Origin of the sequence: Pseudomonas putida (assembly GCA_041879295.1) — a bacterium.
GTDB classification, from domain to species: domain Bacteria; phylum Pseudomonadota; class Gammaproteobacteria; order Pseudomonadales; family Pseudomonadaceae; genus Aquipseudomonas; species Aquipseudomonas putida_Y.
Window position 1 is genome coordinate 2,689,320 of the sequence record CP047152.1, and the last position, 461,373, is coordinate 3,150,692.

At 59.7% G+C, this 461,373-nt stretch carries 403 protein-coding genes, 35 pseudogenes and 2 riboswitches (2 of these 440 running past the window's edge); of the genes and pseudogenes, 201 read left to right on the forward strand and 237 right to left on the reverse strand.

The genetic code is table 11. The features are described 5' to 3' along the window. Positions 1 to 585: the final stretch of an AMP-binding protein gene (locus GST84_12210; protein ID XGB13092.1), read on the forward strand. It extends 1,089 nt beyond the left edge of the window; 585 of the gene's 1,674 nt are visible here — the last part of the coding sequence; its start codon lies beyond the left edge, outside the window; it ends in the stop codon at positions 583 to 585. A 75-nt stretch (positions 586 to 660) separates the two neighbouring features. Here the strand turns inward: GST84_12210 and mobA are convergent, their stop codons facing one another. The 3 genes from mobA to GST84_12225 all read right to left on the reverse strand — a co-directional run bounded on the left by mobA (position 661) and on the right by GST84_12225 (position 5,613). Further along, a complete protein-coding gene (gene mobA / locus GST84_12215; protein XGB13093.1) occupies positions 661 to 1,236 on the reverse strand; it encodes a molybdenum cofactor guanylyltransferase MobA in 576 nt (191 codons plus the stop codon). Between the two features lie 61 nt (positions 1,237 to 1,297). After that, the gene (locus GST84_12220; protein ID XGB13094.1) at positions 1,298 to 4,426 is read right to left on the reverse strand and encodes a multidrug efflux RND transporter permease subunit; all 3,129 of its coding nucleotides are present in this window, start codon (positions 4,424 to 4,426) and stop codon (positions 1,298 to 1,300) included. An 11-nt stretch (positions 4,427 to 4,437) separates the two neighbouring features. Next, a complete protein-coding gene (locus GST84_12225; protein XGB13095.1) occupies positions 4,438 to 5,613 on the reverse strand; it encodes an efflux RND transporter periplasmic adaptor subunit in 1,176 nt (391 codons plus the stop codon). Positions 5,614 to 5,776: 163 nt separating this feature from the next. Between GST84_12225 and GST84_12230 the strand changes: the two genes are divergently transcribed. Next, entirely contained in the window at positions 5,777 to 6,478 is a 702-nt protein-coding gene (locus tag GST84_12230) for a response regulator (GenBank protein ID XGB13096.1), read from the forward strand. Positions 6,479 to 6,484: 6 nt separating this feature from the next. After that, positions 6,485 to 7,783, forward strand: a complete 1,299-nt coding sequence (locus GST84_12235; protein XGB13097.1) for a two-component sensor histidine kinase — start codon at positions 6,485 to 6,487, stop codon at positions 7,781 to 7,783. 34 nt (positions 7,784 to 7,817) lie between these two features. Here the strand turns inward: GST84_12235 and GST84_12240 are convergent, their stop codons facing one another. From GST84_12240 to nrfB, 4 genes and pseudogenes are all read right to left on the reverse strand, one after another. Next, on the reverse strand, positions 7,818 to 8,909 hold the full coding sequence (locus tag GST84_12240) for a diguanylate cyclase (GenBank protein XGB13098.1): 1,092 nt from the start codon (positions 8,907 to 8,909) through the stop codon (positions 7,818 to 7,820). 122 nt (positions 8,910 to 9,031) lie between these two features. After that, positions 9,032 to 9,871, reverse strand: a complete 840-nt coding sequence (locus GST84_12245; protein ID XGB13099.1) for a DUF4434 family protein — start codon at positions 9,869 to 9,871, stop codon at positions 9,032 to 9,034. Next, positions 9,871 to 12,876 carry a phage receptor gene (locus GST84_12250; protein XGB13100.1) on the reverse strand — a complete coding sequence of 1,002 codons (3,006 nt, stop codon included), beginning with the start codon at positions 12,874 to 12,876 and terminating at the stop codon, positions 9,871 to 9,873. Before GST84_12250 ends, GST84_12245 begins: the two co-directional genes overlap by 1 nt. After that, positions 12,873 to 15,047: pseudogene (gene nrfB / locus GST84_12255) on the reverse strand (phage adsorption protein NrfB). Before nrfB ends, GST84_12250 begins: the two are co-directional and overlap by 4 nt. A gap of 192 nt (positions 15,048 to 15,239) precedes the next feature. On the opposite strand from nrfB, the gene GST84_12260 reads away from it, so the two are divergent. Beyond that, entirely contained in the window at positions 15,240 to 15,671 is a 432-nt protein-coding gene (locus GST84_12260; protein XGB13101.1) for a PACE efflux transporter, read from the forward strand. Positions 15,672 to 15,852: 181 nt separating this feature from the next. Beyond that, positions 15,853 to 17,412 (forward strand): threonine ammonia-lyase, biosynthetic, encoded by a 1,560-nt coding sequence (gene ilvA, locus GST84_12265; protein ID XGB13102.1) that lies wholly within the window; start codon positions 15,853 to 15,855, stop codon positions 17,410 to 17,412. Positions 17,413 to 17,492: 80 nt separating this feature from the next. On the opposite strand, the gene GST84_12270 is transcribed toward ilvA, so the two are convergent. From GST84_12270 to GST84_12280, 3 genes are all read right to left on the reverse strand, one after another. After that, complete coding sequence (locus GST84_12270) at positions 17,493 to 18,674, reverse strand: hypothetical protein (GenBank protein XGB13103.1); 1,182 nt, start codon at positions 18,672 to 18,674, stop codon at positions 17,493 to 17,495. A 51-nt stretch (positions 18,675 to 18,725) separates the two neighbouring features. After that, the gene (locus GST84_12275; protein ID XGB13104.1) at positions 18,726 to 19,205 is read right to left on the reverse strand and encodes a VOC family protein; all 480 of its coding nucleotides are present in this window, start codon (positions 19,203 to 19,205) and stop codon (positions 18,726 to 18,728) included. Between the two features lie 110 nt (positions 19,206 to 19,315). Then, positions 19,316 to 20,935 carry an aldehyde dehydrogenase family protein gene (locus GST84_12280; protein XGB13105.1) on the reverse strand — a complete coding sequence of 540 codons (1,620 nt, stop codon included), beginning with the start codon at positions 20,933 to 20,935 and terminating at the stop codon, positions 19,316 to 19,318. Between the two features lie 455 nt (positions 20,936 to 21,390). On the opposite strand from GST84_12280, the gene GST84_12285 reads away from it, so the two are divergent. The 3 genes from GST84_12285 to GST84_12295 all read left to right on the forward strand — a co-directional run bounded on the left by GST84_12285 (position 21,391) and on the right by GST84_12295 (position 24,633). Further along, complete coding sequence (locus GST84_12285) at positions 21,391 to 22,545, forward strand: hypothetical protein (protein ID XGB13106.1); 1,155 nt, start codon at positions 21,391 to 21,393, stop codon at positions 22,543 to 22,545. 73 nt (positions 22,546 to 22,618) lie between these two features. Continuing rightward, entirely contained in the window at positions 22,619 to 23,737 is a 1,119-nt protein-coding gene (locus tag GST84_12290; GenBank protein XGB13107.1) for a DUF563 domain-containing protein, read from the forward strand. 47 nt (positions 23,738 to 23,784) lie between these two features. After that, a complete protein-coding gene (locus GST84_12295) occupies positions 23,785 to 24,633 on the forward strand; it encodes a helix-turn-helix domain-containing protein (GenBank protein ID XGB13108.1) in 849 nt (282 codons plus the stop codon). On the opposite strand, the gene GST84_12300 is transcribed toward GST84_12295, so the two are convergent. Further along, positions 24,598 to 25,179 (reverse strand): LysE family transporter, encoded by a 582-nt coding sequence (locus GST84_12300; protein ID XGB13109.1) that lies wholly within the window; start codon positions 25,177 to 25,179, stop codon positions 24,598 to 24,600. The two genes, GST84_12295 and GST84_12300, sit on opposite strands and share 36 nt — an antisense overlap. A 291-nt stretch (positions 25,180 to 25,470) precedes the next feature. Here GST84_12300 and GST84_12305 point away from each other — a divergent pair, with 291 nt between their 5' ends. After that, a complete protein-coding gene (locus tag GST84_12305) occupies positions 25,471 to 27,042 on the forward strand; it encodes a CBS domain-containing protein (GenBank protein ID XGB13110.1) in 1,572 nt (523 codons plus the stop codon). Here the strand turns inward: GST84_12305 and rarD are convergent. After that, on the reverse strand, positions 27,005 to 27,892 hold the full coding sequence (gene rarD / locus GST84_12310; protein XGB13111.1) for an EamA family transporter RarD: 888 nt from the start codon (positions 27,890 to 27,892) through the stop codon (positions 27,005 to 27,007). The two genes, GST84_12305 and rarD, sit on opposite strands and share 38 nt — an antisense overlap. A gap of 33 nt (positions 27,893 to 27,925) precedes the next feature. Beyond that, a complete protein-coding gene (locus GST84_12315; protein ID XGB13112.1) occupies positions 27,926 to 29,512 on the reverse strand; it encodes an EAL domain-containing protein in 1,587 nt (528 codons plus the stop codon). 298 nt (positions 29,513 to 29,810) lie between these two features. Between GST84_12315 and hppD the strand changes: the two genes are divergently transcribed. Then, entirely contained in the window at positions 29,811 to 30,887 is a 1,077-nt protein-coding gene (hppD, locus tag GST84_12320) for a 4-hydroxyphenylpyruvate dioxygenase (protein XGB13113.1), read from the forward strand. A 22-nt stretch (positions 30,888 to 30,909) separates the two neighbouring features. Here hppD and GST84_12325 read toward each other — a convergent pair whose 3' ends face one another. Together GST84_12325 and GST84_12330 are read right to left on the reverse strand one after the other, a co-directional pair. Next, positions 30,910 to 31,716 (reverse strand): hypothetical protein, encoded by an 807-nt coding sequence (locus GST84_12325; protein XGB13114.1) that lies wholly within the window; start codon positions 31,714 to 31,716, stop codon positions 30,910 to 30,912. Between the two features lie 129 nt (positions 31,717 to 31,845). Continuing rightward, complete coding sequence (locus GST84_12330; protein XGB13115.1) at positions 31,846 to 32,532, reverse strand: type 1 glutamine amidotransferase domain-containing protein; 687 nt, start codon at positions 32,530 to 32,532, stop codon at positions 31,846 to 31,848. A 193-nt stretch (positions 32,533 to 32,725) separates the two neighbouring features. On the opposite strand from GST84_12330, the gene GST84_12335 reads away from it, so the two are divergent. Then, positions 32,726 to 34,789, forward strand: a complete 2,064-nt coding sequence (locus GST84_12335) for a response regulator (GenBank protein XGB13116.1) — start codon at positions 32,726 to 32,728, stop codon at positions 34,787 to 34,789. Positions 34,790 to 34,793: 4 nt separating this feature from the next. Here the strand turns inward: GST84_12335 and GST84_12340 are convergent, their stop codons facing one another. The 7 genes from GST84_12340 to gspG all read right to left on the reverse strand — a co-directional run bounded on the left by GST84_12340 (position 34,794) and on the right by gspG (position 45,433). Further along, on the reverse strand, positions 34,794 to 36,410 hold the full coding sequence (locus GST84_12340) for a response regulator (GenBank protein XGB13117.1): 1,617 nt from the start codon (positions 36,408 to 36,410) through the stop codon (positions 34,794 to 34,796). Between the two features lie 78 nt (positions 36,411 to 36,488). Next, complete coding sequence (locus GST84_12345) at positions 36,489 to 37,544, reverse strand: tetratricopeptide repeat protein (protein XGB13118.1); 1,056 nt, start codon at positions 37,542 to 37,544, stop codon at positions 36,489 to 36,491. Positions 37,545 to 37,768: 224 nt separating this feature from the next. Beyond that, the gene (locus GST84_12350; protein XGB13119.1) at positions 37,769 to 39,184 is read right to left on the reverse strand and encodes an efflux transporter outer membrane subunit; all 1,416 of its coding nucleotides are present in this window, start codon (positions 39,182 to 39,184) and stop codon (positions 37,769 to 37,771) included. Then, positions 39,181 to 42,360 (reverse strand): multidrug efflux RND transporter permease subunit, encoded by a 3,180-nt coding sequence (locus GST84_12355; GenBank protein ID XGB13120.1) that lies wholly within the window; start codon positions 42,358 to 42,360, stop codon positions 39,181 to 39,183. The genes GST84_12350 and GST84_12355 overlap by 4 nt, the downstream gene beginning before the upstream one ends. Before the next feature lie 12 nt (positions 42,361 to 42,372). Continuing rightward, positions 42,373 to 43,614 carry an efflux RND transporter periplasmic adaptor subunit gene (locus tag GST84_12360; GenBank protein ID XGB13121.1) on the reverse strand — a complete coding sequence of 414 codons (1,242 nt, stop codon included), beginning with the start codon at positions 43,612 to 43,614 and terminating at the stop codon, positions 42,373 to 42,375. Between the two features lie 191 nt (positions 43,615 to 43,805). Continuing rightward, on the reverse strand, positions 43,806 to 44,996 hold the full coding sequence (locus tag GST84_12365; protein XGB13122.1) for a type II secretion system F family protein: 1,191 nt from the start codon (positions 44,994 to 44,996) through the stop codon (positions 43,806 to 43,808). A gap of 11 nt (positions 44,997 to 45,007) precedes the next feature. Next, entirely contained in the window at positions 45,008 to 45,433 is a 426-nt protein-coding gene (gspG, locus tag GST84_12370) for a type II secretion system major pseudopilin GspG (protein XGB13123.1), read from the reverse strand. A 185-nt stretch (positions 45,434 to 45,618) separates the two neighbouring features. On the opposite strand from gspG, the gene GST84_12375 reads away from it, so the two are divergent. The 4 genes from GST84_12375 (at position 45,619) to GST84_12390 (ending at position 51,031) form a co-directional block, all read left to right on the forward strand. After that, a complete protein-coding gene (locus tag GST84_12375; GenBank protein XGB13124.1) occupies positions 45,619 to 46,212 on the forward strand; it encodes a transglycosylase SLT domain-containing protein in 594 nt (197 codons plus the stop codon). 173 nt (positions 46,213 to 46,385) lie between these two features. Next, positions 46,386 to 47,837, forward strand: coding sequence for a two-component sensor histidine kinase (locus GST84_12380; protein XGB13125.1), 1,452 nt, complete (start codon positions 46,386 to 46,388; stop codon positions 47,835 to 47,837). Positions 47,838 to 48,141: 304 nt separating this feature from the next. Then, positions 48,142 to 49,635, forward strand: a complete 1,494-nt coding sequence (locus tag GST84_12385; protein ID XGB13126.1) for a two-component sensor histidine kinase — start codon at positions 48,142 to 48,144, stop codon at positions 49,633 to 49,635. Then, on the forward strand, positions 49,604 to 51,031 hold the full coding sequence (locus GST84_12390; GenBank protein XGB13127.1) for a response regulator: 1,428 nt from the start codon (positions 49,604 to 49,606) through the stop codon (positions 51,029 to 51,031). The genes GST84_12385 and GST84_12390 overlap by 32 nt, the downstream gene beginning before the upstream one ends. Before the next feature lie 14 nt (positions 51,032 to 51,045). Here GST84_12390 and GST84_12395 read toward each other — a convergent pair whose 3' ends face one another. From GST84_12395 to GST84_12405, 3 genes are all read right to left on the reverse strand, one after another. Continuing rightward, positions 51,046 to 51,348 carry a hypothetical protein gene (locus GST84_12395; GenBank protein XGB13128.1) on the reverse strand — a complete coding sequence of 101 codons (303 nt, stop codon included), beginning with the start codon at positions 51,346 to 51,348 and terminating at the stop codon, positions 51,046 to 51,048. A gap of 86 nt (positions 51,349 to 51,434) precedes the next feature. Further along, positions 51,435 to 52,787: a permease DsdX gene (locus GST84_12400; protein XGB13129.1), complete on the reverse strand. Its 1,353-nt coding sequence runs from the start codon at positions 52,785 to 52,787 to the stop codon at positions 51,435 to 51,437. 111 nt (positions 52,788 to 52,898) lie between these two features. Beyond that, positions 52,899 to 53,438 (reverse strand): gluconokinase, encoded by a 540-nt coding sequence (locus tag GST84_12405; protein XGB13130.1) that lies wholly within the window; start codon positions 53,436 to 53,438, stop codon positions 52,899 to 52,901. A gap of 206 nt (positions 53,439 to 53,644) precedes the next feature. On the opposite strand from GST84_12405, the gene GST84_12410 reads away from it, so the two are divergent. Together GST84_12410 and GST84_12415 are read left to right on the forward strand one after the other, a co-directional pair. Continuing rightward, on the forward strand, positions 53,645 to 54,664 hold the full coding sequence (locus GST84_12410) for a substrate-binding domain-containing protein (protein ID XGB13131.1): 1,020 nt from the start codon (positions 53,645 to 53,647) through the stop codon (positions 54,662 to 54,664). Positions 54,665 to 56,089: 1,425 nt separating this feature from the next. Then, positions 56,090 to 57,409 (forward strand): PAS domain S-box protein, encoded by a 1,320-nt coding sequence (locus tag GST84_12415; protein ID XGB13132.1) that lies wholly within the window; start codon positions 56,090 to 56,092, stop codon positions 57,407 to 57,409. On the opposite strand, the gene GST84_12420 is transcribed toward GST84_12415, so the two are convergent. The 8 genes from GST84_12420 to GST84_12455 form a co-directional block, all read right to left on the reverse strand. Beyond that, positions 57,384 to 60,656, reverse strand: coding sequence for a transporter substrate-binding domain-containing protein (locus GST84_12420; GenBank protein ID XGB13133.1), 3,273 nt, complete (start codon positions 60,654 to 60,656; stop codon positions 57,384 to 57,386). The genes GST84_12415 and GST84_12420 overlap by 26 nt on opposite strands. A gap of 13 nt (positions 60,657 to 60,669) precedes the next feature. Next, entirely contained in the window at positions 60,670 to 61,284 is a 615-nt protein-coding gene (locus GST84_12425; GenBank protein ID XGB13134.1) for a response regulator, read from the reverse strand. A 221-nt stretch (positions 61,285 to 61,505) separates the two neighbouring features. Continuing rightward, complete coding sequence (locus tag GST84_12430; protein ID XGB13135.1) at positions 61,506 to 61,748, reverse strand: DUF1272 domain-containing protein; 243 nt, start codon at positions 61,746 to 61,748, stop codon at positions 61,506 to 61,508. 66 nt (positions 61,749 to 61,814) lie between these two features. Further along, positions 61,815 to 62,567 (reverse strand): precorrin-4 C(11)-methyltransferase, encoded by a 753-nt coding sequence (cobM, locus tag GST84_12435; GenBank protein XGB13136.1) that lies wholly within the window; start codon positions 62,565 to 62,567, stop codon positions 61,815 to 61,817. A 34-nt stretch (positions 62,568 to 62,601) separates the two neighbouring features. Then, complete coding sequence (locus tag GST84_12440) at positions 62,602 to 62,988, reverse strand: cobalamin biosynthesis protein CobE (protein ID XGB13137.1); 387 nt, start codon at positions 62,986 to 62,988, stop codon at positions 62,602 to 62,604. After that, positions 62,988 to 63,674, reverse strand: a complete 687-nt coding sequence (locus GST84_12445; protein ID XGB13138.1) for a cobalt transporter — start codon at positions 63,672 to 63,674, stop codon at positions 62,988 to 62,990. Before GST84_12445 ends, GST84_12440 begins: the two co-directional genes overlap by 1 nt. 9 nt (positions 63,675 to 63,683) lie before the next feature. After that, positions 63,684 to 63,872, reverse strand: a complete 189-nt coding sequence (locus GST84_12450; GenBank protein XGB13139.1) for a CbtB-domain containing protein — start codon at positions 63,870 to 63,872, stop codon at positions 63,684 to 63,686. A 93-nt stretch (positions 63,873 to 63,965) separates the two neighbouring features. After that, positions 63,966 to 64,189: riboswitch (cobalamin riboswitch) on the reverse strand. Positions 64,190 to 64,294: 105 nt separating this feature from the next. Further along, the gene (locus tag GST84_12455; protein XGB13140.1) at positions 64,295 to 64,774 is read right to left on the reverse strand and encodes a GNAT family N-acetyltransferase; all 480 of its coding nucleotides are present in this window, start codon (positions 64,772 to 64,774) and stop codon (positions 64,295 to 64,297) included. Positions 64,775 to 64,907: 133 nt separating this feature from the next. On the opposite strand from GST84_12455, the gene GST84_12460 reads away from it, so the two are divergent. The 4 genes from GST84_12460 (at position 64,908) to GST84_12475 (ending at position 67,962) form a co-directional block, all read left to right on the forward strand. After that, entirely contained in the window at positions 64,908 to 65,528 is a 621-nt protein-coding gene (locus GST84_12460) for a LysE family transporter (GenBank protein XGB15757.1), read from the forward strand. Positions 65,529 to 65,549: 21 nt separating this feature from the next. Then, entirely contained in the window at positions 65,550 to 66,422 is an 873-nt protein-coding gene (locus GST84_12465; protein ID XGB13141.1) for an alpha/beta fold hydrolase, read from the forward strand. A 96-nt stretch (positions 66,423 to 66,518) separates the two neighbouring features. Beyond that, positions 66,519 to 67,406, forward strand: a complete 888-nt coding sequence (locus tag GST84_12470; protein ID XGB13142.1) for a pirin family protein — start codon at positions 66,519 to 66,521, stop codon at positions 67,404 to 67,406. A gap of 295 nt (positions 67,407 to 67,701) precedes the next feature. Beyond that, positions 67,702 to 67,962, forward strand: a complete 261-nt coding sequence (locus GST84_12475; GenBank protein ID XGB13143.1) for a DUF1652 domain-containing protein — start codon at positions 67,702 to 67,704, stop codon at positions 67,960 to 67,962. Between the two features lie 122 nt (positions 67,963 to 68,084). Here GST84_12475 and GST84_12480 read toward each other — a convergent pair whose 3' ends face one another. The 8 genes and pseudogenes from GST84_12480 to GST84_12515 all read right to left on the reverse strand — a co-directional run bounded on the left by GST84_12480 (position 68,085) and on the right by GST84_12515 (position 76,431). Continuing rightward, positions 68,085 to 68,372: a hypothetical protein gene (locus GST84_12480; protein ID XGB15758.1), complete on the reverse strand. Its 288-nt coding sequence runs from the start codon at positions 68,370 to 68,372 to the stop codon at positions 68,085 to 68,087. Positions 68,373 to 68,540: 168 nt separating this feature from the next. Then, complete coding sequence (gene alkB, locus GST84_12485; GenBank protein XGB13144.1) at positions 68,541 to 69,188, reverse strand: DNA oxidative demethylase AlkB; 648 nt, start codon at positions 69,186 to 69,188, stop codon at positions 68,541 to 68,543. Between the two features lie 159 nt (positions 69,189 to 69,347). After that, the gene (locus GST84_12490; protein XGB13145.1) at positions 69,348 to 70,793 is read right to left on the reverse strand and encodes a curlin; all 1,446 of its coding nucleotides are present in this window, start codon (positions 70,791 to 70,793) and stop codon (positions 69,348 to 69,350) included. 15 nt (positions 70,794 to 70,808) lie between these two features. Then, on the reverse strand, positions 70,809 to 71,282 hold the full coding sequence (locus tag GST84_12495; protein XGB13146.1) for a curlin: 474 nt from the start codon (positions 71,280 to 71,282) through the stop codon (positions 70,809 to 70,811). Between the two features lie 15 nt (positions 71,283 to 71,297). Continuing rightward, positions 71,298 to 73,529: a hypothetical protein gene (locus GST84_12500; GenBank protein XGB13147.1), complete on the reverse strand. Its 2,232-nt coding sequence runs from the start codon at positions 73,527 to 73,529 to the stop codon at positions 71,298 to 71,300. A gap of 32 nt (positions 73,530 to 73,561) precedes the next feature. Beyond that, complete coding sequence (locus GST84_12505; protein ID XGB13148.1) at positions 73,562 to 74,890, reverse strand: hypothetical protein; 1,329 nt, start codon at positions 74,888 to 74,890, stop codon at positions 73,562 to 73,564. A gap of 260 nt (positions 74,891 to 75,150) precedes the next feature. Beyond that, positions 75,151 to 75,735 (reverse strand): annotated as a pseudogene (locus GST84_12510) (hypothetical protein). 6 nt (positions 75,736 to 75,741) lie between these two features. Beyond that, entirely contained in the window at positions 75,742 to 76,431 is a 690-nt protein-coding gene (locus tag GST84_12515) for a histidine phosphatase family protein (GenBank protein XGB13149.1), read from the reverse strand. A gap of 277 nt (positions 76,432 to 76,708) precedes the next feature. Between GST84_12515 and GST84_12520 the strand changes: the two genes are divergently transcribed. From GST84_12520 to GST84_12555, 8 genes are all read left to right on the forward strand, one after another. Next, a complete protein-coding gene (locus tag GST84_12520) occupies positions 76,709 to 77,455 on the forward strand; it encodes a gluconate 2-dehydrogenase subunit 3 family protein (GenBank protein ID XGB13150.1) in 747 nt (248 codons plus the stop codon). Positions 77,456 to 77,458: 3 nt separating this feature from the next. Continuing rightward, positions 77,459 to 79,243: a GMC family oxidoreductase gene (locus GST84_12525; GenBank protein ID XGB13151.1), complete on the forward strand. Its 1,785-nt coding sequence runs from the start codon at positions 77,459 to 77,461 to the stop codon at positions 79,241 to 79,243. A gap of 12 nt (positions 79,244 to 79,255) precedes the next feature. After that, positions 79,256 to 80,503, forward strand: coding sequence for a c-type cytochrome (locus GST84_12530; protein XGB13152.1), 1,248 nt, complete (start codon positions 79,256 to 79,258; stop codon positions 80,501 to 80,503). A gap of 266 nt (positions 80,504 to 80,769) precedes the next feature. Continuing rightward, positions 80,770 to 81,789 carry a substrate-binding domain-containing protein gene (locus GST84_12535; protein ID XGB13153.1) on the forward strand — a complete coding sequence of 340 codons (1,020 nt, stop codon included), beginning with the start codon at positions 80,770 to 80,772 and terminating at the stop codon, positions 81,787 to 81,789. Positions 81,790 to 81,856: 67 nt separating this feature from the next. Next, entirely contained in the window at positions 81,857 to 82,636 is a 780-nt protein-coding gene (locus GST84_12540; protein XGB13154.1) for an AP endonuclease, read from the forward strand. Beyond that, positions 82,629 to 83,579 carry a sugar kinase gene (locus GST84_12545; protein XGB13155.1) on the forward strand — a complete coding sequence of 317 codons (951 nt, stop codon included), beginning with the start codon at positions 82,629 to 82,631 and terminating at the stop codon, positions 83,577 to 83,579. The genes GST84_12540 and GST84_12545 overlap by 8 nt, the downstream gene beginning before the upstream one ends. 55 nt (positions 83,580 to 83,634) lie before the next feature. Further along, a complete protein-coding gene (locus GST84_12550; GenBank protein XGB13156.1) occupies positions 83,635 to 84,927 on the forward strand; it encodes an MFS transporter in 1,293 nt (430 codons plus the stop codon). Positions 84,928 to 84,937: 10 nt separating this feature from the next. Further along, positions 84,938 to 85,900, forward strand: coding sequence for a bifunctional glyoxylate/hydroxypyruvate reductase B (locus GST84_12555; GenBank protein XGB13157.1), 963 nt, complete (start codon positions 84,938 to 84,940; stop codon positions 85,898 to 85,900). Positions 85,901 to 85,941: 41 nt separating this feature from the next. On the opposite strand, the gene GST84_12560 is transcribed toward GST84_12555, so the two are convergent. From GST84_12560 to GST84_12580, 5 genes are all read right to left on the reverse strand, one after another. After that, positions 85,942 to 86,907: a deoxyribonuclease I gene (locus tag GST84_12560; GenBank protein ID XGB13158.1), complete on the reverse strand. Its 966-nt coding sequence runs from the start codon at positions 86,905 to 86,907 to the stop codon at positions 85,942 to 85,944. Positions 86,908 to 87,000: 93 nt separating this feature from the next. After that, on the reverse strand, positions 87,001 to 87,996 hold the full coding sequence (locus tag GST84_12565) for an aldo/keto reductase (protein ID XGB13159.1): 996 nt from the start codon (positions 87,994 to 87,996) through the stop codon (positions 87,001 to 87,003). 96 nt (positions 87,997 to 88,092) lie between these two features. Next, positions 88,093 to 88,944 (reverse strand): LysR family transcriptional regulator, encoded by an 852-nt coding sequence (locus GST84_12570; GenBank protein ID XGB13160.1) that lies wholly within the window; start codon positions 88,942 to 88,944, stop codon positions 88,093 to 88,095. A 62-nt stretch (positions 88,945 to 89,006) separates the two neighbouring features. Next, positions 89,007 to 90,191 (reverse strand): MFS transporter, encoded by a 1,185-nt coding sequence (locus tag GST84_12575; protein ID XGB13161.1) that lies wholly within the window; start codon positions 90,189 to 90,191, stop codon positions 89,007 to 89,009. 92 nt (positions 90,192 to 90,283) lie between these two features. Next, complete coding sequence (locus GST84_12580; protein XGB13162.1) at positions 90,284 to 91,165, reverse strand: LysR family transcriptional regulator; 882 nt, start codon at positions 91,163 to 91,165, stop codon at positions 90,284 to 90,286. Between the two features lie 185 nt (positions 91,166 to 91,350). On the opposite strand from GST84_12580, the gene GST84_12585 reads away from it, so the two are divergent. Next, positions 91,351 to 92,994: an acetolactate synthase large subunit gene (locus GST84_12585; GenBank protein ID XGB13163.1), complete on the forward strand. Its 1,644-nt coding sequence runs from the start codon at positions 91,351 to 91,353 to the stop codon at positions 92,992 to 92,994. Positions 92,995 to 93,120: 126 nt separating this feature from the next. Here the strand turns inward: GST84_12585 and GST84_12590 are convergent, their stop codons facing one another. Next, a complete protein-coding gene (locus tag GST84_12590; GenBank protein ID XGB13164.1) occupies positions 93,121 to 95,664 on the reverse strand; it encodes a GAF domain-containing protein in 2,544 nt (847 codons plus the stop codon). 225 nt (positions 95,665 to 95,889) lie between these two features. Between GST84_12590 and GST84_12595 the strand changes: the two genes are divergently transcribed. Continuing rightward, entirely contained in the window at positions 95,890 to 96,507 is a 618-nt protein-coding gene (locus tag GST84_12595; protein ID XGB13165.1) for a thymidylate kinase, read from the forward strand. A gap of 29 nt (positions 96,508 to 96,536) precedes the next feature. Here the strand turns inward: GST84_12595 and GST84_12600 are convergent, their stop codons facing one another. Continuing rightward, positions 96,537 to 96,977, reverse strand: coding sequence for a winged helix-turn-helix transcriptional regulator (locus GST84_12600; GenBank protein ID XGB13166.1), 441 nt, complete (start codon positions 96,975 to 96,977; stop codon positions 96,537 to 96,539). A gap of 144 nt (positions 96,978 to 97,121) precedes the next feature. Between GST84_12600 and GST84_12605 the strand changes: the two genes are divergently transcribed. After that, positions 97,122 to 100,169 (forward strand): aminotransferase class III-fold pyridoxal phosphate-dependent enzyme, encoded by a 3,048-nt coding sequence (locus tag GST84_12605; protein ID XGB13167.1) that lies wholly within the window; start codon positions 97,122 to 97,124, stop codon positions 100,167 to 100,169. 78 nt (positions 100,170 to 100,247) lie between these two features. On the opposite strand, the gene GST84_12610 is transcribed toward GST84_12605, so the two are convergent. The 8 genes from GST84_12610 to GST84_12645 form a co-directional block, all read right to left on the reverse strand. Then, positions 100,248 to 101,372 carry a mechanosensitive ion channel gene (locus tag GST84_12610; protein ID XGB13168.1) on the reverse strand — a complete coding sequence of 375 codons (1,125 nt, stop codon included), beginning with the start codon at positions 101,370 to 101,372 and terminating at the stop codon, positions 100,248 to 100,250. A gap of 303 nt (positions 101,373 to 101,675) precedes the next feature. Continuing rightward, the gene (locus tag GST84_12615; protein XGB15759.1) at positions 101,676 to 102,734 is read right to left on the reverse strand and encodes a diguanylate cyclase; all 1,059 of its coding nucleotides are present in this window, start codon (positions 102,732 to 102,734) and stop codon (positions 101,676 to 101,678) included. A gap of 465 nt (positions 102,735 to 103,199) precedes the next feature. After that, complete coding sequence (locus GST84_12620; GenBank protein ID XGB13169.1) at positions 103,200 to 105,251, reverse strand: TonB-dependent receptor; 2,052 nt, start codon at positions 105,249 to 105,251, stop codon at positions 103,200 to 103,202. 81 nt (positions 105,252 to 105,332) lie between these two features. After that, entirely contained in the window at positions 105,333 to 105,740 is a 408-nt protein-coding gene (locus GST84_12625) for a hypothetical protein (GenBank protein XGB13170.1), read from the reverse strand. A 328-nt stretch (positions 105,741 to 106,068) separates the two neighbouring features. After that, on the reverse strand, positions 106,069 to 108,222 hold the full coding sequence (locus GST84_12630; protein XGB13171.1) for a TonB-dependent siderophore receptor: 2,154 nt from the start codon (positions 108,220 to 108,222) through the stop codon (positions 106,069 to 106,071). Positions 108,223 to 108,293: 71 nt separating this feature from the next. Further along, positions 108,294 to 108,683 (reverse strand): DUF2946 domain-containing protein, encoded by a 390-nt coding sequence (locus tag GST84_12635; GenBank protein XGB13172.1) that lies wholly within the window; start codon positions 108,681 to 108,683, stop codon positions 108,294 to 108,296. A 127-nt stretch (positions 108,684 to 108,810) separates the two neighbouring features. After that, positions 108,811 to 110,094: a DUF2254 domain-containing protein gene (locus tag GST84_12640; protein XGB13173.1), complete on the reverse strand. Its 1,284-nt coding sequence runs from the start codon at positions 110,092 to 110,094 to the stop codon at positions 108,811 to 108,813. A 32-nt stretch (positions 110,095 to 110,126) separates the two neighbouring features. After that, complete coding sequence (locus tag GST84_12645; protein ID XGB13174.1) at positions 110,127 to 110,999, reverse strand: LysR family transcriptional regulator; 873 nt, start codon at positions 110,997 to 110,999, stop codon at positions 110,127 to 110,129. Between the two features lie 101 nt (positions 111,000 to 111,100). Here GST84_12645 and GST84_12650 point away from each other — a divergent pair, with 101 nt between their 5' ends. Both GST84_12650 and GST84_12655 read left to right on the forward strand, forming a co-directional pair. After that, the gene (locus GST84_12650; protein ID XGB13175.1) at positions 111,101 to 111,514 is read left to right on the forward strand and encodes a ring-cleaving dioxygenase; all 414 of its coding nucleotides are present in this window, start codon (positions 111,101 to 111,103) and stop codon (positions 111,512 to 111,514) included. Positions 111,515 to 111,671: 157 nt separating this feature from the next. After that, on the forward strand, positions 111,672 to 112,994 hold the full coding sequence (locus GST84_12655; protein ID XGB13176.1) for a cation:dicarboxylase symporter family transporter: 1,323 nt from the start codon (positions 111,672 to 111,674) through the stop codon (positions 112,992 to 112,994). Here GST84_12655 and GST84_12660 read toward each other — a convergent pair. The 6 genes and pseudogenes from GST84_12660 to GST84_12685 all read right to left on the reverse strand — a co-directional run bounded on the left by GST84_12660 (position 112,991) and on the right by GST84_12685 (position 118,972). Then, a complete protein-coding gene (locus tag GST84_12660; protein ID XGB13177.1) occupies positions 112,991 to 113,896 on the reverse strand; it encodes a GTP cyclohydrolase I FolE2 in 906 nt (301 codons plus the stop codon). The genes GST84_12655 and GST84_12660 overlap by 4 nt on opposite strands. A 481-nt stretch (positions 113,897 to 114,377) precedes the next feature. Then, positions 114,378 to 116,576, reverse strand: coding sequence for a molybdopterin-dependent oxidoreductase (locus tag GST84_12665; GenBank protein XGB13178.1), 2,199 nt, complete (start codon positions 116,574 to 116,576; stop codon positions 114,378 to 114,380). Continuing rightward, the gene (locus tag GST84_12670) at positions 116,573 to 117,574 is read right to left on the reverse strand and encodes a xanthine dehydrogenase family protein subunit M (GenBank protein ID XGB13179.1); all 1,002 of its coding nucleotides are present in this window, start codon (positions 117,572 to 117,574) and stop codon (positions 116,573 to 116,575) included. The genes GST84_12665 and GST84_12670 overlap by 4 nt, the downstream gene beginning before the upstream one ends. After that, entirely contained in the window at positions 117,571 to 118,098 is a 528-nt protein-coding gene (locus GST84_12675) for a 2Fe-2S iron-sulfur cluster binding domain-containing protein (GenBank protein ID XGB13180.1), read from the reverse strand. Before GST84_12675 ends, GST84_12670 begins: the two co-directional genes overlap by 4 nt. Before the next feature lie 111 nt (positions 118,099 to 118,209). Beyond that, a pseudogene (locus GST84_12680) lies at positions 118,210 to 118,522 on the reverse strand (termination factor Rho). 99 nt (positions 118,523 to 118,621) lie between these two features. Continuing rightward, entirely contained in the window at positions 118,622 to 118,972 is a 351-nt protein-coding gene (locus GST84_12685) for a hypothetical protein (protein ID XGB13181.1), read from the reverse strand. 353 nt (positions 118,973 to 119,325) lie between these two features. Here GST84_12685 and GST84_12690 point away from each other — a divergent pair, with 353 nt between their 5' ends. Further along, a complete protein-coding gene (locus GST84_12690; protein ID XGB13182.1) occupies positions 119,326 to 120,309 on the forward strand; it encodes a TerC/Alx family metal homeostasis membrane protein in 984 nt (327 codons plus the stop codon). Between the two features lie 290 nt (positions 120,310 to 120,599). On the opposite strand, the gene GST84_12695 is transcribed toward GST84_12690, so the two are convergent. The 3 genes and pseudogenes from GST84_12695 to GST84_12705 form a co-directional block, all read right to left on the reverse strand. Then, entirely contained in the window at positions 120,600 to 121,508 is a 909-nt protein-coding gene (locus tag GST84_12695; GenBank protein ID XGB13183.1) for a transporter substrate-binding domain-containing protein, read from the reverse strand. A 48-nt stretch (positions 121,509 to 121,556) separates the two neighbouring features. After that, the gene (gene potE, locus GST84_12700; protein ID XGB13184.1) at positions 121,557 to 122,897 is read right to left on the reverse strand and encodes a putrescine-ornithine antiporter; all 1,341 of its coding nucleotides are present in this window, start codon (positions 122,895 to 122,897) and stop codon (positions 121,557 to 121,559) included. Positions 122,898 to 123,281: 384 nt separating this feature from the next. Continuing rightward, a pseudogene (locus GST84_12705) lies at positions 123,282 to 123,797 on the reverse strand (hypothetical protein). 62 nt (positions 123,798 to 123,859) lie between these two features. On the opposite strand from GST84_12705, the gene GST84_12710 reads away from it, so the two are divergent. Beyond that, positions 123,860 to 124,840: an IS5-like element ISPpu18 family transposase gene (locus GST84_12710; GenBank protein XGB13185.1), complete on the forward strand. Its 981-nt coding sequence runs from the start codon at positions 123,860 to 123,862 to the stop codon at positions 124,838 to 124,840. 144 nt (positions 124,841 to 124,984) lie between these two features. Here the strand turns inward: GST84_12710 and GST84_12715 are convergent. From GST84_12715 to GST84_12735, 5 genes and pseudogenes are all read right to left on the reverse strand, one after another. Next, positions 124,985 to 125,590, reverse strand: a pseudogene (locus tag GST84_12715) (hypothetical protein). A gap of 86 nt (positions 125,591 to 125,676) precedes the next feature. Continuing rightward, the gene (locus GST84_12720; GenBank protein ID XGB15760.1) at positions 125,677 to 127,035 is read right to left on the reverse strand and encodes a DUF2252 domain-containing protein; all 1,359 of its coding nucleotides are present in this window, start codon (positions 127,033 to 127,035) and stop codon (positions 125,677 to 125,679) included. Positions 127,036 to 127,387: 352 nt separating this feature from the next. Further along, positions 127,388 to 128,821, reverse strand: a complete 1,434-nt coding sequence (locus tag GST84_12725) for an efflux transporter outer membrane subunit (protein XGB13186.1) — start codon at positions 128,819 to 128,821, stop codon at positions 127,388 to 127,390. A gap of 1 nt (position 128,822) precedes the next feature. Continuing rightward, on the reverse strand, positions 128,823 to 132,032 hold the full coding sequence (locus GST84_12730) for a multidrug efflux RND transporter permease subunit (GenBank protein ID XGB13187.1): 3,210 nt from the start codon (positions 132,030 to 132,032) through the stop codon (positions 128,823 to 128,825). After that, complete coding sequence (locus tag GST84_12735) at positions 132,029 to 133,105, reverse strand: efflux RND transporter periplasmic adaptor subunit (GenBank protein XGB15761.1); 1,077 nt, start codon at positions 133,103 to 133,105, stop codon at positions 132,029 to 132,031. Before GST84_12735 ends, GST84_12730 begins: the two co-directional genes overlap by 4 nt. Positions 133,106 to 133,757: 652 nt before the next feature. Between GST84_12735 and GST84_12740 the strand changes: the two genes are divergently transcribed. Further along, positions 133,758 to 135,437 (forward strand): STAS domain-containing protein, encoded by a 1,680-nt coding sequence (locus tag GST84_12740; GenBank protein XGB13188.1) that lies wholly within the window; start codon positions 133,758 to 133,760, stop codon positions 135,435 to 135,437. A gap of 26 nt (positions 135,438 to 135,463) precedes the next feature. Here the strand turns inward: GST84_12740 and GST84_12745 are convergent, their stop codons facing one another. Further along, complete coding sequence (locus GST84_12745; GenBank protein ID XGB13189.1) at positions 135,464 to 135,907, reverse strand: two pore domain potassium channel family protein; 444 nt, start codon at positions 135,905 to 135,907, stop codon at positions 135,464 to 135,466. A gap of 391 nt (positions 135,908 to 136,298) precedes the next feature. Next, positions 136,299 to 137,207 (reverse strand): LysR family transcriptional regulator, encoded by a 909-nt coding sequence (locus tag GST84_12750; protein XGB13190.1) that lies wholly within the window; start codon positions 137,205 to 137,207, stop codon positions 136,299 to 136,301. A gap of 103 nt (positions 137,208 to 137,310) precedes the next feature. Between GST84_12750 and GST84_12755 the strand changes: the two genes are divergently transcribed. Further along, a complete protein-coding gene (locus GST84_12755; protein ID XGB13191.1) occupies positions 137,311 to 138,063 on the forward strand; it encodes an SDR family oxidoreductase in 753 nt (250 codons plus the stop codon). 425 nt (positions 138,064 to 138,488) lie between these two features. Here GST84_12755 and GST84_12760 read toward each other — a convergent pair whose 3' ends face one another. From GST84_12760 to GST84_12770, 3 genes are all read right to left on the reverse strand, one after another. Beyond that, positions 138,489 to 138,713, reverse strand: a complete 225-nt coding sequence (locus GST84_12760) for an amino acid transporter (protein ID XGB13192.1) — start codon at positions 138,711 to 138,713, stop codon at positions 138,489 to 138,491. A gap of 1,487 nt (positions 138,714 to 140,200) precedes the next feature. Then, complete coding sequence (locus GST84_12765; GenBank protein XGB13193.1) at positions 140,201 to 140,500, reverse strand: hypothetical protein; 300 nt, start codon at positions 140,498 to 140,500, stop codon at positions 140,201 to 140,203. Between the two features lie 166 nt (positions 140,501 to 140,666). After that, positions 140,667 to 141,817, reverse strand: a protein-coding gene (locus GST84_12770; GenBank protein XGB13194.1) for an IS3 family transposase whose coding sequence is annotated in 2 segments (ribosomal slippage) — positions 140,667 to 141,583 and positions 141,583 to 141,817 — 1,152 coding nt in all. Because the reading frame shifts where the segments join, the coding sequence is not laid out codon by codon here. 1,311 nt (positions 141,818 to 143,128) lie between these two features. Here GST84_12770 and GST84_12775 point away from each other — a divergent pair. From GST84_12775 to GST84_12795, 5 genes are all read left to right on the forward strand, one after another. After that, positions 143,129 to 145,297: a hypothetical protein gene (locus tag GST84_12775; protein XGB13195.1), complete on the forward strand. Its 2,169-nt coding sequence runs from the start codon at positions 143,129 to 143,131 to the stop codon at positions 145,295 to 145,297. 99 nt (positions 145,298 to 145,396) lie between these two features. Further along, positions 145,397 to 146,332, forward strand: coding sequence for a hypothetical protein (locus GST84_12780; protein ID XGB13196.1), 936 nt, complete (start codon positions 145,397 to 145,399; stop codon positions 146,330 to 146,332). 23 nt (positions 146,333 to 146,355) lie between these two features. After that, positions 146,356 to 146,667, forward strand: a complete 312-nt coding sequence (locus tag GST84_12785) for a hypothetical protein (protein XGB13197.1) — start codon at positions 146,356 to 146,358, stop codon at positions 146,665 to 146,667. Between the two features lie 338 nt (positions 146,668 to 147,005). Next, positions 147,006 to 153,317, forward strand: coding sequence for a hypothetical protein (locus tag GST84_12790; protein XGB13198.1), 6,312 nt, complete (start codon positions 147,006 to 147,008; stop codon positions 153,315 to 153,317). Next, positions 153,295 to 153,972, forward strand: coding sequence for a hypothetical protein (locus GST84_12795; GenBank protein ID XGB13199.1), 678 nt, complete (start codon positions 153,295 to 153,297; stop codon positions 153,970 to 153,972). Before GST84_12790 ends, GST84_12795 begins: the two co-directional genes overlap by 23 nt. A 232-nt stretch (positions 153,973 to 154,204) precedes the next feature. Here the strand turns inward: GST84_12795 and GST84_12800 are convergent. The 3 genes and pseudogenes from GST84_12800 to GST84_12810 form a co-directional block, all read right to left on the reverse strand. Continuing rightward, positions 154,205 to 155,180 (reverse strand): annotated as a pseudogene (locus GST84_12800) (IS5 family transposase). A 492-nt stretch (positions 155,181 to 155,672) separates the two neighbouring features. After that, positions 155,673 to 156,766, reverse strand: a pseudogene (locus tag GST84_12805) (PAS domain-containing protein). 179 nt (positions 156,767 to 156,945) lie between these two features. Further along, the gene (locus GST84_12810; protein ID XGB13200.1) at positions 156,946 to 157,944 is read right to left on the reverse strand and encodes an integrase; all 999 of its coding nucleotides are present in this window, start codon (positions 157,942 to 157,944) and stop codon (positions 156,946 to 156,948) included. 190 nt (positions 157,945 to 158,134) lie between these two features. Here GST84_12810 and GST84_12815 point away from each other — a divergent pair, with 190 nt between their 5' ends. Further along, the gene (locus GST84_12815) at positions 158,135 to 159,088 is read left to right on the forward strand and encodes a tyrosine-type recombinase/integrase (GenBank protein ID XGB13201.1); all 954 of its coding nucleotides are present in this window, start codon (positions 158,135 to 158,137) and stop codon (positions 159,086 to 159,088) included. Positions 159,089 to 159,108: 20 nt separating this feature from the next. Here GST84_12815 and GST84_12820 read toward each other — a convergent pair whose 3' ends face one another. Then, positions 159,109 to 159,360 carry a hypothetical protein gene (locus GST84_12820; protein ID XGB13202.1) on the reverse strand — a complete coding sequence of 84 codons (252 nt, stop codon included), beginning with the start codon at positions 159,358 to 159,360 and terminating at the stop codon, positions 159,109 to 159,111. A 254-nt stretch (positions 159,361 to 159,614) separates the two neighbouring features. On the opposite strand from GST84_12820, the gene tnpB (GST84_12825) reads away from it, so the two are divergent. Both tnpB (GST84_12825) and GST84_12830 read left to right on the forward strand, forming a co-directional pair. Beyond that, complete coding sequence (gene tnpB, locus GST84_12825; protein XGB15762.1) at positions 159,615 to 159,971, forward strand: IS66 family insertion sequence element accessory protein TnpB; 357 nt, start codon at positions 159,615 to 159,617, stop codon at positions 159,969 to 159,971. An 18-nt stretch (positions 159,972 to 159,989) separates the two neighbouring features. After that, positions 159,990 to 161,546, forward strand: a complete 1,557-nt coding sequence (locus tag GST84_12830) for an IS66 family transposase (GenBank protein ID XGB13203.1) — start codon at positions 159,990 to 159,992, stop codon at positions 161,544 to 161,546. 30 nt (positions 161,547 to 161,576) lie between these two features. On the opposite strand, the gene GST84_12835 is transcribed toward GST84_12830, so the two are convergent. The 6 genes from GST84_12835 to GST84_12860 all read right to left on the reverse strand — a co-directional run bounded on the left by GST84_12835 (position 161,577) and on the right by GST84_12860 (position 167,693). Continuing rightward, positions 161,577 to 161,753 (reverse strand): hypothetical protein, encoded by a 177-nt coding sequence (locus tag GST84_12835; GenBank protein ID XGB13204.1) that lies wholly within the window; start codon positions 161,751 to 161,753, stop codon positions 161,577 to 161,579. A gap of 1,320 nt (positions 161,754 to 163,073) precedes the next feature. Beyond that, positions 163,074 to 163,505, reverse strand: a complete 432-nt coding sequence (locus tag GST84_12840; protein ID XGB13205.1) for a YeeE/YedE family protein — start codon at positions 163,503 to 163,505, stop codon at positions 163,074 to 163,076. Position 163,506: 1 nt separating this feature from the next. After that, positions 163,507 to 163,944 carry a YeeE/YedE family protein gene (locus GST84_12845; protein ID XGB13206.1) on the reverse strand — a complete coding sequence of 146 codons (438 nt, stop codon included), beginning with the start codon at positions 163,942 to 163,944 and terminating at the stop codon, positions 163,507 to 163,509. A 135-nt stretch (positions 163,945 to 164,079) separates the two neighbouring features. After that, positions 164,080 to 164,970, reverse strand: a complete 891-nt coding sequence (locus GST84_12850; GenBank protein XGB13207.1) for a universal stress protein — start codon at positions 164,968 to 164,970, stop codon at positions 164,080 to 164,082. A gap of 180 nt (positions 164,971 to 165,150) precedes the next feature. After that, the gene (locus tag GST84_12855) at positions 165,151 to 167,433 is read right to left on the reverse strand and encodes a heavy metal translocating P-type ATPase (GenBank protein ID XGB13208.1); all 2,283 of its coding nucleotides are present in this window, start codon (positions 167,431 to 167,433) and stop codon (positions 165,151 to 165,153) included. A gap of 5 nt (positions 167,434 to 167,438) precedes the next feature. After that, positions 167,439 to 167,693 carry an outer membrane lipoprotein OprI gene (locus tag GST84_12860; protein ID XGB13209.1) on the reverse strand — a complete coding sequence of 85 codons (255 nt, stop codon included), beginning with the start codon at positions 167,691 to 167,693 and terminating at the stop codon, positions 167,439 to 167,441. 178 nt (positions 167,694 to 167,871) lie between these two features. Here GST84_12860 and GST84_12865 point away from each other — a divergent pair, with 178 nt between their 5' ends. Together GST84_12865 and GST84_12870 are read left to right on the forward strand one after the other, a co-directional pair. Further along, positions 167,872 to 168,297 carry a two pore domain potassium channel family protein gene (locus GST84_12865; protein ID XGB13210.1) on the forward strand — a complete coding sequence of 142 codons (426 nt, stop codon included), beginning with the start codon at positions 167,872 to 167,874 and terminating at the stop codon, positions 168,295 to 168,297. Between the two features lie 209 nt (positions 168,298 to 168,506). Beyond that, positions 168,507 to 169,076, forward strand: a complete 570-nt coding sequence (locus GST84_12870; protein ID XGB15763.1) for a GNAT family N-acetyltransferase — start codon at positions 168,507 to 168,509, stop codon at positions 169,074 to 169,076. 51 nt (positions 169,077 to 169,127) lie between these two features. Here GST84_12870 and GST84_12875 read toward each other — a convergent pair whose 3' ends face one another. The 3 genes from GST84_12875 to GST84_12885 all read right to left on the reverse strand — a co-directional run bounded on the left by GST84_12875 (position 169,128) and on the right by GST84_12885 (position 172,131). Beyond that, the gene (locus GST84_12875; protein ID XGB15764.1) at positions 169,128 to 169,634 is read right to left on the reverse strand and encodes a hypothetical protein; all 507 of its coding nucleotides are present in this window, start codon (positions 169,632 to 169,634) and stop codon (positions 169,128 to 169,130) included. A gap of 212 nt (positions 169,635 to 169,846) precedes the next feature. Then, entirely contained in the window at positions 169,847 to 171,214 is a 1,368-nt protein-coding gene (locus tag GST84_12880; GenBank protein XGB13211.1) for an MBL fold metallo-hydrolase, read from the reverse strand. Then, positions 171,205 to 172,131, reverse strand: coding sequence for a universal stress protein (locus GST84_12885; GenBank protein ID XGB13212.1), 927 nt, complete (start codon positions 172,129 to 172,131; stop codon positions 171,205 to 171,207). Before GST84_12885 ends, GST84_12880 begins: the two co-directional genes overlap by 10 nt. 182 nt (positions 172,132 to 172,313) lie before the next feature. On the opposite strand from GST84_12885, the gene GST84_12890 reads away from it, so the two are divergent. Further along, positions 172,314 to 172,862 carry a GNAT family N-acetyltransferase gene (locus GST84_12890; protein ID XGB13213.1) on the forward strand — a complete coding sequence of 183 codons (549 nt, stop codon included), beginning with the start codon at positions 172,314 to 172,316 and terminating at the stop codon, positions 172,860 to 172,862. Positions 172,863 to 173,078: 216 nt separating this feature from the next. Here GST84_12890 and GST84_12895 read toward each other — a convergent pair whose 3' ends face one another. Further along, positions 173,079 to 174,005 carry a universal stress protein gene (locus GST84_12895; GenBank protein XGB13214.1) on the reverse strand — a complete coding sequence of 309 codons (927 nt, stop codon included), beginning with the start codon at positions 174,003 to 174,005 and terminating at the stop codon, positions 173,079 to 173,081. A gap of 288 nt (positions 174,006 to 174,293) precedes the next feature. On the opposite strand from GST84_12895, the gene GST84_12900 reads away from it, so the two are divergent. Beyond that, entirely contained in the window at positions 174,294 to 174,542 is a 249-nt protein-coding gene (locus GST84_12900; GenBank protein ID XGB13215.1) for a hypothetical protein, read from the forward strand. Between the two features lie 2 nt (positions 174,543 to 174,544). Next, complete coding sequence (locus GST84_12905; protein XGB13216.1) at positions 174,545 to 175,342, forward strand: helix-turn-helix domain-containing protein; 798 nt, start codon at positions 174,545 to 174,547, stop codon at positions 175,340 to 175,342. Between the two features lie 58 nt (positions 175,343 to 175,400). Here the strand turns inward: GST84_12905 and paaX are convergent, their stop codons facing one another. Together paaX and paaY are read right to left on the reverse strand one after the other, a co-directional pair. Beyond that, positions 175,401 to 176,405: a phenylacetic acid degradation operon negative regulatory protein PaaX gene (paaX, locus tag GST84_12910; GenBank protein XGB13217.1), complete on the reverse strand. Its 1,005-nt coding sequence runs from the start codon at positions 176,403 to 176,405 to the stop codon at positions 175,401 to 175,403. Then, positions 176,402 to 177,001 (reverse strand): phenylacetic acid degradation protein PaaY, encoded by a 600-nt coding sequence (gene paaY / locus GST84_12915; GenBank protein ID XGB13218.1) that lies wholly within the window; start codon positions 176,999 to 177,001, stop codon positions 176,402 to 176,404. Before paaY ends, paaX begins: the two co-directional genes overlap by 4 nt. A gap of 346 nt (positions 177,002 to 177,347) precedes the next feature. Between paaY and GST84_12920 the strand changes: the two genes are divergently transcribed. The 16 genes from GST84_12920 (at position 177,348) to GST84_12995 (ending at position 193,232) form a co-directional block, all read left to right on the forward strand. Further along, complete coding sequence (locus GST84_12920) at positions 177,348 to 178,121, forward strand: 2,3-dehydroadipyl-CoA hydratase (GenBank protein ID XGB13219.1); 774 nt, start codon at positions 177,348 to 177,350, stop codon at positions 178,119 to 178,121. Between the two features lie 34 nt (positions 178,122 to 178,155). Further along, positions 178,156 to 178,947: a 2-(1,2-epoxy-1,2-dihydrophenyl)acetyl-CoA isomerase gene (locus tag GST84_12925; protein ID XGB13220.1), complete on the forward strand. Its 792-nt coding sequence runs from the start codon at positions 178,156 to 178,158 to the stop codon at positions 178,945 to 178,947. 2 nt (positions 178,948 to 178,949) lie between these two features. Continuing rightward, on the forward strand, positions 178,950 to 180,467 hold the full coding sequence (gene paaC / locus GST84_12930) for a 3-hydroxyacyl-CoA dehydrogenase PaaC (GenBank protein ID XGB13221.1): 1,518 nt from the start codon (positions 178,950 to 178,952) through the stop codon (positions 180,465 to 180,467). Then, on the forward strand, positions 180,460 to 180,900 hold the full coding sequence (gene paaI / locus GST84_12935; GenBank protein ID XGB13222.1) for a hydroxyphenylacetyl-CoA thioesterase PaaI: 441 nt from the start codon (positions 180,460 to 180,462) through the stop codon (positions 180,898 to 180,900). The genes paaC (GST84_12930) and paaI overlap by 8 nt, the downstream gene beginning before the upstream one ends. Then, a complete protein-coding gene (gene pcaF / locus GST84_12940; protein ID XGB13223.1) occupies positions 180,893 to 182,113 on the forward strand; it encodes a 3-oxoadipyl-CoA thiolase in 1,221 nt (406 codons plus the stop codon). The genes paaI and pcaF overlap by 8 nt, the downstream gene beginning before the upstream one ends. Positions 182,114 to 182,234: 121 nt before the next feature. Then, the gene (paaF, locus tag GST84_12945; protein XGB13224.1) at positions 182,235 to 183,554 is read left to right on the forward strand and encodes a phenylacetate--CoA ligase; all 1,320 of its coding nucleotides are present in this window, start codon (positions 182,235 to 182,237) and stop codon (positions 183,552 to 183,554) included. A 199-nt stretch (positions 183,555 to 183,753) separates the two neighbouring features. Continuing rightward, the gene (gene paaA / locus GST84_12950; GenBank protein ID XGB13225.1) at positions 183,754 to 184,743 is read left to right on the forward strand and encodes a 1,2-phenylacetyl-CoA epoxidase subunit A; all 990 of its coding nucleotides are present in this window, start codon (positions 183,754 to 183,756) and stop codon (positions 184,741 to 184,743) included. A gap of 25 nt (positions 184,744 to 184,768) precedes the next feature. Then, a complete protein-coding gene (locus GST84_12955; GenBank protein ID XGB13226.1) occupies positions 184,769 to 185,050 on the forward strand; it encodes a 1,2-phenylacetyl-CoA epoxidase subunit B in 282 nt (93 codons plus the stop codon). Between the two features lie 8 nt (positions 185,051 to 185,058). Further along, positions 185,059 to 185,817, forward strand: a complete 759-nt coding sequence (gene paaC, locus GST84_12960) for a phenylacetate-CoA oxygenase subunit PaaC (protein XGB13227.1) — start codon at positions 185,059 to 185,061, stop codon at positions 185,815 to 185,817. After that, positions 185,804 to 186,337: a phenylacetate-CoA oxygenase subunit PaaJ gene (gene paaJ, locus GST84_12965; GenBank protein XGB13228.1), complete on the forward strand. Its 534-nt coding sequence runs from the start codon at positions 185,804 to 185,806 to the stop codon at positions 186,335 to 186,337. Before paaC (GST84_12960) ends, paaJ begins: the two co-directional genes overlap by 14 nt. Before the next feature lie 15 nt (positions 186,338 to 186,352). Then, positions 186,353 to 187,429, forward strand: a complete 1,077-nt coding sequence (paaK, locus tag GST84_12970; GenBank protein XGB13229.1) for a phenylacetate-CoA oxygenase/reductase subunit PaaK — start codon at positions 186,353 to 186,355, stop codon at positions 187,427 to 187,429. Positions 187,430 to 187,580: 151 nt separating this feature from the next. Next, entirely contained in the window at positions 187,581 to 187,889 is a 309-nt protein-coding gene (locus GST84_12975) for a DUF485 domain-containing protein (protein XGB13230.1), read from the forward strand. Beyond that, positions 187,886 to 189,448, forward strand: coding sequence for a sodium/solute symporter (locus GST84_12980; GenBank protein ID XGB13231.1), 1,563 nt, complete (start codon positions 187,886 to 187,888; stop codon positions 189,446 to 189,448). The genes GST84_12975 and GST84_12980 overlap by 4 nt, the downstream gene beginning before the upstream one ends. Before the next feature lie 39 nt (positions 189,449 to 189,487). After that, on the forward strand, positions 189,488 to 190,720 hold the full coding sequence (locus tag GST84_12985) for an outer membrane porin, OprD family (protein ID XGB13232.1): 1,233 nt from the start codon (positions 189,488 to 189,490) through the stop codon (positions 190,718 to 190,720). Between the two features lie 37 nt (positions 190,721 to 190,757). Then, positions 190,758 to 192,812 carry a phenylacetic acid degradation bifunctional protein PaaZ gene (paaZ, locus tag GST84_12990; GenBank protein ID XGB13233.1) on the forward strand — a complete coding sequence of 685 codons (2,055 nt, stop codon included), beginning with the start codon at positions 190,758 to 190,760 and terminating at the stop codon, positions 192,810 to 192,812. A gap of 249 nt (positions 192,813 to 193,061) precedes the next feature. Continuing rightward, a complete protein-coding gene (locus tag GST84_12995) occupies positions 193,062 to 193,232 on the forward strand; it encodes a hypothetical protein (GenBank protein ID XGB13234.1) in 171 nt (56 codons plus the stop codon). Between the two features lie 78 nt (positions 193,233 to 193,310). On the opposite strand, the gene GST84_13000 is transcribed toward GST84_12995, so the two are convergent. Continuing rightward, positions 193,311 to 193,580 (reverse strand): hypothetical protein, encoded by a 270-nt coding sequence (locus GST84_13000; protein XGB13235.1) that lies wholly within the window; start codon positions 193,578 to 193,580, stop codon positions 193,311 to 193,313. 296 nt (positions 193,581 to 193,876) lie between these two features. Between GST84_13000 and GST84_13005 the strand changes: the two genes are divergently transcribed. Continuing rightward, positions 193,877 to 194,275, forward strand: a complete 399-nt coding sequence (locus tag GST84_13005) for an NUDIX domain-containing protein (GenBank protein XGB13236.1) — start codon at positions 193,877 to 193,879, stop codon at positions 194,273 to 194,275. A gap of 1 nt (position 194,276) precedes the next feature. On the opposite strand, the gene GST84_13010 is transcribed toward GST84_13005, so the two are convergent. Then, positions 194,277 to 194,828, reverse strand: a complete 552-nt coding sequence (locus GST84_13010) for a Clp protease (GenBank protein ID XGB13237.1) — start codon at positions 194,826 to 194,828, stop codon at positions 194,277 to 194,279. A 124-nt stretch (positions 194,829 to 194,952) separates the two neighbouring features. Here GST84_13010 and GST84_13015 point away from each other — a divergent pair, with 124 nt between their 5' ends. The 4 genes from GST84_13015 to GST84_13030 are packed head-to-tail and all read left to right on the forward strand — an operon-like array spanning position 194,953 to position 198,927. After that, positions 194,953 to 196,005, forward strand: coding sequence for a DUF72 domain-containing protein (locus GST84_13015; GenBank protein ID XGB13238.1), 1,053 nt, complete (start codon positions 194,953 to 194,955; stop codon positions 196,003 to 196,005). After that, positions 196,002 to 196,775 (forward strand): EEP domain-containing protein, encoded by a 774-nt coding sequence (locus GST84_13020; protein ID XGB13239.1) that lies wholly within the window; start codon positions 196,002 to 196,004, stop codon positions 196,773 to 196,775. The genes GST84_13015 and GST84_13020 overlap by 4 nt, the downstream gene beginning before the upstream one ends. Then, complete coding sequence (clsB, locus tag GST84_13025; protein ID XGB13240.1) at positions 196,772 to 197,974, forward strand: cardiolipin synthase ClsB; 1,203 nt, start codon at positions 196,772 to 196,774, stop codon at positions 197,972 to 197,974. The genes GST84_13020 and clsB overlap by 4 nt, the downstream gene beginning before the upstream one ends. Continuing rightward, a complete protein-coding gene (locus GST84_13030) occupies positions 197,974 to 198,927 on the forward strand; it encodes a UPF0104 family protein (GenBank protein ID XGB13241.1) in 954 nt (317 codons plus the stop codon). Before clsB ends, GST84_13030 begins: the two co-directional genes overlap by 1 nt. Positions 198,928 to 199,035: 108 nt before the next feature. On the opposite strand, the gene GST84_13035 is transcribed toward GST84_13030, so the two are convergent. Beyond that, on the reverse strand, positions 199,036 to 199,260 hold the full coding sequence (locus tag GST84_13035) for a metallothionein (GenBank protein ID XGB13242.1): 225 nt from the start codon (positions 199,258 to 199,260) through the stop codon (positions 199,036 to 199,038). Further along, positions 199,257 to 199,721, reverse strand: a complete 465-nt coding sequence (locus GST84_13040) for a phosphotransferase system, HPr-related protein (GenBank protein XGB13243.1) — start codon at positions 199,719 to 199,721, stop codon at positions 199,257 to 199,259. Before GST84_13040 ends, GST84_13035 begins: the two co-directional genes overlap by 4 nt. Before the next feature lie 127 nt (positions 199,722 to 199,848). Between GST84_13040 and ligD the strand changes: the two genes are divergently transcribed. The 5 genes from ligD to GST84_13065 are packed head-to-tail and all read left to right on the forward strand — an operon-like array spanning position 199,849 to position 205,453. Beyond that, entirely contained in the window at positions 199,849 to 202,350 is a 2,502-nt protein-coding gene (gene ligD / locus GST84_13045) for a DNA ligase D (GenBank protein ID XGB13244.1), read from the forward strand. Between the two features lie 40 nt (positions 202,351 to 202,390). Beyond that, the gene (locus GST84_13050) at positions 202,391 to 203,434 is read left to right on the forward strand and encodes an acyl-CoA dehydrogenase (GenBank protein XGB13245.1); all 1,044 of its coding nucleotides are present in this window, start codon (positions 202,391 to 202,393) and stop codon (positions 203,432 to 203,434) included. Beyond that, positions 203,431 to 204,186, forward strand: a complete 756-nt coding sequence (locus GST84_13055; protein XGB13246.1) for a PIG-L family deacetylase — start codon at positions 203,431 to 203,433, stop codon at positions 204,184 to 204,186. The genes GST84_13050 and GST84_13055 overlap by 4 nt, the downstream gene beginning before the upstream one ends. 11 nt (positions 204,187 to 204,197) lie before the next feature. Beyond that, positions 204,198 to 204,797 carry a methyltransferase domain-containing protein gene (locus GST84_13060; GenBank protein XGB13247.1) on the forward strand — a complete coding sequence of 200 codons (600 nt, stop codon included), beginning with the start codon at positions 204,198 to 204,200 and terminating at the stop codon, positions 204,795 to 204,797. Beyond that, positions 204,794 to 205,453: a glycosyltransferase gene (locus tag GST84_13065; GenBank protein XGB13248.1), complete on the forward strand. Its 660-nt coding sequence runs from the start codon at positions 204,794 to 204,796 to the stop codon at positions 205,451 to 205,453. The genes GST84_13060 and GST84_13065 overlap by 4 nt, the downstream gene beginning before the upstream one ends. Before the next feature lie 23 nt (positions 205,454 to 205,476). Here GST84_13065 and GST84_13070 read toward each other — a convergent pair whose 3' ends face one another. From GST84_13070 to GST84_13115, 10 genes and pseudogenes are all read right to left on the reverse strand, one after another. Continuing rightward, the gene (locus tag GST84_13070) at positions 205,477 to 206,298 is read right to left on the reverse strand and encodes a Ku protein (protein XGB13249.1); all 822 of its coding nucleotides are present in this window, start codon (positions 206,296 to 206,298) and stop codon (positions 205,477 to 205,479) included. 85 nt (positions 206,299 to 206,383) lie between these two features. After that, complete coding sequence (locus GST84_13075; GenBank protein XGB13250.1) at positions 206,384 to 206,971, reverse strand: nucleosidase; 588 nt, start codon at positions 206,969 to 206,971, stop codon at positions 206,384 to 206,386. A gap of 56 nt (positions 206,972 to 207,027) precedes the next feature. Continuing rightward, positions 207,028 to 207,145 (reverse strand): annotated as a pseudogene (locus tag GST84_13080) (carboxylate-amine ligase). A gap of 14 nt (positions 207,146 to 207,159) precedes the next feature. After that, the gene (locus GST84_13085) at positions 207,160 to 208,113 is read right to left on the reverse strand and encodes a methyltransferase (protein ID XGB13251.1); all 954 of its coding nucleotides are present in this window, start codon (positions 208,111 to 208,113) and stop codon (positions 207,160 to 207,162) included. Beyond that, positions 208,113 to 209,444 carry an iron-containing redox enzyme family protein gene (locus GST84_13090; protein ID XGB13252.1) on the reverse strand — a complete coding sequence of 444 codons (1,332 nt, stop codon included), beginning with the start codon at positions 209,442 to 209,444 and terminating at the stop codon, positions 208,113 to 208,115. Before GST84_13090 ends, GST84_13085 begins: the two co-directional genes overlap by 1 nt. Positions 209,445 to 209,462: 18 nt before the next feature. Next, positions 209,463 to 209,660 carry a hypothetical protein gene (locus GST84_13095; protein ID XGB13253.1) on the reverse strand — a complete coding sequence of 66 codons (198 nt, stop codon included), beginning with the start codon at positions 209,658 to 209,660 and terminating at the stop codon, positions 209,463 to 209,465. A gap of 69 nt (positions 209,661 to 209,729) precedes the next feature. After that, positions 209,730 to 209,912, reverse strand: a complete 183-nt coding sequence (locus tag GST84_13100; GenBank protein ID XGB13254.1) for a stress-induced protein — start codon at positions 209,910 to 209,912, stop codon at positions 209,730 to 209,732. 147 nt (positions 209,913 to 210,059) lie between these two features. Further along, positions 210,060 to 211,340, reverse strand: coding sequence for an MFS transporter (locus tag GST84_13105; GenBank protein ID XGB13255.1), 1,281 nt, complete (start codon positions 211,338 to 211,340; stop codon positions 210,060 to 210,062). A 4-nt stretch (positions 211,341 to 211,344) separates the two neighbouring features. After that, positions 211,345 to 212,256: an aldo/keto reductase gene (locus tag GST84_13110; protein ID XGB13256.1), complete on the reverse strand. Its 912-nt coding sequence runs from the start codon at positions 212,254 to 212,256 to the stop codon at positions 211,345 to 211,347. A gap of 89 nt (positions 212,257 to 212,345) precedes the next feature. Continuing rightward, positions 212,346 to 213,209, reverse strand: coding sequence for a Dyp-type peroxidase (locus tag GST84_13115; GenBank protein XGB13257.1), 864 nt, complete (start codon positions 213,207 to 213,209; stop codon positions 212,346 to 212,348). A 184-nt stretch (positions 213,210 to 213,393) separates the two neighbouring features. Between GST84_13115 and GST84_13120 the strand changes: the two genes are divergently transcribed. Beyond that, positions 213,394 to 214,287, forward strand: a complete 894-nt coding sequence (locus GST84_13120; GenBank protein XGB13258.1) for a bile acid:sodium symporter family protein — start codon at positions 213,394 to 213,396, stop codon at positions 214,285 to 214,287. A gap of 42 nt (positions 214,288 to 214,329) precedes the next feature. On the opposite strand, the gene GST84_13125 is transcribed toward GST84_13120, so the two are convergent. Continuing rightward, positions 214,330 to 214,797 (reverse strand): beta-carotene hydroxylase, encoded by a 468-nt coding sequence (locus tag GST84_13125; protein ID XGB13259.1) that lies wholly within the window; start codon positions 214,795 to 214,797, stop codon positions 214,330 to 214,332. 395 nt (positions 214,798 to 215,192) lie between these two features. Between GST84_13125 and GST84_13130 the strand changes: the two genes are divergently transcribed. From GST84_13130 to GST84_13145, 4 genes are all read left to right on the forward strand, one after another. After that, positions 215,193 to 215,906 carry an MgtC/SapB family protein gene (locus GST84_13130; protein ID XGB13260.1) on the forward strand — a complete coding sequence of 238 codons (714 nt, stop codon included), beginning with the start codon at positions 215,193 to 215,195 and terminating at the stop codon, positions 215,904 to 215,906. Positions 215,907 to 215,923: 17 nt separating this feature from the next. After that, complete coding sequence (locus GST84_13135) at positions 215,924 to 216,445, forward strand: GNAT family N-acetyltransferase (GenBank protein XGB13261.1); 522 nt, start codon at positions 215,924 to 215,926, stop codon at positions 216,443 to 216,445. A 110-nt stretch (positions 216,446 to 216,555) separates the two neighbouring features. Continuing rightward, positions 216,556 to 217,056, forward strand: coding sequence for a DUF4142 domain-containing protein (locus GST84_13140; protein XGB13262.1), 501 nt, complete (start codon positions 216,556 to 216,558; stop codon positions 217,054 to 217,056). Between the two features lie 8 nt (positions 217,057 to 217,064). Further along, complete coding sequence (locus tag GST84_13145) at positions 217,065 to 217,316, forward strand: hypothetical protein (protein ID XGB13263.1); 252 nt, start codon at positions 217,065 to 217,067, stop codon at positions 217,314 to 217,316. Positions 217,317 to 217,628: 312 nt separating this feature from the next. On the opposite strand, the gene GST84_13150 is transcribed toward GST84_13145, so the two are convergent. Continuing rightward, entirely contained in the window at positions 217,629 to 218,615 is a 987-nt protein-coding gene (locus tag GST84_13150; protein XGB13264.1) for a cointegrate resolution protein T, read from the reverse strand. 235 nt (positions 218,616 to 218,850) lie between these two features. Between GST84_13150 and GST84_13155 the strand changes: the two genes are divergently transcribed. From GST84_13155 to GST84_13170, 4 genes are all read left to right on the forward strand, one after another. Further along, positions 218,851 to 220,323: a hypothetical protein gene (locus GST84_13155; GenBank protein ID XGB13265.1), complete on the forward strand. Its 1,473-nt coding sequence runs from the start codon at positions 218,851 to 218,853 to the stop codon at positions 220,321 to 220,323. Between the two features lie 159 nt (positions 220,324 to 220,482). Then, the gene (locus GST84_13160) at positions 220,483 to 221,088 is read left to right on the forward strand and encodes a hypothetical protein (protein ID XGB13266.1); all 606 of its coding nucleotides are present in this window, start codon (positions 220,483 to 220,485) and stop codon (positions 221,086 to 221,088) included. Between the two features lie 119 nt (positions 221,089 to 221,207). Next, positions 221,208 to 222,209, forward strand: coding sequence for a threonine/serine dehydratase (locus tag GST84_13165; GenBank protein ID XGB13267.1), 1,002 nt, complete (start codon positions 221,208 to 221,210; stop codon positions 222,207 to 222,209). Next, on the forward strand, positions 222,206 to 223,153 hold the full coding sequence (locus GST84_13170) for an ornithine cyclodeaminase family protein (GenBank protein ID XGB13268.1): 948 nt from the start codon (positions 222,206 to 222,208) through the stop codon (positions 223,151 to 223,153). Before GST84_13165 ends, GST84_13170 begins: the two co-directional genes overlap by 4 nt. Before the next feature lie 13 nt (positions 223,154 to 223,166). On the opposite strand, the gene codA is transcribed toward GST84_13170, so the two are convergent. The 5 genes from codA to GST84_13195 form a co-directional block, all read right to left on the reverse strand. Then, on the reverse strand, positions 223,167 to 224,408 hold the full coding sequence (gene codA, locus GST84_13175; protein ID XGB13269.1) for a cytosine deaminase: 1,242 nt from the start codon (positions 224,406 to 224,408) through the stop codon (positions 223,167 to 223,169). A 4-nt stretch (positions 224,409 to 224,412) separates the two neighbouring features. Beyond that, positions 224,413 to 225,630, reverse strand: coding sequence for a PucR family transcriptional regulator (locus tag GST84_13180; GenBank protein XGB13270.1), 1,218 nt, complete (start codon positions 225,628 to 225,630; stop codon positions 224,413 to 224,415). After that, a complete protein-coding gene (codB, locus tag GST84_13185) occupies positions 225,627 to 226,892 on the reverse strand; it encodes a cytosine permease (protein XGB13271.1) in 1,266 nt (421 codons plus the stop codon). Before codB ends, GST84_13180 begins: the two co-directional genes overlap by 4 nt. A 229-nt stretch (positions 226,893 to 227,121) precedes the next feature. Beyond that, entirely contained in the window at positions 227,122 to 227,787 is a 666-nt protein-coding gene (gene tenA / locus GST84_13190) for a thiaminase II (protein ID XGB13272.1), read from the reverse strand. Next, entirely contained in the window at positions 227,784 to 228,431 is a 648-nt protein-coding gene (locus tag GST84_13195; GenBank protein ID XGB13273.1) for a TenA family transcriptional regulator, read from the reverse strand. Before GST84_13195 ends, tenA begins: the two co-directional genes overlap by 4 nt. Positions 228,432 to 228,509: 78 nt before the next feature. Then, a riboswitch (TPP riboswitch) is annotated at positions 228,510 to 228,624 on the reverse strand. 250 nt (positions 228,625 to 228,874) lie between these two features. Here GST84_13195 and GST84_13200 point away from each other — a divergent pair. The 3 genes from GST84_13200 to GST84_13210 all read left to right on the forward strand — a co-directional run bounded on the left by GST84_13200 (position 228,875) and on the right by GST84_13210 (position 235,707). Beyond that, complete coding sequence (locus tag GST84_13200) at positions 228,875 to 232,270, forward strand: multicopper oxidase domain-containing protein (protein ID XGB13274.1); 3,396 nt, start codon at positions 228,875 to 228,877, stop codon at positions 232,268 to 232,270. A gap of 56 nt (positions 232,271 to 232,326) precedes the next feature. Next, positions 232,327 to 233,310 (forward strand): c-type cytochrome, encoded by a 984-nt coding sequence (locus GST84_13205; GenBank protein ID XGB13275.1) that lies wholly within the window; start codon positions 232,327 to 232,329, stop codon positions 233,308 to 233,310. Positions 233,311 to 233,391: 81 nt separating this feature from the next. Then, on the forward strand, positions 233,392 to 235,707 hold the full coding sequence (locus tag GST84_13210) for an EAL domain-containing protein (protein ID XGB13276.1): 2,316 nt from the start codon (positions 233,392 to 233,394) through the stop codon (positions 235,705 to 235,707). Between the two features lie 124 nt (positions 235,708 to 235,831). Here the strand turns inward: GST84_13210 and GST84_13215 are convergent, their stop codons facing one another. Further along, positions 235,832 to 236,872 (reverse strand): SMP-30/gluconolactonase/LRE family protein, encoded by a 1,041-nt coding sequence (locus GST84_13215; GenBank protein XGB13277.1) that lies wholly within the window; start codon positions 236,870 to 236,872, stop codon positions 235,832 to 235,834. Between the two features lie 127 nt (positions 236,873 to 236,999). Here GST84_13215 and GST84_13220 point away from each other — a divergent pair, with 127 nt between their 5' ends. Next, positions 237,000 to 237,899, forward strand: a complete 900-nt coding sequence (locus tag GST84_13220; protein XGB13278.1) for a LysR family transcriptional regulator — start codon at positions 237,000 to 237,002, stop codon at positions 237,897 to 237,899. A 19-nt stretch (positions 237,900 to 237,918) separates the two neighbouring features. Here GST84_13220 and GST84_13225 read toward each other — a convergent pair whose 3' ends face one another. Both GST84_13225 and GST84_13230 read right to left on the reverse strand, forming a co-directional pair. Beyond that, positions 237,919 to 239,058, reverse strand: coding sequence for a glycerate kinase (locus GST84_13225; protein XGB13279.1), 1,140 nt, complete (start codon positions 239,056 to 239,058; stop codon positions 237,919 to 237,921). Positions 239,059 to 239,199: 141 nt separating this feature from the next. Continuing rightward, a complete protein-coding gene (locus tag GST84_13230) occupies positions 239,200 to 240,297 on the reverse strand; it encodes a CdaR family transcriptional regulator (GenBank protein XGB13280.1) in 1,098 nt (365 codons plus the stop codon). A 163-nt stretch (positions 240,298 to 240,460) separates the two neighbouring features. On the opposite strand from GST84_13230, the gene GST84_13235 reads away from it, so the two are divergent. The 4 genes from GST84_13235 to nemA all read left to right on the forward strand — a co-directional run bounded on the left by GST84_13235 (position 240,461) and on the right by nemA (position 245,761). Next, the gene (locus tag GST84_13235; GenBank protein XGB13281.1) at positions 240,461 to 241,789 is read left to right on the forward strand and encodes an MFS transporter; all 1,329 of its coding nucleotides are present in this window, start codon (positions 240,461 to 240,463) and stop codon (positions 241,787 to 241,789) included. Positions 241,790 to 241,964: 175 nt separating this feature from the next. Beyond that, a complete protein-coding gene (locus tag GST84_13240; protein ID XGB13282.1) occupies positions 241,965 to 243,485 on the forward strand; it encodes an FAD-dependent oxidoreductase in 1,521 nt (506 codons plus the stop codon). Positions 243,486 to 243,557: 72 nt separating this feature from the next. Beyond that, complete coding sequence (locus GST84_13245; GenBank protein XGB13283.1) at positions 243,558 to 244,568, forward strand: aldo/keto reductase; 1,011 nt, start codon at positions 243,558 to 243,560, stop codon at positions 244,566 to 244,568. 95 nt (positions 244,569 to 244,663) lie between these two features. Next, a complete protein-coding gene (gene nemA / locus GST84_13250; protein ID XGB13284.1) occupies positions 244,664 to 245,761 on the forward strand; it encodes an N-ethylmaleimide reductase in 1,098 nt (365 codons plus the stop codon). Between the two features lie 42 nt (positions 245,762 to 245,803). On the opposite strand, the gene GST84_13255 is transcribed toward nemA, so the two are convergent. From GST84_13255 to hisN, 14 genes are all read right to left on the reverse strand, one after another. Further along, positions 245,804 to 246,784 carry an MsnO8 family LLM class oxidoreductase gene (locus GST84_13255; GenBank protein XGB13285.1) on the reverse strand — a complete coding sequence of 327 codons (981 nt, stop codon included), beginning with the start codon at positions 246,782 to 246,784 and terminating at the stop codon, positions 245,804 to 245,806. A 100-nt stretch (positions 246,785 to 246,884) separates the two neighbouring features. After that, a complete protein-coding gene (locus tag GST84_13260) occupies positions 246,885 to 247,796 on the reverse strand; it encodes a LysR family transcriptional regulator (GenBank protein XGB13286.1) in 912 nt (303 codons plus the stop codon). Between the two features lie 68 nt (positions 247,797 to 247,864). After that, complete coding sequence (locus GST84_13265) at positions 247,865 to 248,944, reverse strand: metal-dependent hydrolase (GenBank protein XGB13287.1); 1,080 nt, start codon at positions 248,942 to 248,944, stop codon at positions 247,865 to 247,867. A 74-nt stretch (positions 248,945 to 249,018) separates the two neighbouring features. Continuing rightward, the gene (locus GST84_13270) at positions 249,019 to 250,269 is read right to left on the reverse strand and encodes an outer membrane porin, OprD family (protein ID XGB13288.1); all 1,251 of its coding nucleotides are present in this window, start codon (positions 250,267 to 250,269) and stop codon (positions 249,019 to 249,021) included. Between the two features lie 54 nt (positions 250,270 to 250,323). Then, the gene (gene benE / locus GST84_13275; protein ID XGB13289.1) at positions 250,324 to 251,523 is read right to left on the reverse strand and encodes a benzoate/H(+) symporter BenE family transporter; all 1,200 of its coding nucleotides are present in this window, start codon (positions 251,521 to 251,523) and stop codon (positions 250,324 to 250,326) included. A 146-nt stretch (positions 251,524 to 251,669) separates the two neighbouring features. Next, positions 251,670 to 252,584 (reverse strand): catechol 1,2-dioxygenase, encoded by a 915-nt coding sequence (catA, locus tag GST84_13280; GenBank protein XGB13290.1) that lies wholly within the window; start codon positions 252,582 to 252,584, stop codon positions 251,670 to 251,672. Positions 252,585 to 252,613: 29 nt separating this feature from the next. After that, positions 252,614 to 253,942, reverse strand: coding sequence for an MFS transporter (locus GST84_13285; GenBank protein XGB13291.1), 1,329 nt, complete (start codon positions 253,940 to 253,942; stop codon positions 252,614 to 252,616). Positions 253,943 to 253,999: 57 nt separating this feature from the next. Continuing rightward, positions 254,000 to 254,761 carry a 1,6-dihydroxycyclohexa-2,4-diene-1-carboxylate dehydrogenase gene (locus tag GST84_13290; GenBank protein XGB13292.1) on the reverse strand — a complete coding sequence of 254 codons (762 nt, stop codon included), beginning with the start codon at positions 254,759 to 254,761 and terminating at the stop codon, positions 254,000 to 254,002. Positions 254,762 to 254,955: 194 nt separating this feature from the next. Next, positions 254,956 to 255,966, reverse strand: a complete 1,011-nt coding sequence (locus tag GST84_13295; protein ID XGB13293.1) for a 2Fe-2S iron-sulfur cluster binding domain-containing protein — start codon at positions 255,964 to 255,966, stop codon at positions 254,956 to 254,958. Positions 255,967 to 256,038: 72 nt separating this feature from the next. Then, complete coding sequence (gene benB / locus GST84_13300; GenBank protein ID XGB13294.1) at positions 256,039 to 256,524, reverse strand: benzoate 1,2-dioxygenase small subunit; 486 nt, start codon at positions 256,522 to 256,524, stop codon at positions 256,039 to 256,041. Next, positions 256,521 to 257,879, reverse strand: coding sequence for a benzoate 1,2-dioxygenase large subunit (gene benA / locus GST84_13305; protein ID XGB13295.1), 1,359 nt, complete (start codon positions 257,877 to 257,879; stop codon positions 256,521 to 256,523). Before benA ends, benB begins: the two co-directional genes overlap by 4 nt. Positions 257,880 to 258,038: 159 nt before the next feature. Beyond that, positions 258,039 to 258,995, reverse strand: coding sequence for a helix-turn-helix domain-containing protein (locus GST84_13310; GenBank protein ID XGB13296.1), 957 nt, complete (start codon positions 258,993 to 258,995; stop codon positions 258,039 to 258,041). Positions 258,996 to 259,294: 299 nt separating this feature from the next. After that, positions 259,295 to 260,026, reverse strand: a complete 732-nt coding sequence (locus tag GST84_13315) for a hypothetical protein (protein ID XGB13297.1) — start codon at positions 260,024 to 260,026, stop codon at positions 259,295 to 259,297. A gap of 188 nt (positions 260,027 to 260,214) precedes the next feature. Further along, on the reverse strand, positions 260,215 to 261,006 hold the full coding sequence (gene hisN / locus GST84_13320; protein XGB13298.1) for a histidinol-phosphatase: 792 nt from the start codon (positions 261,004 to 261,006) through the stop codon (positions 260,215 to 260,217). A 125-nt stretch (positions 261,007 to 261,131) separates the two neighbouring features. On the opposite strand from hisN, the gene GST84_13325 reads away from it, so the two are divergent. After that, positions 261,132 to 262,022: a universal stress protein gene (locus GST84_13325; protein ID XGB13299.1), complete on the forward strand. Its 891-nt coding sequence runs from the start codon at positions 261,132 to 261,134 to the stop codon at positions 262,020 to 262,022. 256 nt (positions 262,023 to 262,278) lie between these two features. After that, positions 262,279 to 264,405: a TonB-dependent siderophore receptor gene (locus GST84_13330; GenBank protein XGB13300.1), complete on the forward strand. Its 2,127-nt coding sequence runs from the start codon at positions 262,279 to 262,281 to the stop codon at positions 264,403 to 264,405. A gap of 31 nt (positions 264,406 to 264,436) precedes the next feature. On the opposite strand, the gene GST84_13335 is transcribed toward GST84_13330, so the two are convergent. From GST84_13335 to GST84_13345, 3 genes are all read right to left on the reverse strand, one after another. Beyond that, entirely contained in the window at positions 264,437 to 264,958 is a 522-nt protein-coding gene (locus GST84_13335; GenBank protein ID XGB13301.1) for an acyloxyacyl hydrolase, read from the reverse strand. Positions 264,959 to 265,211: 253 nt separating this feature from the next. Next, positions 265,212 to 265,655, reverse strand: coding sequence for a carboxypeptidase regulatory-like domain-containing protein (locus GST84_13340; protein XGB13302.1), 444 nt, complete (start codon positions 265,653 to 265,655; stop codon positions 265,212 to 265,214). A gap of 126 nt (positions 265,656 to 265,781) precedes the next feature. Continuing rightward, positions 265,782 to 266,648, reverse strand: coding sequence for a LysR family transcriptional regulator (locus GST84_13345; protein XGB13303.1), 867 nt, complete (start codon positions 266,646 to 266,648; stop codon positions 265,782 to 265,784). Positions 266,649 to 266,755: 107 nt separating this feature from the next. Here GST84_13345 and GST84_13350 point away from each other — a divergent pair, with 107 nt between their 5' ends. Continuing rightward, entirely contained in the window at positions 266,756 to 268,141 is a 1,386-nt protein-coding gene (locus GST84_13350; protein ID XGB13304.1) for an aldehyde dehydrogenase family protein, read from the forward strand. A gap of 37 nt (positions 268,142 to 268,178) precedes the next feature. Here GST84_13350 and GST84_13355 read toward each other — a convergent pair whose 3' ends face one another. After that, positions 268,179 to 270,089, reverse strand: coding sequence for an AAA family ATPase (locus GST84_13355; GenBank protein ID XGB13305.1), 1,911 nt, complete (start codon positions 270,087 to 270,089; stop codon positions 268,179 to 268,181). Positions 270,090 to 270,275: 186 nt separating this feature from the next. Then, a complete protein-coding gene (locus GST84_13360; protein XGB13306.1) occupies positions 270,276 to 271,175 on the reverse strand; it encodes a helix-turn-helix domain-containing protein in 900 nt (299 codons plus the stop codon). A gap of 183 nt (positions 271,176 to 271,358) precedes the next feature. Here GST84_13360 and GST84_13365 point away from each other — a divergent pair, with 183 nt between their 5' ends. The 4 genes from GST84_13365 (at position 271,359) to GST84_13380 (ending at position 276,023) form a co-directional block, all read left to right on the forward strand. After that, a complete protein-coding gene (locus tag GST84_13365) occupies positions 271,359 to 272,717 on the forward strand; it encodes a glutamine synthetase (GenBank protein ID XGB13307.1) in 1,359 nt (452 codons plus the stop codon). Positions 272,718 to 272,797: 80 nt separating this feature from the next. After that, positions 272,798 to 273,886, forward strand: coding sequence for an extracellular solute-binding protein (locus tag GST84_13370; GenBank protein XGB13308.1), 1,089 nt, complete (start codon positions 272,798 to 272,800; stop codon positions 273,884 to 273,886). A 13-nt stretch (positions 273,887 to 273,899) separates the two neighbouring features. Beyond that, complete coding sequence (locus GST84_13375) at positions 273,900 to 275,195, forward strand: FAD-dependent oxidoreductase (GenBank protein XGB13309.1); 1,296 nt, start codon at positions 273,900 to 273,902, stop codon at positions 275,193 to 275,195. 150 nt (positions 275,196 to 275,345) lie between these two features. After that, positions 275,346 to 276,023, forward strand: a complete 678-nt coding sequence (locus GST84_13380; GenBank protein XGB13310.1) for a DUF3313 family protein — start codon at positions 275,346 to 275,348, stop codon at positions 276,021 to 276,023. 87 nt (positions 276,024 to 276,110) lie between these two features. Here the strand turns inward: GST84_13380 and GST84_13385 are convergent, their stop codons facing one another. After that, positions 276,111 to 277,487 (reverse strand): L-serine ammonia-lyase, encoded by a 1,377-nt coding sequence (locus tag GST84_13385; GenBank protein XGB13311.1) that lies wholly within the window; start codon positions 277,485 to 277,487, stop codon positions 276,111 to 276,113. A 146-nt stretch (positions 277,488 to 277,633) separates the two neighbouring features. On the opposite strand from GST84_13385, the gene GST84_13390 reads away from it, so the two are divergent. Further along, on the forward strand, positions 277,634 to 278,575 hold the full coding sequence (locus tag GST84_13390) for a LysR family transcriptional regulator (GenBank protein XGB13312.1): 942 nt from the start codon (positions 277,634 to 277,636) through the stop codon (positions 278,573 to 278,575). A 34-nt stretch (positions 278,576 to 278,609) separates the two neighbouring features. Here GST84_13390 and GST84_13395 read toward each other — a convergent pair whose 3' ends face one another. The 11 genes from GST84_13395 to GST84_13445 all read right to left on the reverse strand — a co-directional run bounded on the left by GST84_13395 (position 278,610) and on the right by GST84_13445 (position 290,676). After that, positions 278,610 to 280,031: an undecaprenyl-phosphate glucose phosphotransferase gene (locus GST84_13395; protein ID XGB13313.1), complete on the reverse strand. Its 1,422-nt coding sequence runs from the start codon at positions 280,029 to 280,031 to the stop codon at positions 278,610 to 278,612. Positions 280,032 to 280,208: 177 nt separating this feature from the next. Beyond that, entirely contained in the window at positions 280,209 to 280,961 is a 753-nt protein-coding gene (locus GST84_13400) for a WecB/TagA/CpsF family glycosyltransferase (GenBank protein ID XGB13314.1), read from the reverse strand. After that, a complete protein-coding gene (locus GST84_13405; protein XGB13315.1) occupies positions 280,961 to 282,148 on the reverse strand; it encodes a glycosyltransferase in 1,188 nt (395 codons plus the stop codon). Before GST84_13405 ends, GST84_13400 begins: the two co-directional genes overlap by 1 nt. Further along, on the reverse strand, positions 282,145 to 283,347 hold the full coding sequence (locus GST84_13410) for a glycosyltransferase (GenBank protein ID XGB13316.1): 1,203 nt from the start codon (positions 283,345 to 283,347) through the stop codon (positions 282,145 to 282,147). The genes GST84_13405 and GST84_13410 overlap by 4 nt, the downstream gene beginning before the upstream one ends. A gap of 49 nt (positions 283,348 to 283,396) precedes the next feature. Continuing rightward, positions 283,397 to 284,401, reverse strand: a complete 1,005-nt coding sequence (locus GST84_13415; protein ID XGB13317.1) for a DUF535 domain-containing protein — start codon at positions 284,399 to 284,401, stop codon at positions 283,397 to 283,399. A gap of 9 nt (positions 284,402 to 284,410) precedes the next feature. Further along, the gene (locus tag GST84_13420) at positions 284,411 to 285,388 is read right to left on the reverse strand and encodes a glycosyltransferase (protein XGB13318.1); all 978 of its coding nucleotides are present in this window, start codon (positions 285,386 to 285,388) and stop codon (positions 284,411 to 284,413) included. Positions 285,389 to 285,393: 5 nt separating this feature from the next. After that, positions 285,394 to 285,918 carry a serine acetyltransferase gene (locus GST84_13425; GenBank protein ID XGB13319.1) on the reverse strand — a complete coding sequence of 175 codons (525 nt, stop codon included), beginning with the start codon at positions 285,916 to 285,918 and terminating at the stop codon, positions 285,394 to 285,396. A gap of 8 nt (positions 285,919 to 285,926) precedes the next feature. Further along, complete coding sequence (locus GST84_13430; protein XGB13320.1) at positions 285,927 to 286,883, reverse strand: glycosyltransferase; 957 nt, start codon at positions 286,881 to 286,883, stop codon at positions 285,927 to 285,929. Between the two features lies 1 nt (position 286,884). Beyond that, the gene (locus tag GST84_13435) at positions 286,885 to 287,493 is read right to left on the reverse strand and encodes an acyltransferase (GenBank protein ID XGB13321.1); all 609 of its coding nucleotides are present in this window, start codon (positions 287,491 to 287,493) and stop codon (positions 286,885 to 286,887) included. Between the two features lie 103 nt (positions 287,494 to 287,596). Beyond that, a complete protein-coding gene (locus GST84_13440) occupies positions 287,597 to 289,063 on the reverse strand; it encodes a GMC family oxidoreductase (GenBank protein ID XGB13322.1) in 1,467 nt (488 codons plus the stop codon). A 236-nt stretch (positions 289,064 to 289,299) separates the two neighbouring features. Continuing rightward, the gene (locus GST84_13445; protein ID XGB13323.1) at positions 289,300 to 290,676 is read right to left on the reverse strand and encodes an oligosaccharide flippase family protein; all 1,377 of its coding nucleotides are present in this window, start codon (positions 290,674 to 290,676) and stop codon (positions 289,300 to 289,302) included. 95 nt (positions 290,677 to 290,771) lie between these two features. On the opposite strand from GST84_13445, the gene GST84_13450 reads away from it, so the two are divergent. The 3 genes from GST84_13450 to galE all read left to right on the forward strand — a co-directional run bounded on the left by GST84_13450 (position 290,772) and on the right by galE (position 295,975). Further along, positions 290,772 to 292,298 (forward strand): O-antigen ligase domain-containing protein, encoded by a 1,527-nt coding sequence (locus GST84_13450; protein XGB13324.1) that lies wholly within the window; start codon positions 290,772 to 290,774, stop codon positions 292,296 to 292,298. Positions 292,299 to 292,303: 5 nt separating this feature from the next. Then, positions 292,304 to 294,904 carry a glycosyl hydrolase family 5 gene (locus GST84_13455; GenBank protein XGB13325.1) on the forward strand — a complete coding sequence of 867 codons (2,601 nt, stop codon included), beginning with the start codon at positions 292,304 to 292,306 and terminating at the stop codon, positions 294,902 to 294,904. 105 nt (positions 294,905 to 295,009) lie between these two features. Continuing rightward, positions 295,010 to 295,975 (forward strand): UDP-glucose 4-epimerase GalE, encoded by a 966-nt coding sequence (gene galE / locus GST84_13460; protein XGB13326.1) that lies wholly within the window; start codon positions 295,010 to 295,012, stop codon positions 295,973 to 295,975. Between the two features lie 68 nt (positions 295,976 to 296,043). On the opposite strand, the gene GST84_13465 is transcribed toward galE, so the two are convergent. From GST84_13465 to GST84_13500, 8 genes are all read right to left on the reverse strand, one after another. Beyond that, positions 296,044 to 296,850, reverse strand: coding sequence for an AAA family ATPase (locus tag GST84_13465; GenBank protein XGB13327.1), 807 nt, complete (start codon positions 296,848 to 296,850; stop codon positions 296,044 to 296,046). An 11-nt stretch (positions 296,851 to 296,861) separates the two neighbouring features. After that, entirely contained in the window at positions 296,862 to 298,424 is a 1,563-nt protein-coding gene (locus GST84_13470) for a lipopolysaccharide biosynthesis protein (protein ID XGB13328.1), read from the reverse strand. 16 nt (positions 298,425 to 298,440) lie between these two features. Beyond that, on the reverse strand, positions 298,441 to 299,556 hold the full coding sequence (locus GST84_13475; GenBank protein ID XGB13329.1) for a hypothetical protein: 1,116 nt from the start codon (positions 299,554 to 299,556) through the stop codon (positions 298,441 to 298,443). A 25-nt stretch (positions 299,557 to 299,581) separates the two neighbouring features. Further along, the gene (locus GST84_13480; protein XGB13330.1) at positions 299,582 to 300,139 is read right to left on the reverse strand and encodes a sugar ABC transporter substrate-binding protein; all 558 of its coding nucleotides are present in this window, start codon (positions 300,137 to 300,139) and stop codon (positions 299,582 to 299,584) included. A gap of 691 nt (positions 300,140 to 300,830) precedes the next feature. Then, a complete protein-coding gene (locus GST84_13485; protein XGB13331.1) occupies positions 300,831 to 301,373 on the reverse strand; it encodes a helix-turn-helix domain-containing protein in 543 nt (180 codons plus the stop codon). A gap of 76 nt (positions 301,374 to 301,449) precedes the next feature. Beyond that, positions 301,450 to 302,868, reverse strand: coding sequence for a TIGR00366 family protein (locus tag GST84_13490; GenBank protein XGB13332.1), 1,419 nt, complete (start codon positions 302,866 to 302,868; stop codon positions 301,450 to 301,452). 153 nt (positions 302,869 to 303,021) lie between these two features. Then, positions 303,022 to 303,678 carry a 3-oxoacid CoA-transferase subunit B gene (locus GST84_13495; GenBank protein XGB13333.1) on the reverse strand — a complete coding sequence of 219 codons (657 nt, stop codon included), beginning with the start codon at positions 303,676 to 303,678 and terminating at the stop codon, positions 303,022 to 303,024. Positions 303,679 to 303,713: 35 nt separating this feature from the next. Further along, complete coding sequence (locus GST84_13500; GenBank protein XGB13334.1) at positions 303,714 to 304,412, reverse strand: 3-oxoacid CoA-transferase subunit A; 699 nt, start codon at positions 304,410 to 304,412, stop codon at positions 303,714 to 303,716. Positions 304,413 to 304,552: 140 nt separating this feature from the next. Between GST84_13500 and GST84_13505 the strand changes: the two genes are divergently transcribed. Further along, complete coding sequence (locus tag GST84_13505) at positions 304,553 to 305,458, forward strand: LysR family transcriptional regulator (protein XGB13335.1); 906 nt, start codon at positions 304,553 to 304,555, stop codon at positions 305,456 to 305,458. After that, on the forward strand, positions 305,446 to 306,267 hold the full coding sequence (locus tag GST84_13510; GenBank protein ID XGB13336.1) for an aldo/keto reductase: 822 nt from the start codon (positions 305,446 to 305,448) through the stop codon (positions 306,265 to 306,267). The genes GST84_13505 and GST84_13510 overlap by 13 nt, the downstream gene beginning before the upstream one ends. Before the next feature lie 339 nt (positions 306,268 to 306,606). Here the strand turns inward: GST84_13510 and dnaE are convergent, their stop codons facing one another. The 4 genes from dnaE to lexA are packed head-to-tail and all read right to left on the reverse strand — an operon-like array spanning position 306,607 to position 312,337. Beyond that, entirely contained in the window at positions 306,607 to 309,687 is a 3,081-nt protein-coding gene (gene dnaE / locus GST84_13515) for a DNA polymerase III subunit alpha (GenBank protein ID XGB13337.1), read from the reverse strand. Beyond that, positions 309,684 to 311,102 carry a DNA polymerase Y family protein gene (locus GST84_13520; GenBank protein XGB13338.1) on the reverse strand — a complete coding sequence of 473 codons (1,419 nt, stop codon included), beginning with the start codon at positions 311,100 to 311,102 and terminating at the stop codon, positions 309,684 to 309,686. The genes dnaE and GST84_13520 overlap by 4 nt, the downstream gene beginning before the upstream one ends. A gap of 6 nt (positions 311,103 to 311,108) precedes the next feature. Next, a complete protein-coding gene (gene imuA, locus GST84_13525) occupies positions 311,109 to 311,729 on the reverse strand; it encodes a translesion DNA synthesis-associated protein ImuA (protein XGB13339.1) in 621 nt (206 codons plus the stop codon). Continuing rightward, the gene (gene lexA, locus GST84_13530) at positions 311,729 to 312,337 is read right to left on the reverse strand and encodes a repressor LexA (protein XGB13340.1); all 609 of its coding nucleotides are present in this window, start codon (positions 312,335 to 312,337) and stop codon (positions 311,729 to 311,731) included. The genes imuA and lexA overlap by 1 nt, the downstream gene beginning before the upstream one ends. A 100-nt stretch (positions 312,338 to 312,437) precedes the next feature. On the opposite strand from lexA, the gene GST84_13535 reads away from it, so the two are divergent. Further along, on the forward strand, positions 312,438 to 313,094 hold the full coding sequence (locus tag GST84_13535; GenBank protein ID XGB13341.1) for an HAD-IA family hydrolase: 657 nt from the start codon (positions 312,438 to 312,440) through the stop codon (positions 313,092 to 313,094). Between the two features lie 156 nt (positions 313,095 to 313,250). Here the strand turns inward: GST84_13535 and GST84_13540 are convergent. From GST84_13540 to GST84_13655, 24 genes and pseudogenes are all read right to left on the reverse strand, one after another. Further along, positions 313,251 to 313,358, reverse strand: a pseudogene (locus GST84_13540) (IclR family transcriptional regulator). A gap of 65 nt (positions 313,359 to 313,423) precedes the next feature. Then, positions 313,424 to 313,657: pseudogene (locus tag GST84_13545) on the reverse strand (sugar-binding protein). A 9-nt stretch (positions 313,658 to 313,666) separates the two neighbouring features. Continuing rightward, positions 313,667 to 314,272 carry a hypothetical protein gene (locus tag GST84_13550; protein XGB13342.1) on the reverse strand — a complete coding sequence of 202 codons (606 nt, stop codon included), beginning with the start codon at positions 314,270 to 314,272 and terminating at the stop codon, positions 313,667 to 313,669. Positions 314,273 to 314,785: 513 nt separating this feature from the next. Further along, on the reverse strand, positions 314,786 to 315,253 hold the full coding sequence (locus tag GST84_13555) for a phosphotriesterase (protein ID XGB13343.1): 468 nt from the start codon (positions 315,251 to 315,253) through the stop codon (positions 314,786 to 314,788). Positions 315,254 to 315,318: 65 nt separating this feature from the next. Continuing rightward, positions 315,319 to 315,912 carry a hypothetical protein gene (locus GST84_13560; protein ID XGB13344.1) on the reverse strand — a complete coding sequence of 198 codons (594 nt, stop codon included), beginning with the start codon at positions 315,910 to 315,912 and terminating at the stop codon, positions 315,319 to 315,321. 63 nt (positions 315,913 to 315,975) lie between these two features. Continuing rightward, the gene (locus tag GST84_13565) at positions 315,976 to 316,359 is read right to left on the reverse strand and encodes a hypothetical protein (protein ID XGB13345.1); all 384 of its coding nucleotides are present in this window, start codon (positions 316,357 to 316,359) and stop codon (positions 315,976 to 315,978) included. Positions 316,360 to 316,439: 80 nt separating this feature from the next. Beyond that, positions 316,440 to 316,550: pseudogene (locus GST84_13570) on the reverse strand (hypothetical protein). 108 nt (positions 316,551 to 316,658) lie between these two features. Further along, positions 316,659 to 317,138 carry a hypothetical protein gene (locus tag GST84_13575; protein ID XGB13346.1) on the reverse strand — a complete coding sequence of 160 codons (480 nt, stop codon included), beginning with the start codon at positions 317,136 to 317,138 and terminating at the stop codon, positions 316,659 to 316,661. Positions 317,139 to 317,274: 136 nt separating this feature from the next. Next, a pseudogene (locus GST84_13580) lies at positions 317,275 to 317,496 on the reverse strand (hypothetical protein). A gap of 167 nt (positions 317,497 to 317,663) precedes the next feature. Next, positions 317,664 to 317,792 (reverse strand): annotated as a pseudogene (locus tag GST84_13585) (RHS repeat protein). Between the two features lie 97 nt (positions 317,793 to 317,889). Further along, complete coding sequence (locus GST84_13590; protein ID XGB13347.1) at positions 317,890 to 318,420, reverse strand: DUF4303 domain-containing protein; 531 nt, start codon at positions 318,418 to 318,420, stop codon at positions 317,890 to 317,892. Between the two features lie 335 nt (positions 318,421 to 318,755). Next, positions 318,756 to 319,136, reverse strand: a complete 381-nt coding sequence (locus GST84_13595; protein ID XGB15765.1) for a hypothetical protein — start codon at positions 319,134 to 319,136, stop codon at positions 318,756 to 318,758. Positions 319,137 to 319,374: 238 nt separating this feature from the next. After that, positions 319,375 to 320,136, reverse strand: a pseudogene (locus tag GST84_13600) (type IV secretion protein Rhs). Positions 320,137 to 320,380: 244 nt separating this feature from the next. Next, on the reverse strand, positions 320,381 to 320,791 hold the full coding sequence (locus GST84_13605; protein ID XGB13348.1) for a hypothetical protein: 411 nt from the start codon (positions 320,789 to 320,791) through the stop codon (positions 320,381 to 320,383). After that, positions 320,792 to 321,166, reverse strand: a complete 375-nt coding sequence (locus tag GST84_13610) for a hypothetical protein (GenBank protein ID XGB13349.1) — start codon at positions 321,164 to 321,166, stop codon at positions 320,792 to 320,794. Between the two features lie 86 nt (positions 321,167 to 321,252). After that, positions 321,253 to 321,807 (reverse strand): hypothetical protein, encoded by a 555-nt coding sequence (locus GST84_13615; GenBank protein XGB13350.1) that lies wholly within the window; start codon positions 321,805 to 321,807, stop codon positions 321,253 to 321,255. 144 nt (positions 321,808 to 321,951) lie between these two features. Then, positions 321,952 to 322,410, reverse strand: a pseudogene (locus tag GST84_13620) (hypothetical protein). 155 nt (positions 322,411 to 322,565) lie between these two features. Next, on the reverse strand, positions 322,566 to 322,829 hold the full coding sequence (locus GST84_13625) for a hypothetical protein (protein XGB13351.1): 264 nt from the start codon (positions 322,827 to 322,829) through the stop codon (positions 322,566 to 322,568). Positions 322,830 to 322,969: 140 nt separating this feature from the next. Next, entirely contained in the window at positions 322,970 to 323,320 is a 351-nt protein-coding gene (locus GST84_13630; GenBank protein XGB13352.1) for a hypothetical protein, read from the reverse strand. 41 nt (positions 323,321 to 323,361) lie between these two features. Continuing rightward, positions 323,362 to 324,044: pseudogene (locus GST84_13635) on the reverse strand (hypothetical protein). A gap of 236 nt (positions 324,045 to 324,280) precedes the next feature. After that, positions 324,281 to 325,837 (reverse strand): IS66 family transposase, encoded by a 1,557-nt coding sequence (locus GST84_13640; GenBank protein ID XGB13353.1) that lies wholly within the window; start codon positions 325,835 to 325,837, stop codon positions 324,281 to 324,283. An 18-nt stretch (positions 325,838 to 325,855) separates the two neighbouring features. Continuing rightward, positions 325,856 to 326,212: an IS66 family insertion sequence element accessory protein TnpB gene (gene tnpB / locus GST84_13645; protein XGB15766.1), complete on the reverse strand. Its 357-nt coding sequence runs from the start codon at positions 326,210 to 326,212 to the stop codon at positions 325,856 to 325,858. A 494-nt stretch (positions 326,213 to 326,706) separates the two neighbouring features. Continuing rightward, positions 326,707 to 327,309: a suppressor of fused domain protein gene (locus GST84_13650; GenBank protein ID XGB15767.1), complete on the reverse strand. Its 603-nt coding sequence runs from the start codon at positions 327,307 to 327,309 to the stop codon at positions 326,707 to 326,709. Between the two features lie 183 nt (positions 327,310 to 327,492). Next, complete coding sequence (locus tag GST84_13655; protein ID XGB13354.1) at positions 327,493 to 327,663, reverse strand: hypothetical protein; 171 nt, start codon at positions 327,661 to 327,663, stop codon at positions 327,493 to 327,495. Between the two features lie 263 nt (positions 327,664 to 327,926). Between GST84_13655 and GST84_13660 the strand changes: the two genes are divergently transcribed. Continuing rightward, complete coding sequence (locus GST84_13660; protein XGB13355.1) at positions 327,927 to 328,907, forward strand: IS5-like element ISPa41 family transposase; 981 nt, start codon at positions 327,927 to 327,929, stop codon at positions 328,905 to 328,907. A 126-nt stretch (positions 328,908 to 329,033) separates the two neighbouring features. Here the strand turns inward: GST84_13660 and GST84_13665 are convergent. Continuing rightward, a pseudogene (locus GST84_13665) lies at positions 329,034 to 329,264 on the reverse strand (DNA polymerase V subunit UmuC). Between the two features lie 463 nt (positions 329,265 to 329,727). On the opposite strand from GST84_13665, the gene GST84_13670 reads away from it, so the two are divergent. Genes GST84_13670 through GST84_13685 form a run of 4 tightly spaced genes read left to right on the forward strand, consistent with a single transcriptional unit; the run spans position 329,728 to position 333,448 of the window. Next, on the forward strand, positions 329,728 to 331,215 hold the full coding sequence (locus tag GST84_13670; GenBank protein ID XGB13356.1) for an STAS domain-containing protein: 1,488 nt from the start codon (positions 329,728 to 329,730) through the stop codon (positions 331,213 to 331,215). A gap of 14 nt (positions 331,216 to 331,229) precedes the next feature. Next, positions 331,230 to 332,081: a universal stress protein gene (locus tag GST84_13675; GenBank protein ID XGB13357.1), complete on the forward strand. Its 852-nt coding sequence runs from the start codon at positions 331,230 to 331,232 to the stop codon at positions 332,079 to 332,081. Positions 332,082 to 332,086: 5 nt separating this feature from the next. Beyond that, positions 332,087 to 332,440 (forward strand): TraR/DksA family transcriptional regulator, encoded by a 354-nt coding sequence (locus GST84_13680; GenBank protein ID XGB13358.1) that lies wholly within the window; start codon positions 332,087 to 332,089, stop codon positions 332,438 to 332,440. Between the two features lie 45 nt (positions 332,441 to 332,485). Then, the gene (locus GST84_13685) at positions 332,486 to 333,448 is read left to right on the forward strand and encodes a DNA-binding protein (GenBank protein XGB13359.1); all 963 of its coding nucleotides are present in this window, start codon (positions 332,486 to 332,488) and stop codon (positions 333,446 to 333,448) included. A gap of 422 nt (positions 333,449 to 333,870) precedes the next feature. Here GST84_13685 and GST84_13690 read toward each other — a convergent pair whose 3' ends face one another. From GST84_13690 to GST84_13715, 6 genes and pseudogenes are all read right to left on the reverse strand, one after another. Next, positions 333,871 to 334,851, reverse strand: a complete 981-nt coding sequence (locus GST84_13690) for an IS5-like element ISPpu18 family transposase (GenBank protein XGB13360.1) — start codon at positions 334,849 to 334,851, stop codon at positions 333,871 to 333,873. 64 nt (positions 334,852 to 334,915) lie between these two features. Next, a pseudogene (locus GST84_13695) lies at positions 334,916 to 335,116 on the reverse strand (TetR family transcriptional regulator). A 25-nt stretch (positions 335,117 to 335,141) separates the two neighbouring features. Then, positions 335,142 to 336,224: a tyrosine-type recombinase/integrase gene (locus GST84_13700; protein XGB15768.1), complete on the reverse strand. Its 1,083-nt coding sequence runs from the start codon at positions 336,222 to 336,224 to the stop codon at positions 335,142 to 335,144. A gap of 755 nt (positions 336,225 to 336,979) precedes the next feature. Next, positions 336,980 to 338,557 carry a hypothetical protein gene (locus GST84_13705; protein ID XGB15769.1) on the reverse strand — a complete coding sequence of 526 codons (1,578 nt, stop codon included), beginning with the start codon at positions 338,555 to 338,557 and terminating at the stop codon, positions 336,980 to 336,982. Between the two features lie 40 nt (positions 338,558 to 338,597). Continuing rightward, complete coding sequence (locus tag GST84_13710) at positions 338,598 to 339,755, reverse strand: tyrosine-type recombinase/integrase (protein ID XGB13361.1); 1,158 nt, start codon at positions 339,753 to 339,755, stop codon at positions 338,598 to 338,600. Between the two features lie 98 nt (positions 339,756 to 339,853). Next, positions 339,854 to 340,018, reverse strand: coding sequence for a DNA-directed DNA polymerase (locus tag GST84_13715; GenBank protein XGB13362.1), 165 nt, complete (start codon positions 340,016 to 340,018; stop codon positions 339,854 to 339,856). 986 nt (positions 340,019 to 341,004) lie between these two features. On the opposite strand from GST84_13715, the pseudogene GST84_13720 reads away from it, so the two are divergent. Further along, positions 341,005 to 341,989 (forward strand): annotated as a pseudogene (locus tag GST84_13720) (hypothetical protein). Between the two features lie 413 nt (positions 341,990 to 342,402). On the opposite strand, the gene GST84_13725 reads toward GST84_13720, so the two are convergent. Next, the gene (locus GST84_13725; GenBank protein XGB13363.1) at positions 342,403 to 343,437 is read right to left on the reverse strand and encodes an SDR family NAD(P)-dependent oxidoreductase; all 1,035 of its coding nucleotides are present in this window, start codon (positions 343,435 to 343,437) and stop codon (positions 342,403 to 342,405) included. A gap of 480 nt (positions 343,438 to 343,917) precedes the next feature. On the opposite strand from GST84_13725, the gene GST84_13730 reads away from it, so the two are divergent. Then, on the forward strand, positions 343,918 to 345,723 hold the full coding sequence (locus GST84_13730; protein ID XGB13364.1) for a glycoside hydrolase family 15 protein: 1,806 nt from the start codon (positions 343,918 to 343,920) through the stop codon (positions 345,721 to 345,723). 43 nt (positions 345,724 to 345,766) lie between these two features. Here the strand turns inward: GST84_13730 and GST84_13735 are convergent, their stop codons facing one another. From GST84_13735 to GST84_13745, 3 genes are all read right to left on the reverse strand, one after another. Further along, entirely contained in the window at positions 345,767 to 346,765 is a 999-nt protein-coding gene (locus GST84_13735; GenBank protein ID XGB13365.1) for an SDR family NAD(P)-dependent oxidoreductase, read from the reverse strand. A gap of 33 nt (positions 346,766 to 346,798) precedes the next feature. Next, positions 346,799 to 348,211 (reverse strand): dTDP-glucose 4,6-dehydratase, encoded by a 1,413-nt coding sequence (locus GST84_13740; protein ID XGB15770.1) that lies wholly within the window; start codon positions 348,209 to 348,211, stop codon positions 346,799 to 346,801. 281 nt (positions 348,212 to 348,492) lie between these two features. Further along, positions 348,493 to 348,822, reverse strand: coding sequence for a four-helix bundle copper-binding protein (locus tag GST84_13745; protein ID XGB13366.1), 330 nt, complete (start codon positions 348,820 to 348,822; stop codon positions 348,493 to 348,495). 1,303 nt (positions 348,823 to 350,125) lie between these two features. On the opposite strand from GST84_13745, the pseudogene GST84_13750 reads away from it, so the two are divergent. The 3 genes and pseudogenes from GST84_13750 (at position 350,126) to GST84_13760 (ending at position 352,299) form a co-directional block, all read left to right on the forward strand. Further along, a pseudogene (locus GST84_13750) lies at positions 350,126 to 350,578 on the forward strand (response regulator). Between the two features lie 63 nt (positions 350,579 to 350,641). Then, entirely contained in the window at positions 350,642 to 351,622 is a 981-nt protein-coding gene (locus tag GST84_13755) for an IS5-like element ISPa41 family transposase (GenBank protein XGB13367.1), read from the forward strand. A 125-nt stretch (positions 351,623 to 351,747) separates the two neighbouring features. Next, a pseudogene (locus tag GST84_13760) lies at positions 351,748 to 352,299 on the forward strand (cointegrate resolution protein T). A 101-nt stretch (positions 352,300 to 352,400) separates the two neighbouring features. Here GST84_13760 and GST84_13765 read toward each other — a convergent pair. Both GST84_13765 and GST84_13770 read right to left on the reverse strand, forming a co-directional pair. Beyond that, entirely contained in the window at positions 352,401 to 352,742 is a 342-nt protein-coding gene (locus GST84_13765; GenBank protein ID XGB13368.1) for a hypothetical protein, read from the reverse strand. A 351-nt stretch (positions 352,743 to 353,093) separates the two neighbouring features. Beyond that, positions 353,094 to 353,702, reverse strand: a pseudogene (locus GST84_13770) (transposase). Positions 353,703 to 354,083: 381 nt separating this feature from the next. Between GST84_13770 and GST84_13775 the strand changes: the two are divergent. Both GST84_13775 and GST84_13780 read left to right on the forward strand, forming a co-directional pair. Next, positions 354,084 to 354,800 (forward strand): annotated as a pseudogene (locus GST84_13775) (hypothetical protein). Positions 354,801 to 355,091: 291 nt separating this feature from the next. Further along, positions 355,092 to 355,445, forward strand: a complete 354-nt coding sequence (locus tag GST84_13780; protein XGB13369.1) for a DUF805 domain-containing protein — start codon at positions 355,092 to 355,094, stop codon at positions 355,443 to 355,445. A gap of 112 nt (positions 355,446 to 355,557) precedes the next feature. Here GST84_13780 and GST84_13785 read toward each other — a convergent pair whose 3' ends face one another. From GST84_13785 to merT, 8 genes are all read right to left on the reverse strand, one after another. Beyond that, entirely contained in the window at positions 355,558 to 358,524 is a 2,967-nt protein-coding gene (locus GST84_13785; GenBank protein ID XGB13370.1) for a Tn3 family transposase, read from the reverse strand. A gap of 3 nt (positions 358,525 to 358,527) precedes the next feature. Then, positions 358,528 to 359,088 (reverse strand): recombinase family protein, encoded by a 561-nt coding sequence (locus GST84_13790; protein XGB13371.1) that lies wholly within the window; start codon positions 359,086 to 359,088, stop codon positions 358,528 to 358,530. Between the two features lie 174 nt (positions 359,089 to 359,262). Then, positions 359,263 to 360,252, reverse strand: a complete 990-nt coding sequence (locus GST84_13795) for a DUF3330 domain-containing protein (protein XGB13372.1) — start codon at positions 360,250 to 360,252, stop codon at positions 359,263 to 359,265. Next, the gene (gene merE, locus GST84_13800) at positions 360,249 to 360,485 is read right to left on the reverse strand and encodes a broad-spectrum mercury transporter MerE (protein XGB13373.1); all 237 of its coding nucleotides are present in this window, start codon (positions 360,483 to 360,485) and stop codon (positions 360,249 to 360,251) included. Before merE ends, GST84_13795 begins: the two co-directional genes overlap by 4 nt. After that, positions 360,482 to 360,847 carry a mercury resistance co-regulator MerD gene (gene merD, locus GST84_13805; protein ID XGB13374.1) on the reverse strand — a complete coding sequence of 122 codons (366 nt, stop codon included), beginning with the start codon at positions 360,845 to 360,847 and terminating at the stop codon, positions 360,482 to 360,484. Before merD ends, merE begins: the two co-directional genes overlap by 4 nt. A 17-nt stretch (positions 360,848 to 360,864) precedes the next feature. Then, positions 360,865 to 362,550 carry a mercury(II) reductase gene (locus GST84_13810; protein XGB13375.1) on the reverse strand — a complete coding sequence of 562 codons (1,686 nt, stop codon included), beginning with the start codon at positions 362,548 to 362,550 and terminating at the stop codon, positions 360,865 to 360,867. 71 nt (positions 362,551 to 362,621) lie between these two features. Beyond that, entirely contained in the window at positions 362,622 to 362,897 is a 276-nt protein-coding gene (merP, locus tag GST84_13815) for a mercury resistance system periplasmic binding protein MerP (GenBank protein XGB13376.1), read from the reverse strand. 12 nt (positions 362,898 to 362,909) lie between these two features. After that, complete coding sequence (gene merT, locus GST84_13820; protein XGB13377.1) at positions 362,910 to 363,260, reverse strand: mercuric ion transporter MerT; 351 nt, start codon at positions 363,258 to 363,260, stop codon at positions 362,910 to 362,912. Between the two features lie 71 nt (positions 363,261 to 363,331). On the opposite strand from merT, the gene GST84_13825 reads away from it, so the two are divergent. The 4 genes from GST84_13825 (at position 363,332) to GST84_13840 (ending at position 367,582) form a co-directional block, all read left to right on the forward strand. Then, complete coding sequence (locus GST84_13825) at positions 363,332 to 363,766, forward strand: mercury resistance transcriptional regulator MerR (protein ID XGB13378.1); 435 nt, start codon at positions 363,332 to 363,334, stop codon at positions 363,764 to 363,766. An 807-nt stretch (positions 363,767 to 364,573) separates the two neighbouring features. Beyond that, complete coding sequence (locus GST84_13830; protein XGB13379.1) at positions 364,574 to 365,338, forward strand: hypothetical protein; 765 nt, start codon at positions 364,574 to 364,576, stop codon at positions 365,336 to 365,338. 43 nt (positions 365,339 to 365,381) lie between these two features. Then, positions 365,382 to 366,653 carry an IS4-like element ISPa1635 family transposase gene (locus GST84_13835; GenBank protein XGB13380.1) on the forward strand — a complete coding sequence of 424 codons (1,272 nt, stop codon included), beginning with the start codon at positions 365,382 to 365,384 and terminating at the stop codon, positions 366,651 to 366,653. A 296-nt stretch (positions 366,654 to 366,949) separates the two neighbouring features. Continuing rightward, the gene (locus GST84_13840) at positions 366,950 to 367,582 is read left to right on the forward strand and encodes a hypothetical protein (protein ID XGB13381.1); all 633 of its coding nucleotides are present in this window, start codon (positions 366,950 to 366,952) and stop codon (positions 367,580 to 367,582) included. A 254-nt stretch (positions 367,583 to 367,836) separates the two neighbouring features. On the opposite strand, the gene GST84_13845 is transcribed toward GST84_13840, so the two are convergent. Beyond that, complete coding sequence (locus tag GST84_13845; protein ID XGB13382.1) at positions 367,837 to 368,577, reverse strand: hypothetical protein; 741 nt, start codon at positions 368,575 to 368,577, stop codon at positions 367,837 to 367,839. Between the two features lie 466 nt (positions 368,578 to 369,043). Between GST84_13845 and GST84_13850 the strand changes: the two genes are divergently transcribed. Both GST84_13850 and GST84_13855 read left to right on the forward strand, forming a co-directional pair. Next, the gene (locus GST84_13850) at positions 369,044 to 369,907 is read left to right on the forward strand and encodes a 3'-5' exonuclease (protein ID XGB13383.1); all 864 of its coding nucleotides are present in this window, start codon (positions 369,044 to 369,046) and stop codon (positions 369,905 to 369,907) included. A 120-nt stretch (positions 369,908 to 370,027) separates the two neighbouring features. Next, positions 370,028 to 370,519 carry a hypothetical protein gene (locus tag GST84_13855; GenBank protein ID XGB13384.1) on the forward strand — a complete coding sequence of 164 codons (492 nt, stop codon included), beginning with the start codon at positions 370,028 to 370,030 and terminating at the stop codon, positions 370,517 to 370,519. Between the two features lie 70 nt (positions 370,520 to 370,589). Here the strand turns inward: GST84_13855 and GST84_13860 are convergent, their stop codons facing one another. Beyond that, complete coding sequence (locus GST84_13860) at positions 370,590 to 370,895, reverse strand: hypothetical protein (GenBank protein ID XGB13385.1); 306 nt, start codon at positions 370,893 to 370,895, stop codon at positions 370,590 to 370,592. A gap of 15 nt (positions 370,896 to 370,910) precedes the next feature. Beyond that, a complete protein-coding gene (locus tag GST84_13865; protein ID XGB13386.1) occupies positions 370,911 to 371,210 on the reverse strand; it encodes a hypothetical protein in 300 nt (99 codons plus the stop codon). A gap of 1,194 nt (positions 371,211 to 372,404) precedes the next feature. Here GST84_13865 and GST84_13870 point away from each other — a divergent pair. Further along, the gene (locus GST84_13870) at positions 372,405 to 372,782 is read left to right on the forward strand and encodes a hypothetical protein (protein XGB13387.1); all 378 of its coding nucleotides are present in this window, start codon (positions 372,405 to 372,407) and stop codon (positions 372,780 to 372,782) included. 59 nt (positions 372,783 to 372,841) lie between these two features. Here the strand turns inward: GST84_13870 and GST84_13875 are convergent, their stop codons facing one another. Together GST84_13875 and GST84_13880 are read right to left on the reverse strand one after the other, a co-directional pair. Next, entirely contained in the window at positions 372,842 to 373,741 is a 900-nt protein-coding gene (locus GST84_13875; protein XGB15771.1) for a hypothetical protein, read from the reverse strand. 198 nt (positions 373,742 to 373,939) lie between these two features. Then, entirely contained in the window at positions 373,940 to 375,130 is a 1,191-nt protein-coding gene (locus tag GST84_13880) for a hypothetical protein (protein XGB13388.1), read from the reverse strand. A gap of 147 nt (positions 375,131 to 375,277) precedes the next feature. On the opposite strand from GST84_13880, the gene GST84_13885 reads away from it, so the two are divergent. Then, complete coding sequence (locus GST84_13885) at positions 375,278 to 375,937, forward strand: hypothetical protein (GenBank protein ID XGB13389.1); 660 nt, start codon at positions 375,278 to 375,280, stop codon at positions 375,935 to 375,937. Between the two features lie 132 nt (positions 375,938 to 376,069). Here GST84_13885 and GST84_13890 read toward each other — a convergent pair whose 3' ends face one another. The 5 genes from GST84_13890 to GST84_13910 form a co-directional block, all read right to left on the reverse strand. After that, complete coding sequence (locus GST84_13890) at positions 376,070 to 376,981, reverse strand: hypothetical protein (protein ID XGB15772.1); 912 nt, start codon at positions 376,979 to 376,981, stop codon at positions 376,070 to 376,072. A 182-nt stretch (positions 376,982 to 377,163) separates the two neighbouring features. Then, a complete protein-coding gene (locus GST84_13895; GenBank protein XGB15773.1) occupies positions 377,164 to 377,727 on the reverse strand; it encodes a hypothetical protein in 564 nt (187 codons plus the stop codon). Between the two features lie 46 nt (positions 377,728 to 377,773). Then, a complete protein-coding gene (locus GST84_13900; protein ID XGB13390.1) occupies positions 377,774 to 379,063 on the reverse strand; it encodes an ISL3-like element ISPpu12 family transposase in 1,290 nt (429 codons plus the stop codon). A 21-nt stretch (positions 379,064 to 379,084) separates the two neighbouring features. Beyond that, positions 379,085 to 379,597 (reverse strand): signal peptidase II, encoded by a 513-nt coding sequence (locus GST84_13905; GenBank protein ID XGB13391.1) that lies wholly within the window; start codon positions 379,595 to 379,597, stop codon positions 379,085 to 379,087. Between the two features lie 3 nt (positions 379,598 to 379,600). Next, complete coding sequence (locus tag GST84_13910) at positions 379,601 to 380,497, reverse strand: cation transporter (GenBank protein XGB13392.1); 897 nt, start codon at positions 380,495 to 380,497, stop codon at positions 379,601 to 379,603. Positions 380,498 to 380,592: 95 nt separating this feature from the next. On the opposite strand from GST84_13910, the gene cadR reads away from it, so the two are divergent. Then, positions 380,593 to 381,000, forward strand: a complete 408-nt coding sequence (gene cadR / locus GST84_13915; protein ID XGB13393.1) for a Cd(II)/Pb(II)-responsive transcriptional regulator — start codon at positions 380,593 to 380,595, stop codon at positions 380,998 to 381,000. A 240-nt stretch (positions 381,001 to 381,240) separates the two neighbouring features. On the opposite strand, the gene GST84_13920 is transcribed toward cadR, so the two are convergent. Then, entirely contained in the window at positions 381,241 to 381,663 is a 423-nt protein-coding gene (locus GST84_13920; protein ID XGB13394.1) for a TraR/DksA family transcriptional regulator, read from the reverse strand. Positions 381,664 to 381,815: 152 nt separating this feature from the next. Between GST84_13920 and GST84_13925 the strand changes: the two genes are divergently transcribed. From GST84_13925 to GST84_13980, 12 genes and pseudogenes are all read left to right on the forward strand, one after another. After that, entirely contained in the window at positions 381,816 to 382,163 is a 348-nt protein-coding gene (locus GST84_13925) for a hypothetical protein (GenBank protein XGB13395.1), read from the forward strand. A gap of 49 nt (positions 382,164 to 382,212) precedes the next feature. After that, positions 382,213 to 382,533, forward strand: coding sequence for a hypothetical protein (locus GST84_13930; protein XGB13396.1), 321 nt, complete (start codon positions 382,213 to 382,215; stop codon positions 382,531 to 382,533). A gap of 138 nt (positions 382,534 to 382,671) precedes the next feature. After that, complete coding sequence (locus GST84_13935) at positions 382,672 to 382,956, forward strand: DNA-binding protein HU (protein ID XGB13397.1); 285 nt, start codon at positions 382,672 to 382,674, stop codon at positions 382,954 to 382,956. 474 nt (positions 382,957 to 383,430) lie between these two features. Continuing rightward, the gene (gene ltrA, locus GST84_13940) at positions 383,431 to 384,852 is read left to right on the forward strand and encodes a group II intron reverse transcriptase/maturase (protein XGB13398.1); all 1,422 of its coding nucleotides are present in this window, start codon (positions 383,431 to 383,433) and stop codon (positions 384,850 to 384,852) included. Positions 384,853 to 384,982: 130 nt separating this feature from the next. After that, the gene (locus GST84_13945; GenBank protein XGB13399.1) at positions 384,983 to 385,468 is read left to right on the forward strand and encodes a hypothetical protein; all 486 of its coding nucleotides are present in this window, start codon (positions 384,983 to 384,985) and stop codon (positions 385,466 to 385,468) included. Next, a pseudogene (locus GST84_13950) lies at positions 385,465 to 387,356 on the forward strand (exodeoxyribonuclease). Before GST84_13945 ends, GST84_13950 begins: the two are co-directional and overlap by 4 nt. Then, entirely contained in the window at positions 387,331 to 389,142 is a 1,812-nt protein-coding gene (locus GST84_13955) for a DUF87 domain-containing protein (protein XGB13400.1), read from the forward strand. Before GST84_13950 ends, GST84_13955 begins: the two are co-directional and overlap by 26 nt. Before the next feature lie 36 nt (positions 389,143 to 389,178). Continuing rightward, positions 389,179 to 389,520 carry a hypothetical protein gene (locus GST84_13960; GenBank protein ID XGB13401.1) on the forward strand — a complete coding sequence of 114 codons (342 nt, stop codon included), beginning with the start codon at positions 389,179 to 389,181 and terminating at the stop codon, positions 389,518 to 389,520. A 213-nt stretch (positions 389,521 to 389,733) separates the two neighbouring features. Next, positions 389,734 to 390,825 (forward strand): annotated as a pseudogene (locus GST84_13965) (hypothetical protein). Further along, entirely contained in the window at positions 390,806 to 391,183 is a 378-nt protein-coding gene (locus GST84_13970; GenBank protein ID XGB13402.1) for a hypothetical protein, read from the forward strand. Before GST84_13965 ends, GST84_13970 begins: the two are co-directional and overlap by 20 nt. Before the next feature lie 3 nt (positions 391,184 to 391,186). Further along, positions 391,187 to 392,269: pseudogene (locus GST84_13975) on the forward strand (hypothetical protein). Next, positions 392,268 to 392,906: pseudogene (locus GST84_13980) on the forward strand (transglycosylase SLT domain-containing protein). Before GST84_13975 ends, GST84_13980 begins: the two co-directional pseudogenes overlap by 2 nt. Positions 392,907 to 392,949: 43 nt before the next feature. On the opposite strand, the gene GST84_13985 reads toward GST84_13980, so the two are convergent. Then, complete coding sequence (locus GST84_13985; protein XGB13403.1) at positions 392,950 to 393,156, reverse strand: hypothetical protein; 207 nt, start codon at positions 393,154 to 393,156, stop codon at positions 392,950 to 392,952. A gap of 363 nt (positions 393,157 to 393,519) precedes the next feature. Here GST84_13985 and GST84_13990 point away from each other — a divergent pair. Both GST84_13990 and GST84_13995 read left to right on the forward strand, forming a co-directional pair. Further along, a pseudogene (locus tag GST84_13990) lies at positions 393,520 to 393,711 on the forward strand (class I SAM-dependent methyltransferase). Continuing rightward, positions 393,707 to 394,033: pseudogene (locus GST84_13995) on the forward strand (hypothetical protein). The pseudogenes GST84_13990 and GST84_13995 overlap by 5 nt, the downstream one beginning before the upstream one ends. Positions 394,034 to 394,261: 228 nt before the next feature. Here GST84_13995 and GST84_14000 read toward each other — a convergent pair. Continuing rightward, positions 394,262 to 394,564, reverse strand: coding sequence for a hypothetical protein (locus tag GST84_14000; protein XGB13404.1), 303 nt, complete (start codon positions 394,562 to 394,564; stop codon positions 394,262 to 394,264). Positions 394,565 to 394,726: 162 nt separating this feature from the next. On the opposite strand from GST84_14000, the gene GST84_14005 reads away from it, so the two are divergent. The 10 genes from GST84_14005 (at position 394,727) to GST84_14050 (ending at position 401,035) form a co-directional block, all read left to right on the forward strand. Beyond that, positions 394,727 to 395,437 (forward strand): hypothetical protein, encoded by a 711-nt coding sequence (locus GST84_14005; protein ID XGB13405.1) that lies wholly within the window; start codon positions 394,727 to 394,729, stop codon positions 395,435 to 395,437. After that, on the forward strand, positions 395,430 to 396,014 hold the full coding sequence (locus GST84_14010) for a hypothetical protein (GenBank protein ID XGB13406.1): 585 nt from the start codon (positions 395,430 to 395,432) through the stop codon (positions 396,012 to 396,014). Before GST84_14005 ends, GST84_14010 begins: the two co-directional genes overlap by 8 nt. Positions 396,015 to 396,018: 4 nt before the next feature. Continuing rightward, positions 396,019 to 396,276 (forward strand): hypothetical protein, encoded by a 258-nt coding sequence (locus tag GST84_14015; GenBank protein XGB13407.1) that lies wholly within the window; start codon positions 396,019 to 396,021, stop codon positions 396,274 to 396,276. 44 nt (positions 396,277 to 396,320) lie between these two features. After that, on the forward strand, positions 396,321 to 398,567 hold the full coding sequence (locus tag GST84_14020) for a hypothetical protein (GenBank protein ID XGB13408.1): 2,247 nt from the start codon (positions 396,321 to 396,323) through the stop codon (positions 398,565 to 398,567). Further along, positions 398,564 to 398,779 carry a hypothetical protein gene (locus tag GST84_14025; protein XGB13409.1) on the forward strand — a complete coding sequence of 72 codons (216 nt, stop codon included), beginning with the start codon at positions 398,564 to 398,566 and terminating at the stop codon, positions 398,777 to 398,779. The genes GST84_14020 and GST84_14025 overlap by 4 nt, the downstream gene beginning before the upstream one ends. A gap of 171 nt (positions 398,780 to 398,950) precedes the next feature. Continuing rightward, positions 398,951 to 399,223 carry a hypothetical protein gene (locus GST84_14030; GenBank protein XGB13410.1) on the forward strand — a complete coding sequence of 91 codons (273 nt, stop codon included), beginning with the start codon at positions 398,951 to 398,953 and terminating at the stop codon, positions 399,221 to 399,223. Positions 399,224 to 399,539: 316 nt separating this feature from the next. Continuing rightward, positions 399,540 to 399,728 carry a hypothetical protein gene (locus tag GST84_14035; GenBank protein XGB13411.1) on the forward strand — a complete coding sequence of 63 codons (189 nt, stop codon included), beginning with the start codon at positions 399,540 to 399,542 and terminating at the stop codon, positions 399,726 to 399,728. Positions 399,729 to 399,893: 165 nt separating this feature from the next. Continuing rightward, positions 399,894 to 400,271 carry a hypothetical protein gene (locus GST84_14040; protein XGB13412.1) on the forward strand — a complete coding sequence of 126 codons (378 nt, stop codon included), beginning with the start codon at positions 399,894 to 399,896 and terminating at the stop codon, positions 400,269 to 400,271. Positions 400,272 to 400,273: 2 nt separating this feature from the next. Then, a complete protein-coding gene (locus GST84_14045) occupies positions 400,274 to 400,537 on the forward strand; it encodes a hypothetical protein (GenBank protein ID XGB13413.1) in 264 nt (87 codons plus the stop codon). Positions 400,538 to 400,744: 207 nt separating this feature from the next. Next, positions 400,745 to 401,035, forward strand: a complete 291-nt coding sequence (locus GST84_14050; protein ID XGB13414.1) for a hypothetical protein — start codon at positions 400,745 to 400,747, stop codon at positions 401,033 to 401,035. 571 nt (positions 401,036 to 401,606) lie between these two features. Here the strand turns inward: GST84_14050 and GST84_14055 are convergent. Then, positions 401,607 to 402,308, reverse strand: a complete 702-nt coding sequence (locus GST84_14055; protein XGB13415.1) for a DNA-binding protein — start codon at positions 402,306 to 402,308, stop codon at positions 401,607 to 401,609. Positions 402,309 to 402,484: 176 nt separating this feature from the next. On the opposite strand from GST84_14055, the gene GST84_14060 reads away from it, so the two are divergent. The 6 genes and pseudogenes from GST84_14060 (at position 402,485) to GST84_14085 (ending at position 405,622) form a co-directional block, all read left to right on the forward strand. Next, positions 402,485 to 402,823 carry a hypothetical protein gene (locus tag GST84_14060; protein XGB13416.1) on the forward strand — a complete coding sequence of 113 codons (339 nt, stop codon included), beginning with the start codon at positions 402,485 to 402,487 and terminating at the stop codon, positions 402,821 to 402,823. A 246-nt stretch (positions 402,824 to 403,069) separates the two neighbouring features. Further along, a pseudogene (locus GST84_14065) lies at positions 403,070 to 403,410 on the forward strand (hypothetical protein). Positions 403,411 to 403,500: 90 nt separating this feature from the next. Further along, positions 403,501 to 403,722: a hypothetical protein gene (locus GST84_14070; protein ID XGB13417.1), complete on the forward strand. Its 222-nt coding sequence runs from the start codon at positions 403,501 to 403,503 to the stop codon at positions 403,720 to 403,722. Positions 403,723 to 403,748: 26 nt separating this feature from the next. Next, positions 403,749 to 403,997, forward strand: a complete 249-nt coding sequence (locus GST84_14075; protein ID XGB13418.1) for a hypothetical protein — start codon at positions 403,749 to 403,751, stop codon at positions 403,995 to 403,997. 89 nt (positions 403,998 to 404,086) lie between these two features. Then, positions 404,087 to 405,034, forward strand: a complete 948-nt coding sequence (locus GST84_14080; protein ID XGB13419.1) for a hypothetical protein — start codon at positions 404,087 to 404,089, stop codon at positions 405,032 to 405,034. Positions 405,035 to 405,073: 39 nt separating this feature from the next. Beyond that, entirely contained in the window at positions 405,074 to 405,622 is a 549-nt protein-coding gene (locus GST84_14085; protein XGB13420.1) for a hypothetical protein, read from the forward strand. A 2-nt stretch (positions 405,623 to 405,624) separates the two neighbouring features. Here GST84_14085 and GST84_14090 read toward each other — a convergent pair whose 3' ends face one another. After that, complete coding sequence (locus GST84_14090) at positions 405,625 to 407,130, reverse strand: cell filamentation protein Fic (protein ID XGB13421.1); 1,506 nt, start codon at positions 407,128 to 407,130, stop codon at positions 405,625 to 405,627. Positions 407,131 to 407,338: 208 nt separating this feature from the next. Here GST84_14090 and GST84_14095 point away from each other — a divergent pair, with 208 nt between their 5' ends. The 3 genes and pseudogenes from GST84_14095 (at position 407,339) to GST84_14105 (ending at position 408,790) form a co-directional block, all read left to right on the forward strand. Next, positions 407,339 to 407,965: a hypothetical protein gene (locus GST84_14095; GenBank protein ID XGB13422.1), complete on the forward strand. Its 627-nt coding sequence runs from the start codon at positions 407,339 to 407,341 to the stop codon at positions 407,963 to 407,965. A gap of 85 nt (positions 407,966 to 408,050) precedes the next feature. Further along, entirely contained in the window at positions 408,051 to 408,500 is a 450-nt protein-coding gene (locus GST84_14100; GenBank protein ID XGB13423.1) for a hypothetical protein, read from the forward strand. 89 nt (positions 408,501 to 408,589) lie between these two features. Beyond that, positions 408,590 to 408,790, forward strand: a pseudogene (locus GST84_14105) (hypothetical protein). Positions 408,791 to 408,909: 119 nt separating this feature from the next. On the opposite strand, the pseudogene GST84_14110 reads toward GST84_14105, so the two are convergent. Then, a pseudogene (locus tag GST84_14110) lies at positions 408,910 to 409,425 on the reverse strand (IS5-like element ISPa41 family transposase). Between the two features lie 126 nt (positions 409,426 to 409,551). On the opposite strand from GST84_14110, the gene GST84_14115 reads away from it, so the two are divergent. The 5 genes from GST84_14115 (at position 409,552) to GST84_14135 (ending at position 414,301) form a co-directional block, all read left to right on the forward strand. Continuing rightward, positions 409,552 to 410,208, forward strand: coding sequence for a hypothetical protein (locus tag GST84_14115; GenBank protein XGB13424.1), 657 nt, complete (start codon positions 409,552 to 409,554; stop codon positions 410,206 to 410,208). A 443-nt stretch (positions 410,209 to 410,651) separates the two neighbouring features. Then, a complete protein-coding gene (locus GST84_14120) occupies positions 410,652 to 410,879 on the forward strand; it encodes a hypothetical protein (GenBank protein XGB13425.1) in 228 nt (75 codons plus the stop codon). Positions 410,880 to 410,981: 102 nt separating this feature from the next. Continuing rightward, a complete protein-coding gene (locus GST84_14125) occupies positions 410,982 to 411,524 on the forward strand; it encodes a hypothetical protein (protein XGB13426.1) in 543 nt (180 codons plus the stop codon). A gap of 161 nt (positions 411,525 to 411,685) precedes the next feature. Beyond that, positions 411,686 to 412,306 carry a hypothetical protein gene (locus tag GST84_14130; protein ID XGB15774.1) on the forward strand — a complete coding sequence of 207 codons (621 nt, stop codon included), beginning with the start codon at positions 411,686 to 411,688 and terminating at the stop codon, positions 412,304 to 412,306. Between the two features lie 105 nt (positions 412,307 to 412,411). Continuing rightward, positions 412,412 to 414,301 carry an AAA family ATPase gene (locus GST84_14135; GenBank protein XGB13427.1) on the forward strand — a complete coding sequence of 630 codons (1,890 nt, stop codon included), beginning with the start codon at positions 412,412 to 412,414 and terminating at the stop codon, positions 414,299 to 414,301. Positions 414,302 to 414,441: 140 nt separating this feature from the next. On the opposite strand, the gene GST84_14140 is transcribed toward GST84_14135, so the two are convergent. Further along, the gene (locus GST84_14140) at positions 414,442 to 415,032 is read right to left on the reverse strand and encodes a hypothetical protein (GenBank protein XGB15775.1); all 591 of its coding nucleotides are present in this window, start codon (positions 415,030 to 415,032) and stop codon (positions 414,442 to 414,444) included. Positions 415,033 to 415,446: 414 nt separating this feature from the next. Here GST84_14140 and GST84_14145 point away from each other — a divergent pair, with 414 nt between their 5' ends. From GST84_14145 to GST84_14155, 3 genes are all read left to right on the forward strand, one after another. Then, positions 415,447 to 416,322, forward strand: a complete 876-nt coding sequence (locus GST84_14145) for a hypothetical protein (protein ID XGB13428.1) — start codon at positions 415,447 to 415,449, stop codon at positions 416,320 to 416,322. Positions 416,323 to 416,634: 312 nt separating this feature from the next. Beyond that, complete coding sequence (locus GST84_14150) at positions 416,635 to 417,267, forward strand: hypothetical protein (protein XGB13429.1); 633 nt, start codon at positions 416,635 to 416,637, stop codon at positions 417,265 to 417,267. 144 nt (positions 417,268 to 417,411) lie between these two features. Next, positions 417,412 to 418,002, forward strand: a complete 591-nt coding sequence (locus GST84_14155; GenBank protein XGB13430.1) for a hypothetical protein — start codon at positions 417,412 to 417,414, stop codon at positions 418,000 to 418,002. A gap of 54 nt (positions 418,003 to 418,056) precedes the next feature. Here the strand turns inward: GST84_14155 and GST84_14160 are convergent, their stop codons facing one another. Further along, positions 418,057 to 418,359, reverse strand: coding sequence for a hypothetical protein (locus GST84_14160; protein XGB13431.1), 303 nt, complete (start codon positions 418,357 to 418,359; stop codon positions 418,057 to 418,059). A gap of 169 nt (positions 418,360 to 418,528) precedes the next feature. Between GST84_14160 and GST84_14165 the strand changes: the two genes are divergently transcribed. The 11 genes and pseudogenes from GST84_14165 to GST84_14215 all read left to right on the forward strand — a co-directional run bounded on the left by GST84_14165 (position 418,529) and on the right by GST84_14215 (position 427,463). Then, positions 418,529 to 418,978, forward strand: a complete 450-nt coding sequence (locus tag GST84_14165) for a hypothetical protein (protein XGB13432.1) — start codon at positions 418,529 to 418,531, stop codon at positions 418,976 to 418,978. A 174-nt stretch (positions 418,979 to 419,152) separates the two neighbouring features. After that, positions 419,153 to 419,884 (forward strand): hypothetical protein, encoded by a 732-nt coding sequence (locus GST84_14170; protein XGB13433.1) that lies wholly within the window; start codon positions 419,153 to 419,155, stop codon positions 419,882 to 419,884. 86 nt (positions 419,885 to 419,970) lie between these two features. After that, entirely contained in the window at positions 419,971 to 420,984 is a 1,014-nt protein-coding gene (gene yejK / locus GST84_14175) for a nucleoid-associated protein YejK (protein XGB13434.1), read from the forward strand. Positions 420,985 to 421,034: 50 nt separating this feature from the next. After that, positions 421,035 to 421,463, forward strand: coding sequence for a hypothetical protein (locus tag GST84_14180; GenBank protein XGB13435.1), 429 nt, complete (start codon positions 421,035 to 421,037; stop codon positions 421,461 to 421,463). A gap of 98 nt (positions 421,464 to 421,561) precedes the next feature. Continuing rightward, entirely contained in the window at positions 421,562 to 421,741 is a 180-nt protein-coding gene (locus GST84_14185; GenBank protein ID XGB13436.1) for a hypothetical protein, read from the forward strand. Continuing rightward, the gene (locus GST84_14190) at positions 421,738 to 422,178 is read left to right on the forward strand and encodes a hypothetical protein (GenBank protein XGB13437.1); all 441 of its coding nucleotides are present in this window, start codon (positions 421,738 to 421,740) and stop codon (positions 422,176 to 422,178) included. The genes GST84_14185 and GST84_14190 overlap by 4 nt, the downstream gene beginning before the upstream one ends. 67 nt (positions 422,179 to 422,245) lie before the next feature. Further along, a pseudogene (locus tag GST84_14195) lies at positions 422,246 to 422,500 on the forward strand (hypothetical protein). A 213-nt stretch (positions 422,501 to 422,713) separates the two neighbouring features. Next, on the forward strand, positions 422,714 to 423,295 hold the full coding sequence (locus GST84_14200) for a hypothetical protein (GenBank protein ID XGB15776.1): 582 nt from the start codon (positions 422,714 to 422,716) through the stop codon (positions 423,293 to 423,295). A gap of 1,224 nt (positions 423,296 to 424,519) precedes the next feature. Continuing rightward, on the forward strand, positions 424,520 to 425,047 hold the full coding sequence (locus GST84_14205; protein XGB13438.1) for a hypothetical protein: 528 nt from the start codon (positions 424,520 to 424,522) through the stop codon (positions 425,045 to 425,047). A 534-nt stretch (positions 425,048 to 425,581) separates the two neighbouring features. Continuing rightward, positions 425,582 to 426,037 (forward strand): hypothetical protein, encoded by a 456-nt coding sequence (locus GST84_14210; GenBank protein ID XGB13439.1) that lies wholly within the window; start codon positions 425,582 to 425,584, stop codon positions 426,035 to 426,037. 901 nt (positions 426,038 to 426,938) lie between these two features. After that, positions 426,939 to 427,463 (forward strand): GNAT family N-acetyltransferase, encoded by a 525-nt coding sequence (locus GST84_14215; protein XGB13440.1) that lies wholly within the window; start codon positions 426,939 to 426,941, stop codon positions 427,461 to 427,463. Here the strand turns inward: GST84_14215 and GST84_14220 are convergent. Both GST84_14220 and GST84_14225 read right to left on the reverse strand, forming a co-directional pair. Further along, a pseudogene (locus GST84_14220) lies at positions 427,438 to 428,481 on the reverse strand (NAD(P)-binding domain-containing protein). The gene GST84_14215 and the pseudogene GST84_14220 overlap by 26 nt on opposite strands. A 44-nt stretch (positions 428,482 to 428,525) precedes the next feature. Then, positions 428,526 to 428,864, reverse strand: a complete 339-nt coding sequence (locus tag GST84_14225) for a metalloregulator ArsR/SmtB family transcription factor (protein XGB13441.1) — start codon at positions 428,862 to 428,864, stop codon at positions 428,526 to 428,528. 117 nt (positions 428,865 to 428,981) lie between these two features. Here GST84_14225 and GST84_14230 point away from each other — a divergent pair, with 117 nt between their 5' ends. The 11 genes from GST84_14230 to GST84_14280 all read left to right on the forward strand — a co-directional run bounded on the left by GST84_14230 (position 428,982) and on the right by GST84_14280 (position 437,029). Continuing rightward, on the forward strand, positions 428,982 to 429,395 hold the full coding sequence (locus tag GST84_14230; GenBank protein XGB13442.1) for an arsenate reductase ArsC: 414 nt from the start codon (positions 428,982 to 428,984) through the stop codon (positions 429,393 to 429,395). Positions 429,396 to 429,403: 8 nt separating this feature from the next. Continuing rightward, positions 429,404 to 429,760, forward strand: a complete 357-nt coding sequence (locus GST84_14235) for a metalloregulator ArsR/SmtB family transcription factor (GenBank protein ID XGB13443.1) — start codon at positions 429,404 to 429,406, stop codon at positions 429,758 to 429,760. Between the two features lie 20 nt (positions 429,761 to 429,780). Beyond that, entirely contained in the window at positions 429,781 to 430,251 is a 471-nt protein-coding gene (locus GST84_14240; GenBank protein ID XGB13444.1) for an arsenate reductase ArsC, read from the forward strand. A gap of 18 nt (positions 430,252 to 430,269) precedes the next feature. After that, complete coding sequence (gene arsB / locus GST84_14245) at positions 430,270 to 431,331, forward strand: ACR3 family arsenite efflux transporter (GenBank protein XGB13445.1); 1,062 nt, start codon at positions 430,270 to 430,272, stop codon at positions 431,329 to 431,331. Between the two features lie 3 nt (positions 431,332 to 431,334). Beyond that, complete coding sequence (gene arsH, locus GST84_14250) at positions 431,335 to 432,051, forward strand: arsenical resistance protein ArsH (protein ID XGB13446.1); 717 nt, start codon at positions 431,335 to 431,337, stop codon at positions 432,049 to 432,051. A 12-nt stretch (positions 432,052 to 432,063) separates the two neighbouring features. After that, positions 432,064 to 432,567, forward strand: a complete 504-nt coding sequence (locus GST84_14255; GenBank protein XGB13447.1) for a protein phosphatase — start codon at positions 432,064 to 432,066, stop codon at positions 432,565 to 432,567. A 32-nt stretch (positions 432,568 to 432,599) separates the two neighbouring features. Continuing rightward, positions 432,600 to 433,604, forward strand: a complete 1,005-nt coding sequence (locus tag GST84_14260; GenBank protein XGB13448.1) for an ArsJ-associated glyceraldehyde-3-phosphate dehydrogenase — start codon at positions 432,600 to 432,602, stop codon at positions 433,602 to 433,604. 9 nt (positions 433,605 to 433,613) lie between these two features. Continuing rightward, a complete protein-coding gene (gene arsJ / locus GST84_14265; protein ID XGB13449.1) occupies positions 433,614 to 434,846 on the forward strand; it encodes an organoarsenical effux MFS transporter ArsJ in 1,233 nt (410 codons plus the stop codon). A gap of 390 nt (positions 434,847 to 435,236) precedes the next feature. Then, complete coding sequence (locus tag GST84_14270) at positions 435,237 to 435,512, forward strand: metal-sensing transcriptional repressor (protein ID XGB13450.1); 276 nt, start codon at positions 435,237 to 435,239, stop codon at positions 435,510 to 435,512. A 20-nt stretch (positions 435,513 to 435,532) separates the two neighbouring features. Continuing rightward, positions 435,533 to 436,447 carry a CDF family Co(II)/Ni(II) efflux transporter DmeF gene (dmeF, locus tag GST84_14275; GenBank protein XGB13451.1) on the forward strand — a complete coding sequence of 305 codons (915 nt, stop codon included), beginning with the start codon at positions 435,533 to 435,535 and terminating at the stop codon, positions 436,445 to 436,447. A 249-nt stretch (positions 436,448 to 436,696) separates the two neighbouring features. Further along, positions 436,697 to 437,029: a DUF2790 domain-containing protein gene (locus GST84_14280; protein ID XGB13452.1), complete on the forward strand. Its 333-nt coding sequence runs from the start codon at positions 436,697 to 436,699 to the stop codon at positions 437,027 to 437,029. 69 nt (positions 437,030 to 437,098) lie between these two features. Here the strand turns inward: GST84_14280 and GST84_14285 are convergent, their stop codons facing one another. The 9 genes from GST84_14285 to GST84_14325 all read right to left on the reverse strand — a co-directional run bounded on the left by GST84_14285 (position 437,099) and on the right by GST84_14325 (position 446,460). Next, on the reverse strand, positions 437,099 to 437,554 hold the full coding sequence (locus tag GST84_14285; protein ID XGB13453.1) for a DUF411 domain-containing protein: 456 nt from the start codon (positions 437,552 to 437,554) through the stop codon (positions 437,099 to 437,101). Next, a complete protein-coding gene (locus GST84_14290) occupies positions 437,544 to 438,326 on the reverse strand; it encodes a cytochrome c (GenBank protein XGB13454.1) in 783 nt (260 codons plus the stop codon). The genes GST84_14285 and GST84_14290 overlap by 11 nt, the downstream gene beginning before the upstream one ends. Before the next feature lie 9 nt (positions 438,327 to 438,335). Further along, positions 438,336 to 439,463, reverse strand: coding sequence for a copper resistance protein B (locus GST84_14295; GenBank protein XGB13455.1), 1,128 nt, complete (start codon positions 439,461 to 439,463; stop codon positions 438,336 to 438,338). Next, entirely contained in the window at positions 439,453 to 439,782 is a 330-nt protein-coding gene (locus tag GST84_14300) for a hypothetical protein (GenBank protein XGB13456.1), read from the reverse strand. Before GST84_14300 ends, GST84_14295 begins: the two co-directional genes overlap by 11 nt. Before the next feature lie 14 nt (positions 439,783 to 439,796). Beyond that, the gene (locus GST84_14305) at positions 439,797 to 441,623 is read right to left on the reverse strand and encodes a copper resistance system multicopper oxidase (GenBank protein XGB13457.1); all 1,827 of its coding nucleotides are present in this window, start codon (positions 441,621 to 441,623) and stop codon (positions 439,797 to 439,799) included. A gap of 182 nt (positions 441,624 to 441,805) precedes the next feature. Beyond that, on the reverse strand, positions 441,806 to 442,009 hold the full coding sequence (locus GST84_14310) for a hypothetical protein (GenBank protein XGB13458.1): 204 nt from the start codon (positions 442,007 to 442,009) through the stop codon (positions 441,806 to 441,808). A gap of 254 nt (positions 442,010 to 442,263) precedes the next feature. After that, on the reverse strand, positions 442,264 to 443,685 hold the full coding sequence (gene ltrA, locus GST84_14315; GenBank protein XGB13459.1) for a group II intron reverse transcriptase/maturase: 1,422 nt from the start codon (positions 443,683 to 443,685) through the stop codon (positions 442,264 to 442,266). Between the two features lie 498 nt (positions 443,686 to 444,183). After that, positions 444,184 to 445,605 carry a group II intron reverse transcriptase/maturase gene (gene ltrA / locus GST84_14320; GenBank protein ID XGB13460.1) on the reverse strand — a complete coding sequence of 474 codons (1,422 nt, stop codon included), beginning with the start codon at positions 445,603 to 445,605 and terminating at the stop codon, positions 444,184 to 444,186. Positions 445,606 to 446,100: 495 nt separating this feature from the next. Beyond that, positions 446,101 to 446,460 carry a hypothetical protein gene (locus GST84_14325; GenBank protein XGB13461.1) on the reverse strand — a complete coding sequence of 120 codons (360 nt, stop codon included), beginning with the start codon at positions 446,458 to 446,460 and terminating at the stop codon, positions 446,101 to 446,103. A 197-nt stretch (positions 446,461 to 446,657) separates the two neighbouring features. Between GST84_14325 and GST84_14330 the strand changes: the two genes are divergently transcribed. From GST84_14330 to GST84_14350, 5 genes are all read left to right on the forward strand, one after another. Continuing rightward, on the forward strand, positions 446,658 to 447,335 hold the full coding sequence (locus GST84_14330; protein XGB13462.1) for a heavy metal response regulator transcription factor: 678 nt from the start codon (positions 446,658 to 446,660) through the stop codon (positions 447,333 to 447,335). Then, a complete protein-coding gene (locus tag GST84_14335) occupies positions 447,335 to 448,741 on the forward strand; it encodes a heavy metal sensor histidine kinase (protein ID XGB13463.1) in 1,407 nt (468 codons plus the stop codon). Before GST84_14330 ends, GST84_14335 begins: the two co-directional genes overlap by 1 nt. Positions 448,742 to 449,217: 476 nt before the next feature. Then, positions 449,218 to 450,471 (forward strand): TolC family protein, encoded by a 1,254-nt coding sequence (locus GST84_14340; protein ID XGB13464.1) that lies wholly within the window; start codon positions 449,218 to 449,220, stop codon positions 450,469 to 450,471. Continuing rightward, the gene (locus GST84_14345) at positions 450,468 to 451,931 is read left to right on the forward strand and encodes an efflux RND transporter periplasmic adaptor subunit (protein ID XGB13465.1); all 1,464 of its coding nucleotides are present in this window, start codon (positions 450,468 to 450,470) and stop codon (positions 451,929 to 451,931) included. Before GST84_14340 ends, GST84_14345 begins: the two co-directional genes overlap by 4 nt. Next, positions 451,928 to 455,083 (forward strand): CusA/CzcA family heavy metal efflux RND transporter, encoded by a 3,156-nt coding sequence (locus GST84_14350; GenBank protein XGB13466.1) that lies wholly within the window; start codon positions 451,928 to 451,930, stop codon positions 455,081 to 455,083. Before GST84_14345 ends, GST84_14350 begins: the two co-directional genes overlap by 4 nt. A gap of 135 nt (positions 455,084 to 455,218) precedes the next feature. Here the strand turns inward: GST84_14350 and GST84_14355 are convergent, their stop codons facing one another. Further along, positions 455,219 to 456,199 carry an IS5-like element ISPa16 family transposase gene (locus GST84_14355; protein ID XGB13467.1) on the reverse strand — a complete coding sequence of 327 codons (981 nt, stop codon included), beginning with the start codon at positions 456,197 to 456,199 and terminating at the stop codon, positions 455,219 to 455,221. A 79-nt stretch (positions 456,200 to 456,278) separates the two neighbouring features. Between GST84_14355 and GST84_14360 the strand changes: the two genes are divergently transcribed. Together GST84_14360 and GST84_14365 are read left to right on the forward strand one after the other, a co-directional pair. Further along, the gene (locus tag GST84_14360; GenBank protein XGB13468.1) at positions 456,279 to 456,614 is read left to right on the forward strand and encodes a heat-shock protein HtpX; all 336 of its coding nucleotides are present in this window, start codon (positions 456,279 to 456,281) and stop codon (positions 456,612 to 456,614) included. Between the two features lie 372 nt (positions 456,615 to 456,986). Beyond that, complete coding sequence (locus GST84_14365) at positions 456,987 to 457,169, forward strand: hypothetical protein (GenBank protein ID XGB13469.1); 183 nt, start codon at positions 456,987 to 456,989, stop codon at positions 457,167 to 457,169. A gap of 89 nt (positions 457,170 to 457,258) precedes the next feature. Here the strand turns inward: GST84_14365 and GST84_14370 are convergent, their stop codons facing one another. Together GST84_14370 and GST84_14375 are read right to left on the reverse strand one after the other, a co-directional pair. Then, positions 457,259 to 457,672: a hypothetical protein gene (locus tag GST84_14370; GenBank protein ID XGB13470.1), complete on the reverse strand. Its 414-nt coding sequence runs from the start codon at positions 457,670 to 457,672 to the stop codon at positions 457,259 to 457,261. Next, positions 457,669 to 458,076 carry a hypothetical protein gene (locus GST84_14375; GenBank protein XGB13471.1) on the reverse strand — a complete coding sequence of 136 codons (408 nt, stop codon included), beginning with the start codon at positions 458,074 to 458,076 and terminating at the stop codon, positions 457,669 to 457,671. Before GST84_14375 ends, GST84_14370 begins: the two co-directional genes overlap by 4 nt. A gap of 185 nt (positions 458,077 to 458,261) precedes the next feature. Between GST84_14375 and GST84_14380 the strand changes: the two genes are divergently transcribed. Both GST84_14380 and GST84_14385 read left to right on the forward strand, forming a co-directional pair. Next, the gene (locus GST84_14380) at positions 458,262 to 459,242 is read left to right on the forward strand and encodes an IS5-like element ISPa41 family transposase (GenBank protein ID XGB13472.1); all 981 of its coding nucleotides are present in this window, start codon (positions 458,262 to 458,264) and stop codon (positions 459,240 to 459,242) included. A 191-nt stretch (positions 459,243 to 459,433) separates the two neighbouring features. Then, positions 459,434 to 460,414 (forward strand): IS5-like element ISPa41 family transposase, encoded by a 981-nt coding sequence (locus GST84_14385; GenBank protein ID XGB13473.1) that lies wholly within the window; start codon positions 459,434 to 459,436, stop codon positions 460,412 to 460,414. A gap of 160 nt (positions 460,415 to 460,574) precedes the next feature. Here GST84_14385 and GST84_14390 read toward each other — a convergent pair whose 3' ends face one another. After that, positions 460,575 to 461,057 carry a hypothetical protein gene (locus GST84_14390; GenBank protein ID XGB13474.1) on the reverse strand — a complete coding sequence of 161 codons (483 nt, stop codon included), beginning with the start codon at positions 461,055 to 461,057 and terminating at the stop codon, positions 460,575 to 460,577. 77 nt (positions 461,058 to 461,134) lie between these two features. Beyond that, positions 461,135 to 461,373 (reverse strand): annotated as a pseudogene (tssI, locus tag GST84_14395) (type VI secretion system tip protein VgrG); it runs 487 nt beyond the window's last position.

Here is a 461,373-nt window from a genome sequence, read left to right on the forward strand (position 1 = left end):
GCCGCTGACGACCTGGAGCGTCGCGTGACTAGCGTCGGTCGCACCCAGCCCCGGCTGGAGAGCAAGGTGGTGGACACCGAAGGCAACACTGTCCCGCGTGGCGAGATCGGCGAACTGTGCACTCGCGGCTACAGCGTGATGCTGGGTTACTGGAACAACCCCAAAGCCACCGCCGAGAGCATCGACGTAGACGGCTGGATGCACACCGGCGACCTGGCGATGATGGACGAGCATGGCTATGTGTGTATTGTCGGGCGCAGCAAGGACATGATCATTCGCGGCGGCGAGAACATTTACCCGCGCGAGCTGGAGGAGTTCTTCTTCACCCACCCGGCGGTGGCCGATGTGCAGGTGATTGGCGTGCCGTGCAGCAAGTACGGTGAAGAGATCGTGGCCTGGGTGCGGCTGCACCCGGGGCATACTGCTAGTGAAGAAGCGTTGCGTGAGTGGGCGAGGGCAAGGATTGCACACTTCAAGGTGCCCCGGTATTTCCGTTTTGTCGACGCGTTCCCGATGACGGTTACGGGCAAGGTGCAGAAATTCCGGATGCGCGAGATTAGTGTCGAAGAGCTGTCTTCCAGATGACCTTTTACGTGCGCAAGCTGAAGGCAACACAGTCCTTAAGTGTTGTGGATTACCTGTTGGGGCGATGTCATGCCCTCAGTCTTGCAGCCGGTCCGGGCTGTTGAAGTTGCTTAGCCGGCGATCACTCTCGGCGCACTCCAGCCCTTGCACCGCCTCGCGCAGCAGGGCCTTCTGCAAACTTCGCTCACCTGCTGCCCAGGCCTGCTCCAACACCGGCAACACCCGCTTGGGCAGTACGCTGAACATCGGCTGCCAGAAACCACCCTGACGCACCATTGCCGCGCTGTTACCGGTCACTGCCAGCCGCAGCAGGCCCTCGATCAATTCGCGATCAACCAGCGGCGCATCGCAGGCCAGCACCACCACCCACCCATGACGCGCCACCCTGAGCCCGGCAATCACCCCCGCCAGCGGCCCGGGGAAGTCGGCTTCTGCATCGCCCACCAACCGGTCGGCGTATGGCCGGTAAGCCGCCTGGTTACGATTGCAGGAAATCACCAGGTCGTCGCTCAGTGGCCGCACCACTCGATGAACATGTGCAATCAACGGCTCGCCTTGCCAGTCCACCAGGCCCTTGTCGCGGCCGCCCATGCGCTGGCCGCGGCCACCGGCGAGAATGAGGATGGAGCAGGGGGGGAGTGCGTCAGGCATGAAAAAGGGTTCCGGGCAGTCATTGCCGGGAACCCTCCCATTTCACGCGGGGCTTGTCCAGTCAGCTTTCGCGGGGCACGGGTTGCCCGTCGCTGTCATGCGCCTGGCGTCGCTGTGACAGGCGCATCACCACCACGAAGAACACCGGCACGAACACCACCGCCAGCGTGGCGCTGAGCATGCCGCCGATCACCCCGGTGCCAATCGCCTGCTGGCTGGCAGAGCTTGCGCCGCTGGCGATGGCCAGAGGTACCACGCCGAGGATGAACGCCAGCGAAGTCATCACGATCGGCCGCAGGCGCAGGCGGGCCGCTTGCACGGCGGCGTCGGCGGCGTCCACGCCCTGGTCTACCAGATGCTTGGCGAACTCGATGATCAGGATGGCGTTCTTCGCCGACAGGCCGATCAGGGTGATCAGGCCAACCTTGAAGAACACGTCGTTGGGCATGCCGCGCAAGGTCACCGCCAGCACCGCACCGAGCACACCGAGCGGAACGACCAGCAGCACCGCAGTCGGGATCGACCAGCTTTCGTACAGCGCAGCCAGGCACAGGAACACCACCAGCAGCGACAGCGCCATCAGCAGGGGGGCCTGGCTACCGGACAGCCGCTCCTGCAGTGACAGGCCGGTCCATTCCAGGCCGGTACCGGCCGGTAGCTGCGCCACCAGCCGCTCGACTTCGGCCATGGCCTCGCCCGAGCTGTAGCCGGCGGCTGGCTCGCCTGAGATCGACACCGCCGGGTAACCGTTGTAGCGGGTCAGCTGCACCGGGCCGCTGACCCACCGGGCCTGAACGAACGCGCCCAGTGGCACCATCTTGCCGCTGTCGTTGCGCACGTGAATGTTCAGCAAGTCTTCGACCTGGCTGCGCTGGTCACCTTCGGCTTGCACCACCACCCGCTGCATACGGCCCTGGTTTGGGAAATCGTTGACGTAGCTGGAGCCCACGGCCACGTCCAGCACCGTGCCGATATCGGCAAACGACACCCCCAGTGCGTTAGCCTGGCGGCGGTCGATTTCCAGTTGTACCTGCGGGCTTTCCGCCAGCGACGCTTCGCGCACGTTGGTCAGCACCTTGCTTTTGCTGGCGCTTTCGAGCAACTGGTCACGGGCAGCCATCAGCTCGGCGTGGCCTATGCCGCCACGGTCCTGAAGGCGAAATTCGAAACCGGTCGACTCACCGAGGCCGTCGATGGGCGGCGGCAGTACCGAGTAGGCTATCGCGTCCTTGAGCTGGGTGAAGGCCATGGTCGCGCGATCGGCGATCGACTGGGCGCTGTCGTCGGCGCTGCGCTCGGACCAGTCCTTGAGGGTGGTGAAGGCCAGCGCCGCGTTCTGCCCGCTGCCGGAGAAGCTGAAGCCCAGGATCAAGGTGGTGTTGCCCACGCCCGGTTCTTCGGTGTTATGCGCCTCGATCTGCGCAGCTACCTGTTCGGTGCGCATGCGGCTGGCGCCCGGCGGCAGTTGAATGTCGGTGATGGTGTAGCCCTGGTCTTCAGTGGGCAGGAACGCCGTAGGCAGCTGGCTGAAGCCGTAGCCCAGCACCGCCAGCAGCACCGCGTACACCAGCAGGTAGCGGCCGCTGCGCTTGAGCGCCTGCACCACCCAGCGCTGGTAGCCGTTGCTCATGCTTTCGAAGCGGCGATTGAACCAGCCGAAGAAGCCTTTGCGTTCATGGTGCTCGCCCTTGGCCACGGGTTTGAGCAGGGTGGCGCACAAAGCCGGGGTCAGGCTGAGGGCGAGAAACGCCGAGAACAGGATCGACACCGCCATCGACAGCGAGAACTGCTGGTAGATCACCCCCACCGAGCCTTGCATGAAGGCCATGGGCAGGAATACCGCCACCAGCACCAGTGTGATGCCGACGATTGCACCGCTAATCTGGCTCATGGCCTTGCGCGTGGCTTGCTTGGGGGGCAAGCCTTCTTCGGCCATGATGCGCTCGACGTTCTCTACCACCACGATGGCATCGTCGACCAGAATGCCGATGGCCAGCACCATCCCGAACAGTGTCAGCACATTGACCGAGAAGCCCAAGGCCAGCATCACGGCGAAGGTGCCCATCAATGCTACCGGCACGACCAGGGTCGGGATCAGCGTGTAGCGCAGGTTCTGCAGGAACAGGAACATGACTGCGAACACCAGCAGCATGGCCTCGAACAGGGTGTTGATGACCTGCTCGATCGACACCTTGACGAACGGCGAGGTGTCGTAGGGGATGTCGTACTTGACGCCTTCCGGGAAGTAGCGCGCCAGGTCCTGCATCTTCGCCCGCACCAGGGTGGCGGTTCCCATGGCGTTGGCGCCGGGCGACAACTGCACGCTGAAGGCGGTGGCCGGTTTGCCGTTCAGGCGCGTGCCGTACTGGTATTCCTGGGCACCGATTTCAACCCGGGCGACATCCCCTATAGTGACCGTTGAGCCGTCCGGGTTGGCACGCAGGACAATCGCAGCAAACTCTTCGGGGTTGCTCAACTGGCCTTTGACCACCACGTTGGCGGTGATTTCCTGGGTGCTGCGGCTGGGCAGATCGCCGATGCTGCCAGGGGCGACCTGGGCGTTCTGCGCGGCGATGGCTTCGGCCACATCGTTGGGCGTGAGGTTGAAACCGATCAGCTTGCGCGGGTCGATCCAGATGCGCATGGCCCGTTCGGAGCCATACAACTGGGCCTTGCCGACGCCCTTGAGGCGGCGGATTTCGTCCATCACGTTACGTGCAAGGATGTCCGACAGCGCGGTTTCATCGAGCTTGCCGTCTTCGGAGGTGAGGGTCGCCAACAGCAGGAAGCCGGTGGACACTTTCTCTACCTGCAGGCCCTGTTGGGTAACTGGGCGTGGCAGGCGCGACTCGACCACCTTCAGGCGGTTCTGCACATCGACCTGAGCCAGGTCTGGGTGGGTGCCCGGGGCGAAGGTGGCAGTGATGGTGGCGCTGCCCAGGCTGCTCTGCGATTCGAAGTACAGCAGGTTGTCGGCGCCATTGAGCTCCTGCTCGATCAGGCTGACCACGCTTTCGTCCATGGTCGCCGCCGAGGCACCTGGGTACACGGCGTAGATTTCCACCTGCGGCGGTGCCACGTTGGGGTACTGGGCCACCGGCAGTTGCGGGATGGCCAGCGCGCCGGCCAGCAGGATGAACAGTGCGACCACCCAGGCGAATACCGGGCGATCGATGAAGAATTGCGGCATGAATCAGGCCCTCACTGGCCGGTATGCTGTGCGATGGGTGGGGCAGCGGGCGTATTGTCGACCTGCACCTGGTCACCGGCCTTGACGTGCTGCAGGCCCTCGACCACCACCCGCTCGCCGGCCGCCAGGCCCTCGCTGACGATCCAGCGGTCGCCTTGGGCGCTGCCCAGTACAACCTGGCGGTCGCTGACCCGGGCTTGCGGGTCTACCACCAGCACCTTGGGCACACCGGCGCTGTCGCGCAGGATGGCGCGTTGCGGCACGCTCAGCCCCTTGGGTTGCACCGCTTGCTCCAGGCGTACCCGCACGTAGCTGCCAGGCAGCAGGTCGAGGTCCGGGTTGGGGAACTCGCTGCGCAGGGTGATCTGGTTGGTGCTGGGGTCGACGCTGATGTCGGAGAACAGCAGCTTGCCCGGCAGCGGGTAGGCGCTGCCGTCATCCTGGATCAGCGTGGCGCGTGCCTGGCCGTCGCCCACCTGTTGCAATTCGCCAGCGCGCAGGGCGCGGCGCAGCGCGTTGAGCTCACGGGTAGACTGGGTGACATCGGCATGGATCGGGTCCAGCTGCTGGATGGTCGCCAGCGGGGTGGTTTCGTTTTGCCCGACCAGCGCGCCTTCGGTGACCTGGGCGCGGCCGATACGGCCGGAAATCGGCGCGGTCACGGTGGCATAGCCGAGGTTCAACCGGGCGCGCTCCAGCGCCGCCCTGGCTTCGGCCACTTCGGCATCGGCCTGCAGGAAACTGGCCTTGGCGTTGTCGTACTCCTGGCGGCTGACGGCTTTGTCGTCGACCAGTTCGCGGTAGCGCTGTTCTTGCAGGCGCGCCTGGTACCGGGTGGCCTCGGCCTTGGCCAGCGTGGCGCGGGCGCTGTCGTGGTCGGCCTTGAACGGCGCCGGGTCGATCAGGAACAGTACATCACCCTGCTTGACGTCGCTGCCTTCGCGGTACACCCGCTTGAGCACCACACCTGCGACCCGCGCACGCACTTCGGCGGTGCGTGGCGCGAGGATACGGCCGCTGAGTTCACTGCTGATGGCCAGTGGCTGCAGTTGCAGGGTTTCCACGCGCACCTGCGCAGTGGGAGCCTGTTCGTCTGGTTCGGCGCTGTCGCTGCAACCGGCCAGGGACAGGCTCAGCAATGCCATGAGCGCCAACGGGCGCAGGCACGGGGAGAGGGTAGTAGGCATGCGGATCTTCCGATGATGACCGTGTATATGCTAAGGCAGACGCTGCCTGGGCGGCTGTTAATACCTGTAGGGCGAGTGTGAAAAAGTGTGAAGAATGATCCTGTCGAGTGGTCGGGTTCTATATTCTGCACAGGCTTATTTCAACCCAGACTCTCAAGCACCTATGCCGAACATTTTCCTGGTCGAAGACGACAGCGCCCTGTCCGAGCTGATCGCCAGCTACCTGCAACGCAACGACTTCCATGTCCAGGTGATCGCCCGGGGCGATCATGTGCTGGACGAGTACCGTCGGCAAAGGCCTGACCTGGTCATCCTTGACCTGATGCTGCCGGGCATCGATGGCCTGCAGCTGTGCAGGCTGCTGCGCCAGGAGTCGCAGACCCTGCCAATCCTTATGCTGACGGCCCGCGACGACAGCCATGACCAGGTGCTTGGCCTGGAAATGGGGGCCGACGACTACGTGACCAAACCCTGTGAGCCACGCGTGCTGCTGGCCCGCGTGCGCACGTTGCTGCGCCGCAGCAGTGTCCACGAGCCGCGCCTGGAAAACGACCTGATCCTGATCGGTGGCCTGCGCATCGACCTGGCTGAGCGTACGGTGAGCTGGCGCGGCGAAGAGGTGGAGCTGTCCAGCGGCGAGTACAACCTGCTGGTGGTGCTGGCGCGCAATGCCGGTGAGGTGATGAACCGCGACCGTATCCTGCAACAGTTGCGTGGCATAGAGTTCAATGGCACCGATCGCTCCGTTGATGTGGCCATTTCCAAACTGCGGCGCAAGTTCGACGACAACGCCGGCGAAGCGCGCAAGATCAAGACCGTGTGGGGCAAGGGCTACCTGTTCAGCCGTGTCGAGTGGGAGTGCTGACCGGCCATGCTCAAGATCCTGGTGCGGCTGTACCTGGTGATCATCGTCGCCTACGCCGGCGCGTTGCTGTTCATCCCTGACACCATCGTCGGCCTGTTCCGCGACCGGTTCATGGCCTACAACCTGGACCAGGCCAAGGGTGTACAAGCGTTGATCGTGCGCCAGTTCCGCCAGGCCCCGCGTGAGCAGTGGCCAGCGGTGGAGCAAGAGCTGGCCAGTGATTTCGCGCCGCTGCAACTGCAGCTGCTGCGCATGGACCAGGCCGGTTTGAGCGATGAAGAGCAGGCGCGACTGGAGCATGGTCTGCACGCAGTGCGCATTGCTGAGTGGGGCTATTACGAAACGGTGCTGGCGCCGCTGGACAGGGAGTGGCTGGTACGCCTGCATTCCCCGCCAGACCCGCTGGACATCAACGTGCTGTCGTGGGGTGTAACCGTATTGATCGGTGCAGCCATGTTAGGCTGCCTGCTGCTGTGGGTTTGGCCGCACTGGCGTGATCTGGAGCGCCTCAAAGAGACCGCTCGGCGCCTGGGCCAGGGGCAGATGGCCGAGCGCACGCACATTTCGCCTCACTCCAACATTGGTGAACTGGCCGGGGTATTCGACACCATGGCCAGTGACCTTGAACGCCACGTCAACCAGCAGCGTGAGCTGCTCAATGCGGTATCGCACGAGTTGCGCACGCCACTGACCCGGCTGGATTTCGGCCTGGTGCTGCTGTTCGACGAAGTGCCGCCAGCCAGCCGCAAGCGCCTGCTGGAGCTGGTCGGGCATGTGCGCGAGCTGGATGAGCTGGTGCTGGAACTGCTGTCCTACAGCCGGTTGTACAACGCCGACCAGGCGCGGGAGCGGGTGGAGGTATCGCTGCTGGAGCTGGTCGACAGTGTGCTTGGCGGCTTCGCCGAGGAACTCGATGGCCGGGGTATCCAGTGGGAAGTGCGGGCCGAGGGTGAGTTGCCGCGCTTTGTACTGGACCCGCGGCTGACGGCGCGTGCGGTGCAGAACCTGGTGCGCAATGCCATGCGCTATTGCGATGAAAGCCTGTTGCTGCGCTTGCGCCTGGAAGCCGATGGCGCCTGCTTGCTGACGGTGGAGGATGACGGGATTGGCGTGCCTGTGGAGGAGCGCGAGCGGGTGTTCCAGCCGTTCTATCGCCTGGACCGCAGCCGCGATCGCAACACCGGTGGTTTTGGCCTTGGGTTGGCAATCAGCCGGCGGGCGATCGAGGGGCAGGGTGGCACCTTGACTCTGGCGCAGTCGGCGCTGGGTGGGGCGCAGTTCAGGATTCGTTTGCCCGCCGGATGATAGGTTGGCTGCAACCGCGCAGGGACCGGGCCTGCTAATCCTGCTCTGCCAGTTGGCTGGACCACAATACAAAGCGATCCTTGCCGGTGTGTTTGGCTTCATATAGCGCCTGGTCGGCGCGGACCAGTGCTGTAGTCAGGCTCTCTCCCCGGTCAACCCTGGCCAGACCAATGCTGATGGTGACCGGGTGCTCGCCAACGTCCTCGCGCACGCGCTGGCACAGCGCTGCCACTCGCTGCTCGGCTCCTTGCTGATCCAGCCCTTCAAAGAAGATCGCAAACTCTTCACCCCCCAGCCGGGCAAACGCTTGATCGGCCATGCTCGCCTTGATATGCAGGGCCACGCGCTTGAGCACTTCATCGCCCACGTCATGGCCGAAGCGGTCATTGACCCGCTTGAAATTGTCGATATCGATCATCGCCAGGAACTGCCCGGACGTCGCCATCCGCAGTTGGCGGTCGGCCTGGGCCATGAACGAGCGGCGGTTGGGAATGTTGGTCAGGGCATCGACGTAGGCTTGCTCCAGCAACACCTTGGACAGGTAGAAATTGTGCAGCTTGGTTTTGCGGATCTGCAGGTAGCTGTAGCTGACCAGGCCGCTTAGAAACACGGCATAGCTGATCAGCATGGCGCCTTCGAGCCCGTCGGGCGCTATGCGGGTGTGGTAGAACGGACAGAGCACCACCCAGGTGATGACCATGGCGCAGAAGAATGACCAACGCCGCACCGGCAGCACCGACATGGCATACAGCACGGTGGATACCCCAAGCACCAACCACACCGGGCGCAGGGCTATCGGGATGCCTTCGATCACCAGGCGCATGCCCAGGGTGATGACGGTAATGAACAGCAGGTTGAGCACGTCGAAGTGATGGCTGCGGCGGGTGAAACGCAGCACCACGATCAGGCCGCCGAGCAGGGTGATGAACAGAAAGGACAGCCAGGTGAAGCCTTGGCCGCCGAGGAAGCTGACGATCAGGTCGAAGACCAGCCAGATCAGGACGCTGATGCAGAACACCAGCAGGCAGAACGAGCGCATGGACTCGAATTCGTGCTGGCGGAACTCGGCGCGCAGCGCCGCAGGCGCGACCTGCTGGCGTACGTGTGCTTCGATGGTCTTGAGCATCGGGGGCTCCTGAGGCTACTACTTTTTCAGGCCTGGACCTTTCGCGGGCAAACCCGCTGTTACAGGGAACGTACGGTTTGGGGGCCTGTGGGTTCACCCGCGAAGAGGCCGGCCCTGGCGACTCATTGCTGTGGCAAGACACCTTGGGCCCAGGGCCGGTAGCGCAAGGCAAACACTGCCTCGGTATGGCACCCGCTACCCAGCCGGGGCTCGGCAGGCTCTGCCCGAAACGCCTGATCCGGTGCGCTCACCTGGCGGAACGCCTCGCGCACCACTCCCACCCGGCACGGTAGGGCCTGCTCATAGCCCTGACGTACCAACACCGGCAAACGCCCGGTGCCGGCGCCATCCTGCCACCACACAGTCAAGCCCAAGCCGGCCAGTTGATCCAGCCAGACGGCATTGACCCGCGGCGACAGCTTGCCTGTGCTGAAGGCGCTGATATGCAACGGTTTGTCCAACTGGCGGTTGAAGGCCTGTAGCTGGCTGTACAGCGCATCACGCCGTTCGGCCTCGCGTAGATGCTGGTCGTCCAGTTCCATGGGCAGGTACCAGCCATCCACTGGCAACTGCCAGGCCTGGCGCAGTTGCTGGTACTGGCTGAGCGAGCGCCCCAGCTGCGCTTTCCAGTAGCTGTTCAGGCCTTCGCCATCCAGCTCGTCGAGGCGCTGGTAGTAGGCCGGGTCCATGTACAGCCCCAGCACCAACTGCAGGCCTTCGGCACGCGCCGTGCGCAGGCTGTTGGCCAGCCAACCTTTGGCTCCGCCGAAATCGCTGTCGCCATAGGCACTCCATTGCACGATCAGGGTTTTGCCACCTTGGGCCGCGGTGGCTTGCCACAGGTGCTGCCACTGGGCGGGCGTGACGCTGGCATCGCGGTTCAGGGGTTGGTAGAACAGGCGCTGGTCAGCTGTGGCCGGTAGGCACAGGGCCAGCAGGCAGAAGGTGATGAGCGCACGCATCAGAAGGTCATCTCCGCACCGACCAGCACGCCGTTGGCGCGCTCGTAAAGGTTGCCGCCCAACGATTGCTGATACTCGGCACGCACTTTCAGCGAGCCGCGGTAGGCGTTGTAGCGGTCGTCGTCGAACCACCATTGCCAGCGCACGCCAACCCCGGCGCGGGCGTCCTGGCGCCAGTCGTTGCTGGGGTCCTGGCTGGAGAACTCGACAAAGCCGTAGGGCATGAGGGTTTGCGGCGAGCTGCCCGGCAGCTTCCAGGCGTGGCCCTGCTGGTAGCGCGACAGCCAGGCATGATCGCCGGCACGGGTCCACCAGGCAGCATCAAGGTAGAGGAACCGTTCGTTCCAGTCGTCCTCATCGATGCGCCAGTCGTTGCGCCAGCCTCCCTGGTCGAGGAACGAGGCGGTGGCGCGTAGCAGCAGGTCATTGCTCGATTCGGCGTGGTGGCGCAAATCGCCCCAGTTGCCGCCGACCTTGGCCGGGCTCAGCAACTGGCCAAGGCTGAGGCCGCGGTAGTGGGTTTCGTCGATCTGCCGCTGGTGGTAAAGCTCGGCATACAGGTTGAGGTTGGCCTGGCCGAGCGGTTTGTAGCGCAGGCCGACACCGGTACCCATGCTCTGGGCATAGTCGGTGCGGCTTTGGCCACCGAACAGTACCCGGCCATACACTGACAGGGTGCTGCCATTGCGGCTGGGCTCCTCGCCCAGAGCATGGTCCCACATGGCCAACTGCACGTTCTGCGATTGCGCCCGGCGCGAGCTGCTGCTGCGCTGGCCGTTGTCGAGAAATTTGTCGTTGGTCGAGGTGCCGGCCGGCGACCAGGTGCTGGCCAGGGTAATGGTGTCGCGACGCGACAGGCTCTCGTGGGCGCGGCGCTGGCGGTACTTGCGGGCCTCCAGGCTGCCGTATTCGTCATCACCGTCGACCAGGTTCTGCTCTACGTCGAGGATGCGGCGCAGTTCGCGGCGTGCCGCAGCGCTGTCTGCATGTTCGTCGTAGCGCAAGGCAAGTGTTTCGCCAAGGCGGTAGTCCTCGGGGAAGTCGCGAGTGGCGCGCTCAAGGTAGGGGATCGACTGCATGCGCTGAGCCTTGTCCGTCGAGCCAGCCAGGCGCATGCCGTAGTCGGCGCGATAGCGCGGCTGGTCGGGAGCCAGGCGCACGGCTTCGGCTAGCCAGGCGGTGCTCTGCGCACTTTTGCCGGCCAGTTGCGCGGTGCTGGATGCGGCGTAGTAGTGATCGGCGCGCGGGTTGTGCGCCAGGGCCTGGCGCTGGAAGCCCAGCGCGGTCTGCGGGTCACCTTGGCGCTGGGCGATGGCGGCGCCCAACGCCCAGTCGTCGGCGCTTTGGTGCGCGGCAGCATCCCAGTAGCGGCGCGCTGCATCCGCGTCGCCTGCATTCAGCGCGCCGCGTGCGGCGGTGAGGCGGGCATTATCGGTAAAGGCGCTGTCTGGCAGGCTGCGCCAGATGGGCCGGGCGGTTTCGGAGTCGCCGGCCGCTTCGAGTGCGTAGGCCAGCGGCAGACGATTGCCAGGACCGCCCAGGCGCTCGGCAGCCTGGTAGTAGACCACCGCCTCACCCGGCTGGTCGGGCATGGCGCAACGGCCCAGGGCGCGGTACTGGCCCGGTTCGCTCGGGCTGGCCGGCACTGCCTGGCGCACGGCATCGCACTGGCCGGCCTCGGCCAGCCGTCCGAGCAACTGGGCGCGGGTGTTGGCGTTTACCCGGGGTATCAGGCCGAGCATGCGGCGGCTGTCCAGTGGGCCGTCACTGCGGGCATACAGGTTGCCCAGACGCTGTAGCAGCGATGGGTCGAGGCGGCCCAGGTGGCGGTCGTAGGCCTGCTCCAGCAATTGCCGTGCGTGATCGCCGTAGCCCTGCTCGGTCAACAGGAAGGTGGCTTGCTCCAGTGCGGCGAGGTCGCCGGTCTGCCGATAGCGTTGTTCCCATTCTGCGGCGGTGCGCGGCTGCGGGGGTGGTGGTGGGGCGCCATACAGGCGCTGCCTGAGCACGGCATAAGCCCTTGGGTCGGTACTGGCGGAGCAGCCCTTGAACTGGTCCCGGGCCAGGTCCGGGTCTTGATGTGACAGCCAGTCGACCGTTTCAAGGCAGGGGCGCTGCAGATCGTTGCTCAGGCGCCGTACCAGCGGCGCATCGTCGCCTTCGCGGGCCAGTTGCCAGAGTTGTTGGCGCTGTTCGGGGTGCTGCAGCTGATCAGGCGGTAGCGACTGCAGCCAGCGTTGGGCCTGTTGATGGTGGCCGACGGCAATGGCGCGGTTGGCCATGGCCAGCCGCGCCTGGTTGGCCGCTGCGGCGGAGGGGGCGTGGGCCAGCAGCGCAGTCAGGCCCTTCTCGTCGACTTGCTGGATATAGGCATTGGCCAGGCGTTGCCAGTCTTCGGCAGGTAACTGGCCTGTGTCGGCCAGCGGCTGCAGTTGCTCGATGGTTTCTTTCCAGTTGCGCAACTGTTCGGCAAAGTTGGCCCGGGCCAGGCGCAGTACCTGGCCGTCCTCCCCGGGCGGCAGCTGGTTGAGCCATTCCAGTGCTTTGGCAGCGCCTCCAAACTTGGCCAGGCTCAGGCTGTAGGCCTGCCACAGGCGTATCCGGTGGCTGCCGTCGCTGGCGCCCAGCCATTGCTCCACCTGGCTGGCCGAAGGCGGGTCCTGCTCGATCCAGGTCAGGCGCAGCTCCAGCAGGGCGTCAGCGTATTCGGGGCTGTTGCCTAGCTGCTCGGCCAGCGCTTGGGCCTCCTTGTAACGGCGCTGGTGGGCCAGCGCTTCGACCAGCAGGGCGCGGGCTTCGTCGTTGTTCGGCACCCGGCCCAGCACATGGCGGGTCAGGCGCTCGACTTCAGCCCAGTTGTCTTTCCTGGCCTCGCGATAACTGCGGTCCATGAACGGAAAGCTGGTGAACCGCTGGAAGTCGGTCATCGGCGCCGAAGCGGCAACGGGCAGTGCGGCGGAGCATAGCAGCAGGCCAGTAAAGGTGAGGGAAAAACGCGGCTTCATGCCACCTCCCGGGTCAGATCAATCGCTACTTGCTGTTCACTGGCCTGTTCGATCAGGGCCTGCTCCAGCACCTGTCTGGTGATGATGCCGCGGGCGATCAGGTGCTCGCCGAGGCTTTGGTGTTCGGGGTCGAAGTCGATCAACGCCTGGTTGAACAGGGTGACAGGGACCATGCCGCGCACCTGCAGTAGCGCGCCTAGCATCACTTGATGATGGCAGACCCGTTCCAGCAGCGCTTCGTCGTCCTGATGGCGTTCAAGCACGGCCAGCATGTCTCGGGTTTCTTGATGCTGCCAGCGGCTTGGGTAGTGGTAGCGAAGGCCTAGCGTTACCCGGCCCTGGGGAGCCAGGCGTGCCTTGACCGGGCGCTTCAGCTGGCGGCTGATCACGCCCAGCGACACCTGACTGACCGGGCTTTCACTGGCCAGGATCAGCGTGTCGCCGTCTTCGTCCACTGGCAGTACGCCATAATGGGTGGCCAGCTTGCGTGGCAGTTTGGCGATCAGTTGCGGGTCGAGTTTGAAGGGGTTCAGCGGTGCCCAGGGCAGATCCAGTTGCTCGGCCAGGGTGGCCACCAACTGCTCGCTGTTCAGCCAGCCACGCAGTAGCAATTCGCGGCCCAGTCGCCGACGAACCGGGCTGGTGATCGCCTGCTGCAGCTGTTCGTCGGTTATCAGGCCCTTGGCCACCAGGCGCTGGCCCAGTGGTGTGCGAGCCGGGGCGGCGATGGCGGGGAACTCGTGGGTGGTCTTGTCCCAGGCCACGCGCCGCGAATCTCCCATTTCCATTACCTGGCGCAGGGCACGCAGGTTGGCAAAGAAGTTGACGAAGTTGCTCCACATCATCCGCGGCGCCGACAGCAAGCCCTCGCCGATGCCATAGAAACGGGTGACGAACCAGGCGCGCTGGAATAGCCGGTTGAGCAGCAAAAGGCCGTTCAGCCACAGCAGGTTCGACAGCAACCAGCTGTCGCTGAGGATCGACATGAAGCGCCAGGACTCCGGCGCAAGCACCGTGACTAGCCACATGGCCAGCAACACCAGCAATAACAGGTTGACCAGGAAGCTCAGCAGGTAGGCAAACAGCCCGCGGCGGTCACGCCAGAGGAAGTAGTTGAGCGCACCTTTTCGGCTCCAGCCGAGATTGCTGGTGCCCTGGAACACGATGCCGACGATCCAGCGCGACTTCTGTCGGATGGCATGCTGCCAGTCACGCGGGAAGTGCTCGCGCACGCAAATCACCTGGGAGAATTCGCGGCTCATGCCCGGGCGCCATTCCTGCTTCAGTGTCAGCGCTGGGTCGGTGATGGAATAGCGGGCGAAAATTCACTTCATGCCCTTTTGCTTCAGGCGAAAGCCGATGTCGTAGTCTTCGGTCAGGCTCTGTACGTCAAAGGCGATGCCGTCACCGTCCTCGAGCAGTGCGCTGATGGCGCGGCGGCTGAAGCAGGTGCCGACGCCGGCACTGGGCACCTGGCCGGTCAGCGCTTCGCGCACGATCACGTCCTTGCCGTGGTTTTCGGCAAACTCGTCGACATAGTGGCCGGCAGTAAAGCCCTTCCACTCCGGTGCGTAGGGATACACCGGGATCTGGATCATGTCCTTGTTCGGCAGCAGGTAGTTGAACAGGCGCAGCTCCATGGGCGAGATCACGTCTTCGGCGTCATGCAGGATGAAGCCGGCGAACTCAATGCCAGCGTCCTGCTGGAAGCGCAGCAGCGCGTCGATGATGTTGTTCAGACAGTCGGCCTTACTGGTGGGACCGGGGCGGGCGCAGACCACTTTATGCACGTTGGGGTAGTGCAGGCACACCGCGTCCACGTCGGCCTGGGTTTGCGGGTCGTTGGGGTAGGTGCCAACAAAGATCTGGTAGTTCTCGTAGTCGATGGTCGAAGCGGCCAGGCGGGCCATTTCACCGACCACGCCGACTTCGTTCCAGGCAGGGACCATGATGGCCAAAGGTTTTTCCGGGGCTTCGTACAAGCGCTTCTCATCGGCCTTTTCGAACTTGTCGTAGATGCGAAAACGCCGGATCAGCTTGCGCCCCCAATAGCACAGATCAATGAACAGGTCGTCCAGGCCCAGCAGAAACATCAGCGAGGCGAGGGTGATCGCCAGGAGCTTCAGGCCGAACAGCACGTAAGTGAGAAAATCGATAAATACCAGGCTCATGTGTCAGCCACCGACAGGGCAGAGTGGGCCATCGTCTTTTCCTCGCTCGTTCCTTCGACGAAGTTGCAGGAGATGTCACTGTCAGGTACGGAATAGATACAAGCAGCCGAACGTAGGATTGTCCAAATTTCGGGCTTTTTCTTGCGAGCTACATCTTGTAGCTTTACAGGTCGTTCATTCAGGGAGCTGAACATGCAAGGCAAGGCCCGCAAGATCGTCCAGGCCATTCTCTATGAGGCCATCGCCGTCGCCTGCGTGGCGCCTGCGCTGGAGCTGGCGTTCGGGGCCGGCATGGCGCAGTCGACCGTGTTGTCGGTGCTGATGTCGGGCATCGCGATGAGCTGGAACATGGGCTACAACTGGGTGTTCGAACGTTGGGAAGCGCGTCAGCACAAGCGTGAGCGCACCTTCTTGCGGCGCCTGCTGCATGCGCTGGGCTTCGAGGGTGGGCTGGTGGTGATTCTGCTGCCACTGGTGGCGTACTGGCTGGATGTGAGCCTGTGGGCGGCACTGCTGACCAACCTGGCGCTGTTCGTGTTCTTCTTCGTTTACGCCTTTGTCTTCCAGTGGGGCTTCGACAAGGTGTTCGATGTGCCGCTTTCGGCGCAGCAGGCCAAGTGTTGACTTTCGGCCGCGAGGCAGGCTAAGTTCCAGCACCATGAATACATTCCCGCACGTGAACGCCATTATTATTACCGCCATTATCAGCTTGGCGGGATAGCGCGTACGTGCACCGAACCCGCCCTGGAGGCGGGTTTCTTCTCTCTGACTCCTGGGCAACGTGAAAATAGCCAAGGAGTCATCGATGACCAGCTTCAGTGTCCCTCGTACTACCGTCACCCCTCAGCAACTGCTGTCGGAGCAGGTGCGGCGCATTCTTGCCGCGCCGGTGTACGATCTGGCCATCGAAACGCCCCTGCAAGCGGCTCCGGCCTTGTCTGCCACCCTGGGCAACCAGGTGTTGCTCAAGCGCGAAGACCTGCAGCCTACGTTTTCGTTCAAGATTCGGGGGGCCTATACCCGCCTGTCCCGTCTGACCGATGTGCAGCGTCAGCGCGGCGTGATCACCGCTTCGGCGGGCAACCATGCCCAGGGCGTGGCCTTGGCGGCATCGCATCTGGGTATCAAGGCAACCATCGTCATGCCCACCACCACGCCATCGTTGAAAGTGGAAGGCGTGCGTTCGCGCGGTGGGCATGTGGTGCTGCATGGCGAGAGCTTCCCGCATGCGCTGGCCCACGCACTGAAGCTGGCCGACAGCGAAGGCGCTACCTTCGTGCCACCGTTCGATGACCCGGATGTGATCGCCGGGCAGGGTACCGTGGCCATGGAAATTCTCCGCCAGCGCCCGGGGGCGCTGGACGCTATCTTCGTGCCCGTGGGCGGTGGGGGCTTGATCGCCGGTATCGCCGCCTATGTGAAGTACCTGCGTCCAGAAGTGAAGGTGATCGGCGTCGAGCCGGTGGATTCCAACTGCCTGCAGGCTGCCATGGCCGTCGGCGAACGCGTGATCCTGCCGCAGGTCGGCACCTTTGCCGATGGCGTGGCGGTGGCGCAAATCGGTGCCCATTGCTTCGAGCTGTGTCGCCACTTCGTCGACGAGGTGGTGACAGTGAGCAGTGACGAGCTGTGCGCGGCGATCAAGGATATCTACGACGACACCCGTTCGATCACCGAGCCGTCCGGGGCCTTGGCTGTGGCAGGTATCAAGAAGTACGTGGCGCGTGAGGGTGTGCAGGGGCAGACCCTGGTGGCCATCGACTCTGGCGCCAACGTCAATTTCGACCGCTTGCGCCATGTGGCCGAGCGGGCCGAGCTGGGTGAGCAGCGCGAGGCGATCATCGCCGTGACAATTCCGGAACAGCCGGGCAGCTTCCGGGCCTTTTGCCAGGCACTGGGCAAGCGGCAGATCACCGAATTCAACTACCGCTTCTACCCCGGCAAGGAGGCGCGCCTGTTCGTGGGCGTGCAGACCCACCCGGTGCACGACCCACGTGAGCAGTTGCTGGCCAGCTTGCGGGAGCAGGGGTACAGCGTGCTGGACCTGACCGACAACGAGCTGGCGAAGCTACACGTACGCCATACCGTGGGCGGGCATGCCGCGCCAGGGGCTGATGAGCGGGTAATGCGCTTCGAGTTCCCCGAACGGCCAGGGGCGTTGCTGGGGTTTCTGGAGCGATTGGGCAAGCGCTGGAACATCAGCCTGTTCCATTACCGCAACCATGGTGCGGCGCAGGCGCGGGTGTTCGCCGCTTTGGAAGTGCCAGCGGACGAGCTGGCGGGCTTGCCGTTGACGCTGGATGAGATGGGGTATCAGTATTGGGACGAGACTGACAACCCGGCGTACAGGCTGTTCCTGGGATGACGCACACGTGTGGGCAATGCAAGCGTGTCTAGCCGCTTGCTTGCCACCTTTGATCGCTGCGTGAGCCCAACGAACGGGTTTCAACGCTCGCGCATGAAAAAGCCGGCAACGAACTTGCGGAACGTTTCCAGGCTTTTGAAGTCGGCGTAGCGCTTGAAGTTCTCGGTATCCGGCTCAGGGCCGATGGGTTGTTCCAGCAGCGACACTGACAACACCCGGTCCTGGTCCGAGGTCAGCACCAGCTCATCCATCACCTGCCCACCGATCACGGGGCGACGCATCTGCACTTTCACGCCTTTACTGGCCATCCAGTCGATCAGCGACACCAATGCCTTGAGCGGTTCGCGCTCTTCATCGCGGTACACCGGGAACAGATGCGCGCGCGACAGCACGGGCACACTGGCCACATGGATCAACTCATAGAAATGGCTACCGGCGCTGGTCGGCGAGTAGATCATCAGCGCCAGCAACGGCCCGGTGGTGCGGCTTCCGCCCCAGTACAGGTGATGCCCCTGGAAATCGAAGCCTTCCTCGCTGCGGTTGTTGAGCAGCTTGCGCCCTTTGATCTGGTCGACGCAGTCCAGCAGCAGGCCGTGGCGGCGATGGTTGCCAAACATAGAGGCTTCGCGCAGACGGGACTTGAGCATCATCATGTGCTTCATGTCCAGGCGTGTTTCCAGGTAGTTGCTGGCGGGCACCCGCTCCAGCAGCGGATAGCGGCTGGCCACGCTGCGCAACTCGGCAAACTGTGTGGTCAGGTCTTTTTTCAGGTGGGTGGCATAAAGGTTGAGCCCGCTGGTTTCGATCCAGGTCAGCAGCAGTGACAACAGGCGCTGCTGTTCGCGTTTGTCGTTGCCATCGCCGACGGCACCGGCCGTGCCAGCACGGAAGTCGCTGATCAGGCGCAAGGGTGTGTCGGGCGGCAGCCAGGCGGCGGGTGGGACAGGGTCATTTTCGCGTTCGGCGGCTTCCCGCTCGTCCTTGGTGAACGGGCAGCCTGGCGCGTGCTCGGCAGTGCCTGGGTTGTTCTTGAGGAAGAGCGTACCGGTGCTGCCGTTGAGGGTGACGTTGAGCACCGGCAAGGCATCGTTGCGGCAGTCGCAAGCCAGCCACTGGTTGGCGTTGCGCACTTTCATCAGTAGCTGGTTGGCCTGTAGCAGGCGCGGGCCGGCGAGGCTGCCGGTGGCAAAGCCGACCAGCAGTTCCTCTTCAGCGGGGGTCAGGCTGCGTACCTGGGTGGCGGTTTTGTCGATGATTCGCATGAAGCAGCTCCAAGCTACGAGCCCCAAGCTTCAAGCAAAGTCGCGTTGCTTTCAACTCGCCGCTTGGCTACCGCCGAACATCTTCGCGGCACGGGCGCGAATCTCATCGGGGGTCAGGTCCTCTTTGTGGGTGGAAACGAACCAGATGTTGCCAAACGGATCTTTCAGGGTGCCACTGCGGTCACCGTAAAACTGGTCGGTCAAGGGATGTAACTGGATGCCCCCGGCGGCCAAGGCTTGGGCGTAGACCTTGTCGCAGTCTTCAACATACAAGTGCAGACCTACACCCGCACCGCTGAGTTTCTGGCTGGCGGTGAGCCCGCCTTCCATGTCGCAGGGGTCGCCCAGCATCAGCGAAGAATCGCCGATTCTCAGTTCGGCATGGCCAACGCGACCGCCCGGGGCATCGAGGCGGAACATTTCCTTCGCACCAAAAGCTTGCTTGTAGAATTCGATGGCCTTGGCGGCGTCGTTGATGGCCAGGTAGGGCGTGATGCTGCGCTGGCCTTCGGGGATGGGTTTGACTGCCATGTTCGACTCTCCTGTGCAATGGGCGCCGAAGGGCGCCCTGTTGCTTAGAGTCGTTCGCCCAGATGGAAAATCGACAGTGACGCTAGATCGATTGTCTATAAGCGCGGCGGTCAGAAGATGTAGTCGGTGGTCAGGAAGCTCGACTGGCGGTTGCGAATGATCTCGCTGATCAGCGCTTTGTTGGCCTCCTGGAAGCGTGTGGCGACCAGCGTCCGAATGGAGAACACACGCAAAGCGTCATGCACGGACAGCGTGCCCTCGGCGCTGTTCTTGCGGCCATTGAACGGGTAGGTGTCCGGCCCGCGTTGGCACTGAGCGTTGATGTTAATGCGCCCGACCTGGTTGGCGAAGATGTCGACGAGGCTGCCGATGGTGGCCGGGTCGTTGCCGAACAGGCTCAGTTGCTGGCCGTAATCGGAGTCCAGCACATAGTCGATCACCGTCTGCAGGTCGCGGTAGGGCACCACCGGTACCAGCGGGCCGAACTGCTCCTCGTGGTACACGCGCATTTCCCGGCTGACCGGGTACAGCAAGGCCGGGTAGAAGAATGAGCCACGGCTTTGCCCGCCATTTTCGTTGAGCACGCGTGCACCCTTGGCCGCCGCATCGGCTACCAGGCCATCGAGGTAGTCAACCTTGCCGGGCTCGGGCAACGGCGTCAGTGCCACGCCAGGCTCCCAGGGCATGCCGGGCTTGAGCGCGGCCAGTTTGCGCTGGAACTTGTCGAGGAAGGCCTCGACCACATCCTCGTGCACGAACAGTATCTTCAGCGCTGTGCAGCGCTGGCCGTTGAACGACAGCGCCCCGGTGACGGCCTCTTCGACAGCGTTGTCGAGGTCGACTTGGGGCAGCACGATGCCCGGGTTCTTGGCGTCCAGGCCCAGTGCGGCGCGCAGGCGATGCGGGCGGGGGTGCAGTTTCTTAAGGTCGCTGGCGGCCTTGTGCGTGCCGATGAAGGCGAATACATCGACCTTGCCGCTGGCCATCAGCGCGCTAACCGTTTCCCGGCCGCGTCCATAGATGACATTGATCACGCCTGCCGGGAAGCTGTCGCGGAACGCTTCAAGCAAGGGGCGAATCAGCAGTACGCCAAACTTGGCCGGCTTGAACACCACAGTGTTGCCCATGATCAGCGCCGGGATCAGTGTGGTAAAGGTCTCGTTCAGGGGGTAGTTGTAGGGCCCCATGCACAGTGCCACGCCCAGCGGGACGCGACGGATCTGGCCGAGGGTGCCTTGTTCCAGTTCGAAGCGGCTGGAGTGTCGGTCCAGGTCCTTGAGGGCGTTGATGGTGTCGACGATGTAGTCGCAGGTGCGGTCGAATTCCTTCTCCGAATCCTTCAGGTTCTTGCCGATCTCCCACATCAGCAGCTTGACCACGGCCTGGCGCTGTTCACGCATGCGTGCAAGGAAGGTTTCGACATGCTGGATACGTTCGGCCACGCGCATGTTCGGCCAGGCGCCACGGCCTTTGTCATAGGCCTGCACGGCGGCATCGAGGGCGGTCAACGCGGTATCGGCATCCAGCAGCGGGGCGCTGCCCAATATGACCTGATGCTCTTCGTTGCCTTGTTTGATCCACACCGGGCTGCGCACCGTGGCCAACGGGCCGTCCCAGCGCCTGAGTTCACCGTTGACCAGGTAGTCGCGTTGTTCCAGTGGGGCTCCCAGGCGCCAGGTTTCCGGGATGTTCTCGGCGCTGGGGAAGAGTGAATCGAGCAAACGGTCCATGGGTACTGCACCTCACATCAAAGGGCGGTTTTCAAGTCAGTTGAATCGTTTCAGCCAGAGCATGCACTGGCTGCCGGAAAAACACCAGTCTGGCTCAACATGGCCGCCCATGCCTACCGGCAAGCAGTCGGCGGCCTGACGGTCGTTTATGCTAGAGAAGGCGCCAAAGGTTATTCATTGATAGCAAAGTGGGCGGCGGACGCTTGATGGGCACGGTTATAGCAAAAGTGCTGCTGAGCATCGGTTTGATGCGGGGAATTTGACGCCATGAAACTTGATCTAAAGTCAGCCAGAAGCCGCTTGCCAAAGCGTTTGCAGGCATCTTAAATTGTTACTGAATGTGATAATTAAGTTTCAAGTAAAACAATAAAAATCAAAGTGTTAAGTGTTATTGCGGGTTTTTTCTCTTGTTCCGATTGGCCAATAGTGCACTTCAAAAGGACGTCGAAGAAGAAATGAAAAAGACCTTGACGACTGTGGCGCGCAAGCTCCTGTCGCCCTCCACGCGCTACGAAATCAGGCTGCTGTCCAGCAAAGTGCGAGAAATGTTGGCGCGTGCCTGTCTCTGGCGTTGGGAAGTTGCCAGGTTTCGCCCGCAACAGGAGAGCCCGTACGAAATCCTCTACATCGGCCGCAAGCAGCAACGGGAGATGGCCAAGCTGCTGATCGGTGGCAAGGGCCAAGGCAGCGCATCGATCGTAGACGGTGCAAATGCCACGGCGGCTGCCAGCCACGTAGTGGTCATCAGCGAAATGCCCACGTCGGGGGCGTTGTCGGTGCCGCATTACCTGAGCGCCGTGGTGCCGTTGGGGCGCTCGCTGGAAGACATCACTGCCCGTTACGACAGCGAACTGCGGCGCAGCATTCGCAAGAACCGGCCGCTCTATCACATGCGCCAAACCCTTTCGGACGAAGAAATCGCCATGGCCGACCGGGATCTGCTGCGCCCTTATGCTTCGGCCCGGCAGGGCATTCATGCCGCGCAGTTTCCTACCGAAGAGGTGTTCCGTATTGCCAAGAGTGTCGGCCGGCTTGACTTGATCATGCTGGGCGATGAGGTGATTGGCTGCCACCTGGGGTGTGAAGTGGTGCGCGGCGGCAAGCGTTACTGGAGCACGTTGCGCTTTGGTTATTGTGAAGCGGTGTTTTCCGATGCGAAGAAATTGCGCGAGGTGAACTCGATCACCACCTTCATGGCGCTCGAATGGGCATTGGAGCAGGGCTTCGATTATTACGATATCGGCCTGTGTCTGGCGCGCCCGGACGACGGCCTGCTGAAGTGGAAGCGCCGCCGCGGTGGTGATATCGACTCGCTGGGTAACCATGCGTACCTGTTTGTCCGTCTGCCCAAGACCGGTACGGCAAAGTTCCTGTGGGATACGCCGATGTTCGCGGTCGAAGGCGACAAGCTGACGTTGCATCTGGGGCTGCCGGATGGCCCAAGCGATGAGGAAGTTGCCAGCCGCTATCACGAAATGGTGTTTGGTGGCCTGCACAAGATTTATCTCTATGGAGGCAGCGGGGCTGGCGAACCGTTCGTGGAAACGTTGCGCAGCCGTTACGCCAACTTGCAATCACCGCCCACCATGGAAAGAGTCACGAGTGATTGAGTGACAGCCAGGGATGCATTGATCTGGCGCCTGGCGCCGGGGTCCAGACTTCGTCATCAGGGGAGGACGCTTCATGGGAAGCGACATCTCGCAGTTCAGTGCATCGCCCGCAGCCAGGCAACACACCTGGACCTTGGCCGCCTACCGCTACATGCTGCGCAAACGACTTGGCAGAAGAGCGGCGATCGACATCAAGAACCTCGCCACCAAGAGCTGGGACATCGCCCCGGGCGAAGCCACGGTTTCGCCGCCGGCCATTTTCCTGCCCGGCCAGCTGGAGCGGGTGACGGGCTGGGAAGGCAAGCGGTTTTACCCCTACGTGCACCCGGCGCAGACCATGGCGGGAGGCGTCAATGCGTTGCAAGGACCAACCCGCGGCTACCTGATCAAGGATGTGTGGCTGGTCGATGGGGCGTTGTACAAGGGCAAGGCCAGCCATTGGCTGTCACAGAAGCCGAATACCTTCCCGACCATCCTCATCGACAATGAAATCGACCGCGCCGCGATCTATTGCACACAAAACGGTAACGCCTGGTTCGGCACCTGGCTGATGGAAGATTGCCCGACCTATGCGCTGGCCTGCAACGAAGGCATCCCGGTGACCACCGCCCCCTCTGCCAGGTATCCGCTGTTTACCCAGGCACCGGCCTATGAAGACTGGCTGGACATGAAACCTTTGCGCCTGCGCAGTGCGTTCTTTCGCGAGCTGGTGCTGTTCGATGACCAGAGCAACAACCGCAGCCGGCATGCTCGCTACCGAGCCATGGGTGACAAACTGCTGTCGCATGTGTCGTACACGCAGCACCCGGGGGTTTTCCTGTTGCGGGGCGGTGATGGTGACCTGCGCCTGTTGCGCAACGAGCTGGAGCTTGCCGAACACCTGCGCACGACCCGCGGTTTTCGCATCGTCAACCCGCTGAAGTCCGATCTGCCGAGCATTGTCGCGGCGTGCGCCGGGGCTAAGGTGGTCATCGGGGTAGAGGGTAGCCAGTTAGTGCATGGCGTGAATGTGCTCCAGGCTGGAGGCTGCCTGCTGACTTTGCAGCCGCCGAACCGTTTCGTCAGCTACTACAAGTACCTGACGGATCGTGATCACCAGCATTTCGGCTTTGTGGTTGGCCTGCCGGAAGGTGATGGTTTCAGGATTGATATTGGCGAGGTGGAGCGCACGCTGGATCTGTTCCCACGATAAGTGTGTAGTATCCGTGCATGGATCAGCGGCGGACAGGGCAGTAGAGGATGATCGAGGTATCACGGTTTTGGCGCGACCCTGCCTTGCCGTTCGTCGAAGCCCGACGGGTAGGGGACGGGCGCAAGGTGTGCTACGCCGCGCACTCCCACGAGAGCTTCTCCATCGGTGTCATCACGGGGGGGCGTAGCACTTACATCAACAGTGACCAGTGCATTGAGGTTGGGGCGGGTACCACGGTGTTGATGAACCCAGGCGTGGTGCATACCTGCAACCCTATTGCCGGGGAACCCTGGTCTTACCTGATGCTGTTCGTCGATCAGCCTTGGTTGCAGGCAGTGGGTTTTACCCTGCCCACGCAGACCTGGAGTCGCTCGCCTGTGTTGTATCGGCGGCTGTTGCAGGCATTTGCCGACCTGTTCGACGCCAGGCTGCCTGATCGCGAAGCCCGCCTGGCGGCCCTGTTTCACGAGTTGCCGGGCATGCTTGGCGGTAATGCCAGCGAGGGTGGCGAGGGCAATCCACGGCTGGATGCAGCGGCAGCGTTCATACGCGCCCATCGCAGTGACCCGCTCAGCCTCGAGGATATCTGCGGGGCTTGTGGCCTGTCTCGGTCCTACCTGATTCGTGCCTTTCGCCAAAGCTTTGGCCTGACGCCGCATGGCTACCTGCTGGACCAGCGCGTGCAACTGGCCCGGGCGCAGTTGCGCCAGGGCCGCTCAATTGCTGAAGTTGCGCAGGACGCCGGGTTTGCTGATCAGGCGCACCTGCAGCGGGCATTCAAACAGCACCTGGCGGCGACACCGGGGCATTACAGAAACGCCGTCGCTAGCCTGGGCGCTCCTGCAGGAGCCGGGCAAGCCTTAAAGGATCAGGTAAACCGCGCTGGCGACCAGTAACACGGCCAGGCTCCGATTGAGCATGCGCAGGTGACGTGGGCTGTCCAGATACTGGCGAATCACGCTGCCGGCCCAGGCCCAGCAGGCCACCGAGATGAAACAGATTGGGCCGTAGATCCAGGTAAACAGCCACAGCAAGTGCTGTTCACCGCCGGTGTAGGCTCCCACCCCGGCAACGGCTGCCAACCAGGCTTTGGGGTTAAGCCACTGCATCGCTGCGCCGTGCCAGGCTGAAGGGGCATGGGTAGGCTGTGCGTTGTTCAGGTTGCCGTCGTCACTGGCCAGTTTCCACGCCATGTATAGCAGAAACGCCACACCGCCCCAGTGCAACATCAGGCCCAACAGGGGCCAACGCAACAGCAGTTGATGCAGGCCCAGCCCTACCAGCACCAGCAACAGGCAGAAGCCCAGCGTGGCGCCGGCTACATGTGCCACGCTGGCGCGCAGGCCATGGCGGGCACCACTGCCAAGTGCGACGATGTTGACCGGGCCGGGGGAGATCGAGGCCGCAAGCGCGAAGGCGGCCATGGACAAGTACAGGCTCATGAGGAAGATCCAGGTGTTTAGGGAAGGCGTTATCCTCGCGTGGCTGGTGTTCTGATGTATTGAACAAAAGTACCTGCGCACAACTCGCGCTTGTTGGGCTAATGGCGATGCAGGGGGGTACAGGTTTTGTAATAGTTTTGCGCTACTACAGAAACCTGCTGTGCTTGTAGCATCGTTCTCCCAATTTGTTATCAAGGTCTATATGAGCACCTTCGCGGAGCCCCCCAGTTTTCGGCTTTTCTGGCCATCCTTCCCCCGTCCTCGTGACTTTTCCCTCGTGAGTACCCGCTAATGGAATGGCTAGCCGACCCCACGGCCTGGCTAGGCCTGCTGACGCTTATCGTCCTCGAGCTGGTGCTGGGTATCGACAACCTGGTGTTCATCGCCATCCTCGCCGACAAGTTGCCGCCCCACCAGCGCGACCGCGCGCGGGTCATTGGCCTGAGCCTGGCGCTCATCATGCGCCTGGGCCTGTTGGCCAGCATTTCGTGGATGGTCACCCTGACCGCACCGCTGTTCGAAGTGTTCGGCAAGAGCTTCTCTGGCCGTGACCTGATCATGCTGTTTGGTGGTGTGTTCCTGCTGTTCAAGGCCACCATGGAGCTGCATGAACGCCTGGAAGGTCACGTGACCCAGGCCAGTGGCACACTGCGCCATGCCGCATTCTGGCCGATCGTTGCCCAGATCGTGGTACTGGACGCGGTATTCTCGCTGGATGCCGTGATCACGGCGGTGGGCATGGTCGATGAGCTGTCCGTGATGATGATCGCGGTGATCTTCTCGATCGGTATCATGATCGTTGCCAGCAAGCCGCTGACCCGCTTCGTCAACGCCCACCCCACGGTGATCATGCTGTGCCTGGGCTTCCTGATGATGATCGGTTTCAGCCTCACCGCAGAAGGCCTGGGTTTCCATATCCCGAAAGGCTACTTGTACGCGGCCATCGGCTTCTCGATCCTGATCGAGATGTTCAACCAACTGGCCCGTGCCCGCCGCAAGCGCAGCTTGCAACAGCATCGGCCGTTGCGCGAACGGACTGCCCATGCCGTGCTGCGCCTGCTGGGCGGCCGCCGGGTCGAGGCTGACGAGGTAGGCGAGGAAATTGCCGACCTGGTCGAGGGCGGCGGGGAACAGGTGCTGTTCGACCGGCGTGAGCGGGTCATGATCAGCGGCGTGCTGAACCTGGCCGAGCGACCGATTCGTACGGTGATGACTGCCCGTGCCGAGGTTGATGTGATCGACCTGGCGCAACCGGCTGATGCCATTGCCCAGGCCCTGGCCAATTCGCCGTACTCGCGCCTGCCGCTGATCCGCGATGGCCGTGTGGACGAGCCCTTGGGCTTTGTGCACAAGAAGGAACTGCTCAAAGAGCTGCTTTCGGGTAGCCAGCCCGACCTGGAAAACATGGCCCGGGCGCCGTTGAACCTGCTGGAGAGCTTCAGCATCCTCAATGCCTTGGAGCAAATGCGCGGTCAGTCGACGCATATTGCCTTTGTGGTCAACGAATTCGGTGACTTCACCGGGCTGTTGACCATGACCGACATCCTTGAGTCGATTGCCGGGGAGCTGCCGGATGCCAGCGAAGTTGAAGGCCCGGGCATCGTTCAGGAGGGTGAAGGCTTTGTGGTCAGCGGTGCGCTGAACCTCAGCCAGGTGCAGGCGCGTACTGGCTTCAGTGCCCGTGCTACCGAGGATTACCAGACCCTTGCGGGCCTGGTGATGAGCTTGCTCGACCGTCTACCGATGGTCGGTGACCGGCTGGCCTGGAATGGCTGGATGCTGACCGTAGAGGCGGTTGAAGAGCGACGAGTGCGCCAGGTTCGGCTTACACCGAACGGCGACGCTGACGTAGCAGGTGCTTGAAGCCTTCAAGCACCAGCACCAGTACCGCGGCCCAGATTGGCAGGTAGGTCAGCCACTGATCCGGGCCGATGGTTTCGCCCAGCAGCAACGCCACGCCCACCAGCAGCACGGGTTCGACGTAGCTGAGCAGGCCGAACAGGCTGAATGGCAGCATGCGGCTGGCCAGCACGTAGGCGATCAGCGCCGAAGCGCTGATCGCGCCAAGGATCGGGATCAACACGTAGAGCCCCGGGTGTGCTTGCAGATCCGCGCTGGACAGTGGGCTCTGGATCACGAAGTACAGCGCCCACGGCAGCAGCAGGCACATGTCGCACCACAGACCACCCAGATGGTCGGTGCGGCAGCGTCGGCGCAGCACGAAGTAGATCGGGTAGCCCATCGTGACCAGCAGGGTTTCCCAGGCAAAACTGCCATTTTGGTACAGCTCGTGGCCCACGCCCAGCGCGGCGCAGGCCACGGCTACCGTCTGCAGGCGTGACAGGCGCTCGCCATATACCAGTCGCCCGGTCAGGACCATGGCCAGTGGCAGCAGGAAGTAACCCATCGACACTTCCAGGCTGCGCCCATGCAGGGGCGCCCATAAAAACAGCCACAGCTGCACCCCCATCAACCAGGACGTGCCGACCATGCCGAGCAACAGCACCGGTGTGCGTTTCACCCGCCCCATCAGTTCGCCCACCCGCTTCCAGTCTTTCGAGACAAGCATGAACAAGGTGAGGCAGGGCAGTGTCAGCAGGGTACGCCAGCCAAAGATTTCTTCGCCATCGAGTGGCTTGAGCAGGGAGGTATAGAAGTACATCACAGCGAACAAACAGGACGCCATGACCGATGAAACAATGCCTTTTGACACGAATGCCTCGAATAAGGGAATTGAGCGGGTTGATCAGCCGCGCATGATCTCAGGGGGCGCGCCTTGCGGCAACTGCGTTGCGCCCGGGCGAGTGGCCAGGGCTTCGAGGAACTGGGCGGCCGGCATGGGCCTGGCGAACAGGTAACCCTGCTGGAAGTCCACCCCGTGCGCGGCCAGGTAGTCGCGCTGCATGGCGGTTTCCACACCCTCGGCGACGATACCCAGGTCCAGCTTTCCTGATAGCTCGATGATGGTCTCGAGAATGTGTACTGACAGCGCATCGGCGCCGATCATGGCAACAAAGCTCTGGTCTATCTTCAGGTAGTCGACCTTGAATTGCCGCAGGTAGTTGAGGCTCGACTGGCCGGTGCCGAAGTCGTCGAGGGCGATCATCACGCCCATGGCATGCAGCTTTTCGAACAGTTCAAGGGTGACCGGCGTGGGCTCGATCAGCTTGCGCTCTGTCAGCTCCAGGGTCAGCACCACCCGACCGGGCGGAAAGTGCTGCAGGAATGTGCGGCAGTCATCCAGCAGGCTGAGGTCGCGGCAGTGGTCAGCGGTGATGTTGACACCAATATGGAAGCCGTCTTCCAACAGGCCGGCATAGGGCGCCAGGCTTTGCGCGGTATGTGTCAGCAGCGCGCGGGTCATGGCGACAATCTGCCCGCTGTGTTCGGCATAGGGGATGAACAGGTCGGGGCGAACCAGGCCCTCTCGCGGGTGGTGCCAGCGCATCAGCACTTCCGCGCCAGCCCAGCGGTAATCGCCCTTGCGCACCACCGGCTGAAAATACGGCAGGAATTCATCGGCCTGCAGGGCACGCTCCAGTTCGGCACGCGGTGAGGTGGCGCGGCGAATCTGCCAGCGGCATACCAGCGCCGCCAGGGCACCCAGCACCAGCAGCAGACTGAGCAGGCCAGGGTAGTGGCTGCGTAACAGTTGGCCTTGCTTGTCGGCACCGTAGCCGCCCTGCACGCTGAAAGGGTAGCGGGTTGAGCCAATCAGCACGTTGGCACTGGGTGCTGCGGGGGAGACGCCTTTGTGTACCACCCCGTCCTTGCCCATCCAGGCGTCGCCCACGCGGATCTGCAGTTCTTCATCGGGGCCGATCAGGCGTAGTGCAGTCAGCAGGTGGTCGCCATCCACCGTGGTGATTGCACCGTGGTCGCCGTCGCTGGCACGGTAGACCAGCAGCGGGTGGCCCGGCGTAACCGAGTTGCCGTCCATCAGCCATAACTTGCCGTCGACGTAATCGCCAGGATTGACCGGTTCTTCGAACTCGCCGAACAGCGAAGTGCAATAAAGGTTGTTGTGCCTGAACAGGTTGGTCGAGCGCACGAAGGCATTGCGGGTAACCTGGGCCCGTAGCATAAGCTTGACCTGCTCGCATGGGCTGTCAGTCAGTGGAAGCAGCGAATTGGCGGCACGGGACAGGTCGTCGAGAATGTGTTCGACGTGCTCCAGTGCCTGGCGGGTGGTGGCCTGGCTGCTGGCCTGCATTTCACGCTCGACCTGCCAGTTCATCACGGCCAGGCCGCACATGACCGGCAGCACGCCGACGACCCAGGGCAACAGCGTGCGCCAGCTGAGGGCGGCGCGGCGTTTGACGGTAAGGGGCATGCTGACCTGACTATCATGAAGTAAAACGAGAGGATAGCCGTTTGTCGGCGCGTACGAGTAACTAAAACGCGACAAACCATTTTACGCAATGTAGAATCGATTTACGAATACAACAATAAGGTCCTTCACTTCCGAAGGATCAAGCCCGCCGAGAATGGGTCCATATGACATACCATGGGTTCAAGCTGATCATAGGTGACTACCTCGCCCGTAGTGTGCGGGGCATTCCGTGCTCACCGCCGTTCCTGTTCCACATCCCACGCAATCAATAATTTTCGCTGCAGATGAGAACATGAACATGGCTGATATCTTCGAAAATCCAATGGGCCTGATGGGCTTCGAATTCATCGAACTGGCTTCGCCGACCCCGGGCGTACTTGAGCCTGTATTCCAGATACTGGGCTTCACCAAAGTGGCCACCCACCGTTCCAAGGATGTGCACCTGTATCGCCAGGGTGACATCAACCTGATCCTGAACAATGAACCTAAAAGCATCGCCTCGTACTTCGCCGCTGAACATGGCCCGTCGGTGTGTGGCATGGCCTTCCGCGTGCGCAATGCCCATGAGGCTTATGCCCGCGCCCTGGAACTGGGCGCCCAGCCGGTAGAAATCGAAACCGGCCCGATGGAACTGCGCCTGCCGGCGATCAAGGGTATCGGGGGGGCACCGCTCTACCTGATCGACCGCTTCGAGGAAGGCAGCTCGATCTACGATATCGACTTCAACTTTATCGAAGGCGTGGATCGCAACCCGGTGGGGGCTGGCCTGAAAATCATCGACCACCTCACCCATAATGTTTACCGCGGGCGTATGGCCTACTGGGCCGGGTTCTACGAGAAGCTGTTCAACTTCCGTGAAATCCGCTACTTCGACATCAAGGGCGAATACACCGGCCTCACTTCCAAGGCCATGACTGCTCCTGATGGCATGATCCGCATCCCGCTCAACGAAGAGTCGTCCAAGGGCGCGGGGCAGATCGAAGAGTTCCTGATGCAGTTCAACGGTGAAGGTATTCAGCACGTGGCCTTCCTGACCGATGACCTGCTCAAGACCTGGGATGCCCTGAAGGGGCTGGGCATGCGCTTCATGACCCCGCCACCGCAAACCTACTACGAAATGCTCGAAGAGCGCTTGCCTGGCCATGGTGAGCCGGTCGACCAGCTGCAAGCGCGTGGCATCCTGCTCGATGGCGCCTCGCAACCCGAAGACAAGCGCCTGCTGCTGCAGATTTTCTCGGAAACCCTGCTTGGCCCGGTCTTTTTCGAGTTCATCCAGCGCAAAGGTGACGATGGCTTTGGTGAGGGCAACTTCAAGGCGCTGTTCGAATCCATCGAACGTGACCAGGTACGCCGTGGCGTGCTGAGCACAGACTGACCGCCTTGGAGTACCGTCGTCGTCATGCTCGTTCGGCGGCGGTACCCCGCCTGTTTGCACGTGCCCTGAACAGGGCCAGATAAACGATCGAGCCGGTCACGATCCCCACCAGCATCAGCGAGGGCGCGATCTGCAGCACCGACTGGCGGATTTCCTGAGCGGTGAAGCCCTCCGGGTAGCCACCTTTGACCGTGTAGCCATATCTGGCCGACATTGCGCTGGTAAAAAACTCGGCCTGTGAAGGGCGTTCGAGGCCGCGGCTGTCACCATTGCTCCATATGTAGCGGTCGCCAAACTCGACCAGCAGTGTCAGCCCATCCTGAAAGCCATCCAGTTCGTTGCGAATCTGCATGGCATAGGCTGTCACGATCACGCCATTGTTCTTGCCTTTTTGATGAAAGTCGACCAGCAGCTTCTGGCGCGTGTCAGGAGGGCCGTAGGACAGTGCGACCCGCTGGCCGGACAACGCGAACGATGAATAATGCTCCAGCGAACCTGAAGCCGTGCTGCAGTAAGGTTGATTGTCTTTGAGTAAGGTCAATGACCTGACCATGGAGCGAATGGCAACCTGGTCCTGCAAGGCACTTTTGACGCTATCGCAAGATTCCCCTGCAAAGGGCAGGGTGCGTAGGGCTGTCTCGTGCATTCTGTCCAGTGCATTATCGACGCTGAAAACCGCCTCCTGAACGGAAATGCTGGCGTTTTCCGCAAGTTTCGCTTCCAGCTGGAAAGCCATTACCAGCAAACCGGAAACCACAGGCACCAGCGCCACTGCAATGAGCAGCAGCAGCTCCACCATGCTGCGCCCTGCGTGCATGATTTTCGACATAGGCTAATAGTTCTCCGCTCTGAAACTGTTCGTGGTGAACAGCTGAGCCCTGAGCCTATGTATTTGCTGTCCGGGCTGCTGTAGTCCGGCTGCAGTTGAAACGGTAGGAAATCGAGCGCCTTGATGTAGCTAACTGCCGTTGAGCTTTTTAAGCACTGCTTCGGCCAGCAAGGCAGTGGAAGCGGGGTTCTGCCCGGTGATCAGCCGATCATCGTCGACCACGTACGGCTTCCACGGTTCATCATGTTTGCTGTACTTACCGCCGCGACCTACAAGCTCGATCTCCGTCAAGAAAGGCACTACGTCGTTCAATTCGACCAGTTTTTCCTCTATGTTGGAAAAGCCGGTCACCTTGCGGTCTTTGAGCAGCAGGCAGTTGTTACTCAGCTTGATGTTCAGCAGGCCGACAACGCCGTGACAGACTGCTGCGACAATGCCACCTTTTTCGTAGATTTTGCGTGCCAGTTCCTGCAACGGCTGGTTATCGGCGAAGTCGTACATCACCCCATGCCCACCGGTGTAATAGATGACGCTGTATTCGTCGGCCTTCACCTGCCCTGGGGCCAATGTACTGCCCAGGCGCGTCATGAAGCGCTTGTCGTCGTACCACTGCCAGTCCAGGTCAGGGGCCATCTCCAGGCTTTTCGGGTCGACGGGAACGTAACCGCCCTGTGGGCTGACATAATCGACCGTGTAGCCGGCCTTTTCGACTTTCTCGACAAAGTGAACGGCTTCACCCAGCCACAACCCGGTTGCCCGTTTGAGGGTTGGATACTTCGCTGTATTGGTCAACACCACCAGAATTTTCTTGCTCATGACCCTGCTCCCGTCGGCAACCTGAATGGGCCGGTGCTCCCTGGCCCGAGGGAAAACCTAAATAGCATAGCTGCCGCCAGCAAGTCCGCCATGGTGTGCCGGACGTGCTGTGCTAACTTGAATCCATCCACGGGCGCGCGTGCCAGGCTTGGCGGCGCTGTGGTCAACCCTGAGCATTGCTGGAGTCACGATATTGGTCGCAAACGGTACGCCACGCGAGCCTGCACCGCAGGTCATCCTGCATTCGCCTGCTTTGCCATCGATCGAGCCGATGGGCGAGCGGATAGCCCAGTTCGACTGGTGGCGTACCTCGCTTGGGCCATTGTCGCGCTGGCCTGCCTCGTTGCGCATTGCCGTGGACATGATGCACTTGTCGCCCTTCCCGTGTGCGGTGGTCTGGGGGCCAGACCTGTGTGTGGTGCATAACGACGGCTACCGGGCGTTGCGGGCATTACCGGATGCGCTGGGCATGGCGTTCGATACCCTGTGGAATGATATCTGGCCAGCAGTGGGGCCCTGGGTGTTCAAGGCACTGGAAGGCCACTCGAATTTTGTCGAAGACCCACCCCTGCGCATCGCCCGCAGTGAGGGGACCGAACCGCTATGGTGTGCATTCGGTTATGCACCCCTGCACGATGAGCTCGGTAACGTGGCCGGGTTTCTGCATACGGTGATCGAGACCACAGCCAGCGTCGAGGCGCACCGCCATTGGCGTGATCAGGTGCAGAACTTTGAGCGCCAGGTCGAGCGCCATGTGGCCGAGCGAGAGCAGTTCTGGTTGCTGTCGCGCGAAGCGATGATGATGCTCACCCCTGAATTGAAACTGCATGCCGCCAACCCGGCCTGGTACCGCATTCTGGGCTGGACACAAGAGCAGGTGCAGGAAATGTCGGTGATGGAACTGGTGCACCCGACAGAGCGTGCCGAAGTCCAATTGGCAATGTCCGGGCTGCTGCAATGCAGCCAGGCGGAGCAGTTGGAGATCCGCCTGCGACACCGCGATGGCCACTACCACTGGTTTCGCTGGAGCGCGCGGTTTGACGGCAGCCTGCTGACTGCGGTTGGCCGGGACATCACCGCAGACCGTGAAGAGGCGGCGCGCCAGGCAGAGGCGCTGATGCGCAACAACGAGCGCATGGAGGTGGTTGGCCAGTTGGCAGGTGGCATGGGCCATGAAATGAACAACTTGCTGTCCGGTATCGGTGGCAGCCTCGAACTGCTGCAACGGCGCCTGCAGGAGGGGCGGCTGGAGCGTGCTGGAGCCTACGTGGACGTTGCGCGCGACGCAGTGCAGCGGGCCATGGATCTGACCCATCGGTTGATCGCATTTTCCCGTCCTCAGCCATTGGCCCCTCGGCCACTGGACTTCAATCGGCAATTACCTCTGAGCGAACCTCTGTTGCTGCGAGCCTTGGGGGCAGAGATGCGTTTGCACTGGCAACTGGATGTTACGCCTTGGGCTGTGAGCCTGGATGTGCGCCAACTCGAGAATGCCTTGATCAACTTGTGTGCCAATGCGCGTGAAGCGTGCCTGGAACAGGGCAATGTCACCATCAGCAGCGTCAACGAACGGCTGACAGCCTTCTTTCCGGATGAAGGTGGCTTGCCGCCAGGCGACTACGTGGCCGTGCATGTCGAGGACGATGGCCATGGCATGTCAGCAGTGGATATCGCCAGGGCTTTTGAACCGTTCTACACCACCAAGCCGCTCGGTCGTGGGGCCGGGCTTGGTCTGTCGATGGTGTATGGCTTTGTCCGTCAGTCAGGCGGCTATGCCTGGATCGAGTCGACGCCGGAACAGGGCACCAAGGTTTCCATGCTTTTCCCGAGGAGCCATGAGCCGGTTCCCGATGAGCCTTTGCCAGTAGCCTTTTCGCAGCGCATGGCACGGGGCGAGCGCCTGCTGCTGGTGGATGATGAATTTGATCTGCGCGCGGTCATGCGCGAGTACCTGACTGAGCGTGGTTTTGATGTCACGGATGTGGGCGATGCCAATACCGCACTGGAGCGCTTCCGCAATGGCGGCCCTTTCGATCTGGTCATAACCGATATCGGTTTGCCAGGTGGATTCAGTGGCCGGCAAGTGGCCAAGGCCATGCGCATGCAGCTTGCACAACAGAAAATTTTGTTTATCACCGGTTATGCGGACCAGTCTATCGAAGCGCGATTGCTCGATCAGCCTGGCACGGCATTATTGAACAAGCCGTTTTCGCTGGCACACCTTGCCGATGAGGCGCTACGCATGCTTGACGCGTAGCGTTTCAAGGTTTGCCTAGAATCTGTGTCACTTGAGCCTGCAACTGCTGCAACTCGAACGGCTTGCAGATCAGGTGCATGCCCGCGCCCAGGAAGCCTTCACGGGCCATGGCTGTTTCCGCGTAACCGGTGATGAACAGCACCGGTAATTGTGGGCGCAGGCTGCGGGCAATTTCTGCCAGTTGCCGGCCGTTCATGCCGGGCAAGCCCACATCAGTGACCAGCAAATCCACCGGTTGTGCCGAGCGCAGCACATTCAGGCCCTCGTTGGCGTCGGCTGCGCTTTGGCAGGGGAAGCCGTTTTCGCGCAGCGCCTGGCAGAGCAGTTGGCGCACATGGGGATCGTCCTCGACAATCAGCACCTGTCGGCTGCAGCCGTCTTGCCTGGGGGGCACAGGCTCGCTGGAGGGCAGGGCCTGGTCGACATTGCGTGGCAAATACAGCTCCACCTGGGTTCCCTGGCCAATCTCGCTGCTGAGGGTGATATGCCCGTGGGACTGCTTGCTGAAGCCGTACACCATCGACAACCCCAGGCCAATGCCCTGGCCGGTCGCCTTGGTGCTGAAGAACGGCTCGAAGGCGTGCTCCAGCGTGCTTTGCGCCATGCCTTGGCCGCTGTCGATGATTCGCAGGCGCACATAGTCGCCGGTGCGCAAAGCGCCGTCACCGAACTGCTCGGTGGAGATGCGATGATTGCTTGCCTCGATGCGTAGCAGGCCACCGTTGGGCATGGCCTCGCTGGCATTGAGCAGCAGGTTGTCGAGGGCTTCTTGCAACTGCTGGTCATCCGCCTCCACGGGCCACAGGTTTTTAGCCGCGTGCACTTGCAGGGTTATTGCCGGGCTCAGGCAAGCCTTCAGGCGCTTTACATCGAGCAAGGTAGGCAGGTCTATACGTTGGCTGTGCAGCGATTGGCGGGAAGAGAAGGCAAGCAGGCGGTGGGTCAGGCGGGCAGCGCGCGAAACGGCCTCGCGGCCCATGCACAGAACGCCATCCAGGCCGTCGCTGCGGCCTTGGCGCAGTCGCCGCTGCACAAGTTCGAAACTGCCGCTGATGCTGGTGAGCAGGTTGTTGAAGTCATGGGCGACGCCGCCGGCCAGTTGGCCGATGGCCTCCATCTTGCGTGCCTGGCAGCGGGCGAATTCACTACGGTCCTGCTCTTTTTCCGGCGTTGAAGGCCGGCTGTCCAGGCGCTGCTGCATGCCATAGAGCTGGTCACGGGTGACGTACTGTCGCCGGCGGTTGCGTAGCGCGGACCGGGTCATGTGCAACAATTGGGCATTCTCGAAAGGCGCGACCAGCCATAGAAGATTGCCCACCGGATGATGACTCACGCCAGCTGCCGACCAGGCACCCTGGGTCACCAGCACAATGGGCAAATCCGACCAGCTCGGTTGCTGGTCGATGAATGCCTGTAGCAAGGCGCTTGGGCCTTGGTTGAACACCTGCTCGGCAATGATCGCCAAGCCTGCGCCTTCGGCCAGACGCGCCTGCAGGTTGGCCAGGTCGACCGCGCAGAGGCTGTTGATGCCCGCAGAAGTCAGCAGACGCGAGGTGTCCGCCGCCAGTTCTGGCGGTGCGAGGATCAAGGCACGTTCATCCAGCGCCAACGAACTGGCCAAAACGACTCTCCTTTAGGGTGGCCTGATACCCACTGGACCTTGCTACAACCTCAGGGTTCAACTGAATCCAGGTTCTGCCTACAGGCCTTGTTGCAGTGCAGGGTCGTCCGGGTTTTGGCGCTCCAGCTCGGCTAGCGATACTTGCACGTTCTGCAGTTGGCCGGACTCTTTCCAGTACTGGATCAGCAGCACCCGTGCCCGGCGATTGGCTGGCTGGCGATTGAGTATGGTTTCCAGTTGCTTCTGGGCGGCGTCGAGCTGGTCCAGCTGATGCAGGGTGACCGCCAGTGTGTAGCGGTAGTCGGCGTTGTCCGGGTCCAGTTCCACGGCGCGGGACAACGCCAGCAAGGCATACTCACGCTGTTCGTGACGATTGAGCCAAAGCCCTAGCTCATACTGCAGAAAGGCCGAGTCGGGGCTCAGCGCAAGGGCTTTGCCCAGGACCTGGCGGGAGGCATCGTGATGGCCCTGGCGCTCGAGCAGACGTACCTGAGTCGCCAAGGCTTCAAGGTTGCCGGGGGCGACCGCGAGCGCACGGTGCAGGGCCGCCGCGGCGTGCGTGTAGTCGTTTTCGTGCAGGTAAAGGCGCGCCAGGTGCACCTGGGCGTCGGCATCTTCGGGTTGTTGCTCCAGGGCCTGTTGGTATTGTTCCAGCGCTGATTGCAGCGGGCCGAAATAGAGGCCGATGGCGTCGGGATCGAGGCCCAGCAGGGCATCCACGGCGGCAAAGCGCACGCTTTGCTCACCGTCGTCCAGCAGCGGGCCGAGTACCAGGCTGCGCTGTGCGGGCGGTAACAGGCGGCGGATACTGGCAATGGCCGCTCGGCGCACCAACGGGTCGGCCTGTTCCAGGTCCTGTCTGGCCAGTTTCAATGCCTGTGGCGAGGGGTAGTTGGGCAATTCGGCGTAGAGCGCCGCCCGGCGGATGGCAGGCAGGTCGTTACGCTGCAATTGCTGGTACAGCACCCGTGCGGCACCGGGCTGGCCGTCGTGGGCCAGGCGTAGCGCCTTGGCGTAGCTGTGTGCTGGCAAGTTCGGCGGGGTTGGCGGGGCGTCGCGCCACAGGTAGCCGAACAGGGCCGATACCAGAACCAACAACAGCAGGGCGATCAGGTAGCGGTTGCGTCTGGGCATCGGACGATCCGTGGCGGCGGGAAGGGCTGAGCTTGGGCCAGCCGGGGGGTAAATGCAACCGAGCCGGCCAAGGCGCTTGCCATGAGCCAAGCCTGCGCTGGCATTCCATGCATTGTGTATTGTTGTAAATAAATGGCAAACGTAAAAAAGCCCCGCAGACCATGGCCTGCGGGGCAAGCGGTTGGGGGAGGAGCCAACCAAAGGAGCCGTTGAAACGGGGTGTGTCAGTGTGCGCTGGCCACCGTCTCTGGTTGCCAGCCGCCGCCCAGGGCCTTGTAGATCGAGACGATGCCGCGGTACAGCTCGACTTCACCCTGGGCTTGCGCATCTTCAGCACTTAGCCGCTCGCGCTCGGCATCAAGCAGTACCAGGTAGTCCACGGTGCCCTCGCGATATCGAATCGAGGCCAGTTCTGCTGCCTTGCGGCTGGCATCGCTCTGGCGCATCAGCGACAGCAGACGCTGCTGGGTCTTGTCGTAATCGCTGAAGGCATTGGCCGACTCCTCCAAGGCCAGCAGCACCTGCTGTTCGTAGTTGGCCAGTGCCCCTTCGGCATCGGCCTTGGCGCCGCGCAGGCGGGCCCGCACGCTGCCCAGGTCGAAGGCTGCCCAGGTAATGCTCGGGCCCAGCGCCCAGGCGTTGGCCGCCGAAGAGCCGATCTGCGAGCCGCGGGCGGCGGTAAAGCCGAGGAAGCCACTGAGGCTGACACGGGGGAACAGGTCGGCGGTGGCCACGCCAACGTTGGCGGTGGCGGCCGCCAGTTGGCGTTCAGCGCTGCGGATGTCCGGGCGACGGCGCAGCAACTCACCCGGGTCACCCACCGGCAACGCCTTGGCGATGGCCGGCAGTGCCTTGGGCGACAGGTCTACGCTGAGCGCGTCAGGGCGCTGGCCGAGCAGGGTGGCGATGCGGTGCCGAGCCCGAGCCTGTTCGGCTTGCAGTTGCGGTACGGTGGCTTCGACCCCGGCCAGGCGCGCATCGGCACGCACCACGTCGAGGTCATTGCCCACGCCGGCATCGCGCAGGGTTTCGGTAATGGTGCGTGATTCCTGCTGGGTCTTCAGGTTGGCCAGGGCAATCTTTTCGCGCAACTGGGCACCGCGCAGTTGCCCGTAGGCATCGACCAGTTCGGCGATCAGGCTGACCTGCAGCTGTTGCAGGTCGGCGGCGGCCGCCGCTTCCTGGGCTTCGCTGGCTTCGATCTGGCGCTGGATGCGGCCGAACAGGTCAAGTTCCCAGGCCATGTCCAGGCCCAGGTCGTAGCGCTCACTGTTCACCCGCTGCGTGGTCTGGCCGGGGATCTGGCCCTTGCCGAGATCGCTGCTGGCACGGCTGGTGACCACCGGGAACGGGTCGTTCTCGGCGTCTTCGCGGATCGAGCGGGCCGATTTCAGGCGGGCGAAGGCAACGCGCAAGTCACGGTTGCCGTCCAGCGAAGCCTGCACCAGCTGGTTCAGCACCGGGTCGTCGAACTGCTTCCACCACAGGCTCTCGAAGCGGCTTCGGTCGTAGGCCTTGGCCTGCACATCGCTGCCCAGTTGTGCAGGTTCGGTAGCTGGCGCCTGGTAGTCCGGGCCTACCGCACAGGCCGCCAGGGCCAGTGCCAGCAGGCTTGGGGTCAGGGGTTTGAGCAGGTTCATGCGTGGTTCTCCAGCACTTGAGCGTGTTCAGCCTTGCGGGCCTGGCGACGCTCGACGAAACGGCGGATCAGGAAGAAGAACACCGGGGTCAGGAACAGGCCAAACACGGTGACGCCGATCATCCCCGAGAACACCGCCACACCCATGGCATGGCGCATTTCCGAACCTGCACCGGAGCTGAACACCAGGGGCACCACGCCCATGATGAAGGCGATCGAGGTCATCAGGATCGGCCGCAGACGCAGGCGGCAGGCTTCCAGCACCGCAGCCAGCGGGTCGAGGCCCTTGGCCTGTTCATCCTTGGCGAATTCGACGATCAGGATCGCGTTCTTGCACGCCAGGCCCACCAGTACGATCAGGCCGATCTGGGTGAAGATGTTGTTGTCGCCACCCGATACGATCACACCGGTGATGGCCGACAGCAGGGTCATTGGCACGATCAGGATCACCGCCAGCGGCAGGCTCCAGCTTTCGTACTGGGCGGCCAGCACCAGGAACGCCAGCAGCACGCACAGCGGGAACACCAGCAGCGCGGTATTGCCCGAGAGGATCTGCTGGTAGGTCAGGTCGGTCCACTCGAAGGTCATGCCGTTGGGCAATTCCTCTTTCAGCAGCTTCTCGATTGCAGCTTCCGCCTGACCAGAGCTGTAGCCCGGTGCGGCGGCACCGTTGATCTCGGCAGTGATGAAGCCGTTGTAGTGCATGACCCGGTCCGGCCCCGAGGTATCGCTGACCTTGAGGAAGGTCGCCAGCGGGATCATCTCGCCAAGGTTGTTGCGCACCTTCAGTTGGCCGATCTGCTCGGCATCAAGGCGGAACTGCTGCTCCGCCTGGACGTTGACCTGATAGGTACGGCCGAAGCGGTTGAAGTCGTTGGTGTACAACGAGCCCAGGTAGACCTGCAGGGTGTCGAAGATGTCGGTGATCGCCACCCCGTGGGTCTTGGCCTTTTCCCGGTCGATGGCGGCATCGACTTGTGGCACGTTGACCTGGTAGCTGGTGAACAGGCCGGCCAGCTCTGGGACGTTGTGGCTCTTGGCGATGATGTTCTGGGTTTCTTTATACAGCGCCTCGTAACCCAGGTTGCCACGGTCTTCGATTTGCAGACGGAAGCCGCCAATCGTGCCCAGGCCTTGTACCGGCGGTGGCGGGAAGATCGCGATGTAGGCGTCCTGGATGTCGGCGAACTGGGCATTCAGTGCGGCTGCGATGGCTGCCGCTGACTGGCTCGGGTCCTTGCGCTCATCGAATGGCTTGAGCGGGGTGAACACGATGCCGCTGTTCGGGCTGTTGGTGAAACCATTGATAGACAGGCCCGGGAAGGCCACCGAGTCGGCCACGCCAGGCTGCTTGAGGGCGATTTCGCTCATGCGCTTGATCACCGCTTCGGTACGGTCGAGGCTGGCCGCGTCCGGCAGTTGGGCGAAGGCCACCAGGTACTGCTTGTCCTGGGCCGGCACGAAACCGGTCGGGGTGGACGAGAAGCCCAGGTAGGTCAGGCCCATCAGGCCGGCATACACGAACAGGGCGATGCCACTGGAGCGGATGACCCGGCGCACGCCACCGACGTAGCGGTTGGACGCACGGTCGAAGAAACGGTTGAACGGGGAGAACAGCCAGCTGCCCAGCAGTTTGTCGAGGAACCGCGAGAAGCGGTCCTTGGGTGCGTGGTGTTCCTTGAGCAGCACCGCAGCCAGGGCTGGCGACAGGGTCAGCGAGTTGAACGCCGAAATGACGGTCGAAATGGCGATGGTCAGGGCGAACTGCTTGTAGAACTGCCCGGTCAGGCCGGAAATGAACGCAGCAGGTACGAACACAGCGCACAGTACCAGGGCGGTGGCGATGATCGGCCCGGTCACTTCGCTCATGGCTTTCTGCGTGGCTTCCAGCGGCTTCAGGCCCAGCCCGATGTTACGTTCGACGTTCTCCACCACGACGATGGCATCGTCCACCACGATACCGATGGCGAGCACCAGCCCGAACAACGACAGCGCGTTGAGTGAAAAGCCGAACAGGTGCATGACCGCGAAGGTACCGATCAGCGAGACCGGCACAGCCAGCAGCGGGATGATCGAGGCGCGCCAGGTCTGCAGGAACAGGATCACCACCAGCACCACCAGCACCAGGGCTTCGAACAGGGTGTGCACCACCGCTTCGATGGAGCCGCGCACGAAGATGGTCGGGTCATAGACGATGCTGTAGTCCATCCCTTCCGGGAAGTCCTTTTTCAGCTCGGCCATTTTCGCCCGCACTTCGTCGGAGATCTCGATGGCATTGGAGCCTGGGCGCTGGAAGATCGGGATGGCCACCGCCGGCTGGTTGTTCAGCAGCGAGCGCAGGGCGTACTGGCTGGAGCCGAGTTCGACCCGGGCGATGTCCTTCAGGCGGGTGATTTCGCCATCGGCACCGGCGCGGATGATGATGTTTTCGAACTCTTCCTCGTTGACCAGGCGGCCCTGGGTATTGATCGACAGCTGGAAGCTGGTCGAGCCTGGGGCAGGCGGTGCGCCCAGCTGGCCGGCGGCCACCTGGCGGTTCTGCTCGCGGATGGCGGCTACCACATCACTGGCTGTCAGGTTGCGCGAAGCGGTCTTGTTCGGGTCCAGCCATACGCGCAGCGAGTAGTCGCCCATGCCGAACAGCTGCACGTCACCTACGCCGCCCAGGCGCGCCAGCTCGTCCTTGATGTTGAGGATGGCGTAGTTGGACAGATAGAGCATGTCGTAGCGGTTGTCCGGCGAGGTCAGGTGCACGACCATGGTCAGGTCAGGCGAGGCCTTGTCGACGGTGATACCGATACGGGTCACTTCCTCGGGCAGCTTTGGCTGGGTACGGGTGACGCGGTTCTGCACCTGCACCTGGGCGTTGTCCAGGTCGGTACCCAGGGCGAAGGTGATGGTCAGCGTCAGCTTGCCATCGGCAGTGGACTGGGAGGACATGTACAGCATGTTCTCCACTCCGGTAATGGCCTGCTCCAGCGGCGCGGCAACGGTTTCGCCGATGACCTTGGGGTTGGCGCCTGGGAAGTTGGCGCGCACCACCACGGTGGGCGGAACCACTTCGGGGTATTCGCTGATCGGCAGCTGGAACAGCGAGATAGAACCCGCAATCAGCAGCACCAGCGACAGCACCGCGGCGAAGATCGGCCGGGTAATGAAGAATTTCGAGAAGTTCATCGGTAGGGTCCCTTAACCGCGTGGCGCCTGGGCGCCGGCGACTTTCACGTTATTGCCCGCCATTTTCGGCGCCGGGTTGCTGGCCTCCAGGGCCTGACGCTGCCGTGCAAGAGCGGCGAGGGTTTGCTCGCTGGCCATCGGTGTTTCCTCCGGGGTTACCGGCGAACCAGGGCGCACGCGCTGCAGGCCCTTCACCACGATGCGTTCGCCCTTGTCCAGGCCGCTGCGGACGATGCGCAAGCCTTCAAGTTTCGGCCCCAGTTCCACGGTGCGGTAGGTGGCTTTGTTGTCCTTGCCCATCACCAGCACGAACTTCTTGCCAAGGTCGGTACCCACGGCTTCGTCGTTGATCAGCATGGCGTCGTACTGGGCGCTGCCGACCAGTTTCAGACGCGCATACAAGCCTGGTGTGAACTCGCCGTCGCTGTTGTCGAATACCGCGCGACCCCGGATGGTGCCAGTGCGCGGATTGACCTGATTGTCGACGAAGTTCATGTGGCCCAGGTGCGGGTTGCCGCTTTCGTTGGTCAGCCCCAGGTATACCGGGGTGCTCTGGCCACGCTGGCCTTCGCGGGCCAGCTGGGTGTACTTGAGGTACACGCGCTCGTCGGCGTCGAAGTAGGCGTAGACTTTGTCGGTGGATACCACGCTGGTCAGCGGGGTGACATCGGCGGTGACGATGTTGCCGGCGGTGAACTCGGCGCGGCTGACACGGCCACTGATGGGCGCAGTGACGCGGGTAAAGCTGAGGTTCAGGCGCGCCAGGTCGAGCTGGGCCTGGATCGCATCGACGCCGGCACGGGCTTCGGCGGCAGCACTGCTGCGCGATTCGGCCAGTTCGGCGGAAATGGCGTTACTGTCACGCAGGCGCTCGCCGCGGCGGGCTTCATTGGCGCTGCGGATGGCGGTGGCCTTGGCCTGTTGCAACTGGGCTTCGAGGCGGCGTACTTCTGCCTGGAACGGGCGCGGGTCGATCTGGAACAGCAGGTCGCCTTTTTTGACCTGGGCGCCTTCAGTGAAGGCCACCCGGTCGATCTGGCCGGAGACCCGCGGGCGCACTTCGACGGTTTCCGGGGCTTCGAGGCGGCCGGTGAACTCGTCCCATTCGGTGATCGGTTGCTCGATCACCTTGGCCACGCTTACCTTCGGCGCGGCGGGCGCCTGCACGGCGTCGGGGGTTCGACCGCAAGCGCTGATCACCACCACTGCCAGGGCAGCGAGGGGGAAGCGCAAGGGTTTGAGTGATTGTTCCATGGAGAACTCCGCCAATGTATTAGTAGTGGGCGGAGTGTGAGTGTGTTGCGCGTGAGGTACGAATCGAACGGGGCGAAGGTTAATATCACGCTGAATGATAGGTGGGGATCAATTATCGATGACGGCCATGGTTGGGCGAAGCGCACTGCCTGTGCAGGCATCCCTTTACGCGAAAACCTGGGCCTGGCCATTCAGTGAATGCTTGAGGCCAGCTCGAAAATCGGCATGTACATGAGGATCACGATCAGGCCGATCAGCAGGCCGATGAAGGTCATCAGCAACGGCTCGAACAGTTTGACGAACCATTCCACCCAGCGGCCGATTTCCTGGTCATGGAAATCGGCGCAGCGCTCCAGCATCTCGCCCAGGTTGCCGGACTGCTCGCCAGCCCTCAGCAGGCGCAGTGAAACCGGCGTCACCAGGTGCCCGGCCGCCAGTGCATCGGAGAGCGGCAGCCCTTCGCCCACCCGCTGGCAGGCCTGCTCCAGGCCCTGCGCTGCTGCGTTGCCGAGCAGGCCGCGGGCCATGCCCATGGCGGTGAGGATGGGAATGCCGCCTTGCAGCAGGATGCCCAGCGAGCGATAGAAGCGCGCCAGCTCGTACATCATCAGGCGCTGGTGCAGTGCTGGCAGGCGCCGCAGTTGGCAGGAGGCCCAGTACCGTACACGCGGGTGCCTACGCAGCAGCCAAAGCGCCGCGACCCCACCGACGCTGCCCAGCGCCAGGGGCGCTTGCTGGGCATGCAGAAACAGGCCGACCTGCATCAGTACCCGTGACAACCAGGGTAGTTCGGTGCCCATGCCCTCGAACACTTGGCTGAAACGCGGCACCACATAGCCGAGCAGGAACAGCACCACCCCACCCCCCACCAGCAACAGCAGCAACGGGTAGACCGAGGCACCCACCAGCTTCTGTCGGACCAGGTCCAGGCGCTGGCGATAGCTGATATAGCGGGTGAGGGCATCGCCCAGGGCGCCGGTGCGTTCACTGGACTGCACCAGCGCCACATACAACGGCGGGAATACACGCGGTTGCTGGCCCAGTGCCTGGGACAGCGAGCGGCCCTCGTACAACTGGCGTACCAGCTCGGCGAGCACCTTGCGCGCTGTCGCTGCCGGGCTCTTCTCCGCCAGGCTTTCCAGTGCGTCGATCAGCGGCAGGCCGGCATTGAGCAAGGTTGACAGTTCCTGGCTGAACAGCACCAGGTCGAACGCCGCTTCACGGCGCCAGGCCATGCCGCGCAAGGCGCCGCCGCTGCTGCGCAGGCTGAGCACACGCAGGCCTTGGTCTTCGGCCTGGCGGCGGGCCTGGTCCGCGTCCTCGGCATCGATCTGCAACTGCACCACGCCCTGCCTACCCAGGGCCTTGAGGCTGTAGCGCATGGCCGCTCTCCTTACTGCCAGCTGGTAATTTCGGCGTTTTCCCCATCGCCACCCGGCTGGCCGTCCTTGCCCATCGACAGCAGGTCGTACTCACCGCCGTTCTCGCCGGGTTGCCGGTAGATATACGGGCGGCCCCACGGGTCTTGCGGCACGGCCTTCTGCAGGTACGGGCCGGTCCAGCGAGCCTCGCCACTGGGGGCGACCACCAGTGCCTGCAAGCCTTGTTCGCTGTTGGGGTAGTGGCCGACCTCCAGGCGGTACAGGTCCAGGGCCTTGCTCAGCCCCTCAATCTGCGCCCGCGCAACCTTGGCCTCGGAGCGGCCTAGCTGACTGAAGTACTTGGGCGCGACGATGCCGGCCAGCAGGCCGAGTACCACCAGTACCACCAGGAGTTCAAGCAGAGTGAAGCCACGTTGCGGGTTGGTTCTGCGCTGCATGGTGAAGCCCTCCACTGCTATGGGGACAAGCGTTGACATGCACCATGCAACAGCCGTGCACGTCTGCCCCGGGGCCTTGCGCCATGGGGCACAGGAAGCGGCACAGTGCTTGCGTCGTGGTGACTGTCCTCGGGTTTTCCGGGGCATTTCCCCCACATCGGGGCCACGACGAAGAGGCGACCGGCATGCGTGGACTCATCCTCGGTTTGATCTGGCTGGCGGCAGGTGCTGCCCAGGCCGATGTGTACATCTCAATCGATGCCAAGGGTGGCTACGTGCTGACCAATGTCCATCGACCAGGGCGCCACTATGAGAAGGTGATCAACGAGCCGCTGTCCCAGGGTGGGCCGGTCAAGGCGCAGATGATCACTGGCCGCCCTTACGCCGAGGTCGTCGCCACGGCTGCGCGCATCCACAACGTGCCGCCGGCGCTGCTGCACGCGGTGATCAAGGCCGAGTCCGGCTACAACCCCAAAGCCCGTTCGCGGGCGGGGGCAGTTGGGTTGATGCAACTGATGCCGGATACCGCCCGCGAGATGGGGGTGCAAGACCGGCTGGACCCTGAAGACAATGTGCAAGGCGGGGCACGCTACCTCAAGCAAATGCTTACCCTGTTCGACAATGACATCACCTTGGCTGTGGCGGCCTACAACGCCGGCCCGGATGCTGTATTGCGGCGCGGTGCCGTGCCGCCGTTTGCCGAGACCCGGCGCTATGTGCCCACGGTGCTGCGCGAATATCGCAAGTTGCAAGGGTTGACTGATGATTCGCCCTTGTAACACCTGGCTTGCAGCTCCCGTATTCCACAGGGGCAGCGCCACCTTCGGCTGTATCGGGTAGGGTGAAGTGAGGAGGGGATCAATACCCTTCGGCGGATGCCATCAATTTAATACCATGGATTCCCCAAGTCTGGGCTATAACCTTCTAAAGGTGCCCAACTGAGGTGTCCGTTATGGACGTCGCCCCTCGTTCCGACACTATTGACGTGCCTGCCGGTAGCGAGTTGGCCGTCCCGCGCAAGCCGTTCAACCTGCTGCGCTGGTATGCCTGGGTCAGTCTAGCCATCATTCTCTCGGTGGCGGCCGGGCTGGGGCTGATTTCCAGCCGCTTCATCATCGACGAGAGTGTCGAGCGTGATGCGCTACTCACCGCACAGTTCATCACCTCCATCGCCGATGCCGAAGTGCGCCATGTGTCGATCCCCAATGTGCGGACCATGGGCGAACTGCTCGATCCGCGCACCGACCGCAACAACTTGCCCGAGGTCGACCCGGAAGCCCGGCGCATGGCCCGTGGCGAGTTCCTTGACCATATCGCTCACCTGCCCGATATTCTGCTGGCCAATATTTATGCTTTGGACCATACAGTGATCTGGTCCACCAACCCGGCACTGATCGGCAAGCTGATTGAAGGCGACGAAGACTTGAATCGGGCTTTCGAGTACAAGATGCGGGTTTCGGCCAGCTACCACAATTTCGAACAGGCCCGCACCGAGCAGAAGTTCATCACCCCGCCCAAGCAGCTATTCATCGAGAACTACATTCCGCTGTTCGATGCCGATGGCGATCAGGTCACAGCGATGGTCGAGATTTACAAGGAACCCCATGACCTGATCGTACGCATCGAGCGTGGCCTGATCCTGATCTGGTTGGCCATCACCGTCGGCGCTGCTCTGGTCTATGTCGGCCTGTACGGCATCATGCACCGCGCCGCGCGGCTGCTGGCGGTGCAGCAAAAGCGGCTGATCAGCAGCGAAACCTACGTGGCACTGGGTGAGGTGTCGTCGGCAGTGGCCCATAGCCTGCGCAACCCGCTGGCCAGCATCCGCTCAAGTGCCGAACTGGCCCAGGCGTTCGACGAAGGCCCGGCGCAGAGCCAGGTCAACGACATCATCAGCCAGGTCGATCGCATGTCGCAGTGGATCCGCCAGATGCTGCAGTCACTGCGCCCGCTGAACGACGAGGCGTTGGCGGTGGACTTGCCGCAGGCGCTGGAGGAGGCCCTGCAGACCTACGCTGTGCCGCTGGCGCGCAGCGGAGTAAGCCTGGACCTGCAACCCTTACCGGCCGTGCAGGTGTTGGGGCACCCGGTATTACTGCGCCAGGTATTCAGTAGCCTGATCGCCAATGCCTTGGAAGCGATGGAGCAGGGCGGGCGGTTGCGTATCGAAGTGGTACGTCACAACCGGCGCAGCCTGACCTTGCGCTTGTCCGACAATGGCAATGGCATGAACGACGAGCAGCAGCGAATGGCCTTCCGACCATTCTTCACGACCAAACCAGGTGGGCTGGGGGTGGGGCTGGTGCTGGTGAAGCGCATCATGGAACGCTTCGGCGGTACGGTTCGGCTCAGCAGCAGCGAGGGCCATGGCACGAGGGTTTCGTTAAGTTTCCGACTGACCTGAAAGCACCAAGACACATTAATAAAGGGATGTAAGATTTTGATATAAAAGGTAATAGCGTTTTGGGTCAAAATCACCCAAATGTGGGGAAGACTCCTCAAAATTAATCTAGAAAGTTCTTTCAACTTACTGATAAATAACAGTTTTAATAGGTAATAGTCCTGCTGGCTGAGTTTTTGCAGCGTAATTTGTGAAGCGCGACACACGACAAAGGGCAGCTGCGACTGCCGGGTGGATTGCTAACCATTGGCTACTGCCATTGGCCTTGATGCAGTTCTGAACGTACGCCCTGCGCGGGAACTACGCGATGCAGATGCTGGAAAACGAAGCGCCCGAAAAGGCCAATGCGACCGCCAGCGGGCTGGCCGTACCCTTGCGTGAATTCAACCTGCTGCGCTGGTTTTCGGTGATCAGCCTGTTGATCATCACCACGGTGGCCGGTGGGCTGGGTTACGTCTCGACGCGCTTCGTGGTGCGCGACAGCGTGCAGCGCGATGCCATGCTCACCGCGCAGTTCATTCAGGCAATGGCCCAGGCCGAAGTGCGCCATTCGCAATTGCCGCCGGGCACCACTATGGGCGAGTTGCTGGACCCGCAGTTGGATCTGCAGCACCTGCAGTTCACCCCGGCGTTGGCCGAAGCGACCCGGGTCGAGTTCCTCGATCATGTCAAACACCTGCCGGATACCTTGCTGGCCAATGTCTACGCCCGCGACCGCACCATTGTCTGGTCCACCAACGTCGAGCTGATCGGCAAGCGAATAGGAGATGATGGTGATCTTGAGCGCGCTTTTCACTCGCGCAAGGCGGTGTCGGCCAGTTATCACAAGGCCGCCGAGGATCGCGAAGAGCAGAAGTTCCAGCGCGCACCGCGTTACCTGTTCATCGAGAATTACATCCCGCTGTTCGACAGCCAGGGCGAGCAGGTACTGGCCATGGTGGAAATCTACAAGGAGCCGCAGGATCTGATCCGGCGCATCCAGCGCGGCTATTTGCTGATCTGGGCCTCTACCTTGGTGGGCGGGGCGTTGATCTACTTCGGGCTGTTCTGGATCGTGCGCCGGGCGGCGCACATGCTGCGCCTGCAGCAAGAGCGGCTGGTGGCGAGCGAAACCTATGTGGCGCTGGGTGAAATGTCGTCGGCAGTGGCTCACAGCATGCGCAATCCGCTGGCCAATATCCTCTCCAGCGCCGAACTTGCCCAGGAGACCGCCAACCCTGCTGCGCAGAAGAACATCACTGACATCATCAGCCAGGTCGACCGCATGTCGCGCTGGGTGCGCGACTTGCTGGTGTCGTTGCGCCCGGCCAGTGATGAACCCGAGGCCGTGGACCTGGTGGCGGCCATCGAGGACACCCACCTGGCCTTCGCTCAGCAGATCGAACGCAATGGCGTGCGCTTCCATTTCGAAGGGCCTGACGTGCAGTGGGTGGTCAGCCAGCCGCTGCAGCTCACGCAGATTCTCAACAGCCTGTTCTCCAACGCCCTGGAGGCCATGCCCGCTGGCGGGATGCTCAATGCCCAGGTCAATGTGCAAGAAGGCCTGCGTGCCGAGTTCGTGCTGACCGACACCGGCAAAGGCATGAGCCAACAGCAGGAGCGGATGGTGTTCAAACCGTTCTTCACGACCAAACAGGGTGGCCTCGGCGTAGGCCTGGCCCTGGTCAAGCGCATCATGGAACGTTTTGGCGGCTCGGTCAGCCTGAGCAGCCGCGAAGAGGAAGGAACCCGCGTCAGCCTTACATTCAATATTGCAGCGGGAGGGGAACATGGAGCACAGCATCCTGGTCGTCGAGGATGATGAAATCCTTGCCGACAACATTCGCACTTACCTCAGCCTCAAGGGCTACGAAGTCATCGTGTGCCACAGCGCAGAGCTGGCGCTGGAGCAGATCAAGCGGGCGCAGCCTGACGCGGTGCTGACCGACAACTCGTTGCCAGGCATGAGCGGGCACGACCTGTTGCGTACCCTGGTGGCCCAGGCGCCAGGCCTGAAAGTGATCATGATGACCGGCTACGGCAATGTAGAAGATGCCGTGCAGGCGATGAAGGAGGGCGCCTTTCATTACCTGACCAAGCCGGTGGTTTTGGCCGAGCTCAAACTGACCCTGGACAAGGCCCTGGCTACCGAGCGTATGGAACGCACGCTGTCGTTCTACCAGGAGCGCGAGGCGCAGAAGTCCGGGTTGCAGGCATTGATCGGCGACTCGCCGGTGATGCTCACCCTCAAGCACACCCTGCGCCAGGTGCTCGATGCCGAGCGGCGCATGGCCAGTGACGACCTGCCACCGGTGCTGATCGAAGGCGAGACCGGTACCGGCAAGGAGCTGGTGGCCCGCGCCCTGCATTTTGATGGTTCGCGCAGTAAAGGGCCGTTCATCGAGTTCAATTGCGCTTCGATCCCTGCCAACCTGCTTGAGGCCGAACTGTTTGGCCACGAGAAGGGCGCGTTCACCGATGCCAAGGAGCGCCGGGTGGGACTGGTGGAGGCTGCCGATGGCGGCACCTTGTTCCTTGACGAGATCGGCGAAATGGACTTGGTGCTGCAGGCCAAGCTGCTCAAGTTGCTGGAAGACCGCAGCATCCGCCGGATTGGTGCTGTGAAGGAGCGCAAGGTCGATCTGCGGGTGATCAGCGCCACCAACTGTAACCTGGAACAAATGGTGCAGCAGGGCAAGTTCCGCCGTGACCTGTTCTTCCGCCTTCGCATTATCGCCTTGAAGGTGCCGCGCCTGTATTCGCGTGGCCAGGACATACTGCTACTGGCGCGGCATTTCCTTGCCCACCATAGCCGCCGTTATGGCAAGCCAAACCTGCGCTTTTCTGCCGAGGCTGAGAACCTGATGCTCGGTTATAGCTGGCCTGGCAATGTGCGCGAATTGCGCAACATGCTGGAGCAGACCGTGTTGCTGGCGCCGAACGAAGTCGTGCAGGCGCATCAGTTGAACCTGTGCATGACCTTGGTTGACGAGCCGTTGGCGCAGCAGCCGATGGCGGCCATGTTCGAAATGCCGCGGCACGAACCAGAACCGGGTACAAGCCTGCCTGACATGGAGCGTGACCTTGTCTGCAAGACCTTGGACCGCACCGACTGGAACGTGACCAAGTCAGCGCGGATGCTGGGGTTGTCGCGGGATATGCTGCGTTACCGGATCGAAAAACTGGGTCTGACCCGGCCCGACAAGCGTCAGTGGTAGTACAGGCAGGGTCGTCAACGGTTACCTGTGCCCGAGCTGCCTTCTCCTTGCCGGCCGGTACCTTCCGACCCACTGCCATCCATCCCCGGCAGATTGCGGTTGTCATTCTGCATGGCTGGCGGGCTTTGTGGTTCGTTGCCCTGTATGCGCGGGTCGGTATCCCGCGGCAAGGGCTTCTCGATCGGGTTGAGGGTGCTGTCCACGCCTGGCTGTGGCGCTGTATTGTGCGGATCGTCGGGGTAGGTCGGGCCTGTGCCGACAGCAAAAGCCAGCGGCGAGGCGAGCAGGGCAATCGACAGGATGATTGAGCGGGGCATGGCAGGCTCCTTTGCTATACGGGTAGGGCTCATACTTCCCTTTGGCCTTACCCGAAACGTGAAGGTGCCATTACCCCGATCAACGGTCACACCACCAGCGACAGCAACATGATGAAAATGATGCCGACGATAGACAGGATCGTCTCCATCATGCTCCAGGTCTTGAAGGTTTCTGCCACGGTCATGTTGAAGTACTGTTTCACCAGCCAGAAGCCGGCGTCGTTCACATGGGACAGGATCAGCGAGCCGGCACCGGTGGCCAGTACCAACAGCTCACGGTTCACCCCCGGCACCAGATCGATCACCGGCGCCACGATGCCCGCGCCGGTAATGGTGGCGACGGTGGCGGAGCCGGTCGCGATACGGATCACCGCCGCCACCAGCCAAGCCAGCATGATCGGCGAAATTTCCGCCTGCACGGCCATTTGCCCGATCACGCTACCCACACCGGTGTCCACCAGCATTTGCTTGAAGCCACCGCCAGCGCCGACGATCAGCACGATGGCTGCAGTCGGTGCCAGGCTCTGGTCGAGCATCTTCATGATCTGCTGGCGATTGAAGCCGCGAGCCGAGCCGAAGGTGTAGAAGGCCAGCAGCAGGGCGGCGAGCAGGGCGGTGATCGGGTGGCCGATCAGGTCCATCCACTGGCGCACGATGTGCTCGGCAGGCAGCACCACGTCGGCGAACGTTTTCAGCAGCATCAACGCGACTGGCAGCAGCACGGTGATCAGTGTGATGCTGAAGCTTGGCAGGTTGCCCTGGTCGGACTCCTTGGCGATCTGGTCCATCAGTTCCTGGGACGGGTTGCCCGGGATGTAGCGGGAGATGAAGTTACCGAACAGAGGGCCGGCGATGATCGCGGTGGGTAGTGCGACGAGCAGACCATAGAAGATGGTCTTGCCAATGTCAGCATGGAAAATGCCGATTGCCAGCAAGGGGCCCGGGTGTGGTGGCACCAGACCGTGCACCACCGACAGGCCGGCCAGCAGCGGAATGCCGATCTTCACCAGCGATACGCCGGAGCGTCGGGCGACGATGAATACCAGTGGAATCAGCAGCACAAAGCCGATTTCGAAGAACAGCGGGATGCCCACCAAGAAGGCGGCGAACATCATCGCCCAATGCACGTTCTTCTTGCCAAAGGCGCGGATGAGGGTTTGCGCGATCTGGTCGGCCCCCCCAGAGTCGGCCATCAGCTTGCCGAGCATGGTGCCCAGGGCGAGCACGATACCGACGAAGCCGAGTACGCCGCCAAAGCCGTCCTGGAACGATTTCATGACCTTGGCCACCGGCATGCCGGAGGTCAGGCCCAGGAAGCCGGCCGCGAGGGTGAGGGCGACGAAGGGGTGAACCTTGAAGTGGGTGATCAGCAGGATCAGTCCGACGATGGTAACCATCGCGTCGAGCAGCAGGAAAGTATCAGTAGCCAGTCCGAACATGGTTTGAAGGCCTCGGTCTTATCGTTGTTTTGGGCGTAGCTTTTTGGAGTCTTTGCCCGCTTTACGGGTCGGGGTAGCGCTGTCTTGGGTGAGACGGAAAAACCACCGAGGTCAGGCGGTTTGCGCCAGGCCCGGCTCACCGCAGCGCTTTAGCCAGCGGTCCACCGCTTCGGCCAGTGCTTCGATCGGTTGGGTGGCGTCCAGAGCAAGTGTCAGGGGCTCGCCACGTGGCGATTCCAGGGCAGCGAACTGGCTGTCGATGAGGCTGGCCGGCATGAAGTGTCCTGGGCGAGCCAGCACGCGTTTTTCAGCCTCGGCAGGCGACAGTTCGAGGAACACGAACACCAGCCCGGGCATGGCATCGCGCAGGGTATCGCGGTAGCGGCGCTTGAGTGCCGAGCAGGTCAGGATCGGGCGTTCCCCGGCTTGGGTGGTGGTTTGCAACTCTTTACCAAGGCGGACCAGCCAGCCGGCACGGTCACTGTCATCCAGCGGGATGCCAGCACTCATCTTGCGGATGTTTTCGGCAGGGTGGAAAGCGTCGCCTTCGATCAGGCGGCCGCCGCTTTTGGCAGCGATGGCGGCGCCGATGCAGCTTTTGCCGCAACCGGCCACGCCCATCACCACAATGGCGGACAGGGGAGAATTCATCAGTACCTCCTGCGGGTGAGATAGCGCTGTCTCGCCATTGACGAACAGACACCTCCCCGGTGTTATTGGTCTTGTCCTTACGCAGTATGGACGCCTGGTGGCAAGCGCGTGGTGGCTGCTACCAAAGATTACATTGCCTGCATCCTGAGACAGCGCTACCTTAGTGGCCGTTCCCTATCCTTGCAAGTAGTAAAATTACAACATTCATGTCCCGCACCGGCTCCCGTACTACAGGTCGTCCCACCCTGGCTGAAGTTGCCAGGCTTTCCGGGGTTTCCCCGATTACCGCTTCGCGCGCCTTGCGTGGGGTCAGCACGGTTGCGCCTGACCTGGTGGAAAAGGTCATCGCGGCGGCGGCTAGCCTCGGCTATGTGGCCAACCCGGCGGCCCGGGCGCTGGCCTCGGCGCGCAGCCAGTCGGTGGTGGTGTTGATCCCGTCGTTGTCCAACCAACTGTTCATCGACACCCTGGAGGCCATTCACGAGGTCATGCGCCCGCGCGGGCTCGAGGTGCTGATCGGCAACTATCACTACGACCTTGCCGAAGAAGAGAACTTGATCCGCAATTATCTGGCCTATCAGCCCTGCGGCATTTTGTTGACCGGTTTCGAGCGTAGCGATGCTGCGCGGCAGATGCTGGCTGCCAGCGGCGTGCCGTGTGTGCACATGATGGAGCTCAATGGCGAGCCAGGGGCTTTGTCGGTCGGTTTCTCGCAGCATCAGGCCGGACGTGCTGCTGCACGGCACCTGATCGAACGCGGGCGCAAGCGCCTTGCATTCATTGCCGCGCAGCTGGACCCGAGGGTGATGCAGCGTGCCGAGGGATTCCGTCAGGCATTGGCAGAGGCCGGTTTGCAGGCCGCCGAGCTGGAGGTGTTGGCCCCGGAGCCATCGTCGATTGCCCTGGGCAGCGCGCTGTTCAGCCAGCTGATGCAGCAGGCGCCGGATGTCGACGGCATTTTCTTCTGTAACGACGACCTGGCCCAAGGCGCGGTGCTGCAGGCCTTGCGTCAAGGGGTGGAGGTGCCACGTCAGGTGGCGATGGTCGGTTTCAACGATTTGCCGGCATCGGCGCATATGGTGCCGCGGCTGACCTCGATTCGCACACCACGGGCTGCGGTGGGGCGGGGCGCAGCGCAAGCGCTGCTGGCGTTGCTGGATGGCAAGCGGGTGACGAACGCGCAGCAGGATCTGGGCTTTGAGCTGATGGTGCGCGAGAGCTCCTGAGAGCGACCGTCAAGGCGTCGGCGCGTCCTCAAGACAGGCGCTGTAGATTTAGATTCTCTGTTGGCGGTCAAGCTTTTCTGAGGTGTTTCATGCCCGTTTGTGTCAGGGTGGCAAGGTGCCTGCCTTGGTTTTTACGGTGATGCGTAGATCCAGCGCCGCCCGCGCGGCGCATCGCGAGCAAGCTCGCTCCTACATTTGTTTCGGGCCAATTATTCCTGGGGCAGACGCGCACTTCCCCTTGGCGCTCACCTCGGTATCGTGGGGACAAACAGGGCGGTCGCGCGCGCAGGCACAGTTTGTGTCAGGGCGGCAAGGTGCCTGCCTTGGTTTTTACGGTGATGCGTAGATCCAGCGCCGCCCGCGCGGCGCATCGCGAGCAAGCTCGCTCCTACATTTGTTTCAGGCCAATTATTCCTGGGGCAGACGCGCACGTCCCCTTGGCGCTCACCTCGATATCGTGGGGACAAACAGGGCGGTCGCGCGCGCAGGCACAGTTTGTGTCAGGGCGGCAAGGTGCCTGCCTTGGTTTTTACGGTGATGCGTAGATCCAGCGCCGCCCGCGCGGCGCATCGCGAGCAAGCTCGCTCCTACATTTGTTTCGGGCCAATTATTCCTGGGGCAGACGCGCACGTCCCCTTGGCGCTCACCTCGATATCGTGGGGACACCAGGGCGGTCGCGCGCGCAGGCACAGTTTGTGTCAGGGCGGCAAGGTGCCTGCCTTGGTTTTTACGGTGATGCGTAGATCCAGCGCCGCCCGCGCGGCGCATCGCGAGCAAGCTCGCTCCTACATTTGTTTCGGGCCAGTTATTCCTGGGGCAGACGCGCACGTCCCCTTGGCGCTCACCTCGATATCGCGGGGAACAAACAGGGCGGTCGCGTGCGCAGGCACAGTTTGTGTCAGGGCGGCAAGGTGCCTGCCTTGGTTTTTACGGTGATGCGTAGATCCAGCGCCGCCCGCGCGGCGCATCGCGAGCAAGCTCGCTCCTACATTTGTTTCGGGCCAATTATTCCTGGGGCAGACGCGCACGTCCCCTTGGCGCTCACCTCGATATCGTGGGGACAAACAGGACGGTCGCGCGCGCAGGCACAGTTTGTGTCAGGGTGGCAAGGTGCCTGCCTTGGATGCGTAGATCCAGCGCCGCCCGCGCGGCGCATCGCGAGCAAGCTCGCTCCTACATTTGTTTCGGGCCAATTATTCCTGGGGCAGACGCGCACGTCCCCTTGGCGCTCACCTCGATATCGCGGGGAACAAACAGGGCGGTCGCGCGCGCAGGCACAGGCGATACTGGCCCGAAACAAATGTAGGAGCGAGCTTGCTCGCGATGCGCCGCGCGGGCGGCGCTGGCTCTCTGAGGCGCCACAAATGCCACGACTTGCCAACGGCGTTCTATGCTCAAGAAACCGCGCATAGGGAGCCCCGCGTCATGTTCGATTTCCATCGCAAGTCTGATTTGGCAGAAATCCAGCGCAGCCGCCAGGCGCTGGCCGATGCGCAAGCCAAACTGGCTGCTATCAGCCGTTCCATGGCGATGATCGAGTTCGCCCCTGACGGTACTATTCTCGACGCTAACGAGCGCTTCTGCCAGGCCATGGGCTACAGCGCCGAGGAGCTGCGAGGTAAGCACCACCGGCTGTTCTGTGAGCCGGACTATGCAAAAAGCGCCGAATACCAGCAACTGTGGCGCGAGTTGGGGCAGGGCAAGGCAATCAGCGGTACGTTCGAGCGCATCGACAAGGCGGGGCGCGAAGTCTGGCTGGAAGCCAGCTACATGCCAGTGCTGGACGAGCAACGGCAAGTCACCAGCGTAATCAAGGTGGCATCTGACATCACCCAGCGGGTGGTGCTGGAGCACGAGAGCGAAAGCCTGCTAAAGGCCATCAGCCGCTCCATGGCGGTGATCGAGTTCACCCCACAAGGCCGGGTGATCAAGGCCAACCAGAATTTTCTCGACACCATGGGCTACCGCCTCGATGAAGTGGTTGGCCACCACCACGGGCTGTTCTGCCTGGCGCAAGAACGCGAATCGGCCCAGTACCGCGAGTTCTGGGCTTCTCTGAACCGTGGCGAGTACCATTCACATCGCTTCGAACGCGTCAACAAGCAAGGCCAGACCGTCTTCCTGGAGGCCTCCTACAACCCGATCTTCGACAGCAAGGGCCGCCTGTGCAAAGTGGTCAAGTTTGCCAGCGACATCACCCAGCAGGTCTGCACCCAGCAAAGCGCCGCCCATGCCGCTCATGCCAGTTCGGTGCAGACCGATGCCTGCGCGCGCAAAGGTACCGAGGTGGTGCAACAGGCGGTGCAGGTAATCGAGCAGATTTCCCAAGAGCTTAACGACGCAGCGCGCAGCATCGATGCGGTGAATAAGCAGTCGGATGTGATCGGGCAGATTGTGCTGACCATCCGTGGCATTGCCGACCAGACCAACCTGTTGGCCCTTAACGCAGCCATCGAGGCTGCACGTGCCGGCGAGCACGGGCGCGGCTTTGCCGTGGTGGCCGATGAGGTGCGCAACCTGGCCGCGCGAACCAGCAAGGCCACCCTGGAAATTGTCGATGTGGTGCGGCAGAACCACGACCTGTCGCTATTGGCAGTGGCCAGCATGCAATCGAGCCTCAACCGCACCGGTCACGGCGTGGCGTTGGCCAATGAGGCGGGCACGGTGATCATGGAAATCCAGCAAGGCTCACGGCACGTCGTGGATGCCATCAGCCAGATCAGCTCGACGCTGCAATTGCATTGAGCGCCTCGCGCATCTCGTCAAGCAGTGCCTGCAGGCTGACTTGCAGTTGCGCGCGTTGTTTGGCGGTCGGCAGCCCTAGTGCGTGTGCGTGTTCGATAGCTTCACAGTCTTTGACCACGGTGCGCACCCTGATCATTTTGGCGCCACCCTTGATGCGGTGGGCCAAGGCACGCACTGCGTCATCAGGGGCGTCTGTTGCCAAGGCGCGCAGGGCGGCCAGGTCTTCACCGACACTGATCGACAACTGCTCCAGCAAATGCCGCGTCAACTGTTCGTCGTCCTGGGTCAGGTGGCGCAATTCGGCCAGGTCGAACCCACTATGGCAGGGGGCCGGCGACGGCTGCTGAGGGTGCACCAGGGGCAGATGGGTCTTGAGTGTGCGCAAGCCAATCGGCTTGAACAGGCATTCGTCCATGCCGCTGGCCAGGCAGCGAGTACGCTCCTCGGCCTGGGCGTTGGCGGTTACCCCAAGAATACGGCCTGCCGGCAGGCCGCGCTCGACCTCCAGGCTGCGAATGCGCCGGGTGAGTTCATGCCCGTCCATGACCGGCATGCTGCAATCGGTAATCACCAGGTCGAAACTCGCGTCCTGCCAGCGTGCGAGGGCGATTTCGCCATTTTCCGCCAGTGTCACGTGGTGCCCCAGGGTTTGCAGTTGCCGTTCCAGCAATAGCAGGTTGGCCGGGTAGTCGTCGACCACCAGGATATTGAGCGGGCCGCTGCTGCTTTCAGGCGCCGTGAGTTGCTCTTGCGCTTGTGCCGGTGCTGCGCAGACGGGCAACTGCAGGTTGACTTGCACCCGGGTGCCAACGCCCTCGACGCTCTGAAGGCTCAAGGAGCCGCCCATCAGTTCGGCCAGGGTACGGCTGATGACCAACCCCAAGCCAGCCCCTTGACGTGCCCTGGGCCCATCGACCTGAACGAAGGCATTGAACAGCCTGGCCTGGTCGGCGGGACTGATGCCGATGCCGGTGTCGCGCACATTCAGCTCGATTGCCAGATTGCCGTGGCCGGCAACTTTGGGTAGCAGCAGACATGCCTGGACTTCACCACGGTCGGTGAACTTGATGGCGTTGCTGATCAGGTTGGACAGAATTTGTTTGAGTCGCAGTGGGTCAGCCAGCACCCATACCGGTTCTGCCGGCAGCTCGCCCTGCAGATGCAACCCTTTGGCCCGGGCATTGCCTTCGAACACCCGCAGCGTGGCGCGCACCAGCTCGACCAGATTGGTAGGCACCGGCTGCAGGCTGATGTGCCCGGATTCGATGCGAGAAATATCGAGAATATCGCCAATCAGCTCAAGCAGGCCAATGGCCGAATCATGGGCGGTCTGCAAGGTCTGGGAGTCGCTGCGGCCGCTGCGGCTATCTTCCAGGGCCAGTTCCAGCAGACCGATCACGGCATTCATCGGGGTACGGATTTCATGGCTCATGGTGGCCAGGAAGGTGCTTTTGGTCTGGCTGGCCTGTTCAGCGTCGTCCTTGGCCTGGCGTAACTGCTCCAGCAGCCCGCGGCTCAGCGCAAGCTGTGCCTGCAGCGCGTGCTGTGCCTCGGTTCGCTGGTTGATCAGCTTGCGCAGGTAGCTGTTCCAGAACACCACCCCGGCCAGCAGCAGGGCCGACAGTACGAGCACCTGCAAGGCCAGGGTGCGGTAGTCGCGCCATGGGCTGTCGCTCACCAGTGTGCTGGTACGCCAGCGGTTGATCAGTTGGTCGAGTTCTTCAGGCGGAATGCTTAGCAGCGCCTTGTCGAGAATGGCCTGCAACTGGGGCTGGTCGGCGGCTACGGCAAAAGCGGCAATGGCCGGGGCATCGTCGAGCACGCCGGCGATGCGCAAACGTTCCTTGAACACATGGCTGATGTAATAGGTAGCATTGATATGGCTGCTCAGGGCCACGTCGGCAACACCGTTGGCCACGGCCTCCATCTGGGCGAGGGGGTTGTCAACTTCGACCAGCTCGGCCTGTGGGTATCGCTGTTGCAAAACGGCCTCCTGGGGGGAACCGCGCACCAAGGCGATGCGCTTGCCATCCAGGTTCTTGGCCTGTGCAGATGATTCGCCGTCGTCACGGGTGACGAGCACGCGCGGGCTGACCAGGTAGGGGCGGGTGTAGCGCAGTTGCTTCAAGCGGTCGGCGCCATAGCCCAGCGCGCCGATCATCTGTGCCTCGCCGTGGACCAGGCGGTCGATCATGACCTGCGATGAAGCACTCTCGACCGGTTTGAACTGCAGCCCCGTGCGCAATGAGATCTGCTTGAGCAGGTCCAGGGTGATACCGCTAGGGCGGTGCTGAGCATCATTGAACGTCAAAGGTGCCAGCGAGGTATTGACCAGTACGCTGATCGTGGGGTGGGCGGTGATCCAGGATTCTTCTTCTTCGCTCAAGGCAGTGAGGTGGCGCTGCAGCAGCAGGCTGGTGTTACCACTGCTCCAACGGCGCAGAATGTTCAAACGTTCACTTTCGCTTATACGTGACAGCGCCTTGTCCACCAGCCGATGCAAGCGCGGGTTGTCGCTGGCGATGGCGAAGGCAAAAGCTTCTGGGGCCAGTTGGGAGAAATGGTCGATTTTCAACGTGCCCTGAAAACTTTTGCCGATCATGTAGTCGGTGCTGATGGCATCGCCCAGATAGGCGTCTGCCTCGCCCAGCACGACGGCAGCGAGCCCGGCCAGGGTCGAGCGGTACAGGCTCAGTTGCGCCTTGGGGTACTGGGCGCGAACGCTGGCGGCCGGCAGGTAATGATCGACCATCGCCAGGCGCAGGCCGGCAAGGTTGGGCGTGCTTTTCAAGCTGCGCCCCTCGAGGGTGACGATCACTGGCAGGTCGTCGGCATAGGGGGTGCTCAGGCTAAGTTGGGCGTCCGCCGCTTCGAAAGCGTTGGAGCTACCCAGCAAGTCGATACGGCCATCACGCAGGGCAGTGATGGCCTCGTGACGGCTGTCAAAACGGCGTACTTCAATGGGTATGTCAAGCTGTTCGCCGATGATGCCGGCGTAGTCTGCACTCAACCCCTCATAGTCATGCTGACTCACGTTGATTTCGAACGGGGGGTAGTCGGGGCGCGCACTGCCCAGTACCAGGCGTTGGTGTTGTTTCAGCCAGTTGCGATCCTCGCCGGATAACGCCAGCGGGGCAGCGGCACTGATTGAGCGTGCCAGCAGATGGCGTGGTTCGCTGCTGGCCTGCAGCACCATGGAGTTGGCCAGACCTAGAGCCAGAAGGACGCTCGCCAGCAGCTGTTTCATGGCAGCCGAGCGCTCAATAGACGTTGTTGCGCTTGGCCAGGTCGACCATTTCCACCAGCGACTCGGTCTTGAGCTTTTCCATGATACGGCCCCGATAGGTGCTGATTGTCTTCGCGCTGAGGTTCATGCAAGTGCCGATGTTCTTGTTGTTCTCGCCGCGCGCGAGGCGCCGCAGCACTTCCATTTCCCGGTTGGAGAGACTGGCCAGGCGCACTGGCTCGCTCTCCAGCGAGTTGCTGTTGACCGACATCTGCGGAAAGGTCGAATAACCCTTGGTCAGGGCCTTGAGGGCGAACAGCAGAGCCTCGTGGTCCTCTTCCTTGGTGACGAAGGCGCCTATCCCGGCATCCAGGCAGCGGCGTACATACAGGTCAGTGGCCTGGCCGGTCAGCACCATGATCTTCGGTACCGGCTCCAGGCTCTGCAATCGCTTGATGACTTCCATACCGTCCAGGCCAGGCAGGCCGATGTCGAGGATGACCACGTCCGGGCGCAGTTCGCGGGCTACCTGAGCCACTTCACTGCCATTGCCGACCTCGCCGACGACATGGAAGCGCTCGCGCTCGAGCAGTAGGCGCAAGGACAGCCGGACAATAGGGTGGTCGTCGACGATCAGCACGGTTGTCATGAGGAAAACTCCTGTAGGGATGTGGTCCGCTTCCTGGAACACTCAGGAATACGTCTGCAAGTGGGGTTATCGGAAGCGCTGCACGATACGACCATTCCCGAAGTTTGGTAATGCCGAGTATAGAAGTGTTGAAATCCTCAGTGCTTATTGTTGAAAAATCCTACAAGAAACAGGAAAGACATCACCCTGAAACAGCGGTGATGCCGATTCTTTGCAGTTGCTCAGGCGCAGGCTGCGTGCGGTTTGTGTATACGCAGTGTGGAGGCAGGGTTGTTGGCCAATGCCTGCCCGACCCGCGTCGGGCGGGCTACCAACTGCCCGGTACAATTCGGGCAGCGGCCTTGGAAGCGGGTTTCGGCACAGGCACGGCAGAACGTGCATTCGAAGGAGCAGATCAGAGCGTCGGGGCTGTCACCCGGCAGGTCGGCATCACAACACTCGCAGTTGGGGCGTAACTCCAGCATGGGCATGACTCCTGTTCGCAGGCGGAAACCCGGAGTCTGCTACGCCCGAGGCAAGGCTGGCAATGTTCAGTCGCCAGGGCGGTACAGGTGGGCATGCCCGGCACGGTACAAGGCCGATTCGGCGAACGGCGTATCCCCCAGTACATGACCTACCAGGATCAGCGCCGTGCGCCGGAAATCCTTGGCCGCTACGCGTTCGACAATGTCACCGAGGTTGCCGCGCACCCAATCCTGGTCTGGCCAGGTGGCCCGATGCACCACCGCAACCGGGCAGTGCGCGCCATAGTGCGGCACCAACTCATCGACAATGCGCGACAGGTGCTTGACCCCCAGATGAATTGCCAGGGTGCTGCCATGGCGCGCCAGGTCGCCCAATTGCTCACCAGGTGGCATTGGCGAACTGTCGCCATAACGGGTGAGGATCACCGTCTGCGCCACTTCAGGCAAGGTCAGCTCGCAGCCGAGCAGGGCGGCGCTCGCTGCCGTGGCGGTAACGCCGGGGATGACCTGGTAATCGATGCCTAGCGTCTGCAGGTGGCGGATCTGCTCACCGATGGCGCCGTACAGGCTGGGGTCGCCGCTATGCACCCGGGCCACATCCTGACCTTGTTCGTGCGCGCTGCGCATGGCAGCGATGATCTGTTCCAGATGCAGTTCGGCGCTGTTGATCACGGTTTCGGCCTGGTGGCCTTCGAGCACGGCGGCGGGCACCAGTGAACCGGCATAAATGATCACTGGGCACTGACGAATCAGCCGTTGGCCCTTGACCGTGATCAGCTCCGGGTCGCCGGGGCCGGCACCGATAAAGTAGATGGTCATGCTAAGTCCTGGCAAGAAAGAGGGTACGAAACGTTCAGCAGGCCAGGGCGAGCGTCGCCGGGCCCAGTACCTGGCGCGTCAGTAGCAGGCTGGCTGTACCCTGCCGCTGGCTGGCCAGGGCCAGTGCCGCGCTCTCGGCTACGCCCCAGCAGCCGCTGTGCCGGTAGGCAGCGGCGGACCGGTGGCTGAGCAGTGGTTCATAGGGTTGCAGTTGCGCGACATGGTACAGCACCAAAGGCAAACCTAGGTGCTCTGCCAGTTGCAACAACCCGGGCTCGTCGGCCTTCAGGCTGATGCTTGCGATGCCGCGCAGGTCAGCCAACGCCAGGCCCTGGTCGTCCAGAGCCTGGTGCAGCAAGCGATGCAAGGTGTCCGCCGGGCAACCCCGGCGGCAGCCAAAACCAGCGTAGAAGGCAGGCATCAAGCCTGGCTGGAACGGCGGAACAGCCAGGCGCTGAGCAGGCCCAAGGCCAGCCAGAAGGCGGCGTTGGTCAGCCAGGAGGCGACTTTGAACTGGGTTTCCAATGCTTCGGGGGCCAGGCTTTCGTGCACCTCCGGTTGCGGCGCACCGATGACATGAGGCATGACCAGCAGCACGGCGCCCAGCGCCTTCAGCAGCCAGTGGCGGGCAAACACCAGCAAGGCCAGGCCCAGCGCTGTGGCACTGGCTGTACCGACCCACCAGGTCTGGCGTTGCCCCAGGTCGGCGGCCGCAGTACCTGGCAGTTCTGGTGGCAAGCCCAGGGTTGGGGCCAGGCAGAACACGGCGAAGCCAGCCAACCCCCACAATGCGCCAGTGGCGGCGCGTTTGGGCTCGCGAAGGCTGTACAGGGCGGCGAGGATCAGGGCGAAGCCGACCGCGACCACCAGGTTGCCGCCTGTGGTGGACAGCACGCGCTGCCAGCCGTCTTCCGGCGACCAGGCTTCGGCGCTGTGTTCATGAGCGGCCACTTCGCTACCGTGTTCGTGGTGTGCGGCCGGGGCCGAGGACTCGTAGGTTTCCGCCTCCAGAATCAGCGGAGCAACCCAGAAGCTTTGCAGCAAGGTCAGCAACAGGGCTGCAAGGAGCCCGCTGAAGCCCGCAGTACGGGCAATGCGCGTGATCATCAGGCGTACTCAGTGGCAGGGGAAGGCGGCGCTGTGGCGGGTGTCGTGGGCGGCGTTGTGCACGGCCTCAATGTGCGAGAACCCGGCAAAGTAGACCAGGCACAGACCCAGCAAGCTGGCACCGACGGCGATAGTTACACGCCGGCTGAGGGTAACGGGGGTAGCAAGGCTGTGTTGTTTGGCGCTGGTGACGGGCATGACGCGATCCTCTGCTTTTTTGTGGGCAACGGGCGAGCGCGGCAGCCCCGGACGTGGTCGCCCAAGGGAATGCAACAGCGCCCGCCCACCGCGGGGTGTTCATGAACGTCAGGCCGGTCTCCGGGCTTGCGAGGAAGAGCTGGGCTCCTGGAACGCGTCACCTTCCCATGCCGTACTACAAGGCACAGTGGTATAGACGCTTCACTCGCTTACCGTTGCGGGGGCAGCACCGGCATTGTCCGGCCCTGCAGAAGGGCCTGGGACGCACCGGTTTCCCGTTTCACCCCGTGAGGGGCACCTGAACGCGAGGCATAAGGAGAGCATGGGGCGGGCTTGGCGTCAATGTCATACACAGCGCGAGGCTGTCGAACAGCAGGTACTACAGGCTCAGGCCCGCAGGCAGAAGTGCAGGAACCGGGCGTTCACCCGCGGGCGAATGCCGCCAGCTTGTCGCCATCCAGCCGGTAACGCACCCACTCATCCTGCGCCTCGGCCCCCAGTTTCTGGTAGAAGCCGATCGCTGGCTCGTTCCAGTCCAGCACGCTCCACTCCAGGCGCCCGCAGTTGTTCGCCACCGCTTCGCGGGCAATGTGCTGCAACAACTGCCGGCCAGCGCCATCGCCGCGTTGTTCGGGGGTTACGTACAGGTCTTCCAGATAGATGCCATTGCGCCCGAGCCAGGTCGAGTAGCTGTAGAAGTACACGGCAAAGCCGATTGCACGGCCATCACGCTCGCACATCAGGGCGTGCACAGTGCTGCCTTCGTCGAACAGGCTGTGCTCGATGTCGGCAAGGGTGGCGACTACCTCGTGGCGAGCGCGTTCGTATTCGGCCAGTTCGGTGATGAAGGTGAGGATCTGCTCGGCATCGGTATGCACGGCAGGGCGAATGGTGAGGCTCATGGTGACGGCTTCCTTGGTCCGGATTGGCGATACAGTGATGTGTATCTACGTAATTTAATCAAACTGTACCAGTCGCTGGGAAAGGCGACTCCGGTAGTGTGACAGCACCTATAAAGAAAGTGGAATGCCCGCCATGCTTGCCTCTGCCGACCTGCTGACCGCCTTCGTGCTGTTTGCCTTCGTGTCTTCCATCACGCCAGGCCCCAACAACACCATGTTGCTGGCCTCGGGGGTAAACTTCGGCGTGCGCCGCTCGGTCCCTCACGCCTTGGGTATCAGCTTTGGTTTCATGGTGATGGTACTGGCCGTCGGCCTGGGGCTGGGCGAGGTGTTCAAGGCCTGGCCGCCACTGTACACAGTGCTGCGCTACACTGGCGCCGCCTATCTGCTGTACCTGGCCTGGAAGATCGCCACTTCCGGGCCGGTCGGCACGGCCTCGTCCAGTGCCCGCAAACCGCTGGGCTTCTGGGGAGCAGCGGCGTTCCAGTGGGTCAACCCGAAGGCCTGGGTGATGGCGGTGGGGGCGATTACCACCTACACACCCGCGCAAGGCTATGTAACCAACGTGATCGTCATTGCGGCCTTGTTCGCTTTGGTCAACCTGCCGAGCGTGGGGGTATGGGTGATGTTCGGCAGCGCCCTGCGCAACCTGTTGCAGCATTCGCGCTGGCTGATGCTGTTCAATGTCGTGATGGCCCTGTTGCTGGTGATTTCACTGTACCCGCTGCTGTTTGTAGAATCAGCGTTTTCCTGACCCCGAGAGTACAGTAAGCCCATGCAGTTGATTCCCTGGTCCCACGAATGCGCCGAAGGTTTCACCCTGCGTGGCTGGCGAACCCCGGCCAGTGGCAAACCGCTGCTGCATTTCCTGCATGGCAACGGCTTCTGTTGCCTGACCTATCAACCGCTGCTGATGCGCCTGGGCGAGCATTTCGACCTGTGGCTTTGCGACGTTCAAGGCCATGGCGACAGTGACCATGGCGGGGTGTTTCGCGGCTGGAACCGCTCCGCTGCCTTGGCGGTGGAGGCCTTTCAGGGCGGGCGTGGCGAATATGGCGACGTACAGCGGTTTGCCGTAGGTCACAGCTTCGGTGGCGTGCTCACAGGGCTGATCCTGGGCAGTGAGCCGCAACTGTTCGCACGTGCCGTGCTGCTCGACCCGGTACTGTTCAGCCGACGCATGATCGGCGTGATGGGGGCGGCAGCCCTGGTCGGCCTGCATCAGCGCCACGGCCTGGCCCGCAAGGCTGCCAGCCGCCGCAGCCACTGGCCCGATCGCGAGTCGGCGTTGGCCTCGCTGGAAGGGCGCGGCATCTTCAAAGGCTGGACACATGCGGCACTGCAGGCCTATGTCGAGCATGCCATCGGGGATTGTGGCGAGGCTGTGGTGCTCAAGTGCCGGCCCAGCCGTGAAGTGGAAATCTTCAGCTCGTTCCCTAAACGCATGTGGGCCAGCCTGACTGCAATCAGGACGCCGACACGGGTGTTGTATGGCGAAGACACCTATCCCTTTGTGCCACACTCGGTGAATCGCCTGGCGCTGTTAAACCGCAATGTGACCGCACGGCAAGTTCCCGGTGGGCACTGTTTCATGCAGGAAGACCCGGCCATGGCGGCCGAGCAGGTGCTCGGTTTCTTGCAGGTTTGACTGTTCTGCAGGTGGGACGAAGCATGCCATTTTAGTCAGCTACCGCTTGATTGGCATCATTGATAAGGTTATCTCAACCAAGAGAGGAGCCTTCTCATGAAAAAGATTTTGGGTATTCACCGCAGCCCTCACGCCCATTGGGTGGGTGATGGTTTTCCGGTGCGCAGCCTGTTCACCTACGACAACCTGGCCAGCCGGATAAGCCCGTTCCTGCTCCTGGACTACGCCGGTCCGCATGATTTCGCCCCGACCCAGGCCCGACGCGGTGTAGGCCAGCATCCGCATCGCGGCTTCGAGACGGTGACCATCGTCTACCAGGGTGAACTGGAGCACCGTGACTCTTCCGGTGCTGGCGGCTTGATCGGCCCTGGTGACGTGCAGTGGATGACGGCTGCCAACGGCATCATCCATGAAGAGTTTCATTCTCCCGGCTTTGCCCGCAGTGGTGGCACATTGGAAATGGTCCAGTTGTGGGTGAACCTGCCGGCGCGGGACAAGCGTGCAGCGGCCGCCTACCAGACGCTGCTGGCCGGCGAAATTCCGGTGGTAGCGATGGACGGTGATGCCGGGAGCTTGCGGGTGATTGCTGGTGACTACCATGGGCACCAGGGGCCGGCGCGGACCTTCACGGCGATGGATGTGTGGGATTTGCGGCTCAACGCCGGCGCGACCCTGCAGTTGCCGGTTGCTGCCGGTCGCAATGCGGCGCTGGTGGTGTTGCGTGGTAACGTTCGAATCAATAGCGAGCGCGAAGCAGGCCCGTCCAGCCTGGTGCTGCTCGACCGGGAGGGTGTAGACGTAGCCGTCGAGGCGCTGGACGGCGCCAGTGTGCTGCTGCTCAGCGGTGAGCCAATCGATGAGCCGATTGTCGGCTACGGCCCGTTCGTGATGAACAGTCAGGCGGAGATTGCCGAGTCGTTCGATGATTTCCATGCCGGGCGGTTTGGGCAGATGCAGGATGAGAGGGGAGGTGCCGCGCACTGATCCTGTTGATTGGGTGGCCTGCCCCGGCCCTTTCGCTGGCAGGCCATCTCCCCAGCGACCCGGCTGGATCCTGGCCAATGCGGTGTCGTCCGAGACCACTCGTCGTCAAGTCTGCAATTGCATTCGAACATACGGCGCACGCAGAGAATCTTCCACTAAGGTGCTAAAGGATTCCTCGCAAGCTCATTGCCCGGGCGCATGGAAAGCTGGCCGAGCATGTGCAATATCAATTGGCGCCCCGCCCGACAAAGGCGTACTCCCAAACAACAGGCCATCCCGCAGAGAGGGTCGTACCATGTCGTTGATAGGCGTTTCGATACTAGAAATGCGGCAAATGATCGAGCAGGCCTGCTTGCCAGATCGCTGTGAAGTCAGCTGCCCGGACGGCGTCAACCTGACCATCCGCCTGGGTCAGGGCCAGGATCTCGATCAAGGGGTGACCCTCAGTGGGGTCGCCCTGCAAGATCTCAACAGTTGCCGTGATCTGGTCAACCTGGTGGAGCAGCTGCATGCGCTGCGTGACAGCCACCCGACGTCACTCAAGGCCATTGCCTGAGCGCACCTGTCGTGCCCGGGGCAGCCCAGGCTGGCCCGGGCTCTTGCATTCTGGCTGCTGATTAGAGCGCGCAGATATCAGCGCTGGCAGCCTCAGCGCCGCCCCGGTTGCCGCTGTTCGGCTTATTGCAGTTCCAGCAACAGGTTCAGGCCACCGTCTCCGCACTTACCCTTGTCACGGACCACGCCATGGTAACTCCGTCCATCCCAGACGAAGGCCACACTGTGAGCGCGGTCGATCTTGTCGGGCAATGGGGGGCAAATGTGCAAGCGCAGCCCTGGGAGGCCTTGCAGGTTGAGGGTGGCCAGCTGGCATTGGCATTCCACACTTTGCGCCACGGGGCCGAACAGGGTGTCGCGTACGTAATCGAGCTGCAGCGAGGCATTGGGGGCGCGGCCAGGCATCTTCATCGGTACATGGCTCCGGTGCAGCGGCTCGAAGAACCAGGCAGGTTTGGCATGGCAGGCTCCAGACAAAAGTAGGCGGCTTATCATTCGAAGCTTGCCTGGCCAAGATGTTCAATGTGTTTCATGTGGGTTCATCTTGTTTTGCGCTGGGCGGCAGAGGACTGACCCTGTTCAGGCACCCGCCTTGCGCAAGGTCAGGTTGATCCGCCGTTCACCCAGGCGCGGATGGACACCGGGCTTGATCGGTAGCACGCCGTGGAAGCGCAAGCGGTCTTCGCCGCCCCAGACCAGCACATCGCCGTGGCTCAGTGCAATGCGCTGAGCCTTGTCGGCACGCTGCAGGCCGCCAAACAGGAACACGGCTGGCAAACCCAGCGACACCGACACGATCGGCTGGCCGAAATCCTGCTCGTCGCGGTCCTGGTGCAGGCTCAAGCGTGTGCCTGGCAGGTAATGGTTGACCAGGCAGGCATCCGGCACGAAACCGTCAAACCCGGCCATGGCTGCCGCGCGGGAGGCCAACGCGAGCAGAACCGGGGGCAGGGCGGGCCAGGGCTGGCCACTGAGTGGGTCGTTGGGGCTGTATCGGTAGCCGTGTTGATCACTCACCCAACCCAACGTACCGCAGTTGGTCAGCCCTACTGCCATGCGCAGGCCTCCTGGTGTGTACATGTGCCGGAACGGCGCGGCACGCAACACCGGACGCAGGGCATCGAGCAGCGCCTCGGTTTCGGCCAGGGCAAAGCCAGGCAGCAGCACGGTATGGCTGGCCAGGGGTTGCGGCTGGGGGCCGAACAGGTCGAGGTCGGACTGGATCATGCGGCTGCACATCTTCGATCGGTTTGCCATTGTACCTCGACAGATACAACCCAAGGGCTTGCACATGCTGACCGGATCGAAACATTGCAGAGGGCGGGACAACAGAAAAAGGAACCGCGGCACCAGGGAGAGGAGCACCGCGGTTCAAGGGGGAGCGGTTTACTGCTGGGTCACAGTGGCCAGGTTCGCGTTGCCCAGCTGGGTGATGGTGGCGGATTGGGCGACACCGCTCTGGTCGACGAACGCCATGTTGCCTTGGCCTCCCTGGGTCACGTAGGCGACGTTGATGTTGTCAGTCTGTTTGATGGTGGCTTCGTTGCCGCTTCCGTAAAGTTGGTTGGTGTAGCTCTGGTTGCTATAGCCGGACTGGTCGAGGGTGATGGTATTGCCGGTGCCCTGGCTGCTGCCGTAGGCATAGTTGTCGGTACCACGCTGGTCGGCGATCAGAATGTTGTCAGTGCCGTTCTGTTCGAAGTACAGCTCGTTGCTGACGTCATCCTGCTTGGTCGACATCTGGTTGCCTTTACCCGTCTGAGTCAGCGTGGCCAGCTGGTCAGCGCCCTTCTGGGTCAGATTGACGCCGTTGCCATTGCCGGTCTGGTTGATGGTGGCGTTCTGGTTGGTACCGAACTGGCCACCCATCTTGGCGCCTTTCCAGTTACTGGCGGTGATGCTGTTGCCATTGCCTTGGGTGTTGATGGTGAGGTTGAGGTTTTCACCATTCTGATAGGTGAAATGCAGGTTGTTGTTGCCGGTCTGGGTGATGGTGGTGTTTGCATTGTTGGTCTCGAACTGGTCCGACCAACTGGCGTTGGCGTTGCCTTGCTGCGACAGGCTGACCTTGTTGCTGACGCCGAAGCTCTGGTCGATATAGCCTTCGTTCAGCTGGCCGGTCTGGACCACGGAGGCCTGGCTACCCACCTGAGTGTCCTGCCACACTTCCACCGAGTTGCCGCCTCCGTACTGTCCAATGGCAATGGTGCCACCGGTGCCTTCACGCTGGTCGCCATAGGCCCAGTTGTCGTGGCCATCCTGGTAGATCTGGATATCGCCACCGACATGGTTCAGGTGCTCGGTGGTGGCGAAGTTGTCATGGCCAGTCTGGTTGACGGTGCTGCGATTGTTGCTGCCACCGAAGGTCTGCTCGATGAACGCCTCATTGCGCTGGCCGGATTGCCAGCTGGTGGCTTTGCTGCCTTCCTGGCTGTCCTGCCACACGGTGGATCTATTGCCGACGCCTTGCTGGGTTTGCAGCGATTCGTTGTTCGACCCTATCGACTGGCTGGCGAAGGCATCGTTGTAGCTGCCTGCGGCCTGCTGGGTGATCTGGCTGCCGTTCTCGAACAGTTGCTCAGCGTAGCCGGCGTTGTACTGGCCGGTGGCGCTCTGTTGAATATCGCTGGTGCTTTCGGCCTGCACGGCGAGGTGATTGTGGCCCTTGCCAGTCTGGGTCTGGGTGGCGGAGGCGAAGGATGCCTGGCTCTGAGAGACTTCGGCGATGTTTTCCTTGCCGTCCTGGGTCTGGGACGAGGTGCTGTCAGCAGCCATGGCCTGACCTGCGAGGGCCAGGACGATAGCGGCACTTAACGGAGCGAGCTTGTACATGTGGTGCCTCCAGGTCTATCGGTATTGGGTGATCTGAACATGCTGGCCATTGCCAGCCTGGGTCACGGAGCTGTTGAGCCCCGAGCCGGACTGCACGATGCTGGCGCTGTTGTCGTTGCCGATCTGCTCGATGGCGGCGCTGTTGCTGCTGCCGCTCTGGCGAATCGACGCGCTGTTGCCATTTCCCTGTTGGCTGATGATGGCCATCAGGTCACTGCCTTCCTGCAAGATGTACGCTTCCTGGGCACCGCCAGACTGGACGATACGGCCCAGCAGGGCCTGACCGTTCTGGTCGAGGGCGGCGCGGTTGCCTGACCCTTGTTGCTCGATCACCGCAGCCTGACCGGCACCGGCCGGCAGCAGGCGGATGATCACTGGTTCACCGAGGTCGTTGCCGGGTGCGAGGTCGGCATTGTCCATCAGGTCCTCTGCCCAGCAGGCCTGGCCCACCAGGGCCAGGCAGAGCAACAGGGAGTACAGCCGTTTCATCGAAGCCTCCGGCTTTTACTGCACGATTACGTTGACGGTGCGTGTGGTGCCTTGGCTGGTGGTGATCGTCGCCGTCGGTGCCGCAGTCGGGATGATCGTGGTGCTATTGCTGACCACCAGGCGCCAGCGGCCGGTCAGCGCTACCGTGGCCGTACCCAAGGTCTGGACACCGGTAGTAGTGGTTACCTGCACGGTCACGGTATTGCCGGTAGTCACCGAGGAGGTGCCACTGATGTCCCAGTTGTAACGGTTGTTGGAGCGCGCCGTGACTGTGGCTGTCGTGACGGCGAAGGTTTCAGCGGCAGGCCGAGGCGACACGTTGACGGTGACCGTACCTGGGGTGGACAGCCCCCCCAGCGAGTCACGTGCCTGGTAGGTGAAGGTGGTGGTGAAGGCTGTGGTTACAGTGGCCGGTGGGGTATAGGTTACGGTCGTGCCGTCGGTGCTGACCGTGCCGCGGCCGGCGGCCGGCTGGGTGATGTTGGTCACGCTCAGCGGCACGTTGCCTTCTGGATCGGTGTCGTTGGCCAGCACGTTGATGGTCAATGGCACGCCCAGGGTGGCGACGGTCTCCGGGTTGGCAGTCGGTGCCTGGTTAGGCGCTACGTTGATGGTGACGGTGGCCGGTTCCGACTTCAGGCCCTTGGCATCCATCGCCCGGTAGCTGAAGGTGGCTACCAGCGGTTGTGTGGCCCCGCTCGGCGGCGTGTAGGTCACCGAGGTGGTGCCGTTCATCACGACGCCGCCAAGGCCGGTCCCGGGTTGGGTCAGGTCGCTGATGGTCAGCGGCACGTCGCCATCCGGGTCGCTGTCGTTCAGCAGCAGGTTGAGTGTGATCGGTACACCGACACTGGTGTTGCCGATGTCGGCCTGGGCCAGCGGTGGCTGGTTGGCGGCCTCGACCGGGGCGTTGCCAACCACGATCACCGGCTCCACATCACTACCGCCGCGGGCAGACTTGACCGTAACGGTGGCGGGCGGTTGCGCCAGGTCGTTGACCGTGATGCTTTGCAGCGTGCCCGATTTCGACATGCGGCCGTAGCCTTGGGCGAGCAGGTCGGGGACCGCTACTTCGTCGCTGGAGCTGGCCTCGATCAACAGGCGTTTGTTGGCCCAGTCATAGCGTGCGGTGCTGACTTTGACCACGTCGCTCAGCTTGCTCGAGAGCGCAGTCGGCTGGGTGCCGCCGACTGCGTTGCTGGCGGTGACAACCACCACCTCTGGCGGCGCCGACTGGTTGAACTGCTGGCTGAAGAACAAACCGTTGTTGTCCGAAGTCAGGGTGAACTGACAAGGCGAAGGCGGCGTGCCGATCAGTGCCAGGCCATTGCGCATACACAGGCTGGCCTCATTCGGGGCCTTGGCGAACACTTCCACGCGGGTGCCGCTGCCGTTGCGCGAGTACGTGGCGCGCTCCAGGGTGACCGGGGTTTGTGCCCGCTGGTCCAGCACCTTGCCAGACACTGTGAACGTGTTGGTCTGAATGGTGCCAGCGGGCCCTTCGATGCGCACGAAGTTGGTATTGAAGGGGCTACCGGTTACCGCTTCGGTGATATTGGGGTCGCCGATGTAGGTTTCGGTGGTACCAGTGTCAGGGTTGACCTCTGTATACGGCCCGCCAACCCCCTTCAGCCAAGGGCCGATCGCACCCTCCAGCGCCCCCTGGAAGTTGCCCGGAGCGCCAATGCCTATGTCCCGCGTGATGTTGATCGCGCGACGTCCTGCCGTGGTGACGTTGACCGTCTCCACCCCGTAAGGGTGCGTGATGGTGTAGGTGCCGGTGCGTGGGACCGAAGCGCGGATACGGATGCGCGCGAAACTCTGCTGATCACCGTCTACCGGGTTTTCAGCAGCGAAGGCTGCCTCAATACCGGCAACGTAGACCTCCAGCTCATAACCGCTGTTACCTGCTTGTGGTATCGAGGTTTCGGCCAGGAACCAGAACATCTCCGGTGGCCAGTTATCTGGAAATACCAGCGGCAGGGCATCGTCATAGACACCGGGCTCGGGCAACAAGGTGCACATGTAGGCCGGCGCCCCTGGCGCGCCTGGCGCACGGGTGCTGGTGGCACGTGACTGGCACAGCTCCAGGGATTGGTCGAGGCTGTCCTTGTACCACATCGGATAGCCACCTGTGGCGAAGGTGTAGGGCCCCGGGTCGACATCAGACAGCGCGGCGAATGCGGCGCTGGTAACGGTAAGAGAGAAACCGGCGGCCAACAGCGCACGGCGCGACCAAGTGTTCATGCTGCCTCCTTGAAGGCTGAGCCTTTGTCTGTTCATGGCACCAGCACCACGTCTTCGGTGTCGCTACCACCGTTGGCGCTGGTGACCTGCACCTTGGCTGGCGGAATGGGCGAGAGGGTCATGCTCAACGTCTTCACGGCGCCGGTACCGCCCAGGTTGCCGATCAACGTGCCGTTGCCGGTATGTGCGGTAAGTACTGGAGGTGTGGTTTCGTCACTGGTGCTGGCCACCAGGGTCAGCTCGCCAGTGGACAAGCGGTACTGGGCCTGCGTGATGGTGACCAGGTCGGTCAGTGGCAGGTCAGTAGTGGCCAGGCTGCTGGTTGGGACGGCCACGCTGTTGTCAGCGGACAGTGTGACGATGGTTCCGGCCGCCGGGTTGAGGGCTGACTGGCCGTACCAGGCGCCAGTGCCATCGGCTTCGGTAAGGTTCAGGTTGGGTGTTTGACTGGTCAGGGTGACAGTTGCCGGAGGTGGCGGGGCCATTACGAAGATGTCTTGCTGGGCGATCAGGTCGCCGTTCTCGGTATGGCGTGAGTAAGTGCTGCGTTGTGGCATCAGCGGGGTTGGCAGGGCCACTTCGGAAAGCTTGCCGGAGACAGCGAACAGCTCGGTGCGCAGGTCGATGCCACCAGGGCCTTCGATGCGTACGTAGTTGGTGTTGAATGGGCTGCCGGTGACCTGCTCTTCCAGGTTCGGGTCGCCGATGAAGCGCTCGTTGCCTTCGGTGTAGGGGCCGTTGACACTGCGCAGGAACGGCCCGACATCGCCCTTGAGTGCGCCGGTGAAGTCGCCTGCGCCGGCGATGCCGATGTCGCGGGTCATGTTGATCGCACGGCGTCCTGCAGCGGGTACATCGAACACTTCAACCCCGTAGGGGTGGGTGACCACGTAGGTGCCCGCGGTGGGTACGTCGACCCGGATACGGACCCGCGCGAAGCTGACCTGGTCACCCTCGACAGGCTCCTCGGCGGCGAATGCCGCTTCGATCGCGGTGCCGTAGCTGAGGTCGATGCCACGGGCGGCGTCGACGATTGCAGCGTCGGCAGTGAACCAGAACGCTTCGTCAGGGAAGTTGGTGGGGAAGACGATGGGTTGGGTATCGTCGAACACACCAGGCGTGGGCAGCAGCGTGCACATGTATGAAGGTGCGCCGGGCGCGCCGGCGACCCGGGAGCTGACCGCCTTGGTCAGGCACAGGTCGAGGGTACGACCGTGGCTGTCCTGGTACCAGGCGGGGAAGCCACCGTTGGCAGGAACGTAAGCGCCTGGGTCGACAGCGTTCAAGGCGGCCTGCGCCGGGAGCTGGAGCATGCCGGCGAAAATCGCCACTGCCAGCGGGTGGGGTATCGGTCGGTGCATGAGTCAATTCCTCCTGCAAACGGGCCCATGGACTTGGGGCGTCTGGGAGGAGATCGGCAAGAGCTGTGCCAATATCTGAAAGTTGCGCTGCAGGCCTTGGGGGGCAAGGGGGCGAGCCTATCCGCGGGGGATTTTGCAAGCCGCTGGCGGTGGGCAGCGTTCCCCCAAGGTTGGGGATTGGGGGCCGGTAATTTCAACCCGGTTTTCGATGCAGAGCCGAGTTCTGAATGCAGTCAGGATCAGGCAGTAGGCGCGGCCGGTTATTCTTGCGATCTGGAGCCTTGTGGTTTGCGTGACTTTTTCTCCGGCCGCTTGCCGGGCTTGAGCTGCCAGCGGTCGGCGTTGGCGAGCAGGCGTGCCTGGATTGCGGGTGGGTAGTCGCTCAGGGTTGTCACGGGTGGGACTGGCTTGCCGGGCAGGCCGGCCTCGCGGATGACCTTCGGCCAGCGCGGTCGCCAGCACAGCAGCAGGCTGAGCCAGTGGCCGGTGCCGATGATGACGAAGGCGGGCCAGACAAACAGCAGCGCAATTTTGAACAGCCAGCTGCTTTTGCGGAAGAAACGCCCAAGGCCTTCGAACTGGGCGCTGAATGCCTGGATGGGTGAGGGTAGCTGGGTGCTCAGGCGGGGGCGAGGGACGGCGTGTGGGCCTTCTTCCATGTAACGGCGGATGAATTCCCACTCATCACGCAGTTCGCTGCCGCCTTGGCCTTGTTTGCCCAGCAGGGCCATCTCCATGTGAGGCAGGCCGGTGCGGCTGGGGTGCCAGACCAGGCCTAGTCGCATGCCCATGCTGAGTGAGTCATCTTCTGGATATAAGCCAGTGCTCCCGGTTGTTTTCCAAGGGCATGTTCAGAGTTCCTTGGCATCAATGAGTGTGTGCCATTCACTGGCCGCCATTTGGCCCAGCACCTTCGTCTTGCCATCGTTGCCACGCGTGATGAACAGGGCGCTGGCATAGCTGTTCGATGTTGCGCTAGAAGGCGCTTTGAGCGCCTGCTCCAGTTGATCCATGCAGCCGCTGTGGCTGACCAGCACGAGGTTGTGGCCACTTCGCTTGAGGGCAAAGGCCTTTTCGGCAAAGTGGCTGTCACATTGATTAAGCCAGTCTCGTGTGGCGATGGTTTTACCGAACATGGCTTGTGCGGTCTGCCGGGTTCGCACCTCTGGGCTGGTCCAGACATCAGCTTCGCCCAAGCCAAGGTGTTGCAACCCGAGGCCTACATCGGTGGCCGCCTGCCTGCCCGCGACGGTGATCCCGCTGGGGTCGTTCAGGCACGCATCACTGGAGCGGTCGCAGCGTTCGGCATGGCGCAGTACGACAATCACCGAGCCTTTTGCCCAATCGGTATACAGCCCACTGTGCTGCAGGTGATGCGGATTGCCCAGGTTGGGGGTGGCCGCGCGCTGCTGGGCCCAGGCTGCCGCTACGCCGAGCAAGAGCAGCAGGCACAACACCACCCATTGCGCTGCTCCCCAAGGCCATCGGTGTATCGGCCCAAGCCGTGAAGCGGGGGAGTCGTCGATCAGGTCGTGCAGCATGTTTGCCACTCCAGTCAGTTTGCTCCATGCGAGAGCGTCGGCACTGTAGGCAGTGGAATGTCGGCAGAGGGTGAGGCGGGTGTGAAAAAAGCCTTTCGCTGATGGGTGTGCGGTGGAGGTCAAACCGGGTGAGAGGGTAAGAATGAAACCGGTTTCAAAACATTTCTGAACGCGCTAGATTATTCGGCTGTCTTCTTGATGGCCTATCAAGATCAACTCTTTATTGAAAATCAGATGGCGCTTATCAAGGCCACCCCAAAGCCGATGAGGATTCGCAATGCCTGAGCATGCCCCAGACAACCCGCGCAGGGATTTTCTGCGCAAGACCTTGACTCTGATCCCTGTCGTTACAGTGGCCAGTACAGGGCTTGGCGTGGGCGCCAGCCAACTGCTTGCGGCCCCGCAACCGCATCAGCAACCGAAAGTGCCGGCTACGCCGCCTGCGGGCAATTATCAACCGACATTCTTCAGCGCCGAAGAATGGGCTTTTCTACAAGCTGCCGTTTCCCGCATCATCCCGGCCGATGAGCTTGGCCCAGGGGCACTCGAAGCGGGCGCCGCCGAATTTATCGACAGGCAAATGAACACCCCCTACGCGACGGGCGCACAGTGGTACATGCAAGGGCCGTTCAACGCCGACGCCCCGCCCGAGCTGGGCTACCAGTTGCAGCTCAGCCCGCAACAAATCTACCGCCTGGGCATCGCTGCCGTGGACGGCTGGTGCAAAGCCAATGGCGGACAGGTTTTTGCTGCGCAAGATAGCGCTACCCAGGACCGCATTCTCAGTACGTTGGAGGCAGGAGAGGTGGTTTTCGAAACCGTTCCGGCCAAGGTGTTCTTCAGCCTGCTGGTGCAAAACACGCGCGAAGGGTTCTTCTGCGACCCGATTCATGGCGGCAATAAAGGCATGGTCGGCTGGACCCAGATCGGCTTCCCCGGCGCCCGCGCCGACTTCATGGACTGGGTCGAGCGCAACGAGCCTTACCCGTTCCCGGCTGTATCGATTCGTGGTGAGAGGGCCTGAGGCATGGCGACTGTGTTGAACAAAGTGGATGCGGTGATCGTCGGCTTCGGCTGGGCCGGTGCGATCATGGCCAAAGAGCTGACCGAGGCCGGGCTGCACGTGGTAGCCCTGGAGCGGGGGCCAATGCAGGATACCTACCCCGAAGGCAGCTACCCGCAGGTGATCGATGAGCTGACCTACAGCGTGCGCAAGAAGCTGTTCGTCGATGTGTCGAAAGAAACCGTCACTGTCCGCCATAGCGTGAATGATGTGGCATTGCCCAATCGCCAGCTGGGCGCATTCCTGCCGGGCAAGGGCGTGGGGGGCGCGGGCCTGCACTGGTCGGGTGTGCACTTCCGGGTCGACCCCGTCGAGTTGCGCCTGCGCAGCCACTATGAAGAGCGCTACGGGCGCACGTTCATTCCCGAAGGCATGACCATTCAGGACTTCGGCGTCAGTTATGAAGAACTGGAGCCCTATTTTGACTTTGCCGAAAAGGTCTTTGGCACTTCAGGCCAGGCCTGGACCGTCAGAGGCCAGGTGGTCGGTGAAGGGAAGGGCGGCAACCCCTATGCGCCGGACCGCTCCAACCCGTTCCCGCTGCCCGCGCAGAAGAACGTTGTATCGGCAAGGCTGTTCGAAAAGGCTGCCACCAGCCTGGGCTACAAACCCTACAACCTGCCGTCGGCCAACACCTCCGGGCCATACACCAACCCCTACGGGGCGCAGATGGGGCCGTGCAACTTCTGCGGTTTCTGCAGCGGTTACGTGTGCTACATGTACTCCAAGGCCTCGCCCAACGTGAACATCCTGCCGGCGCTGCGCCAGGTGCCCAACTTCGAGTTGCGGCCCAATGCCCATGTGCTGCGGGTGAACCTGGACGACCGCAAGCGCAAGGCTACCGGCGTGACCTACATCGATGCCCAGGGGCGCGAGGTGGAGCAACCGGCAGAGCTGGTGATTCTGGCGGCTTTCCAGTTCAACAACGTGCGTCTGATGCTGCTTTCCGGCATTGGCAAGCCTTACGACCCGGTGAAGAACGAAGGTGTGGTCGGGCGTAACTTCGCCTATCAGAACATGGGTACGGTAAAGGCGTTCTTCGACAAGGACACCTACACCAACAACTTCATCGGCGCGGGTGGCAATGGCATTGCCATCGACGATTTCAACGCCGACAACTTCGACCATGGCCCGCACGGCTTCGTCGGCGGTTCGCCAATGTGGGTGAACCAGGCCGGCAGCCGGCCGATTGCCGGCACCTCCAACCCGCCGGGCACGCCGGCCTGGGGCAGTGCCTGGAAGAAGGCCACGGCCGACTACTACACCCACCAGGTGTCGATGGATGCCCACGGCGCACACCAGTCCTACCGTGGCAATTACCTGGACCTGGACCCCACCTACCGCGATGCCTACGGCCAGCCGCTGCTGCGCATGACGTTCGACTGGCAGGAAAACGACATCAAGATGAACCAGTTCATGGTCGACAAGCTGAGCAAGATCGCCCAAGCGATGAACCCCAAGGCCATTGCCGTGCTGGGCAAGCAGGTCAAGGACCACTTCAACACCACCAGTTACCAGACCACCCACCTGAACGGCGGGGCAATCATGGGCACCGACCCCAAAACCAGTGCACTGAATCGCTACCTGCAAAGCTGGGACGTACACAACGTGTTCGTTCCGGGGGCTTCGGCGTTCCCGCAGGGGCTGGGTTACAACCCGACCGGGCTGGTGGCCGCGCTCACCTACTGGTCGGCCCGTGCCATCCGTGAGCAGTATCTGAAAAACCCCGGTCCGTTGGTCCAGGCTTGAGGAGCGATGAGCATGAAGACACTGTTGATCGCAACTCTGGTGCTGGGTGCCGGCGCGGCTTTGCAGGCCGCAGCGAATGACGATGCGCAGGTGCGCCTGGGCGAGTACCTGGCCCGCGCCGGTGACTGCGTGGCCTGCCATACCGCCAAAGGCGGCAAGCCCTTTGCCGGCGGGTTGCCGATGGAAACGCCGATTGGCACGGTGTACTCCACCAACATCACCCCGGCGGCCAGTGGCATCGGCCAGTACAGCTTCGAAGACTTCGACCAGGCCGTGCGCAGGGGTATCGCCAAGGACGGCAGTACGCTCTATCCGGCCATGCCATACCCGTCGTATGCGCGGGTCAGCGAGCAGGACATGCAGGCGCTGTACGCCTATTTCATGAAGGGCGTGGACCCAGTCGAGCAGGCGAACAAGGCCTCTGACATTCCCTGGCCGCTGAGCATGCGCTGGCCGCTGGCAATCTGGCGCGGCCTGTTCGCCCCAGAGGCCAAGCCCTGGCAGGCATTAGCTACAGCCGACCCTGTGGTGAACCGCGGGGCGTACCTGGTCGAGGGCCTTGGGCATTGTGGCGCTTGTCATACGCCGCGGGCACTGACCATGCAGGAAAAGGCCCTGAGCGCGGCCGATGGCGAGCAGTTTCTGGCCGGCAGCGCGCCGCTGGAAGGCTGGGTTGCCAAGAACCTGCGTGGCGATCACAAAGACGGCCTGGGCAGCTGGAGCGAAGCGCAGTTGGTGCAGTTTCTCAAGACTGGGCGCAGTGATCGCAGCGCCGTGTTCGGCGGCATGAGCGATGTGGTCGAGCACAGCATGCAGCACATGAGTGATGCCGACTTGACCGCTATCGCCCGCTATCTGAAAACCCTGCCGCCGAGCAATCCGGACGACCAGCCGCATGTGTACGACAAGCAGATAGCCGATGCGTTATGGAAGGGTGACGACAGCAAGCCTGGGGCGGCGGTGTACATCGACAACTGCGCGGCCTGCCACCGCACCGACGGGCAGGGCTACACCCGCGTGTTCCCGGCCTTGGCCGGCAACCCGGTGGTGCAGACTACGGATGCCACGTCGCTGATCCATGTGGTGCTTGCCGGTGGCACGGTACCGGCAACGCACACTGCGCCGTCGAACTTCACCATGCCGGCTTTCGGCTGGCGCCTGAGCGACCAGGAGGTTGCCGAGGTGGTGAATTTCATTCGCAGCAGTTGGGGTAACCAAGGCAGCGCCGTCACGGCCGGTGACGTGAAGTCGCTTCGCTGACGTGTTTTTCTGCGCCCTCGCCCGTAGGAGCGGTTTTAACCGCGAACACGGGCGAGGCCCGTGCTATCCCCTAACGTAATCAGATTCCAGGGTAAGCCCTATTCCACAGATATGAATCTATAACAATCAATGAGTTATGCAATATTATTAATGCGATTTAACATTTACGGTCTTCGTGCCCGACCAACGGCATGTTGACGAACCCGTGCATTTTTGCTGTATTGAAACCGGTTTCATCACTATTAAAACAATCATAAGGAAAACCCATGACCGACGCGCCTGCCCATACCCGCGAACGGGTCACCATCAGCGAAGTGGCGCGTGTTGCTGGCGTTTCCAAAGCCACCGTCTCCCGTTACATCGGTGGCGACCGCCAATTGCTGGCCGAAGCCACGGCCAAGCGGCTGGAAGAGGTCATCGAACGCCTCGGTTATCGCCCCAACCAGATGGCTCGCGGCCTCAAGCGCGGCCAGACGCGACTGATCGGCATGCTGGTGGCCGATATTCTCAACCCCTATTCAGTGGCCGTGATGCACGGCGTGGAAACCGCCTGCCGTCAGCATGGTTACAGCCTGGTGGTGTGCAACACCAACCGCGACGACGAGCAGGAGCGTCACCACCTGGTGGCCCTGCAGAGCTACAACGTCGAAGGGTTGATCGTGAACACGCTCGGTCACCACCCCGGCGAACTGCTCAACCTGCGGCGTGACATCCCCATGGTGCTGGTCGACCGCCAATTGCCCGAGCTGAATGTGGACCTTGTCGGCCTGGACAATGCCGACGCAGTCGAGCAAGCCCTTGACCACCTGCAGGCCCAAGGCTACCGCGACATCCTGGCGGTCAGCGAACCCCTCGATGGCACCAGTTCACGCCTGGAGCGGGTGCAGGCGTTCGGCGCGTCGATCAGCCGCCGGCCAGGCATGCGTCAGCAGGTACTTGAAATCAGCGCAGGGCTGCAGGGCCAGTTGGCTTCGTTTCTTGCCCACAGTGGCCATGGTCCGCAAGCCATCTTCACCTTCAACGGCGTTGCCACCTTGGCGGTGACCCGGGCCCTGCTCGAGGCCGGGCGCAACCTGGTTGCCGATGTCGGGTTGATTGCCCTCGACGACCTCGACTGGTACCCCTTGGTCGGCAAAGGCATCACCGCACTGGCCCAGCCCACCGAGCGCATCGGTGTGGCGGCATTCGAAAGCCTGCTCGGTCGCCTGCGCGGCGACAGCGGCGCAGCACGGCGTATCGACTTCAAGGCCAACCTGATCATCCGCGGTTCAACCCAACCCCAGTAAGAAACAGCAGGTTTGCGCCTGCTGCTGTTGATTAAAAAATGAAACCGGTTTCATAGGGACAAGAACAATGCACGCGAACCCCGTTTCCATCAGTCTCTCCAGCTACGGCGCCGACTTTGTGCGCCAACGTGGCCAGGAGCAGTTTCTGGACCTGCTGGCCGCCGCTGGCGTCAGCCGCGTCGAACTGCGCGAAGAATTGTTCGCCAGTGCACCGGACGCCGCTGCGCTGGGTAGGGTCATTGCCGCGCTGCGCCTGGAATGCCTGTACTCCACCCCCCTTGAACTGTGGACCGCGCAAGGCGTGCCCGACTCGCTACTGGTGCAGAAGCTGGAAATTGCCCGGGCGCTTGGCGCGGTGGCGCTGAAGGTTTCCCTGGGGCACTTCGATGAGCACTGCGATGTGATGGCCCTGGCGTCGCTGCTGCCTGCGCAGGGGCCTCTGTTGCTGGTGGAAAACGATCAGACCGCACAAGGTGGCAGGCTCGAACCGATGCTGCAGTTCTTCCAGCGCGTCGACCCGCTTGGGCTGCGCCTGGGCATGACGTTCGATATCGGTAACTGGCAGTGGCAGGGTGAGCCTGCGCGGCAAGCTGCAAGGCAGCTAGGCCGTTGGGTGCGCTATGTGCATTGCAAGGCTGTGCAGCGTCGGGCCGATGGCCGTCTGGTTGCCATACCGCCGCAAGCGGCGGACCTGCAGGAGTGGGCAGCGCTGATGGCCGAGTTTGCGCCGGGCGTGGTGCGCGCCGTCGAGTACCCCCTGGTGGGCGAAGACCTGCTGGCGCTGACCCGGGCCCAGGTGCGTCACCTTTCTGCACTGGGCGCGGCGCAGGAGTTGGACCATGCATGAACATGACGTGCTGTGTTTCGGCGAGACCATGGCCATGTTCGTTGCCGAGCAAGCCGGTGACCTGGCCGGTGTCGGGCAGTTCGGCAAACGCATCGCCGGCGCCGACAGCAACGTGGCGATCGGCCTGGCGCGGCTGGGTCTCAAGGTACGCTGGCTGAGCCGGGTTGGTGACGATTCGCTGGGCCGTTTCGTGCTCGAGAGCTTGCGCGGCGAAGGCCTGGACTGTGCCGGCGTTGAGGTGGATGCCAACTACCCGACGGGTTTTCAGCTCAAGGCCCGCAGCGATGATGGCAGCGACCCGGCAGTGGAGTACTTTCGCCGAGGTTCGGCGGCCAGCAGGCTGTCTCCTGCGATGTTGAGCCCCGTTTGGCTGCAGGCTCGCCACGTACACGCTACCGGTATTCCGCTGGCGTTGTCGGACAGCTGTCGGGCGCTGTCTCACGCGCTGCTGGACGGGATGCGCGCAGCCGGGCGGAGCATATCGTTCGATCCCAACCTGCGTCCCTCGCTGTGGCCCGATCAAAGCAGCATGGTGCGTGAAATCAATGCCTTGGCGGCGAAGGCCGACTGGGTTTTACCGGGGCTGGAGGAGGGGCGGTTGCTGACCGGTCAGCACACCCCGGCCGATATCGCCGCGTTCTACCTGGACCAAGGGGTGGAACTGGTGGTGATCAAGCTGGGCGACGCGGGCGCCTACTTCCGCAGCGCCAAGGGCGAAGGGCAGGTAGCCCCGGTGCCAGTCAGCCGCGTGGTGGACACCGTCGGTGCAGGTGATGCGTTTGCCGTCGGTGTGCTCAGCGCGCTACTGGAGGGCCGTCCGGTAGCCGAGGCGGTAGCGCGCGGCAACTGGTGCGGCAGCCGTGCCGTGCAGTCACGAGGCGACATGGAAGGGCTGCCGCTGCGTCATGAACTGGAGGCCTATGACCTGCGCAGAAGCGCATGAGTCGACCCCGAATCACCTGTTGCAACAAAAACAACAAGCTCAGGAGAAACAAACCATGCAAAGCCAAAGCCTGGCACCTCGCCGCTGGTGGTACATCATCCCGATTGTGTTCGTTACCTACAGCCTGGCGTACCTGGACCGCGCCAATTATGGCTTCGCCGCCGCCTCCGGCATGGCTGAAGACCTGCACATCACCCCGGTGATGTCATCGCTGTTGGGGGCGCTGTTCTTTCTCGGTTACTTCTTCTTCCAGGTGCCTGGCGCCATCTACGCCGAGAAGCGCAGCGTCAGAAAGCTGATCTTCGTCTGCCTGATCCTGTGGGGCGGCCTTGCCACACTCACGGGCATGGTCAGCAACGTCTACATGCTGATCGGTATCCGCTTCCTGCTCGGGGTGGTGGAGGCTGCGGTGATGCCGGCCATGCTGGTGTACCTGTGCCATTGGTTCACCCGTGCCGAGCGCTCGCGCGCCAATACCTTCCTGATGCTGGGCAACCCGGTGACCATTCTGTGGATGTCGGTGGTGTCGGGTTACCTGATCAAGCATTACGACTGGCGCTGGATGTTCATCATCGAAGGCCTGCCCGCTGTGATCTGGGCGTTCTTCTGGTGGCGCCTGGTGGATGACCGCCCGGCCCAGGTGAAGTGGCTGAGCGAGCAGGAGAAGGCCGCCCTGGCGCAGGCGCTGGCTGCCGAGCAGCAGGGTATCAAGCCTGTGAAGAACTACCGCGAAGCGTTCCGCTCGCCGCAGGTGATCATCCTGGCGCTGCAGTACTTCTGCTGGAGCATCGGTGTGTATGGCTTCGTGCTGTGGCTGCCATCGATTCTCAAGCAGGCGGCGAACGTCGATATCGTGCAGGCCGGCTGGCTGGCCTCGGTGCCCTACCTGGCGGCGGTGCTGGCGATGGTGGGCGTGTCCTGGGCGTCGGACCGCCTGCAAAAGCGCAAGCGCTTCGTCTGGCCGCCGCTGCTGATTGCCGCCGTTGCGTTCTATGGCTCTTACGCCTTGGGCAGCGAGCATTTCTGGCTGTCGTATGCGTTGCTGGTGGTCGCCGGCGCCTGCATGTACGCACCCTATGGCCCGTTCTTCGCGATCGTGCCCGAGATCCTGCCGGCCAACGTCGCAGGCGGCGCCATGGCGCTGATCAACAGCATGGGTGCGTTGGGCTCGTTCGGCGGTTCGTGGCTGGTCGGCTACCTCAACGGTGCTACGGGCGGGCCCGGTGCCTCTTATCTGTTCATGTGCGGTGCGCTACTGACTGCAGTGGCGCTAACCGCTGCGCTCAATACCTCCCAGACGTCAGGCCGGGCAAAGCGCGATAACTCGCGTCTGGCCATGAACCATTAGGAAACCTGCAATGAAGAAGCGAATCGTCCTGTATAAACGCCTGTCTGACGACTTGATGGCACGCCTGCAAGATCGCGTCGAGGTGACCTGGGTGGATACCTCCCGGCCCGATGGCCTGGCCCGCCTGCGTGATGCGTTGCCGGGGGCGCACGGGTTGCTGGGGGCCAGCCTGCGCCTGGATGCCAGCCTGCTCGACCTTGCCCCGCAACTGGAAGTGGTGTCGAGCGTTTCGGTAGGCGTGGACAACTACGACATTGCTGAACTCAGCAGGCGTGGTGTGATGCTCACCAACACGCCCGACGTGTTGACCGAAACCACCGCCGACACAGGCTTTGCCTTGATCCTGGCTACCGCCAGGCGGGTGGTGGAGCTGGCGAACTGGGTGCGTGACGGCCGCTGGCAGGCCAACCTGGGGCCGGCGCATTTTGGCAGTGATGTACACGGCAAGACGCTAGGCATCGTCGGCATGGGCCGCATTGGCGAGGCCCTGGCCCGGCGCGCGGCCGCGGGTTTTGGCATGCGCGTGCTGTATCACAGCCAGCGTGCCAAGCCCGAGGTGGAAGCACGCTATGCCGCATGCCAGTGCAGCCTGGATGAGCTGTTGCAGCAGGCAGACTTCGTTTGCCTGACAGTGCCGTTGAGCGCCAGCACCGAAGGCCTGATAGGCGCACGGGAACTTGCGTTGATGAAGCCTGAGGCAATCCTGGTGAACATCTCACGCGGGCGTGTGGTGGATGAGCAGGCGCTGATCGAAGCGCTGCGGGCCAGGCGCATCCGCGGTGCGGGGCTGGACGTGTTCGTGCACGAGCCGCTGCCGGCCGACTCGCCGCTGTTGCAGCTCGATAACGTGGTAGCGACCCCGCATATCGGCTCGGCGACCGAGGAAACCCGCCAGGCCATGGCGCGTTGCGCGGTGGATAACCTGCTCAGCGCGCTGGCCGGTGAGCGGCCGGCAAACCTGGTCAACGGCTGACGCGCGCCCCTGCCACGGGGGCCGCGCAGCCTTTGAAATGATCAGCGGCAGTTACCTGCCTTGCGATAGCCTGCTGCCTGCGCTTCACCTTCGTTAGCGAAGGAAACCTGGTTCTTCGCTGCAACCTGGTTGTAGCCTGGGCAGCCGACTGACAGGTGATAGACGTGGCTGTTGCGGTTGCCAAGCACGGCGCCGACCGAACCGGCGCTGGCCAGGCTTGGTTTGGCCTCTGGCTTGGCCGCGTTTACCGGCACCGCCTCTACCACGCCGCTGCCAACCGGCTTGTAGCCGGCAGTCCACTTGCGTTCGCCGCTTACGAACGGGTTGGCATGGCCCATGATCGCGGCAATGCGCCGGTCGCGTTCTTTCTCCCAGGCCGACACCGGGTGTTGCTTGTCCCAGGCCATCAGCAACTGTTGCTGTTGGCGCGACATGCTCAGCTTGTAGCGGTCGAACATGTAGAAGGTGGTGCGGGCCACCAGGCCTTTGACTTCGTCACGCGGTTCAGCGGTGCGCTGGACGAAATCGACCTTGGTGGTGCATTGGCCGTATTCGCCGGCATTGCCAGTGACCATGCCGTAGTTGAAGTTGCTGCGGTCACCGTTGACCTCACCCACGGCCGGGTAAAGGTTGAACAGGTCGGCCTCCATGGCGCGGAACACCGGGTCGTTGTCCACGCAGTGCTCACGGCCGCCGTTCTTCCAGCACTGGCGCTGGTTGCCGAAGGTGTGGGCGGGCACGATGTGTTCCCACTCGGTGCGTTCTGCACGGTTCTGCTGCTTGCGCGTCTGGTAACCACACGAGGCGGCATCGATGCGCCCGCCAGACTTGCCCACCCAGGTCCATTTGCACCCGCAGTACAGGTCGCCGAGGGCACTGCTGGCCTGGTCCAGGTAGACCTTCTGCTTGGCCACCACTTTGGCTTCGGTGAAGGTGGCCGGCGGGTTGGCCAAGGCGGGGAGGGTAAAGAAAAATAATAAGGTTATGGCGTAAAGCAGTGATTTCATGGGGAAAACATATTTCAGGTTGGGCCGCGCATTGTAATGGTTTCCGCGAGGCTGACCAGCTCGCGGACCCATACCAACTGCCGCAAGCCCGCGCTATTTGAAGCCGGTGACCGCGTGGGGAACGTAAGGGGCCTGCAAGCGCGCCACCTCGTCCTCGCTCAGCTGCAGTGACAGTGCGCCCAGGGCATCGTCCAGGTGGGCGGGCTTCGAGGCGCCGACGATAGGGGCACTAACGCCGGCCTTACCCAGTACCCAGGCCAGCGCAACCTGGGCCATCGGCACACCCCGTTCGCTGGCGATCTGCTCGACCACATCGATTACCCGGCCGTCCTCCACCTCGGTCTTTTCATAGAACGACTGCCCGGACACGTCGGTGCGCGTGCGCTCGGTCTGCTGCCCATGCGGCCGGGTCAGGCGGCCGCGCGCCATGGGGCTCCAAGGCATCAGGCCGACGCCTTGATCCAGGCACAGCGGAATCATCTCTCGCTCTTCTTCGCGGTAGATAAGGTTGAGGTAGTTCTGCATCGACACAAAGCGGCTCCAGCCGTGGCTGGCGGCTACCTGTTGCGCCTTGGCGAACTGCCAGGCATACATCGACGATGCGCCGATGTAGCGCGCCTTGCCGGCCTTGACCACATCATGCAGGGCTTCCATGGTTTCCTCGATGGGGGTGTGGTAGTCCCAGCGGTGGATCTGGTAGAGGTCGACGTAGTCTGTGCCCAGGCGGCTGAGGCTGGCGTCGATGTTGGCCATGATCGCCTTGCGTGACAAGCCTTGCTCATTGGGCCGGCTGGCGCCTTCCCACATGTTGGCAGGGAAGAACACCTTGGTGGCGATCACGGTTTCTTCGCGGCGGGTAAACTCCTTCAGGAGTTTGCCGAGGATGATTTCCGAAGTGCCGGCGGAATAGCTGTTGGCAGTGTCGAAGAAGTTGATGCCTTGCTCGACGGCGTGGCGAATGATTGGCCGGCTGGCGTCTTCGCCCAAGGTCCAGGGGTGAGTGCCGGCGTCGGGTTCACCGAAGGTCATGCAGCCCAGGCACAGCCTTGAAATGTCCAGCCCGGTGCTACCCAGCTTTACGTACTGCATCGTCGTCTCCTTCAAGGGCGTGAGTGATGGAGTTAGCCTAACGCTGGCAGGCTTGGGCGAAAATTCCGTATTGATGCAGGCGCCATCTGCAAGAATTCACAAGCGTAGCATCGGCCGCACCTGCTGCTGAAGGAAGTCGGTAACCGCCTTGATCCGTGGTGTGGCGCGCACATCTTTATGCACTGCCAGCCAGATTTCGATGCTCATGGTCTGTTCGGCGGTGCCTGCTTCCTTCAGGCCGTGTTCCTGTGCCATGAACGCGGGCAGGCAGGCAATGCCGATGCCGCCGGCACAGGCTTGGGCCTGGATGCGCAGGTCATTGCTGTGCAATGCGAACGGCTGCTGGCCGGCCTGGAGGTTGAGCCATAGCTGTTGTGGTGAACGGGCCTGGGACTCGTCGTAGCCGATGTAGCGCCTTGCCGTTGCGCTGGCCAGGTAACCGGGCGACGCGTACAGCCGGTAATCCAGGTGCCCCAGCAGGCTGACCACCAGGGTTGGCTCTGTCGGCCTGGCCAGGGCGATGCTGATGTCCGCTTCGCGGCGTGCCAGGGATGCCTTGGATTTGCTGCCTACCAGTTTCAGGCGCAGCTGTGGGTAGCGCTGGTAGAGCTCGCCCAGGCGCCGGGCGACGATACTGCCCAGCAGCGCCGGTGGTGCCGAGAGCACCACTTCACCTTCCACTGCCTGTTGGCCGGCGCTGGCGAAATGCTCCAGGGCAAAAGAGGACATGGCCATCTGCTCGGCAAGTTCCGCAACACGTTGGCCTTCGTGGGTGAGGGCATAGGCGCGGGGGCGCCGGTCGACCAGCTTGAGCTTGAGCGACGCTTCGAGCGAGGCGATGCGCCGGGCCACGGTGGCGTGGTCGACACCCAGGGTCTTGGCGGCGGCCGACAGCGAGCCGGCCGAGCTGAAGGCGGAGAAATGGCGCAGGTCTTCCCAATCGAACATGAATGACTCGGCAGTGGCGGGTGCATAACGGGGTAGGGTAACCCTTTATGACCAGGCCGGCTTCAATGCCCGCCTTTCATCCGCCGCGCCACCAGGTAGATGCCCAGGCCAGCCAGCGCAGTCGCGGCGCCGATGTACCCGGTGCTGGTCCAGCCCATACCAGCAGTAATCGCCATGCCTCCCAGCCATGGCCCCAGGGCATTGGCCAGGTTGAACGCCGCATGGTTCGACGCCGCTGCCAGGCTTGGCGCTTCATGGGCAATGTCCATGAGGCGAATTTGTAGCGGTGCCGCCAGGGCGATCATGGTGCCCACCAGGCCGATGCCCAGCAGCAGGCTCCACAGCGCCTGGGCGGCGAAGGTAAAGAACAGCAATACGGCAATCGACCACATCAGTACCAGCCCCACAGCGCGGAACTGCAGGCGGTCGAACAGCTTGCCGCCTGCGATGTTGCCAACGATGCCGCCCACGCCGAACGCCGCCAGCCCGAACGGAATCCACTGTGGCGACACCTGGGTCACTTGCAGCATGGTCGGTGCCAGGTAGCTGAACACGCAGAACATGCCGGCAAAACCGATCGAAGCGATGGCCAGCGCCATCCATACCTGTGGGAGGGCAAAGGCCTGTAGCTCCTTGCGCGGGTCGCTGCGAGTTTCATCGTGGCGCTGGGGCACGAAACGCCAGACCAGGGCGATGGTGCACAGGGCGATCGCGCCGACTAGCACGAATGCCGAACGCCAGCCGAAGTACTGGCCCAGGAAGGTGGCAACCGGGTTGCCGAGCAACATGGCCAAGGTCAGTCCCATCATCACCCGGGCAACGGCCCCCGCGCGCTGATCCTTGGCGACCATGCTTGAGGCCACCACTGCGGCAATGCCGAAGTAGGCGCCGTGGGGCAGGCCGCTGATGAAGCGGAATGCGACCAGGCCACCGAACGCGGGGGCAAAGGCAGTGGCCAGGTTGCCCACGGCATACAGCAGCATCAACAGCAGCAGCATGTGCTTGCGCAGCAGTTTGGCACCGAGAATGGCCAGCGTCGGGGCGCCAACCATCACCCCCAGCGCATAGGCGCTGATGGCATGGCCCACCTGCGGCTCGCTCAACTGCAAATTGCTGGCAATGTCGGGCATCAGGCCCATGATGGCGAATTCGCCGGTGCCGATGGCAAAGCTGCCCAGTGCCATGGCGGCTTCCATCTTGGCGACGGTGCTTTTACTGGGTAGCGGGGGGCGTTCCTGGACTGACATCTGTATCCCTATTGAAACATGCTGAAACGTTCAAGGCGGGATGATAGTCAATCGATGGCAGCAACGTCGAGGACGCTGCCCCCGACAGGCCCTTAGCGTTCCAGGTAATGCGTCTGTGCAGCAAAGTCGATGAACCGCTTGCTGGCCAGCGACAGGTATTCCCCCGAGCGCCAGCACAAGCGGAAACTCATCTGCTGTGCTGGCCGGAACGGCACGCCGACGATGCCTGGCGTGCGTTGCTGCACCGAGCGCAGCAGGGTCGCCACCCCCATGTTGTCCAGCGCGGCCTGCACCACCAGCGAGACGAAGTTGCTCTGTAGCGCCACCTGATAAGTGATGCCATGTTCGGCGAAGAACGCATCCAGAAGATGGCGTTGAACGAAGGTGCGATCAAACACCACCATGTCGGTATTGCGCAGGTCTTCGGCGGTGAGGAAGGCTTTGCCGGCATAGGGGTGATCAGGGTGCATGCACGCCAGCATCTCGTCGCTGCCCAGCAGGATCGACTCCTTGTCGGGCGGCACACGCCGGGACTCCAGCAGCGCCAGGTCGATTTCCCGTTGCTCCAGGCGGTGGCCAATGTCCTCGGCACTGCCTTCGAACACGGTCATCGCAATGCCCGGGTACAACTGGCGGAAGGCGTTCATCAACCCGGGGACGTAGTGCAGGCCGAACATCGGCGGAATACCCAGGCGTACTTCACCACGCTTGAGGTCGGCCATGTCGCGCAGTTCTTGTCGGGCAATGTCCATTTCGCGCAGGGCGGAGGCAATGCGCGGCAAGAACTGCTCGCCCTCTGCCGTGAGAATCACTTTGCGCGTGGTGCGGTTGAACAGGGTTACCCCCAGTTCTTCTTCCAGCCGGGTAACGGCCATGCTCAGCGCTGGCTGGGCGATGTGCAGGTGCTGCGCGGCCTTGGTGAAGCTGCCTTGGCGGACGATTTCGACACAGCAGCGCAATGCCTTGAGGTTCATTGAGGGGTGCTACCTTTCATGCGAGATGCATTTATAACGAACTGTGATGCTAAGCATCATAACAATATATTTATTATTATTAACCAGAGGGCCTACGATGCGCGCCACTGAGACATCCTGCAACATCTCAGTCACGCAGTTTAATAAATCTGCAATCCCACAAAGATTTTGAGGTAGTACCCCAAATGGCCAAGGCCGCCGATGTCGTTGTGCAATGCCTGGAAAATGAAGGTGTCGAGTATGTATTCGGCATCCCCGGCGAGGAAAACCTCGACCTGCTCGAATCCCTGCGCAAGTCGAAGATCAAGCTGGTACTGACCCGTCACGAGCAGTCTGCAGGTTTCATGGCTGCCACCTACGGTCGCTTGACCGGCAAGACCGGCGTCAGCCTGTCGACCCTCGGCCCTGGTGCCACCAACCTCGTGACCGCCAGCGCCTACGCCTACCTGGGCGGCATGCCGATGATGATGATCACCGGGCAGAAGCCGATCAAGAAGTCCAAGCAGGGTCGCTTCCAGATCATTGACGTGTGCGGCATGATGGACCCCATCACCAAGTACACCCACCAGTTCGCCTCGGCCGACAACATCCCGGCCCGCATGCGCGAAGCCTTCCGCCTGGCCGAAGAAGAAAAGCCGGGCGCGGTGCACCTGGAGCTGCCGGAAGACATCGCCGCCGAGCAGACCGACGCGCTGCCGATCCCGCGCAGCCTGCACCGCCGCCCGCTGGCCGAGCACGTGGCCATCGAAGCCGCTATAGAAAAACTGCAGAACGCGCGTAACCCGATCCTGGTGATCGGTGCCGGCGCCAACCGCAAGATGACCGCCAAGGTCCTCAAGCAACTGATCGACAAGACCGGCATCCCGTTCATCACCACCCAAATGGGTAAAGGTGTGGTCGACGAGCGCCACCCGCGCTTCTTGGGTAACGCTGCCCTGTCGTCCGGTGACTTCGTTCACCGCGCCATCGAAGCGGCTGACCTGATCATCAACATCGGCCACGACGTTATCGAAAAGCCGCCGTTCTTCATGGTCCGTGGCGGCACCGAAGTCATCCACATCAGCTTCCGCTCTGCCGAAGTCGATGCCGTGTACTTCCCGCAGGTGGAAGTGATCGGCGACATCGCCAATGCCGTGTGGCAGATCAGCGAAGCGCTGAATGACACTTCGCACTGGGACTTCACCCGCCTGATGGCCATCCGTGAAGCCAACGAAGCACAGATCGCCGAAGGCGCCGACGACGACCGCTTCCCGGTCTACCCACAGCGCATGGTTGCTGACATCCGTCGTGTATTGCCATCCGAAGGCATCGTCGCCCTGGACAACGGCATCTACAAGATCTGGTTCGCCCGCAACTACAAGGCGCACAAGCCGAACACCGTGCTGCTGGACAACGCCCTGGCGACCATGGGCGCCGGTCTGCCATCGGCAATGGCTGCGCACCTGGTGCACCCGGACCGCCCGGTAATCTCGGTGTGCGGCGACGGCGGCTTCATGATGAACAGCCAGGAACTGGAAACTGCAGTACGTCTGGGCATGCACATCACCGTGGTGATCCTGCGTGACGACGGCTACGGCATGATCCGCTGGAAGCAGGCCAACATGGGCTTCACCGATTTCGGCCTGGACTACGGCAACCCGGACTTCGTCAAGTATGCCGAAGCCTACGGCGCCAACGGCCACCGCGTGGAAAGTGCCGAAGGGCTGCTGCCGCTGCTGGAGCACTGCATCAAGACCCCGGGCGTGCACGTGATCGACTGCCCGGTCGATTACAGCGAGAACGACCGCATCCTCAACAGCGAGCTGCGTGAGCGCGCGCTGGCGGTGTAAGCCCTGACAGGTCGGCGCCGTCCTTTTTCAGGGGCGGCATTGTGCTGCGAAGAGGCCCGTATAGCTGACAGTGATATGTCGGCTTTACGGGCTTTTTCATGGCACAAGGCTGCCTCTGTATCCCACTCACCGCAGATCAAGCAGGCCTTGCAGGCTGGCCAGAATGGCATTGGCGTCGTAGGGCTTGCGCGCGACGGGCACATGCTGCAAATGCTCGGGAATGCTGATGCCTTCGCCATAGCCGGTGGCAAAGAGGAACGGAACCTGCCGGCGAACCAGTTCATCCGCTACGGAAATGGAGGTTCCGGTGCCCAGGTTGACATCCAGTATTGCCGCGTCCGGTTTGTGGCTGCCAAGCAGTTGCATGGCTTGGTCCTCGGAACTGGCGGTGATCACGTCCTTGATTTGCGCATCATTGAGGATTTGCTCCAGGCCTACTGCAATCACCAGTTGATCCTCGAGTATCAGCACACGCAAGCCCGAGCACGCTGAAAAGGCACCGTTTGCATGGGCCAGAGGCGTGGCCGGGAAAGCGGTTTCTGCCGCTTCGGCTACGGAAAGGTGCTTGGCCGGGATTCTGAAAAAGCCTTGCAGGCCTTCGGGGTGATATTCCACCGTGCTGGTGCCACCCAGGTCGAACGGGATGCTGCGGTCGATCAGCACCGTGCCGAAGCCGCTGCGGTTGGGCGGGCGTACCGTTGGCCCACCACTTTCACGCCAACTGATGGCACAGGCGTGGGTGGCGTCGATTGCCCAGCTCACCGAAAGCTTGCCGCCGGCCCGCGATAGCGCACCATACTTGGCCGCGTTGGTGGCCAGTTCGTGCAGCACCAGCGCCATGACCGAGTACGCGCGCGCATCGAGGATGACGTTCGGGCCCTGCAATTCGATCACGCTGGCAGCCGTGCGATAGGGCGAAAGCTCGGCCTCCAGCAGATTCGTCAGGCGCCCGCCACCGTCACCACGCACCACCTGGTCGTGGGCCAACGACAATGCCTGGATACGCCCTTTCAGCGTTGCCACATAGTCCTGCAGGGTCTGGCTCTCCGGGGTCGGATGGGCAACCAGCGCACCAATCAGCGACAGGATGTTCTTGACCCTGTGGTTGAGCTCTTCGTTGAGCATGCGCTGGCGCACTTCAGCCTTGGCGCGTTCACTGGCGAGCAGCTCGCTGTTGTGCAGCACCACTTCAACGATAGCTGTACGGATGGCATCGCCAAACTGGCGGTCCTGCTCGGTCCAGGGTAGCGACTGCTGGTGAACGGTTTCTTTCCAGATGGCGAAGCTTTTGCGTGGCGTCAGGCGATCGCCCAACGCGCCGCTGTCATAGGTTTTGTTCGGGTCCCCGGCCCAGTCGAGTGTCTCGACCACCTCCTTGCGGAAGAAGATCAAGTAATCCCTTGGGTGTTGCGACATCGGGATGATCAGCACACCCGACACATCATTAAAATACGCCTGGGCCGACGGGATCACTGTCGACAGGCGATTGGACGCCCAGATTCGGCCTTCGCTGACCATGTCTGCCAGGCGCAGCAGATCAGGCACGGCCGTTTGGGGCGGCGCCAGCCCTGCGGACGACCAGCGGCCCAGCAGTGACATGCCGATGCCGTCGCAGGGAATCAGCGACATCAATCGGGGCAGGCGTGCATGGAAGAACCCATCGATGTCCGCAGCCTGGTTGGCGTCGCGCAGCATGCTGTCCAGCGCTTTGTGGATGCGCACGGCGGCTTCGAGTTTTTGCCGGCTACGCAGGGTCTCGATATGCAGGGAGAAGAACTCACCGAACATTTCGGCGGCCACACGTTGCCCCATGGCCAGCGTGCGCGGTGCGTAGTGATGGCAGGCAATCATTCCCCACAGCTCGCCGTTGACGATGACCGAAATCGACATCGAGGCGCCCACGCCCATGTTGCACAGGTATTCGCAATGAATCGGCGAGACACTGCGCAGGTGCGCGTAGGACAGGTCGAGCGGTTCGCCCGAGGGGTCGAGCACCGGGTTGATGGCGACCGTTTTGAACTGGGCGTCGGAGATTACCCGGATCGGGTTGCGCAGGTAGAGCGCGCGGGCTTGCTGGGGGATATCGGAGGCCGGGAAGTACTGGCCCATGAAGCTTTCGAGGTCGCCACGCTTGGCCTCGGCAACCACCTTGCCGGCGCCGTCTGCTCCCAGCTGGTAGATCATTACCCGGTCGTAACCGAGCACCGCCCTGACAAAACGGGCGGCATCGCGGAACAGCTTGCTGGTCTGGTCGATTTCGCGTAGTTGGGCAATCAGCGTGCGCGCCAGCTCGATCGGTTCGGCGATGCTCGCGCCAGCGGGCTCGAATTCGAGGATTGCCGTGCCTTTGTACAAGTGGGCGGCGATGTCGACGGCCTCGCCGTTGGGCAGCGTCACGCCGAAACTGAGCGCGGGCCGCGAGGCGTCCCGGGTACGGGCTAGTGCATTGCGAAGCGTATGCGCGACCTCGTCGCCCAGCACCGCGTGCAGTTTCTGACCATTGATATCGTTTGGTACACCCAGCACTTGTGGGGCGTTGACCGAATGGCGCAGCACCACGGTCGCTGAGGCATCACAGGCCAGCAGGCAGCCATGGGGCTGGATGCTCCCGGGAATCTGGATGGGCTCCCGGTCGCAGTTGGTCAGGTTAACTTGGGGATTGTAGGTCATTGGCCCGTGCCTGTGGGTAAGGGGAGGCGGGCAGCAGGTCCGCCATCGTGCGTCAGCCTAGCAGGCATTGCACGCCTTGGGGATGGCGGGCCGCTCCAGTCCAGGGCAGTGCGCTGCTGCTGATGAGTCAGCTTTGGAGTACAGATGTGCTCTTTTCGAGAATCGCTTGAAGGCAAGCTGCGATCAATGGTCTCATCCCGCGCTTGAGCCAACTGGTATTGCAAGATGAACCGCCCACTGTTTATTTCCATCGATGGGCCCAAGGGTACCGGCAAGACCACGCTGCTGGAGGCCGTCACTCAAGCCTTGCGGCTGGACGGGAACAAGGTGATCCGCCTCTGCGAAAGAAAGAATGACCCTCACCGGGGCGAGACCATGGCCTTGGTCAACCAGCTTTCCAGAAGCCCTTGCCAGGACCTTGAGTTCAAGGTTTGCGAGCGCTTCGCTGAAAGCCGCGCCTGGATTTCCCGGCATGTACTGCCCAGGCAGCCCGCTGACAGCATCATCCTGATTGATCGCTGGTACCCCTCTGACGCTGCATTTCGCCGCACTGTGCCGTTTGACAAGATCCTGCGCCTGAACCTCGAACGGAACGTGCAAGTACCCGATCTGCATGTCGGTGTGGTCACAACGCCTGAAACCTCATGGGCAAGGGCCGCGGCGCGCACACGTGGGCTGGGCAGTACGGTGATCCATAACCTGGATGAACAGGTTGCCTGTACCGAGGCGTTCGAGCGTGCAGTTACAGAGCAAGGCTGGGTGCTGTGCCGCAATGAAGGGACTGTCGACGAGGCAACGCGGCAGGTCGTTCGCGAGATTCAGGGCGTGCTTCGACACCTCTGAGGCAGGGGTGAATACTGCCTTTGCAGGTATCAGGCGCCCTGCCGGTCGATGTCACGGCGCAGGACTACCGACGTGGTGATGTCATCCACCGATTCGTGACGTGCCACGTTGTCGCGTACCTGGTTGAGGTCGTCGATCGTCCGGGTCTCCACTTCAACCACCAGGTCAAGCTGACCGCTCACCGATGAAACCCGTCGCACGCGCGCGTCCGTTGCCAACTGGTCGAGCAGCCCCATGGCAGGCGTGCGCTGCAACGTCACCAGCAAGATGGCGCGTATGACGTTGGCGTCTATTTCGCCGATGTCAGCGCGATAACCGCGAATGATTCCGCTGCGTTCAAGGTTGGCTACCCGCTCGGTGGTGGCGCTTCTGGAAAGGCCTATGCGGCCGGCTAGTGCCTTGAGCGCAATGCGCGCGTCCTTTGACAGTACCTCAAGAATCTCACGATCTTTAGCGTCCAGATCACGCATTCCACCCCCTTGATAAACTTGCCGTCATTATGCCGGTCGGAACCGGCATTATGCCTGTTGCGCCCGACCGTATGCAGGGTGTCCGTTTCGGCTGTGCATGACAAGCTATTGCAAAAACAATTCGCGCGCTCGGAACCTGATGATATGACAGACCTTTCCCACCCGGCACCTCGGTTTTCGGCAAGCGATGCAGAGGGCCTTGCAAAAGATTTCTTCAATGTCACCGGCACTGCAACGCCCTTGGATGGGGAACGTGATCGCAATTACCGGCTGGATACGGGCGTAGATGCAGGCTGGATACTGAAAATCGTCAATGCCAGCGAGCCCAGGGTAGAAAGCGAGTTTCAAACCGCGCTACTCGATCACTTGGCCGTGCATGGCGCGCATTTGGGCGTGCCGCACCTGCGGGCCAGCGTGACTGGCGACTACCTGCCGTCTGTGGCCAGCAGCACCGGTGAAAAGCACGCCGTGCGCCTGGTCAGCTGGCTGGCCGGCACGCCACTTGCCAAGGCCAGTCGTTCCATGGCGCTGATGAGAAACTTCGGCCAGGCACTCGGTGAACTTGACCGTGCCCTGCAAGGCTTCATGCACCCGGGCGCAGTCCGCGACCTGGACTGGGACTTACGCCACGCTGCGCGTTCCCGCTCGCGGCTGCACTGCATCAAGGACCCTGATCGCCGGGCCATTGCCGAGCGCTTCATCGCCCGGTTCGAACAGGCTGTACAGCCGAAGCTGGCGTCCCTTCGGGCCCAGGTGATCCACAACGACGCCAACGACTGGAACATCCTGGTCGATGCCGAAACGGCCGGTAACGTGACTGGCTTCATCGATTTTGGCGATGCCGTGCACACCGTTCTGATTGCCGAGGTAGCGATCGCCAGCGCCTACGCCATTCTCGACATGGACGACCCGATCGGCGCTGCGGCTGCGCTGGTGGCCGGCTTCCATGAGAAGTACCCGTTGCAAGCGCAAGAGCTTGATGTGTTGTTCAACCTGATAGCCATGCGCTTGGTCATCAGCGTCACGTTCTCCGCTTCCCGGCAGGACCAGACCGACGACAACCCTTACCTGGCGATCAGTGAAGCGCCTGCCTGGCGCCTGCTGGAGCAGCTTGATTCGATGAACCCACGGTTGGCCACCGGCATTCTGCGCAAGGCCTGTGGTTTCGATGCCATCGAAGGTGCGGGGGAGGTCCGCCGCTGGATTGCCGACAACCTCAAGTCGTTTGCCGACCTGGTGCGCCCGTCAGCCGCCATTCTCGACAAGGTGATCGCGCCGTTTGGCGATGCCAGCCATGAGATGACCATCGCTTCGGCCCAGCAGCGCCCGGCAGATGCGACGCGGTGGTGGAATGAATTCTCTGCCGCGCACAAGGTGCCGCTGGCCATCGGACCATGGGGCGAGATACGTGCCATCTATACCGACAGCGCCTTCGAGTCTCGCTTCATCAAGGGGCAGCACCGTACCCTGCATATCGGGGTAGACCTGGTGATGCCAGCGGGTACCCCGTTGTACGCACCGATCGCCGGCACCGTCAGAAGCGTCGAGGTCGAGCCAGGCCCGCTGGGTTATGGCGGCCTGGTGATGCTTGAGCATACCCCACCCGGTTGCCCGCCATTTTTGACGCTGTGGGGGCACATGGCCCACGAGGCGCTCAGCCGTTTGAAGGCCGGTGACAAGCTTGAAGCTGGCGACCTGGTCGGCTACATGGGCAGCGATCACGAGAACGGCGGCTGGATTCCCCACCTGCATCTGCAGGTGGTCACTGATACCCGGCTGAGCGCGCACGAGGTCATTGGCGTGGGTGAGCCAGCGTACCGCGACGCGTGGGCCGACCTGTTCCCCGATGCTTCGGCCCTGGCCGGTATCCCGCCAGAGACCTACAGCCAGCAGGGGATGACCAAGGCCCAGATCATTACCAGGCGCAAGGAACTGCTGCTCCCTAACCTGTCCATTTCGTACACCGATCCGATCAAGTTCGTGCGCGGGGATGGCGTATGGCTGATCGACAACTTCGGGCGGGCCTACCTGGACTGCTTCAACAACGTCTGCCACCTGGGCCATAGTCATCCCGACGTGGTCGAGGCCCTCACCCGCCAGGCTGCGCTGCTCAACACCAATACCCGCTACCTGCACGACAATATCGTCGAATACGCCGAACGCCTGACCGGCACTTTGCCAAAGGGCCTTTGCGTAGCGTCCTTTGGCTGCTCGGGGAGTGAGGCCAACAGCCTGATGCTGCGTATGGCGCGCAATTACACAGGCAGTGATCAGGCGATCGTGCTGGACTGGGCCTACCACGGCACCACGCAGGAACTGATCGATCTGAGCCCTTACAAGTACAAGCGCAAGGCGGGTAAGGGCAGGGCGGCGCATGTTTACGAGGCCGTAGTCCCGGACAGCTACTACGCCCCCGAGCACTGGCCCGTGGAAGCGCACGGCAAGCGCTTTGCCGAGTCGGTGGCAGAGCAGCTGGATGCCATGCGCAAGGCAGGCAAGCGCCCCGGTTTTTTCATTGCCGAGTCGATCCCGAGCGTGGCGGGGCAGGTGTTTTTGCCCGAACACTACCTCAAGGAGGTGTACGCCATGGTGCGAGCCGAAGGTGGGCTGTGCCTGGCCGATGAGGTTCAGGTGGGGTTTGGCCGGGTCGGCAGCCACTGGTGGGCATTCGAGACCCAGGGCGTGGTCCCGGATGCCGTCAGCATGGGCAAACCCATTGGTAACGGCCATCCGATGTCGGCGGTAGTGACCACGCGCGAGGTTGCCGATGCTTTCAACAACGGCATGGAGTATTTCAATACCTTCGCCGGTAACCCGGTGTCATGTGCGGTAGGTCTGGCGGTGCTCGATGCAATCGAACGCGACCAGTTGAAAGAAAACGCCCTGAACGTCGGCCATTACCTGCTCGATGGTTTGCGCAAGCTTCAGCAGCAGTTCGAGGTGATTGGTGATGTGCGCGGGTTGGGCCTGTTTCTCGGCGTCGTGCTGGTTGCCGACCGCCGGTCGAAGGCGCCAGCCACGGCCCTGGCCAGAAAAGTGGCGGATGGTGCCCGGGAGCGCGGCGTGTTGATCGGCACCGAAGGCCCGCATGACAACGTGCTGAAAATGCGGCCCTCGATGATTTTCAGCCGGGCCAATGCGGACTTTCTTCTCGAGGTGCTGAAAGACAGCTTCATCGCGGCAGTGAAATAACGTTTCAGGACGAGCAGGGCGCGTCCGTGAGCACGCCCTGCGTCGCGCCTGTCTGGCGCTCTGGGCAAGTTGCCAGATTCAAGCCCCTCTGATGCCCAGGCCTTCGCGAGCCTGGCCATGCAGGCCGGATGCCTCCGGCAATGCCGTGACCTTGATCGCACGTACCGGTACGGCGAACCTTGCGCCGATTTTCGAAAACCGCTCCAGCAGCCTGAAGTTGATCGCCTGCTGAATGTCCATGTACAGGTTGTAGCCTGGGTCCTGGACGATGTAGACACACTCGAACTCCAGCGCCTCTTTGCCGAAGCCGCGCAGGTGAGCGCGATCGAAACGCGCCTGCTCCTGGGCCTTGATGGCGTCTTCTACGATGCCTGGCGCTTTCTTCACAGCCTCGGTTGGCGTGTCGTAGGAAAGCCCGAACTCGAACACGATGCGACGCTCTTGCAAGCGCTTGTAATTCTGGATGGTGCTGCTGATCATGCTGGCGTTGGCCATGACGATCTGTTCGCCGCCAAGGCTGCGGATGCGCGTGGTTTTGAGGCCGACGTGTTCAACGGTACCCGCCAGGGGGCCGATGACGATGAAGTCACCGATCTCGAACGGCTTGTCCACGGCGATCGACAACGAAGCGAACAGGTCGCCGAGGATATTCTGCACAGCCAGCGCCACTGCGATGCCGCCCACGCCAAGGCTGGCGACGAAGGCGGTGATGTTCACCCCTAGGTTCGACAGCATCGCCAGCACCACCACAGACCACAGCAGTACCCGCGCGCCCCAGGCCGAAAGGGTAGCCAGCGCGCTGCCCTGGTTCAGGCCGTCGGTACGGTGGCGGGCGAAGTAGCGGCTCAGGCCCAGGCCGATGGCGCGGTTGGCCCACAGGCCAATTTGCAGGGCCGCGACCACGAACCACAGGCTGCTGACCCTGCTCAGCCAGCGCTCGGGCAGGTCGAGCATGCTCAGGCCCACCAGCAATGAGGCCAGCAACAAAAGAAAGTTGCTGGTGCCGGAAAGCACCTTGGCCATTACCTGGCTCAATGGGCCTTCGTGTTCGGACCACCGCCGTATCCGGCGTATCAGGAAACTGATTGCGGCACGGGCGACCATGAAGGTCACGATGGCGACTGTCAGCGCCACCAGCAGATTGAGAATGGAGATGCCAAATACGGTGGTGTCGCTGAAAAACGCGATGATGCGGTCGTTCATGAGTACCTCGCCTCTGGGTTGATTTGCCAAGGTGCTTTCTTGGGACGTCAAAGAGGCGCTACAGGTCGATCGGATTTCACCGCGCGGGGCAGACGGAGTCAGTCTCGGTAGATTTTTTTCAATAACTGCAACAGTTTGTTCAGCATTGGCACGACTTGCGGGATTCGATTGCCAACGCACGCTTGCCGCAACGGCTGCAGGCCCATGCCAACCAGCACCTGTTCGACGATGCCGTGCGCACGCTGCGCCCAGCGCCGGGTGAGACTGCGGCCCAGGACCCTGCATAGCAACTCCCTGGATGGGCTAGTGCTGCTTGCGCAATGCTTCCTGCTCCGGTTCGGCGACCGTGACCCGGTTACGGCCCGATACCTTGGAAAGGTACATGGCGCTGTCTGCGCTGCTGAGCAAGGCGCTGAGCTCAGTGGCAGGGGCCTTCGCGAACGCTAAACCTATGCTTGCGGTGACCGGGTGTTGCTCATTTACACGCAGTTTGGCTATCAGGGCCCGCAGGCGCTCGGCAACCTCGATGGCCGTGGCTAACGGTGTATTGGGCAGCAGGATGGCGAACTCCTCGCCGCCCAGCCTGCCGGCAATGTCGTTGTCACGCAGGCTGGCACTGATCACTGCACCGATGCGCTGCAGCACCTGGTCGCCTGCGGCATGCCCGAACGTGTCGTTGATCTGTTTGAAATGGTCGACGTCCAGCATCAACACGGCCATGAATGCACCTGCGTCCTTGCACCGGGCGTGTTGCGTCGAGGCGTTGTCGAAAAAAGCACGGCGGTTGTTCAGGCCAGTCAGTTCGTCCGTGCACGAGGCCACCATGGCCAGCCGATGCGCGCGTTGCATTTCGTGTTTCAGGCGCCAGGCCGTCGTCAATGCAGAGGACAGGCTTTGCGTCGCGCTGACCACGAACCAGGCGAATACCAATACCGCCAAGGCTATCCCTTGTTGCAGCGTGGAAGGTTGCAGCAGTAGCCAGCCCGTAGAAGGCAGCAAGACCAGGCCCATCGACACCAGGGTCATGTTGCGGTAAGAGGAGTAGCACGACACCGCGCTGACAGACATCCCGACGGCAAACAGCATGATCAGCGTCTGCCCCAGCGCGTCGTCGGCGGGCATTACGGCAAATGCGCCCCAACCCCAGATAGCCGCCGACAGCATCAGTGTGACCCAGTAACGCCACTCCCAGCGTTCGGCCGTACGCAGGTTGGCCGGTGCTCGCAGATAGGCCAAGAACATGGCGGCACGCACGCCGGTCGACAGGCCCAATAACGTCATCCAGACGATGACCCTTTGCTGGTCGAAACGCTCCCAGCCCAACCAGCACAGCATTATGGCGGCCAGGAAGCTGCCAAGCACCGCAGGCGCCGACTGGACGAACAGCTGTTCGAGCCGATCCGTCCGTACGGAGCGCGCTATTTCATCGCGGGGATCAAGGTTTGTCATGGCTGGTGACGCCACTCGTGACCGGTAGCGGATACCTGCACTTTGATGGCGCCTTGGAAAAGCCTCCTGGCGTTCACATGTGATGCCCTTCGCCATGTTTGATTGCTGGATTCAGAAAGCGTTGCGGTAGGTAGTGGCAGTGCAGAACTGGCTATCACCACGGCTACGGCACCTGCGACGTTTTCCGCATTTCATGTCGTTGCGCGGATCCCTTCCTTGGCCGAAGGCCAGGTTTCCCTCGCAAGTTCCGTATCACGAACATAGCCTGTTTTCCGGCAATTCGAAAGCCGATCGATCGCGACGGCCAACAAGTGTTCGAGCAAGCCAAGGCAACTGAGGGTGTTGCCCGAACCACTGGCGCCGACCAACGTGCAGCTTTCAGAAATCGAACGTCACGCCGGCATACAGTGCACGACCGTCACCCGGGGAGTGGAGGGAGGCATCCGCACCATCCGGGTCGTACCACACGTACTCGTAGTAGCGGTTGGTGAGGTTCTTAAATTGCAGGTCGACACTCATCGTTTCGTTGACCTTGTAGGTCGCGCCAAGATTCGTGAGCACGTAACCGCCATACCGGCCCTGGGTATTCTCGCGTTCCAGGTAGTAGTTGGTCTGGCCATTGATCCAGGCCGTCAATTGCAGGGCAGGGGTGGCCTGGTAGCTGATGCCGGTGTTCCACAGATGGTGTGGCACGTGATCGATTTCCTGGCCCTTGCTGCCTGGTAACACGCTGCTGGGTTCAAGGATCTTGGAGTACTGCCAGGAGTAGGACATCCACACCTCGGTGCGTTCGTCCGGGTGCAGGTTGACCTGCAGGTCGTAGCCCCAGCGGCGTGTTTCGCCGACGTTGTCCGACTCGCCGCTGGGGTCGTTCAGGCGACGGCTCACTTCGCCAGAGGCGTCCTGACGCCAATAGGCCACGCGGCCATCGACCCAGCTGGCCGGGGTGAACTTGATGCCAGTTTCCCAGCCTTCGTTGATAGAAGGGTCCAGGTCCTCGTTGCGCGGCGGCACCTTGTAGGCTGCGGCGCCCGTCCCGACCTGGAAGGTGCGGCCCCAGTTGGCGTAAACGCTGGCGAACTTCCACGGCGAATAGACAATGCTGAGCTTGGGCTGCTTGATCAGCCCGTAGTCGTTGATGTCGGAGTCCTGCCCGGTCATCTTGTTGGTGAAGTCACCACTGATTTTGTCCACCCGGTAGGCCGGCACGATCTTCAGCGACTCGAACGGCTCGATCTCCGCCTGCACATAGGCACCGACCGTGTTGAAGTCGAAGTCCTGGTCGCGTGTCTGCGCCTGGCGTACACGCTCCACGGTGCGGTAGCGTTCGCTGCGGTTCTGTTGCTTCTGCACATCGCTGCCACCTTCCAGCGCAAAGGCGTGCAGCCAGTCCACCTGTGGCCGCCAGGTCAGCGAGGTGATGGCACCGTACTGGTCCTCGTAGGTATCGCGCTCCTGCTGTGAACTGGTGCGCCAGTACTGCGTCCAGCGACGGTCGTCATAGGTGTTGAGGTAGGTCTTGGCTGACCAGGACAGCGTTTCGGCCAGGTCGGTGTCGAAGTGCACGCTGACCTGGTTCATTCGCCGCGTGCCTTTGTCCGTGGCGTTGTAGTCATTGCTCATGCGCGGATGATGGCGGGCGTCATCCTCGGTCAGGTAGCCGGCCTCCTGGGCTTCGGACTCGTAGTGGCGGGCGATCAGGCCAAGGCGGTAGCTGCCATCGTCAGGGGTATAGAACCACTTGCCGCCGAAACTGTAGCGTTCGGTGTCGGCATGGTCGCGGTAGCCGTCGACCTGCTGGCGGGCGAAGAAGTAGTTCTGCGTCCAGTTGCTGGTCTCGATGCCCTTGGCCAGTTGCACCTCGCGGGTGTTGAAGCTGCCGTAGCGCAGGCGCGCCTTGTTGTAGTTGCCGCCGGTGCGGGTGTTGATGTTGACGTTACCGGCGATGTTGTTCAGGCCATAGCGCGGGTCGCTGGTGCCGCGCACCACTTCGATGTTGTCGATGTCCATGGGGAACACCGAGTCGATGAAGGGCATGTTGCCGTCATTGGTATTGCTGGGAATACCATCGATCAACAGTTTCACGGCGTTGACCTCGCCTTCGCCATTGAAGCCGCGGAACGAAAGCTTGCCGGAGGTGGTGCCTTGGTTGAACTCGGTGAGCATCACCCCCGGTGCCCGGCGGAACAGCTCCCAGCTGTAGGCAACCGGCATCTCCTCGAGGATGTCACCGCCCAGAATATCCACCGAACTGAGCACGCTGGTCGTCGCCAAGGGGCCGCTATTGGTGCCGGTCACATTGACCGCGCCGAGGGTGAGTACCGAGTTTTCGGCAGGCAGTGTTTCAGCGATGGCAAGTGACAGCGGGTTGAGGCCGAACAAGGCGAGCACGGGCAGTACGGCGCATGCGGTACAACGGAACGCAGGCATGTGTGGTTTCCTGGCAAAAACGGTCGGGCAAGGTCAGGCGTCGTGCAGCGCACGCCATGACCACAAGACAGCAGCGACGGTTCAGGCCAGGGGTGAGGCGCGGGGGTTCAGCCGAGGCCACTGTTCTCGTGGCAGCGGCAAGGCATGACGGTCTCCCAGTAGAAGGTCGGCCGGCCAGTAGCGGGGGAACAGATGGCGGTAGTAATCACCGCCTGCCAAGGCATGGCCGGCATGGCCACAACAGCAGTCACCACTCTGGTGCTTGGGTTCAGGGGAATGGTCGAGTTGCGACAGGTCTGCCTTGAGCTGGGTCAACACTGACTTGGGCAGGCTCTGGGCACCGTGAATGCTGCAGAAACTGCCGAGAATCAACGACTGGCTGTCGAGGCGAGGTGATTGCAAGGCACGATCGAGCGGCATCGCCAGCAGGTTGAACAGCAGGGCGAAGCAGGCGAACAGACAAAGATGTGCGCGAGCACGTGAAAGCATGAGTCACCCGAACGAATATGGCGCGCATTAAGCCGCATCCGTTGCCGGCTGTACAAGTTCCGTGGTGCGCCATTTTGTCGCGGGCGTACCACGCTGAGGGCTCAACGACTGCGCATGCAGGCGGCCATCATGAACGTTCGGCTCAGGTTTTTTGTTGGAATGCAGCGTCCAAGAGAGTGGTTATCCCTTCCGGTCTTTTACTCTTGGCAGGGTTCTCATCGGGCCAAACAAAAGCCGGGGCGTATTACCGTCCCGGCTTTTGTTTTTCAGAGAACAGCGACAATCGCTTAGGCCGCAGCCAAACACGAAAGGCGCCCGGTCGGTGTCATCAGTAGCGCCACAGCACAGCGACTTCCAGGCTGCGCGGCTCACCCAGGTAGTACTGGGTGTTGGTCTGGTGGATGAAACGGGCATATACCTCGTCGGTGAGGTTGCGCAGCCGCGCGCTGACTTGCACGTGTTTGTCCAGGTCGTGGGTCATGGACAGCCCGTAGACGGTGTAGGACGGTACCCATGCGGTGTTGGCGGTGTTGGCGTACACCGATGAGACGTAGCGGGCATCGGCCCCGACCTGCCAGCCGGGCGCCAGGTCGTAGGTCAACCAGAGGTTGGCCACGCGCTCGGGGATGTTGACCGGGTTCTTGCCCTTGCGCAAGTACACCACGCCGCTGATGGTCTCGTTGAACTCATCGTATTCGGCATTTACCCAACTGAAGTTGCCTGCCGCCAGCAGCTTGGGCGTGACCTTGAACGAGGCTGCCAGCTCGATGCCGGTGGAGGTCTGCTGGCCCGCCTGCTCGGTGGTGTTCGGCACGGTCGAGGAGGGCACGGAGATATCCTTGCGCACGATGCGATACGCCGCTGCCGTGGCCGAGCCGCGGCCGTCGAGGAAGTCGAACTTGCTGCCTACTTCGACCTGACGGCCGGTGCTCAGGTCGAAGTCGCCGACCTGGTTGATCGAGGCGCTGGTCAGGGTACCGCCTGGTGGTTCGGCCGAGGTACTGTATTGGGTGTACAGGCTGACGTTGGAGGTCAGCTCATAGACCAGGCCCAGGCGACCGGTGATGGCGTCCCAGCGTCGGTCGAGCCTGGCTCGCGCCACATGGTCGACCACGTCGAAGTCGATATGGTCGTAGCGCAGTGCGGTGATCAATGACAGCTGATCGGTCAGGCGGGTACGGTTCTCGACGAAGGCCGAGGTGGTGTCGGTGGTGGTGGTTCTGCCCTTGGTTATGGGCGCGTCCATACCGGGGATATCGAGGAAGTGCCCGGGTTCGAAGCCGTTCGGGTCAACCGTGTCGAACGCCCCCTTGGACAGCGGGTAGTTGGTTTGCTGGTTGGTGCTGTAGTCCATGCCGAACGCCCAGTCGCTGGCCAGGCCGAACAACTGGCCCTGGTGGGTCAGCTCAAGCCTGTCGCCGTTGACCTCCTGGTCGTGCCGCTGGCGATAGCCGCCCGAGCGAGCGATGGCGCTGTTGTCGGCGTTGTAGCGATACACTTCGAGATTGCGGTAATCGCGCTGGCCGTTGTAGTGGTAGAAGGTGTTACGCAGTTGGGTGTTGTCGTCGAAGCGGTAGTCGGTGATCGAGCGCAGCCACCGGGTGCGCTGCTCGTAGCGACCGTCTTCGACGTTGTAGTTGTTGAAACGGTTGTGCTTGTCGATGTGCAAGGTACCGACCAGTGGCTGCAATACCGGTGTGCCCCAGTAGGGGCTGTCCTCTTGCTCTTCCAGGTATTCGATGGCCAGCGTGTGCGAGAGCTGATCGTTGATGTCGCTAAGCAGCGAGAAAGCCAGATTGCCGGCCCCATTCTCCTGCCGATCGATATAGCCGTTGGTGCTGGTGCGGCTGTAGTCGAGGCGCGCATAGTGGCGCGGGCCGTCGCCCGTGTTCAGCGCCTTGTTGAAGGCGACCGACGTTTCCATGGTGTCGTAGCGTGCATAACTGACGCGCCCTTCGAAGGTGTCTTCGTCACGGCTTGCCAGCCGGGTGATGAAATTGAGGCTGCCACCGACAGCGCCGCTGCCGTTGAGGAATGAGGATGGCCCGCCGAGCAATTCGACGCGGTCGTAGATCCAGGCGCCCACCGGGCGCGCCGCGCCGCCATACTGCAAATTGATGCCATTGAACAACTGGCTGATCTGGGCACCGTTGAACCCTCGGTACGACACATACCCCCCCCAGCCGGGCGGAGCCGAGGCGTTAACCCCGGGCAGTGCATTGGCGGCGTCCTGGAAGTTACGTGCGCCAATGCGCTCCATGGTCTTGCGGTCGGCAACGCTGACGGAAGCGGGGTTCTCCCTGGCGCTGAGGTTCAGCCGCGAGCCGCTTTCGATGGGGCGATCAAGGTCAAGGCGGGTTGCCTCCGTGGGTTGATTGGCTGTGGCCGTGACATTGCTGGCCGGCAGGGTCAGGGTGTCATCCTGCGCCCAGGCACAGGTTGCGCTGCCAACGAGCAGCGCCAAAGTGGTCATGCGGAACATGCAAGGCTTCCTGGCTGAAATCGGTGAGCACACGTCCGCTGCCGATCAGGCGGCACGGGGACGTGGCGATGTCAGAACGCGAGAAGCGAAGCAGGAGAGGCGCGGGGGTTGACCAGTGGCCAACGCTGCTTGGGCAGGCGTGGTGGAGGTTGGTTGGGTAAGGGGCTGCCCGGCTCGCCGGCGAGCAAGGTCAGCAGGCCAAAAAATACGGCCAGCAGCGTGGCGCTGAACAGGCTGGCGATCACGCAGTCACCGCCGGCAGGCAGGGCCGAATCGCTTAAGTCTTGCTCACCTTGGTACATGCCGCTGCTGTCAGCCGTGCACCAAGCGGCATCATCCATGCCAGCCAGGCGCAACCCGGCCATTTGCCCATGGCCCATGGCGCACAACAACGAGCCGAACAGGATGCTGAAATACAGCACCCAGGCGACCTGTGATCGTGTGTGGTGGGCCAGCTTCATGACGGGACTCGGCGTGACAACGGAATGATCAGGTTTGGAGTTGGCGACGGATTCTACATCTTCTGAGGTATCTGAACAGGGGGACTTTTCAAGCGCGAATATTCAATCGGGTACAGGCGCACGAGACTTAGTGGACACCTATGAGTTCGGCAGCAAGCGCGCGGAGTTCGTCCTTGTCCTGTTGAAGCACAAGCCCACTGCCCGCGTGTGCAAGCAATCGCGCGGCATGCCGGCTGCAGGCGGGCCGAAATGCATGGGGGTTGATGTGCGCCAGGCTGACAAGGGCTTTGATCAAGCGCAGATTGACCTCGTGCAAAGCTGCGCCGTCCCGGCTGATCGGTGCAAAGAAATCGTCAAACAGGTCATCCGCCACCAGTGCACGCACATAGACCTGCGCGCATTCGTTATCCGTACTCTGCGCCACGGGATGCAGTTTCCCCCAACACGTCAAGCACCGAATGCCGCGCCCAATGATGTCGATGGCTGTACCGGGATCATTTACCGCAGGGGACAGCGCTCGCGAGGCAATCTCGGACAACACCGAAAGCCCGAAGCGCGGGTCATGCTCGAACGTTCTCCTGAGGCCGATGCTCAAGGCAGCGAAAATATCGATGTCCAGCGCGCCATTGTCATTGAGCGGCTCACCGTTCACGGCCAAGGCCCGCGCAACCACCATACCCTCATGGACAAAGGTGCCAGGCAGGACTTCGAGATAAATTCGAATCTTGGTGTCCGTCGCAATCCTGTTTAGCGTAAGGACATCGATGTGCTGTACATAGCCTGTCTGGCCGCTTTTCACTTCATGGGCTGCCCCAGCAAGCTTGAGGTCAGGCGGGTAGGCTGCACCGCCCAGATAGGGGTGTTCAACACGCTGCTCGATGGCTTTGATCACAGCTTTTTCGACACGGTCGATCGTCTCGCCCACGCGCCCTAGCTTGGAGAGGTGATCAATCCAGCGCAGCAAGGTGTAAATGATCAGGACCACAACCGCAATCGTCACGGTGAAAAGCACTACACGACCTTGTGTACCGTAGGCTCCGGTACTCAGTGCAATGATACCGACGAGGCTGAAGAGAAAGGACCCGATGAAGGTCGCCAGAGCGTTCTGGGTCGTGGCGTCCTCCATGACCAACGAAGTGGCGCGCGGGGTTACGCCACTGCTGGCGGCACTGTAGGCCGAGACCATTGTACTCAGCGAAAACGTTGTGACGGCCAGCATGCTCGAGGCGATGATACCCAATATCTTGTCAACCGCATCTGCACCGATACGGGCAGGCAAGGTGACGGGGACCGCATCCTTGAGCACCACGGCCACCAACGCCGTAACCACCCCCAACAGGGAGAAAAGCGTTGCCCTGAACCAGAGACGCTTGGCAATTCTCGTAGCCAACCAACGCCAGCGAGCTATCATGAAGTCCTCCTTTTTGCCGAGAGTGTAGGCCCTTAGGGGAAGTTGCAGTTATTCATAAGCTGTTCCTTCAAAACCTCCACAGCTTTAGGCCTTCTGGGGGTGGACTTGTAAAGCAGGACGACCTGGCGCATGTAACTGTCAGCCTCCGACACGGGGGTTGCATGTACGTCGTCAGTCTTCAATCCCGCCCAGTACGGGACAACAGAAGCCCCCATGCCTTTTGCGACCATGATGTGGATTGCATCTAGCGCATCCAGATTACACAGCACATCGGGCTGCAGGTTATTGTCATTCAGGTATTGCTGTGCAATCTGCCCACCCCAGGCATTTGAGTCATATCGAATCAGGTTTCGCCCAAGAATCGTCGAGCGGACGTTGCGCTTGTCAATGGGGTCTTTGGTCAAAAGCATCAGGGGTTCTTCTCGAAGCACCTGCATACGCAAGGTTTTGGGGACGTTGAAGGGCGGACATACCATGATTCCCGCATCAAGCTCTCCGGAAGCCACGTGTTCGTAAAGACTGCGCGAGTCCCCCGGGGTGATGCGTAGCCTCAATTGCGGAGCAATGGTTGATAGCTGGTTCATGGCCTCCGGCAATATGCCTGTCAACGCGGTAGAAATCGCGCCAATCTTGAGATACCCGGACAGGCTGCTGGTGTCCATATCCTCCTTTAGCTCTGCTGCCCCCTGGATCAGATCTCGAATCTTCGGCAGCAACGACAGGCATTTCTCGGTCGGTTCGACAGCGTGTGCGCTTCGGATCAGGAGTTCGCACGCCAGTGACTTCTCGAGTGCTTGTATACGTTGGCTGACTGCAGGTGCTGTCAGGTTTTCCCGTCGAGCAGCCGCTGCAATCGAGCCAGTTTCTATTACCGCAATCAGGCTTTCGAGAAATCGAGTGTCCAAAACATTTCCTTTCGCTGAGAGATGGAAAAATGCGCTTTAGCACTTGCGCGAGGCTACGCTAACCTCCCCAAAAGTTCTATCAGAAACCAAAGAGGGTAGTTATGAAATCGTTATTTCATGTTTCATACCATGTTACAGATCTCGAAGCATCGCGTAACTTCTACGGTAACATTCTCGGCTGCAAAGAAGGCCGCACGAGTGAAACTTATGTGGATTACGATTTCTTCGGCCACCAGATTTCGCTTCACAAAGGTGTGCCCTTTCCAACTACCCGTACCGGCAAGGTTGGCGACCATGAAGTGCTGATGCCGCATATCGGCTTGGTGCTGCATCTGGATGACTGGTTCGCGATGGCAGACCGCCTGGCGTTTCATGGTGTGCAGTTCGACATACCGCCGGTTGTACGATTCCCTGGCCAACCTGGGGAGCAGCGAACGATGTTTTTCCTGGACCCCAGTGGCAACCCGATCGAGATCAAAGGGTTCAAGGACTTTGAAGGTGTTTTTGCCACCTGATTGGCAAAAACGTCCGGGACGCTCCCCCGCTTTGTCTGCATGAAGTAAGAGGCGTGTATCGGTAAGTGGCCACTCAATAAAAATAACAGGTTCCAACGATGTGTTTGGCATTTTTGCCGGCCAATGTACAGTCCAAATTATAATAACTGGAGGACGTATGGCGAAGACTAGTCTAGTGACTAGAATTATTGCAGGTCTTGTGCTCGGGGTTGTAGTGGGGGCACTTCTCAATTTCTTTCCCGAGTACAAAGCTTGGATAACCAGCAACCTTTTGCAACCCGTCGGCGATATTTTCATCAAGATGATGAAGATGATTGTCGTACCCCTCGTGTTCGCGTGCATGGTCGGCGCGATCGCAGGCAATGGTGATAACAAGGCGATAGGGCGGGTAGGGGTGAAAGCCCTGTTCTACTTCTTCGTCGTGACCAGCATCGCAATTGTTTGTGGCCTGCTGGTTGGCAATCTTGCGCAGCCGGGCGTAGGTGCCAACTTGACCACCCTTGCAAACACCCAAACGCTCTCGCTTCCCTCTGCCTCGGAGAGCACAGGGTTTGGTCAAGTCATCCTCAATATCATCCCGGACAATATCGTCGGTGCAATGGCGCAAGGAAAGCTGCTGCCTGTCCTGTTCTTCTCGGTCATGTTCGGCTTTGGGCTAAGTGCTCTGGACAAAGAGAAGAAAATGCCGCTGATCGCGGTAGTCAATGCCATTTCCGCGACGATGTTCAAAGTGACGCATATCGTGATGCATTACTCACCCATCGGGATTTTTGGCCTGATCGGCGTGACGGTCGCCAACTTCGGGCTTTCCGCATTGCTGCCTCTGGCAAAACTGATTGCCGTCACCTACATCGCGGTCATTCTGTTCGGCGTGGTCGTGCTGGGCGGCATCGCGAAGGTTGCAGGGATCAACATCTTCGACCTGATCAAGGCGATCAAGGATGAGTTGATCCTGGCGTTCAGTACTGCCGCCTCGGCGACTGTCATGCCCCAGTTGATTGAAAAGGTCGAGGCCTACGGTGCGCCGCGTTCGATTGCTACGTTGGTTATCCCTACGGGTTATTCCTTCAATCTGGATGGCGCATCGCTTTTCGTGGGCATCGGCACGCTGTTCATCGCGCAGCTCTATGAAATTCCCCTGAGCCTGGCTGACCAGGCGATGCTGATCATCATCATGGTGCTGACCTCCAAGGGCGCAGCCGGCGTTCCGGGGGCCATGTTCGTGATCTTGACCGCTACGCTGACCAGTGCCGGTCTGCCTGTGGAAGGTATTGCGTTCATCGCCGGAGTCTATCGCTTGATGGACATGCCGATCACGGCGCTGAATGTCTTGGGCAACGCACTGGCGCCTCTGGTTGTGGCGAAGTGGGAGAACCAATACCGGATGCCTGCTGCCCCGATGGTAGCTGCCGAGGAGCGTTCGCAGGCAACGACGATTGCTGCGAGCGCTTTCGTCGAAACCGTCGACAAACCGGCTTAGCCAGGGGCCTGCGGAGTAGACCAGGCCGAGGCGTCGTGCGGATGCAGGCTTTCCAGGTGGCGGACGTGCACCTGGGTGTCGCGATAAGCGCTAAGGCATACCTGTATGCGCCGCGCAGCGTCCTCGACGAACATCAGGTTCTGCCCGTTGAGCGCTGCGAAAGCCTGTTCGTCAGCCCGTTTCACGGCGGTCTGAACCGGCGTGCGCAAAGCGCCTTCGACTTGGTCGATCAAGGCCAGCAACCCGAGATCCGGAGCATCGGCAGGCACCGCGACGCGCACCCGAGCTTCGCTACGTTGGCTGTGAGGCGTCGCCAGCGACGCGTTGCTGCGCAGCCACTGCGCGACGGCGCCGGCTTCAAGCAGTGGCTGGTCCTTGAAGGTTCGCAGGAAGCTGTCTTCAATCAACTGCCGGGAGAGAGCGGCCGAGCATGGGCAGGTCGAGGAGTAGCCGATCCTGACCTCAATATTCAGGTTCAGCGCCCCGCCGACCTTCGTCGCGAGCACGTGAACCGGGTACGACTTCCATCCAGAGAGACCCTCGGTCACCAGTGCAGGGCGGCGAACCAGCAAGTCGAAATCCAGGCGCAACCTGGCATTGCGGCTTTCGCAATCCTGATGGCTGTCGATCATCTCCTGCAACAGCGCAAAGAGGCTTGCCGGCGACACCGCCGCAGCCTGCCCCCATGCGTCCAGCAGGCGATACAGCCTGGACATGTGAATGCCTTTGACGTGCGGTGCCGGCAGGTCGACCTGAACATCCGCCCGGGCGTGCAGTTCACGCTGGTAGGTCGCTTCCTGGATCCTTACCGGCAGGTCGATACCCTGCATGCCGACCCATTGCAGCGGGCTGAGGCTGGGGGCCAGGTCGGTGACGGAAACGTCGGGTAGTGCTGAGCTCATCATTTATATCCAGTGGTGGGAGCCTTGCACGTGGCAGCAAGGGGTATGAATCAGTTTCAGATTACTGGCTGAGTTATAACATAACAATAAGGGCAGGTTGCAAATCACGTCCTGACTCTTGAGCAGGCAGAGGCGGGAAGCCGCTTCGCTTGAGGCTGCTGGCGCGGGAGAAAAAACTATTGGATAAGATCGACGCTGACCTGAAGCGCGTTGGGCTTCAGATTCACGAGCGGTCGCGCAAACAGAGGCGGCCCGTGCTGCAGTAACTACCTATCGCGCATTGGGAGGAGGGTGGTCACCCTCCTTAATGGTAGTGATGGTGGAGGATTTCCCCACCCGCACGGGGCCAGCAACGTGCAGGCCGGAACGCTGCAGTGACAACTCGCTCCAGAACGCTCGGGCAGGCGTTGCGATTGGTGCTTCAGTTCCCATCGTTATCTCGACGGCTCGAATGGGGATGGGGGCTTGCCCCCTCGCCCAGTCACAGCACCTTGTCGAGCGTGATCGGAAACTCTCTCACACGCTTGCCCGTGGCATGGTAGACCGCGTTGGCTACCGCGGCTGCCACCCCGACGACGCCGATTTCACCTACGCCCTTGGATCCCAGTTCATTGATGATGTCGTCGTGCTCTTCAACGAAGATGACTTCGATATCCCCGCAGTCTGCGTTGACCGGGATGTGGTACTCCGCCAGGTTGTGGTTGACGATGCGACCCAACCGATGGTCGGTGAGCGCGGCTTCGTGCAGGGCCATACCCATGCCCCACACAACGCCTCCCAAGATCTGGCTGCGCGCGGTTTTCGGGTTGACTACCCGTCCCGCCGCCACGGCGCTGACCACCCGTACTACCTTGATCGTGCCAAGGTCCTCGTCGACGTGGACTTCCACGAACACCGCCGAATGCGTGGCGGTGGAGAACGGTTCACGCCTGGCGCCGGGCTCCGCGTCGACTTGCACTTCGAACTCACCTTCGGGGGCGCTGGCGATGATGTCCGCCAAGGCCAGGCGATGGCTGCCTGCGTGCAGGTAGCCATCGGCGAACACGATCTGCTCCCGGGCCGTGCTGGCCACTTGGGGGTACATCTTGCGCGCATGTTCCAGCACTTTGGTGCGCAGTATATGGCAGGCCTGGCGGACGGCCGAGCCGACCGACGACACCGTGAACGATCCTCCCTGAAGGGGTGCGGTGGGCAGTGAAGAATCACCCAGCACGAAGGTGACATCCTGCACCCTGGCGCCAGCCGCGTCGGCTGCGATCTGCGTCATGACGGTATAAGTGCCGGTCCCGATATCGGTGGTGGCACTGCAGACGGTGAGGTGGCCTTTGGCATCGAAGCGCGCTTTGGCGCTGGCTTTCATCTGCATGGCTTCCCAGACGCCGCCGGCCATCCCCCAACCGACCAGCTGGTTGCCATGGCGCATGCTGCGCGGTTGCGGATTACGGTTTTGCCAGCCAAAACGTTCGGCACCTTGCCGGTAGCACGCCAGCAGTTCCTTGCTGGAGTAGGGCTTGCCCTCGTTGGCATTGCTGGCGGCAAAATTGCGGCGGCGCAGCTCGAGCGGGTCAATCTGCGCTGCACAGGCAAGCTCATCCATGGCGCATTCCAGGGCAATCATCCCCGACGCGGCGCCAGGCGCTCGCATGTCCAACGGGGTGTACACATCGAGCGAGGCCAGGCGATAGCTGAGGGCAACGTTGTCGCACTGGTAGAGCATGCCACTCCATTCCACCACGTGCTCGGTGAAGTCCTCGAAGCGGGAGGTCTGGCCAAGCGCATCGTGGGCGATCGCCAGCAACTGCCCGTTTGCGTCAGCACCCAGGCGCAGGCGCTGCTCGGTGCGGGGCCGGTAGCCAAAGGTGAACATCTGCTGGCGAGTCAGCGTGACGCGCACCGAACGCTGCAGGTGCAACGCCGCCATCACTGCCAGCGGCAACTGGTACTGCGGACGCAAGCCCGAGCCGAAGGCACCGCCGACGAATGCCGCGCGCACGCGGATGTTTGCCTTGGGCAGGCCAAACACCTTGTGCAGGTAGTCCTGGCAGTTTTGTGTGCCTTGGGTCTTGTCGTGGATTTCCAGCGTGCCGTCGCCTTTGTAGAGTACGGTTGACGCATGGGGCTCCATCGGGTTGTGGTACTCGTTGGCTGTCAGGTAGGTGGCATCCACCTGCACCGGGGCCCCGGCAAACTGAGCGGCAAAGTCACCACGCGGCGCCGGTGTCTCGGTGAGTGCTGCATGCGACTGTTGGCATGCGCCCAGGTCGGTCTGGTGGGCCTCCTCGGCATACTCGATCCTGATCAGCGAACCCGCATACCGGGCCAGTTCGAGGGTTTGGGCAACCACCAGCGCCAGCGGTTGCCCATTGTAGAGGACTCGTTCATTGAACAAGGGCCTAAACGGCGCCCCCTTCGCGGAGTCGGCGTCGCTGTAGTTGTCGTCATAACTGGAAATATGCGGACGATGTGCATGGTCGAGCACGGCGATCACCCCCGGCACGCGCATTGCCTGCGCACTGTCGATGTTGAGTACCCGACCGCGGGCGATGGTACTGGACACGACGCTGCCATGGAGCAGGCCTGTCTCGGGGTATTCGCCCGCGTAGCGCGCCTGCCCGGTGACCTTCGCCATGCCGTCCACGCGGTCCAGGGGCGTGCCAACTACTGGTGTGGAGTTGATCATGGTCGTGCCCTCCAGCAAGCGGCGCCGTAGGCCGCGTCATTCAGTGCCCGCACAATCGCACGTTGGGCCAGCGTGACCTTGAACCCGTTGTGGCTCAGGGGTTTTGCGTCTTGCAGCAACGTTTGCGCGGCGCGGGTGAACAGTGCTTCGCTAGGCGCTTGGCCGGCCAGCATGCGCTCCACAACCGGGTCTCGCCACGGCTTGTGGGCAACGCCGCCCAGCGCCAGGCGAGCTTGCTGGATCACCTCACCATCGAATTTCAAGGCTGCAGCGACCGACACCAGCGCGAACGCGTAGGAGGCGCGGTCGCGTATTTTCAGATAACGGTAATGGTTTTCGAACTCCGGGGGTGGCAGCTCGATGGCGACCACCAGTTCATCGACTGCCAGCTGATTGTCTCGCTCCGGGGTGTCCTCGGGGAGACGATGGAACGCCGCAAAAGGTATTTGGCGCTCTCCGCGCGGCCCCTGCACATGCACCACGGCTTCGAGCGCTGCCAATGCCACACACATATCCGAGGGATGGGTCGCGACACAGGCATCACTGGCGCCGAGAATCGCGTGGATACGGTTCGAGCCTGTACGCGCCGGGCATCCGCTGCCGGGCTCACGTTTGTTGCAGGGGGTGCCGGTGTCGTAGAAGTAGTAACACCGGGTACGTTGCAGCAAGTTGCCACCGGTGCTGGCCATGTTCCTCAGCTGCGGTGATGCCCCAGCCAGGATGGCGTCTGACAGCAATGGATAGTGCTGCTCGATCATTGGATGCCAGGCCAGGTCGGCATTGCTCACCAATGCGCCGATCAACAAGCCACCGTTCAACGTGAGGTGGATGCCGTTCAGCCCAAGGCCGGAAATGTCGATCAGGCGCTTGGGGCGAACCACGTTTTCTTTCATCAGGTCGACGAGGTTGGTGCCGCCGGCAATGAAGTGCGAGCTGGCGCCTGCCAGGCTCACGGCTTCGCTGATGGATGCGGGCTTGTGGTAGCTGAAAGGCGTCATGGATTCGGCCCTCGTTGAGGCTGGGCCAGGTCCGTCATCAACGGTAGGGCTTCTTCTACCGCAGCGACGATGTTGCCGTATGCACCACACCTGCAAAGGTTGCCACTCATCTGTTCGCGAATGGCCTCGCGGGTGTCGGCACGCCCTTCACGGGCAAGCCCGACTGCGGAGCAGATCTGCCCCGGGGTGCAGTAGCCGCACTGGAAGGCATCGTGGGTGATGAATGCGCGCTGCATTGGGTGCAGAACGTCGCCGACGGCCAGCCCTTCGATGGTCACCAATTCGGCCCCATTGCACATGATGGCCAAGGTCAGGCAGGCATTGACGCGCTTGCCATCGCGCAGCACCGTGCAGGCCCCGCACTGGCCATGGTCGCAACCCTTCTTGGTGCCAACCAGGTCCAACTGCTCACGCAAAAGGTCGAGGAGGGTGGTCCAGGGATTCACCTGCAATGTTCGGCGCTGACCATTCAGGGTCAGGCAGATGGGGTGTTCTTCAACCCCATTGGGAGAGATCGCGCTCATGGAAGGTCCTCACGGTCAGGGTTTGCGCAGTCGGCTGCGTCTCTGTTGTGCGACCGGGCCGGTTGACTAAACGTTCAGCCCGCTTGCCAAGTTGCCGATCACATCTGGCCGTCACCCGTGTTTTTGCAGGGCGTCAATCAACTGGGCCTTGGTCATGGTCGAGCGCCCCTTGATGTCTTTGCTGCGTGCCTCTTTCATAAGGCTTTCCTTGCTTTGCGATTCCAGCGACGCGTGCGACATCCGCGAATGCCCCTGGCGAGATTCAGCGGCGCGTTTGGCCGAATCCGAGCGTGCGGTCTTCTTCGCCCGCGACGATGTCCTGCTTCCCGAGCCTCCGTGCTTCTCACCGCCACCGGATTGTTTGTTTGTGCTCGGCCTTGCGTTTCTGCGCGTCCGTGTACTTGTCTTTGTCCCCGCGTGGCATGGTATTTACTCCTGCGTGGGTTGCATGAACGGTTTGAACCCGGGTAGAACCGACGAACCGGGCGATGGATAAGTGATCCGTTGCCATCGGCCCTTTCAGCTAACTGCCGGAACCTGCGCCTGATCCACCTCCGGCTGAGCCATTGCTACCACTACCCGCATTTGCGCCGCTATCACCAGAGCCATTGCTGCCGGTTCCCGAGCCGCTGTCGGTACCGTCACCGCCGGTATTGTCCGTACCATTGTCGTCAGTACCGCCATCACCCGTACCCATGCCATCGCCTGGCGTTCCCGAGCCAGTCGCACCGCTTTGGTCGTGCATTTGTCCATTGTCGTTCGATTGCATGCCTGGGGCGTGCTGATGGTTCAGGTCTGTGGCGGCCAAAGCAAGTGGTGAAGCGCAGCCCAGGCACAGCGTGAGCAGTAACGTATAAGGTTTTGCCGGTGTCATGGCGAAACTCCTTTTTATAGTGTTTACCCTTTTGTTCGGCCTGCCGCGCGTGTGAGGGTGCCTTCTGAGCGACGGAAGGCGCTGCATCAGGTCGACGCGAGCGAGCGACGCTTTGCTCCAATGAAGGCGTTGATAACGTGCGGGGCACCCATGAGGCTGGTGCAATCAGGTGTTCGAAGTTAGTTTTTCACTGCAAGCCTTTTGGCTTGTCATGGACACGATTTGTAAATGTTTTCTACTTGCAGCCTACTCGCGCTCGATAAATTCTTTATTCGTGACGCCGGGCCCCTCTGACGGTTATACCGCCATGTCGGAGTCATAGTTGTTCAACTACGACTATACAGGAGGGGCTCATGTCTGCCCTTAGTGCGTATCTCTATCAAGACGTTCTTGGTACTGACCTCTGGCTTTGGCTTTCCTTTTTCGCTGTTGTGCTAACACTGTTGGCGCTTGACTTAGGTGTGCTCCATCGCGGGAATCGGGAGATTGGAGTTAAAGAGAGCTTGTTGCTGTCTGCGGGCTACATCAGTATGGGCCTTTTGTTCGCGGTCTGGGTGTACTTCCAGAAAGGCAGCGATGCCAGCATGGACTATGTGACGGGTTTCTTGATTGAAAAATCCCTGTCAATGGATAACGTTTTCGTTATTGCCCTGATATTCAGTTTCCTGGCCATTCCTCGGGAGTTCCAGCACCGAGTATTGTTTTGGGGGATCATGGGGGTCATCGTCTTGAGAGCTATCATGATCGGCCTTGGGGCTGCGCTCATCGCCCAGTTCAGTTGGATACTTTACTGCTTCGGCGCCTTCCTGGTGTTCACCGGGGTAAAGATGCTCTTCGCTCGCGTCGATCATGCGCCTGACCTGGAAAACAACCGTTTCGTCAAATACCTACGTAGACACCTGCGCATCACCAAGGAATTGCACGGTCAACGTTTTTTGGTTCGCTTGCCTGACGCGTCAGGAAAAAGAATGCTATGGGTGACACCGCTCTTCCTTGCACTTATTTTGATTGAGTGTGCAGATTTGGTATTTGCTGTTGACAGCGTACCTGCGATTTTTGCTATCACACAGGATCCGTTCATCGTTTATACGTCGAATATTTTTGCCATTCTCGGCTTGCGAGCGCTCTATTTTGCATTGGCTGCCATGATCAGTCGCTTTATTTACCTTAAATATGCGCTGGCTCTGGTGCTTGTCTTTATAGGCTCGAAAATTTTCCTTCATGACGTGGTGGGTAAAGTGCCAGCCGAAATATCGTTGAGCGTAACAATCGGCCTTCTGATTGGCGGCGTGTTGCTTTCGCTTTGGAAAACCCGAGCGTCCGCTAACGCTCATTGAATAATTAAGGCCGCTGAACGGTAGAGCAGGGACAAGCTCCGCAAGCATGGTATCCAGGCCGGCTCGTACCACCACGAACGCTATGCGTACTCGTCCGAGAAGGTCGTGCTGACGTTTTAGCGAGTCTTGCCGAGTTGATCATCACCGCTGGCAAGACCGATAAGAAACGTCGCCTCACCACGCCGACCCTGGTTTACCAGACACTCGCCACGCTCAGGAAATGGCGTTTCTCGTATGTGCTTGTGGCCAAGGTTAGAAGGCTGCCCGCTGACGGCCTGTAGCGATTGATGTCACTTGGGCACCGCATACACCCTGAAAAATTTCTTCACGATATCGTCGGTCCCTCCCAAGTATTTGTCGTAGTCCTTTTCAATGGAGCCCGAGCGATAGGCTTCGCTCAGGGCCGTATCGACCAGCAAGCGGAAGTCGTCGTCATTGCGCGCCACCATCATCGCCACCGGCGAGTACTCGAATATGCGGTCCAGGAGCATCAGGTTTTTGGGAGCCCCTTCCTTGGCTATTTCGTTTCTCAGCAACATGCGCTCGGCAAAGAACGCGTCCGCCTTGCCGTCAGCGACCAGCTTGATGCCCTCATCGTTGTTGGCCACGGTAACCAGTGAAGCGATTACACCAAGCAGGCGCATCCTTTCGCGAATCCAGTCTTCCGTTACACCGCCCTCAATGGTGGCGTAAGTGTGGTTGGCCAGACCGCTGTTGATGCTTGCTCGCCAGGTGGGTCCGCTATTGGCGACTTTGCCATTGAGTACATTGAGCAGCGATTCGGGGGCATCCTTGCGTACCACGACAGAGAGACCGGCGGTGTAGATCGGTATGGCGTAACTGATCGTCTTGCGCCGTTCCAGAGTGGGCGGAGTCGGCGTGCAGAGAATATCGACTTTCCCCTGGCTGACCGCACTGACCAGCTCGTAAACCGTAACCGGCTGGTAGCGCACTTGCAGGTCCGGCAGGCCAAGTTCGCGCTTGAGCTTGTCTGCAACTTTAAGGCACTGCTCGATGGCATAGCCGCTGGCTTTGTCGCCTTCCTGCGTGCTGAAGGGGGCCAGGTCTGGCAGGTAGCCCATGGTGAAGCTGTGGCTGCTGCGCACGCGTTCAAGTGTGGAGGCACTGGCCATCAAAGGCAGCGTCAAAAACGCCAGAGCGAGCAAAAAACGGGTGGTTTTGATCAAGGGTACGTTCATGTCCGGTTTCCCCGTATGCAGATGTCTGTGCAGTCCTGGCTGCCGCGCCTAAGGATTGCCGGCCCCGGCCTGTTCGGCTGGCAGCGTGTCGGTGAAACGCTTGGCGAGGAAACCGTAGAGCAGGTAACCGAAGGCCAGTACCAGGGTGCCGCCCATCACCGCATCCTTGCCGCAGGCATACAGGGCATACAAGGAGTACGTCACCGCCACCAGCAGCACTACCAGGTTGCGCGCGTAGATCGTCGTTGAGACACCGGCCTTGTACATGATGACCAGCAGACCGGTCAGCGCGGTTAAATATGGGATGAGGTTAGTCACCGCCGCCAGGTTGACCAGCTTGCTGAACTGGGCGGCGGCATCCGGTGAAATGGTCGACAGGGCCATCAAGGTTTGCAGCACGCCACAGACGATCATGCCGACGACAGGGGCGTTCATGGCGTTGACCTTGCTGAAGAACTTGAGGAACAGGTTCTGGTCGGCGGTCATCTTGGCAGTTTGCGCCAAGGTAAATTGCCACCCCAGCAGCGAGCCGACACACGCCATGACTGCCAGGGCCATGACGATATGGCCTACCAATGGATTGAACATCGTGGCGTAGACCAGCGCGAAGGGCGCCGTGGACTTGGCCAGATCGGCATTGGGAATGATGCCCTGGATGACGGTGGTCGACAGTATATAGACACCGGCAGCCCCCAAGGTGCCGAACAGGCAGGCCAGTGGCACGTTGCGCTTGGGGTTTTCCACGGCATCGGTGGCTTGGGCCGCCGACTCCATGCCCAGGAACGCCCACAGGGTCAGAGGAATGGCTTTGGCGATGGACTCGGAAATCGGCAGATCGTTAGGGTTCCAGGCGGCGACCAGTACATCGGGCTTGAACCAGAACCAGCCGATGATGCAAAGGCCTGCTACCGGAATGATCACGCCCCAGACCGTGAAAGCACCGATCTTGCCGGTGATGCCGGGACCGCCGAAGTTGGCGAAGGTGGTCAGCCAGATTAGCCCGATGGTGCCTATGCACAACGGGATGGCACCACTACCCAGCCAGGGCAAGAAAGCGGTCATGTAGCCCACCGCAGAGATGGCCACGGCTACGTTGGCGATGGCCAGAGACAGGAAGTACAGGTACGAGCAGAGGAAAAAACCCGACTTCGCGTGAGCCTCTTCGGTGTAGGCGGACAACCCGCCAGAGCGTGAGCAGAAGACGCCGCACTGGGCAAAACAATAAGCGATGGCCATCGAGCCGATTGCCGTGAAAAGCCACGACAACAGCGAGACGGCACCCAGTTGAGCCATGTTGGTAGGCAACATGATGATCCCCGAACCCATCATGTTGACTGTCACCAGCGTCGTGAGCCCGACCAGGCTCATTTTTTTGCTTGAATCAGCCATCGCAAACTCCTTGCCGCGTTCAATGTTTTGAACCTTGGTCCGGCAACGTGCAACGCGTGGCCGAATAGGGGGCTAATGCTCAATGCTTGACTACGTAAACTCTGCAGGGTGGGCGCACCTGGCAGTCTCGCTTGATCTTGACAGCAGGTTGGCAGGTTCAAAGCCCGGGAAAGGGCCATCGAACAGTGCTATCGCCAACAGGTAATCGACGATGGATTGCTTACGGCGGGTACTCCGTGGCGGTGCGGCGTTACGTCGTTATCAGCGTGAACTCGATTAACCGTTAACAATTGATAAAGATCAATGATCCTTGCCTATTTCACTTCGTCCAACCGGCAGCGCCTTTGATATGACCTTGGCGGGTTATGGATAATGACTGTCACATCAGTTAGCGGGTACGGTGATCACAGGGGCTTGCGGCGCCACGCCTGTTTCGGCAAGAGAGAACAGTACCAGTATGAACAAGAACTCCGATTTGGATTTCATGTCGTGGTCGTCGATCCAAAACCAATAGTCGCGATAGTGCACAGCAGCATAGGCATCAGCGGGTCGCTCTTCGCTCGAATGGATGCGAACCAGAGGATCGTCCCACGGACTGGGATGATCGGGCACGGGAGGCATGGGGTTTGCTCGCCCATCTTGCAAATGCGCGGCAGGGGCCTCGATCGTCGCGGCGAGTTCCAGAAAGATTTCTGACATGGAGCGTGTCAGGAGCGCAATCTCGGTATCGCTCCTGGATACCATACCGAAAGTCAGTGTCAGTTCATCCTTGTCGGGCCGCAAGTGAAGAATCTTTCGTACGGTAAGGCGATCCTTCTCCACATCATCGGGGATGTCACGTTCGATCATGAGCACTTCGCTTCTTTCGTTGGCGCGGGTACTGACTCTTACACCTAGGGAAGGTCTGAAAAAGACTTCCTGAATCTGGTGAAATACGCCGATCCCGCCAGCCGAGTTTTTCCATGAAGCAGATGACCTTCGCCGACGCCGAGTACGCCGGCAAGCGCAAGCAGACCCGTAAGGAATTGTTCCTGATCGAGATGGATCAGGTGGTGCCGTGGAAGGGATTGATTGCCCTGATCGAGCCACACTACCCAAAGGGTGAAGGTGGTCGTCCAGCCTATCCGCTGATGGCCATGTTACGTATCCATCTGATGCAGAACTGGTTCGGCTACAGCGACCCGGCCATGGAAGAAGCGCTCTACGAGACGACCATCCTGCGTCAGTTCGCCGGGCTGAGCCTCGAGCGTATTCCCGACGAAACCACCATCCTCAAGTTCCGTCGCTTGCTGGAGAAACATGAGCTGGCAGCCGGCATCCTCGGCGTAATCAATGGCTACCTGGGGGATCGCGGCCTGTCGCTGCGCCAGGGCACTATCGTCGATGCCACACTGATCCACGCGCCCAGCTCGACCAAGAACCAGGACGGCAAGCGCGACCCGGAAATGCACCAGAGCAAGAAAGGGAACCAGTATTACTTTGGCATGAAGGCGCACATCGGCGTGGATGATGAGTCGGGGCTGGTACACAGCGTGGTAGGCACGGCAGCCAACGTGGCGGATATCACCCAGGTCGACAAACTGCTGCACGGTGACGAGAACGTCGTCTGCGCCGATGCCGGCTACACCGGCGTCGAAAAGCGCCCCGAACATGCTGGCCGCGAAGTGATCTGGCAGGTCGCAGCACGCCGCAGCACCTACAAGAAGCTCGATAAACGCAGCGCCCTGTACAAAGCCAAGCGCAAGATCGAGAAGGCCAAGGCACAAGTGCGAGCGAAGGTCGAGCACCCGTTTCGAGTGATCAAGCGCCAGTTCGGTTACGTGAAGGTGCGCTTCCGTGGCCTGGCCAAGAACACCGCTCAGCTGGTGACGCTGTTCGCGCTGTCGAACCTATGGATGGCGCGCCGACATTTGCTGACTACCGCAGGAAAGGTGCACCTGTAATGCGGAAAATGGCTGCTGCGAGGTGCTCGCGGCGGCCAAAAACGGAGAACTGAGCGGGTTACCTGGTCGAATTTGATCGACGGCCCGCTTTCAAAAGCAGCGAGGGCTGAAGTCGACCGGAAATACAGGGCTACTTCAGACCTTCCCTAGCGATTCCGAACGCTGTATCCGCCTTAACGCATCCAATAGCTCATAGAAACGTGGATCTGCGGCACGCAAGCGTGTAGGCGATACCGATCGATTGTACACACCATTCGCTGCTCGGACGGTCAATTGCAGCACGCGGTCGACCGGGTAGCCTGCCTGAATAAGCGAAAAAACGGCCTCAGGAGATAAGGGTTGCAACAAGTAGCGTGAGAACCGCTCCCCGGAAAGCGGTGTATAGCTGATTGTTGGACGATCTGTGTAAACGCCGGATGCGCCTATGGCCTGACTGCTACCGTCGTTGGGCAATCCCGAAAACCAGCCTGCTGCGAGGTTGACCTGACTTTGTATGGCGCTGGAGCTGATCACCGAAGAGACTTCCAGATACACCGGTGCATCGGCGTAGCGCAACTTGACGATATTGAGCAGTGTCTGTTCTTTCCAGGTCGTGGCAATCACCGTGCCGTAGTCTGTGCGATCGCGCTGTATCGAGGTCGGCCCCAGCGTACCGCAGCCCCCAACGTAGCACGCAGTGGCGACCAGTACCAACAGGCGGATACGGTGCGGCAGGTGCGTGATCTTCGGCACAGAGGTCTGGTGATCCATAGTGTTGCCTCATGACGCATTTTTTGTGGGCCTCAGATAATGGCATTCAGCGCGGTTGGTTAAGGCAACAGTACGGGGCGGCGGTGTCAGTCTTCTTCTCTCAATGCTTTGATCCGTCCGGATTTTTCTGCGGCTACCAACGCGGCATAGTCTTTTGCATTTTGCTTTGCATAGGTCATGACAAATTTGCCGATGGCCTGGTCGAAGGAGTCCGACTTACCCAAATAGCCGCTAATCAGTGCCGCATCCCCGGATTTTGCATGGGCACGCGCGAGGGTACGACCGCATAGCTCGGCGTACAGCTTCATTTGTGTGGTCGTTGCGCCTTCGATCGGCGCAGACATTTTCATGTCTCGCAACTGCCGCACAAAGAAATGGCGGCCTTTTTGGCCTTGCGTCCAGCCCAGAAAAATGTCGCTGGAAGACTGCATCAGCCGCTGCCCTGTGACAATGCGTTGCCCCTGGTTCTCGTACTCGCTTTTTCCCGCGTAAGGCCCCAACACGGAAGGACACGCTTCCTTGAATTGCAGAAGCAGGGGGTGGTTCTCCGCGGAAAAGAACAGGCCGACAAAACAATAGGTGCCGACGCTCCCTATTCCGACGGCTTTGACGGCAAAGTCTTCGAGACGGTACCGATCAAACAGTATGCGGCGTTCATGGGGTAGCGATAATCGATAGTCTTGCAGTGCCGCATGCACCCGTTTATCAAAGTCCTTTTCATAGATATGAAACAGAACAGGGGGTTGATCGATCAGGCGTCGACGGCCCGCCACTTCACTGCTGATCATGGGATAAAGGTAATCGCCGACTCGAACCTTGGCTTTTTCTATCAATTGCTCACGGTTTTTTTTGATTTTGGCATTGGGGGCCATATCGATGATCGTTTGTGCATCCAGGTGGTCATACCAGACTTCCAGCGGGCTCAATTTCGAAAGCTCGCGTAGACGTTCCCGGTAAGCTTTAACGGATTTGACGGCGATCGCGTGGGCATCTTTTTCGCTGAGCCTGTTATCTGCAGCCGCGACGGCGAAGCTGATCGCCAGGCGTTTGACATCCCACTCCCAGGGGGCGGGAAGGGTTTCGTCGAAATCATTGATGTCAAAAATCAGATTGCGCTCGGGTGTCGCGAACAGTCCGAAGTTCAACAGGTGACAATCACCGCACGCCTGTACCCGAATGCCGGTGTTGGGGAGGCTGGCCAAGTCATGAACCATCAATCCCGCAGAACCGCGCAAGAAGGTGAAGGGGCTGCGCAACATGCGTCCATAGCGCACGGGCACTAGACTGGGGAGTCTATATCGATTGGACGCTTCAAGGAGATCGATAGGGTTACGATGCTTGCGCGGTGGTTTCCACACTGCGTGAGATGAGTGTGGCAGGCTCTCGCGTATCCGCTCTCCTGCGTTCAGGCGTTCTTTTCGCGAGCGAAAAGTCGGCTCGTAAATTCCGAACTTTGGTTCTCGAGCCGCACCCTGGACGGATTTCTTCTTACTGGGAGACATTTCCACTCCTTTACTCAACGAAGTCGAAGTTGTTCAGGAGCAAGATCGCGTTATGGTTCGGTCCCATCACAAAAGCGTAGCAGCCTGCCCCTGAGCTGCGTGGATGCTCCGCTTGGAAAACACCACATTTCATAGCCTTGGCGGGAGCGTTTTGTGGTTTGCCTGTGAGCCGGATCCGTCATCCCGCGCCACTGTCCTTCCAGCGCAAGTGTTTAACCTCGAGAGGGCCAAGGTACAGCTACCGCTGGCGTTGGCACGGCTAAACCGGTCTGCCGACACGGTGTCTCCATCATGCTCATGGTCGCTTTTGATTGGCAGTTGCTGTCAGTTTGTCCGCCTCGGTCACCCAGCCACCACCAGTCGCCTTGTACAGATCAATCATGTTGGTGAACACCGAACCGCGGGTGCGGGTGTAATCCAATTCGGCGTCGAACAGGCTGCGCTCGGCGTCCAGCACCTCGATGTAGCTGGTATAGCCGTTGTCGTAGCGCAACCGTGCGTAATGGGCATAAGTGCTCAGTGCCTCGACTTGCCTGGCTTGGTAGGCCATCCGTTCTCTGGATTTGCTCGATGCGACCAAGGCATTTTCCACGTCCCTGAACGCCGATTGAATCGACTGTTGGTAAATTTGCAGCGCCTGTTTCTGGATGGCTTCAGCTTGCTGCACCTGCCCGGCAATACCGCCGGCTGTGAAGATTGGCATGCTTACCGCCACACCATAGGACCAGGTAGAAGCGGGTCCAGTGAACAGGTTCGACAGTTGGTTACTGGCGGAACCTAACAGGCCGGTCAGGGAAATAGTCGGGAAGTATTGAGCCTTGGCAGCGCCGATCTGTGCATTGGCCGATATCAGATTCAGTTCTGCCTGACGCAAGTCCGGTCGCCGTTCAAGCAAGTCTGATGGTAAGCCGGCCGGCACCGTTGGCAGATTCAGTTGGGCCAGGTCACGGCCGCGGATGATTGGCCCAGGGTTACGCCCAAGCAGCACGGCCAAGGCGTTTTCCTGTTGCGCGACCAGGGGTTGGAGTTGCGCAACTGACGCCTGGGTGCGCTCGAGTTCGGATTGATTCTGTGCCAGTTCCATTTCGGAAATGGTGCCGGCACCGTAGCGCAGTTTGAATATTTCGTAGGACTCACTGCGAGCCTTGGCGGTCGTGCGGGCGATTTCCAGTTCCCGGTCGAGGTCACGCAGGGTCACGTAGCTCGACGCAACCGAAGCGACCAGACTCAAGATCACGCTTCGACGGCCTTCTTCCGAGGCCAGCAAATCGGCACGGGCGGATTCATCCAGGCGGCGCAACCGGCCCCAGATATCCAGCTCCCAGTTCACACTGAGAATGGCCTGGTAGTTGTTGAACACCGGATCCACCGACGGGTCCAGCGAGACCGGACCGGTGTCCCGCGGCGAACGGGAGCGCTGCCCTTGGGCGCCCAGACCGACTTGTGGAAACAAGAGAGAACGGGTCTGGCCGTAACGGCCCTGGAATTCTTCGACCCGCGCGGCGGCAATCTTGATGTCCTTGTTTTCCAGCAGCGCCGTGCGGATCAGTTCATTCAGAACCGGGTCGTGGAACTGCTCCCACCACAGCGTATTCGACAGGTCTTTTGCTTCCTTGTCCGCATAACGGTAGGCAGCGGGGGTGTCGATTTTCGGGGGCTGGTAATCTGGCCCCACCATGCAACCCGCCAGGCTGAGGCACAACATCAGCGGGATAGGAGGCTTACGCATCTCAATCCCCCTCATGTCGGTTTTGTGCCGCACCGTCGGGAATCGTCGGAGCCTGCGTCGAAGCAGTTGGCTTGGCGGCTGTTTGGGCGTTGTCCTTTTCCCCGAACATTCGCTCCACCAGGTAATAGAACAGAGGGATGAAGAAGATCGCGATCACCGTCGCCGCCAGCATGCCACCAATTACCCCGGTACCAATGGAGTGACGGCTATTCTCCGAGGCGCCGACGGCAATGGCCAGAGGCACGCAGCCGAGGATGAACGCCAGGGACGTCATTACGATAGGGCGCAGACGTTCTTTTGCTGCGGTCATCGCGGCATCGTAGGTCGACATGCCGGTTTCCCGGTTCAATACCGCAAATTCGAAAATCAGAATGGCGTTTTTGGCGGCCAGCGCCACCAGCATGGTCAAGCCGATCTGGAAATAGACGTCGTTGCTCAAGCCCCGAAGCAGGACGGCGAGCAGGGCGCCGAACAAGGCAAAGGGTACGGCCAGTAGCACACCCACGGGCAGTGACCACTTTTCGTACTGAGCCGCGAGGATCAGGAACACCATGACCAGACCGAAGATGAATACCTGGGACGAGGCACCTCCGCTCTTTTTTTCCTCGAATGCCTCGCCACTCAATGCCAGCGCATAGTCATTGGTCATGATCTCCGCGCCGATTTCCTCCAGAGCCTTGAGTGCCTGGCCTGAACTGTAGCCTGGCGCCGGGTTCGCTGTGAGTTTGACCGCCGGGAAGTTGTTAAAACGTGTTAGCAGGTCGGGACCGGTGACGTAGCGGGTGGTCAGCAAGGCCTTTAGCGGCACCATGTCGAGGTTTTTGCTGCGCACGAAGATCTGCTGCAGGTCCTCGGCCTTCAAGCGATAGGCCGGTTCGGCCTGCAGAATCACCTGCCACAGGCGACTGAACTTGTTGAATTGCGAGACGTAGAGCGAGCCGAACATGGTCTGCATGGCGCTGTAGACATCTTCGACCGGTACGCCCAGGGATTCCGCTTTCTCGCGATCGACGTCGACCATCAATTGACGGGAAAACACGTTGAAGGTGGAGGTGATGACGCCCAGCTCCGGACGTGTCTTGGCTTTCGCCACCAGATTGGCGACCAGTTCCGCCAGTTGGTCGACATTGCCGTCGCCCTTGCTTTGAACCCAGACTTCCATGCCTCCGGTCGTACCCAGGCCGGGAATGGACGGTGGGTTGACCGGCAAGATGATCCCTCCCTGAACGGTAGAAAACGCCCGCGTGGCCTTCTGGATCACTGCGGGGGCGCTTTGTGCCTTGATGGTTTCGGCGTCCTTGTAACGCCCCTCGAAATCCTTGAAACCGACAAAAAACGCACCGGCATTGTTCTTGTTCTGGCCGTCGAGCAGGCTGTAGCCGTTCACAATCGCGACACCTTCGACGGCCTCATCCTTCATGAAGAAGTCACTGGCCAGTTTGCCGACCTCGGCGGTGCGATCCAGGCTGGCAGCGTCGGGCATGATCACCGCGCCAAGCAAGTAGCCCTGGTCCTCCGGTGGCAGGAACGCGCTGGGGATGCGCTCGGCCATCAACAGGATCAGCACGATCATGCCGGCAAAGAGTAGCAATGCCAGCACGAAGCGCTTGATCATGAACGCCACCGAGCGTGAATAGCCCTCGGTCAAGCGCTCGAAATTGCGTTCGAACCAGCGGAAAAAGGCGTTCTTGTTACCGTGCTGCGGTTTGAGCAGCAGGGAGGCCAGGGCGGGGGACAAGGTCAGGGCGACCAGCCCGGAAATCACTACAGATATGGCGATGGTGATCGCGAACTGCTTGTAGAGTTGACCGGTGATGCCGCCCATGAAGGCCACCGGAATGAACACCGCGCACAGTACCAGGACGATGGCCACCACCGGGCCTGCCACTTCATCCATCGCCCGTTTTGCCGCGTCCTTGGGCGTCATCTTGTGCACCTGCATGTTGCGTTCGACGTTTTCGATCACCACGATCGCGTCATCCACCACAATACCGATGGCCAACACCATGCCAAACAGCGTCAGCATGTTCACCGAAAACCCGAGGGCGGACATGCCGATGAACGTGCCGACGATCGACACCGGCACTGCGAGCACCGGAATGAGCGTGGCCCGCAGGCTCTGCAGGAAGATGTAGACCACGATAACCACCAGTACCAGGGCTTCGAAGAAGGTGTGGACTACCTCGGAAATCGAAGCTCGGGTAAAGGCTGTGGTGTCCATCACGATCTTGTACTCGATGCCCTCGGGAAACGTGGCCTTCATGTCCGAGAGGGTCTTGGTCACTGCTGCGGAAACATCCAGGGCATTGGCGCCGGGTTGCTGGTACACGGAAATCAGCGTCGCCGGCCGGCCCTGATAGGTGCTGCGCAAGGAATAGTCTTTTTGCCCCAGCTCGGCGCGTCCAACGTCTTTGAGTCGAACAACCGCCGCGCCGTTGTTGCTGGCACGCAAGATGATGTTCTCGAATTCCGAAGGCTCGGTCAGGCGTCCCTTGGTGGTTACGGCAAACGACTGCTCCACGGGTTGCCCCGTAGGCGACTGGCCAACCCTGCCTACGGCGAACTGCTGGTTCTGATTGGCGACGGCTTTCTGTACATCGGCGGCGGTAATGCCCAGCTGGGCCATACGGTCAGGCTTTAGCCAGATCCGCATGGCGTAGTCCGGCGTGCCGAAGATACTGGCCTGGTTCGCCCCTGGAATCCGCTTGATCGCATCGAGGATATAAAGGTTGGCGTAGTTGGCGACATAGGTGCTGTCGTAGCGGTCGCCGGCGGAATACACCGCAAGCACCATCATGAAGGCCGAGGATTTTTTCTGTACCTGGATGCCCTGGTTCTGCACGGCGGAGGGCAGTTGCGGCAGGGCCAGGTTGACCCGGTTCTGCACGTCGACTTGCGCCAACGAAGGGTCGGTGCCTATTTCGAAAAAAACATTGAGGGTCATGTTGCCCGTCGCGGAGCTCGACGAGTTCATGTAGATCATGTTGTCGGCGCCATTGACTTGCTGTTCGATGGGCGCGGCCACGTTGTTGGCCACGACTTGCGCATCGGCACCGGGGTATGTCGCGGCCACCGTGATCTGCGGCGGCGTTATATCCGGGTACTGCGCAACAGGGAGCTTGAGCATGGCCACCGCACCGGCCAGGGTGATGATGATGGAGATCACCGAAGCGAAGATCGGCCGGTCAATGCAGTAGTGGGAAATGCTCATTGGCTTTTCCCCTCATCGGCTTTTGCGGTTTGCTCATCGGCTGAGCTTGTTGACGAGGCGCCAGGTATATCGACGATCTTCAATGGCCCGTCTGGCGTGACCCTGATCGCGCCATCGACCACGATGCGCTCGCCGACCCGTAGCCCCTTGTTGATGAACCAGTTGTCACCTTGCCAGTCACCCACTTCAACCACGCGTTGCTCAGGTTTTCCCTCGGCATTGAGAACCCACACGAAGTGACTCTTGGAACCTTCCAGCACGGCCTTTTGCGGCACAAGAATGGCATTGGGTCGCGTAGCGCCTTTGGCCAGGGCTCTCACAAACTGACCAGGACGCAGCAAGCCATCGGGGTTGGCGAGCACTGCCCGAACCAGGAAGGTGCCAGTATCCTGGCTGTAGGAAGGTGCCAGAAAATTCACCTTGCCAGTGTTGGGCGCGACGGTGCCGTCAGCCAATACCACTTCAACGATAAAGTCACTGCGCGGTGGGAAAATAAGATGACCGGCAGCTATCTCGTCGCGGTATTTCAGCGTCTCGTTTTCCGAGAGGCTGAAGTTCACGTACATCGGGTCCATCTGTGACACCGAAGTCAATAACCCCGACTCACCTGGCGTCACATAACTGCCATCCTGTTTTTTGGCATAGCTCGAAAGTCCGGCAAGGGGTGAGCTGATGGTGGTGTAGCTGAGGTTCAACTGCGCGGTGCGCACAGTACCCTCTGCAGCCAATACGGCGGCATGGGTCTCACGTTCGTTGCCCACCGCATTGTCAAGGTCCATCTTGCTGACCGCATTCTGCGCCGCCAGCGGCCGTACCCGCGCCAACGTGGACTTGGCCACTTCCCAGCGAGCTTGTTGCTGGGCCAGTTGGCCTTGCGCCGACAACAGCGCGGCCTCAAACGGTTTACGGTCCATCTGGAACAGCGTTTGTCCGGCTTTGACCAAATCGCCTTCGGTGTACAGCCTCTTATCAAGGAAACCGGCCACGCGAGCACGGATTTCCACCTCGCGGGAACTTTGGGTCTGGGCAACGAATTCGAAAGTCACCGGCGTGTCACGGGCGGTGACCGTCATCACGGTGACTTCAGGCGGGTTATGCGCAGGGGAAACGGGTTCTTTGCCGCAGCCGGCAACTAGACTGAAAGCGCCTAGGGCAATGGCGATGGGCAAGCCGACAGGCTGTCTGACAACATTAATGTTCCAGCGCATACCCTACTCCGTGAAGCTTACTTGAACAGATGCATAACCCGTCTCTTGTCACAACGCTAGCACCCGCAGAGGGTGGCACTTCTGACAAAAATCAAGTTGCAGTACGCGCTAACCGTGAGCGCCCTGGATGAGTACTGAGCAGAATGACGCAGGCGATGACTATGCGTTTATTGGGAATATTTGATTTTTCTCAAGTCTCTAGCACTTGTCCGGCAGAAACTTCGATGCATCTGCGGTCGATAAATACTCCGCCTTGGTAGGCAACCCGTAATTTTACGAAAATTATTCGGCGGCGTTACAACGCTGTCGTTAATAGTCAACAGAATCAAAGCGCCCTTCGGCGTGAAGGTTTTTATTCGTAATCGGCATATCCGAAGAGAGAAAACGTGAAGGTTGGCCGCGAGATTGAGCTGATCAAGGGTCACTTTAAAATGAGTTTGCGGGTCAGTCCCGTGTCAGCGCGAATGCCTAGAGTCTTTGCGCGTTCCAGGCAATAGAACCCATCAGGAGCGGCCGTGTGAAACTGCATCTGAAAGCCTCAAGCACAGCTCACTCTGACACGGCGTCAATTCGCCTCAACGTCGTTTCAGGGCTCACGGCATCTGCAGTGGTACTACCCAAGGCAATGGCCTACGCGACTGTCGCCGGCTTGCCTGTTGCCGTCGGTTTGTATACGGCTTTCGTCCCAATGTTGATTTACGCATTCCTGGGCACGTCGCGAGTGCTTAGCGTCAGCTCCTCCGCCACGCTGGCGATTCTGGCCGGTGCGCAGATCGGTCTGGCGGTGCCCGATGGTGACCCCGGGAAGCTGATCACGGCCACGGCAACACTGACCGCAATGGTGGGCACCATGCTGCTGTTGGCGCGGCTGATACGCCTGGGTTTTCTGGCGAACTTCATTTCCTCCCCGGTGTTGAGCGGCTTCAAAGCAGGTGTCGGCCTTGTGATCGTGTTGGATCAGGTACCAAAACTTCTCGGCATCCACATCGCCAAACAGGGCTTTTTTCTCGATCTCCTCAACATTGTGCATCACGTACCCGGGAGCTCTCTGATCACGATCGCGGTCGCTGCAGCGGCGTTCCTGATCCTCATCGCAATGGAACGCGTGTGGCCACATTCGCCAGCACCACTTGTTGTGGTGGCAGGGAGTATCGCCGCCTCGTGGTACTTCGGCCTGCAGGCGCTCGGCGTTTCGACTGTCGGCTTGATTCCAGCAGGGTTACCCCCAATCACACTGCCCGAACTCACATTGGTTGAACAAATGATACCGGGTGCGCTCGGGATCGCGCTGATGAGCTTTACCGAAACGATTGCAGCAGGTCGTGCCTTTGTCCGGCCAGGCGATCCCCCGATCAATGCAAACCGCGAGTTGGTTGCTACCGGCCTGGGTAACCTCGGGGGCGCACTGCTGGGGGCGATGCCCGCCGGTGGAGGTACTTCGCAGACGGCGGTTGTCCGTGCCACCGGAGGCCACTCTCAAGCGGTCTCGATTGTCACTGCCGGCATGGCTTTCGCCACGATGCTGCTGCTTTCGGGGCTTCTCGGGTATCTGCCTCACGCTACATTGGCGGCCATCGTCATCTACTACTCAGTCGGGCTGATTCAACCCCGGGAATTCCTGGCTATTCGCAAGGTTCGCCCGATGGAGTTCCACTGGGCGCTCGTAGCGACGTTTGGTGTGCTGTTGTTTGGCACGCTGCAGGGCATCACGGTGGCAATCGTCGTATCGTTGGTCAGTCTGGCCTATCAGACGGCTCGTCCGCATGTGTACGTCCTGGGTCGCAAGCGCGGTACCGACGTGCTTCGGCCTTTATCGGAGGACCACCCAGATGATGAGACTTTCCCGGGGCTGTTGATCGTGCGACCGGAGGGACGTCTGTTCTTCCTTAACGCGGACTATGTCAAGGAGCAGGTCATCGCGCTGGAAGCGCAGTACCATCCACATGTGGTGGTCTGGGACATGAGTGCCGTTCCCGACATCGAATACTCGGCACTGCAAGCTCTGATTGAAGGCGAAAAACACTTGGGCGAACTCGGTGCCAGTCTCTGGCTGGCGGGGTTGAACCCTGGTGTACTTGAAATGGTACGGCGTGCTGGGTTCGACGAAAAACTCGGGAGCGAGCGTATGCTGTTCAACGCTCATGCTGCGATCCTGCACTATCAGGATCAGGACGCCACGCCGTTGACGGCGTCGTAGTCATGAAGTCCTGGTAGCGCAATACTTCAGGTTTTTTCGCCGCGGTCCTTGTCGGCATGGGTCATTTGGTAGATATGATTGACCTCGGCGAAGAACACACCCGTGGATAAGCCGCACATGATGATACCCGTCAACCCTTCAATCAGCCCGAATAGGCGCCAGGGTTTCACCAGCACCACGTCACCGTAGCCGATGGTCGCGTAGGTCACTCCAGAGAAGTAAAGCGCCGTTTCGAAATCAGGCAGAGATCCCTGCCACACATAGAATGTCGCCCAAATCGAGACAGCGATCAAATGCAGCATGATCATGTAGCAGACAACCCAAACCAACCGCGCGCTGATGGCGCCTAGTTGCCGTAGGGGAACATTGTTTCTGCGGGACAGAAACTTTAGCATCAAGGCCAGACCGACGGCATGCACAACCACGGTAATGGCTGCCAGCCCCCACGCGAAAAAGATGCTCGAATACATCAGTGCTCCTTCCGGGTTTCCGCGTGACGGTTGCCATCATTGCCCCTTCTTTCCTTGCGCGCTCCCAAGGGAGGTTCTTCGGCTGTTTAGTGGGGGCCAAACTGTGTTTCTCGAGGTCGAGCTTCTGCGTACGCTCCGATGTCCTTTGGTAAAGAGTCTCGACGAATGTAGGTAGACGGACTTGATAAATATCAAGCACCTCCGTCGAGCTTGCGCGGGCGGGGTTTACGTACAAACTGTCCTGATGCGGGGCATTGATATTTGTCGGTAGGAATACGGGATTGAAATCCACGTCATTCCGCCGCTGTGGGTGAAAACTTCAGGAGGGCCAGGAGGTAAGACGCCATGTCCTCACGCGACTAACATACTCCCTGCGCCAGCTTGGCGCTGATTACCTCCAGGCTGGGCTTGAAAGGTGCTCCGCGAAGAAGTCGGAAAGGGCCTGAACTTTTCTCGGCCGTGCACGGGCTGATGGCGTCACGAAATACAGACCGCCCTGCGTCATGCGCCACTCAGGCAAGATGTGCTGTAGACGTCCATCGGCGAGATATTCGGCGGCGATGAACTCCGGAAGCTCAGCGATTGCAACCCCCGCCAGCAAAGGTGCGACTAATGCATCCGAGTTGGTGACGCGCAGGGGGCCGCGCGGGGCCACATCTTGCTCGCTGCCATTATCGTGAGTGAAACGCCACACCTGGCTCCGTGCTCGATAGGCGTAGCTCATACACGCATGAGCGGCCAAGTCGCGGGGATGAGATGGATGGCCACGCCGGGCCAGATATGACGGGGCTGCTACGAGGAATTGGGTCACCGAGCAAATTCGGCGAGCCACCAGGGAGGAATCGGGGAGGGCCGCGATCCGCAATGCCGCATCGAAACCATCGGCCACCAGGTCAACTGTCGAATCAGATAGGTGTAGATCAAGCTCTAGCTCTGGATAGAGCGTCAGCAACGCTGGGAGTAACGGCGCGACCCAGCGCAAGCCGAACGACATGGGCACAGCCAGCCGCACCAACCCGCGTGGTTGTACCGACAGCTCTTGGGCTTCGCTTTCCATTTCTTCAGCCTGGCGATACAACGCACTGGCCTGGTCAACCATACGTTGACCAAACTCGGTCACAGAGAGTTGACGTGACGTTCGGTTGAACAAGCGACCGCCCAGGCGCTCCTCCAAGCGCGCAACCGCCCGCGATACCGTGGGAACCGACACACCCATTGCCCTGGCGGCGGCCGCGTAAGAGCCTTCCTCCGCCACCTTGGCGAACATGGCAAGCCCTTCAAAATCCGGAATTTTTGACATTTCAATTCTGCAATGATGACTTTCAAATGATTCTATTTTGAAATTATCTAGAGGTCGATACGCTTCTCCCACACCAAATCGCAATCTCGACGGGAGAAACACCATGAGCAAGAAACTGGAAGGTAAAGTCGCACTGGTCACTGGCGGAAGCACTGGCATCGGTTTGGCCACCGCCAAACGCTTCGCTGAAGAGGGCGCTCACGTCTACATCACCGGTCGCCGTCAAGCTGAATTGGACAAGGCGGTGGAACTGGTTGGCAACGCCACCGGTATTGCCGTCGACTCCACGAAGCTCGAGCAGCTCGATACGCTGTATGCCCGCATTAACCAAAACCATGGTCGGCTCGACGTGCTGTTTGTCAACGCCGGCGGCGGCTCCATGCTGTCTTTGGGTGAGATCACCGAAGCTCATTACGACGATACATTCGATCGCAACGTGAAAGGCGTGTTGTTCACGGTTCAGAAGGCGCTGCCGCTACTGGCGCCGAAAGCGTCGATCATTCTGACCGGCTCCACGGCCGGTAGCTCGGGCACTGCGGCATTCAGTGTGTACTCCGCGTCTAAGGCGGCTGTTCGGGCCTTTGCACGGAGCTGGATTCTGGATTTGAAAGATCGCGCTGTCAGGGTCAACACCCTCAGCCCGGGCGCAACGCGTACGCCCGGCCTGGTCGACCTGGCTGGCCCAGATACAACACAACAGCAAGGCTTGCTCGACTACCTGGCTTCGCAGGTGCCAATGGGGCGGGTGGGTGAGCCCATCGAGATTGCCAATGCAGCCGTGTTCCTTGCCAGTGAAGACTCAAGCTTCGTGAACGGGGCTGAATTGTTCGTAGACGGTGGCCAGGCACAGATCTAAGGAAACATTTTTTGCTGTTGTTGACTGCGCATGGGGTAGCAGGTATCCCGCAGACACGCTTGGGAATGGACACCGACTTCGACAATCAAGTGGCAAGCCAATGTGTCCGCAGATAGTTGGCCAAGCTGATCGGACAAATCACAAGGGGGTTGTAGAGACCTGTCATGCGGCCCAGGCCCAGATTGATCTCCTCAATACCCCTGATTGTTTCTGAAATTTTTAGTGGTTACGTCGGAGTGCAGATATTCCCCCGGGCGAAGCATACCTGCGAAGCAGGCAACGGGGCCATGTAACGGGCCCCGTCGCCACAGCCCGATTTAGCGGTGTAGCGTCAGGGCGACCAGGTTTACCAAGGCGGAAAGGGTCATGGTGATGTCGGCAAACGCGAATACGGTTGATAGGTCTTCAGGCGCTTTTGATGATGGTCAGCAGCATCTCATTCGGGCATCGTCCACAAAGCGTGTTTTGAGGGTGAAATAAGTGCCTAGTCCGACGACCAGGACGATGAGCAGCTTTCTCGAAAGAAAACCATTGATGGCTTCGAGCATCATGCGTTGCCCAGATATCTTCATGATCGTACTGCCCGGTGCTGCAGCGTCCTCAAAATGCTCGATCGATAGCTGGAGGAGGGGAACGAAGCTTTGGCACATGAACGAGCCGTATTTGAGCTAGAGCGGAAGGAGATGAAAACTGAGCGAAGTACACTTTCGGGCGACTGTATTGTCCGCTCGGCGGCAGCCTTGCAGCCAGAGGGCGTAACCATCCAGTGGCGAGAGAATCGACTCAAGCTGGCAAGCCAATGGTCTCGTCTACATCCAGAGCTCGAGTTTCGGCATAGGCGTAGAAAGTCTGGATCGCGCGCATGGAAGCTGAAGGTCAGCGCAGGCGAACGCGTGACCCACTCGTTTAGACTTGGGCATGTCGTCCTCTGTGAGCTCCCGGATACCGAACTGCTCCAGCTCTCGGCTGATGAGCATGGCAAAGCGTCTCTGCAGATGCTCTCAATGTAGGGCATACCGTGCGCAGAGATAGGATTATGAATGGAACCCAAGCTTCTGATTTTTTGGGAAACGGGGGTTTGCGGGGATTTGATCGGAGGTATGTGGGATTGGACACTGACCCCTGGCCCTTACAGAGGACATCATTTAACATAATATGCATTATGAGCACCTGCGTATGGAGTTACCGGGCCGTGGGTTGGCCAGATTGGAAGCCAGTTCGCAGTGCGAATTTCGCAGACGCGAAAAAATGACCAGAGTACACGGAAGCCTTTCTGACCCCAATCGCGGAAGTAAATCGGCCTAAGCCCATTTTCAACCACATTCTGATCCCATTGCCTGGTCAGATTGGCCCCGCACCTGGTAGACCGATTTCTAAATTCTGTCCAGTGATGCCATGGGTGCAATCTTGCTTCTCGGCTACATCTTCCTTGCATCTAGAAGGTTTTGTACGTTTCCGCTGCGCACATGCAACCTCAATCGTGCTTAGCAGAGCCTCAGCCGCACCAGTCGACTTGCGGTGGTAAACCACGATCAACTATCGATGAAACCACAGCACCGTTGAGACCTGCATTTTTCCTGACCAATGGCCGAAATCTGGGATCAGAAGCAATTCTAACCTTACTGCCTCAAGAAGAAATTTAGGCGCTACGGCACCTGTGTATGGCAGGCAGATAGCGTGGATTGAGTATCCAAAAGCCGCATCGATTAACCGAATGGCAACGAGGCCTGTGGATCACTATGCAAGAGCAGGTATCAACGCCAGTTGACGCTGAGGCGTCTACGCCAGATTGTTGATACGATGTCTAGGCTCTGTACGAAAAACCTTGATACTTGTTCATGCTGCGTTGAAAACAGCCTCGGAATGCTCATGTACTCTAGTACACTCCGATTCCTCGACTGTTTTCGCCTTGCCTGACCTGCGTCTCAAGACCTTTCGTACAGAGCCTTGCCACTTCAACCGCCAGGCTGCTAGTTAGCGCGCACTGTGAACCATCGAGAGCAGATGTCGACGCTTATAAATCTTAGGAATACTTCCCGGATTCGTTGAATTCATAGCCAATAAACTGCCAAACTCCCCTTCTTTTTTATACGTTCTCGACTCCAGCTCAACTAAATGAATATTTAGTCGAGTTATTTCAACGTTCTTGATGCTCGCCGCCCTTCGGATGTTTACCCTTTCGCTGAAAGTGATCAGGATCTAGCAAAGCTATGACCTGTTGAGGTGAGACAGAATGCTTTTTCGCTAGGCTATCTAACTCAGCCAAGAAGCGCACCATGCTTGCTACTCTGGGTACCTCTAGTTCGGCGCATGCCTCTGCGTATTTTTGACCGATGACACTGTTAATTTCGAAGAGGCGCGCGACACTCTCGACATCGAAAAAGCCCTCTTTGACAAGCCCATCCAGTGCTCTGTTGCGCTTACTCGACATCGACATTGACCCAACCTCTCACCCGAAAAGGTTTTTCAGAGCTGTGTGATGCCTGGACGTCTTTGAGCCCCAGGATGTACCGAAGCTTCAAGACGGTCTCTAGGCTCACGGATTTTTGATCCACATCACCTCTGACAAGCAAGAGCGCTATCACTGAATCGCCCCTGGTTTTCTAGACACTCTCCAAGCTCAGGAAATAGCGTTTCTCATACTCTACTGGAGACAGCTGCATAGCACTGCTGTGTCGGCGTTTAGGGTTATAGAACATCTCGATGTAATCGAAAATATCACTTCGGGCTTCTTCACGGGTTGTGTAGATCTTTCGTCGGATTCGCTCTCGCTTCAAAAGCTGGAAAAAGCTCTCGGCTACGGCATTGTCGTGGCAGTTTCCCCGCCGGCTCATGCTGCTGATTACATTGTTGGCCTTCAAAAAGCTTTTCCAATCCGAGCTACTGAACTGACTACCTTGATCTGAGTGAATCATAACTTGCTGCTGAGGCTTGCGTCGCCAAACAGCCATCAACATCGCGTCGATAGCCAGGTCGCTGCACATCCTTGGCTTCATTGACCAACCAATTACTTGGCGTGAGAACAAATCCAGCACTACCGCGAGGTAGAGCCACCCTTCATAGGTGCGGATGTAAGTGATATCTGTCACCCAGACCTTGTTCGGCTCACTTACCTTGAACTGCCGCGCGAGGTGGTTGGGCGAGGCCACTGTTGGTTTTCCACCATAGAACCCTGGACGCCGCCGATAGCCCGTTTGAGAACGCAGCCCCTCCGCCTGCATCAAGCGCCTGACTCGATTTCGGCCGCATTCCTCTCCCAGCTCACGCAGGTCATCGTGAATTTTGCGGTAGCCGTATACACCTCCGCTTTCCAGCCAAGCGTGTTTGATCAAGCCAAGCAGACGTTGATCTTCTTTTGCTCGGGCAGATTGAGGCTCGGCCAGCCAGGCGTAATAGCCGCTGGGGTGCACCTTGAGGGTTTGGCAAAGGCGCCGCACCGGGTAATCAGTCGAGTGCTTCTTGATGAAGGCGTACTTCAGCCGCACTCCTTGGCAAAGTACGCGGCGGCCTTTTTTAAGATGTCTCGCTCTTCCGTCACGCGCTTGAGTTCAGCGCGTAGCTTGCGCAGTTCGGCCTGCTGATCGTCGTCTTGCTGACGCTGCTCTTGGGGCTTGCTGTAGACCTTGATCCAGGCGTAAAGACTGTGCACGGACATGCCCAGGCGCTGGGCGACATCGGCGACAGGTTTGCCTTTCTCGGTCACTTGCTTGACCGCTTCGATCTTGAATTCTTCGGGGTAACGCTGACGACTCATGGCACCTCCTATTTGGGCCTCATTATGAGGCTTGGAGGTGTCTACGAAACCAGGGGCGATTCACACCTCCTCTGCGCTGAGCCGGTATTTCTTCATCAGCTTGGTGAGCTTCTGTGAGAAATCTGCATCTGGCGTCTCCTCCCTTTCCTGGAGGACACTAATCTCCTGCTCCAGCTCACATATGCGCTGTTGAGCGAGGCGTATGGCCTCGTGGCGGTTTGGGGCATTCATAAGGGGGCTTGGCTCCACAGTCTCCTTCTCAAATTGTAGCGTACAGAGCGGGCAACCCTTGCCGCCTGTCTGATCTGGTGCCGTCACGATAGGTAAGATTAATCACCTGGGTAGGTAAGGAAATCCCCTGGCATTGAGTCGGCTGTCATCATCTCAGAATCGGTAACAGTCCGCGTAATATCGTTTATTGACGGGTATCGAGCCGCCGTTCCGGCGGGTAGGTGACATTTTAGGCTTATTAATGAGCCGCATCCGAATCGATAAGAATCGGGTTTCTGAGATTACTAGCTATTTGTTGACAGAAAATATCCCTATATTTTTTGCGGCACACGCGTCATTTAATAGCGTTTATTGATACGAATTCATCCTCAGCAAGTGCTCGGCGCCCTAGATTGAAGCATCCATCGCACTGGCCTTCGCCATGCTTATCCCGACGCTGGCAATTTATGCGTTTAATCTCTTCTTCGAGATTACGGCGTGTTCCCGCGTCTGCGTGGCTCGTACAGGCCTGTGCCCTATCGGTGAGGTGGTGAAAGCACAAGAAGCAGGCTCACAGTCCGTCTGTGGAACCAAAATCACTTAAGGCCGAGCTTTTGGTCGCAACCGGGATGGGCGTCCGGCTTATGCTCCAGACCTATACGACCACTTCTTATCAGTGCCTTTCGCTATGAGCCGGTCTCTTCGAGCCCGAATTTCCGATAGATTCGAGATCTCGGCGCCCTTCCCTCATGACCGGCTAAGCCGCTGGCTTGCAACATGGCTCCACACAGGTAGCTGGGTATGACCGCGTTGCACTTAGAACGCTGCACAGGTGTAACCCGCCTATTCCTATGGTGATGCTCGTTAGCCGGTCTCTACGAGACCGAAGGTGCGATAGACACAAAATATCCTACGGCAAGGCCCTCGGCTGCGAACTTCGGAGCAGCGCGCAGCAAACGCCAGAATCTAGAAGCCAACCTTCGGCAGCCTGTGCATTCGGCTAGGTAGTATGTCTGCTCTACTTTCGACTGCTTCCCAAATATCCTATGCTGGCCTTTTGATTTCGCGCATGGGGCCTCCACGCTCTTGGAAGGAGCAAATATGGGCAAGCAGCACGCAACAGGGGCAACGCATGTTGAGGGAATTGATTTCGACATCCCTCTTCTACCCGAATCTGCTATCGACACCGATCAGCTATCCCGAGTAGGGTTCGCTGAAATCGCCACCTCCTCGCTTCGTAAAGTGCCTTCGACGTCGGGCTTCGTGCTGTCAATTGAAGGCCCATGGGGAAGCGGAAAAAGCTCAGTTCTCGCGATGATTCAGGCCCTGCTCAACCGTGAGGACAAGAAGCGTCAGCCAGTGATTGTGCATTTTAACCCCTGGCTGGTTGGCGACAAGGATGCCCTGCTCCGCCAGTTTCTCGCCAGCATTGCTAAGGCCGTTAAATTGAGCGATCACAGCAAGGATGGCCGGAAGGTAGCCAAAGAGCTCAAAGCTTACTCAAAGGTTTTTGATGTCCTAAAACTCATACCAGGCGTGGAGCCGTGGGCGTCCCTGGTTAAGTCGGTAATGGATGCTGCAGGCGATGCCAGTGAAGCCGTTGCAGAGTACAAATCGCCTGACCTTGAGGAGCAAAAGGAGCGAGTTGAGGCTGCGCTTAGGAGCTTTGATCGCCCTGTCATAGTTTTCATCGATGATGTCGACCGTCTTTTCCCTGCTGAAGTATTTGAGATGATCAGAATCATCAAAGCAGTCGGGGGACTGCCAAGGGTCGGATATGTCGTGGCTTGGGATTCCGCATACGTTACTGCAGCTCTCTCAAGCGTTAAGGTTCCTCAATCGAGCTCGTACCTGGACAAGATCGTTCAAGTCAGGATGCCGCTGCCAAACCTGTCCTTGAGCGCCCGGTCAAAGCTGTTTGACTCGGCTGTCGGGAGTCTTGATCCGAAGGCGATCCAAACTTACTTCGAGGGGCAAACCAAGCGGCTGGGCTTCCTGTATCAACTGGGGTTACGGGACTTGTTGGAGCAGCCCCGAGATCTTGCCCGGGTATTCAATGCTGTGCGAATGATTGAGCCCCTTCTACGGGGTGAGATTGTGTTTGCTGACATCCTTGGGCTAGCTGCGTTGTCGGTGAAAGCTCCGCAGGTGTATGAGCTGTTGAGGATTAAGCCACAGCTGTTCGTGGGGCGTCTGCCAAGTGAGATTGGGCCTGGTGATTCTACAAAGCTTGTCGCTGACGGCTCAGCTGAGCGAGCAACTGCATATGCACACGGACGCACTGACGCAATTCGTAAAGTCGTTCATTTCCTGTTTCCTGAGGTGGCAGCGGCAGAAGAAGGCTTCTCAATGGGTGACGGTAAGTACACTGATGGAGTGATTTCAGATCCTTCACGGCTGCTCGTCGCGCTGCAGTTGGGCATAACAGATGGTGATGTGAGCATCAAGACAGCTCGACAGTATCTAGAAAATCCCGCCCAGCGGGAGAACATAGTTGCTGCTCTCACTCCTGACGTGTGCCATGAATTTATGGACATGCTCGGCCAAATCGGTTCCTCTTTGCCGAGCGATCAACTCGACGATATTTCAAGCGTTTGTGTATCGCTCGCTCGGCTTGTTGATTCTTCCGTTTTTGTAAAGCGTGGAAGACACCGTGATGGGGTCTTTGGAATGAGTCCTGACGACCTAGCCTTGCGACAGATTAAGCTGCTTACAGCTTCCTTTGACTCCATGAGCGCCTCAGCAATCTACACCCAAGTGGCTATTGACCCATACGCACTGAGCTGCGCGGCCGAGTTGCTTCGAGTGAGCTACGTACCGAATCAAAGGAGGTACGACAGCGATCTTTTGCTTGAGCAGGACAACAAGGACGCTGTGATACAAGCCTTTGCTCAAAACGTGCTGAATGCGACAGAGGAGAAGCGATTTTTTGAGGTCAACCTTCCAAGTCGTGTTCTCTGGACACTTGCGCGCCTTGATTCTCAAGCATGCAGGAAAATCTTCCGTATCGTGGAAGCGTCCGAAAAGTCTCTTGATCAGTTCGCTCTCCACTTCCTACGTAACAGTTGGGATTCGAGCAACGGTCAAGCCTACGCCCTGCCAAGTGATGAGGGAGTGACCAAAGCATTTTGCCCACTGAAGACCCTGCGTCAGCATGCTTCCAAGCGACTCGCAGATGAAACCCTGGCCTATCCAGCGCGTGCAGCATGGCAATCGGTGCTAGACGGCAAGCCCCTTTATGGCGTGGACGGCACCGACGCAAGCAGATGATTAACTGGGGTTCCTCTCTAGGAAAACCATTACGTTTCGGCGGTTGCGGGATGATGTTAAATTGCCAGTTCTGGTACTGGGATGCCCAAGGAGTGTTTCGTGAGGAATGGTTTGCTGGTTTCTTGTATGGCTCTTTCCCTTACGGGGTGTGGAGATGGTGGCGAAGCCTACAGAAAGCAGGCAGAGAGCTTTCGCGAGGACGTCAGTTCTCTGCAAGCACAGATTGCAGCTGCGAAAACCAGGATCACCCAGCTCGAACAGGAAAATAAGACTCTCAAAGAGACACCGGCAGTGTTCTTAGCCCAGGTAAGAAAGGCTGTGGATGCCGGGGACGAGACAACCGCGAAAGCAGCCTTGGCATCGTTAACCTCCCGCTACGCCGACTCCGCTGAAGCTGCGATCGGAAAAGACCTTTTGCAAAAAATGGTCAAGGATCGCGAAGCCAAGGAACAAGAAGAGCGCCGACTGGCGGCTCTTGGTATGAAAGCGATCCCGGTCAAAGGCTCGTTCACCGCGGACGACAGCGCTGTCTCGCTTCAGTCTGCTCAAGTGGCCGGCCAATGGAGCTTCAACGATCACGGGGATGAGTACGAATACCGATCGGCTGAGCGCGGCTCTCGGTACATCACCGCGAAGGTGACCTACTCGTCCAAGAGCAAAGATCCCCGCCTGGCCCCTCTGATCGTTTACGCAACAAATGGTGGTGAGCTTAAGCGGCTTGGAGTCATGGGTTTCGAGTTCGTTAGCTGGAGCAGCTATGCGACCTTCCTGGGAAACTACCACGACGACGCTAACGATTTTGCTCACAAGGCAAGCATCAGATTCTCAATGGGTCTCCAAGTCCCTAATGAAGCGATCACTAAGCCGCTGTACATCGTTGCCTCGTCTTCAGGTTGCGCTGATCGTAGCTCGGATCGATTCGGTAATCCGCCCGTGAGCTACTCAACCTACAGCTGTGACCAAGCTGCTCCCGCTGTGCTCCGGGCAAGCGATTTCAAAGAAGGCCGGTTCGGCATCGTCAAGCGCATCGATTGATTCTGAGATAGGACTCTCATCCCATGAAAAAGGCTTTCATCGCAGCGGGCATCGCCCTACTCTGCTTGGTTATCTACACCCAGATTACGATCTTCTCAGTACCGCCAATTGGAGCGGTACCAGAAGGAAGGACAGTAATCATGCTTCGCCTCAACAAGACGAATTTCATCGATAGCGCTGATGCGATGTGCGTTCGCATCCAGGGCTATGTGAACCTGCTTTGCCGCGGTATGACGATGGGGGCTGTGGTGAACGCTACCACCATCATTGCGCGTCTGCCCTACTCCGAGACCATCTACAAGATCAGTACTGGTGGTGACTCCTACGAACGATAGCCCAGCGTATGGCGGGCTCAGTTTTTTGGGCCAGCCGCTATCGATTACCTATGCAGTTTTGAACCGTTTCAACCGTTATCGCCGCACAGCGGTGGCGTGGGATCATCAAGGGATGTCCAGATCTAGGCGATTCTGAGCGCTTGTTTACCATAGGCTTTTCCGAGCTTAAGCATGATTGTGAGGCTAGCTTCTCCGACTTTCTCAGCCCCAGCCTAGGTAATGCGCCAGACCTCGTCGCCCTTATGGTGTGGATCTTGCGCGCAGGAAGTCAACATCGTCGGTGTCCAGTTTTCCAGGACATGACAGAATTTGCCGGAATGAATCAGGGAAGTGTCCGTATGTCCGAAAGCATGCTCGTTCGTGCTAGCCGAGATGGCGATCAGTTTCATTATTTGTGGGCGGCACGCCGTGCCTTGCAGTTGCTAACGCCTCAATCCGGTCTCGTAGCAATTGCCATCGAGGGCGCTGCCACCGACGAACTTTCGGAAGCCGAGGTCTCAGAGGTAGGTGAGCAACTCATCGATATTGCCGAGTATTACGGCAGTACCGAGCTGAGAAGCGCGACCAGAGTTCGTTATCTGCAGCTCAAACACTCTACGGTTCGCGTGGATGAGATCTGGCAGCCCAGCGGCCTGGAGAAGACGATCTGCGGCTTTGCGGAACGTTACCAGGCTCTTCAGAAAGAGCTACCTGATACCTCGTTGAGCGAGATACTCGAGTTCTGGTTTGTTACCAATCGCCCTATAAGCGCAGATTTCATAGAGGCAGTTGAGGATGCGGCTTCCCAGCGGAAGGCCCGTCACCCAAACAACCTCAAAAAACTCGAAAAATTCACCTCGCTGAATGGTGATGCGCTTGCCACATTCTGCCGCATGCTCCACCTGGAAGGCTTGCAAGATGACTATTGGACACAAAGAAACATACTGTTTCAGGACGTTCTTGGATATCTCCCCGATGTAGACGTAGATGCGCCAGTTCGACTCAAAGAGCTGGTTAACAAAAAGGCGTTATCAGAGAGCGCGGCCAATCCCACTATCACCAAAATGGACGTGCTGCGGGAGTTGCGGACAGACGAGGGCCACCTCTTCCCAGCACCCTGCCTGATTGGGAAAATTGCCGACGCAATACCCCGACAGCAAGAACTAGGAATCATCCGCTCGGTCATTGATGCCAGCGACCATCCTGTAATCGTTCATGCAGATGCAGGCGTCGGAAAGTCAGTGCTCTCTACCCGAATTGGCCAGAACCTGCCTGAAGGGTCAGTCAGTTTACTCTACGACTGCTTCGGGAACGGGCAGTACCGCAGCGTAACGGGCTACCGCCACCGCCACAGAATTGCTCTCGTTCAATTAGCGAACGAACTCTCTGCGCTTGGTCTTTGTCACCCACTGATTCCGAGCCCGAACGCAGATAGTACTGCCTACATGCGAGCGTTCCTGTACCGTGTAAAACAGGCCGTGACATTGCTTCAAGCGCAGAATGCAGATGCGTTGCTGTGCCTCATAGTAGACGCTGCTGACAACGCTCAAATGGCGGCCGAGGATATAGGTGAGCCTCGATCGTTTGTTCGAGACCTTCTGCGTGAGGCGCTTCCAGAAGGTGTTCGACTGGTTGCCCTGTGCCGGCCTCATCGAGAGGCGATGCTCGACCCTCCTCCTCATGCGCTGTTGCTCGGTTTGAATGCATTTATTCTCGACGAAACGGCGGCGCACTTGCGTCAAAGTTTCCCACTCGCCACTGACCAGGACGTCGAAGAGTTCCACCGACTAAGCTCACAAAACCCCCGAGTTCAAGCCCTCGCACTCTCTCGTGGATTACCGCTTCCCGACATGCTCAGGCTTCTCGGGCCGAACCCTACTACAGTGGATAGCGCCCTCGACGGTATATTGGAGCAGTCCATCGCGAAGCTACGCGATACTGCAGGCGCGCTAGAGCGATCACAAATTGATTTGATTTGCGCAGCACTTGCCTCGTTACGCCCGTTGGTACCTATAGCAGTTCTTGCAGGTATATCGGGCGTAACCCCAGCGCTAGTCAGAAGCTTCGCGCTTGATTTAGGCCGCCCTCTTATAGTCAACGATGAAACAGTTCAATTCTATGACGAGCCTGCAGAGACTTGGTTTCGTGAGCGATTCAAACCCGAGGCATCACGCTTGGGAGACTTCGTGGAGCGCTTGGCCAGCCTGAGCTCTTCCAGTGCGTACGTGGCAAGCGTGCTGCCACAGTTGATGCTCGAAGCTGGCCAGCTTTCTGAACTTGTAGATTTGGCTCTGACCTCAGAAGGGCTTCCTGGGTCTGGGCCAGTGGAGCGTCGTGATATCGAACTCCAACGCCTTCAATTTGCGCTGAAAGCAAGCTTGCGCAGCCATCGATATCCTGAAGCCGCCAAACTTGCTCTCAAGGCTGGCGGTGAAAGTGCGGGAAATGAACGACAACGTACTCTATTACGAGAGAACGCTGATTTGGTCTCGCCGTTCATGGACAGTAATAGCGCTCAAGAAATCGTGTCGCGTCGTACCTTCGGTTCCGGGTGGGTTGGTTCGCACCACCTGTACGAGGCGGTCGTACTGTCTGGGTATCCCGATCTTAAAGGTGAAGCCCGCAGCCGTCTTCGTATGGCTGAAGAATGGCTGATTAATTGGAGTGAATTGCCAGCTGAAGATCGACAGCAGGAGCCTGTCACCGATACAGATCGGGCAATGATGACGATCGCCTTCCTCCGTATTGATGGCCCTGGCCCAGCTGCTGAAAGCTTGCGTCGGTGGCACCCACGATCTCTGTCCTATGAAGCCGGTTGTATCGCGGCGAAGCGCCTGCTTGATCACGGACTATATGACGAGTTAGACGCACTCGCGTTAGCCGCAGGGAATGACTTGGCGTTAGTACTCGGATTAGCTGAGCAAGCGTGCAATTTGAACCGAGCGCTACCGACAGAGGTGACAAGGCGAGCCCTCAGGCTCCTTTCCCGCGTACGGTTTATCGATGCACCAGACAAGTGGGATGGATCTCCTCCATTAGTCGCGATTTCAGCGATAGTCGAAGCTGCTTTCCGACAGAATATTTGTGATTCAGAAAAAGCTATATGTGTGCTCTCTCGGTTCCTTCCCTTCCCTCCCCCAACGCGGATGTCATCTCACTTCGGGGTGAGTCCGAACCTTCGAGCTTACGCTCTGCAAGCCGCGCTTGCAGGCAGTAAGCTGGATGTGACAGATGTCGCTTCTCCCGGAATCAAAGAGGAAATGCAGAACAGCAAATCTCATAGCAAGTCGCAGGAGCTGCGGGAATTTGAATCAAGCGTTGGGGTACTCATTCCTTGGATCAATTTATGGGCCCAGTCGGTTGTCAGCGCACCATCTCAATCGAGCTTGCAGGAGGCCATATCACAGGCTGTATCCTCAACTGCTTCAACCGCGACGTACAATCGCCACGACTTCCCGCACATTACCGATGCGATCGCAGTTTTATGGATGGATACGCTTTTGGTGAGCCAGGTCACCGAACGTGGCAGTTATAACGACCTGATAGAGTGGGCAAACAATTTGAGTCGTCCGCTTTTTACCCCGACGCTGAATCGCTTAACGCGGCTCTTCAGTAGCGTAAGGGGATCTGAGGACTTCGCATTCACGTTGGCTAATACAGCCGCCTCGCTGCACCGTTCCGAACGCTCCGATGCTCGCCACCTGGTGGAGGGGCTAGTTGATGTGGCTCGTTCGTTACTGGCGATCAGTCCTGAGGATGCTCAGGTCTATTTCGATGAGGCAGTTGGCGTTGCGAGCAGGATAGGGGATGAAAATCTTGCTCGCTGGGATGCAGTTATCGAATTAGCAGATCGTGCGTCGAGTGAAGCACGCCCGGCTTCAGAAGTAGCCTACAATTTTGCACGTTGTGCAGAGGTGACCCGAGATTACGTAGACCGTGATAAACACTTCGCTTGGACTGCAACGATCGACGCGCTGGTTGGTTTATGCCCTACCTCCGCCCTAACCATTGCGAGTCGCTGGCGTGATCGCCACTTTGGAAGTGACGACAGGATCCTGAAAAGAACGATTCGAGCGTTACTGGCAAAAAAAGTCATTAACGCGTTGGACGCCTTGCCCATGATAAGTTTCCGCGCCGACTGGGATGAACCTGGTTTGGTTGCTGCCGCGCTTGAGAGCTGTGCTGAGCCACACATAAGGGAAACTGCCCTCAGACTTACCTATCGCTACATGACGCTGAAGACTCAGACTGCTGCTCAGTGGCAAGCCCTGACGTTCGTGGCGAACTCGGCGTCTGTGTCTCTGCCGGGATTGAGTTTAAGCCTAGCAGGGGCCATCAAACTCGAAGCCATCCAGAAAAAACGTTCGCCCTCACATCCCCCCCTCCAATCTAGCCTCTCCAGTACCAAGCGTGACTGGGACGCCATTTTTCGGGATTGCGACCTTTCCATGGCGATGGGTATTTTGATCGCGCATCAGCGGTTTAAGGAGGATACACCGCCGTTCAATACGGAAGAATTTTTCAGCGAGATTACCAGGCGTGTGCAGGTAGGAAAGGAGCCGTCATTTATCACTGCGTTTGCAGATTCGACTCAATTCGATCTGTGGCATTTGCGATATTTTCTCGAGGCACTTCCAGCCCACTGGATTGCAAGGCCTGCAATCCGTAATGCACTCCAAAGTATGCTGAAGGTCATTACTCGACGGCATTGCATGGTGATTAGGCGCAGCCGGCACTATGAAGTCATGCCGTTTCAGCTTGCATATCAATCATCTGGTATCGGCAAAGATGAGCTATTGGACACAATTTTAGAGGCCATCGCTGAGTCGGCTGAGCAGGTAGGTGCAGACCACCTCTTCAGTCTCGTCGGCTTGCTCGCAGAAAAGCTGACCCAGGACGAGGCACTGAAAACCCTGTCATATGGTTTGATGCTATTCGAACCAGTGCTTGAGGAGCGTGACGGGGATGGTGAATGGACTCAGGATCTCACTCCGCCTGCTACCGTCGAAGAAGCAGTGGCTGGATACGTATGGGCTGCTCTAGCATCCCCTATAGCTGCCACTCGGTGGGAAGCGGCCCATACCGTGGTTGCGTTGTGCGCGCTTGATAGAACGCGAGTTGTCGACGAACTCTTCGCCCACGCTTCAAGGGATGTAACTAGTCCATACGGGGACGCTCGATTCGAGTTCTACAGCCTTCATGCTCACCAGTGGCTACTGATAGCTGCCGCGCGAGCGGCGTTGGAGTATCCCAAAGCCCTGATTCCGCATATTGACTACCTCCTAGCTAAAGCTGATCTGCATCCCCGTCACTTAATGATCCAGCTGTTTGCGGCTCGAACCCTAATGGTTCTGACCTATCACGGAGTGACCGCGATCTCAGGCGAGGTTCAGCAAGGACTTGTGAATATTTGCTCAACGTTAGGCGTGCGGCCTGAGGATGCGAGTCCTTCAGTGACACCTCCTATGTCAGCAAGTAAGGATACCATCGAGGGCGACCGCTCCTCCTTCGATTGGGATGTTGAACAGTACTGGCTCAAGCCGCTTGGACGCTGTTTTGGGCTGAGGCTAGCACAAGTAGTTCACGAGGCGGACAGCATGAGGCGCGACGAACTGGGTTACACAGGAATACATCGCTGGGATGAGGATGCGCGGAACCAGGCTGAGCTGTTTCGCTATGAAGATACCACTTGTAGGCACGGCAGCTATCCGCGCGTAGATAACTTGAGTTTTTACTATTCCTATCATGCAATGATGATGACCGCATCCCAGATGCTATCAACCGTTGCGCAGGTCAATCGAGAGGGCTCGAATGAAGATAGATTTGGGGAATGGCTAACCCGCCACGATCTGGCCCGCCCCAATGGACGATGGATCGCAGATCGGCGCGACCCAATCCCGTTGAGCTACTACGATCGGCCTAGGTGTGATGAGGTCGGGGATTGGCTAGGATCGATCTCTATTAATGACTTTGACCACGCCCTCTACCCTGGTTCAGGCTTGATGACTCTGTGGGGGAGTTGGTCAGGAATCAATCCAAATCACATCGAGACAATCTCTGTGCATTCGGCCCTGGTATCACCGGGCACGTCTTCATCGCTGCTACGAGCCCTTCAGACGGTTGGACATCCACATGACTTCCGTATACCAAGTGCCGAAGACGAGTTGGAGATCGATACCCCACCCTATCTACTTAAAGGGTGGGTAAAGCATTTGCACGACGAATCAGGGATAGATAGCAGTGATCCTTGGGGCGGCAACATTCCATTCCCCGTACCGGAACCAGCTGCGTTCGTCATTGAGGCCATGAGCCTAACGACTGATCCTGATCGGAGGGAATGGTTCCTCCCGTCCTCTTCTACTCCCGTCATGAGATCCCGCACATGGGGGGATTCCGACGTCGATGACAGCGCTGAGACGGCCAACGGGCATAGTCTTGAAGCCTCCATCGACTTTGTCATCGAATACCTACAGGCAGCAGGCAAACATCTGGTTGTCGAAGTAGAAATTCAGCAGAACGCCCGCCACCAAATTTATCGAGTCCGAAACGACGATGAGCTCACACACTTCCCCAGCAATCGAATCTACATCTTCAGAAACGACGGAACAGTCCAAAGTCTCAGAGGCCATCCTGACTTTAGGGAAACAGTTGGTCACCGAACAGGGGTTTGACGACTCAGTGGATACGCTTGGCCGCTGGATGGCTCATCACATTGCCGAGCTAATTCATGAGGCCGAATCAGCGACGGAGGTAGAACGCCTTACGAAGCAGAAAGCCGTACGTGAAGCGATTTTAGCATTGTGGACACATCGGCACGCGTTTGCGTCAGGACGAAATCCTTTCGAAGGAATGAAACCAATTTTCGAGGCGCTAGAGAGCCTAGCCCCTGATGCGATCCGATTTCGGTACTTCTCCCCATCTCGCGCCCCAAACGATAGTGATGAGGAGTCGGAAGGGGTAAAGACATGCGTGGAAATGGCCAAACTAGTCGATCAAGCAGCCAGGGAGATCGTCAGCTTTTACTTAGCAGAAGCGGCGAAGGAGGCTCTCGACAGCTCAAAGCAGTGGGTACAGCTCGCAAGTGATGCTCGGCTGGACGAGGGCGACGATATCACCTTGATAAGAATCATTGCACAGCGAAGCGATCTTATGAATGCATCGTCTACTAACGTGAATCGGAGGCGTATGCTCAACGACCGAAAACAGAAGCTGGAAGCCTTGCTTATCGGTGGCGCAAAACTTTTAGATAACATTGATGCGCAAATATCAGAGCTGCCTGAAGTTGGCGATGAGGGCCAGGACGGTTTCGACTGTTTGGTCATTTGACGAATAGCAGTCAGGCGCCTGTTAAGGTGCGGAGTTCGCGGGAAAAGTCTGATGCAATTTGTGCTCGTATAATCTAGCGAGCCGCAGCGGGTTGTTGGTCTCTCTAAGGATGCTCCGATCAACTTGTCGTGCAGCCGCGGCAAGTTGCAATTTTCCAGGCACCTACAGCGTCATTGGACGAAAAGTGACCGAAAAATCATGTACGGAGAGCTTTTTCGACCGGTTCTCCGTGTTAAACGCGAACCTCACCCATACCCATGAGCTGTTTTCGAACCCTCCACAGGTTTGCCAGGGCGAACAGCGTGGTCAACTGAGCCGTGTTTTTCATCAGCCCACGAAAACGTACTTTCACGTAACCAAACTGCCGCTTGATCACGCGAAACGGATGCTCGACCTTGGCCCGTGTCTGAGCCTTGCAGAACTCGATCTTGCGCTTGGCTTTGTACAGTACGCTGCGCTGGTTCAGCTTGGAATAGGTGCTGCGACGCGCTGCAATCTGCCAGATCACCCCGATTTTCATGCTCTTCGCGCCTTTCGACACCGGTGTAACCGGCATCTGCATACACGGCGTTTTCTTCGCCATGCAGCAGTTCAGCCACCTGCGTGACATCGGCCACATTGGCAGCGGTGCCATGGACGTGATGCACCAGGCCGGACTCGACATCGGCACCGATGTGCGCCTTCATCCCGAAGAAATACTGACCGCCTTTCTTGGTCTGGTGCATCTCGGATCACGCTTGCCTTCTTTATTTTTGGTCGAGCTGGGGCATGAATAATGGTGGCATCGACGATGGTGCCTTGGCGCAGCGACAGGCCTTTTTCCTGCAGATAACCATGATGACCGCAAGGATTGCCGGTGCGAGCTGATGCTTCTCCAGCAAGTGCCGGAAGTTCATGATCGTGGTGTCTTCGGGGATTGGCGCGCTCAGCGTCAGGAGTGCGAACTGGCGCATGGGCGTGATTTCGTAGAGCGCTTCTTCCATGGCCGGGTCGCTCAGGGAGAACCAGTTCTGCAACAGATGGATGCGCAGCATGGTTTCCAGAGGATAGGGTTTTCTACCGCCGCCGGCCTTGGGGTAGAACGGTTCGATCAGCTCCAGCAGGCCTGCCCAGGGCACCACCTGATCCATTTCGGCGAGGAAGCGCTCTCGGCGGGTTTGCTTGCGCTTGCCGGCGTACTCAAAGTCGGAAAAGCTCATCTGGCTCATGGGCGGCTCGGATCAGGTGTTGCGGGGATTCTCGCATAACTGAAGGCTTGTTCGGAGATTCCCTAACCTCGTCTCAAAAGAACGTGATACGAAGCCCTCGGATGATCTCAAGTCTAAGCCTTGGGCGACTGGCCATCCTAGGGGCACTTCACTAATTCGAACTCCCTGAGCCGGAGGCCATGGTGCCGAATTGCTGAGCCAGCGATACCAGATTTCGGTTGTTGAACCGAGTGCTCCCCGCCAGCGCCAGCTCGCGCTCACCCGTGTGCTTCGACGCGTGAAGTAACGAACCAGGGGTAATGGAATCAAGGTGATACGCAATCACATCGCTGTAAGCAATCGACCCTTACAGCAAAACATGAACTCGAACCATTCTCTTACCAGATTTTGAGGCATGAGTAAGCATGCCGCGAAGCTATCAGCTTACCGTTCTGCAGGTGCACGTGGCGTTTGCAGCGGACTGCCATCAAATGCGCGGTTGCAGTGCATATGAGCCGCGCCGTGTGCGACTGTCACGTAACGTTCGACGTCCGAAATGCGCCCCTGCTTCAAGCGAAGCCTGATCAAATCCAGGCTGCCTGTAATGCCAGCCAGCAAATTATTGAAGTCATGAGCGATACCTCCGGTCAGTTGCCCTACCGCCTCCATTTTCTGTGACTGGCGAAGCGCCGCTTGAGCTGCTTCACGCTCGGCAATGGCCTGTTCTATGCGTGCTTCCAGCGTGTGATTGAGCTGCAGCAGCTCAGATTCCGCTTGCTTCCTTGCCGTTAAATCAATGGATGAACCAATCAGGCCGATGATTTCACCTGATTCATTGCGAAGAGGAGACTTCATTGAAAGCCAGTAGGTAGCCGAGCCATCCGGCATGTCGACGCGCTCTTCAATCTGAGTGGCCTTCCCGCTTTGCATGATGCGCTGATCGATTTCCATGATCTGACGGGCCTGGGCCTTGTCTTCCAGAACTTCCAGGTCTGTCTTGCCAAGGTAAAACTCAGGTGGCTTACCAATTAGCTGCCTGGCTCCATGGTTCGCGACCAGCAGTGTTCCTTCCAGGTCTTTGGCATAGACAACGCCAGGTACTGCCGCGGCAAAAGTGCGGAGTAAGGCTGACATTCTGTCGCGCTCAGCCTCGGCAGAGCGGCGTGACTCGATGTCCAGAAGCACCCCCGGAAAGCGAACAGCCAGGCCGTCCGAATTGAGCTCGGCACGGCCGTTAGCTTCGACCCAGCGGTAGCCGCCCTCGTGCTGTCTCACCCGGTACTCACACCGATAAGCGCCACCGCGGCGCATGGCGTCTTGGATGTCAGCCGAGACTCGTTCACGATCATCAGGGTGTACGGACGAAAACGCTTCTTCGATCGGGATGCCGGCCAGACACCTGTCCGCAGCCAGCCCGAAGGAGCGGGAGAACCGCTCATCAGCGGTAACCCGATTATCCGGATATCCCATACCCATGTGCCGATGCTGGCGCCAGCATCGAGCGCCAGCTGTAGGCGCTCCGAGGCGGTTGTCGGAAATGCGTGATCCTGATTCGGTGATGCCGGAGCATCAAAGGTGCCTGGAGTGCCAGGGCCTTCGCGATCCATAAATTGCCTCTTCACTTACATCCATGATCGATTAGCCGATGGAAATCATTTTAGAGCGTGATGCGCCGCCTGAGGTAATCGCAACTGAGCACCTCTTAGGTGAACGTGTAGAGAAGCGCGTATGCCTGAAATACGGATAGAGTACATTTGTACTCCACTAATACGTCTCGGCTCGAGGCTTACTGACTTTCTGACCCTTCTTTGGTTTCAATCGAAGCGCGAAGTGCTTCTAGCTCGGTTTCAGACTGCTCGAGCAGTGCCTTCAACTCTTCTGCCTTTTGCTGTGCTGCTGTTCCAGTCAGATGGGCATCGGTAGCCTCTTTACTCTTGGTTTCGAGCTGGTGAGCCAGCAGCTCTTTGGCCCCTTCCGCGCGAGCAGTTGCAGCATTGGCGATGCCTAGGTCGCCTCTCAGATGCTCGATAGCGTCACGATGCTGGCTGGCCTCCTTGGCGTGCTGGCGGTTTTCGGCGATCAATCGCTCGTTGTCGCGAATCAATCGAGTGGCCTCCTCCTGCTTAACCATGAGTGTCTGTTGGAGGACTGTCACCTCTTGCTGCATCTGGTAGATCTGAGTTTCGTGACGGTTTAGATCCTGGTCGCGCTGTTCCTTTACCGCTACTCGGTAGTGCTCGAGTGCTTCTCTGGCATGCGTGTGCTTCTCCTCCAGAGATTCGATCTGGGCGTCCTTCTCTTGCACGCGAATCTCAAGGTCGCTGCAGCTCTGGCTGATCCGGGCGTTTCGAGTGATCTCTGTTTGAAGGCTGGATTGAACGATCTTGAGTTCTTCGTCCTGAGCCTGCAGGGCTGACTGCAGCTTGGCGATCTCCAACTGCGATTGCTCAAGATTACTTTGAAGTGTACTGCTCTCAGCCTTCATCGCTTTTCGTTCAAGCTCAAATACGGCTCGCTCATGCGCCAAGGCTTCGTTCCCCTCCTCTAGCAAGCGCTCGAGCATCTTGCCCACCAGCTCCGTGAGCTCATCACTTAAGCGCGATGGCGAAGCTGATGGTCGGGGGTCATGCGTTTCAATCTCCTTCAAAAAGCGCTGAATTGTTGTCTTTGAGCCAGTATTCCCAAGTTCTATGCGTATCGCGTCGATGCTAGGGTTCTGCCCTCTCGACAGCAGCGCCTCGCGAGCCTTGCGCACCAGTACCAGGTTAATGCCGCCTCTAGCCATGTCTGCCCCTACGATTACGTACTGTTTTACGTTTCATGTAATTACGTGCCACTTTAACACCTTCAAACACTAAGAATTCTTTAATTTTTGGCAAGACATAATTGAGGATTATCGCTTGTCAAGGCTATGGTCGAGGGTAAAATGAGCCGAAAGCCTACAAACGGCAAAACAGAGCCACCGAGGGCTGGAATTGGAGGATTACGTGGTTGAGCGGGCCAGCAAGGCAGATAAGTACTTGGAGGCGAGCGTTCGAGAGAACACCTCGAAGAGCTATGCAGCTGCCCTCTCCCACTTTGAGGTGACATGGGGCGGCTATCTGCCCACCACCACCGAGTCGGTCGTGAGGTACATCGCTGAATACGCTGACCAGCTGGCGCTTAGTACCCTTAAGCAGCGTCTGGCTGCGCTCGCCAACTGGCATCAGAGCAACGGGTTCCCAGATCCGACCAAGGCACCGAAGGTCAGGCAGTTGCTCAAAGGCATTAGGGCGCTTCACCCCGTCCAGCAAAAGCAAGCCGCCCCGCTAGCGTTGCTGCATCTTGAGAAGGCAGTCGCGTATCTTGAGGATGAAGCTGCTCAGGCAAGATCCTCCGGCAACATGGGCGCTCTTCTCAAGGCGAGTCGCGACATCGCCCTGCTCACGATTGGGTTCTGGAGAGGCTTCCGCGGGGATGAGCTTGCCAGGCTCACGATCGAGAACACGCATGCCGAGCGCTACGTCGGGATTAGGTTTTATCTGGGGTCTAGCAAGGGAGATCGACAGAACATCGGGCGCGAGTACAAAACCCCATCTCTGAGCAAGCTTTGCCCGGTTGAGGCTTACCTGAACTGGATCGAGGTTGCTGGCCTTACCCGCGGAAGTGTGTTCAGAGGTATTGATCGCTGGGGCAACATCAGCGAGAGACCACTTGCAGCCCACAGTCTGATCCCGCTGCTTCGCGACACTCTTGAGCGCTGTGGCCTACCCTCCCAGATCTACAGTGCGCACTCCATCCGACGCGGGTTTGCTACGTGGGCAGCAAGCTCAGGATGGGACATCAAGACGCTCATGGAGTACGTGGGCTGGAGCGACATGAAATCAGCCCTTCGCTATGTGGAGCCGGCTCAGCAGTTTGGGGGGCTCATCAGGAAGCTGGAGGGATGAGACGGGCAGGTGCGATGGCGTCACTGCTTCTTGTTCCAGTCTTCTAGTCGCTCACACATGTCGATGACGATCACACTCTCAGCAGTGCTTGCGTCAGCGCCCTTGGAAAGGACGTAATCATCGAGCTGGTCATATCTGAACACCCGCCCCTGGCAAACCAGATCTTCATAGCAATCCACAACGTCCTCCAGGCCGGAGTCTGAACGCGTCATCAACACCTTCGTCTGAGGATTGAACGCCTGCAGCAACTGAATCAGCTCAGCGACTTTCATGTACACCTCTTACTCGATAAACAGCCGGCGTAGATACTCAGCTCAACCCATGCCATGCTGATCTCAGCATAGAAGGCCTCCCCATCACATAGCCGGCTCTTCGAGCGCGGAGCTGCGATAAGGCTCACTGCATTGCTAGCTAATTCAGTGGAGGGGTTGAAGCTTTGTAAGTGCTCCATGAACCCCACATTCAAAGCGCTTACCTGATGCCCGATGCTGTGCTCCCGATTTCCTTCTGGAGCCAGCCCTGCATGATGCGCCCCGACAGCAAAGTCGAAAAAGTCTACCTCTACCCCAAGCCTGTGGACTTTCGAAAGTCCATCGACGGCCTTACTGCCTTGGTAGAACTGGATATCAAAGTCGCCGTGTTCGACCCCGTGCTCTTCGTCTTCCTCAACAAGGCGCGTAATCGGATCAAAGTGTTGTACTGGGAGCGCAACGGCTTCTGCCTCTGGCTCAAGCGCCTGGAAGCCGAGCGCTTCAAAATGTCGCCTGAGCCCAGCGACGAAGCGATTGTCCTGACCGTCCAAGAACTCAATTGGCTGCTCGACGGTTTCGACCTTTGGCGCAACCGTCCTCATCAGGTTTTGACTCCGCGCTACGTCGCCTGACCCGGTATAATCCGCGGCATGATTTCCGTGCCCGACAATCTCCCAGACGATCCTGCCCTGCTCAAGCAATTATTGCTTGAGAGCTATGCTGCCCGTTTGCGCGAGCAGGAAGTCAATCAGGCCCACATCGTCCAAATTGACGATCTGAAAGAACAAATCAAGTTATGGCGTGACCGTTTCTTTGGCCGCAAGTCCGAGCAAACCGTCGATCCCAAAACGCCGCAACTGGCCATGTTCGATGAAGCGGAAAATGACCCTCTGCTGGCTGTAGTCGATGATGCCAATGAAGAAGTCGTTGTCCCGGTCAAGCGCCGTGGCAAGCGCAAGTCATTGGCGGCTAATCTGCCACGTATCGAAGTTATCCATGAGTTGCCCGAACACGAACTGACCTGCGCCTGCGGTTGCCGCAAGCATGTCATCGGCGAAGAAACCAGCGAGCAGCTCGATATCGTGCCGATGCAGATCCGCGTACTCAAACACGTGCGCAAGATCTATGGCTGCCGTGGTTGCGAGACTGCTCCTGTCACTGCTGACAAGCCCGCCCAGTTAATCGAAAAAAGCATGGCCAGCCCAAGCGTGCTGGCCATGCTGCTGACGACCAAGTACGTCGATGGCTTGCCGCTACACAGGTTTGAAAGTGTGCTGTCCCGCCACGGCATCGAGATTCCACGACAAACCCTGGCGCGTTGGGTGATCCAGTGCAGTAAATACTTCCAGCCGCTGTTGAACCTGATGCGTGATCGGCTGCTGGAAAGTCCGGTGATTCATTGCGATGAGACCCGCGTCCAGGTGTTGAAAGAACCGGATCGAGACCCGACCAGCCAATCCTGGATGTGGGTGCAAGCCAGTGGCCCGCCTGATCGACAAGTTGTGCTGTTCGACTACACCACCAGCCGTGCGCAGGAAGTACCATTGCGTCTGCTGCAAGGCTATCGCGGCTATGTGATGACCGACGATTATGCGGGTTACAACGCTTTGGCGTTGCAGCCCGGTATCGAGCGACTGGCATGCATGGTTCACGCGCGCCGCAAGTTCGTCGAAGCACAAAAGGTGCAGCCCAAGGGTAAGACCGGACGAGCCGATGTGGCGCTGACGATGATCAATAAGCTGTATGACATCGAGCGCGACCTCAAGGAGGTCAGCGACGAACAGCGGTTCATCGGTCGCCAGGAAAGAAGCTTACCGATCCTCGGTCAGCTGAAAAGCTGGCTGGACAAGACGTACGCCCAGGTGACGCCGCAAAGCGTATTGGGCAAGGCGGTGCATTACCTGGCAAACAACTGGCGCCGCCTGGAACGGTATGTCGAAGCGGGCCATTTGCCAATCGACAACAACCTGGCAGAGCGTGCGATAAAACCGTTTGTCATTGGGCGCAAGGCTTGGCTGTTCAGTGACACGCCCAAGGGCGCCACGGCAAGTGCGCAGATATACAGCTTGGTCGAGACCGCCAAGGTCAACGGCCAGGAGCCCTATACGTGGCTGCGCCACGTACTTGAGCGCCTGCCGTATGCGTCGTCGGTCTCAGACTACGAAGCCTTGCTGCCATGGAACTGCTCGCCAGAGATACCACGGTAAGCTGAGGCCCTATCTTTTAGAAGGTGGGGTTCATGGATCGCACTCCTTGAAACTCTCTACCCCTTCCGCATCCACGCTTACATTAACGTCCTCATCGAACCGGTAGGTCAGCACGTCGGAAGAAGTCTCAAGCTCCGTAGCCCAATGGATGATCTCTAGATCACCCAGGATGATGAGGTCAGCATCCATTTTGGGGCTGTACGTCATCCATAAGCTTCGGTTGTGAGCACTCGTCTTTCTGCTAGCTGCCAGCTGCTTGCGGCGGTGCCCTTTGAGTGATGGCATTTTGGATAGGCCTCAGTGGATACCAAGGTACGAAATTGCTTCCTGAATTTTAGTACGACGAACGGAGCCGTTTAGGACTGATTTGCTACTTTCGAAGCCGCTTAAAGAGCATTAAGATATAAAAACTCCCAACTACAAGGCTTATTTCACAAAAACTATGAGATAGTCATTCCATTTAGTGAATCCTAATGACGTGTGATGCCATAGGGTCTAATTTACCTCTCAACGATGCGATGGGGTCGAAGTTACTTCTCAATGCTGGAAGTGATTTTTACCGACTAACTCACCGAATATCGGGATGAAAATTCCCAACTCACTGATTTGTCTGGTTAAAGTAGCTACCGGGGATGGGGTTATCGTTTCTTCCGTGTACTACCAGTTCAGCCGGCTTCAGGTGTTGCTACCAGCAACACGCATCAGCTCCGAAGTAAGTCGCTGCAGACAGCTCTGCCGGTGGTTTTTCACGGTGAAAAAATCCACGGTGAAACTTCAGAGCCCAGATCGCACTACGATTTTCGCGGGCACCGAAATTACGGTCGCCGTTGGCTTTTCGGCCAACGTTGCGTCATTTGACCCAGTACCTCAAGTTGCGACGCGAGGTTCAACACGTCCAAGTCTACGCCTAGAACTGAATCGGCTTCGTACGGATACCGCGTGCCAGAGAACAGATTCGACGCAGTACTTATTCATTTGTCCAACTCAAAGCCTGGTGCCAGGCTCTGTGAATCGCACGAAACTGGCTGGCTAGGTCGCTAGGAATTGCGTTTTACAGATCAGACAAGCAGTGTCCATTACCACGTGGCTTCAGGCGCAGTCGCAGGTGCCCATCAGGATCATATTCAGATCTGGGGAACGCGGGTCAGCCTTAACCAGAAGCGACTTGAGAAACAGCTCTCAAGCGAGCGCCGAATTCCTCACAGCTGGCCAGTAACGCGTTCTATCTGGGGAACTTTTCGCTCTCACCTCAAGCACTTGAGCTGCCTGCAGAAATGTCTGGGCTTCCTCTATAGCCCAAGTATTGGGCAGTGGGACGTCATCCTTCATATGGCGTCTTAAGTGGACCTTCGCTTGGAGCTGTGGCTGGTAGCAACAGCCAACGGCCGCATAGCATAGCGGGATAAGCTCTGGTACCCTGCCCTTATAATATGAATTTAAGAAATAACTCTACTAAATATTCATTTAGTAGAGTTGCACTCAGTAAGTGCCTGGTAATGAGTTCGATCAAGACTAATTTGTGTATCGTCAAACCCTGCCCTGACGACTGCGAAAGTTTTCCGCAACATTGAACAACCCCATACCGACGAGCATCGCGATCACGAACAGCCAGGCTTGCCAGTACCCCCCGGCGAGCAACACCAGCGCTGGCCCCGGACAAACGCCGGTAAGCCCCCAGCCTATGCCAAAGACGAGGCTCCCGCCGACAAGTCGACGGTCGATGTCACGCCTGGCAGGCAGCTGTATCTTACCTCCCAGCACAGCAGTGGTGTGACGCCGCGCCCAAGTCATAGGCAACAGTGCGGCACCTATCGCACCCACCATGACCAGTGCAAGCGACGGGTCCCACTGCCCGGCAATGTCGAGAAAACCTAACACCTTGGCGGGGTTTGCCATGCCGGATAGCAGTATTCCCATGCCGAATAGCAACCCTGCAATGAAGCCACTGATCCGCTTCATTTCACGCTCCTGAAAAAAGATGCCTGACCACAAAGACCGTGGCAAAGCCGGCGGCCATGAAGCACAGAGTCGCCACTGCCGAACGGGGCGACAGGCGTGACAGGCCACAAACGCCATGGCCACTGGTGCAGCCACCGCCATAGCGAGTACCGAGACCTACCAGAACTCCCGCGACTATAAGCAGCCAAGGCGCCATACTGAAGTGAGCCGGAGGCATTGCCGAGAACAGTTGCCATAAAAGTGGCGCTGCAATGAGGCCCAACAAGAAGCACACTTTTTCACCCCGCCCTTCCCCGCCACTTTGCAGGAGAGAACCGAGCAAACCGCTGATGCCCGCGATGCGCCCGTTCGCAACGGCGAACAGCCCAGCGGCCAAACCGATCAGTGCCCCGCCTGCCAATGCCGACCACGGCGTGAAGGCAGCCATATCAACAAACATCTCAGCGCTCCATTGTCGAATTAGAGACAAAAACAGATTCCATCTTAACGCTAGAGAACGACCTCATGACACTTCCCTGCACGCGGTGCCCGCGTTCAAGCCTGCTGCGGAAACGATAGAAGCGAGACAATGAAGTCAGCTGACCGGCGCAGGCTTGATCGTCAGGATACTGCACGGTGCATGGCTTACAAGCCGCTCGGTGGTATCGCCGATCACCTTGGCCCAACGCCTGGCCTGCACAACGCCGACCACCACCACATCGATCTTCAGCGTGGCGATGTAGGACTTGATCACGCGCAGGGGCGCGCCTTCGCTGAAATGCCGTTGCGTATGGGCAACGCCATGTGCATCGGCCAACGCATCGAAAGGCAACTGCAGTGACTCGCGTAACTGGTTCGCCCAGGGGCCGGCAAGGTCAGGGTTGGCCAACATGGCGATGGGCAGGTCGTAAGCCGAGAGCAAGTGCAACTGGCCCTTGCATTGAGTCGCCAGTTGCTGACCTGCCGCGACCAAGGCATGGTTGAGGGCGTCGTTGTGTGGCGACGGGTTGGCGACATCCACTGCGACCAGAATGTTCTGGGGGATGGCTGGGGCATCCGCCGGTACGAACAGCAACGGCGTCTCACTTCCATGCAGCAACACTTGGTCTAGCGAGGTCCGGGCTATCTGGTCGAGCAGGGAATGGCCCGGGCAGTCCTTGATCACCAGATCAGGTGCGTAGCGGGCAATGCAGGCTGGCAGTTCATCGCGCGGATTGGAGGTTTCTACGGCCTCGAAACCTGGCCGAGCCCCAACGAATTGATGCTCATCCAGCAGCGCTTTGAGTTCGGTGCTGAAGTGCACGAATGAGACCGAAGGTAGCGAGTCCTCCTGCAATTCATGACGCAGGCGCAGTTCACCCGATTCGTGGATACCCAGTACTTGCAAGCTCGCCCCCGACGCCGCAGACAATGCCATGGCCCGGGGCAGCGCGGCATTGGCACGGGCCTCGGTCATGATTAGCAGAATCCGGCGATACGGCTTCATGGGACACCTCCCCGGCGCGGCTGTTGGGTTGCATGCGATTGTCATTATCGAAGCAGGTGCAGGTTCGTTTTTGATAAATATCAAGGCTCCCAGACGCCACCTCGCACCTGGTAGTGCTGAGCGTTGCTCTATTGCCATGGGCGGCGTCAAGCGCGCCGGGCTGTTTCGACAGGCACTGATTCAGCGCTTGTCCAGATAGCGATACAACGCTTCTTCCTGGTCGAAGTGCAATTGCGCAAGTGTGTCCAGACGGATGAGCTGGTGCTGGATATCGTCAGCGCTCGGGCTGGCCGCTGCCTGGACAAAATCTTTGCTCATGCGTGACAGCAACTGGATCTGACGGAAAATTTCGCGGTGGCAGTGGCTCATTGCCGAAAGGGGGTCATCACCAGCCATGTAGCGGCTCAACAATGGATACAAGCGTTGTTCATCATCCCGCTCGTGACGCTCCAGTAGCTCATGCAGGGCGGCGACGAGGTGATTCAGGTCGGTCCGGGCCTGCACGGTGGGTCGACTGGAAAAATCCCCGGCCATCTGGCTCAGTTCGGTCAGAAGCCCCTGCAGTTGCCGATGTTCGTCGCTCATGCGCTCCAGGTTCGCTACCCCAAGCCCGTTTCGCCCGTCCCCGGCCAAAGGGCCAAGGGCGCGTAACGCATTGACGATGACCAGCAAGTCGATGCCTTCCTGCAGTAGCGCTCCCATCACCGCTGGCAAGTAACCTGCAGCAGCGGCCAGCATGGCCAGCAACGACAGGGTCATGCCCACCCATACGCCCTGACGGGCGATGTGCACCGCATGCCGGGCGATGTCCAGCGCCTCGATCAAACGGTCCAGGCGGTCAACCAGCAAGACTACGCCGGCTGCCTGCGCCGAGGCGGTGACGCCGGCAGCACCCATGGCAACCCCGACATCGGCAGCAGCCAGCGCAGGCGCATCATTGATGCCATCACCAACCATCAAGGTCTGACCTTCGCGGCAGCCCTGCTGCACCAGCCGGATCTTGTCCGCAGGCGAGAGGCCTGAATGCAGCTCGTCGATGCCTGCCGTCAGCGCGATCATTTCGGCCGTTTGTGGGCGATCGCCCGTAAGCATCACGATCTTCTCGATGCCACGCGCACGGAGCCGACGCAGGGTCTGGGGCGTTTCCTGGCGCACATCATCGGCCAGCCGCAACAGCGCTTTCAATTCACCGTCCACCGCCACGAAACTACCGCTGCTGGCCAGATAGTCCAATTGCTGCAAGCGTGTCCGTGCCCACGCCTCCTCGTCCTTGCCATCCTGTACATAAGCCAGCGCGCCCACGCGCACGGCTTTGCCCTGAACTCGCCCGGCAAGCCCCTGGCCCGGGCTTTCCTGGACGTTTTCCGGCGTTGATAGTGGCAAGCCTCGCGAACGGGCAGCCTCAACGATGGCCTGTGAAATTGGATGGGTGGATGCCTGGGCCAACGATGCGGCCCGCTGCAGAATCTGCAGCGGTACCCCCTCCCCCTTGACCTCGATCGATTGCAGTCGGGCATGGCCACTGGTCAGGGTGCCGGTCTTGTCGAGAAACACCTGGCGAACCCCGGCGAGCGCTTCCAGCACTGCACCATCGCGCACCAGAATGTTCCGCCGTGCCGCACGCGAGATACCCGACAAGATGGCAATCGGCACCGCCAGAATCAGCGGGCATGGCGTGGCGACAACCAGAACGGCCAGTACCCGCTGAATGTCGCCGCTGATCCACCAGGCGAGCGCAGCGACCAGCATCGTCAGCGGAATGAGCGCCAGCGCGTAGCGGTCGGCCAGGCGCACGAAAGGTGCCCGTGACTGGCGTGCCGCCTCGGCCAGGCGCACGATGCCCGCATAAGTGCTTTGTGCCGCCGTGTGCGTGGCCAGCAGCCAAATCGGCGCGCCGGCGTTGCACACCCCGCTGGCTACGTGTTCGCCAGCATGGCGCGTTACAGGTAACGATTCGCCGGTCAGCGCGGCCTCGTCCAGGATGGCCTGGTCACTTTTCAACTGCCCGTCGACCGGCACGATGTCCCCCAGACGCACCAGCAGGGTCTGCCCAGGCTGAACCTGATCCACCGCAACCTCGCGCAGCCCATCGTGTTCCTGGACCCAGGCACGCTGGGGCGCACGCTGGATCAGCGCGCGCAATTCGCGCTCGGCGTGGCGCAAGCTGAAGGCTTCCAACGCACGGCCGGTGGCCAGCATGAACGCAACCAGCGCGGCGACCAGCATCTGCTCGAGGATCAAGGCTGCGCCTATCGACAGCAGGGCTATCAGATCAATGCCCGCCTCCCCCCTGGCCAGGCGTCTGGCCATTTCCACCACCAGTACCAGTGCCATGAAGGCGCCGCCAGTCGCCCAGGCCAGCGCCGCCCAAGCGGGCTGTTGCGCCAGGTAGGCCAAGCCGCCAGTCAGCAAAGCCAGCACACACACCAACAACAGGCTGGAGTTCAACCAACGCTGTGCCATGGCGGCTACTTGCGTCTGGACTGCTGCAGCAGTTGTTGAACCTGGTCCTGAGCCAGGGTCGCCCTGCGCAGTGCCTCGTTGGCAGTCTGCTCTACCAGATCGATGCGGTAGCACACCTGATCGGCACGCAACCGCGCAGTGGCAGCATTGTCCTCTGCTGACGCCAGGCGCGCATCGTATTCCTCGGTGTGCCAAGGGCTGCAGCCTGACCCCGTCGCCAGTAACAGGCTCGTCAACCCCAAAAGCAGATAGCGTTGCATGTCCATACCCTCGTGCGTGCCAAGTCACCCTGAGTATCGGTAACGCCGCCTGCAGCAGCCTGACATTTGTCAATCGTGTGCTGAGTTCCTGCCGTTGCTGCGGCAGGCCAATGAGCTACCATCCATGCGTTGGTCGACAACTTGAAATGAACCGCCAATCAGGGCAGGAGTACCTGCGATGCTCACTGTCACGCTGATCAACATGCTGGTCGTGATCCTGGTGGTGATCATTCACTACGAATGCCTGCTGCGCCTGAATGACTGGCTACCACGGCTCAAACTCTGGAGCCGGTTTCGCATCGTAGCGGGCGTGTTCGGCGCACTACTGGCCCATGCGCTTGAGGTCTGGTGCTTTGCCCTGGTGTATTACCTGATGGCCCATGCCGACGGCTGGGGCACGCTCAGCGGCAACTTCGACGGGAGTTTCCTGGACTGCGTGTACTTTTCCTTCACCACCTATACCACCATTGGTTTCGGCGACATCACCCCGAGCGGGCACCTCAAGTACCTTACTGGCCTGCAGGCATTGACCGGCCTGGTGTTGATCACCTGGACCGCTTCGTTCCTCTTCCTGGAAATGCAGAAGTACTGGAAAGCCAAATAATGGAGTACCGGGTGCGGCGGTGACCACAAGCCGGCTGCCTGTTTACCATCGGCCAATTGGGCTGTGCGAACCGGTAACATCCGCTCTTCCCTCAAATTGACAGCAAAATCCAGTTGTCAGCCGAGCAATTGACAACTATCAAGTCGGTGCAAGGCCACGCAACGAAACTGTATCTCCACTGTTCATTCCAGACGTGTGAGGATACCGCCATGGCTCCAGTCAACCCCTCCCCTCAACCTGCCCCCACCTCATTTCCGGTGCCCGCCGGCGAGCATTGGATCGATGCTTTGGACAATGGTACCCATGTACTGATCAGGCCGTTGCAAGCCAAGGACAGGCAGCGCGAAAGAGCCTTCATCGAACGGTTGTCACCTGAATCACGGCACTTTCGCTTCCTGTGCCAGATCAAGGAGCCCGGTGAAGCCATGCTCGACCAGTTGATGGCGGTCGATCAGGACCGACAAGCGGCCTTCGTCGCCCTCGCGCATGTCGACGGCGAACTGCAAGAAGTGGGCATTTCCCGTTACGCTGCCTGTGACGCCAAGGATGAATGCGAATGTGCGGTCACGGTCCTCGACAGCTGGCAACACCATGGCCTCGGCCGCTTGCTGCTCAAGCACCTGACTGATCATGCACGGGCAAAAGGATTTCGGCAGATGTATTCGATCGATTCCGCCGCCAATCAGGCAATGCGTGACATGGCCAAGGCAGCAGGATTTACCACGACCACCGACCCTGATGATCCGAGCCAGGTAATCCACCGGCTTGTACTGAGCTGAACCAAAGCCGCCGCGGCATGACTTGTCCTGACGCGGCGGCCAGCATCTGATTCAAGGCATGGTTGCCTGAGGCTCCTCGGGCAACAGGTCGAACTGTTTGAGGCAGCGCTGCTCATCATCGGGTGTGAGTACCTTCAAGCCGCTCACCTCCTGCATGGGCGTTTCGAACAAAGCCATGCGTAGCACCCCGTTGCGCTTCATGAAGGTCTGTGCCAGACACGTGCACACCGGTTTGCCGACAAGTGTGGAGAGTTTTTCATATTCGGGTACGTCCACTTGAGCCTGCAGGTTGGCCTCGCAGTTCGCCACGATCTGCGTCACTGAGCGTCCTGCCAACCACAAGGCGCCTGTGCCCAGCAGCCCCAGGCACAACAGCACCACCAGCAGGATGTTCGACTCCCGGGCCACCGAGCGAAGGAACGCCAGCCTGGCCTGCCAGCCTGTCTCCTGGCCGTTGAAAATGGCCCTGCCGACAGTGCGCTTCACGCCTCGCTGCACCGCCCAGCCTAGCGCCACACTCAGGGCCAGCAAGGCCAGTATCACGGCCGGATCGTGCATGGGCAGGCGCCAGGTCGGGCTCAGCCCGTGGTAGGCCGATGCGGCGAGTAGCAAGACCAGAATCGCCACGATCCAACCCAGGCTGCCCTTTGGACGATGCATCCAGGCTCTGAGTTTTGCCCTTGCTTGTGTGTTCATGAATACCTCCCGCGCCGACCCAGGCTCTGTATGAGAAGCCTTGAAACTCGTTGATGCTGCGTTGAAAGCAGCCCCTAGCGCACTGGGTCGATGGCAACCGTTTCCTGATACTCAGGCACGCACACCTGCCAGCCGAGTTCGAGGCTGATCCGCCGCCGCAAGGTATCGGCAGCGTGTGGCTCGCCATGAATGACATAGGTCTGACGGGGCGGCCGGGTGAACCCGCGCAACCATTCCATGATTTCGTCGGCATCGGCGTGCGCAGAAAGATTCTCCATCGCATGCACCTGTGCACGGATGGGCACATCCTCGCCGTGCAACCGCACACTGTGGGCACCCGCTACAATATCGGCTCCCCGCGTACCCCCGGCTTGAAAGCCCGAGAACAGAATGCTGTTGCGTGGGTTGGGGGCCAGCGCCTTGAGGTGGTGAAGCACCCGTCCGCCGGTCGCCATACCACTGGCGGCGATGATCACTGCGGGCTCGCGCAGTTGGTCCAGGTGCCTGGACTCATCGACCGTCCGGATGATGTGCGTGCCTATGCACATGGCGGCGCACTCGGCTGCGGTCAGCCGGTGTTCACTGCGGTACTGCTGGTACAAGACGGTGGCGTCGGTGGCCATCGGGCTGTTCAGGTAGACCGGGATATCAGGGATCAGCCGGTCGCGCTTGAGCGTGTACAGGTAGTACATGAGCAGTTGGGCACGGCCGACGGCGAATGACGGCACGAGGGTAATGCCGTGGCGCAGGAGCGTTTCGTTGATGATCTTGGCCAAATACTGCTCGGTCGATTCGGCGGGATGCTGGCGATCCCCATAGGTAGATTCGATCAACAGCACGTCGGCCGTCCTGACCAGCTCAGGCGCACGCATGATCGGATCCTGAGGGCGCCCGAGATCACCCGAAAACAGCACGGTCTGCCCCTCGGCGCTGATCTGGACCGTGGCCGCCCCCAGAATATGCCCGGCGGTACGCAACAGCAACTCCATGCCCTCGGCGATCATGGTCACCTGATGCAACTCTACGGGGTGAAACAATGCCAGGACCCTTTTGGCATCCTGCTCTGTATAGAGCGGTTGCGCCGGTGCATGCTTGGAGTAACCGTGGCGATTGGCATGGTCGGCCTGCTCCTCCTGCAGCCGCGCACTGTCGAGCAAGAGGATTTCCGCCAGGGCGCAAGTCGCCGGCGTGGCGTAGATCGGCCCGCGGTAGCCTTCCCGAACCAGCACCGGCAGATAACCACTGTGGTCAAGGTGGGCGTGGGTCAGTACCACGGCATCGAGTGCCCGCAACGCCGGGGGCAGTGGCTGCCAGTTGCGCAGGCGCAGTTGCTTGAACCCCTGGAAGAGTCCGCAGTCGACCAATATCCGCGTGCTGTCACGGGTCAACAGGAATTTGCTGCCGGTAACGGTGCCGGTACCGCCAAGAAAAGTCAGTTGCATGGCCAAGGCTCCCAACTTTCGGCTATTTGGGGATGAACGGCGAGCACGCTGCACGGTGGGCGGCTGACGATACGCTCGGTGGTGTCTCCCAACAGTTTGTCCAGGCCTTTGGGCTGCACCACGCCCATCACCACCGCGTCGATGTCCAAGGCCGCGACCTGTTCACGGATCACCTGTACCGGGCCTCCTTCCATGAAATGTCGGCGGTCCGGCGCGACGCCTTCGGCATCGGCCAGCGCCTCGAAAGGCTCCTGCAGTGCCTCACGCATCTCGTCGATCCACGCCTGGGTGACATTCATGTCCGAGGCGAATACCCCTGCCAGGTTGTAGGCCGATAGCAGATGCAGGTGCGCGTCACACTGCAAGGCCAACGCCTGGGCAGCACGAATCAGTCCACGGTTGAAGCACGCCTGCACAGCAGGCGTCTCGCTGAACGCCGTATCCACTGCGACCAGGACACGCCGCGGCAATGAGATGGCCCCCGCCGGCACGAAATGGCTGACGCCTTTGAAACCTCGCATCAGCGCACAATCCAGTGGGGTGCCGAACACGCGCGCCAGGGCCGATGCGGCCTCGCTGTCCTTGATGACCATATCGGGCTGCAGTTCACTGATGTAATCGATCGCCTGGCTGCGGATATCCTCCGCATTCAGGCTGTCGACCGTCAGCGTTATACCGCTGCCGCGATGCCGCTCGACCAATCCCGTCAACTGAACGCGATAGTGTTCGTACTGGCGCTTGATATCGGCCTCATTCAGCCGCTCTTCGCGCAGAAGGTGCTGATCGCTCGGCTCGAACAAACCCAGTACATGCACGCTGGCGCCGCTGACATGCGCCAAGGCAAGGGCTCTGCGCAAAGCGGCGGAATGCGGATCTACCTCGGTCAGCAGCACCAGCAATTGTCGATATTGCCCCATGGTGAACCTCCGCGCTTGCGTCAGTGGATGTGATGCTGACGATGTTCCGCGCGCAGGGTCGATGTTGCTTGATGCAGATCAGAAAACCGCTACCCAGGCTGAACTTGATGATTGTCAGAACCGAAACGGCCCGCCACGTTAAAACGGCTGCACCAGGTACTGATCAAGCAACGGGAGGCGTCATGAACGGGCAGCAAACAGCACAGCCACAGACCTGCGAACACTGGGTCGAAAACCTCGAGGACGGTTCGGCGGTGCTGATCCGCCCACTGCGCGAAGAAGACCGCGAACGGGACAAGCGTTTTCTGAGCACCATCGCTTATGAATCACGGCGTTTTCGTTTCATTGCCGGGCTCAGCGGCGGCTTGCCTAGCTTGGACACGCAAGACATGCCCGTGGACTATCACCAGCGCATGGCCTATGTCGCCTTGGTTCATGTAGACGGTCAATTGCAACAAATCGGCGTCAGCCGCTATGCAGGCATACCTGGCAGTCAGCGGTGCGAATGTGCAGTAGCGGTCAGCGAAGACTGGCAGCGCAAGGGGTTGGGCAAGCGCCTGATGCAACACCTGATTGAAGCCGCACGACGAAATGGCTTTCAGTGCATGGTCTCCAGGGATCTGGCCAGCAACTATGCCATGCACCGGCTGGTCAAGGCTCTGGGCTTCACTTCAAGATACCCTGGCGGGGATGTGAGCGAGATCCTGCACGAACTTGACCTGCGGCCATGAAAAAACAAGGCCCTTGCGTAATGCCGGTCAGTTAAGCCAAATGGGGCTGCTTTGCAGCCCTTCGCGGGCAAGCCCGCTCCCACAGGATTGCGCAAAATCTCAAGCTTGCGCTGTACCTGTGGGAGCGGGCTTGCCCGCGAAGGGCCGCAAAGCGGCCCCAGTTAATGAGGATGAAACCTTAACTGACTGGCATTAGGCCCTTGCGGGCCTTGTGCTTCAGCCTTGGGACCGCTCCGGAGAAATCACCAGCACACTGCTGGACAACCGATGCAAAACCCGCTCGGCAGTACTGCCGATGAACCAGCCGATGCCATGGTGGTGATAACTGCCCATGACCAGCACGTCGATATCATTGTTATCCATGAAGATCGCCAGGGCCTTTGCCGGGTCGCCTATGCGCATATGGCGGTGCTCGGCGGCGATCCCGTTGCGTTCGGCAAGCTCCTGGAAGGCAGCACTCTGAGCGTCATGCAAGGTCTGGGCGTGGTTCGAATCGAACAGAAACGAATGTTCCCGGCTGCCGCCTGCGTCCAGGTACATGGAACCCAAGTCGTAGGCATACAGCAGCTCGATCTGGGCATTGCACTGCAATGTCAGTTTCAACGCTTCGCTGATGATCTGGTCGTTGAAACCTTCGAACTGATCCTCAGGCCTGGACAGGTCCACCGCCGCAAGAATCCTTCGTGGCAACGCGTGGCTGGCCTTGTGTACCAAGTGCAAGGGGGTTCGCGTTTCACGCAGCAACTGGATATCCAGCGAGGTGAACATTGCGCGCATCCACCAGGGCTCATGCTCGAACGCCTTGATCAGCATGGCGAACGGCTGCTCACGCAAGTGCACCAGGATCTCGTTCAAGGGGTGCTGCACCCACACCACCTCGGTTGTGACGATGACACCGCTGCGGCGCATCGATGTCGCCTGGGTTTCCAGCCACTCGCGGTGCTGCTGCACATACCCCTCGCGCATGACTGCCAGCGCCTGGTCATTCACCAGGCCCGCCGTTGCAAGCCCTTCCACGTAGTCGAAAGCGACAATGTGCAGCGCCATCCCCTTGGCCTTGGCCAGCGCGGCAGCCCTGTCATAGACCGGGGTTCGGCGCATCAGGGGGGAGGCAATCAGCAGCAGTCTTTGCGGAGTTTCCATGGCACACCTCTGAGGTTGCGATATGTAGCTCAAGCATCTGCCACGCAGGTCTTGCGAATTTGATGTTTATCAACTGGAGCGCCTTCTGACAAACGGCATTGCCCATGGCGCAAGAACCTGACGCAGATCAATGTCTCGACCCTTCGCTGGCGCACCCTGTACCCAGATCAACAACAACTTCAGGCGCCGCAGGCGTGCCATGGCGATAACGCCCTGAGCTTCACCTCCGCTGCCGGCAGGGACGCCTTCATTCTGCATTGTCTATCGATACATGCTTTGGAGGCCCTGATGAACATTTACGTCGAGAAGAACACTGAGCAGGGACGCTGTTGGGTGCGCATGGATCACTGGCGGGTGAGTTTCAGTACGGCTGCCGAAGCCGAGCGGTTTGTCGAGCGACTTACAATCCGCCTCAATGCCCCCCACTCGCGTGACATGCTGGCCGATTGGTCGCCCCATACCGGGGATGCCGCCGGGCACGGTGCGCTTAATGGCGCGGGGGCCCAAAGCGGCCTCCGAAGTGCAAAGGAGGCCTGAAGATGCCTGGCCAGCTGAAGGTCGTACTACTCGACTCGTCCAACGAATCGTGCAAGGCAAACCCTATTCACCTGAAACCGCTGGCGACCCACTGCATGGATTGCCGGGTCAGCGGCCTGTGCCTCCCCACCGGCCTGCCGGTTCACGACAACAGCTGTCTGGACGCGTTGATAGGCCCACGCATACGCATTCGCAAGGGCGCCGCGCTATTCAACGCCAACGATCCGCTGACCATGCTCTATGCCGTACGCTGCGGCAGTTTCAAGACCAGCCTGAACACCGCTGAGGGGCAAGGCGTGGTGATCAACTTCTGGATGCCGGGCGATGTACTCGGCCTCGATGCCATTGCCACAGAGCACCATGTCTGCGACGCCATTGCCCTGGAAGACAGCGAAGTCTGCCCAGTCCCCTATCGCCGCTTGCAAACCCTGGCGCGTGACTTTCCGGTCCTGCAGCAAAGCCTCAATCGCTTGATGAGCCGGGAGATCGTGCGTGAGCACGGGCGTGTACTGATGCTGTGCAACCTCACAGCAGAACAGCGGCTGGCCAGCTTTCTGGTGGGGCTCTCCAGGCGCTTCGTCAGCCGCGGTTATTCTGCCCATGGCTTCATGTTGCGGATGTCCCGAGAAGACATGGCTTCGTACCTGGGATTACGCCTGGAAACCGTGTGCCGATCCATCGCGCACCTGCGGGCGCTGGGTCTCGTCGACCTGCATGGCAGGTTGGTGGAAATTCTCGATATGCCTGCACTCATGGCACTGGAACAAGGCGGCGGTGAATGTGAGGTCAAGGGCCCCTGAAGGCACCCGGTTCGACGCCGTAGATGTTGGCCACGGCGCTGTCACGCAAGCACTCCCCTCAGGCCAAACCGCCAAAACGCTTGTAGAAACTCTCGCTCACATCCGGCAATGGACCGTCTGCCGTCTCCAGCGCTGCATTCAACCATTCTTCAGCCTTGGCAAACACCAGTCGGTAGAGGTTACGGCACAACTGTCGCGCTGCCCTTCCCTCCCAGTCCCCTGGCAGTAGCTCGTCGGGTAGTTGCGGGTCGCGCAGCAGCAGGCGGCGGTATTCGTGAATCAGCAGCGTACGCGCCAGGAAGCAATCTTGAGCATCAAGCAACGGCTGCTCTTTCAAACCTTGCCACAGTGGCCTGAACAGCTGGATAAACTCGCTGTATTGCTGCCCCAGTTCGTCGATACGCCAGCTTTCCCGCACCTGGGCGCGCATGGCCTTGGACGCGAGTACCTCCTGGGTGTGGGTTTCGAAGACGATGCTATCGTCGCCGGCCTCAAGGTCACGCAGCGTGGCCACCAGGTCGGCACGGTCTGCCCGCGGGCAACCTAGCAGGTTCGGCGCCATGACACCAAAGCCCTGCCACTCCAGCTCTTCACGCACGGCCTTGCGTTTACCCGCCTCGAGTTGCGACAGCAACACCAGCGTCCAGGCCCCGTCCCAGGCTGGCTGGCTCGGGCTATAGACGCGCTTGAAGGCTTTTTCGAAGCGCCGACGGCCAGTGCCTGTCAGGCTGTAATAACTGCGTCGCCCCACCTTTTCTGAAGTGAGCCAACCTTCTTTGGTAAGGCGAAAGATCGACGTGCGTATCAGCCGTTCATTAATGCCTATCGGTTCCAGCAGGTTGATCAGGCTACCGAGCCAGACTGTACCGCCGTGCGGCTCGATGGCATCGCCGTACAACGTGATGATCAGGGAGCTGGCGCGGATTGGCGTCTGCTCCTGAAAGCGGGTGATCAAGTGGTTCAGTGGGGCGAGATTGCTCATGGGCGAACTGTGCGCGGATAAAGCACCGACTATACCTGTGCGGTGGGCCGCCTGGCCATTGCGTGTCGCTGCCAGGCTCATGCGCTCGCCTGGCCCTTGGGCCTGACCCCGGTGTCTTCCATGCGCGGGCGTCCCGGCTCTGCCTCGGTCAGCGGCGGACATTCGACCATGCTGTTCATGCAGCGCTGCGCCAGGTGCTGGTACTCCGCCGTCCCGCGCTGTTTCCAGGCCAGTTCCTGATCGGTCAGCGGGCGTTTGACCTGGGCTGGCGACCCCATCACCAGGCTCTGCGCCGCACATTCGAAGCCAGCTTTGACGAAGGCGGTGGCCGCAACGATGCTGCGTGGTGCTACATGGGCGCCATCCATCACCACGGCGTTCATGCCGATCAATGAATCTTCGCCCACGCGACAGCCGTGCAGCACGGCGCCATGGCCGACATGCCCATTACGTTCCACTACGGTGTCGCCCCCCGGGAAACCATGCATCACGCAGGTGTCCTGCAAGTTGGCGCCCTCCTCCAGCACGATGCGGCCGAAATCGCCCCTGAGCGATGCCAGCGGGCCAATGTAGCAGCGGGGGCCGACGATGACGTCGCCGATCAGGACTGCGCTGGGGTGCACGTAGGCTGTCGGGTGAACCACAGGCGTCAGGCCGTCCAGTCGATAGCAAGGCATGGCAACACTCTTGAAATGATTTGAAATGTCAGTCGATCTTGTATCAGAACCTAGTTGGTCGTCAATCGTGTATCACTTGTGCCGAGTCAATACTGCAAGGCAGAAACCCTCTGTAAATGCTCAAAAACGCCTAGATTAAACGATTCTTCTACAACTATTGCACTGGAGCCGTGATCACAGGAAAACGAAAAAGAGATACGTAAAATATCATTTAGGCTTGCATAGCTGTATCACATGGGGCATATACTGACCTCACCTGGTCGTGATCCCGCATTACGCCCCTGCAAACAATTCCAAGAAATGCCGGCCCCGCGATGTGCCGTGCGTGCAGCCAGAGGAACCCGAGATGCCGCGATATATCGATGTGCAGGCGCCCGAACACGGCGTTCAGCTCATTACCCTGCAACGGCCCGAGGCCTTGAATGCCCTGTGCACCGAGCTACTGGCAGAACTGGCTGCTGCGCTGCAGGCTGCCGGGGACGACGAGCCTGTCCGAGCTGTAGTGATTACGGGCAGTGCCAAGGCATTCGCCGCAGGCGCCGACATCCGCGAGATGGCTGATCGCGACCTGGTCGGCATCCTCAATGACCCGCGCGTAGCGCATTGGCAAAGCATCGCCGCATTCGCCAAACCGCTGATTGCCGCAGTCAACGGCTATGCCCTGGGTGGCGGCTGCGAACTGGCAATGTGCGCCGACATCGTCATCGCCAGTACCGACGCCCGTTTCGGCCAGCCGGAAATCAACCTTGGCATCATCCCCGGTGCTGGCGGCACCCAGCGCCTGTTACGTGCCGTCGGTAAGCCGTTGGCCATGCAGATGGTGCTGACGGGGGAAGCCATCACTGCCCTCCGCGCCCAGCAGGCGGGCCTGGTCAGCGAAATCACCCAGCCCGAACTCACCGTAGAACGCGCCATGCAGGTTGCCCGCAGCATCGCCGCCAAAGCGCCGCTGGCCGTTCGCCTGGCCAAGGAGGCGTTACTGAAGGCCGGTGATACCGACCTGGCCAGCGGCCTGCGCTTCGAGCGCCATGCCTTCACCCTGCTGGCGGGCACCGCCGACCGCGATGAAGGCATCCGCGCCTACCAGGAAAAGCGCCAGGCCCGCTTCCAAGGGCGCTGAACATCATTCTCTCGACTGACGGAGCGAGTCTGTCATGACTTTCCAGCACATCCTGTTTTCCATCGAGGACGGCGTTGCCTTCCTTTCATTGAACCGCCCCGAGCAGCTGAACAGCTTCAATACGGCCATGCATCTGGAGGTGCGCGAAGCGCTCAGGCAAGTGCGCCAGAGCAGTGACGCGCGGGTGCTGCTGCTGACGGCTGAAGGCCGCGGCTTCTGCGCCGGGCAGGACCTGTCCGACCGCAACGTTGCCCCAGGCGCCGAAATGCCGGACCTGGGCCAATCGATCGACAAGTTCTACAACCCGCTGGTACGTACCCTGCGCGACCTGCCTTTGCCGGTGATCTGTGCGGTCAACGGCGTGGCGGCCGGTGCCGGTGCCAACATTCCCTTGGCCTGCGACCTGGTGCTGGCCGCCCGCTCGGCCAGTTTCATCCAGGCCTTCTGCAAGATCGGCCTGGTGCCGGACTCCGGCGGTACCTGGCTGCTGCCGCGCTTGGTCGGCATGGCCCGAGCCAAGGCGCTGGCCATGCTGGGCGAGCGCCTTGGCGCCGAACAGGCCGAGCAATGGGGGCTGATCTACCGCGTGGTAGATGATGCCGCGCTGCGTGATGAAGCCCTCACCCTCGCCCGCCACCTCGCCGCCCAACCCACCTACGGCCTGGCACTGATCAAGCGCAGCCTCAATGCCAGTTTCGACAACGGTTTTGAGGCGCAGCTGGAGCTGGAGCGCGACCTGCAGCGCCTGGCCGGGCGCAGCGAGGACTACCGCGAAGGCGTGAACGCCTTCATGAACAAACGCACGCCAGCCTTCAAGGGGCGCTGAACATGGGCGCACTCGCAAGCAATGTGCAGGTGGCGGTGATTGGTGCCGGCGCCATGGGCGCCGGTATCGCCCAGGTCGCGGCCCAGGCCGGTCACCCCGTCAAGCTCTACGATAACCGCCCGGGTGCTGCCGCCCAGGCGGTGACGGGTATCGATCGGCAACTGGCCCGGCTGGTGGACAAAGGAAAGTTACTGGCCGCTGAACGCGAAACAATCAATGCCCGCCTGTGCCCGGTCGATACACTCGAATCCTTGGCAGATGCCGGCCTGGTGATTGAAGCCATCGTCGAAAACCTGCAGGTGAAGCAGGCGTTGTTCAACCAGCTCGAAACCCTGTGCGCAGCCGACTGTATCCTTGCCAGCAACACTTCGTCACTGTCCATCACCAGCCTCGCCGCTGGCCTTGAACGCCCGCAGCACGTGGTCGGTATGCACTTCTTCAACCCGGCACCGCTGATGGCGCTTGTCGAGGTGGTGTCGGGCCTGGCAACCGACCCGGCAGTGGCCGCATGCATCTACGCCACTGCCCAGGCCTGGGGCAAGCAGCCGGTACATGCACGCTCTACACCGGGTTTCATCGTCAACCGTGTAGCGCGGCCGTTCTATGCCGAGAGCCTGCGCCTGATGCAAGAGGGTGCCGCCGATTGCGCCAGCCTGGATGCGCTGATGCGAGACTCGGGTGGCTTCCGCATGGGGGCGTTCGAGCTGACCGACCTGATTGGCCATGACGTCAATTACGCTGTCACGTGTTCAGTATTCGATGCTTTCTATGGCGATTTCCGCTTCCAGCCTTCGCTGGTGCAGAAGGAACTGGTGGACGCCGGTCGCCTGGGGCGCAAGACCGGCCAAGGCTTCTACCGCTATGCCGAAGGCGTCGAGCGTCCGCAGCCGGCCGAACTGCACAGCTCCGCCTGCGCAGAGGCCTGCGTTGTCGAGGGCAACCTGGGGGTGATGCAGCCGCTGGTCGAGCGCCTGCGCCAACGCGGTATTGCCGTGACCCAACGCGCCGGTAGTGGCCTGATTCAGGTGGGCGATGCCACCCTGGCCCTGTCCGATGGCCGTCTGGCCAGCCAGCGCGCCCGCGAAGACGGCCTGCGCAACCTTGTGCTGCTCGACCTGGCGCTGGACTACAGCAGCGCCACCCGCCTTGCCATCAGCTGGTCCGCCGATACCACTGACAGCGCCCGTGACCAGGCCGTAGCCCTGTTGCAGCGCGCCGGCCTGAAAGTGACCGGCATCGCCGACCTGCCCGGCCTAGTGGTCCTGCGTACCGTGGCAATGCTTGCCAACGAGGCCGCCGATGCGGTGCTTCAGGGCGTCGGCAGCGCCGCCGACATCGACCTGGCCATGCGCGCCGGCGTCAATTACCCCTGCGGCCCGCTGGCGTGGGCGGCGAACATCGGTATTGCCCATACCCTGCGCGTGCTCGACAACCTGCAGCGCAGCTACGGTGAAAGCCGCTATCGCCCTTCCCTGCTGTTACGTCGCTGCGAAGCCAAAGGAGGCACCCTTCATGACTGAAGTGCAACTGGCACAAGCCTGTGCCGACGCCATGTACGCCCGCGACCCAGCCACTCAGGGCCTGGGCATCAGCCTGCTGGCTGCCGGCCCAGGCCGGGCCAGCCTGCGCATGCCGGTGCGTGCCGACATGATCCAGGGCCATGGCACCTGCCATGGCGGTTTCCTGTTCGCTTTGGCTGATTCGGCGTTTGCCTTCGCCTGTAACAGCTACGACCAGGCCACGGTGGCGCTGGGGTGCAGCATCGACTACCTGGCCCCGGCGCTGCGCGATGACGTGCTCACCGCCCACGCCAGCGAAGTCAGCCGCAAAGGCCGCACCGGCCTGTACGACGTGCGCATCGACAACCAGCGCGGTGAGCTGGTGGCGATGTTCCATGGCAAATCCTACAAAGTGCGCGGCACCGTGCTGGCGCAGGAGACGCAAGATGAATGAACCGACCCACGCCGATGCCTTGATCATCGACGCCGTGCGCACCCCCATTGGCCGCTATGCCGGGGCCCTGAGCAGCGTGCGCGCCGACGACCTGGCGGCCATCCCGCTCAAAGCCTTGATCCAGCGTCACCCCGAACTGGATTGGAAAGCCATTGATGACGTTATCTTCGGCTGTGCCAACCAGGCCGGCGAAGACAACCGCAACGTGGCTCACATGGCGAGCCTGCTGGCCGGGCTACCACTCGAAGTACCAGGGACCACGATCAACCGCCTGTGCGGTTCCGGCCTGGATGCCATCGGCAATGCGGCGCGCGCCCTGCGCTGTGGTGAAGCGGGGCTTATGCTGGCCGGTGGCGTGGAATCCATGTCGCGTGCACCGTTTGTGATGGGTAAGTCGGAACAGGCATTCGGCCGTGCGGCCGAGCTGTTCGACACCACGATAGGCTGGCGTTTCGTCAACCCGCTGATGAAGGCCGCCTACGGCATCGATTCGATGCCGGAAACCGCCGAAAACGTGGCCGAACAGTTCGGCATCTCGCGCGCCGACCAGGATTCGTTTGCCCTGCGCAGCCAGCACAAGGCTGCAGCCGCTCAGGCCCGCGGCCGCCTGGCACAGGAAATCGTGCCGGTCGAAATCCCGCAACGCAAAGGCCCGGCCAAAGTGGTCGCGCATGACGAGCACCCACGCGGCGACACCACGCTGGAGCAGTTGGCTCGGCTCGGCACGCCGTTTCGTGAAGGCGGCAGTGTAACGGCTGGTAATGCCTCCGGCGTGAATGACGGCGCTTGCGCCCTGCTGCTGGCCAGCAGCGCCGCAGCCCGCCGCCATGGCTTGAAAGCGCGCGGGCGCATCGTCGGCATGGCGGTGGCCGGGGTCGAGCCCAGGCTGATGGGCATCGGTCCGGTGCCTGCGACCCGCAAGGTGCTGGCACTCACCGGCCTGACACTGGCTGACATGGATGTCATCGAACTCAATGAGGCCTTTGCCGCCCAAGGGCTGGCTGTGTTGCGCGAGCTGGGCCTGGCCGACGACGACCCGCGAGTCAACCGCAACGGCGGCGCCATTGCCCTGGGCCATCCACTGGGCATGAGCGGTGCCCGGTTGGTGACCACTGCCTTGCACGAGCTTGAAGAAACGGCCGGCCGCTACGCCCTGTGCACCATGTGCATTGGCGTAGGCCAAGGCATCGCCATGATCATCGAGCGCCTCTGAGCGGTTCAGGCCCTGCGCTTGTTACCGAACTGAACGCAGCCGTATATGCTGCCTCCATGACACTCACCGCGTGGCCTGCAACCGCTGGCGCGCGGCGTACAAGAACAATTCGAGTGAAGCCATGAACATGTACCATGATGCCGATCGTGCCCTGCTGGACCCGATGGAAACCGCCAGCGTCGATGCCCTGCGCCAACACCAGCTGGAGCGCCTGCGCTGGAGCCTGAAGCACGCCTACGACAATGTGCCGCTGTACCGCCAGCGCTTTGCCGAGTATGGCGCCCACCCCGATGACCTCAAGTGCCTGGAAGATCTGGCGAAGTTCCCCTTCACCGGCAAGAACGACCTGCGCGACAACTACCCCTACGGCATGTTTGCCGTGCCCCAGGAAGAGGTGGTACGCCTGCATGCCTCCAGCGGCACCACCGGCAAGCCGACGGTGGTCGGCTACACCCAGAACGATATCGACACCTGGGCCAATGTGGTTGCCCGTTCCATTCGTGCGGCCGGCGGGCGCAAAGGCGACAAGGTGCATGTGTCCTACGGCTACGGGCTGTTCACTGGCGGGCTCGGCGCGCACTACGGCGCCGAGCGCCTGGGTTGCACCGTGATCCCCATGTCCGGTGGCCAGACCGAAAAGCAGGTGCAGCTGATTCGCGACTTCCAGCCCGACATCATCATGGTCACCCCGTCCTACATGCTCAACCTGGCTGATGAAATCGAGCGCCAGGGCATCGACCCACACCACCTCAAGCTGCGGCTGGGGATTTTCGGTGCTGAGCCCTGGACTGATGAACTGCGCCGCTCGATCGAGCAGCGCCTGGGTATCGATGCCCTCGATATCTATGGCCTTTCGGAAATCATGGGGCCCGGGGTGGCAATGGAGTGCATCGAGACCAAGGACGGCCCGACCATCTGGGAAGACCACTTCTATCCCGAGATCATCGACCCTGCTACCGGTGAAGTGCTGCCGGATGGCCAACTGGGCGAGCTGGTATTCACCTCGCTGAGCAAAGAGGCATTGCCGATGGTGCGCTACCGCACCCGCGACCTCACCCGGCTGCTGCCCGGCACCGCTCGGCCGATGCGGCGGATCGGCAAGATCACCGGCCGCAGTGACGACATGCTGATCATTCGCGGGGTCAACGTGTTTCCGACCCAGATCGAGGAACAGGTCCTAAAAATAAAACAGCTATCTGAGCTTTATGAGATTCATCTGTATCGCAACGGCAACCTGGATAGCGTCGAGGTGCATGTGGAATTGCGTGGCGAGTGCCAGCACCTTGATGAGGGCCAGCGCAAGCTGGTGATCGGCGAGCTGAGCAAACAGATCAAGACTTACATTGGCATCAGCACCCAGGTTCATCTGCAGCCCTGCGGCACGCTCAAGCGCTCCGAGGGCAAGGCGTGCCACGTGTTCGACAGACGGTTGGCCAGCTGACCCATTCGGCTGCCATTTCGGCCCCGGCATTGTCCGGGGCCTTTTTTTTGCCTGCGTTCTGCTGGGCACACGCTGCTGCCCGACAGCCCTCTTGGCTGTCAATGTGATACATAAATCTTACTTGATACACATAAATGTGTTTGACGTTATGTTTTGTATCGCTTACAAATGACTCATGCCTTAGCAGGAGTCGCAGCACATGTACGCACAGCTAGTGGAAACCGGAGTCAAGCGCGTCAAGACGCTGGAAGAAATGTCCCCCGAGGAACGCAACTTCCAGGAAAAGATCGACGCCGAAATCAAGATCGAAGCCAAGAACTGGATGCCCGAGGCCTACCGCCAGACCCTCATCCGGCAGATCTCCCAGCACGCCCACTCTGAAATCGTCGGCATGCTGCCCGAAGGCAACTGGGTCACCCGTGCCCCCAGCCTCAAGCGCAAACTGCAGCTGATGGCCAAGATCCAGGATGAAGCCGGCCATGGCCTGTACCTGTACAGCGCCATGGAAACCCTGGGGGCTGACCGCGACGAAGAAATCGCCAAACTGCACAGCGGCAAGGCCAAGTACTCGAGCATCTTCAACTACCCCACCCTCAGCTGGGCCGACATGGGCGCTGTGGGCTGGCTGGTGGATGGCGCCGCCATCGTCAACCAGGTGGTACTGCAGCGCACCTCTTACGGCCCCTACTCCCGCGCGATGATCCGTATCTGCAAGGAAGAGAGCTTCCACCAGCGCCAGGGCTACGAAATGCTCCTGACCATGATGCGCCAGGGCACCCAAACCCAGCGCGACATGGTTCAGGACGCCATCAACCGCCTGTGGTGGCCGGCACTGATGATGTTCGGCCCTAGCGATGAACACTCGCCCAACAGCGCCCAGTCGATGGCCTGGAAGATCAAACGCCAGACCAACGACGAACTGCGCCAGCGCTTCATCGACCAGACCGTGCCGCAGCTGGAACTGCTTGGCTGCACTGCGCCTGACCCTGAGCTGAAGTGGAACGCCGAGCGCGGCCACTACGACTTCGGTGAAATCCAGTGGGACGAGTTCTACGAAGTGATCAAGGGCAATGGCCCGTGCAACCTGGAACGTGTCGCCACCCGGCGCAAGGCCATCGAGGATGGCGCCTGGGTACGCGAGGCCGCCGTGGCCTATGCGCGCAAGCAACAGAACAAGAACGCCGCCTGAGCGGCGATTGATGCGGAGATCGAAAATGTCTGTCTGGACCCTCTACGAAGTGTTCGTGCGCAGCAAGCACGGCCTTAACCACAAACATGTCGGCAGCGTGCACGCCGCCGATGCCGCCATGGCCATCGAGAACGCCCGCGAGCTCTACACCCGCCGTAGCGAAGGTGTGAGCCTGTGGGTGGTGCCTTCGGCGCTGATCACCGCCTCCTCCCCCGACGAGAAAGACCCGCTGTTCGCCCCCTCGGACGACAAGGTCTATCGCCATGCCAGCTTCTACGAGCTGCCCGACGAAGTCGGACACATGTGAGGTGGGCCATGCATAAAGAAGCCCTTATCCCCTATCTGCTGTTGCTCGGCGACAGCGCCCTGGTCCAGGGCCAGCGCCTCTGTGAGTGGTGTGGCCGCGCCCCGGCCATCGAGGAAGAGCTGGCCCTGATGAACGTCGGCCTCGATCTGGTCGGCCAGGCCCGCAACTGGCTGGAGTATGCCGCCGAGCTGCTCGACGATGGCCGGGATGCCGATGCCCTGGCGTTCCGCCGTGACGAGCGCGCCTACCGCAACCTGCTGCTGGTCGAGCAACCCAACGGTGATTTCGCCGTGACCATGAGCAAGCAGTTCCTCTACGACGCGTGGCACTTCGCCGTGCTGCAGGGGTTGGTCGAGTCCAGCGACGCGCGAATCGCGGGGATTGCCGCCAAGGCCCTGAAGGAAGTCACCTACCACCTGCGCCGGTCCAGCGAGTGGGTACAACGGCTGGGCGGTGGTACCGATGTCAGCCGCCAGCGCATGCTCGCCGCTATCCCGGCACTGTGGCGCTTCACCGTCGAACTCGCTGCTGGCAGCGACAACGAAGTCCGTCTGGCGGAATGCGGTATCGCCGCCGACCCAGCGACCGTCGGCGCCACCTGGCTGAAGCAGGTCACGGAGACCTTTGCTTCGGTCGAACTGCCGCTGCCCAAGGCCGCCAGCCACTTCTACCTGGATGGCCGCAAAGGCCTGCACACCGAGCATCTGGGCCTGCTGCTGGCCGAAATGCAGTTCCTGCCAAGGGCCTACCCCGATGCAACCTGGTGAACTGATTGCCGGTGACCGCGGCGCGCGGGCACAGCAAGGTGACGACCTGACCCGGGCCTGGGCGGTACTGGGCCAGGTCATGGACCCTGAAGTGCCGGTGGTCAGCGTGGTCGACCTGGGGATCGTGCGCGATGTCGATTGGCGCGCTGGCCACCTGCACTTGGTGGTTACCCCTACCTACTCTGGCTGCCCGGCCACCGAAGTCATCGAAGGGGATATCCGCCAGGCGCTGGAGCAGGCCGGTTTCACCGCGCCAGACCTGGAGCGCCGGCTGACCCCGGCCTGGAGCACTGACTGGATCACCGAACTGGGCCGCGAGCGCCTGCGCGCTTATGGCATTGCGCCGCCGCAAGGCAGCGCCAGCAAGCGCAGCCTGCTCGGCGAAGCGCCCCAGGTGTGCTGCCCGCAATGCGGCAGCGCCCATACCGAATTGCTCAGCCAGTTCGGCTCCACGGCCTGCAAGGCGCTGTACCGCTGCCGCGAGTGCCTGGAGCCATTCGACTATTTCAAATGCATTTGAGCCGTGGAGACCACCATGAGCCAGTTTCACAGCCTGACCATCAAGCAAGTGCGCAATGAGACCCGTGATGCGGTATCGATTGCCTTCGATGTGCCCGAGCACCTGCAGGACCAGTTCCGCTTCACTCAGGGCCAGTACCTGGTCATGCGTACCCAGCTGGACAACGAAGAAGTCCGCCGTTCCTACTCCATCTGCAGCGCCGTGCAGGACGGCGAACTGCGCGTGGCCGTCAAGCGCGTACCGGGCGGGCGCTTCTCGGCGTTTGCCAATGAGGTGCTCAAGGAAGGCCAGCAGCTGGAAGTGATGCCGCCATCGGGCAGCTTCTTCGTGCCGCTGGACCCGGCTCGCCAGGGCAACTATCTGGGTGTGGCCGCCGGCAGCGGCATCACCCCGATACTGTCGATCATCGCCACTACGCTGGCCAGCGAGCCGCACAGCCGTTTCACCTTGCTGTACGGCAACCGCTCCAGTTCGGGGGCGCTGTTCCGCGACAAGCTCGAGGACCTGAAGAACCGTTACCTCGACCGCTTGAACCTGATTTTCGTGTTCAGCCGCGAACAGCAGGACGTCGACCTGTACAACGGCCGCATCGACGCCGACAAATGCGGCCAGCTGTTTTCGCGCTGGCTGGACGTTGCCGGCCTGGACGCAGCATTCATCTGCGGCCCGCAGGCGATGACCGAGACCGTGCGTGACAGCCTGCAGGCCAACGGCATGGCCAAGGAACGCATCCATTTCGAGCTGTTCGCCGCCGCCGGCAGCGAGGCCCGCCGCGAAGCCCGTGAGGCGGCACGCCAGGCGGATTCGGCGCTTAGCCATATCACCGTGATCAGCGATGGCCGGGCACTGAGCTTCGACCTGCCGCGCAACACACAGAACGTGCTGGACGCCGGCAACGCCATTGGCGCCGAGCTGCCGTACTCGTGCAAGGCCGGTGTGTGCTCCACCTGCAAGTGCCGGGTGATCGAGGGCGAAGTGGAGATGGACAGCAACCATGCCCTCGAAGATTACGAAGTGGCGGCCGGGTATGTGCTGTCGTGCCAGACCTACCCGGTGAGCGACAAGGTGGTGCTTGACTTCGACCAGTTGTAGACCGAATCGACTGCTTCGCGGGTAAACCCGCCCCTGCAAGGCCTGCGCAAGGCCTTGGGGCAGCATCCTACCTGCGAAGAGGGCCTTAGCAACAACGCAATACCCCGCGTGACCTCAACAAAACAATTACAAAACCAAGAGATCGCTTGCCATGACACCCGAACGCATAGAAAGCATCGCCAACCACCCCGATTTCCAGCACCTGGTACGACGCAAACGCCGCCTGAACGGCAGCCTGACCCTGGCCATGCTGGTGGTCTACTACGGCTTCGTCCTGCTGGTCGCGTTCTCGCCCAGCACCCTCGGCCAGTCCCTCAGCGGCGGCGTGACCACGGTCGGCATGCTGGTGGGCGTGCTGATGGTGCTGCTGTCCTTTGCCCTGACCGGCATCTACGTGCACCGCGCCAACAACGTGCTCGACCCGCTCAACGACAAGGTCAAGCAGGAGTGCGCACAATGAATTGGACAGCCATTTCGATGTTCATGGTGTTTGTCTGCTTCACCCTGCTGGTCACCCGCTGGGCTGCCCTGCGTACCCGCTCGGCCAGCGACTTCTACACCGCCGGCGGCGGCCTGACCGGCATGCAGAACGGCCTGGCGATCGCTGGGGACATGATCAGTGCCGCTTCGTTCCTGGGCATTTCCGCGATGATGTTCATGAACGGCTACGACGGCCTGTTGTATGCCCTCGGTGTCCTGGCAGGCTGGCCGATCATCCTGTTCCTGATTGCCGAGCGCCTGCGCAACCTGGGCAAGTACACCTTTGCCGATGTGGTCAGCTACCGGCTGGCGCAAACCCCGGTGCGCTTGACCTCGGCTTTCGGCACTCTGGTTGTGGCGCTGATGTACCTGGTGGCGCAAATGGTCGGTGCCGGCAAGCTGATCGAGTTGCTGTTCGGCATCAGCTACCTGTACGCCGTGATGCTGGTTGGCGTGCTGATGGTTGCCTATGTCACCTTCGGTGGCATGCTCGCCACCACCTGGGTGCAGATCATCAAGGCGGTATTGCTGCTGTCGGGTACCAGTTTCATGGCTTTCATGGTGCTCAAGCACTTCGGCTTCAGCACCGAGGCCATGTTTGCCAGCGCCGTGGCCGTGCATGCCAAGGGCCAGGCGATCATGGCCCCAGGCGGCTTGTTGTCCAACCCGGTGGACGCTATTTCACTGGGGCTGGGCATGATGTTCGGTACCGCTGGCCTGCCGCATATCCTGATGCGCTTCTTCACTGTCAGTGATGCCAAGGAAGCACGCAAGAGCGTGTTCTACGCCACCGGTTTCATTGGTTACTTCTACCTGCTGCTGATCGTTGTCGGCTTTGGCGCCATCGTCATGGTCGGCACCGAGCCGTCCTACCGCGACGCCACCGGCGCAATCATCGGCGGCGGCAACATGGTCGCCGTGCACCTGGCCCAGGCCGTGGGTGGCAACCTGTTCCTCGGCTTCATCTCTGCCGTGGCCTTCGCCACCATTCTGGCGGTGGTCGCCGGCCTGGCGCTGTCCGGGGCTTCGGCAGTGTCCCACGACCTGTATGCCTGCGTGATGCGCAAAGGCAAGGCTACCGAGCAAGAGGAAATGCGCGTGTCGCGCATTGCCACACTGGTCATCGGCCTGCTGGCAGTGATCCTGGGCCTGATGTTCGAGTCGCAGAACATTGCCTTCCTCTCCGGCCTGGTACTGGCGGTGGCCGCTTCGGTCAACTTCCCGGTGCTGCTCCTTTCGATGTTCTGGAAAGGCCTGACCACTCGCGGCGCGGTGTGCGGCAGCATGGCCGGGCTGGTCTCGGCGGTGCTGTTGGTGGTGCTGGGCCCGGCGGTGTGGGTCAACGTGCTGCACAACGAAACGGCGCTGTTCCCCTACAGCAACCCGGCGCTGTTCTCCATGAGCCTGGCTTTCCTCAGTGCCTGGGTATTCTCGGTTACCGACAGCTCCGAACGTGCCGTTGAAGAGCGTGGTCGCTACCTGGGCCAGTTCATCCGCTCCATGACCGGTATCGGCGCAGCTGGCGCCAGCAAACACTGACTTCAAGGACGAACAGACATGTCGGGTAAAACAACAACAATGAACCGCACACACTTCCTGTCAGCCGCCTGGCTGGCCACCCTCGCCCTGCCCATGCCCGCGCTGGCCGACTTCATCGGCGACAGCCATGCTCGCCTGGAGCTGCGCAACCACTACTTGAACCGCGACTTCCGCCAAAGCAACGCACCGCAGGCCAAGGCCGAGGAATGGGGCCAGGGCTTTACCGCCAAGCTGGAGTCGGGCTTCACTGAGGGCCCGGTCGGCCTTGGCGTGGACGCCTTGGGCCAGTTGGGCATCAAGCTCGACTCAAGCCGCGACCGTCGTAACACCGGCCTGCTGCCGTTTGGCCCGAACAGCCACGAACCGGTCGACGACTACAGTGAGCTGGGCCTGACCGGCAAGGTTCGTGTGTCCAAGAGCACCTTGCGCCTGGGCACCTTGCAGCCGATCCTGCCGGTGGTGGTGTACAACGACACCCGCCTGCTGGCGTCCACCTTCCAGGGGGGGCTGCTCACCAGTCAGGACCTTGATGGCCTCACCTTCAATGCCGGACGCCTGACCAAGGCCAATCTGCGCGATTCCTCTGGTCGCGATGATATCGGCTATGGCGCAGCCAGCAGTGACCACCTGGACTTTGGTGGTGGCAGCTACGCCATCACCCCGCAAACCACGGTCAGCTATTACTACGCCAAGCTTCAGGACATCTACCGTCAGCAGTTTGTCGGGCTGATCGATACCCGCCCACTGGCAGAAGGTGTGAGCCTGCGCAGTGACCTGCGCTACTTCGACAGCCGCAACGACGGTGCCGAGCGTGCCGGCAATATCGACAACCGTAACTTCAACGCCATGTTCACCCTGGGCGTGCGGGCGCACAAGTTCACCGCCACCTGGCAGCAGATGTCCGGTGACAGCGCCTTCCCGTTCGTCAACGGCGGCGACCCGTTCACCGTCAACCTGGTCACCTACAACACCTTCACCCGGGCCGGGCTGGACTCTTGGCAGGTGCGCTACGACTACGACTTCGTAGCCATGGGCCTCCCCGGCCTGAGTTTCATGACCCGCTACACCGACGGTCGCCACGCCGAAACTGCCACCGTGACCAATGGCCGCGAGCGCGAGCGCGATACCGACATCGCTTATGTCATTCAGAGCGGTCCGCTCAAGGACGTCAGCCTGCGCTGGCGCAATGTCACCTTCCGCTCCGGCAACGGCCTGACCAACGCCGTGGACGAAAACCGCCTGATCATCGGCTACACCCTGGCGCTGTGGTAACAGCGCCCCTCACATTTTGAACAGCATGGAGAACAGCATGTCTGCCGCCCCTACTCTGCAAAGTTTCATCGCCGGCCGTTGGCTCGGCCAGCACGGCGCCCAGGCCCTGCGTAGCGCCCTCGACGGCCACGTGTTGGCCTACAGCCATGAAGAGCGCCCTGACTTCGCCGAAGCCGTGGACTACGCGCGTGCACGCGGTCTTGCCTCGCTGATGGGCATGGATTTCCAACAACGTGCCCAACGCCTCAAAGCCCTGGCCCTGTACCTGGCCGAGCACAAGGAGCAGCTCTACGCCCTGTCGCACCACAGCGGCGCCACCCGGGCCGACAGTTGGATCGACATCGAAGGCGGCAACGCCACGCTGTTCTCCTATGCCGGCATCGGCAGTCGCGAGCTGCCTTCGGGTAACCTGGTGCACGAGGGGCCTGCCATACCGTTGGGCAAACAAGGCCATTTCGCCGGTAGTCACATCCTGGTGCCACGGGCAGGCGTTGCGGTGCACATCAACGCGTTCAATTTCCCCATCTGGGGCATGCTGGAAAAGTTTGCCCCGACGTTTCTCGCCGGTATGCCCTGCATCGTCAAGCCGGCGACCTCGACCAGCTATTTGACCGAGGCCGTGGTGCGCCTGATGAATGCCTCCGGCCTGCTGCCCGAAGGCAGCCTGCAGCTTGTGATAGGCAGCACCGGCGATCTGCTTGATCGCCTGCAAGGCCAGGACGTGGTGACCTTCACCGGTTCTGCCGATACCGCTGCCAAATTGCGCGTGACGCCCAACCTGATTCGCAACTCGGTGCCGTTCACTGCCGAGGCCGACTCGCTCAACTGCGCCATCCTCGGCCCGGACGTGACACCGGACAGCGAAGAGTTCGACCTGTACATCAAGGAAGTGGTGCGTGAAATGACCACTAAAGCCGGGCAGAAATGCACCGCCATCCGCCGCGCGATCGTTCCGGCCAGGCACCTGGATGCCGTTGCCACCCGCCTGCGCGAGCGCCTGAGCAAGGTCGTGGTTGGCGACCCGTCGCTGGAAGGCGTGCGCATGGGGGCCCTGGCCTCACATGACCAGCAGCGCGACGTTGGCGAGCGGGTGCGCAGCCTGCTGCAGAGTTGTGATCAACTGTTTGGCGCCAGCGATGGCTTTGCCCCACGTGGTGAAGGCGTGGCTGAAGGCGCGTTCTTTGCCCCGACCTTGTTGCAGGCCCGCGACCCACATGCCGAGGGCGGCGCCCACGACATCGAAGCGTTCGGCCCGGTCAGTACGCTGATGGCCTATGACGACCTCGACGAAGCCTTGGCACTGGCTGCCCGTGGCAAAGGCAGCCTGGTGGCGACCCTGGTTACCGCCGACCGCAGCGTGGCCGCCAAGGCTATCCCGGTGGCTGCTGCCTGGCATGGCCGTCTGCTGGTGCTCGATAGCCAGGCCGCCAAGGAGTCCACCGGTCACGGCTCGCCGCTGCCGCAGCTCAAGCACGGTGGCCCGGGCCGCGCCGGTGGTGGTGAAGAGCTGGGTGGCCTGCGTGCGGTCAAGCACTACCTGCAGCGCGCCGCAGTACAAGGCTCGCCGAGCATGCTCACGGCGGTCACCGGCGAGTACGTGCGCGGCGGCGAAGTGATCGAAACCGAAGTGCACCCGTTCCGTCGCTACTTCGAGCAGCTGCGTGTCGGCGAGTCGCTGCTCACCCATCGCCGCACCGTGACAGAAGCTGACCTGGTCAATTTCGGCTGCCTGTCAGGCGACCATTTCTACATGCACTTCGACGAAATCGCCGCCAAGGCCTCGCAGTTCGGTAAACGCATTGCCCATGGTTACTTCGTACTGTCGGCAGCGGCCGGGCTGTTCGTGTCGCCCGGCGCCGGACCGGTATTGGCCAACTATGGGCTGGACACCCTGCGCTTCATCAACCCGGTGGGCATTGGCGATACCATCCAGGCGCGCCTGACCTGCAAGCGCAAGATCGACCAGGGCAAGACCAGCCCGCTGGGGCAGCCGCAGGGGGTGGTGGCATGGGATGTGGAGGTAACCAATCAGCTGGGTGAACTGGTGGCCAGCTATGACATCCTGACCTTGGTGCTGAAAAAGCCAGAATGATGGGTTGAAGCTACCGGCCTCTTCCCGGGCAAGCCGCCTTTGCCCGGTACTGCACAGCGCCCTCTTAGGAGCGGGTTCACCCGCGAAGAGGCCAGTAGCTGCCCAAGGCACTTGGGAAGTGCGCGTACGTGGTTGTAGTGAAGTACTCAGGCAACTGAAACCGTTGGTCAGCGACTGCCATTGCCCAGTGGATCTCTGGCGTGCACCTGTCGATCACAATTCATGAGGATCATGAACGAGGACTGCACAATGGATTTCCTACTGCGAATGGGCGGCGGCAATGTTGAAGATGATTGGCCGGAGCTGGAGCCTGATAGACGCAACGATCGGGCAGACGATCCTGATGCCGACCCCAATGTGACGGATGACGATGAAAACCGCCCTGGCGTCCCAGCCAGCGACCCTGAGTCCGGCGCATGACAACATGAGCATCATCGTATCCTGCAGGAGCGGGCACGTCCGCTCCTGCAGTTTCCTGTTCCAAGTGCAGGCGAGGTATTAAACCACCGCCGCCGGACCACCCACCGACTGGTTGGGCTTGCTCCCCGAAATCCGCCAACTCACGGCGGTAACGCCATAACGCTCGGCCATCGGCCGACTGACTTTCCTGATCTTCTCGCGACCGAACTTGGGAATGATGCCGATGCCCGCATCACAACTTGCCCAATGCCAGGCCTCGGCATTATCCAGGCGTTCCAGGCGAATAATGAAACTGCGCGGCTGGCCATGCAGTTTGTAATCAATTATGTACAGCTGTGGGCTAGGCATCGCAGGGGGCCTCCTCTTCTCCATGGATGACATTCTGATTGATCGGGCCGTGACCAGAAGATTCAAAATTTTGTCGAACCTTTGGTACCAGTGGCCGAACGTGTGCCCTGCCTAGGTTCCGAGAGTCCAGCTCCTCGTTGCGCTCATTGCCTTTGCAGTCAGCTGACCGATGGCACGAAAAACACGCAGGCAAGATGTTTGCGTCACGGAGGTGACCGTTCGTCAGCTTCAACGCAACGTTTATTGCCAGCCAGGGCCGAAACTTCATGCAATAAAGGAATTGCCCAGGAGCCGGAATGAAGCCAGTCAAGCATCGCGCCACCATCATTTGCCGACATGGCAAGCAGCGCCATAAATGGTTGTGGGTGAGAAAGCCCAACGCGCCCTGGACCCTTCCAGGCGGCAAGATCGAGGCCGGCGAGACGCCAATGCAGGCCGCTGAGCGGGAGTTGCTGGAAGAGACCGGCCTGCAGGCTGAGTCGCTGATTTTGCTGATGCGCCACGAAACGCCAGAGCGGATGCATTACGTGTTCGCAGCGGAATTTGCCGACGCACCGCAACCCAAGGCCCGGCATGAAATTTCCGATTGCCGCTTTGCTCACTTGGACCAGGTGGCTACGGTAAAGGGCGAGATCAAGTCCCTGATCCGCTCCTTGCTGGCTTGTGACCCGGGCACTGCGGCGTCAGTTCGTTAAACTAAGCGTGCACACTCCATTGAGTTGCATCCGTCTCGATCGGCATTTCATCGATTGTATGGATCATCCCGGCTTCCAGCGCCTCCTGCGGCCCCAGTATCCGTGGATAGGCCATTAGATACCGCGTTACATCCAGTACCTCGGTCGCGCCTTTTGTACGCTCGGCCACGATCTGCGCATACAGACGCAAGTCGTAATCCAGGCTCATTGCATACTCGGACATCCGCGAATGGTCTACCGAGCCATGCAAGGTCCAATGAAACGGGTGGAAAAGAAACTTGCTGAAACTGCAAGCCGTGCGTCGCTCTCCGGCCAGGAAGAGGATATTGCCCATGGATTCCACCGTGCCCAGGTTGTGGGTATGCACCTCCACGGGTAACGCCCGCAGAAAGTTGTACAGGGTAAACCCATAGCTGCACTCGCCGCCCATCGTGGCGATGTTCAGTTGCAGTGTTTCGGCACCCTGTTGCAATGCTCGCGAGCAGGTATTGATCAGGTTGCCGCAGGTGGACGAATTGATCGGTCCGGTGAAGTGGATGATATGTCTGGCCATGCTTGCCTCCAGGGGTGGCAGGTCATTGCTTGTTCTTCTGCACATCGTCACCCTGCCCGGCCATTTGCCAGAAGGCGAAACGGTCGAACTTGGTCCTGGCACCCTGCCATGAAGCGGGTATGCGGTGGAGACGCCAGTTGCCGCAAAGTTCAACTCGGCGTCAGCAGTTCCGTTGGTCAAGCGTTGTGAACCCTTGCCGGCCCTTGCCGGTCGCACTTTCAGAGCGACCGAACAAGGAACCGGCAGTGAGGACGGCAGCGTGAGCGATATTCGCATCGGTATCTCCGGGTGGCGCTATGGCCCCTGGCGCAAGGATTTCTACCCCAAAGGCCTGAAGCAGGACGATGAACTGGCATTCGCTTCACGGGCGGTGAACAGCATCGAGATCAATGGCTCGTTCTACAGCCTGCAAACGCCCGAGCGTTATCTGGGCTGGCGTGAACAAACACCGGACGGCTTCGTGTTCGCGGTCAAGGGGCCGCGCTATATCACCCATGTGCGGCGGCTGAAGGACATCGAAGAGCCAGTAGCCAACTTTTTTGCCTCCGGGCCGCTGCTGTTGGGCGAAAAGCTCGGGCCATTCCTGTGGCAGTTCCCTCCCAGCATGAAGTTCGATGAAGACCGTTTTGCCCGGTTTTTCGAGCTGCTGCCTCACACCCGCAAAGCGGCCCGTGAACGCGCCCAAGGCTGCGCCGAACGCCTCAAGGGCAATGGCAGCCTTGCCATCAAGGGCAATGCACGCTTGCGTCACGCCGTGGAAATCCGCCACGAGAGTTTTCTCTGCGAAGCCTTTATCAAGCTGTTACGCAAGCATCGCGTGGCACTGGTAGTTGCCGACAGCGCCGGCAAGTGGCCCTGTGTCGAAGATGTGACCGCCGACTTCGTCTACATGCGCCTGCACGGGGATGTGGAGTTGTACAGCAGCGGATATACCGCACGCGCGCTGCGGCGCTGGAAGCAGCGTATCCAGCAATGGAGCGAAGGTACCCAGGCGGACGATGCCCACCTGGTCGTGCCGGGGCCGCCGCCTCGGCGTGCGGCACGGGATGTATACTGCTACTTCGACAACGACCAGAAGGCTCACGCGCCATACGACGCCAGGCGCTTGCTGCAAAAGCTGTCGTTGGATCATGAGCTGATGACCGAGCCTGGCATGGTGCCGGAGGTGGCCTTGTGAACAAGCCCCTGCCCACCCCACGCTGCATCATCGACAAGGTAACCGCTGTACGCCGGCTCAATGTGTTGACGCTGAACGTGCACAAAGGCTTCACCTTCTTCAACCGGCGCTTCATCTTGCCCGAGTTGCGCGAGGCCGTAAGGGCCACCGGCGCCGACCTGGTGTTTTTGCAAGAGGTGCACGGCAGTCATAAGCAGCATGCCCTGCGCCACCCTGCCTGGCCAGAAACGCCGCAATACGAGTTTCTGGCCGACAGCATGTGGCCGCAGTTCGCCTATGGCCGCAATGCCGTGTATCCCCATGGCGATCACGGCAACGCGCTGCTGTCAAAATTCCCCATCAGCCGCTTCGACAACCTGGATGTCTCGGTGCAGGGCAATGAACAGCGTGGCCTGCTGCATTGCCAGCTGGAGGTGCCGGGCCATGACGAGGTGCATGCGGTATGCGTACACCTGGGCCTGCGGGAGGCCCACCGGCAGAGCCAGGTAAAGCTGATGCTGGACCTGCTGGCCAGCCTGCCGCCCAAAGCACCGGTCATCATCGCCGGCGATTTCAACGACTGGCGGCTGAAGGCGGACGCGGTGCTGAGCGAACACCTGACAGAGGCCTTCGGCACCCCGGCGCGCAGTTTCCCGGCGCGCCTGCCGTTGTTGCGCCTGGACCGCATCTACGTGCGTAACGCCATACCGGGCGCTGCTCAGGTGCTGTCCAAATACCCGTGGTCGCATCTGTCCGACCACGTACCACTGGCTGCGGAGATCAACTTGTGAACCGACCTTGGGTAGAAGGCAACAGCGTGCAGTTGCTCATCAACGGCGAACAGTACTACCCCCGCGTATTCGAGGCCATGGCCAAGGCGCGGGAAGAAATACTGCTGGAAACCTTCATCATCTTCGACGACAAGGTGGGTCAGCAATTGCAGCAGGTGTTGATCGACGCTGCCCGACGCGGGGTGCGCGTGGAAGTGGCCGCGGACGGTTACGGCACAGCCGACCTGCCGGCGGCCTTCATTTCAGCGATGACCGACGCGGGCGTAAGCTTTCACGCGTTCGATCCACAACCCCGGTTATTGGGCATGCGAACCAACCTGTTCCGCCGTTTGCACCGCAAGATCGTGGTGGTCGATGGTGAGCGGGCCTTCATCGGCGGTATCAACTACAGCGCCGACCATTTGGGCGACTTTGGTGCCATGGCCAAGCAGGACTATGCCGTGGAGGTCACCGGCCCGGTGGTCGCGCAGGTACATGCCTCCAGCAAGCGCCTGATGTCCCCCGTGCTGCAGCCCCCCAGTGCTGTACGCCCGGTTACCGAGCCTGCCGGGGGTAGCGACGCTGTGCTGATCGAGCGCGACAACGGGATGCGCAGTAACGATATAGAAGCGCACTACCTTCAGGCTTTTCGCAAGGCCAGGCAACGCATCGTGGTCGCCAATGCGTACTTCTTTCCAGGCTATCGGTTGATGCGTGAGTTGCGTAACGCGGCCCGGCGTGGCGTGGAGGTTCACTTGATCTTGCAGGGCCAGCCTGACATGCGCTGGGTACGGGCATTGTCGCGCCTGCTGTACAACTACCTGCTGCGCGACGGCGTGATGATTCATGAGTACTGCCAGCGGCCGTTGCACGGCAAGGTGGCACTGGTGGACGACCAATGGGTCACCGTTGGCTCCAGCAACCTCGATCCTCTGAGCCTGTCGTTCAACCTGGAGGCCAACCTGTTCATTCGTGATCGGGCCTTCAACCAGCAACTGCACCAGCATTTGCAGGCTCTGGCCAGCGAGCAATGCAAACCGGTCACCTTGGAGCGCATGATTCGCGGCTACTGGTGGCGGGCACCGTTGATCTTCGCGTGCTTCCACGTGATCCGCCACTTCCCGCGCATTGCGGGCTGGTTCCCTGCGCATCGGCAGCGTTTGCGCTCGTTGCAGCCGGAGGTCGAACCCCAGGGCAAACTGCACGAGGGCAACTCCTGATGGCGCGCAAAAGCTGGCAAACCTGGGGCAAACGCTTGTTTACGCTTGCGTTCCTGATCCTGATCCCTGTGCTGTTGTACCTGCTGGCGCGTAATCTGGACTGGAATGAAGTACGCCAGTCTTTGCTGGCCTACAAACCTGGCACCCTGGCCATCGGCTTGGCGATCGCGTTGTGCAGCTATCTCGCGTTCGCCAGTTACGACCTGCTGGCCCGGGCTTACACCGGCCATACACTACCTGCCCGACAGGTATTGCCAGTCGCGTTCGTGTGCTATGCCTTCAACCTCAACTTCACAACCTGGGTCGGCGGGGTCGCCTTGCGCTACCGGCTCTATGGCCGACTGGGCCTGGATACCGCGACCATTACGCGAATCCTCACATTGGGCCTGTTGACCAACTGGATGGGTTATATGCTGCTTGCCGGCACCGTCTTCGCCCTGGGCCTGGTCGAGATGCCCGGCAATTGGGCGGTAGGCACTACAGGCCTGCGCCTGATCGGGCTGCTGTTGCTGGCAATTGCGGGCGGCTACCTGCTGGCCTGTGGTGTTGCCAAGAAGCGCACCTGGAGCTGGCGCGATCACGAAGTGACGCTGCCTTCGCTGCGACTGGCGCTGTGCCAGGTGGCGTTGGGTGCCAGCAACTGGGCACTGATGGCGCTGCTGATCTTCTGGTTGCTGCCGGGCGAAGCGTTCTACCCGTCGATTCTGGGCATATTGCTAATCAGCTGCGTCGCCGGCGTGGTGGCGCATATTCCGGCGGGGCTGGGTGTGCTGGAAGCGGTGTTTCTGGCCTTGCTGCACGAGCAGATGGCCCAAGGCACGCTGGTGGCTGCCCTGCTCGGCTACCGCACGCTGTACTACCTGATTCCGCTGCTGTTGGCGGTGGTGACCTACCTGATCCTGGAAAAGCGCGCCAAGGCCATGCGCCTACGCGACAAGCCTGCTCAGACCTGATGTGCCCTGGGGCAAATGTGACGCGTTGCGTGGCACCGGCAAAGCCGGTGCCAGAGCACCTTGTGCCCTGATGGGCGAGCGCCTGCAAGGGCAGCCCGCCTATCGGCTTCAGGGCGAGATCGGATCACTCGCCGGGAAGGTTTCATCCAGCGCATTGTCCACCGCGCTCTCGCCCGGCTTGTCACCACAATGGCAGTCCTGCATCCGGCATGGCTCACCATTGCGGTGGCCGGTGGCGCAGGCCTCGCAGCAATATGCCTTGCCGTCGCGCTCCAAGGCATTGGCATCCACCGTGCAGGAACAGTGCGTGCACGCGCAGCGTTGATCGTTCATGGCTTGCTCTCCTCGTCGTCAATCACATCATCGGTCCAGGGCACCCCATCCAGCGGCGCGGATCGGGCCAGTTCGGCCTCGTCCAGGCCAATGCCGCCACCAATCTCATCGGCATCCACCTGCCGCAGGCGTTGGTCTGTCGGGCCGCCTCTGCCGCCCGGCTCGTGGGGATCGCGGGCACCGGTTTCGTCCAGCAGCGTGTCCGGGCTCAAATCGTCGTAGGTGACATTGTCCTCATGCAGGCTGTCACTCAGCGCCTCGCCGCCGGTCATGCCACTCTGCGCCACGCGTCGGGGGGGAAACTCACGGGCGACTTCGGCGGCCGGTCGTTCGTCGCCCACACGCCCTTCACGCTCATCCAGGCGTTCATCGAAATCCAGCTCATGCACGCTGCCCATGCGGTCTTCGGTGTCATCGATTTCGGTGGGTGTGTACGGCTTAGGTTCATCGGGTCGGGCCATGTGCGTTCTCCATCAGTTGGCTTCATTCGGTCGACTGCGCCAGCTCACGGAAGATTCAGAGTTTTTTGAACTACCGCCTCGGCCGACGCCTCCCACCTTAGAGACTGTGATCTGCCCGGAGCCCGCCATGGCCAAGCCCCTGCAGGAATACACGCGCAAGCGCAACTTCAACGCCACACCCGAGCCCAGCGGCAAACGCATCCGGGGCAAGCGGGCTCATGCGCTGCAGTTCTGCATCCAGAAACACGACGCCAGCCACTTGCACTACGACTTCCGCCTGGAACTCGATGGCACCTTGAAAAGCTGGGCGATCCCCAAAGGCCCATCGCTGGACCCCAAGGTGCGCCGCCTGGCAGTGCATGTGGAGGACCACCCGTTGGACTACGCCGATTTCGAGGGGCATATCCCTGAAGGCAACTATGGTGCAGGCGATGTGATCGTCTGGGACCGTGGCATTTGGGAGCCTGAAGGCGATGCGCATGAAGCCTACGCCAAAGGCAAGCTGCGTTTCCGCCTGCAAGGTGAGAAGCTTGGCGGCGTGTGGAACCTATTCCGCACCCAGTTGGCCGGCAAGAAAGAGCAATGGATGCTGGTCAAGTCACACGATGCCCAGGCGCGCAGCGAAGCGGAGTACAGCATTGTCGAGGCCCTGCCCGACAGCGTGCTCAGCGAGCGCACGCTGGTGCCGCGCAAACCCGCTGCAAAAAAAGCCGCTACACCGCGCAGTAGTCGTAAACGCCCCGGCAAAGCTCAGACTGCACCGTTGCCAGCGCAGTTGCAGCCGCAGCTGGCCACGCTAGTGGATTCTCCACCCAGCGGCGACTGGCGCTACGAAGTCAAGTTCGATGGCTACCGTATCCTGGCCCGCATCAAGGGCCAGGACATCCGCCTGTTCACCCGCAACGGCCATGACTGGAGCAGCAAGATGCCCCGGCAGGTTGCCGCCCTGCGCGCGCTCGGTATCGACTCGGCCTGGCTCGACGGTGAAATGGTGGTGGCTGATGAGAATGGCATGGCTGACTTCCAGGCGTTGCAGAACGCCTTCGATACCGAGCACGACGAACACATCACCTATTACCTGTTCGACCTGCCATTTCTGGGCGGTCAAGACCTGCGGCAGCTAACGCTACAAAATCGCCGCGATACATTGCGCCAACTGCTTGAGCACAACCATTCCGACGTCATCAAGTACTCCGCCGACTTCGACGAACCTGTCGAGTCACTGCTCGAAAGTGCCTGCCGGCTGAAGCTGGAAGGCCTGATCGGCAAGCGTGCTGACAGTGTTTACAGCGGCCGCCGCAGCCCGGACTGGATCAAGCTCAAGTGCAAGCAACGCCAGGAATTCGTGATCGTCGGCTACACCGACCCCAAAGGCAGCCGGAGCGGCTTTGGGGCCCTGCTGCTGGCCCTGCACGACAATGACAGTGGCGAGCTGCGCTATGCCGGGAAGGTAGGCACCGGCTTCAATTCCACGACACTGGCCAGCATCCACGCGCGGCTCAAACCCCTGGAAATCGCCAAGCCAGCCCTGCCCTCGCCGCCCGCCGGTGCCCAGGCGCGTGGTGTGCACTGGCTGCGGCCGCAGCTGTTGGCCGAAGTTGCCTATGCCCAAATGACCCGTGACGGCATCGTGCGCCATTCGGTATTCCACGGCCTGCGCGATGACAAGGCAGCAACCGCCATTGACCTGGAGCGCGCCATGCCCGCCAAGACTGTATCCAACCGCAACAAGCAGGCCAAGGCGCCTGAAAACTTGGGTGAACTGCGGCTGACCCACCCCGACCGGGTCATCGATCCTTCAACTGGGGTGACCAAGCGCGAGGTTGCCGAGTATTACGCCGGCATCAGCCAGTGGATCCTGCCCCAGCTCAAGCACCGCCCGGTGGCATTGGTGCGCGCCCCGGACGGCTTGGGCGGAGAGCTGTTCTTCCAGAAAAACGCGGGCCAGCTGCATATACCCAACGTACTCAGCTACGAAAAGGACGAGGCAGGCCAGGCGGCGATGGTCATCAATCGCCCGGACACGCTGCTGGGCGCGGTGCAAATGAACATGCTGGAACTGCACACCTGGAACGCCACGGACAAGAATTTCGACAAACCGGACCGTTTCGTGCTCGACCTGGACCCTGACCCCGCGCTGCCCTGGAAGGCGATGGTGGAGGCGACCCAACTGACCCTCACCCTGCTAGACGAACTGGGCCTGAAGGTGTTCCTGAAAACCAGTGGTGGCAAGGGTATTCACGTCGTTGTCCCCTTGACCCGGCGAGCCGGCTGGGACGAGGTCAAAGACTTCAGCCACGCCATCGTCGGTAACCTGGCCAAGCTGTTTCCGGAGCGCCTGAGCGCGGTGTCGGGGCCGAAAAATCGCGTGGGACGCATCTTCATCGACTACCTGCGCAACGGCAAGGGCGCCACCACGGCGTGCGCCTACTCACTGCGTGCCCGTGAGGGGCTGCCTGTATCGGTGCCTATCTGGCGTGATGAGCTGGCGCACATCAAAGCCGCCAACCAATGGAACATCACCAACCTGCGCGAGCGCCTGGCGGAGGTCGACGACCCTTGGGCCGACATGGGCAAGGTACGCCAGTCGATCACCGCGCGCATGCGCAAGCAGCTAGGGCTCGAATGATGACGACCAAGCGATTGGACACGACCCGGGAGGCCCGACCATGAGCATCGTTCAGGACTTCAATCTGACCACCCTTGACCGCCTTCTACGCACCTTTGGCGAACGCCAGTTACCGCTCAATCTGGATACCCAATTGCGGCAACTGATCCAGGCGCTGCAAGCTGATCACCTCGACCTGCTGCCGCTGCCGGGGCAAGGCAACACCTTGCGTCGCTGGCAGACCTTGGCACGGGTGGCCGGTTGCGACCTGGCGCTGGCCAAGCTCTATGAGGGCCATACCGATGCCCTGGCGATCCTGGCGGAATGTGGCGCAGCGCACCACGCCAACGACGGCATTTGGGGCGTGTGGGCGGCAGAGCCGCCCGATGCACGTGTCCACATCACTGCGCGTGAAGGCGACCAGGTGCGCCTGAACGGCACCAAAGCCTGGTGTTCAGGTGCCTTGCAGATCGATCGCGCGCTGATTACCGCCTGGGATGAGGCCGAGCAGCCGCAATTGGTGGCAATCGAGCTGTCACAGCCAAGCCAGGGGCTGAACATCGAACACTGGCAGGCCGTTGGCATGGCCACCACCGCCAGTGTCGAGGTGGCTTTCAACGATACTCCAGGCACGCTCATTGGCACGCCAGGCCAATACCTCTCGCGTCCTGGTTTCTGGCAAGGCGGTGCGGGTATCGCCGCTTGCTGGTACGGCGCGGCCGAGGCGCTGGCGGATTACCTGCGTGAGCATTGCCGCAAACCCCGCCCAGACCCGCATGCCGATGCGCATCTGGGGGCTGTGGACGCTGCGTTGCATGGCGCCCGTGCATCACTGCGTGAATGCGCTGCCTGGATCGATCAACAGCCCGGCGTGGATGCCAGTTTCGAAGTTCGCCGCACCCGCGCCCAGGTAGAACAGGCCGTAGAGCAGGTTATCAGCCACGTCGGTCGTGCCTTGGGGGCCACGCCGTTCTGTCGCAGCAGTCATTTTGCCCGGCTGAGCGCCGACCTGCCGGTGTTCCTTCGCCAGAGCCATGCCGAGCGCGATCTGGCGATGCTGGGCCAGCAGTTGGTCCACTTGCCAGCGGGGGTATGGCAGCTATGAACCAGAACCTGATCCAGTCCGCCGGTGGCACGCCCTGGACAGCCTGGCAGCATAGCGCGCACCTGGCGCGTGCAACCTGGCTCGACGCACGCCAACTGTGCCCGCCGGGGCGCCGGCTGGTATTGATTGCGCCGCATCCGGATGACGAAATTCTCATGGCCGGCGGCCTGCTGGCAGGCTTCAAAGGGCGCGAGGATGAGCTGGTGCTGATCTCCGCCACCGACGGCGAAGGCAGCCACCCCGGCTCCAGCCATTGGACCGAGCATCGCTTGCGCCGCCAACGCCCTCAGGAAAGCCGACAGGCCCTGCAACAGCTCGACCTTGACCTTGAGCGCCTGGACTGGCGCAGGCTCCATCTGAAGGACGGCCAGTTGCCGCGCGAAGAAGCGTTTCTGGCCAGTCACCTCACGCAGTTACTTCGCCCCAATGATCTGCTGATGGCCACCTGGCGCAGTGACGGCCATTGCGATCACGAGGCCGTCGGCCGCGCTGCTGCGCAGGCGGCTGCAGCCCGTGGGGTGCAATTGGCTGAGGTACCGGTCTGGGCCTGGCACTGGGCTGAGCCTGACGACCCGCGCCTGCCATGGCCCCGTGCGCACCGTCTGCAGCTCGATGAAAGCCATTTGGCACGCAAGCGCAAAGCCTTGGCCGCTCACGTCAGCCAGCTGCAGCCGGACGGCGAGCAGCCGCCGGTGCTACCGCCGCACCTGTTGGATTGCCTTCTGCAACCTTTCGAACTGGTGTTCCTTTGAATGGAGCTGTCATGAGCCTCGATCCTCAGTATTTTGCCGAGCTATACGCCACCAATGAAGATCCTTGGGCCTTTCGCACCCGCTGGTATGAGAAGCGCAAACGCGAGCTGGTGATGGCCAGCTTGCCACGGCAGTGCTATCAGCGTGTGTTCGAGCCAGCCTGCGCGAATGGCGAGCTCAGTGCGCTGCTGGCCGAGCGCTGCGCTGACCTGCTATGCCAGGACCTGGACCCGACGGCCGTAGGCCTGGCCCGGGAACGCCTGGCGCACCTGCACAATGCTACGGTCGAGCGGGCCCGGCTACCAGGGGACTGGCCGGGCGGCCGCTTTGACCTGATCGTGCTCAGCGAGGTCGGCTATTACCTTGATCCCACCGACTGGCTGCAGGTGATCGAACAGTCGGTGGCCAGCCTTGGCTACGACGGCACGCTACTGGCCTGCCACTGGAAGCACCCTATCGCGGGTTGCCCGCAGGATGGTCGCGAGGTGCACCGTATGTTGACCCGGCATTTGCCGTTGCATCAGCAGTTCCGGCATGAGGAGGCGGACTTTTTGCTGGAGTGCTGGTCATGCCAGCCAAGCGTTGTCGATCTCGATGAGACGTGCCCATGATCGCCGTTGTCATCCCTGCGCATAACGAAGCCCGCCGCCTTGGGCGATGCCTGCGGGCGGTGCTGGTGGCTGCCCGGCAGATGCAGCAAGCGGGACTGCGCGTGGAAGTGCTGGTAGTGCTGGACCGCTGCAGCGACGGCAGCGCCGCCGTGGCGCGGCGTTTCGGCGTACACACGCTGGAGGTGGATGCCGGTAATGTCGGCATGGCACGTCGTGTTGGGGCGGCGCACATGGTCGAGCGTGGCGCCACGTGGCTGGCGTGCACCGATGCGGACAGCCAAGTCCCTGCGCACTGGCTGCTGTCGCAGCTGGCCTGTAGCGCCGAGGTGGTTTGCGGCACCGTGCATGTCGATTACTGGCAACCCTGGCAGACCGCCGCGCTGCGCAAGCTGTACCAGAGCCGCTACCAGGCGTGTGAAGGGCATCGGCATGTGCACGGCGCGAATCTGGGGGTATGTACCGATGCTTATGAGCGTGTAGGTGGCTTCCAGCCCCTGGCGGCGCATGAAGATGTGCAACTGGTCAGCGACCTGCAGGCCAGCGGTGCCCAGATCGTCTGGACCGCCAGGCATAGTGTGGCCACCAGCAGCCGGCGCGATAGCCGCGCCCGCGAGGGGTTTGGGGATTATTTAGCCGGGTTACAGGCGCAGTCCTGAAATCACTGGGATTTCGGCAGTGTTCATGAAGCTTTGCGCGCTTTTTTCACCGGTTTCTTGCCACCCAGGCTGCGCTTGAGCAGTTCGGTAAGGTCGAGGATGTCCGCACCTTTCTCGGCCCCACCTGCGTCGCCCTTCTCCACCGCCTCGATCTTGCCCTTGCTGGCTTTCTCTTCCACCAGGTCCATGATCGTCTGGCGGAAGGCGTCATGATAATCCTCAGGCTTCCAGGGCCCGCTCATGTCCTCTACCAGGCGCTTGGCCATCTCCAGCTCGCGCTTCTCCACCTTACTGTCGGTGACGCTGGAGTCCAGCTCCAGCGTTTCCAGCCCTCGCACCTCCTCAGGCCAGCGCAAGGTGATCATCACCAGCGCATCGTCCAGGGGCCGCAGCAGCGCCAGGTGCTGCCGGGTATGCAATACCACGGTGGCCAGGGCCACCTTGCCGGTCTTTTCCAGCGTCTCGCGCAGCAAGGCATACACCTTGCCGCCACGGCGGTCCGGTGTCAGGTAGTACGGCGTATCGAAATGCTGCAGCGGAATGTCGCCCGCTTCTACAAAGGAAAAGATATCGATGGTCTGGGTCGCTTCGGGCCGGGCCTTACGGATCTCCTCCTCACTGATCACCACGTAGCGGCCCTTCTCGAACTCTACGCCCTTGACGATATTGTCCTTGTCGATTTCCTTGCCGGTCACCTTGTTCACCCGCTTGTAGCCGACCGGCTCCATGCTGCGCTTGTCCAGCCAGTCGAAATCCACACGCTCGGTGCGCACGGCGGTATTGAGTGCCACGGGGATGTGCACAAGGCCAAAACTGATGGCGCCTTTCCAGATTGCCCGAGCCATGAGGGTGCTCCCAGGGTTGCCTGCTGATACCAGAAGTGACTGCGCCCGGCGACAAAGGTTTAGCTGCCCTGCCCTGCGGCAACCGTTACGCCTGGCTGAACAGCACCCGCTTGAACGCTTCGGCCGCCAGGTGCACCTGTACCGCCCAATCCCCCGCGGCTTCGCTGCCCGCATCATCGGAAATGTATTTCAGGCACACGAACGGAATACCTTCGTCACGCGCGATCAATGCCAGCACGTAGGCTTCCATGTCGACCACGTCGTAAGGCGCGTCGCCATGGTTGATTTCGAAGCTGTCACCGCTTCCACAGGTTTCCACCGCCAGGCCGGGAATTATCGCCCCGTGCTCGAGTACCACCGGGGTATCGGACAAGGGCGTTTCATAGCGGGCAAAGCCCAGCGCGGTCACATCCATGTCGCGTTGTACGAAGCGGTTACAGCACACGACTTCGCCCTTGCCATGACGCTGGCTGCCAGCCGAGCCCAGGTTGACGATAAGTCTGGGCCTGCGCGTTGCAATCGCCTTGGTCAGGGCGATAGCGGCATTGACCTTGCCAATGCCGGTGAACACGGTGTTCACCTCGGTAAAGACATCGCCAGCCTCGGCCTCGAGGGCAAAGACGAACAGCGTGTCATCCAGGGAAATGTCGGGGAATCGCTTGATCAGCATCATGGAGCAGGTGTTTCCGAGTGGCTGCAAAGGGCGCGGCCATTGTCGGTCAACCCGGGCTAAATGCAAGTCCCGGCAGCCACCACGGCGCTTAACGCCTGCCCTTTGCCAAGCCCGTCTGCCCTGGCCTGTGCCAGGCAGAGCGGCATGGGTACCATGACGCAGCACGTGCAGGGCCGTATCATGCTGCCTCAGCGGCTGCGGGTAACGGTGAGCGCCACGGCGGCGATGCGCTCGACCTGTTCGTAGCCTGGCTCAGCCAGTTGCTCGCCAAATACGTCGGGGTCGATTTCCCGATACACCCAAGCCCAGTCCGGACCGGCCAGGCGCAGGCGGATGGCTTCGAGCAGGGCGTCGCGGCCTTCGACAATGGCCACGCCGGTGTACAGCAGCAATGTACCGTGGCGGCTCAGCCGTTCGCGAGCCTGCTCCACGATACGCAGTGACAGGTCGACGCCTAGCGCGCCGCCACCGTGACGGTAGATGCGGGCGTTGGGGTCAAGCATGTAGGGCGGGTTGGCAACGATCAGGTCGAACGTACCGCTGATACCGTCCAGCAAGTCGCTGGGCTCGACCGAAAGGTTACTCACACCCGCCAAGGCTGCATTGATTGCCGTATAGCGCAGCGCCAGAGGGTTGATGTCAACGGCGCTGACCCGCGCGTGCTGGGCGGCGCGGGCAATCAGCAAGGCGCCCACCCCGCTACCACAACCGATATCCACTGCATGCTCGACCCGCTCGGTGCAGTGCTGGAGGTGATCGCGAATGACCTGGGCAAAGCGGTAACTGTCCGGGCCGAAGAACACGGCATCGCTGGCGTCGGTTGGATACGCCGAATGCAGCAACAGTAATTCATCCAGGCTGGACCAGCGTACCGTGCTGATCAGCCGTTCACCCTGTGCAACCAACGCCTGCGCACGTTCGAGCAACAGTAACTGATCTGCCGACAGCAAACCTGGCTCGAAAGGTCGGCTCCAGCCGAATATATCGCGCAGGGTGCTGGCCTGCACGCAGCCCTCGCGGGCATTGACGCGCGCGTGAGTGGCGGGTGTCACGCAGGTAAAGCGGTATCCATCGGCGCGCAGGCGCTGTCCCAGTTGTAGCAACGCCTGGTCTGCCTCGATTTGCCTGTGAGCGAGCATCATCAACGTGGTTCCTCCTGGCGCAGCCCGGTTACGCGCATGTAGGCGCGCGTGGCACACAAGCCGTCCGGCGTGGCGTGGTGGTTGCCGGCCATCCTCTGGATCAAGGCCTTGGGGGGCACATTCAAAGCGTCCTTGGGTATATCTTCAGGCACCTCGGGCAGCCCCCAACTGCCAGGGGACACGCGGCGGATGGACGGCTGCCAATCGTCGGCGATCCAGTCATGCCATAGCTGTTTTTCATAGGCGTTGAACACCCCGAACATCGCCGCGGTCGGCCCGTCGATCAGCGTCCACCAGCGACTGTTTACTGGCGGCTGCCCTCTGCGGATCCAACCCTGAGCCTGCAATGCGGCAACGAATGCGGGCATGGCGCCGGGTTCGGCCAGCCATTGATTGATCGTGCGCTGCTGCAGGCGGCAATGGTCGGCATGCATCAACTGGCCATAGACCCGCTTGCGCTCAAGGGCTGCAAACAATTCGCCTTGCAGGTCGAACTGGCGGATGAGGTCTGGCGTGGCGATACCCCGGTCATTCAGGCGGTAGCCTATGCGCGCCCTGGCGTAGAACGCCTGCGTATCATGCGCGGGGCTTAGCTGGTTCAGCGCCTGAATTGCCAGGCGGGCGTGGCCGCTGGCGGCATTGTCGATGGTCACATGCAGCTGAAAATACTGCGCGTCGATGCCCAGTTCGGCCAGTTCGTACGTAGTGATCAGCAAATGCAGCGGTGGCTGCTCATAACCGAGGTTGTAGCCAACCAACTCTGGCAGGTAAGTGTCGCAGTGCCGCCCCAAGGCAAGTTGCAGGACCCCTTGCAGATAACGTGTGTCATCCAGGGGCATGGCCTCTACGCAACCCAGGCGACCAAGCAGGCGCTGATAGATCAGCACATGGTTGCAGCGTGGATCACCGTTGCCGAGCTCTTCCAGATAGGTGCGAATCAGCCCGTGATAACGTGGATCGCGCCAGTGATACAGGGTGCCCTGCAGCCAGGCGCCGTCCACGGCCTTGGTCGGCGCAACCTGTTGCAGGAACCACAATGCGTGGGCGCGGTTGGAAAAGTAGCGCCGTGGCATGCCTTGACGGCGTTGTGCCCGGTAATGGGTGTAGGCCTTGGCAACCTTGGCAGTGTGCATCCTGCTCCAGGCCGGCAACTCGGACGGTGTGTCGGGCAAGTCGTCCGGCATGCTCGCTGCACCCGCCAGTTGCTCCTCCAGCCATGAGGCGCTGCCAGCATCCTGGCCTGCGAGCATTGCTTGGTAGCGTTGTCGCAGGCTGGTCGATTCGATGGCCACTTGCGCAGCGCCTGCGGTGTTGCGGTTCATCACCGTCATGCCGTGCTCCTTGTCTACTTATTGGCTCGGCTTTTGGCCCGGCATCGGCTCGGGGTCGGGCGCAGGCTGCGGTGCAGGCTTGGAATCAGGTTGCTGCATCTGCAGCGAAGGTTTGCTGGGGTCGGAATCTTTGCCGGGGTGGTCATTGTCGCGGTCGAAACAGCCGCCGACCAAGCTCAGCGAGCCCATCAGGATGATCAGTGGAGTCAGTCGCATGGGTACCCCCTTCGATGATTGCAGTGCCAGGTCGCCCCGGCACTGCGCCTCGGTCAGTTACAAACACAGTTACGAACGGCCGCCCTTGTGCCCCGACTCGCGGTCGTGGGGCATGTTGCCGCCCGAGGACTGGCCGCCCTTGCGACCGGCTTCGGAAGCTTTTTCACGGTCATTGGCGAAATTGCCCGGGTTCTTGTTGCCGCCTTGGCTCCCTTGCTGATTGCCGGTGCGGCTGTTGTCTTTAGTGGCCATGGTGTTCAAACCTCATATGACTTCGGAATGCACGGCAAGCTGCCGTACACAGATTCGGAGTTCGGCGATATCGGCAGATTCGCTTTATTACGAGAGGTTCGGACCGGTGGCATTAAATAAGCGACATTGCCATATTTGGCGCGCGTGTCAGTGGTGCGGCGGGCTATCCATGCGCGCCTGGCGGCGACCCAGCCAGCCACCTGTCGCGGCCCAGCCCACGGCAAGCAGCGCACCGATCAGCATCGCCAATTGCGGGTGCTCGCCCAACACGTCCAGCGCACGCTTGACCCAGCCGCTCAGGGCATCGCCGCCACGGTAGACCACCGTGTCGATGAAGTTCTTGGCTTTGTACTTGTCCTCGGCGGGCAGCACGGTGAACAGCATCTCCCGCCCCGGCCGTACCAATGCGTATTCACCCGCCCGACGCACCACCATTACCACCACGAACAGGGCGAAAACCGGGGCCAGTGCCAGCCACAAGAAACCGGCAGCCATCACCAGCGGCACTGCAACCAGCAACACACCGACCCCCAGCCGACGGGCCAGGCGCCCGGTAACAAAGACCTGGGTAAGGATGGCCAGGGCCTGCACAACTGTGTCGATCAGGCCGAACACCTGTGTCTGCCGGGTGCGGTCAGTGAAGGTTTCGCTGACAATACGCGCCTGCTCGAAGTACAAGAATGTGCTGACGCTGGCCAGCAACACCACGAACAAAGCGATGCCTAGCAGATAGGGCGAGCGCAGGACGGCGGTGGCGCCGGTAAACGGGTTGCCGCCCAGCGGCCGAGAGTCCTGGTGCCGGGTTTGCATCGGCACGGGCTGGCGTGCTCGCCAACGTTGCAGAAACAGTGTCGCGCCGACACTGCCCAGCAGCAATAGCGCCGCCAGCACCAGCAACCCGGCATGGCCGAGCGGCGCCACCAGCAAGGTGCCAAGCATGGGACCACTGAGCCCGCCCAGGCTGGCCCCGGCTGCCAGCAGGCCGAACAGCCGCTTGCCTTGGGCGGTGGAAAACAGATCGGCGAGCACGCTCCAGGCCAGCGAGATCGTCAGCAAATTGAACACCGACAGCCAGATGTAGAAAGCCCGGGCGGTCCAGAGATCGTCAGGGTTACCGGCCAACAGTGCCGCGAACAGCAACAGGTTGCTGACGAAAAAACCATAGGTCCAAGGCAGGATATGCCTGCGCTGCACCTTGGAGGCCAGCCAGCCAAACAGCGGCAGGCACGCCAACGTGGCAATGAAGGTGCCGGTGAACAACCACTGCAGGTTTTCCACGCCACCGGCAACGCCCATGGTTTCGCGGACCGGGCGCAGCATGAAGTAACCGGTGAACAGCAGGTAGAACACAAGCAAACCGGCGACTACCGCCGGCCCCTCCCCAGGCTGGATGTTCAGCGCTTGGTCCAGGCGCCGCCAGGCTTGCATGGTGTCAGGCAAACTGCTTGATCAGCGCCTGTTGCTGCGCCTGGGTGAGCATTGGCCCATGCCCCGCCTTGAGCTGATCGAGCTGGCGATCAGGCCGACTGGTAGCAGGTATGACCGTGGTCACTGCCGGGTGGCTGATGGCGAACTTGAGAAATAGCTGTGCCCAGCTGCCTATGCCTGCTTCGGCAGCCCAGCCCGGCAAGGCCTGGCCCTTGACCCGGGCGAATAGTCGGCCATCGTCGAAGGCCCGGTTGATCAGTACCGCAACACCCTTGTCCTGACACAGTGGCAGCAGTTCACGGGCGGCGGCGGGGGCGTTGACCGCGTAGTTGATCTGGATGAAGTCAAGCGGCTCGCTGCGCACGATACGGGCGACGTCATCGTGGCCGCTGTTCAGGTAATGGGTGATGCCGACATAACGTGTCCCGCCCTGCTGCTTCAGCTCGCGGGCATAAGGCAGCTGGGTCTGCCAGTCACGCAGGTTGTGAATCTGCAGCAAGTCCACCTTGTCGGTACGCAGGCTCTTGAGGCTGCCGACCCACTGCGCCTGGGCTTCAGCCCGGCTATTGGCGGCGATCTTGGTGGCAATGAAGCACTGGCGGTGCCAGCCGCCCTCTTCCAGCAACTGGCCGAGAATGCTGTCGGCCCCCCCGTAGTTGGGCGAGGTGTCGATCACCCGGCCGCCGCCTTCGAAGAACGCCTTCAGCACGGTTTTGAGCTGAAGATATTGGGGGGAGCCGCTTTCTACCTCGAAACTGCCGGAAGTACCGGCACCGATCACCGGCAACGCTTCGCCGGTGGACGGTACTTTACGGGCCAGCAAACCCGCTGGCACCGCAGCGTGCAGCCAACGGCTGGCGGCAGCCAGCAACCCCAAAGCTGCACCTGCGCGTAGGACATCACGACGTGCGTACACGGAAAATCTCCCGTCACGAACCGGAAACTTTCAAGGCTAGCCGCTCTGTCACTCGCCTGCGGGTGTTTCTGTATCTGGATGTTTAATGATCAGGCATGCAGCAATGGGCCCAGATCAACCCCCGTCTCGCCCATCGGCGGGCACCAGTAGTAGCCACCCGTCAGCGGGCGGCTAAAGCGGTACAATCCGTCGATGATGCCGTCTTCCAGGCCACTCATGCGCCGCAATTGCACTTCGAATGCATCGAAACTCTTGCCCAAGGCGACGAAGGCCAGGCCGGCGCCGCGCTGGTCGGCCCAGGCTACCGAGCGACGGACCATGAACGCTTCGGGTTCAAAGCTTTCCTGGGCAGTGCGCTTGACGTGCGCGGACTCGGGGGCATCGTCGAGCTCTTCGTTGTCGCTCAGGCGGCGGCCGATGATATTGTCCTGGTCAGCCTGGGGCAGCGACTTGAAGTATTCCAGGTCGTGCTTCCACAGCTGGAACGCGGCAAAGCTGGAACCATCGGCGGCAATGGCCGCCTGTACGGCATCTTCGTCCACCGGGTTTTCGGTGCCGTCTTCGTAACCGGTAAGGTCATGGCCACCGCGGTGCAGGAAGCCATCAACGCTGTCGGCCAACTGCAGGGCGGGTGCCAGCGCCTGCTCCAGGGCCTGGGCGCGCAGCAGCAGGTCGCCACGTTCGTCGCCACGCAGCCACAGCCACAGGGCGTGTTGGGTGCTGGGGTTCTCCACTGCGGCATCCAGCAGCGGGAAAGCGCGCAGGCCTGGTACTTCACGGCCCAGAGCCTTGACCAAGGGGGCGCCTATGCCGAGCAACAGTTGTTCGCCATCGACCTGCGGCAGCAAGGCATCCAGCGCGGCAGGCAACGCCTCGGGCGACTGCAGGGTGAAGAACAGGTGACGGGCGTGGGCCGGCACCGGGGTGGCAAGCAGACCTTGCTGGAACGGCATATCAGGCTAATCCTAGGGTAAAAGCGGAATGCTACTTCGCCTGCATGCCTGCTGCAATGCGGCATGCAGCCTCGGCAGCAGCTGTGCTTGGTAACAAACGGTTACCAAGAGCTGGCCCTTTGCAATTAGCTATCAATCAAGGGTGACCTACACTGCTGCAGATCCTTCGCCCGAGAGTCCACTCATGACCGCCTCGCCCCTGCTTACTGCGTTTCTCCCGCTAGCCTTGGGCATCATCATGCTTGGCCTTGGTTTGTCACTGACCCTGGCTGACTTCGCTCGTGTAGTGAAGTACCCAAAGCCCGTGGTGGTGGGCCTGGTGTGCCAGATCCTGCTGTTGCCGCTGGTGTGCTTCCTGATCGCCAACGGCTTTGGCCTGGAATCTGCCCTGGCAGTGGGGTTGATGCTGCTGGCTGCTTCGCCGGGCGGTACCACGGCCAACCTGTTCAGCCATCTGGCCCACGGTGACGTGGCGTTGAACATCACCCTGACGGCGGTCAACTCACTGATCGCGATCCTGACCATGCCGTTGCTGGTGAACCTGTCGCTGAGTTGGTTCATGGCCTCGGACCAGGCTATTCCACTGCAGTTCGCCAAGGTCATGCAGGTGTTCGCCATCGTCTTGCTGCCGGTGGCGCTGGGCATGCTGATTCGCCATTTTGCCCCGGCGTTCGCTGCGCGCATGGAAAAGCCGATGAAGCTGGTGGCTGCGCTGTTCCTGGCCTTCACCATCGTCCTGGCACTGGCCAAGGACTGGCAGACGGTGGTCGAGTACGCACCGGTGGTGGGCCTGGCGGCGCTGCTGTTCAACCTGCTGAGCCTGACGGTGGGCTATTGGGTGCCGCGGCTGTTGAACATTCCCAAGCGTCAGGCGATTGCCATTGGTATGGAGATTGGCATCCATAACGGGACCTTGGCGATTGCCCTGGCGTTGAGCCCTTCGCTGCTGAACAACGCGACCATGGCGGTGCCGGCTGCGTTGTACAGCTTGATCATGTTCTTTACCGCGGCCGGTTTTGGCTGGTGGGTGAGCCGCGGGCATGTGGCGGCAGACCCCAAGGGTGAACCAGTGAACTGACGTCACTCAATGCCCGGAGGTGCCGGGCCTGTCAGGGATGCGTCACGATTGGCTGCGCCTGCTGCGCAGTTGCTGCTTCAACACCTTCAGCGGCGGCGCATAGAAAAAACCGAACGACACACCCCCCGTGCGCCCCTTCACCGCATGATGCAAGCGGTGCGCACGGTGCAAGCGTTTCAGGTAGCGATTGACCGGCCGCGGCTTACGCGGCCAATGCCGGTGAAAGAAGCCGTCGTGGGCCAGCACATACAGCGCCCCATAGCCTGCCACACCACCGCCCACCCACTGCAAAGGCGCATACCCACTTTTACCCAGTGCCACCAGCGCCGTGGCGATCAGCCCCAGGGCCACCAGGTACAGGTCGTTGGTTTCGAGCATGCCCAGGTGTGGCTCATGGTGCGAGCGGTGCAGCCACCAGCCCCAGCCATGCATGATGTACTTGTGAGCTAGCGTACCAACGCCCTCCATGGCCACCAGGGTGCCGAACAATACGGCGAGATTGAACAGCATGGAACGGTCCGGGTGATGGCAAAGGGAGGCGCAAGGTTACCGGCTGCCCAGGTTTTTTTCCATGTGGGCGTGACCGGCTGCAGGCCGTTCCCGCATGAAGCCATTGTCATGTTTTTGCCCTTGACCTGCTCTGCCACGCGGCGTATGGTCCGCGACGCAATTTTGCCTTCCTCAACAGGAGACCTGCCTTGGACAGTAGCCCCAGTCGCTTGCGACAGGCCCGCGTGGCGCGCTAGCCCGGCAGTGTTCTGCACTGTCTGGCCGCTCCGGCAAGACGGTGGTTTCCTGTAACCCCGCTTCTCCTTCCCTCCTCGTGGTCCTGCGCAATTTCTGGTTTTTCAACCGCGCCAACTGATGGCGTTCATGCGGGCGTATGCCTGCGGAAGAGGTTTGCTATGGATTGGAAAGTATTTCTGCTGCGCGTCAGCATTGCCTTGGTGCTGGGGGCGCTGATCGGTGCCGAGCGGCAATTGCGCCAGCGCCTGACCGGCCTGCGCACCAATGCGCTGGTCAGTACCGGTGCCTGCCTGTTCGTATTGATGACCCAGGCGGTGCCAGGCATGGCGCCTGCCGATGCGTCGCGCGTCGCAGCCTATGTGGTGTCGGGCATCGGCTTTCTCGGCGGTGGTGTCATCATGCGCGATGGCTTCAATGTACGTGGCCTGAACACCGCGGCCACCTTGTGGTGCACGGCTGCGGTCGGCGTGCTGTGCAGCCTCGGGCTGATGATGGAGGCGGCACTGGGCAGCCTGGTGGTGCTCTGCGCCAACATCTTGTTGCGTGATATCGCCCAGCGCCTCGACCGTCAGGATGTGGTGCCGGCCAACGAGGTGGAACAGCATTTCGAAGTCCGTATCGTCTGTCGCGGCGAGGATGAGATCCAGGTGCGTAGCCTGATGTTGCATAGCCTGGGCGACCCACAACTGCGCCTGCAGTCGTTGCAGAGCCAGGACCTGGACAACCCTGCGCGCCTGGAAGTGCGCGCGGAGCTGTTGGGCACCGCGCAGGCGCCGGCGCAACTGGAGCGCCTGGTCAGCAGGGTCAGCCTGGAGAAAGGTGTAAGCTCGGTGCGCTGGCAATTAAAGCCGCAGGTGCTGGCGACGGATTAGAACGACAGGAGTGATTCATGCTTATCCGCCCTACCCTTGAACAGGACATAGAGTGGCTGCCGGACGTCGAGCGCTCGGCAGCCCAGGCATTTGTCAGTTGGCCGGCACTGGCCTGGCTGGCGCAAGGCGAAGTCATGGACTGTTCGGCGCACAGGGCTTTCGTCGAGGCAGGTGGTAGTTGGGTGGCGCAGGACGGGGCTGGGTGCATTGTGGGTTTTGCATGCGCCCGGCTGGCGGATCATGCATTGCACCTTCATGAAATATCGGTGCGCCAGGAGGCCCAAGGGCAAGGTGTCGGGCGCCAGTTGCTGCAGCAAGTGGTCGATGCAGGGCGCTGCGCCGGTGTACGTGAGCTGACACTGACCACCTTTGTGGATGTGCCTTGGAATGCGCCGTTCTATGCACGTTTCGGGTTTGAGATGCTTCAGGAAAGCCGGCTTTGCGAACGACTCCAGAGCATCCTCGCGAGCGAGCATGCTCACGGTCACAGTGGGCGTTGTGCAATGCGTCTGCGCGTTTCGCCGCCTCTCACCCTATAGTTCAGTGTCGCGCGGTCTAAACCGGCAGCGAAAAAGATTAAACCTTTGCCACGCCTTCACCCTCAACCGTACGCGACACTGAGGTCGCGCCACGGTTTAAGGAGTGAAGCATGAATAGTCTCTTCATCAGACGCGTTGGTTTCTCCATGGTGCTGGGCCTGGCATCGGTACACGCAATGGCGGCGACTTCCGATGATTTCGTCGAAGCGGCCACCGAGGCCGGTATTGCCGAAGTGGTGACTGGCAAGCTGGCTCAGGAGAAAAGCCAGAACGCCGAGATCAAGACATTCGCCCGGCAAATGGTCACCGACCACACCCAGGCCAACCAGAAACTCAGCGACATAGCCGTCAAACTGGACATTTCCGTGCCGGATGAGGCCGCAATGACCGACAAGGTCAAGAAAATGATCCTGGAATGGCGCGATGAATCCTTCGACAAGGCGTACCTCAACAATCAGGTCGACGCTCACGAAAAAGCGGTGGAACTGTTCAAGAAGGAGGCTGCTTCGTCCGACAAGGCCGAGCTGAAAGCCTTTGCCAGCGAAACGCTGCCCAAACTCGAACAGCACCTGGAGCAGGCCAAGGCTCTTCAGTCCAAGCACGGCAAGTGAGGCCCCTCATGAGTAACGATGCATTGAAGACCGAAGTACTTACCCGCCTGCTGCATGCCCACCCCGAAGGGCTGGGTAAGGAAGTGCTGGACAACTACCGCGGCGAAAAGGCGGTGGCCGGCATGCTCAAGACGCTGCAGGAAGCCGGTCTGATTCACGACGGTAGCGTGGCGGTAAGCAGTGATCATCAGATCAGCGTGCACTACCCGATCAAGCTGTCGGCGGCAGGCGTAGAGGCCGCCAGGCGCGCCGAGGGCTGACACTTACCTGGTCTGGTCTTGTCGCCAGCAAGCCCGCCCCGAGGGATAGCGCATGGCTTGCCGGCGATGAGGCCAGTCATCAAGGCCGTGGTTCACTGCTTTTTCTCAATGTCTCTAGGCGGCTTGGCCGGGCCCTGCGGGTCGACTTGAGGGTCTTCGACATCCGGGGAGTCGGGGTCGAAACCAAGGCCTGTCTTTTTATCGGCCTGCTCGGTCGAGTGAGGCCCCTCTTTACGTGGTGGTTGAGATCCAGGCATGGCGTTGTCTCCGGTGAGTGTCTAAGGAAGAAACCACCCGCCAGGAAAAGTTTGATTAATCTGCAACCGAGCCCAATTGCGCCCGACACTGCGCCAACGCCTCGTCGCGTGCCTTCAACTGTTCCTCGAGCCACTGCAACTGCCGCGCCTGCTCGGCGCACACGTCCCGTCTGGCTTCCAGACTCTGGGCTTGCACATCCAACTGGCGGCGCATCTCTTCGCTGGCGCCTTGTGCCTGGGCCAGGATCGTGCGCAGGCCCTGGATCTGCGCATCGCGCTGTTCCAGCAACTCATCCTGCGCCCGGCATTCACTGGCCGCCTGACGATGCTCTCCCAGCAACCGCTCATTGTCACGGTGCAAGCGGGTAAGTTCGTCCTGCTTGATGATCATGCCCTGCTGCAACTGGCGTAATTCCACCTGCATCTGCTGCAACTGCGCTTCGTGGCGGCGCTGTTCCTGCTCACGCTGTTCACGGCTGGCATTGCGGTAGTGCTCCAAGGCGTCACGGGCATGGCGGTGCTTGTCTTCCAGCGATTTGACCTGCTCGTCCTTGTCAGCCAGGCGCACCTGCAACTCACCCAGCGACTGGTTGAGGCTGGCACTGCGCAGCTGTTCGGCTTGCAGCGTGCTCTGCGTGGACAACAGTTTTTCTGTCTCTGCAGCCAATGCTGCTGCATCGATCTTGTGTTGCTGGTGCGCTGCAGCCCGTGCCTGCTGGGCGATTTCCAGCTGCGCCTCAAGCGTCTCGCGCTGTTGCGTGAAAGTGCTCTCGGCCTGTTCGATCTTCAGATCGGCCTCGTCCTGCAGCTGGGTTGCCAACTGCCCGACCAGCCGACTAAGCACATCGCTGAGCGCGGCGCCCCCTTCGGAAGCCATCGGCTGCTGGCCGTTCAGTTCCTTCAGGTAGCGGTGAATCGTGGTCTTGGAGCCGGTATTGCCCAGCTCGATACGTATGGCATCAATGCTGGGGTTCTCGCCCCGGGCAATCAGCGCCTGACGCGCTTGCTGCACTACCACCTTGTTGATACCGCCCCGGGCCATGCGTGCTCCTAAAAATTCGTACTATGTTATGTACCACGTAATGACATGCCAATTATGGAGATAACGCATGGCACCTGCAAATAATTCCTACCGCCTCATAATCACTTTTTTGCATGCGCGCGCCTGGTGCCTTGGTCGCAAATATGCCCCTCTGTCAACTGCCATTTCTAACGGTTTACTGCAATCCACTTTCGGGAGTTAATCGGCTACAAGTACACAACAGTGGTGAATCGCGATGCTCCCCAAGGACTTGAGTCAACCCTCGATCATGACGATATTGTCCAAGCCAGATTTAAACGAGTACTGGGAGCGCCATGCGTCACGCAAACGCAACACCCTCAGCGAAAAAATCATCTATGACGAGGAGGCCGACTTCGGCGTTTACAAGTTTGGAGCGCTCGATCTAGGCACCGCCTTCATGCGCTTCGGCGAAGACCTGTTACTGGTCGTTCAGCGCGTCTTGAGGTACATGGGGTTTCGCACAAGAATACGCTCAGGCACCATCACCCAGCGCATTTATGAAATCAATCAGGCTTGGTATTCTGACGCCGACGTTGTCGTGATGATGACCTTGTCAGCGCCACTCAAGTATACAATCGACAATGAAGGAAGCCTTACGCTTAGGCTGCCCGCTGGGGCTACAATTCACCATAACGGCAGTGGTTACCCTAAAGAAATGGTGGACGACCTCATACAAGAGCGCGGTATTAAACTACCCTCTGCCGTGCCACCCACCGGGATACTATTGGGTGATACCATCGGCCAGTTCACAGACGGCGACCCCCTCATGCTGTTCCAGGTTCCAGCGCCCTCGACGCCCTCAAGCCCGGACACCTTGAGCGTTAACGGCGAACGACTAACCGGACCTGTGGGGTTTGGGATTATCTATCAGGACACCGCCTTCCCCGAGCTGAAGCAGGGTCACCCACCCCGAGACAGGGACACAGCTGTGTCATTGTTCGCGCCGAAGGAAATGATAGATTTCATGAATGGCGCCTACTATCCAGCGAGCGGTGCTTATTCTGCCGAATTCGCGCTGAATAGCGCGTTCGAGGCTACAGATAGCGCCTCTGAACCTGCAGTGCCTGCGTCAATCTACCCACTACTGAAGGAAGTGTATGCGGGTGCTGAAAAGCAGGCGCTCACGTTGGAGCCTGCAACCCCCAATAGCCAATTCACCTTTGACGGTGAGGCACTGGGTGAGCTGAAACAAGAGAGCGGAAGCTGGTTTTACTACCCACCCGCCCCTCTTGACCCTGCTGTCATACTTGAGGTAAACAACAAAACCAATGTCCCCGCAGCGTTGTCGGCGACAGTGCCTGAATACCCATTGGTCGCCGATGTAATCAAGGCGCAAGTTGGCAGTCAATACGCGACGTCGACGTTCTTGACACCCTTGTTCGGGGAGACCCACTTTTTTAAAGCATCCCTTTCTTCAGGAAAAGTCAAACTCACCCTGTTCTACTCAAGTTTCGAACACGATGAACCGATTGAAGTCAGTGCGGAAAATACCCAATGGGTCAGAATCACAGGGAATGGCAATATCGATAAAAGTGGCGTTTTCACCCCTGCCGCTGACCAACCTAGCCCTTTTACCGTCTGGCTGGCGAGAGACATTGAGGACGATCATTATTATTATTGGGCATCTGTCGTTTTGCCGCTGCCGATACTCGAGCCTGCTAAAGTGCTACAACTCATCAATGGTTGAAGTCAGCGCCAGACCCACACTCCGATGATTCCGTCGATGCAGCCACCGAAACCGGCATTGCTGAAGTGGTGACCGGCAACGGAAGCTGCAGGCTCGCCACCTTGTGTCGGTAACGCTTTGCCGCCACCATGGAAGTCCAGCACCGATCACCGACAGAAAATGACCCTGGAAAACTACAAGGCAATCGCCGACAGCATCGCCCTGCTGCTGTATCCGCACGCTGAAGTCATCGTCCATGAACTGCACAGCCAGACGGTCGTGCACATCGCCAACAACTTCTCCCGGCGCAAGCTGGGCGATGATTCGGCGATCGATCACGAACTGGACGATGTGCTTGCCGGTGCCAACCTTGGCCCTTACGAGAAGCTCAACTGGAACGGCCAGAAGATCCGCTCTATCAGTACCGTACTGCGCAACTCGCAGGGCGACCCCGAATACCTGATGTGCATCAATCTGAACGTGTCGGTACTGGAGCAAGCCCGCGTGGCGCTCGATGCGTTCTTCCAGATGAGCCGGCTGGTACCGCAACCTGACTCGCTGTTCCGCAATGACTGGCAGGAACGTATCAACACCTTCCTGCATGCCTGGCTGCAAGAGCGCAGCTTGTCGCTGCAGACTTTACAGATGAAGGATAAACGCAGCCTGGTGCAGGCGCTGTACGCTGAAGGCGCGTTCGAAGGGCGAAGTGGTGCTGACTATGTCGCGAACGTTCTGAGCATGGGTCGAGCCACCGTTTACAAGTACCTGAAAGAGCTCAAGGGCTAACTACCCGCCGCTTGGCCGAACTGGCAGCCTGTCAGGGTGTTGCCAGCGATTGCCCTCGCCCACTTGCCTTGAGTAGATTGATATTCTACTGTGGATAAATATTCCACAAGGAGCGCAGCATGCCAGTCGCTACTGTTTCACCGACCGTTGTCGATGCCCGATACCTCGATGCACTGTACACGTCCATAAGGGAAGCCCACGGCGCGCTGCGCCCCGCCGTCAGCATCACGCCGCTGACACGCAGCGCCCGTCTGTCGGCACTGACCGGCTGTGAAGTGCTGCTCAAATGCGAACACCTGCAGCACACCGGTTCATTCAAGTTTCGCGGTGCCAGCAACAAGGTGCGCCTGCTGCCGGCTGAGGTGCGCAAGCAGGGGGTGATAGCCGCCTCTTCCGGCAACCATGGGCAGGCACTGGCCTTGGCCGGCAAGATGGCTGGCGTGCCAGTGAAGGTCTACACCACCACGGGCGCATCGGCATACAAAATAGAGGCAATGCGCGCGCTGGGCGCCGAAGTGGTCTGCCTGCCTACCGACCCGCTGAGTGCAGAGCTGGAAGCAGCCAGGCAAGCCGAGGCCCACGGCGTACCCTTCGTGTCCCCCTACAACGACCTGCAAGTCATTGCCGGCCAGGGCACCATCGGCATGGAGTTGTTCGAGCAGGCGCCAGACCTGGACGCGGTGTTCGTTGCCGTGGGCGGTGGCGGGATGATTTCCGGCATCGGCGCCGCCCTGCGCGTCCTCAAGCCGGGCACTGAGATCATCGGCTGCTGGCCGGCGAATGACCCAACGCTGCAGCAATCACTCAAGGCTGGTGAAATCATCGAATTGGATGCCTGCGAAACGCTGTCGGACGGCACGGCTGGCGGCGTCGAGCCAGGCTCGATCACCTTCCCGCTTTGCCAGGCGCTGCTCACCGATACTGTGCTGGTCAGCGAGGACGAAATCCGCTGCGCCATGCGCGACATCGCCAGCAGTGAGCGCTGGATCATCGAAGGCGCTGCAGCGGTTGCGGTCGCCGGCATGCAAAAGCTCGCCGAGCGCTATCAGGGCAAGCGTGTCGCGGTGATCCTGTGTGGCCGTAACATCCTGCTGGAAAAGTTCCTCGAGGCCGTTCAATGAAGGTCTTCAGCAAGGCGCAGATCATCGCCCGCTTCAACCCGGAGCTCGCGGTCAGCCAACTGGAGGAAGGCTTCATCGCCTATTCCGAAGGCAAGGTGCAGGTGCCGCCCGTGCAGGGCTTCGCATTCAAGGGCGCGAACGGTGACTGTTGCGTGAAGTCGGCCTACATCGAAGGCAGCCCGACCTTCACCGTCAAGCTTTCGACAGGCTTCTACGACAACCCGTCCAAGGGCCTGCCGAGCAATGACGGTCTGATGCTTGTGTTGTCTGCACACACCGGTCAGCCGCTGGCACTGCTGCAGGACCAAGGCTGGCTGACTGCCATGCGCACCGCATTGGCCGGGCGTATCGCTGCCCGGCTGCTGGCGCCGGCCCAGGTCAAGGCCATTGGCATCCTCGGCACCGGCATGCAGGCGCAGATGCAGCTTGAGCAGCTTCGCGCTGTTACTGATTGTCGCCAGGTGATTGTCTGGGGTCGGCATGAACGCGGGCTTGCGGCCTATACGGCATTTGCCCGCGAGCTGGGCTTCGCAGTGCACAGCACGCAGGATGCTGCCGAGGTTGCGGGCGCGGCAAACCTGATCGTCTGCACCACGCCTTCTCGCCAGGCGCTGTTGCACAGCGATTGGGTCCAGCCGGGCACGCATATCACCGCCGTCGGTGCCGATGCGCCCGGCAAGCAGGAACTGGACCCGGCACTGGTGGCCAGGGCGGACCGCATCATCGTCGACGCCATCGCGCAGTGCAGCCAGTACGGCGAAGTGGCCCATGCCCTCGGCAGTGGCCAGATCGACGCTCACCAGCTGATCGAGCTGGGTACGCTGCTGGCTGGCCGTGCCAAGGGGCGTGAGCACGACAGCCAGATTACCTTGGCGGACCTGACCGGTGTGGCAGTGCAGGATGCACAAGTCGCAAGCTACGCCCTGGCAGCCCTGTGCACCTGAGGCGACAACAGCGTCAGCGCAAACGTTGCACCTGCGCTGGCGTGCGCTGCATCAGCACCTTGCCATTGCGTACCGATACCAACGCGTGCCCCTGGCTGCGCACCATCTCGTAATCATCCGGCGCCGACAGCAGCAACAGGTTCGCCGGCCGACCCACCTCGATGCCATAGCGCTCGCCCAGGTTCAGGGTGCGGGCGCTGTTGTCGGTAATCAGGTCCAGGCAGCGCTGCAGGTCTTCATAGCCGAGCATGTGACAGATGTGCAGGCCGGCTTCGAGAATGCGCAGGATATTGCCATTGCCCAGTGGGTACCACGGGTCGACGATGGAGTCCTGGCCGAAGCACACGTTCATGCCGGCGCGGTCGATCTCGGCGACGCGGGTAACGCCACGACGTTTCGGGTAGTTGTCAAAGCGCCCTTGCAGGTGAATGCTCTCGGTCGGGCACGACACAAAGTTGATGCCCGACAGCTTGAGCAGGCGGAACAGCTTGTAGCAATACGCATTGTCATACGAGCCCATGGCCACGGTGTGGCTGGCCGTGACCCGGGCCCCCATGCCGCGTACCCGCGCTTCTTCGGCCAACACTTCGAGGAAACGTGATTGCGGGTCGTCGGTCTCGTCGCAGTGCACGTCCACCAGGCAGCCGGTACGCTCGGCCAGGTCCATCAGGAACTTCACCGACGATACCCCTTGGTCGCGGGTATTTTCGAAATGCGGAATGCCGCCGACGACGTCGGCGCCAATCGCCACGGCTTCAGTCATCAGCGCCCGGCCGTTGGCGTACGACTCGATACCCTCCTGCGGGAAGGCGACAATCTGCAGGTCGATCAGCTCACGCACCTCGTCACGTACCTCGACCATGGCCTTGAGCGCAGTGAGTTTCGGGTCGGTCACATCGACGTGGGTGCGCACATGCTGGATACCGTGGTCCACCAGCATGCCGATGGTTTTTTTCGCACGGGTCTTGATGTCGTCGTGGGTGGTGATTTCCTTGCGCTCGGACCAGCGCTCAATGCCTTCGAACAACGTGCCGCTCATGTTCCACTTCGGCTCGCCCGCGGTCAGCGTGGCATCAAGATGAATGTGCGGCTCGACAAAAGGCGCGACCACCAGGTTTTGCCCGGCGTCCAGATCATTGACCGTAGCGGGCGTCACGACGTCGGGCTGGGGCACGATGGCGGCAATGCGCTCGCCGTTCAGTTCGACGCGGAACAGGCCAGGCTTGCCGCGCAGGCGTGCGTTGATGATGTTCATGCTGTTACTCCTTGCCGTGGGCTTCGCTCATGCGCCATACCAGCATGGCGACCGAAGCATTCATGCGAAAAAGCGGGTCGTCCAGCGACTGCCCGCTCAGTTGTTCGATGCGCTGGATGCGCTGATTGATCGTGTTGCGGTGCAGCCCCAGACGCTGTGCGGCCTTGAGCCCGTTGCCATTTTCCATGAGCAAGGCGTCGAGGGTATGCACCAAAGCATGGGCGTGTTTGCGCCCAGGGGCGATCAGCGGGCCGAGGGTGCGGCTGACGAAATCGTCAACCAGCGAGCGGTCGACAATACCTTGCAGCAGGCGCAACACGCCGAGCTCGCTGAAGTTGCAATAGCCGTTGGCCGGGCGCAGATGCTGCGCCACATCCAGCGCCTGGCGTGCCTCGTTGAGGGCCTGGCGGTAGTGCGCGCAATCGTCAGCGAGGCTCGACAGGCCCATGTAAAGGCCCAGTTCACCTGTCGCGGCTTGCAACTGCCGGTACAGTGCACCCAACGTCTCGGGTAAGTCGTGCGTATCGGCCAGCAGCACCACGAACAGGTCGCCCGGCAGCTGCGCCGTCACACTGTCAGGCCGCTGGCGGCACCAGGCTTCCAGCTGGTCTTCCAGGGCCTGCCGGGTGGCTTGCCAGGTACGCTCGCCGTGTGCGAGCCCGTGGCGCTCGAACAAGCCGTCCACGCCTGTCAGGCGCAATGCCAGCAGGCGCTGCGGCTTGTCCAGGGCGAGTTGCAGGTGCGCTGCACGCTGCCGGGCAATCGCCAGGCTCGGGTAGTCGCCCGTGAGCAGTTGGCCAAGGATGTCGTTGCGCGAGCGGCGCACCTGGCTCATCTGCACCAGTGCAGTGCCGATCAGGTGGGTGACCACCACCATCTTCAGCGCGTAGGGTTGCTCGATCAGTGGTAAGCCCAATTGCTCGGCGCGCGCGATTACGGACGCCGGGATGCTCTGGATGAAACTGCCGCCGGTGAGAATTACCATGCCGGCAATGCCCACAGCGTCGCCATCCTCCACCAGGCTCAGCAGGTTGGCTTCGCCGCGCGGGTGGTTGATGCCGGTGACGAATACCAGCTCACCGCCCATCACCCATTCAGCGATACCCTCGTTTTCCGCCACGTAAGGCCAGCGTACCCGCCGTTGCAGGTTGCGCGCCCCGGCCCGCACATGCATTTCGTGCAGGCCGGGCAAATGCAAGATCTCGTCCAGCGCCAGGCTCACGGCTCGACACCCGCCTGGCCTGGCGCCCGGCGGCGTGCGCCCAGCTCCAGAATGACGATGTAGCACACTGCCGAGGCGGCGATGCCCACCAGCGGCGCGACCCACGGTGAGGCATAGGCCAGTACAGCGCCCACGGCATAGGCAAGCAGCCCGGTGAGGTTGTAGCGTGGCAGGTTTGCCGCACCCAGCGCCGGGTATTTGCCGCGGTGGCGATACCAGAAGTCAGCCATGATTACTCCACCCACCGGCGGAATGATCGACCCCAGCAGCACCAGGAACGGGATCAGCATTTCGTACATGCCACCCATCGCCAGCACAATGCCAACCCCGGCTGCCACCAGCGTTGCCGTGCGCCGGCGCTCGCTGCGCAACAAGTGGCAGGCGGCGGCCGACACGTTGTAGATGGTCGGACCCTGAATGGTCCACAGGTTCAGGCACAGCATCACCACCGCCGCGAACGACAGCCCCTGCAGCATCATCACGTCGACGATATCGGCCTGCTGGTAAACCATCGCGCACCACGCGCCGGCCACCACCATCAGGCCGTTGCCAAGGAGGAATGCCACCACGCTGGCGGTCACCGCTACCCGGCCACTGCGTGCCAGCCGTGTCCAGTTGGTGGCCTGGGTGGCGCCACTGGCGAAGGTGCCGAAAACCATGGTGACTGCCGCCGAAAAAGTCATGGTTTCATGCGGTACAACGGCAGCCAGGCCGGCAAAGCCACCGGCATCGCGGGTGGCGATGTACATGGACACCAACAGCAGCACGAACATCAATGGCACCGACACCCGCGACAACACATCCAGCCCCTTGAAACCGATGATGGCCGTAATGCTGAAACCCAGCCCGAACAGCACCATCAAAGGCATGCCGAAGCCATCCGCCAGCCCCAGCAGCTTGACCAGCACGATGGCCACCGTGGCCGTGCCCCAGGCATACCAGCCCAGTTCGGCAAAACCCAGCAGAAAATCCGAGAGCCGGCTCCCTGCTTCACCAAAACAGAAGCGCCCCATCAGCACGGTGTTCAGCCCGCTGCGCGAGGCGATGAAGGCCAGCACTGCGGCATACAAGGCAAGCAGGCTGTTGCCGAGGGTGGCCACCCACAGCATGTCGACAAAACTGAATGCCATGCCCAGCTTGCCGCCGGCGAACATCGTGCCGGTAAAGAAGGTGAAGCTGAACAAGACCATCGCGATCGGCAACAGGCCCCTACGGGCGGACTGCGGGGCTTCGCTGAGGGGGAATTCGCTGGGTGAGCTCATTGCACGGGGGCTCCGGGTTTGTAGTTGGGAGCTGAAAGAGCAATATGCGGGCCGCTTTTTTACTGCGCCGCCACCCGGAAAAATCGGGCTGGTCGCCCAGAAATCTATATGCACTGTGCACATTAAAGCCGCAATCTGACGATAGGGAGTGTGCGGGACGACTTATTTTGAGGCGTTCATGCACCAAAGCGGGCTCAGGCTGGGTAGTAATCACCCAGCCCACGGCGGTTTACACAGCTCCGTCCAGCCCCATCTGCCAGAAATCAGCCTCCAGGCTCGATGCCTGGCCAAAAATCCCTGCCAGTTCGGCGAACCGCTGCTCGGTCATGCTGCGCGCCGCCAGTTCATCCAAGTGCTTGCGCGCTGCCGCTGCCACCCCTTGGTAGCCCTCCCCGGCATACTCGCCAATCCACTCGCGGTAGGGGTGATTGCTCAAGTCACCAATGCGCTCGGCCAGGGTCCGGCCGATTTCGGCATAGCCGATCACGCAAGGTGCCAGTGCCACATGCAGCTCCAGCAGGTCGCCGGCAGCGCCGCAGTCCAGCACGTAACGGGTGTATGCCACCGTGGCCTGGTGCTCTGGCGCGGCTTCGATGTCTGCCTGGGTCAAGCCCCAGCGTGCGCACAGCCGCAAGTGCAGCTCGGTTTCATCCAGGATCGCCGCCAGCCCGGCCTGCGCCGCGCGAATGTCGGCCGGGCGGCGGCTTTTGTAGGCGGCCAGCGCCCAGGCGCGGGCGAACTGGATCAGGAACAGGTAATCCTGCACAAGGTAGGTCCGGAACGCTTCCTCACTCAGCGTACCCTCGCCCATCTGACGTACGAAGTCATGGTCTACGTAGCTGTTCCATTGTGGCGTGGCGGCGGCCTTGAGGCGCTCGAAGATATCCATGCTCATTTGCCCTCCGGATACACTGCATCGAAGAAAGCCAGCTCCAGCGCCACGGTGCGCTGGTAGAAGTCACTGGCCAATGCGGCCTCCTGCGGGCCGACGCGGTCCAGCTCGGCCTGCAGGAAAGCGACGAATGCCTGGAACGCCGGGTTGTCGTGCAGGGTAATCCACTCGGCATGGACGAAGTTGTCCGGCATCGGTTTTGGCGCCTTGAGCGCCCAGTCCAGATACAGCCCTTCGGCGACGTTCAGCACCGCCAGTGCCGCTGCGTAGGAACGGGTGGCTGCCGCTTCGCGCATGATCGCCTTGAAACCTGCGGTAGGCGCGGTATCGGCCGGTTCACTGCGTTGCGCCGGGCTGACACCCAGGGCCTCGAAGGCACGCAGGAAATAGGTGTTCTCGTCACTGGAGATCATCCCGGCAAAGCGGCCGAAGCGCAGGCGGGCTTCAAACGTATCAGCGGTGGCAATGGCCGCGCCCAGCAGGGTCAGGAAGCTGTCGAGGAAACGGTGGTCCTGGACCAGGTAGTCGACCATGATCGGGTCAGGCAGGCTGCCGTCGCACAATCGGGTCACGAAACGGTGGCCAACGGCCGCCGACCAGGTCGGCTCGCACTGGCGGCGCAGGGACTGGCTGAAACGTTCGGTCATGTTGCTGTCCTTGATGAGGGTGACAGCGAGACCGTGGCAATTGACATGGACTGGCCTCGCAGTGAGGCCGGCAAAAAGGCAGGTTACAAGCCCCATCCCTTCGCCGGCATGATCCGGATCAGGTTCGAAGGGTCACCGCGCTGTAGCGTTCAGCGGTTTCTCAGCCCATTGCCGGGCTCCCCTTGGTGGCGCTCAGGTATACCCGAGGGCGCCACGTCTGTCACTAGTCCAGCTTCCCAAACTGTGGGCAATGGTGACCCGCTAATGGGCATCTGTCCCCATTCTTGACGCGCCATCATTTAGTGCACGCCAGGCGCTGCAAGGTTTTGTATGTCAAAGCATTACTGAAATATCTGTTGGCATAGCTGTTGCTGATGGCCATTTAACGGGCAAAACGCCATTGATGGCTTAAGGCCGTAAGGCCGCAAAAGAGGCTTAAGCCAATGAAAACATCCGCCATGAGCCACGCGTCCAGGCGCGCGTTCCATCTGTCCTCCGTCACTGCGCTGATGATCAGCCTCGGGTTGATCACGGCCATGGCATCCCCCCTCGACGACAACAGCATGCCACCGCCGACCGACCCGTCGGCCTACACCGACCAACCGGACGACCCGACCCCTGCCTTGCTTGAGCTGAACACCTTGCCGGAGGCCAACGAAGGCTCGTTGGAGCTGACCGATGGCGTGTATGGCGACCGCAGCACGGTACGCACCGACAACGTGCTGCCGCCTGCCCTGCAAACGTCGGACAAGTACCCTACCAACGGCAAACCCAGCCCGTTGTTCGGGGCGCAACCTTTCACCCAGCAACTGTTGCTGTTCGAAGAATTCGGGCCAGAGAAGCTCGACCCGACCACGCCGGCGCCCGATCTGACCTTCCCGGTCCCCACCCTCGGCGCGGCCCCCGCGCAAGACCCCAACGTGGTGGCACGCAGCGGACCCAGTGGCAGCGCTCTGGAAGCGTTCCTCAAGCAACCCGGCCTGTACCCGTTCCCGACCCAGTACGCCAACGTGCTGGACCGCAACCCATGGAAGGCGCAGATCGAGATGTTCCTCAACCGCCAGCCGGTCGGCTCGCCCGCTGAAGGCCGGCCACCAGGAAAAGGCTGGTCGCACCAGCGCTGGAACGAGTTTTACCCGCAGGCAGCGTTCAAGACCGCCCAGGCCGGTGCGCGCATCAACCTCGGCCTGCGCGACCGTAAGCAACTGCACAACTATGCCGTCGGTGAATTTGCCCCGGGAGGCCTGTACTACCAGACGTCGGACATTCCGACCACGCTGGGCACCACCAAGGGTATCGACATACGCTTCCACCCGAACATGCCGCTGCAAAACCACAAATCGTTGTGGACCTTCGACGGCACTTTCCCGCCCAAGCTGCTGATGGTGCGCTACGGCCAGCCAATCCTGATGCGCCATTACAACGCCCTGCCGATTGACCCGTCGGCCAACGGCGGCTTTGGCCTGCATACCATCTCGACCCACGAGCACAACGGCCACTCGCCGGCCGAAAGCGACGGCTTTGCCAACGCGTACTTCTTCCCCGGCCAGTACTACGACTACCGCTGGCCGGTGCAGCTGGCCGGCTACGACACCATCAACACCCGTGCCCAGGACCCGCGAGCAGCTTTCCCCTGCTCGCCGGGTGAAACCTTGTTCGTCAACGATGGTTCACCGGGCCTGAAAACCTGCGAGAACGGCAGTATCAAGATTCGTGGCGACTGGCGCGAAACCATGAGTACCCACTGGTTCCACGACCACATGATGGATTTCACAGCGCAGAACGTCTACAAAGGCAACGCCGTGATGATGAACTACTACAGCGCCCTGGACCGCGGCAACGAGGCCCTGCAGGACGGTGTCAACCTGCGTTTCCCAAGCGGTTCGGGCATGCCCTGGGGTAACCGTGACTATGACGTCAACCTGGTAATAGCCGACAAGGCCTGGGATGCAAACGGCCAGCTGTGGTTCAACCCGTTCAACACTGACGGCTTCCTCGGTGACCAGATCCTGGTCAACTGGCAGTACCAGCCCAGGCTCAAGGTGCGTGCGCGCAGTTACCGTTTTCGTATCCTCAACGGTTCGGTTTCACGCTACTTCAAGTTCGCCGTGGTGCGGGAAATTGCCGGTAACAGTGGTGAGTTCAAAGGCCCGTCCGGCTCCAACGTGTCGTATGCGCGGGTGCCGTTCCACATGATCGCCAACGACGGCAACATCATGGAACACGCGGTGCCATTCGACGGCACGATGGACCTCAATGGTGACGGCAACCTGCAAGACAACAACGGCATCCTGCCACTGCAGGGCATTGCCGAGCGCTACGACATCATCATCAACTTCGCCAGGAATGGCATCAAGGCAGGCGACAAGCTGTACTTCGTCAACCTGATGGAGCACGACTCCGGCAAAGGTCCGAAGCAAGCTATCCCGTTGGCCGACGTGCTGTCGGAAAAATACAAGGCGGTAATCAAGCAGACCAGCAAAGGCCCGCAGTGGGACAACGGCGATCCGGCAGTCGGCAAGTTTCTGCAACTGTGGGTGCAACCGTACACCGGCCAGGACCTGAGCATGGACCCGGTAGCCTATGAGCCGGCCAAGCCAGGCAAGGCTGCAGGCCTGAAAATGCTGCCCCTGCCAATTGACCGCGATGCCGCAGCCGACCAGGCCAAGCTCAAGGATGCCCGCCACCGCGAGTTCATCTTTGGCCGCTCCGACGGTACGGACACCACCCCGTGGACCATCAAGACCGACGGCGGCTTTGGCTACAGCATGGACCCACGCCGCATCAGTGCAGCACCGCAACTGGCCAACCAGTCCACCGACGCTGGTTTCAGCGGCGACGGCACCCTGGAAGTGTGGAAAATCGTCAACGGCGGTAATGGCTGGAGCCACCCGGTACACGTGCACTTCGAGGAAGGCGTGATTCTTAGCCGCGACGGCAAGGCCCCACCAGAATGGGAAAAATGGGCGCGCAAGGATGTGTACCGAATCGGGCCGGATACTGATTCGTCCATCGAGGTGGAAATGGCCATTCGCTTCCGCGAGTTTGCTGGCACCTACATGGAGCACTGCCACAACACACAGCACGAGGACTCTTCGATGCTGCTGCGCTGGGATATTGAGCACCCAGGGCAGTTCCAGGTGATGCCGACCCCGCTGCCGGGATGGGATGGTGTGCATTACATGGCCTCGGTAGGCCTGCCAACGTTCCGCACCAAAACCCACGACGACAATGACGACCCGGCCAACAAACCACCCGTCGCGGCCAATGACAGTGCCGCAACGACGGCTGGCACGCCGATCACCCTGAACGTGCTGGCCAACGACAGCGACCCGGACGGCAATGTACCGCTCACGGTAACCGGCCTCAGCCAGCCGGACTCCGGCCAGGGTGCCGTCAGCACCGACGGTACCGCCGTAACGTACAGCCCGCCCGCTGCGGTCGCCACGCCATTCACGGCCAGCTTCAATTACACGGCGCGTGATACCAAGGGAGCCGAGTCGCTGGCCCCGGCCACGGTCAGCATCGCCGTTACCGCAGCAGCGGCGGCCGACGAACTCAAGGTCACCAGTGCCACGGTGCAGGAACGCAGCGGCAACCGTTTCACCTGGGATGTGCAGGGGACTACTACGGTGGCCACGGGCAACAGCATCAGCGTGACTGCAGCAACCACCGGTGGTCCGGTAAGCCTGGGGAACGCGACGCTGACTGCCACGACTTCGGGGGCCCGTTGGCGGGTAGCGGTGACCACCACCGGCTTTGGCCCGGCCACGCCAGCAACGGTCACGGTGAAATCGGCACTGGGCCAGACGGTGACAGCGCCAGTCAAATACAAGTGAGTGCAAAGCGGGGGCCGCCATGCGGCCCCGCTCAGCCAACCCACGAGGACCGCATCATGCCCGGCTCATGGCGTTTCCTGCTGGTACTCGCGTTGTTCGCCGCCAGCATTCCGTTCTGGCCACTGCCCCCCCAACAAAAGGTGGCCGAAGCAGCTGCCACTCCCTGGGGAGCCAACTACTTCCCCAACATCCCCCTGCTCACCCAGGATGGCGAAAAAGTGCATTTCTTCGACGACCTTATCAAGGACAAGGTGGTTGCCATCAACTTCATCTTTACCGGCTGCTCCGATTCCTGCCCAGTGGAAACCGCACGCCTACGCCAGGTACAGAAAATCCTCGGTGGCCGGGTCGGCAAGGATATCTTCCTCTACTCCATCAGCATCGACCCCTATAACGACACCCCCGCCACCCTCAAGCGCTATGCCGAAAAGTTCGGCATCGGCCCAGGCTGGACCTTGCTGACCGGCGAACCTGACGATATCGAGCAACTACGCCGCAGCCTGGGGCTGTGGATCGATGGCCTGGAAAACGGCCGCTCCAAAGACCACAACCTGAGCCTCATTATCGGCAACCAGGCCACCGGCCGCTGGATGAAAGCCTCGCCTTTCGAAAGCCCGTACATCCTCGCCGACCGCCTCGGCAACAGCTTGCACAACTGGAAGCAGGCCAGCGCCATGACCAATGACTACGCTCAAGCGCCGCAGATGCGTGCACCCAGCAGCGGCGAGCAGATCTTCCGCACCCGTTGCTCGTCCTGCCACACCGTGGGCAATACCGAGCCAGGCCCGCCAGGCATCGGCCCCGACCTGCTGGGCGTGACCCGTCAGCGTGACGCAAACTGGCTGACCCGCTGGCTGAAAGCGCCCGACCAGATGCTGGCCGAGAAAGACCCCCTGGCCATGCTGCTGTTCGAGCAATACAACCGCCTGGCCATGCCCAACATGCGCTTGGGCGATGCCGAAGTCAGCGCATTGATAAGCTACCTCGAAGAAGAAACGGCACGCCTGCAGACACCGGTGGCAAATAGGGGAACCCCCTAAAGGCGATTAGCCATCATTCATCAGACTGTCATCTCGCTGTCGTATTTTTCGAGCATCACCCAGGGTCGGGAACCATCAGCAGTGATTCGCCGTTCGCTTTCCTCCTCCAGCCTTCTGCGAGTGCTGATCCTGATGCTCTGTGCAGCGACCCTGGCCTTTCTCTGGGGGCTGCACGTCACGCAAAAAGCCGCCGCTCGCCAGGATGCACTGTTGGCCAAAGCCACCGAGCACCTGAACCTGGCCAACATCGTGGGCGAAAGCCTGCGACAGCTTGTCGACCGCGCCCAGGCGGTGGGCCGTGTTACCCAGGACGATATGAAAGGGCTGCGCAAGGGCAACTTCAGCCTGGCCGCAGACCCGGTGTTCAAGCGCACGAGCCTGTACGACCGACAAGGCCGGCTGCTGTCGGCCAACCATACCGATGAGGCCGCCGAGTTGCCGGCAGACTGGTTGCGCCAGCTGCAGCGGCACATTGACCGCTACGGTTTCAAACCTTTCCTGCCCAGCATTCAGCCCCTTGGCCAAACCTCGGCCCTGCCCACCAGGCACCTGACTTTCTTGCTGCCGTTGACCAACTCGACCGGCCAGGAAGTCGACACCATTCTGGTGGTGCAACTGGACATCGGCTACCTGGCGGAGCTGTTTCAACATATCGACCTGGGCAACAGTGGCCTGGTGCGTCTGCTGCAGGATGACGGCCTGGAGCGGCTGCGCGTCGATACCCGCGGCGTGGCGATTGCCGGCGACCTATTGCAGCCCCCGCTGCCGGCATTCGACAGCGAAGCGGGCAGGCTGACTCAATACGTAGCGGGTGATGCCTACCAAAGCCTGTACCGCCGTGTACCCGAGCGAGGCTTCAGCGTGGTGGTCAGCCAGCGCCAGGCAGAAATCCTCGCACCCTGGACGCAGGCCTATTCCCGGCAATTCTGGTTGAACCTGAGCATGACCCTGATGATCCTGGCCAGCCTGCTATGGACCTTGCGCCTGCTGCGCAAGCGCCAGGAGGCCTTCGATGCGCTGGAACATGCCCAGCAGGTCAATCAGCAGCTGATCGTGCGCCTGGAGGACGAACACCGGCGCAGCAGCCACGCCGCCGCCACCGACCACCTCAGCGGCCTGCACAACCGCCGCCAGTTCGTCGAGGTGGCCAGCCAGGCGTTGACTCGGCAACGTGGCAAGCGCCGACTGATGGCGATCCTGTTCATCGACATGGACCGCTTCAAGTCTATCAACGACTCGCTCGGGCACAAGATTGGTGACCTGCTGCTACAGGCTGTGGCCGGGCGTATCCAGCGCCTGCTGGAGCCGGGCGATGAGGCTTCGCGTTTTGGCGGCGACGAGTTCGTGGTGTTGTTGGCCGGCGAGCGCAGCGAGGAGCAGATCAACGCCTGGGTCCACGAACTGGTGCAGAAACTGTCAGCCACCTACGCCCTGGATGGCCAAGAGGTCAACACCAGCCCCAGCGTAGGGGTGAGCATCTGCCCGCGCGACGGCCAGGACATCGACAGCCTGATACGCAGTGCCGATGCGGCAATGTACTCAGCCAAGCAGGCAGGGCGCGCGCAGTATCGCTTTTTCGACCCCTCGCTGAACCTGGCCGATATCCAGGCGTTCACCCTTGAACAGGCGTTCGGCAGCGCCTTGGCCGAACGCCAGTTCGTGCTGCACTACCAGCCACAGATTCGCCTCGACACCCATCAGGTGCTCGGCTACGAGGCGCTGGTGCGCTGGGACCACCCCGAGTTCGGCCTGCTATACCCGGACCGCTTCATCGACCTGGCCGAGCGCAGTGGCTTCATTGTCGAACTGGGTTGGGAGGTACTACGGCTGGCCTGTGAAGCCTTGTCGAGCTGGGATACTTCTGGTCGGGAAACACGTCTGGCGGTCAATGTCTCCGCATTGCAGCTGCGTCAGGCTGACTTCGCTGCCCGGCTGCTGCGCAAGTTGCAGCATCACGGGATCGCACCACAGCGGCTGGAGCTGGAAATTACAGAAACCACCATCCTCGACCCTGAAGGCATGGCGGTTACGCATCTGCATGCCTTGCGCGGGGCGGGCCTGGGCATCAGCCTGGACGATTTCGGCCGTGGCTACGCCGGTTTTGCCCACCTGCATTCGCTACCGTTGAGCAAGCTGAAGATCGACCGCTCGCTGATCGCGGCGCTGTCCAACAGCCATGACGACAGCCCTATCGTGTCCTCCACCATCATCCTGGCCAAGCGCCTGGGCCTGCAAGTGGTGGCCGAGGGTGTGGAAACCCGTGAACAGGTGGTGTACCTGAAGCTGGCCGGATGCGATATCGCCCAGGGCTACCACTTCAGCCGGCCTCTGTCGCCGGCGCAGCTGTGCCACTACCCGCCTTTCAACGGCGTCGAGGACAAGGCATGCGTGTACTGAGCGCCACGGCGGGTTTACCGGTGCTATACGGGCTGGAAAGACGCCAAGTCGGCGCTGCGCTACATCGACTCGGCGCGACGCTTTGGCGAACTGGCCGTGCTACCGGCCAGTCAGGTGCAACCGCTTATTCCTTGAAGCTGTGCCTGGCAACGCCACCCGTTTCCGGGCGGATGGCATACAGGTCGCCAGCGTCCGGATAATGGTGCAGGTCTTCTGGCGTCATGTCGTAACGCGCGGTGCTGATGAACAAGGTGTTCATCCCGGGCCCGCCAAAGCAGCAGCTGGTGGGGCACGGTACTGGCATCAACACCTGGTCGGTCAGGTGCCCGTGGCGGTCGTAGCGCAGCAGGCAGCTGCCATGGTACTGGCACACCCACAGCCCGCCGTCGCGGTCCAGCGCCAGGCCATCCGGCCGGCCCAGTTCGGCGGGGGTTTCGGCAAACAGCGTAACAGCGCCCAGCCGGCCTTCGATGAGGTACTCGGCGCGGTAGATCGCACGCGCCGCCGAGTCGACGAAGTACACCGTGTGGCCGTCCTGAGACCAGGCAAGGCCGGTGGGCAAAGCCATGTCATCGTGGATCACCTGGTCGCTCAATTGCCAGTCAAAACGAAAGAGCGCCCCGGTATTGCCGCTGAGGGCCTCGTCCATCAGGCCGGTGACGAAGCGTCCCTGCGGGTCGCAGGCGCCGTCGTTAAAGCGGTAGGTCGAGCGCGGATGGACCGATGCCGAATGCTGGCTGACCTTGCGTGTTGGCACATCGAAGATGGCCACGCTGGCATCCTCGGTGAAAATCAGGTTACCCCGGTCGGTCAGCGCCAGGGCGCCAATACGCGCGGCAGACTCGTAAAGGCAATCGACTTCGCCATCGGGTGTCAGGCCGTTGATGCGCCCGCCAGAGATATCGACAAAGTACAGCACGCCACTGCGTTCATCCCAGACCAGGCTTTCACCAAGGTCCGCGCGCGTGTTGGCCACTTTGACCGGCACGTAATTGCATTCCTTGATGCGGCGCCAGCGCTCGGTCACCTGCACACGGCCGAGGTCCCGAGGGTAGCTGACACTGCTGTATTCGTTGAAGCGCGTGGCGATGTGCTGGCTAATGCTGGTGCGCAAGGTGCAATCAGTGGGATGGCACAGCGCACCGGCCAGGTGAGTAACGGGCATTTCTGGCTACCTTCAATTCTCCTTTCTTACGATATCAACAAAAAAATCAATGACTTAATATTAAAAGCATGCAACTTTGATATCCCATGGATATCACCGCTGAGTCGCCGCGCTGCAGGAATGCTGGATGATCGAAACACGTTTGCTCAGGCAGTTCATCGCCGTGGCCGAAGAGCTGCACTTTCACAAGGCCGCCCAGCGCCTGCACATGGCGCAACCGCCGCTGAGCCAGGCGATCAACCGGCTTGAGGAAAAGCTCGGCTTCGGCCTGCTTCTGCGCAACAAGCGCGGGGTGCGCCTGACCGCAGCGGGTGCAGCGTTTCTCGACACCGCCTACCGCACGCTTGCTGAACTGGAACAAGGGATCGAGTACGCGCGCAGCGTTTCGGCGGGGGTCAGCGGCAAATTGACCATCACGGCCATTTCCATCGCCTATTACGACTCGCTGCTCAACCGCTTGCGCCGCTTTCGGGAGACTTATCCGAACGTGCAGCTGACCATCCGCGAGATGCCATCCGCCTCCCAGGCCAAGGCCTTGCTGGCCGGTGAGGCGGATATCGGCTTCATGCGCAGGCTACCACTGCCGGCCGGCACCCTGGAGGCACGCTTGCTGCTTGACGAGCAGATCGTCATGGCGCTGCCCGCCAGCCATCCCAAGGCGCGGCACGAGGCCGTCGACTTGCGCGAATTTGCCGATGAGGACTTCGTGTTCACCCCGCAAGCGCTGGGCGGCGGCTACCACGCACAGTTGGTTGCGTTGTGCGAATCGGCCGGGTTCTACCCCAAGGTCGTGCAGGAGGCGGCGCAGATCCACACCCTGCTGGGTCTGGTGGCCTGCGGCTTTGGCGTGGCCCTGGTGCCGGCGTCCTTCGTCCGCTCAACCCCGCGCGAACGCGTGCAGTTTTGCCCCATCCGCCCTATCGATGACCAGCCACCCCCAGGGCTTGGGCTGTACATGAAATGGAACGCCCAGAATGCTTCGCCAGCGCTGGCCAACTTCATTGCCATGTTCGAGACACAACAATAAGGCCATTTCTACAGGGTGTTCAGCCTCGCTTCGCGCAGCGCCACAGCCGACCGATATCACAAGCCCTGGCCTGCAACAGCTCGGCAGCATTTGCACACGCCTGCTCAAGGCTCATCGGTCCATTGGCCAGTGCAAATGCAGCGTCGACCCCATGGGCATACAACTGCTGATACCCCTCCCCCAAGGTCCCGGCCAGTACCACCACCGGCACGCCATGGCGCTTGGCAACCCGCGCCACCCCCATCGGCGTCTTGCCGCGCAGTGTCTGGGCATCGAAACGCCCCTCGCCCGTCACCACCAGATCTGCCCCTTGTGCCAGGGCGTCAAGGCCAGCCAGCTCAGCCACGACTTCCACCCCAGGGCGGAACTGCGCGTCCATGAATGCCCGGGCAGCGAAGCCCATGCCACCGGCCGCACCACAACCAGGGTAATCGCGCACATCCGCGCCCAACAGCAGCGCACAATGGTCGGCAAAATGATTCAGCGCGTGGTCCAGCGCCTCCACTTGCTGCGGGTTGGCACCTTTCTGCGGGCCGAAGATCGCCGATGCGCCGTTGGCGCCACACAATGGGTTGTCGACATCCGCCGCGACTTCAAACTGCACCCCGGCCAGGCGCGGGTCGAGACCGCTGGCGTCGATACGGGCCAGCTTGGCCAAGGCCAGGCCGCCCTCTTCCAGCGCTTGCCCGTCAGCATCCAGCAGGCGCAGGCCAAGCGCTCGCAACATGCCACTGCCGGCATCGTTGGTGGCGCTGCCACCGATGGCCAGCACCACACGCTGAGCGCCGGCGTCGAGGGCTGCGGCAATCAGCTCACCGGTCCCCCAGGTGCTGCTGCGGCAAGCATCGCGCTGGCCGGTTGGCACCCGTTGCAAGCCACTGGCCTGGGCCATTTCGATGATTGCGGTGCGACTTTGCGGCAACCAGCCCCAGCCGGCCTCGACGTGCTGCCCCAATGGCCCGCGCACGGCCTGGCGGCGCAGTTCACCCTGGCTGGCGGCCAGGATCGTCTCCATGGTGCCTTCGCCACCGTCGGCCATTGGGCACTCGACCAGTTCAGCCTCGGGCCACGCTTCGCTCAGGCCCGCAGCGATGGCGCGGGCGACACCGGCAGCGTCGAGGCTGTCCTTGAACGAGTCGGGGGCAATCACGATTTTCATGGGGTTTCTCCTGTCCTGATGAGCGGCATGCTGACAGGTGGCTGCCCAGGTGGCCTCGGTCAAATGCACAAAACGCCGGCCGGGTTGTTTGGGCAGATGCCTTTTTGCCTGTTCTGGCCCAATCGCCGGCAAGTGAATACTTCAGTCAGCTGGCAACAGCTGCAACCCCAGATACAAGCTAAGCATCCCTTCCAGGCGCAGCGGGTCGACGTCACCCAGCTCGGCTATTCGCTCCAGTCGATAGCGCAGGCTGTTGCGGTGGATGCCCAGGGCATCGGCACAGGACTGGCTTTGGCCGTCATGTGCACACCAGGCGCGCAGGGTGGTGAGTAACTGGCCACTGCTGTCCTTGGCGCGGATGCGCTGCAACGGCTCCAGCAGCTCGTCCAGCGCATCGTCGTTACGGTGGCGCCACAGCAGCGCCGGCAGCCGGTAGCGCTGCAGGCTGAGCAATCGTTCGCGGGGCAATACTTCGCGGCCATAGGCCAGCAAGTCACGCACCCGGCGGTAACCACGGCGTAACTGCTCCAGGCTCTGCGCTTCACTGCCCAGGGCCAGTCGCTCAATGTCCCAGCCGTGGCGTTGCAGGCGTTCCAGCAGGCGCAGTTCATCCAGTGCCACGCCTGCCGGGCGGCACCACAGCAACGACTGGCGGGCCGGGCTGACGCACCAGCTATCCGGATAACGGCTCATCAACCATGCGGCCAGCGCCTCGGCAGGAGGCCCCGAAGTAATCTCGAACAGGCACGGTATCCGCGCCAGCTGAGGTTTCAAGCCCAACTGACGGGCTTCGTCCAGCAAGCGCGGGGCGTTACCGCTGCCGCCGAGCAATAGCGCCAGCAGGTCGTCACAGCGCTGCCTTCGCCATTGCTGGTCAGCCTGTAAATTGCGTTGGGCCAGCAGCATTTCGGCGGTCATGCGCACCAGCTCGCCATAGGTGCGCACCTGCTGCGGGTCGCCGGTCAGGCCCAACACGCCCATCAGCCGCCCATCGAGCATCAATGGCAGGTTCACACCGGGCTGCACGCCCTTCAGGCACTTGGCCGCGTCGGTATCCAGCTCGACGATCCGGCCATTGGCCAAGACCAGCTGCGCCCCCTCGTGACGGGTGTTGATGCGCTCAGGCTCACCACTGCCCAGGATCAACCCTTGACTGTCCATGACATTGACGTTGCAAGGCAAGATGGCCATTGCCCGGTCAACGATATCCTGCGCCAGGTCATGGTCGAGTTCGAACATTGCGGGGTCCTTTAGGTGTTTGGCTTTTGGGCTCGGGCACAGCAGCCTGGGCCAAGCGCTGTGCAAAAGCACAAAGACAGGCTAGCCGCAGTCCCCGAGACTCGTCAGGGCGAGCGCCGGAACAGGCGACGCGGCGAAAACCATAACAACAGAGAACCCGATCATGGCACACAGCCCCGCCCCTGACCAAGGCACGGACACCACCCGCAACGCGCTGTACCGGCGCATCACCTTGCGGCTGATTCCGTTCATTTTCATCTGCTACCTGTTCAACTACCTGGACCGCGTCAACGTCGGCTTTGCCAAGCTGCAGATGCTCGACGCCCTTAAATTCAGCGAAACGGTGTACGGCCTTGGCGCCGGCATCTTCTTCATCGGCTATGTACTGTGTGGCCTGCCAAGCAACCTGGCCCTCAATCGCTTCGGCCCACGGCGCTGGATCGCGCTAATGATGATCGCCTGGGGCAGCCTGTCCACCTGCCTGCTGTTCGTCACCACCCCTACCGAGTTCTACACCCTGCGCCTGCTCACCGGCGCTGCCGAAGCCGGCTTCTTCCCGGGTGTGGTGCTGTACCTCTCGCGCTGGTTCCCGGCGGCCCGGCGCGGCCGCATCATGGCCCTTTTCATGTCGGCGATCCCGGTATCGGGCCTGCTTGGCGGGCCGTTCTCCGGCTGGATCCTCGAACATTTCGCCGCCGGCCAGCACGGCCTGGCCGGCTGGCAGTGGATGTTCCTGATCCAGGGCCTGCCGACCGTGGCCTTGGGCGTACTGGCGGTGTTCCTGCTCAGTGACGGCTACCAGAAAGCCGCCTGGCTGAGCCCGGCTGAACGTCAGCTGATCGCTGCCGACCTGCAGGCCGATGCTGCAAGCAAACCGAGCACCACCAGCGACAGCGTGCTGGCCGTGTTGACCAACCCGCTGATCTGGACCTTCGGCTTTGTCTACTTCTGCATCCAGAGCGGCGTATACGCGATCAACTTCTGGCTACCCTCGATCATCAAGAGCATGGGCTTCGACAACCCGCTGCTGATCGGCTGGCTCAGCGCCATCCCGTACCTGCTGGCAGGTGTGTTCATGATTCTTTGCGGGCGCTCGGCCGACCTGCGCAACGAGCGCCGCTGGCACCTGGTGGTGCCAATGCTGATGGGCGCCGTCGGCCTGCTGATTGCGGTGAACTTCGCCGGCAACCCGAGCATTGCCATTCTTGGCTTGTCGATCGCCACCATGGGCGCGCTTACCGGTTTGCCGATGTTCTGGCCAATGCCGACTGCGCTGCTCAGTGCCGGAGCCGCCGTGGCAGGTCTGGCGATCATCAACTCGGTAGGCCAGATGGCGGGGTTTCTCAGCCCGTACCTGGTCGGGTTCATCAAGGACCAGACCGGTTCAACCGATGCCGCACTGTATTCGCTCGCGGCGTTGATCGTATTGGGTAGCCTGGTGGCCTTGCGTGTAACGCGAGCGGGTTCGCTGAGTACTGCACGGGTGAGTTGAGGCATTCGCAGGCTTGCCCACGCCCACAAGTTTCAAGCCTGTGGGCGCGGGCAAGCCTGCAATGAGGCCCACCCAAGCCGCACCAAATCCACACCCGCCACCGATCGTCAGCTCAACGCATCCCCTTCCCGCCCCAGGCGTCAAATGGTTCCAAAGGCCCCTTTGGAGAAGCCCCATGACCCAGTACGCCGTGGCCCGCTTGGCCCAGCTCGACGAGCACCGCCCCCTGCGCGTCCAGGCCGGCAACGAAGAACTCATCCTCATCCGCCAGGGCGATCAGGTACACGCCTACCAGGGCAACTGCCCCCACGCAGGCGCCCCCCTTGATGAAGGCGTGGTTTGCGGGGGTTTGCTGGTCTGCCCTTGGCACAAAGCTGCGTTCGCCGTTGACGATGGCGTGGTTTGTGAGCCGCCTGCACTCGCCGACCTGCGCCGCTACAAGGCGTGGATCAAGGGCGATGAAGTCTGGGTCGATGACCAGCCCCTGCCGGCAAGCGAACCGCCCAGGCACAGCGATGCCCGCTGTTTCGTGGTGGTCGGCGCCGGTGCCGCCGGCAGCGCCGCCGTCGCCACCCTGCTGGCTCATGGCTTCGCGGGCAGGCTGGTATGGATCGATCAGGAGCGCCAGCCGGCCTACGATCGCACAGCACTGAGCAAATTCGTGATTGCCGGGCAGATGCCGCCCGATGAGGTCCCCGCGCTGCTCGAAGCCGACGCCCTGCGCAAGGGCCAACTGCAGCGCAAGCACGGCAAGGTGCGCACCTTGAACAGCCAGAAGCGCCAGGTCACCCTCGCCGATGGTCAGCAGATCGATTACGACGCCTGCCTGCTGGCAACCGGCGGTCAAGCACTGCGCCCAGACATTCCCGGTGCCGACCTGCCCGGGGTGTTCACCCTCCGCTCACTGGAAGATGCTGCACAGTTGCTCGACGCAGCCGAGCCTGGCCAACCGGTGGTCATCGTCGGTGACGGCTTCATCGGCCTGGAGGCAGCCTCGGCATTGCGCAAGTATGGCGTGCAGGTGCACGTGGTCTCGCGCCACGAAGTCCCTCTGGCTCGACAGTTGGGCGAGCGTATTGGGCGCTGCATTCGCGCGCTGCATGAACGAAAAGGCATCACCTTCCACGGCCCCACCGAGGTCGAGCGGATCGAAGGCCTGGACAAGGTCGAAGTGGTGCAACTGGCCAATGGTGAACGGCTGCAGACCCCCTTGGTGCTGTTCGGCACCGGGGTAAAACCCGCCACCGCTTTCCTTCAAGGGGTGCCGCTTGGCGAAGACAAATCGGTGAGGGTCGACGCCGAAATGCGCGCAGCTGACGGTTTGTGGGCCGCAGGTGACATTGCCACCTTCCCGCTCACGGGGCGCCCGGTGCGCATCGAGCACTGGCGCCTGGCTCAGCAACACGGGGTTATCGCCGCCGCCAACATGCTTGGCGAACAACGCCGTTATGCCGATGTACCGTTTTTCTGGACCTACCAGCATGGCCGTACCTATGAAGTGCTAGGCCATGCCAGGGACTGGAACCGGATCGAATTCGTCGGTGAGCCGGAAAACGGCGATTTTGTTGCCCTGCAGTGTGTGGATGAACGCGTCGAGGCCGTTATCGCCAAGGGTTACTCCGATGCCATGGCGACGCTGTCGCAACGCCTGAAGCGCCCATTGAGCCTGCAGGAAGCTTTGGCGCTCATTGGCTAAGGGGTGCCTTTCAATGCATCCAGGTTGTGTGTAAAACAGGCAGGTCAGCTGACTGCATAAGGACCCACGCGCATGATCTACCGCCCCCTCGGCCACAGTGGCCTGCAGGTTTCCGCCCTTACCCTGGGCAGCATGATGTTCGGCGAGCAGACCCGTACCGAGGATGCCCTGCGCATCATCGACAAGGCCTGGGACCAAGGCATCAACTTCATCGACACCGCCGACGTTTACAACGCCGGGCGCTCGGAAGAAATCGTCGGTGAAGCCGTGGCGCGCCATCGCCATGACTGGGTCATCGCCAGCAAGGTCGGCTTCGGCCCGGCCGACGGCCTGCCCAACCGCAGCGGGTTGTCGCGCAAGCACATCTTCAATGCCGTGGATGCCACACTGACCCGCATGGGCATGGACTATCTGGACATCTATTACCTGCACCGCGAAGACCACAAGGTACCGCTGGAGGAGACCGTGCAGGCCATTGGCGACTTGTTGCGCCAGGGCAAGATCCGCTACTGGGGGGTGTCCAATTTCCGTGGTTGGCGCATTGCCGAGGTCTGCCATGTTGCCGAGCGCCTTGGTGTGCCCAGGCCGGTAGTCAGCCAGCCGCTGTACAACATCGTCAACCGCCAGGCCGAGCCCGAACAGCTCACGGCCGCCGCCGCCCATGGTCTGGGCGTCGTACCCTTCAGCCCGCTGGCCCGGGGCGTGCTCAGCGGCAAGTATGCGCCGGGCGCGGTGCCGGACGCCGGCAGCCGCGCAGGGCGGCAGGACAAACGCATCATGGAAGTGGAGTGGCGCCAGGAGTCGCTGACCATTGCCCGGCAGATTCAGACGTACGCAGAGGCCAAGGGGGTGGGTATTGTCGAATTCGCCATTGCCTGGGTGTTGAATAACCAATGGGTCAGTTCGGCGATTGTCGGGCCGCGGACCGAGGAACAGTGGGATACCTATGGCGGCGCATTGGCGGTGAAGATTACCGCGGAGGATGAGGCGTTCATCGATTCGTTGGTGACGCCAGGGCATGCGTCCACGCCGGGCTTCAATGACGTGGCGCATTATGTGAGTGGGCGGCTGGCGCGCAGCTGACGCATTGGGGAGCCCTGAGCCGGGCTCCCGGTCCCCCCTTTCCCCAATCACCTCGGTATCGTGCGCACCATTGGTTTTCCACCTCTGGAGCTGCAATGAAACTCTTGCAACCGCTGCAAATCGGCCCCCTCACCCTGCCCAACCGTGTATTCATGGCCCCCCTCACCCGCCTGCGCAGCCTGGAGCCGGGTGATGTACCCACCGCGCTGATGGCCGAGTACTACCGTCAGCGCGCCAGTGCTGGCCTGATTATCACTGAAGCCACGCAAATCTCCTTCCAGGCCAAGGGCTATTCTGGCTCGCCCGGCATTCACAGCGCCGAACAGATCGCTGCCTGGAAGCACATCAACCAAGGCATCCATGCCGATGGCGGCCACAGCGCCGTGCAGGTGTGGCACACCGGGCGGGTGTCGCATACCTCGCTGCAACCTGGCGGCGAGGCCCCCGTGGCCCCTTCGGCGCTGCCGGCGGACGCACGCACCACCCTGCGTGATGCGCAAGGCAACCTGACGCGCGTGGAAACCTCCGCACCCCGGGCACTCAGCGAAGCGGAGATCGCTGGCATCGTCGCCGACTTTGGCCAGGCCGCGATCAACGCCTGTGAAGCCGGCTTCGACTTCATCGAGTTGCACGCCGCCCACGGTTACCTGCTGCACCAGTTCCTCACCCCCAGTGCCAACCAGCGCGAAGACCGCTACGGCGGCAGCGTTGAAAACCGTGCGCGCATTGTGCTGGAGGCGGTGGACGCGGCCATTGCCAACTGGAGCGCCGACCGGGTCGGTATTCGTGTGTTCCCGTTGGGTGGTTTCAATGGTGTGGACAATGGCGAAGACCAGGAGGCCGCCGGCCTGTACCTGATCCGCGAACTGGCCAAGCGCAACCTCGCCTACCTGCACCTGTCCGAGCCGGACTGGGCCGGCGGCAAGCCACTGCGTGACGAGTTCCGCCAGGCCATTCGCGCCGCCTACCCCGGGGTGATCATTGCGGCCGGTGCCTATACCGCCGAGAAAGGCGAAGACCTCATCGGGCGGGGTTTGATCGATGCCGTGGCGTTCGGGCGCGCCTACATTGCCAACCCCGACCTGGTGGAGCGTCTGCGGCTGCAAGCGCCGTTGAATGAGCACCGGGCGAAGTTCGATTATGCCAATGGGCCTGAAGGGTATACGGATTATCCGTTCCTGAAGCAGGCTTGATGCAAAAACGGGCGCTCTTGCGGGCGCCCGTTTTTTTTCGTGTCAGCCCAGTTCAGCCAACGCCTGCGCTGCATAGGCATGTGACCGCTGCCGCGCCAGCGGGTCATGGATGCGGCAGTCGATCATCAGCTCGTCCGCCCCGGTCTGCTCAATCAGCGAGCGCAGCCCTTCCCTCACCCGTTCAGGCCCTCCGGCTACGGTGCAGGCCATCACCTGCTCGAGCACGGCGCGCTCGTGGTCCGGCAAGCGTTCGATGTAACCCTCTTGCGGCTTGGGCAGCAAGCCAAAGCGCCCGACATGCAGGTCCAGCATCCACTTGCGGTGGGAGCTGGCCAGGTAGTCCGCCTCAGCATCGCTGACAGCGGCGAACAGGTTCATGCCAACCATCACATACGGTTTGGCCAGTTGCGCGGAAGGCTGGAAGTTGGCGCGGTAATGGGCAATGGCCTGCAGCAGGTAACGCGGGGCAAAGTGCGAGGCGAAGGCATAAGGCAGGCCCAGCTTCGCCGCCAGGTCAGCACCGAACAGGCTGGAACCGAGGATCCACACCGGCACATCGTGCGCACCCGGTACGCCGCGCACCCGGCGTTTGCCGTTGTCCGCCAGGTAATCACGCAGCTCGGCAATGTCCTGGCTGAAATCTCGCTCTGGCGCGGCGCCGCGCAATGCACGCACGGTCGGCCCGGACGTGCCTGGCGCACGGCCCAGGCCCAGGTCGATACGGCCCGGGTGCAATGTATCGAGGGTGCCAAACTGTTCGGCCACCACCAACGGCGCATGGTTGGGCAGCATGATGCCGCCAGCCCCAACACGAATGTGTCGGGTGGCATTGGCGATTTCGTTGATCACCAGCGAAGTGGCAGCCGAGCCAATGCCCGGCATGTCATGGTGCTCGGCGATCCAGTAGCGGCTGTAGTGCTGTTGCTCGACATGCCGCGCCAGCTGGCGGGATTCTTCGATCGCATCGGCGAAGGTCTTGCCTTCGCCGATCATGACCAGATCCAGTACGGACAGTGCAGTCATGGGGTCTCCAGAGGGATTATCAATGGCTGCCAGTTTCCATGCTGCGCCGCCAGCGATAAACCCAGTTTCAGGCCCGGCATAGGGGCCTGGCATTCCCCAATCAGTATTCCCAAGGCACGCCCGGCTCCCAGCTGGCCACCAACAAGTCGATGAAGCCGCGTACCCGAGGGGACAGGTGGCGCTTGCTTGGGTAGACGATGCGAATGGGGTCTGCCGGGGGGCGGTAGGCGTGCAGTACCTCCACCAGATTGCCAGCGCGCAGGTCGTCACCGGTGATATAGGTAGGCAGGTGAATCAGACCGAAACCGGCCCGGGCGCCGTCAAGCATGGCCTCGGAACTGTCGATGTTCAGCCGCCCGGGATCTTCGCACAGGTGCAGCCCCGCTTCTGTGTGAAAGCGCCAGGGCATGGCCTTCTCGCCCGCCAGGAAGGCAATCTTGTCATGGCCATAGAGGTCGCCGGGCATCTGCGGCACACCGCGCTTCTCCAGATACGCAGGCGATGCACAGGTCACGAACTGCTGCCAGGCGACGGTGCGCGTCAGCAATTGCGAGTCTTCCTTAGGTGCACCGATGCGCACGGCCACGTCCACGCCCTCTTCGACCAGATCAACGAAACGGTCGGTGAAGCGGATATCCGCCCGCAGTTCGGGCCATTGCTTGAGGTACTGGTCGAGGATAGGCAATACATGGCGCTGCCCGAGCGACAGCGGTGCGGTCAGGCGCAGGGTGCCAGTGGGCTTGCCGCGGCGCAGGGCCATGGTGCTTTCGACCTCGTCCAGGTCATCCAGAATCTGCCGCCAGCGCTCGAACGCCACCAGGCCTTCATCGGTCAGGCTCAGCTTGCGCGTAGTGCGGTTGAGCAGGCGCACCGCCATGCGGGCTTCCAGGCGGGCGATGCTCTTGCCCACCGCTGAACGCGTCAGGCCCAGGCTGGCAGCCGCAGCTGTGAAGCTGCCGGCCTTCGCGGCGCTGACGAAAGCGGCGATGTCGCCGAAGCGGTTGGGTTCCATGGTGTTTTCCTGACGCTGATCGAACCGCCATAGATGGGTGCGATTTCAGGCAATGCAAGGTTCCTGATCTAGTGGGGCTGCCTTGCAGCTTCCGTCTGCCCGAGGTAGCGATCGGTCCAGTTAGCCAGCGGCAGTGGCGGCTGCTGGTCGACAATGCGTCGCCAGATAAGCATCAGCTCTTGAGCGTTGAACAGCGAGCCAGGCCCGCTGCCTCGCCACGGCGAAGGTACACCGACCATCCACTGCCCTTGATGATCGCGCTGAGCCATGTTGAAACGGAAGGTGTAATTCCCCGGGATACCCATGCGCAGGTCGGTGACCACCAGTGCGTCGCCAATCTGGTCATAACGCAGCCAGTCATCGGTGAACCAGCGCAAGCGCTGGTGCAAAGGGTCATTGTTCAGTGCTTGCGCCAGTTCCAGATTGCGCGACAAGCGTTGCATTTCGGGGGGGTGCTGGTCGAGCACGCTGCTGATGCCTTCGTAATAATCACCATCCGGGGTCTTGGCCAACACCCGCCAGACCAGGCTGTTGAATGCCATCGGCACGGCACGCACCTCGCTCACGACGATACCTTGCTGGTCCAGTGCCGACTGGAAACGCTGCTCGGCAGCCATGCGCCCCGCCAGGCCGAAACCCAGGTAGCAGGTACTGAACACCAGGGCCATGGTCAGCAGGCGGGTAGCCCTGCGGGTCACGCCCTTCATGAGGGTGAAGACCACCGCAGCCAGCAGCGGCACGGTGTAGACCGGGTCGATAATGAACACCGCCGCCCAGCTTTCAGGGGTGGTGTGCAAAGGCCAGAACAACTGCGTGCCGTAAACCGTGAAGGCGTCGAGCACCGGATGGGTTACCAATACCAGCCAGAACGCCAAAAAAAGCCTGGGCAAGGTATACCCCTTTCCGGGCCAGCGCTTGTTGACCAGCCAGGCCAACAGCAAGGCCAGGCCGGTGAGCACGAACAACGAGTGGGAGAAGCCGCGATGATAAGTCATCTGCGACACCGGGTCGGCATAGCGAATGATCACATCCAGGTCCGGCAGCGTGCCCAGTGCTGCACCGTACAGCAGCGAGCGTCGGCCCTGGATGCGCCCGAGCACGGTCCCTTGCAGCGCCGCGCCAAGTACGGCTTGGGTGATGGAGTCCAAGGTGGGGATTCCTGAAAGAGTCGTTTCCGCACGCTACCCCCATACACCCCTGATGCGCAATTCTCCTGAATGGCTCAGAACAGCTGCCAGGTGTACACCAGCGTCAGGCGGTTCTCGTCGATATCACTGCGGTAGTTGGAGCGCGCCATGGCATTCCTCACCCGAATCCCCAACCCTTTCAGTGCCCCGCTCTGCACCGCATAGCCGATATCCAGATCACGCTCGCGATCACGCCCCTCGTAACCCAGCCCGGTATCGACATTGTTACCGGTTATGTAGCGCACGGTCGCTGTCAGGCCCGGCACGCCCATGGCGGCGAAGTTGTAGTCGTAACGCACCTGGTACGAGCGTTCGTCGGTGTAGGCAAACTCATAGGTCGGCACTTCGTTGCCCAGCGGCGAGATGTTGGCGAATACCCGTGGGAACGGGCTATCGCCATAAATGCCCTGGTAGCCGGCATGGAAGCTGTGCCCGCCGTGCCGGGCAGTGAACAGCGAGAAGAACGCCTGGTTGTCGATGTTGCCCAGCAGCGCATCGCCTTGCTCACGCGCGGTGAAATAACCCAGGTTGGCGCTGAGTACCCAGTCCCCGACGGGTTTGCTGTGCTTCAGGCCAACGAAGCCTTGTTGGTAGATGTCCTCCAGCTGACCGTACCAAAGGCTGAGGCTGCTCTGGTTGGCATTGAACGCATAGTCCCCACCCACATAGTTGAACGCGTCGCTTTCGGCCTGCCGCATCGGCACATGGCCAAGCATCGCGTTCATCTTGCCGTCGCCGCCTTCGTTGCGCAGGTGGGTGCTTTTCAAGTGCCCGGCCTGCACGGTCAGCCCGTCGATTTCAGACGAACTCAAACTCACGCCCTGATAGGTGGGTGGCAACAGGCGAATATCACTGAAGGTCAGCACCGGCAGGTTCGGTTGCAGTTCACCTGCACGCAGTTCGGTTTTTGATATCCGGGCCTTGAAGGTCGGCGCCAGGCGGCTGTACTCATCGGCAGCACGGCCGTCGCCATGCACCGGCAACAGGCCGGTATTGGCGCGGTCTGGACTGCTGTCCAGCTTGATCCCCAGCAACCCCAGGGCGTCCACGCCAAAGCCGACCGGGCCCGGGGTGTAGCCACTTTTGAAGTCGAGGATGAAACCCTGGGCCCACTCCTCGGCCTTGGACTGTTTGTTGGCCCCGACAATGTCGGAGAAATCGCGGCTGAAGTAGTAGTTACGGGCACTCAGGGTGGCCTTCGAATCCTCGAAGAAGCCGCCTTCGGCAGCCAGCAGTGGCTGGCTGAGCAATGTCAGGCCCAGGGCAACGCAAGGGGTGTGGTTCATTCCGAAGCTCTCTTGATCTTGTTTTTATGGGTAAAGCGTTGGAAACACGGCAGTTCATGGGGTACGGCGCAGCACCTCCCGGGCACGTGGTTGGCGCAGCCTCAGCAGCGCGTGCGCCAGCAGGCCGAACAGCAGCCCCCAGAACGCTGCCGACAGGCCCAGGAAAGCCACCCCCGAAGCGGTGACCAGGAAGGTGAACAGCCCGGCGTCGCGCTCGGCCGGTTCTGCCAGACTGCGGACCAAGGCTTCGCTGATGGCGCCATACAGGGCCAAACCGGCCAAGGCCGCGATCAGTACGGCGGGAAAGGCGGCGAACAGCGACATCAAGGTGGCCCCGGCAATGCCCAGCAGCAGATACAACACACTGCCAGCCACCGCTGCCACATAACGCCGTTGGGGGTTTTCATGGGCTTCCTGGCCGGTGCACAGGCTGGCGGTAACCGCCGCCAGGTTCAGCCCGTGGCAACCGAACGGCGCCAGTAGCGCCCCAGCCAGGGCACTGGCGCTGATCAGCGGGCTGGCCGGCGTGACGTAGCCAGCGTTGCGCAGTACCGCCATACCCGGCATGAATTGCCCGGTCAGCGCCACCAGCACCATCGGCAGCGCCAGACTGAATACCGCCGACAGGCTGAACTGGGGGGTGATCCACTGGGGTGAGGCCAGTTCCAGCACCAGTACTTCGCTGCGCAACGTACCGCTGGCCACGGTCACCAGCATGCCCACGCCCAGCACCGCAGCCACGGCATAGCGCGGCTGCACCCGACGCATCAGCACGTAGGTGACGAACATCGCCAGTACCAGCAGCGGTTGCACCGGCAAGGCGCGGAACACCTCGATGCCAAAACTGAACAGGATCCCGGCCTGCATACCGGCAGCGATAGAACCCGGCAGGCGCGCGATGATGCGGTCGAAGGCCCCGCTGATGCCGATCAGCAGCAGGACCAGGTTGGCCACCAGGTAGGCGCCCACGGCCTGCGCCAGGCCCAGTTGCGGCAAGGCGGTGACCAACAGCGCCGACCCCGGGATCGACCAGGCGATCACTACCGGCACGCGGTAGCGCAGGCTGAGCAGCGCACCGAGTACGGCACTGCCCATGGACACGGCCCAAACCCAGGACGACAACTGCTGGTGCGACAGGCCGGCCGCTTCGGCGGCGTGGAAAATGATCACCAACGGGCCGGCGTAGGAGATCGTGGTGGCAATGCAGCCGGCGACAATGGCCGATACAGAGCAGTCTTTGATCAGCGTTTTCATGAAGCGTCTCGCAAGGCAGCGGCCGGCCTTTGTGGCGGGCTCTTGTTTGGGTGTTGGCTGCTTCGCGGGCATGCCCGCTCCCACAGGTGAAGCCTGTGTAGTCGTTGTGGGAGCGGGCAAGCCCGCGAAACAGCCCACTCGGTGGATCAGGCCTCCTGCAAAGCCCGCGGCCGCCCGCTGCGCTGCTCATCGGCACCGCCCTGGGCCTGCTGCAACTGGAAGTCGAACTTCAGCTCGGCATGCCGACCCTCCGGCCCTTCGACGAACACCACCTCCCCGACCAGCCCGTCCCGTGTGGCATAGGCAAAGTCATCCCACAGGTACTTGTCCCCCGACAGGTTTATCTGCGTGGTCAGGTGCCGGTACCCTGGCGCCGATATAAAGAAGTGCACATGCGCCGGGCGCTGGCCATGACGGCCCAGCAGGTCCAGGCATTCCTGGGTTGGCCCCTGCGGGTCGCAGCCATAGCCCGATGGCACGATGGAGCGCGCGCGGTAGCGCCCCTGAGCATCGGTAACGATGCGCCGACGCAGGTTGTACGCCGACTGGCTTTGGTCGAAGAACGAATAGGTACCACGGGTGTTGGCATGCCACAGGTCGACCGTGGCACCCGGTAGCGGGTGTCCGTGCGGGTCCAGCACCTGGCCTTCCAGGAACATCACCGTGGCGACGCCCTCCTCGCTGCCGTCGTCCATGCGCACTTCACCTTGGGCAATCGGTGCGCCAGCCACGTACAACGGGCCTTCGATGGTGCGTGGAGTACCGCCAACCCGCCCTGCCTCGTGGTCCTTGGCATCCTGCAGCAGGTCAAGGAAGTGTTCGAGGCCCAGCCCCGCCACCAGCAGCCCGGCCTCGCCGCGACCGCCCAGGCGGTTGAGGTAGTCGACGGCGTGCCAGAACTCGTCTTCGCTGATGTCCAGGTCTTCGATCAGCCGCGCGGTGTCCTGCAGCAGGCGCTGCACGATGCGTTTGAGGCGTGGGTTGCCGGCCGCATTACCAAAGCCTGCGGCCTCCTCGAAGAACTGCTGTATCTCGGCAGTATGGGAAATGTTCACGGTCATGGGGGTTACCTCGTCTTGTTCTGTTCGGTTCAGGCCTGCGCCGCCAGGGCCTGGGCGTGGCGCCGACCACTGGCCAGGTGCACGGCCATGGCCAGCGCGGCGATGGCGCCAGGGATGGCAAAGGCAATGAAATTGAGTTGCAGTGGCAAGTTGATGCCCATCAACGCACCGCCCAGCAGCGGGCCGACGATGGCGCCATTACGGCCGATGCCCGAGGCCCAGCCCAGACCGGTAGAGCGCACCGACAGGCCGTACATCTGCGCAGCGCCTGCATACAGCAGGATCTGCGTACCAATGGTGGTGGCGCCGGCAATGAAGATCAGCAGGTACAGCACCGGCATCGGGCTGTTCACCCCCAGCAGGCTGATCGACAGTGCGGCGGCAATGAAGAACGCCACCTTCACCTTGACCAGGTTGTAGCGGTCGCCCAGCCAGCCGCCGAGGATTGCCCCGGCCATGCCGCCAAAGTTCAGTGCCAGCAGGAATGACAGGCTTGAGCCCAGGCTGTAGCCGGCGTTGGCCATCAGCTTGGGCAGCCAGGAGCTCAGGGCGTAGACCATCAGCAGGCAGCAGAAGAACGCAACCCACAGCGCCAGGGTGCGAATCGCCAGGCCATTGCGGAACAGTTCCAGCACCGAAGCGCTGCTGCCTTTGCGGTCGGCCGCCTGAAGCACATCATCGGCCTGGACATCGCAGTCCGGGTCCAGCCGCTTGAGTAGCGTGCGTGCTTCCTCGATACGGCCTTGGCGCACCAGGAAGCCGATGGATTCAGGCAGGTAGTAAAGAATCACCGGTAACAGCAGCAGTGGCACAGCGGCGGCAAAGAACATCGACTCCCAGCCAAAACGCGGCAGCATGAAAATGCCGACACCTGCCGAAAGCATGCCGCCTAGCGAATAGCCACTGAACATGATCGCCACCAGCGTGCTGCGCAGGCGCTTGGGCGCGTATTCGTTCATCAGTGCCACGGCGTTGGGCATCAGGCCGCCACAGCCCAGGCCGGCGATGAAGCGGTAGATGCCAAACTCGCTCGGGCTGCTGGCAAAGCCGTTGAGGATAGTCGCCCCCGAAAACAAGGCGAAACAGATGGCAATGCCCTTCTTGCGCCCGATACGGTCGGCCAGGCTGCCAAAGGCCAGGGCGCCGAACATCATGCCGAACAGCGCATAGCTGCCCAGTGCACCGGCCTGCAACGGGGTCAGCCCCCACTCTTTCATGATGACCGGCAGTACCACACCGTAGATGAACAGGTCATAGCCGTCGAAAATCAGTAGCAGGCCGCACCAGGCCATGACCATCCAGTGAAACGAGGTAAAGCGCGCATTGTCGATGATCGGGTGTACGTCAAGGGTTCGCATGGCATCTGTCGCTCTTGTTTTTGTTGTGAAAGAAAGCTTTTGCCTTGAGGTTGCAGTTCAGCCGAGATCGCCGCCCCCTACCGGCAGGGTCACGCCGGTGATGTACGAGGCTTCGTCGGACGCGAGGAACAGAATGGCCCCCACCTGCTCGTCGATACTGCCGTAGCGGTGCATCAGACTGCTGTCGAGGGTCTGGTCGACGATCTGCTGGTACCAGTGCTTTTCCTGCTCGGTTTGCGCTGCACTGTTGCGCGGTACCCGCCGGGGTGGCGCTTCGGTGCCGCCGGGCGCGGTGGCGTTTACACGGATCCCACGGCCAGCCGTTTCGAAGGCCAGGCAGGCGGTGAGCGCATTGACGCCGCCTTTGGCCGCGCCATAGGGCACACGGTTGACGCCACGGGTGGCGATGGAAGAAACGTTGACGATGACGCCGCTGCCACGTTCAAGCATGTAGGGCAGCGCGGCATGGCAGCACCACAGTGTCGGGAACAGCGAACGGCGCACTTCGGCCTCGATCTGCTCGACATCGTAGTGCTCGAAGGGCTTGGCCCAAATGGTCCCACCTACGTTGTTGACCAGAATGTCGAGGCGCCCAAAGGCTTCCACCGCGCTGGCCATGACCCGGGCGCAGTCGGTGTGTTGCTCCAGGTCGGCGGTGAGGGTAAGCATGCCTTCACCCGCCAGCTCGTGGACCAGTTCGGAACGGTCTACGGCCACCACTTGCGCACCTTCGGCCTTCAGCCGCCAGCACACGCCACGGCCGATGCCTTGTGCAGCACCGGTGACCAGGGCGACCTTGCCTTGGAATCTGTTGTTCATATGCAAATCTCCAGTTCGCGAGAGACCCTGCGGCTGCAACTGTCTTGCTCAAAGCCTGAAAGGCTGCGCGATCACTGTGGAAGCGGGCTTGCCCGCGAACACGGGCGAAGCCCGTGCCATCCACCGCGCAACCTGCTTCGCGGGCTCGCCCGCTCCCACAGGGTCGGCGTATTGCTTTGAATCAGAGGGGGCTGTCAGGCCGCAGCCGCAAACTTCTCGTAGTAGAAGTTGGCCGGGGTAATGCCCTGCTCGCGCACGTACTGGCTGACCGCTTCCACCATGGGTGGCGGCCCGCACAGGTATACGTCCACATCGCCGTCATTGAGGTGGCGTGGCTCGATGTGCTGGGTGACATAGCCCTTCTGCGGGTACTGGCTGTCCGGGTTGGCGACGCAGGCGCTGTAGGTGAAGTTGGGGATACGTGCCGCCAGCGCTTGCAGACGGTCGAGTTCGACCAGGTCGAAGTCGTTGGTCACGCCGTAGATCAGGTGCAGCGGATGCTCACTGCCCTGCTCGGCGATCTTCTCCAGCATCGCAGTGAACGGCGCCAGCCCGGTACCACCGGCCAGCAGCAACAGCGGGCGCTGGATCGGCCGCAGGTAAAAGCTGCCCAACGGCCCGGCCAGGGTCAGGCTGTCGCCAGCCTTGGCAAGGTTGGTCAGGAAGCTGCTCATCAGCCCACCCGGTACGTTGCGGATCAGGAAGCTGACTTCGCCGTCCTTCTGCAGCGAGCTGAACGAATAGGCCCGGCTCTGCTCGCTGCCCGGCACCTTGAGGTTGACGTACTGCCCCGGCAGGAAGGCCAGACGGCTCAGGGCCTCGCCCTTGATCGACAGGGCAATGGTGCTGACCGACAGCTGGCGGACATCGCTGATGGCGGCCTCGAAACTGGCCTGCTCGGTCTTGCACAACTGCGACGAAGCCGGGATGCGGATGACGCAGTCGCTTTCAGCGCGCATCTGGCACGTCAGCACGTAGCCTTCGGCGATTTCGTCTTCGCTCAAGGCGTCTTCGATGAAGTTGTCGCCAAGGTCATAACGACCGGACTCAGCCTTGCACTTACAGGTCCCGCAAGCGCCGTCACGGCAGTCCAGCGGAATGTTTATGCCTTGGCGGTAAGCGGCGTCGGCCACGGTTTCTTGACCGGTGGCTTCAATGAAGCGGGTAACCCCGTCTTCGAAATTCAGTGCGATCTGGTAGCTCATGTTGCACCTCGCGGGCGAGCCGGGCCACGGCGCGTCACAAGACGCACCGGGCAATGCTCGCAAAACCCTGTATCAGATGTGGTAGATGTCGATGACCTGGCGGACGTAGTCGTTCTTCAGCACCACCTTCTTGGCCTTGATCAGCGGCTGCTCGCCGCGCAGGTCGAGGGTGTAGAAGCTGGTGCCGAAGTAACTGTCGGTGGTCTTGTAGCGGAAGCTGAGGGTGTGCCAGTTGAAGCGCACCTGGCAGCTACCCTCGCCCTGCTCGACGATCTCGATGTTGCTGATGTTGTGCGAGGTGCGGGTGTCGGGCACGGTCGCACTGGAGCGCTCGGTCTTGATGCGGAACACGCGGTCTTCCAGGCCGCCACGGTTGCCGTACCAGATCAGTGAGATTTCGCTTTGCGGGTCTTCGGTGAGGGTGTCGTCATCGTCCCAGCTCGGCATCCAGAAGCTGGCATCGCTGGCGTACAGTTCCAGCCACTGGTCCCACTGGGCATCGTCCAGATAGCGCGCTTCGCGGTACAGGAAGTCGCGCACGGTTTCATACAGGCTCATTGCACGGCCTCCACGGGGATCAGCTGCTGTTCGTCCTTGAGGGCCTGGATCATGGTGTCCTGCCAGTACTTGTGCTGCAGCACGAACAGGCCTTCGTCCTCGGTGCGCACGCCCGACAGCAGGGGTTCGAGTTCAATCTCCTTGGCCGCCTCATCGGCACCTTCGACCCAGTGTTTGGCGCCGCGAGACATGTCGTTCCAGCCGGTACCGCCGCCGTAGCCGGTCTGGCACGAGCGGAATTCTTCCAGGTCGTCCGGGGTGGCCATGCCGCTGACGTTGAAGAAGTCTTCGTACTGGCGAATACGCTTTGCACGGGCATCGGCGCTCTCGCCTTTCGGCGCGATGCAGTAGATGGTGATTTCGGTCTTGTTCACCGAAATCGGACGGGCAACGCGGATCTGCGAGCTGAACTGATCCATCAGGTACACGTTGGGGTACAGGCACAGGTTGCGCGAATTTTCGATCATCCAGTCGGCGCGCGCCTGGCCGAAGTCGGCAGCCAATTGGTCGCGGCGTTCATAGGCCGGGCGGTCTTCCGGGTTGGCCCAACGGGTCCACAGCAGCAGGTGGCCGTGGTCGAAGGAATAGAAACCGCCGCCCTGCTTGGCCCAGGCGCCAGCACTCATGGTCTTGATCTCGTCACCCGCCTCGCGCTGCTTGCGCTGGTTCTGGGTGGCAGCGTAGTTCCAGTGCACGGAGCTTACGTGGTAGCCGTCAGCGCCGTTTTCGGCGGTGAGCTTCCAGTTGCCTTCGTAAATGTACGAGCTGGCACCGCGCAGCACTTCCAGGCCTTCAGGCGACTGATCGACGATCATGTCGATGATCTTCGCCGACTCGCCAAGGTGCTCGACCAGCGGCTTCACATCGGCGTTCAGGCTGCCGAACAAAAAACCCCGGTACGACTCGAAGCGTGCCACCTTGGTCAGGTCGTGGGAGCCGTCGCAGTTGAAGCTGTCGGGGTAGCCGGCGTTGCTGGGGTCTTTCACCTTCAGCAGTTTGCCGCTGTTGTTGAACGTCCAGCCGTGGAACGGGCAGGTATAGCTGGAACGGTTGCCGCGCTTGTGCCGGCACAGCATGGCACCGCGGTGGCTGCAGGCGTTGAGGAAGGCATTGAGCTCACCGTCCTTGTTGCGCGCGATGAAAATCGGCTGGCGCCCCATGGTCAGGGTGAGGAAGTCATTCTTCTCGGGGATCTGGCTTTCGTGGGCCAGGTAGATCCAGTTGCCCTCGAAGATGTGTTTCATCTCCAGGTCGAACAGCCGTGGGTCGGTGAACATCTCGCGCTTGCAGCGGTAGATGCCCTTTTCACGGTCGTCCTCGAGCAAGGCATTGAGGTAGTCGAATCCCAGGGACATGGCCAGGGTCTCCCTTGTTATTGTTTAGACCTGGTCAGGTTAGAGGCTGGGATTGGGTCGCAATATCCGGTTTGTGCGGGGTGCTATCCGTTTTGTGCAGGTTGAGGTAACAGGTTCAAGCGTCTCTTCGCGGGCGTACCCGCGAGAGACCGGTACCGTTTAACGCCGGTTGCGCAAGGTTTCGGACGGCAATTCGCCAAACTGCTGTCGATACACCTCGGAGAAGCGCCCGAGGTGCAGAAAACCATAATCCATGGCCAGTTCGGTCACGCTACGTACCGAGCAACTGGCATCGCCCAGGCAGGCACGCACCTGTTCCAGCTTGCGTTGTCGCACGTACTGCTTGGGTGTGGTCTGCAGGTGCCGGTCGAACAGCGCATACAATGAGCGCAGGCTCATGCACGCCTGCTCCGCCAGCGCCTCCGCTGTCAGTTCGAACTTAAGGTTGCGGTCGATGTAGTCGATGATCCGCTCCAGGCTTGCACCCGGTGAGCTGAGGCTCTCACGGCGAATATTGGTGCTCATCAGGGTCAGCAGCTTGCTGGCGACAATCTGGCTGTAATGGCCCTGCACCCTGGGCAGTGAATCGCCCACTTCCGCCTCATGGCAAACCATGGCCAGCAGGTTCACGAAGCCATCCAGCTCATCCAGCCGGTAATGATTGCGCAAGAACCGCACGCCCCCATCAGGCCGCTGCCAGCGCTGTTCATCGCAGATCGAATCCAGCAGCCGGGTTGGCACCTTGAGGATGAACTTCTCGCAGTCTTCCGAGTAAGTCAGGTCAACCGGGTCGTCTGGGTTGATCAGCAGCAGCTCGCCCGGTACCAGGTGCTGCTCGCGCTTGTGCCCGCGCCACAGGCAGTTGCCATTGAGCAAGACTTGCAGGTGGTAGATGGTTTCCAGCGCGGGCGACGTCACGCGAACACTGCCGCCATAGCTGATACGGCACAGGTCGAGCTCGGCGAACTTGCGATGGCTGAGGCTGGCCTGGGGGTGGGTGGTGCGGGACAGACCGATGCAATGCTGGCCAACATGCTGGTTCACATAATCGGACACAGCGTAAGGGTCGGCGTGGTGAAACACGCTACTGCGCTCGCTCAGCAGGCGGCTTTCCATAGGCAAGGCACTCGGTATCGTTATTGTTCTGGTCGCCGCGCCCTACCGTCTTGTCGGCTGTGGTTGCGGTCATCACGGTCATTCTATCGGGCTGGCTGCGCGTCGCAGGGGCAGGCGACAGCCGGCAAACGGGGACACTACAGCAAAAAGGCGGGGGTTGGGCAATGCAACGATGGGATTGGCTGGGCGGATAGCGGACAGGTCCGGCGTCATGCTTGTTCGTTAATCGAACAGTATCTTGCGGTACTCGCGTGGCCTGCACATGGCGGCGGACCAAGCGCTCCTGCAACGACCGTCATTCACTGCACCGGCAGGAAGTTCATCAGCAACAGGCTCTGCGCGTAGTTCAAGCCTATGCGCCGATAACGCTCATCCAGCAACTCGGCCAGCAAGTCCAGCCGCGCGACGATCTTGCCGAACTCAACGGCAAAACTCAGGTTGCTGCCCTCCTCCGAGATCTCGTTCGAGAACAGCAACAGCACCCCGTTGGCATCTTGCCGCTGACTGAGCATCCATGTCGCCTTCTCGATATTGCGCGCAGCGTTGTTGATGAACAGGGGGTCGATGGTATCGGTCATGTAGAACTCGGTACGCCCGCCATGCGCGGTGATCAGCATGCTGCCAATGGCGTAGATGAAGGCGCCGACCCGGTCCCCGCGAAACTCCGGGCTCAGGGCGTAGCTCAATGCCGCCAGGTCACGGCGGTTGCCCAGTTGTGGCAGCGGCCGGCGTTGTTCGATGGCAATGCGGATCTGTCGCTCGGCGGTGGCGGCATCAAGGTAGCCAGACACCTTCCACTGGTTGGGGTTGCGCAGGTACAGCTTGTTCATCAGCAGGTACAGGCTTTGCAAGTTGTCGCGCATCGACAGCGTGGCCAGGCGGTCGACGCTGGTTTGAAACAGCTCGCTGGGTTTGCCGTCGCTGAACTGGCCGACGATGTCACGGCCTTGCTGCTGAGTACAGGCGCACAGGCATGCCAGGGCACCTGTCAGTAGCAGGCGGGGGAGGAAATTCGAGTAGCTTGCAACCATCGGCACCGGGTCGATATTCGGCGGCTGCGCCGGGAGTCAGCGCGGCCTGGCCAAGCATAGAGCCCGAAAATGGGAAAAAGTGCGGTGGCTGGAGAGAACGGAAAAAACCTGTGGCGGCCTCTTCGCGGGTGAACCCGCTCCCACAAGAAGGGACTCGCCCGCGAGAGGCTAGGAGCGACGAACCCGGATCACATGGCGTGGCGCAACATCTCCACCACCTGCGCATGCAGCGCCGGGTCACCGCAGGCCACCACACACCCGCCATTCTGCGCCGAGCTGCCATCCCAGGCCGTGATCACGCCACCCGCCCCTTCGATGATCGGCATCAGCGCCTGTACGTCATACGGCTGAAGGCTCGCTTCAACAATCACGTCGACAAAGCCCGAGGCCAGCATGCAGTAGGCATAGCAATCACCGCCATAACGCATCAACCGCGCCTTGCTGGCGACCGCTTCGAATGCCGCCTTGCGCTCGGCGGTGTCGAACATGTCCGGCGTGGTGCACATCAGTGTGGCGGCAGACAGGCTGGCGCAGGCACGCGTCTTCAGGGGCGTGCCACTGCGCCAGGCGCCTGCCGGGGTACCCACGAAACGTTCGCCGGTGAACGGCTGGTTCATCACGCCCAGCACGGGGCGGGTGCCGTCATTCAGGGCAATCAAGGTGCCCCACAGTGGCAAGCCGGTAATGAACGCCCGGGTGCCGTCGATCGGGTCGAGCACCCAGGTCAGCGGACTGCTGCCCACTGCAACACCGGCCTCTTCACCGAGAATGCCATGTTCGGGATAACGCGCCTGGATCAGCTCACGCATGGCGTCTTCGGCGGCCTTGTCGGCCACGGTCACCGGGTCGTACAGACGCCCGCCCTTGTCCTCGACTTCCAGGCTGGCGCGGAAGTACGGCGCGATCGCTGCAGCGGCAGCATCGGCCATTTGCTCGGCAAAGGCGCGATACTCAACGATCTGTTCAGCACTCAGGGACATGGGACGGGCCTCGTGACAATGATGGGGCACGCATCATACCCGACACATCGCCCCGGTGTACGCTGCGGCAGTCTAGACTGAACATGATCAGGTTACCGGGGGGCTGCCACACGTGGAGGTGTGCGATGAGCCAGTTCAAACGTCTGTTCGTCATGCTGGGCCCGCAAATGCGTCATACGCCTGCGCTGCAACGCGCGGCGGCGTTGGCGGAATCCAGTGGTGCCCTGCTGGATATCAATGTGTTCGTCGACGACGTCGACACCTTTGGCTTGATGAGCGATGGTCGTGAGCGTGAGCGGCTGCTCAGCGACAACCGCCAATGGCTGGCGGATGAGGCGGAACAACTGAGCGATGCCGGCGTGGACGTGTCCACCGAGCTGTTGTTGACCCGCGACCCGCTGGGCAGCGTACTGGAACGGGTCGAACGGCTGGGCTGCGACCTGCTGGTCAAGGACGTACAGCACGAACCCGTACTCAAACGCCTGCTGGTAACGCCGCTGGACTGGCAGTTGCTCAAGGACAGCCCGGTCGCCGTACACCTGGTCAGTGACATTCGCCTGCCCCTGCCACGGCAGATCGCCGCCGCAGTGGACCTGAACAGCCACGGCGCTGGCGAACACCTGGACGAGCAGGTCATCCACTGCGCCCATGACCTGGCCCTGCAGTGCAACGCCGAGCTGCACCTGCTGCATGTGTGCGACGCGGCCAAGACCCACATCGCCGACTTCGGCGCCGGTACGGTCACCATGCCCGGCTTCGATGGCAGCGTGCGAACCGCGCAGCGGGCGGCGTTCAACCGCCTGGGCGACCACCACCAAATTCCGCTGGAGCGCCGGCACTTCCTCGAAGGGGCCGCGATCAGGGCCATTGCCCAGTTCGTCGGCCACAACCGAGTGGACGTAATAGTCATGGGCAGTCATCGCCATGACGCCATGCAGACATTCCTGGGCGGGACAACAGCGCATGTGCTGGAACACCCGCTGTGCAATGTGTTGGCGATCAAGGCTGTTCGCTGAGCTTCAGCAGCCTGCCTTGGGGCCGGGCAGGAATAACCTTGTACATGTGAAGAGGCACTTCCAGCCACGGAGCAGCTTATAACCTGTCGGCCCCTCCGCAGTTCCTGCAGGCACTGTTGTCACTGACGCGTTATCTGCGTTGGTTTCTGGTACACCAGTGCCACTAAAAATGAATGCATTTGATAATGATTCGTAGTATGTTCGCGGCATTTACCGACCTAGCCCCTCAGCGCCCTAATCAAGGATCGTACCGTCGATGCGCCGCACGTTCGTTTCGCTTTGTGTGCTTCATGCTGTCTCCCCGCTGGCCTTTGCCGAGCCTGAACCGCTCAGCGACCCTGCCCAGATCGAACTCCAGGCCCTGAGCATCACCAGTACTGCCGACAGTGAGCGTGCGGACGGCCCGGTCGAAGGTTACAAGGCCAGCCGCTCGGCCAGTGCCACCCGCACCGACACGGCGCTGCACGAAACCCCGCAATCGGTCAGCGTGGTGCCCAAGGATGTGTTGGTAGACACGGGCGCCACGCGCCTGCAGGACGGCCTGGACTACGCCGGTGGTGTCGGCCGCGCCAACAACTTCGGCGGCCAGGGCCTGACAACCTTCACCGTGCGTGGCTTCACGACCGGTGAGTTCTACCGCAACGGCTTTCCGATCAACCGCGGCTACCCCAATGCCCCGGATGCCAACACCGTCGAGCGCCTGGAGGTCATCCGTGGCCCGGCCAGCAGCCTGTACGGCCGTGGCGACCCTGGCGGTACGTTCAACGTGGTCAGCAAGCAGCCGTTGCCCGAGTCCAAGGTTACCCTTGGCAGCCAGTTCGACGACCAGGGCATGCACCGTGCCACCCTCGATGCCACCGGGCCGCTGAGCCAGGACGGCTCGCTGGCCTACCGCCTGAACATACTGGGTGAAGGTGGCGACAGCTTCCGCGACGATGTCGAAAGCGAACGCTACGATGTCGCCCCGGTCATCAGCTGGCAGGTCAATGACGCCACGAAGATCACCTTCGAAGGCGATTTCATGCGCAACAACCACCCCCTCGATCGCGGCCTGACCCGCTACCCCACCCAGACCGGCAGCGCCTCGCGCGATACCTATATCTGGGAAAAAGGCAGCGACAACCTGCTGCATAACGACAACAACATGGCGCAGCTGCGTTTCGAGCACCTGCTCAATGACGACTGGACTTTGGCAGGCGGGTTCCAGTTCCTTGATGGTTCGCTCAAGGGTAATGCAGTCGAGGGGAGCAATTTACTGCCAGACGGCCGCACCCTGCAGCGGAACTTCAACTACCGCAAGCTGGAATGGACCGACCGTGACTGGCAATTGAACCTGACCGGGCATTTCGATACCGGTACGCTCAGCCACACTTTGCTGACCGGTGTCGAATACGAGAACTACGACTACAACTCGATCATCCAGCGTTCCTCGGCAGCCTACCCGATCGACATCTACAACCCGGTACTGGGCCAGCCGCGCCCGGCACTGGACCGCACCACCACCTGGGACAAGGAAAACCTGCAGACGTGGGCGTTCTTCATTCAGGACCAGGTAGCGCTGACCGAGCGATTGAAGGCGCTGGCGGGTGTGCGCTTCGAGCGTTTCGAGCATGACTATGACAACAAGCTGAACAATGCCGGCGATTTCAGCAAGGGCGAAAACGGCGTTACACCCCGCCTTGGCTTGATCTACGACCTGACCGATACCCTGGCGGTCTACGCCAATACCGCACGTTCGTTCAAGCCCAATACGGGCACGCCGGCCAGTGGCGGCGGTTTCGACCCAGAGAAAGGCAAGTCCTACGAGCTGGGTGTGAAATGGGAGTCACTCGACCGCCAGTTGAGTGTCGACGCGGCGATCTACCACATCGTCAAGGAAAACGTACTGGCCAACGACCCGAGCGACCTTACTGGTACTTACAAGATCGCGGCCGGCGAGGTGCGCAGCCGTGGCCTGGACATCAACATCGCCGGCAACCTCACCCCCGAATGGCGCGTGATCGGTGGCTATGCCTACGTGGACGCCGAAGTCACCAAGGACACTACCCTGCCCAAGGGAACGCGCCTGGCCAATATCCCGCGCAACACCTTCAGCCTGCTGAACACCTACGAGTTCCAGGATGGCCTGGCCAAAGGCCTTGGCCTGGGCGTAGGCGTGAAGTATGTCGACGACCGTGCGGGGCAGACATCGGCAGCCACTTACACGATGGAACGCTACAGCGTGGTCGACCTGTTGAGCTTCTACAAGGTCAACGAGCATGTGCGGTTGAATCTGGACGTGAAAAACGTGTTCAACAAGGGGTATGACGAAGGGGCGTTCAACAGCTACGTATACCCCGGCGCACCGCGCACGGTGCAGGCCGGTGTTTCCTATACCTTCTGAATTGCCGGGGCCGCGCAGCGGCCCCGTAATTTCAGAAAGCTGTGCTGTAGAACAGCGAGTACGACTCGATGCCGTCGTTTGGCTGCTTTATCCCGGCGTTGGAGTAATGCATGGCACGGATGCCTACCTTCTGTTCTCCCGGCAACTTCAGGCCAAAGCCGATGCGGTCTTCGAAGTTGACCGACGACCCCAGGCGCTGGTCCCCTACGTCGGTCTTTGAAAACGCTGCCAGGCCAATACCTGCCTCGATGTAAGGCGTGTAGGTAAAGCCGCTGAACTCATACGTGAACACCGGGCTGAACGACAGCGAATGCGCACCACTGGCATCGCCACCTTCCCAATAGGTGTAGGCCGCATCCCAGTACCCGCTCACATGGCCGGTGCTGCTTTCCAGCCATTTCTTGTCCCAGTCGAACGACATGCCGATACGGTAGGTCATGTCACCTTGGCTAGTTGCGCCCACGGCGCCTGATATCTGCGCAGCCTGGACCAGATCGGCCCCGGCAAAGGCCAGCACTGCAACGGCCAGCGAAGCTGCTAGACGGGTTTTCATCTACGACTCTCCTGATGGTCTACACGGCAAGCGGGGGCTTGGGCCCCTCGACGTTATGCGCTGACCGGTGCATCCAGACCGGTCATGCGAAGTAATACTTTTCTGATTATTGTCCAGATAATCAGAAAGTTGGAAGTGTATTGCCACTATTGACTAAAACACTCGGTAAAGATGTGCCTGCCGGGCACAGGAATTCGCGAGACGTGATCTTAACCAAGGGAGGAGTACATCCGTACTCCTCCCCGTCTCTTCATCAACGCCAATTAAGGTTAACGGTCGTGGGGGCCTTGCCCGTCACGGCCGCCCACTGCTGCACCGACTGACCTTGGGCATTGCCAATGACCTTGTATTTGCCGGGAGGCAGTTGCACATACAGCAGTGGCCCGGCATCGCTGACGCTGAGTACGGGCTGGCCCTGGGCATTCTGGATATCGACCGAAGCCCCGCTCTGGAACTTGCCTTCCGGACCGGTCGAAAGCTCTACGTGCAGGTCATAACCCGCGGTCTTGCGCAGGGCATTGGCCTCGTCCTGGCCGATACCGCCCTGCAGGTAGCGCACGCCATTCTGTTCTTGCGGTTGCAACTGCACGGCCTGCATGTCGATGGGGGCATTGAGGTCGGCGGCAGCGGCCAGCGTCCATGGCAAGGCCAGGGTAATCAGCAAGGCAGCGCCGAGCGCATAGTGATGGTTACGCATGGTACGACCCTCCTTTTCGAGGATGGCTTACCTGTTATTTGATCCTCCCAGCGAAGGGGTGTTCGTGCTGATACCCGGTCATGTAGATGAATTCACTTCAGATAATCAGGTTATCGAGCGAAAACATCAGCTTGCACGACCTTCTTCAAGCAATTTCACGAACATGCTCAAACTGCGCGAGACTGTACCCCGTCGCCATACCAGCCAGGTTTTCAGGTAACGGAAGTCCTCCGACATTGGCCAGGCGCTGACGGTGCTGCACCCGGGCATATTGTCGAGCATGCTGCGCGGCAGCATGGCCAGGCCGGCGCCAGCGCTGACGCATGCCAACATGCCGTGGTACGACTCCATTTCGTGGATCTTGCCCGGTACCGCCTGGTCTTTTACGAACCAGTTTTCGAAGTGATGGCGGTATGAACAGTTGGCGCGGAAGGCGTAGATGCTTTCACCGTTCACGTCCTGGGCGCGGGTTACCGGTGTATGGTTGAGCGGCGCAATGACCATCATCTCTTCCTCGAACACCGGTATGCCCTCCAGCGTCGGGTGCAGCACCGGGCCGTCGACGAACGCGGCCACCAGGCGGCCAGACAGCACGCCTTCGAGCATGGTCCCGGAGGGCCCGGTGGACAGGTCAAGGTCAACCTTGGGGTAGCGCTGGTTATAGGCCGCCAGCAACGCGGGGATGCGCACCGCCGCCGTGCTTTCCAGCGATCCGAGGGCAAAGGTGCCCTGCGGGTCTTCACCCGCCACGGTCAGCCGCGCCTCATGGACCAGGTCGAGGATACGCCGGGTATATTCGAGGAAGTTCCAACCCGCAGGCGACAGGCGCAGGCGGCTCTTCTCACGAATGAACAGCTCTACCCCCAAGTCCTCCTCCAGTTGCTTGATGCGCGTGGTCAGGTTCGACGGCACCCGATGGATGTGCTGCGCGGCGGCGCTGATGCTGCCCTGCTCTGCCACGGCCTTGAAGATCTCCAGTTGCACCAGGTCCACAGGCATTCTCCAAACGTGAATGTTTCGCTCATTATTATTCAGTTTTCATTAAAGCCATAGCCCACTAGTCTGGCCTCATTGATTAACAACAACGAGAGTGTCCCGCCATGAGCGCGATCAGCAGCCTGACCCACGCCATCTCCCTCGACCCATACAGCGGCGAGCAGATCGGCGCCTACCCGTTCGACACCGACGCCGCACTGGAAGCGGCGCTGCAACGTGCCAAGGTCGGCTACCGCCAGTGGCGCCAGGTGTCGCTGGGTCAGCGCAGCGAGTACCTGCTGGCCCTGGCCGGCACCCTCGAAGCCAAGGCTGAAGCTTTCGCGCACATGATCAGCCGCGAAATTGGCAAGCCGATCGCCCAGGCTCGCGGTGAAGTCAGCAAGTGTGTGGGCCTGTGCCGCTGGTACGCCGAGCACGGCCCGGCCATGCTCGCCGCCGAGCCGACCCAGGTCGAAAAAGCCCGTATCGAATACCGCCCGCTAGGCCCGATCCTGGCGGTGATGCCGTGGAACTTCCCGGTCTGGCAGGTGCTGCGCGGTGCCGTGCCGGCGATTCTGGCGGGTAACACCTACGTGCTCAAGCACGCACCGAACGTGATGGGCAGCGCCTACCTGATGGGTGAGCTGTTCAAGGATGCCGGCCTGCCGGAAGGCGTGTTCGAAGTGTTGAACGTGACCCCGGATGGCGTCACCCGCGCCATCAACGATCCGCGCATCGCCGCCGTGACCCTGACCGGCAGCGTGCGTGCAGGCATGGCGATTGGTGCACAGGCCGGTGCCGCGCTGAAGAAGTGCGTGTTGGAGCTGGGTGGCTCTGACCCGTTCATCGTCCTGGCCGACGCCGACCTGGATGCCGCCGTCCAGGCTGCGGTGATAGGCCGCTACCAGAATACCGGCCAGGTGTGCGCCGCCGCCAAGCGCCTGATCGTGGAAGCCAGCATCGTCGACGCGTTCACCCACAAGTTCGTTGAAGCCACTCGCCAGCTGAAAGTCGGCAACCCGCTGGAGGACGACACCTATATTGGCCCGATGGCCCGCTACGACCTGCGCGACGAGTTGGACGACCAGGTTCAGGCGACGTTGGCCGAAGGCGCCACGTTGCTGCTGGGCGGCAACAAGGTCGAAGGCGTGGCCAACTTCTACGCGCCGACCGTGTTTGCCAATGTCACCCCGGACATGACCGCGTTCAAGCAGGAGCTGTTCGGCCCTGTCGCGGCGATCATCACTGCACGCGATGCCGACCATGCCGTGGAACTGGCCAACGACAGCGAGTTCGGCCTGGCCTCGACCATCTACACAGCCGACTATGCGCTGGCCGAACGCATGACCGCTGCACTGGATACCGGTGGCGTGTTCATCAACGGCTACTGCGCTTCCGACCCCCGCGTGGCGTTTGGTGGCGTGAAGAAGAGCGGTTTCGGCCGTGAGCTGTCGCACTTTGGGGTGCGCGAGTTCACCAATGCCCAGACGGTGTGGCTGGACCGTAACTGATTCATGACCCTGGGGCTGCTTTGCAGCCCCAGGCGCTTCAATCCCGAACCTGGTCCTTGACCCAGTCCAGCATCCCCCCCGGCACGATCAATTCATGCCTTGCCCGCGAACAGGCGGTATACAACCCCGCCAGCATACGCGCCCGTTCATTGCGGTTACCCGCCACCTGTGGCGCTACCATCAGTTCCGGCGACACCATCACCCGGGCAAACTCCATGTTCTTCACATCCCGTACACGCCCCAGGAACAACTTCGGCGCCTTGTCCCAGCGGTAACGGCTCTTGGCCTTGGCAAAGTGCTCCGGCGTATAGCCCTTGCGCAGCATGTTGGCCACGGCGACGAACGCTTTGTCATCGCCCTTGTCCTGCTCCAGCGCCTGCCAGCTGGCATAGCGGAACAGCATCGGGTGGCGCGGCCGCGTGCCGTAGCGGTACAGCTCGATGCAGTCCTCGACGAACAGTTCAAAGTCCTTGCGAGCGCTTTTCAGCAACAAGAACGGCACCCCCTGATGCGTCAGGCGCTGGAACCAGCCAAACAGGCCCCATTCATCATCGACGATAAGCGCCGTGGGCTGTTCCGGCACCATCACCGTGTCGAAGAAGCTGACCCGGGTGTAGTGCTCGGCATTGCCACTGAAGGCTGCCTGGATCGTGGCCGGGTGCGCCTGGATCAGCGGGTTGAGCACATTGTCCATTGCCGGCCCGGCGCGCAGTGAGTGGTCAATGCAGCGTTGGCGGATGAAGCTGCCATGGTGCGGGCTGAGGCCGTTGAGGTTTTGCAGTTCGTCACCCAGGGTAATGATCGACTGCGGACTGCGATCGAGTACCGCCAGCATCGGTGCCGACAACTCGTGGGCCTCGTCGACGATGACATGGGTGTAACGGCTGTCGATCACATGTTCGGTCAGCGACAGCAGCTTGACCCGGTGGTAGTCACGCACCGGCAGCTGAATGTCCCGCGCCGACGGGCGAATCAGCTCTTGCCAGTACAGGCGCGCCTTTTCCAGCAGCACCTCCTGATCCAGCGGCGAGGTGCCAGGCCCGGCCCAGGGCAAGTGGTGCAGTTGAAGCTGGGTATCGGCACTGTGGCAGAACGTGCGCACGGCGCGGATGCACAAGGCAACCACGTCACGCGCTGCGAGCGGGCCGATATCAGGGATGGCCAACCAGCGCACCACTTGCGCTTCCTGGGGGCGCCAGGACAGCTTGGTGCGATACGGATCGCGCAGTCGCCAGCCGTTGCTGGTGAGGTCGCGGTTGAGCAGTTCGTCAGCCAGTTGGCCGAAGGTCAGCGCGGTATAGGCGGCAGCGTCCTTGACCCGCGCCTGCAGTGCGCGCAACTGCCCTTCGGTCAAGGCCAGCAGCAATGTGCGCTGCGGCTCCAGCAGCCGGGCGAACTGGTGAATCAGGAAGGTCTTGCCGGTGCCGGCGAAACCTTGCACAGCCACAGACTCGTCGACGCCACTGAGGAATTCACGCAGCAGGCGGTTTTGCTGGTCGCTGAGCATCAAGTCGCTGGCCAGCGATGGCAGGTACACCGGGTGCAGCGGCGTGGCCCGTTGGCGGTAGCGGTCGGCGAACTGGAAGTTCCACTGGCCTTCGTCATCCAGCAACTCGTCCGCCTGGTACTCCACTTCGGCCGACAGCAGTGCAATGCCATTTTCGCCCAGCATGCCCAGGCCCATGGCGAATGCTTCGCGATCGAAGTGCTGCGCTACCTGGCCCTGGAAGCGCCCGGGGGCGACACCTTCGACTTGGTTGGCGATGCGCACGATTTCGGCGAAACGACGCTCCTGCGCGTCGGCCGAGGCGATGGCAGGCTGACGTGGCAGGTTTTGCACGAACAGCACGGCGGCGGCATCGAGCACACTGGCAGTGGTGAAGAATTCGGTTACAGCCGCGCTGGCGAGGCGGTCAGCCTGGTCGCTGGACAAAGGCAGGTAGAACATCGGCACCTCGGGTGAAATCAGGGCGGCACGATAGCAACTTTTGGCGTGGAATGCTGGGTTCAGTGTTGCCTGGGCTGGCCGCTTCGCGGAACCGCCCGCGCCCTAGGCAACGTGCGATTCACGAAACCATGCTGGTGCTGTGGGAGCGGGCGAGCCCGCGAAGAGGCCGGCAGCCCCGCCTCCACCTCAAACCCTGCAGCGCTTCAATGTTTCACTGGGAAACTCCTTGAATAACTGCCGGTAACTCTCTGAAAACCTTCCTAAATGCCAGAAAGACCAGCGCATCGCCACCTCGGCCACGGTCACGCCGCCACCGCGCAACAGATCACGCCGCGCACCGTTGAGCCGGCGCAGGCGCAGCCAGTGCGCCGGCGGCATGCCGGTAAACGCCTTGAACGCTTGCTGCAACTGGCGCAGGGAAACCCCAGCCACGTCTGCCAGCTCAAGCAGGTTCAGCGTCTCTTCCGGGCAGTCGGCCGCCCATTCGCTGACCCGGTGCATGATCGCCCTTTCCTCGTCCCGCCGCCCCAAGGCCACGCCCTGTAAACGCTGACTGGCGTTGTCGAGAATGAACAGACAGTCCTCCAGCAACTGCTCAGCCAGGGCCTGCCCTTGCGACGGGCAACCCTCCTCGCCCAACCGGGTCAAGGTGGCGCTGAGCCAGCTGCCGAACAGCGCATTCTGGCCGCTACCCAATGGCACCATGAACAACCCTTCCAGACGCTGCGGGTCTAGCCCATGGCGGGCCAGGAACGCCTGGTCGAACACGACCGCCACTTCGTGGTAGTTCTCTGGCGTAATCCAGATATTGCGGCTTTGTTCGTTCAGCAGGTACAGGCTGTTCTCACTGCGGTCGAAGCAAAACGCCAACGCGCCGCTTGGCGCGCGGAAAAACTGTTCCACCCGGGTGTTCAGGCGCTCTTCGTACACCTCCACGCCATCCAGCCCAAGGCAGCGCAGCTCACCGCTGAAGTACCCGGGCGACATCTGCCGGTACTGCTGCTGCCAGCCAGGGGTGGCGCGCACTTGCTCGGTGACGTCAGTGGTGTGGAAAGCCTGGACCTTCAACGCATTGGCGGTTGTCACACATCGTCCTGTATGCACTCTTTTGGTGCATTCGATACTGAAGAAAGTGGATAGATTGCCCCGGGGGGCTGCGCCCAAGATAGTCTGCAGCGCGTCACCTGGGAAGCGTAACGCCTTCGCAACTGTTCAACGGTTTTCGCAAGCGCCCACGCTCCCCCACTAAAACCCAACCAAGAGGTCTGTATGAACGCCCCCTTCGATCAGCTGTCCACCTGGCTGAAAGAACACCGGATCACCGAAGTCGAATGCGTGATCAGCGACTTGACCGGCATCGCCCGCGGCAAGATTGCGCCCACCGCCAAGTTCCTCCATGAGCGAGGCATGCGCCTGCCAGAAAGCGTGCTGCTGCAGACAGTCACCGGCGACTACGTCGACGATGACATCTATTACAACCTGCTCGACGCCGCCGACATCGACATGGTCTGCCGCCCCGACCCCTCCGCCGTTTACCAGATCCCGTGGGCGATCGAGCCAACCGCGATCGTGATCCACGACACTTTCGACAAGCAAGGCAACCCCATCGAGCTTTCGCCACGCAACGTGCTGAAGAAGGTGCTCAAGCTGTACGCCGACAAGGGCTGGCAGCCAATCGTCGCGCCCGAGATGGAGTTCTACCTGACCAAGCGCTGCGAAGACCCGGACTTGCCACTGCAGGTGCCACTGGGGCGTTCCGGCCGTGCTGAAAGTGGCCGACAGTCGTTCTCGATCGATGCCGCCAACGAATTCGACCCGCTGTTCGAAGACGTCTACGACTGGTGCGAGATCCAGGGGCTGGACCTGGATACGCTGATCCACGAAGACGGCCCGGCGCAGATGGAGATCAACTTCCGCCACGGCGACGCGCTGGACCTTGCCGACCAGATCACCGTGTTCAAGCGCACCATGCGCGAGGCAGCGCTCAAACACAACGTGGCCGCCACGTTCATGGCCAAGCCGATCACCGACGAACCCGGCAGTGCCATGCACCTGCACCAGAGCGTGGTCGACATCGCCACTGGCAAACCGATCTTCGCCAACGAAGACGGCAGCATGAGCCCGCTGTTCCTGCATCACATCGGCGGCTTGCAGAAGTACATCCCCAAGCTGCTGCCGATGTTCGCGCCCAACGTCAACTCGTTCCGCCGCTTCCTGCCGGATACTTCGGCACCGGTCAACGTCGAGTGGGGTGTAGAAAACCGCACCGCCGGCTTGCGCGTGCCTACGTCCAGCCCGGAGGCGATGCGGGTGGAAAACCGCCTGCCGGGCGCCGATGCCAACCCGTACCTGGCCATCGCTGCCAGCCTGCTGTGCGGCTACCTGGGCATGGTCGAGCAGATCGACCCTAGCGCAGCAGTGCAGGGCCGTGCCTATGAACGACGCAACCTGCGCCTGCCGATCACCATCGAAGATGCGCTGCAGCACATGGAAGACTGCGAAACCGTGCAGCAGTACCTGGGTAAGCAATTCGTCCAGGGCTACGTGGCGGTCAAGCGCGCCGAACACGAGAACTACAAGCGCGTCATCAGCTCGTGGGAGCGTGAATTCCTGATGCTGAGTGTCTGATCCACCGCGGGGGTGCTTTGCACCCCATGCACAGGCAACCCTGCTCCGAACTCGAAGAACAAGACCAACGAGGTGTTCCCATGCGTCATCTGCAAGCCCTGATCCCCGCTGCATTCACCCTGCTGTTCGCCACCACCACCCAGGCCGCACCCACGGTCAGTGTGTACAACTGGACCGACTACATCGGTGACACCACTCTGGCCGATTTCCAGGCCAGCAGCGGAATCAAGGTGGTCTATGACGTGTTCGACTCCAACGAAACCCTTGAAGGCAAGCTGTTGGCCGGGCGCACGGGTTATGACGTGGTGGTACCGTCCAACCACTTCCTCGCCCGCCAGGCCCAGGCCGGGGCCTTCCTGCCGCTGGACCGCAGCAAGCTGCCGAACTGGCAGCACCTGGACCCCAAACTGCTCAAACAACTTGAACAGAACGACCCCGGCAACCAGTACGCCGTGCCTTACCTCTGGGGCACCAATGGCATCGGCTACAACGTCGACAAGGTCAAGGCGGCACTGGGTGTGGACCATATCGACTCGTGGGCAGTGCTGTTCGAGCCCGAGAACCTGAAAAAGCTCAAGCAGTGCGGCGTGGCATTCATGGACTCACCCGACGAGCTGTTCCCGGCCGTGCTCAACTACCTGGGCCTGGACCCGCGCAGCGAAAAACCGGGCGATTACGCCAAGGCCGAGGCCCGCCTGCTCGAACTGCGCCCCTATATCACCTACTTCCACTCCTCCAAGTACGTTTCAGACCTGGCGAACGGTAATGTCTGCGTAGCGTTCGGCTACTCCGGCGACGTGTTCCAGGCCGCCAACCGCGCCGTAGAGGCGAAAAACGGCGTGAAGGTCGCCTACAGCATTCCCAAGGAAGGCAGCAACCTGTGGTTCGACCTGCTGGCCATCCCCAAGGACGCCAACAACCCCGAGCAGGCCCTGGCGTTCATCAACTACCTGCTCGACCCCAAAGTGATTGCCAAGGTCAGCGCCACGGTCGGCTATGCCAATGCCAACCCTGACGCCAAGGCCTACATGGATGCATCGCTGGTGAACAACCCCGAGATCTACCCACCGCAGGAGGTGCTGGACAAGCTGTACATCTCCAGCACCCCGAGCCCGAAAATCATGCGCGTCATGACCCGCTCCTGGAGCAAGATCAAATCCAACCGCTGAGTCGAGAACGCTCATGTCTTTCAATACCCAACACACCGCCTCGTACTACGCCGCTACAGCGCGCGACGCGGCACCCTACCCCAGCCTGGACAGTGAACTGACGGCCGACGTTTGCGTGATCGGCGGCGGGCTGACCGGGGTCAATACCGCCCTGGAGCTGGCCGAGCGCGGCCTCTCGGTGGTGCTGCTGGAAGCCCGTCGCATCGGCTGGGGCGCCAGTGGGCGCAATGGCGGCCAACTGATTCGCGGCATCGGCCATGATGTCAGCGGCTTTGCCCGGCATGTCGGCCAGGAAGGTGTGCGCTACCTGAAACAGGCCGGCATCGATTCAGTGGAACTGGTGGCCGACCGTATCGCCCGCTACGGCATTGCCTGCGATCTGCGCTGGGGCTTCTGCGAACTGGCCAACACCGAGGCGCAGTTCGCCGCCTTCAAGGATGAACAGGACGACCTGGCCGCCCTGGGCTATCGCCACGAAACACGCCTGGTCGGCGCCGGGCAGTTGAACGAGATCGTCGCCAGCGACCAGTACGCTGGCGGCCTGGTAGACATGGGCTCGGGCCACCTGCACCCGCTGGATCTGGTCCAGGGCGAAGCCCGCGCGGCCCACAGCCTGGGCGTGCGCATTTTCGAACAAAGCCCGGTGCTGCGTATTGAGCACGGGCCCAGGCTGACGCTGTACACGGCGCGCGGCAAGGTGCGTGCAAGCAGCCTGGTGCTGGGCTGCAACGCTCACCTCGATGAACTGGAGCCGCGCCTGAGTGGCAAGGTGCTCCCGGCCGGCAGCTATGTGGTGGCCACCGAACCCTTGCCCGAAGCGCTGGCCAGCAGCCTGATCCCGCAGAACATGGCGCTGTGCGACCAGAAGGTCGGCCTGGACTACTACCGTCTCACTGCAGACCGCCGCCTGCTGTTCGGTGGCGCCTGCCACTATTCCGGGCGTGACCCTAAAGACATCGGCGCGTACATGCGGCCAAAGGTATTGAAGGTGTTCCCGCAACTGGCCAACGTGCGCATCGACTACCAGTGGGGTGGCATGATCGGCATCACCGCCAACCGTTTCCCCCAGGTCGGGCGCCTTGGCCAGCACCCCAACGTGTATTACGCCCAAGGCTATTCCGGGCACGGGCTGAACGTGACGCACTGGACGGCGAAACTGCTGGCCGAAAGCATCGCCCTCGGCCATAGCCAGGGCCTGGATGTGTTCAGTGCCGTGCCGCACCTGACCTTCCCCGGCGGCAAGGCCCTGCGCTCACCCCTGCTGGCACTGGGCATGTTGTGGTACCGCTTGCGTGAGGCCCTGGGTTGAGTGGGCAACAACGTTTGCAGCGCCACTCAGGGCGAGCACGTCCCGGTCACGCATTCTGTACTTTTCAAAGAGGATTGCCCCGTCCACTGGCCAAGCGCCTCGTACCTGCTAGCGTTGTTGAGGCCGACCTCTCATGGATGCCTTTTCATCATGAAATCATTGCCTCGCATTACCCTGTTGTGCGCCGCGCTGCTTGCCGTGGCCGCCTGCTCCAGCAACCGCGTGGACCCCAAGGATTACTCCGGCTTCCTCAAAGACTACAGCCGGCTGCAAGAAGCCAAGAGCCCTTCGGGTGACCCGGTGATGCGCTGGATCGATCCTAAGGTCAATATCAACCAGTACAGCCAGGTATTCGTCGAGCCAAGCCAGTTCTACCCCAAGCCGCAGCCCACAGCGGTTATCTCGCAGCAGACGCTGCAGGAAATCACCCGCTACTTCAACGAGGCCCTGCGCCGGGAAATGAGCAGCGTGATGCCTCTGGCCAAGGGGCCTGGCCCGGGCGTGATAGTGGTACGCCCGGCGATCACGGCAGTGTCCACAAGTAACGAGGGCCTCAAGCCTTACGAGGTGATCCCTATCGCGCTAATTGCGGCAGGTGTGAATACCGCCATGGGTGGACGTGACCAGGACGTGGATGTCGGTGTGGAGGCAGCGTTTCTGGACGGTGCCAGCCAGAAGGTGCTGGCCCAGGTGGTCCGCAAGGGCGCGGGCCAGGAACTGGAGAACGACACGCAGAAGCTGACCTTGAATGACGTCAAGCCGGTGCTCGATGGCTGGGCCAAGGACATGCGTGCGAGCTTCCTGGCAGCGAAGCAGAAAGGCCGATGAGTCAGCGCTGACCCATCAGGTCAACGCGATCTGGTGAAGGAGCGGCCCATCGAGTCACAAGGCCGCTCCAGTTGATCGCGTTTAACATCAGCACTCGACAAAAGCGACCGCCAAACCGCCGCGCGAGGTTTCCTTGTAATTGGTATGCATGTCCGCCCCGGTATCACGCATGGTGCGGATCACCCGATCGAGCGAAATGAAGTGCTCGCCATCCCCCCGCAGCGCCATCTGCACGGCATTGATCGCTTTCACCGCAGCAATTGCATTGCGCTCGATGCAGGGCACCTGCACCAGGCCACCCACGGGGTCGCAAGTGAGCCCGAGGTTGTGCTCCAGGGCAATCTCGGCCGCGTTTTCCAGCTGCGGTGGCGTCGCCCCCAGCACCTGGGCCAAGCCGGCGGCAGCCATCGAGCAGGCCGAACCCACCTCGCCCTGGCAGCCTACCTCAGCCCCCGAGATCGACGCATTTTTCTTGCACAAAATACCGACCGCCGCAGCCGCCAGCAGGAAATCGACGACATCGGCATCGCAAACGGTCGGGTTGAACTTCATGTAGTAATGCAGTACAGCCGGGATAATGCCAGCGGCACCGTTGGTGGGCGCGGTAACCATGCGCCCGCCCGCGGCGTTCTCCTCATTGACCGCCAAGGCGAACAGGTTCACCCACTCCATGGCGCTGAGGGTTGAGCCGATCACGTTGGGCTTGCCCAACTCCTGCAGGCTGCGGTGCAACCGCGCGGCGCGGCGCTTGACCTGCAAGCCACCCGGTAGAACGCCCTCGTTGCGCAGGCCGTTCGCTACGCACTCACGCATGGCTGCCCAGATGCGCAGCAAGCCTTCGCGCACCTCTGCCTCCGGGCGCCAGGCGCATTCGTTGGCCATCATCAGTTGCGCCACGCTCAGGTTGTGGGCTTTGCACAAGGCCAGCAGTTGGGCACCACTGTCGAATTCATAAGGCAGCATCACGGCATTCGTTTCGCTTGCCGGCGCATCGATTTCGGCTTGCTCGACGATGAATCCGCCACCCACCGAAAAATAGGTCTGGCTCAACAGGCTGTGCTGCCCGTCGATGGCTTCCAGGCTCATGGCATTGGGGTGATAAGGCAGGCTCTCGTCGAGCAGCAGCATGTCACGGCCATAGTCGAAGGCCAGCGGATGGCTACCGTCGAGCATCAGGCAGTGTTCCTGCAGCACCTGGCCAATGCGCGACTCGATAGTGGCCGGGTCGATACGGTCTGGCCACTGGCCCATCAAGCCTAGCAGGCACGCGCGGTCGGTGGCATGGCCAACCCCGGTAGCCGACAGCGAGCCATACAGCCGCACTTCCACACGTGTTACCCGCGCCAGCAGCCCCTGCTCACGCAGGGCCTGGGCAAAGGTAGCCGCCGCCCGCATCGGGCCGACGGTGTGGGAGCTGGAAGGCCCGATGCCAATTTTGAAAAGGTCGAAAACACTGATAGCCATGCTAATGCCTGACCCTACCCTGACATGCATCCAAGGTAGGGTTGTCTGAAGAAATTGAGCGTTATTGCGATTTTGCGCGATACTGACGCCCTGGCTCACGGATGACCAACGAAACTTTCTAAGCAAGGCTTTAGTGGTACTAAACGATGCGACGACAACTCAATGGTCAGATGTTCGTCTGGCTACACGTATTTGCCTGCGCAGCCCGGCACTTGTCCTTCACCCGCTGTGCCGAAGAGCTGCACATCACCCCGGGCGCGGTCAGCCAGCAGATGCGCCAGCTGGAAGAGCGCCTGGGCTACCGGCTGTTCCTGCGCCGGGCGCGCGGCGTGGAGCTGAGCGCCGAGGGGCAACGCCTGGCTCAGACGGTGGCCGAGGCCTATGGCAGTATCGAGGCCGAGCTGCTGCGGCTGGACGCAGGGGAAATCCGCGGCACGTTGCGTGTGCGTTCGATCCCCTCGTTCCTGGCTAAATGGCTCACGCCGCGCTTGCCGCGTTTTCAACAACGCTACCCGGACATCGAGTTGCGCCTGGTGGCTGAAGACAGTGCCCAGGCGCTGACGCCGGGCGACTTCGACCTGGCCATCGACCTGAACGATGGCAGCTACCCAGGCATGCTCTCGACGCCGCTACTGGACGAGCAGATCTTCCCGGTGTGCTCACCTGCCCTGCTGCGTGGGCGCCCACCCCTGCACGGGCCAAGCGATCTGGTGCACTACCCGTTGCTGCATGACATCACCGCCTGGCGTGGCAGTTCGGAATATGCCGAGTGGGAGTTTTACCTGGAAGGCATCGGCGCCGCCGGCCTGGATGTGCGGCGCGGGCACACTTTCAACCGCAACCACCTGACCATCGAGGCGGCGATTGCCGGGATCGGCGTGGCCATTGCCCGGCGCACGCTGCTCAATGACGAACTGGAGCGCGGCGCACTGATCGTGCCCTTTGGTGTACCGATCGCCAACCACAAGCGTTATGTGGTGCATTACCCGCCAGGCGGCTTGAACCAGCCGGGTGCGCGGGCGGTGCATGACTGGCTGGTGGAAGAAGCGCGGGGGTTCAGGGCATTGCATCCGTTGAACAAGGACTGACTGGCGGTACACGGTCGATGCGGGCGTGCGTTGCTCAATAAGCCTGCTTACCCGTAAAGGCATTAAGCGTGCGCACCAGAATCACAAAGTCCAGCCACAACGACCAGTTGTTGATGTACTCGATGTCCGAGTCGACCCGCTGGATCATTTGCTCGATATCCTTGGTTTCCCCCCTGAACCCGCGCACCTGCGCCAAACCTGTCATGCCTGGCTTGATATTGTGGCGGGCAAAGTAGTCAACGATATCCTGCGAATACAAGGTGTCATGTTGCAGGGCGTGTGGCCGCGGCCCTACCAGGGACATTTCACCGGTCAGCACGTTGAACAATTGTGGCAGTTCATCAAGGCTTGTACGCCGGATAAAGGCACCGACCCGGGTCAGCCGTGGGTCATTCTTCTGCGCCTGTTTGACCACGCCCTCTTCCGGTTGGTGAACATGCATACTGCGAAACTTCCAGATACGGAACGATTCGCCTGTCCAGCCGGTACGTTCCTGGCGGAAGAACACCGGCCCGCGGCTATCGATCTTGATGGCCAGCGCAACAGCCAGCAATACAGGTGATGCAAACAGCAAAATCAACGCGGCCAGCACCCGGTCCTCAAGGTTTTTCAAGAACAGGCTCATGCCCGTCAAGGGTGTCTCCGACAAGGTCAGCACCGGAATGCCGGCAATTTCCCGCACGCTGTGGTTGATCAGGCGCAACGAGAAGATATCCGGCACCCAGTTCACCGCAATGCACTTGTCGAGCAACTTGAAATACACGTCGTTGATGACCTCGGAGCCACCCAGTGGCGTCACCAGGTACACCGTACGAATGCCGTGTTGGGCCACCAGCTCGTCGAGGTCGCCAATATGCCCCAGCACTGGCAGGCGCTGCTTGCCCTCGGCACTCTCCAACCCCTGCCCATCGCCTTTGTCGAGCAGCACGCAGCCCAGCACCCGCTCGCCAAACCATGGGTTGTTGCTGATTTTCTGATACAGGAAATTGGCCAGGTCACCGTTGCCGATGATCAGGGCATTGTCCAGGCGCGCATGCGCGCTAAAGCGTTTTTGCAGTTCGCGCACGGCAAAATGCAAGAATAACTGGGCGACATAACCAATGACGAACAGTTGCACCACCAATAGCCGTGAATAGGTTTCGCTCTGTTTGGTCAGGAACGCCATGACCACCAGGAAGCAAAATGTTGCCGACCAGGCCTTGAACAGGCGGAACGCCTTGATCGACAACCCGACGTTGGTGCGGTAGATCGCGTAATGATCATAAATGACTGCCAGTGCACCAATCAGCAACAGCAGCATGATCACGTAATCGGATGTGATGTAGCCGAACTGGTCGTAGATCAGGTACCAGGCAATACCGGTGACGGCAATACCATCGAGGCCGGCCTGGATGGCGTTACTGACACTGCTTCTTCTCTGGAGTAAGGAACGACTGCTTCTGGGTTCGAAAACCATTTCAGACCTCATCAAGATGAGCGTAGCAAGTGCCTTCCATCAAACAGCGAGCCTTGAAAACAGACTTAAGCAAAAACCGTGCAGCAGGCGCGTGGCGCCCTCAAGCGATTGATATCACTGTAGCAGCCACCCGCTGCTGGCGTACCCGGAATCACCGCTTTTGCAATTTTTGGCCGTTCATAGGGCCCGCCTGGCCGAAACCGCTGACCGCCGGTACAGCAGGGTGCGCAACAGGAATAGCGGATTGCCCACCACATAACGCATGAACAGGCGCTTGGGCTCGCGCAGCAGGCGGTACAGCCATTCGCCCCCCAAACGCCGCAGCCATTCGGGGGCACGGCTGACCTTGCCGCCGAGAAAGTCCAGGATCGCCCCTCCGCACACGATCAGGCATGGCACGCCAATGGCTGCCAATTTTGCCGCCACCGCTTCCTGCTTGGGCATGCCCATGCCCAGTACAATCAGCTCGGGTTGCTCCCTGCGGGCCAATTGTAAGTAGGTTTCTACGCTGGCAAAGCCATCGTGAACGGACACTGGCACAATGCCGAACTCGGCTTTACAGCGCTGCGCGGCCTGGTCCAGGTAGGGTTGCCGGGTGCCCCAGAAGGCGACTTTACGCCCTCGGTAAGTAGCCATGAGCCTGGGAATGAAGTCAGTGCCATTCATGTTGAGCCCGGGTTCCAGGCCCAGACCGCGATACAGGATCGCCATGCCGGCACCATCGCGCAGCAGCACATCTGCGGCCGACAGTGCCTGGCAGTAGCCACCATCGCGCACCACCAGGTTCATGGCATGGGCATTGACGAAGCCCAGCACGGTGCCCGTATCCGGTGTAGCCAGGCGATCGAGCAGGTGCTGCACTGCGGCGGCGTCAGCGATCACTTCCATCTGGTCGATCACGCGCTTCCAGCGATTCTGCCACTGAGCCATCAGTCGTCATCCCGTTTTGAACGCACCCATTCAACCTGGCGCTTGATCAGGAAGCTCAGGTACAAGGGAATCTTCCTGGCCGCGTAAAACGGCGCGTACAGCAACACCGAGAACGGTATCACTTCACGACAGAAGCGCGCCCAGGCCAACACCACGGCAAAGGCCAGCAAGGCCAAACCGGTAAAGGCGAGCCGCGCGGGCACCGCCAGGCCGAACAGCAGGTACGCCAGCCAGGTCACCAGATTAAGCCCGAGCAAGGCCAGCACCAGCAACGCCAGGGGTGGCACCAGCAAGTCCAGGGTCAAGGCCGCCAGGCTAGCATTGCGCTGGGTGATTGCAGCCATCGCCCGTTTGGGTGCATCGGCGAGCATCAAGCCCAGATGGCCATGCTCCCAGCGGGTGCGCTGGCTGTTGAGGCCCTGCTCGCTGAGCGGGAACTGGCTAGTGACAAGTGCCTCGGGGCAGAAAGCAGGAGGCTTACCCTGCTGGCAAAGGTCCAAGCCCAGCTTCACATCCTCGACCAGATGACCATTGGCCAGGTTGATCAGGCTCAGATCGTTCCAAGCGAACGCCATGCCCGCGCCCATCAGCTGGCATGGCAGGCCCAAGCGCGCCCAACCGCGCGGCCGCACCAGGTTCTTGACCCGCCAGGCAAACTCGGCAACCTGCACCTTCAACCCGGCACCTGCAGGTGCACGCATCAGGTACAGCGACTGTACCGGGCGGGCAAGTTCGTGGCAGCGGCGCGCCAGGCAGTCAATCGCCCCTTCGCCTACCTGACAGTCGGCATCCACCACAATTACAACCTCGGGCGGTCGTTGAGCCAGGTGGCGCACGCCGAAGTCCAATGCATACCCTTTGCCGCGCAACCGCGTATCGTGGCGCTCTACCACTTCGGCACCAGCCTCGTGTGCCAACTGGGCCGTGTCGTCAGAGCAGTTGTCCGCCACTACCAGCAAGCGATCGCCGTCCAGCAGTTGCGGCGTAACGCTGGCCAGCATCGCACGAATGACCAACGCCTCATCGTGGGCGGGCACCAACACCGCCACTCGCGGGCGCTCACCAATGCCGTTGGGCCTCGCCCGCGCTGGCAGGCACGCCAACAACACTTGCAGCACCAGGACCAACACCGGTACCAGGACGATGATCGCCAACAGGCCCAGTAACCAACCCAATACACTTATCATGCGTATGCCTTGAAATAGCCGGCCAGCCTGGCCGCCTCGGTGTCGATGTCATGCCGTTGCACTACACGCTGGTAGGCCACCTCGCCCATGTGCTGCAGTGCCTCGGTCGGTTGCGCCAGGCAGTCGGCCATGGCTGTTGCCAGCTCGTCAACGGCACCGGCAGGGAACAGCCAGCCGTTCTCGCCAGGCCGCACCAGCTCGGGGATACCCGCTACATAGGTGGTCAGCACTGGCCTGCGCAAGGCCATGGCCTCCATGATGACCACTGGCAAGCCCTCGGCAAAACTGGGTAGCACCAGCGCGCGGGCGGCCAGAATTTCCTTGCGTACCTGCGCACTGCTGATCCAGCCGGTGATATGCACTTGCTGCTGCAAGCCGTGCCGGGCAATCAAGGCCTCGATTTGCTCGCGCATTTCACCGTCACCCGCCAGCACCAGCTCGAAGGCGATCGATTGGGCAGCGAGACAGCGCGCCGCTTCCAGCAACAGCAGCTGGCCCTTCTGCTCGCACAGGCGCCCGACACACACCAGCCGTGGCGCCGGCGGCACATTGACCGGCGCCACCTCATGAAACCCACGCTCCAGGCCACAATGCACCACCTTCACCTTGCCCCAGTGCTCGTGCGCCACCCAACGGTACAGCTGGCTGCGCCCGTACGAGCTCACCGCCGCGACAAAGGCGGCGCGCCGCACCTTCTCACCCAGATGCAGAAACTGTGGTTTGTCGAATTCTTCGGGGCCGTGCACGGTAAAGCTGTATGCCGGCCCGCCCAGGACGTTGGCCAGCATGACCACCTCAGTAGAGTTGGTGCCGAAATGCGCGTGCACATGGGTCGCATCCCCTGCCAGCAACCACTGCAGCACTTGGCAGGCCTCGGCCAGGTAGACCAGATGATAGGGCCAGGCACGGTCGGCCCGCAGACCAAGGCGCATGGCCAGCCACAGCGCCTGGAAAAACCGCCGCGGCTGCGTACGCAGTACCTGCCACGTCGGTGCGAATAGCCCCTTGAGCCCACCTTGCAATACGTAGCGGGTCTTGCCCCGTTCGGTTGCGTCCTCGGCATCCTGCACCTCGGCGTCCCACCCACGCAGGGCTATACGTTGTACCTCAACCCCCTGACGCTCCAGCGCCAGAATTTCGCGACGGATGAAACTGTGGCTGACTTTCGGGTACTGATTGATGAAGTAAGCAATGCGCATACGAATCCAGATCCAAACCCGCTTGATGACCAACCTTCCCTGGCAACCTTCACTTCAGGCTGTCGACTACGGGCGGTCCGTCTACTGCCGATGCACTCACAGCAAATGCATCCCCCTGTTTTCCTTGTAGTCCAAGGTTGTGATTGCTGCTTGGCAATGCTGCCTGCAAACGGGTGAAAACATCGTCAAGCAATGCCTGGCGGCGGCGGTACATCGCCCGTTTTTTGGCCGGGATGTCGGCTTCCGCCCGTTGTGCCGGCGCTAACGGGAGGGTAAAAAAATCCTCACGGTCAGACGCTATGGCGCCGTGTTCTTGCCAGATAACGTCGTAGTTGGCCGCCAGGTCCTGGCCCTTGTCGTTGCCAAAATAGGGATGGCGATGGTGCCGGCAGGCGTCGCTGACGGCATACAGTTGCGTTACACCCAGGGTTCTGCCCAGGCATTTCAACGCTTCGAGCAACAGGCTGCGTGGCCGCAGCCCTTCGAAGTCCTTGGTCAGGTCACGGTAGATGGCCAGCGAGGTTTCGCTGTCGATACCTTTGTGGATGCCCTGCACCGCACCGATGAACAGGCAGGTCTCACCCTGGCTGCGGCCCAGGGTGAAGGCCAGGGATGCCACACGCAGGTCGGCCTGGAACAGGTTCAACACCAGCTCGCCTTCGCGCTTGAACCAGATTGGCCGATCCAGAACCAGGCAGCAGCCCGGCGAATGGCTGGACAGGTCACACAGCCTCAGGTTTTCGTCGCGTCCCAGCAGCAGCAACGCCGGGAACTGCCCAGCCACCCGTTCAAAGTGTGAAGCCACCACATCCAGACGCTGTGGCGCCTCCCAGCATCGGCTGATGTAAGGCCATTGCACGACACCGATACAATCCACACCCAGCCGCTGCAAACCATGCGGGCCCAGCGCCGCCGTCATGCGCTGCATGAACCCGTTCAGCTCAGGCCACTGCCTGGCGATCTGCCGTGCCAACTTGTACTTGTTGTGCAACGCCCGCAACGAGTAACCCGGTTGCAAGGTAAACACGCTTTTCACGAGGGTGCCGAGCATCATGGGTTTCTCTCACTTATACTCGATCAAAGCCGATTTGCCAGCCGCAAGGCGGTGGCGCAGGAACTTCAGCTGGCCGAGCATTTCCGGGAATTTGCCCAACACAAGAAACACAGCCTGCAGCCAGTTCTCGCGCGTCGACTTGCTGCCGCGGCGAGCCAGGCGCAAGGCCTGCAATGGGTAGATCAACAGCAAGAGCAAGCCCCAGCCGCCCAGCAGCAGGCAGGCCAGCGCGATCACCAAGGGTATGCCCAGGCCCCACAACCAGGCCCGACGTGACTCACGCAGCCAATGCCGCTCGGGTGGCTGGCCATGCAGGTAGGCGCCCTCGGCATAGGCATGCCCAGCGCGCAGGCTACGCCGCCACCATTGGCTGAAACGGGTCATGCCGGCATCGTGCAGGGTCATCTCGGCAGCCAGTCGCCAGACTTTCCAGCCGTTGGCCCGTAAACGCACGCACAGTTCGGGCTCTTCTCCGGCTATCAGGTCAGGGCGGAAGCCACCCACAGCAGCAAAGGCGTCTGCCCGCATCAGTGCATCGCCGCCACAGGCCTTGGCCTCACCGACCGGGGTATCCCACTCCAGGTCGCACAGCAAGTTGTACACCGAACGCTGCGGGAAGCGCTCACGCCGGCGACCACACACCACTGCCACGGCGGGGTGCTGCTCAAGAAAAGCCTGCGCAGTTGCCAGCCAGGTGGCATTCACCTCGCAGTCGCCATCGACGAACTGTACCAGTTGCATCGATGGCAACAGGCGCTGCAAGGCGGCAAAACCTTCATTGCGGGCGCGTGCGGCAGTGAACGGGATACCCATGTCCAGCGCCAGCACGTCCACGCCAAGGTTGGCGGCCAACTGCAGCGAACCATCGGTGGAACCCGAGTCGACGTACATGACTTTGTCCGCCCCGTGCGCCAGCGAACAAAGGCAGCGCTCGAGACGCTGGCCTTCATTGCGGCCGATCACCACCACGCCGATCACCGTTGCCATAGGCCTCACTCGACCGATGCCGTGGCGGCCGCTTGCCGGGCCTTGATGATGGCCGGCACCCCCACTGCCAGTGAGTTGTCAGGTACATCTACCAGCACGACGGCATTGGCGCCGATGATCACGTTGTTGCCGATGCGAATACTGCCCAGCACCTTGGCCCCGGTGCCGATGTCGACGTTATTGCCGAACACCGGGGCAATCGGCTCGTCGACATTCTTCAGGCCCACCACCACGCCGTTGCGGATACGGCAGTCATCGCCGAAGCGGGCATAACCGCTGACAACAATGCCGCCGAAATGATCGATGACGAAGTTGCGCCCGATCACCACCTCGCAAGGCAGTTCGATACCGGTGATGATCTGGACGAATTTGAACAGCACCTTGTAGATGAGCGAACACAGTTTGCGCAACAGTGCCGGGCGCAACGTATAACGCCAGCGGCCAAAGCGGTACACCAGCAATACCCAGAAGCCCTGGGCGCCCCAGTCCCCGCCATGGGCCCTCAGGTCGGCGCGAATATTCTCGAACATGGCTCCACCTACCTTGTTGGTTGGCTGGCGTACCGGGTCTTGAACAGCAATGACCAGGTTGCCCGGCAATGACGCCAGCAGGCCTGAATGGCGCCCCAGCCGCGTCGTTTCAACAGCGCCTTGAGTGCCAGCACCAGGTCGCCCAGCGTGACCAGCAGCATGTGCAGGGCCAGCCCCGTCACGCCATGATGCTTGCGGAAGTACAGCAACTCGCTTTCGATCTGGTAGGACGAGATCTGCCGGCTGGCAGCCTCCAGTTCCGCCACCGACTTGGAGCTTTCGCCACCGATATGCACCACCGTGGTATGCGGGTAAAACACCACTTTCCAGCCCGCTTCCTTCACCCGCTTGCAGTGGTCCACCTCTTCGTAATAAAGGAAGTAGCGCGGGTCGAACAACCCCACCTTGTCGAGCACTTCGCGGCGCACCAGGTAGAAGCAGCCAGGCAACCAGTCACACTCGCGCACCGAGGCGTGGTCCCAGTTCATTTCGTCGACCATCTTCAGCCCTGGGAAGAACCGCCCCAGCCCGGTACGCCCGACGAACACATTGAGCGGCGTGGGGAAGTAGCGGCAACTGGGCTGCAGGTCACCATCGCGCCCCTCCAGGCGCACCCCCAGTACGCCGCACTCTGGGTGGGCCTCCATGTAGTCGAGTGTTTTTTGCAGAGAGTCGGCGGCAACGAAGGCATCGGTATTGAGTAGCAAGGCGTACTTGCCCTTGAGGTGCGCCAACAACTGGTTGTTGGCCCGGCCGAAACCCACGTTCTGCTTGTTGCTCAGCAGCAGTGCCTCGGGGCACACCTGGGCCATGCGCTGCACCGAGTCATCGCGCGAGGCATTGTCCACCACCAGGTAACTGGCCAGCCGCTCGCTGTCGGCCCGGCGCAGTGCATCGAACATTGGCTGCAGCAGTCCAGCGGTATTGAAGTTCACCACCATGACATCCACAGGTTTGCTAGCCATTTTAGCTGTCCCCGAAGAAATACTGGCGTCTTTGCGCCATCAACAGCGGTTCAACTTCCGGGTCGTAGGCCCCGTTGCGCTGTTTCACCAGGTCGATCCAAGGGTAAGCTTCGCAACGTGCCTCGACCCGTTGGATCAACTGCTCGGTGGTACAGATGAACACGGCCGGGTTGCCACCATAGACGGTGCCTGGCGGCACGTCCTTGGTCACCACCGCCCCTGCGGCCACGATGGATTCAGGCCCGATGGTCACGCGAGGCATCACGATCGCACCATGGCCGATGAAGCAGTTGTCCTTGATGTCGATGAAACCGACCGAATCCAGGTGCTTGCCATAGCGATGCTCGATCAGCAATACCACCCCGTCATGACCGATCAACGTGCAGTCGGACAAGCCCACGCTGTTGCCGATACGTACCAGCGACGGGTCGAGAAACTTGCAGCCTGTATTGACGTAGAAATTGCTGCCGACCGAGTGAAAGTTGCCCCATCGGGCCAGATAGGCCCCCCATTCAAGACCAGAGGGGTTGCAGAACCTCCTGTAGAATTTGCCCCCTCGCCCGGTTGCATGGGCGTAGTGCGCCACTGCCTTGCGTATCCATCCCTTCATACTGCCTGGCCTCGCGATCTGAACAATCTGGAGTGTCCTGAGGCGTTCCGGTCTCGTTCTTCTAGGTGCTGACCGCATCGCTCTCACCCGTGTACAACCTGCATCACGCTGCGGCGCTGCTGGCCGCTTTCATCTTGTTATCGAGGTGGTCGGCCAGCCGCAAGGCAAACTGCAACAGCGGCATGGTCGGGTTGGAGGCGCCGCCCTTGGCAAAAATGCTGCTGCCGGCGACATACAGGTTTTCGGTACCGAACACCTTGCAATTGGCATCGACTACACCGAACTGCGGCGAGGCGGCCATACGCGTGGTACCCATGTGATGGGCATGGGGTGCCATTTTCAGCGGAATCGAGGTGTCGTAGACGAAATCGTTGAGCTTGACGAACCCCAGCCCCATGTCAGCGAACTGCTTGGCCAGTTCGCTGCCAATGCACTTGATGGTGTGCCGGTCATCGGCACTAAGCACCCAATTGACATTGACCTTGGCCACGCCCAATGCATCCTTCTCGTCCAGCAGCGAAATGCGGCTGTGCAGGTTGGGGAACTGCTCGATCATGGTGCTGAGCACGCCGTCACCGGGGCAGCTGAACTTGGCAACGAAGGCGACCTTGCTGGCAAACCCCATGTCGCAGGCCAGGCTCTCGAGAAAATACTTGACCTCGGCAGTGCGGCCGTAGGTTTGCACATCGGCCAGTAAAACAGCGGTGACATTGCCTTTACCGGCCTTGTACTCGTCGATGAAAGCATCGGTGGTGTAGTACTGGCGCGGCTCCGGGTCCTGCCCGGACTTGAGGATGAAAGTGCCCATTTCGATGTTCAGGTGCTCCATGAACCCCCCGCCCACCAGCCCTTCCTTGCTCACCACACCTGCGGCCACCAGGGACTCGCTGTTCAGCAACTGCCGGGCATTCTCGATGGCACCCGTGGCCAGAATGAAGTTGCTTGCTACCAGGCGCTGACGATTGCGTTGATAGTCGGACAACACCACCGCAGCCAGGTGGCCGGAAGCCTTGTCGAACTCCAGGTCAACGCAATTACAGTGGATGAATACGTCCAGGCCTGGGGTCTGCTCCAGTGCTGTTGCGTACTTTTGTGCAAAGCGTGTCGGCGTGCTGAGCAGAAAGCGGTCCGCCTCGAAGTCACCACCATCGAGACTGGTATTCATCGCGCGAAAATCCGCGCCAGGCGCCAGATCGACAATCTCCATCGCTGCCGGTAGAAAGCCTTCGATCTCCGAATAGGGAATGGGCCAACCCGGCAAGTCGCCTTGCGGGGCGACGGCAAAATCCGAAGGAGTGAATGGCCGGCACCGGCCAGCCCAGTGATTGGAGGTGCCCCCCAGGTAACGCAGGCGGGATTCCTCGGCATACAGCTCCAGGCCGGTGGATGAGCACGCGTACAAGTCTTGCGAGTACGACGCATATTCGCGCCCCCCACCTTCGGCGATCATTACGCTCCAGCCGGCAGCAGCCAGGCGCAAGCCCAAGGTTATACCCGCCGGGCCGGCGCCGATGATGCAGAAATCGTAGTGGTCGCGCAGCGCCTTCTGCTGCTGAAAGTCCTTGATCATGCTGACGCGTTCCGGAAGTAACGGGACGGCAATACCCAACCATTGATTATCACGAACCCGGGCTTTTCGGCCGTCTTGCCAGCAACGGCCGCCGAGGCGCCGAATACCGCGCCCCCCACGCCGAGCAAGACACAGCTCTGGAGAAAACCTCTACGACCCAACTGCGCAGTACAAAAAGTGAGCTTCTCCATGATCCCGTGACCTGTAGCCATGAAAGTTACACCTGGCAAACTGCGTTACAGCCAGTTGAAGAAGGCCGTCAGCAGTGCCCCGCACAGCGCCCCGACCAGCAACATCGGCAGTACCACCAGCTCACGTTTGAGGCTGAAGATATCCAGTTTGCAGTTCACGTACACAACCAGCACCAGCGTTGGCACAGCATGCAGGGCAACCCCCCAGATAGCCCACTCCACCCCGCCAATCGCCAGCAGCAGCGGCAACAGTCCCCACAACGAGACCAGGCGGATGATGTTGTCCATGGCCTGGTACTTGGTCAGGCCCAAGGCAATCCACACCTGATGAGCCAAGGTATAGCGCAATACGATGAACGATAGCGAGAGAATCGCCAGCATCGGCCCTGCTTCGCGGTAGCGATCGTCATACATCCAGCCAATCAGCAATGGGCTGGCGGTCAGGAACCCGCCACAAATGAACAGAACCAGCAGGTCGACCAGCAGCCGAAAGCGGAAATACAACGCTTTCAGGCGCTGCTTGTCGTCGGCCCGGGCCGCTTCACTGAAGGCAGGCAATGCCACCGCGCCGACAATTTTCATGAGCGCGGTCTGCACCGCACCCAGGATCAGCACGGCGATCGAATACACACCCAGTTGCGCCGCCGACATGCTGGCGCCAAACCACATACGGTCGCCGTACATCGCCAGCACACCAACCATCGACGACAGCAGGATCCAGCGGCCAAACACAATCAGCTCGGTCAGCGCCGAACGGTCCCAGCGCAGGTGGTTGGTGGGCCCCTGCAGGGCGGTATGCCCCAGCACTGTCCAGACCACCGCCGAAACCAGGCCTGATAACACTAGCGCCCAGATCGAATGGGTCAGCAAGCCCAGCACCAGCATCACCACCAGGCCGGCCACCTGCGAGGCAAGGTCGACCAGCACCACGCGCTTTTGTTGGAAAGTTCGTACCGCCACATCTATCTTGGTGGACTGGAACCCCCAGATGGCCGCAGACAGGCCGGTCACCGCCAGCACCATCGGCAGTATGGGTGCGGCATAGGTTGAGTCTGCCGGCCACAGCTCGGCCAGTTGCGCCAACCAAGCCCCCAGGGCCAGCAGCAGAGTAAGCGCAAACAGCAGGAAACCGCGGATGATCTGCACGGTCCAGGCGGTATTGAGAAAGTCCGGATCGTCACCACGGTGGCTCTGGATGATGTTCTGGCGCAGGCCGACATCGGAAAGCAAATGCAGCAGTATCGAAACAGTGGTGGCAATGACCATCACCCCGAACATTTCCGGCAGCAGCAAGCGGGCCATGATCAGATTGCCGCCCAGGCGCATCACCTGTGAAGCCACCTGCGAGACCAGGTTCCACGACCCGGCTCTCAGGGCCCGCTTGCGCAGGCTCGCGGCGGCTGACACATCAATCGACGGCATGACTTCAATCTCTGACTGATTGGCTAAAAGTCACTATAGTTTCAATTAGCCACGATGCTAGCCGTTGCCCACCGAAGGAAAGGTGTACATAGCCGATGCCTGAACATTTTCGAGCGTTGATCGTCATCCTGTTTTTGGCGAGCGTGGTCTTCGTGATGGCGCGGCGGCCTGCCACCGACCTGATTCCGCTCAGCGACTACAAGCGCCGGCGTAATCTGTGGTTCCTGCTGACCCTGCTGGCTTTTCTCTCGCACAGCTTCTGGCTGTATCTGGGTGTGGGTGCGGTCGTCCTTTTGCTGGCCGGGCGCCGCGAGCACAACCCCATGGCGCTGTTCTACATGCTGCTGTTCCTGATCCCGCCAGCGTCGGTCCAGGTGCCCGGGTTTGGCGTGGTCAATTACCTGGTCGACCTGAACCATATTCGCCTGCTGAGCCTGTGCGTGCTGTTGCCGGCTGCGCTGCACCTGCGCCGGCAAGGTGACACCCTTCGCTTTGGCCGCACCTGGGCCGATAAGTTGCTGGCCGCCGGCCTGCTGCTGCTGAGCGTGCTCTATTTGCGCGAAACCACCCCTACCGACACGCTGCGCCAGGCGCTGTACCTGTATGTCGACGTACTCCTGCCGTACTACGTGGCCAGCCGTGGCCTGCGTCAGATCAGCGACTTCAAGGACACCCTGCTGGCCTTCGTTCTTGTCTCTTTCGTCATGGCGCTGATCGCTGTGGCCGAGTATGTACGCCACTGGCTGCTATACAGCGCCCTGGTCGACGCCATGGGCGTGCCATGGAGCATGTCCGGCTACCTGAGCCGCGGTGGTGCGCTGCGGGCGAGCGTCACCACCGGCCAGGCGATTGTGCTGGGTTACGTGATGAGCGTGGCCATCGGCCTGTTCCTGTTCGTGCAAGGCTATGTGCAACGCCCGCTGCACAGGGCCATGGGCGCCCTGCTGCTGGCCGCCGGGCTGTTCGCGCCATTGTCACGCGGCCCGTGGATCGGCGCCGTGGTCATCGTGGTGGTGTTCATTGCCCTGGGCAAAGGCGCCGTCAAGCGCCTGGCACTGCTGGGGGCGGCTGGCATGCTGGCGTTGCCCTTGCTGACCGTCGTGCCTGGTGGCGACAAGGTGCTGGACCTGCTGCCGTTCATCGGCAACCTCGAGAAAGAGAACATCACCTACCGCGAGCGGCTGATGGACAATTCCTGGATCGTCATCCAGCGCAACCCATTGTTCGGTTCTTTCGACTTCCGCAACACACCCGAAATGCAGTCGATGATCCAGGGCGAAGGCATCATCGACATCGTCAACACCTACATCAACCTGGCGCTGCGGGCCGGCCTGGTCGGGCTAGGCCTGTTCGTGGCGTTCTTTGCCGTGGTGGTGGTGGGTATCCGCAGGGCCATGCTCAGTTTTGCCGACAAGGATGATGAGCGACGACAGCTCGGCCGGGTGTTGCTGGCAACGCTGATCGGCATTCTGGTCATCATCTTCACAGTCAGCAGCATCACCTTCATCCCGGTGGTGTACTGGTCTATCGCAGGTCTGGGCGTGGCCTACATCCAGATGGTTCGCCGGCTGCACAACAGCCAGGTGATGGAACTGGCAGAACCCGACCTACAACCCAGGTAATGTTCATGAATAGGCTGTCCCTGCGTCATTACGTGCGCTTTTCGGCCATTGCCGGCCTGGCCCTTCTGCCGCTGGCCAGCTGGGCTTCAGACTGGCAGGTCAGTGTCGATGAGCAAAATGGCTTGCCTACCGTGACACACGGCGGCGGCCCGGTCATGAAGGCCAAATTCGATTTCTGGGCTGCCAACTGGAGCTGGACCGGTTTCTATACCGACTTCAAGGTCAATGGCCCTTACCACTACACGCTGCGGGGCAAGAACAAGGAACTGGACTTCGACCTGCAAGCTGACATCCGCAAGGAACAGGCGCAAACCCTGAGCTGGGCCTTCGACCTCGACGCCCACAGCCGCCAGAGCGGTGTCATGGGTGGCGGCCTGGTGTTCCAGTTCGACCCGGCGCAAATCGCCGGCGACATGGGCGCCCCGCAGTTGCTGCCCGACAACCGCGGCTGGACCTGGGGCAAGGCCGACCAGGGGCGACGCATCGAAATGCGCTTCGACCCGCCACTGGCCAAGGTCTATTTCGAGCGCGGCAACCCGTCCGAGCTGCGTGCATTCCTCTACAAGGACCCGATCAGCGCCGGCCGCCAGCAGCTCAAGGCCGTGCTCAACGTGACCGGCGACATCGAACTCGGCCCTACCCCCAGCGAGCGCTTCGGCCTGGCAGACCCTGCCAGCTGGCCTGATGACCAACTGGACTGGCGCACCTCGCCGGTGGACCTGTCGTTCCTCAACGCAGCGGAGAAACCCGCCGGCAAGCGTGGCTTCGTGAAGGCGGTCGGCGACCAGTTGATGTTCGCCGACAACACTCCAGTGCGCTTCTGGGGCACCAACCTGTCGGCCTACTCGTTGTTCAAAACCCCTGACGAAGAAATTCGCCTGCAGGCCAGACGCCTTTCGGCGCTGGGCTTCAACCTGGTGCGTCTGCATCACCACGACTCGCCCTGGGTCAGCCCCAACGTCTTTGGCGACGGCACCTTGGTGCATGATACCCAGCAGCTCAGCGCCGAATCGCTGCGCAAGCTCGACCTGTGGATCAAGTCACTCAAGGACGAAGGCATCTACATCTGGCTGGACATGCATGTGCAGCGTGCGTTCACCGCCAACGACAACATCGAAGACTTCAAGGAGCTTCCCGAGAAGGACGGTCGCGTCGACCTGAAGGGTTACGCCTACGTGAACGACAGTATCCAGCAAGCGATGAAACGCTTCGCCGAGCAGTACCTGACCCATGTGAACGAATACACGGGCCTGGCCTACAAGGACGACCCGGCCATCGCCGCCGTGCTGATCACCAACGAGAATGACCTGACCCAGCATTACGGCAACGCCCTGATGCCAAACAAGGATGTACCGCGCCACAGTGCGCGCTACATGGCCGCAGCCAAGGCCTTTGCCAAACAGTTTGACCTCCCCGTCGACCTTACCTGGCGTGCCTGGGAGCATGGGCCGTCGAAGCTGTTGCTCAACGAGCTGGAACAGCGCTTCAATGCCGGCATGATCGCCCACCTGCGCAGCGTGGGCGTGAAAGTGCCCATTGCTACCACCAGTACCTGGGGCGGCAATGGGCTTAGCGCGCTTCCGGCACTGAGCGTTGGCGATGTCATCGACGCCCACAGCTACGGCGACGCAGGCCAACTGGAAAAGAACCCGCTGACCAGCGACGGCATGATCGACTGGATTGCTGCCGCCCAGGTCGTCGGCAAACCGCTGACTGTCACCGAGTGGAACGCCGAGCCCTTCCCGCTGCCGGACCGTCACTCGCTGCCGATTTACATCGCCGGCACCGCCAGCCACCAAGGCTGGGACGCCATGCTGCAATATGCCTACAGCCAACAGGCGTTCAACCCGGGTTGGCGCACAGCGGACAACTGGCACGCGTACAACGACCCGGCGATGATCGCCACCCTGCCCGCCGCTGCCCTGCTCTATCGCCGTGCCGACGTGAAGCCCGCCACCACTCGCTACGTGTTCGCACCGACACCTGCCACTCTGTACAACCAGGAAATCACCCCGCGTAACTCACCGCTGCTGCGCACGGCCATGGAAAAGGGCCAGCTGCAGATCGCCCTGCCACACACGCCGGAATTGCCCTGGCTAAAACCCGCGACCATCCCGGCAGGCGCGCAGGTGCTGCACGACCCGGGGCAAGCGCTGCTGGCCGCCGATGCCACCGAGTCGGTGACCGATACAGGCGAGCTCAGGCGCAATTGGCAACAAGGCATCTACACCATCGACACGCCATTGACCCAGGCCGCCAGTGGCTGGCTGGGTGGCCGTCCGATCAACCTGGGTGCCATTCAGATACAAACGAAAACGCCTTACGCCAGCGTGGTGGTCCAGAGCCTGGACGGTAAGCCACTGGGCCAGTCGCGCGAACTTCTTCTGTCTCTGGGCACCCGTGCGATGCCCAAGGCCGATGACAAGACGCCGTTCAATGTCGAGCCCCTTGAAGGCAGCCTGAACATCAAGGCACCTGCCGGCCTGAAACTGTTCGCCCGCGATGCACAGGTGCAGCTGAAACCGCTGCCGGTGGCCTACAAGGATGGGCAATACACCATTACCTTCGACGGCACCTACATGTCCAACTGGCTATTCTTGAAATAGAGCATAGGGCCATCTACGCTCAGGTCACCTGTAGATGATCATCCCACCTGCACGTGTCAGGGAGTGTTCACTGCGTCTGTAAACAGCAGATTCCAGGAGGTGGGGATGAAATATCTGGTTGTGGGTGGTGCGGGCTACATTGGCTCACACATGGTCAAGCACCTGCTCGCCGCCGGCCATGACGTGCTGGTGGCGGACCTGGTCTCACCTGGCCCCGGCATCCAGTGGGCCAGGCTCGATATCGCCGACGAAGCCGCGCTGGACGTGCTGTTTGGCGTTTGTCGCTTCGATGCAGTGTTTCACTTCGCCTCGTTCATTCAAGTGGGCGAGTCGGTCACCGCGCCTGGCAAGTACTACCAGAACAATGTCGCAGCCACCCTTGCCCTGCTGCAGGCCATGGTCAATGCCGGCATCAGGCACCTGGTGTTTTCTTCGAGTGCCGCCGTATATGGCAACCCACAGTACGTGCCGATCGATGAAGCGCACACCAAGGTACCGATCAACCCGTACGGGTTGAGCAAATGGATGGTCGAGCAGATTCTTGAGGACTTTGACCGGGCCTATGGTTTGAAGTCGGTATGCCTGCGCTATTTCAATGCCGCGGGCGCTGACCCAGAAGGTCAGCTCGGGGAACGTCATGACCCGGAAACCCATCTGATCCCATTGATCCTGCAGGCTGCATCGGGTCGGCGCGAGGCGGTGACAGTGTTCGGTCGTGACTACGACACACCGGATGGCACCTGCATACGCGACTACGTGCATGTGGCAGACCTGGCGGCGGCCCATGCGCTGGCGGTGGATTATTTACGGGCCGGTGGCGAACGTGCCGCGTTCAACCTGGGCAATGGCCTGGGCTTTTCGGTGCAGCAGGTGATCGATACGGCCCGGGCAGTGACCGGGCGGCAGATCAGTACCCTTGACGCACCGCGCCGCGCGGGCGACCCGCCACGGCTGGTGGCGGATGCGAGCAAAGCCATCCAGGTGCTGGGCTGGCGCCCGGCGTTCGCTTCGCTGGAGGAGATTGTGCGGCATGCGTGGCAGTGGGAGTTGCAGTATCCCTGGGAGCGCTGAGTTGGTTTCGCTCCCTGTAGGCGCAGCAAAAGGCTGCACCTACAGGCGGACGGCCAGAAGGCTCAGTATCAGTAATAGGTCCGCGGCTGTTCGTCAGCCTTGTTCAACACAGTCCCGATCAGGTTCACCGTGGCCAGGTGATGCAGGCAATCCTCGATTTCCTTTTTGTTGTTCATCCCGTTGGCCACCACCAGCAATACACAATCAAACTTGGGCATCACGGTGATTGCATCGTCCGAGCTGAGCAGCGGTGGCAAATCGAAAATGCAGATGCGCGACTCGTAGCGGTTGCGCAACTCGCCAATCAGGTTGTTCACCTTGGGCGAGGACAGCATCTCGGTCGACAGGGGGACGGGTACCCGCGTCGGCAGCACCACAAAGCGCGGCAAGGTCGGGTTGACCAGGCAGTCCTGCAGCTCGGCCTTGTCCGTCAGAAACTCGTTCAGTGCCTGCTCCATGGGCAGCCCCAGGTAACTGCCGACCTTGGGCCGGCGCAGGTCGAAGTCCACCAGTAACGCAGTCTTGGTGGTGTGGTGGGCAATACTCATGGCCAGGTTGATCGCCAGCATTGTCTTGCCCGCTTCAGGCGTTGGCGAGGTGATGGCCAAGGTACGCCAGCCGTTCTCGTCCATGGCCCTGAGCACCTGCGTACGCAACAGGTCGATCGGCCCGTTCATGTTGGAGTTCTTGTTGTACGCGACGATGCGGTTGCGCTCCAGGTGGTCTGCACGCAGCGGTACCACCTTGGTGTTCACGTAATCGAACTGACCCGGCACTTCTGCCAGCGCCGTACCGGGGGCGGGAGACAGTGCCTGGGGAGTACCTGGGGTAACCTGATGAATATTGTTGCCAACAGCCGGCTTGATCCTGTCCATCACTGCTTTCCCTATACAAACCGAGACATGACTTTGTACAACAGCACATCCAGTGGCATGTAGAACACGTGCACCAGCCCTATCATGATAGCTGCCAGCGCCAGTGCCGCCAGGATCAGGCGATTGCGCCAGCGCTTGCGTCGGGCCACGTCGGCTCGGGTATCGATATAGGGCAGTGCCACCAGCACCCGTTTGCCCAGCAGGCTTTCCAGGGCGCCAACGCCGCGCACGCGCTGATTGAGCATTTCCAGCAGCATCACCAGCGCACCGCCACCAGCTGGCGCCAGCACCAGGCCCAGCGCGGCGATTTTCTTGCGGTTGGGCTTGATCGGCTTCTCGGGCAACAGCGGAGGCTCCAGCAGCACAAAGCGTTCAGCCTTGTTTTCCTGCTCGAGGCTTTCGGTAATTTTTGCGCCCATTTCCTTGGCACGAATCTCTTCGTATTTCTTGCGCGCGTTGTCGTGGTCACGCATCAAGGTCACCAGGCCACGCTCGACCTGCGGCGCCTCGAGGATCTCGGCCTCGTACCCTTCCATTTTCCGGGTCAGCTCGCGCTTTTGCTCTGCCAGCGAGGCGATACGCACCTGGGCGGCGCTCATCTTGGCACGGACACGGGCCACGTCGAGGCTGACCGTGGACGCTGCCGCAGTGCGACCACCACTGGCTTCGAGCGCCTGGATCTTGCGTTTGATCGCCACCACATCCGGGTGGGCGTCCTTGTAGCGGGTCAGCAGCCGGGCGTATTCGGCTTTCAGGCTTGGCAGGTCCTCGGGCTGGTCGGCACGGGTTGATCGGGTGCCTTCGGCAGCCTTGGTGGCAAGGCCTGCATTGGCCGCAGACAGTTCCAGCTCCAGGTAGCGCAGCTCTTCCTGGGCAGCCTTGTAGTCACGGTCGACCTCACGGAATTCCAGCTCCGCACGCGACAGCATGTTCATGCGCAGGGTCTGGTGCTCGGGCAAGGCATTGGCGTGGGCCTGCTTGAAATCGGCCAACTGGTTTTCCAGGCTGGCCAGCTCGGCGCCCAGCTTGTTGGCTTCCTGGGTGAGGAATTCGGTGGTTTCGTTGGCCCGCTCGGTGCGCTGCTTGAGGTTTTCGTTGAGGAACAGCGTCACCAGTTCGTCGGCGACTTCCTTGGCCACTTGTGCCTGCTTGTGCTCGAACGACACAGTGAACGCCACGGTCGCTTCACCACGTCCACGCACGTAGGTGGTAAGGGTTTGGACCACGATCGCGTTGCGCATCTGGTCGATCTTGTCGCTTTCGCTGAAGCGCTTGTCGGCGAACAGGTCATACTTGCCGATGATGCGCAGCAGGTTTTCGCGGGTCATCACCCGTTGGCGGATCACCTCGATGCGCTCATCGGCAAAAGTGGTGGTGTTGGTCGACACCAGCTCGGGTGAAATCTGCTGCGACTCCACCAGAATGGTGCCGGTCGACTGGTAGATCGGCGGCACCATCAACGCGACGGCCACGGTCGCGGCGAGAATGACTGCGGCACTCACCCCTAACACCAGGGCCCTGTCCTTGATAATGGCGATGTAATCTCTGAGGGAGAGCTCGTAGTCAGACTTCATAGGGCCACCTTGAAGTTCAGATGTCGGGGTACCTGTACGTCAACGTCAAACCAACGATCGTAGCGGTCGCATCCGGTACATGGTCCTGCTGCCGTTCTTTGTACATCAGCGACAGGCGCAGGTCCCAGTAAGGCGAAAACTGGCGGCTGGCCCATACGCTGTAAGTCTGCAGCGTGTTGGGCGACTGCCCTTTGCTGTCTTGCCACGCGGCGTCCGCGCCCACCCGGGACAACTCGGTCAACGCATAGCTCCACACACCCCGCACCTGGTCCAGCTCGGCGAAGCCGCCTTCGGCACTGGCCACCGTGCTGCGCTCGGCTGTGAGGCTGGCATCGGCACGCGGGCCGGTGTACAGCAACGCAACCCCACCCTCCCCGCGTCGGCCGCCGCCGTCACCTGACACTTGGTTGACGCCAATATGGGCATCGGCGCTAAAGCCTTCGGCAAGCTGGTATTTGACGCCGACTGCCGGGGTGTAGCTGTTGGAAGCGGTCGCGGTAAGGTCCTGTTCGGGCTCATAGCGCCGGGCACCAAAACGGGTATACAGATCAGCCCGCTCGTTCCAGGCGTAAGTCCAGGTAAAGACGTTCGCCAGTTCGTCGTAGCCCGTCAGCGTGCTGATGTCGTAACGGGCACGGTTGTAGGTGGTTTCGTTGCTCAAGGTACTGCGCTCGGTCACCGCCTGGCTCCAGTTGCCAGTCAAGGTGTAAAGCTTCTGCGTACCGTCGGTGGTAATCACCCCGGTATCCAGTACTGTCCCCGACAACGTCGAGCTCTCGTTGTAGCGCGCCACCAGGCCGAAACGCCCCCGCTCGGTGGTGCGCTGCCAGCCCAGGCTGATATCAGGATCTTCACGGTCATCGACGATATCCGTATCGGACGAGCGCAGCACATGCATGCCAAGCCCCAACCTCAATTCGTCACGGTCAAAAGTGCCGATCAGGGTGTAATCCGGCGCGATGATCGTGCGCGTTATGCCCTTTTCCCCCGAGGTCAGCAGCAATGGGTTGCTGTCGTATTCGACGGATGTCGGTACCACCACCGTAGACTGCCAATTTGCCGCCAGTACCGCGTCCGTAAACGGCAAGACCAAGATTGCCGTTGCAATGCGAGTTGTTCTAAGAAGAGGCATTAAATGTTCTTATTAAAAGGCAAGATCAAGGAACGACCAGCGTATCGCCAGCCTGGAGTTGGATGTTGGTGGACATGTCCCGGCCAGACACCAGGTCCTTATATCGCACGGGCAGGATCTTTTGGGAAGCACCCGTGCCGCGGACCACCTTGATTTCGCTTTCGTCAGCAAACTTGTCCAGGCCACCTGACATGCTCAGCGCCTGCAATACCGCAGTGGGGCCTGCCATTTGCACAGGCCCGGGCTTGATCACTTTGCCTTGGACATAGACCATATTGCCGGCAATGCTTTTGACGACAACGCTGACGTTAGGGTCGGGGAGGAATTTTTCGAGTTTGGCAGCGACCTGCTTTTCGACTGCCGTCACGTCCAGCCCGGCAACATTGATGCGCCCGGCCAGGGGGAAGGTAATACTGCCATCGGGCAGTACGGTGGCTTCTTGACGCAGGCTGTCTTCCTGCCACACCGAAACCATCACCACATCGCCGGGGCTAAGCAGGTAGGGAGCACCGCTCTGGTCGGCGTTAGCGGCGCCGGACCCCACCGTCAGCATGCACAAAGCGGCAAATATTGAACGCACCATGAGGGTCCCTCCGGCCAAATGGCCCGACAAAGAGCACTGAATGAGAACAACACACCAACTCTCGCTCCGCTTCACGGCGCACAGCTGCCGCGATGGCCTCGACCTTCCTGGAGGCCCTTACCTTGACGCTGTAGACGTGGGCTGCAACGTTCTGTAAACGTTGGCCCTTACGGGCTACTGGGAATATAGCAACGGTTGGAGAATTCACAAGCCATGCCTGTGGCCTCTCGGCAATGGGCAGTCACTTCGGGTACAAGGTGTCCGGTTCAGATCTTTCTGCGGTTGGCAACAGCAACAAAACCGACGACAGCAAAGGCAAAGAACCAGCCTGCAGTTGAAACAGGAATGATACTGTTCTGATTGATATACGAATCTGCCGCACGGGCAGCACCACTTAGCATCACCAGCAAGAACATCGATTTGATTATCAGAGTCGAGCGCATACTCCCCTCCTAAAAACAGGAAAATCAATTAGTTATTGGCGCGGTGTTGCGGGGTTGTTTCGTTGTTGATTTGAGCTTATGGGCACAATGACACTACGTCAATGATCCGACACCATAATAAAATTCAATGGGCGATGGGTGCTTTCGTCAAAAAAACGACATGCAGATTATGCAAGGGAGGGCTGCTGCGATGAATCTGGCGTTTCACAGCTGAGAATACGCGGGGGCATACCTGCCCCCCCACGTATTCATTCGTCCGCGTGGTGAACCACGACCAGTAATTGCGCTGGAGTAACACCTACCGAGCGCAGCCGGTGCGGCGTCTGGGCATTGAAATGCAGGGCGTCGCCCTGCTCCAGCATTACCCGCTCGCTCATGAAATCCACTTCCACCTGGCCTGCGTGAACAAACAGGAACTCTTCGCCCTGGTGTTCCTTGAACGTGGGGTCGCTGAACTCGGACGGCGGCTGGATCAGAAACGGCAGCAGGCTGCGCTGGCCAACCTGACTGGTGAGGGCCGCGTACCCCGGCCCTTGTCCATCGCCAACCAAGGCCTGGCGCTCGGTATGGCGCACCAGGCTGTAGCGGCTCTGCCCGGCCTGTTCTTCGGCGAACAGCTCTTCGACATTGACGTTCAGCGCCCTCGCCAGTTTCAGCGCCGCAGCGATCGAGGGCGTGTTGAGGCCCCGCTCGACCTTGGACAGGTAGCTTTTGGTCATGCCAGTCTTTTCGGCCAGCATTTCCAGGGTCATCCCCAGTTTCTTACGCAGCAGTTTCAATCGGATAGACATGTGACGCGGGTTTCCCAGGCTGAGGCAGCCATGATACGCGTCTAATAGCTGACGCCAAGCCTGCAGAGGCCTTGAATCAAGGCATCACTGGCGGTACGTACTGCAGCGTTGTACCCAACGCCCACAGCAACACCAGCACCAACGGCACATGCACCAGCAATTGCACGAACGAGAACCCGATCAGGTCGCGCGCCTTGAGCCCCAGCACGCCCAGCAGCGGTAGCATGTAGAACGGGTTGATCAGGTTCGGCAAGGCTTCGGCCGCGTTGTAGATCTGCACCGCCCACCCCAGGTGGTACTGCAGGTCGTTGGCCACCAGCATCACGTAAGGGGCTTCGATGATCCACTTGCCACCGCCTGAAGGGATGAAGAAGCCCAGCACCGCGGAATACACGCCCATCAGCACGGCATACGTGTCGTGGGTGGCAATCTGGGTGAAGAACAGTGAAATATGGTGGGCCAGCGTCTGTTCATCGACTCCCTTCACCTGGGTGAGGATGGCGGCGATCGAACCATACAGCGGGAACTGGATCAGCACACCGGTGGTGGTCGGTACCGCACGCGCCACCGCGTCAAGGAAGCTGCGTGGGCGCCAGTGCAGCAAAGCACCGAGCATGATGAACAACAGGTTGTAGGTGTTGAGCCCCGAGATGGCGGTAATCGCGGGTTTTGTCGCAAACTCCTGATAGAGCCAGCCAGCAGCCAAGGCCACCAACAGCAGGATCAGGATCGGGCTGTGTTCCAGCCACTCCCCCGGGCGCGTGCGTTGCGTGGCGGGTGGCGCTGTGAAGCTGGGGTCGACACCGCAGTCTTCGGCGCTACGTGCGCTGTTCGGGCCCGGCGCGGTGGCGTAGGCGATCACCAGCGAGACCACCACCAGCGCCGCCAGCATCACGCCGGACTGCCAGAGAAAGATGGTTTCGGTAAACGGAATCACCCCGGTTATCGACAGGATTGAAGGTGGCAGGCTGGCCGGGTTGGCCTGCAACTGCGCCGCCGAGGATGACAGGCCCAGCGCCCACACCGCACCCAGGCCCAGATAAGCCGCCGCACCCGCTGCGCGGTAATCCATCTTCAGGTCGGTACGCCTCGCCAGGGCGCGTACCAACAAGCCTCCAAACACCAGCGACAGCCCCCAGTTGAGCAAGGAGGCCAGCATCGAGATCAGTGCTACCCAGCACACTGCCGAGCGCCCATTGCCGGGGATGCGCGCCAGGCGATCGATCAGCCTCGCGGCGGGCGGCGAGCTGGCCACCACATAACCGCCGATGACCACGAAGGCCATCTGCATGGTGAACGGTATCAGGCTCCAGAAACCGTCGCCAAAAGCCTTGGCGGTGTCGGTCGGTTTGGCGCCCATGGCCAGTGCGCCAATACACACCAGCAGTACCGCCAACGCGGCGAACACCCAGGAGTCGGGGAACCAGCGTTCAGCCCAGTTGGAGCAGCGCAAGGCAAAGCGCGCGGAGCGGCTGTCTTGAATTTCAGCGGCCACGGTGAATTCCTTTTATTGGTTTTATGAGATGAAGCGGTATTGCCAGGCAACGCAAAAAACCTGTGGGAACGGGCTTACCCGCGAATGCGGCGGTCTATGTACCGACGCATTCGCGGGTAAGCCCGTTCCCACAGGGTGAGATCACGTCATGCCTTAGAAGGTCATTTCCTTCACATCATCCGGCACGATCAGCTTGCCGGCGGTTTTCTCGATAATTTCCTCGACGCTGACCCCAGGTGCGGTCTCGCGCAGGATGAAGGCGCCGTCTTCGATTTCCAGGTAGGCCAGGTCGGTCAACACCTTGCGGATGCAGCCAGCACCGGTCAGCGGCAGGCTGCACTGCGGCAGCAACTTGGACTCGCCGTCCTTGGAGGCGTGGGTCATGGTGACGATGATGTTCTCGGCGCCGGCCACCAGGTCCATGGCCCCACCCATGCCCTTGACCAGCTTGCCCGGAATCATCCACGAGGCGATATTGCCCTGCACGTCCACCTCGAAAGCGCCCAGTACAGTCAGGTCGACGTGGCCGCCACGGATCATGGCGAACGATTGTGCCGAATCGAAGATCGAGGCGCCGCGGCGGGCGGTGACAGTTTGCTTGCCGGCGTTGATCATGTCGGCATCGAGGGTGCTTTCGGTCGGGAACTCGCCCATGCCGAGCAGGCCGTTTTCCGATTGCAGCATCACATCCATGTCGGCGGGTACATAGTTGGCCACCAAAGTGGGGATGCCGATGCCCAGATTGACGTAGTAACCGTCCTTCAGTTCACGAGCAACGCGTTGCGCCATCTGTTCGCGGGTCAGTGCCATGGTCAGGATCTCTTTGTTGTTCTGTTGGATGGCGCTCAGGCCTTGACGGTGCGCTTTTCGATACGCTTTTCGAAGGTGCCGACGATGACACGGTCCACGTAGATGCCCGGGGTGTGGATTTCGCTTGGCAGCAGCACGCCGGGCTCGACGATTTCTTCCACTTCGACCACGGTGATCTTGCCGGCGGTGGCCGCCAGCGGGTTGAAGTTTTGCGCAGTGTTGCGGTAAACCACGTTGCCGTAGTGGTCGGCCTTCCAGCCCTTGACGATGGCGAAGTCACCGGTGATGGATTCTTCCAGGATGTACTTGCGGCCCTTGAACTCGCGGACTTCCTTGCCGTCGGCAACCGGGGTGCCATAGCCAGTGGCGGTGTAGAACGCCGGGATGCCGGCACCACCTGCGCGCATTTTTTCGGCGAGGGTGCCCTGTGGGGTCAGCTCCACTTCCAGCTCGCCACTGAGCAACTGGCGTTCGAACTCGGCGTTTTCGCCCACATAGGAAGCGATCATCTTGCGAATCTGTCGGTCTTCCAGCAGCACGCCCAGACCAAAACCGTCGACACCGCAGTTGTTGGAAACCACGGTCAGGCCCTTGACGCCACGCCGCTTGATTTCGCTGATAAGGTTTTCCGGGATGCCGCACAGGCCGAAACCACCGGCCAGTACCGTCATGTTGTCGCTCAGGCCTTCGAGGGCCTGTTCATAGGTTGCAACGCGCTTGTCCAGTCCGGCCATGCTGATCCGCCTTTTGTAGTTGTTTAACCGACGAGGCTGTCGGTGAGCGTGTGCAGACATCTTCACCGCAAGCGACTGATTTGTTAATTTTGTTTTCGTCATCGATTGATAATTTTTACAAAACAAACGACAGGCCCGACATGAACGTCAAACAACTGCGCGCCTTTGTCGCCGTGGCCAAGTACCAGAGCTTTGCCCAGGCCGGTGAACACCTGCACGTTTCGCAACCGGCACTGAGCCTGACCATCAAGGCGCTGGAAGAAAACCTCGGCGGCGCCCTGCTCAGCCGCACCACGCGCAGCGTCAGCCTGACTGCCGAAGGCGAAGTGCTGCTGCCGCTGGCACGCCGCCTGCTGGCCGACTGGGACGACACCGAAGAGATGCTGCGCCAGCGCTTTACCCTGCAATTGGGCCGCGTGTCGGTGGCGGCCATGCCGGCTTTTGCCGGCAACCTGTTGCCCCACTCACTCAAGGTGTTTCGCCAGCGCTACCCCAAGGTCAACGTCACGGTGCACGACGTGATCAACGAACAGGTACAGGAACTGGTACGCCATCGTCGCGTCGAACTGGGCATCGGCTTCGAGCCGGATAACATCGATGGGCTGGACTTCCATCCGTTGTATATGGACCGCTTCGTTGCGGTAGTGGCCGCCGACTCACCCTTGGCACTGCTGCCCCAGGTCAGCTGGGCACAGCTGATGGCCGAAGATTTCGTGGCCCTGCAGCGCCCTTCAGCGGTGCGCCTGCTGATGGAGCAGAATGTGGCGGCCCGCCACGGCAAGCTGGCAGTCGCGTTCGAAAGCCACCAGCTGACGACCATTGGCCGCATGGTTGCCAGCGGCCTGGGGGTCAGTGCCGTTCCGGCGCTGTGCATCAACCAGATGCAGGAACTGGGTGCCCGCTGCGTAACCTTGGTCGAGCCCACTGTCGAGCGGCGCATCGGCGTGATTGCCCTCAGCGAGCACAAGCTTTCCACCGCAGCGCAAGCACTGCTTGAGGTTCTTCTTTCCAATACCCGCATCCCGGAGGTGACATGCGTTACGTAACACTGGCAGGCACGAGCGTCCCAGCGATCGGCCAGGGCACCTGGTACATGGGCGAAGACCCAGGTCGCAAGGCTGCCGAAGTCGCGGCGCTGCAACAGGGCATCGAGCTGGGCCTGAACCTGATCGACACCGCCGAGATGTATGCCGAAGGTGGGGCAGAAGAGGTCGTTGGCCAAGCCATTGCCGGGCGCCGCGACCAGGTATTTCTGGTCAGCAAGGTCTACCCGCACAATGCCGGCCTGCGCGGCATGGCGGCTGCCTGCGAACGCAGCCTCACCCGGCTGGGCACCGACTGCATCGACCTGTACCTGCTGCACTGGCGTGGTCAGCACCCGCTGGAGGAAACCGTCGAAGGCTTCGAGCGCTTGCGCGAGCAAGGCAAGATCAAGCGTTGGGGCGTGTCCAACTTCGATGTCGACGACTTGCGCGAACTGCACAACCCTGATTGTGCAACCAACCAGGTGTTGTACAACCCGGCCCAGCGTGGCATCGAATTCGACTTGCTACCGTGGTGCGAAAAACGTGGCTTGCCAACCATGGCCTACTGCCCGCTGGCTCAGGCCGGGCGCTTGTTGCAGCACCCGGTACTGGCGGAAATCGCAGAGCGTCATGGCGCCACACCGGCCCAGGTCAGCCTGGCCTGGGTGACCCGCGATGACGGCGTGATCGCCATCCCCAAGGCGGTGGCGCCCGAGCACGTGCGGCTCAATGCAGCAGCGGGAGCGCTGACCTTGACCAGCGAAGACCTGCGGGCGATCGATAAGGCGTTCCCTGCACCGACGCACAAGCAACGGTTGGCGATGGTGTAACCGGCGAGCACAAGCTGGACCAGTAGATGGCCTCTGTGGGCGCGGGCATGCCCGCGAACACCGGCAAGGCCGGTGCCATGCAACGCGGTGGCTGCTTCGCGGGCTCGCCCGCTCCCACAGGAGACCGCGCAAGTACCGAGCGTTGAGCAAGCCTTGAGCAACTGCGTCACCACCGCCCGCCGCTGCCGTTCGCCAAGCGCAATCTGGCCCAAGACGCGACCTTTGTGGGAGCGGGCATGCCCGCGAACACCGGCAAGGCCGGTGCCCTGCAACGCGGTGGCTGCTGCTCGGGCTCGCCCGCTACCACAGGGAACTGTGCAAGTACCGAACGTTGGGGTTTCAGTGGAAATCCCGGCTGCGCACATCCAGCCCTTGCAGCAGCGGACTCACATCCTCCAACCGCCGAGCAATCAGGTGCCGCACCCCATTCTCCTGCTCCAGCCGCCCACTGACCTTGAGCAACTGCGAACCCACCAGCGCCCGCCGCTGCCGTTCGGCCAGCGCACGCCACACCACCACGTTGACCATGCCATGTTCGTCCTCCAGGGTAACGAAGGTCACACCGCTGGCGGTTTGAGGCCGTTGCCGGCCCACCACCAGCCCGGCCACAGCAATGTTGTCGCCATGCTCCACACCCTGTAATTCACTGGAGCTGCGACACCCCAGTGCCCTCAGACGAGCGCGCAACAGGGCCAGTGGATGTGGGCCAAGCGTAGTGCCGAGGGTTTGATAATCGGCCATCAGGTCCTCGCCCACGGTTGGCACGGGCAATTGCACCGTTTCTTCAGGCAAGGCCTGCACATCGGCGAACAACGGTAGCTGCGGCTGCACCGCCGCCACCTGCCAGCGCGCCTGATGCCGATCGCTGGCCAAGGCGCGCAGCGCCCCGGCATCAGCCAGGCGGGCACGGGCCCGAGCGTCCAGGCCGGCGCGCAGGCATAGGTCTTCGACGTTGCGCCACGGCCGCTGCGCCCTCGCCTGCTGCAAGCGCCTGGCATCGGCTTCGGCCAGGCCACGCACCAGCCGCAGCCCCATGCGAATGGCCAGGGTGCCTTCAGCATCAGGCTCCAGGGTGCAGTCCCAGTCGCTGTGGCAGACATCAACCGGCCGAACCTCGATACCTTGGCGGCGAGCCTCTTGCAGCAGCTGATCAGGGCTGTAGAAGCCCATCGGCCAACTGTTGACCAACGCACAGGTGAAAATCGCCGGCTCATGGCACTTCAGCCAACTGCTGGCATAGCACAGCAAGGCAAAGCTGGCCGCATGCGACTCAGGGAAGCCATAGCTGCCAAACCCCTTGATCTGCTCAAAGATGCGCTCGGCAAACGCCAGCGTGTAACCATTGCGCAACATGCCCTGCACCAGCCGTTCGCGGTGCGGTTCCAGCCCGCCGTGGCGCTTCCAGGCTGCCATGCTGCGGCGCAACTGGTCAGCCTCGCCCGGGGTATAGTCGGCCGCGACCATCGCCAGTTCCATCACCTGCTCCTGGAACAGCGGCACGCCCAAGGTACGTTCGAACACTTCCTTCAGTTGCGGCGACGGATACGTCACCGGCTCCTGCTTCAAGCGCCGGCGCAGGTACGGGTGCACCATGTCACCCTGAATCGGCCCGGGGCGGACGATGGCGACCTCGATGACCAGGTCGTAGAACTTTTGGGGCCGCAGCCGCGGCAACATGGCCATTTGCGCGCGTGACTCGATCTGGAACACGCCCATGGTCTCGGCACGGCTGATCATAGCGTAGGTGGCCGGGTCTTCGCTGGGGATGGTCGCCAGGGTCAGGTGCCGGCCACGGTGGTGTAGCAGCAGGTCGAAGCAGCGGCGCAAGGCGCTGAGCATGCCCAACGCCAGTACGTCGACCTTGAGCAGGCCGACCATGTCCAGGTCATCCTTGTCCCACTGGATCACCGTGCGCTCCGGCATCGCGGCATTCTCCACCGGCACCAGCTGGTCGAGTGGTTGCTGGGAGATGACAAAACCGCCCGGGTGCTGTGACAGGTGCCGAGGGAAGCCGATCAGTTCGCTGGCCAGCACCAGCACCCGCCGCAGCGAAGGGCTGCCCGCTTCGAAACCGGCTTCGGCCAGGCGCTGGTCATCGGGTATGCGATCGCTCCAGCGGCCACAACATTTGGCCAGGGCATCCACCTGGTCGGTGGGTAGCCCCAGCACCCGCGCCACATCCCGCACCGCACCGGCGGCATGGTAGGTGTTGACTACCGCAGTGAGCGCCGCCCGGTGTCGGCCATAGCGACGGAACACATACTGGATCACCTCCTCGCGCCGGTCGTGCTCGAAGTCCACGTCGATGTCCGGCGGCTCGTTGCGCTCGCGCGACAGGAAGCGCTCGAACAGCAGGTGGTGTTTCATGGGGTCAAGCTCGGTGATGCCCAGCACGAAGCACACCACCGAGTTGGCTGCCGACCCCCGGCCCTGGCATAGGATGCGCTGGCTGCGGGCGAAGGCGACAATGTCGTGCACTGTCAGGAAGTAACTTTCGTAGCCCAGCTCTTCGATCAGCCCCAGTTCCTTGGCAAGCACATCCCGCACTTTGCCACTTGGCCCGCCTGGCCAGCGCAGCGGCATGCCTTGCTCGCACAATTCGCGCAGCCAGCTTGCCGGGGTATGCCCCTCGGGCACCAGTTCGCGTGGGTACTGGTAACTCAGTTCGCTCAGGTCAAACTGGCAGCGCCGGGCAATGACCAGGGTCTCGGCCAGCAGGTCGAGCGGATACAGCTCGGCCAGTTGCGCCTGGCTGCGCAGGTGCCGTTCACCATTGGCAAACAGAAAGCGCCCGGCCTCGCTCACCTGGCAATGCTGGCGGATGGCGGTCATGCAGTCCTGCAAGGCACGGCGGCCACGCACGTGCATGTGCACGTCGCCACAGGCCACGGTGCGAATGCCTACATCAGCCGCCAGCGCCTGCAACCGTTGCAGGCGCATGGCATCGTCACTGCCCCGGTGCAGGTGCACGGCCAGCCACAGACGCTCAGCGAACACACTGCGCAGCCACGCGCCGGTAGCGGTATCGCCACTGTCAGCGGCCACCCACAGGGCCAGCAGGCCTTGGTGGTGCAGCAACAGGTCATCACGAAACAGCTGGTACGCACCCTTCTCTGCCCGCCGGCGGGCACGGGTGATCAGGGCGCACAGGTTCTGGTAGCCGGTCAGGTTCTCGACCAGCAGCACCAGCTTGGGCCCGTCGCACAGTTGCACCTCGCTGCCAACGATCAGCCGCAACTGGTGCACCTTGGCTGCCTGCCAGGCGCGCACGATACCGGCCAGCGTGCATTCGTCAGTGATCGCCAACGCCTGGTAGCCCTGCTCGCGCGCACGCCGGAACAGCTCGTCGGCGCTCGATGCACCGCGCTGGAAGCTGAAGTTGGAAAGGCAATGCAGCTCGGCATAACCCGGGGTGTTCATGCGAACCAACCCTGCAGCCAAAGCGGGCCAGCCTGGCTCAGGTCGCGGTAGGCCCAGCCGCGCAAGCCGTCACGGGTTTCGATGCGGTAGTAGTCGCGCCGCACATCGCCGCCATCCCACCAACCTGATTCGATACGTTCGGCGTAGCCCTGCACCTGGTAGGCGGCGTCATCCAGCGCGATCGGTGCCGACAACAGCCAGCCCGGGCGGCTGCCCGGTGCAACCGGCATGTTGCCTTGGGCACCCTGCTCTACCAAGTGCCAGGCGCATTCGGGGCGGTGATCGGCTGCTGCGCCAAGCCCCTTGACGGCCTCATCCCCCAGGCGGGCGCGCAGCCGCTCACGCAACTGCGCCCAGGGTTGCGCCTGTTGCGCCCGCGGGTCGAACAACGCCTGATGCTGTGGCACGAAGGGTGGCAAGTCTTCGGCAACCAGCCGCAGGTTGCGCACCGGTGCGGGTATGCGCAGCGGCTCAAGGCGCGCGCGGGCCAGCTCGAACAGCATCGCAGCATCGCGTTCCGCCGCCAGCAGGCCCACCTTGAGCAGGGTATCCGGCCCCTCGGCGTGCTCCAGATGCAGGCAGAAGCGCTGCACGCCACAGTCTCGCCCGGCCAGAAAGGCAGCAAGGTCGTTGAGCATGCGCCGCAGCGGGAACAACAGCGCCTGGTGCGACTCGACGTCGAAGTTGAGTTCCAGCCGGGTTTCGAAACGGTCCGGTGGCTGGTAGAAATCCAGCCCCAGGTTGCGCAGGCCGAGCAACTGATCGAGGTGCAGCTGCACCTGGGCCGCAAAGCGCCTGGCCAAGGTATCGCGCGGCAAGGCCAAAACCTGGCCCAGCTGGTGCAAGCCCATGCGGGCAAACGCTTCGGCCGCCTCTGCCGGCAGGCCGACGCGCGTGATGGGCATGCCAAGCAGCGCCGCTCGGGTGGCGTCGACATCGCCCACGGCCAGGCCATCGTGGCCATTGGCGAGCATGCGAGCAGCCACCGGGTTGCTGGCCAGGACAATGCGTTGACGCAGGCCCAGTTCTGCCAGCTCCTGACGCAGACGCGCCTCGAACAAGGGCCAGGGCCCGAATAGTTGCAGGCTGGAACCCACTTCCAGCAGCAGCGCCCGTGGGTAATGCAGGCTGACCTGGGCGCTGAAGCGGTAGGCCCAGGCCGCCAACAGCTGCTGCACCTGATCGATGCGTTTGGGGTCGGCTTCGACACAGGTGAAGCCATCAGCCAAGGCACGCGCTGCGGTCAGGGTTTGCCCGGCCCGCAGGCCCAGTGCAGCGGCCGCCGGATTGACTGCCTGCAACAGGCGACGCTGGGTCGGCCCGCCAATCAGCACCAAAGGCGTGTCAGGGTCGTCACGCTCACGCAGGACGGTGTCCAGCGCAAGCTGCGGGAGCAGGATGCAGGCCCAGAGCATGGTGCATCAGCCCCGCCCCGGGCAGGGAATAGGCAGCGCTGGAGGCATGCCACCCCGGCTTTTCAGCACGCGCCATTGCGCCGGGCGTGTGTCGACTGCAATGCGCAGCGCTGCGGGTGAAGGGTTGTGCGACGCCTGCTGCGGCCTGCAGGCGAACGCCAGTGCCTGCCCGGTTTCGGCCGCTACCTGCAAGCGCCGCAGGGCGCGGTCATCGGCACGCTCCGGCCAGCACAGCACCGCCGCGCAACTGCCCGAGCGCAGGCACTGCTCTGCAGCCCACAGGGCATCGGCAGGCTCGGCATCCACCTGTACCAGCCAGCGCAGGTCCACCCCCGCTGCCTGCCAGGCCGGTGCATAGGGGATGAAAGGTGGAGCCACCAGCACCACTCTGCTGGCTTCTGCGCTCAGCCGGGCGAGGGTTGGCCACAGCAACTGCAATTCGCCACAGCCGGGGTTGGCCAGCAACAGCTCGCTCAGTGCTGCCGCTGGCCAGCCACCTTCCGGCAAACGTTCGTCGAGTGCCGCATGGCCGGTGGGCTGCAGCCCGAGCGGTCGCGCCTGGGCCTGCCGGCCGCGCCATACCCGGCGCTGTTCCAGCAGCCTGTCGAGGTCGACCACGGCGCCCATCAGTCACGCCTCAGCAAGCCGCAAAACACGCCTTCGATGAAAAAGTCCTGTTCGGGCTGCACATCGATCGGCGCATAGGCTGGGTTGCGTGGCAACAGCCGGTAAGTGCCGCCTTGGCGTTGCAGGCGCTTGATGGTCACTTCGCCGTCCAGGCGCGCAACCACGATTTGCCCGTCGCGGGCGTCGGCCTGTTGCAGGATGCCGACCAGGTCACCGTCAAAGATGCCGTCGCCGATCATCGAGTCGCCCCGCACCTTCAGCAGGTAGTCGGGGGTACGGCGGAACAGGCTGGGGTCGAGCAGCAACTGCTCGTGGATGTCCAGGTCCGGGCCGATGGGGGCACCTGCCGCCACCTGGCCCAGCACGGGTACTTCGAGGATTTCTGGTCGACGCAGTGGTTCGGCCAGGCGTATGCCCCGGGCCTGGTTTGGCGTGACATCGATGTAACCGGCCTGGCACAGGGCGGTGATGTGCTTGCGTGCAACGCTGCGCGAGGCAAAACCGAAGCGCGTGGCGATATCCGCCAGGCTCGGCGGCTGACCATGCTCGGCAATACGCTCACGGATGAATTCGAAAATGGCGCGGCGTTTGGGGGTAAGAGTGTCCATGGAGCACATTTGTACTCTTTTCGGAGCACGCTGAACAGCCCCCTTCGTCGTCAGCTTTGGTTATGATCCCTTGGCTTGTGTTTTTTCATCTGGATATCCCATGCTGACCGCCCTGCTGTTCGACCTTGACGGTACCCTCACCGACACTGACACCCTGCACCTTCAGGCCTTTCGCCAACTGCTGCGTGAACACGATGGCCGCGAGCTGAGCCAGGCGCAGTTCGATGCCCAGGTCAGCGGCCGCGCCAACGGCGAGCTGTTCGCCGAGCTGTTCAGCGGCGCCAGTGTCGAACAGTGCCAGGCGTTGGCCGACCGCAAGGAAGCGCTGTTCCGCGCAATGTCGCCGTCGCTTGAACCGATGCCGGGCCTGTTGCGCCTGCTGGAGCATGCCCAGGCCCATGACATCGGCATGTGTGTGGTGACCAACGCACCGCGGCTGAACGCCGAGCACATGCTGAACGCCATGGGCCTTGGCCAGCACTTTGAACATGTGCTGGTGGCCGAAGAGCTGGCACGGCCCAAACCTGACCCGCTGCCCTACCTCACCGGCCTGCAGCGGCTGGGTGCCGAGGCCGGGCAAGCGCTGGCCTTCGAGGACTCATTGCCGGGGACGGCCGCGGCCAGTAGCGCGGGGATCTTTACCGTGGGCGTGGCCACGACGCAGACGCCGGAGCGGTTGCTGGCAGCGGGAGCCAGGCTGGTTGTCGATGATTTCAATGATGCGGCGTTGTGGGCGCTGATCGAGCGTATGGCTTGAGATGTGGGATGTGTTTGAGACTGAGTGCCGCAGGGGCTGCGCCCGGTCTCGACACAAACACGAACTCCAGGTCGTACCTCTCGCCCCCCTGCCGAGCGCCAAGAGTGGCCATGCCTGGAGCAGCCTCGTGCTGTTAAAAGGCCCGTGCAGAAGCACTCATGGTGCCAAGGCCCGCTGCACTTCACTCACAGTGGTCGCCAAGCTGCTCAGGTGCAAGCTCGACACCCGCTCCACCGGCGCTTGATCCAGCGGCCGTTGCAAGGCGCTGCGCTTTCCACCAGGCGTCGCTTGAAACGCAACTGGCGGTCACCGAACAGGCGTCGCGCGCACAGCCGCGCGAGATGGCCACCGACGTTGAAACTGAAACGCCGGGTCAGGTTATCCACCGACACTTCTTCGCTCAGCTGGTCGAAGCGTCGTAGGCAAGGCTGTACGTGGCGTTGTTCTCGTTGACCAATGCGGCCAGGCGCAAGGCCTTGTCGTACTCGTAGCGAAGCCGCTGGCCCTTGGCGTTCTGGCGGCTGCTCACGCGAAGTACACTGCAACTGTGAGGTCTGGGCCTTGCATTTATATCAAGGAAATCGCTGTTCTTCATAACCATTAGGAAAGACATTTATTATACTCACCAACTCGCCGGACTCATATTTGAAATTTACGTCGAAGTCACTAAATACAGATTCAACATGCTCTTTTTGCCGAACATGTATTTTTTCTAGGCGAGAATCAACGTAGACATAATTTGACTCACTACATCCGTACTGGCCCCAATTCATGCTTTTCACCACCGCGCCCTCTTCAAGCAATGAAGTCGAAACATTCCTGAGCTTTCCGCTACTGGCAAAACAGATCCGTTCAATACATTCGCCACTATAGCGATAGAACTCCTTATTGATGATATTTTCAGACTGCCCATAAATCTCAACAAAGATCACCTTGTCATACTCATCCAAATGATACAGATGAGTATTTTTAATATGAACTGGAATTTTTTTTAAAACTTTCCCTTTCTTAAAGCCCGCCCGCTCGATCTCATATGGGCTGACGTTATATAACGCCCCATTGCTTATTACTATTTTTCTCGCTCTGGATAAAGCCTCAGACAAACAAGAAGACAGGACCTCCTCTGCTCGAGATTCAATATCTAAATATTTTCCTTCAAGATCTTTCAAGTTATTCATGCTTTGTCCAATCCAGAATATATTCCATGGGCAATTTCAGAATCGATCATATCCAACACGCTCAAGAAGTCACCACTCTTATCTATATCGTCCAGACGATCTACTTATAAGCATTGGTGTGAATGCTTGCATGATTGGGTAGGACGATGTTCACCCAGGTTCAACTGGTGCAGATGCCCGCAGCCGAATTACAAGTAGTTGAGGTTGCGATTATCCGTCGGGTCGTACTGGTGACGACGATGGATCGAATCGTAAGCATAGACTACCAGCAGCGACGTTAACGCCGAGGCAGTTGGAGAGTTTACCGCTGTTCAATTCAAGCGAACAACCGGGATGGTACTTGTTGCTTAGTATTATTCATTCGAAAATACCATTAGGGAAATTCTGGAGAATCTATTTTCGTACAACGCCTACAACGGCGCCCTCAACAGACTTAATTAAACGCTTTTGCTGGGCCCACTTAAAGGCAGCAGAGTCAGAAGAACACACACCATTAAAGATTAACTTAAATTTTCAGCCAAAATACCGAAACATTTCTTTCACGTCTTTGTCGCCCATCGGGGAATAGGACGGGTAGTCACGCTTACTTCCCGTCAAAGAGGTCTCATTATCAAAAATATCAACAAGCCTCACATTATCAGCCACGCCGTACACATACCTCACCGACTCTTGATTTGACGGCCTATAATCCGATTCGTAAGCAACAATTCTCCAGTCACCCTCAGCCTTACGATCAAAAAGCGAATAAGAATCTAATATGACAGGGTCACCCAAGCGCTCGAAAGAAACTGAATCAACCACAGGAACAGTAAGAACCTTGTCAAAAATCTCCACTACATGGCCAAGGCTATTTGGGGTCATAATGCGACCAACCCCATATTTTTTGGAGCCTAATGCGAAGCAAAATATATCCCCGCTTTTTATTTTTTTATAACTTGTTTTTATTCTTTCTTCCCACTCATAAACCTTAAGCGACGTCATCCGCAACCTCTTCATGGCACTTCTACACCTGAGACACAACAAACAATCACGCATAAATTCGACAGCTAGACTTTGTAAAGGTGCACTTTTGAATTTTTGTCGTAAAAATACAAGCCAACCACGCTTTCGCCATCTCGCTCAATGAATATTTCTGTACCAGGAGCACTATTGCTTGCATAAGCAAGCATTGATACTATCCGTGCTGCTTCACACCTATATTCATAGCACCAATATTCACCATCGTCCTCCAGGCGGCATGATATATCTGGGACTCGATTCTCAAATATGACCCCAGACGCCCTAATAGCCTTTCCTTCATCGTCAAAGCGGACTGAATAGGTCGACTGCCCCTCCACCTGATATATCTCAGTCTCTATTACTGTAGAGTTCACACCATATATATCAGACTTACAAAGGCCATGCTGCTCAGAATAATAGAACTTAAAGCAATTTTTTTTATTCTTTGGCTCAGCGCTTAGCATGGGAGACGGAGTCACCCCAGCCAGTTCCAACCCATAAGGCAATATAGAAAGGCTTGGCCCCTTAGACCATTTTACTTCTTCGCTTGTTATGCGCTGCATGCCTGTACTTTCAGAAAGCCCCATATCAAGCTTAGATTTTAAAATCCCAAGCAAATCCTTAAATTTATCAGGAATCACGACCACCTCCTAACAGCAAAATTTTACCGCTATTTAGTTGCTCAACACATAAGACAAACCATTCTAAACAACCAACTCAACTGCGCTACCATTAAAAAGTTCCTGCAACGCTTCTCGCAAGGAAGAAATCCGCCCTGCCAGCTCTAAAACTCCTTCATCAAATTTCACAAGGATGCTTGAACCACCCAAGCTATCAATGAACGGCGGCTTGACCTCAACCCTAAGACCACTTTCCTCCAAGACTAATTTTTTTATAGCGCCCGCCATTTCATAGGTTGCGCCCGAAACTTGCAACCCAATACCATCATCAACACTCAAATTATCTTCATCATCTAAGCGAGTCATTATCAGATAATTTACAGGATCAACACCGCCCTCACCAATGGCAACCACTAAAACATCGTTTTCTTCATAGCACTCGATGCTTGACGCGACGAAATTATTCATAGAACCCTACATCCCTAACCGCCCCAGAACCAGATACTGCATGAGTAGCGAGGGTGTTCTTTGAAACCCCTATTGCTGCCTCATCTGGCGACATATTTCCACTTTGCCAAACACCAGTGGCCTTTCACATTGCCGCTGCTGTCGTACAAAGTTGCAATCGCATTATGTGTTCCCTTGCCGGATCCAAATGAAAGCTCAGCGGGTCAACATAGACACTTGGATGTACCTATTGAAAACGTTCCCCCCCCAACACCAGCAACCTAAAGCCCCCATTACAAACGCCCGCTCCAAAAACCAATCTAGATAACAATCAATTTATCCTTTGAATATCCAACGGGCCATCTGCCAGAACAATATAACTCAACCATCTTCAACCAGACACTGTCTTCCCCATAGTAGCACTCAGAGACATACTGGCGAAACGCAAAACAAGCCGCGTTTCTAGCAGCCACACTAAAGTCATGCGCACCCGACAAAAACTTATCTTTGGGAACATTCCTCACCGACTGCAGTACAGCTTTACTTACTCCAAGCCTAAGATCAAGCAAATCCTTAGGCGGCTTCGGAAAAAACTTGAACGGATCATCTTGAGTGGGAGTGGTCGGTAACCACTCAAGGTCTTCATAAGCACCAAGAAATTCAGCCTCTACCGGTTCAACAAAGACCTTAAACACGCTCTCTATATATATAACATTTTCAAATTTATCAGCCACCTCCCCCATCTTAGAAAAAAAGTTCGCACGCCCAATTTCATCAATCAGGTTTTGAAAATCCAGCATTTTAAACCCTCAAATCTGTCATGGCGCGCGGCAGCAAGGCTTTCCTGCAGCTTACCAGCCCTAGCGGATCAACACACCCAGTGGGTTCCGGCCCATATTTATAAAAATTACTACCGCCTTCAAGCCCAATTGGTTCCTAAGTAATGAACATCTCAGTTTCAGGACCATAATAAAGAAGAGTATTATAGTTAAGATTGATTTCACTATCAAAATACTGCCCTTAACGATTGTGCCGTCTCTGTCCGTCAGTTCCAGCGGCGTACCAACCTGGTCCGTATGGAAGTAATAGACCTTCTGCCCTTCCCCCTTCAACCTGATCAACCCGCGCCAACGGCGCATAGCTACCCGGCTCGGACAGGTACACCTCCCGGTGCAGGTCGTCGCGCTCCATGTCACTGGTCACCTGCCCATCCAGGTTCAGCTGGTGCAAGTGACCGCTGCCATAGTACGGCTGATTGACCTTGCGCCCATCCGGCAGGTTCCACGCTCGCACAGCGTGTGGAGCTCCGGCCGCTCGGCATTTCCGCCTTGGGTTTCCCAGCGATAATGCCAGCCCAGGTCCAGGGCGTTGTGGGTCGCCATCAGGCCCTCGGCGTTGCTGAAGCTGCGCACGGGGTCGCCGTTGCGGTTGATCACCGCGCTCAGCCGGCCGTGAGCGCTCTCACCAAATACAAAGCCGAATGTTGATGCCCGATACTATGCTCGCGATTTTGTGTAGCCCGCCCGCCATTAAGCGCCCCAGCAACAGCGCTCACCCATCAAATCTTCTGATAAAATAGTTATATTCTTCCGAAGAGTTGAGCAGTTCAGCTGTTTTATTTTCAAGCTCTTCTGCACCATCATCATCCGTAACAGTGACAAATAGCATCGGCTCCTGAATCTTAAAGGATGAAAAGAAACCTTCCCTACGCAGAGAACTTAAAACATTAACCATGAGCGAGAGCAGCCTTTCTTTAAAACGTAAGATATCGCTTCGGGCACTTGCCTCTCTCAGGTCCTTACAAATATCTTTGAAATACTCCCCCTTCCACCCCTCGTATTTCCATTCTGAAGAAGCCCACTTATAGTAGGGCATCAACTCTTCACGCTCTTCTTCACCTTCCCCCTTAAGTTTCTCCTCAAGTGCCTCAACGGAATTAACCGCAACCGCCATGGTCATAGCGCTACTATCCGTATAAAGCGCGCAAGCGTAGAACTGCTCATCCGGATGTTCCACACTCAAATCTTGCAGAGCTTTTGTCACCAAGGTTAAAGCCGTGCTCTCTAATGCCTGCCAATTCATTGCACTCTCCTGTTCAGTTCGACATCATCGACAACCAATTATTCTCGTTGACCAACGCGGTCAGGCGAATGGCCCTGTCGTACTCGTAGCGACTCTGTAGACGCTGCAGGTAAAGGTTTCCGTGGTGACGTCCGGGTGGCTGATGCGCTGCACTTCGCCGTCGGGCTTGCGCTCCAGCGTGGATGGTCTGATTACGCGCATTAGTTACGCTAGTCAGATCACATACAAAATAAGAATTTGCAAGAAGATGATAGTTCTCCCCAGGCGATTACATAAACGAAACCACATAACAAACAAACCGATTAAAACTTCTTTCAAACCAAAAGCACGAATCCTTACAGCGGAGAACGACGCCATCTATCATCAAAGCTTAAAACTTCTTTTTTCTTTATTTTCCAGTAGCCACCTTTAGACACTAAATACATCTTGGAGCACGTTTCAGCACCTTTAGTTTGCTGCACTTGAACTGTCAGCATTTTTTCATCACCACCCAGAAGCTCTAACTCATCAGTCGCAGGATCATAAGTGGCAGGCTTAGTGCACCCAAGATCCATGAGGCGCCCGTAGTTAAATTTATCCTTGACTGAATATCTATCAAGTATTTCTTCAAGCTTTCTTGCGTATTTATCTTTTAGCTCAAGATCTTCTACTCCCTGAGCCAGATTTTTTTTACGCTGATCAAAAAACTCAATCTCCCAGCAGTTCATTTCCCTCATGAAAGCTATCAGTTCACCAGGAGGGGTCATCACTACATTTTCCTTGGTCATGTTAATTCCCTAAAACACCTTCAAGGATATTCTCACCTTGACGATGTGCGTCATAGGTTATGAAAGTCGATCGCTTGCCACTATTACCATACACGAAGTTTAGCTCTACATCCACAACGCCATTTTTTCTTAATGACATTAGCAATTTGCGCTTCAAATACTTTAGATTGGCTAGGATTAGCCCCCTTTAACAGAGGGTGCACGCCGTCATTACCACTGCCCCATCTAAAAGCCTGCCAATTAAATGCACTGTATCATCATCAGAGTTCCACATCATTCGAGCCCACGCTCTGGACGTGGCGTTAGTTGCTCCACTACCTTGATTCACATCGTTTAAAGTGATGATTGCGGTTGCTTTTAGGCGTTGACCTGCCGGCCCTGTCACACCATTAGTCCTGACACACGAACCTAATGGGTCAAGCCAGCCCGAGGAACTGGGCGCATTATTGTAAAGGTCTGAACTACCTAGTAAGCCTATTGGATCTTGCGTAATGAATAGCGCCACCTCGGGGTCATAGTCCCGAAAGGTATTATAATGTAGTCAGGATTCATCCTCATTGTACTGCCTTGGATAACTCAGATTCTGGTCTGACCTGTTTGATCGACAAATTTTCTATCGCGCCCCAAGACCGATACGTTGCCTGCCAAACGATCTTGCCGTTGCTGTCCGTCAACTCCAACGGCGTACCAATCTGATCCGTATGGAAGTAATAGACCTTCTGTTCTTACCCTTCAGCCTGATCAACCCGCGCCAACGGCCATAGCTACCCGGCTCGTACAGGTACAGGTGTTCTGCCCAGGCGTCTCTGCGTGCAGCATTCGCAATGCCTTGCCAGAGAAAGCGCTTCTGCTCAACCTCACCATTGATTTCAGCCCGCTTGGCCACCCGCCGTCCCAGGCTGTCATACCGGTACCGCCCGGTGCCCTCCAGTCTGCCACTGACATACATTTCAGCTTTAACCAGCCGATTCTCACGGTCATATGCAGTAGAAGAAAAACATTGCCTCTACCTATACCGCGGCAGAGTCAACTAACCCACTAGTTATTAAAGATTACATCTTTAGCATCTTAATATCTGCAACAGAGGTTTTAAATCAATAACACATACCTGCACATCCAAAATCAGATCCGAACACTAAAAATACTGACACAGAACGCCAACCCCAGGCACCTCGGCACCTATGTCGAGCTTATCATTCACCTTCATATAATCCCGCATACTTCAAGCCATTATAATTCGACTTTAGGGGCTTGGAAATATTCGTACCGCCATCGGAGTACCAAAAAATTGCATTAGCCTTAGCAACACCAAGCCTCAAGCACTCTGCCTTTAAATCCTCAATACAACTGGAGTCAACCGCAGATTCAATCAAGATTTCATCTAAACTCACCTCCTCCGCTTTCCTTGGGATGATCCCGATGAAATCCTCGTCATACCATCTCACACCAATATCTCTGCAAAACCCACAAACCTTGTATGCCGGATCATCCAAATCCACAGAATAGTCCAACTCGAAATACTTTAGGTAGTCATCCTCCGAAGAGAAATTTACACCTACCCAAACATGAATTTTTTCATACCGCTCAATATCATAAGAATTCATTTAGCATGCTCCTGGCTTCATGGACTTGCTGTAATCTGGATCGATTACGCTAAGCGCTTGGGCCTTGCTTTGCGCGCCATTCAATTCTTTAATTAAATTATTATGGAGCAGCCTTCCCGCTCTACTATCATGGTGCAGGTCGTCCGGTACAGGACTACCATGTTTGTCTGTCACACCAACAAAAGTAACATATCTAGTCGGCGCCGTCGCCCCCTTAATTTCTTTAGCGGTAAAACCAAATTCTTTTGCCTTCGACGCTATAGAGACAGGAAACGTTCCATGTTTACCTCCTGGTTCCGAAGGGCAATTTCTACAGCTTTTATTATCAACAATATCTTGAACTGAGGCGCTATTAAACCCCGCTATCAAAACCATCCTTCACCGTTAAATATTATGCCACCAAACGCTTACAACAAAATTTGTGCAGAAAGTAATTCTCGAAAAACTCGAAGACAAGATATCTAATCCTTAAACTGCACTCCGCGAACCGAGGCATTTTCAAAAATAGACTTGACGCGAGCAGTCACCACAATTACGGGGCTTTCCTCTTCAGCCCTAACGACATCACTAGAAAGTATTGTCTCATCATCCAAAACTATCTTGCTGAACCATCTAGGACCATCTGGAAGATAGCTAAGCAAGGGTTCGCTAACGGACTCTTTCAAGTTAAAAACTGGAGACTTATCAGTCACATTTAACACTTTGTAACCAGCATAGGAAACCTCACCTATCAGTAGATTCGCATCCACAAACTGAACACCAGAAATATTTTCTGCCTTCATTAATTCGTAGAGCCGTGGCGAAATCAAATTGGGCCCATCACTGTAAAAAAAATCATAGCTCAGTAGTTTGGAGACACTGACCCTTTTTGATCCCTCGAAGCAAACTTTTATATCCTTGCTAACAGCCACGCCATCTTTAAAAACCCCAGACTCTTCACCTGACAACATCTTTATCTTCAGCCAATAACTCTCAGGATAATCATCTGAAATGGAAAGTATAAAGTTTTTAGCCACAATCTGACCCTCTAACAGAACCTTTATTCAGCATCGTTTAACCTGCGCACAGACCCTTTCTCTCATCAACCATGACTCCGTGGATAGCCTTTTGGTAATCCGCTTTGGACCAGTCGTTTTTTTGCCGTATTCGTGTATGAATATTCACTTCCCCTGCCTGCATTGCTGCATGATTGGACAACTTATGTATCTACCGACTTTCGGATCGTAGTAGCCAAACTTGTTATAGCGCAGTTCCGTTTCGTTATCCAAGTACTGCCCCTGAAATCGAAGGTTCTGTTCCACCTCACCGACAGTCAGATACTCTATCGCAGCCCACTAAACATAAGTTCTCTGCCACTTCTCCCCATTTTGCAGATCTCGCCTGCTGACCTTGCATGTCTCACCGTCCATGATAAAAGTTAACCTAAAGGAAGCACACAGCCCTGTTTTCTTCCTGATAATAACAGACACTGTACTTCCATTGCTCTCACACACCTCAACCTCATCATTAACTAAATCATATTCAGGATATCGGCCACATACTATATTTTCCACGCGATCATAGTTGCGACCTTCGTCTACGACATATTTTTTAAAAACTTTCAAAAGATCACTTTTCATGCTTCGATCAAGGGCTTCTCCGAATGAATCGTCCGAAAAAGCTTCCAAACTTTTTTGTAGCCCAACGTCTCCCACTCGCACATGGCGGCCATAAAACCTAACAACGCATCTCGAAAGTCACCACGCAAGTTAGTTGCTAAATATTTCTCCATCAACTAGATCACCCTTTTTAAAAACATTATAGAGAGCCTTAGTGGGCCTTGTCCCGCTGGCCCAGTTTCCAACACATCTTTTGCAATTTGTTTTTCAAAATCTCTAAACAAACCGCGGTTGAGCTCGGCAATCAGTCGACCAACCGCATCGCGCTCGAACAGCGTCTCGCGTAGCGGCTGCTCGCCATTTGCGCCATAACCGATTTCATCAACGCAGGTCAGATGCCCGCCCTCGTTGTAGCTGAAACGCCGGGGCAGGTTATCCACCCATCGGTCCCGCCACCAGATGCTGACGCTAGTTGTGTTAGACCGTGATTTACCCGAACAGTCGCGGGAAGCTCGACCTAAGCAGAGACGTACCGCAAAGTGCTCACACAGGCTAGAAAAAGAGGAAATCGCTCAAAAACTTAGCCGTAAATATTTTCTTCTTGAGCCTTCTCAATAAAAATATCCATAAAATCACCTTGGATCTCCTCCCCATCACAGGTAACAACAAACTCCCCCTCTAAATCATTTGGAAAGTGCACCCCGTCGAGAGCACCCAACACCACCGAAGCACTATCTGCGATAATAATTTTAAAAAAATCAAACACATCGGCCCTCTGAGCATCACTCAAAACAGCCAAAGAATTTCTCGCCCTCGCATAAGGGTCCACATCATCATTCACTGGTTTACTTAGAGACGTCTTATACCTCTCGAAGTTACTCCCAAACAACTCATCAAACACAGCAAACACAAATTTTTTATCCGGCGTCATACCTTACTCCTTATCAGTGCACTTCTGGGCACATGGATTTATTAAGAGATATTAGGCGCGTACTGGTAAAGATTATTTCCTCCAAATAATCTAATCGGGTCCTGTGATAAAAACCGCCCCACCTCAGGATCGTATTACCGAACCGTGTTGTAGTGCAGCCCGGTCTCGTCGTCAAAGTATTGCCACTAAAACCTCAGATTCTGCTCGACTTCATTGACCGCCAGCTGCTCAATCGTTCCCCAAGACTGATAAGTCGCCTGCCAAACGATCTCGCCCTCGCTATTGGTCAGCTCGAGCGGCGTACCGATCTGATCGGTATGGAAGTAATAAAACTTTTGCTCCTGCCCTTCAGCCTGATCGACCTGCGCCAGTGGCGGCTCGATCAGGTTGCCCCAAGGATCGTAGCGATACTCCTGATCCCGCCACTGCCGGATACAGTTGTCCTTGACCTTGTCGAATTGGCTGGTATTGAAGTGCAGCCGGTTGGCTGCGGTGTTGTAGCGGAATTCCTCGCTGCCGATCAGCGAGCCGGTATCACGACTGCGCAACTGGCCGTTGGCTTCCTAGTCGTACTTGATCTCGCCGCGTAGCTTGTCGAGGGTACGCACCAGTTCCCGGCCGGGTCGTACTGGTAACGGCGGTGGATCGGGTTGTAGGCGTGCTCGACCAGCAACAAGGTATTGATGCCGGTGTTATGCACTTGCGAGAGCTTGTCGGCCGGCAAGGTCGAGGCAAACTGCCAGGCCTTGCGCCCCATGGCGTCATAACCGAAGCAACTGGCGAGCTTGCCCTGGGTCCGGTAAACCTCGCGATGCAGGGCATCGCGCTCCATGTAGCTGATCATCTGCATCAGGCGGGTGGTCTGGCCTTTGCCGTCGGTGTGGCTGAGTACCCGACCGGAGACGTTGTAGGTGAGAGTGCGATCCATGAACCCCACCTTCTAAAAGATAGGGCCTCAGCTTACCGTGGTATCTCTGGCGAGCAGTTCCATGGCAGCAAGGCTTCGTAGTCTGAGACCGACGACGCATACGGCAGGCGCTCAAGTACGTGGCGCAGCCACGTATAGGGCTCCTGGCCGTTGACCTTGGCGGTCTCGACCAAGCTGTATATCTGCGCACTTGCCGTGGCGCCCTTGGGCGTGTCACTGAACAGCCAAGCCTTGCGCCCAATGACAAACGGTTTTATCGCACGCTCTGCCAGGTTGTTGTCGATTGGCAAATGGCCCGCTTCGACATACCGTTCCAGGCGGCGCCAGTTGTTTGCCAGGTAATGCACCGCCTTGCCCAATACGCTTTGCGGCGTCACCTGGGCGTACGTCTTGTCCAGCCAGCTTTTCAGCTGACCGAGGATCGGTAAGCTTCTTTCCTGGCGACCGATGAACCGCTGTTCGTCGCTGACCTCCTTGAGGTCGCGCTCGATGTCATACAGCTTATTGATCATCGTCAGCGCCACATCGGCTCGTCCGGTCTTACCCTTGGGCTGCACCTTTTGTGCTTCGACGAACTTGCGGCGCGCGTGAACCATGCATGCCAGTCGCTCGATACCGGGCTGCAACGCCAAAGCGTTGTAACCCGCATAATCGTCGGTCATCACATAGCCGCGATAGCCTTGCAACAGACGCAATGGTACTTCCTGCGCACGGCTGGTGGTGTAGTCGAACAGCACAACTTGTCGATCAGGCGGGCCACTGGCTTGCACCCACATCCAGGATTGGCTGGTCGGGTCTCGATCCGGTTCTTTCAACACCTGGACGCGGGTCTCATCGCAATGAATCACCGGACTTTCCAGCAGCCGATCACGCATCAGGTTCAACAGCGGCTGGAAGTATTTACTGCACTGGATCACCCAACGCGCCAGGGTTTGTCGTGGAATCTCGATGCCGTGGCGGGACAGCACACTTTCAAACCTGTGTAGCGGCAAGCCATCGACGTACTTGGTCGTCAGCAGCATGGCCAGCACGCTTGGGCTGGCCATGCTTTTTTCGATTAACTGGGCGGGCTTGTCAGCAGTGACAGGAGCAGTCTCGCAACCACGGCAGCCATAGATCTTGCGCACGTGTTTGAGTACGCGGATCTGCATCGGCACGATATCGAGCTGCTCGCTGGTTTCTTCGCCGATGACATGCTTGCGGCAACCGCAGGCGCAGGTCAGTTCGTGTTCGGGCAACTCATGGATAACTTCGATACGTGGCAGATTAGCCGCCAATGACTTGCGCTTGCCACGGCGCTTGACCGGGACAACGACTTCTTCATTGGCATCATCGACTACAGCCAGCAGAGGGTCATTTTCCGCTTCATCGAACATGGCCAGTTGCGGCGTTTTGGGATCGACGGTTTGCTCGGACTTGCGGCCAAAGAAACGGTCACGCCATAACTTGATTTGTTCTTTCAGATCGTCAATTTGGACGATGTGGGCCTGATTGACTTCCTGCTCGCGCAAACGGGCAGCATAGCTCTCAAGCAATAATTGCTTGAGCAGGGCAGGATCGTCTGGGAGATTGTCGGGCACGGAAATCATGCCGCGGATTATACCGGGTCAGGCGACGTAGCGCGGAGTCAAAACCTGATGAGGACGGTTGCGCCAAAGGTCGAAACCGTCGAGCAGCCAATTGAGTTCTTGGACGGTCAGGACAATCGCTTCGTCGCTGGGCTCAGGCGACATTTTGAAGCGCTCGGCTTCCAGGCGCTTGAGCCAGAGGCAGAAGCCGTTGCGCTCCCAGTACAACACTTTGATCCGATTACGCGCCTTGTTGAGGAAGACGAAGAGCACGGGGTCGAACACGGCGACTTTGATATCCAGTTCTACCAAGGCAGTAAGGCCGTCGATGGACTTTCGAAAGTCCACAGGCTTGGGGTAGAGGTAGACTTTTTCGACTTTGCTGTCGGGGCGCATCATGCAGGGCTGGCTCCAGAAGGAAATCGGGAGCACAGCATCGGGCATCAGGTAAGCGCTTTGAATGTGGGGTTCATGGAGCACTTACGTAGGTGAAGGTTTCCGGGATACCGTCCGGGTGACTAATGCGCTGCACCTAGCCGTCGGGCTTGCGCTCCAGCGTGGCGGTCTGGTTCAGCGCGTCCGTTACCGCGACCAGGTGCTGGCGCTCGTCATAGCGCTAATACGTGCTCTTGCCCGAGCAGTCCGGTATCGCTCCACCTGGCCCAGGGCGTTCCACCACAGATACTTGGACTTGTAGGTCGCGTCGATAATGGTGACCCGCAGGCCAGCTTAGCCGTTGAGTCGTTTACTGCCAGGCGAGCCCAAATCCAAGCCAACAATGTTGCCCTACTCGTAAAGCGCGCGGCCAAGCATGCCGATTTCCCGGCTGATGCCAGGCGTCGAAGTCAATATCTCGCATAGCAAGCTTACTAGTCTTACGCTGCTTAAAATCATTTAAATCGGGTCAAATTAACAGGCAACCGATCATAATCAAGCGTATTTATTTCTTGATCCGACAATAAATCATCGAATGCATCTCCGCCGAACTTTTCGACGAAGGCACGCTCTTCTTCATAAATGGCGACACACTGCAACCAATTCACTTTAAGCGAAGCAAATTCAAGCTGCGGAAAGTAAGCATCGTTCCACATAAAAGGGACCGTCAAATAAACATGAGGCATTTTTGGCGATTTAATATAATCATTGAAAACATCAACGATCACATCCCCTGGCATTACCGAGCTTTGAAGTTTTATAATGGAAAAAGCAGCAGAAGCCAAAGCATTTTCCCAGAAAACCTCTTCAGTCAACGCCCCGGCACAGAGCTCTATACGAGTAGGAAATTCCTCGCCACTGCTTCTAAATAGTGGAACTTCTGACAGCCCTATCGTACCTATAGACTTAACACCCACATGCAAAGAGTCAAGCGTAGTAAGCAAATCTACCGAAATACTTTTAGAATCATCATAATAAGCTTGAACCTTAAGTTCGCCCCCAAAAATTTTCAGGGCGTGCCTAGCTACTGCCTTACACTGCTCGCTCGGAATAGTCATGTATGGACCAAAATAGAGTTCAGATTTAATTCCCCCCCCAAAAAAAGGGAACTCTTGCCCATAGTGACTGCCTTGATTGAACTCGTCAAGAAACTCTTTCCTGGGAAGGCCTCGTTCTTCGGTGATTCTAACATGTTTCAATGCACGTAACCTGGCTCATGGCCCATATCCCAAGGTTCGCTTTTATTCATTAGTGTACTCGAGCTTTTCTTCCGTGATCCCGAGCTGCTTGCCAGTCCCGGTTGGTTGCCGCTCGATACTCAACAACCGGTCGCCATCGTCATAAGCAAATGTCTGCGTTGCATTGCTGTTGATCTTGGCGACCAAACGGCCAATGGCATCGCGCTCGAACAACGTGTGCCGCTGAGGGTTTCCCAGCGGTAGTGGCTACCTTCGGTGCAGTCCTGTGGCAGTGCTGCCAAAGAGGTGGCGCCCTTCCTATGAATGACGCAATTTCTGAATTGACGATTTATAGAGACATCGGGGCTTTCGCCCCGAAATATTACCTAACATGTTATTAAAGAGCTACGGGCGCCCGCAAAAATACAACATTAGGGAATCTCCGAACAAGCCTTCAGTTATGCGAGAATCCCCGCAACACCTGATCCGAGCCGCCCATGAGCCAGATGAGCTTTTCCGACTTTGAGTACGCCGGCAAGCGCAAGCAAACCCGCCGAGAGCGCTTCCTCGCCGAAATGGATCAGGTGGTGCCCTGGGCAGGCCTGCTGGAGCTGATCGAACCGTTCTACCCCAAGGCCGGCGGCGGTAGAAAACCCTATCCTCTGGAAACCATGCTGCGCATCCATCTGTTGCAGAACTGGTTCTCCCTGAGCGACCCGGCCATGGAAGAAGCGCTCTACGAAATCACGCCCATGCGCCAGTTCGCACTCCTGACGCTGAGCGCGCCAATCCCCGAAGACACCACGATCATGAACTTCCGGCACTTGCTGGAGAAGCATCAGCTCGCACCGGCAATCCTTGCGGTCATCAATGGTTATCTGCAGGAAAAAGGCCTGTCGCTGCGCCAAGGCACCATCGTCGATGCCACCATTATTCATGCCCCCAGCTCGACCAAAAATAAAGAAGGCAAGCGTGATCCCGAGATGCACCAGACCAAGAAAGGCGGTCAGTATTTCTTCGGGATGAAGGCGCACATCGGTGCCGATGTCGAGTCCGGCCTGGTGCATCACGTCCATGGCACCGCTGCCAATGTGGCCGATGTCACGCAGGTGGCTGAACTGCTGCATGGCGAAGAAAACGCCGTGTATGCAGATGCCGGTTACACCGGTGTCGAAAGGCGCGAAGAGCATGAAAATCGGGGGGTGATCTGGCAGATTGCAGCGCGTCGCAGCACCTATTCCAAGCTGAACCAGCGCAGCGTACTGTACAAAGCCAAGCGCAAGATCGAGTTCTGCAAGGCTCAGACACGGGCCAAGGTCGAGCATCCGTTTCGCGTGATCAAGCGGCAGTTTGGTTACGTGAAAGTACGTTTTCGTGGGCTGATGAAAAACACGGCTCAGTTGACCACGCTGTTCGCCCTGGCAAACCTGTGGAGGGTTCGAAAACAGCTCATGGGTATGGGTGAGGTTCGCGTTTAACACGGAGAACCGGTCGAAAAAGCTCTCCGTACATGATTTTTCGGTCACTTTTCGTCCAATGACGCTGTAGGTGCCTGGAAAATTGCAACTTGCCGCGGCTGCACGACAAGTTGATCGGAGCATCCCTAGGTCATCCGGCATTCCAGTAAGGTCACACCAACATTCGTCAACTGAGTAGACCTCGATGCTGGCGACCAAAGTGCTAATGGTTCGCATCACACGATTCGACACGTCGGCGTATAGCGCATAGTTGCTCGAAAAGGCTGTCACTCCCCTCTGGTCGAGAAACCGCTTCACTTTGAAGTATGGGTCGCCCATCTTTAGGCCCAACGCTTTAGCCTCCCGACTTCGAGCGATGATGCAGCCGTCCGAGTATCTGAATGACCCTAACAGTTAGTTGAGTGTAAGATATTGATTTATAAGCAAATTAACTCCCTAACATTTTTTTGATTATTTTCCTTCGTTCCTGATGGCGATACTCCTCGACTAAGCCTATTTCAGACGTGGCTTCGCAAAGCAGGGCGGCGGATCGCAATCGACGATAGCTTCACTGTATACTTTTGGCTCCGCATACCCCTTGAGCTACAGGAACACCAGCATGACTGTACTCCAAACGCTCTACTGGCAGCCTACGCCGCCTTAGCGCTACGCCCCCTCGCAACAACCTCGCCTCCGCCAGTTTCGCTGGCGGCTGCGTACTGCTGTATGCCCGGTTCTTACACCCAAAGCGCACAGCAAAATAATCCTCACAATTTGAATTCGTATCGACGCGCTCGCCATTTTCCTGGCATGCGTGCGGTGCATTGCTTTGGATATTCTGATGCTACAAACACTCAAACAAACGTGGTTTTCCAACGTCCGTGGCGACGTGCTCGCGGGGATCGTCGTCGCACTTGCGCTGATCCCTGAAGCCATCGCTTTCTCTATCATTGCGGGCGTCGACCCCAAAGTTGGTCTCTACGCCTCATTCTGTATCGCCGTGGTGATCGCCTTTGTCGGTGGCCGCCCAGGCATGATTTCAGCCGCGACAGGGGCCATGGCACTGCTGATGGTGACCCTGGTCAAGAACCATGGTCTTGAATATCTGCTGGCCGCCACGCTGCTGTGTGGCGTGTTGCAAATTGGTGCTGGCTACCTGAAGCTCGGCTCGCTGATGCGCTTCGTTTCGCGCTCGGTGGTGACCGGCTTCGTCAATGCACTGGCGATCCTGATTTTCATGGCTCAGCTGCCCGAGCTGACCAATGTCACCTGGCACGTCTACGCCATGACAGCCGCAGGCCTCGGCATCATCTACCTATTTCCCTATATCCCCAGGATCGGCAAGCTCATCCCATCGCCACTGGTGTGCATCATCGTGCTGACCGCAGTCGCCATGTCGGTTGGGCTGGATATCCGCACGGTCGGTGATATGGGGGAACTGCCGGATACGCTGCCAATCTTTCTCTGGCCTGACGTGCCGCTGACGTTCGAGACGTTGGCCATCATCTTCCCTTACTCGGCAGCGCTGGCCGTGGTCGGTCTGCTGGAGTCGATGATGACCGCGACTATTGTCGACGACCTGACCGACACCCCCAGCGACAAGAACCGCGAGTGCAAGGGCCAGGGCGTGGCCAACATTGCTTCGGGTCTGATCGGCGGTATGGCCGGCTGCGCGATGATTGGTCAGTCGATCATCAACGTGAAATCCGGCGGTCGTTCTCGTCTGTCCTCCCTGGCCGCAGGTGTATTCCTGCTGCTGATGGTGGTGTTCCTCGGCGACTGGCTGAAGCAGATCCCGATGGCTGCGCTGGTGGCAGTGATGATCATGGTGTCCATCGGCACCTTCAGTTGGGATTCGCTGCGCAACCTGAAGAAGCACCCGTTGTCGACCAACATTGTCATGGTCGTCACCGTTGTGGTCGTGGTGGCCACCCACAACCTTGCCTTCGGCGTGTTGGCCGGCGTGCTGCTGGCCGCGATGTTCTTCGCCAACAAGGTTGGCCATTACATGGCGATCAGTTCTTCGCTGGACGAATCCGGCGAGCATCGTAGCTATAACGTCACTGGCCAGGTGTTCTTCAGCTCGGCAGACAAGTTCGTCGCGGCCTTCGACTTCAAAGAAGCCCTGAACAAGGTAACCATCGACCTGAATCGCGCCCACTTCTGGGATATCACCGCAGTTGCTGCCCTGGACAAGGTGGTTATCAAGTTCCGCCGCGAAGGCACCGAAGTTGAAGTGTTAGGTCTCAACGAAGCGAGCGCCACTATCGTGGATCGATTCGGAGTTCACGATAAACCCGACGCCATTGATCAACTCATGGGCCACTGAGAAGGAGAACAACGATGACCCAAGTAATTGCCTGTATCGACGGTTCCACCTCGGCTCCAGCTGTGTGCGACTACGCAGCCTGGGCCAGTCTGAGCCTGGAAGCCCCGCTGACCTTCTTGCATGTGCTGGATCAGCGCCAGTACCCAGTTGCGGCCGACTTGAGTGGCAATATCGGCCTTGGCAGCCGCGAGCATCTGCTCGATGAGCTTGCTTCCCTGGATGAACAGCGCGGTAAGTTGGCCCTGGAGCAGGGGCGGATCATGTTAACGGCCGCGAAAGAGCGGGCCATGACGGATGGTGTGACCGCGCCGGAGTCCAAGCAACGTCATGGCGATCTGCTGGAAAACCTGCAAGAGCTGGAAAGCGAAACGCGCCTATTGGTCATCGGTCGCCAAGGCGAGTCTAGCGGCGGTCTGAGTCAGCATGTCGGAAGCCAGCTGGAGAGCGTGATTCGTATCATGCACCGGCCAATCCTGGTCACCCCGGCCAACTTCCAAAAGCCCGAGAGCGCGATGCTGGCCTTCGATGGCAGCGCTACTACCCGCAAGGGTGTGGAGATGCTGGCGGCCAGCCCCCTGCTGAAGGGGCTGCCGATCCACCTGGTGATGGTTGGGCCAGTGAACGACGAATCGTCCGCGCAGCTGGACTGGGCGCAGAAAGTGCTGCTCAACGTCGGATTCACTGTTCGCGCCGAGACCCTGAACGGCGAGATAGAGCCTACCTTGCACGCCTATCAGAAAGAGCACGGCATCGACCTGCTGGTGATGGGGGCCTACGGTCATTCGCGCATCCGTCAGTTTCTGGTCGGCAGCACCACGACCAGCATGCTGCGCACCACCACTGGCCCACTGTTGCTGCTGCGCTAACGGCCATGGACGACGCCCTCGATCTTGCCCATTTCAAGACCCTACTGGAACAGCGGGCTGCCGAGCTGGATCGGTTGCTGGAAGACGCTGAGTCTCGCTCGCAATCGGTGGAGTTGGATCAAAGCAAGGTAGGGCGTCTGTCGAGGATGGACGCACTCCAGCAGCAAGCGATGAACGATGCCATCCGCAGTCGGGCGCAGCATGAACGCGTCCGCCTCCAGCTGGCCCTCAAGCGTTGGCACGAGGGCGAGTATGGCTGGTGTAACCAATGCGGCGAGTTGATCGCCTCGGGCCGCCTGGAATTCGATCCGGCCACGCCGTTGTGCATCACCTGTGCGAGCCGCGCCGAGTCGGATTGAAACCATGACAGCTCGTGACGTCAGTCCCAATTAACGAGGCTTCTAATGTATTTGATGGCTAAAAACTGGTTGGGCCGAACACAGAAAACAAGTGCCTGGATGTGGGCACTGCTGTGCTTTGTATTGCTTACCGTATTCCAAGTCCGCACCCATCACCTTGATGATCGGTTGTACTTCTGGATCAAGACCCACTGGCACACCGACGATTGGCAGGAGCGCTCTGTGTGGCTGCCTGACTATCGGGTTGAGCTCGATGCTAAGCCGGTTCCCGGTGTGGACAACAACCTTTCGGGCCTGACCTTCGACCCTGACCTGAACCTGCTATGGGCGGTTACCAACGGCCCAAACGAACTATTGGCCCTCAGTCGTGACGGTGACGTGGAAAGGCGCTATAGCCTGGACGGTTTCCACGATGTGGAGGCGGTGTCCTATGCCGGCAACGGCCAACTGGTAATCGCCGAGGAGCGCCGGCAGAGCCTTGTTATCGTGGATGTCCCCCTCGCCGAAGGCAGTAAGCTTTCTCCCGGTCGCTCATTGAGCCGAGACCAGTATCCAGCTCTGACCTTGGCACTTGGCAAGGCGGACAACAAAGGCCTTGAAGGGCTCGCCTACGACCTGAAAGGTGATCGCTTGTTTGTGACCAAGGAGCGTGACCCTCGCCAATTGCTGGAAGTGGGCGGCCTTCGTGCCAGCCTGGCAGGAGGTTTTTCCCTGCACGTGCGCGACCTGTCCAACTTGGTAAAGGACAAGGTATTTGCCACTGACTTGTCTTCGGTCGTCTTCGATCAACAGAGTGGCCACCTGATATTGCTCAGCGACGAGTCGAAACTGCTGATTGAAATCACCGATGAGGGCAAGGTGGTGAGTTTCCGCTCCTTGGCGAGGGGGTTTGCTGGTTTGCTGAAAGGCATACCCCAAGCCGAAGGCGTAACCATCGACGATGAAGGGTATTTGTACGTGGTCAGCGAGCCGAACTTGTTCTATCGCTTTACCCGCGAGACAGACTGACCAGTCAACAAGCTACAGTCAGGCGTGGCCGGGACGCTTGAACTGTTAGCGTGCGATTTTTACGAATTCTGCGGGTTCCCCATCAGGGCCTAGTTGGCCCTGGTTTCAGAGGGAGTGCGGTGACCTTACCGTTGGCAACCGCCTTCAGCTGAATCATCTCGAATATTAGTCGCTGGTTAACCGAAGCCAGCCGAGCTACCTCCGCTAAAAGCTGATCATTCTCTGCACGGAGCACCCTGTTCTTTTCTTTCTCGCTCATCAACGCTTGATGCTTAGGGAAGGTCTGAAGTAGCCCTGTATTTCCGGTCGACTTCAGCCCTCGCTGCTTTTGAAAGCGGGCCGTCGATCAAATTCGACCAGGTAACCCGCTCAGTTCTCCGTTTTTGGCCGCCGCGAGCACCTCGCAGCAGCCATTTTCCGCATTACAGGTGCACCTTTCCTGCGGTAGTCAGCAAATGTCGGCGCGCCATCCATAGGTTCGACAGCGCGAACAGCGTCACCAGCTGAGCGGTGTTCTTGGCCAGGCCACGGAAGCGCACCTTCACGTAACCGAACTGGCGCTTGATCACTCGAAACGGGTGCTCGACCTTCGCTCGCACTTGTGCCTTGGCCTTCTCGATCTTGCGCTTGGCTTTGTACAGGGCGCTGCGTTTATCGAGCTTCTTGTAGGTGCTGCGGCGTGCTGCGACCTGCCAGATCACTTCGCGGCCAGCATGTTCGGGGCGCTTTTCGACGCCGGTGTAGCCGGCATCGGCGCAGACGACGTTCTCGTCACCGTGCAGCAGTTTGTCGACCTGGGTGATATCCGCCACGTTGGCTGCCGTGCCTACCACGCTGTGTACCAGCCCCGACTCATCATCCACGCCGATGTGCGCCTTCATGCCAAAGTAATACTGGTTCCCTTTCTTGCTCTGGTGCATTTCCGGGTCGCGCTTGCCGTCCTGGTTCTTGGTCGAGCTGGGCGCGTGGATCAGTGTGGCATCGACGATAGTGCCCTGGCGCAGCGACAGGCCGCGATCCCCCAGGTAGCCATTGATTACGCCGAGGATGCCGGCTGCCAGCTCATGTTTCTCCAGCAAGCGACGGAACTTGAGGATGGTGGTTTCGTCGGGAATACGCTCGAGGCTCAGCCCGGCGAACTGACGCAGGATGGTCGTCTCGTAGAGCGCTTCTTCCATGGCCGGGTCGCTGTAGCCGAACCAGTTCTGCATCAGATGGATACGTAACATGGCCATCAGCGGATAGGCTGGACGACCACCTTCACCCTTTGGGTAGTGTGGCTCGATCAGGGCAATCAATCCCTTCCACGGCACCACCTGATCCATCTCGATCAGGAACAATTCCTTACGGGTCTGCTTGCGCTTGCCGGCGTACTCGGCGTCGGCGAAGGTCATCTGCTTCATGGAAAAACTCGGCTGGCGGGATCGGCGTATTTCACCAGATTCAGGAAGTCTTTTTCAGACCTTCCTTAGAGTCTCGCTGGGCTCGCACCGACTTGCCAACGATGTTGCGAATCCTTTCCGCTATGCTTGGGTAAGTGTTATGGATGAGTCCCGGAGTCACACCTGCGGCACGGGCAACGGATGTGATGGAAAGCTTTCCGTCACCAGCAATGAGATCGTCGACGACCTTGTTGAGCGCGGCGAGTGTCTTCGACCTGGAGCGAATAGGAGAGTCAGGGCCCACCGCCTGTCTAGTCATTTGCCGCCTCCTCCATTTCCTCAACTGGAGAAAGGCCAAGGCTGGTAATTACATCTAGTGCAACCTGCAAGTCGCGTTCTGCGCGCTGCCTAACAGCCGGGCCTGCATCCTCAATTTTTATCAGCTCTCGCTGTTGAATGTAGATGTCCTGCCAAGTGCTGGCGAAGACTTCATCGATCACCGAATTTTTGCACCCTGGACACCGTGTGGCTTCGTATAGACCAGCACCTCCGCAGCCCCGCTCTGTGGCGATGCACCAGCCGTGTCCAGTCGCACGAATGTTGGCATGTGGGGCGGTCTGGGCAAGCAAAGCAGCTCTATCCTTGATTGGAATTGCCCGCAATTCCACAATCTTTTCGCCAGCGCCCCCTGCCAGTGGCTGATCATCGAGCCATGATTCGATCAGGTCAATTTTAAACTCTGTCATCTGCTGGAAGATCTCATCAAAGAGAGTCAGGTCTTGCTGCGGATTGGATGCATAGAGTTGGGTCATACTCATGCTGCTGTGTTTGAACTGCCATTTGAGGTAGATCAATGAAGTGCGGCCCATACGGGATTCTACAAAGCATCTTGCATATGTTCGCCTGCATTGATGCGTCCTCAACGGCCAATCGCTTCCAGCGGCTTTAGCTATACGGTCAAACGCAGCATTGGATGCTTGCCCGCTGAGAGCCTCAACATGATGGCTTTCCTGAACTTTCCCTCCTTGTGTGTTTCGTCCCAAAAATAGTTTATTCGCGTCTTTTCGGGCTTTTTCGAGCCTAAGGAGATGTTCAGTTGAATACGAAAAATCCCGATTGCTTGCAAGCTGTCTAATCTCTTCATCCAGCTCTTTTCTGATGGGTGCTGAATATTTTGCCAAAAGACTTAAAGCTTCAATCGTTAGTTCTGGCACAAGATATTCGACTTGGCCTTTACCTGTCTTGTGCTCGACTGTGGTCACCCAGCAAAAATTAATTCCATTTCTTAACTCTTTGCGCCAAGCGCCAACCTCAATTCCAATTGCCTCGTCATTGCGCATGCCGCTAGTGATTGAAACTATATACAGAACAGCATCTCTGCAACGAATTGCCATCCGTTCATCACTAGGATGATATCCAATACCATTGACTGCCAATTCGGCCTTCATCTCCCGGACAATGCTTTCGCAATAGTTGAAAATCCTAGATTGTTCATCATGAGGAATGATATCTGTTCGCCCGACGTTTTTAGTGGCAGCACCCAACCCTTTTACATTCGCGACCCCACAAATCCGCCACAATGTCGAATTACCCCAAGGATAACTCTGAATGGGAAACATCGTGTCGACAGAAAACACCCAAAGAAAATCAATAACCCGTAATCGCCCATACAGCGGGAGAGGCCTTAACTTCAATTCATATTTGCAATGATGAACGTAATTGCTGACATGGATCGGACGGACATCTGCAAAGCTTGAAACTCCTAGATTGTTTAACCAGCGAACAAAAGGCATCACGCTGACGACGGCGAAAGTAGTAATGCCCCGTGCGATAGGAGGTTTGGATCTAGGCATTCCTCTTTTAAACCAAGCATAAGCAACAGCTTTGCAGTCATCAATAAGCGCCCGAGGCATGCCCATATCCCAGTTGATGAATTTATAAGAATGAGCAATATTGGCCTGATCAAAAAACGGGCGAAGATCCCACTGTGCATCGCCAAACCTGCTAAGAACGAAGGTTTCTCCATCTTCATTAACGATAGCGCTGATCACGATTGCATCCCGCTCTGCGGGACTTAGACCATTCGCTGAAACTGGCTGTGCGATGAGGACATCATATGCCTTTAACACCGCATTCGTGGTTCTTATGCTCAAATTTCGCCGCCCAATTTTTTCTTCATGAACTCGATTTTTTTAGCCCAGAACAAGTGCGGAGATGACTCAGCCTGAGCCCTTGCTTGCGAAACCAATGCAAGATCAAACTTCTGGGTGAAATCATCTATCAATCGAATATAGTCAAACTGACGCTTGCGCCATGCGCCCCACTCGTCCGTGAGAAAGTATTCGACTTCTGCATACAAGAATTGTTGGTAGCTGAACAGCCGGTATAAGTCCTCCAAGGTGCCTACAATTGCATAGCTAGGGCAACCGAGGCAGTGGATGAATTCAGAACAATGATTGACGCCATCCTTTGGTGCCAGACTACCGTAAAGGCTATCTTTGCAGCCGCCTGGTGGGGTTGGTATAACGTTTATGCCACGTAGTTTGTCCGGAAAAGCCTCCCCAACAAATGTCGCCCCGTCGACCTTGATCTCATCGTTGATTTTCAAATAGTGATTATCGGCGACACCAGGGGTATGACCCATAACGGAGGAAACTTCTATAATGTCGCCACCGCTCAGTTTCCACAAACGGCTTTCCATAGTCTTTCGCAGCCGACTAAGCGTGACATTTAGCCGATTGCCTTGATCATCCTGAAGCGCATGACGCTCACAAATGCTTTTTGCCGTGACATATAAAGCACCGGGTGTAAGGGTAACGATGTCGTTCGAGCGGCCAGGCTGGCCCGAGCGATATAACCACACACATGAAGATATTTCATCAGGTGCCAGTGCTACGAGTGGCTTAGAAATCTCCAGCGCCTTATTGAGGACTGCCACCCCATCCAGGGGAATAGCACTGTACTCATCTAGCAGATTAGTCTGACGGATTGTTTTGCTCTGTGCGCCTTTACCTCGACGTTTGACGGTAGTAATCAACCTGAGATTAGGAATAAATGGGTGAGGCTGTAGGGCATCCCTTTTCATCTCCAAGAGCGGCGTAGTATTGATTCCAGACCTTGCCGCAGTAATTAGTAGCAATACAGCCATCGCCTCCGCGCCATTTCCAAGGAATGTACCCTTATGGATGGCAATAAGATCTGACTTCAAAGCGCCAATCAGCCTTTGCATTTCACCCAAGGTGAGCGGATCTGCATCTTTAGTGCTCTGCGAATTATTAGGAAATGGATTGAGGGGCAAAAGATCGTCAAGATTAACTTCAATAAATCCATATTCAGCCAAAACAACAACTAACGACTTGAAGCTAGTATAGTAATTCTTGGCTGTCGAGCCGTTAGGGTATTTTAGCCTCAGCCAAGAGACGTATCGATCCAAGTGGCTTTTGGTAAGACTGTTTGGCGTTGCAGGTGGCGACTTGACCGAACCTCCACTCAAGAAATTTATAAAAAATCTCAGCCCGTTCGTAGAGTAACCAATCAAGGTCGTCACTGAGAAGTTTCCTCCTTGTAGCAAAGCTTTGATAACGTGAAGACTTTGAATTGCCCAAGCGTCGAAGCCCAAGCCTAAATATTTCGTATGATCGAGTTGCCTGTGGTTTCTCGGGTTTCTCGGCAGGTCAATCTTGATATCATCTTCGACAGCCTCGAATCCTTTTGTAACCGACCGCATAACCGCCTTGTAGCTTTTTTGCCGAGCCAATGGTGCTACCTCAAATACGCGAAACCGAATCAGTCATAAACATCATGTCAATTTCGTCCTCGTGAGCAAGGACGGATTGGGCTTCAAGCTGGTTTATGAGATGCAAATAGATCATAGTTGTTTGCACATCTGAATGCCCCAGCCTATCTCGGACATACAACAATGGCTCACCTTCAAACTCTTTGCTTTTTCGAAGAGCAAGCAAGGTATAAGTCCCATAGGTGTGGCGTAGCATGTGGGCCCGAACATAGAAACCGCACTTTCTTTCATAGGACTTCATAACGTCCACTACGGAATCTTTTGAATAATGCCTGCCTTCATTAGTCAGCAGCAGCGCGGTAACACGTCCATCACCATTGGACTTACGAACCTCTCGTTGGTGAAGGGAGTAAGACCACATGCTCTCCATCAACGACCATGGCACGTCGATAGTTCTAGGCCGGTCGTACTTGATATGCATGTCTGAAGGATCAAGAGCAACACTGATCATTTGCCTTGGGCGCAGTCCCTTCTTCAACCTGGGGTTGAACACATATTTGAGAGGAAAAGACCTCGCTTCACAGGAGCGAAGGCCGGTACGCACCATGAGGTGGAACAATATCTGGTGGCTTGGATCGGTATCCAGGGCAAGGCATACCTTGACTTGATCCTTGGTCAGGAATTTGGTCAAGCGCTTTCGGTCGCGAACCATCACCGAAACTTTCGTGCTCTCGGCTCCGGGCAGAGCGATATGACTGAGAAGACCGGAATGTTGGGCAACTCTTACCCTTTTCTCACCGAAGGGCAGCACAGTTATCAGGTTGCGCTGCTTAGCCCATCGGTAGAACCTCACGATCAAGGCCAGACGATTGTTCACCGTGCCGGGATCAAGTGCTAATTCTCCGCTCGACCAATCCCTGTACCTCGACAGAGCACTCAGACCGTGAGCCGGGCTTTCCTCGTCCCAGCCCAATCCATTGGCTTCCAGGAAGGCAAAGTAATCGTACAGACGCCGTCCATAGGCTTCCCAAGTCAAATCGCTTAGGGCCTCACCTGACTCGATAAGCGTGTGCCAAAGGAAGGATTGAGCTGGCTCGACTGGCCATCCCTCTGACCCAATCAGCAACGGAAAGCCTTCAAAGGATCGACCTGCTAATGCTAGGTCTTTTGTTGCGAATACCAGCCTCATGCCGCTGCCCTAAAACACTTCCAATGGATTGCCTTATGAAGCCTGGAAACTGCTGTTCCAGAGGGGTTCAGAAGGTGGCGCGGACTCTACAGGATTTACTAACGATTCCCACCCCTCAGATCGTTGTTCGAAAGGACCACGACTGGCTTCTGTGCCAAGTCCGGACGGAAGATCCGCTCACATGAGCAGTAAAAGCTGTTGCAATCGACCAGGGCAAAGACGCTCACAGCATGCTCCTGAGCAGCATGCTGATCACTCCCCATAGTTCCACCTGCTCTTCGTCGGCCAGGATTTCGCGATGGCGGCCGTCGGCTCCTACCCGTGCAAGATGTAGTCGTTCCAGTGCTACCCGCTCCACGAGCGCCAAATGATGCTCATGGTTCGCCACCACGATTACTACATTGCCGGCACTAGGCTCGAGGGCGCGGTCGACCACGAGTACATCGTTCCGGTGCACTCCGATCCCAACAAGATCGTCGGTGTCGACTAGCCAAAGCCAAATGTTGGGTGCCCCCCATCCCACCGCGGCGTCAAGGGAGGGGGGAAAAAGCAAGTGATCCTCAGCCGGGCTCTGGAAACCAGTGATCTTCAGGCGCTGCTGCGCCAGGGCGAGACTGGACAGCCGCCGGCCGGGAGACGTAAAGCAGTCCATCTGGGCGGTCGTCTCAAAGCTGTATATGCGTACAGTATAGAGATCAGCCCCGGGTTGGCGTCAAGCTGCGCGCACTGGGTATGTCACTGTCAGCGGGGAGGATTTTGCTGAAGGGGGGCCATCCATGGCCTCTACCGTGCAGTATATGGCCGGTAAATGTCCCAGGCGCGACTGCGGGTTACCGCCGGTCAGTTCGAGTCAGCGTGCATCGATTGCTGCGAAACGTGGAGCAAACCTCAATATGTATTGGACAGGGAGCGTGGGCAGGATGGGCCGAAGGAATGGGATTTTCGGGGCAGGCTGGTCGGGACTCATCCTGCTGGCAGGGGTGGCGCTACTTGCGCCTGAAGCCGCATATGCTGGGAAGCTAGGACAGGCACTGGGCTCTGCTGCTGGCAGCGTCGGAGGGACTGCGGTTGGAGGCGTATCTGCAGAAGCAACCCGACAAGCTCTTGCTGCCAAGGGCATGACGGAGGATGACTTCTTCCGAATGCTGTTCGCTCGAGGCATCCCTCGCGCAAAGCAAGATCTCCCCAAGATGGTCGACGCAGAAACAGAATTTTATGACGTCACTGGTAGCGGTAGGGAATGGGGATACTGGCCTTTCACAACGATTGCCTCTTGGTCCACGGAAAGCCTGTGGATCTCGTCTACAACAGACTCACCGATTTCTATCTGGAAGGTGACAATTGCAGCGCGCTGCGCAGCGCTTATTTGGCTGATGTCGTGACGGTAACGCCGCACCCTCAGGCCTATGCCCTTTACGCCGACAAACGCAGGTTGGTTGACCTAACCAACGCACGTTTTTTGGAAGAGATTGGCGTTGATCAGCAAATCCGAGCCGTATTGGCCCAATACGTCCCGCTTACCGTTCCTGTCGAGCATGGTAATGCAGAGCACCTCTGGCAAAACCGCCGTAGCCTCTTTTTCAAGCCCGTCAGCGGGTTTGGTAGTCGCGGTGCATACCGAGGAGACAAGCTCACCAAGCGTGTGTGGGAAGGGAAACTACGTGGCCCAATCCCTTGTGGCTCCCGGCGAGCGTAGAACCGTCGCCGACCCTCAGGTACGACCAATGAAGTTTGACCTGCGCGCGTACGCTTATGCTGGCGAGGTGCAGTGGAACGCTGCCAGGGTCTACCAAGGCCAGACGACTAACTTTCGAACGGAAGGGGGCGGCTTTGCTCCTGTGTTTACCTTAGTCGAGGAAGAGAAGCGAGCCGGTTCCACAGAGCAGCGGTCGCACGCCTCGTTCACGTTCTTGCTCGACGAAACCGGCGCCGTAGAGGAACTGCCGCACCCGCTTTATCTGGCGTTGGTTCGAGCGGAAAAGGCTACCTCAAAGCTTGCCGGTAAACGTTTCCGATTGGCCGACTGGTATGTGGCAATAGAAGATGGCCGTCCTTCCAAAGTCATCCGAGAGTGGTACGGGTGGGTAGCGTTCGACGCAGCTGGTGGTTACCACCCTGAACGCGGTTCGCCGAAAAACGACGAGTCGGATAGTGATGACAATATAGATTCAACCGCTCTACCGACACGGGAAGAACACGATCGAATTGAGGAATTGTTGTTTAAAAGCGAGTGAGAGCCTGTCTCGCACAGCCCAGAGGTTCCTTCCGGGGCGCAGAGCCAAAGGAAGATTGCCTTCTCACTCACCTTTCAGGGCCATCATTAAACCCTTGAAAGCGCCGTTCAGCCGAGTAAATGCAGCCTGGAAACGAATCGAATTTTCCGCATATTTTGCTTGTTCAACCTGAACGTCGACTGTGTTCTGATCAAGTGATGGTTGATTGGGAACCGCCCTGTCTTGGACCATCTACTTCTGCAGATTAGTTAATCTACCCTGTCATGAAGCTGAGCTAGTGATTACATTTTTGTAAGCTATCGGTTTTTTGACCGAGCGGCCGCTCACCCGCATAAACTGGTAGCTCATTACCAGAAATCACCAGCACGGGTATTTCATCCCAAGCCAGCTCGATCAACCGGTAATAGCCGGCGTTATTTCGATTGCTTTCGTGCAGTCTCTTCCCGCTCCATACGTTCACGCACGCCGCCTTCCACACCAGTGCCAGAGTGCATTGGCTTGTAAAGCGAACCCGTTGTTGGCGGTGCTGGCGGAGCTTTTTCGATCTGCCAGCGGTGCGCGATGTTCGCCGCGATTCGCTCGGTGAGAGAGGGGAACAGCGAATGCGAGATCACTGCGCCCCGGGCTTTCCAGCCTACCGGCAGACGTTTGCGCGGGTTGACCGAGACCCAGGCGATGGCTTCAACCACCTGCTCAGGGCCGTCCATTGCGGCCATGCGTGGCGTGCCGCCGGTGTAGTTGGCCGCGTGTTCCCAGAACGGTGTGTCCACAGCCCAGGGCATAACAGTGGCGACACTAATAGTCTCGCTGCCGCTCAGGCGAATCTCCTCGGCGATTGCTGCCCCGAGATTCATCACTCCACCTTTGGTCGCTGCGTAGGAGGCATGGTAAGCCAGCGGTATCTCGCTCTCGACCGAGCCGACGTTGACCAGCGTGCCGAAGCCCTGAGTTCTGAACTGGCGCATGGCCGCGTGGCTTCCGTAGATCACGCCCTTGAGATTGACGTCCACAACCCGCGCATGGTCCTCGACGGGGACGTCTTCGAAGCGCCCCAGTGCTCCGACCGCTGCGTTGTTGATCCACACGTCGATACTGCCGAAGCGTTCGATGGCGGCTTGGGCCAGGCCTTGTATGTCGGCTGGTTTGCTCACATCGGTGGTCACTACGAGTGCCGACCCTCCTGCCTCGCGTATCTGCGTAGCCAGTTCTTCGAGCACCGCGGTTCGGCGGGCCGCCAGCACCACGTCGCCTTGCAAAGCGGCAAGCCTGAGCGCCACGCCGCGACCGAAGCCACTGGAGGCACCAGTGATGACGAAGGTTTTGCCAGCTACGCTTGGCTGGTCGCTTGGTTTCAGGCGTGGGGAAACGGCGCAGCCACTGAGTTGCAGGGCGGTAAGCAGAAGCAGCAGCAAAGCCAATCTCTGCGATGAGAAGATTCGCAAAACCATTATTGGTTCTCCTGGCAAAGTCATACGGCCGAATGGTCCGTAACTCCAGTGTTGTACGACTGCCTTGTGCCAGCGCCGCCGCAGGACAGGCGAATAGAACTTTTCAGGCTAGATCATCAATCTAGTTATGGCGCGGAAACTTGATTACATTTCTGTAAGCATAGAACTGAATTATTGAGCTATACGAATGCATGCTTGGAAAAGATTTTGCTATTCGATCTATCGAGTCTGACAATTCACAATCGCAATTGAAACTACTGATTAATCGTGCAGTCGACTAATAATCTGTTTCTTGTATTTTCGCGCGGCTTGCGCTTCGAAAAGCGACATCGTTATGGTTAAAAATAAGCCGGCGTACGTCGGGTTACTCTTCATGCCAACTTCAATGCATTTATTACCTCAACGCGAGCCTGCCGCTTTGAAGCAGCAGTCCAGACTGGCCTTTGAACCGTCTGTAAGCGCACCGACACGAAGAGAACTATGAGAATTAATCAGCAACTGGCAGCTGGAAAGGCAGAATATCCAACGATCGCTTCGCTGGCGGCCATCGGTGATGGTCGCTCCATGGCATTGGTGGGCCCAGATGGCAACGTGGAATGGTTCTGTCCCCAGCGCTTCGATGCCACACCGATGATTTGGCCGCTGCTCGACCGTCAACGTGGCGGGCGGCTACAGCTGTCGACACCGGGTGACGTCAAAACGCATTATCTGGACGATTCTGCAGTATTAGAGTTCGAAGTGCACAGCGCGTCCGGGTCCGCCCGTGTCACGCTTTGTATGGAGTGGCCTGGATCGGACGATCAGCAACGCTTGCTTTGGCAGGTAGACGGCTTAGCTGGCCGCTGTGAGTTCACTCTGCAGTTTGAGCCGCGTCCAGATTTCGGAAGCGTAGCCGGTGAGGCAAGCATTTCAGCCGAAGGGTTAACCTATTCTTATATGGGTCAACAGCTGTTGCTTCAAGCGAACTGCGCACTGTATCCGGACGGCGAAGGCTGGAAGGGAGCGATCTCAGTAGATGCAGGAGGGCGTGCGGGAGTTTCTCTGAGCGTTTCCTTAGAGCAAGATGCCCCACCCGTTCCTGTGTCGATTGAATCCGTACCCGCGCGGATTGAGGCGACCCTGGTTGCGTGGCGCGATTGGTGCGCAGCGCTGGAGTGCCCCGCAGCATATAGAGGCGCCGTGGTACGCAGCGCGATTAGCCTTAAGCTATTGATTTACGCACCCAGCGGAGCGGTCGTTGCCGCCGGAACCACTTCCCTACCTGAACACCTGGGCGGGGAGCGGAACTGGGATTACCGCTACACCTGGTTTCGAGATGCGGGGCTGACACTTGGTGCTCTTTTCGGCCTCGGTTGTCGGGATCAGGCACATCGTTGGGCCCAGTGGATGCAGCGAACCATTGAGCAGCATGGGACGCCGCTGGCCGTGCTATACGATGTAAACGGAGCTGCGCCACCGCCAGAACGTAATATCGAAGGGGTCGATGGCTATCGCGGCTCGCGGCCGGTGCGTGTGGGTAACGCTGCTGATGGCCAGTTTCAGCTGGATGTTTATGGCGAGTTGCTGGAGTGCGTGAGCATCTGCGATAGCATGGGCGACGATGCGATGCGGGCGCACTGGCCTCATATGCGCGCCGCTGCTGATTTCATTGCAGCGCACTGGCAGGAGCCTGACCAAAGCATTTGGGAGATGCGCAGCGCGCCGCGCCACTATGTGCACTCCAAGGTCATGGCCTGGGCTGGTCTACAGCGTGCGCTATGGCTGAAGCGCCGCCATGACCTAGACGGAGATGAGGAAAGTTGGGTCAATCAGGCCGAGGCTCTACGTCAGTTAGTCCTGCGCCGTGGTGTCAGCGCCGGCGGCAACAACTTCGTCCGGGCCTTGGATGACGATAGGCTGGATGCTAGCCTCCTGTTATTAGCGCGTGTTGGCTTCGTCGAAGGCGGCGATGAACGTTTCGTCAATACGGTCGATATGATCCGCAAACAACTGGACGAAGGCGGCGGCGCGCTACGGCGCTACCCTGCTGAAATTTCGGATGGGCTAGAGGGCCGAGAAGGCGCCTTCTTCATCTGTAGCTTTTGGCTGGTCGAGGCATTAGTGCAAACCGGCCGGCCTCGAGAGGCAAAGGAGCTTTTCGAACAGCTGCTGCAACGCAAGGGTGAGCACGGCCTGTTCGCTGAGGAGTTCGACACCCGAAGCGGCCAGCATTTAGGGAACGTACCTCAGGCCTTTTCTCATGTCGGTTTGATAAACGCCGCCCTGAGCCTCGGCTCTGCTGATTAACGTAGCTGCAGCCTGCATGGTCCAGTCGATGCCACCCAGCTAGCTAGCGGGCAATGGCAACTACTGCCGCTACACAAATCACCATTACCAGTGCCAAGGCGCCCGTGGCCAGCTTGCCCACGGATTCGGAACTGAGGCCCAGTGCTTTGTCCTTGGCCTGCGCGCCGAAGCGCCCTTCGAGACGGTGCAGGCCCTCTACGGGATGGAACAGGTTGTCAGGCTGTTCATCACCGGCCGGCGAGTCGGTCATCTGCCCACTCCAGGCCTGCTTGGCCATCATCCGGTCGAGTAGGCCGGGCATGAACATGTTGCCGATAATCGCCTGAAAAGAGGCGCGTCCGATCCACAATTCGCGCGGCGCATCGGTTGCCGCGCGGACAATCGCGCGCGCTGCCACAGCAGGCGTATGGATCGGTGGGACCGGCTGCGGTCGTTTTTGCATCTTGTTGCGCGACCAGTCGAACTGCGGCGTGTTGTGCGCTGGCAGCTGCACCATGGTCAGCCGCACCCGGCTGTTGGTATGGATCAGTTCGCAGCGCAGCGAGTCGGTGAACCCACGAATGGCGAACTTGGCGGCGCAGTAGGCCGATTGCAGCAGTATCGCGCGATAGGACAGCGCCGAACCCACCTGGACGATGGTGCCGCGGTTGCGAGACTCCATATGCCGCAGCGCCGCCAGCGTGCCATGCACGAAGCCCAGATAGGTCACGTCGGTCACACGTTTGAATTCCGCCGCGCTGATCTTGTTCACCGGGCCGAACACCGTCGCCATCGCCGCGTTGACCCAGATCTCGATCGGCCCCAGTTCCGCCTCGATCCGATCGGCCGCCTGATCGATAGCTTCGGGGTCGGCGACATCCGCGGCAATTGCCAGAACTTTCGCCCCAGCCGCTTCCAGCTCGTTGCGAGTGTCCGCCAGGCCCTGCTCCCCACGCGCAATCACGGCGACGCGGTAGCCGGCCTGGGCGAACGCGTGAGCCGTCGCGCGGCCTACGCCTGCGGTCCCGCCACAGATAACGGCGGTCTGTTCGCGGTCGGTCATGTGCGGACTCCTTTTTTGTAGAGGCGATGGTGACTATCGCAACAGCGCGTTCCAGCCGGCATAGCGATGATGGATCGGTCCGCGCGGCAGACTCAGGCCGATCACCAGCGCGCCGGCGATCAGACTACCCACGGTCGCGGCGAACCCTGCACCGTCGAGGAAGGCGGGTGATGCCAGTAGCCAGGCACCGATTGGCAGGTTCAGAAAACGCAGCGGCCGTGCCACTTCGGCGCACGCCAGGACCGAGACGGTGAGCAGCAGCGAGCCCATCAGGTGATCACTGTTGGCCATCGCGCCGTCGGTGCCGAAGATCAGGCGGGTTGACATCAGCCAGACGCCTATAATGCACAGCAGCGCGAGCCCCCAGGGAAGGTTCACTCCGCGAAGGCCTCTGAGAGTCATCGAGGAAAGGCTGCCGTCGAACTCCGGCGTATTGTCCTCACGGGCGCCTTCCATTGCATCGCCTTTGAAAAAAGTTCTCCAAAACGGTTTGCCACGGCGCCGCGCATCCTTGAGGAACTGGCCCATGGCAACCAGTTCATCCAGCGCGTAAGGCATCATCACCAGCATGGCCAAGGCTTGAGCCAGGCAAAGCGTGCACCACGTACCGATGAAGATCGGCTGGGCGATGATGAAGAAGATGCTCACGACGCCCAGGGGCACTACCACCACGCCGAACGCGGCGACCATCCACGGCATGGTCCGCCAGCGCCGGGCATCGCCCATCACCGCCATGAGGAGCTCGATCATATAGGCCATCACACCGATCCCGGCATCGGACACCGGCCAGGCGCGCGACATGTCGGACGTGATGATGGTTTCAGTGCCGTTGGGCTGGGTGCCGAAGAAAGGGTCCCAGGCATTCGAGGTATGGCCAAGCTGATAAGCGGTTAGATAACGTGCGAGCAGAATGCCAATCACGGCGAGAATGGCTATTGGCAGGCGTTGCAGCCAGGTTGAAGGGTTGTAATCCCAGCCCGGTGGAACCGCGGCCTTCTGCATCATCCCGGACATGCTCATGCCTGGCATCATTGGTACTAGTGTGGAAAAGGCAATTACCAGCCCGCCGACCAGCAAGGCATTGCCGTAGCTCGCCGGGGAAGGAGTCCAGAACAGCAGCGGCGCGAACATCAACCACAATCCCATGATCGTGTTGGCCCATTGCGCCCAGCTGATCCGTTTGAGCGAGAGGATGGCGAACAACACGATCAACGCGCCGCTGATGACGTCGTTCCAGGTCATCAGCAGCGCGCGAGTGGCGACCTCGGGTAGATCACGCTCGGCTGCGAGGCGTGGCAGGTCGAGGTCGCCCGGCGCTACGTTCATGTAGCCGAAGATAAAGGGCGCACTCAGCACCCAAAAGCCGAGCAATACATTGACGAAGTGGCACCAAAGCGTCGCGATGTGGCGCCGCTCCATCATCTGCATATGCGCATCCATACCCATATCGGACGACATGGCGCCTTGGCGTAGATATTCCCCTTGATGCTCCATAGATCTAGTCCCCAGCACTGAAGTATTGGTTACGTTGCGGCAAGAGAAAAAGCGTTACGGTGTTGCGACCGCGTGCAGGTTTGGGTGAGCTCGGCCAGCGGATATCTAGGCCTTTTCTGCTAGCAAGTCAGCTGGCTTAGCTTCAACTGCACATGCTGGGATATAAGGTCATTCCGGCGAAGCTGCTCTGGCAACGAGATGACGAGCTTTGCCAGAGCAGCAAGTCGCGAATGTTACGCAGCCATGCGCTCGCATTCTTCAGCGCACTTCATGCACGCTTTGGCACACTCTTGGCAGTGATCCACTTGATGTTTCGCGCATTCCTCTCCGCATGCACGGCAGATCTTGGCGCAAAGGGCACAAAATTCTTTAGCGTAATCACTTTCGCGACTCATCAGTATGGCGGCCAACCTACAAATGTCCGCGCAGTCGCGGTCAAGCTCGATGCAGCGTGCCATCATTTTTACGTCATCCTCACGCAGGCAAGCAGAGGCGCACGTTTCGCACACAAGGGCACAGTTCGAACAAGCTTGGATACAGGAAGCGAACATTGAGTTTGTCATTGCGTTCTCCAGGGTTCGATAGTTGTATGTCGTCGGTGCCTACTGACCGATACGGCTCATCAGCCTGTTAGCAGACACTGAATTACGACACGCTCCTACCGAGCCCGTTTCGAAAAACTTCATTACAATGTTGTAAGGTAAATCCAACCGCACCGGGGCTCTGCGGGCGCAGTTGGTGGCGATGTGGCAGTCAGATTGCCTGTACGGCTTCGCTAGTCTGTGCGAGATGATTGAGTGGGAAATGGGGGGCTCCCTGTCGCCAGGACTGGGAGCATCCATTAGAGAACGGCCGGAGCGAAAGCCGCTGAACCATATGGGCAACTAGCCTTGCGGCCTAACTTTTAGAAAGCAATTGCAGAGGCCTCCGGTACCGTTGCGTCGACCAGGATGGCCTAGAGCCGACCCTTATGCTTTTGCTGAGGCGCCTTTCAAAGAGCCTAGTCAGAACCGACTAGGCACACACATATCGGATGTTAGTGCTCGTGTTGCTTCCCGTCTGCGTGCACATGGTTATTTGCAGAGGATTTGCCTTCCGCATCGGCACGGTCATTGTCAGTGCTTTCCTCCGCCGTCTGTGGCTGGTCTGACGCATGATGGTCATCGCTTTCTTTACCACCATGATGCCCGGAGCCTGGTTGGCCGGGTGCTCCACCCGAGCTGCTAGAGCCGTGGTGATCCGAGCCGCCACTGTCGCCCTGATGGTGGTCGCCCGAGGCCATCTCGCCGTGTTGCTCACCATGCCCAGCTGGGGTCTCCAGACCACCATGTTGGTTACCACCGCTAGAGGCAACGAGTGCTCATACGCTCCCTCATCTAGCCCAGGAAGCTTTTTGCAGAAAAGCCACCATTGCCCAGTGTACGGGTCAGCCATGCTTCTTCCCCACGCAGGCATCCCAGTGGCCTTAATTCCAGGCTTGATGGCCCAAAATGTTTTTGCTGGGTCATCGGAGTTCCGCTTCAGCAATTAGCATGCCACGCATGCTTGCGTCTGAATCTTACGATTTGTCAGATCACACATGCCCCAACCGCGTGAGCAGGCGAATCGCTAATTGTCCGTGTTCTGCCTGTTCGCTCCTGCAGTTAAGGCGTCGTTTCCTACCGGCAAAAAAAAGGCGCCATCTAGGCGCCGATAGGCCAAAGGAGCATGAAAAGGCCAAAAAGCAGAGTGTGGGAGCAACTGCTGAGGTAGACGTTAACGCTACAAGCTGTCAGACAGATGATGCGAGCATTACGTTTCTGTAAGGTACTGGCTGCACGCCCTGACAATCGGCACACTGCTCCAAATGCCGGAGGGAATACTTTCATGAAGCTTCTTGTTGCTGAAGACGAGCCGAAAACAGGCACCTACCTACAGCAGGGGCTTTCAGAGGCAGGCTTCACAGTCGATAGAGTTGAAAACGGGACCGATGCTGCTCAGCACGCGCTTCATACCACATACGACTTGCTCATCTTAGACGTGATGATGCCTGGCCTGGATGGGTGGCAGGTTTTACAGAAAGTCCGCGCTGCTGGTAATGAGGTTCCCGTGCTCTTTCTCACCGCCCGAGACGGGGTTCAGGATCGAGTAAAGGGATTGGAGTTGGGCGCTGATGATTATCTCATCAAGCCGTTTGCCTTCTCCGAATTGCTAGCCAGGATCCGTACGTTGCTTCGCCGCGGCAATAATGCTCCCAACCAAACAATACTCAAACTCCTCGACCTTGAGGTCGATCTGCTCAGGCGTCGGGTTACGCGATCGGGGAAACGAATAGACCTAAGGAATCTCCGAACAAGCCTTCAGTTATGCGAGAATCCCCGCAACACCTGATCCGAGCCGCCCATGAGCCAGATGAGCTTTTCCGACTTTGAGTACGCCGGCAAGCGCAAGCAAACCCGCCGAGAGCGCTTCCTCGCCGAAATGGATCAGGTGGTGCCCTGGGCAGGCCTGCTGGAGCTGATCGAACCGTTCTACCCCAAGGCCGGCGGCGGTAGAAAACCCTATCCTCTGGAAACCATGCTGCGCATCCATCTGTTGCAGAACTGGTTCTCCCTGAGCGACCCGGCCATGGAAGAAGCGCTCTACGAAATCACGCCCATGCGCCAGTTCGCACGCCTGACGCTGAGCGCGCCAATCCCCGAAGACACCACGATCATGAACTTCCGGCACTTGCTGGAGAAGCATCAGCTCGCACCGGCAATCCTTGCGGTCATCAATGGTTATCTGCAGGAAAAAGGCCTGTCGCTGCGCCAAGGCACCATCGTCGATGCCACCATTATTCATGCCCCCAGCTCGACCAAAAATAAAGAAGGCAAGCGTGATCCCGAGATGCACCAGACCAAGAAAGGCGGTCAGTATTTCTTCGGGATGAAGGCGCACATCGGTGCCGATGTCGAGTCCGGCCTGGTGCATCACGTCCATGGCACCGCTGCCAATGTGGCCGATGTCACGCAGGTGGCTGAACTGCTGCATGGCGAAGAAAACGCCGTGTATGCAGATGCCGGTTACACCGGTGTCGAAAGGCGCGAAGAGCATGAAAATCGGGGGGTGATCTGGCAGATTGCAGCGCGTCGCAGCACCTATTCCAAGCTGAACCAGCGCAGCGTACTGTACAAAGCCAAGCGCAAGATCGAGTTCTGCAAGGCTCAGACACGGGCCAAGGTCGAGCATCCGTTTCGCGTGATCAAGCGGCAGTTTGGTTACGTGAAAGTACGTTTTCGTGGGCTGATGAAAAACACGGCTCAGTTGACCACGCTGTTCGCCCTGGCAAACCTGTGGAGGGTTCGAAAACAGCTCATGGGTATGGGTGAGGTTCGCGTTTAACACGGAGAACCGGTCGAAAAAGCTCTCCGTACATGATTTTTCGGTCACTTTTCGTCCAATAACGCTGTAGGTGCCTGGAAAATTGCAACTTGCCGCGGCTGCACGACAAGTTGATCGGAGCATCCCTAAAGGACCGCGATGGACAGATTCGCTCGCTGGAGGAAAAACATCAGCACGCCCGTGATGCCCTGGAGCACTATCGCCAGGCTGCCAAGGAGCAGCGTGAGCAGGAGCAGCGCCGGCACGAGTCTCAGGTGCAACAGCTGCAACTGGAGCTGCGGCAGTTACAGCAGACCCTGATCGTCAAACAGGATGAGCTGACCCAGCTCAACCGCGACAATGCACGGCTGCTCGCCGAGGCGCGGCAGTTACAGAAGGATCAACATGCGCAGCAGCAGCTTCTCACCCAGAAGGCTCAGGCCTTAGAGGTCGCTCAGCGCTCGCTGACCGGAATGGAGCGTACGAATGATGCCTTGGAACAACGCAGTAACACTTTGCAGGCCGAAGTAGCCCGGCTTGGTGAAAGGGCCGAGGTTCAGGCACAAAAAGCGCAGACCTTACAGGAGCGTTTGTCCGAAGCTCTCTTGCAACTGAAGCTGATTGAGCATTCACCGCTTGCCAACGGCGGTGCGGATAGCCATGAACCGTTACCGGGGCCAGAAGCAGACACGCCTTAACTTGTGCGGGCGTCAACTGAGCAACGCCGCCGACGGACTGGATTTGTCAGGGTCGCATCGTCGTGAATGAGATGCTACGAACCGGTCTTTGGCCGGCATACTCAACCTTCGGCCCAAAAATCATCCTTGCGCACCAAACCGAACTCATCCTGATTGGTGTCAAGATCATCATCAAACATGGTGTTAACCATTCGCTCCCGACGTAGCATGGCCAGCGTTCGGAAAAAGCAGGGCTCGCAGAGGTGAACCTCATAACGCTCACCATCATGCTTGGAACCATAGCCCCAACACGCTTGAAGAACGCCAAACTGCTGGCCATAGCCCTCAATACTTGTGCTTTGGCAACAAGCGTCACAGGTAACGTCTGAAGTCGTTTCCGTTGGCTGCATTGCAACGTGCCGCATGATCCTCACCTCCGAGGAGAGAAAGTTTACAGCTGCCATCGAGCCCACATTCGAGACCGAAAATGGAAGATGTCGCGAAGGCCGCCTCGAACCATCACTGGGGAGAAGGATATCTTGAGATTAATTGGGGGTGGGCGAACATGCGCAAGCATGTGAGAGCAACACAAAGCCTAGAAATCAAACATTTATGGTTTGAATGTCTTAATTTCTCCGTTATCTCGTCATGCTTCCATAAAAATCCCCATCATGGAAAAGGCCTGATAAATCAATCAGGTAGGAGAGATGTGAGTGAATTTTCCCCTTATCTCGGCATGGCCCCGTGCCTGGCTGATCCGTCGTTTCATCGAGTGCGATCCATGAACCCCACCTTCTAAAAGATAGGGCCTCAGCTTACCGTGGTATCTCTGGCGAGCAGTTCCATGGCAGCAATGCTTCGTAGTCTGAGACCGACGACGCATACGGCAGGCGCTCAAGTACGTGGCGTAGCCACGTATAGGGCTCCTGGCCGTTGACCTTGGCGGTCTCGACCAAGCTGTATAATACGCTTTGCGGCGTCACCTGGGCGTACGTCTTGTCCAGCCAGCTTTTCAGCTGACCGAGGATCGGTAAGCTTCTTTCCTGGCGACCGATGAACCGCAGTTCGTCGCTGACCTCCTTGAGGTCGCGCTCGATGTCATACAGCTTATTGATCATCGTCAGCGCCACATCGGCTCGTCCGGTCTTACCCTTGGGCTGCACCTTTTGTGCTTCGACGAACTTGCGGCGCGCGTGAACCATGCATGCCAGTCGCTCGATACCGGGCTGCAACGCCAAAGCGTTGTAACCCGCATAATCGTCGGTCATCACATAGCCGCGATAGCCTTGCAGCAGACGCAATGGTACTTCCTGCGCACGGCTGGTGGTGTAGTCGAACAGCACAACTTGTCGATCAGGCGGGCCACTGGCTTGCACCCACTTCCATGCATGCGCTCGATTTTGACGCCTTGGATCTTCCAGGAGCGACCTGTGGAGGGCACGTCCTGTACGCGTAACCAAGGCATGTAGCCGACTCCGGCGCCTGCTCCAAATCCATTTGCGATGTGCCGTTCAATGTCCTGCTTCGATGAAAACCTACGACCGCGCAACCCCACCTCCTCAGCCCAACCGGACCGCTTCACCTCACTCGCAAAAATAGTCATAGGAAAAAACCGACCTACTAAGCGGCCCGTCGATGGAATTCCAACACTACTCCCGCTGACAAGTGAAGCGGCTGATCCGGACAAACGGCTTGGCCCATAAACGGAAAACCCCCGTAAATACGGGGGTTTGCGCGTCGTGTCAAACTATAATTGCTTGTGTCAAACTTTAACCTTTTGTGTCAATCTATAATCCGTGCAACCACCTCATGAGGAGCTCAAAGTCAAATACCAGACGGGATGGATGGTTTCCGTGACCAAGAAACCCGTAGCAACTGAGATGCTCCGTGAGGCATTTCGCACCGTGATGATGACCGGTGACCGTGAACCTGCAGGGCTCTACGACATAGAAGACCTGCTCTGGTTTAGGTCGGTGGTCCGGGGCCTGCCCTTCCCGCCTCAAGAACTGTTCGGCTCTGCTCTGGAGCCAGGGAAATGGCCGCCTTTTCTGAACGGAAGCCTGGCCATCAATGGCGCGACCGCGGATCGACTGGAATCCTTGCTGGAGCGCAGCATGGAGCGAAAGGGTTTGGTGCTTTTTCCGGAAAGCGAGGATGCGCTCTGTGATTCGCTGAACCTGCTCGGTGGGGGTGGTGATGAACGCTGCTGTGCTGAGCTGGTCGGTGGACCGTATCACGGATCGTTTCGCGTCTTCGCCCTGGACGATGATGTCTGGCTGAACCTCTTGGCCATACCCCGGGGATCGCCGGTAGACACGCCAGGCCTGGCTGAGTGCCTGCATCAGACGCTCGGCGAAATCGATGTTGGAGCCCCGGGCCTGGCCGCCATCAATTTCTGGTTAGAGAACCTCATCCAGGGGCACTCATGGAACCAGAGCCTGCTCCTTCTGGGTATGGTTGAGAGCATGCTGGCGACTATCGCCGCATGGCGCGAAGCTGATCGGCCGGCGGATCACAGGTAGCTCAAAGATCGAGGTCGACTTACTGGGTGAGCGCGATCGGGAAGGTATACTCCCACGTCTCAGCACGTCGAGGTCGACCAGGTGTACCTACGCCAACTGTTCTTGAAATTCACTCTGTTCTTCAGCCTCATCATGCTAGGGCATCTGCTCATCCCAAAGGAGGTGGCAGAAACCCTGGTAGATGGTGCCTGGCGTTACATCCTGTGTTTTGCCGGGGGAGCATGCGGACTCTGAGATAGGATGAGTGTCCGAGCTGCAGAGCAGCGGCTCGACATGTCCAAAGGAGCCCGCGTGAATCTTCTCTCCCACTACTGCCGGCATTTCACCGGCGCCTTCAAGTTCAGGAACCGACAGGGTCGGACTTTCTTCTGGCTCTGCCTGCTTGCCGACGTATTCCTGGTATCAGTTTTGGTCGCTTTGAGCCCCTTCGGGTTGCTCGGCAGACTTCTGATCCTCCTCGCGCTTCTGGTCATCGCCGGCAATGCCATTCAGCGTCTGAAAGACGCCGGCGTCTCCCCTTGGATGCTTCTGCTGTGGTTCATCCCCTTCGTTGGCCTGGTAATCCTGGCCATCCTGCTCCTGCTCCCCGGCCGTAAGCCGGTCGACCTGCCAGTCGCACCGCCCTCCTCGCCAAGTGAGCGCTAAGCTGGCCGCATTGAGGCCAACTTATAACAACATAGCCGTCGGCGCTCCCTTTTCCTTCCGCGCCGGCGCACCTCTGCAAGGGGGGCTCGCAGAATTCGGAAAAAATCGTACGCTAAGGTTTTCCGGGCATCCGTAGGGGCCGAAACTTCCCGTCTTCCAGTCTGCGGCTCTGCCGCCAGACGTAATCGCCGGTGAGGTTGATGTGCTCCCAGCCCAGCGGCGACAGGAATTGCAGCAGCTCGCCGTCCACCGGCTTGCCGGCCTCGACCAACCCCTGGGTGGCGCGCTCCAGGTACACCGTGTTCCACAGCACGATAGCCGCCGTCACCAGGTTGAGGCCGCTGGCCCGGTAGCGCTGCTGCTCGAAGCTCCGATCCCTGATTTCCCCAAGGCGGTTGAAGAACACCGCCCTGGCCAGCGAGTTGCGCGCCTCACCTTTGTTCAGGCCGGCATGCACGCGGCGGCGCAGCTCAACACTTTGCAGCCAGTCTAGGATGAACAGCGTGCGTTCGATCCGGCCCAGCTCGCGCAGGGCCACGGCCAGGCCGTTCTGGCGCGGATAGCTGCCGAGCTTGCGCAGCATCAGCGAGGCAGTGACGGTGCCCTGTTTGATCGAGCTGGCCAGGCGCAGGATGTCGTCCCAATGGGCGCGGACGTGCTTGATGTTCAGGGTGCCGCCGATCAGCGGCCGCAGCGTCGGGTAGGTCTGCACGCCCTGCGGCACGTACAGCTTGGTTTCGCCGAGGTCGCGGATGCGCGGCGCGAAACGGAAGCCCAGCAGGTGCATCAGGGCGAAGACGTGATCGGTGAAGCCGGCCGTGTCGGTGTAGTGCTCCTCGATCCGCAGGTCGGACTCGTGGTACAGCAGGCCGTCGAGCACATAGGTGGAATCGCGCACGCCGACATTCACCACGCGGGTGCTGAACGGCGCGTACTGGTCGGAGATATGGGTGTAGAACAGCCGTCCCGGCTCACTGCCGTACTTCGGGTTGACGTGTCCGGTGCTCTCGCCCCGGCCGCCAGCCCGGAAACGCTGGCCATCGGAGGATGAGGTGGTGCCGTCGCCCCAGTGGGCGGCGAAGGCATGCTGGTACTGGTGGTTGACCAGCTCGGCCAGGGCCGCCGAATAGGTCTCGTCGCGGATGTGCCAGGCTTGCAGCCAGGACAGCTTGGCGTAGGTCAGACCGGGGCTCGACTCGGCCATCTTGGTCAGCCCGAGGTTGATCGCATCACCGAGGATCGCGGACAGCAGCAACGTCCGGTCTTTGGCCTCGGCCCCGTCCTTCAGGTGGGTGAAGTGGCGGCTGAAGCCCGTCCAGTCGTCCACGTCCATCAGCAGTTCGGTGATCTTGATGCGCGGCAGTAACTGACTGGTCTGGTCGATCAGCGCCTGCGCCCGATCCGGCACCGCCGCATCCAGCGGGGTGATCTTCAACCCGGACTCGGTGAGGATGGCATCGGGCAGCTCGTTGTCCTTGGCCAGGCGGGCGACAGTGGCCAACTGCTCGTCCAGCAGCTGCAAGCGCTCTTCCAGATACTGGTCGCTGTTCGGGTTGATCGCCAGCGGCAGGGCCTGTTCCCGCTTGAGCGCGGCGAACTTCTCGGCCGGCAACAGGTAGTCGTCGAAGTCGCGGAACTGCCGCGAGCCCTTGACCCAGATGTCGCCGGAGCGCAGGGCGTTCTTCAGCTCGGACAGGGCGCAGATTTCGTAGAAGCGCCGGTCGAGGCCTTCCGGGGTGATCACCAGTGGCTTCCAGCGCGGCTTGATGAAGGCGGTGGGAGCATCGGCCGGCACCTTGCGCAGGTTGTCGGCGTTCATCTCGCGCAGCGTCTGCACGGCTGCCAGCACGCCCTGCGCGGCCGGGGCGGCGCGCAGCTCCAATACCTCCAGCAGAGCCGGCGTGTAGCGGCGCAGGGTGGCGAAGTTCTCGCCGACCAGGTGCAGGTGGTCGAAGCCCTCCGGCCGGGCCAGCAGCTCGGCTTCGCTGACGCTCTCGGTGAACTCGTCCCAGGGGATCACCGCCTCGATGGCGGCATAGGGGTCGCTGCCGGCTTCCTTGGCCTCCAGCAGCGCCTGGCCGATCTTGGAGTACAGGCGCACCTTGTCGTTGATCGCCTTGCCCTGCTTCTGGAACTGCTGCTGATGCTTGTGCTTCGCGCCGCTGAACAGCTTGACTAGGATGCGGTCGTGCAGATCCACCAGCTCATCAATCACGGTTGCAGTGCTCTCCAGCACCACGGCGGCCAGGGTCGCATAGCGCCGCTGCGGCTCGAACTTGCCGAGGTCTTTGGGCGTCATCTGCCCACCCTCGCGGGCCAGCTTGAGCAGGCGGTTCTGGTGGATGTGCCGGCCCAGGACTTCGGGCAAGTCCACCAGCTGAAATGTCTTCAGCCGCTCGATGTGCTCAAGCATGTGCCGAGAGTTGGGTTTCAGCGGTGCCTGGCGCAGCCAGGTCAACCAGGTGATGCTGCTGCCGGCCTTGAGCTTCAACAGCTCGTCCAGCTTGGCCCGATGCGAGTCCGTGAGCGGTTCAACCAGGGCGCGGTAGACCCGCCGATTGGCCCGTGCAATGGCCTCCGAGCAAGCCCGGTCGATCACGCTCAACGCCGGCAGGATGCGTCGCTTCTGCCGCAGGCTCTCCAGCGCCTGGCCGGCCAGCAGCAAGCCCTTGTCGGTCTGCTGGGCCAGTTCGGTCAGCTCGCGCACCAGGGCGCGGAAGTCGGACAGGCCGAACGGGGCCAGTTGAAGGTAGGTGCGCAGTTCCTGGGCGTGCTCGCGACGGGTCACATCGCGCTCGCCGTACTTCGTCCAACTCGCCGGATCGGTCTGGACTTGCTTGGCCACCCACAGGATGACCGGTTCGGGCAGCTCGCTGTCAGTGCCCAACGCATAGCCGGGGTAGCGCAGCAGGCAGAGTTGCACGGCGAAGCCGAGGCGGTTGGCGTCGCCGCGCCGCTGACGGATCAGCGACAGGTCGGAGTCGTTGAAGGTGTAGTAGCGGATCAGGTCATCCTGGCTTTCTGGCAACGCGAGCAGGGTGCCCCGCTCCGTGGCCGAGAGGATCAAGCGACGCGGCATGTGTCAGTCGTCCGTGCGGAGGTACTGGTAGAGGGTTTCCCGGCTGATGTTGAACTCGCGGGCAAGCTGCGCCTTGGGCTCGCCGGCCGTCGCTCGCTGCCGCAGGGTAGCAGCCTGCTCATCGGACAGGGCTTTCTTGCGGCCCCGGTACGCGCCACGCTGCTTGGCCAAGGTGATGCCCTCACGCTGCCGCTCGCGGATCAGGGCGCGCTCGAACTCAGCGAAGGCCCCCATCACCGACAGCATCAGGTTGGCCATCGGCGAGTCCTCGCCAGTGAACACCAGGCCCTCCTTCAGGAACTCGATGCGCACGCCGCGTTGAGTCAGCTTCTGTACCAAGCGACGCAGGTCATCGAGGTTGCGGGCCAGCCGGTCCATGCTGTGCACCACCACTGTATCGCCTTCGCGGACGAAGCTCAGCAGCGCTTCGAGCTGGGGGCGCTGGGTGTCCTTGCCCGATGCCTTGTCGGTGAACACCTTGCTCACCTGTGTCTGTTCCAGCTGGCGTTCCGGGTTCTGGTCGAAGCTGCTGACCCGGACGTAGCCGATGCGGTGCCCCTGCACGATGTCTCCTTGGTTGAAGGCGGCTTAAGTGCTCCTTCTGTTCCGTTGTGCCTCAAACCCCGTTTCTGTCAGGCTGAAATCTATGACCTTCGCAGGCATGTGTCAAAAATGCGAAAGATGACTCTATTCTGACTAAGCGGCGCGGCCCTGCCTGACATCCAGTTAGGGTATGCCTCAATCTGACGGTAGCGAGTCGCAGGCGTTCGGATCGGCATCGGTTTCGTTCCCTGTCTTGGCACGCGCTTCGAAGCGTTGATAACACTCCAACCCGCAGAAGTGCTCGACGTATTCCGCGCCTTCCGGGGTGAAGGCGGCATCGAGCGGGATTTCCTTGCAGCACACGCAGCAACTGGTGGTGGTCGAGTCACTTGCATTCATGGTGGCACCCCTCCATTGACTGACGAAGACGGCGAATGCCGCCGCCGGCATTGGCTTCGCGAACAGGAAGCCTTGTCCTGTGTCGCAGTCCGCTTGTCGCAATAGATCAAGACTCGCCGATGTTTCCACGCCTTCAGCCACCACATCCATGCCCAGCCCGTGCGCAAGCTGAATCACGGTGTGCACGATGGTTTGGTCGCGGCGGTCGTTGGCGAGCCCGGCGACAAACGATTGGTCGATCTTGAGCGTGCTGATTGGGCAGCACTTCAGATGTTGCAGACAGGAATACCCCGTCCCGAAGTCATCGGCGGCGAAGCGCACACCGATCTGCCGCAAGGCGTCCAGGGCGGGGAAGATCGCCGGATCACCAAACGCGACCGATTCGGTCAGCTCGATTTCGAGATACTCGGCGGGCAACTCGGCATCAGCCAGCACGCCCTTTACCCACCCGTCGAAGTCCGGTCCCACTTGGCTCGCCGAAGCATTGACGGCCAGCCGGAACGGTCGCCATGCCAGCATTCGCCAGTCACGCATCTGGCGGCAGGCTTCGCCCAGCACCCAAGCGCCGATTTCAGGCATCAGGCCGGACGATTCGACCACGGGCAGGAACTGGCCCGGTGGCAATAGTCCAAGCGTCGGATGACGCCAGCGCAACAGGGCTTCCGCGCCGACAATCCCACCACTGCGCAGATCGACGACGGGCTGGTAGTGCAGTTCAAGCTGCCCGCGCTCGACCGCTTGGGCCAGTTCCGGCGTCGTCCATCCATCCGGCCGGAAAGCGCTCATTCTCTTTCCCTGAATGCCCGCAACGCCCGCGACAGGGACAGAAGGAACAGGCCGGTCAAACCGAGCGCCGCGATGACCCAATGCTCGCCGAGGAAAGCACCGGCGGTTGTGCCGGCCAGCACGACAGCGAGGATGGGCAGGTGGCAGGGGCAAGTCAGCACAGCCAGTCCGCCCCACAGGTAGCCGGTGATCGGTTTGTGCGTCTCGGACGGCAAGCGCTCGGGGTTGTTCATGGCAGACTCTCCGCGTGCTGTGCCGGCTCGGTCGGCAGGGTGGCCAACTGCACTTCCAGATCGGCCAACGCTTCGCGCCGACGCTCGACGAACTGACGCAGCAGGGCAAGCTGCGCGGCCGCTTCGTCGCCGTCCGCCGCATCCAGCGCCCGGCACAGCCGCGCCAGCGCGTCGAGGCCGATGCCCGCCTCGAAGGCCGCCCGCACGAAGCACAGCCGTTGCAAGGCGGCGTCATCGAACAAGCCGTAGCCGCCTGGTGTGCACGCCACCGGGCGCAGCAATCCGCGCAGCAGGTAGTCGCGCACGATATGCACGCTCACCCCGGCATCAAGAGCCAGCCGGGACACCGTGTAGGCGTTCATTGAACACCTCCTTTTTCTCACCCGGCGCAGCAGGAAAGCTGCTTCACATCCTTGTTGAAGGTCTGCGCCGCGAGCTTCAACCCCTCGACCATCGTCAGGTAGGGGAACAACTGGTCGGCCAGTTCCTGCACCGTCATGCGGTTGCGAATGGCCAGAGCCGCCGTCTGGATCAGTTCACCCGCTTCCGGCGCGACCGCCTGTACGCCGATCAGCCGATGGCTGCCTTCCTCGATAACCAACTTGATGAAGCCGCGTGTGTCGAAGTTGGCGAGCGCACGCGGCACGTTGTCCAAGGTCAAGGTGCGGCTGTCGGTCTCGATCCCGTCGTGGTGGGCTTCCGCCTCGCTGTAGCCCACGGTCGCCACTTGCGGATCGGTGAACACCACGGCCGGCATTGCGGTCAGGTCGAGCGCCGCATCGCCGCCGGTCATGTTGATCGCGGCACGGGTGCCGGCCGCTGCCGCCACATAGACGAACTGCGGCTGGTCGGTGCAGTCGCCGGCCGCGTAGATGTTCGGGTTGCTCGTGCGCATGCCTTGGTCGATGACGATGGCACCTTGCGCATTGACAGTGACCCCCGCTGCGTCCAGCGCGAGGCTGCGCGTGTTCGGTGTCCGACCGGTGGCAACCAGCAGTTTGTCGGCGCGCAATTCACCGTGCGTGGTGGTCAGCACGAATTCACCGTCCATATGGGCGACCTGGCTGGCTTGCGTGTGCTCCAGCACCTCGATGCCCTCGGCACGGAAAGCGGCTGTCACCGCCTCGCCGATGGCCGGGTCTTCACGGAAGAACAAGGTATTGCGCGCCAGGACCGTGACCTTGCTGCCCAGCCGGGCAAAGGCTTGCGCCAGCTCCAGCGCCACCACCGACGAGCCGATTACGGCAAGGCGTTCGGGAATGGTGTCGCTCGCCAGGGCCTCGGTGGAAGTCCAGTAGGGTGACTCTTTCAACCCCGGAATCGGCGGGACCGCCGGGCTGGCACCCGTGGCGACCAGGCAGCGGTCGAACATCACGACGCGCTCGCCACCCTCGTTCAAACGGACGGTAAGGCTCTGGTCGTCCTTGAAGCGCGCCTCACCGTGCACAACGGTGATGGCCGGATTACCGCCCAGGATGCCTTCGTACTTGGCGTGCCGCAGTTCGTCGACGCGGGCCTGCTGCTGGGCCAGCAGCTTACTGCGGTCAATCGTAGGCACAGTTGCCGCAATACCGCCATCGAACGGGCTTTCCCGGCGCAGATGGGCGATGTGGGCGGCGCGGATCATGATCTTGGACGGCACACAGCCGACATTGACGCAGGTGCCGCCGATGGTGCCGCGCTCGATCAGCGTGACCTGCGCGCCTTGCTCGACGGCCTTCAGCGCCGCCGCCATCGCGGCTCCACCGCTGCCAATGACCGCTACCTGCACCGGGGGCTCGTTGCCACTGTGCTTTTCGGCGGCGGCCATCCATCCCCGCACCTTGTCGAGCAGTCCGACGCGGTTGTCCGCCAGTGGCGCATCGGCTAGCGTTGCCTTGTAGCCCAGTCCGGCCACGGCGGCAGTCAGCGCGTCCGGCGATGTGCCCGGCACGATGGCGAGTTGCGCTGTGCCCTTCGGATAGGACACCAGCGCCGACTGCACGCCTGGCACTTTTTCCAGCGCTTCCTTGACGTGCGCCGCGCACGAGTCGCAAGTCATGCCGGTGATTTTTAGATGGGTCATGCAACAGATCCTTTATCGTTTGTGGCGCCAGACAATGACGTCCGTTGTGCTGCGGTGCCGTTTTCAGTGACTCACTGCTTGACGCTGGACGGATAGCCCGCGTCTGCGGTTGCCTTGGTCAGCTTCTGCACGCTGGTCTTGGCATCGTCGAAGGTGACGACCGCTTGGCGTGTCTCGAAAGTCACGTCAACTTTGCTGACGCCTTCGACCTTGGAAATCGCCTTCTTGACAGTGATCGGGCAGGCGGAGCAGGTCATGCCCGGTACGGACAGCGTGACGGTCTGGGTGGCGGCCCAGACGGGGGCAACAACGGCGGCGAGGGCGAGGGAGGCAAACAGTTTCTTCATGGTGAACTCCGATCAGTAGAAAAATGGCATGACGTAGGGAAATCCGAGCGCGACCAGAACCAGCGCGGCCACGATCCAGAAAATGAGCTTGTAAGTAGCTCGCACTTGGGGAATCGCGCAGACCTCACCCGGTTTGCAGGCCGCTGCCTGCCGGTAGATGCGCCGCCAGGCGAAGAACAACGCCACCAGCGCCACGCCGATAAAGATGGGGCGATAGGGTTCCAACACCGCCAAGTTGCCGATCCAAGCGCCGCTGAACCCCAAGGCGATCAGAACCAACGGCCCGAGGCAGCAAGCCGAGGCGAGGATGGCGGCAAGCCCTCCAGTGAAGAGCGCGCCGCGCCCGGTTTTTGGTTCAGACATGCGCTTGTCCTTTCGAATTGAAATTGGATAGCGTAACCTTACTTCCGTACTCATGTACGGAGTCAAGCGATATGGAAAACAATTTGGAGAACCTGACCATTGGCGTTTTCGCCAAGGCGGCCGGGGTCAATGTGGAGACCATCCGTTTCTATCAGCGCAAGGGCTTGTTGCTGGAGCCTGACAAGCCCTATGGCAGCATCCGCCGCTATGGCGAGGCGGATGTAACGCGGGTGCGCTTCGTGAAATCAGCCCAGCGGCTGGGCTTCAGCCTGGATGAGATCGCCGAGCTGCTGCGGCTGGAGGATGGCACCCATTGCGAGGAAGCCAGCAGTCTGGCCGAGCACAAGCTCAAGGACGTGCGCGAGAAAATGGCTGACCTGGCGCGCATGGAGGCCGTGCTGTCTGAGTTGGTGTGCGCCTGCCATGCGCGAAGGGGGAACGTTTCCTGCCCGCTGATCGCGTCACTACAGGGTGGAGCAAGCTTGGCAGGTTCGGCTATGCCTTAGCGTGCTTTATTTTCCGTTTTCTGAGACGACCCCTTAGAAAGCCTAGTCAAAGAGCTGTCACGAGAACACCGTTAGCTTAGCGTACGATTTTTTCCGAATTCTGCGGTTCCCCCTGCAAAAGCCCAACCTGGCCTACTACCCTCGCCCTTGGCAGGTCGCCCGAATCCGGAGACATCTATAACAACATAACCTGCGGTGTGCCTGAGGGCGGCGCCCCTCCTGATACCCCTTACCCTGTCCAACCCTTTTAAGGGCCCACCTGCCGGTGCCGGGTTGCCTGCGCCGCGCGTGGAAATAAATGGGGAAAAGGAAAGAAAAGAAAGGAAAGAAAAAAGGAAAGAGGTTGGACAGCTATGAGGGTCGGCTATGCGATGGGGAGGATCAGGTTGGTGGAAATGGTGCAGGAGGAACGCAGAAATGGTCTGAACATCCTAGGTTATGTTGTTATAGGAGGTGATCAGGTAGCGCCCTTCGTTTGAGGGAAGTGCGCCTAGTGCGCCTCAATGGGTGGGGTTTTGGAGAGGAGGTTCAGGATGGCGGTTGTAGCGTCGTCAGCTATGTTGTTATAGGGAGAGGTTCCGCGGAAGCCCGTTGGTTACGGTAACCGTGCTCCCTGGTGAGGCTTTATCGACGAAACAACTGCCGCGACCTACAATTTGATATGGCTCCCTGCAGGCGCCGGCTACCCGTCCTCGCGAAGCTGCACGAGCAGCACTGCCAGTTGTCTCCAACCTTGGCCCATATCTTTGGCCCTGGTGCGCAGCGGTGGACGGGTGACGCTGTAACAAGTAGGGCCGGAGATAAGTCATGGCAACCGAACAGACTCGCCCTACCACCCTTGCAGGTATTAAACGTCTGGCCAAGTTCATCAAAACTGCGCGAGGCATTCCGCATCATGCAGCCCTAGATGAAGCTGCACAGAAAGCTGGATTTCAGAACCTGCGCCATGCCCAGTCAGTTTTGGGCGAATCCGAGTACAAACTACAACAGACATTTGTGACGTTCTACTGGGCAGAACGTGAAGACGTCCCAAGTTCAGTTGATCGCGGCTCTATCCTGCGATCGGGGCGGACCACCGTCAAATTCCTGTTGCCTGTCCCCTTGAAGGAGATCCTACCCGGTAGGGCCCTATATCGGACTCCGTATATAGACTACTTTCGACTGGATTCACCTGATCATCTCGAACGTAGGGGTGACTATTACAACGAGCTCGACGGCGTGAGGATGGCAAAAAAGGTGGCTCTCGCTCTTAATTTTATGGCTGTGACAGGCCTGCGCGCCCCCCTTGCTAATGAGATGCCTCGGTCGAGATTGAAACTTTCTGAAAATGCAGACCACTGCTCTGACTGGTACGACAATGAGTCGCAATGCATTGTCATCCTAGATGAACCATATCGACCTCTGTTTCACGACGAGATCGCTTGGGCTAATGATCACGGGTTTCATACTGTAGGCGTCCCATGGAGAGGTATTTATGAGGCAGGCTATACACCAATGTCATCAACTTTGGAAATTATCCATAAATATCATATAATTAGCGCTCAAATCAGTGCATGGGAGAAGCCCTTTTGACTACCTATACCGCATCGCTTGACACCGCCAGCCAAGCCCTGGTTTGAAAATTGTACAAAAAATAACCAGTCCGCTCGATTGTCCCGCCTTCATCGCCGCCCACCGCCAGAATCCTCAAGACTTTACCCGCCGACGCCAGCTCACCTTCAAGAACCTCGTCCTGTTCCTGCTCAATCAGCCGCGCACGGCCCTGCAAACCGAACTCGATCAGTTCTATCGCGTACTCAATCAGGCGTCGACTGAGACGCAAATGGTCACTGCGCAGGCCTTCTGCAAAGCGCGCAAAAAGCTCAACCCCGAGGTATTTGAAAGTCTCAATCACCTCCTGCAGCAACAAATTGACTGCTTCGGGCTGCGTCAGAAGTGGCGTGGGCTGAGGGTGCTCGCGGTGGATGGCTCGACCGTGCATTTACCCCTGGAGTCGACCATGGCGACCTTCTTTGGCAGTCACTCTGGCTTTCCCATGGCTCGCTTGTCCACACTCTACGAAGTCGCTGACGGTCAAACCCTGCATAGCCTGATCGTGCCCCTGACCGTCGGCGAGCGCGACTGTGCCCATCTGCACCTTGAGCACCTGCCGGCTGACAGCCTGACGCTGTTTGACCGTGGTTACCCTGGGCACTGGTTATTCGCGCTGTTCGCGCAGCAACAGCGGCACTTTCTGATGCGCCTGCCCTGTGGCTATAACGCCCAGGTCAAAGCGTTTCTATACTCTGGCCAAGTTGAAGACACACAGCTTTTCGTGGCCAACCATCCTGAAGCACGTCTGTTCTGCTCCGAGGCTGGCGTTGATCCTGCCAGCCAGATCGAGCTGAGACTGATCCGGGTCGAGTTGGCCAACGGCGAAAGCGAGGTATTGCTGACCTCGTTGCTGGATCGAGAAGCCTTTCCCGCTGAGGTGTTTGCCGAGCTTTACCACCGCCGCTGGGGCATCGAAACCGACTTCCGTCGCCTCAAACAAACCCTGACGCTGGACAACTTCAGCGGCCGCAGCGTGACTGCTGTAAAGCAGGACTTTCATGCCGCTCAACTGTTGAAGAACCTGGCGCTGTTGATGCAGCACCTGCTACAGCCGGTCATCGAACAGCGCCACAAAGGTCGCAAGCTGCGATGGAAAGTCAACTTCACCCAAGGCGTGTCACGGCTCAAAAATACCCTGGTCGAGCTGCTGGTGCGGCACTGTGCTCAGGGGCTGAGCAATGTGCTGGCCTTGATGGCTAAAAGCCTCAGTGCCGTACGCTCAGGCCGTAGCTTTGCGCGCCAACGCAAACGCGCAGCCAGCCGAGGTTGTGAGGGCTACAAACCGACGCGCTGAAGAAACACCACCGCCCAACCTCCGTGCAAAAAAAAGCTGGCCACAAGCGGTCGGCATAGGCTCGTCCGGAGAACGAGAAATCTCGCCTAGACAGCCGGAACAGACGATGATCACATCACCGCCAGCCCAGTTAGACCGCCTGATTGAGCGGCAGAGGCCTGGTCATCGCCCGACGGCCATGGCGGCTGGCTGCTTCGGGGGGCTTGCCTTGGGCAGGGCTGCAGCTTAGGTTGATGACATTGGGCTATACACCACGCCTTCATGCCACATCTGAGGCGGCACTATCGCGTTTGATCGTGAAACTCAAAGCCTTGGAAAACAGGTTGAACGGTGAGAAATGGACGTACGACTCCCAGGGGTATGAAACCCAATTCATCAGCCCGGCCAGGCATCTCAGCGGCAAGAGAAAGAAACCAAGAGTCATGCCTACACCTCAAGGGGTTGAGCGCGCGGGCGCAGTCCCGTGTGGCCCCGATCTGCCTGGGTATCCATCAAGTTGGCGACCCGCTCGCCGATTGGACTTGGATAGACATTTACACATCGGTCCGATCATGAGTAGCCTGATGGCTTCAGTAATCATGGCCTGGTCAGGAGCTGGCTTAGGTCGCGTCGGCGGCACCCTGTCCGCTTGGTTCCGTTCTGAGTACAAAGATGAAGAGCTTCCCAACGAGCATTCGCGGCAAATCTACGACTTGCCAAAACCCACTATCATCCGGGGAATAGATAAACAACTGGCTGCACTTGCCGAAGTTAAGCAGACAATTGTAGAGGGCTATCAGGAATGCAAGCCCAAGAGGGAGCTACTGGAGCGCATTGATCGCGCGGACAGGTGGATTCGACGGAACTTAGCCCATCTTGAAGCGATGGAAGCGGATATTTCAGCGCACAGACTCGCAGAGTCACGTCGTGGGGATGGAGTAGCACAGTAACGTGTGGTTGAAACAGTAGTTTTATGTCGTCGCGGCGAATAGGAGGCCACAGATTGACCGAGTTCGCCGCGGCAGTTTCTAACGATTAGTAGTTGGTGTCGTGCAGGCGGTCGTACGCACCTGCAGATAGCTGTAACCTTCCCTATCAGGGCCGCAAGAGTGCTTTCAAGCGACCTGTTTATCTTTACAGCCTACGATAAAGCCAATCTGTCGCGGAGGCCGCTCGATGGCGACATGGCGCCATGCTGCTACGGCTAGCTGGCGACATTCATGACCTTGTCTACATAGGCCTCCATAAACCAATCAGGCTGCTCCTCGGACTTGTACTCAAGACTTGTACCGTCTGTGATCTCAGCAAGCCAGACAGAGCCTTCCCCCGAGTTATCAAAGATGTAGGCCCGGTTGGATGCTGCGACTGCTTCCGGCAGTAGCTTAAGTGACCGATGGTAGCGCTGAACGATCTTGTCGGCCGGCACGTTGTGGCCGCCATCGTCCACACGGTTGGCAACCCGGTTGATGTTGATGTTTGGATTGTCAGTGGCCACAAAGTAGAGGTAGGTGCGGTAACCCAGTTCCTGGGCACGGCGCATAAACGCGACCTTATCTCCCGACGACATCACGGTCTCAAACGTGAAGCTCACGCGGTTTTCCAGGAGCTTCTGCCTAATGAGGTCAGCAATTACCGAGGCATGGTAAGAATTGAAGTCGAGACGCCGAACGTCGATGCGAAGGCCGTTCATGTCGAACAGGGATGCTTGATCTTGAAGGTGCTCTTTCTGGATCAAGGCATGACTGGCAAAGAAGGTACGAAGTTCGTCGCCGGTAGCCTGGACATTAAACTGAGTGAGATCGACAAAGCCGTCAGCTTTCGCTGACTTCTCGATCTCGTCTGCGTTCACGTAGGTGTTGATCAGATTGGCCGGGACCTGCTCTTTGATGGTGCTCTTGCCCGAGCCATTTGGCCCCGCAAAGACGCGGAGCCTAGGCGTTGGCACTGGAGCTTACTCGTTGGACCTGGATAGTCTGGCCGACGCTCACCTTGCGGCGAGGCCTGGCCTCCCCTACGACGGTCGCGGACCCATCGGCCTTGGACTCAACGAGGTAGCTGCCCTGCACCTTCATGACGGTATGCCCGGCTGCGAGCGCTCGCAGATAGGCAGTACGAGTCGCACCTGCAGCGACTGCAGGAATCTCGCCTTCAAGGTTCCGAATCTCCTTTTCGGTGAGGCGCTTTTTACTCGGCATACCTTTCTCCTGAGAGGAAATGGATAGGGACTCCCTCATTCTAGCCACGTCGTGCGTCTTTCTAAAGCATCGGCGCTTTATGGCTACGAGAAACCGCAATCCTCGCCGGTTATCATGAGGACTGGTGAGTGATCCGACGCTTGAGCGTACTGGCCTGAGAGATTTACTCGAGCCGTAGGTGCTTGGTCGGTACCCCAGATCCGACGAGGTGAGGCCATGGATCAAGTCCAGCTCGAGGCACTTAGAGCAGAAGCAATAGCGGCCGGCAGGTCCTTTTCGAAAGGTCGGCTTCGGGACGAGTTCCGGATGAAGCCGAAACCTGATGCGACGCCGGTGGCGCATTACAAGAACGGTTATGGTGGGACCTTCGGCGTGTACCGGATCGCGGACTGCCTCCCATTGCGGGACCGCAAGGCTGCTGCCCCCTCCCCGAAGCAAGTTCGGGCGGCGGCCATACTTGCACTAAAGGGCCGGATGCAAAGCAAGGTGGTCAAGGCCTCTCATGTCGCGGTGCAATGGCTTGCCAATGCACCTCTCGTGCTGGATGCCGAAACCACAGGGCTTGGTACAGAGGCCCAGATCATCGAACTGGCGATCGCCGACGTCGACGGGAATCTGCTTTTCAACTCCAGGATTCGGCCCAATGTTCCAATCGAACCAGCTGCTGCCGATGTACACCGAATCCGAGCTGAAGAGCTCCAACATTGTCCGACCTGGCTCGAGGTTGCCGGCAGAGTCAAGGCGCTCCTTACCGGTCGTCCCATTGTGACCTTCAATTCAGCGTTCGATCGGCGACTGCTGATTCAAACCGCGAACGCATTCCACGATGACCATAGCTGGCTTGCAACGTGTCAGGTGCATTGCGCTATGGGCCTGGCGGTGGCCATGTATGGGGCAACCAACCGCTATGGGACCATCTCTCTTGCGGCAGCAATGTCGTTGGCCGGCGTAACCTGGCGTGGTCAAGCACACTCCGCAATTGGAGATGTGCTGGCCACCGTGGATCTTCTGCAATCGATAGCTCAGGTCAGACTCAATCTCGATCAGGAGCTGAACCGGCTCCAGTCCTGGTCGGATTAACTCTCGACGCCTTCTCCATTCATAAGGAGCGTATTCCGCAGAGAGCAATCTGCTGGTATCGGCAAGCCCTTCCGTTAGAATCCCGTGGCCAGGCATACACAGTCAGGAGGATCAAGCTGCATGCCCCACTTTCAACCGTTCCGCGCCGCTTTCGCTGCCGCGATTCTGACCCTGCCGCTACTGGCCCAGGCTGGCGGCGCTGTTGCTGTTACAGTGACCGCAGCTGCGGCGGCCGCCGCTTCCGACTCAGGCCTCCCAAATGCCGGTAATTCATACGGAGCAACCGGATACTTGTTCGTGGACGGGGTGGGCTATTCCGGGGGCAAAATGGTGTACTGCCCGGCTTCAGTCGGGTTCGTTAAAGCAGCATCCTGGTTACGTTCGAAGAACACGATAGTCAAAGGGGATTGTCAGTATAAGGACGGAACCCTACCTGCCGTATCGTCCCAAGACTTTATTGACGAGGTCCTGGGCAAGGATGTGGCGACTGTGGTCAGCGTGGCTCCTGTATTCGTCCAATACGGACGTCCTCTCGGAGTGATCTATTACAGAGACAACGGCAATGGCATGGATGTGGATTCGCGACCGAGGCAAACAGAAATCTATGAGTGAGTCCTTTTGCCCGGCCAATACAGCCATCGTGATGTGGTGCAACTACAGCACCAGGTGACCACCTTGTATCCTATTCATGATCCGTATGGATAACGACTTTCGCCCCCTCACCAGTGACAATCGGGCTTCCGACACCATGGGTTGAGACATTGGTATACGCCGGAGCGCAGCCAGAGCTTTGCCCTGGTGCGTAGGTCTTGCCATTGATGACTACCACGCTGTTTTCCCCGGTGACGATTGGCGCGTTAGGCCCGGTGGTTGTGCAGTTGTGAGCCTCGTCTGCCTTCGCAGCCTGTTGAGCTGGAGCCTTCTCAGCAGCGGCATCGCAACCAGCAAGGATGGACACCGCAAGCAGGGCCGTGATGGTGTTCTTCATATCGTTTTCCCTGCGCTACTTGTCTTCAACCGTATCCGATTTTGCTGCCTGCTCAGCAGCTACATGCTTGGCAAGTTTCGCCACTTGATCGGCCAAGCCTGGGGTACGAGTGTTGCAGGCCCACGAGTAGAACCCTACGGCGCCGATCACCAAAGCAACCGACACCGCACACAGGGCTTTCTTGCGCTGAGGGCTACGCCGGCTACGGCTGACAGCGAGAGTGGCCAGGGCAAGAAGTACAGCGATGACAACGCCAGTCACGAATGGATGTTCCTGGGTAAATCGCAGACCGCTGATTACGCTTACTGGAATCATGTTACCTATCCCTATTTTCGATGATGTGAACTCCAACGCGGAGTCCTCTACGTCCTCGGCCTGCCCCGGCAACTGGCCAGGGCATGAGGTGCAACTGAGCGGGTTTCCTACTGTGGGTCAGGGTCAACCGCGACCCAAGCCTTCGCGCCGTTGTAGTCGCCGCCGCCTTCGGCCTGCAGATCAAACCCGACAATCAAATGAGGGTGGATGTCGGGTTTGCGTATTAGACACCCTCACTTACGAGCAAAATGGCTCTTGAGGGCTCCCAGCGCACTTCGTTGGAACCTGAAGTTCCGTTTCGAAGATCCGTAGGGAGCGCCTGGCACGATCAGGCATTCGCCCCAACGTCCATTCACCATTGGAAGATCAGGTCAGAGAGCTTCTACAGCGAGCTAGAGGCAAGGTAGAGCTTCATGGCTGCGGCCCCCTGCGCCCCAGGTAGGGTTTGCGACGTAACCTATTGATAATCCTCCCCACCTTGGTGAAGGAGAGGCTGGAAAGCGGACCGCGAAACCAGCCTGGGCCAGCGCCCTTTCACAGTACGATCAGTCCTGAACTGGATGAGGACTGAATCCATGGATCACCTAGACATACATCATCCGCCGGCAGCGACTGAAGACGACTGGCAAGCCCGATGCGGTGTACAGAAGATCGTGCAAACCGACCGTTATGGTTGCGGGGTAGCGTGTTTAGCGATGGTTACCGGCTGGACATATCAACGAGCTCGGGAGCATTTCGTAAGCCAGGGGCTTGGCAAGAGGAGACATGGCCGACCGCCCTTCTCTACGAGTTCGGGCGAGATGAGGATGGCGGTGGCCACGGCAGGACTTCTGACAGAGACTCGCCGGTGGCGGGGATGGGCCGATCTTCACGGCCTGGCGATAGTCAAATTGCGCGACATACGTCCCGGAGAAAGGGAACGTTGGCACTGGGCGGTGGCGTTTCGACACCCCGAGTTTGAAATCGCAGTCTTCGATCCGCACCGAGAATGGCCGGGGTTCATTCAACCGCCAATGGACACCCTCTGCACCATCTTCGAGGTGTTTCAACCGAAAGGTGAGTGGCTGCAGGTGGAGCAGCGCCTTCTCCTTTCGACAGAGAGGCCAGGCGGGCTAGAGCCCGCCCTTTTGGTTTGAACCAGGTTGAAAATAGGGCTCAAATCAACTTTTAACAAAGCGTTTTCACGAGGGGGCTATGAAAAACTACTTCAAACAGATCTACCAAGACGCGAAACAAATGGCCACTGCGACGAAAATTACCCTTCTCGCCATTTGTCTCTTGCCAGGGAGTGTGCTTGGAACTTTGGTTGTGTACCTCGCAAGTGTTGCGAGGGACACTGTGGCCAAATTCGAAGTTTTCAGAGCTCTCAAGAGCTTTGCTGGTGAATCCCATGTTGACGAAGTGCATCACCTCGCAGAACTGCTCTTCCGACACTCGCCTGAGTTGTGGTACCTGGTCATGGCCGTGATAGGTACCGCCTTCATCAGCGCAGCCGTCTCTTGGCTTCTAATTCTTCCAAACTTCCACGCTATGTTCGCTAAGGCGAAAGCTGGGCGAGTAGACCGCAACTGATCTTAAACCAGGCTTCCATACCTCAAGCATGGGGGCCTGCCGTCACCCACAATCTCAACCTAAGGCAGTTTCACTACCCCCCAACCACTGCCGCCGGCAAGGACCACAGGCCGGTCAATGTTGGGAAGGTGCAATTCTGGAAAGTCGCAGTAGCGCTCCATTGCCCGGGCAAATCGCATGGCCAAATCGAAGCCATTATCGCGCTGCTCGGGCACAGGAAGAGTCCGGCCCGAGACGATGTCGACCACCACACTCCCCAACGATTTTGAGTTAGACGATAAGGTGAGATGCCATGCGCTCTGCCCTTCAAGGAAGCTGCCGAAGATCGAGGTCTCGATGTCATCGAGCACTCGAAGCTGTGGCTCCCTGAAAAAAACCACTGCGGTTTGTGCCTTCGCTCCCTGCGGTGAAGTGATCCAATCATAAATCGCATAGCTGGTCTGATCAGGGTTCAGCTCAGGGTCAGGCGCCAAGCCAGTCATGAATACAGGGACCGAGCCGAGTTCGGAATCCCTGAGGTAGCCCAACCGTGCGACAGGTAGTCCAAACGGTACGTCGTAGTCACGCCCGTCGCTGAGTTCCAGGTTCCATCCGAGATGCTGGAACATCGCCATGTACACCCGCTCATTGGTGAAGTGGCAGCCGCGGCGGTGGTTTTCTTCAGTACCAGGAACAAGCGCTCGATTTTCTTGATCCAGAGCGATGAGGATCTTGTCCAACCTCGAGGAAGGCGACTCACCCTCCTGATAAAGGGACTCTTTGACGGCCGCGCGAAGCGGCACGAGTTCAAAAGAGCCCAGGGGGTTTGCCCATAGGAAAAAATTGGCGGTGGCCGGCTTCACACCGAACTCGTGGATCAGGATTGAGCGATGTTCTGCAAGAGTCGAAAGCCGAAGTTCAGGACTCAAATCCTCAGTCATGAACACGCAGTTCTGTTCCGGGTTGCAGGCCTTGACCATTGCATTCCAGTGATGCCACCCTGACAGTCTTAGGAACACTTCACGACTTCGATCTTTCAGGCCTGGAAGGAATCCGGCCAGGCACCCGACCCACGCACGAGCATAGTCCTCCGCAGGGAAGATCATCGGCTTTTCCAGCTGGGGGGCAGATGTATTGGTCTTGATCACAAAAACTCCTAGAGGCGGTGAGCACTCTGCTCACTCACAATGATTCGACAAGCAGCTCTTCTGCCAGTCCGTGCCGTGAATTCGAACAAAGGCCTCCATTTCAGGAGACAGCGGACTCTCGATCCTGAAGTCTCCATAGGCCTCAAGGAATCTCCCCCACCGTTCTCGCAACAGCCCGCCGCGCCTGTATTTAGGCGCCAGCCAGATCCAGGATAAAGTCCAGGGGCTGCCTGATGGGTTCGTTTCAGTCTCGTAAAGGAATGCACAAGCGCCTGCAATCGTGCCGTCAGCACCAGCTGGAATCAGGTAGCCGTGCCAGTCAACCGTTGCTTTAGTCGACATCGTTCCAGTCCACTGGACAAAGTCGTAGCCAAAATCCGCGCGGAAACGCTGGGCGCGCTTCAATACCTCCTGATGCATCCACATGGGCACAGATGCGTCTACCCGATCGGCGCCAGCGACACACTTTAGTCTGGCCGCAAACCGCTTGTTCGGGCCCGGGTCCAGTAACCGCTGTGTTTCTCTATGAACCTGACGATGTGCTTCACGCTCATTACGACTGCTGGGCAGGTAGGTCGTACCGCAGTAGGCACAGGTTTTAAGTGCCGAGTTGACGTCACGATATCGGGGCCCGGCTACTTCCAGCGACAACACATCCTCCCCTTGGAGCACCAATGTGAAGCGGTTTCCTAACTCATCCCGGTGGCGCTTGGTCGTTGGAAATGCCGGCTGGCGCTCCACATCTGATCGGAGGACTGTCGTAGTACAGCCGCGGGAAACCTCATAGGTAAGAATGAGGTACTCCGATTCCGTCAGCATGGGCTTGCCTGCCAGGTTGCCCTTTATCGCCTGCACCAGCTGACCAGGTGAGACAGCGAAGCCCAGGCGTTCCATGAAGATCAGCAGAGCAACGGCATCGGCAACGGCATAGCCATCCAACCACAACACATCGTCGTCGAGGCGCCTGGGCTTCCGGCACAAGCTGACTTTAGGGATTCTGAAGTAGGCAGCCAGTGCCTCTGCGTATCGGCCGGCCGCGGCAAACCCGCGGTACTCAGTCGCGATAATCAAATCATCAAAGTCGGATCTCGAAATACCGCCACACTCCAACAGTGCACGCTCAGCCGGAGTTAATCCCATCCGATCATCAAGCCGGGGGCGCTTCTCCGTCAGCAGTTTGTAGATCCGCTGCAACTGATCACTGGAAAGCTTGCCGGTCAAAAGCTACCTCTCGTGTCGCGGCTGTTTGGGGAACAGGCAGTCTAACGACCGCCGGGCAAATTCAAAGGCGAATTCCCCGAGTGGTCACGTGCGGGTAGAAACGGATCAAGCTACTTTGAGGTTAACCATCCCTCAGAGGACCTCCAGATGACAGCCACAAGGAAGAGGCACAGCGCTGCCTGGTTGATCTCTACGGCTTGGATGCTGATGACTACCGCTGCAATGGCGGCAGAGAACCCTACCCAGGGCGACCCATTCTCACCAACCACACTCAAGGACTGGGTATCAGTCATCAGCACCCTGATCACCATGGCCCTGGCGATTTGGGGTATCTGGAGCGGCTTGAGGTCAGCCCGAAATGCGATCCAAGAGAAGCGAAAGGAACACCGTCAGAAGCAGCTTGCCGCTGCACGGGACATGATGAAGGAGATTTTCACAGATCCACTCGCCCGCTCTGCGATGCGAATGATGGACTGGTCAGGCCGGACCTTCACCCATGAAGGCCAGACCTACGTCGTTCACTGGAGGGACCTCAAACCAGCCCTTGTCGTGCATGAGAAGGGGATGGGGTTCAGCAAGCAGCAGGAGTTCATTCGTGACTGCTTTGAGGCCTTCTTCGATCACATGCTGGTGCTCGAGCACTTCCTTGATCAGGACTACCTGCACGAAGCCGACATTGCTGTGCCCTTGGAGTATTACGCCGGGCGCGTCATGTCATTTCCTGATACTTATGACGGGTTCCTGCGGGCTTATGGGTACAGCGAAGCACGCGCATTGATGCAACGCCTTGCGGAAGGCGGAAAATAGGGCCGGCACCAGGGCGAAATCCCACATTTCGTGCAAAGTGCCCTTGCTTACACGGCCTACGATGGGGCTTTGACCCTTGCTGTCAGCTCTGCAGGAGTCCGCATGAAACTGAAGGCCTCCGCTGGGGCAGAATCACTCCATCGGCGGGGGGAGCAGGATGTCAGAGAAGGGCTCAGGCACCACCACATTGTAGGGTTTCAGCTGTTCGAGGAGCCCTTTGTAGCCGAGCAACGGAATGGTTCGAGCAGGTTCACCAAGGTCGTTGCCAAAGAAGTTTTCCCAGTGCCCCAACAGCACAAGACGCGGTTTGGTCACCCTGAGGAGGCCTGTGGGGTAGTAACTGACTTGATTCCACCCTCCCCCGCAAAGGATCTCGACGTCGACGCGCTTTGAGTCAGAGATTATGGGTGGAAAGCCCCATGGAGGTTCAGCGGCGCTGTCTTGATAATGAATGCGGTAAACCGGCCGACCATCCTCCCCGAGGAGGTCAATCATCCAGGCCAGAGTTACTTCACCAAGTTTCCAGTCCAGCAGACCAGTCGGCAAATCGTCGAGTTCCCAGTCGTACTCACCTGGGATGAAGTTATGGCCGAAGAGGTGCCCGGCATGCATGCTTCTAATAGGCATCACACGGATCGAACCCACGGAATTTGCTCCGTTTACGTCCCCATCAGTGATGACCTTCCCGTCGGAGTAAAACCATGTACCAGGTCGGGAGGGATCACGATGGTCGGTTATCTGCTGCTGACTTGGCACCACCACCGCGCCAGCGCCAAAGATCCGCTGTCCTGAGCTGTTCTTTGCTGCATGAAGAATGTGCTTAACCGTTTCAGACCCGTATACAACCGCTTTCGGAGAGTGCTTATCTACGACCCGCGGCACATCGAGAAGATGATCGTAGTGCGCATGACCCACCAGAAGCATCGTCACGTCTGCTGCAGGCGGCATGTGTCTGTCGACCTTCTCGTTGTCGGCTACCACTCGGGCCGGGGGTATCCCAGGAATGCCGAGGCTGGCCGGGTTGGTGTACGAAGGCGCCAGCAATAGCCCCTCCCCACGCCAATGTATGAGCCAGCCACCTACGCCAAGAAACTGAATCTTCGGCTCATCGCCCCAATGGTGATTCTGAACCGGTAACCCTTCTGAAAGCGGCTCATGAGTACAGCCGACCAGCAAACTCAATCCCAGTACGATCGATAGCCCTCGCATGGTCGGCACCCCTGCTGTCAAGGTTCGAAGCGGTATACGCGGTGGTAGAAGGCCCAAAGCATGGAAAACATCGCGACCAGCAATACCCAGTGGGTTACCTCTGGCTTGAACAATGGCAAGAGGAAACCCAGTTTGAAGTAGTCGATTCCAAGAAGGCATACCAATAGCATGCCAAGGACCAATAGCCCCCTGGGCCCCTTCATCATGCGAAGTGGATGGGCAATAACAGCAGAGAGGGGAACTCCAAGCAGTGCCAAATAGACAACCCAGACCTGCTCCGAAGGGACCGGCTCGTTTAAGAAGCGAAGACCAGCGAAACCCAGTAGCAGCGTCAAGCAGTCCACCAGGTCAGAGACGAAGGCGCGCCTGGTGTAGCCCTTCCCAAGATCATAGTGCCTGACCATCAGCCTGCTGAATTGCAGGCAGTGGTAGCCAATGAACCAGGCAGCCATACACAGAGACCAGCCGTTTGGGGACGCGCTCTCGAGAAATACCCTGGCATGCAAGGCACTAACCGTCCAGACAAGAGCGGCTCCCAGCGCTGCCGGGTAAAGCAACCCTGAAACGAGGGGTATACGGATTTAATGGTTGATGGGGCACCTTCACCCCATCAATCTGATACCACCCTCAGATGGTTGATAGATCGACTCCGTAGTTGAGTTCCTCTGCGAAGTCCGGCAGTCCGTAACCGATGGTTTTCTTGTAGAAAGGAGAGACCTTCGCAGTCGGTGCCTTCTTCTTGTGCTTCGTGGTGTAGAGCATTCGTGCCCGCATCACCTCGAAGGAGTAACCGCGCCCTTCACGGTTCTTGTCCTTGGCCAGTCGGTTGATGGACTCCGTGTAAGCGTTGGTGACGGGCATGTCCGTCTCGAAGTAGGTCATGGTCTCTTCGCGCCAGTTTCCCACTGCCCTGACCAGATCGCTCCAGACTTCCTTTTGGCCCTTCGGGATGGTGGCTATCCACTCGTCCAGGGCGGCTTCTGCCTGGAGCCGTGTGGTGGCGTCCCAGATGCCGTAGAAGCGCTCCTTGTGCTCGTAGGCGGCCAGCAGTTGCGGGAACGCGCCTGTCCAGGTCTCCATGATGAGGCGCTCCCGGTCTGAGACTTCGTGAGCGCGTTTCAGCAGGATTTTCCGGTCTCCCTTGAGAGTCCGGCTCTGGGACGGTTTCAGCTCCTTTCTGAGGCCCTTGCGCACTCTCTCTAGGGCATCGTTGGCCATGCGCACCACATGGAACTTATCGACCACGATACGGGCCTGGGGCAGCACAGCCTTGACCGCTGCCCGGTAGGGGTTCCACATGTCCATGCTGACGATCTCGACCTTCTGCCGGTCTTTCAGCTTCATCAGGTAGTTGGTCACCACGTCCTGGCGGCGGGTGGCCAGCAGGTCGAGCAGGGTTCGCTCCTCAATGTTGGTCAGAATGCAGCGGTAGCGCTTGTTCAGGTATAGCTCGTCAATGCCCAGGATGCGGGGCGTCTCGAAGCGGTGCCAGCGCCCCAGGAACTCGGCGCGGGCGTTGAAGATGTCGCGCACCGTCTTCTCGTCCAGGCCGGTCTGTGCCGCCACAAAGGTGTAGGGGTGGTTGAAGGATTCCTTCTCCACGTACTCATGCAGCCGCAGTGTCATACGGAATCCGTCCACCATCTCCGGTAGCTGGGGCCTGAATGTTGTCTTGCAGGCCCGGCAGGTGTATCGGCGGCGGACCACCCAGAGAGTGACCCGCTTGCCGTGGATGGGCAGATCACGATAGGGAACGTCACGCTTGCCGAACCGTACGAACTCACCCTGCACGCCGCATTCCTCGCAGGCGATGGGATCGGGCACGTCCACCTGGAAGTGCATTTCGTCGTCGGTTGATTTGCAGCCCAGTACTTGGTATTGCGGCAGGTGAAGGATGTTGTCGGGAAGTTCGGTCATGGTGTTGTATAGGCGTAGGTGTCAGTCAGATCCATCCGACTCGGCATTGGTGTTTGCTTTTTTACCCAACAAGCTGCTGGAAACGAAAAGTAAGGCACCGAGGACAATTGCAATATCAGCCAGGTTGAAGGCCGGCCAATGCCAGTCTCGCCAATAGAAATCAAAGGAATCCACAACATAGCCGCGAAAGACCCGGTCAATCAGGTTGCCCATGGCGCCACCGAGGATAAGACTGTAAGCGATGGCTTCTCCTTTATGACGATTTTCAAGGATCAGCTTGATCAGAAAAATCGAGACCACTACCGCGATTCCGATAAAAAAGTAGCGCTGCCAGCCTCCACCATTCGCAAAAAGACTGAATGCGGCACCGGTGTTCCATAGGTGCACCCAGTTAAAGAACGGGGTCACCGAAACATACTCGCCATAGGCCATTGATTGCTGCACCAGCCACTTTACAGCCTGATCAGACGCTGCCAGCAGGCCCGATATGGACAATAGGGCATACGGCGAGAGCTTTTTGCCAATAATGAGCATTATTTAACCCTTCAACGCCAAAATGCGTCTGGCACCGTTAAGTACAATGCCCCCCGCGATGGTGCCGATAATCAGATCCGGATAATTGGAACCGGTCCACGCGACCAGGGCGCCGGCGGTGATGACCCCCAGGTTGATCACCACGTCGTTGGCCGAGAATATCCAGCTTGCCTTCATGTGCGCCCCGCCTTCCCGATGTTTGGATATGAGCAGCAGACAACTGGTATTGGCAATCAATGCGACGAATGCGATAGCCATCATCACCAGCGATTCAGGCTCACTACCGAATACAAAGCGTCTCACCACCTCTACGAGCACGCCCACAGCCAAGATCAGTTGCAGTACACCAGCAAGATGCGCGGCACGTACCTGCATTTTCACGCTATGTCCAACCGCATAAAGGGCAAGCCCGTACACCGCCGCATCGGCAAAATTGTCCAGGGATTCTCCAATCAGGCCGGTGGACCGGGCGATCAGACCGGCAGTCATTTCCACCACGAACAGAAGTGCATTGATGCCGAGCAACCAGCGCAGGGTCCCGGATTCTTGCTTAGCAGAAGCTGCCGAAAACTCGGCGGCCTTGATGGTCTCCGGATTTGCAGCGACGGTTTCCTGAAGCGAGGCGCCTAGCCCCAAGGTCTTCAGTTTCGAGGTGACGGGCTCGACCTCGCCGTCATGCACGACCTTCAGCCGGCGGTTCGACAAGTCGAAGGACAGCGCCCGAATCTCCTCAAAGCCGTTCAGGGCTAGGCGAATCATTCGTTCTTCTGATGGACAGTCCATCTTCGGCACGGCATAAACACTGACCCATCTCCCTGGCGCCTCGGAGGAGGCCTGTATATCGGTATCCGCTGCGGACGTTGCATCACCGCCACAGGCGCCACCACAGGATTTGCTCATGATACGACTCCACTTGAACAATGTTGTGGTACCATTTAAAACTATAAAGCTACTATAAGGTCAATAGAGTAAAGAATCCGTTGGGGAGGAGGCTGATGCGCATTGGTCAGTTGGCGCAGTTGGTAGGGGTCGAAACACAGACGATCCGCTTCTATGAACAGCAGGGCTTGTTGCCGCCGCCTGATCGGCAGGACAACGGTTACCGTGTCTATACCGAGAAGCATGGTGAGGGGCTGGCCTTCATCCGTCGCTGCAGAATCCTGGGCCTGTCACTGGCTGAGATTCACGAACTACAGAGCTATGAGGACGACCCTCATCAGCCTTGTACCGCCGTCAACGCCTTGCTCGATGATCACATCTCTCATGTGCGGTCGCAGATAACCGCTCTGCAAGCGCTTGAGAAACAACTCGTTTCACTGAGAGCGAGTTGCAACGATGACCGGGAAGTTGAGGCGTGTGGGGTTCTTGCTGGAATTAGCGAAGGAAACATGCACCAGCAGTAGGTGAAGCATCAACCAGATAATCCGATGAGATGCCGGTCTGTCTCACTCTCATGCAAAGGTAAGATCAACCATTTAATCCGCTTACCCAAAACGAGAAAGTACATGCGGGGACCGACTTCCATGATGCAGCTCCTAGGTAAGAGATGTTCAGCCTGCATTTTGACTGATCATAGAACCTGAGGAGTGAGGAAGTAGGAAGATCGAAAGGAGAGTCGAGGGGGCATGCCCCCTCGCTGGAGGTCATGCTACACGCTGGCGCTGCGCACGACGTTCCTGAATCTCTTGAGCATCGATGCAAAGGCTTGCAGTCGGCGCGACCAAAAGGCGCTTGAGCCCAATCGGCTGCCCAAACTCAGCGCAGTAGCCATAATCTCCTTCTTCGATCCTTTTCAGTGCAGCCTCCACGTCCAGCAACTCTGCCTGGTCCCGCTTCAGCATCCGCATTTCCATCGCGCGCTGCTCTTCCGCGGAGGCAGTATCCGCCGCATCCGGGAGACGCGCCTCGGAGTCATCGCGGAACGCCTCTGCTCGTTGAGCGAGCAGGCCCTGTAGGTGCAGTTTTCGATTGAGAAGAAGGTCCTTGAAGAAGGCCAGTTGCTGGTCGGACATGTACTCCGACTCCGGGGCGGAAAGCAGTTGCTGCTGAGTTAGTAAGGTGGACATAGGCGATTCCTTGTGAGGAGCTGGATGGCCCGAGCTTAACGAGGCCTCTCCCCTCTTCAACTCAAATGCCTCCGCTGAATCCCCGGCTACGCGGACTTGAACCACAGGACTACACCGTTATGGTCACCTTTCACACTAGCAGGAGGACATCCATGGAATTCAGAACGCTGAGCACTGGCCGTTCCACATTTGATGAGCACTACGGGGCGGCAGCCTATTCCCTGGGCGACCAGCTCGGTTTCATTTACTTTCGTTCAACCGGCATCGAACCGAGCCATTGGGAAAGCCGTATCTATGAGAACGGCCTGGTAGCAATGGCGCCAGTGGCTACTGACACGACTATCCAGGAAGCATTCGACAAAGTGGATCTCTGTGCCGCGCATGCCAGAGCTTTCTCCAGAGCGATGGAAGCTCTGAGCGCACATGGTTGCTCCGATGAGGTGCTCTGTCTGCTAACAGCGGCAGAGGGGCAAATTCAGGAGTTGATTTCTGCTGTTTAGCGCTGAAAGAGGCTGCTACCCTTGTCGTGAAAGTCAAGAGGAACGCGCTATGCAAACCACCGTCAAAAGCGCTGCAGAGATCGAAGTCGGCCCATTCCGCTATACCGAACGTGCCTACCTAGCTACCTTGCTTTGCCTGGCCATCGGAGCGTTGGCGTTAGCATCGATGGTCGGGAGTCACCCCACGAGCGATGCCACCTTGGCCACACGCATGGTGTCAGTGCAGATGATCGCTGCATACCTGATCGTACCAATCACCAGTGTGGGCGGTTTCCTGTGCCACAGAGCCGGCTCTAAGGCCCTTGCCGGAATGCTCCCCCTTATTGGAGCAGGCTTCTTGGCCGGCGCGCTGGGCGCAAGCTTGATCTGATTTCCCCTTAGGCTCGGCATTGCCGAGCCGTTTTCTTTTTGTGCGGCGCGTCCATGGAATCCAATCGCTGCAGAAGACCAGATTCACTTGGAGGCCACCAGGCCGCCGTTATACTGCTTACTTCACCCCCTGATTTACATGGAGAAATGCGTGAATAAACAAGAACTTATCAACCAAATCGCCGAGTCCGCGGACATCACCAAGGCTGTCGCTGGGAAAGCACTGGATGCGGTGATCGAGTCCGTGACTTCCGCGCTGAAGGCCGGTGACACTGTGACGCTGGTGGGCTTTGGCTCATTTTTGGTAAAGGAGCGCGCTGCGCGCGAGGGTCGCAATCCTCAAACCGGCAATCCTGTCCAGATTGCTGCTGCGAAGATTCCTGGCTTCAAGCCGGGCAAGGCGCTCAAGGACGCGATCAACTGATCGCTCCATCGCAAGACAACCCCGCCCTTCGGCGGGGTTTTTTTTGAGTGCGCCAGGCATGGCGCGTTGCGCGTAGCGCAACCCGCTTGGTTGTGGTGGCCAAAGCGGGTGACTTGGAGGTGAAAGTCCTCTACACACCCGGCAAGGGGAAGTGTTAGCCAGAGGCAAGGGTGTCGTGGGCGACCGCGAATCTGAAGGAAGCCCGAGGCAAACTGCTGGCCTGACGAACAGGAAGCGGATAGAGGCGGCACAGCGGGGTGAGGCGGCCCAAATCGTCAAAGCCCAGTACTTGCACGGGACGCTGTGACGTAAATCCGACAGGCATAAGCAGGAAGGTCACGCGAATTACCCTGGGAGATCTGCACGTTTGCCACTGTGCTACCGAGCGTCGAGAGGCGACGGGACGAGCGTGCAGAAGTCAGCCGAGGCCGTAGTAAGTGGCGGTTAACCGCGCCACCAAGGGCCGAACAGGTTATGCCGCCAGTAGGCGTCACTGTCTCGTTGGTAGCCGTAATGCAGAAATTTCCTACAACGGAATCTGTCACTCCGAATCCCGGCCAGAAGCCGAGGGTGATGCCTGACAGTGCAAAGGTGCCGGCGGCGTCAGCGACGTGGACGAACGCGGAGCCGGACACGCTGATGGAGCGGGTGCTTGCACCGGCCAACCTCAGGCGTGCGTATCAACGCGTGGTTAGCAACAAGGGGGCTCCGGGTGCCGATGGCATGACGGTCGCTGACTTGGCGGGCTACGTGAAACAGTATTGGCCAACCCTCAAGGCCAGGTTGCTGGCCGGTGAATACCATCCCCAAGCAGTGCGAGCGGTTGAAATTCCCAAGCCGCAGGGCGGCACACGGCAACTGGGAATCCCCACCGTCGTGGATCGCCTGATCCAGCAAGCATTACAGCAACAACTCACGCTACTCTTCGATCCGCTGTTTTCGGACTACAGCTACGGTTTTCGTCCGGGCAAAAGCGCTCACCAAGCCGTTGAACTGGCCCGCTCCCATGTGGCGGCGGGGCATCGCTGGTGCGTGGAGCTTGATCTGGAAAAGTTCTTTGATCGGGTCAACCACGACATCCTGATGGCCTGCTTGCAGCGTCGCGTCGAAGACAAGCGAGTGCTTAGGCTCATCCGCCGCTACCTTGAAGCTGGGGCCATGTCGGGCGGTATCGTCAGCCAACGGCAAGAGGGGACACCGCAAGGCGGCCCACTCTCGCCGTTGCTGTCGAATATCCTTCTGGATGAGCTCGACCGCGAATTGGAACGGCGGGGTCATCGCTTCGTGCGCTACGCCGATGATGCGAACATTTATGTGCGCAGTCCTCGGGCGGGCGAGCGGGTGTTGGCCAGTATCGAGCGCTTCCTGTGCCATCGTTTGAAACTGACGGTGAACCGGAAGAAGAGCCAAGTAGCAGGGGCTTGGAAGTGTGACTACTTGGGTTACGGGATGAGCAGGCACCAGCAACCAAGGCTGCGTGTGGCAACGATGAGCCTGGGGCGCTTACGCGACCGACTCAGAATATTGCTACGCAGTGTAAGGGCCCGCAAAGTGGCGACTGTCATTGAGCGAATCAACCCTGTCCTGCGAGGCTGGGCTGGCTACTTCAAGCTCAGCCAGAGCAAACGCCCACTTGAGAAATTGGATGGTTGGGTCAGGCATAAACTTCGCTGCGTCATCTGGCGTCAATGGAAACGGCCCTCAACGAGGGCGCGCAACCTGATGCGCCTGGGCCTGAGCGAAGAACGTGCCTGTAAATCGGCCTTTAATGGCCGAGGCCCGTGGTGGAACTCGGGAGCATCTCATGTGAATCAGGCGCTACCGAAGAGGCTATGGGATAGGTTCGGACTGGTCTCGATACTGGATACGATAAACCGGCTTAGCCGTATAACCTGAACCGCCGTGTACGGAACCGTACGCACGGTGGTGTGAGAGGACGGCGGCTGTGAAGCCGCCTCCTACTCGATTATCCCCCAAAAAAGGGGCACTCCCTTTCCATTATTGGATTGAACAAGGATTTCAAGACATGAAATACATCCACACTCCTGAAGCGAAGGCATTCCTGGTCGACGGCAGCACTTGGCCGGCCACCATAAACACTTCGCTCCCCCATTTCCTCGCCAAGGCATCCGGCATGCTCTTTGGCGGCAAGAGCAGCCAGGAGATCCGCCTGGCTGAAGGTCAAGTTCTACCCAAAATTGAGCATGCGCGCAGTCTGGTACTACGCCAGCTCCGCCCATTCCTGTTTGTCGACCCGACAGGGCTGTTCAACGGCATGGAGCCGGTTGCTGCATACGATAAGTCGCTGATCGTCGCAGACCAGGTCCTGGTGGCTGTTGATCTGCTTGAGGACTTCGACATTTTCGTTGGGCTGACCCGTCTGTATCCGGCCTTGGTGAACGATGCTGCGGCCGTGAGAGCCGAACTCGCCAACCAGATCGCCCGTAGCTACAACGGCGTCCACAAGAGCGTACGGAACGTGAATAGCGGCCGCGCGCACCCAAGCGGATGAGCATGACTGATCGAATTCCTGACGGGGCTGAAGCCCTCACCCGCGAACGCGGCACCCTAGTCGATATTGTTTTCCGTGATCCCGCCGGCCCTTGGTCGGTCTGTACCTTCCGGCGGGAAGACAACACCTCCTTCACCGGTACCGGCAATTTCGGCAACGCAATCCTCTATGAGGACTACATCCTGTACGGCAAGCGCGTACCGGATATCGACGGCGCTGATTTCGATGTCAGCCAGTTCACCTCGATGCCACCAGCGAAGGTTGAGTCACTGGTTGGATATCTCAGCGTCCTCACTGGCGTCCCGCGCAGCGTTACGAGCAAGGCTGTCCAGTACTTCGGCGAAAGCCTGATTCCAATTCTGGACCAATCCCCAGAAAGACTCGTGGAAGCTGGAATCTCCCCACAAGAAGCCCAGGCCTTAGGCCAGGTTTGGGCTGAACAACGAAGTGAGCAACTCGCTCTCGCACAGATCGACGTCGAGGGGATTCCGCCGGCGAAGCTGGCAACACTTCAACGTCGCTTAGGCTATGCCGCGAACCTCAGTGAGGTTTTGAAAGAAGATCCATATCTGCTCTACGTCCATTTTGAGGACATTCTCTTCACTTCCGCGCTGAACCTCGCGAAAAGGTTTGGAGTGACCAACAACACAGTCTCTGCAGTTAAAGGCGCGGTGGTCGGCGTGCTCCGCCGGGAGGCTTGGCTCGGGCACAGCTACGTTGAAGGTAGGCCGCTCATCGAGTCGGTTATGAAGATGCTTCGACTCACCAAAGATGAGATCAAGCCCCTCATTGCTCAGGCCGTAACCGACCTCGCCATGGCCAAGGTTGTCCACGCCAGCAGCGGACAGCTACAACTCCTGAGCCTGCACGAAGCAGAAACCAAACTGGCCGGCCTCGTGCGGAAATGGGCAGCACTGGACTGCAAAGACGCCGAGGACCTGGTGCCCACCGAAAAGATGGGCACCAAGCTCTTGAAGCCACTGGGCCTTGAAAACGGGACTGCGAAGACGTTGTCAGCAGGACTCCGCTCGCTCTTAGGAGAACGTTTTGCGCTCATCCAGTGCGAAACCCTCTCAGACCAAATGCTGGTTATCAAGGGGCTTCAACTCTTCCTGAAAGCCTTCGGCGCAGACGCCATCTATTCCGCTTATACAAACGAGATGGCTGACGAGGTGAAGCATCGCGGCGTATCTGGAGCGGGACGCTCAAAGCGAACGGCGAAACCTTCGACCCGACCCAAGCGATATCTTGGCTGTCGGTGCCATCCGAGCTGCTCATTGAGACCTTACCTGTTGTGGTTAAGGAGTTCGCCCAGCAGCTACAGGTAGACCCGCTGCTCGATATCAGGGTTGTAGTCCCAGCCGCCAAGGGGTCTCGAGGTGAGGACATGGTGGGCCCGCTGTCTGCAGCGATCGCTCGGGAGTTCACTGGCGAGGAGCACCTGGTTGAGTTCCATGGAAAAGGGCTGTTCAAAGGATTGCCTTTCGTAGTTAGACAATCCGTCGCCAGCACAAACCATCCACCCTTTTCCGTGTTCACCGCCGCTGAAATCAATCCAGAGCGCCTGAACGCTGTAGACCGAGCTGGTAACCATTACATGCTCAGCCTGGCAGAGCGCCTCGATGTGTTCCAGGGCGCTGTCATGACGCCGAAGCTCATCCGAGGGCGAGTCTACGACGTTGTCGTCTTGGTGGTCGGCGAAGGCCAGCAGGACCTCATCAACACCACCCTCATCTCGACTCTCCTGAACAGTGCGAAGACCACCTTGCTGGTGGTTGGCGCACTCGACGGATTGCTGACGGGATATTCCCTGCGCGAACCGACTGTTGCCCGGTCTCTTCTCCCTAAACGGATAAATCCAGATGTCGATCAAATCAGCGCGCCTTGAGGCGCTTGCCGCCGAGCATGCGGAAATTCAGCGACAGCGAAATATCGCAATCAGCCTTCCGTTGGTAGGGGCAGCAATTCCATTTGTGCCGCTCCCCCTGACGGTGGCCATCGCTGCAGGCTGCGCTATCTGGTCCCTGCTGCTTGATCGGAAAGAAGCAGAAGCGTCTACCACGGATATCTGGGACGCCGGTTACATCGAAGCCCCGATTCCGGATTGCGACTTCCGCCGCTCTACCTTTCTGGGCAAGGCCATTCCTTGGACAGAGTGGAAGGATCGCGTTGACGCGATCACGAGTACGAAGGGCATCGCCACCGCTGACGATATCCGCCGGGAGTTGATCGACACCTATCCATCAATGATCCCATTCATGCTGTCCGACGACATCATGACTCGCCATGTAGCGCTGCTCGCTGCAACCGGGACCGGCAAGACCGAACTGCTTCTGGCAATCATTCAACAACAGATAAAAAAAGGGGCTGGACTTCTGCTAATCGAAGCGAAGTCAGACTCTGATTTCTCGGGCTCGATTTACGGAATGATGGAGGCGGCCGGCCGGCTCGATGAGTTGCTGATCATCAACTTCGAGTTCCCGGAAATGTCGCATACCTACAATCCGTTCTTCTCGGGCGGGGTCCGCGCAACCATTTCCACTGCAATGAAGCTCCAAGCCAACTCCAAAGAGGAGTTCTGGACGGACATTGCTCGCTACTCCCTGACTGCCGCGGTGCTGTCGCTGAAGCTGCAGCCCGGGGAGCCAGTGTTCCACATCAAGGACATCATTGCAGTGCTGTCCGACTTCGACCTGCTGCTGAGCTTTATCCGCAACATACGGGTATCCGACTCCATCTATCACAGCGATGGTGTCGAGTGGCTGCACTCATACCTTCGCTTCTGGTTCGACGAAGAAAAACAGGTGTGGAACTTGCGCGGGTACAAGCAGTTGCTCCAAGGACTTGTGTCCAAACTTTCGGCGTTCGCCCACTCCGAATACTCCAGCATCGTCAACACCTACAGCCCGGATGTCGACCTCAAAGAGGCGATCCTCCAGAACAAGGTTGTTGTGTTGTCCATGTCGTCGCTTGCCGACAAAGACGGTGTGGAGCTATTCGGCAAATTGTTCATCTCTGATCTTGCTCGAGCGATCGGCGAAATCCAGCTCTCGAAAGCCAAGCCGTTGATGATGTGCCCGGCCATTTTCGACGAGTACCCATCATTCATGGACGAGAGCCAGGTATCCCTGTTCCAGCTGGCGCGATCGGCGAATGTGCCCATCATCATTGCTTTCCAGGGCGTTGGCTTCCTCCAGAACATTTCCCCTGCCTTCGTCGAGATGGTGCTGGGCAACTGCTGGACACACCTGTACTGCGACATCCGGGATGCCCAGACGCGGGAGTTCGCCGTCAAGCTCGCGGGGACGATGATCAAAAGGTTCGTCCAAGAGTCCTCTGGCAGCAGCACGGGGCAGAGTTACGCATCCGAGCAATCAGGTCTCTACACAAACGACTCGGAAGGCGCCAGCTCAAGTACCGGATACAAGGCGACGCGGGAGGACATCCTGCAACCCGAAGACTTTGCGTCGCTCGACCAAGGCGACGGGATCATTGTCGCGAAGTCGGGAACCTATCGTGTCCGCATGCCGTTGGTGAGGAACAGCTTCCCGAACGTCCACTTCAAGGACATGCGACTGGTCCGCAGGCCACGTCGAGCGCGCTCGGGCGTCAACGCCTGGCAACGATTCCACGAGAAGAACAAGGCAATGCTGGAAAAGCTGACTCAGGGCTGAATTTAGCATGCGAAACTCGAGCATTGAGGAGACACCATGAATTGGCAAGACAAACTGCGGCAGTGGGATTGGGACTTCGGGGTTGTATGGGACTGGTTTCTCGATATTACCCAGTTCCATGTGCAGCGAATCGGTTGGCCCGCTTACTTGGCCATCGCTGCCGTGATCATCTGCCTCGGGCTTGCTTTCCAGCCTACTCGCGGCCTGACCTCTCTGCTGATTAACGCCTTCGTCCGCATGATTTTCACCTACGTACAGATCGTGCTGTCGTTGGTGACCGTGCAGTTGTTTGGATTCCTGGGCAAGGTGCTGCTTGCACAATTCCATCGAACCAGGCGCTGGGTTGGCCAGCTGTTCGACGAGAAAAAAACCTCTTAACTCTCTGCTCCCCTCCCCTCGGGCCGGCCCAAAGCCGGCCTGTCACTACCGACCCTCAAAAAAGGGGCACTCACTTTCCACTATTTGGGAAAGGAGGGCCCTTTATGAACTTTCACGCATGGGCTTTAGGGATCGGGTATCTGGCGGCCATTGCCGTTCAGCCAGCAATTGCTGAATCCGACCCGTACGTAATCGATCAGCGCGATCCCCGGTATCACCGGGCGGACCATCAACCCCATCTGTATCAACCCGTTCTGGATCGGTAAAAACGACGACGGCAACAACGAAATGCCGACGTTGGAAGACATGTTCTTCATTGCTCGCATGCTGGTGATGATGATCACCTCCAGCGCTGCAGAGCAGTCCAAAACATCGGTCATTACCCCAGTGACAGTGCCTCTGCTGTATCAGGCACTCAACGAGTTCTATACCGACTGGGTAGCTACCAAGCCGAAGGACGAACCTCGTTTCAGGGACTTCATCCCTTACCTCGACAAAACTGAGTTCACTGAACAGTCGGGCAGATCGCTCGTCCAGGCGCTCACCCTCTATTACGGGGCCGGGCCATTTGCAGCTCTCTTTGACGGTTTCCTGCAGGTCCAATGGGAGAACGACTTTACCGTTCTCGAAACCCAGCGGATGGCAAAGTCTCCAGCCCTACCCGTAGTCACTCTGGCCCTGTTCCGCCAGATCGACTTGTACTGCAAGTTCAAGCTTGAACGTAGCCGCAAGAAGATCGTGGCTGTCGACGAAGCGTGGGCAACCCTTTCTGACCCGACTGCCGCATCGGCGCTCTCCAGCTTCTATCGAGAACTCCGCCGCTATGGTGCCGGCTGCTTGCTGATTTCTCAGACCGTGAAGGACTTCGTCAACCTGATCCGTGCTGAGTCCGGTGGGAATGGCGAGTCACAGGACGGCATCCTCGAGAACACAAGCCATTACTTCTTCCTGGCCTGCTCGCAGTCAGACTACGACATCGCGAAGGAATTCCTCGCATTTACTGCCGAGGAGATTGAGCTTTGGCGATCGCTTGCATCTCTGCCCCCGCTGTACAGCGAAGTCTTTTACCGGATGCGGACAACCAAATCCGAATACTACAGCGGTGTCTTCCGGCTCTTCGCCAGCCCCATGGCGCTTTGGATCGCCTCGTCCCATCCGGACGACTACCAAATGCGCGAGCGCAAGACCCAGGAGCTTGTGCAGAAGCACTCCATCTCCGAATCAAAAGCTCGCCAGAAGGCAATCTCCGAGCTCGCAAAATCTCACCCGTATGGTGCTCGATACCATGTCAATCAAGCTGCTTAAAACCCTCGCGGCGGTAGCCGCACTCGCCTCGCTCGCAGCTTGTTCGTCGAAGTACGAACCGCGCGAAACGATCATCGAGGAGCAGGCCAAGCCTATTAAGCCCCTCTACGCCCCCAAAACCGAACTCGAGCGCCGCGCGTACGAGGAAGGCGTCACACAGGTTCTCACAGATCTGAAGGGAAAGATGCGTGCACGCGATCGGTTCACCTGGGACCCGCCGGTCATTCAGTGCGGTGTTGACATTCCTGCACGGGTGCAAAACGGAATGCTGGTCCCGGGCCACAAGGAATGCGTCCAGATCGCTCCAGGTCGCTGGACCGAAGAAGCACCAACCTATCTGCCGGTATTGGGAAATTAAGCCATGAGCAACAACGAAGAAAAACCTTCCCTGAAGGACCTCGTCAATAAGATCAGCTCGGGGGTTGGCAACCTCGCACGTAAAAAGCCAGGACAGGACAGCGCCAGCCAAGGCACAGAGCCCACCATTGACCTTGGTTCGGCGGCCGCGAAAGAGTCGCCTCAAGCCGACGCACACGGCGACGAACTGGAGCCCTTGGAACCGATCATTGCGGAAGATGATGATCAGAAACCCAAGAAGACCAACAAGCTTTCCCAACTCACGATGGGGCAAAAGCTGATTGCAGCGATCCTGGTCGTGGGGCTTGTCCTCTTCGCCAAAGGTCAGATGGAGGGTTCCAGTACAAGCCAAACGCCTTCTGAGAATGAAGCAGCCCAGGAGACCCCTACCTCCAGCGAGGAAGGAATGGCTTTTGGCACAGAACCCGCCGATCACACCCAAGCAGAACCTGGCGCCCAGGATGATCTGTCTCTGCCTATTGATGGTCCCGGTCAAACTTCGAGCAGTCTCAGTTCGGAACCAGAGCCATTCCAAAAACCAACTGAAATCAGTTCGGCTCCTCCAGCATTCGGTGGGCTGGACCAGCCATTGAGCGAGGCGGCACCCCACACCACCGCATCCCCTGACCTGGGTGTCTCTGCTCCTGCTCCTGCTCTTGCTCTTGCTCCTGCCGCGGAGCCTTTCTCGCCGCATGAGGATTCGCCGGCAAATCCTTTCGGTGCTCAAGCACCAATAGCAAGCCAATCTGGGCCCGCAATTACCTCTTCGATTGGCGCGGAAAAGCAGCCCCCCGTTTTCGCTGGAACCCCCAGCGTCAACCCGGATAGTGCTCCCGTAAAGGAAGCGCCGAAAAGCAATGAGGCTTTGACAAAGGCTAACGCTGACATTGCCGCTCAGGCTGAAAAGATCTCAGCCCTCGAGCAGAAGCTCAGCAAGATGGAAGCCCAACTCAAAGCTGAAAAGGCCAAGCAAACCAAACCGGCTGTTCAGCAACGCATCACCAAAGCGCCGACAAGAACCCCAGTGGCGAAGTCGTCGCCAGTCGCGATAAGCAAGGCTCGTCCGCGGATTTGTGTGAAAGCAGTACCTCATCGACGCTACGGCAGCCAGATACGGAAATGATCGACTCGTGTTCCGGGCAATGGTGCAGAAGGAATCCAGAAAACAGCCGTGGGTATTCAACGTAGACGGCGAAGGTTTTTGGTTCCAAACCAAAGACCAGGCCGTCAATGCCCTGTGGGCGCTCACCTCCGCACCCTGGCTTGTAAAGATCATCCCGGACAAAAACTCCAAAGCAATACGGCGGTTCTTCCCATCTGAACGAGCTGCAATGAGTTTCGCCAATAGCTATCAGCGCAGCAGACAGGCCCAGGGCTTCCCCGCTCTCCTTCAACGAATGGATGACGCGAAAGAAGTCCTCGATGGGCAGCTGCGCGTGCGCAAAGTCTGGCTACTCAATACCGATCTCGGAATCGCGCAAATCAACTACCGCTTTCACGGCAAGGGCAAGGCCTCTGTCCAGCAGTGGCTCGATCCTGCTTTCAATCTTGACTACGCAGCCCGCCATCTCACGGACCTGAAAAAGCGGTACGGATCAGATCTTCAGGCGGTCGGCTACTACCACTCCAAGACCAAAAAGTACCGCGACATTTACATGAAAGAGTTCATGCCGATCTATCACGAGGAGAGAGCCCGTGCGGGTATTTCTATTGCTGCTAAGTAGCCTGCTGATCAGTACCTCACTGAACGCAGCGGAGAAAGGTCCTTCAGAGGATCAGCGCGTCGGCGAAGGCCTGGTACTCATGCTCAAAGGGGAAAATCAGAAGGCCTGGGACCTTCTTTTCCCCGAAGCCAAAGCAGGCAACGTAACGGCGATGTACCACCTCGGGATGATGATGATGCGGGCAACAAATACCCCGGATCATTTGCAGAGGGCAAAGACCTTCTTCGAGGCAGCTGCCAAGCGTGGCCATGCATCTCGCTTCGCAACACTTCGATCTGCGTATAGAGGTAACGCTGACCGTCACGGTCTTTGCGAGCCACCGCGGCTTCCAACCTGCGGTTCAGGATTCCAATCGCGCCAGCGCACAGGGCCACGACGGTGCCGTGCCTATAGCTGCTCCTGATGAACTCCAGGAATCCGGCCTCGCTTTTCAGTGCTGATTTCAGATCAATCCACGGCATAGGAAATCTCCCCTATTGATTCCCCGAGGCTACTCCACTCCTGAGGAGGTACATGCTCAAAGGCTACGGCTGATTTCCGGATCGCAGATGGTGGCACGGGAGGACCAGCCCGATTCTTGCCTCAATTGATCAACGAACAGGCACTTGAGGCGATGAGCACGCATAACACACAGATCGAACTCGGCCAGTACCCAACCCCGGCCTGGGCTGCAGCCGCGATCGTACGAAAGAACTTCAGCCACCTCAGCGCCAAGGATTTCGTCCTTGAGCCAACGTGCGGCCCAGGGCGCTTTCTGCAAGCGGTTCCCCAATATGTGCCGGCGCTGGGGATAGAGATCGAACCGCAATAGCACGATCGACGAGGCTGAGCCTTACGACTTCGATAGCAGCGCGTTCAATACCTGCATTGGGGGCTGGATGGATGAGGATTACCGCCAGACACGCAAATGGATTACCAAGCCTCAATTCGTGCCGGTGACAGTCGATCCTCTCCCTGAGAAGTACACAGAGTTTGACCATGCTGGCCAGCGCTGGTCATTCAACCGAGATGAACTCTCCATGCTTGAGAGCGAAGACAGCTGCTTCCACTTTGTGGCGTATCACTTGCTGTCCGAACCGACGACTGAATCGGTGATCGCTTTCATTGAATCGAATGGGTTGGGTTAACTCTCACCCCCATAACCCTCCGCAGGACAAGCATTTCGAGCGAGTGGATTAGGACACTCGCTTTCCCCCTCAAAACTCTCATCAAGCGAATTTCAGCCGGTCGCTTTCGTTGGTAGCCAAATTTCGGTCGCGGGACAATCCGGGTCCATCTTTGGAGAAATCCCGTGCTCAGACGACACCGAAAACACCTCGGCGTGTTCTTGATCCTGGCGACTGTGGCAGGAGTGATCAGCTCCTGCTGGGGTATTGGCACACCTCAACCAAGCCGACCATGCGGAAGACTACGAGCGTACCGTCCTGGCCTTGCAGTCCGCTGAAGCGGAACGCGATCAATTCAAAGCCGAGCTTGAGCGGCTTAAAGATCAGGCGCCCGTTGCATTCATGTTCAGGGGGGCCGACGGCCGTCTTCGTATGGATGCTTGCCGCCACAAACCCAACGAACCGGGATGGGAAGGCGTCTACGGAGAATCCAGGCCACCCCGACACCACGCCCGACAATCTGATATCGCCGCGCGAACGCACGGAGGACATCAGCCGACTTGAACGCTCAGGCGTGGAACTGCATTGCTGGTCAAGTTTCCCCTGGCAGAAGCCCAGCCTGCCTGAGCAGGGTCTGGTTCTGGCACACCCCTAGGGCGACGATGATTGCTTCCGTGAAATCCCATTCCTCCAATTTTTCAGGAACTGCTAGCGATGAGCATCGAAGCGAAAAGCACCATACCGGCGTCCCTCATCCATCAGCCGGAGGTTCTCGCGTACCTCAACTACCACAAGCAGGACGTCGCCGGCCTTTCCTTCTCGCCCCTTTCGGGGCAGTGCAAGCAGCTGATGGCCGTTGAGCAGTACCACCAGAGTGTGGATGCTCTGACGGCCCAGCTGGACATAGCTTTGCAGGACCTGGCTACGGCTCAAGCCGAGCTGCAGCGTAACAAGGTCACCATTGCTGGGATGAATGAGGCCCATGCGAAGCTCGCAGGGATGTATGAGGGGGCTCTCTCGCAGATCAAGACGCTTACTGCCTCGCCCACCTTCAACCTGTGCCGCTGCGGCGATCAACGTCTTCCGGCCGTGACCCTGGAACGCAACTCCCTGGGACCTTTTTGGAAAGCTGCATGCCCGGCCTGCAAGCATTCGGTATCGACCTTCACCGAGCCAGGCCTCGTCCAACTGTGGAACGCACTGTCCAAGGTGCCCCGGCCCATGCCTGAACCCACCGACGTGGAAGGGCATGTCGGTTTGGTCACCTACACCGCCTTCTGGCACACCTACGTGTCCGGCTATGAGAATGGAAAGCAGGACACAAGAACTAGCAACTGTACGAAGTACAACCCCAGCGGGGCAGCTCACAAGTCCATGGCCCTCCTTGCCAGCCTGGCCCAACAGGAGCAGAACGCCCATGAGTGAGACCCGGCACAACCTGAGCACATCGGCTGGCGGCCGCGGCTACCTGGTGGATTACTTCCAAACCAAACTCGGACGCTACGACTTCACCCGATACATCCGCGATCGCCTGGCTGCTGATTTCGCCTGCATTTTGTCCCAGCACCTGAAAAAAGAGCAGGCCGAAACCGACACCATGCGCGCGGATCGGACGGCAGGCTGGCGTTGCTTCCACTGTGGCGAGCACTTCCTCGACGAGGCCGCTGCCGCCCTTCATTTCGGCACTCATGAGATGCAATCGCCGGCCTGCCTTATCGACGTGGCGGAGTACCGCGAGATGGAAGCACGTCTGCGCAGCTACAACGACGAGGATGCCGAAATCCACCGAGCAATGGCGCGCCAGCGAACCCAACATCAGATCGAGCTTCGCCGTGCTGAAGAGCAGGGCTATTCCCGGGGCCTTAAGGACGCTGCGGATGCCATGGAGCGCCAGCAAAGCTTGCATCAAATTGAGCTAAGCCGCGCTGAAGGGCTGGGCTATTCCCGGGGCCTCAAGGAGGCCACGGGGGCGATCCTCGACAAGCAAATGCAGGAGGACTAGCCAGATGAGCCGGATACAAACCGCCGAAGACAAGATCGCCAAGGTGCTGGACTCGTATCACGCCTACCTGAAGGAATGGAAGTACGACGAAAAACAGTCCCTCTTTTCTTCTGGCGGGTGGGTATTCAAGGGCAAGAACCACACCGCCCACGAAATGAACAGCAAGATCCTCGCCCGCCGAAATCAGGGCGTGCAAAAGATCCTCAAGATCACTTCCGAATCGAACGCCGGCACGGCTGACACCTCGCTCTCTGCAGAGTAACAGGCACGCCAGCATCTCTTCATTCCCAATCTCGTGGAGCCAACATGTCTTTCATCCCATCCCCCTCGAAATCCGGTGGTCGAACCGAAGCCGACGCAACACCGCAAGCCATGGGCCTTGCGATGAACGGCTATGAGATCCGAAATGCTCTGGAGTTCCTGGCCCCGGAGCGCACCCCTGAACAGATGAGTCATCGACTGGTGATCGAACTGCACTCCGAATCTCAGGAGATCCGCTGTCCTGAGTCCGGCCTTTACGCGCGCCACGAGAGACTCCCAGAGGACATCGCCATCTACCTGGTTGACCATGAGCCCGCCCAGGTGCTGCCCACCCAGGGTATGGCGCCGTACGACAAGGACGATCTCGATGCTGACGATCAACCCCGGCATGTACCCAGCCTCGTGCTGAACGGCTATCAGTTGCTGAACGCCATCGAGTTCCTGGCCCCGGACAACACTCCTGAGCAGTTCGAGCAGACGCTGGTGATCGAGCTGCATGAGCAGGACGAGGACTTCCCTGTGGCAGGCTTGTACGCCTACCACGATGAGTGCCCTGAGGAAGGGGCAATACTGCTGCTCGAGCACCAGGAAGGAGTGCTGGCCGGAGGTAGTCAAGAAGAGACCTACGAGACCAAGATTGCGAACACCCTCGAGCTGGTGAAACAGGCTGCAGATGCCATCCAGGTTTTCACCGGGCACGACAGCAGCGCGAATCTGCGGCACCACTATGGCGAGAAATGGTGGGAGAAGTTGGACGACTTGCGTGACAAACTGCGCGCAATCGGGAAGAGCCTCCCGCTCGCCCACTCCGACCAGTTGCTGGCGCTCGACAAGCAGTGCCGGGATGATGTCGGTCGCGCGTTGGGGCTCATCCCTTCGGAAGATCGTGGTTTTGCTTGGTCCTATCTGCTTGCCGCAATCAAAAAAGTAGTGGGCTCACACGTCCTGTCCTCGATCAAAACGGCAGTTGAGCAACCTGGCGCGCATGAGGCAGTTCAGGATCAACGACCTTCTGATTGGTCGTGCTTCGATCCAACGTTCGTCATCGAGTATCTGCGCGAGAGCAGCACCTTCGATGCTGACCTCATCGGGAAAATGTTGGAGTACGCCACTCGCCCTGTCGAAGCCGGGCAAGCCTCCCCTAGCCCTGTGCTTGGGTGTGACTACCGAGGCAAACATTTCGGAGCGCCGTACCTGGATGCTCAATGCCAGAATGGCTACCTCTGGGACGAAGATAGCTGCGATGAGCCTGGGGGGCCGCTGCTCAACGGCGGTGATATTCCGTGCCCCAAATGCAATGCCGCGGAGTACGCGGAATATCTGCGCCTGGACGAGGACGACAATACCAGCCCGGTGCCTGTTGGCGATATCGAACTGGCACGCAAGCTGTTCGAAGAAATGGCACTCATTGCGGATGACGAGAAATGCATCCACATGCTGGCCGGCGCACTTTCCAAAGCACAGCCCCTGGCACCCCGCGACGATATTCTCTCCCGAATGAGCGAACTGGAGTCCGTCGCCAAAGAAGGCAGGCCGAAGAAGATCGTTGTCCGACTGAAGCATCCCGACAGCGAACCCACCGGTTGCAGCAGCCTGCTCAACTACCACGAACCGACGCGCCAGCAGTTGATTACTGCCGGTATCCCGCTGAGTCGGCACACTCGGAATCCTATCGTTAGTTTCGGGATGATCGGGTGCAAGACGACGGCCGATGGTGTTATCGAATACACCTGGGGGGAATCCCAGGAGGTCCTGCTCGACAAATCCATCCCGACTGTAGACATGACACGTCCGGCCTGGCTGATTCCGGAACTCAAACCTGACGTTGTGGGTGCTCTGCTGCTGGGAGGAATCAGCGGCTCGGAGTACGGCGACAACGACATTCAGGTTGATTCCAAGGTCGTCGAGCGGCTCCAGGCCGAACGTGTAACCACCGAAGGCGATGTAGTGGTCGAGCTGGTAACTGCCGACCAGTACAAGCGCGACGTCGCTGGTCTGCAAGCACGTGTGGATCTCTTCGACCGGCTGGCGGTCGCTAACAAGGCCCTTGCCGACTCGTTCCAAGCTGAACGGGACACTGCACTGGCCAGCCAGGCGGCTCAAGTCCGCGTGATCCCGGCAAACTGGAAGATCGAGCGTACCGGCGAGCGCATCATCGTCCAGCACCTGCACAACGGTGCCGGCTATGCCGCCTCCCGTGCGGGTGAATCCGGCATTGCCGAGGCGGTACTGTTCCTCCTCGCTTCCGACCTGGTTGGTGATGGCGTTGTCGCCCAGGAGGACGAGGCATGAAGCGCCGTCCAACTGGGTTCGTTGCGACCTGCCAGTGCGGCGTTGCCATTGGTGCGATGGACATCAATCGCACTGAGCGAGCGGATGCGGGCAGGCTGCTCGGCAAATGGCTGTACGACGGTTGGACCGTCGAACCGCGCTTCGCCGGCACCTGGTCCGCGGAAATCGGTCCGTGTAAGTGCCCCAAGGCAGAAGGAGACCAGCATGAATAAGGTGCAACGCTACAGCGTGGACGGGTAATGAACAGCTTCTTCGTCGACTTGGACAGGTCATCGCCTGGCAATGCTTCGGCGACTGCAGGATGTTCAGCGAAGAAGCAGTGCTGACCCCTGCGGAGGTCATTGCAGAGCTGGACGCTGTACTGAAGGGCGCGGAGTCCGGCCATGCCTGAGAAGCTGAAGCCGGTTTGTCATCGTGCGTTCTTCCTGAGCGCTCCCCAGCACTGGGGACCATGCAGCAAGGAGCACCATGACATGGTCAAGGCCAACCCAAAGGAATGGCCTGATTATGAGGTGCAGGAGCTTTACGTCCTTCCTGCGAATCATGTGGTCCTACCGCGGGATCTGCTGGAGCGCATTGCCCACGACGATGAAGGCATGTCCGATCTAGCCGACTTTGAAGAGTTGAAGCGGCTCCTTCGTCTCCGGCAACCGTAACCCCGACCTCCAAATCCACATCCTGGGCGTTATTGTCCAGCACACCCCACCAGGAGAAGCACCATGGATCTTGTTCAACTGCTTGACGCGATCCGCGCTTACTACGGCGATACCAGCCGCAGTCGCGAGGCCACCCGCGAAGGTCTTGAAGAGGCCCAGAGCGAAATCGAAACCCTGATCGACAGTTTGGCTGACTAGACAAAGCCTACCGGTGGCTTCTGGCACGCACTGATCAAATAGAAGATGGGCTGAAGTCATAACGCTCCAGGAGAACCCCGACAGTGCATCAAACCCCTGAAACCGCCCCCTCACGGCCATGACGGAGTCCCAAGTGCTGGCATGGATCGACGAGCAGACCTGCTATTCGGACCTGCACAAGCCTACCCCGTCGAACTTGCTGTATTTCGCACGCGCCAGGGGGAATGCCAACCTGACGGACATCGATGAACGCCGGTGGGTGCTATCCCATACCCCGGCCGGATATGAGTTGAAGTGCCTGGACTAACGCCTTCCCCGCCTGAGCCTGCCAGGTAAAACAGGCCCGATACCCTTGGCAGTTCGTCACGGCTCTGCCAGGGGGCATCGGAGAGAGAGTTGAATCGCGGTACCAGCTCGTTCTCCCATGCAGCCCGGAAAATTAGTTCGCCCCGCAGGGCGTAATGGAGCCCCTATGGCATTCGAGTACGTGCGCCAGCACTATCAAGTCCCAGCATGCGTTGGCCGGCGCGTTACCGCTTACGGTGAACCAGGCACGATCATGGCGGACCACGGCCATTACATCGGCGTGGTTTTGGATAGCGACCCGAAGAAGCGGATTCGGAATTACCACCCCACGGACGAGATGGTGTACGGGGAAGTTACGAGTGACCTCCCCCTCCGCCAGTTTGAAGTCCTGATCTGGGGGAGGAATTGGTGGGATTCTGCACGGCAAACCATGCAAGTTTGGGCTGCCAACCACGCCCAGGCCAAATACAAGGCGTACCAGGAACTGGATGACTGTTTCGAGGACGCAACTGCGATGTTCGGCTTCAAAGCCCGGCTGGCCTGATCATGGAAGTCAACGCGCGCGAATGCGAGGCGGCAGGGCTTGATCCGAAGGAGGTCCGCAGGATAGCTGCCGGTCTGAGCCGTTATGCCCGCGAGGCTGCAGCTCTGGGGTTGGAGATCTTCGGCGGTTCAGGAACAGGTGACCTTCGTACCGAGGCAGACGCCCGACGCGCAGGACTGATTCTGGCACGCCTGGATGGATCGTTTAATGGTGGTGACGGTGCATCGGATTACGACGAGGACGGACTTCTCCGGGGCGAAAGCTGAGTACCGCGCGCCAATCAGAGGACATGTGCATGAGTGATGCAGCCAAGACTCTGCTCCATCAAGTGAAGGGCTGGCGCTCCGGCGGTTGCGCCGATGAGCCGACCCGAGGCTACGCATTCCACGCAGCACGTACTTGGGCACAGGCGATCATCGCCGGAGCCGAATAACGAACCGCTCTGTTCAGGAGCAACCAGAGAGAGACCCGATATGGAACAGCTGACTATCGATGGAAACCCGGTCGAAAAGACAATCAACCTTCGTTGTTTCCGAGTGGACGACCATGACTACTACGCCGCCGCCGACGAGGCCGAAGCCCTCCGGCTGCACTCCGACCTGACGGGCATTGACTGTGAGGAAGTCGACAGTTGCACCGAGGTTGTCGGCGATCTGCTCGACAAACCATGGCAGGAAGAAGACAAACCAGGTGTCTCTGTCGGTACGCTTCGGCAATGGCTGGCCGAGGCCAGGGAACCTGGCTGGCTGGCCGGTACCGAGTAAGGAGCCGGTCATGACCACCGAAACCCATCGGGACTATCCCTCACCGCCGACGAACTCGCTGACATGGACATGACTGAGCAACAGTTTCATGACCACGTAGGGGCAGCCTTGGATGACGCGCAACCCGATCTGCCCGGGTTCAATGTCGAAGTAGACATCCAGGACTGACCTATGGCCGCCAAGCAAGAGAAGTCGATCGCTTTCGAAGCAGGCCGCCAGGCCTACCACTGCGGGGTACCGCTTGAGCAGAGCGCACTGCGCATCGGCAGCGCCCAGTACGAAGATTATGTCGACGGCTACGATAGCGCGAAGTCAGCCACCTCAAAGCGCAAGCAGTAATTCGTGGCGACCGCTTAACAAAAGCCCCCTCAAGACTGAGGGGGTTTTACGTTATGAAGCCATGCTTCCCTTCCGATTTCGCATGCGAAACTGCCAGCAGGGCTCCCAGAACTCAATTTCAACCCAAATATCAAGCGCAGGGATAGTGGCACCACTCTGGACTGAACTGCAAAGACCAACGCCAGCAAAAAGCCCCTGCTACGCAGGGGGCTTACCTCGCAGTAACTTGAATTCAAACCAACGGATCTGATGCCGGCGGATCAGCAAACAAAGAGGGCTGCTCTTCAACTGACATGCCTTTCGAAACTTGGAAGTGAATCCCGTCGTAGATAGCCTGAGCCTTTTTCGGACCTATCCCCTTCACCGCACACAACTGTTCCACCGAGGCATTGATCACCGCATGTACGGAACGGAAGTGCTCGAGCAGTTTGCGCGCGGCTACTGGGCCACAACCATTCAAACCCTCCAGAGTGAACAGAGACTGGCCAACGCCGGCCGGCACCTTACCTTTGCGAGTGGCAGGCACGTAGTCGAGTCCATCCTGCTCGTGCTTGGCGAGCCGGTAGATCATTCCGGCCGCACGCCTGGGGGCCTTGTACCAGAGCACCGTCTGTTGGTGCACCACTGCCAGATAACTCAGTGCTCCATCCAGTGCATCAGGATGAATCTGGGCCCTGGTGGAATAGACGTCGCCTTCAATTAGCCAGATTCGGCGCTTGAAGTTCATCATCATCTTGCTGGACTGGTTGATGAATCTGCCATCGGTAACGCTCATGCAGAAGTCGATGGCGGTTTTCCGCTCCAGCACTAGATCGGCGCTCAGGACGTAGTCCCCAACCTCCAGGTTCACGATTTCAACCTCTGCGCCCATCTCGCGCAGGGCATCGGGAATACGTGAAGGGATTTCCCGGGCGTCCACAAAAATCTTGACCATTGCCTTTCCTGACCGAATTCGGGGATCGACCTCAATATAACGGGTGACTCAGTTCTGGCCACGTCGAAACACTGCCCTGGAGAGCAGGCCCGATATTTCTCAGGGTAAGGGGTGGCGGCACACTCTCATCGCTGTAAAGATCGCTTCATCAACCAATACGCGCTTTGGAGAGCCCCATGAACACCCTGACTTCCCCTGTGGAACAATTGGCCAATCTCGGCTACGACCTGGTCAATGGTGTCGTGCGCTTTGAGGCCGCGATGTCGATGGACGCCTCGATCATTGTCCGTGACGAAAATGGCAATGACCTGCAGATCAGCAGCAACGAAGGCAAGCTGGTTGTGGGCGCTGCCGTTGCAAAGCAAGGGCTGACCGTACCCGCCATGATGGTACGCCGCAATGATCGGCAACCCTGCGACAGCAAAGGTGGGAGGAGCGTGACTCCGGCTCATGTCTCCAAGAAACCCAATGTGCCGGTGGACATGCTGCGCCTGCTGGCACGCATCCAAAAGTAATCCGGTCTAGGACTGGAACCGGCCTGGCCAAACCCATCATTCGGTACAGGCACCCCTGGATGGCCACCGCTACGCCTATGGAACCCTGGCAGAGGATTACCTAGGCGAAGACGTGATCACCAAAGTCGTGTTCTTCAACGGTACCACCCAGATTGTTGGCCGGTGCAACGTGAACATCAACAAGGGCCAGATGCCCAGTGCCCTCGAGCTTTGAGCAAGGAGCAAGGAGCAAGGAGCAGCTGCATCATGCGCGTTAAACAGAAAACTGTCCTGGGAAGCCACCCGACCAGCCTGCCCCCACCCAGTGATGACGAACGGCCGACATGAAGACCAGCGGCTATTTCCTGGACACCAAGAGATTCCCTTGCGGGCGCGTCGCTGGCGTCATCAAGTTCATGTTCACCTATGCCATCGTGGCCGACGTTACCGTAACGAGCTATTCAAGGCGCTGGTGCTATTCCGACCTGATAACTACCCTCTGCGCCCTAGAGGACTGGGACTACTACGAGACCAGGCCTGAAGGTTGGCATCGAGAGACTCATTCAGGAGAGCGCCGGAGCGCTGACGGGAAGGTCGAGTTCTACTAAAAACGACGGTTTTGGCACCGATCGACCGGCAAAATCATGGGCGGAGCGTTCCAGTCCGCTGTCAAAACAATGAATCAAAAGGAGATTCACATGGAAACCAGGCTCTGGACTGTTGCCCGCTTCCCTGTTGGTAGTTGGACCACAGGTGGAAGGCCAGAGGATTCTGACTACGAATTCAGCGAGGTGTACCAGATCCCGGCGGAGAGCCGGGAGAAGGCCACCAAGAAGGCTCAGGCAGTTCGCTCCCGGCTGAAGAAGAAGGGCCTTCCCTTCCCGACCCAAAAACAACCGTACCGCGAAGATTTCAAGTAGCGGTAGACTGCAGGAAGGAGTTGAGCATGATGGAAGAGTTCAACGGTCGGCCATTGACCGACGAGCTACGCCGGCTGGCCAGGAAAAGCAACGGCGACTGTCAGACCGTCATGGTCCTGGCCGCCGACGCAATCCAGAATCGCACGCCGGCAGACTTCAAAGGCAGACCTCTCCACCAGGCCCTCAGCAGCATGGCCCATCGGAATATGGGGGATGCCAAGTCGGCGATGTTAGTCGCGGCCGATGTACTTGAAGCCAGGCTTACCCGGCCATGACATCGTTCATGGCCGCCGGCGTACGATAGCCACTCGCAGTTAGGTAGTGGTGGTCGTATCCTCGATGGCTCCATCCCTCAGGAGCCATCATGGAAAGGGAATACTTCCTCGCCCAGCCAGATGTCGAACAATTTGTCCGCTGGCTGACCAACCACCTACCCACTCTCCAAGTACACCTCAAGTGCCTTCCCAGTCAGTTTGTGCCCGGGGGGCTAGATGTGCAGGTTCAAGGCATCGAAGCCGTACAGGGCCAATACCAATGGAAGGGCAAATGGACAACCGTCAAAGCCCGGTTGGATGCTCTGCGGGAAGACCTCAGATCGGCAGTTCAGGCCAAAGACCAGGGCGATACGTTCAGCGCCTGTGCCGCCATTCTCGACTGGGGGAATGTGCCGTCTTCGAGGGGCTTTCTCCAGGAACTCAGCCAGAATGGACAATTGGTCAAGTACCTGAGCGACCGGCAACCCCTGTTGAGCCCTGCAGGCACTCAGAAGCTGTCCGATCTCACCAAACAACGGTTTAGCAGATTCAACTCGGGCCTGACTAAAATCCATGCGCTTCTGGATACGGATGGTTCCCCGATCTATGACGGAAGAGTCGGGGCGGCGATCGCCATGCTCTACCACCTGTATAGGGGTTCGTCAGAAGCTCTGGCCGACGGCCTGGCTTCCCACCGGATGTTCGGCTGGGGACCGGGCCTCGACGATCCAGAATCTGACAGGATTCGACAGATCCGCAATCCAGCAATGCTCGGCCGCGGTTACAACGGGACTCCCCAGCTCCTCTACCAAAGCCCCCACATTTGGGCACAGCGCCAGCTGATCCTGGGCTGGATCATGAGGGCCGTGCTCGAACGGACCACCTTGTTCACAGGAGTGGACAGTTCCCTGGCTCAACGGTGCCATGCCTTCGAAGCAGGGCTCTTCATGATGGGCTATGACCTTCGCGCGCTGATCCCTGGGGGGTGGTCGATACCTGATCCGAAAAAGAAGGTCTATCGTCGTCGCAAAGATGCTGGCACACCTCTGGTAGCCTGAGGATATGACTTGTCCGAACTACTAGATCAGGATCATCAAATGGAATTCCACGAAGTTGTCCGTCTCGTCAGCACCGTTTCCACGCATGCAGCCAAGGTGCTGTCGGAAGCACTGGCCAAACCCCGTACCGGCGATTGGCTGGCGCTGGTGGACGATGAGGCCCTGCAAGCGCACTCCGCGATGGAGCAAGCCTTGCGCGAGGTGCGCGATTTGAAGCGCAAAGTGAGTGAAGATGCTCCGGAAGAGGCTTACGACTTTCTGAGCCGCTGCGACAACACCTTCGAATACTCGCTGGCCACCATCACTCCTCGCCGTGGTGATGAGCCGGCGGAGGCGCATGCTGGCCGTGCAGGATCAGCTAACCGGCAGTTGACCTACCTGGTGAAGCTGGCTGGCGTTTACATCACGGCATGGGATGAGAATGACGCAAAGATGCGCGACTACTTCGAAAGTGGTTGCCTTTGCATCCTGAAGGAAAAGACCCTGCAGAAAGCGCCAGCCGAAATGTCCAACGAAGACGCAGTGAAGCTCTACATGGACAATTGCAAATGCAGCCGACACCCGGAGCATGGTCTCCGAAAGGGTTAACCCTACTCGCCTTCCCCAACGTTGTCCTCGTTGCGTTGGTCGCCCAGTACCTGCTGGGCGACCTGCTCGATGAACTCGAACACCTCCTCAGGCACCGTGTACTGGAACTGCTTTCGCCGGTTTTTCGAAACGATCCCCTGGTTGGTCAGGCACATCATTACCAGCTGCGCCAACTCACTACCGCGAACATCAAATCGCTCGTCTACGGCCCTATAGACGGCGTCAAAGCACTCCAAGAACGCAGTTTCCTCCCTTAGCTCAACCTCCAATGCATGCCTGGCCATAACCATAGTGAAGGTCACGCAAGGCGTAGCATCCCAGAAGCGGTATACCGCCGGGTGCCCGCGGAACTGGAAGGCTAGTTGGCCATAGTCGATCCACTGCACATCCCAGAAGTCTCGTACCGGACGCGAGAACGTCTGAAGCGCTTCGAGGTACATGCGCTCTTCTCGCTTCATGGCCACGGACACAGGCAGCAGTAGACCATTCTCCAGCGCGCCGGCGCGACAAAGCGCTTGGTGGATGAGGAAACGAGAAAGCCGGCCATTGCCGTCCATGAATGGATGAAGAAATACGAAACCGAAGGAGATGATTCCCGCAGCAACAAGCGGATCGATCTGCATGGGAGCCTCGTTGGCAAACCCCATCAGGCTCTCCATCAGCTCCCTGCAGAGCTCAGGTGGCGGCGGCACATATGTCACCCCTGCAGCCCCTTGAAGAGCGCCAGCGAGGTGGTTCTGTTCATGCCGGAAGGCAGCGGCGAGATCGTAAGGATTTGCGACTGTCGCGTTTTGGAGCCCAACCAGGTATTCCTCAGTCAGCGGCTGGCGCTCATGGGCCTGGCGCAGCAGCTGGATAAAGCGACGTGACTTGTCTTCCGTTGGAGCCTCACGCTCGATCGCGAAGCTGTCCTTCGTCTCGCTCAGGTAGGCCCAGTTGATAGCGCGATCCATCATCCCCGGCGGGAGAGACTCCATGAAAACTTTCGCGCGGCCAAGAATATCGTGCTCGAGCAGCTCGGTTATGGCATGTGTCCGCTCCACGGTGGCACAGTAGGTGAGATCGCCAAGGCCATTGAATTCAACACGCCACTTCGAGTTCCGGTTGCCAGGCCTTGTGATGTAGCGCTCCGGATCGAACAAGTGGACGAATGGCCCCCGGACTGGTGCATGCTGGGCTAGTTGCTCGCCGGTGAAGGCTTCTCTCAAGAAACTGGCCTTTCTGATATAGATCCCATTGGGTGCGGCTTGTAGCGCCCGCTCAAACTCTTCAACCGGAATCCGGGGGAGCGATTGCGCGAGAATCGAAAGATTGATGCCCTCATGCTTTAGGGCAAACAGTACATTCCCCAGGAGGTCATCCGGGGCTGGCGCGATGGCCGGCGGTACAGCCAGGGTTTGGCCGATGCGCTCAAGACGAGTCACAGGCTGTACAATGGCCGGAAGACGTAGTGGTACCGTCGAGAGCGCCAGCCGCTCATTAAGTAGTGCGTACCCTGCTGCCTGCATGCTGGAATTCCTTACATTCCGCCCTGGTTCCCAAGTTTTTCTTCACTTAACCAGGAAAATCTTTAGTTCTTGCGAGTATGCCGATTTTTTCTTTACCCGCCAGCTTCAATCTGAAACATGGGCAACGAAAATCTTCCCCTTCGTCGCTTCTGCCACATCCCCGGCCCGCTGACGATGAGCCTCATCAATCACGAATGAGGCATTCATCATGCAACTGCGCAACACCACCGACCAAGACATCCACCTGTCCGCCGATCAACTCGAGGAGAAATACAGCCCCGCCGGCGGCGGCCAACACCCGACCTTCACCCGAGAGGACTGGCGTGTCGCCGTAACGGCAGACGACACCATCAGTGGCTACTGGTCCTGGGTACATGGCGAGATCCAGTCGCTCCTCGATGACTCCCTGCTCGAGCCCAGCGCCAGCAAGGTGGTCGAACCCCCCATGGACCTGGTGGCTGACGAAGGCGTCCGCCAGTTGCGCTTCGTAGCAACCATCCATGGCACCGTGGACGTGAACGATGGCGAACCAGGCAGCCAGAGCGTCACCGAGAGCGAACTCGGTCGTCAGATCAGCGAATCCATCAGAACCATGATCAGCAATGGTGGCCTGACCGGGAACACTCCAGCCGTCGTCGAGAGCAAATCGGTCAGCATCTGCGTCGCCGAGGTGCTCCAAACCTCCCAGCAGACCATATCCATGCTTCGTGAACAGGGCTACGCCGTTGTGCTGTTCAACAAAGACGAACTGGGCAATGCCAGTGCATCTGCACTTCAAAGCCGTCTCATCGAATTGGCCTCCGACGAGATCCAATACCTGCAATCTGCAGAGTGATTTTCAGCGCCCTGACTTGGAGTGAGCCCCGGCAGCCCGGATGGTTTACTCGCTCGACCTTATAAATTTGCTGAGTTGAATGGATATGACCGAACAAGCCCTCATGGCAACCAAAGCCCTTGCCTCCCAGTCCTACCGCGATCCCCGCGATGGGAAAGTCATCTGGAGCAACAATGGAGAGGACTGGCGCAACGAAAGCCTGGCCGAAGTCCTCAAGCGAAACGACCACCTGCTGGTGGGTTCCACCGTATTTCGCGGCGAAATGCACCACCCCGATCCTGCAGATTACATCCCCGACGTCGATAACGTCCTCATCCATATGCAAGAAGAGGCCGAGGGAAGCGACTGCGGCGAATGGGTGGAGGACTACCCGGAGCCTTCTGATGAAGCAAAAGCCGATCTGCAGGCTCTGCTTGAACCGATCAAAGCTTGGGCGCGCCTGCATTGCCGTCCCGACTTCAGTCTCGTCGAGAACGTCCAGCCGCACGTTCTTACCCAGGAAGACATCGATCAGGCCATGGAGACCGAGGCGTGAACACCTACATTCCCTCCCAGACGACTCCCAACCGGCTTGGTGCTGATTCCCGCGCCTGGTCTGCTCGGGTTCGAGCAGAGATGCAGGAAATGCTCCAGGAATGGTTCAACTCTGCCACTCAGTGCGAGGAAGCCGACGTCGACCACGAGTTCAATCGTGCCCTGGAGCACCTGATGATTTTCGCAGAGCGCCCCCAGGACCTGGTTGCTGAAGACGCCTCTTACGATCTGGCCACACTCCCACGCTTCGACCAGTTTTGCGAGGAAAGTGAAACTGCTCGCTTGTCTGGTCTTTTGGATGCAGCAGCACCGGGTGGTTTGAAGCCTGCTCCTGCAAGCCGACTTCGGAAGGCCTACTTCCATCTTCGGTACAGCATCACAGGTCATACGACCTGTGTTCGTGACACACAATACTGACCGCCTTTCTTGGTCTGGTGCATCTCGGGATCACGCTTGCCTTCTTTATTTTTGGTCGAGCTGGGGGCATGAATAATGGTGGCATCGACGATGGTGCCTTGGCGCAGCGACAGGCCTTTTTCCTGCAGATAACCATTGATGACCGCAAGGATTGCCGGTGCGAGCTGATGCTTCTCCAGCAAGTGCCGGAAGTTCATGATCGTGGTGTCTTCGGGGATTGGCGCGCTCAGCGTCAGGAGTGCGAACTGGCGCATGGGCGTGATTTCGTAGAGCGCTTCTTCCATGGCCGGGTCGCTCAGGGAGAACCAGTTCTGCAACAGATGGATGCGCAGCATGGTTTCCAGAGGATAGGGTTTTCTACCGCCGCCGGCCTTGGGGTAGAACGGTTCGATCAGCTCCAGCAGGCCTGCCCAGGGCACCACCTGATCCATTTCGGCGAGGAAGCGCTCTCGGCGGGTTTGCTTGCGCTTGCCGGCGTACTCAAAGTCGGAAAAGCTCATCTGGCTCATGGGCGGCTCGGATCAGGTGTTGCGGGGATTCTCGCATAACTGAAGGCTTGTTCGGAGATTCCCTAGGTAATTGAATTCAGCACCTGACGATGTCCATGGGGGACACGTCGAGCGAAAGGAACTATCATGTTCAAGAACGATACTTTCAGCCGTACCGGCAGCTATCACCAGATATCCGCATCGGTTTACAACCTGATCCTCGGGGCGGTACTTCTCTGGGGTTTCGCCCTAAACTGGTGGATGGTTGCAACCATCCCGACCGAAACCATCAAATCGATCAACCCGTTGGTATTCATCATCGGATACTTCGTCAGTGCGATCGTCGGCTGCATCATCATCTTCAGCTCGAAGAACCCGATCATTAGCTTCTTCGGCTACAACATGATCGTGGTGCCGATCGGCTTGGTTCTGGTCATGTTCATTCCCGGCCACTCGCAGGAAAACATCATCGCAGCAGCTCGGGTCACCACCCTCCTCACGGTAACCATGATGGTTTTGGGAACGCTGTTTCCAGCCTTCTTCAAACGGATCGAGGCTGCGCTTTTCTGGGCGTTGTGCATCACGATCGTGGTTGAGCTGCTGCAGATCTTCGTGTTCAACGTAAAACTGGGCGTAATGGACTGGATTGTCGCAGCCATTTTTTGTGGATACGTAGGAGTGGATTGGGGGCGGGCCAACCAGATCGAGCGGACCGTCGACAACGCAGTGGACAGCGCGGCATCGCTCTACCTGGACATCATCAACCTGTTCGTGCGGGTACTGGAGATCATCTCGAAGAAGTGAGTCCGCCGGCCCGGTTCGCAACGGATTTCAGCCCCTCAACTTGGCTCGTACGGGCCGCCACCACTTCATAGGATAGGAGTCTCCACCATTGGCCTCCTATCCATATGAACCAGAACACTGACGCTACCAAGCCCCAGGAAACCGAGGTTTCGTCTCAGACGCAACTGGCAATCCTCCTGTCTATCCGCGGTGGACTCACAAGCGGGTTCACCGTCCAACGATGCATTTCGCAAATCGCTAAGGTCGGACCAGCCGGTAACTGGGAGGCTGCAGCTTCCAAATACGAAGTTGGCAGCTCGCTGGCGCAGGCCCTCTTGACTTCGGGTGCCTTCAGTTCCGAGGTCCAGTTGCTGATCGGCTTCATGGATGACCACCAGGTCAATCCCGTCCAACAACTTGACCCAGCAATCGACTTTCTCAAGTCAATTCTGTAGGGGACTTCCATGCTTCGCTTGATCATTTTCGCTGTACTCGGCCTCACCTTCTATCTCGGCCGCTTCAAGAGTGACTGGCTGTACGCCATGTTCGATCAGGACATGTCCGCTGACCCGGATCGAATTTTCGGTCTGCTGGCGACCATGGGGATCGGTGCCCTTTTCCTTCTCATCCTCATGTTCGTTGCGGGCTGCATGGCTGTCAGTCAGCGAAGCGCCGTCGACCAAGAACAGTAGGCTCACTCAAGCTGTCAAGGCACTGAGTCGCCTCAGTGAACGAAGCACCTGAAAAGGTGCTTCACCCCTCAATACAGGGTTTAAATACCCTTTGGAGAACGAATGCCAAAACTCCCCATGCTTGCTCTGGCCGCAGTCGCGGCCGCTGTAATTTCGGTGCCTGCATCCGCCGGCGAACGCATCTCGATCCAGACCGAAGTCACCATGGGCGGCGTTGTGGTCAGCAGCGGTACCCAGGAAATCTTGAAAGGGGCTACCGCCCATTTCAACGATGGGCGTTTCAAGGAAATCGATACCAACGTGACGGTGACGTGTCGGGAAGGCATCAGCCGCTGGTTGAATCCCTTCAAGCCCGCCTGTAACAAACCGACTCGAGAGAAGGAAAAGGTGCCTGTTGGGTTCATGGCCGATATTACGGCTCGAGAAGCGTCCGACGACAAATTTGCTGTCTCTGTCGACGGTAGCTACGTTCAGGTCCTCGAAGAGCAAAAACTCAAACTCGGAGACACCGAACTCGAATCAGCATCCTTCCGTATCCAAAGTCTAAACAGCAGCATGGTCGTCATGGCTAATTCTGAGCTGGAAATTGCTAACGGAATAGGTGCTGATGAGATCAAGCTGAAGGTAAAAGTTCAGCGCCTGTAAGGCCTTCTACCAGGGCCGCAGGGCAATTCACTGCGGTTCTGGCACGCATCGTCTGCCCTGAAACTGTGTCCATTCTGAACACAGCCAGGGGCTACACGATGACTGCAGCACGCAAATTCCAAACCTCACCTGAGACCCATACGGTCGAAGGGATAGCAGCCATGTACGCTCAGGAGCTGGGCGGGCGCGCCGGTCGAGAAATCCAGGTGCGGGACTATCACCTGCATTTCGCCGAAGCGATCCTGGCGCGCGATGCGTATGCGCTCAATTTCCTGGCAAACGGATTGAACAATGTCGGCAAGGCAGTGTTCACCGCAGTTACCGGAGTCCAGCTGCCGCGCACTCAATCCGGCACCTGGGCCACTATCCTCGAATGGGCCGGCGTAGATCCGAAGCAAGACGACCTCAAGAAAGCCGAGCATCGCCTACAGGTTCTGTACACAAGCCTGTGCTCACGTTTCTCTGAAGTAGACCGCCTTACCCGCTTCGCGGAGAGTGGATATGCACAGGGCTTCGTTCAGGTGATCAAAGATGGCCGTCGCTACCTCATGGCTGATGCAAGTGGAAAGGTAGGGATCAACCTGAGCACTCGTGGGCTTCACGGTGAACACACCCGTCCCTACGTCGAGGCCTACCTTGCTGTCCAAAAGATCAAAGTTGAACTGGGCCTGCAGAAGGAGCCGGTGTACGTGCCTGCAGACGCGCCTGCGGGCAACCATTCGCCGGCGCCCAAGCCTACTCCTGCCACCCAGCTGACAGAGCAGCTCGGCATGGGCTTTTGACAACCGCCAGCTTTTCAGAAGGTGGAGATGGCTTGAACACTCCACCTGCCCATGATCTTTTCATCACCAGCGGGCCAGCCTTGGGCCCGGCCTAAAGGGAACTCCATGAAAGACTCGCTCCTCACGCGCATCCGCCGGTCTCTGCGCAACAAGTATGTGCAGTCAATGATCGGGTGCGCACTCACCTTGGTGCTGTTCGGCGGTTACTGGGCGTACAACCAATTCCTGCAACCCCAGGGGCCTGTTAGGACTGCTGAACAGCACCATGCAACGATCATGGATCAGATCAGTAAGAACCCCTCCCGGTGGACCGATAACAGGAAAACGCTGGACAACCTATTGGAAGACGTCCGTCTGGGGAACGTCATCGAAGCTGACATCGGGAAGGAAGACATCTACATCACGACCAAGGACGAACGGGCCTATGTCGTGAGCGACCAGTTCGGCCAAGTAGCCCGGCAGTTGCTCAACTTGATCTACAACGAAAAGACTCCGTTGTTCACCATTCAGGAACTGAAGATCGGCCCTCAGATCAGCGCAGCCCGTTCGCTGGACGTAGCGGTTCAACTGATGATGGTCCTCTTCTTCGGGTGCATGCTCTGGCCCATGTTGAGCCCCTACCTCACGATTCGAAGGAAAAAAGCGACATCCAAGGTCACCTTCAAGGACGTGATCGGGTGCGATGAGGCAAAGCGAACCCTGATGGACATGACCGCCTGGCTGCGGACCCCGGAGAATTTCGCCCTCCTGAACGCGCGACCACCCAGAGGTGTCCTGTTCACTGGCGACCCGGGCGTAGGCAAAACGCTCTTGGCCAAGGCGCTGGCAAATGAGTGTGGCGTGAACTTCATCGAAGCGAATGGCAGCAGCTTCAGCAGTATGTTCTATGGCGTTGGCATCCAGAAGGTAAAGGGCCTGTTCCGAGAGGCACGCCGTAAAGCGCCATGCATCCTGTTCATCGACGAGATAGACGGGATTGGCCGGCGCGTCGACCAAGGGCGACTTGCCGATGGTGAAGGGAACCGCATCGTCAATCAGTTCCTCACCGAACTGGATGGGTTTAGCGAGAACACAGGGGTGATGCTGATTGCCGCGACCAACCATGTCGAAGCCCTGGACAAAGCTCTGCGCCGGGAAGGTCGCTTCGATCGGACAGTTCATGTCCCCCTTCCGACGCTCGAGGACCGGGTTCGCTTGCTTCAGCTATACTTGGACAAGACCAAGCCGGCAGAAGACCTGGACTATGACCGCCTTGCCAAGAACTGCATGGGGCTGACGCCGGCGGCTATCGCCTTCGTTGCGAACAACGCAGCGCTTCTCGCTGCTCGAAGCAGCGATACCGAAGTTGGAATGCACCACATCCTGGAAGCGATCGAGATCCAGCGCATGGGTGAAGCGGACGAGAACCAGAAACTGGCAAGCTCCAAGGACCGCCGCAGAGTGGCCGTTCATGAAGCTGGTCATGCACTGGTTGGCGCGCTGCTCAACACCGGACGGGTGGAAAAAGTCACCATTCTCCCCCGCGGGCCTGCGCAAGGCGTCACTCTGATTCTTCCGCTCGAAGACAAGCGCCTGCATTTGCAGTCCGAGATTCAGTCGCAGCTCGCTATGGTCCTAGCGGGCCGCGCTGCGGAAGCAAACGTCTTTCAGGAAGTATCCACTGGCGCTGCTGGGGACCTGCAAGAAGCCACCAGGATAGCCCTATCAATGGTGACCAATTACGGGATGTCCGAGGACGAATGCCTCACCAGCTTGGCGACTATGCAAGAGCTCGGAATAGAAATCGATGCCCGAGTCATCCTGGAGAAAGTGGATGCGCTTCTGAAGGCTGGGTACGAAAAGGCGTTGGCACTGATCGAGAACCACCGTTCAGAGCTGGATTTCATCGTCGATCAACTGCTGGCACATGAGACCATTGACGGCGAAGTCGTATATCAGGCCCTGGAGCCAATCGCACTCTTGGTACAGAGTGTGGAGTCCGCAGCAGTAGCTTGACTGCGCCGGCGGGCCGGGATTACTCCGGCCCTGCTGCTTCTGCCACAAGACCATGCTTCCCTCGCAGGCCTTCGATGAAGCACTCGAACTGCCAAGCAGGAAGGTCCTAGAGACCTTCCGCCTCGGATTAGTCGCCCCTGCTAGAAGCCATAGGGTGAGGAGCCATAGGGGTTCTGCTGGGGCCCCTTGTAATCCGTCAGGAACTCGTCGAAGCGCTCCAGCATCTGCACAAAGATGTGCAGCGCCCTCGTTGATTCGTCGCGGAACACCAAATTCCCCTCTTCGTCCACCTGGTGGTAGAAATCGAACATTCCCTCACCCATCAATGCCAGGGCAGGCATTTCGGCCAGGCGCCCAGCCATCCGAACGATCTCACTTTCCCAAACCTGAATTTCCGGGGTGAATGTCCAGTGCGGATGGTATGCATTCCACGGCTTGGCCATGTACATTCCGGCCCGATTACGAATCAGTCTGGCGAACTCCGTCTCGAACTTTACAGTGGAGTTGAACCGATCCCCGGGCGATACACGGAACTTCTCCTCCCGGAACCTCACTCTGACCTGCCAAACCTCATTGAGGAATTGCGCCGCATTTTGATGATCGCGGGTGAGATCACTGCCAACCAATAGAACTTGAGGGCGGCGCCCCCCGGCTTGGTGAGCGGCGATAGCCAAGCGCTTCCAATAGTGCAGCATTTCTACTGGGTAGAGGTGAGCGCTGTGATCGATCATGCGATGGCAAACCGCGCACAACCAAATGCCATTTTCATAGCCGTGTCGATCCACATCCATTGGCAGATCGTAATATCGGGCAGCATCTGGGCGCGCCCCGCATATATGCGCAGCATCGCCGGTCAGCTTGTCTTTGCGCCTGGCCCGATCGTAGACAAAGGTCTGAATCCCACAAAATGGGGCCGAACAATACCCCCCAACATCCCGCCTTAAATCTTCTTTTACTCGCCTTGGGAATCCATCATCTGCCGTGCTCATGCTTTTTCTCCAGAGCCTCTAATCAATGAGTAGCCGCCAATCAAAATCGGCACCGATGGACGAGGATAACCGGTAAATTCACCGTTGCGTTTTGACGTATCCAAGCTTGAGTCCGCCGTTACCATCATGAACCTCAGGAACTCCTGGAGGATCACAATGAACACGCCGTTGGAATGCTGCCCAGTGTGGCAGCGCTATCTCGAGGTTGTTGCCGCGGCCGGCGCAATGCCCAACCACCTTGCCGACAAGAGCTCGCTCTACCATCGGCTCCGTACCGGCAAGCAGCCACTGGTGCTGCCGCCTCCCTTGTCCCATTCTTACCCCTGGTACGACGTTGTGGAGTCCGAAAAGGTTTTCGCCCCATTAGACGGGCCAGTCGCTTACGAGCTGCTGACTGAAGACGAACCGCCCGTCGATGCGGTAAGGATCGATCAGACTCCCTGGCTTGTGGTCGAACGGCTCAACAACTCGGAAATGATCGTCTCGCAACCTGGCTGGCTGGATCTCGGGTTCCGGTGGCGCTACTGGCATAAACCAACCCGCGCTGATCAATCCGAAGCATGCATGATCGCCCACTATGATCGATCTGTTGGCCGAATCACCACCAGTGCTCAGCTCGATCTGGAGTGCCGGTACCAAGCCGAGCAATGGAAGGCGCACCTCGAAATAGCCGTATCCAGCTTCAGCAACGAGGTCAAGCTGATGGGGATCGACCCCGATCTTGAGGATTCAGAAAATACCCTAAGAGGGCGAATGAACAGGGCCGCGGCTCAGATGCGTCTTGACCGGGCAGTGAGGGATGCACAGACCCGAGCGGAGAAAGGCCTGCCAGCGGTGCCGCCTGATGCGGAGGTCGAAGCCTACGCGCAGCGATACCGGACAAGCCTCCTTGAGGGTTCCTTCCAGGAGCAAGATGGCTGGTTGTATGTAGATGGATGGGCGTTGCAGCGCATTTCTCCAGAGAAACTCGGACCCGAACACTATTTGCCTGGCGCATCGGTTACCCAACCGCAAGCCAGCCTGGAGGGCTGAACTGTGCTCCAACCCTGCAATGAAACTGCGAGAAATCTACTAGCCGCCTTGAAGCGGCAGTTATTGCTTCGGCGTTCGGGCCATCAACGTCATCGGGGTGTTCGAGCTTGGTAGGACCCTGGGATCTGATTTCGGCAAGATCCGCGTCGAAAGCTATGCGGAGGGCCACATCATCGCGCTCCCGGAAGCGTTGTTGAATCTGGCTCACGGTTCTGCCTGAGCATTTCCAGCTCGGTCTGCTGCACCGGTTCTGGCACAACCGGCGCAGCCCCACCATAGGTCCATCGAATTTATCAACGAAGGATCTACTCTATGAACACCAATAACCCCAACACTCTCGACCTCAACCGCGACATCAACGCCTCCTCCAGTGACGAGGCGGAGCGCGTGGCCTATCAGCGCATGCAGGAGGTCGGCTTCAAGATTGCTGACATCCTGATAGAGATGCCTCTCGGGACCATGGCTGATCTGGGCCAAGGCGAATGCCTGTTCGTAGCCCCGTATGCCGGCCGAATCGAGGTTTTCTCTACCCCGGACTGGCATGACAACTGCCGCTGGGGTGATGTCAACTGGTTCTTCCTGAATGACTACCAGGGCCTGGCCGCCGAGGACCTGGACGAACACCGAGTCACGATGGAAAACTGGCTGAAGAACCAGGTGTTCCGGCAATGCGTGCCTGCGGATAACGCTTTCAAGGTCGTAGCTGCTCAGGAAGAATGGGCGCAGAGTCAAACCGGGGCGGCTCCCTCGCCGCTGAATCGCTATGAGCATGACAACGTCAAAAACCTTATCGGCGGCTACATGGTCCCTTCCAAGTCCAAACCGCAGGAAACACGAGTGGAGCAATTCAGCCGGGCGAAAGCTGAGTTGATCTGTCACTTGGAGCGCCAGCTCCAGCAGGTTAAAGGCTTCACCTTCTTGGATCTGTCCAAGAAGGTGAGTTGAGCTCAACCCCAACTCTTTGAAACCCCGCTTCGGCGGGGTTTTCTATTCCTGGGTGGGGCCTAGGCCGAAATTTAGCCCTGCCATTTCGCTTGTGCGCGCGTCCACGGGCAGGACACTAGGGCCTTTCTCACCCAGGGAGCTAACATGATCAGCATTCGAGACAAGAAGGTTTTCGAATCGGCGGACGAAGTCCAAATCGAAGTCCATCAGGACGACATCCATCTGAATGCCCTGGGGCAGTTCACAGCGGTACGTTGCGGCTATGGCGGCCATACTTCCTTCACGGCCATTCAAGAGGACAATCCCTTCGATTCCCAAAAGCCCCTGGTGCAGGTGAAGGAGGGCTACAACACACTTGCGTGGTTCACCAGCGAGGTCGAAGCCAACAAGCTCCTAGCCCAGCTTCGCGAGGTGTTTCTAGAGATTAGGACAAAACAGAACGAGAATTACCGTCATGAGCCGGATTCCACCACCGTCAAAGTGATCAAGCGTTCTATCGAGTGGATCGGAATCGTGCTGACAGCGCTGGTAATCGCCTTTGGCGGCGGCTTGACTGCATATCCGGGCTGGAAGGTGGGCGAGGGCCTGTATCACTCTGTGATGAACAGCTCTGAGACGCAGCCTGGGCTGAGCTTCGATTCGGCCGCGGAGCTGCTCCCGCCGGCAGAATCACCCGTAGCTGATCCCGCGATGGAGCCCAATCAACCCAGCGAAGAATCTCCGCCTAAAGACTGAAAATCCAAAACCCGACACGCACTCAAAGAGGTGTGTCGGGCTTCGTCCCAGATGTCAGACCACGCCAGCGCGGATCGCCTCGTAGACGACTTCCAAGAGGGGCTTATGGTCTTCGAGCGAACCATCCTCATCCATCTGGTCGTATGCCGTTAGCGTGTCGAGCCAGGTGAAGAACGCCTCGAAGTCGTCATATCCGCTGATCACATCAAGAGGATGACCGTCTTCGGCCAGCAGGCCTGATACCTGGGCCATCAGCTCGCGATAGGAAGGCAGGACTCCATCCAGCTCAGCTGCGAGCTCTTCGAGCTTTTCGTTGTAGCGTTGTTCGAATGCGGAAATGTTGGTGGCGTTCTGCATGATGCTGGCTCCTGTGGCTGGGCCCTTTGCCCCGCGATGGAGTCACTATCAAGCCGTCCTTCTTGTGCCAGAAGCATTCCGGCATTTTTTTTTGAAGGTCGGCACTTTCCCCTTCGGTTCAGGCACCCCCCATCTTGATGGAACATGACCACTCGATCAGGAGAGAACCATGTTCCCGAAGCAAAAGCACTTCTACCGCGGTACCAAAGCCAGAACCACGAAATTCCAGCCCGCAAGTCGCGGCACTTTTGGTGCGGGCCTGTATTTCGGGGATCAAGCCTGTGCCGATGAATACGCAGGACCTGGCGGCTCTGTCTGGGAGGTCAAGCTCAACATGAGCAACCCTTTCCACTGCCTGGCCAGCCTTGAGCATGACTACGACCTGGACAGTCCGGCCGTTCCCCTAATCGAGCAGGTTTTCTCGGAAGAGACTGCAATTGAGCTGATAGGCAAGGCTATTGAAACCGACGGCTATTTTGGGGTTGAGATTCAGCAGCGACTTGAGCAGCTCGGTCATGACGGACTTATGGCCACCTACCCGGACGGGAGTTACGAGGTTGTGGTCTTTTCCCCAGCACAGGTCATGGATGTTCGTCGACTGGATAGCCGCGCAGCGTGACGTCACCTACAAGGAAGCGAGGAGTTCACACTCTGAATATAGGGGGTTCGGGCACGCCAGCAGGTGGCAGATTATCGGCTTGGCGAGTCGGGATTTCAGCGTGCCATTTTGGCTTTGTGCCACCCGACAAATCGCGCAACCTCTTCCCACCCCCAGCCAAAAGGAATCAGGCAAATGGTCAAATTCACCCCCGAACTTCTCGACGGTTACACCTACATGCTGGATGGCGATCGTACGGTGGACACTGCCGTTCAGGAGTTGAAGGAGGCATTTTCTCCGCAGGCAATCTTCGATTCCGCGGAACGCAGGCTGATCAAGCTGAATCCTGGTACCACCCAGGACCTGCATGCCTACATGAGTGTCGGATACAACCAGTTCGGCGCAGACGCCCGAGCAGTAGCATTCAAAATTCTGGTAACCGATACCGAACAGACTGCTGGCAACGCTCTCCTCTGCGCAGAGGGCTATTTCATCGCCACGACCTGCAAAGGGTTGGATCTGGTCATCGCGATGGACAATATCAGCCAGGACGTTTACCTAGCTGGGGAACTCTTCAGTCAAGGATGGCCACGCCGTAATGGCACCTTCACGCTTTTCACCCAGCTGATCGTTCACCCCGATCTGCGGTCCCCTGTACTCCATGACCTGATGCTGGAGCTCGAGGGGGGTATCTGCTCACTATCGCCGGAAATCCCAACTCTCTCCTCGGGGCTCATGCTGGTTTTCAACCGCGATTCTGAGCCGACCAACGTGCTGCTGGAGCAGTGCAGTATCTGCACCGTTCACGAACAACGGGACCAACTCCGCCTGTTCAGCATCCCAACGGAGTCTTTCGTCACCGATCGACCCAGCGCACGCGCCACTCGCAAGCGAGTTTGCGAGTTCCGGTTCGACGCTTGCGCTTAATCGCCCTCCTCCGTTGCCGGCAGGATCTCACTCGTTAGGATCTCGCCGGCAACCGCTTTCTGCTTATCAGTCTGACCTGAGGTCCCATGCCCATTCGCCATTGCATTGTCCATTTTATCGACAAGAAACCCGACGGGAACCCGGCGGCACTCCACTCCCGGGATGCCGAACTGGAACACAACGAGGCCGCAGATAACCTGCTTGCCGATCTCAACGATGCCTACAACGCCAAGGCAACTAAAGGTTGGGGGCTTTTCCATGGTCAATCGGGGGCCTATCCACTGAGTGGGTGGCTGAGCGAGTACCTGGATGGCGGACAGGATTTCGTGAGCTTCAGCCGCCAGGCAGCCGAGCACTTGGTGATGATGGAAGAATCGAGCCTGACTGTCGGGGGCCATTTCCTGCTGGCGCATTACCAGCAAGGAATGACTGACTACCTAATGCTCGCAATGCTCCATCACCGCGACGGCGTCGCGCTGACCGAAGGCCTCGAGGTAGCCGCCATCAAGCATCTCGATGTGGGGCAACTCCACATTGCCGCAAGGATCAATCTGTCTGAGTGGCGTAACAACCCCAAGTCGCGCCAGTACATTTCCTTCCTCAAGAAAGGTGGCCGCAAGGCTTTCGACTACTTCCGCGACTTCATCGGTTGCGAGGAAGGCCACGATGCTCCAAGCGAGACGCGAACTCTGCTGAAAGCATTCTCCGACTTCGTTGAAAGCGAAGACCTGCCAGAAGCAGCTGCCAGGGAGAAAACCGACACGCTGGTTGATTACGCCAACGCCCAAGCGCGACTCGGGCAACCGGTAACCCTGGACGAACTTTCGAGCCTGATCGACGAAGACCGACCGAAAGCCTTCTACGACTACATCCGGAACAAGGACTATGGTCTGGCCCCGGAAATTCCGGCGGACAAGCGGACTTTGAAGCAGTTCCAGCGCTTTACCGGACGTGCTGAAGGCCTGGCTATCACCTTCGAAGCCCATCATTTGGGATCGACGGTTGAGTACGATGAAGATCGCGATATGCTGATCATCCGCAACATTCCGCGCCAGCTCAAAGACCAACTCGCGAAGCGGAAGGACTCTCAAGGGGCCTAGGCGGCCCCGACCACTCTTACCGTGTGAACACAGCATTACAGGAGAAGTGGGTGACCAGTCTGCAACCGGACCAGATCCTCAAAGGCGTCAGAACAATGTACGAGTCGATGCTGCACTCCTCACTCGGACATGAGCGTACGAACGGCACCTGCCTCTACGCCGCCATCCTCTGTGAGGCACTGCTACGGAAGTTTGCCGCGCTGGACCCGATAATTCGAGGTGGTGACGGTAAGGAGGACGGTGGCCTGGTGATTGATGGGGTTCCGCACGGCCACTACTGGGTTGAAGTCGAATATCAGGGCGGAATCCACGTCGTAGACATCACTGCGGACCAGTTTGGCCTCGACGCCATGGTGTTTGCCCCGAAAGACAGCATTTCTGCTCATTACGTGGCCGGCGACCAGGCGACTGTTGACGCTCACGTCCAGGACATGGGGAACAAGATCAAAGAGGAATATGCAGATCGGAAGCTCTCTTAGCAGAGCCAGGGAGAGATTACTGCCTGACTTTTGTCCGGGCGGATTCTGGCACGCAGCCGTCCCCCTGAGACTGGCGACATTCCAACAGGGAGTCGCCCATGCTTCTACCAATCGCTCTCTTCGCATCCTTCATCTGCGCAGCGCTGGCCATGACTTGGCTGGCCAACACTCTTCCAGTAGCCTTTGCCACTGAAATTCAAGGTGTGGCAGCAATCCTGGCACTGCTCGCGCTTGCCCTCCTGATCACTGCATGCCGTCCGAACCGGTACCTCCAATGACTACCAAGAACAGCAAACCAGAAGTCCTCGATGCTCGATGGGCTGATTGGAACCACCAGGTGGTCACCATCAAGAGCGGGCGCAAACATGCCTGCAAGGTCCCTTGCAAAGATTGCCCATGGAGGCGTGATTCCGTCGGAGTATTCCCCGCCGAGGCATTCCGACTTTCCGCTGCAACCGCCTATGACATGAGCGACCGAACCTTTGGCTGCCATACCACCGGGAAGGAGAAGCCAACTACCTGCGCGGGCTTCCTCCTCAGGGGGGCCGATCACAATCTCTCGGTTCGGTTAAACCTCATCAATGGTGAACTGGACATGAACCAGGTTTCGGACGGCGGAGTCGATCTGTTCGACAGCTATGCAGAGATGGCCATCGCCAACGGCGTCGACCCCGAAGATCCGATTTTGAAGCCCTGCAGGAACAACTATTCCTGACCGGGGCCCGGCTTCTGGCACACCAGCCCAGCCCTGATCATGGCTCCATCTCATAAGGAGCCATGCGATGAACGTAACCTTCACCTACAGCTACAACCACAGCATCGTGCCCCCTCGCTGCCGCCTGCCTCGTACAGTCCGCGAGCACGACGGACTGATCACCGTTGAAATTCGGGAAATCCCGCCGGAGCAAGCCCCGGTGGCGATCATCAGCCGAAACACCAGCGACCAGGGCCACGATCCGGTGGAATACCGCGCTTTCGAGGGTTGCCTCTGGACGAACTGCAAGCTCTTCGCCGGCGCGCGGGACACTGCCGAGGGCTTGGCCCAGTGTGAGTGCGGCTGGCGCGGCGAGGAATGCTGCAAGCAGTTGCCGTCGGGTAATGGTCGATGGTTTCAACGCCTGTATCCGATGAACTCCGAAAGTCGGAGCCCACGATAGCTGGCGCATCTCGTCATTCAACTCAAAACGACCGCGGCTTTTCCCGAGCTGGTGGCACACTTGGATAATGCCAAGATCGGTGCTCCCAACCAGATGATAGGTACCTCGATGCACCAACTTAATGAAGCGATGCGGAAGCGTGTCGCAGCCGCTATGGCGAAATCAGGCTGGGAGATGGACCCGGAGACCCCTGCCATTTCTGCAGTTCGATGCTGGTTTTACTCTGTGAACATTCACCGCGGTCCTCGACTGGCCGCAATGGTTTCCCAGGATCTCTATCGCTCTGTAGTGACTGGTGATGGGATCATCGCGGAACTGCTTCGACAAGATCCGAAACACAAGCCGTTCGAGCAGTATCTCGGCACAGTCGCCGAATTCGACTCCCTTCCGGAGGCATCTCAGCGAGATCTAGGCAAGAGAAATACGGTAATCGCTTGCCTGGCCAGCTTCGCGCGGACCACGCAGACCTGGGGCCTTGCTCCTCCGCTCAACGAAGTTCCAGGGCTTCATTTTGTCGCGATCGATTGGCAGGCAAAGAATGGTGCACATGTACTTCGTTCTGGCCTGGCGATTGGCGACGCCCCCCTAACGAAAGAGGACCTAGCCGAGATCGCTTCGATTCAACTCGGCTTGCATCTGGCGCGCTGCCCCCAAGAATCACCGATCGACTTCTGAATGTCAGGCCCTTCGGGGCCTGATTTTTATCAGCTGGTGGCACAGATCCTCGAGCATCACGATGGGCGTACTCAAACTGGAATCCCATCACATGAAACGTCTCCGAGAACTACAGAAAGCACATCCTCTCTGGGAAATCTCCATCACCCGGGGAACACACTTACGTTTCAGCCGGCCAGGCTGCCCTCCGGTGTTCGCCTCGTACACGCCAAGCGATTGGCGAGCGGACAAGGATCTAGCACGCAAGCTGCGCCTGGCAGAGCGCTCCTGCCCAACCAGCACCATTGCCACAGCTGCCTGAGGAGACCACAGTGCCAATATACCTGGAAGGCCCAAGCTGCGATCCGCGTGGCCCTGATGGCGACGGAAGGAATCGCTTACGCATCGATTCGATTGACCCTCAACCCCGCTGCGCACTCCGGCCGCGGACATTTGCAGGGCTTCGGGAATCGATGAATACGGCCATTGCTCAGTGGGGTAGTCATTTCGATGTGTGCTCCGGCGGCGGTGAATGCTCGGCTTGCTTCCGATTCACTCGTCGACACAACATCCAATCACCGCCAGACGCACTGATAGTCCGGCTTCATCCCGATGGATCGCTCCATTACACCAGCGACGTTAAGGCAGGGTGGAATGCCAGTCTGACCCCGATCGCCTGGGATGACCTGGCTTCGCTTGAGGAAGGATGGAGCCTCGGCCGGGTACTGAGAGACGAACACTCGCAGTACATACCTCTAAACCGGGCTCGACCGCGTTAGAGTAAGAAATTAGGCCTCAGTTTGACTTGCGATGGGTAGGGCGTGGTGATACAAAAAACATGCTTCCTGCTTGAGTCCTTGGACTTTAAGCACCAGATGTACGCGCTAGAACTCTAGGGTGTTCATCTGGCCCCGGCTGAGACCTGAGTTTCAGTTTTCAATCGGGGAGTCACCGCTGGCTCCAACCACTGCACATTCGTGCACACCGAGTGACTCGACTACAGTCGACTTACTCAAATCCTCGAAGTGAGACCTGTCGGGCAACTCTCAAGCTGCTCGCCTGATGACGTGCGCCTTTCCGGCCGGCCATGTCGTGAAGTCAATCTGTGGATGAAGACAACCTGGTTGGCCAGGAGCAGCACACCGCGCATAGCGTGGTTCGAGCGCCCTGGCATCCGCCGGCGCGTCCTCTAACCCTACCCGGGGCACATCATGCCCTGGGCTTGAGTGCTCCCTTGGAGTTCTCATGGATAAAGACCTTCGAAATCGCTTCATCGAGCAGGCAAGGGCAGTCCGCCAAACCTTCGGGGATGGCGAAGACCTCCATGCCGATCAAGCTGGTCTATCGCCTTCGGTCCGCCAAATGCTCCGGGAAAGTATGGAGCGGCACGAAGCCCTGACCGCCTTGTACAACGAACTGGATCGGGTTGGCGTAGGGTTGATCCTCAAACATTGGTCCGGGAACCAATGGGCGCTGGTTCTTCCTGATGCCTCAGAACCCGGTAAATTCCGCTACCAGGCTTTCGGTCTGCACGGCTGGATTACCCATCACACCTGCACAACTCTGGACGAAGTCGTATCAGACGCCTTCTGCGCCGGTTTTCGTATGGTGGCATCTCCAGATACCCTCGATCGGGTTGCATCTACGGTCGAGTGGAAGAAAGGGTGCGAGCGCCTGGAGTTCATCACGCGGCACAATTGCGGCGAGATCAGCTACCGGGAAATGCTGGATCAGTTCCAAAACATCGACGCCAAGTACGCATCCGCTGCTTGAATGTCACCAGCTGGCCTTTCGGTTTGCTGGATTTCAAAGTTGGAGCCAACAAAAACCCCGCTACCTTCACAGGTGCGGGGTTTTCTTTTCTTGGCTGATCTACCAGATCAGTTCATGCCGAACTTAGCGACGTCCACGCCCATGCAGTAATTCAACGCTCGAGCCCGTGCGGAATCTTTGTGGGTGCTAGCCAGGTGGTCGACGATGTAATTGCAGTCATCGAATGCCAACGAACGGGCTTGGCTTGCAGTCAAGGGGGTGGGCTGCGCAGATACCTGGCCATTCAAGGACGTGGGAGTTTCCGACGTAGCGTGGGAGCTGCAACCGGCAGCGATGGTAAGGGTTGCCATTACGGCAAGTCGACGTATCAAGGGGGCCTCTCTTTGCCAGGGATCTGGCGTCACCAGTGATGCGTCCAAGGTACAGAAGCGTTTGAGCGATGCACGTCAAGTTGACCCTGTGAAATTCCGACAGCGGTTCTGGCACAGCCCTTCCCTGCTGATACTGGGCCTATCCCAGACAGAGGACCTCCCCATGCAATACGCTCAATCCAACCTGCTTTCCTTCCTGGCCCATGCTCCGGTTGCGGTTACTACCAACCTAGATCACGGAACCGAGACACCCTCAGGGCACATCTTGATGAATGCAGCTCGCCCACTACTGGGCCAGACCACGTTCCAAGGTGACTTTCTCCGCGGCCGCTTCTACGCCACGCTAGACCCGGAAGACAGCATCTCTGAGGTTTTTGCAAGGGAGAACCTGAAGCTTGATGGCAAGGTCGTCTTCGTAGTCGACCGCGCGACCGCGACTGAACTCATCCTGGATGGATGCCGCTATCGCAGCCAGTACATGGCCATGGAGGAAGAAAAACGCTGGTCGATTCTGCGCGATCGAATTTCCGATCTGCAGGACATGCCCCTGGCTGGTTTCATGGACAAACTGGCCAAAGTCAAGGGCAGTGCCACTGAGAACCAAACCCAAGCAGCATGATGAAACGGGGCTACCTTGAGTGGCCGTTTTTGAAGGGGCGACCATGCACCAATGCTGTATGTTCGTCCCTGTGGAGATCAGAAACACGGAGCCAGTTCTTGAATCGAATTGCACATCCTCTGGAGTTACACGGCACCTTCTATGGACTCATTACCGATAGCGTAATGGTTCGTATCGTCGCCAAAGAAATATCAGCGGCGCACGCCAGCACTTCTCGAGAGCAGAAGAGCGAAGAAAACACGCCGCCGCCTACCCCTCGCAGAGAGCCCCTACGCACCGATCCTGAGAGCGCCAGCCACTCTCCACTAGACTGAGACAGTCTCACATCACGAAAATGTAGGGATCGCCCAAAGGGCGGCCCCTTTCGCACTCCGATCTACTTAACGGCCGCCTCTTTCGCCGGAATCTTTGCCGGCGGCGGGACGCACTTCGCCCGAGATTGATAGCCCGACATATCCAAGATGGCGTTGAGGACCGTTACGCATTCGGCCTGGCTTTGGTACGGGGTAACGGAAACGATGGGGTACTGCACTCCTGCTGGAGTGCCATAACCACCTTGTAGAAAGGTGACCACTACCAAGGTCCACTTCAAAGTCTGATCTCTCCTTCGCGATTACAGTTCGCCTTAAGGAAGTTAACGACCTGAATTCCAGAACAAAGAACACCTTGTGTCATTCCATAAGGGGGGTTCTGGCTTTATGCGGACCAAATTTGTAAACAAAGTCCGCATTTCATTGAAAATAGATAATTTTTCTACACTTGATGCCGGCAGAAGCGCCACAAACCAGGCATTTTAATGAAAAAGTTTACAATTCCAGAGCAGAATCTAGCAGCGCGCCTAGAGGTTTGAGCCTACGGCACTCATGCTCAAAGTCTTCGCGCCATTCCAAAAGGAAGCAAGATGCACATCCGCCTCGCTCAACTCAGCGATGTTCAGGCCATTGCCGAGATCTACAACCAGGGGATCGAAGACCGCAGCTCTACGTTCGAGACTCAGCCGCGCACCTCTATGGATGTGCAGCCCTGGGTTGCCGATATGTCCCGCTACCCGGTGCTGGTCGTCGAGGTCGACGGTGCGGTAGTGGCGTGGGCAAACCTGAGCAGCTACCGCGCGCGTTCGTGCTACGCCGGCATCCCCGACTTCTCGATCTATCTGCACCGTGACGTCCGCGGACGTGGCATCGGCAAGGCGCTGCTCAAGGCATTGCTCAGCGAGGCTGAGGCACGTGGTTTCTGGAAAGTCCTCTCCCGCATTTTCACCTTCAACGAGGCGAGCCTCGCGCTCTGCCAGTCCTGTGGCTTCAGGACGGTTGGCGTCTATGAGAAGCACGCTTGCCTTGAAGGCCGGTGGCTGGATTGCGCGATCGTTGAGCAGGTGTTTCCGTCGAACCAACCCGGTCCATATGACGAAGCAGCCGGGGCATGAGATAGCCCGCGTCAGCCCCTACACCCCTGAGGGTTGCCGAGGCGAAGTTCCTTTGCCTGGGCAGCCCGACGAAGTACAGGCCGGGCACCTGATCTGCCACGCCGTTTCGCTGCAGAACACGACCTTGCTGGTCGCCAACTGGAAGCTGTGCCAGAAACTCCAGGTTCGGCCGGAAACCGGTGGCGAAGATCAGCGCGTCGACCTGGTGGGTGGTTCCATCTGGCCAGACAACGCCTTCGGGCAATACCTGCTGGAACATCGCTTTGCGCTGGAGCCGCCCGGTATCCAGGGCCTTCCGATACTTGCCGGTATCCAGCACAGGCGTGCTCTGGTCACTCAACCAGCGCGTGTGCTCCAACCGGGTGAACTTCAACCAGGCGTGAAAATCGAGCCCCAGTATCCGCTGGGGGAAGAAGCGGATCTTCTCGCGAGTCGCCAGCAGTACCTGCGCAACGCTTGCAAGCTCATAGGCAATTTGAACCGCCGAGTTCGCCGCGCCGACCACGACGACACGCTGGCCAGCAAAGGCCTCAGGCGTTCGATATCCCGAGCTGTGCAGACGGGTCCCTGAGAAGCTTTCCAGGCCAGGAATGTCAGGCGTGTACGGACGGCTGAAGGCCCCCGATGCCACGACCACTGCACGCGCCGTGAAGGTCGATCCGTTGGCGGCACGAACCTCAAATGCCTTGTCGTTCTGCACGACCTCTACCACTCGGGTACCGCCCTCAAAAGGCAGCTGAAACTCGGCGGCGTATGCCTCCAGGTACTGCACCACGTCGTGTCGCAGCGGGTAACTCTTGGGATCACCGGGAAACACCATCCCCGGTAGCGCTGAATACTCCGCCGGGGAGAACAGCTGCAGGCTGTCGTAGTAGTTACGCCAGTTTCCGCCTGGGCGCGTCTGCTCATCCAGGATCAGAAAGTCCAAGCCGTGCTGCTGCAAATGCCAGCCAAGCGCCAAACCCGCTTGCCCACCACCGATGACGATCACATCCAACACGCGACTCGATTTATTCATATGTACGCACTCATGCATATATCAGGACAAAAAAAGGGCACGAGCTACGGGCAGCACAGCGAAACCAGACCCTTGGTTCGCTGGAGCAGCCCCTCAAGGCGCTCGACGATCGCCCCACCATTCACTTCGTAGAACACCTGCCTGCCCACCTTGGTGGCTTTCACGATCTGGGCATCGTGCAGCACCTGCAGATGCCTGGAGACCACCGAGCGCTCCTGCGGCAGCTCTTTGGCGATTTCGCCGACATCCGCGCGACCCAGCAGGAGCACGCGCTTGAACACCGCGACCCTGGAGGGCTCGCAGAGCGCTTTGAAGAAGGCTTCGTCCAAGGACTCGATGGCAGCGTCGATGGCTTGGGTGCGGAGGTTCTGGTTGGTAGTCATGTCGCCAATATATGTGCACGAATATGCACATGTAAAGCCATCCCATCCTCAGAGGGGTTGCGATACATTCGGAAAAGCGTATATTCGAAAATCCATATATATGCAGAGTACCTTGTGATGACTGGCAAGATCCGCGTCCTGTTTGTTTGCACCGCAAACGCTGCTCGCTCCCAGCTCGCCGAAGCATTGCTCCGACACACAGACCCTGCGCGCTTTGAAGCTTTCAGCGCCGGCACTGAGCCTGGCCAGGTCGATCCGCGTACCTACGCGGCGCTTGAGCACCTCGGTATCGATGCCAGCGGCCTACGCAGCAAGTCCATCGATGAGTTCGCCGACGAACACTTCGACTACGTCATCACCCTTTGCGACAAGGCGGCGCTGGAATGCCAGGTACTGCCGGCATTGGGCGATCGCTTGGCGTGGCACTTCGAAGATCCGGTCACCAGCGACAAACACGATGCCTTCCGCCATACGCTTCACGAGATCCATGAGCGCATCAAGATGTTCGTCCTCGTGAAAACCAAACACTGAGAATCGTTATGACTGACCCACTGACCCCGACCAAGGTTTTCAAATGCCTCGCCGACGAGAACCGCATTCGGATGATGCTGCTGATCGCCCGCGAGGAAGAGCTCTGCGTCTGTGAGCTGACCTGTGCGCTGGAGGAAAGCCAGCCCAAGGTTTCCCGCCACCTGGCGCAGCTGCGCACGTGTGACCTGCTGGCAGACCGCCGCCAGGGCCAATGGGTTTACTACCGACTGCATCCAGAGCTGCCCGCCTGGGTACGCGAGATCCTGAAAACGACGCTGGAGGCCAATAGCGAGTGGCTGAACAGCAGTTCCACTCGACTGGACGCCATGGGTGACCGCCCACAGCGTGCTGCTACCTGCTGCTGATTACTGCCGAGCAAAAGCCGATGAAAGTACTGTTCCTCTGCACCGCCAATAGCTGCCGCAGCATCCTGTCAGAAGCCGTGTTCAATCACCTGGCCCCGGCCGGTATGAAGGCCTACAGCGCCGGCAGCCAGCCCAAAGGCGAGGTACATCCGTTGTCCATCTCCGCGCTGCAGCGCGCCGGCATTTCCACCGATGGCCTCAGCAGCAAGTCCAGCGATGCGCACACCGAGCTGGCCCCGGACTTTGTCATCACCGTCTGCGACAAGGCCGCCGGCGAAGCCTGCCCTGTGTTCTTCGGGCCGGCAGTAAAAGCCCATTGGGGGCTTTCCGATCCGTCGGACCTGCAGGGTAGCGCCGCTGAGTTGGACGCGGCTTTCGACATCACGCTTGAGCAGATCAAGCGACGCCTCAAGGCATTCCTCGCACTGCCTTTTGAACAACTGGATGCCGCGCAGCTCAAGGTCGAGCTGGCCCGCATCGGAACGCTCTGACGTTTAGGGAGATCCACCATGAGCAAAAGCCGACTGTCCTTCCTCGACCGTTACCTGACGGTCTGGATCTTTCTGGCCATGGGCCTGGGTATCGCCTTGGGCAGCCTGCTCCAGGGATTGCCCGCGTGGCTGAACAGCCTGTCGGTAGGCTCGACTAACATCCCCATCGCCATTGGGCTCATCGTCATGATGTACCCGCCACTGGCGAAGGTGAAATATGAGGAGTTGCCCCAGGTTTTCAAGGACAAGCGCATCCTCGTACTGTCGCTGGTCCAGAACTGGGTAATCGGCCCGGTACTGATGTTCGGGCTGGCAGTAGTGTTCCTTTCCGACAAGCCTGAGTACATGACCGGCCTGATCCTCATCGGCTTGGCGCGCTGCATCGCCATGGTGCTGGTGTGGAACCAGATCGCCGGTGGCAACAACCAGTACGTGGCGGGCCTGGTCGCCTTCAACAGCATTTTCCAGATCCTGTTCTTCAGCGTGTACGCCTGGATCTTCCTGGGCCTGCTGCCGCCGCTGTTTGGTCTTGAGGGTAGCGTCATCGAGACCAGCTTCCTCGAAATCGCCCAATCGGTGCTGATCTATCTGGGCATCCCGTTCCTGGCCGGTTTCCTTACCCGCAAGATCTTGATCAGCAGCAAGGGCGAGACTTGGTACCAGGAACGCTTCATTCCGAAGATCAGCCCGCTCACGCTCGTGGCGTTGCTGCTGACCATCGTGGCCATGTTCAGCCTGAAGGGCGATATGGTGCTGCAGCTGCCGCTGGATGTGCTGCGCATCGCCATCCCGCTGACCATCTACTTCGTGGTGATGTTCTTCATCAGCTTCTGGATGGGCAAGCTGCTTGAAGCCGACTACCCACGCACCACCGCGTTGGCGTTCACCGCAGCGAGCAACAACTTCGAACTGGCCATTGCCGTGGCCATCGCCACCTTCGGCCTCGCATCGCCGGTTGCCTTTGCCACCGTCATCGGCCCCTTGGTGGAAGTGCCGGTGCTGATCTCACTGGTGGGTGTGGCCTTGTGGCTCAAACGCCGCTGGTTTGATCAGCCCTCTGGTGCCTTGTCTCAGGAGTAAATCATGACCGAACACCACATTCCCAATATCGACTACGAACTGGTCGACCTGCCGACAGAAGACAAACTGGCAGTCGAGCAAAAGTCCACCCATAAGCCTCGCATCCTGCTGCTGTACGGCTCGACCCGCGAGCGCTCCTTCAGCCGCCTGCTGACAGAGGAAGCGGCCCGCCTGCTGGAGCACTTCGGTGCCGAGACGCGGATCTTCAATCCCACTGGCCTGCCACTGGCGGATGACGTGCCCGATGACCACCCCATGGTCAAGGAGCTGCGCGATCTGGTGCTGTGGTCCGAAGGTATGGTCTGGTGCTCGCCGGAACGCCACGGTGCAATGACCGGCGTGTTCAAGTCGCAGATCGACTGGATTCCACTGAGCATGGGCGCCGTGCGCCCGACCCAAGGCAAAACCCTTGCGGTGATGCAGGTCTGCGGCGGCTCGCAGTCGTTCAACGTGGTCAACCAGCTGCGCGTCCTCGGCCGCTGGATGCGCATGTTCACCATCCCCAACCAGTCGTCCGTACCCAAGGCCTACCTGGAGTTCGACGAGGCCGGCCGCATGAAGCCCTCGGCGTACTACGACCGTGTCGTCGACGTGATGGAGGAGCTGGTGAAGTTCACCCTGCTGCTTCGCGACCGCTCCGACTACCTGGTCGACCGCTACTCCGAACGTAAAGAGTCGGCTGAAGAACTATCCAAGCGTGTCAATCAACGATCCATTTGAGGCTTTCTGAGCATGCAATTGCACCCGTATTCCGTGTTGGCCAGTTCCGAACTGGTCGGCCAGCTGATCTTCACTCCGTGCCCAGGTACCAAGGACACCTCGGTATCTCAGGCGCTGGCAACGCTGCGCGAAGCCGGTGCGAGTGCACTGGTCACCCTGATGCCAAGTGAAGAACTGCTGCAGAACGAGATCGATCTGCTTCCCGAGGAGTGCCAACTGCTGGGCCTCGAATGGTTCCACCTGCCGGTGGAAGACGACCAGGCACCCGGCGAGCCCTTTGCTGCCGCCTGGGAGATCCACCGGGAACGCCTGAAAGAATTGGTGATGACTGGCAAGACGATCGCCATTCACTGCAAAGGCGGCTCCGGCCGCACCGGCCTGTTTGCGGCCCGCCTGATGATCGAGTGCGGCATTCCCGTGCAGGAAGCTGTTGCTCAGGTCCAGGCCCTGCGCCCACGTGCAATTCAGAACCCTGCGCACGTCGGCTACATCAACCAGTTCAGCGTTACCCTCTGACCCTTCGCTAATCGCGATCCGAGAACAAGAACATGGCTATCAAAGTAGGTATCAATGGGTTTGGCCGTATCGGTCGCTTGGCGCTGCGCGCGTCTTGGGACTGGCCAGAGTTCGAGTTTGTGCAGATCAATGACCCGGCCGGCGACGCCGAGACCCATGCCCACCTGATCAACTTCGACTCGGTCCACGGCCGCTGGCTCCGTGAAGCCCGTGCTGAGGGCAGTACGGTGGTGATCGATGGCAAGCGCATTCAGGTGACCGCGAACAAGACCATCGCCGACACCGACTGGTCGGGCTGCGACCTGGTCATCGAGGCCAGCGGCAAGATGAAGTCGGTAGCCGTGCTCCAGGCCTACCTGGATCAGGGCGTCAAACGTGTAGTGGTCTGCGCTCCAGTGAAGGAGAAAGGCGCACTGAACGTGGTGATGGGCGTCAACCAGCACCTGTTCGACCCGGCGCAGCATCGCATCGTTACCGCCGCCTCCTGCACTACCAACTGCTTGGCCCCGGTGGTCAAGGTGATTCACGAGAACCTGGGCATCCGCCACGGATCGATCACCACCATCCACGACCTCACCAACACCCAGAGCATCCTCGATACGCCGCACAAAGACCTGCGCCGCGCCCGCGCCTCTGGCATGAGCCTGATCCCAACCACCACGGGTTCGGCCACTGCGATAGCCGAGATCTTCCCCGAGCTGCGCGGCAAGCTGAATGGTCACGCCGTGCGTGTACCGCTGGCCAACGCCTCGCTGACCGACTGTGTGTTCGAAGTGGAACGTGAGACCACGGCTGAAGAGGTCAACGCGCTGCTGAAGGCTGCGGCCGAAGGCCCGTTGAAAGACATCCTGGGCTACGAAGAGCGCCCCTTGGTGTCCATCGACTATCGCACCGATCCGCGCTCCTCGATCATCGACGCACTGTCGACCTTGGTGGTCAATGGCACCCAGGTGAAGCTCTACGCCTGGTATGACAACGAATGGGGCTATGCCAACCGTGCAGCAGAACTGGCCCGGCTGGTCGGCGCAGCGGAGTAAACAGCGATCATGAAGGCGTTGTCAGCCCTGTCTGCGGAAGTGCGTCAGTACCTGCTGGTTACCGGCAACTACTGGGCCTTCACCCTTACCGACGGCGCATTGCGCATGTTGGTGGTACTGCACTTCCATTCGCTGGGCTACACGCCGATGCAGATCGCCGCACTGTTCCTGTTCTACGAAGTGTTCGGCGTGATCACCAACCTGGTGGGTGGCTACCTCGGCGCGCGCCTGGGGCTCAACCGCACCATGAACATCGGCCTGGGCATGCAGGTCGTGGCCTTGCTGATGCTCACGGTACCGGCAGCCTGGCTAACAGTGCCCTGGGTGATGGCCGCCCAGGCGCTGTCCGGCATCGCCAAGGACCTGAACAAGATGAGCGCCAAGAGCTCCATCAAGCTCCTGGTACCGGACAGCCAACAGGGCACGCTCTACAAATGGGTGGCCATCCTGACGGGCTCGAAGAATGCGCTCAAAGGTGTGGGCTTTTTCCTCGGCGGAGCACTGCTCGCGTTGCTCGGCTTTACCCTGGCAGTGCTGGCCATGGCGGCAGTGCTGGCCCTGATCTGGATCGGCAGTCTGGTGCTGCTGAAAAAGGACTTGGGCAAAGCCAAGGCCAAACCCAAGTTCCGCGACATGCTGTCCAAGAGCCGGGCGATCAACATCCTCTCGGCCGCACGGCTGTTTCTCTTCGGTGCCCGGGACGTCTGGTTCGTCGTGGCGCTGCCGGTGTACCTAAGCACCGCGTTTGACTGGGACTTCTGGCTGATCGGTGGCTTCTTGGCCGCGTGGATCATTGGCTACGGCATCGTCCAGTCGTTTGCTCCTCACATCACCGGCAAGAAACGCGGTCATGTGCCGGACGGCCGAGCGGCCTTCATCTGGGCGCTCGCCCTGGCCGGACTGCCTGCGCTTATTGCCGTGGGCCTATCGGCGGGCGGGCCGGCGCAGGTGGTGCTGCTCGGTGGACTGATGCTGTTCGGCGTGCTGTTCGCGGTGAACTCCTCGCTGCACAGCTACCTGATCGTCAGCTACGCCAAGGAAGACGGCGTCTCCCTGGATGTGGGGTTCTACTACATGTCCAACGCCCTGGGGCGGCTGGTCGGCACGCTGTTGTCGGGCTGGGTGTTCCAAGCCTATGGTTTGCAGGCCTGCCTTTGGGTTTCCAGCATTTTCGTATTGGCTGCCGCGCTCATCTCGATCGGGTTGCCCAGACACAGCGAAATGGCGCACCAGACCCACTGAGCACAGGGGAATAGCGGAGGCACTCAAGCCTCCGCTTTCACCAGAAACTGCTCGATCTCAGCGACAGTGCTGCGGGCTGTGCGCGTCACTGCGGAGCCTGTCCACTCGCCAAAGCCCACCAGCCAAAGGCTAGGCTTGTTCACTGCACATGCATCCGTAACTTCGACGCGACAGTCCCCAGTGACTGCCCCGAGGCTCGCTAAGTGCCCCAGCGCCGGCTTGAATCCGGTGCACCCTATCACCGCATCGACTGAGGTCTCTGCCCTGTCTTCCCAAACCACACCGTCGGGGGTGAAGCGAGCGAAGGGCTTCATAGCGTGCAGAACGCTCTGCCTTGCATAGGTATAGGGGGTATGTCTATTATGCGCATAATTTAGGTAGGAGTACTCCATGAGTCATATCGCGGCAAACAAAGACGATCTTCTCAAACGCGTTAAACGTATCGCCGGACAAGTCCAGGCCATTGAGCGGGCGCTGGAGTCTGATCTCGATTGCGCCAAAACGTTGCATCTTGTCGCCGCCACTCGCGGAGCTATCAACGGATTGATGGAGGAAATCATCGAAGACCACGCGCGGGAGCATGTTGCTAACCCGGCGCTGAGCGAAGAAGAGCGCAACAAAGGCGTCGAAGAGCTTCTTGAAGCCATTCACCGTTACTCCAAGTGAACGGATCCGGGTATACGCACATGAGCAGCACCAGCATCAACCACACACACGACCTTATGTTTCTTGGCTCGGCACATGATGAAAACGCCAAGCGAACGCTTTGGGTCGTGGCATTGACCGTTGTGATGATGGTTGGAGAGATCACCGCAGGCTATCTCACAGGCTCGATGGCTTTATTGGCCGATGGATTTCACATGGCAACTCATGCCGGTGCATTGGGCATCGCGGCGGCCGCATACGGATATGCAAAACGGCACGCTTCCAGCCAACGCTACAGTTTCGGTACAGGAAAGGTAGGGGACTTGGGCGGTTTTGCCTCTGCATTGATTCTCGGAATCGTCGCCTTGGGAATTGGCATTGAATCTGTCATGCGCCTCTTGCATCCAACAGACGTTCAGTTCGGTACCGCTACGCTAATCGCGATTGCCGGATTGATAGTCAATGTTGTCAGTGCACTGTTGCTGGGTCACGGCCACAGTCACGACCATGATCATGACCATGATCATGTTCACCACGGGCACGATAACAATCTGAAATCGGCCTACATCCATGTCCTCGCTGACGCGCTCACTTCGGTGCTAGCGATTGCTGCACTGCTCGCCGGCCGGTATCTCGGTTGGGCGTGGCTGGACCCGGTTATGGGGATCGTAGGTGCCATCGTTATTGCGCGTTGGGCCTGGACCTTGATGAAGGTTACTGCAGGAGTACTGCTGGATCAGACAGACGTACATGTCGCCGATGAGATTCGCGAACTGGTTGAAAAACCGGGGGATCTCACGATTACGGATCTGCATGTTTGGCGGGTGGGACCACAAGCCCATGCCGCTATCGTCAGCGTTCTTGGTGAAGTCACTGGCAGCGCGGAGAGTATTCGTGAACGGATCAAGCCGGTTCACGAAGTCTGCCATCTGACGGTAGAGTTCCGAGCGGTCTGATAGCAGAGCCCCCAACCTGTGCTTGATCGGCGTAACCTGTAAGCAGCGTATCGATGCAGACTGGAAGGACCGGAGTCGGCATCAACGCTGTTTCCTTAGCCACAGCGCGGTCGATGAAGATGGCTACTCTATCAACCGTCGTTTTCCCGATTTAGTGCAAAGAAGGCTTACTTAGATGTAATCCCCCGATCATTTGGCCGACAGGTCAACCCGCTTAAGATTCAATCACACCAGATCGGAGTGATGAACATGAAAGCTCTCAAAAGTATTTCCGCCTTGCTGATTCTTACTGCCTCCTCGGTTGCACTGGCTGAGGGGGGCTCAGACCGCCTGCATGGCCAGATGATTCAGGCAAATGAGCAAGCAATGCGGACGTACGCCGCCGCCAACGGGAAAAACGAACCTGAGGTCACCCATTATCGCTATGGGATGAAGCTCGACGTGGCCAAAGTGATCAGCGTGACCTCGAACCGGGGTAGCTGCGACGTGATGCCAGCACAGATGAACTATGAAGATTCAACTGGAAAGCTCAACATCCTCGAGTACCGTACATCCGGTATTGGTTGCCGCGGCCAGAATTGAGGAGTTCAGATGCTCACATATCCAACGAAAACGGCGCCAGGAAGGCGCCGTTTTCGTTGGTTGGTAGGTTTACTTGGCAGGATAATCTGCAACCACGCGATCTTCCCCACCTGTGGTAAGGCCTATGACCTGGTAAGCATGACTTGCGCCATCCATCTCCATTCCTGGAGAACCAGCAGGCATACCAGGCACGGCGACCCCAACCAAATCATTTCGCGCTGAAAGCTGTCGAATCTGTTCGGCCGGAACATGGCCTTCAACGAACTTTCCGTTTATCACTCCGGTGTGACAGGAAGCTAGGCGCGGCGCTACCCCTAGCTTCTGCTTAACAGCACTCATATCGGCTTCAACGTGATCGATGACCTTGAAGCCATTTTGCTCCAAGTGAGCAATCCACTTTTTACAGCACCCGCAGTTTGCATCCCGGTGCACGTCAATAGTGGTTGGCACTGCCGCGTTAACTGGCGGAAGCACGAGAAAAGCAGCGAGTGCTGCCAAGCTAAGGAATCGCCTTCTAGCCCTCATGGGTGTGCTCCTTACCATCTTTGTGAGTGTGCGTCTGTGGGGTCGGTTTGGAGTGATGGTCACTATCAGCTTCCGTGACTTCATGCTCGTTGCGGTGTTCGGCTTCAGGCTTGGCATCTGAAGGCTGCGCATGATGGGCTTCAGGCTGTCCCATATCATGATGGCCCTTCGCGGAGGCCGCCTCGCCGTGGTGATCAGCGTCACTTTTATCGTGCTGGCCTTCATGATTGTGCATATCACTTTCCCCACCGCCGTGCTGATGGCCGCCGCTGGTCGCTACCATTGACTTGTATTGCTCAGCGTTCATCTGTGGGAGCTGATCTAAGAAAGCAACGATCCCCCAGATGTATTGATCACCCATGCTCTTGCCCCAAGCAGGCATGCCGGTGGCTTTGATGCCGTGTTTAATAGTCCAGAATGCAGCCGCCGCGTCGCCACCAACACCGATTTTGGAGAGATTGGGTGGGGACGGGTAAAGCGCTTGGCTGAGCTCGGTCTTTTCAACGCCTGGAGCGAGGTGACAGCCAATGCACATGGCATTGTAGTTTCCGGCGCCTGTTCGAATCAGGGTTTCATCTTTGAGATTCGGCACCTCAATATCCTTGGCACGCACTTCGATGGAGCGATCTCTCGCCATGGCGAGAAAAGCATGCACAGCGGGGAAATGGGGGTCATCAGCGCCCACGTTGACCAGACCAAAATAGGCGGCTCCCAGTACAGCCGCGCTACCCACGGCGCCTGCTGCGAACAACGTTGTAATTGTTTTTTTCATGTCAGGTTCTCAAAACCACATCCGAATGCCAGCAACGAAACGCGCTTCACTCACATCCCCGCCTTCGTCCCGAATAAGGTCCGCAGTTTTGCCGTAAGAGCGGCTCCAGGTGACGCCTATGTAGGGAGCAAACTGTCGAACAATTTCATATCGAAGACGTAGCCCCACCTCGGTATTGGCAAGACCCGAACCAACACCACGCTCAGGGTCATTTTTGCCATAGAAGTTCGCTTCGGCGGTAGGCTGTAGGATCAGGCGATTGGTTAAAAGGATGTCGTAGTCGCCTTCCAACCGTGCGGCAGTCTGGCCATTCTCACCAATGAACGCCGTGGCTTCCGCTTCAAACGCATAGAGAGCCATACCCTGAATGCCAAAGGCTGCCCACGTCTGGGGAGATTCGGGTTGGAAATCCTGTCGCACCCCTGCAACAACATCCCACCACGGACCAATTGATCGGCCGTAAAGGAGCTGCAGCTCGGCATCCTCGGTTACACCATTTGTTCTCTCGCCCTCGGAGCGAATCCAAAGACGATTGATGTCGCCACCAACCCACCCAGAGGCATCCCACGCCAAGGTGCTACCCTCGTCAGCATCCTGGTACTCCAGCTGATCTAACAGGAAGAAGCTGTTGATGGCGCTGTCGTGAACCTCATGACCGCCCAAAGGGGGGAAAGCCGCTTTACGGTCCGCATCCGTCAGGACAGGAATGGGGGTGCGACTGGCCGCAGTAGGTGCATCAGCGGAGCCATGGTTCATTTTTGAATGATCCATCGTGCCAGGCCCCATTCCTTCCATGCTCCCATGACCCATATTGCTGTGGTCCATAGGGGCAGGCTTCGCTTTAGGTTGACCATGTCCCATCGTGTTGTGATCCATGGTGCCCATGCCTCCCTGCATGGCGCCATGATTCATCTTGCTATGATCTACAGAGGCAGGTTTTTTCTCCTTTCGGGCTCCCATCTGGCTGTGGTCCATACCCGGCATCGGGTTTTGAGAAGGGACAGACTCCATTTGCATGGATCCATGCCCCATTGCCGAATGGTCCATTTCTTCAGCCGCAAAACTAGTTGTCCCCCCGAATGTGCTCAGGGAGATAGCCACTGCCAAGAGCGATGGTCGTGCCAGCCTATTGGTCATCTTTCCCTGCCTTAGCTTTATCGCCGCCCTGCGATTCCATCATTTTGCTGTGATCCATACCTTCCATCGAGCCGTGGTCCATACCTTCCATGGACCCGTGATCCATGCCCTTCATGGAGCCATGGTCCATGCTACCGGACTGCTTATCCTGCGCCGTCTTTGCTCCAGCGTTGGATTTCGCTGCATTAGGTGTATCCACAGACTTCTGGGCATGTTGGTCATGGTTTTCACCGGACCACGAGGACGGGGCGTAAACAGCCAGAAGTCCTACCATGGCAGCAGAGAAGAAAAAGGCGCTACGTTTCATTGGTTTGCTCATCTCAAATCTCCAGATCATTCGTCCACACGGACTTCTCGGAACATGCCCATTTCCATGTGGAGCAGTAGGTGGCAGTGATAGGCCCAACGACCTAATGCATCCGCAGTTACGCGATAACTTCGTTTAGAGCCAGGCGGCATGTCGATGGTGTGTTTTCGAACCATGAAATTACCGTTCTCGTCTTCCAGATCACTCCACATGCCATGGAGGTGAATTGGATGCGTCATCATGGTGTCGTTGACCAAGGTGATGCGAAGACGCTCGCCATATTTGAGACGCAGCGGTTCGGCATCTGAAAATTTGATTCCGTCAAAGGACCAGGAGAATTTTTCCATGTGACCAGTGAGATGAAGCTCGATTGTTCTACCTGGATCGCGGCCGTCGGGATCAACGAACGTGCTTCGCAGATCTGCGTAGGTAAGGACACGACGCCCGTTGTTCCGCAGTCCGATTCCTGGATCGTTCAACTTAGGTGTTGGCGACATCGTTTGCATGTCGACCAATGGATTATTGGTCTCCGACGCAGGGTGAACCTGCATGGCGCCGCCCATCCCAGCCATCTTGCTGTGATCCATGCCAGCCATGCTGCCCTGGTCCATCCCGGCCATCTTGCTGTGGTCCATGCCAGCCATGCTGTCCTGGCCCATCCCGGCCATCTTGCTATGGTCCATGCCGGCCATGCCGGCCATGCTTCCATGGTCCATCCCACCCATACTGCCGTGATCCATGCCCATATCGCTCATCGAGATTAAAGGGCGTGGATCAACGGCTGGTACTGGTGCTTGCATACCTTCGCGCACGGCCAGGGTGCCTCTGGAGTAACCAGTACGATCCATGGATTGCGCAAAAATGGTGTAAGCCTGTGCATCGTCTGGTTCGACGATGACATCGAAAGTTTCGGCTACTGCAATTCTGAATTCATCCACGTTCACCGGCTTGACATGCTGGCCATCGGCTGCAACTACAGTCATTTTCAAACCAGGGATCCGGACATCGAAGTACGTCATGGCGGATGCGTTGATGAAGCGCAGACGAATCTTTTCGCCCGGCTGGAAGATGCCCGTCCAGTTACCGTCCGGAGCCTGGCCATTCATGAGATAGGTGTAGGTATAGCCACTAACGTCGGCCAAATCAGTGGGGCTCATTTTCATCTCAGCCCACATTTTCCGATCCGCTACTGCTGCTGACCAACCCATCTCACTGACGTCATTGACGAAGTCGCCAACCGTCCGCTTATGGAAGTTGTAGTAGTCCGACTGCTTTTTGAGCTTGGACAGTACTCTGGCAGGGTCCTCGTCCGTCCAATCGCTGAGCAGCACGACGTAGTCTCGCTCGTAGGTGAACGGCTCGGGCTCCTTCGCATCGATGACCAATGCGCCGTACACTCCGATCTGCTCCTGAAGACCAGAATGGCTGTGGTACCAGTAGGTACCGTTCTGATGGACCTTGAACTTGTACTCATACATGCCATCGGGTGCGATGCCATGGAAACTTAGGCCTGGGACACCATCCATGTTTGCCGGCAGAATGATGCCGTGCCAATGGATAGATGTGTCCTGCTGCAAACGGTTTCGAACCCTAAGGGTGACAGTGTCACCTTCGCGCCAACGAAGAATGGGACCGGGCAGTGAGCCGTTGATCGCCATTGCCGTGCGAGCAGCTCCGGTAATATTGACTGGCAGCTCACCGATATACAGATCAAAATCGTTCCCTGTCAGCACGTTAGCTTGGCCAGGGCTGGTCACGGCCCACACCGGCGTGCGCCACATGCCCAATCCACCCAATAATCCAGTGGCGGCCAAGCCTTTAACGAAGGATCGTCTCGTGGTTTTGCTTTGCATGCCGTAGTGTCCAGTGAGTCAGGTAATTCGCTGATATCCGGGCCTGCGCGAAGCCGCAGCACCCCGTTTCCTTAGAATTCCCGCAAGCTTTGTGAATTTCATACACAAGATGCGGCGGGAACGAGCACTCTGAAGCTGCCACACAAAAGATTCGTGAGTGATTACATTTCTGTAAGCTCGACTCAGCAATTCTCGTGTTTGGTCTCTCGGTGCTTAGCAGCAACTGGGACGGTGTCCTTCTTCTGCTGCGCGATCTGATAGGCCTGCATAGACGATTGGCGAGCTGTCTCCATCCTTGCAAAAGTGCGGTCGGCACCACCTTCAGCTAGGGCAACGCCAGCCAAACCAAAAGTGATCATCATCACAAGCGCTTTCACCATGTTCATTCCTAGTCTCTCTGCAGTCAGTTGGAGGCCCATTGGGTAGGCTTGGAGTCAACAATAGCCCCGCCTCGCTTTCAGGTAGCTGAGCTCGACGTTACAGATCTGTCAGCTTCTAGGGTCCAAGGAACCTCATCTGTTCCGGACCTTTCGAGAGGCTGACCAAGGAAAACTGCAGCCACGCGTCACATCGAGTAGGAGGCGGCTTCACAGCCGCCGTCCTCTCACACCACCGTGCGTACGGTTCCGTACACGGCGGTTCAGGTTATACGGCTAAGCCGGTTTATCGTATCCAGTATCGAGACCAGTCCGAACCTATCCCATAGCCTCTTCGGTAGCGCCTGATTCACATGAGATGCTCCCGAGTTCCACCACGGGCCTCGGCCATTAAAGGCCGATTTACAGGCACGTTCTTCGCTCAGGCCCAGGCGCATCAGGTTGCGCGCCCTCGTTGAGGGCCGTTTCCATTGACGCCAGATGACGCAGCGAAGTTTATGCCTGACCCAACCATCCAATTTCTCAAGTGGGCGTTTGCTCTGGCTGAGCTTGAAGTAGCCAGCCCAGCCTCGCAGGACAGGGTTGATTCGCTCAATGACAGTCGCCACTTTGCGGGCCCTTACACTGCGTAGCAATATTCTGAGTCGGTCGCGTAAGCGCCCCAGGCTCATCGTTGCCACACGCAGCCTTGGTTGCTGGTGCCTGCTCATCCCGTAACCCAAGTAGTCACACTTCCAAGCCCCTGCTACTTGGCTCTTCTTCCGGTTCACCGTCAGTTTCAAACGATGGCACAGGAAGCGCTCGATACTGGCCAACACCCGCTCGCCCGCCCGAGGACTGCGCACATAAATGTTCGCATCATCGGCGTAGCGCACGAAGCGATGACCCCGCCGTTCCAATTCGCGGTCGAGCTCATCCAGAAGGATATTCGACAGCAACGGCGAGAGTGGGCCGCCTTGCGGTGTCCCCTCTTGCCGTTGGCTGACGATACCGCCCGACATGGCCCCAGCTTCAAGGTAGCGGCGGATGAGCCTAAGCACTCGCTTGTCTTCGACGCGACGCTGCAAGCAGGCCATCAGGATGTCGTGGTTGACCCGATCAAAGAACTTTTCCAGATCAAGCTCCACGCACCAGCGATGCCCCGCCGCCACATGGGAGCGGGCCAGTTCAACGGCTTGGTGAGCGCTTTTGCCCGGACGAAAACCGTAGCTGTAGTCCGAAAACAGCGGATCGAAGAGTAGCGTGAGTTGTTGCTGTAATGCTTGCTGGATCAGGCGATCCACGACGGTGGGGATTCCCAGTTGCCGTGTGCCGCCCTGCGGCTTGGGAATTTCAACCGCTCGCACTGCTTGGGGATGGTATTCACCGGCCAGCAACCTGGCCTTGAGGGTTGGCCAATACTGTTTCACGTAGCCCGCCAAGTCAGCGACCGTCATGCCATCGGCACCCGGAGCCCCCTTGTTGCTAACCACGCGTTGATACGCACGCCTGAGGTTGGCCGGTGCAAGCACCCGCTCCATCAGCGTGTCCGGCTCCGCGTTCGTCCACGTCGCTGACGCCGCCGGCACCTTTGCACTGTCAGGCATCACCCTCGGCTTCTGGCCGGGATTCGGAGTGACAGATTCCGTTGTAGGAAATTTCTGCATTACGGCTACCAACGAGACAGTGACGCCTACTGGCGGCATAACCTGTTCGGCCCTTGGTGGCGCGGTTAACCGCCACTTACTACGGCCTCGGCTGACTTCTGCACGCTCGTCCCGTCGCCTCTCGACGCTCGGTAGCACAGTGGCAAACGTGCAGATCTCCCAGGGTAATTCGCGTGACCTTCCTGCTTATGCCTGTCGGATTTACGTCACAGCGTCCCGTGCAAGTACTGGGCTTTGACGATTTGGGCCGCCTCACCCCGCTGTGCCGCCTCTATCCGCTTCCTGTTCGTCAGGCCAGCAGTTTGCCTCGGGCTTCCTTCAGATTCGCGGTCGCCCACGACACCCTTGCCTCTGGCTAACACTTCCCCTTGCCGGGTGTGTAGAGGACTTTCACCTCCAAGTCACCCGCTTTGGCCACCACAACCAAGCGGGTTGCGCTACGCGCAACGCGCCATGCCTGGCGCACATCGAGTAGGAGGCGGCTTCACAGCCGCCGTCCTCTCACACCACCGTGCGTACGGTTCCGTACACGGCGGTTCAGGTTATACGGCTAAGCCGGTTTATCGTATCCAGTATCGAGACCAGTCCGAACCTATCCCATAGCCTCTTCGGTAGCGCCTGATTCACATGAGATGCTCCCGAGTTCCACCACGGGCCTCGGCCATTAAAGGCCGATTTACAGGCACGTTCTTCGCTCAGGCCCAGGCGCATCAGGTTGCGCGCCCTCGTTGAGGGCCGTTTCCATTGACGCCAGATGACGCAGCGAAGTTTATGCCTGACCCAACCATCCAATTTCTCAAGTGGGCGTTTGCTCTGGCTGAGCTTGAAGTAGCCAGCCCAGCCTCGTAGGACAGGGTTGATTCGCTCAATGACAGTCGCCACTTTGCGGGCCCTTACACTGCGTAGCAATATTCTGAGTCGGTCGCGTAAGCGCCCCAGGCTCATCGTTGCCACACGCAGCCTTGGTTGCTGGTGCCTGCTCATCCCGTAACCCAAGTAGTCACACTTCCAAGCCCCTGCTACTTGGCTCTTCTTCCGGTTCACCGTCAGTTTCAAACGATGGCACAGGAAGCGCTCGATACTGGCCAACACCCGCTCGCCCGCCCGAGGACTGCGCACATAAATGTTCGCATCATCGGCGTAGCGCACGAAGCGATGACCCCGCCGTTCCAATTCGCGGTCGAGCTCATCCAGAAGGATATTCGACAGCAACGGCGAGAGTGGGCCGCCTTGCGGTGTCCCCTCTTGCCGTTGGCTGACGATACCGCCCGACATGGCCCCAGCTTCAAGGTAGCGGCGGATGAGCCTAAGCACTCGCTTGTCTTCGACGCGACGCTGCAAGCAGGCCATCAGGATGTCGTGGTTGACCCGATCAAAGAACTTTTCCAGATCAAGCTCCACGCACCAGCGATGCCCCGCCGCCACATGGGAGCGGGCCAGTTCAACGGCTTGGTGAGCGCTTTTGCCCGGACGAAAACCGTAGCTGTAGTCCGAAAACAGCGGATCGAAGAGTAGCGTGAGTTGTTGCTGTAATGCTTGCTGGATCAGGCGATCCACGACGGTGGGGATTCCCAGTTGCCGTGTGCCGCCCTGCGGCTTGGGAATTTCAACCGCTCGCACTGCTTGGGGATGGTATTCACCGGCCAGCAACCTGGCCTTGAGGGTTGGCCAATACTGTTTCACGTAGCCCGCCAAGTCAGCGACCGTCATGCCATCGGCACCCGGAGCCCCCTTGTTGCTAACCACGCGTTGATACGCACGCCTGAGGTTGGCCGGTGCAAGCACCCGCTCCATCAGCGTGTCCGGCTCCGCGTTCGTCCACGTCGCTGACGCCGCCGGCACCTTTGCACTATCAGGCATCATCCTCGGCTTCTGGCCGGGACTCGGGGTGACAGTTTCCGTTATGGGAAATTTCTGCATTACGGCTACCAACGAGACAGTGACGCCTACTGGCGGCATAACCTGTTCGGCCCTTGGTGGCGCGGTTAACCGCCACTTACTACGGCCTCGGCTGACTTCTGCACGCTCGTCCCGTCGCCTCTCGACGCTCGGTAGCACAGTGGCAAACGTGCAGATCTCCCAGGGTAATTCGCGTGACCTTCCTGCTTATGCCTGTCGGATTTACGTCACAGCGTCCCGTGCAAGTACTGGGCTTTGACGATTTGGGCCGCCTCACCCCGCTGTGCCGCCTCTATCCGCTTCCTGTTCGTCAGGCCAGCAGTTTGCCTCGGGCTTCCTTCAGATTCGCGGTCGCCCACGACACCCTTGCCTCTGGCTAACACTTCCCCTTGCCGGGTGTGTAGAGGACTTTCACCTCCAAGTCACCCGCTTTGGCCACCACAACCAAGCGGGTTGCGCTACGCGCAACGCGCCATGCCTGGCGCACCCAAAAAAACGGCGCCGGTTGGGCGCCGCAAGGCCAAGGAGCACTGGGGAACGGCCACGAAGAATGGATTATGGATGACATTCCTTGTCCGCCATCATGAGCTGGTGTTCACGCACCATCTGCCCAAGGACGTCATCTACCATCTTGTCGTGTTTCTCCATCCACACGAGATGCTCATCCTTTGACATGCCGGCTTTGGGGTGGTCTTGATGCAATTGGCTCATCAAATCCTGAAGCATAGACATGTGTTCTTTCATATGAACGTGCCGTTGGCTGGGGTCGGCTTTCTCCGCCTTGATCAACACAGCTTCGGCCTTGTCTCGAAGTGACTGAATTCTTTCAAGCGCGCGGTCGCTTCCACCTTCAGCAAACGCAGCTGACGATATCAGCATAGCTGTAGCAAGAATCATGGGTTTGAGCGATTTCACAGGACGATCTCCATCAGGTTGTCAGGGTCACTGCTACCGCTAAATGACAGACAGGATCGATTGAAATGCCTGTCATGAATGACCGTAGACGGGGCTGCCTGACAGCGGCCTGATGCCTAAATTACTTTTGCGTCAGGTTCTGGTTAGGTGGTGTTTTTCCTGCAAACTGGGCATGTACACCTTTGGGGTTGGAGCACATGAAATTACTCGTAGCTGAGGATGAGCCGAAAACGGGAGCCTACTTGCAGCAGGGCCTGGCAGAGGCAGGTTTCACCGTTGACCGAGTCCTCTCGGGTACCGACGCACTTCAAAATGCACTGAGTGAGAGCTACGACCTGTTGATCCTCGACGTCATGATGCCGGGCTTGGACGGGTGGGAAGTCCTGCGGATGGTTCGTGCTGCAGGTAAGGACGTCCCGGTCTTGTTCCTGACCGCTCGGGATGGCGTGGATGATCGAGTGAAAGGCCTTGAGCTGGGCGCCGATGACTATCTGATCAAGCCCTTCGCCTTCTCTGAATTGCTAGCTCGGGTACGAACATTACTACGCCGTGGAACCAGTGCCTCAGCCCAAACCACCATGAAGATGGCAGACCTTGAGGTAGACCTGCTCAAGCGCAGAGCCACCCGAAGCGGCAAGCGAATCGATCTGACTGCCAAAGAATTCTCTCTTCTTGAGCTGCTGATGCGCCGACGCGGCGAAGTGCTGCCCAAGTCCTTGATTGCTTCCCAGGTTTGGGACATGAACTTCGACAGCGACACGAACGTGATTGAAGTAGCAATCCGCCGCCTACGTGCAAAGATCGATGACGATTTCGCTCAAAAGCTCATTCATACCGCTCGTGGAATGGGTTACATGATGGATGAGCCGGAGTGATGTTATCCCAGTCCTCGCTGGTCAAGCGTCTGACCCTCATGATTATGTTCGCGGTCATTTCGGTACTGGTGGTCGCAGGCATCAGCGTCAACATGTTAAGCCAGCATCACTTCCGCATGCTTGATGAGCAGGCACTGTCCGAGAAACTGGAGTCGACAAGGCACATCCTGTCAATTCAAACACCAGGGACGAGGCCAGAGGAGCTGCGGGAACAACTGCGCGCGCTGCTGGGTGCGCACCAAGATCTGACGGCGGAAATTCTCACCTCGGATGGCTGCGTACTTTTCTCAGATCTCAAAACCACCCTAATCCCCGACCGATACAAGGTGGCGGGAAAGGACAATATGTGGGAGTGGCAAGACAGTTCCCATAATTTCCGTGGTGTAACCTCTCGCGTTCAGATCCAAGGCGATCCAGCCCTGGGTACCGTCATGCTGATGCTGGATGTCACTAGCCATGCTCACTTCTTTGAAACGCTGCAACGGTGGTTCAGTATCGGCTTGGTCATTAGCGCATTGGTCAGCGCGGCATTGGGGTGGGTGGTTGCAAAAAGTGGCTTGCGTCCCGTGGAGCAGATAACAAAGGTTGCGACGTCCATGTCCGCGAGATCACTCCAAGAGCGCATCCCTTTGGAGCCTGTGCCCCTTGAACTTCAGGAAATGATCTTGTCTTTCAACGGGATGCTTGCACGTCTGGAAGACGCATTCATTCGTCTATCCAATTTTTCGGCCGATATCGCACATGAGCTAAGAACGCCAGTGAGTAATTTACTGACGCACACCGAGGTAGTGCTTACCAAAAAACGTGATGTGGTGGCGTACGAGGAGAACCTGTACTCGAATCTAGAGGAACTGAAGCGAATGTCTCGAATGATCGATGACATGCTTTTCCTCGCCAAAGCCGACAATGGCCTCATCATTCCTGAGCAAGTTGATATCAAACTCGAAAAGCTAGTGGCTAAGCTCTTCGACTACTACCAATTGGTGGCTGAGGATCGGGGTATACAGCTAAACCTCCGAGGAGAGGGGGTTGTCTCTGGGGACACACTCATGATCGACCGTGCCCTTTCCAACATCTTGTCGAACGCTATGCGGTACACCCCTGAAGGAAGCTCAATCTCAGTAGAGATCCAGGAAACCGCTGACACCGTGACCCTCACTACTCGAAATGGGGGGGGGCCAATTGCTCCAGAGCATGCCAAGAAAATCTTTGACCGCTTCTACAGGGCCGATCCGGCAAGACGGGAAGGGGGGCCCAGCAATGCCGGACTCGGCCTTGCGATAACCCGTTCCATTGTCGAAGCACACAACGGACGGATATGGTGCGCTTCGGAGGACGGTGAGACTGCATTCCACATTGCATTTCCTACCAGGACGCGGCCGATGAATGATCGTGCCCAGCATTAATGCCGGGCTAATCGATTTAACCTACACTCGATCACTATGATCCGCTTTGTACGACTGCTCACCATCCTGCTGCTCGTTCTATCGCTTCCCCTCAACGGGATGGCGGGAATTGACTCGCCCATCGAGCCCTGCCCAATGCAGGAGATGGACATGGAAATGATGGCGGGCATGGAGCACGACTGTTGTCAGGACCAGGACCAAGGGAAGTCTTCCCAGCACGCCTCCAAAGCTTGCAAAGTCGGCCAAGAATGTAGAACCGCGAGCACACTCCAAGTCCGCTTGCTCGAACCCCAGCTGACCTTCTCTACTGCGCCCCCTGCGGATGCTTATGCCGTAAGCCTGGTAACTCGAGCGCCGCCAGATCACTGGCGTCCTCCGCGCGCCTGATTCCTTCGTTAACCTCACACCCGTTGTTCTGCCTTGGCGGCCGAACGATGGCATGCGCCTGTGCGCTGGTTTTTCGAGGAATCATGGTCATGACTCCCCTACGTTTCACTTCAGGACGGATACTTCCGGCTGCCCTGATAGTCCTGCTACCGATGCTATCGGCGCAGGCGGCTTCGCTTTCTCTGGATGATGCGCTGCAATTGGCTGAGCGTAATGCGCCTTCACTTCAGGCACGCCAGGAGCAGGTGTCGGCGGCGCGTCACTCCATCGTGCCAGCGGGTGAACTACCCGATCCGCGGCTTAACCTCGGGGTACAGAATCTACCGATCGAGGGCAGCGATCGCTGGAGCACCAACCGAGACTTCATGACCATGCAAGTGGTCGGGCTTTCTCAAGAGGTGCCCAACCGCGACAAGCGCAAAGCACGGGTCGAGACAGCACGGGCCACAGTCGAACGCGCTGATGCCGAAGCTGTCTTCGAGCGTCTGAAGGTGCGCGCGGCGACGGCGCAGGCTTGGGTAGCCGCCTACACGGTGCAACGCAAGCTGCAACAGTTCGATGAGTTCTATAAGGAAAACCGCCTGCTGGCTTCCGCCGTGAGGGCTCGTCTGGCCGGCGGGGGCGGTTCGTCGGCCGATGCGCTTGCGCCGAGCCAGGAAGTAGCACAGCTGGATGAACAAAAGGACCTGCTAATGAGCCAGGCGGCCCAGGCAAGAGCGGCACTCAAGCGCTGGGTCGGACAGGACGTGGATGCACAAGCACCGGCTTTTCCGCAGTGGCCAGTGAAAGCACCGGAATACCTGCACGCCCTGCACGCGCATCCCGAACTGGCGGCCTACGGCGCCAAGACCCGTGAAGCCGAAGCACAGGTTCATCAGGCGGTCGCCGAGAAGAAGTCGGATTGGGGCTGGCAATTGGATTACCAACGTCGTGGTCCGGACTTTAGCAACATGGTCAGCGTGCAAGTCAGTTTCCAGTTGCCGCTGTTCACAGGCTCCCGCCAAGACCCAACGATCGCTGCGCGGCAAGCTGAGGTGCGCCAGCTGGAAGACGAGCAAGAGGCTGCGCTGCGTGAACATACCGAGCGGTTGGAGTCAGATCTGGCGGAATACCAGCGCCTGCAACGGGCAGTGACCCGTAGCCGCGAGACCCTATTGCCCCTCGCCGAGGACCGGGTTCGCCTGGCACTGGCGGACTACCGGGCGGGAAAGTCGACATTAAGTGAGGTTCTTGCGGCACGACGCCAGCGGGTCGAGGCCCGGCTACAGGATATCGACCTGCAAGGGCAGTTAGCCGCGACAGCGGCGCGCTTGCACTTCGCATATGGAGAGGTTCGGGCATGAGACCTATGTCGATAGGATTGGTCGCAGCGCTCGCACTGGCCATAGGCGCTGGTGCGGGCTACTGGCTGGCTCAACAGGCCCAAAGTGGACCAGCGCCGACACCAGAACAACGCAAAGCGTTGTACTGGTATGACCCGATGTACCCTCAACAGCACTTCTCTGAGCCTGGTAAGTCACCTTTCATGGACATGCCATTGGTCGCCAAATATGCCGATGGCACACAGGATCAAGCAGAGCCTGCGGTACAGATCACTACGGGTATACAGCAGAACCTCGGCGTGCGGCTCGCGACAGTGGCCCAAGGCCGCCTCGAACGCACGCTGCAGGTCAGTGGTGTGCTGGCCTTCGACGAGCGAGATTTCAGCGTGCTGCAAGCACGGACCGCAGGATTCGTCGAACGCACCTATGGCCGAGCCACGGGCGATGTCGTGGCCAAGGGCGCACCGCTGGCCGATGTCTTGCCCCCTGAATGGGCAGGATTGCAGGAGGAATATCTGGCACTGCGGCGCTTGGGCGATGACGAACTGCAGGCCGCAGCCCGCCAACGCTTATTGTTGGCCGGAATGCCTGCCGAGCTCATCGAGCGGGTCGCGCGCATTGGCAAGGTACAGAACCTTGTCACGCTGCTAGCACCAAGCGCTGGGGTGATCCAAACGCTGGACCTGCGTCCGGGCATGAGCGTGGCGCCGGGGGCTACCCTGGCGCGGATCAATGGTGTGGCCAACGTCTGGCTCGAAGCCGCAGTGCCGGAGGCGCAGGCCCAGGGCCTGCGCGAGGGGCAGGCAGTGCAGGCGCATTTACCCGCCTATCCAGGTGAAGCCGTGCCGGGCAAGCTGACCGCTTTGCTTGCAGACGCCAACCCGCAAAGCCGTACTTTGCGCCTGCGTATTGAGCTACCCAATCGCGACGGCCGGCTGCGGCCGGGGATGTCCGCCCAGGTCGCCCTGCATCCAGCTGGGCAAATCGATACCACACTGCTAGTGCCCGCCGAAGCAGTCATCCGCACCGGCAAACGTGATCTGGTGATGCTGGCCGAAGACCAAGGTCGTTTCCGCCCAGTGGAAGTGGTGCTGGGTCAAGAGAGCGGCGGCCAGGTTGCCGTGCTGCAAGGACTGCAGGCAGGCCAGCGGGTGGTGACATCGGGTCAGTTCCTCATCGATTCCGAAGCCAGCCTCAAGGGCATTGAGGCCATGACCGCGCAGGAATCCCCACCTGCACAAGCACTGCCGGCACTGCATGAGGCAGACGGACGCATCGTGCAGATCGAGGGCAATCAGCTGACGATCGCTCACGGTCCCTTCCTCACCCTGGGCATGCCTGGCATGACCATGACCTTCCCCGTGTCTGATCCCACGCTGATTGTCGGGCTTAAGTCGGGCCAACGTATTCGCTTCGGAGTTCGCGAGCGGGATGAGGGCATGGTGATCGAGCAGATCAATGCGCTGGAGAGTCAACCATGATCGCGAAACTGATTCGCTGGTCGGTGGGCAACCGAGTGCTGGTGCTGCTCGCCACACTGTTCCTGGTGGCCTGGGGCGTGTTCTCGCTGCGCAGCCTGCCGATCGACGCACTGCCGGACCTGTCGGACGTGCAAGTGATCATCCGTACCTCGTACCCAGGGCAGGCGCCACAGATCGTCGAAAACCAGGTCACCTACCCGCTGACAACCACCATGCTCTCGGTACCGGGGGCCAAGACCGTGCGCGGCTTCTCGGCCTTCGGTGACAGCTTTGTCTACGTGCTGTTCGAGGATGGCACCGACCTGTACTGGGCACGCTCGCGGGTACTGGAGTACCTGAGCCAGGTGCAGTCACGCTTGCCGGCGTCGGCAAAGCCGGTGCTCGGGCCGGACGCCACCGGCGTGGGTTGGATCTATCAGTACGCGTTGGTCGACCGCAGTGGCGGGCATGACTTGGCGCAATTGCGCAGCCTGCAAGACTGGTTCCTGCGCTTCGAGCTCAAGACCTTGCCGGATGTCGCTGAAGTGGCGAGCATCGGGGGCATGGTCAAGCAGTACCAGGTCGTGCTTGATCCATTGCGGATGGCCAGCCTGAGCATCACCCAAGGGGAGGTGTCGGACGCTATCGGAAAGGCCAACAAGGAAACCGGTGGCGGCGTGCTCGAACAAGGCGAAGCCGAGTTCATGGTGCGGGCGTCGGGGTACCTGAAGACGTTGAACGACTTCCGCGCCATTCCCCTGCGCCTGGCCACCAACGGTGCGCCGGTGACACTCGGCGATGTCGCCACGGTGCAACTTGGCCCAGAGGCGCGTCGGGGTATCGGTGAGCTGGATGGTCAGGGCGAGGCCGTTGGCGGTGTGGTGATTCTACGCAGTGGCAAAAACGCCCGGGAGGCCATCGTTCACGTCAAGGACAAGCTTGAAGCGCTGAGAAAGAGCCTGCCCAAGGGCGTGGAGATTGTCACGACCTATGATCGCAGTCAGCTGATAGACCGCGCAGTGGACAATCTCAGCCACAAGCTGATCGAAGAATTCCTCGTAGTCGCGCTGGTGTGTGCAGCGTTTCTCTGGCACCTGCGCTCGTCGCTTGTGGCAATCGTCTCGCTACCGGTAGGGGTACTGATCGCTCTGATTGTCATGCGCCATCAAGGCATCAACGCCAACATCATGTCGCTTGGCGGTATCGCTATCGCCATCGGTGCGATGGTCGATGCTGCCGTGGTGATGATCGAGAACGCGCACAAGCGAGTCGAAGCCTGGCATGCTCGCAACCCAGGGATGTCGCTGCGCGGAGAGCAGCACTGGAAAGTGATGACCGAGGCGGCGGTCGAGGTGGGGCCGGCGCTGTTCTTCAGCCTGATGATCATCACTTTGTCGTTCATACCGGTGTTCACCTTGCAGGCCCAGGAGGGACGACTGTTCGCCCCCCTGGCTTTCACCAAGACCTACGCCATGGCAGCCGCGGCAGGGCTGTCGGTGACCCTGATACCCGTGCTGATGGGTTACTGGATTCGCGGCCCTCTGCCAGCAGAGGAACGTAACCCGCTCAACCGTGGGCTGATCCGTCTGTATCGGCCTGCGTTGGAAGTGGTGCTGCGCCGGCCCTGGATGACACTGGTTGGCGCGCTGGCGATCTTGTTCAGCAGCCTGTGGCCATTGAGCCAGCTGGGTGGGGAATTCCTACCACCGCTGGACGAAGGTGACCTGCTGTACATGCCCTCGGCCCTGCCAGGCCTGTCGGCGCAAAAGGCCTCGGAGCTGCTGCAACGCACTGACCGGCTGATCCGTACCGTGCCCGAGGTCGCCAGCGTGTTCGGCAAGGCTGGCCGAGCGGAATCAGCGACCGACCCGGCGCCGCTGGAGATGTTCGAAACCATCGTGCGGCTCAAGCCGAAAGATCAGTGGCGTTCGGGCATGACCACCGAAAAGCTGATTGAGGAACTCGACCGTACGGTGCGGATACCGGGCCTGACCAACATCTGGATTCCACCGATCCGTAATCGTATCGACATGCTGGCCACCGGCATCAAGAGCCCGATCGGCGTGAAAGTGGCGGGCAGCGACCTGACGCAGATCGACCGTACGACCCAGGACATCGAGCGAGCCGCCAAAACCGTGCCCGGTGTGACCTCTGCGCTGGCCGAACGTTTGACCGGCGGCCGTTACATCGATCTCGACATCGAACGCCAGACTGCATCTCGATATGGCCTGAACATTGCCGACGTGCAGGCCATCGTTGCCGGTGCCATTGGTGGCGAGACCATCGGCGAGACGGTCGAGGGCCTGGCGCGCTACCCGATCAGCGTGCGCTACCCCCGCGAATGGCGCGACTCGGTCGAAGCCTTGCGCCAACTGCCGATCTACACCGCGCAAGGCGGCCAGATCACTCTTGGCACCGTGGCCCATGTGCGCATCACGGAAGGTCCGCCGATGCTCAAGAGCGAGAATGCCCGCCCATCCGGTTGGGTATACATCGACGTGCGAGGTCGTGATCTGTCCTCTGTGGTCGCCGACCTGCGCCAGGTGGTGAGTCGCGAGGTGAAGCTCGATCCTGGCATAAGCCTGAGCTATTCCGGCCAGTTCGAGTACCTGGAGCGCGCCAACGCCCGTCTGGCCTGGGTGATACCGGCGACACTGGTGATCATCTTCGTGCTGCTCTATCTGACATTCGGCCGCCTCAGCGAGGCGCTACTGATCATGGGCACTTTACCTTTTGCCCTTACCGGCGGCGTGTGGCTGCTGTACCTGATGGGCTTCAATTTGTCGGTGGCCACCGGCGTGGGCTTTATCGCCCTTGCTGGGGTCGCGGCGGAGTTCGGGGTGATTATGCTCATCTACCTGAACAACGCATGGACCGAGCGACAGTCCAATAGTGAGCGCACGCAACTGGCGCTACTGGAAGCGATCCGTGAGGGCGCGGTGCAACGCATCAGACCCAAGGCGATGACTGTGGCGGTGATCGTCGCAGGCCTGCTGCCAATTCTCTGGAGTGATGGTACCGGCAGCGAAGTAATGAGTCGCATCGCCGTGCCCATGGTGGGCGGCATGCTCTCTGCCCCCTTGCTCTCTCTTTTCATTGTTCCTGCGGCGTATTGGTTAGTCCGGCGCCGTAATCTCGCAGTAACTAATAATTCCAAACTAGGGAAGGTCTGAAGTAACCCTGTATTTCCGGTCGACTTCAGCCCTTGCTGCTTTTGAAAGCGGGCCGTCGATCAAAATCGACCAGGTAACCCGCTCAGTTCTCCGTTTTTGGCCGCCGCGAGCACCTCGCAGCAGCCATTTTCCGCATTACAGGTGCACCTGTCCTGCGGTAGTCAGCAAATGTCGGCGCGCCATCCATAGGTTCGACAGCGCGAACAGCGTCACCAGCTGAGCGGTGTTCTTGGCCAGGCCACGGAAGCGCACCTTCACGTAACCGAACTGGCGCTTGATCACTCGAAACGGGTGCTCGACCTTCGCTCGCACTTGTGCCTTGGCCTTCTCGATCTTGCGCTTGGCTTTGTACAGGGCGCTGCGTTTATCGAGCTTCTTGTAGGTGCTGCGGCGTGCTGCGACCTGCCAGATCACTTCGCGGCCCGCATGTTCGGGGCGCTTTTCGACGCCGGTGTAGCCGGCATCGGCGCAGACGACGTTCTCGTTACCGTGCAGCAGTTTGTCGACCTGGGTGATATCCGCCACGTTGGCTGCCGTGCCTACCACGCTGTGTACCAGCCCCGACTCATCATCCACGCCGATGTGCGCCTTCATGCCAAAGTAATACTGGTTCCCTTTCTTGCTCTGGTGCATTTCCGGGTCGCGCTTGCCGTCCTGGTTCTTGGTCGAGCTGGGTGCGTGGATCAGTGTGGCATCGACGATAGTGCCCTGGCGCAGCGACAGGCCGCGATCCCCCAGGTAGCCATTGATTACGCCGAGGATGCCGGCTGCCAGCTCATGTTTCTCCAGCAAACGACGGAAGTTGAGGATGGTGGTTTCGTCGGGAATGCGCTCCAGGCTCAGCCCGGCGAACTGACGCAGGATGGTCGTCTCGTAGAGCGCTTCTTCCATGGCCGGGTCGCTGTAGCCGAACCAGTTCTGCATCAGATGGATACGTAACATGGCCATCAGCGGATAGGCTGGACGACCACCTTCACCCTTTGGGTAGTGTGGCTCGATCAGGGCAATCAATCCCTTCCACGGCACCACCTGATCCATCTCGATCAGGAACAATTCCTTACGGGTCTGCTTGCGCTTGCCGGCGTACTCGGCGTCGGCGAAGGTCATCTGCTTCATGGAAAAACTCGGCTGGCGGGATCGGCGTATTTCACCAGATTCGGGAAGTCTTTTTCAGACCTTCCCTAGGAGAAACCCGATGAAAAACGTCTATCTCGGCGCTGTACTGATGTTGGCTTTCGCGACTGGTGCACAGGCCCAGGACAGCATGGCAGGCATGAAGGACATGCAGATGAAGGCCGAGCAAGCGGCACCGGTCGCCCACGCGGAGGGTACGATCAAAACCATCGATCTCGACCAGGGCAAGGTCACCTTGGCACACGGACCAGTGGTCGCGTTGAAATGGCCAGCGATGACCATGGGGTTCAAGGCGACCGCGCAGCAGCTTGAAGGACTGAAGGTGGGGGACAAGGTGGCGTTCGACTTCCGGATGGAGGGCAGTGCGGCAACGATTGTTGAAATCCGGAAAGAGTAAGCAACCTACTCTCATGGAGGGGCCGTAGGACAATCGAGGCAGCTCCTAGGCAACACTTTGGGGGTTGCCACAATTAAGACCGCTTTGCTCAGGTACGGCTCTATCCAAGGACCCGCTTCGCAGGAGCTGCCTGGCGGCGGTGAGCGACAAAAATGAACTTTCAAGCCGGATGCAGTAGATCGGTCTGATTGACCACTACAGCGGTAACACCGCGTTCCAAGAGCGTGCCCGACGATTGCGAGTCCGCCTGGAGAGGTGAGGCCCAGGTGGGGAGTGCTTGCTCCCCCTAACCACCGCGCTCATCTCACCGCACTCACCTTGATTGATTTGCCCAAGCATGATGAAACAGTAAAACGCGCAAGGTAAATGATCTTGGATTGGATCAGGTCCATCTTCGAAACCGTGGAAAGTTATCTCTGCGGGTTCAGTTTCACGTTGCCATCCGAACACATACTGCCACTGATGTTCACCCTGCTGCTGGTCGGCTACCAGCAGAAGCGTCCAACCCGCAGTGAGCAGCTGGTTGGCATTCATCTCACTTCGAGTGCTGATTAGCCGGGTAGTCTTGTCGATATTCATTGACTGTTCCCCTCCCCTGATACCAATGATGAAAATGCTCGGCAATGCTTCGAGCCGAGCGGTTTCTAAGGCGTCCGTTGCCGGTTTGTCGGAGGCAGAGGGCGAGATAGGAATTGCTCATTCAAACCCCGGCTAAACGCGTTATAGGCCCAGCGCACGAACTGTTCGAGTAACCGCTCATTTTCCATTCGCAAACGCTGGTTTTCCCCTTCCAGTCGGGCGATGCGATCGGCGGCCGCTTGCAGCTCAGGGGTGGCAGCTTTCTTCGACACAGGCGATTCCATGAGTGCCTGCTTGCGCAGAGTGAAGGCGTGCCGAATCCGCTCGTGCTTGTGCAAAGCTTGCCGCGTATAGGTACTTCGCAAATGCCGGGAGACTGCAACGATGAGCAAATCCCAGGTCAACTTCCCGGCCCATCCGTCCAAGATCGATACAACCTGCTCAATTGCGGAGGGAGTGAGATTTCTTGAGCGGCTCATCCTTTTTCCTCTTCCGAAGCAAGCCTAGAGCGCAGATAGGTGCCTGTGTCCTGTCCTATCTCACTCTGTAGCACCTGGACAGAGCCCACTAACTGCTGCAGCTTCGATGCAGGCACGACACCACTGGGCCTGATCACAGCACCAATTGGAACGTCAGGATCGTCCAGGATTGCGCATAAGTCGTTCAGCCTTTTTAACGTCAGCGTCTGATGCTCAACCCAACGGTTGGCACCAAACTGCTCCTCGCCCAGCGCCTTGAGCGCCTTCTGCAATAGTGATTCCGTTTCTTGACGATGTTTTCGTAAGGCGCGTTCTCGAACAGGATCACCTTTTATACAGAGGTGCTCGTCGCAATTTGAACAGTCGCGATGTAGCTGACAGGGCAGCATCGAAAAATCATGCACGCAGTAGCCTAGATCAGTGGTGTGCGCAGTTAGAATTTTAAGCTCGGCAAATTGATCCCGACTGATCAAACTACTCTGAGGAATACTTGCAACGTAGCCAGCTGACTTCTCTGGGTTACCTAGGGAATCTCCGAACAAGCCTTCAGTTATGCGAGAATCCCCGCAACACCTGATCCGAGCCGCCCATGAGCCAGATGAGCTTTTCCGACTTTGAGTACGCCGGCAAGCGCAAGCAAACCCGCCGAGAGCGCTTCCTCGCCGAAATGGATCAGGTGGTGCCCTGGGCAGGCCTGCTGGAGCTGATCGAACCGTTCTACCCCAAGGCCGGCGGCGGTAGAAAACCCTATCCTCTGGAAACCATGCTGCGCATCCATCTGTTGCAGAACTGGTTCTCCCTGAGCGACCCGGCCATGGAAGAAGCGCTCTACGAAATCACGCCCATGCGCCAGTTCGCACGCCTGACGCTGAGCGCGCCAATCCCCGAAGACACCACGATCATGAACTTCCGGCACTTGCTGGAGAAGCATCAGCTCGCACCGGCAATCCTTGCGGTCATCAATGGTTATCTGCAGGAAAAAGGCCTGTCGCTGCGCCAAGGCACCATCGTCGATGCCACCATTATTCATGCCCCCAGCTCGACCAAAAATAAAGAAGGCAAGCGTGATCCCGAGATGCACCAGACCAAGAAAGGCGGTCAGTATTTCTTCGGGATGAAGGCGCACATCGGTGCCGATGTCGAGTCCGGCCTGGTGCATCACGTCCATGGCACCGCTGCCAATGTGGCCGATGTCACGCAGGTGGCTGAACTGCTGCATGGCGAAGAAAACGCCGTGTATGCAGATGCCGGTTACACCGGTGTCGAAAGGCGCGAAGAGCATGAAAATCGGGGGGTGATCTGGCAGATTGCAGCGCGTCGCAGCACCTATTCCAAGCTGAACCAGCGCAGCGTACTGTACAAAGCCAAGCGCAAGATCGAGTTCTGCAAGGCTCAGACACGGGCCAAGGTCGAGCATCCGTTTCGCGTGATCAAGCGGCAGTTTGGTTACGTGAAAGTACGTTTTCGTGGGCTGATGAAAAACACGGCTCAGTTGACCACGCTGTTCGCCCTGGCAAACCTGTGGAGGGTTCGAAAACAGCTCATGGGTATGGGTGAGGTTCGCGTTTAACACGGAGAACCGGTCGAAAAAGCTCTCCGTACATGATTTTTCGGTCACTTTTCGTCCAATGACGCTGTAGGTGCCTGGAAAATTGCAACTTGCCGCGGCTGCACGACAAGTTGATCGGAGCATCCTTAGGGAATCTCCGAACAAGCCTTCAGTTATGCGAGAATCCCCGCAACACCTGATCCGAGCCGCCCATGAGCCAGATGAGCTTTTCCGACTTTGAGTACGCCGGCAAGCGCAAGCAAACCCGCCGAGAGCGCTTCCTCGCCGAAATGGATCAGGTGGTGCCCTGGGCAGGCCTGCTGGAGCTGATCGAACCGTTCTACCCCAAGGCCGGCGGCGGTAGAAAACCCTATCCTCTGGAAACCATGCTGCGCATCCATCTGTTGCAGAACTGGTTCTCCCTGAGCGACCCGGCCATGGAAGAAGCGCTCTACGAAATCACGCCCATGCGCCAGTTCGCACTCCTGACGCTGAGCGCGCCAATCCCCGAAGACACCACGATCATGAACTTCCGGCACTTGCTGGAGAAGCATCAGCTCGCACCGGCAATCCTTGCGGTCATCAATGGTTATCTGCAGGAAAAAGGCCTGTCGCTGCGCCAAGGCACCATCGTCGATGCCACCATTATTCATGCCCCCAGCTCGACCAAAAATAAAGAAGGCAAGCGTGATCCCGAGATGCACCAGACCAAGAAAGGCGGTCAGTATTTCTTCGGGATGAAGGCGCACATCGGTGCCGATGTCGAGTCCGGCCTGGTGCATCACGTCCATGGCACCGCTGCCAATGTGGCCGATGTCACGCAGGTGGCTGAACTGCTGCATGGCGAAGAAAACGCCGTGTATGCAGATGCCGGTTACACCGGTGTCGAAAGGCGCGAAGAGCATGAAAATCGGGGGGTGATCTGGCAGATTGCAGCGCGTCGCAGCACCTATTCCAAGCTGAACCAGCGCAGCGTACTGTACAAAGCCAAGCGCAAGATCGAGTTCTGCAAGGCTCAGACACGGGCCAAGGTCGAGCATCCGTTTCGCGTGATCAAGCGGCAGTTTGGTTACGTGAAAGTACGTTTTCGTGGGCTGATGAAAAACACGGCTCAGTTGACCACGCTGTTCGCCCTGGCAAACCTGTGGAGGGTTCGAAAACAGCTCATGGGTATGGGTGAGGTTCGCGTTTAACACGGAGAACCGGTCGAAAAAGCTCTCCGTACATGATTTTTCGGTCACTTTTCGTCCAATGACGCTGTAGGTGCCTGGAAAATTGCAACTTGCCGCGGCTGCACGACAAGTTGATCGGAGCATCCTTAGCGAATTCAAACAAAACCAACCATAGCGACAGTCAGCGCCACCCAAGACCTGTCAACTTGATTATTTGATCAGTATATTTTTTGGCATGTGGGATTCTACACAACTTAATATATACCAGCAGACATTCACGACCAGACATCGCCAATGAAAACTCAATAAGATTGATCAACAAAAAACCTTGTGAATATTTCTCAATCGAAAGAGTTTTACTTCTTTCGTCGCCAGAAGGCTCTGCACCAACGGGATACTCTTCCTCATCCTCTTCATCTGAAAGTGCTTGAAACTTAGAAAGAGAATACTGCTTTATAAGATCCATTTTATTTGTCAAGATGGACATCAAGTCATCAATATCAACCTTTGCCTTGACAATCTTAGCAGAGTCGAGACGAGCGAATACTTCTTCATATTCCGGCTCAACCTCAATACCTGTAGCGTCGACTAGCTCCGCAAGTAACTCCCTATAAGCAGACGACCCAACCAGATTCGCCGCCAATGAACCGCTAGTGATTACCATAATCAACTCCTTTAATTACTCTAATCAAGTCAGACCCTACATGCCTAAACTGGTCGACAGCCTCATGTTCCCATGCTGGGCTGGCGGTAATCGAAGGTCTGCGTAGCCATCTTGCCGGACTGCAGTTGGCGGTTGCCGCTCCCCTGGGTGATGGAGTCGGCGGTCTCGGTGACCGAGGCGCTGTGGAAGCGGATTTGCGGCTGCTCGGGGATATCCACCAGCGTGCTGGAGTCATCGCAGATGATCATGGTGTGGCCTTCGGCGGTGTGCTCGAAGTAGTAGAACATCCCCTCTTCCTCCAGCAGTCGCTGGACGA

What these genes read in the sequence shown, in the direction of transcription:
- mobA (XGB13093.1), bottom strand. Translation starts at nt 1,236, where the DNA reads ATGCCTGACGCACTCCCCCCCTGCTCCATCCTCATTCTCGCCGGTGGC.
- GST84_12220 (XGB13094.1), bottom strand. Translation starts at nt 4,426, where the DNA reads ATGCCGCAATTCTTCATCGATCGCCCGGTATTCGCCTGGGTGGTCGCA.
- GST84_12225 (XGB13095.1), bottom strand. Translation starts at nt 5,613, where the DNA reads ATGCCTACTACCCTCTCCCCGTGCCTGCGCCCGTTGGCGCTCATGGCA.
- GST84_12230 (XGB13096.1), top strand. Translation starts at nt 5,777, where the DNA reads ATGCCGAACATTTTCCTGGTCGAAGACGACAGCGCCCTGTCCGAGCTG.
- GST84_12235 (XGB13097.1), top strand. Translation starts at nt 6,485, where the DNA reads ATGCTCAAGATCCTGGTGCGGCTGTACCTGGTGATCATCGTCGCCTAC.
- GST84_12240 (XGB13098.1), bottom strand. Translation starts at nt 8,909, where the DNA reads ATGCTCAAGACCATCGAAGCACACGTACGCCAGCAGGTCGCGCCTGCG.
- GST84_12245 (XGB13099.1), bottom strand. Translation starts at nt 9,871, where the DNA reads ATGCGTGCGCTCATCACCTTCTGCCTGCTGGCCCTGTGCCTACCGGCC.
- GST84_12250 (XGB13100.1), bottom strand. Translation starts at nt 12,876, where the DNA reads ATGAAGCCGCGTTTTTCCCTCACCTTTACTGGCCTGCTGCTATGCTCC.
- GST84_12260 (XGB13101.1), top strand. Translation starts at nt 15,240, where the DNA reads ATGCAAGGCAAGGCCCGCAAGATCGTCCAGGCCATTCTCTATGAGGCC.
- ilvA (XGB13102.1), top strand. Translation starts at nt 15,853, where the DNA reads ATGACCAGCTTCAGTGTCCCTCGTACTACCGTCACCCCTCAGCAACTG.
- GST84_12270 (XGB13103.1), bottom strand. Translation starts at nt 18,674, where the DNA reads ATGCGAATCATCGACAAAACCGCCACCCAGGTACGCAGCCTGACCCCC.
- GST84_12275 (XGB13104.1), bottom strand. Translation starts at nt 19,205, where the DNA reads ATGGCAGTCAAACCCATCCCCGAAGGCCAGCGCAGCATCACGCCCTAC.
- GST84_12280 (XGB13105.1), bottom strand. Translation starts at nt 20,935, where the DNA reads ATGGACCGTTTGCTCGATTCACTCTTCCCCAGCGCCGAGAACATCCCG.
- GST84_12285 (XGB13106.1), top strand. Translation starts at nt 21,391, where the DNA reads ATGAAAAAGACCTTGACGACTGTGGCGCGCAAGCTCCTGTCGCCCTCC.
- GST84_12290 (XGB13107.1), top strand. Translation starts at nt 22,619, where the DNA reads ATGGGAAGCGACATCTCGCAGTTCAGTGCATCGCCCGCAGCCAGGCAA.
- GST84_12295 (XGB13108.1), top strand. Translation starts at nt 23,785, where the DNA reads ATGATCGAGGTATCACGGTTTTGGCGCGACCCTGCCTTGCCGTTCGTC.
- GST84_12300 (XGB13109.1), bottom strand. Translation starts at nt 25,179, where the DNA reads ATGAGCCTGTACTTGTCCATGGCCGCCTTCGCGCTTGCGGCCTCGATC.
- GST84_12305 (XGB13110.1), top strand. Translation starts at nt 25,471, where the DNA reads ATGGAATGGCTAGCCGACCCCACGGCCTGGCTAGGCCTGCTGACGCTT.
- GST84_12315 (XGB13112.1), bottom strand. Translation starts at nt 29,512, where the DNA reads ATGCCCCTTACCGTCAAACGCCGCGCCGCCCTCAGCTGGCGCACGCTG.
- hppD (XGB13113.1), top strand. Translation starts at nt 29,811, where the DNA reads ATGGCTGATATCTTCGAAAATCCAATGGGCCTGATGGGCTTCGAATTC.
- GST84_12325 (XGB13114.1), bottom strand. Translation starts at nt 31,716, where the DNA reads ATGTCGAAAATCATGCACGCAGGGCGCAGCATGGTGGAGCTGCTGCTG.
- GST84_12330 (XGB13115.1), bottom strand. Translation starts at nt 32,532, where the DNA reads ATGAGCAAGAAAATTCTGGTGGTGTTGACCAATACAGCGAAGTATCCA.
- GST84_12345 (XGB13118.1), bottom strand. Translation starts at nt 37,544, where the DNA reads ATGCCCAGACGCAACCGCTACCTGATCGCCCTGCTGTTGTTGGTTCTG.
- GST84_12350 (XGB13119.1), bottom strand. Translation starts at nt 39,184, where the DNA reads ATGAACCTGCTCAAACCCCTGACCCCAAGCCTGCTGGCACTGGCCCTG.
- GST84_12355 (XGB13120.1), bottom strand. Translation starts at nt 42,360, where the DNA reads ATGAACTTCTCGAAATTCTTCATTACCCGGCCGATCTTCGCCGCGGTG.
- GST84_12360 (XGB13121.1), bottom strand. Translation starts at nt 43,614, where the DNA reads ATGGAACAATCACTCAAACCCTTGCGCTTCCCCCTCGCTGCCCTGGCA.
- GST84_12365 (XGB13122.1), bottom strand. Translation starts at nt 44,996, where the DNA reads ATGCGCTACAGCCTCAAGGCCCTGGGTAGGCAGGGCGTGGTGCAGTTG.
- gspG (XGB13123.1), bottom strand. Translation starts at nt 45,433, where the DNA reads ATGCAGCGCAGAACCAACCCGCAACGTGGCTTCACTCTGCTTGAACTC.
- GST84_12375 (XGB13124.1), top strand. Translation starts at nt 45,619, where the DNA reads ATGCGTGGACTCATCCTCGGTTTGATCTGGCTGGCGGCAGGTGCTGCC.
- GST84_12380 (XGB13125.1), top strand. Translation starts at nt 46,386, where the DNA reads ATGGACGTCGCCCCTCGTTCCGACACTATTGACGTGCCTGCCGGTAGC.
- GST84_12385 (XGB13126.1), top strand. Translation starts at nt 48,142, where the DNA reads ATGCAGATGCTGGAAAACGAAGCGCCCGAAAAGGCCAATGCGACCGCC.
- GST84_12390 (XGB13127.1), top strand. Translation starts at nt 49,604, where the DNA reads ATGGAGCACAGCATCCTGGTCGTCGAGGATGATGAAATCCTTGCCGAC.
- GST84_12395 (XGB13128.1), bottom strand. Translation starts at nt 51,348, where the DNA reads ATGCCCCGCTCAATCATCCTGTCGATTGCCCTGCTCGCCTCGCCGCTG.
- GST84_12400 (XGB13129.1), bottom strand. Translation starts at nt 52,787, where the DNA reads ATGTTCGGACTGGCTACTGATACTTTCCTGCTGCTCGACGCGATGGTT.
- GST84_12405 (XGB13130.1), bottom strand. Translation starts at nt 53,438, where the DNA reads ATGAATTCTCCCCTGTCCGCCATTGTGGTGATGGGCGTGGCCGGTTGC.
- GST84_12410 (XGB13131.1), top strand. Translation starts at nt 53,645, where the DNA reads ATGTCCCGCACCGGCTCCCGTACTACAGGTCGTCCCACCCTGGCTGAA.
- GST84_12415 (XGB13132.1), top strand. Translation starts at nt 56,090, where the DNA reads ATGTTCGATTTCCATCGCAAGTCTGATTTGGCAGAAATCCAGCGCAGC.
- GST84_12420 (XGB13133.1), bottom strand. Translation starts at nt 60,656, where the DNA reads ATGAAACAGCTGCTGGCGAGCGTCCTTCTGGCTCTAGGTCTGGCCAAC.
- GST84_12425 (XGB13134.1), bottom strand. Translation starts at nt 61,284, where the DNA reads ATGACAACCGTGCTGATCGTCGACGACCACCCTATTGTCCGGCTGTCC.
- GST84_12430 (XGB13135.1), bottom strand. Translation starts at nt 61,748, where the DNA reads ATGCTGGAGTTACGCCCCAACTGCGAGTGTTGTGATGCCGACCTGCCG.
- cobM (XGB13136.1), bottom strand. Translation starts at nt 62,567, where the DNA reads ATGACCATCTACTTTATCGGTGCCGGCCCCGGCGACCCGGAGCTGATC.
- GST84_12440 (XGB13137.1), bottom strand. Translation starts at nt 62,988, where the DNA reads ATGCCTGCCTTCTACGCTGGTTTTGGCTGCCGCCGGGGTTGCCCGGCG.
- GST84_12445 (XGB13138.1), bottom strand. Translation starts at nt 63,674, where the DNA reads ATGATCACGCGCATTGCCCGTACTGCGGGCTTCAGCGGGCTCCTTGCA.
- GST84_12450 (XGB13139.1), bottom strand. Translation starts at nt 63,872, where the DNA reads ATGCCCGTCACCAGCGCCAAACAACACAGCCTTGCTACCCCCGTTACC.
- GST84_12455 (XGB13140.1), bottom strand. Translation starts at nt 64,774, where the DNA reads ATGAGCCTCACCATTCGCCCTGCCGTGCATACCGATGCCGAGCAGATC.
- GST84_12460 (XGB15757.1), top strand. Translation starts at nt 64,908, where the DNA reads ATGCTTGCCTCTGCCGACCTGCTGACCGCCTTCGTGCTGTTTGCCTTC.
- GST84_12465 (XGB13141.1), top strand. Translation starts at nt 65,550, where the DNA reads ATGCAGTTGATTCCCTGGTCCCACGAATGCGCCGAAGGTTTCACCCTG.
- GST84_12470 (XGB13142.1), top strand. Translation starts at nt 66,519, where the DNA reads ATGAAAAAGATTTTGGGTATTCACCGCAGCCCTCACGCCCATTGGGTG.
- GST84_12475 (XGB13143.1), top strand. Translation starts at nt 67,702, where the DNA reads ATGTCGTTGATAGGCGTTTCGATACTAGAAATGCGGCAAATGATCGAG.
- GST84_12480 (XGB15758.1), bottom strand. Translation starts at nt 68,372, where the DNA reads ATGAAGATGCCTGGCCGCGCCCCCAATGCCTCGCTGCAGCTCGATTAC.
- alkB (XGB13144.1), bottom strand. Translation starts at nt 69,188, where the DNA reads ATGATCCAGTCCGACCTCGACCTGTTCGGCCCCCAGCCGCAACCCCTG.
- GST84_12490 (XGB13145.1), bottom strand. Translation starts at nt 70,793, where the DNA reads ATGTACAAGCTCGCTCCGTTAAGTGCCGCTATCGTCCTGGCCCTCGCA.
- GST84_12495 (XGB13146.1), bottom strand. Translation starts at nt 71,282, where the DNA reads ATGAAACGGCTGTACTCCCTGTTGCTCTGCCTGGCCCTGGTGGGCCAG.
- GST84_12500 (XGB13147.1), bottom strand. Translation starts at nt 73,529, where the DNA reads ATGAACACTTGGTCGCGCCGTGCGCTGTTGGCCGCCGGTTTCTCTCTT.
- GST84_12505 (XGB13148.1), bottom strand. Translation starts at nt 74,890, where the DNA reads ATGCACCGACCGATACCCCACCCGCTGGCAGTGGCGATTTTCGCCGGC.
- GST84_12515 (XGB13149.1), bottom strand. Translation starts at nt 76,431, where the DNA reads ATGCTGCACGACCTGATCGACGACTCCCCCGCTTCACGGCTTGGGCCG.
- GST84_12520 (XGB13150.1), top strand. Translation starts at nt 76,709, where the DNA reads ATGCCTGAGCATGCCCCAGACAACCCGCGCAGGGATTTTCTGCGCAAG.
- GST84_12525 (XGB13151.1), top strand. Translation starts at nt 77,459, where the DNA reads ATGGCGACTGTGTTGAACAAAGTGGATGCGGTGATCGTCGGCTTCGGC.
- GST84_12530 (XGB13152.1), top strand. Translation starts at nt 79,256, where the DNA reads ATGAAGACACTGTTGATCGCAACTCTGGTGCTGGGTGCCGGCGCGGCT.
- GST84_12535 (XGB13153.1), top strand. Translation starts at nt 80,770, where the DNA reads ATGACCGACGCGCCTGCCCATACCCGCGAACGGGTCACCATCAGCGAA.
- GST84_12540 (XGB13154.1), top strand. Translation starts at nt 81,857, where the DNA reads ATGCACGCGAACCCCGTTTCCATCAGTCTCTCCAGCTACGGCGCCGAC.
- GST84_12545 (XGB13155.1), top strand. Translation starts at nt 82,629, where the DNA reads ATGCATGAACATGACGTGCTGTGTTTCGGCGAGACCATGGCCATGTTC.
- GST84_12550 (XGB13156.1), top strand. Translation starts at nt 83,635, where the DNA reads ATGCAAAGCCAAAGCCTGGCACCTCGCCGCTGGTGGTACATCATCCCG.
- GST84_12555 (XGB13157.1), top strand. Translation starts at nt 84,938, where the DNA reads ATGAAGAAGCGAATCGTCCTGTATAAACGCCTGTCTGACGACTTGATG.
- GST84_12560 (XGB13158.1), bottom strand. Translation starts at nt 86,907, where the DNA reads ATGAAATCACTGCTTTACGCCATAACCTTATTATTTTTCTTTACCCTC.
- GST84_12565 (XGB13159.1), bottom strand. Translation starts at nt 87,996, where the DNA reads ATGCAGTACGTAAAGCTGGGTAGCACCGGGCTGGACATTTCAAGGCTG.
- GST84_12570 (XGB13160.1), bottom strand. Translation starts at nt 88,944, where the DNA reads ATGTTCGATTGGGAAGACCTGCGCCATTTCTCCGCCTTCAGCTCGGCC.
- GST84_12575 (XGB13161.1), bottom strand. Translation starts at nt 90,191, where the DNA reads ATGTCAGTCCAGGAACGCCCCCCGCTACCCAGTAAAAGCACCGTCGCC.
- GST84_12580 (XGB13162.1), bottom strand. Translation starts at nt 91,165, where the DNA reads ATGAACCTCAAGGCATTGCGCTGCTGTGTCGAAATCGTCCGCCAAGGC.
- GST84_12585 (XGB13163.1), top strand. Translation starts at nt 91,351, where the DNA reads ATGGCCAAGGCCGCCGATGTCGTTGTGCAATGCCTGGAAAATGAAGGT.
- GST84_12590 (XGB13164.1), bottom strand. Translation starts at nt 95,664, where the DNA reads ATGACCTACAATCCCCAAGTTAACCTGACCAACTGCGACCGGGAGCCC.
- GST84_12595 (XGB13165.1), top strand. Translation starts at nt 95,890, where the DNA reads ATGAACCGCCCACTGTTTATTTCCATCGATGGGCCCAAGGGTACCGGC.
- GST84_12600 (XGB13166.1), bottom strand. Translation starts at nt 96,977, where the DNA reads ATGCGTGATCTGGACGCTAAAGATCGTGAGATTCTTGAGGTACTGTCA.
- GST84_12605 (XGB13167.1), top strand. Translation starts at nt 97,122, where the DNA reads ATGACAGACCTTTCCCACCCGGCACCTCGGTTTTCGGCAAGCGATGCA.
- GST84_12610 (XGB13168.1), bottom strand. Translation starts at nt 101,372, where the DNA reads ATGAACGACCGCATCATCGCGTTTTTCAGCGACACCACCGTATTTGGC.
- GST84_12620 (XGB13169.1), bottom strand. Translation starts at nt 105,251, where the DNA reads ATGCCTGCGTTCCGTTGTACCGCATGCGCCGTACTGCCCGTGCTCGCC.
- GST84_12625 (XGB13170.1), bottom strand. Translation starts at nt 105,740, where the DNA reads ATGCTTTCACGTGCTCGCGCACATCTTTGTCTGTTCGCCTGCTTCGCC.
- GST84_12630 (XGB13171.1), bottom strand. Translation starts at nt 108,222, where the DNA reads ATGTTCCGCATGACCACTTTGGCGCTGCTCGTTGGCAGCGCAACCTGT.
- GST84_12635 (XGB13172.1), bottom strand. Translation starts at nt 108,683, where the DNA reads ATGAAGCTGGCCCACCACACACGATCACAGGTCGCCTGGGTGCTGTAT.
- GST84_12640 (XGB13173.1), bottom strand. Translation starts at nt 110,094, where the DNA reads ATGATAGCTCGCTGGCGTTGGTTGGCTACGAGAATTGCCAAGCGTCTC.
- GST84_12650 (XGB13175.1), top strand. Translation starts at nt 111,101, where the DNA reads ATGAAATCGTTATTTCATGTTTCATACCATGTTACAGATCTCGAAGCA.
- GST84_12655 (XGB13176.1), top strand. Translation starts at nt 111,672, where the DNA reads ATGGCGAAGACTAGTCTAGTGACTAGAATTATTGCAGGTCTTGTGCTC.
- GST84_12660 (XGB13177.1), bottom strand. Translation starts at nt 113,896, where the DNA reads ATGAGCTCAGCACTACCCGACGTTTCCGTCACCGACCTGGCCCCCAGC.
- GST84_12665 (XGB13178.1), bottom strand. Translation starts at nt 116,576, where the DNA reads ATGATCAACTCCACACCAGTAGTTGGCACGCCCCTGGACCGCGTGGAC.
- GST84_12670 (XGB13179.1), bottom strand. Translation starts at nt 117,574, where the DNA reads ATGACGCCTTTCAGCTACCACAAGCCCGCATCCATCAGCGAAGCCGTG.
- GST84_12675 (XGB13180.1), bottom strand. Translation starts at nt 118,098, where the DNA reads ATGAGCGCGATCTCTCCCAATGGGGTTGAAGAACACCCCATCTGCCTG.
- GST84_12685 (XGB13181.1), bottom strand. Translation starts at nt 118,972, where the DNA reads ATGACACCGGCAAAACCTTATACGTTACTGCTCACGCTGTGCCTGGGC.
- GST84_12690 (XGB13182.1), top strand. Translation starts at nt 119,326, where the DNA reads ATGTCTGCCCTTAGTGCGTATCTCTATCAAGACGTTCTTGGTACTGAC.
- GST84_12695 (XGB13183.1), bottom strand. Translation starts at nt 121,508, where the DNA reads ATGAACGTACCCTTGATCAAAACCACCCGTTTTTTGCTCGCTCTGGCG.
- potE (XGB13184.1), bottom strand. Translation starts at nt 122,897, where the DNA reads ATGGCTGATTCAAGCAAAAAAATGAGCCTGGTCGGGCTCACGACGCTG.
- GST84_12710 (XGB13185.1), top strand. Translation starts at nt 123,860, where the DNA reads ATGAAGCAGATGACCTTCGCCGACGCCGAGTACGCCGGCAAGCGCAAG.
- GST84_12725 (XGB13186.1), bottom strand. Translation starts at nt 128,821, where the DNA reads ATGCGTAAGCCTCCTATCCCGCTGATGTTGTGCCTCAGCCTGGCGGGT.
- GST84_12730 (XGB13187.1), bottom strand. Translation starts at nt 132,032, where the DNA reads ATGAGCATTTCCCACTACTGCATTGACCGGCCGATCTTCGCTTCGGTG.
- GST84_12735 (XGB15761.1), bottom strand. Translation starts at nt 133,105, where the DNA reads ATGACGGTCACCGCCCGTGACACGCCGGTGACTTTCGAATTCGTTGCC.
- GST84_12745 (XGB13189.1), bottom strand. Translation starts at nt 135,907, where the DNA reads ATGTATTCGAGCATCTTTTTCGCGTGGGGGCTGGCAGCCATTACCGTG.
- GST84_12750 (XGB13190.1), bottom strand. Translation starts at nt 137,207, where the DNA reads ATGTCAAAAATTCCGGATTTTGAAGGGCTTGCCATGTTCGCCAAGGTG.
- GST84_12755 (XGB13191.1), top strand. Translation starts at nt 137,311, where the DNA reads ATGAGCAAGAAACTGGAAGGTAAAGTCGCACTGGTCACTGGCGGAAGC.
- GST84_12760 (XGB13192.1), bottom strand. Translation starts at nt 138,713, where the DNA reads ATGTGCCAAAGCTTCGTTCCCCTCCTCCAGCTATCGATCGAGCATTTT.
- GST84_12765 (XGB13193.1), bottom strand. Translation starts at nt 140,500, where the DNA reads ATGTCGATGTCGAGTAAGCGCAACAGAGCACTGGATGGGCTTGTCAAA.
- GST84_12775 (XGB13195.1), top strand. Translation starts at nt 143,129, where the DNA reads ATGGGCAAGCAGCACGCAACAGGGGCAACGCATGTTGAGGGAATTGAT.
- GST84_12785 (XGB13197.1), top strand. Translation starts at nt 146,356, where the DNA reads ATGAAAAAGGCTTTCATCGCAGCGGGCATCGCCCTACTCTGCTTGGTT.
- GST84_12790 (XGB13198.1), top strand. Translation starts at nt 147,006, where the DNA reads ATGTCCGAAAGCATGCTCGTTCGTGCTAGCCGAGATGGCGATCAGTTT.
- GST84_12810 (XGB13200.1), bottom strand. Translation starts at nt 157,944, where the DNA reads ATGGCTAGAGGCGGCATTAACCTGGTACTGGTGCGCAAGGCTCGCGAG.
- GST84_12820 (XGB13202.1), bottom strand. Translation starts at nt 159,360, where the DNA reads ATGAAAGTCGCTGAGCTGATTCAGTTGCTGCAGGCGTTCAATCCTCAG.
- tnpB (XGB15762.1), top strand. Translation starts at nt 159,615, where the DNA reads ATGCGCCCCGACAGCAAAGTCGAAAAAGTCTACCTCTACCCCAAGCCT.
- GST84_12830 (XGB13203.1), top strand. Translation starts at nt 159,990, where the DNA reads ATGATTTCCGTGCCCGACAATCTCCCAGACGATCCTGCCCTGCTCAAG.
- GST84_12835 (XGB13204.1), bottom strand. Translation starts at nt 161,753, where the DNA reads ATGACGTACAGCCCCAAAATGGATGCTGACCTCATCATCCTGGGTGAT.
- GST84_12840 (XGB13205.1), bottom strand. Translation starts at nt 163,505, where the DNA reads ATGAAGCGGATCAGTGGCTTCATTGCAGGGTTGCTATTCGGCATGGGA.
- GST84_12845 (XGB13206.1), bottom strand. Translation starts at nt 163,944, where the DNA reads ATGTTTGTTGATATGGCTGCCTTCACGCCGTGGTCGGCATTGGCAGGC.
- GST84_12850 (XGB13207.1), bottom strand. Translation starts at nt 164,970, where the DNA reads ATGAAGCCGTATCGCCGGATTCTGCTAATCATGACCGAGGCCCGTGCC.
- GST84_12855 (XGB13208.1), bottom strand. Translation starts at nt 167,433, where the DNA reads ATGGCACAGCGTTGGTTGAACTCCAGCCTGTTGTTGGTGTGTGTGCTG.
- GST84_12860 (XGB13209.1), bottom strand. Translation starts at nt 167,693, where the DNA reads ATGCAACGCTATCTGCTTTTGGGGTTGACGAGCCTGTTACTGGCGACG.
- GST84_12865 (XGB13210.1), top strand. Translation starts at nt 167,872, where the DNA reads ATGCTCACTGTCACGCTGATCAACATGCTGGTCGTGATCCTGGTGGTG.
- GST84_12870 (XGB15763.1), top strand. Translation starts at nt 168,507, where the DNA reads ATGGCTCCAGTCAACCCCTCCCCTCAACCTGCCCCCACCTCATTTCCG.
- GST84_12875 (XGB15764.1), bottom strand. Translation starts at nt 169,634, where the DNA reads ATGCACGATCCGGCCGTGATACTGGCCTTGCTGGCCCTGAGTGTGGCG.
- GST84_12880 (XGB13211.1), bottom strand. Translation starts at nt 171,214, where the DNA reads ATGCAACTGACTTTTCTTGGCGGTACCGGCACCGTTACCGGCAGCAAA.
- GST84_12885 (XGB13212.1), bottom strand. Translation starts at nt 172,131, where the DNA reads ATGGGGCAATATCGACAATTGCTGGTGCTGCTGACCGAGGTAGATCCG.
- GST84_12890 (XGB13213.1), top strand. Translation starts at nt 172,314, where the DNA reads ATGAACGGGCAGCAAACAGCACAGCCACAGACCTGCGAACACTGGGTC.
- GST84_12895 (XGB13214.1), bottom strand. Translation starts at nt 174,005, where the DNA reads ATGGAAACTCCGCAAAGACTGCTGCTGATTGCCTCCCCCCTGATGCGC.
- GST84_12900 (XGB13215.1), top strand. Translation starts at nt 174,294, where the DNA reads ATGAACATTTACGTCGAGAAGAACACTGAGCAGGGACGCTGTTGGGTG.
- GST84_12905 (XGB13216.1), top strand. Translation starts at nt 174,545, where the DNA reads ATGCCTGGCCAGCTGAAGGTCGTACTACTCGACTCGTCCAACGAATCG.
- paaX (XGB13217.1), bottom strand. Translation starts at nt 176,405, where the DNA reads ATGAGCCTGGCAGCGACACGCAATGGCCAGGCGGCCCACCGCACAGGT.
- paaY (XGB13218.1), bottom strand. Translation starts at nt 177,001, where the DNA reads ATGCCTTGCTATCGACTGGACGGCCTGACGCCTGTGGTTCACCCGACA.
- GST84_12920 (XGB13219.1), top strand. Translation starts at nt 177,348, where the DNA reads ATGCCGCGATATATCGATGTGCAGGCGCCCGAACACGGCGTTCAGCTC.
- GST84_12925 (XGB13220.1), top strand. Translation starts at nt 178,156, where the DNA reads ATGACTTTCCAGCACATCCTGTTTTCCATCGAGGACGGCGTTGCCTTC.
- paaC (XGB13221.1), top strand. Translation starts at nt 178,950, where the DNA reads ATGGGCGCACTCGCAAGCAATGTGCAGGTGGCGGTGATTGGTGCCGGC.
- paaI (XGB13222.1), top strand. Translation starts at nt 180,460, where the DNA reads ATGACTGAAGTGCAACTGGCACAAGCCTGTGCCGACGCCATGTACGCC.
- pcaF (XGB13223.1), top strand. Translation starts at nt 180,893, where the DNA reads ATGAATGAACCGACCCACGCCGATGCCTTGATCATCGACGCCGTGCGC.
- paaF (XGB13224.1), top strand. Translation starts at nt 182,235, where the DNA reads ATGAACATGTACCATGATGCCGATCGTGCCCTGCTGGACCCGATGGAA.
- paaA (XGB13225.1), top strand. Translation starts at nt 183,754, where the DNA reads ATGTACGCACAGCTAGTGGAAACCGGAGTCAAGCGCGTCAAGACGCTG.
- GST84_12955 (XGB13226.1), top strand. Translation starts at nt 184,769, where the DNA reads ATGTCTGTCTGGACCCTCTACGAAGTGTTCGTGCGCAGCAAGCACGGC.
- paaC (XGB13227.1), top strand. Translation starts at nt 185,059, where the DNA reads ATGCATAAAGAAGCCCTTATCCCCTATCTGCTGTTGCTCGGCGACAGC.
- paaJ (XGB13228.1), top strand. Translation starts at nt 185,804, where the DNA reads ATGCAACCTGGTGAACTGATTGCCGGTGACCGCGGCGCGCGGGCACAG.
- paaK (XGB13229.1), top strand. Translation starts at nt 186,353, where the DNA reads ATGAGCCAGTTTCACAGCCTGACCATCAAGCAAGTGCGCAATGAGACC.
- GST84_12975 (XGB13230.1), top strand. Translation starts at nt 187,581, where the DNA reads ATGACACCCGAACGCATAGAAAGCATCGCCAACCACCCCGATTTCCAG.
- GST84_12980 (XGB13231.1), top strand. Translation starts at nt 187,886, where the DNA reads ATGAATTGGACAGCCATTTCGATGTTCATGGTGTTTGTCTGCTTCACC.
- GST84_12985 (XGB13232.1), top strand. Translation starts at nt 189,488, where the DNA reads ATGAACCGCACACACTTCCTGTCAGCCGCCTGGCTGGCCACCCTCGCC.
- paaZ (XGB13233.1), top strand. Translation starts at nt 190,758, where the DNA reads ATGTCTGCCGCCCCTACTCTGCAAAGTTTCATCGCCGGCCGTTGGCTC.
- GST84_12995 (XGB13234.1), top strand. Translation starts at nt 193,062, where the DNA reads ATGGATTTCCTACTGCGAATGGGCGGCGGCAATGTTGAAGATGATTGG.
- GST84_13000 (XGB13235.1), bottom strand. Translation starts at nt 193,580, where the DNA reads ATGCCTAGCCCACAGCTGTACATAATTGATTACAAACTGCATGGCCAG.
- GST84_13005 (XGB13236.1), top strand. Translation starts at nt 193,877, where the DNA reads ATGAAGCCAGTCAAGCATCGCGCCACCATCATTTGCCGACATGGCAAG.
- GST84_13010 (XGB13237.1), bottom strand. Translation starts at nt 194,828, where the DNA reads ATGGCCAGACATATCATCCACTTCACCGGACCGATCAATTCGTCCACC.
- GST84_13030 (XGB13241.1), top strand. Translation starts at nt 197,974, where the DNA reads ATGGCGCGCAAAAGCTGGCAAACCTGGGGCAAACGCTTGTTTACGCTT.
- GST84_13035 (XGB13242.1), bottom strand. Translation starts at nt 199,260, where the DNA reads ATGAACGATCAACGCTGCGCGTGCACGCACTGTTCCTGCACGGTGGAT.
- GST84_13040 (XGB13243.1), bottom strand. Translation starts at nt 199,721, where the DNA reads ATGGCCCGACCCGATGAACCTAAGCCGTACACACCCACCGAAATCGAT.
- ligD (XGB13244.1), top strand. Translation starts at nt 199,849, where the DNA reads ATGGCCAAGCCCCTGCAGGAATACACGCGCAAGCGCAACTTCAACGCC.
- GST84_13050 (XGB13245.1), top strand. Translation starts at nt 202,391, where the DNA reads ATGAGCATCGTTCAGGACTTCAATCTGACCACCCTTGACCGCCTTCTA.
- GST84_13055 (XGB13246.1), top strand. Translation starts at nt 203,431, where the DNA reads ATGAACCAGAACCTGATCCAGTCCGCCGGTGGCACGCCCTGGACAGCC.
- GST84_13060 (XGB13247.1), top strand. Translation starts at nt 204,198, where the DNA reads ATGAGCCTCGATCCTCAGTATTTTGCCGAGCTATACGCCACCAATGAA.
- GST84_13065 (XGB13248.1), top strand. Translation starts at nt 204,794, where the DNA reads ATGATCGCCGTTGTCATCCCTGCGCATAACGAAGCCCGCCGCCTTGGG.
- GST84_13070 (XGB13249.1), bottom strand. Translation starts at nt 206,298, where the DNA reads ATGGCTCGGGCAATCTGGAAAGGCGCCATCAGTTTTGGCCTTGTGCAC.
- GST84_13075 (XGB13250.1), bottom strand. Translation starts at nt 206,971, where the DNA reads ATGATGCTGATCAAGCGATTCCCCGACATTTCCCTGGATGACACGCTG.
- GST84_13085 (XGB13251.1), bottom strand. Translation starts at nt 208,113, where the DNA reads ATGATGCTCGCTCACAGGCAAATCGAGGCAGACCAGGCGTTGCTACAA.
- GST84_13090 (XGB13252.1), bottom strand. Translation starts at nt 209,444, where the DNA reads ATGACGGTGATGAACCGCAACACCGCAGGCGCTGCGCAAGTGGCCATC.
- GST84_13095 (XGB13253.1), bottom strand. Translation starts at nt 209,660, where the DNA reads ATGCGACTGACTCCACTGATCATCCTGATGGGCTCGCTGAGCTTGGTC.
- GST84_13100 (XGB13254.1), bottom strand. Translation starts at nt 209,912, where the DNA reads ATGGCCACTAAAGACAACAGCCGCACCGGCAATCAGCAAGGGAGCCAA.
- GST84_13105 (XGB13255.1), bottom strand. Translation starts at nt 211,340, where the DNA reads ATGCAAGCCTGGCGGCGCCTGGACCAAGCGCTGAACATCCAGCCTGGG.
- GST84_13115 (XGB13257.1), bottom strand. Translation starts at nt 213,209, where the DNA reads ATGCCGTTCCAGCAAGGTCTGCTTGCCACCCCGGTGCCGGCCCACGCC.
- GST84_13120 (XGB13258.1), top strand. Translation starts at nt 213,394, where the DNA reads ATGACCGCCTCGCCCCTGCTTACTGCGTTTCTCCCGCTAGCCTTGGGC.
- GST84_13125 (XGB13259.1), bottom strand. Translation starts at nt 214,797, where the DNA reads ATGCTGTTCAATCTCGCCGTATTGTTCGGCACCCTGGTGGCCATGGAG.
- GST84_13130 (XGB13260.1), top strand. Translation starts at nt 215,193, where the DNA reads ATGGATTGGAAAGTATTTCTGCTGCGCGTCAGCATTGCCTTGGTGCTG.
- GST84_13135 (XGB13261.1), top strand. Translation starts at nt 215,924, where the DNA reads ATGCTTATCCGCCCTACCCTTGAACAGGACATAGAGTGGCTGCCGGAC.
- GST84_13140 (XGB13262.1), top strand. Translation starts at nt 216,556, where the DNA reads ATGAATAGTCTCTTCATCAGACGCGTTGGTTTCTCCATGGTGCTGGGC.
- GST84_13145 (XGB13263.1), top strand. Translation starts at nt 217,065, where the DNA reads ATGAGTAACGATGCATTGAAGACCGAAGTACTTACCCGCCTGCTGCAT.
- GST84_13150 (XGB13264.1), bottom strand. Translation starts at nt 218,615, where the DNA reads ATGGCCCGGGGCGGTATCAACAAGGTGGTAGTGCAGCAAGCGCGTCAG.
- GST84_13155 (XGB13265.1), top strand. Translation starts at nt 218,851, where the DNA reads ATGCTCCCCAAGGACTTGAGTCAACCCTCGATCATGACGATATTGTCC.
- GST84_13160 (XGB13266.1), top strand. Translation starts at nt 220,483, where the DNA reads ATGACCCTGGAAAACTACAAGGCAATCGCCGACAGCATCGCCCTGCTG.
- GST84_13165 (XGB13267.1), top strand. Translation starts at nt 221,208, where the DNA reads ATGCCAGTCGCTACTGTTTCACCGACCGTTGTCGATGCCCGATACCTC.
- GST84_13170 (XGB13268.1), top strand. Translation starts at nt 222,206, where the DNA reads ATGAAGGTCTTCAGCAAGGCGCAGATCATCGCCCGCTTCAACCCGGAG.
- codA (XGB13269.1), bottom strand. Translation starts at nt 224,408, where the DNA reads ATGAACATCATCAACGCACGCCTGCGCGGCAAGCCTGGCCTGTTCCGC.
- codB (XGB13271.1), bottom strand. Translation starts at nt 226,892, where the DNA reads ATGAGCTCACCCAGCGAATTCCCCCTCAGCGAAGCCCCGCAGTCCGCC.
- tenA (XGB13272.1), bottom strand. Translation starts at nt 227,787, where the DNA reads ATGAGCATGGATATCTTCGAGCGCCTCAAGGCCGCCGCCACGCCACAA.
- GST84_13195 (XGB13273.1), bottom strand. Translation starts at nt 228,431, where the DNA reads ATGACCGAACGTTTCAGCCAGTCCCTGCGCCGCCAGTGCGAGCCGACC.
- GST84_13200 (XGB13274.1), top strand. Translation starts at nt 228,875, where the DNA reads ATGAAAACATCCGCCATGAGCCACGCGTCCAGGCGCGCGTTCCATCTG.
- GST84_13205 (XGB13275.1), top strand. Translation starts at nt 232,327, where the DNA reads ATGCCCGGCTCATGGCGTTTCCTGCTGGTACTCGCGTTGTTCGCCGCC.
- GST84_13215 (XGB13277.1), bottom strand. Translation starts at nt 236,872, where the DNA reads ATGCCCGTTACTCACCTGGCCGGTGCGCTGTGCCATCCCACTGATTGC.
- GST84_13220 (XGB13278.1), top strand. Translation starts at nt 237,000, where the DNA reads ATGATCGAAACACGTTTGCTCAGGCAGTTCATCGCCGTGGCCGAAGAG.
- GST84_13225 (XGB13279.1), bottom strand. Translation starts at nt 239,058, where the DNA reads ATGAAAATCGTGATTGCCCCCGACTCGTTCAAGGACAGCCTCGACGCT.
- GST84_13230 (XGB13280.1), bottom strand. Translation starts at nt 240,297, where the DNA reads ATGTTCGAACTCGACCATGACCTGGCGCAGGATATCGTTGACCGGGCA.
- GST84_13235 (XGB13281.1), top strand. Translation starts at nt 240,461, where the DNA reads ATGGCACACAGCCCCGCCCCTGACCAAGGCACGGACACCACCCGCAAC.
- GST84_13240 (XGB13282.1), top strand. Translation starts at nt 241,965, where the DNA reads ATGACCCAGTACGCCGTGGCCCGCTTGGCCCAGCTCGACGAGCACCGC.
- GST84_13245 (XGB13283.1), top strand. Translation starts at nt 243,558, where the DNA reads ATGATCTACCGCCCCCTCGGCCACAGTGGCCTGCAGGTTTCCGCCCTT.
- nemA (XGB13284.1), top strand. Translation starts at nt 244,664, where the DNA reads ATGAAACTCTTGCAACCGCTGCAAATCGGCCCCCTCACCCTGCCCAAC.
- GST84_13255 (XGB13285.1), bottom strand. Translation starts at nt 246,784, where the DNA reads ATGACTGCACTGTCCGTACTGGATCTGGTCATGATCGGCGAAGGCAAG.
- GST84_13260 (XGB13286.1), bottom strand. Translation starts at nt 247,796, where the DNA reads ATGGAACCCAACCGCTTCGGCGACATCGCCGCTTTCGTCAGCGCCGCG.
- GST84_13270 (XGB13288.1), bottom strand. Translation starts at nt 250,269, where the DNA reads ATGAACCACACCCCTTGCGTTGCCCTGGGCCTGACATTGCTCAGCCAG.
- benE (XGB13289.1), bottom strand. Translation starts at nt 251,523, where the DNA reads ATGAAAACGCTGATCAAAGACTGCTCTGTATCGGCCATTGTCGCCGGC.
- catA (XGB13290.1), bottom strand. Translation starts at nt 252,584, where the DNA reads ATGACCGTGAACATTTCCCATACTGCCGAGATACAGCAGTTCTTCGAG.
- GST84_13285 (XGB13291.1), bottom strand. Translation starts at nt 253,942, where the DNA reads ATGCGAACCCTTGACGTACACCCGATCATCGACAATGCGCGCTTTACC.
- GST84_13290 (XGB13292.1), bottom strand. Translation starts at nt 254,761, where the DNA reads ATGAACAACAGATTCCAAGGCAAGGTCGCCCTGGTCACCGGTGCTGCA.
- GST84_13295 (XGB13293.1), bottom strand. Translation starts at nt 255,966, where the DNA reads ATGAGCTACCAGATCGCACTGAATTTCGAAGACGGGGTTACCCGCTTC.
- benB (XGB13294.1), bottom strand. Translation starts at nt 256,524, where the DNA reads ATGAGCCTGTATGAAACCGTGCGCGACTTCCTGTACCGCGAAGCGCGC.
- benA (XGB13295.1), bottom strand. Translation starts at nt 257,879, where the DNA reads ATGTCCCTGGGATTCGACTACCTCAATGCCTTGCTCGAGGACGACCGT.
- GST84_13310 (XGB13296.1), bottom strand. Translation starts at nt 258,995, where the DNA reads ATGGAAAGCCGCCTGCTGAGCGAGCGCAGTAGCGTGTTTCACCACGCC.
- GST84_13315 (XGB13297.1), bottom strand. Translation starts at nt 260,026, where the DNA reads ATGGTTGCAAGCTACTCGAATTTCCTCCCCCGCCTGCTACTGACAGGT.
- hisN (XGB13298.1), bottom strand. Translation starts at nt 261,006, where the DNA reads ATGTCCCTGAGTGCTGAACAGATCGTTGAGTATCGCGCCTTTGCCGAG.
- GST84_13325 (XGB13299.1), top strand. Translation starts at nt 261,132, where the DNA reads ATGAGCCAGTTCAAACGTCTGTTCGTCATGCTGGGCCCGCAAATGCGT.
- GST84_13330 (XGB13300.1), top strand. Translation starts at nt 262,279, where the DNA reads ATGCGCCGCACGTTCGTTTCGCTTTGTGTGCTTCATGCTGTCTCCCCG.
- GST84_13335 (XGB13301.1), bottom strand. Translation starts at nt 264,958, where the DNA reads ATGAAAACCCGTCTAGCAGCTTCGCTGGCCGTTGCAGTGCTGGCCTTT.
- GST84_13340 (XGB13302.1), bottom strand. Translation starts at nt 265,655, where the DNA reads ATGCGTAACCATCACTATGCGCTCGGCGCTGCCTTGCTGATTACCCTG.
- GST84_13350 (XGB13304.1), top strand. Translation starts at nt 266,756, where the DNA reads ATGAGCGCGATCAGCAGCCTGACCCACGCCATCTCCCTCGACCCATAC.
- GST84_13355 (XGB13305.1), bottom strand. Translation starts at nt 270,089, where the DNA reads ATGTTCTACCTGCCTTTGTCCAGCGACCAGGCTGACCGCCTCGCCAGC.
- GST84_13365 (XGB13307.1), top strand. Translation starts at nt 271,359, where the DNA reads ATGAACGCCCCCTTCGATCAGCTGTCCACCTGGCTGAAAGAACACCGG.
- GST84_13370 (XGB13308.1), top strand. Translation starts at nt 272,798, where the DNA reads ATGCGTCATCTGCAAGCCCTGATCCCCGCTGCATTCACCCTGCTGTTC.
- GST84_13375 (XGB13309.1), top strand. Translation starts at nt 273,900, where the DNA reads ATGTCTTTCAATACCCAACACACCGCCTCGTACTACGCCGCTACAGCG.
- GST84_13380 (XGB13310.1), top strand. Translation starts at nt 275,346, where the DNA reads ATGAAATCATTGCCTCGCATTACCCTGTTGTGCGCCGCGCTGCTTGCC.
- GST84_13385 (XGB13311.1), bottom strand. Translation starts at nt 277,487, where the DNA reads ATGGCTATCAGTGTTTTCGACCTTTTCAAAATTGGCATCGGGCCTTCC.
- GST84_13390 (XGB13312.1), top strand. Translation starts at nt 277,634, where the DNA reads ATGCGACGACAACTCAATGGTCAGATGTTCGTCTGGCTACACGTATTT.
- GST84_13395 (XGB13313.1), bottom strand. Translation starts at nt 280,031, where the DNA reads ATGGTTTTCGAACCCAGAAGCAGTCGTTCCTTACTCCAGAGAAGAAGC.
- GST84_13400 (XGB13314.1), bottom strand. Translation starts at nt 280,961, where the DNA reads ATGGCTCAGTGGCAGAATCGCTGGAAGCGCGTGATCGACCAGATGGAA.
- GST84_13405 (XGB13315.1), bottom strand. Translation starts at nt 282,148, where the DNA reads ATGATAAGTGTATTGGGTTGGTTACTGGGCCTGTTGGCGATCATCGTC.
- GST84_13410 (XGB13316.1), bottom strand. Translation starts at nt 283,347, where the DNA reads ATGCGCATTGCTTACTTCATCAATCAGTACCCGAAAGTCAGCCACAGT.
- GST84_13415 (XGB13317.1), bottom strand. Translation starts at nt 284,401, where the DNA reads ATGATGCTCGGCACCCTCGTGAAAAGCGTGTTTACCTTGCAACCGGGT.
- GST84_13420 (XGB13318.1), bottom strand. Translation starts at nt 285,388, where the DNA reads ATGGCAACGGTGATCGGCGTGGTGGTGATCGGCCGCAATGAAGGCCAG.
- GST84_13425 (XGB13319.1), bottom strand. Translation starts at nt 285,918, where the DNA reads ATGTTCGAGAATATTCGCGCCGACCTGAGGGCCCATGGCGGGGACTGG.
- GST84_13430 (XGB13320.1), bottom strand. Translation starts at nt 286,883, where the DNA reads ATGGCTAGCAAACCTGTGGATGTCATGGTGGTGAACTTCAATACCGCT.
- GST84_13435 (XGB13321.1), bottom strand. Translation starts at nt 287,493, where the DNA reads ATGAAGGGATGGATACGCAAGGCAGTGGCGCACTACGCCCATGCAACC.
- GST84_13440 (XGB13322.1), bottom strand. Translation starts at nt 289,063, where the DNA reads ATGATCAAGGACTTTCAGCAGCAGAAGGCGCTGCGCGACCACTACGAT.
- GST84_13445 (XGB13323.1), bottom strand. Translation starts at nt 290,676, where the DNA reads ATGCCGTCGATTGATGTGTCAGCCGCCGCGAGCCTGCGCAAGCGGGCC.
- GST84_13450 (XGB13324.1), top strand. Translation starts at nt 290,772, where the DNA reads ATGCCTGAACATTTTCGAGCGTTGATCGTCATCCTGTTTTTGGCGAGC.
- GST84_13455 (XGB13325.1), top strand. Translation starts at nt 292,304, where the DNA reads ATGAATAGGCTGTCCCTGCGTCATTACGTGCGCTTTTCGGCCATTGCC.
- galE (XGB13326.1), top strand. Translation starts at nt 295,010, where the DNA reads ATGAAATATCTGGTTGTGGGTGGTGCGGGCTACATTGGCTCACACATG.
- GST84_13465 (XGB13327.1), bottom strand. Translation starts at nt 296,850, where the DNA reads ATGGACAGGATCAAGCCGGCTGTTGGCAACAATATTCATCAGGTTACC.
- GST84_13470 (XGB13328.1), bottom strand. Translation starts at nt 298,424, where the DNA reads ATGAAGTCTGACTACGAGCTCTCCCTCAGAGATTACATCGCCATTATC.
- GST84_13475 (XGB13329.1), bottom strand. Translation starts at nt 299,556, where the DNA reads ATGCCTCTTCTTAGAACAACTCGCATTGCAACGGCAATCTTGGTCTTG.
- GST84_13480 (XGB13330.1), bottom strand. Translation starts at nt 300,139, where the DNA reads ATGGTGCGTTCAATATTTGCCGCTTTGTGCATGCTGACGGTGGGGTCC.
- GST84_13485 (XGB13331.1), bottom strand. Translation starts at nt 301,373, where the DNA reads ATGTCTATCCGATTGAAACTGCTGCGTAAGAAACTGGGGATGACCCTG.
- GST84_13495 (XGB13333.1), bottom strand. Translation starts at nt 303,678, where the DNA reads ATGGCACTGACCCGCGAACAGATGGCGCAACGCGTTGCTCGTGAACTG.
- GST84_13500 (XGB13334.1), bottom strand. Translation starts at nt 304,412, where the DNA reads ATGGCCGGACTGGACAAGCGCGTTGCAACCTATGAACAGGCCCTCGAA.
- GST84_13505 (XGB13335.1), top strand. Translation starts at nt 304,553, where the DNA reads ATGAACGTCAAACAACTGCGCGCCTTTGTCGCCGTGGCCAAGTACCAG.
- GST84_13510 (XGB13336.1), top strand. Translation starts at nt 305,446, where the DNA reads ATGCGTTACGTAACACTGGCAGGCACGAGCGTCCCAGCGATCGGCCAG.
- dnaE (XGB13337.1), bottom strand. Translation starts at nt 309,687, where the DNA reads ATGAACACCCCGGGTTATGCCGAGCTGCATTGCCTTTCCAACTTCAGC.
- GST84_13520 (XGB13338.1), bottom strand. Translation starts at nt 311,102, where the DNA reads ATGCTCTGGGCCTGCATCCTGCTCCCGCAGCTTGCGCTGGACACCGTC.
- imuA (XGB13339.1), bottom strand. Translation starts at nt 311,729, where the DNA reads ATGGGCGCCGTGGTCGACCTCGACAGGCTGCTGGAACAGCGCCGGGTA.
- lexA (XGB13340.1), bottom strand. Translation starts at nt 312,337, where the DNA reads ATGGACACTCTTACCCCCAAACGCCGCGCCATTTTCGAATTCATCCGT.
- GST84_13535 (XGB13341.1), top strand. Translation starts at nt 312,438, where the DNA reads ATGCTGACCGCCCTGCTGTTCGACCTTGACGGTACCCTCACCGACACT.
- GST84_13550 (XGB13342.1), bottom strand. Translation starts at nt 314,272, where the DNA reads ATGAATAACTTGAAAGATCTTGAAGGAAAATATTTAGATATTGAATCT.
- GST84_13555 (XGB13343.1), bottom strand. Translation starts at nt 315,253, where the DNA reads ATGACGTCGCTTAAGGTTTATGAGTGGGAAGAAAGAATAAAAACAAGT.
- GST84_13565 (XGB13345.1), bottom strand. Translation starts at nt 316,359, where the DNA reads ATGAATAATTTCGTCGCGTCAAGCATCGAGTGCTATGAAGAAAACGAT.
- GST84_13575 (XGB13346.1), bottom strand. Translation starts at nt 317,138, where the DNA reads ATGCTGGATTTTCAAAACCTGATTGATGAAATTGGGCGTGCGAACTTT.
- GST84_13590 (XGB13347.1), bottom strand. Translation starts at nt 318,420, where the DNA reads ATGAATTGGCAGGCATTAGAGAGCACGGCTTTAACCTTGGTGACAAAA.
- GST84_13595 (XGB15765.1), bottom strand. Translation starts at nt 319,136, where the DNA reads ATGAGGGAAATGAACTGCTGGGAGATTGAGTTTTTTGATCAGCGTAAA.
- GST84_13605 (XGB13348.1), bottom strand. Translation starts at nt 320,791, where the DNA reads ATGAATTCTTATGATATTGAGCGGTATGAAAAAATTCATGTTTGGGTA.
- GST84_13610 (XGB13349.1), bottom strand. Translation starts at nt 321,166, where the DNA reads ATGGTTTTGATAGCGGGGTTTAATAGCGCCTCAGTTCAAGATATTGTT.
- GST84_13630 (XGB13352.1), bottom strand. Translation starts at nt 323,320, where the DNA reads ATGACGCCGGATAAAAAATTTGTGTTTGCTGTGTTTGATGAGTTGTTT.
- GST84_13640 (XGB13353.1), bottom strand. Translation starts at nt 325,837, where the DNA reads ATGATTTCCGTGCCCGACAATCTCCCAGACGATCCTGCCCTGCTCAAG.
- tnpB (XGB15766.1), bottom strand. Translation starts at nt 326,212, where the DNA reads ATGCGCCCCGACAGCAAAGTCGAAAAAGTCTACCTCTACCCCAAGCCT.
- GST84_13650 (XGB15767.1), bottom strand. Translation starts at nt 327,309, where the DNA reads ATGACTATTCCGAGCGAGCAGTGTAAGGCAGTAGCTAGGCACGCCCTG.
- GST84_13660 (XGB13355.1), top strand. Translation starts at nt 327,927, where the DNA reads ATGAGCCAGATGAGCTTTTCCGACTTTGAGTACGCCGGCAAGCGCAAG.
- GST84_13670 (XGB13356.1), top strand. Translation starts at nt 329,728, where the DNA reads ATGCTACAAACACTCAAACAAACGTGGTTTTCCAACGTCCGTGGCGAC.
- GST84_13675 (XGB13357.1), top strand. Translation starts at nt 331,230, where the DNA reads ATGACCCAAGTAATTGCCTGTATCGACGGTTCCACCTCGGCTCCAGCT.
- GST84_13680 (XGB13358.1), top strand. Translation starts at nt 332,087, where the DNA reads ATGGACGACGCCCTCGATCTTGCCCATTTCAAGACCCTACTGGAACAG.
- GST84_13685 (XGB13359.1), top strand. Translation starts at nt 332,486, where the DNA reads ATGTATTTGATGGCTAAAAACTGGTTGGGCCGAACACAGAAAACAAGT.
- GST84_13690 (XGB13360.1), bottom strand. Translation starts at nt 334,851, where the DNA reads ATGAAGCAGATGACCTTCGCCGACGCCGAGTACGCCGGCAAGCGCAAG.
- GST84_13700 (XGB15768.1), bottom strand. Translation starts at nt 336,224, where the DNA reads ATGGCAATTCGTTGCAGAGATGCTGTTCTGTATATAGTTTCAATCACT.
- GST84_13705 (XGB15769.1), bottom strand. Translation starts at nt 338,557, where the DNA reads ATGCGGTCGGTTACAAAAGGATTCGAGGCTGTCGAAGATGATATCAAG.
- GST84_13710 (XGB13361.1), bottom strand. Translation starts at nt 339,755, where the DNA reads ATGAGGCTGGTATTCGCAACAAAAGACCTAGCATTAGCAGGTCGATCC.
- GST84_13715 (XGB13362.1), bottom strand. Translation starts at nt 340,018, where the DNA reads ATGGGGAGTGATCAGCATGCTGCTCAGGAGCATGCTGTGAGCGTCTTT.
- GST84_13725 (XGB13363.1), bottom strand. Translation starts at nt 343,437, where the DNA reads ATGGTTTTGCGAATCTTCTCATCGCAGAGATTGGCTTTGCTGCTGCTT.
- GST84_13730 (XGB13364.1), top strand. Translation starts at nt 343,918, where the DNA reads ATGAGAATTAATCAGCAACTGGCAGCTGGAAAGGCAGAATATCCAACG.
- GST84_13735 (XGB13365.1), bottom strand. Translation starts at nt 346,765, where the DNA reads ATGACCGACCGCGAACAGACCGCCGTTATCTGTGGCGGGACCGCAGGC.
- GST84_13740 (XGB15770.1), bottom strand. Translation starts at nt 348,211, where the DNA reads ATGGGTATGGATGCGCATATGCAGATGATGGAGCGGCGCCACATCGCG.
- GST84_13745 (XGB13366.1), bottom strand. Translation starts at nt 348,822, where the DNA reads ATGACAAACTCAATGTTCGCTTCCTGTATCCAAGCTTGTTCGAACTGT.
- GST84_13755 (XGB13367.1), top strand. Translation starts at nt 350,642, where the DNA reads ATGAGCCAGATGAGCTTTTCCGACTTTGAGTACGCCGGCAAGCGCAAG.
- GST84_13765 (XGB13368.1), bottom strand. Translation starts at nt 352,742, where the DNA reads ATGGCAGCTGTAAACTTTCTCTCCTCGGAGGTGAGGATCATGCGGCAC.
- GST84_13785 (XGB13370.1), bottom strand. Translation starts at nt 358,524, where the DNA reads ATGCCGCGTCGCTTGATCCTCTCGGCCACGGAGCGGGGCACCCTGCTC.
- GST84_13795 (XGB13372.1), bottom strand. Translation starts at nt 360,252, where the DNA reads ATGAGCGCTTTCCGGCCGGATGGATGGACGACGCCGGAACTGGCCCAA.
- merE (XGB13373.1), bottom strand. Translation starts at nt 360,485, where the DNA reads ATGAACAACCCCGAGCGCTTGCCGTCCGAGACGCACAAACCGATCACC.
- merD (XGB13374.1), bottom strand. Translation starts at nt 360,847, where the DNA reads ATGAACGCCTACACGGTGTCCCGGCTGGCTCTTGATGCCGGGGTGAGC.
- GST84_13810 (XGB13375.1), bottom strand. Translation starts at nt 362,550, where the DNA reads ATGACCCATCTAAAAATCACCGGCATGACTTGCGACTCGTGCGCGGCG.
- merP (XGB13376.1), bottom strand. Translation starts at nt 362,897, where the DNA reads ATGAAGAAACTGTTTGCCTCCCTCGCCCTCGCCGCCGTTGTTGCCCCC.
- merT (XGB13377.1), bottom strand. Translation starts at nt 363,260, where the DNA reads ATGTCTGAACCAAAAACCGGGCGCGGCGCGCTCTTCACTGGAGGGCTT.
- GST84_13825 (XGB13378.1), top strand. Translation starts at nt 363,332, where the DNA reads ATGGAAAACAATTTGGAGAACCTGACCATTGGCGTTTTCGCCAAGGCG.
- GST84_13830 (XGB13379.1), top strand. Translation starts at nt 364,574, where the DNA reads ATGGCAACCGAACAGACTCGCCCTACCACCCTTGCAGGTATTAAACGT.
- GST84_13850 (XGB13383.1), top strand. Translation starts at nt 369,044, where the DNA reads ATGGATCAAGTCCAGCTCGAGGCACTTAGAGCAGAAGCAATAGCGGCC.
- GST84_13855 (XGB13384.1), top strand. Translation starts at nt 370,028, where the DNA reads ATGCCCCACTTTCAACCGTTCCGCGCCGCTTTCGCTGCCGCGATTCTG.
- GST84_13860 (XGB13385.1), bottom strand. Translation starts at nt 370,895, where the DNA reads ATGAAGAACACCATCACGGCCCTGCTTGCGGTGTCCATCCTTGCTGGT.
- GST84_13865 (XGB13386.1), bottom strand. Translation starts at nt 371,210, where the DNA reads ATGATTCCAGTAAGCGTAATCAGCGGTCTGCGATTTACCCAGGAACAT.
- GST84_13870 (XGB13387.1), top strand. Translation starts at nt 372,405, where the DNA reads ATGAAAAACTACTTCAAACAGATCTACCAAGACGCGAAACAAATGGCC.
- GST84_13875 (XGB15771.1), bottom strand. Translation starts at nt 373,741, where the DNA reads ATGGTCAAGGCCTGCAACCCGGAACAGAACTGCGTGTTCATGACTGAG.
- GST84_13885 (XGB13389.1), top strand. Translation starts at nt 375,278, where the DNA reads ATGACAGCCACAAGGAAGAGGCACAGCGCTGCCTGGTTGATCTCTACG.
- GST84_13900 (XGB13390.1), bottom strand. Translation starts at nt 379,063, where the DNA reads ATGACCGAACTTCCCGACAACATCCTTCACCTGCCGCAATACCAAGTA.
- GST84_13905 (XGB13391.1), bottom strand. Translation starts at nt 379,597, where the DNA reads ATGCTCATTATTGGCAAAAAGCTCTCGCCGTATGCCCTATTGTCCATA.
- GST84_13910 (XGB13392.1), bottom strand. Translation starts at nt 380,497, where the DNA reads ATGAGCAAATCCTGTGGTGGCGCCTGTGGCGGTGATGCAACGTCCGCA.
- cadR (XGB13393.1), top strand. Translation starts at nt 380,593, where the DNA reads ATGCGCATTGGTCAGTTGGCGCAGTTGGTAGGGGTCGAAACACAGACG.
- GST84_13920 (XGB13394.1), bottom strand. Translation starts at nt 381,663, where the DNA reads ATGTCCACCTTACTAACTCAGCAGCAACTGCTTTCCGCCCCGGAGTCG.
- GST84_13925 (XGB13395.1), top strand. Translation starts at nt 381,816, where the DNA reads ATGGAATTCAGAACGCTGAGCACTGGCCGTTCCACATTTGATGAGCAC.
- GST84_13930 (XGB13396.1), top strand. Translation starts at nt 382,213, where the DNA reads ATGCAAACCACCGTCAAAAGCGCTGCAGAGATCGAAGTCGGCCCATTC.
- GST84_13935 (XGB13397.1), top strand. Translation starts at nt 382,672, where the DNA reads ATGGAGAAATGCGTGAATAAACAAGAACTTATCAACCAAATCGCCGAG.
- ltrA (XGB13398.1), top strand. Translation starts at nt 383,431, where the DNA reads ATGCCGCCAGTAGGCGTCACTGTCTCGTTGGTAGCCGTAATGCAGAAA.
- GST84_13945 (XGB13399.1), top strand. Translation starts at nt 384,983, where the DNA reads ATGAAATACATCCACACTCCTGAAGCGAAGGCATTCCTGGTCGACGGC.
- GST84_13955 (XGB13400.1), top strand. Translation starts at nt 387,331, where the DNA reads ATGTCGATCAAATCAGCGCGCCTTGAGGCGCTTGCCGCCGAGCATGCG.
- GST84_13960 (XGB13401.1), top strand. Translation starts at nt 389,179, where the DNA reads ATGAATTGGCAAGACAAACTGCGGCAGTGGGATTGGGACTTCGGGGTT.
- GST84_13970 (XGB13402.1), top strand. Translation starts at nt 390,806, where the DNA reads ATGTCAATCAAGCTGCTTAAAACCCTCGCGGCGGTAGCCGCACTCGCC.
- GST84_13985 (XGB13403.1), bottom strand. Translation starts at nt 393,156, where the DNA reads ATGGCCACGCTTGGCAGCTGCCTCGAAGAAGGTCTTTGCCCTCTGCAA.
- GST84_14000 (XGB13404.1), bottom strand. Translation starts at nt 394,564, where the DNA reads ATGTCCTCCGTGCGTTCGCGCGGCGATATCAGATTGTCGGGCGTGGTG.
- GST84_14005 (XGB13405.1), top strand. Translation starts at nt 394,727, where the DNA reads ATGAGCATCGAAGCGAAAAGCACCATACCGGCGTCCCTCATCCATCAG.
- GST84_14010 (XGB13406.1), top strand. Translation starts at nt 395,430, where the DNA reads ATGAGTGAGACCCGGCACAACCTGAGCACATCGGCTGGCGGCCGCGGC.
- GST84_14015 (XGB13407.1), top strand. Translation starts at nt 396,019, where the DNA reads ATGAGCCGGATACAAACCGCCGAAGACAAGATCGCCAAGGTGCTGGAC.
- GST84_14020 (XGB13408.1), top strand. Translation starts at nt 396,321, where the DNA reads ATGTCTTTCATCCCATCCCCCTCGAAATCCGGTGGTCGAACCGAAGCC.
- GST84_14025 (XGB13409.1), top strand. Translation starts at nt 398,564, where the DNA reads ATGAAGCGCCGTCCAACTGGGTTCGTTGCGACCTGCCAGTGCGGCGTT.
- GST84_14030 (XGB13410.1), top strand. Translation starts at nt 398,951, where the DNA reads ATGCCTGAGAAGCTGAAGCCGGTTTGTCATCGTGCGTTCTTCCTGAGC.
- GST84_14035 (XGB13411.1), top strand. Translation starts at nt 399,540, where the DNA reads ATGACGGAGTCCCAAGTGCTGGCATGGATCGACGAGCAGACCTGCTAT.
- GST84_14040 (XGB13412.1), top strand. Translation starts at nt 399,894, where the DNA reads ATGGCATTCGAGTACGTGCGCCAGCACTATCAAGTCCCAGCATGCGTT.
- GST84_14045 (XGB13413.1), top strand. Translation starts at nt 400,274, where the DNA reads ATGGAAGTCAACGCGCGCGAATGCGAGGCGGCAGGGCTTGATCCGAAG.
- GST84_14050 (XGB13414.1), top strand. Translation starts at nt 400,745, where the DNA reads ATGGAACAGCTGACTATCGATGGAAACCCGGTCGAAAAGACAATCAAC.
- GST84_14055 (XGB13415.1), bottom strand. Translation starts at nt 402,308, where the DNA reads ATGGTCAAGATTTTTGTGGACGCCCGGGAAATCCCTTCACGTATTCCC.
- GST84_14060 (XGB13416.1), top strand. Translation starts at nt 402,485, where the DNA reads ATGAACACCCTGACTTCCCCTGTGGAACAATTGGCCAATCTCGGCTAC.
- GST84_14070 (XGB13417.1), top strand. Translation starts at nt 403,501, where the DNA reads ATGGAAACCAGGCTCTGGACTGTTGCCCGCTTCCCTGTTGGTAGTTGG.
- GST84_14075 (XGB13418.1), top strand. Translation starts at nt 403,749, where the DNA reads ATGATGGAAGAGTTCAACGGTCGGCCATTGACCGACGAGCTACGCCGG.
- GST84_14080 (XGB13419.1), top strand. Translation starts at nt 404,087, where the DNA reads ATGGAAAGGGAATACTTCCTCGCCCAGCCAGATGTCGAACAATTTGTC.
- GST84_14085 (XGB13420.1), top strand. Translation starts at nt 405,074, where the DNA reads ATGGAATTCCACGAAGTTGTCCGTCTCGTCAGCACCGTTTCCACGCAT.
- GST84_14090 (XGB13421.1), bottom strand. Translation starts at nt 407,130, where the DNA reads ATGCAGGCAGCAGGGTACGCACTACTTAATGAGCGGCTGGCGCTCTCG.
- GST84_14095 (XGB13422.1), top strand. Translation starts at nt 407,339, where the DNA reads ATGCAACTGCGCAACACCACCGACCAAGACATCCACCTGTCCGCCGAT.
- GST84_14100 (XGB13423.1), top strand. Translation starts at nt 408,051, where the DNA reads ATGACCGAACAAGCCCTCATGGCAACCAAAGCCCTTGCCTCCCAGTCC.
- GST84_14115 (XGB13424.1), top strand. Translation starts at nt 409,552, where the DNA reads ATGTTCAAGAACGATACTTTCAGCCGTACCGGCAGCTATCACCAGATA.
- GST84_14120 (XGB13425.1), top strand. Translation starts at nt 410,652, where the DNA reads ATGCTTCGCTTGATCATTTTCGCTGTACTCGGCCTCACCTTCTATCTC.
- GST84_14125 (XGB13426.1), top strand. Translation starts at nt 410,982, where the DNA reads ATGCCAAAACTCCCCATGCTTGCTCTGGCCGCAGTCGCGGCCGCTGTA.
- GST84_14130 (XGB15774.1), top strand. Translation starts at nt 411,686, where the DNA reads ATGTACGCTCAGGAGCTGGGCGGGCGCGCCGGTCGAGAAATCCAGGTG.
- GST84_14135 (XGB13427.1), top strand. Translation starts at nt 412,412, where the DNA reads ATGAAAGACTCGCTCCTCACGCGCATCCGCCGGTCTCTGCGCAACAAG.
- GST84_14140 (XGB15775.1), bottom strand. Translation starts at nt 415,032, where the DNA reads ATGATCGATCACAGCGCTCACCTCTACCCAGTAGAAATGCTGCACTAT.
- GST84_14145 (XGB13428.1), top strand. Translation starts at nt 415,447, where the DNA reads ATGAACACGCCGTTGGAATGCTGCCCAGTGTGGCAGCGCTATCTCGAG.
- GST84_14150 (XGB13429.1), top strand. Translation starts at nt 416,635, where the DNA reads ATGAACACCAATAACCCCAACACTCTCGACCTCAACCGCGACATCAAC.
- GST84_14155 (XGB13430.1), top strand. Translation starts at nt 417,412, where the DNA reads ATGATCAGCATTCGAGACAAGAAGGTTTTCGAATCGGCGGACGAAGTC.
- GST84_14160 (XGB13431.1), bottom strand. Translation starts at nt 418,359, where the DNA reads ATGCAGAACGCCACCAACATTTCCGCATTCGAACAACGCTACAACGAA.
- GST84_14165 (XGB13432.1), top strand. Translation starts at nt 418,529, where the DNA reads ATGTTCCCGAAGCAAAAGCACTTCTACCGCGGTACCAAAGCCAGAACC.
- GST84_14170 (XGB13433.1), top strand. Translation starts at nt 419,153, where the DNA reads ATGGTCAAATTCACCCCCGAACTTCTCGACGGTTACACCTACATGCTG.
- yejK (XGB13434.1), top strand. Translation starts at nt 419,971, where the DNA reads ATGCCCATTCGCCATTGCATTGTCCATTTTATCGACAAGAAACCCGAC.
- GST84_14185 (XGB13436.1), top strand. Translation starts at nt 421,562, where the DNA reads ATGCTTCTACCAATCGCTCTCTTCGCATCCTTCATCTGCGCAGCGCTG.
- GST84_14190 (XGB13437.1), top strand. Translation starts at nt 421,738, where the DNA reads ATGACTACCAAGAACAGCAAACCAGAAGTCCTCGATGCTCGATGGGCT.
- GST84_14200 (XGB15776.1), top strand. Translation starts at nt 422,714, where the DNA reads ATGATAGGTACCTCGATGCACCAACTTAATGAAGCGATGCGGAAGCGT.
- GST84_14205 (XGB13438.1), top strand. Translation starts at nt 424,520, where the DNA reads ATGGATAAAGACCTTCGAAATCGCTTCATCGAGCAGGCAAGGGCAGTC.
- GST84_14210 (XGB13439.1), top strand. Translation starts at nt 425,582, where the DNA reads ATGCAATACGCTCAATCCAACCTGCTTTCCTTCCTGGCCCATGCTCCG.
- GST84_14215 (XGB13440.1), top strand. Translation starts at nt 426,939, where the DNA reads ATGCACATCCGCCTCGCTCAACTCAGCGATGTTCAGGCCATTGCCGAG.
- GST84_14225 (XGB13441.1), bottom strand. Translation starts at nt 428,864, where the DNA reads ATGACTACCAACCAGAACCTCCGCACCCAAGCCATCGACGCTGCCATC.
- GST84_14230 (XGB13442.1), top strand. Translation starts at nt 428,982, where the DNA reads ATGACTGGCAAGATCCGCGTCCTGTTTGTTTGCACCGCAAACGCTGCT.
- GST84_14235 (XGB13443.1), top strand. Translation starts at nt 429,404, where the DNA reads ATGACTGACCCACTGACCCCGACCAAGGTTTTCAAATGCCTCGCCGAC.
- GST84_14240 (XGB13444.1), top strand. Translation starts at nt 429,781, where the DNA reads ATGAAAGTACTGTTCCTCTGCACCGCCAATAGCTGCCGCAGCATCCTG.
- arsB (XGB13445.1), top strand. Translation starts at nt 430,270, where the DNA reads ATGAGCAAAAGCCGACTGTCCTTCCTCGACCGTTACCTGACGGTCTGG.
- arsH (XGB13446.1), top strand. Translation starts at nt 431,335, where the DNA reads ATGACCGAACACCACATTCCCAATATCGACTACGAACTGGTCGACCTG.
- GST84_14255 (XGB13447.1), top strand. Translation starts at nt 432,064, where the DNA reads ATGCAATTGCACCCGTATTCCGTGTTGGCCAGTTCCGAACTGGTCGGC.
- GST84_14260 (XGB13448.1), top strand. Translation starts at nt 432,600, where the DNA reads ATGGCTATCAAAGTAGGTATCAATGGGTTTGGCCGTATCGGTCGCTTG.
- arsJ (XGB13449.1), top strand. Translation starts at nt 433,614, where the DNA reads ATGAAGGCGTTGTCAGCCCTGTCTGCGGAAGTGCGTCAGTACCTGCTG.
- GST84_14270 (XGB13450.1), top strand. Translation starts at nt 435,237, where the DNA reads ATGAGTCATATCGCGGCAAACAAAGACGATCTTCTCAAACGCGTTAAA.
- dmeF (XGB13451.1), top strand. Translation starts at nt 435,533, where the DNA reads ATGAGCAGCACCAGCATCAACCACACACACGACCTTATGTTTCTTGGC.
- GST84_14280 (XGB13452.1), top strand. Translation starts at nt 436,697, where the DNA reads ATGAAAGCTCTCAAAAGTATTTCCGCCTTGCTGATTCTTACTGCCTCC.
- GST84_14285 (XGB13453.1), bottom strand. Translation starts at nt 437,554, where the DNA reads ATGAGGGCTAGAAGGCGATTCCTTAGCTTGGCAGCACTCGCTGCTTTT.
- GST84_14290 (XGB13454.1), bottom strand. Translation starts at nt 438,326, where the DNA reads ATGAAAAAAACAATTACAACGTTGTTCGCAGCAGGCGCCGTGGGTAGC.
- GST84_14295 (XGB13455.1), bottom strand. Translation starts at nt 439,463, where the DNA reads ATGACCAATAGGCTGGCACGACCATCGCTCTTGGCAGTGGCTATCTCC.
- GST84_14300 (XGB13456.1), bottom strand. Translation starts at nt 439,782, where the DNA reads ATGAGCAAACCAATGAAACGTAGCGCCTTTTTCTTCTCTGCTGCCATG.
- GST84_14305 (XGB13457.1), bottom strand. Translation starts at nt 441,623, where the DNA reads ATGCAAAGCAAAACCACGAGACGATCCTTCGTTAAAGGCTTGGCCGCC.
- GST84_14310 (XGB13458.1), bottom strand. Translation starts at nt 442,009, where the DNA reads ATGAACATGGTGAAAGCGCTTGTGATGATGATCACTTTTGGTTTGGCT.
- ltrA (XGB13459.1), bottom strand. Translation starts at nt 443,685, where the DNA reads ATGCCGCCAGTAGGCGTCACTGTCTCGTTGGTAGCCGTAATGCAGAAA.
- ltrA (XGB13460.1), bottom strand. Translation starts at nt 445,605, where the DNA reads ATGCCGCCAGTAGGCGTCACTGTCTCGTTGGTAGCCGTAATGCAGAAA.
- GST84_14330 (XGB13462.1), top strand. Translation starts at nt 446,658, where the DNA reads ATGAAATTACTCGTAGCTGAGGATGAGCCGAAAACGGGAGCCTACTTG.
- GST84_14335 (XGB13463.1), top strand. Translation starts at nt 447,335, where the DNA reads ATGTTATCCCAGTCCTCGCTGGTCAAGCGTCTGACCCTCATGATTATG.
- GST84_14340 (XGB13464.1), top strand. Translation starts at nt 449,218, where the DNA reads ATGACTCCCCTACGTTTCACTTCAGGACGGATACTTCCGGCTGCCCTG.
- GST84_14345 (XGB13465.1), top strand. Translation starts at nt 450,468, where the DNA reads ATGAGACCTATGTCGATAGGATTGGTCGCAGCGCTCGCACTGGCCATA.
- GST84_14350 (XGB13466.1), top strand. Translation starts at nt 451,928, where the DNA reads ATGATCGCGAAACTGATTCGCTGGTCGGTGGGCAACCGAGTGCTGGTG.
- GST84_14355 (XGB13467.1), bottom strand. Translation starts at nt 456,199, where the DNA reads ATGAAGCAGATGACCTTCGCCGACGCCGAGTACGCCGGCAAGCGCAAG.
- GST84_14360 (XGB13468.1), top strand. Translation starts at nt 456,279, where the DNA reads ATGAAAAACGTCTATCTCGGCGCTGTACTGATGTTGGCTTTCGCGACT.
- GST84_14370 (XGB13470.1), bottom strand. Translation starts at nt 457,672, where the DNA reads ATGAGCCGCTCAAGAAATCTCACTCCCTCCGCAATTGAGCAGGTTGTA.
- GST84_14380 (XGB13472.1), top strand. Translation starts at nt 458,262, where the DNA reads ATGAGCCAGATGAGCTTTTCCGACTTTGAGTACGCCGGCAAGCGCAAG.
- GST84_14385 (XGB13473.1), top strand. Translation starts at nt 459,434, where the DNA reads ATGAGCCAGATGAGCTTTTCCGACTTTGAGTACGCCGGCAAGCGCAAG.
- GST84_14390 (XGB13474.1), bottom strand. Translation starts at nt 461,057, where the DNA reads ATGGTAATCACTAGCGGTTCATTGGCGGCGAATCTGGTTGGGTCGTCT.